Raw genomic sequence first — 454,672 nt, 5'->3', positions numbered from 1 at the left:
ATGACCCGCTCGACGGGCACGTCGCATATCACCGAGACGATCTTCGAAAATCGCTTCATGCATGTGCAGGAGCTCGCGCGCCTCGGCGCGAAGATCTCGCTCTCCGGCCAGACCGCCAAGATCGAAGGCGTCGAGCGACTGAAGGGTGCGCCGGTCATGGCGACGGACCTGCGCGCATCCGTCTCCCTGGTCATCGCCGGCCTTGCCGCCGAGGGTGAAACGCTGGTCTCGCGCATCTATCATCTCGATCGCGGCTTCGAGCGGCTGGAAGACAAGCTGACGCGCTGCGGCGCTGTCGTCGAGCGCATCAGCGACTAATTCCGGTCGTTCATGAGAAGAGACGGGAGAAGCCCGCTTTCTCCGGTTGCGTCTTCAGCGCCCGCATCCTATTTCCATCACGGGGGAATGCCGGTATCGGCATTTCCGTGGCGATCGGGGATATCAGGCGAATGACCAATCTCAAGCTTATGGCACTTGATAACGAAGACCTGGGCGTGATCTCCGCGCATATGCAGGACAGCGTCTTCAAGGTTTCCGACATGTCCTATGCGCCGCGGCTCGGGCAGTTTTCCGTTGCCGCCAACCGTTTCGTCTGGGAACTGTCGGATCAGAAGGACAAGGCGTTCGAGCGCCATCGCTCGGCGCTGGTGTTCAAGCGGGTGCTGGCGGTGCGCTCCAGCGGCGTCGATCGGCGCCAGCGCGACGAGGTGCTGTCGCTGCTCGTCATCCGCTTCGATCCGAAGGGCGAGGGGCCGGATGGCACGATCGAGCTGACGCTCGCCGGCAACGCGACGATTGCGCTCGATGTCGAATGTATCGAAGTTCAGCTTGCAGATATTGGCGGCGCATGGGAAACGGCTAACAAGCCCAGTCATCCGGACGAAGCCTAGTAGCCGGACGAGAAACGAGTTTCGGTCGCTCATGGCGGCCTCGATGTAAGAGGATTATCAGCGTTGGCTATCTGGCTGGATCAGGCATCGGAAGGTTTCGAGCAGCAGTTTGCCGCTTTTCTGACGACCAAGCGGGAAGTGTCCGAGGACGTGAACGCCGTCGTACGCGCCATCATTGATGATGTGCGGGCGCGGGGCGACGCGGCTCTCGCCGATTATTCCAAGAAATTCGAAGGCATCGATTTCGCGACGACCCCGATGCGCGTCAGCGAAGCGGAGATCGATGCGGCGATCGCCGCCGTCCCCGCCGAAGTGCTGGGCGCGCTCAAAGTCGCCGCCACCCGCATCGAATCGCATCATCGCCGGCAATTGCCGAAGGACGATATCTATGAGGACGATCTCGGCGTCGGCCTCGGCTCGCGCTGGACGGCGATCGAAGCCGTCGGCCTTTATGTGCCCGGCGGCACGGCGAGCTATCCGAGCTCGGTGCTGATGAATGCCGTGCCGGCCAAGGTCGCCGGCGTCGATCGCATTGTCATTGCCGTGCCGACCATGAAGGGTGCGGTCAACCCGGCTGTGCTGGCCGCGGCCCGCATGGCTGGCGTGGAAGAGATTTACCGCGTCGGCGGGGCGCAGGCGATTGCAGCGCTTGCCTACGGCACCGAGACGATTGCCCCGGTCGCCAAGATCACCGGCCCCGGCAATGCTTACGTCGCCGCCGCCAAGCGGCAGGTTTTCGGCACCGTCGGCATCGACATGATCGCCGGCCCCTCGGAAGTGCTCGTCATTGCCGACAAGCACAATGATCCGGATTGGCTGGCCGCCGATCTCCTGGCGCAGGCGGAGCATGACGAGGGCGCGCAGTCGATCCTGATTACGGACGATGCGGCATTTGGCAAGGCCGTGGAAGGCGCCGTCGAGCGCCAGCTCAAGCAACTCAGCCGATCGCAGACGGCGGCCGCAAGCTGGCGGGATTTCGGCGCAATCATCTTGGTTTCGGACCTGAAGCAGGCCATCCCGCTCGCCAACCGCATCGCGGCCGAGCATGTCGAGCTTGCCATCGACGATCCGGATGCGCTGCTTGCCGGCATTCGCAATGCCGGTGCGATCTTCGTCGGCCGTCATACGCCGGAAGTGATCGGCGATTATGTCGGCGGCTCCAATCACGTTCTGCCGACCGCCCGTTCCGCGCGCTTCTCGTCCGGGCTCTCGGTGCTTGATTTCGTCAAGCGCACCTCGATCCTGAGGCTCGGTCCCGAGCAGTTGCGCACGCTTGGACCGGCGGCCATCGCGCTCGCCAATTCCGAAGGGCTCGATGCCCATGCGCGATCCGTTGCGATCCGCCTCAATCTCGAAGGGTAGGGCATGACTGACAGCGTCTTCCGGCTGAGCGATGTGGTCCTGGACGACACGATCGGCCGTTCGACGCCCGATGTCGAGCATGAGCGTGCCGTCGCGATTTTCGACCTGATCGAGGAAAACAGTTTCGAACCCGTCGGCCATGGCGGCGGGCCTTACCGGCTCAACCTGTCCCTGGTCGATCAGAAGCTGGTCTTCGATATCCGCACGGAAGCGGGGGGCGTCGTTGCCACCCATATCCTGTCGCTGACGCCGTTCCGCCGGATCGTGAAGGACTACTTCATGATCTGCGAAAGCTATTACGAGGCTATTCGCTCGGCCACCCCCAGCCGCATCGAGGCGATCGACATGGGCCGCCGCGGCATTCACAATGAGGGCTCGAGGACGCTGATGGAGCGGCTGAAGGGCAAGATCATCGTGGATTTCGATACGGCCCGCCGGCTCTTCACACTCGTCTGCGTGCTCTACTGGCGCGGGTGACGGCGATGGAACAGCCGAAAGCCATCGAACACCATGGAAAGCCGCCGGGCGCCATTCTCTTCATGTGCGGGCTCAACACCATCCGCTCGCCGATGGCCGAGGCGATCGCGCGCGGAATGCTGCCGCAGGGCACCTATGTTGCCTCGGCGGGCGTTCGCGCCGGTGAGCGCAATCCCTTCGTCGATGTCGTCCTCGGCGAAATCGGTCTGTCGCTCGGGCGGCGGCAGCCGCAGACGCTGGAGGAGCTGGAGGATGATTTCTTCGATGTCATCATCACGCTTTCTCCCGAAGCGCATCATGCCGCCCTGGAACTGACGCGCGCGAATGCCATCGACGTCATCTATTGGCCGACCATCGATCCCTCGGTCGCCGGCGGCACGCGCGAGCAGATCCTCAATGCCTATCGGGAGGTGAGAGACCATCTTCTCGGCCTGATCGAAAGCCGATTGGTCGAGCGTCGCGGCTCTCTTTAGAGTATCGCGTTAAACAAATGCAGAAAGCCTTATCAACGAGGTTCACAAAACCGTGGCGATTGTGTAGTTTCCGCGCAAATTTCCGGCGGCCTTACTTTTTGTCATGGACGCCGGCATCAACCCCACAGGAAAAGAAGCTTTAATGCCGAAAGAAGAAGTCCTTGAATTTCCCGGTGTCGTCACCGAATTGCTGCCGAATGCAACCTTCCGCGTGAAGCTGGAAAATGAGCATGAGATCATCGCTCACACCGCCGGCCGCATGCGCAAGAACCGTATCCGCGTTCTCGCCGGCGACAAGGTGCTCGTGGAAATGACCCCTTACGACCTGACCAAGGGCCGCATCACCTATCGTTTCAAGTAGTCCGCAGCTCGCATCCGAGCCTGCCCTCCGTTTGCCGCCTGTCACGGTCGAGGTTTTATGGCGCTGAAACACAAGCTGATACTGGCCTCCGGATCGCCGCGCCGCGTCGACCTCCTGCATCAGGCGGGGATCGAACCGGTGCGCCTGATGCCCATGGATATCGACGAGGCTCCGAAGAAGTCGGAACACCCGCGCTCGCTGGCGCGCCGGCTTTCGGCGGAAAAAAGCGAGGCGGCGTTCGCGGCGGTGAAGGGCGATGTCGCCTGGCAGGGAAGCTATATCCTTGCCGCCGATACGGTCGTCGCCGTCGGCCGGCGGATTCTGCCGAAAGCGGAATTCGTCGACGAGGCGTCTTCGGCGCTGCATCTGCTCTCCGGCCGCAGCCATGTCGTCTATACCGGCATCTGCCTTATCACGCCGGACCGCAAGCTGCGCCAGAAGGTGGTCGAGACCAAGGTCCGCTTCAAGCGGCTGTCCGGCAAGGATATCGACATGTACCTCGCCTCTGGCCAGTGGCGAGGCAAGGCCGGCGCTTACGGCATACAGGGGCTTGCGGGCTCCTTCGTGCAGAAGCTGATCGGCTCCTATACGAATGTCGTTGGATTGCCACTTTATGAAACCATGCTGCTTCTCGCGGGCGAAGGATTCGACGTCTACGCGGAATGGCAGGAAGGATAATCGTCATGGCGGACGATGACAGGATCAAGGTAGGGGCAAAGATCGAGCCGCTGCGCAAGACGCGGGCCTGCGCCGAATGCGGGCGACCCTCGGTGCGCGAGCATTATCCCTTCTGTTCGGATCGTTGCCGCTCGCTCGATCTGTCGCGGTGGCTGAACGGCGCCTATGCCATTCCCGTTGCCGAAGACGAGACCAAGGCCTCCGACGAGGAATAGGCGCTTCGCCATTTCGTCGAAGCCATTCATTTCATTTGCGAATTGTCAAAAATCCATTTCCTGTCAAAAAAGAGTCATTTGCGGCTGGACATGGGCGAACAAGATGCTATAACCCCGCTCGCTTCCGGGGCGAACCAACCGCCCAGGGTCTTCCAAGACCTTTCGATCAGCGTGAAGCAAGGATGCCCAGGTAGCTCAGTTGGTAGAGCAGCGGATTGAAAATCCGCGTGTCACTGGTTCGATTCCGGTCCTGGGCACCATTCTTACTTCCTCTTGAGATCATCGTAGTTTGCGGATGCCCTAGCGGCTATAACGCGCGCCGCTCATGGGCAGCGGCAATCCCTGACGCATTTCCGTCTGGCAAGTGGCCGGCGACGCGGCCGAGCTTGTACTTCAGTTTCCCATTCTGAATTTTCATTCCGTTTCAAGCGGAATATCGCGGCTTCGGGCCATCAGAAAGGGCGAGCCTGGCTCGCGCTTTTGCGGGGGCTGTCAATCGCGTCTAATGGTGGAGATTTCGGAAAACGCCGCAACTTTAGAGGTATTCATTATTAATTCCGGTGAAAGAACCTTTCAAGATATTGATGGCCAATGCAATGAAGCGTACGAATTATTGAAGGGTCACCTATTGATTCGAAGCGAGTATTACCGCACCTTAGATACTAGCGGGAAGTGATCCCGTTAAGTCCGGCGTTTATTGCAATAGCAAGCTATCGAGGCGCCATGTTAAACAACGATGTGCTATTCAACACGTTCGCCCGTTCTTTCGAAGCACGGCGCGAAGTCGAGATGTCATTCTCTGAATACCTGGATGCGTGCCGGGACGATCCGCTCATGTACGCCAATGCGTCTGAGCGCCTGCTGGCCGCAATGGGTGAACCACTGCTGATCGATACGGCCAAGGATACCCGCCTCGGGCGTATCTTTATGAACCGAACCATCCGGACCTATCCGGCTTTTTCGGGCTTCTTCGGTATGGAAGAGACAATCGAACGCATCGTCGCCTTCTTCCGCCATGCAGCGCAAGGGCTGGAAGAGCGCAAGCAGATCCTCTATCTGCTCGGCCCTGTCGGCGGAGGTAAATCCTCGCTTGCCGAGCGGCTGAAGTCGCTGATGGAAGTCCACCCCATCTATGTGCTGAAGGCCGGCAACGAGCTCAGTCCGGTGTTCGAAAGCCCGCTCAGCGTTTTTGATCCCGTGTCCATGGGACCGATGGTCGAAGAGCGCTACGGCATTCCGCGCCGGCGTCTGACCGGGCTGATGAGCCCGTGGTGTCTGAAGCGGCTGGAAGAGTTCGAGGGCGACATTTCCCGTTTCCGAGTGGTCAGGATACAGCCGTCCAGGCTGCGACAAATCGCCGTCGCCAAGACCGAGCCGGGTGATGAAAACAACCAGGATATTTCCTCGCTGGTCGGCAAGGTCGATATCCGCAAGCTCGAAAGTCTCGCGCAGAACGATCCCGACGCCTACAGCTATTCCGGTGCACTCAATCGTGCCAACCAGGGTATTCTCGAATTCGTCGAGATGTTCAAGGCGCCGATCAAGATGCTGCATCCGCTGCTGACGGCGACGCAGGAGAGCAATTATATCGGCACTGAGAATATCGGCGCCATTCCCTTCTCGGGCATCATTCTGGCCCACTCGAACGAGTCGGAATGGCAGACCTTCAAGGCTAACAAAAACAATGAGGCCTTCATCGACCGCATCTGCGTCGTGAAGGTGCCTTATTGCCTGCGGGTCACCGAAGAGCAGAAGATCTACGACAAGCTGATCGAGGAATCCGAGCTCAGCGACGCACCCTGCGCGCCGTCGACGCTGGAGACGCTTGCCCGCTTCACGGTTCTCACAAGGCTTGCCAAGCACGAGAACTCGACGGCCTTCTCCAAGCTTCGGGTCTATGACGGCGAGAGCCTGAAGGAGACCGATCCGAGGGCGCGCAGCGTGCAGGAGTATCGCGATGCGGCCGGTGTCGACGAAGGCATGGATGGGGCTTCGACCCGCTTCGCCTTCAAGGTGCTGGCGGCAACCTTCAACTACGATACGACTGAGATCGGCGCCGATCCGGTGCATCTGATGTATATGCTGGAGCAGGCGATCCGCCGCGAGCAACTGCCGCTCGAAACCGAGAAGCTCTACATCGAGTTCATCAAGAGCGAGCTTGGACCGCGCTACGCGGAATTTATTGGACATGAGATTCAAAAGGCCTATCTGGAATCCTATGCGGATTACGGCCAGAATCTCTTTGACCGTTATGTCGATTACGCCGATGCCTGGATCGAGGATGTCGATTTCAAGGACCCGGATACCGGCCAGCTTCTGGACCGAGAGCTTCTCAACCAGGAACTGACCAAGATCGAAAAGCCGGCGGGTATCGCCAATCCCAAGGACTTCCGCAACGAGATTGTGAAATTCTGCCTGCGGGCGCGGGCAAGCCACGGCGGTAAGAATCCGTCCTGGACCAGTTACGAGAAGATTCGCGAAGTCATCGAAAAGCGAATGTTCTCCCAGGTCGAGGACCTCCTGCCGGTGATCTCGTTCGGATCCAAGAAGGATGGCGAGACGGAAAAGAAACATGGCGAATTCGTCGAACGCATGATGGCGCGCGGCTATACCGAGCGTCAGGTTCGGCGGCTTGTGGAATGGTACATGCGTGTGAAACAGGCAGGATGAGCCACCAAGGAAGAAGGAATGCACATTGTTGACCGGCGCCTGAATCCAGGCGGCAAAAGTCTAGAAAATCGTCAACGGTTTTTGCGAAGAGCAAAAGCGCTGGTGCAGAGAGCGGTCTATGAATCCTCTCAAAATCGCGACATTCAGGACATTCTGAAGGGCGGCGAGATCAGCATTCCCCTCGATGGAACCGAGGAACCCCGGTTCCATCGCGGCCCAGAGGGCCTGCATGAGCACATACTTCCCGGCAATAAGGACTTCCTAGAAGGCGATATTCTGCCGCGGCCGGAGAGCGGCGGCGGCAGAGGGCGGGCCGGCGGCGAGGGCAGCGGCGAAGACGCCTTCCGCTTCATCCTGACCCGCGAAGAATTCCTCGATCTTTTCCTCGACGACCTTGAACTTCCCGATCTTGCCAAGAGGCGGCTGACGACGACCGATCAGCCCAATCCGGTACGGTCAGGCTATTCGGTGACGGGATCGCCGGCCAATCTTGCTATCAACCGTACCATGCGGCTCGCGATGATGCGGCGCGTGGCGCTGCACCGTCCGAAGCCCGAGACGGTCGCCGAGCTTATTGCGGAGGCGGCCGAATGCACGGATGAAGAACGCCGCGCCGCGCTCGAGGCCGAGATCAAGGTGCTGGAATCGAAGGTCCGGCGCATTCCCTATATCGATCCGATCGACATCCGCTACCGCCGCTTCGAGAATGAGCCAAAGCCGGTGGCGCAGGCCGTCATGTTCTGCCTGATGGATGTGTCCGGTTCGATGTCGGAGCATATGAAGGATCTCGCCAAGCGCTTCTACATGCTGCTCTACATCTTCCTGACGCGGCAGTATCGCCGTGTGGAGATCGTCTTCATCCGTCATACGGACGTGGCCGAAGAGGTGGATGAGGAAACGTTCTTCCGCAGCCCGGCGACCGGCGGCACGCAGGTGTCGAGCGCTCTCGAAGCCATGCGGCGGATCGTTCACGATCGTTTCCCGCCGTCGGACTGGAACATCTATGCGGCGCAGGCTTCTGATGGCGACAATGCCTATTCGGACAATGCGACGGCGGCGGCGCTGCTCACCAACGCCATCCTGCCGGTCAGCCAATATTTCGCCTATCTGGAGGTGGGGGAGGCGCGCAGCGTCGCGATCTCTTCCGGTTCGGCGCTCTGGTCGCTCTATGAGCGCATTCAAGTGGGGTGGCCCATGCTGTCGATGCGCCGCGTCAGCGATCGCAGCCAGATCTACCCCGTCTTCCATGATCTCTTTCAGCGCCGGGCGGCGGAAACCAGGAGCGGATAATGGCAAAGGCATCGATGGAGCGGCTTTTTGAGGGTGCGGACTGGGATTTCGCCACCATTCAGCGGATCCACAATGCCTGCGAGCGGATCGCCATCGACGAGCTCGGCCTCAATGTCTATCCCAACCAGATCGAGATCATCACCGCCGAACAGATGCTCGACGTCTATTCCTCAATCGGCATGCCGCTGTTCTACAAGCATTGGTCCTTCGGCAAGCATTTCGCTCATCACGAGGCTTTTTATCGCAAAGGTCTGCGCGGGCTTGCCTATGAGATCGTCATCAACAGTTCGCCCTGTATTTCCTATCTGATGGAGGAGAATACGGCGACGATGCAGGCGCTGGTCGTTGCCCACGCTGCCTTTGGGCACAATCATTTTTTCAAGAACAACTACCTGTTCAAGCTCTGGACGGACGCCGAGGGTATTCTCGATTACCTCAACTTCGCCAAGGGCTATATCGCCCGTTGCGAGGAGCGCTATGGCCATTCCGCGGTGGAGCGGACGCTGGATGCGGCGCATGCGCTGATGTCGCACGGCGTCCATCGCTATGCGGGCAAGAAGACGCTCGATCTGCGCGACGAGGAAAGGCGCGAGCGCGAGCGGCGCGAATATGATGAGCGGATTTTCAACGATCTCTGGCGGACGGTTCCTGTCGTAAAGGGCAAGAAGGCGCCCGATCTCGATTTGGAACACCGGCGCTCGCTCACCGGCCTGCCGCAGGAAAATATCCTCTATTTCCTGGAGAAGATGGCGCCGCGGATGAAGCCTTGGCAGCGGGAGATCCTGCGCATCGTCCGGCATGTGGCGCAATATTTTTACCCGCAAAGCCAGACCAAGGTCATGAACGAAGGCACCGCGACCTATGTGCATTACCGCATCATGACGCGGCTGCACGAGCTTGGCGGCATTGGCGACGGCGATTTCCTCGAATTCCTGAAGTCGCACACCAATGTCGTCTTCCAGCCTTCCTTCAACGATCCGCGCTTTTCCGGCTTCAACCCTTACGCGCTCGGTTTCGCCATGATGCAGGATATCGAGCGGATCGTCACGAAGCCGAAGGAAGAGGACCGGCAATGGTTTCCGGATATCGCCGGGACTGGCGATGCCATGGCGGTGCTGCGCGACCTCTGGGCTAATTACCGTGACGAGAGCTTCGTGTCGCAATTCCTCAGCCCGCATCTGATGCGCAAGATGCGCATGTTCCACCTCACGGACGATCCGGAAGAGGAGGAGGGATTGCTGGTGGCCGCAATCCACGACGAGCGCGGCTACAAACGCATACGACGCGAGCTGGCACGGCAATATGATGTCGGCTGGATCGATCCGCATATCGAGATCGTCGATGTCGATCTTGCCGGCGACCGGCGGCTTATGCTGAAGCATACGGTGCTGAATGGCGGCCTGCTGGAGGATATGGATGCCAAACGCGTGCTGCAGCACCTTGCCGACCTCTGGAGCTACGACGTGCTGCTGCAGGAGGTCGACCGCTCCGGCGCCGTACTTCGCGACCACCTCGTCCATCCGCGCCCATCGGCCATTGCCGCCTGACGGCGCGAGATTTCAGGCTGCTTCCTTCGGCTGGCGATAATGGCCGCTGACCTGTCGGCCGTCTTCCGGCCGCAGCATGAGGAAGCCGGGCAGGCCCAGGAGCGGGATCACGGCCATTAGCAGGAATGCCAGGTGGAATTTTTCCGGGGTCAGCGCCGATCCATCCAATGTGACCAGGCCGAGCAGCATGGCGGCGATGGAGACGCCGAAGCTGACGCTCAACTGTTGCAGCACGCCGCCGAGGCTGGTGGCGCGGCTGAGCTGGGCGGCGGGCGTTTCGGAATAGGAGAGAGTGTTCGACGTCATGAATTGCGCCGCGCGCGCAAGGCCGAAGACGAAGACATAGGTGATGATGAACCAATGCGGCGTCTCCGGTCCGATCAGGGCGAAGCCGGCAACGATGGCGGCGCCGAAGATGGCGCTCCAGATCAGCACGCGGTCGAAGCCGTAACGACGTAGCAGCACCGATGACACCGGGCGGACGGCGAGAGCGCTTAATGCGCTGACGAAGGTCAGCGTGCCCGAGACGATTGGGCTCAAGCCGAAGCCGACCTGCAGCATCAGCGGCAACAGGAAGGGCGTGCCGTTGAGGCCGACGCGACAGATGCCGCCGGCCAATGTGCCGACGCGGAACGTGCGCAGTTTGAACAGCGTCAAGTCGACGGCCGGCGATTCCGCCGTCTTCGCATAGCGGATGAAGCCGAAGAGAAGCAGGCCGGCAGCGGCAAGAACGACGACGATGGCCCAGACGGGAATGGTCGGCCGACCGACATTCTCGATGCCATATTGCAGCAACACGCAGCCGACGCCGACCATGATGAAGCCCGGTAAATCGAATTTGATCGTGGTGTCGCGCGCCGTGTCCTGGACATAGCGCAGCGCCATCACCATGCCGATGATGCCGAAAGGCAGGTTGACCCAGAAGATCCATCGCCAGGAGAGATAGGTCGTGAGGAAGCCGCCGAGCACGGGGCCGATCACCGGGCCGATGACGGCGGGTAACGTCATGTAGGTCATCGCCGTGACCAACTGACTGCGGGGAAAGCTGCGGATGAGGATGAGGCGGCCGACCGGCGTCATCATCGCGCCGCCGAAGCCCTGCAGGGCACGGGTCGCGATCAGCATCGGCAGGCTCGTCGTCAGGCCGCACAGGATGGAGCCAAGGGTGAAGATGAAGAGCGACAGCGCAAAGATGCGTCGAGCGCCAAAGCGGTCGGCGAACCAGCCGCTGACCGGGATGAACATGGCGAGCGTCAGAATATAGGTCGTGACCGCGAGGTTCATCCGCACCGGTGTGGTGATGAGGCTTCTGGCGATATCGGGAACGGCGGTGACGAGGATGGTCGCATCAAGCTGTTCCATCAGGAATGCGACGGCGACCACGGCGGGAATGATGTAGCGCAGGCGAGGGTCACGGTCGATCGCGAAGGTCTGGCCTTCCAGGGCGGTATCTGTCGAATCCATCGGAATGCAATTGCTTTCCACGGCCGGATGGGAGGACCGGCGCGTCAATGCTGGCGCATGATCTTATCCAAGAACCGCTTCGCACTTTGGGGATCATGCAGTTTGGGAGCGGCCAGCGATTCACCGGCCATCGAGATCGGCTTTATTTCACCACTATCGATAGCGCGGTGCAACAAAAAGCAAATGAATCAGGTCCCTTCGCCGCAAAGGCGACGTAAAATTTTCGCGAGCGGTTTGCTATTTGGCAAGTGGCGGCGAGGGGAGCGTCCATCGTGCCTTGTCGAAGACGATGGCGGTGCGGATCTGTTCCGGCGATTTTCTTTCCAGCCCGAGCTGAAGATTGAAGCTTCGGTCGTTGCGGAATTCCCGGAAGAAGCTGAGCTTTGCGCCGAAAGCTTGCAGCGTCACGTCCTGCAGTTTCCCGATCGCATCGAGCGCCGCCTGAAAGTCGAGCCAGCGGGTTTCGGTCAGCAGCAGGACGACGGCGTCGACGAATGTCTCGCCAATGGCGCGGCCGTCGGCATTGTCGGGCATGATCACCTTGATGCGGATATTATCGAGCTCCCCGGTTGGCGTACCGCGAACGATGATGAAGAAGGAGGCGGCACTGGGATCACCGTTGCCGCCTTTCTGGATCTCGTAGCTGCATTCGAAGGTGCCGGCGCCAAGCGCGCTCTGGCTCCATTGGCCAACGGCCAAGCCCGATTTCGAAAGATCGTCACAGAGCGCCTGACCCGTTATCCGCCAGCTTCGCACGAATGCGCCGCGCAGGGGATCGACGGGCAGATCGAATATGTGGGAGCGCCGGGTCGACTGCGGTTTCGCCGCTGCCGGACTTTTGGCAGGTGTTGCCTGCTTTCGCGGTGGTGCGGCTGCTGTCATTCCCGGATTGGCCGGTGCACTCTTCGCGCCGGCGATTTCGGCTGGCTTCGAATTGGCAGTTTGGCTGAGGGCGGCTTTTGTCACTGCGGGGGGCGAGGGCTGCCGCGCCGATCCGCTGAGCAGACCGAGATGATAGCGAGCATCGAGCGCTCTGAGATTGCGCATATCGTTGGCAAGCAATGCCGTGGCCAAAATGATCGAGCCGATGATGATCGTCGCAATCCAGAAGACAGCCCTGCTTTTCTTGCGAGGTGGCGCGACCGACATGGTTCAGATCTACAGCTACTCCAGAGGAAACCTGCTTAACTGCAATGGGTTGGCATTCCGCAGCCGATCCATAGCTACAGAATATGCGTTTATGAACGATTGATCACTCTACCAATTCTTGTCAAATCGCTGTGCTTTGTCAGGCGAAATGCGCCTTGAGCGTCCTGATGGTCGCAGCATCGGTGCGGCGCACCGTCGGTGTCGAAAATCCGAAGGCGAGCAGGCGTTCATCCATCTCTCGGTCGGCGACGGAGCAGGACGCATGAATTTCGTTGATCGCCAGTCGCGGCCAGAGCTTGCCGACCGTCCCGATGTTGACGCCAGAGCCCGGCATAATGGCGATGCGGCCGGCGGCAACGGCGATCGCCTGTTCCAATGCGGCGACGCCTTCCGCGGCCGTCTTCTCGCGGCCCGAGGTCAGGATGCGCTCGAAGCCGAGCGAGATGGCGAGTTCCACTGCCTCCTCGATATCGGAAACGAGATCGAAGGCGCGATGCAATGTCTTGCCGAGGCTTCCCGCATGGGCGACGAGCGCGCGGAGCGTATCGCTGTCCAGACGGCCGTCCGGCAGGGAAGCGCCGAGCACGACGCCCGGCAGGCCGGCGTGGTGGGCAGCATCGATGTCGTTCTTCATGACGTCCAGTTCATCGGCTGAGTAGACGAAGCTGCCGGCGCGGGGGCGGATCATGGCATAGGCAGGGATGGGGGCGCGCGCCGCTGCCTGCATCAGGCCGGCGCTCGGCGTCAGGCCGCCAACGGCAAGGGCGCTGCAAAGCTCGATGCGATCTGCGCCGCCCGCGATGGCGGCATTGAGGCCCGCAATATCCTCGACGCAGACCTCAAGCAGCATGGATTCGCTCTTCGACAAATTTCAGTCCCAGCAAGGCCGCACCGATCAAGCCGGGCTCAACCTTGCATTCGCTCGGCACGACGAGCGGGCGGTCGAACTTGCGCAGGATGCGGGAGCGCACTGCAGCATCCAGCCGCGCCAGCAGAGGCTCGACATTGGAAAGGCCGCCACCGACCGGGACGATGGTCGCGCCGGTGATGTTGATGGTCAGCGCCAGAGGCGAGGCGACGAGATCGACCAGGACATCGATCGTACGCTCCGCCTTCGCGTCGCCTTCAAGCCATTGCCCGATGATCTCCTCGCTGGAAAATTCCAACCCATGCAGCGTCTTGTGCAGGCGCTCGACGCCGCGGGCACCGCCGACTGTATCGACGCAACCCTTCTGGCCGCAGCCGCAGGGATAGGCGGGGACGACAGCCGGCGGATGGCCGGCGAAGGAGGCGATGATCGGGCCGTGGCCCCACTCGCCGGCAAAGCCGCCGGCGGCGTTGACCAAGCGGCCATCCGCCACCAGGCCGCCGCCGACGCCGGTGCCGAGAATTGCGCCGAAGACAATGCGGTGGCCGCGGCCCGCGCCGGACATGGCCTCCGCCATGGCGAAGCAATCGGCATCATTGGCGATCAGGACGGGAAAGCCGAGTTCCGCTTCCAGTTCGGCGGCAAGGCGTCGGCCGTGGATGCAAGGAATGTTGGCGCAGATGAGCGCTTGCGTATCGGGGTCCACGACGCCGGCAATGGAAAAGGAAATGCAATCCGGCTTCTCGCCGGTCTCGGCGATGACAGCGCGCAAGGCCGCGACAAATGCGCCGAAATCATGTTTCGGCGTCGGGCGGCGGGCGAGCGGCGTGATATCCGTCATGGAATGGGCGATGCCACCCTTGATGGCGGAGCCCCCGATGTCGAAAGAAACGATCATGAATATTAGCCTGCAGGAAACGTCTCGCGTTGCTCGCACCCTTTGCCGGTCTTTGCAAGGTCAATCCGCGTTGCTTCCGGTCGCCTTGCTCAAGCTTCGGGCGGGGTGATCCTGGCCTCAAATCCGTCCACCTGACCGGTTGCGGGGGACAGGAGATCGAGGCGGCCGCCGATCTGCGCGACGATGCGTTCGGCGATCGCAAGGCCGAGGCCCGAGCCGGAGGCTTTCGTGTTGCCGCGCCAGAAGCGCTTTTTCAAATCGGCCAGTTCCTCCTGCGACAGCACATGGCCGCCATTCAGGATATGGATCGTTCCTGTTCGGTCGATCCTGACGGTCACTTCGTCATCGGTCGGACCGTGAATCAAGGCGTTCTCGAGCAGGTTGCGCATAACGATGGCGAAGGCGTCGATATCGACGTTGCGGATCAGCTTTCCGTCTGCCTCGTTCTCCAGGAGAATGCGGCCCGCCGTACCCGTATCCCGGTCGTAATCGCCGATGACGGTTTCGATGACGGTGATCAGATCGGCGGGCTTGTCGCCGGCGCCGATGCCTGCCTGGGCGCGGGAGAGCTGCAGCAGCTTTTCCGCGAGACGGCCGAGATTGGACAGTGAAGTCTCGATCCGTCCGGCGCGTTCGGTGAGCGGCCCTTTCGGCAGTTCGGCGATCAGGCGCTGCGTCTGCGCGAGCGCTCCGGCGATCGGCGTGCGCAGTTCATGGGCGCTGTTGGCGGTGAATTCGCGCTCGGCCTCGAGAGCGGAGCGCAGGCGACCGAGCAGCAGATTGACGGAACGGCCTATCGGCTGGAGTTCGCGCGGCAGCGTGTCGCTGTCCAACGGGGCCATATTGCCGCCGTCCTTGGTGGCGATTTCCGATCGCAGCCGGTCGATCGGCCGAAGAGAGCGGCCGACGATGAACCAGATGGCGACGATACTGCCCGGGATGAGGGCAAGCAGCGGCCAGAGCAGGGCGACGCCGCTCTCGCGCGACGCTTCCCGGCGGTTCTTGAAGGCGTCGGCGACATGCAGGAAGAGCGAGCCGTTAGAAGAGGATTCGGTGTAGATTCGGTATTTCGGCGTGTTGTGAAAACCGATCTTCAGAGGCACGTCGTAGGGCGTCTTCGGGGCATCATGGGAGTGCAGGATGAGCTTGCCTGTCGCGTCGAGCACCTGGTAGGTCAGGTATTCCTTGTTCAGTCCCCTTTCCATGTTCTCGAGGGTCTGTGGATCGGCAGAGGGATCGCGATCGGCAAGATCGTCGACCACCAGCGGCATCAGCCGCTGGGCGGTTTCCTGCAATGCGCCATCGAAGGTCTCGGAGAGCTCCTTGTTGACCACATAGACGCCGATGCCGACAGCGATCAGCCAGAACAGGACGACCGTTCCGGTCAGCGCCGCGATCAGTCGGCGGGTGATGCTGGTGCGATTGAGGCCTTTGCGCGTCATCGTTCACCCAGGCAATAGCCGACCCCGCGGGCCGTGCGGATGCGCTCCTTGCCGATTTTCTTGCGCAGGCGACTGACATAGACCTCCACGGTGTTGCTTTCGATTTCCGAACCGAAAGCATAAAGCGCTTCTTCGATCTGGTCCTTCGAGACGATGGCGCCCGGCCGTGCGACGAGCAAATCGAGGACGGCCCATTCCCGCCCGGTCAACACGATATCCTTGCCGGAAAGCGTAATGCGCCGTTGCGGCAGGTCGATTTCGAGATCGGCAAAACGAACTGTTGGCTGCGGGCTGCCGCTGTAACGGCGGGCCACCGCCATGATGCGGGCCGTAAGCTCGCCGAGATTGAAAGGCTTGACCAGATAATCGTCGGCGCCGCTGTTCAGGCCCTCGATACGGTCGGAGATCTGGTCGCGGGCGGTCAGAATGATGACGGGCGTCTCGTCCGGCTTGCGGCGCAACTTCTTGAGGAAATCGATGCCGATGCCGTCGGGAAGCTGAAGGTCAAGCAGGATGAGGCCGTAGTGCACGGCACTGGTCACCTCTGCGGCATCGGCGAGGTTTTTCACCCAGTCGATGGCATGCGGAGTCGCAGCGATATGGTCGCGAACCGCGCCGCCGATCATATCGTCGTCCTCGACCAGAAGAATCCTCACCTGTCCCTCGCAACATCGCCGGTGCATCAGTTAATGCCGACGAACCTATCTGGTCAATAAAGGCCGAAATAAGCCACAAAGAGAAGCACAGTTCTTATCCTTGGGTTCTCCGGCTGACAACGTTCACAACGGCTATGGACAGAGATCGGAGCCGCGATTACTTCTTTGCTCCCAATAAGGAGCGCGGCTGTCGGAATCGCCGCTGATGGAAGAGCTGGAGGAGAGTCGTTTATGCTGAAGGGAATTTCGCCGCTATTGAATGCGGACGTGCTGCATGCGTTGAAATCGATGGGGCATGGCGACATGCTGGCGATCGTCGACACGAATTTTCCGGCCGATGCGATTGCACGCCAAACTAGGTTGGGCCACCTCCTGCGGATCGACAATGTATCGGCGGCCGAGGCTGTCGCGGCGGTGCTGTCGCTGATGCCGCTCGATACGTTCATCACCGATGCGGCGGGGCGGATGGAAGTGGTCGGCGCGGCCGATGAGGTGCCGCAGGTTCAGAAGGAAGTGCAGGCGGCGATCGATCGCGCCGAAGGCAAGCACTGGCCTCTGACGCCGGTCGAGCGTTTCGCTTTCTATGAACGGGCAAAAGCCGCCTATTGCGTGATCCAGACCGGCGAGCGCCGCTTCTACGGTTGTTTCACCTTGACCAAAGGCGTCATCCCGCCGGAAACTGAGTAGCGAGCCACGCTGGTGCCGCATCCGGTTAGAGGGTGTTGCTTTCGCAGAGGAATGTGATGGTCAGGAAGTTGGATTCCCAGGGGCGGCTTGACGATGCGGCGCGAGCCGGCTGGCTGTATTACGTTGCAGGGCGGACGCAGGACGAAATCGCCGCAGCTATGGGAATCTCCCGGCAATCGGCACAGCGGCTGGTATCGCTCGCGGTTGCCGAGAGGCTGATCAAGGTGCGGCTGGACCATCCGATCGCCGCCTGCCTCGAATATGCGGCGGCGCTGCGGGAAAAATTCAAGCTGAGGCATGTGGAAGTGGTGCCGAGCGATCCGGACGGGACATCGTCCACGGTCGGTATCGCCGAAGCGGGAGCCGCCGAGATCGAGCGCTGGCTGAAGCGCAGCGATCCGATCGTGCTGGCGATCGGCACGGGCCGCACGCTGAAGGCGGCGGTCGATCAACTGCCGGTCATCGAATGTCCGCAGCACCGGGTCGTGTCGCTGACCGGCAATATTGGGCCGGACGGCTCTGCCGCCTATTACAACGTCATCTTCAGCATGGCCGACGCGATCAAGGCGCGGCACTATCCCATGCCGCTGCCGGTGCTCGTCTCCTCGGCCGAGGAGCGGGAACTTCTGCATGCGCAGGCACTGGTACGCTCGACGCTCGATATCAGCGCGCAGGCCAACGTGACGTTCGTCGGCGTCGGCGAGATGGGCATCGAGGCGCCGCTCTGTCTCGATGGCTTTCTCGAGAAGGACGAGATGCTGGCGCTGATGAAGCGGGGAGCGGCCGGCGAAATCTGCGGCTGGGTTTTCGACGGCGACGGCAAGCTGATGTCGGACGCTATCAACGACCGAGTCGCGAGCGCGCCGCTGCCGCCACGCGAAGCCTCTTCCGTCATCGGAATAGCCAAGGGCAAACGCAAATTCGAGGCGATCAAAGCGGCCGTTACCGGCCATCAAATCAATGGTTTGATCACCGACGAAGCGGCTGCTGAATTTCTGCTCAAAGACTGAGCAAAAAATAACTTCATAAAAACAAAGAGATGAGCTGCGTGTTCGGCGCTGCAGCAATGAATTCGCATTGACATTTTGTCGCAAGAGGTGAGTAATTGCTCACGAGCAAAGCGAATGCTCATAGCTAGCTGATCTTCTGGGAGGAAGATATGAAATTGAAAACTTTCCTGCTGGGCGCGTGCTCCGCACTGATGTTTGCTGGAATGGCGTCCGCCGAAACCCTCACGATTGCCACCGTGAACAACGGCGACATGGTTCGTATGCAGAAGCTTACGGACGATTTCAAAGCCAAAAACCCCGACATTGACCTTCAGTGGGTCACGCTCGAGGAAAACGTATTGCGCCAGAAGGTTACGACAGACATCGCTACCAAGGGCGGCCAATACGACGTGCTGACGATCGGCACCTACGAAGTGCCGATCTGGAGTAAGCTCGGCTGGCTCGCGCCGCTCGACAAGCTTGCTGCCGACAAGAGCTACGATGTGGATGACCTTCTCCCGGCTATCCGCAGCGGTCTGACGGTGGACGGCAAGCTCTATGCCGCTCCGTTCTACGGCGAAAGCTCGATGGTGATGTACCGCAAGGACCTGTTCGAGAAGGCCGGCTTGAAGATGCCGGATGCGCCGACCTGGGACTTCATCGCCGATGCTGCCCGCAAGATCACCGACAAGGACCATGAGATCTACGGCATCTGCCTTCGCGGCAAGGCCGGCTGGGGCGAAAACATGGCATTCCTGACGGCGATGTCGAACTCGTTCGGCGCGCGCTGGTTCGACGAAAAGTGGAAGGCACAGTTCGATCAGCCGGAATGGAAGGACACGCTCGACTTCTACGTCAAGCTGATGAAGGACGCCGGCCCTCCGGGCGCTTCGTCCAACGGCTTCAACGAAAACCTGGCTCTGTTCCAGTCCGGCAAGTGCGGGATGTGGATCGATGCAACGGTCGCAGCCTCCTTCGTTTCCAACCCGAAGGAATCGAAGGTTGCCGATAAGGTTGGCTTCGCTTTGGCGCCGGACAAGGGCCTCGGCAAGCGCGGCAACTGGCTCTGGGCTTGGAGCCTGGCGATCCCGGCATCTTCGAAGAAGACCGAAGCTGCTGAGAAGTTCATCTCCTGGGCAACCGGAAAGGACTACATCAACCTTGTTGCTCAGAAGGAGGGCTGGCTGAATGCACCTCCCGGCACCCGCGCTTCGCTCTATGCGAATGCGGACTACCAGAAGGCAGCACCTTTCGCGAAGATGACGCTCGACTCGATCAACTCGGCCGATCCGACCCACCCGACCGTCAAGCCGGTCCCGTATGTCGGCGTGCAGTTTGTCGCTATCCCTGAGTTCCAGGGTATCGGCACCGCTGTCGGCCAGCAGTTCTCTGCTGCCCTTGCCGGCCAGGTCCCCGTCGATACCGCCCTCAAGTCGGCACAGCAACTGACCAGCCGTGAAATGACCAAGGCTGGCTATCCGAAATAAGAAACCTCCCAAGGTATGAAGGGGCGCGTCTCGCAGCGCTCCCCTTCCTTAAGGTCGCCGAGTGTCCGAACTCTCTTCGGCGGCCTCTTTTATTTCAGCCGGTCCGCGGCCACTCTCCCTGCTAAAAGATAGGTCGGTACTTGCCATGGCAACGCTACACACCCGTTCTACCGCACGCGTCATGATGGCGCCCTCGGTTTTGCTTCTGTTCGCGTGGATGATCGTCCCGCTGGTCATGACGATCTATTTTTCGACGCTGAACTACAATCTCATGTCCCCCGGTGCGCATGACTTCATCGGGTTCTTGAACTACGAATATTTCGTCACCGACCCGGCCTTCTGGAATTCGCTCGTCGTCACTATTCTGCTCGTGGTCGGCGCGCTCATCATCACGGTGGTTGGCGGTATTGCTCTCGCGCTCCTTCTCGATCAGCCGATCTTCGGCCAAGGCATCGTGCGCATGCTGGTGCTTGCGCCCTTCTTCGTCATGCCGACGGTCGCCGCCCTCATTTGGAAACACATGTTCATGAACCCGGTGAACGGGCTTCTGGCATATCTTTTCAAGCTTTTCGGGCTCGATCCGCTGACCTGGCTGGAGACGATTCCGCTATTTTCGATCATCATCATCGTCGCCTGGCAGTGGCTGCCCTTCGCAACGCTCATCCTGCTGACCGCTTTGCAGTCGCTCGACGAAGAGCAGAAGGAAGCCGCCGAAATGGACGGCGCCGGCGCGGTATCGAAGTTCATTTATATCATCCTGCCGCATCTGGCGCGCGCGATCACGGTCGTCATTCTCATCGAGACGATCTTCCTGCTCTCGGCGTTCGCCGAAATCCTGGTCACCACCAATGGCGGTCCGGGCACGGCAACGACCAACCTCACTTACCTGGTCTATTCGCAGCTCGTTCTGCAGCAGGACGTCGGCGGCGCATCGGCGGGCGGCATCATCGCCGTCATCCTCGCCAATATCGTCGCGATCTTCCTGATGCGTGCAGTCGGCAAGAATCTGGAGGCTTAAGATGGCTCGTACTGTCTCAACCAAACACAAGGTGGTCGTATCCGTCGCTGCCTGGGTGGTCGCGATCCTGATCTTCTTCCCGATCCTCTGGACGTTCCTGACGAGCTTCAAGACGGAAGGCGACGCCATCGCCTCGCCTCCGCAATTCCTCTTCTTCCATTGGACGCTGGAGAATTATTTCGAGGTGCAATCGCGCTCGAACTATTTCCTCCACTTCGGCAACTCGGTGCTCATCGCCTTCGGCTCGACGATCCTCGGTTTGATCGTCGCCGTTCCGGCCGCCTGGGCCATGGCCTTTTCGCCGACAAAGCGCACCAAGGACGTGCTGATGTGGATGCTGTCCACCAAGATGATGCCGCCGGTCGGCGCCTTCATCCCGATCTACCTGCTGTTCCAGGCTTTCGGCCTGCTCAACAATCAGTTTGCCAGCCGCCTTGGCATGGTCGTCGTGCTGATGCTGATCAACCTGCCGATCATCGTGTGGATGCTTTATACCTACTTCAAGGAAATCCCCGGCGAGATCCTCGAAGCGGCCCGCATGGACGGTGCGTCGCTGGCCAAGGAGATCATCTATGTGCTGACGCCGATGGCGATCCCGGGCCTAGCCTCTACGATGCTTCTCAACATCATCCTCGCATGGAACGAGGCCTTCTGGACGCTGAACCTCTCCGCCGTCGACGCGGCGCCGCTCAGCACCTTCATCGCCTCCTATTCCAGCCCGGAAGGCTTGTTCTACGCCAAGCTTTCGGCGGCATCGACCATGGCGATCGCCCCGATCTTGATCCTCGGCTGGTTTTCGCAAAAACAACTCGTTCGCGGCCTCACCTTCGGCGCGGTTAAGTAAGGAAGAGAAACATGGGTAGCATTGTCCTTAAGAAGGTTTCTAAGGTCTTCGGCGAAGCCAAGGTCATCCCTTCCATCGACCTCGAAATCAATAACGGTGAGTTCGTCGTGTTCGTCGGCCCTTCCGGTTGCGGCAAGTCCACGCTGCTGCGCCTGATCGCCGGCCTTGAAGATGTCTCCAGCGGCCAGATCATGATCGACGGCAAGGACGGCACCAATCTGGCGCCGGCACAGCGCGGCCTCGCCATGGTGTTCCAGTCCTACGCGCTCTATCCACATATGAGTGTTCGCAAGAACATCGCCTTCCCGCTCAAGATGGCGAACATGCCGCAGGCGGAGATCGACAAGAAGGTGGCGGATGCGGCCCGTGTTCTGAACCTGACGGATTACCTGGAACGCAAACCGCGCCAGCTTTCCGGCGGGCAGCGCCAGCGCGTCGCCATCGGCCGGGCCATCGTGCGCCAGCCCGCGGCCTTCCTGTTCGACGAGCCCTTGTCGAACCTCGATGCCGCGCTGCGTGTCAACATGCGTCTCGAAATCAGCGAACTGCACCAGCAGCTCAAGACGACGATGATCTACGTGACGCACGATCAGGTCGAAGCCATGACCATGGCGGATAAGATCGTGGTCCTGAACCGCGGCAATATCGAGCAGGTCGGTTCGCCGCTTGAGCTTTATCGCAGCCCGCAGAACCTCTTCGTTGCCGGCTTCATCGGCTCGCCGAAGATGAACTTCGTTACGGGCGCCTATGCTCAGAACCTCGGCGCCCACACGATCGGCGTCCGTCCGGAACATGTGCTGCTGTCGACCACCGAGGGTGACTGGCAGGGTAGGGTGAATGTTGCCGAACATCTCGGCTCCGACACGTTCCTGCATATCGATGCCGATGGTATCGGCACGATCACCGCCCGCGGAACCGGCGACTTCCCGGCGCGCGCCGGCGATACCGTCTATCTGACACCCGACAAATCCCGCATCCACCGGTTCAACGACAGGGGGCTGTCGATCTAAATCGAACGCCCTCACCATGCCCGGCCTCACGCGGCATGGCGGATACCATTTAGACCTGGGCCACATCAGGTAGGCCCAGGCCATCCTAACCGGATAAGACATTCCCAATCCATCCGGAGCAGAAGACCTTTCAGAAGGACTTGAGACATGACGTGCAAATTATCGCTCGCAACCCTTCAGGAGGCGGCTGCAACGGCTGCCATCCCGACCTATGATCCAAAGTCGCTGTCGGCGGGCATCGTTCATTTCGGCGTCGGCAATTTCCATCGCGCTCACCAGGCAATCTATCTCGATGACCTCTTCAATGCCGGCGAGGATCATAATTGGGCGATCATCGGCGCGGGCGTGCTCCCTTCGGACGCTGCCATGCGGGAGAAACTCGCGGCTCAGAATTTCCTGACGACGGTGGTCGAGCAGGATAACAACCGCACCGCCGCTCGCGTCACGGCGCCGATGATCGATATTCTGCCGGTCGGTGACGCCAAAGCCATCATCGCCAAGCTTGCCGACCCTTCGATCCGCATCGTTTCGATGACGATCACTGAAGGCGGTTATTTCATTGATGCCTCCGGCAAGTTCAATCCCAACCATCCGGCCATCGTTGCCGACGGTCAGAACGCGGATACGCCGAAGACGGTGTTCGGCCTGATCGTCGCTGGCCTCAAGGCCCGAAGCGCCGCCGGCCTTCAGCCCTTCACCGTCATGTCCTGCGATAACATTCCCCATAATGGCGGCGTCACCAAAGCTGCCGTCGTCGGCACAGCGAAGCTTTCGGATCCGGCCTTTGCCGACTGGATAGCCGCCAACGTCGCCTTCCCGAACGGCATGGTCGACCGCATTACGCCGGCGACGGGCGCACGCGAGATCGATCTGCTGAAGGAAGCCTTCGACATCGAGGATAACTGGCCGGTCTATTGCGAAGAGTTCAAGCAGTGGGTGCTGGAGGACAATTTCCCGGCCGGCCGTCCGGCGCTGGAAAAGGTCGGCGTCACCTTTGTTCCCGATGTTACGCCTTACGAGCACATGAAGATCCGCATCCTCAATGGCGGCCATGCGGCAATCGCCTATCCGGCGGCGTTGATGGACGTGCATTTCGTGCACGAGGCCATGGAAGAGCCTTTGATCCGCGCCTATCTCGCCAAGCTTGAGAACGAAGAGATCATCCCCGTGATCCCGCCGGTGCCGAACACGGTGCTTGCCGACTATTTCAAGCTGATCGAGCGCCGCTTTTCCAATCCGAAGATTGCCGACACCATTCCGCGCCTGGCGCAGGACGGCTCGAATCGGCAGCCGAAGTTCATTCTGCCGTCGACGGCCGACCGGCTCCGCCGCAAGGAGGATGTCGTGGGCCTGGCGCTGGTGTCGGCGCTGTGGTGCCGCTACTTCGCCGGCACCACCGACAGCGGCAAGGATATCGTCTTCAACGATGCCAGTGCCGACCGGCTGCACGCCGCGGCGCTGAAGGCCAAGGACGATCCGAATGCCTTTCTCGTCTTCGACGACATCTTCGGCGACGTCGCCAAATCGGATCTTTTCCGCAAGCGCTTTGCCCATGCATTAAAAACGCTGTGGGAAAAGGGCACTCGCGTCACCCTGCAGCTATACCTCGATAATAAACTTACGGAATAACTGTCCATCGGCCGGGTGCCCAAGTCCCGGCCGAATTTTTATGGCCATGCCTGCGTTGCAAGAGACGCGGCTCAAAACAGGGTTCGGGTTGGATCTGCGATGAGTGATGCGGAGAAGGGACTCGTAATCTTCGACTGCGACGGCGTGCTCGTCGACAGCGAACCGCTGTCCGTCAGCGTGCTCATCCAGGCCATGCACGACGTCGGCGTGGATATGAGCGAGGAGGACATCTACAGTCGCTTCCTGGGCAAAAGCCTTGCGACGCTTGTCGATACGCTGGAGACGGAGTTCGACGTCTTCATCGATCAGGATTTTCTCGATCGCATCCGCAATGACCTTTATGACCGCTTCCGGCATGAATTGAAGCCGATCGATGGTGTTGCCGAAACGCTGGACGCGCTGACCATTCGGCGTTGCGTCGCTTCCTCCAGCCAGATGGAGCGCATCCGTTTGTCGTTGGGCGTTACCGGCCTCTTGCCGCGGCTGGAGCCGAATATTTTCAGCGCCAGTATGGTCAAGCGCGGCAAACCGGCACCCGATCTTTTCCTTTATGCCGCCAAGCAGATGCAGGTCGCTCCAGAGGACTGTATCGTCGTCGAAGACAGCCCGGCCGGGATCACGGCGGCGAGGGCGGCCGGCATGACGGTTTTCGCTTTCACTGGTGGATCGCATGCCCATTCGCCGAGTTATCGGGCGGAATTGGAGCGGCTTTGCCCCGAAGTCGTGTTTGACGCAATGTCGGATTTGATACACCTTGTCCGCAACAAGACGTAAGTGGATGGGGCCTCTGCTGTATGCGTGATCATGTGGTTGCGGTCGATATCGGCACTGGCAGCGCGCGGGCTGGCGTGTTCACATCACGCGGCGCCCTGCTGGGCAAGGGCGAACACCCGATCATCATGAACCGCCCGCGTGAGAACCACGCCGAGCACGATTCCGAAAACATCTGGGCCGCGGTCTGTACGGCCGTGCGCGCCGCCGTCACCGCCTCCAGCGTCGACGTATCCGTCATAGGCGCCATCGGCTTCGACGCCACCTGTTCACTGGTGGTACGCGACACGGAGGGCAAGCCGCTCACGGTTTCGACCGGTGGCGAAGACCGGTTCGACACCATCGTCTGGCTCGATCACCGGGCACTTGCCGAAGCGGATTTCTGCACGGCGACCAAGCATCAGGTCCTCGAACACTCCGGTCACTTCATGTCGCCGGAAATGGAGATGCCGAAGCTGATGTGGCTGAAGAAAAATCTGCCGCAGAGCTGGGCAAAGGCCGGTTATTTCTTCGATCTTGCCGATTTCATGACCTGGAAGGCCACGGGTTCGCTTGCACGCTCGCGCTGCACGCTGACGGCGAAATGGAATTATCTTGCCCATCGCCAGCCCGGCTGGCAGACGGATTTCCTCAATGTGATCGGTCTTGGCGATCTGCGCGAGCGCGGTAACCTGCCGGAAGAGACGACGCCGGTCGGGGAAAGCGTCGGCACGCTGACGGCGCAGGCAGCGGAAGCCTTGGGGCTCGACCGCGAGTGCCATGTTGGCGCCGGTATGATCGACGCCTATGCGGGCGCGCTCGGCACGCTCGGCGGACATGCCGGTGATCTCAACGCGCTGGAGCATCAATTGGCGCTGATTGCCGGAACGTCGAGCTGCATCGTCTCCTTCTCGCGCGAACGCAAGCGCAGCACCGGCATGTGGGGACCCTATTATGAAGCCGTATTTCCGGACACCTGGCTGGTCGAAGCCGGGCAATCGGCGACGGGTGCGCTGCTCGACTATATGGTGGGCATGCATGCGGCCGGCGGTGAGCCGACGGCGGCATTGCACGACCGCATCGTAAAGCGCATCGCCGAACTTCGCGCCGTCGAAGGCGATGCCTTTGCCGAGCGCATCCATGTTCTTCCGGATTTTCATGGCAACCGATCGCCGCTTGCCGATCCCCATGCGGTCGGCGTCGTCAGCGGCCTGACGCTGGATGCATCCTTCGACGGTCTCTGCCGTCTTTATTGGCGCACCAGCGTCGGCGTCGCGCTCGGTATCCGCCATATTCTCGAGAGGATGCATGACTACGGCTACGTGCCGGATACGCTGCATGTCGCCGGCGGTCATGTGAAGAATGCCGTGCTGATGGAGCTCTATTCCGACATTACCGGCTGCAAGGTGGTCGTGCCGAAGATGAACGAGGCGGTGCTCTTGGGAACGGCGATTGCGGCTTCCGTCTCCTGCGGCCTTTACGACAGTCTCGCTGCGGCAGGCTCCGCCATGTATCCCGGGGGGCATGAGCGCCTGCCGGATATAAGCAAGAAGACGCTTTATGACCGCGATTACCGGCGTTTTCTCGCGATGTACCGCCATCGCGCCGAGCTGGAATCCATGGAATAAAAAACGCCGGAAGGGCTTTCCGGCGTCCAAACCATCATTTGTTGAGCACTATCGAAGCGGCATGTGGGCGAACATGCCTTCCAGTTCTTCGATCCTGTGGATGCGGCTTTCCGCCTCCTCGCCGGCCGTGTGAATGACAGCAACGGCCAGGAATTCCAGCAGCGCCATCATTGCAGACAGGTTTTCCTGGTTGCCGGCGCGAAGCGGCGGCAGCGACAGCGTCATATTGGCGAATTCATGCGCCCATTCCGTATATTGGCTGGTGATCAGCAGCACCTTGTAGCCGGAGCGGCGGGCGGAACGCGCCAGCAGCCGCGAGGCGACGAAGCGAGGCGAATCAACGATCACCACCAATGCATCGTTCGACTGATGGCCGAGGAGCTCAATATAGCTGCCATTGGCGCCGTCGAGGAATTGCACGTGGTCGCGGGCGAATGCGAGGCGGTTGCAGAGATGGCGCCCGAGGCTCGCGAGACTGAGATGTGACGTGACGAAAACTTCGCTGGACGACAGTATCGCCGCGACCGCATCCAACCATTGCGGCTGGCTGGTGAGATTGTAGATATGCTGCAGCATCTCGACCTGCTCGGCGATCTGGCCGGCAATCGGACGTCCCTCGTTGGCATCCTTCTGCAACTGCTCCAGAACGTTCGGCAGTTGCAGCGTCACCGGCGTCACATTTTCCCGCAGGTGCACTTTGATGCCGTCCAAGCCCTGATAGCCGAGCGATCGCAGAAAACGCCCGACGGTCATCGGGCTCAATTCCAGCCTGTCGGCGACGGAAGAGGCAGTTTCAAAGGGCAGCTCGTTCAAGTGTTCGGAGAAATACTTGGCGATTCGACGCTCGGCGGGAGTGCCTGTTTTGATATATTGTCTAAGTTTCTGGCCCAGGTCTTCCAAATGTATCGCCTCGCTGACGGTCTATCCGAAGTGTGATCGCGCCGAATGCCGAAACAATCGGAGTGCTTGCAGATTTTTGATGACCGTTGATCATGTTTAGGTTGTTGTTTTTCATATGTAACACACCATATATTAGTGTGGACTTGATTACAACAATTCAAATGGGTGAGGGTTATTACGCGGCCGGCGCGAATATATTGATATATCTGCAATTGTTACTTACATATCCAGCCACGATTAACGGGATATCGGACGAATGATCACCCATGCCGCGCGTCTTTCCATCGCCAACCTCTTTGCAGCCGAGACGCGTAAGGTTTTTTGGAAAGTCCTCGGGCTGACATTGCTGGCGCTTGTCGCCCTCTGGTTTGTGTTACGCGGCACCTTCATCGCTTTCGTATTGCCGTGGTTACAAAGCTTCATGCCGCCCGCACCGGATTGGACGAGCTGGCTTACCTTTCTTCTCGCGGTTCTGGCAGGCCTCGGCTTGGCGCTGGCCCTGGCGCTGCTGATCTCACCGGTAACGGCGTTGATCGCAGGGCTCTTTCTCGATGATGTCGCTGATGTCGTGGAGAAGAGGGACTATCCGGCCGATGCGCCGGGAAAAGCCATGCCGTTCGTGCCGGCTATGAAAAGTTCGCTGAAATTCCTCGGCGTTGTCCTCGCAGGCAACATCATCGCCCTGCTTCTGCTTTTCATTCCGGGGGTCAATCTCGTCGCCTTCTTCCTGGTCAACGGCTACCTGCTCGGCCGGGAATTCTTCGAATTCGCCGCCATGCGTTTTCGTCCGCCGGAAGAAGCACGGCGGTTTCGCAGCAAACATGCCTTCACCGTCTTCCTTGCCGGCCTGGTGATCGCCGCCTTCCTCGCCATTCCCTTGGTCAACCTTTTGACGCCGCTGTTTGCGGCGGGGATGATGGTCCACCTGCACAAGCTGATTTCCCAGAAGGAAGCAGCACGTCGCGGCTGAGGGTTGCCGGTGGGCAGCTCTATCCCGTTGTTTTTACGCATTCCGGACGGAAAACCGCTTCGCACTTTTCCTGGAAGTGCTTCAATCGGCGGCGCCGATCGGTTGAGGCGGCAGCTCGACCAATGGGGATGGGATATCCCAGGTCTTTTCCGGCGAGCGACAGAGGTCGGCGATGACACAGCGCTCGCATTCCGGCTTGCGCGCCTTGCAGACATAACGTCCGTGCAGGATGAACCAGTGATGCGCGTGGTAGAGATATTGGTCCGGGATCACCTTCATCAGCCGCTGTTCGACTTCGTCCGGTGTCTTGCCAGGGGCGAGCAGCAGGCGATTGGCGATGCGGAAAATATGGGTGTCGACGGCGAGCGTTGCCTGGCCGAAGGCCATGGAGAGCACGACATTGGCGGTCTTGCGGCCAACGCCCGGCAGCGTCATCAGCTCCTCGCGCGTCTGCGGCACCTCGCCGTCGAAATCCCGGATCAATTTCTCAGAGAGTGCGACGACGTTCTTCGCCTTGTTGCGGTAAAGGCCGATCGTCTTGATGTAGTCGCGGATACGCTCTTCGCCGAGATCGAGCATCTTCTGCGGCGTATCGGCAACGGCAAAGAGAGCGCGGGTCGCCTTGTTGACGCCGACGTCGGTTGCCTGCGCCGATAGGGCCACGGCGACGACAAGCGTGAAGGGATTGACATGCTCCAGCTCTCCCTTCGGCTCAGGCCGCTGAATGGAGAAACGGCGAAAGATCTCTTCCAGATCCGCCTTGGAATAGGGGCTCTTGAAAGCCGGTTTGCGGCCTGCCGTCGCATTTGACTTTTTCGCGTTTTGCGCGCTGGATTTGATCTTGGGGTTTGCCATGAACGACCTATACTCAAGTCCTATGACCGAACGCAACGCCGATACTGACATCGATGGCAACAGGCCGGTCTTTGCCGCCGAATTGTTCCCTCATCGCTCATTGGGGCGAAGGGGATTCAAGGTGATGCTGATGCTGACCGGGGCGTTCTGCCTGATCTACGGCATCGTATTCGTCATTCGCGGCGCATGGCCGATCGGTGTCTTCTTCGGCGCGGATTTCACGCTGCTCTACGGCGCCTTCTGGATGAATTATCGCTCGGGCCGGGTGCGCGAGGAGGTGACGGTCACGCGCACCAATGTCTCGATCCGCAAATTCTCGCCCTCGGGCCGCATGATCGAGCATCGTTTCAACCCTTTCTGGACGCGATTTCTCGTCCGCCGGCACAGTGAAATCGGGGTCGTTTCGATGCATGTCCGCGACAGGAGCCATGACACGGATGTCGGTTCCTTTCTCAATCCGGAGGATCGGGAGAGCTTTGCCAAAGCCTTCAAGCGGGCTTTGGCAACGGTGACGCAACGGATATAGATCGCTTGATGGGCGTGATCTTGTCCCAAACCGCTTCACACTTTTCACTGACGCGGTCCTTCGGTTCGGGATCACGCCATTATGCAAGAAACGGGTGGTTTTACCCGTCCCTTCGTGGTGTTCTCCTTTCTAAGGAGAAAGATTATGAATGCTATCGCACAGTTGAAGACAGACATCACACCGGAAGGACCGGACTACGATACCGTCCGCCGGGTGATCGAACTCATCACCGAGGACTATCGCGATCAGCCGTCATTGGAGACGATCGCCGAGCGGCTCGGACAATCGCCGACTCAATTGCAGAAGACCTTTACCCGTTGGGCGGGATTGTCGCCCAAGGGTTTCCTGCAAGCCGTAACGCTCGACCATGCGAAGCGGCTGCTGCGCGAGGAAGATCTGCCCTTGCTGGAAACCTCGTTCGAAGTGGGCCTTTCCGGTCCAAGCCGGCTGCACGATCTTTTCGTGACGCATGAGGCGATGTCGCCCGGCGAATGGAAGGCGAAGGGCGGCGGGCTGGTCATCCGCTACGGGTTCCACATCTCGCCTTTCGGACTGGCGCTGATCATGGTCACCGATCGTGGCCTTGCTGGTCTTGCCTTCAGCGATTCCGGCGACGAGAAGGCCTGCCTCGAAGACATGACCTGCCGTTGGCCGAATGCGCAATATGTCGAGGATCTGCAGGCGACCATGCCTTATGCGGCGCGGATTTTCGAGCCGTCGAAATGGTCGAGCGATCAGCCGCTGCGCGTGGTGCTGATCGGCACGGATTTCCAGGTGCGGGTCTGGGAAAGCCTGTTGAAGATCCCGATGGGCCGGGCCGTGACCTATTCCGATATTGCCAAAGACATCGGCCAGCCGACGGCGATGCGCGCGGTTGGTGCCGCGGTCGGCCGCAACCCCATCTCCTTCGTCGTCCCCTGTCACCGCGCGCTCGGCAAGAATGGCGACCTCACCGGCTATCACTGGGGCCTGACGCGCAAGCGGGCGATGCTGGGCTGGGAAGCGGGGAAAGCTTGAGGGGTTCTACCTTCTCCCCGCGGGGGGGGAAGGTAAATATTCTCAAGCCGCCTTCGCCATAGCCATCTGCAGCAGCGCCTTTGCCGCGCTTTCGTCTGTTATCAGCGTATTGCAGCCGATGCGCTTGATGGTGGCGCGGATTGCAAGGGCGCGGTGGGCGCCGCCGGAAGACAGCACGATGTGCTTGGCCTTCTTCAACGTGTCGAGATCGACCGACATGACGCGCTTGTTGATCGGATGATCGACGGAATTGCCCTCGGCGTCGAGGAAATTGAACATGGTGTCACAGACGCAGCCCGCCTCGATCAACTGATCCAGCTCCTGCTTCGATATAAAGCCTTCCGACAGCGAGGTGGAGCGGGGTCCGATATCGCCACAGCTCACAATGGCGAGATCGAGGCTTTCGGCCAGGCGATAGATCGCCTCCAGACCGCATTTTTCGATCAGATTGCGCTTGGTCTCGATGGAATCGACCAGGAGCGGCGCCAGGAACATGTAGCATTCCGCGCCGAGTTGGCTCGCCAGACGCCACGTATAGTCGATGGGGTTGGTCTGCTGGACGGCGACGATGCCACCAAGCAGCGAGACGACTTTGCAATTGTCGCGGCGTGGCGGGCGGAAGCTTCCGAGCGAGGCCGTCATCGTCCGGCCCCAGCCGACGCCGATCGTATAATTGTCGGGAATCGCTTCGGTCAGGAATTGGCCGAGCGCCAGGCCGACGCTTTTCGCCTGAGCGTCGACGTCTCCGCCTGCGGGCGACGGAACGACGATCGCCTCGTCCAGCCCATAGGCGCGCTCCAGCTTGATCGCCAGTTCGACGCAATCGTCGATGCCTTCATTGATCCAGATCTGCACTTCGCTGCGACGCATCGCCTCGTCCAGCAGGCGGATGACCGTGGTCCGGCTGATGCCGAGCTGTTCGGCGACATCCTTCTGCGTCAGGCCCTGATTGTAATAGAGCCACGCAGCGCGCAGCCTCAGAGACGCCGTCTCCGAATAGGCGGTGTGTGTCCCACGTCTGAGTTTGGCCACAGGTCCTCCGGCAAGATTTTTGCACGCCCTTTTGTTTTAATGATCGCAAACGACAAAGGTTGCGGCGATCGCACAGGACAGGGGCGGCAAGATCAGCTCTTCTATCCACCGATATTCTATGGCCTGAAACTTATGTCAATTGAAATGCACAAATGTCCTTGACTTTTCGCTGCGAGATTGATGATAGTCGCCGTGAGGAAGTCGGTCTTTGTCCAGTCGAGGAGGACAATGTGCGGGTGCGCAGCCGTGGACGTATTTCACCGGACAGGGAGCGATATAGTGCGCTCGCTTTCGGTGAAAAGCCTTGTCCGGTAAGGTTGTTTCTTCGCAGCTTTGACCACTCGCCGGAAATGGAACTTTCGCGCTTTTTCTCCCGTTACATAGGGAAGGGAGAAAAGGTGCAATCCGCCTGCAGTTTCGTGTCGTCTATCGAACCGGACGGGATTTCGCGCCGGTCCATCATCCCCACAATGGGCCAATTCAACAAGGATACGTATCATGACATCCAAGCTTGACCAACTTCGCGCTATGACGACGGTCGTGGCCGACACCGGCGATATCGAGGCGGTTGCTCGCCTGAAGCCGGTCGATTGCACGACCAATCCGACCATCGTCCTGAAGGCGCTCGGCACCCCGATGTTCGCCGATGCGATCAAGGAAGCCGTCGCTTGGGGCAAGAAGCAGGGTGGTACGCCGGATGCTGTTGCCGCTGCTGTCGCCGATCGTCTGGCAATCTCCGTCGGCGCCGCTCTCTCCGGCCTCGTTCCCGGTCGTGTTTCGACCGAAGTCGATGCCGATCTGTCCTTCAACACCGAAGGTTCGATCGCCAAGGCCCGCTCCATTATTGCCGCCTACAAGGAACGCGGCATCGGTCATGACCGCATCCTGATCAAGCTCGCTTCCACCTGGGAAGGCATCCGCGCCGCCGAAGTGCTGCAAAAGGAAGGCATCGACTGCAACCTGACGCTGCTCTTCAGCAAGGCCCAGGCCGTTGCCTGCGCCGACGCCAAGGTTTTCCTGATCTCGCCCTTCGTCGGCCGCATTCTCGACTGGTACAAGAAGTCGACCGGCAAGGAGTACACTCCGGAAGAAGATCCGGGCGTTATTTCCGTTCGCGAAATCTACAACTACTACAAGGCCAATGACATCAAGACGATCGTCATGGGCGCTTCCTTCCGCAGCGCCGGCGAAATCGAAGCGCTGGCCGGCTGCGATCGCCTGACGATCAGCCCGAACCTGCTTGACGAACTTGCCAAGGATGAAGGCAAGCTGGAGCGCAAGCTCTCGCCGGAAAGCAAGACTTCCGTCGCCAAGATCGCCGTCGACGAAAAGACCTTCCGCTGGATGATGAACGAAGATGCGATGGCGACCGAAAAGCTCGCCGAAGGCATTCGCGCATTCGCCAAGGACCTGATCGCCCTGCGCACCATGGTCGGCAAGGAACTGCAGCTCGCTGCCGCCTAAGCTGATGGTGAGAGCCTTCTGTCCAACGGGGTGAAGGCCGCGCACAAACTAGATCGAAGGGCGTCACATCGCGAGTGGCGCCCTTTTTTGTTGAGGCCCATCCACGCCCGACATCCACGTCCCGTCGCCGGCTGGTTGCGCGTACCAGTGGCGTAAATTTCGATCATGTTACTGTAACGTACTTACCTGCGGATACTTCCCTTCGCTATCTGGTTCGGGTTCGCCACAGCCGCGACCGGATAGTAGTTGTTGCCGAAAGCTGGAGGGGGCATGAAGAACAGTCTTATTTCCGCGTCAGTGGCCTTTGCCGCTGCCCTTGCGTCTGTCGGAACCGTCAGTGCCGATGCGGCCGATCTGGTCATCGCGATGCCGAATTGGCCTTCCGGCCAGGCGGCGGCGAATATTCTGAAGGTCGCGATTGCTAAGGAGTATCGGCTCGATGCAGAGGTCCGGGAGCTTGGAACTCTTACCGCCTTCAACGGTCTCGAAAGCGGCGAGGTCGATATCAATCCCGAAGTCTGGCGGCCGAACCTCGACAGTCTGATCGAGAAATACGTCAACGAAAAGCACGTCGTCGAGGTGGCGGCGCGCGGTGTCGATGCCTGGGAAGGCCTTTGCGCCACGCCAGATGCGGTCGCTGCCGGTATAAAGGACATCGCGGATTTGAGCGATCCCGCCAAGACGGCACTTCTGGATACTGACGGCGACGGACGCGGAGAACTGTGGATCGGGGCGGCCACATGGTTGTCGACGGGCATCGAGAGAGTACGCGCCAACAGCTATGGCTATGCGAAAAATCTGACCCTGGTCGAAGCGGAGGAAGAGGTCGGTATGGCTGCGGTCGATGCCGCCGTCGCGACCGGACGGCCGATGGTGTTTGCCTGCTACGCGCCACATCACGTCTTCGAGTTGCACAAGATCGTGCGGCTGACAGAGCCACCCTATGATGTCTCCAAATGGAAGATCATGCCCGCGAGCGATCCGACCTGGATCAGCGATTCGAGCGCACCGGTCGCCTGGCCGGCCACGAGTTTTCACATTGCCTATGCCGCCGCCTTCGCAAAGAAGCACACCGATGTTGCGAGCTTTCTCGAGAAGGTCGATTTCACCCCAGAGGAAATTACGCATATGACCTACGCCTTGCAGGTGGAGCGTCAGCTGCCTCTGGAATTTGCGAAGCAGTGGGTAGACAGCCATGCCTCTCGCGTCGACGGATGGGCAAAGCCATGAGAACCGACCCGACAAAGAACGCCGAGACCATGACAAAGGTGGAGGCAAGATCGGAGCGAGGCTGGAGGCGCACGACAGCCGTCATACTCCTGGCAGCAGTCACAGGTCTTGGCCCCCTCGTTGCGCTTGCGGCGCAGACGCAGATCTTCGATCCGCGGACCCGAACCTGGGTCGACTACGACGCGAAGAAGGCGCGTCAATATTACGCCCGCAACAAACAGGTGCCGGATGCTTTTCGCAGGCAGGTCGTTCCCTTCCGCACGGCAGAAGAGCCGGGAACGATCATCATCGACGGCAACCAGCATTTTCTCTATCTGGTTCAGCCCGGCGGCCAGGCGATCCGCTATGGCATAGGCGTTGGGCGGGAAGGTTTCGGCTGGGCCGGCATCGTGCGCGTCGGGTGCACGGCGGAGTGGCCGACCTGGACACCGCCCGCCGAAATGGTCGCCCGTGATCCGAATGCGGTGAAATGGGCGAACGGCATGCCGGGCGGACCCGACAACCCACTCGGGGCGAGAGCGCTCTACCTGTATGAAGGCAACAATGACACTATCTACCGCATTCACGGCACGCCGGAGTCATGGAGTATCGGCCTCGATGTCTCCTCCGGATGCATACGCATGAACAATGACGATATCATCGACCTGCACTCTCGCGTGAAGATCGGTGCAAAGGTGATCGTGCTCATGCAGGGCGCAGCCCTTTACAAGGGCGTATGACCGCAAAATAGGGGATGGAACATGACGAAATGGAATGGCTGGTCCGCGGCACGATTGCTTTTCCCGCTTGTGCTCCTTGCGCCAGTGACGGCATGCGTATCCTCGCCGCCGCCCGACCAGATGGCTCGAACGAAACTACAGACGGCACCCGCCGATCTACAACTCCTATGCGCTGACGCCGCAGCAAAATCCGCCGGCCTTACGCAGAACAAGGTGCTTCCGACGAATTCGCAGCAATTGGATGCGACCACCTACCGAGTCGAGTTGAATGCGACGGGTCGCAGATTCAATTGCATCATCGACAACACCGGCAAGGTCGCTTCGGTGCAACCGGTGGCGTGACGCTTCTTCAGCCCAGCGTGCGGGGGTGTCAGGCGAAGAATTCCGCCCTGAGCTTCTCGGAATCGCTGCCGATCGTCGGGGCGGCGAGGTCGTTCTTGTGTCTGACACCGTCGACACGGATTGGGCTTGCCGTCGTGTGAACGGAAACGCCGTCGCCGCGGGTTACCGTCTGCAGCATATCGAGCTGGCGGAAGGCGGCGGTTTTCAGCAGCTTCGGCCAGTCCAGCACTTCGGCGGCCCAAATATCGGCGGGCTCCAAAATGGCCAGCCATTCCTTCACCGTCTTCTGATGCAGGCGGCTGGCGATCAGGCTCTTGATCTGGTCGCGGCGGGTGAAGGCCTCGTCCGGTGTAAACTCGGCAAGCGCCGGAAGCTCGAAGAGAGGCGCCAGCTTTGGCAGCGGCATCATGGCAAGCGCCAGCCAGCCATCGGCGCAATGATAGACGCCGTAGGGAGCCGAAAGATAGGCGTGGGCATTGCGCACGGAGGATTTCTTCGGCAGGCGGCCGCCATCGTTCAGATGGGTCGTCAGTACCTCGAATTGGAAATCAATCATCGCTTCCAGCAGGCTGGTTTCCACATGGACGCCCTGGCCGGTAACGCCGCGCCGCACGAGGCCGGCGAGGATGCCCTGGACGATGAGGTTGCCGGCGAGCATGTCGGCAACCGCAAGGCCGAAGGGCACGGGGCCATCATCGGCTTCGCCGTTCAGCCACATGGCGCCGGAGCGGGCCTGGGCGAGCAGGTCCTGACCAGGAAAATGCCGCCACTCGTTATCCGGCCCGTAGCCGGTGATGCTGCCATAGACGATGCGGGGATTGATCTTGGCGACCGAGGCGTAGTCGAGACCCAGGCGATCGATGACCCCAGGACGGAAATTCTGGATGATGACGTCAGCCTTTGCGATCAGGACGCGAAGGTCCCGCAGGTCGCCTTCGTCCTTCATGTTGATGGCGAAGCTTTCCTTGCCGCGGTTGATTGCATGGAACAGCGTCGAGTCGCTGCCGATTTCGGTGTCGCTGAGATAGAGCCGGCGGCAGAGATCGCCGCCATCGGGACGCTCGACCTTGATCACCCGCGCGCCGAGATCGCCAAGCCGGAGGGCGGCCATCGGTCCGGCGAGGAACTGGCTCATATCGAGCACCGTGATGCCGGCGAGCAGGCCGTCATTGCTTCCTTTGGTCATTTCAGCTCTTCAATTCCGGAGCGTCTGCTGGCCGGCCGTTCTTGTAGCGTACCGTCTGGATATGCTCGCAATAGAGTACCAGCTCGCCTTCGCCCTTGAAGACCTCGTAGGAAGAGCGGATCAGGCCGAGATCCTTGTATTTCGGCTGTTTATCGAGGTTGGTGCGGATGGTGTAGATCGTATCGCCAATGAATGTGGGCTTGATGAAGCGCAGCTTGTCGTAGCCATACGAGAACGCATTGATGCAGTTGGTGGCGACGAGGCCGAGGCCCGCGGAAAAGACGAAGGCGCCGGCGACGAGGCGCTTGCCGAACAGACCCTCCGTCTCCGCAAAGATCTGGTCGCTGACATAGGGATGCATATCGAGCACGAGGGCGTTGAACTGCTGGGATTCACCTTCGGAGATCGTCCGCCGCAGCGAGCGGATCTTGTGGCCGATTTCGAAATCTTCGTAGAACCAGTTTTCCGAGTTCCAGACGGGAATATCGGCATGATCCGCCGGCATGGTCTTGGGATGAGTGCTGGAAATGCCGACGGTGGCGGTCATTGTATTGGCTTTCGAGAAAATCGTGGAGCGCTCAAAGTGACCAGAGGCGCTTGGCGTTGAGCCGATAGAGGCTGTTGCGTTCGTCGGCGCTTGCTCCTTTGGTCAGTGCATGCGTGGCGCCGACCCAAGTGGAGAGACCGCCGCCCAGCGTGCAGACCGGCCAATCGCTGCCCCAGATGACGCGATCCCAGCCGAAGCTTGCTATCGAATGCTCGACGAAAGGGCGCAGCGTATCGACGGTCCAGCTATCGGGGTCGGCATAGGCGACGACGCCGGAAATCTTGACGACGACGTTCGGCCGCCTGGCCATCTCGGTGATTCCGGCGGTCCAGACCGCGCTGAAACTATCCTTGACCGCGGGCACGCCGCAATGATCGAGAATGAACTGAACATTGGGGTTGAGGTCGACCAGCGCGATCGCCTTGACGATCTGATGCGGCAGCACGCAGAAATCGAAGGTGAGGCGGGTGCCGCCGAGCCGCTTCAGATTTTCGCGGAAAAGTGCGCCCTCGGAAACATCGTCCGGTACGACATGCAGCACACGACGGAAACCCTTGACGAAGGGATCGGCGAGCACGCGTTCGAGATAGGCGGGGAAGCCGGCATCTTCCGGACGGCAGGCAGCGATGGCACCGCGGATCAGGTTGCCGGGCTGCCGGCTCAAATCCTTGACGTATTCCGTTTCCCGCTCGATATCGCTCTCGGCGACATCCACCTCCATATGCAGTGTGTCGGTAATCCCCAGGCGATGGGCTTCGCGTGCATAGTCCGCATAGAGGCTGTCGCGGTTCAGCGCGCCGGCCCCTTCCAGCCAGGGATATCCAAGTTTCGCGCGATCGACGATGTGCAGGTGGCTGTCGAAAAGCATGGCGATCCTCCCATCATGCTGATCAATATATACTCACAGAAGAATAGTTTATTCAAATAAAAATTATATCTCGGCGTTGTCCAATGTCCCGGCGACGGTCTCCGATACGTCCTTGGCTGCTTCGCGGACATATTGGATGACCTGCTCATAGCTCGGCGCATTCGGGTTGACCGGCTGGATATAGGGGCAGGTGAGCGCGGCCAGCGCATAACCATCCAGTGCCAGCACAGGTGCCGAGATGTTGCGCACCCCATTGGTCTGCAGACTGTCCATCGTCTCGAAACCCTGCTCCTTGATCACCTGGAGGCGTTTATCGAGATCTGATGGCATCGGCACATCATCGTCTTGTTGCCGCTGCTGCTCGTTGATCATCATCTTGCGATGTTTCTCGTCGCGGAAGGCCAGCAGGACGTGGCCAGAGCCGGTGTTGAACAGGTTGATCTGGGCGCCGACGCGGATCGAGATGCCCCAATAGGTCGGCGAATCCTGCTGAGCAATGACGATGACCGAGCCGCGGTCGAAAATCGCCAGATGGCAGGCTTGCTCGGCGCGATTGGAGAATTCGCGCATCAGCGGCGTGGCGAAGGAAACGAGGCGGCGCACCGGTGCGTGGTAATGCGCCAGGCCGAAAAGCTTCAGGGTCAGATAGAAGCGGTCGCCATCCTGCCGCTGCACATAACCACGCCGGACCAGGCGATCGAGCATGCGGTAGAACTCGTTGGGGCTCTTGCCGAGCGCCTTGGCGATTTCCGCCTGGGTCAGCCCTCCGTCGATGCGCGCCAGCAGTTCGAGGATATCGAGGCCTTTGTCCAGCGCCGGTGCGCGGTATCGATCGCTGTCGTCTTCTACACTCATAGAGGCCTCACTAGGGAAATATGATTCATCATTCATATATGAATGAAAGCGATTTGCAAGCGCCCGCGATGCCGGCTTGACGGTCAGTGAATAAGGTGTTTACATATAAATCATTGATCCATATTTGGATCGTGAGGGCGATCGGGCGGAGTGTTCGGTCCTTTAGGGAGGAAATTCAATGAGGAATTTGAAGGCCGGTCTCGCCGCCGGCGTATTGGCATTGTTCGCGAGCTCCGCGATCTCTGCTGCCGACCTGCCCGGCAAGTTCCCGGGCGTGACGATCGACGCCAAGCTGATCGGCGGCCAGCAATACGAGCCGCTTTATGCGCGCATTTCCGAGTGGGAGAAGGAGACTGGCGCTAAGGTCAACATCCTCTCCAAGAAGAACCACTTCGAGCTCGACAAGGAAATCAAGTCGGACATGGCGTCGGGCGATATTTCCTGGTGCGTCGGCTCGAACCACTCGTCCTTCGCCCCCCAGTATCCCGACCTCTACACCGATCTTGGCAAGCTGCTGCCGAAGGAAGAAATCGCCAAGTTCGTCGATTCGACGATCGAGGCATCGACCATCGACGGCCGGCTGATCATGCTGCCGCGTGCCCAGTTCGACGTTTCGGCTCTCTACTACCAGAAGAGCCTCTACAATGATGAGGCCAAGAAGACGGCATTCAAGACCAAGTACGGCTACGATCTGGCACCGCCGAAGACCTGGAAGGAAGTGTCCGATCAGGCGACGTTCTTCGCCAATCCGCCGAACTTCTTCGGCACGCAGTTCCCCGGCAAGGAAGAGGCGATCAACGGCCGCTTCTATGAAATGCTGGTCGCCGAGGGCGGCGAATATCTCGGCAAGGACGGCAAGCCGGCCTTCAATTCCGAAGCCGGCGTGCGCGCGCTCGACTGGTTCGTGAACATGTACAAGGCAAAGGCCGTTCCGGCTGGCACGACCAACTATCTCTGGGACGATCTCGGCGCTGGCTTCGCATCGGGCACCGTCGCGCTCGATCTCGATTGGCCGGGCTGGGCGACCTATTTCAACGATCCGAAGTCTTCGAAGATTGCCGGCAATGTCGGCGTCGTCGTGCAGCCCGTCGGTTCGGCCGGCAAGCACACCGGCTGGTCCGGCCATCATGGCTTCTCGGTGACGGAAGCGTGCAAGAACAAGGATGCTGCTGCCTCGCTCGTCTGGTTCCTGACCAACGACGATTCGCAGAAGCTTGAAGCTGCCAACGGCACGCTACCGACCCGCAAGGCCGTCTGGGACTGGGACATCCAGCAGGCTGCATCCGATCCCTATAAGAAGGAAGTGCTGAGCACTTTCCAGGAATCGATGAAGTACGCCTTCCCGGTTCCGCGCACGCCGCAATGGATCGAGATTTCCAACGTGGTCTATCCGGAACTTCAGGCTGCCATCCTCGGCGACAAGACGTCCAAGGAAGCGCTCGACACGGCTGCACAGAAGGCAACCGACGTTCTGAAGGACGCCGGCGCTCTCTGATCGCTGCAATAAAAGTCCCGCACCCTCTGCCGGATGCGGGACTTCTTTGAATAATACTTATGACCTGCGCCTTTAGGGGCCGGTCTGTCCGGCCGGTGTGATGCCGGCCCCTCGGCCCCATGCAATCGTATTCCGCGCAGTCCGAGCCACGCTGCTGAGGAATGCCGACAGGTGCAAACCATGTATAAGAAAATATCTCCACCGGTCCTGCTGCTTCTTCCGGCAATCATCGTGCTTGCGGCGGTGGTGCTGTTTCCGTTGCTTCTGTCTTTCTATTCCAGCTTCACGCCGTTCCGCCTGACGCGGCCGGCGACGCTCTTCACCTTTATCGGCCTTCGGAACTACACCCGCATTCTCACCGATCCGGTCTTCCTGGCGGCCTTCGTGCGCACCGTCGTGCTGCTGACCATCGCGCTCAATCTGGAAATGCTGCTCGGTCTCGGCCTGGCGTTGCTGGTCAACAAGGCGACTTACGGCAAACGCATCCTGCGCACGCTGATGATGTTCCCAATGATGTTTTCGCCGGTGCTCGTCGGCTTCCAGTTCAAATTCATGTTCAACGACAATGTCGGCATCATCAACAATGCCCTGCAATCCCTGGGCATCACCAACAATGCCATCCCGTGGCTGATCGACGGCAATCTGGCGCTGCTGTCCATCGTCATCGCCGAAGTCTGGTCGTCGACATCGGTCTTCGCCATTCTCATCCTCGCCGGCCTGCTTGCCATGCCGCAGGAGCCGGTGGAGGCCGCGAAAGTGGATGGCTGCACGAGCTGGCAGACCTTTCGTTATGTCACCTGGCCATTCCTGATGCCGTTCGCCTTCATCGCCATGACCATCCGTTCGCTCGACGTTGCCCGCGCCTATGACATCGTCAAGATCATGACGGATGGCGGCCCAGCGCGGCGCACGGAGCTGATTTGGACGCTCGTCGGGCGAACCGCCTATGCCGATGCGCAGATGGGGCTCGCCAACGCCATGGCCTATGTCTCGATCATCCTGTCGATCGCCTTCACAGTCTATTTCTTCCGTAAGCTGGCGCTTGCCCGCACCCAGATCGGAGCGGAGTGGTAATCATGGATCGCAACGCCAAACAACACATGCGTCGGCGCATCGGAAAAGTCGCCTATCTCATCGGCCTTTTCATTGCGATGCTCATCATCTGCCTACCGGGCTTCTGGATCATCCTTAGCTCGCTGCGCCCGACGGTCGAGATCATGGCGAAGCCGCCGGTCTGGATCCCGCAGGAGCTTTCGCTCGAAGCCTATCGCGCCATGTTCGGTGGCGCGGGGCAGGGCGGCATTCCCGTCTGGGATTATTTCCGCAATTCCCTCATCATCTCCGTCACCTCTACCGTCATTGCGCTCGTCATCGGCATGTCCGGCGGCTATGCCTTCGCCCGCTTTCGCTTCGCCGGCAAATCGGCGGTGTTCCTCGGCCTAATGCTGACGCGATCCGTGCCGGGCGTGGCGCTGTCGCTGCCGCTGTTCATGGTCTATGCCCGGCTCGGCATCATCGACACGCATTTCGGCCTGATCATCACCTATGTCGCGCTGAACGTGCCCTTCACCATCTGGCTGATCGACGGCTTCTTCCGGCAGGTGCCGAAGGATCTCGCCGAGGCGGCGCAGATCGACGGCTGCACGCGCTGGCAGGCCTTTTGGCAGGTGGAATTTCCGCTCGCCGGTCCCGGCATCGCCTCTGCCGGCATCTTCGCCTTCCTCACCTGCTGGAACGAATATGCATTGGCCTCGCAGCTCACGCGCTCGGTCGATTCCAAGACGCTGCCGGTCGGCCTTCTCGACTATACGGCCGAATTCACCATCGATTGGCGCGGCATGTGCGCTCTCGCGGTGGTGATGATCGTTCCGGCGCTCGCTCTCACCTTCATCATTCAGAAGCACCTGGTGTCCGGTTTGACATTCGGTGCGGTCAAAGGTTGAACCCCATGGCTCAGGTTTCTCTCAAAAAACTCGTCAAGCGCTACGGCGCCCTGGAAATCGTCCACGGGATCGATCTCGATATCAGGGACAAGGAATTCATCGCCTTGGTCGGGCCTTCCGGCTGCGGTAAGTCGACGACGCTGCGCATGATCGCCGGCCTCGAGGACATCTCCGACGGCGCCATCATGATCGGCGATATCATCGTCAACAACCTGCCGCCGCGCGATCGCAACATCTCCATGGTGTTCCAGTCCTATGCGCTCTATCCGCATATGACCGTGCGCGAAAACATGGGCTTCTCGCTGAAGATCGCCAAGCAGCCGCCAGCGGAAATCGACCAGCGTGTCAACGAAGCCGCCGCGATCCTCAGCCTGGAAGCGCTGATGGATCGCCGACCGGCGCAGCTTTCCGGCGGCCAGCGCCAGCGCGTCGCCATGGGGCGTGCCATCGTTCGCCAGCCGGAAGTCTTCCTCTTCGACGAGCCATTATCGAACCTTGACGCGAAACTCCGCACGCAGATGCGCACCGAGATCAAGAAGCTGCATGCCAAGGTGCAGTCGACGGTGATCTACGTCACCCACGACCAGGTGGAAGCGATGACGCTTGCCGACCGCATCGTCATCATGCGCGACGGCTATATCGAGCAGGTCGGCACGCCGGATGAAGTGTTCAAGCGGCCTGCCACACGCTTCGTCGCCGGCTTCATCGGCTCGCCGCCGATGAATATCGAGGAAGCGACGGTTTCGGCCGGTGCGCTGGTGTTCAGGAACGGCGACAAGCTGCCGTTGCCGGGGCAATTTGCAGACCGGGTCCAGGAGGGCGAAAAGGTTGCCTTCGGCCTGCGCCCGGACGATATTTTCCCGAGCGGGCACGGCTTGCATTCGGGCGCCGAAGCAGCGGTGCATGAGGTGACGTTGCCCGTTGCCATTACCGAGCCTCTTGGCAACGAAACTCTGGTCTTCGTCGAATTTGCCGGCCGCGAATGGGTGTCGCGCATGCTCAATCCGCGCGGATTGAAGAGCGGCGAACAACTGAAAATGAGCTTCGATCTCAGTCAGGCACATCTCTTTTCGGCCGAGACGGGCAAGAGCCTGGCGGTCTGAGCGAGGGAGACGGCACATGGCCCGCATCGAGAAAATTGAACTGCGCATGGTCGACCTGCCGCCGAAGGTGAAGCGGACGGATGCGATCCAGAGCTTCGTCAGCCAGGAGACGCCGATCGTTACCATCACCGATTCTGACGGTGCCGTCGGTACCGGCTACAGCTATACGATCGGCACCGGCGGTTCCTCGGTCATGCGGCTGCTATCGGACCATCTCGTGCCGCTGCTGATCGGCGAGGATGCCGATTGCATCGAGGCGATCTGGCACAGACTAGAATTCGCGACGCACGCGACGACCATCGGCGCCATCACCGCCCTGGCGCTTGCCGCCGTCGATACGGCGCTCTGGGATCTGCGCGCCAAGAAACAGAAGCTGCCGCTCTGGAAGCTCGCCGGCGGCGCCAAGGATCGCTGCCCGCTCTACACGACCGAAGGCGGCTGGCTGCACATCGAGAAGGAAGCGCTGGTCGAGGATGCCTTGCAGGCAAAGGCCAAGGGCTTCTCCGGCTCGAAAGTGAAGATCGGCAAGCCGCACGGATCGGAGGATTACGATCGGCTTTCGGCGATGCGCCTGGCGCTTGGCTCCGGCTTCGAGATCATGACGGACTGCAATCAGGGCTTCACGGTCGATGAGGTCATCCGTCGTGCTGCAAGGTTGAAGGAGCTGGATCTCGCCTGGATCGAGGAGCCGTTGCCGGCGGACGATCTTGACGGCCATATCCGCCTGACGCGCTCGACGCCGACGCCGATCGCGGTCGGCGAATCCATCTATTCCATCCGGCATTTCCGCGAATATATGCAGAAGGGTGCCTGCTCAATCGTCCAGGTCGATGTCGCCCGCATTGGCGGCATCACGCCCTGGCTGAAGGTGGCGCATGCGGCTGAGGCCTTCGATATTCCGGTCTGCCCGCACTTCCTGATGGAGCTGCATGTCAGCCTGGTCTGCGCCGTGCCGAATGGCAGGTATGTCGAATATATCCCGCAGCTCGACGATCTCACCACCAAGGGCATGGAGATCGTTGACGGCAAGGCTATCGCGCCCTCCGAACCCGGCATCGGCATCGCCTGGGATTGGGAAGCGGTGAAGGCGCGCTCGATCGGTGAATTCACGAAAGAGATTCACGGCTGAAGGAGGATAGGGCCATGCAGCGGATGGGGATGGTGATCGGTCTGGAGCCGTCGAAGATCGAGGAATACAAGCGCCTGCATGCGGCCGTTTGGCCCGAGATCCTGGCACTGATTTCCGAGTGCAACATCACCAATTATTCCATCTTCCTGAAGGAGCCGGAAAATCTGCTCTTCGGCTATTGGGAATATGTCGGCACCGATTTCGAGGCTGATATGGCCAAGATGGCCGCAAGCCCGAAAAACCAGGAATGGTGGTCCGTCTGCATACCCTGCCAGAAGCCGCTCGATACCCGTAGGGAAGGCGAGTGGTGGGCTATGATGGAAGAGGTGTTTCATCATGGCTAGGGATTCGAATGGAAAGCGCCGCGAAGCGGCCACCTCCCCCTTGAGGGGGGAGGTCGCGCGGAACGCGCGGGCGGGGGTGACGCTCGAGATGCGCATGTCCATCTTGCTTGCACGAGGAGGGATCACCCCACCCCGGACCTTCGGTCCGACCCTCCCCCTCAAGGGGAGGGTATAATGACCTTCGATCCCAAATCCCTCCGCCAATGGTGGCCTAAACCCACCAAGCCGCGCCCGATCGTCATCTTCGGCGCCGGCAGTATCGTCGGTGACGCGCACCTGCCGGCCTACAACAAGGCAGGTTTCCCGGTTGCCGGCCTCTATGATCCGAACGGCGAAAAGGCAAAGGCTTTGGCGGACCAATGGGGCATTCGCGCCTTCGCGTCTGAGGCGGAGGCGTTTGCCGTCGAAGGTGCGATCTTCGATCTGGCGACCCCGCCCGCTGCGCATGCCTCTATTCTTTCAAAGCTGCCACGCGGCTCTTTCGCGCTGATTCAGAAGCCTATGGGCGGTGATCTGGCCGCGGCGACGGAAATTCTCCGGGTGTGCCGCGAGCGCGACATCAAGGCGGCGGTCAATTTCCAGCTTCGGTTCGCGCCGATGATGCTGGCGCTCTATGATGCAGTGGACAAAGGCTACCTTGGCGAGGTCGTCGATTTCGATGCTTGGCTGGCGCTCTCGACGCCCTGGGGCCTCTGGCCGTTTCTCAAGGGCCTGCCGCGCATCGAGATTGCCATGCACTCGATCCACTATCTCGACTTCATTCGCGGGCTGCTCGGCAATCCCCAGGGCGTGCATGCCAAGACCATCGGCCATCCAAGCCATCAGGTGGCGCAGACGCGTACGGCCGCGATCCTCGACTATGGCGACAAGGTGCGCTGTGTGCTCTCCGTCAACCACGACCATGATTTCGGTCGCAAATTCCAGGCTTGCGAATTCCGCATCTCCGGGACGAAGGGTGCGGCCTATATCAAGCTCGGCGTCAATCTCGACTATCCGCACGGCGAGCCGGACGACCTGTGGATTCGCCCCGCTGGCGGCAGCGATTGGGTCGAGGTGAAGCTCGAAGGCGCCTGGTTCCCGGATGCCTTCGTCAACCGCATGGCCAATCTGCAGCGTTTTGCCTCGGGTGAAGATCAGGAGCTGATCGGTTCGGTTGAGGATGCCTGGCAGACCATGGCGCTGGTCGAGGCCGCCTATCAATCGAGCGCTGCGCCGGCAACGCCGATTGCCGCACTTCCAAAGGTGTAAGCGATGGCTGAACAGATGATCTACTTCGAAGACTATGAGCTTGGCCACGTTCGCACGACGACAGGACGGACGATCACCGAGACCGATTTCGTCGTCCATGCCGGGCACACCGGCGATTTCTTTCCGCATCATATGGATGCGGAATTCGCCAAGACCTTGCCGGGCGGTCAGCGCATTGCCCATGGCACGATGATCTTTTCGATCGGCGTCGGGCTGACGGCATCACTCATCAATCCCGTCGCCTTTTCCTATGGCTACGACCGGCTGCGGTTCATCCGCCCAGTCCATATCGGCGATACGATCCGCACGCGGGTGACGATATCGGCGAAAGAGGACGATCCGAAACGTCCGGCGTCCGGCCGGGTCGTCGAACGCTGCGAAGTGCTGAACCAGCGCGGCGAGGTGGTGCTTGCCGCAGACCATATCCTGATCGTCGAGCGCAAAGCGGCAAACTGAGAGAGAATGATGGCGCAACTCAAGGGAATGACCTGGTCGCATCCGCGCGGCTACGATCCGATGGTGGCTTGCTCGGCCATCTGGAAGGAAAAGACCGGCGTCGAGGTCGTCTGGGAGAAGCGCTCGCTGCAGGATTTCGAAACTTTTCCGGTCGAAGAGCTGGCTGCTGCCTACGACCTCATCGTCATCGATCATCCGCATGTCGGCCAGATCACCCGCGAGGACTGCCTGCTGCCGCTTGAAGATGCTGCGCATGCCGAAGAGCTTGCTGCAATCGCCGCAGGCACGGTCGGGCGCTCCTATCCGAGCTACAACTGGCAGGGCCGGCAGTGGGCATTCCCGCTCGATGCGGCAACGCAGGTTCAGGCTTACCGGCCTGATCGGTTGAGCGGCCCGGTCACCGATCTTGCCGAAATCGTCTCGCTGGCGGCCAAGGCCAAGGCGATCCTGCCGATGCGGTCGCCGCATGTGCTGATGACCTTCTTCACGCTTGCGGCGCATCTCGGCACGCCGTGCAGCGTCGAAGGGCCGGAGTGCATCGCCAAGGCGGATGGGGAAGCCGTGCTCGATTGGATGGCACGGATCGTCGGCGGCATGGATGCGAAATGTTACGATATGGACCCGATCGCTGTCTTCGATCTCATGAGCCAGCCGGATTGCCCCTATGACGTCGTTCCCTTCGTCTACGGCTACGTCAGCTATTCCTTCGCCGGATTCCGACCGGCGCGCTTGGCCTTTGCCGACATGCCGGTGATCGACGGTCGTGCGCCCAACGGCTCGGCGCTCGGCGGCACCGGTATTGCCGTTTCGGCCCGGACGCAGATGCCGGAGGAAGCCAAGGCCTTTGCACGTTGGATCGCCAGCGGGCCGGTGCAGGCAGGCGCCTATGCCAGCGGCAATGGCCAACCGGGCCACGCCGATGCCTGGGTGAGCGATGCCGTCAACGCGCCGACGCTCGATTTCTACCGCAATACGCGCGCTACGCTGGAGGGCGCCTATGTCCGGCCACGTCATGACGGCTACATGGCTTTCCAGAGCGAAGCTTCTGATATTATTAACAATGGACTGCGTACCGCCGCGCGGCATACAGTCCTCATCGACAAGCTCAACCAGCTCTTCGCGCAATCGTTCGAAAGCTAGGGCAAGGCGGCTTTAGCTGTTTGTTTTCGCATGATCTTATCCGCAAGCAACCACGCGTTTTCGTTTCGTGGCCTTTCGGTCCCGGGATCATGCCCTGGAGGAAAGGATTAGGATTATGAGTCACGGATTGGAAGGCAAGAAGGTCGTCATCACGGCGGCGGGACAGGGCATTGGCCGCGCCACGGCGGAGCGCTTCATTTCGCTCGGTGCGCATGTCTACGCCACCGACATCAACGAGCAGACGCTTTCGACGCTGGAAGGCGCCAGCAAGCATGTGCTGAACGTCCTCGACAGTGCTGCGGTCAAGGCTTACGCCGACGAACTCGGCCCGATCGACGTGCTCTTCAATTGCGCCGGCTTCGTGCATGCCGGCACCATTCTCGACTGCGAAGAGAAGGATTGGGATTTCTCCTTCAATCTCAATGCCAAGGCGATGTACACGACCTGCCGCACCTTCCTGTCGGGTATGCTCGAGAAGGGCAAAGGCTCGATCGTCAACATGTCCTCGGTCGCCTCCAGCGTGAAGGGCGTGCCGAATCGCTTCGCCTATTGCGCCTCCAAGGCAGCCGTGATCGGTCTCACCAAGTCGATCGCCGCCGATTTCGTCGCCAAGGGTATCCGCGCCAATGCCATTTGCCCCGGCACGGTCGATAGCCCGTCGCTGCATGAGCGCCTGCGCGCCACCGGCGATTATGAGAAGGCCATGACCGACTTCATCGCCCGCCAGCCGATGGGCCGCATCGCCGACGCCAACGAGATCGCAGCGCTGGTGACCTATCTGGCCGGCGACGAAGCGGGCTTCACCACCGGTCAGATCCATGTCATCGACGGTGGCTGGACAGCTTGAATCAGCATCTTTTCCGGAAGCGGAGGCCTCGCATTGCGGGGCCTCTTTTTGTTTGCCACCTTCGTCAGTGAATCTATATCTGATACATATTCAGCGAATGGGAGATCGGCATGCGCATGGACGAACCGCACCATCGTTTCGGGGCCGCCATGCTGTTGCACAAGCATCAGGTAATTCTGGTCAGCGTCGCAGCCGGCATCGTGTTCTTCCTGCTTCTGACCTCGCGTGCATTCAATGCGGGCAACATTCTCATCGGCTGGAATGCCACCGCCATCGTCTACATCGCGTACAGCCTGTACCGGATGCTGACATCCGATGTGCATCGCATTCGCAAGCGTTCGGCCGATCTCGATTTTTCGGACGCAGTTCTGCTGTTCCTATCGATCGCTGCCGCAATTGCCAGTATCGGCGGCATCGCTCTGGAACTCCTCGGCGTCAAGGAAGCGCCGCCGGAGGTGGCGTTTTTCCGCGCGGCAATGGCGATCGTGACGATCCTGATTTCCTGGGTGTTCCTGCACATGCTGTTCACTGTCCACTATGCGCACCGATTCTATCGCGGTCCGGGCAAGGGGCAGGGGTTGAAATTCGCCGAGCCGGTGGAGGAGCCCATCTATTGGGATTTCCTCTATTTCTCCTTCACCATCGGCGTTGCCGCCCAAACCGCCGATATCGGCGTATCCACCGTCAGCATGCGCAAGCTGGTGCTGCTGCATGCCATTCTGTCGTTCCTGTTCAACACGACGATCCTGGCCCTTGCTATCAATGTCGGGGCGAGCCTGGTGTAGCTCGCCGCCCTCCAAAGCATAGGTGAGTCATCGTCTGTTTAGAGCACGGCGTTGCCGGCCATCACCGCCATGATCAGGAAGACCAGGAAGACGATCAGGAAGAGCGCGAAAAGCACGCGGGCGATCGTCGCCGTTGCGGCCGAGACACCGGAAAAGCCGAAAAAGCCGGCGATCAGGGAAATCACGAAGAATATGAGGGCCCATTTCAGCATTAGGAAATCTCCTCTGCGTTGCGCCTAATGAAGACGCAGAAAAGGGGAAATTGTTCCGATGCCGTTTCGATCGTCGGGGGTTGGAATGACCCTTGGCCCTGCCGCATGCTCTGGGCGTTCGGCGCAGCAATCGACCCATTGGGCCGATTGCTTCGGTTACACCGAACCGCGCCTCACCCTCATCCGTGATTGATCATGACGTGGCGGACGGCGGTGTAGTCTTCGATCGCGTAGACCGACATGTCCTTGCCATAGCCGGATTGCTTCAGGCCACCATGCGGCATTTCGTTGACCAGCATGAAGTGGGTGTTGATCCAAGTGCAGCCGTATTGCAGGCGGGCGGCGGTTTGCATGCCGCGGCTGACGTCCTTGGTCCAGACGGAGGAGGCAAGGCCGTAGTCGCTGTCGTTGGCCCAGGCAACGGCATCGTCGGCGCTGGTGAAGCGGGTGACCGAGACGACGGGACCAAAGACTTCGCGGCGGACGATCTCGTCATCCTGCGTAGCGCCGGCAACCACGGTCGGGGCATAGAAGAAGCCACGATCACCAGAGGTCTTGCCGCCGGTGGTGATTTCCATGTGCTTGTGTTCGGCGGCGCGGGTGACGAAGCTTTCGACGCGGTCGCGCTGGCGCTTGGAGATCAGTGGACCGATTTCGTTTTCCGTGTCGTCGCCCAGATTGAACTTGATGCTGGAGACAGCGGAAGTGAGGTCGGCGACGAAATTGTCATAGACTTTGGCATCGGCATAGATGCGGCAGGCGGCGGTGCAGTCCTGGCCGGCATTGTAATAGCCGAAGGTTCTGATACCAGCGACGACGGCATCGATATCGGCATCGTCGAAGACGATGACCGGAGCCTTGCCGCCGAGTTCGAGATGCGTGCGCTTCACCGTTTTGGCCGCGGCCTGCAACACTTTCTTGCCGGTGGCGACATCGCCGGTGATGGAGACCATGCTGATCTTGGGGTGGTTGATCAACGCATTGCCGACGCTTTCGCCGCGACCGAGAATGACGTTGACGACACCTTCCGGCAGGATATCCGCCAAGAGTTTCGCCATCTTCAGTGCCGTCAGTGGCGTTTGTTCGGAGGGCTTGAAGACGACGGTGTTGCCGCCGGCAATGGCCGGTGCCAGTTTCCATGCCATCATCATCAACGGGTAGTTCCACGGCGCGATCGAGCCGACGATGCCGATCGGATCGCGGCGGATCATCGAGGTGTGGCCGGGCAGATATTCGCCGGCAACGGGGCCATGCAGGTTGCGCACCGCCCCGGCGAAGAAGCGGTAGCAATCGACGATGGCGGGGATTTCGTCATTCAGGACGGCATTGATCGGCTTGCCGCAGTTCAGCGCTTCCAGCGTTGCAAAGCCCTCGGCATCTTTCTCGATGGCATCGGCAATCTTCAGGAGATAGGTGGAGCGCTGCGCGGGTGTCGTCTGCGACCAGCTCGTGAAGGCCTTTTCGGCGGCGTCGACGGCAATGTCGATCTGGCTGAGCGAGGCCTCCGGCAGGTTGAGCACCGTCTCCCCGGTCTTCGGGTTGAGGATATGCTCTTCCGTTTCCGTGCCGGCCTCAAAGCGGGAGCCGATCAGCATTTGGGTATCCATTATTATCTCCCTTTCATTTGCCGCCGCCGGCGATCTGGTCGCCGTCGCGGGTAAGATAGTAGGCTGCCAGGATCGGCAGGAAGGTGACGAGCACCACGACCATGGCGACGACATTGGTGACGGGGCGCTGGCGTGGACGGATCAACTCTTCCAGCATCCAGATCGGCAAGGTCATCTGCTGGCCACCGGTGAAGGTGGTGACGATGACTTCGTCGAAGGACAGCGCGAAGGCGAGCATGCCGCCGGCGAGTAGCGCCGTGCCTATATTCGGCAGGATGATATGGCGGAAGGTCTGGAAACCGTCGGCGCCGAGGTCCATCGAGGCTTCGATCAGCGAGCCGGAGGTGCGGCGGAAACGGGCGACGGCGTTGTTATAGACCACGACGACGCAGAAGGTGGCGTGGCCGAGAACGATCGTCCAGACGGAGAAGGGAATATCGAACAGGCTGAAGGCCGAGCGCAGCGCTATGCCGGTGATGATGCCGGGAAGCGCGATCGGCAGGATCACCAGCAGCGAGATTGCCTCGCGGCCGAAGAATTTTGTCTGGCTGACGGCGGCAGCACAGAGCGTCCCGAGCACCAGAGCGATCGCGGTTGCGACGGTCGCTACCTGCACCGACAGCGCCAAGGACGACCAGACATCCGGCCGGTTCCAGGCAATGCCGAACCATTGCAGGGTGAGGCCCGGCGGCGGCCATTGGTAGCTCTTTTCCTCGGTCGTGAAGGCATAGACGAAGATCAGCAGGATCGGCAGATGCAGGAAGAGCAGCCCGCAGGTGGCGCCGATCTTCAAGGGCAGGGAAGCCTGTTGGCCGCGATCAGAGCGCATCGAAAGCCCCCTGTTTCTTGGCGATCCAGAGATAGATGGCCATGATGACGATCGGCACGACCGAAAAGGCGGCGGCGAGCGGCACGTTGCCGGCCGTGCCCTGCTGCGCATAGACGGCCTGGCCGATGAAGAGGCGCGAAGAGCCGATGATCTGCGGGATGATATAATCGCCAAGCGTCAGCGAGAAGGTGAAGATCGAGCCGGCGACGACGCCGGGCAGCGCCAGTGGCAGCAGCACCGTGCGGAAGGTCTGGTTCGGCGTGGCGCCGAGATCGGCCGAGGCTTCGAGGAGATTGGTGGGCACGCGCTCAAGGGCTGCCTGCGTCGGCAGGATCATATAGGGCAGCCAGATATAGACGAAGACGAGGAAGGTACCGATATAACTCACCGACAGCGAATTGCCGCCGACGATGGGCAGGTTGAGCACGCCGTCGAGCAGCCAGCCGAGACAGAGCTTGTCGAAAAGCCAGGTCAAAATGCCTTCCTTGGCGAGGATCAGCTTCCAGGCATAGACCTTGACCAGATAGCTCGACCAGAGCGGCAGCATGACACCGAGATAGAACAGCGCCTTCCATTTTCCCTTGGCGTACCGCGCCGCATAATAGGCGATGGGGAAGGCGACGAAGGAGGAGGCGATAGTTACCAGCGCCGCCATGATGACCGTGCGGATGATGATGTCGAAATTGGCGGAATTCAAAAGCTGCGCATAGGTCGCCAGCGTGAATTCGTAGTTCACCATCCCGGAGAAGTCGTCGATCGAGAAGAAGCTCTGCAGCAGCAGCGCGATCAGAGAGCCGATATAGATGATGCCGAGCCAGAGCAGCGGCGGCGTCAACATCAGGAAGAGCAGCAGCTTCGGGTGGCGCCAGAAGAGATCGGAGAGGCGGCCGAAGAAACCGCCCCGGCGTGGCAGGATCGAGGTGGCCGCGGGTGCGGCGATGGCGGCGGCTGTCATGCGGCGTCGTCCATGTAATGAATATCGGCAGGCAGCCAGGCGATGCGCACCGAGGCGCCGGTGTCGGGAATGGGTTGGCCGGCGGGCAGGGTGACATGCATGCGCGTGCCCTGCGCTTCCACCGAAAGCCGGGTGGCGGCGCCGAGGAAGCTCGTCGCCTGCACCGTCGCCGGAACGCCGGCATCCTGCGTCAGTCGTATCGCTTCCGGCCGCAGGCTTGCCCAGCGTCGTTCGCCGCCGAGCGATGACATCGTCTCAGGGGCGATTACATTGGAAGAACCGACGAAATCGGCGACGAACCGGGTCTTCGGCCGCTGATAGATATCGTGCGGCGTGCCCTCCTGCACGATCCTGCCATTGTTGAAGACGGCGACGCGGTCGGCCATGGAGAGAGCTTCGCCCTGATCGTGGGTGACGAAGACGAAGGTGATGCCGAGCGCCCGCTGAAGGCTCTTCAGCTCCTCCTGCATCTGCTCGCGCAGTTTCAGGTCCAGTGCGCCGAGCGGTTCGTCGAGCAGCAGCACCTTCGGCTTGTTGACGAGTGCGCGGGCGAGCGCCACGCGTTGGCGCTGGCCGCCGGAGAGCTGGCCGGGGCGGCGGTTGCCATAACCCGGCAGCTTCACCAATTCGAGCGCCTGTTCGGCGGCTCTCAGCCTTTCGGTCTTGCCGATGCCCTTGACCATCAGCCCATAGGCGACGTTGTCGAGGATATTGAGATGCGGAAAGAGGGCGTAGTCCTGAAAGACGGTGTTGACGTTGCGACGATAGGGCGGCACGCCCTCGGCGGTTTCGCCGAAGATCTCGATATGGCCGCCGGTCGGTTGCTCGAAACCGGCAATCAGCCTGAGGCAAGTGGTTTTGCCGGAGCCCGAGGGACCGAGCATGGCAAAGAATTCGCCGGACGCGATCTCCAGATCGACGCGGTCAACGGCGCGGACCTGGCCGAAATGGCGCGATACCTGCTGGAAACGAACGGCGGTCATGGGATGCTCCCGGGTATGCGGAGGTGAAGGGCATATTGTTCCGTCGCGCCTCTCCGTTTGGAAGAGGCTCGACGAGGCGATGAGGGGCGTCAGATTCGGGCCCCTCATCGTCCCGATGCGATCGCGCTCTTAGGCTGGAGAGGCGGTCGCCATTATCGGCGTGAACTATCTGCCCCCAATCACGCCGATATAGTCTGAAACCCAGCGATGGTAGGGTACGCATTCGCTCTCCGTCGTGCACTTGGCAACCGGGGTTTTCCAGAACTTGATCTTGTCGAAATGGTCGTAGCCGTTGGTGGCGCAGCCGCTGTCGGTCAGGAGCTCGTCGCCCTTGCAGGCGGCGGGAACCGAGGGCACCGCACCGAACCAGGCGGCTGCATCGCCCTGTACCTTGGCCTGCAGCGAATGTTCCATCCACATATAGGCGCAGTTCGGATGCTCGCTGTCGGCATGCAGCATGGTGGTATCGGCCCATCCGGTCGTGCCTTCATCCGGGAAGGTCGAGCCGATCTTCTGCTTGTCCGCCTGCAGCAGGTTCACCTGGAAGGGCCAGGAGCCGGAAGCGACGACGCCTTCGTTCTTGAAGTCGTCCGTCTGGATCATCGCATCGTGCCAATAACGGCTGACGAGCTTGCGCTGGCCGCGCAGAAGGTCGAGGGCGGCCTTGTACTGGTCTTCGTTGAGTTCGTAGGGGTCCTTGATGCCGAGTTCCGGCTTGTGGGCCATCAGATAAAGCGCAGCATCGGCGATATAGATCGGGCCGTCATAGGCCTGAACGCGGCCCTTGTTGGACTTGCCGTCCGGCAGGGTCATTTCCTCGAAGACGACTTTCCAGCTCTTGGGTGCTTGATCCTTGAAGGTGTCGGTATTGTACATCAGCACGTTCGGCCCCCAGAGATAGGGCACGCCGTAGTGCACACCGTTGACGGTATGCCATGGCGCATTTTTCAAACGTTCATCCAGATTTTTCCAGCTCGGAATCAGATCGGTGTTGATCGGCTGGACACGCTTGCCGGCAACGAGGCGCAGCGACGCGTCGCCTGAGGCGGTCACAAGATCGAAGCCGCCTTCGTTCATCAGCGCGACCATTTCATCGGAGGTGGCGGCGGTCTTAACGCTCACCTTGCAGCCCGTGTCCTTTTCGAATTGGGTGACCCAATCGTAATTCTTGTCGCTCTCGCCGCGCTCGATATAGCCGGACCAAGCAACGATGCTGACGGCACCTTCGCCTTTGCCGAGCGTCTTCAGCGGCTCAGCGGCGATGACCTGCGTGGCGAAACTTAAACATGCGAGCGCAGCCGTGCATGGTTTCAGCAGATGCTTCATCAAACTCTCCCGGTTCTTGAGCCAGTTGGTATCGGAGCCAGTTTCTGGCGTTTTGTTCCCGGAGAAAAAGGTGACGCTATTTTGCCGTATTCGCAAATTCATTTATCAGAAAGTCGATATCGGAATTTCCGATAGCTGCTATCTTTGGCGGCCCGAACGCATGGCCTCGGCAATGCCGACGAAATCGCGGGCGGCCTGCGGCAGGCTGGAACCCTTGCGCCAGACCATGCCGACTTGCACGACCGGCAGCGCGCCGGAGACATCGCGGCTTTCGATCCGATCTCCTTCCAGCGACCAGGGGCGGTAGACGAGGTCCGGTAGCAGCGCTACGCCGGCGCCCGTGGCCACCAGGCTACGGACCGCCTCGACGGAGCGGGTACGGAAGGCGACATGCGGGCGGGCGCCGAGCGCCGTCAGCAGCTTGCCGGTATTCTCCTCGATCTCGTCGATGGTCAGCATGATCAGCGGTTCGCGGGTGATGTCGGCGACGCTGATGATATCGGCGGAAACCAGGGGGTGGCCTATGGGCAGCCAGAGGCGATAGGGGGATGTCTCAAGGATTTCCGCCTGCAGCGCCATGCGGTCGCGCAGGTTGGAAATGACCATGACGGCGACATCGAGTTCGCCGCCGACCAGCAGGTGTTCGAGATAACCGCCATTGTCTTCGATGGCGCTGACTTCGACGCCGGGGCAGGCACGACGGTAACGCGCCAGGAGATCGGACAGCACATAACCGGCAACGAGCGAGGTGACCCCGATGTTCAACGTGCCGCCGGCCTCATTCTGCTGGCTGGAAAAACTGGTGCGCGCATCGGAAACGGTCGCGAGGATTTTTGTGGCGTGGCGCAGGAACTGGTGGCCGTTGTGGGTGATAGAGAGACCACGCGGATGGCGGTCGAAAAGCTCGACGCCAAGATCGCTTTCCAGCTCTTTCAGGGCTTCGGTGACCGAGGATTGCGAGATCGACAGGTTCTGTGCCGCACGGGTAATGGAGCCCTGTTCCGCCACGGCGACGAAATACTGAAGCTGTCTCAAAGTGAAGGCCATATATAGGTTAGAGCATGGGTTTAACGTGTATGGCAAGAACCGGCATCGGTCTGAAAGGCTTGGACCTTTTTTGGTAACGGAAATGCGAGCGGCGCAAGATTCACCTCTTCTTTAAGTATTCCGAAACGCGATATCCCTAACGTGAGAGTTGATCATCTTGTCGCGTTGGAGTGCTCTATGGTGGAGCAGTTGGCGTGAGCGCCTTACTGCACATTTTCCGGCCATCCCGGAAGCTTGTTTTCATCATCGGCGGAGTGGCCTTGCTGATAGGCTGCTCCGGCGTCTTCGCGCTTTATATCGGCAAGGACAAGCTTCTGGGTCTTGCCTCGGCCTCCCCGAATGGCTTGAAATGCAGCGACGTCAACCTCGTTACCATCCGCAAGGAAAACCGGGTCTGGGTGCGCAAATATATCCGCACTGATCCGACCGATGGTCTGACGCGCGTCAAAACGGCGCTTCGCGTTGCCAAAGCAGTCTATGACGAGCAAAAACCGGATCTTGTTCAGGTCGTCGTTCTCGATCAGAACGGCCCGACATTACGGTCCGATATTCGCGGTCGGGCGCTGGGGGCTGACGTCGTCTATGTGCCGCATCCCGACAAGATCGCCGATGGCGCCGCCGAAGAGCCGGTGACGGCGCGCTACTATAATGGCGGTGCGAGCGCCCAAGGTCTGTTCTATGGCGAACAGATCAACATGCTGCCCAAGGATATCGATGAGGCGCTGGCGGCGCTGCAGGATCACAGCGACTGCGACAATCCGCTGGCGGCCGAGAACGAGGGCGGCGGCAGCGCCAAGAAGGACAAACAGAAAGCCGCCGAGGCCGCCGAACAGAAAGCCGTCGCCCGCGAGGAAAAAGAGGATACGCCGGCGACGCCTCCTGAACAGAATCCTCCCGCGTCAAAAAGCAGTCTTCCGCCCGAGGGCAACAATACCGGCAGCTTCATTGGCGCCGACGCGACCCAACCGGATGCGGCGCCATCGCCAGGTCTGGATCCGACCATGACAGGCGCCAGCAGCCGGCGGTCACCGGTCACGAATTGAAGGTAGGCATTCTTGGCCTTACGGGGACCAAGGTATTCCCTCAATCCGCCAGATGTTTCTCGCCGATCGCCTGATAAAGCGCGAACAGTGCTTCGTGGACGTCACCGGCGAGACGGTAGAATTCCGGAATGGCGAGGATGGCGGGGTGTTGCAAGAGATGGTCGTCGGTCATGTCGAGCATGAGCGAGGTCGTATGCATCGCCTCATGGCAACCGAACGTGCCCGGCGCGAATTGCGCCAGATCGACATCGCCGATTTCGGCGAGATCGGCGAGGCGCTGCCGTTCATGATCGGCGTCCGCGGTCTGGTTTTCGTTCTCAGTCATGTTTCGTGCCTCTTGTTTCCGGATGGCGAGGATTCGCCGCGCGTTGGGGGACTTATACGCAATCCGCAAGCAATGGCCCAACGAAAAAAGGCCGCCATGGCTTAGCCGGGCGGCCTGTCGTCTGTACGAAATCGTCTTAATCGGCTTTGCTGCGCCGCGCCGGGAAGAGGATGATGTCGCGGATCGACGGCGAATTGGTCAGCAGCATGATGAGGCGGTCGACGCCGATGCCGAGGCCGCCGGCAGGGGGCATGCCCTGGTCGATGGCGTCGAGGAATTCCTCGTCCAGTGCCTTCTGCTTCTCGCCGCGTGCATGGGCCTGTTCGAGCTGCTCGACCATGCGGGCGCGCTGCTCTTCCGGATCATTGAGTTCCGAGAAGGCGTTGCCGAGTTCCCAGGTGTTGCAATAGGTCTCGAAGCGTTCGACGAGGCGCGGTTCGCCCGGCACTTCCTTGGCGAAGGGCGAGATGTCCTTCGGGAAATGCGTGACGTGTGCCGGCTGGATCAGCGTACCCTCGACCTTCTCTTCGAAGATGAAGGCAAGGCATTCGCCCCAGGTCGCGTCCTTCTCGACGGCGAAGCCGGCAGCCTTGGAAGCGGCGCGGGCTTCTTCGTCGGTCTTGATCGCCAGGAAGTCGATCCCGGTGGCTTCCTTGACGGCATCGGGCATCGGTACGCGGCGGAACGGACCCTTGAAGGAGATCTGCTTGTCGCCGAAGGCGAATTCGGTGCTGCCATGGATCGCCATGGCGAGCGTCGAAAACAGCCGCTCGACGAGGTCCATGATGTCCTCGTAGTCGGCATAGGCCCAGTAGCACTCCATCATCGTGAATTCGGGATTGTGCCGGGTGGAGACGCCTTCGTTGCGGAAGTTGCGGTTGATTTCGAAGACCTTGTCGGTGAGGCCGGAAACCAGCGTGCGCTTCAGGAACAGTTCCGGCGCGATGCGCAGGTACATGTCGAGCTTCAGCGTGTTGTGATGCGTCTTGAAGGGCTCGGCGGTGGCGCCGCCATAGACCGAATGCAGCATCGGCGTCTCGACTTCCATGAAGCCGTCATTCTCCATGAAGCGGCGGATGCCGGAGACGATGCGGCTGCGCTGCTGGAAGCGGAGCTTCGATTCTTCATTGGTCATGATGTCGAGATGGCGCTTGCGATAGCGCAGCTCGATGTCGGACAGGCCGTGCCACTTTTCCGGCATCGGCAATAGCGACTTCGTCAGCATGGTGATTTGCTGGGCATTGATCGTCAGCTCGCCGCGCTTCGTGCGGCGCACGACGCCTGTCACGCCGATGATGTCGCCAATATCGATCATCGGCAGCAGGGCACGGGCCTCTTCGCCGGTTACGTCCTTGTGGCTGAAGATCTGGATCTTGCCCGACGCATCGTGGATATCCATGAACATGCCGGAATTGCGCGAGGAATAGACGCGGCCGGCGACGGTGACGACATCCGTGGTCTCGGTGTCCGGCTCCAGGCCCTCGTATTTCTCCGCCAGTTCAGCGTTGGTCAGTGTCCGGTGAAAGTGGGCCGGATAGACGTCGCCGATCTGCTCGCGCAGCAGCTTCAGCTTCTGCGCGCGGACTTCCGTAGCATCGGACGAGAGGGAGGCGGTTTCGGTCTTGTCGTTCATGGTTCTAAGTCCGGTTCAGTTCTTCGGGCCGACGAGGGTCGCAACGGTCTGGGCGGCAAGTTTCAGCCGCTGGCGCACGACGGCGCGGCCGAGGATCGCCATGCTGTCGAACAGCGGCAGCGAGCGCGATGAGCCCGAGACGGCCACGAAGAGGGGAGCAACCACCACCTTCAGCTTCTTGCCCATGCGGTCGGCAATGGCGCGCAGCTCGGCTTCGATCGTCTCGACATTCCATTCGAGGATCTTTTCGAGGTCCGGCTGCACTGTGTTCAGGATTTCCAACAGCTCTTCCGGCGTCGACTTGATCTTGGCAAAAGCCGAGGGATCGAGATTGAGGTCGGACTTGAACAGGAAACCGGTCAGGTCGGGCAGTTCGCCGAGCTTGGAGATGCGCGACTGCGACAGCTTCAGGCCTTCCCGCAGCCGGCTGTTTTCCATCGCCCAGGTGAGCACACGATGCTGGAACTCTTCTTCCGAGAGCTTTTCGCGGATCCAGCGGCCGTTCAGCCAGTCGAGCTTCTGGATATCGAAGATCGCGCCGGCCTTGGAGAGGTTTTCCGGATCGAACTTTTCGGCAAGCTCGTCCATGGTCAAAAGTTCTTCACCTTCGGCGATCTGGATGAAGAACAGGCCGAGGAAGTTCATCAGCGCCTCGGGAATATAGCCGAGCGCGGTGTAATAGGAGATCGACGTCGGGTTCTTGCGCTTCGACAGCTTCGACTTGTCGGCATTGCGCATCAGCGACAGGTGCATGAACTGCGGCGGTTCGAGGCCGAGATACTGATAGATCAGAATGTGCTTCGGCACCGAAGCGAGCCATTCCTCGCCGCGCGCGACATGGGTGATCTTCATCAGATGGTCGTCGACGACGTTGGCCATGTGATAGGTCGGCATGCCGTCGGCCTTGAGCAGGACCTGCATGTCGACTGCATCCCACGGAATTTCGACATCGCCATAGACGCCGTCATGGAATTTGCAGGAGCCTTCGGTCGGGATCTTCATGCGCACGACATGCGGCTCGCCGGCGGCAACGCGCGTCGAGACTTCCTCGGCCGTCAGGTTCAAACAGTGTCCGTCATACTTCGGCGGCAGGCCGGCGGCGCGCTGGGCTTCGCGCATCTTTTCCAGGCGCTCGGGCGTGCAGAAGCAGCGGAAGCCATGGCCGGCGTCGACGATCTTCTCGACGAAGGGCTTGTAGATGTCCTTGCGGTCGCTCTGGCGATAGGGACCGTAGGGACCGCCGATATCGGGGCCTTCGGACCATTTCAGGCCGCACCATTTCAGCGCGTCGAGCACCTTGGTTTCGAATTCCGGCGTCGAGCGTGTCGCGTCCGTGTCTTCTATACGCAGGATGAACTCGCCGCCATGCTTCTTGGCGAAGAGATAATTGAACAGCGCGATGTAAGCGGTGCCGACATGCGGCTCGCCGGTGGGGGAGGGTGCGATGCGGACGCGAACGCCTGATGTTGTCATCTTGTTTGCCCGTCAGAAAAAGCCAGGCCGCTGCTTGGGATAAGCGCTGCCCGGCTGGAGATGTTTATCTGGATCAGGAAACCGGCCGGAAAAGGGCGTCTTGCCGCTTCAATCCCGCGTTTTCCGTTTGGCAGGCCTTAGGCCATATTCAACGGGTAACGTCAAGGGAAACTGCGCCGCCGGATTGCCCGGGCAGAGGTGCCGACCTTGCGTCGCATCGATTCGAGCCGATCTCTCAATTTCGCCAGGCATTTTTACCCTTCATAAAACCAGGGGGATAAAAGCGGCTCGCTTGTCGAATTTTATTTGCAATTTTCGCGGCAGTGACGACATAGGTCTTCAATCGTTCACCGCGAGGAAAACAATGAAGAAACTAGTTTTAAGCTTCATATTGGCGACCGCCATGTTCGACGCAGCAGCGGCCCAATCGACCATTACGCGTGACAGCTCGACACATCTGATCGAGTCCTATCGTGCCTATATAGGCAACGACGATCTTTATAATTCCAAGGGAGAGCGTCTGACGTTGCCTTGGCAGATTATCCGGCAGGATCGCGCCAACTATTATGCCTATCGCCGTCGTGATCGCGGCGACGAGGGCGACAGCTTCTTTTCGGAGGCATCCAATCGCCAGAAGCTGGAAGCCATGCTGGCAAGCGGCAATATCGCCGGTGATGCCGCCAACCTGATCGCTCGCGGCAATGTCTGGATCAAGGTCGATATTTACGGACGCGGTAATATCGGCGAGTCGGTCGACGTCCACGTCCAGGATTGATGGCCGCACCCGTTTTGGGTGCGGATATTTCCCGTCAATGGCCGCCGGATAGCTTTTTCCGCCGGTTTCGTGCCAGCATATTCAGCGCCTCGACCACGGCGGAGAAGGCCATTGCGGCGTAGACATAGCCCTTGGGAACATGGAAGCCCATGCCTTCGGCGATTAGTGTCGTGCCGATCATCAGCAGGAAGGCGAGCGCCAGCATGACGATGGTCGGGTTCTTCTCGATGAAGTTGGCGAGCGGCGTGGCGGCTACCAGCATGACGGTGACAGCGGCGATGACGGCGATGAACATGATCGGCAGATGCGGCGTCATGCCGACGGCCGTGATGATGCTGTCGATTGAAAAGACGAGATCGAGCAGCAAGATCTGGCCAATAGCCGAGGCAAAGCCGGTCGTGGTCGATTTGGCGATGAAATCCTCGCCCTGTTCGGCGGGGTCGACATTGTGATGGATTTCCTTGGTTGCCTTCCAGACCAGGAACAGGCCACCGCTGATCAGGATCATGTCCTTCCAGGAGAAGCCCTGGCCGAAGATTTCGAAGACCGGTTCGGTGAGCTGCACGATCCAGGCGACAGTGCCGAGCAGGGCAAGGCGCATGACCAAGGCGAGACCGATGCCGATCCGGCGGGCTTTTTCCCGGTGTTCGGGCGGCAGCTTGTTGGTCAGGATCGAGATGAAGATGAGGTTGTCGATACCGAGAACCACCTCCATGACGACGAGGGTGACAAGCGCAACCCATGCGCTCGGGTCCTGCACCAAACCAACAATATCCATCGATGAATTTTTCCTCTGGTCAGCGTCTGCCGACGCTGACCCCCAGCTCCGGCTCCTTGATAGCGATCGTTTATGTAAGGAGCGAAATCGCAGGTGCAAGCGCCGCCATTATTTTCGCGGACGGCGCGCATATTTCTATGCCTTCAGAGGAATCCAGATCTCCGTTACGCCCATGCCGGTGCGCGGGTCGAAACGGTCGTCGTAACGCTCCATCATGTCTGGCACGCCGCCGTGCTGGTGACCGGATTGCGGCAGCCAATCACCGAAGATCTGCTGCACGGTGGCGGAGATGCCGGAAATATGGCCGCGATGGGTAAAGACGGCATAGCGCTGCTGTGGCAGTTTCAGGGTCGTAAAGCCTTCCGGCAGATCGTCGTCCGAAGTGACCTCGGCGGCAGACATATAGCGGAAGCTTTCGCTGTCGCCTTCATTCTGGGTGCAGACGCCATAGGCGACATTGCCCACTTGGCCGGAAATATGGCCGAAATGCTGATTGAATTTCTGCCATAGCGAGGGAATCCCCTGTGTGGCTTCACAGGCATAGGTTTCCGCAAGGCCGGCAAGCAGCATTGCGGGGCGGGTCTCGAAACGTGGCGCATCGAGTTTGGGGAGGCGGGTGTCGTCCATTCTGATCGGCTCCAGCAAAACAAGGTTTCGGGCGTGCCCCTGCTTGCGCAAACTGTCCGGCGTCATGCCGAATTGCTCGCGGAAGGCACGGGTGAAAGCCTCATGCGAGCCATAGCCCGCATCGAGGGCAACCTCGAGAATGGTCGATGAGCTGTTGATCAGCGCAAGAGCTGCCCCGCTAAGGCGCCGGCCCCTGACGTAGCCGCTGATCGAATGGCCGGTGGTGAGCCCGAAGACGCGCGACAGATGATAGCGCGACAGGCCAGCCGTATCGGCAATCTCGTCCAGCGAGATATCAGACGAGAAGTGGCTTTCGATAAACCATATTGCTCTTCCGATCGCGCTCATGTTCGATTCCCTGGTTGCGCGCCCATTGTTAGGCGCCGACCGGCTACCGGGTTTGATCGCGATTGCGGGATTGCGGTGGCTATCCGCTGGCTATCGGAAGGCGGTCAGGCCTGATCTTTCCGATTGTTACCATAAGCCGCCATGAAGACGCGAACGGCGCCGCGCACGACATAGTCGATCTCATCTTTCGAGGGAGGGAAATCCATGTCGCCGAACAGTCTCAGCTTGAAATAGCTGCCGCTGGCCATGTCGAGGAAATGGCGGGCGGCCATATCGAAGTCCTCGATGCGGAGGCGATCGACCGCAACCTGGCGTTCGAGAAAGCCGCGCAAAACGGTGCGCAGATTTTCCGGGCCGGTGAAGAAGCGTTGACAGAGGGTTGGCATGCGTTCGCGAACACCAATGACGGTGCGCATGGCGCTGATGGTCTTGTCCGATGTGACATGGGTCACGAACACCATGCCGAATTCATAAAGACTGGTTGCCACATCGATGTCATCGGCAAGTGCGGTGCGTACGGTCTCGACGAAACGCGCCCGCTCACTGTCGATCATGGCGGAGAACAAGTCTTCCTTATTGGCGAAATAGACGTAGAGCGTGCCCTTGGAGACGCCTGCTTCGCGCGTGACGTCGTTCATGCTCGCGGCATCGAACCCCATTTTCATGAAGACACGCGTAGCACCATCCAGAATCTGCTGGCGTTTGACGGGGTCTTCTCCGGCGGCCCAACGCCCCCCTGAAGCAGGTGCGTTCAAGACGGCGACATTTTGCGGTTCGTGCTTCATCGTCTCCTTCGCTCGATCACTTTTCCTGAATCTTAATCAGATTCGTTAATTAAATCGAACCGGGTGGTTCGATAAGACTTGATATGGAATGAAAAACGATCTATGTCAACTGAACTGAACTGAACTGAACCGTTCGGTTCGATTATTTTACCCAGATGTCCGGTGGTAGAGCAATGTCATCAAGTCATAGTAACAATATAGCGCGCATCGTTGATGATGTCGAAGTGGAGGCTCCGGATACCGGCGCATCCGCCGAGGCTCCTGCCGCGGAAAAGCCCAACAGCCCACCCCCCGCCCAGGCTGCGCCTGCTGCTCCGGTTCAGGCGGCCCCACCGCCGGCCGAGAAGAAGCGGCGCAGCCTGGTGCTTCCGATCGTTGCCGTTGTGGCGCTCGTCGCCGGCGGCTGGTACGGCTATGACTGGTGGACGAACGGCCGTTTCCTGGTATCGACCGACGACGCCTATATCGAAGGTGACATCGCGACCATCCAGCCGAAGGTGACGGGCTATGTCGCCAAGGTGAACGTCGTTGCCAACCAGTTGGTCAAGGCGGGCGATGTGCTCGCCACGCTCGACGACGGCGACTATAAGCTCGCGCTCGAGCAGGCCCAGGCTTCGCTCGACACCGAGCAATTGTCGCTGCACACCATCGACGCGCAGATTGCCGCCGGCCAGGCTGCGCTTGCCCAGTCGCAGGCCCAGAAGGTCGCGTTGGAAGCGACGGTACGCGGTGCGCAGATCACCCAGACCCGCGCCGCCGAACTTCAGTCGAAGTCCGTCGGCACCACCGCGTCGCTGGACAGCGCCAATATCGCCCTCGATCAGGCCAAGGCCAATCTCGTCGGCGGCGATGCCGCCATTGCGTCGGCTCAGGCCAATATCAATCTGCTGCAGGCGCAGCGCCGTCAGGCCGAAAGCACGATCAAGGGCCTGGAGGCCGCTCGCGACAAGGCTGCTCGCGATCTCTCCTTCACCGTGCTGAAGGCTCCTTATGACGGCGTTGTCGGCAACCGTTCGGTTCAGGAAGGCGATCTCGTTTCGCCCGGCCAGAAGCTGATGGCGATCGTTCCGACCCGCCAGCTCTATATCGACGCCAATTTCAAGGAAACGCAGATCCAGCATCTGGTTGCCGGTTCCAAGGTCAACGTGCATGTCGATGCCTACAGCGATCATCCGATCGTCGGCACGGTAGAGTCGATTTCGCCGGCTTCCGGTTCGGTCTTCTCGCTGCTGCCGCCTGAAAATGCGACCGGCAACTTCACCAAGGTGGTCCAGCGCGTGCCGGTTCGTATCGCGTTGCCGCAGGATGCACTCGACAGCGGTCGTCTGCGTGCCGGTCTGAGTGTCGTCGTCGATGTCGATACCCGCACTGCGCCCGATCGAGTCGGGTTGGCGAGTAACTAAATTCGGAGAGCGCCGATGGCCTCGACAGCAGCGACCGTAGGTTCGACAGCCGGTCCCGTCGCGCCAGCGGCGGATCACATGGACCCCCGTAAGCTCATCGCTTTCTTTGCGATGGTGCTCGGCATGTTCATGTCGATCCTGGACATCCAGGTGGTTTCCGCCTCTCTCAGTGAAATCCAAGCTGGCCTCAGCGCCGGCTCGGATGAAATTCCTTGGGTGCAAACGGCCTATCTGATCGCTGAAGTCATCATGATCCCGCTTTCGGGAACATTGGCTCGCATCATCTCGACACGATATCTTTTCGCGATCTCCGCTGCCGGCTTCACCATCGCCAGCGGCCTTTGCGCCACGGCGACCAACATCGATCAGATGATCGTCTATCGTGCGCTGCAGGGCTTTATCGGCGGCGGCATGATTCCATCGGTTTTCGCGGCTGCCTTCACCATTTTTCCGCCATCGAAGCGCAACGTCGTGTCGCCGATCATCGGTTTGATCGCAACGCTTGCCCCGACCATCGGCCCGACGGTCGGCGGCTATCTCAGCCACGCATTTTCCTGGCACTGGCTGTTCCTCGTCAATATCGGCCCTGGCATCGTCGTCACCCTCGTCACCTGGAATTTCATCGACTTCGACAAGCCGGAGCTGTCGTTGATGAAGAAGTTCGACTGGTGGGGATTGTTTTCCATGGCGCTGTTTCTCGGCGCGCTGGAATATGTGCTTGAAGAGGGCAACACCAACGACTGGTTCAACGACAACTATATCGTGATTGCAGCGATCGCCTCCGCGATTGCCGCGCTCGTCTTCTTCTACCGGGCCTTTACCGTCGAGTTTCCCGTCGTCGATTTGAGGGCCTTCGGCAACAAGAACTTCGCGTTCGGTTCAATGTTCTCTTTCGTCATGGGCATCGGGCTTTATGGTCTGACCTATATTTATCCCGTCTATCTCGGCCGGATTCGCGGATATGATTCGCTGATGATCGGCGAGACGATGTTCGTCTCGGGCCTCGCAATGTTCTTCACCGCGCCTCTCGCCGGTATTCTTGCCGGCAAGATGGATCTGCGGATCATGATGATCATCGGCTTCTGCAGTTTCGCGGCCGGAACGTGGATCATGACCGGCCTGACGACGGACTGGGATTTCTGGGAGCTCTTCATTCCGCAGATTCTTCGTGGCTTCGGGCTGATGTTGTGCATGGTGCCGATCAACAACATTGCGCTCGGAACCACGCCTCCCGCCCGCATGCGCGGGGCTTCCGGCCTGTTCAACCTGACCCGCAACCTCGGCGGTGCCGTCGGGCTCGCCATCATCAATACCGTGCTTAGTACCCGCCAGGACACCCACTACATGCATCTGCGCGATCATGTGCATTGGGGGAGCCCCGCCGCCATCGACAAGATCCACAATATGACGGCCAATTTTGATGCCAACGGCCTGGACGGTGCGCAGGCGGCATTAAAGCAGTTGGTCAACATGGCGGAGCAACAGGCGGTCATCATGGCTTTCGGCGACGTCTTCCTGATGCTGACGGTATTGTTCCTGGCGATGATCGTTGGCGTGTTGATGCTCAGCAAACCGAATGCGCCCCCGAAAGGCGCGGGCGGCGGTGGCCACTAGGCTTAACCATTTTTCTACTATCCATCTGTAATTAAAAGGCTTCTCGGATCGAGAAGCCTTTTTCCTTTCGTGCTGATCGACAGGAAACTTCAGGCTTCGAAAATTTTTGATTTACGTACATCAGAATTCGCAGTAAGGATTTCATCAGGAGGAGCTGATGAGACCCACCGTTTACGATATCGCCGCTGCCGCGGGCGTTAGCCTTGCGACTGTGGATCGTGTACTGAACCGGCGCCCGGGCGTGCGTCTCGTGACGCGCGAGAAGGTGGAAGCTGCGATCCGTGACATCGGCTATGTCCGTGACGTGGCAGCTGCCAATCTTGCCAAGGGCCGTGTCTATCCGCTCGTCTTCATCCTGCCGACCGGCGACAATTCCTTTATGCACGGCCTCTATGGCGAAGTGCGCCAGGCGATGACGCGTTCGACCTTCGATCGCACTGAAATTCGCATCGTGGAAGTGCCGGCCTTCGACCCGCCGGCGCTGGTAGCCGAGCTTGACGCGCTGCAGGGGCAGGAGCTCGCCGGCGTGGCCCTGGTAGCAACCGACGCGCCGGAGGTGCGCGCCGCCGTCGATCGGCTGGTAGCGTCAGGCATCCCCGTCGTCACGCTCGTTTCCGATCTCACCGGTTCCACCCGGCACCACTATGCCGGCGTCGACAATATTGCCGCAGGCCGGACGGCTGCCCGGCTGCTCGGCCGTTTTCTCGGCGGGCGCAAGGGCGACATCACCGTTCTCGCCGGGTCCATGCTGGTGCGCGACCATCGTGAGCGCCTGGAAGGATTTTCCTCCGTCATGGCAGCGGAATTTCCGCAATTGCGCCTGCTGCCGGTGCTCGAAGGCCGTGACGATCCGGAAATCGCCAACACGCTCGTCTCCGAGGCGCTGTCCGGCAGCAACAGTATCATCGGCATCTATAGCCTCGGCGCCGGTAATCGCGGTCTGCTTAGGGCACTGAAGGAGACCGGGCAGGGGCGCGAGCTGACGGTCGTCGTGCACGAGCTGACCGAACACACCCGCATCGCGTTGCTGGACGGCACCATCGATGCCGTTCTCAACCAGGACGCCGGCCATGAGGTGCGCAGTGCCATACGCGTCATGAAGGCGACGGCGGACGGCCAGGATGTGATTGCCGGCCAGGAGCGCATCCGCCTCGACATTTTCTTGAAGGACAATCTGCCCTGACCATCGAAATCTGCGGCAGAGCATAGGGAGTTACATCTGATGTATTTGGGTCTTGATCTCGGAACGTCCGGCGTCAAAGCGATGCTGATCGACGGCAACCAGAAGATCATCGGATCGGCCAATGGCGGGCTCGACGTGTCGCGTCCGCATCCGGGCTGGTCGGAACAGGAGCCGGCGCACTGGATTCGCGCCACCGAGGAAGCGGTCGCCGGCCTGAAGGCGGCGCATCCGAAGGAATTGGCTGCGGTGCGGGGTATTGGCCTATCCGGCCAGATGCACGGCGCGACGCTGCTCGATGCCGACGACAAGGTGCTGCGTCCCTGCATTCTCTGGAACGACACGCGCAGCTATCAGGAAGCTGCCGCTCTCGACGCCGATCCGCGCTTCCGCGCCTTGACCGGCAACATCGTGTTCCCCGGCTTCACCGCACCGAAGCTTGCCTGGGTCGCCAAGCATGAGCCGGAGATTTTTTCCAAGGTGCGTTGGGTGCTGCTGCCGAAGGACTATCTGCGTCTTTGGCTGACGGGCGAACATATGTCGGAAATGTCCGATTCCGCCGGTACCTCCTGGCTGGATACGGGCAAGCGCAAATGGTCTTCCGAGCTGCTCGCCGCGACCAATCTCGATGAAAAGCAGATGCCGACGCTGGTGGAAGGCACGGAAGCCGCCGGCAAGCTGCGCGGCGAACTGGCCTCGAGCTGGGGTATTTCCGGCGACGTCGTCTTGGCCGGCGGGGCAGGGGATAACGCGGCTTCGGCCTGCGGCATGGGTACAGTCAGCCATGGCGCCGCCTTTGTGTCGCTCGGTACATCCGGCGTGCTCTTTGCCGCCAACGGCTCTTACCTGCCGAAGCCGGAAAGCGCCGTTCATGCCTTCTGCCACGCGCTGCCGAACACCTGGCACCAGATGGGCGTCATCCTGTCGGCGACGGATGCGTTGAACTGGCATTCGAGTGTCACCGGCAAATCGGCCGCCGAACTCACCGGTGAAGTCGGGGATACGCTGAAGGCACCGTCTGGCGTCACCTTCCTTCCCTACCTTTCCGGCGAACGCACTCCGCATAATGATGCGACCATCCGTGGCGCTTTCATCGGTCTCGGCCATGAGAGCAGCCGCGCCGTGCTCACGCAGGCGGTGCTCGAAGGCGTCAGCTTCGCCATTCGTGACAATCTGGAAGCGCTGCGCTCGGCAGGGACCGATATCGCCCGCGTCACCGCCATTGGCGGCGGCTCGCGCTCACGCTACTGGCTGGCCTCGATCGCGACCGCGCTCGGCGTTCCCGTCGATTTGCCGGCCGACGGCGATTTCGGGGCCGCTTTCGGTGCCGCCCGTCTCGGCCTGATCGCGGCAACCGGCGCCGACCCGGTCGAGGTCTGCACACCGCCGAAAACCGCCGGCACGATCGATCCGGTCGCTTCGCTGACGGATGCCTATGCCGACGCCTACAAGCGCTACCGGGCGCTTTATCCGGCGATCAAGGCGCTGAGCATAGTTTGAGGTGAGACCCCCTCACCCTAGCCCTCTCCCCGGAGGGAGAGGGAACGACGGAGCTTGCGGTAGCCGCCCATACCTTCTCCCCACGAGGGAGAAGGTGGCCCGAAGGGTCGGATGAGGGGGCGTTACCGACAAATGAAGAACACTAGCAAATATCCCAAACCCAAGGAGACAGGACATGAGCACCGGATTTTTTGGTGACATCAAGAAAGTGAAATACGAAGGCCCCGAGAGCACCAATCCGCTGGCCTTCCGTCACTACAACAAGGAAGAAGTGGTTCTCGGCAAGCGCATGGAAGACCACCTGCGTTTTGCCGTTGCTTATTGGCACACCTTCACCTGGCCGGGCGGCGACCCCTTCGGTGGCCAGACTTTCCTCCGCCCATGGTTCCAGGACACGATGGAAGCGGCCAAGCTGAAGGCCGATGTTGCCTTCGAATTCTTCAACCTGCTGGGTGCGCCTTACTACTGCTTCCACGACGCCGACGTGCGCCCGGAAGGCAAGAATTTCGCCGAGAATACTAAGAACCTCAACGAGATCGTTGACTACTTCGCACAGAAGCAGGCCGAAACGGGCGTCAAGCTGCTTTGGGGTACGGCGAACCTCTTCTCCAACCGCCGCTTCATGTCGGGTGCTGCGACCAATCCGGATCCGGATGTCTTCGCTTTCTCGGCCGCGACCGTGAAGACCTGCATGGACGCAACGCACAAGCTCGGTGGTGAAAACTACGTTCTATGGGGCGGCCGCGAAGGCTACGAAACCCTGCTCAACACAGACCTGAAGCGTGAGCTGGACCAGTTGGGCCGCTTCCTCAACCTCGTGGTCGAGTACAAGCACAAGATCGGTTTCAAGGGCACGATCCTGATCGAGCCGAAGCCGCAGGAACCGACCAAGCATCAGTATGATTACGACGTCGCGACCGTCTACGGCTTCTTGAAGAAGAACGGCCTGGAAAACGAAGTGAAGGTCAACATCGAGCAGGGTCACGCGATCCTTGCCGGCCATTCCTTCGAGCATGAACTGGCGCTTGCCAATGCCCTTGGCATCTTCGGCTCCATCGACATGAACCGCAACGACTATCAGTCCGGCTGGGATACCGACCAGTTCCCGAACAATGTTCCGGAAATGTCGCTCGCTTACTACCACGTTCTGGCAGGCGGTGGCTTCAAGACCGGCGGCACCAACTTCGACGCCAAGCTGCGCCGTCAGTCGCTCGATCCGGAAGACCTGTTGATCGGCCATATCGGCGGCATGGATTGCTGTGCTCGCGGCCTCAAGGCTGCTGCCAAGATGATCGAGGACAAGGCCCTGTCGCAGCCGCTTGCCGACCGCTATGCCGGCTGGGATTCCGCTGAAGGACAGAAGCTGCTCCGCGGCGAATACTCCCTCGACCAGATCGCACAGTGGGTCGAGAGCAAGGACATCAACCCGCAGCCGAAATCCGGCAAGCAGGAACTCCTGGAAAACATCGTCAATCGTTACGTTTGATCGTCAAAATGTGGGAGGCGGTGATCCACCGCCTCCCACACTACCGCCTGAATGCGCGGCTCGAAATGGATATGGAATTCCCGCAGGGGTCCTTGGCATTGGCGAACACGTAGCCGTCAGCCTGATGCACAGGCCCGAATTCGAGCCCATCGCTGGCGCATTTGGTGCGGAAAGCTTCGACATGCTCGACGTCGAAGACCAGTTTCACCAATGATTGACCCATCTTCTGCGTCTTTGCCGCGGGATGGATCATCAGATTGGCGCCGCCGTCCGGTGCCAGCAACTCGACAATTCGATCGCCGTCCTGTCGAAGCGGCCTGAACCCGAAGTGTTTTTCGTAAAAGCCGATCGTCGCTTCCATATCGCGGGCGTAGAGGACGAGTCTGCCGATCGGCATGGCGACGTGTCCCTATCGCCGGGCGCGCGATGGTGTCGAGACCGAGTTGCGCACCACCAGATCGGGCCGTAGCAGGATCTCCGTCTCGGCCGGCTGGCCGTCCGACAGGAGTTCGAGCAGGAGCGCCATCGCATGCTTGCCGATGGCTGTGCGCGGCTGCCGGATCGTCGTCAGCGAGGGCGACATGAAAACGGCTTGCGGCACATCGTCGAAGCCGGTCACCGAGAAATCCCCCGGAATGTCGTAGCCGCGCGCCTTCAGTCCGATCATCACGCCGATGGCCGTCTGATCGTTGACGCACATGAAGGCTGTCGGCAGCGTGTCACGCATGAAAAGCTGCTCGACGGCCAGCCTTCCGCTCTCGATAGTGCCGTCGCCCTCGAACACAATGCGGAGGTCGGTACCGATACCGGCGGCATCGAGCCCAGCGTCATAGCCCATCCGCCGCCGGCTATAGGCGAGGCGGGTGCGCGAATCGCCGATGAATGCAATTTTCCGATGACCCTCGGCAATCAGGAGGTCGATCGCCTTGCGCGCCCCGGCGATATCGTCCACGCCGACATAGGGGATGCCCCCATTGAAGACCGGCTCGAAGACGCCGACGCTCGGCGGAAGCCGGGCCGTCATCGTCTGATGTCCGAAGGGCAGGATACCGGTGAACAGGATCAAACCAGCGGCCTGGTTGGAGTTCAGGAATTTCAGATATTCCAGCCCGCGTTGAGCATCGTTCTGCGTGTGGCCGATCAGGATGCCATAGCCGTGCGAGCGTGCCTCATTTTCCAAACCGATGAGAATATTGGAGAAATTGGGGTCACCGATATCGGGTGCGACCACGAGGATCATGTTCGACCGACCAAGCCGCAGGCTGCGCGCCATGGCATTGGTGGTGTAACCCGTGACCGCGATTGCCTGGTTGACCTTCAGGCGCGTCGAGTTCGCGACCTTCTCAGGCATATGGATTGCCCGCGAGACCGTTGCGATCGAAACATTGGCAATGCGGGCGACGTCTTCGATAGTTGCGGGCGTGGAATTAGACACTGCGCTCTGCCTTGGGTCTCGTCTCGGACCGGACACTACACAGACTTCCGCGGAGATCAAAGGCGACCGCGTAAAATTGTGCAACATGCAATGATGTAAACCTTTACACAAACTATGTAAAGGTTTACACAACATGGAAGTGGTGTGGGGCCACAGGGAGGAAATAATGAGTTCGGAGACCGTCGACGGCGCGGTAGTGCTGTCCGCGAGGCGAATTTCCAAGTCCTTCAGCGGCGTGCAGGTGCTGTTCAGCGTCAATTTCGATCTTCGGGCCGGCGAGATCCACGCGCTCATGGGCGAGAATGGCGCCGGCAAGTCGACGCTCGTCAAAATTCTCTCCGGTTTCGAGCAGCCAAGCTCAGGCGAGATCCTGCTCGACGGCCAGGTGGTGAAGCTGCCGCCCAACGGCGGCGCGGAAGTGCTCGGCATTGTCATCATCCACCAGGAATTCAATCTCGCCGAACATCTGACCGTTACCGAGAGCCTGTTTCTCGGCCGTGAAGTCACGCGTTTCGGCGTGCTCGACCGCAAATATATGCGCGCCGAAACGCGGCGTGTCCTCGATCTCCTGGGATCGCATGTCGACGTGAACGCCCTGATCGGCACGCTTTCCATCGCCGACAAGCAGATGGTGGAGATCGCCAAGGCGATCAGCCGGGACGCCAGGATCGTCTTCATGGACGAGCCAACCGCCGTTCTGTCGCGGGAGGAAACCAACTTCCTGTTCAAACAGGTGCGCAAGCTGCGCGACCAGGGAACAAGCTTCGTGTTCGTGTCCCACAAGCTCGACGAGGTCATGGAGCTGACGGACCGGGTCACGGTGCTGCGCGACGGTCAATGGGTGAAGACATCGCAAACCTCGCTGCTCGACGGCGAATCGATTGCCCAGTTGATGGTTGGGCGGGAGCTCTCCAGCCTCTATCCCGCCAAGAACGAGCCCGATGTCGACGAAAAGGTCGTGCTCAGCGTCAGTTCTCTTTCGACGGGCTATGTCCGTGATGCGAGCTTCGAGCTGCGCAAGGGCGAAATATTGGGCTTTTCCGGCATGATCGGATCGGGCCGCACCGAACTGATGGAGGCGATCGTCGGCCTGCGCTCGCGTGCTGGCGGTGAGGTCGTCGCCAACGGCCACTCCGTGCCGCCGCATGATGTGCATGCCGCCATCGATGCCGGCCTTGCCTATATGACCAAGGACCGCAAGTCCAAGGGGCTGCTTCTGAGTTCGGGCATGGCTGTCAACCTGACCCTCCAGTCCCTGGATCGGCACGGCAAGTTCGGCTATCTCAGCGCCTCGAGCGAAGCGAGCGCATTGGCGCGGGCACGCCGCCGTTTCGACATCCGCGTTCGTGACGGCAATATCATCGCTGGCCGCATGTCCGGCGGCAATCAGCAGAAATTGCTTCTCGCGAAGGTCATGGAGACCGAACCGCAAATCATCATCATCGACGAGCCGACCCGCGGCATCGATGTCGGCACGAAACAGCAGATCTACCATTTCATTTCGGCGCTGGCCCGAGACGGCCATTCGATCATCGTGGTCTCGTCGGAGATGCCCGAGGTCATCGGACTGTGCACGCGGATCGCCGTGATGCGCGAAGGCCGGATCGTCGGCGTGCTTGAAGGGGATGAGATCTCCGAGCAGGAAATCATGCGTTATGCGGCGGGCCTGAAGAAAAAGACGGCGGCCTGAACCCGGCTGCAAGAGAGCAAGGCGAATTCCCAGCCATGATGGGAACGGGAGGTTGGTTTTGGATATGAGCGTGGGCGAAGACAGCAGCGGGAAGACAGGCCGGCGAGGCCGGTCCTGGCGGGATGTCGATCTCAGGGCCGTTGCGCCGTTTGCGGCCTTGGTTCTGCTTCTCATCGTGGGCGCATTGGTCAACCCCAACTTCATCGGCATGACCAATCTCACCAATGTCGCGACGAGATGCGCCTATATTGCGATCATCGCGGTTGGAGCCACCTTCGTTATCTCGGCGGGCGATCTCGATTTGTCGGTTGGCGCCATGGTCGCCTTCGTCGCAAGCCTGATGATCCTCCTGCTGAATTCAGGCGTCATAGCCGATCCGGCCCTGATGCTGGCTGCAGCCGTGTTGTTCTCGATCGTCGCCGGTCTCCTCTGCGGCCTCGCCAATGGCCTGATCACGACCATGGGCAAGATCGAGCCGTTCATCGCCACTTTGGGCACGATGGGCGTCTATCGCGGCTTGACGACCTGGCTATCGCAGGGCGGCGCGATCACCTTGCGCCCGGCGGATCTGCAGGCGCTTTACAAGCCTGCCTATTATGGCTCCGTGCTCGGCGTGCCGGTGCCGATCGCGGTCATCCTCGTGGTCACTGCAGTTGCGGCCTTCATCCTTTATCGCACCCGCTATGGCCGGCATGTCATCGCCGTCGGCTCCAATCGCGACGTTGCGCGTTATTCCGGCGTTGCGGTCAATCGCGTGCGTACCATCGCCTTCGTCATCCAGGGCCTGTGTGTGTCGATCGCCGTGCTTCTCTACGTGCCGCGGCTTGGTTCGACATCGGCAACGACGGGTAGCTTGTGGGAGTTGCAGGCGATCACGGCCGTCGTCGTTGGCGGTACGGCGCTGAAGGGCGGAGCGGGCAGGGTATGGGGGACCATTTGCGGCGCCTTCATCCTCGAGCTGGTCGGCAACATCATGCTGCTTTCCAATTTCATCAGCGAATATCTGCTCAGTGCCATCCAGGGCGCGATCATCATCGTCGCCATGCTGGTTCAGCGCTCGCTTGCTCGCAAATAGCGAATAACCGGGTCTAAGGGGCGCCCGGTCTTTATGACAATGCCCTGTTTCTATCTGGGAGGATGAAATATGCGTAAAAGACTCATTGGTCTGGCTGTCGTGCTGGCGGCTCTGGCCGGCACGGTCCATGCGGAGGACAAGAAGGTCACCATCGGTGTTTCCATTCCGGCGGCGGACCATGGCTGGACCTCCGGCGTCGTCTTCCACGCCGAACGCGTCGCCAAACTCTTGATGGCGGAACATCCCGGGCTGAATGTCATCGTCAAGACCTCGCCCGATGCCGCAAGTCAGGCAAATGCGGTGCAGGACCTTGAGACCCAGGGCATCGACGCTCTCGTGATCCTGCCGTCGGATCCTGATCCGCTGGTCAATGCGATCAAGGAAGTCAAGGACAAGGGCAAGTTCGTCGCTCTCGTCGACCGCGCGCCGAGCAACAACGACAATTCCGTCCGCGACCTCTATGTTGCCGGCAACAATCCTGCTCTCGGCCAGACGGCAGGCGAATATATCAAGGCTCATACCCCGAATGCTCAGGTCGTCGTTATCCGCGGTCTGCCGATCCCGATCGACCAGCAGCGTCAGGATGGTTTCGACAAGGGTATCGCCGGCTCCAACGTCAAGGTTCTCGACCGGCAATACGGCAACTGGAACCGCGACGATGCTTTCAAGGTCATGCAAGACTATCTGACGAAGTTCCCGAAGATCGACGTCGTATGGTGCCAGGATGACGATATGGCCGTTGGCGTGCTGCAGGCGATTGACCAGGCCAAGCGCACCGACATCCAATATGTCATCGCCGGCGCGGGCTCGAAGGACATGGTCAAAAAGGTCATGGACGGCGATAAGCTGATCCCGGTCGATGTGCTCTATCCGCCGGCGATGGTCGGCACGGCCATGGAGCTGACGGCTGCCAACTTCTACGACCAGGTTCCGGTTCGCGGCAATTATATCCTGGATGCGACCTTGGTCACCAAGGACAATGCCAAGGACTTCTACTTCGCCGATTCTCCGTTCTGATCTGTTGATCCAGACGGATGCGCCCGCCGGTTCCGGTGGGCGTTTTTCATGCGGCTGACGTTTCGTTTCGCGCTCCCGGGCAATTTTTGCGGCACGTACCTCTTGCCGTCGGCGGCGGGCCGTGATTAGGTCATGAGGCATTCGACTTTCAGCCCGACGACCCTATAATTTTTTGAGGTTACGGCATCCCGGCCGCCTTAGATATGGGTTGGAAGGGCATCGGAAACGTTTACAGAACGCGATTAGGGAGGAATTACTGATGAAGACGATCAAGGGTCCAGGCCTGTTTCTTGGCCAGTTCGCCGGTGACGCGGCACCATTCAACTCGTGGGATTCGATCACGAAATGGGCTGCCGATGCCGGCTATGTCGGTGTGCAGGTTCCGACCTGGGCAAGCCAGCTCATCGACCTGAAGAAGGCTGCCTCCTCCAAGGATTATTGCGACGAATTCGCCGGGGTTGCCCGTGCCAACGGCGTCGAAGTCACGGAGCTTTCCACCCACCTTCAGGGGCAGCTCGTCGCCGTGCATCCTGCCTATGACGAAGCCTTTGACGGCTTTGCGGCGCCGGAAGTGCGCGGCAATCCGAAGGCGCGTCAGGAATGGGCCGTCGAGCAGGTGAAGATGGCCCTGACAGCTTCGAAGCATCTGGGCATCAAGGCGCATGCGACTTTCTCGGGCGCGCTTGCCTGGCCCTTCATCTATCCCTGGCCGCAGCGCCCGGCCGGTCTCGTCGAAACCGCCTTCGAGGAACTGGCTCGCCGCTGGACGCCGATCCTCAATCATGCCGACGAAAACGGCGTCGACGTCTGCTACGAAATCCATCCGGGCGAAGACCTGCATGACGGCATCACCTTCGAGATGTTCCTGGAGCGCGTGAAGAACCATCCGCGCGCCAACATGCTCTACGATCCCTCGCACTATGTCCTGCAGTGCCTCGACTATCTCGAGAACATCGACATCTACAAGGACCGCATCAAGATGTTCCACGTCAAGGATGCGGAGTTCAATCCGACCGGGCGTCAGGGCGTCTATGGCGGCTATCAGGGCTGGGTCGAACGCGCCGGCCGCTTCCGCTCGCTCGGCGATGGCCAGGTCGATTTCGGTGCCGTCTTCTCGAAGATGACCGCCAATAATTTCGACGGCTGGGCCGTGGTCGAATGGGAGTGCGCGCTGAAGCATCCCGAAGACGGTGCGCGCGAAGGCTCTGAATTCGTCAAGGCGCACATCATCCGCGTGACGGAAAAGGCCTTCGACGACTTCGCCGGCAGCGGCACGGACCAGGCGGCCAACCGGCGCATGCTGGGGCTTTGATCAAGCCCCTTCGCCCGGCAAGTGCGGGGAGAAGGTGGGCTGGAGCGATTGAGCGTAGCGAAATTGCGACAGGTCGGATGAGGGGCCTTCTCGATATTTTCCGCTAATTCAGAACTTGCTGAGGGTTCGGCCCCTCACCCTAGCCCTCTCCCCGCAAGCGGGGAGAGGGAACGATCGCGCCAAGCGGTCGCATCCACACAATTCAATTTTCAGGAGGACCATATGGCAATCGAAGGATCATCGGAACAGACGCGGGAGCCGCGCATTCGGCTTGGCATGGTGGGCGGCGGCGCTGGCGCCTTTATCGGTGCGGTGCACCGTATCGCCGCGCGTATTGACGACCAGTTCGATCTCGTCGCCGGCGCGCTGTCGGCCTCGCCGGACAAGGCGATGGCTTCGGGGCGCGATCTTGGCCTCGATCCCTCGCGCACCTACTCCAGCTATCGCGACATGGCGATCCGGGAAGCCAAGCTGAAAAACGGCATCGAAGCCGTCGCGATCGTGACGCCGAACCATGTTCACTATGATGCCGCCAAGGAATTCCTGAAGCGCGGCATCCACGTCATCTGCGACAAGCCGCTGACCTCCAATCTTGCCGACGCCAAGAAGCTGAAGAAGGTGGCTGACGAAAGCGGCGCGCTGTTTATCCTGACGCACAACTATACCGGCTATCCGATGGTCCGCCAGGCGCGCGAGATGATCGCCAACGGCGAGCTCGGCGATATCCGCATCGTGCAGGCGGAATATCCGCAGGATTGGCTGACGGAAAATATCGAGCAGTCGGGTCAGAAGCAGGCCGCATGGCGCACCGATCCGTCGCAGTCCGGCGCCGGTGGTTCCACCGGCGATATCGGCACTCATGCCTATAACCTCGCCTCCTTCGTCTCTGGCCTGGAACTCGACAGCCTTGCCGCCGATCTCGACAGCTTCGTTGAAGGCCGCCGTCTTGACGACAATGGTCATCTGCTGCTGCGCTTCAAGGCAAAGGGCAAGGAAAAGCCGGCTAAGGGCATGCTGTGGTGCAGCCAGGTGGCGCCGGGTCATGAGAACGGTCTCAAGGTCCGCGTCTACGGCACCAAGGGCGGCATCGAGTGGACGCAGGCCGATCCGAACTATCTCTGGTACACGCCGTTCGGCGAACCGAAGCGCCTGCTCACTCGCAACGGTGCAGGCACTGGTGCTGCTGCCGCCCGCGTCTCGCGCATCCCGTCGGGTCATCCGGAAGGCTATCTTGAAGCCTTCGCCACGATCTACACCGAGGCTGCGCGGGCCATCAATGCCCGCAAGAAGGGCGTGGCAGTCGATCCGGCCGTGGTCTATCCGACCGTCGATGACGGCGTGAAGGGTGTTGCTTTCGTCGAGGCCTGCGTTGCCTCCTCGAAGCGCAATGGTGCCTGGATCAAGCTTTGATTTCTGCGCATGGGGCGGCGGGTTGTCTGTCGCTCCATGCTTTTCGACTTCTGACTGCAACGTTGCAGTTTTGTCATTTCAGGGCTGTACAAGGACGTTTTCGCTGGTTTAAACCGCGCGCGGGCCCAATATCGTGAGCGCGGTCGATCGCATCTTGCCGTCCCGCCGTTTGAAAGAAACGAGATTAGTCATGATTGATCCAAAGAAGTTCGCCGCCCGTTTCCCGGGCGATTTCACGTTTGGCGTCGCCACTGCCGCTTTTCAGATCGAAGGCGCCACCAAGGCGGATGGCCGCAAGCCGTCGATCTGGGATGCCTTCGCCAACATGCCGGGCCGCGTTTATCAACGCCACAACGGCGATGTCGCCTGCGATCACTATAACCGGCTGGAGCAGGATCTCGATCTGATCAAGGAGATGGGCGTTGAGGCCTATCGCTTCTCGATCGCCTGGCCGCGCATCATTCCCGATGGCACCGGTCCAGTGAACGAGGCCGGCCTCGATTTCTACGATCGTCTGGTCGATGGCTGCAAGGCGCGCGGCATCAAGACCTTCGCAACGCTCTATCACTGGGATCTGCCGCTGACGCTTGCGGGCGACGGCGGCTGGACGGCGCGTTCGACGGCCTATGCCTATCAGCGTTATGCGAAGACGGTGATGGCGCGCCTCGGCGATCGGCTGGATTCGGTCGCAACCTTCAACGAGCCCTGGTGCATTGTCTGGCTTAGCCACCTCTATGGCGTCCATGCGCCCGGCGAACGCAACATGCAGGCCGCGCTTTATGCCATGCACACCATGAATCTCGCGCATGGCCTCGGCGTCGAGGCAATACGGTCGGTGGCGCCGAAGGTGCCGGTGGGTATCGTGCTCAACGCTGCATCGATCCTTCCCGGTTCCGATAGCGCCGAAGATCAGGCCGCTGTCGAGCGCGCGCATCAGTTCCACAACGGCGCCTTCTTCGATCCGATCTTCAAGGGTGAGTACCCGAAGGAATTTGTCGACGCGCTCGGCGACCGCATGCCTGTTGTCGAGGATGGCGATCAAAAGATCATCAATCAGAAGCTCGACTGGTGGGGGCTGAACTACTATATGCCGATGCGCGTCTTCGACGATGCGTCCAAGAGTGGCGATTTCCCCTGGACGAAGGAAGCGCCTCCGGTCAGCACCGCCAAGACCGATATCGGCTGGGAAATCTATGCGCCGGGCCTGAAGCACGTCGTGCAAGACCTCTACAAGCGCTACGAACTGCCGGAATGCTACATCACCGAAAACGGCGCCTGCTACAACATGGGTGTCGTCAAGGGTGAAGTCGACGACCAGCCGCGCCTCGATTACTACATCGATCATCTCGGCGTCGTCGCCGACCTGATCAAGGACGGCTATCCGATGCGCGGCTATTTCGCCTGGAGCCTGATGGACAATTTCGAATGGGCGGAAGGCTACCGCATGCGCTTCGGGCTCGTGCATGTCGATTACGAGACGCAGGTGCGCACGGTGAAGAAGAGCGGCAAATGGTACCGCGAACTCGCCGGGCAGTTCCCGAAGGGGAATCACAAGACGGCTTGATTTGTGCCGTCTTTCCGATCTTTCCAAAAGGAGAGGGTGAAGGTCGCTCGAATCGGCGGCACCTGATAAGTCTTGCGCATGACCCAGCGCCCGCTCTCCCTCTACGCGCTCTGCGGCAGCCAAAGGCAGGCTTCGACCAGTCTTCGGCTGCTGGAAGCCCTGCGGCTGGTATCGCCCGAGGGAATCTCCATCGAAATCTGCGATTTGATCGGCAATCTGCCGATCTTCAATCCGGATCATGAAGGTGACAGGACGCCGCCTACCGTCAAAACCTTGGCGGCGAAGATCCGCGATGCGGACGGACTGATCGTCTCCTGCCCGGAATATGCCCACGGCATTCCCGGCGGGTTCAAGAACGCATTGGATTGGCTGGTGTCGCGCGACGAAGTGCCGTTCAAGCCGCTGATGTTTGCGCATGCCTCCCATCGCGGCGATCTTGTTCTGGAACAACTGACCGAAGTATTGAGGACAATGTCACTCCGCATCGTGCCGGAAGCTTTTCTGCGCGTGCCGCTTGCCGGCAAGAGCGATGAAGCGCAGGCGATGGTCCTGGCGGAAGCGCAACGGACCGGCGCGTTGCAAGCCGGCCTCGATCGTTTTGTGCAGGCGATCCGCGCATCCGTATGAATGCTTGCCGCCTCCACAAATATACAACCCTCTACTGCAATAATCATAGGTTCGCTTTAACCGTTTTTTGAAGACCTGACGGCAGACTTCCCAAGCCAAGGAGAAGCGCGTTGGGAGCAGTTTTCGGGTCATTCCGGCGGAATACGCAATTCGGTCGTCATTCTATCGTGACGGCCGTTTTGTTTTCGTTCGCTTTGGTGGTCACCGTGGTTACCCTGATGGTGCTGACGGCGATTGGTCGGGTCGCAGACTATTCCAACAAATTGGACGACGAGCGCTCCTGGGAAACTACTGCCGGTGCGCTGAAGACCTTCGAAGGCCTGCTCGATGCCACGCTGCATGACTATGCCGCGCGCAATACCGCCGTCAAAAATGTCTATGATGAAAACGACCAGGACTGGATCGCCGGCAACTACGGCGAGATGTCCTCCGATGGCGCCCTGTTCGACATGGCGCTGGTGGTCGACGATGACAACAAGCCGATCATTGCCTATCAGGACGGCAAACCGATGGCCGATAGGATCGAGGATGTTTTCGGTCCCTCGCTCTGGGCCTTGGTGGATCAGGTGCGCAAGACGCGCGTGACCAGCGTGCCGGAGGCGAGCGGCTATGTGATGACCAATAAGGGCATCGCCGCTGTCGGCGTGGGGACAATCCGCGAAAAATCCGGCCGTATCCCGGTGCCGGAAGGCAAGCGCCGCTATCTGATCTTCGTTCGGCATCTCGATGCGGCCAAGATCAAGATGCTTTCCAATACCTACGTCATCAGCGGCCTCAGGCTGGTGCCGCCAGACACGGTCGCGCGCTATGCCGTTTCGATCGTCGATCCGCTCGGCAAGCCGCTCGGGCGGCTGGTCTGGACGTCGCGCGGTCCTGGTGACGTCAGCTATCAGCAGGCCCGTCCGCTGGTGGTCGGCGCTCTCGGCCTAGTCGGCATGTTCTTTCTGGTGCTGCTGATGCTGGGGTCGCTGGCAGGACGGCGGCTCAGGGCGGAAGAGGTGCTGGCGCGGCAGGGCTCGCTCAGGGACCGGCTCAGCGGCCTTCTCAATCGCGAGGGCCTTCGTCTCGATGTAGACCGGCTGGTCGAGAGCGCCCGCGCCGATGGCAGCAATGTCCTCTTGCTCTATCTCGATCTCGACGGCTTCAAGGAAATCAATGATTCCTATGGCCACGGCACCGGCGACCAGTTGATCCGCGCCGTCGCAGCCGGGCTGAATGTGCTTATTCCGCCGAAGGCAATCCTTGCGCGGCTGGGCGGCGATGAATTCGCTGTCGCCTTTCCGACCAAGGAACTGAACGATGCACCGGCGCTCAGACTTGCCGAACAGGTGCTGGATTTCTTTACCGAGCCGCTGGAGATCGGTCGCCGCGTGGTGGTCGTCGGTGCCAGTATCGGCATTGCTAGCTCGCCGGAGGGCCGCATCGGTCGCGAAGAGTTGGTGCGCCGCGCCGATCTCGCCATGTATAAGGCCAAGGAAGCCGGGCGCGCTCGTATGGCCTGCTACGAGACGGCGATGGATGCCGATCGCGAGGAGCGCAACGCTCTGGAACTTGATCTGCGCAATGCCATCGAAAAGGAAGAGCTGACACTCGCCTATCAGCCGCTGGTCGATGCCAGGAGCCATGAGATCACCGGCGTCGAGGCGTTGGTGCGCTGGAACAGGCCCGGTCACGGGCCGATTTCGCCTGAAGCCTTCATTCCCGTTGCCGAAACCAGTGGTTTGATCGAGGCGCTCGGTCTGTTCGTCTTGCGCAAGGCCTGCGAGACGGCGCGGCAATGGCCGGACCTGCGGATTGCCGTCAACGTCTCGCCGGGGCAATTCCGCAACCCCGCCTTTGCCGACTATGTCCGGCATGTCCTGAAACATACCGAGATCGAAGCCGAACGCGTCACGCTGGAAATCACCGAAGGCTACATTATCCAGAATCCCGAGCGCACCCGCCAGTCGATCGAGCGGCTGAAACAACTCGGCGTCAAGGTGGCGCTGGACGACTTCGGCTCGGGCTTCTCCTCGATCGGCTATCTCCGCCAATTCGGCTTCGATCGCATCAAGATCGACCGGTCGCTGACCATGGATGTTCTGGAGGATAGCCGCGCCCGCGAGATGCTGCAGGCGACGGTGGCTTTGGCGCGTTCACTCGACATTCCGGTGACGGCGGAAGGCATCGAGACGGAAGAGCAGGGCAACGCCCTGGAGCGCTTCGGTTGCGACGTGCTGCAGGGCTATTTCTTCGGTAAACCGCTGCCGGAGGCCGAGATCAGCAAACGGCTAAAGGCGCAGATGGCCCGCGTACTCGACGTTGAGCGGGAAGCTGCCGCCTAAATTCAGCCGCCAATATGCTCCTGGCCACGCTTGCGGGCGAGCATCACCTGGCGCTGGCGCTCGCGGAAGCGCTTGCGGTCTTCTTCAGTGCGGTCGTGATAGCAATGGCTACAGGAGACGCCGGCTTCATAGAAGGGCGAGGTGACCTCTTCCGCGGTGATCGGGTTGCGGCATGCATGGCAGAGCTTGTGATTGCCTTCCTTCAGGCCATGCTCGACGGAGACGCGTTCGTCGAAGACGAAGCAGGCGCCTTCCCACAGGCTTTCCTCGGCGGGCACTTCCTCAAGATATTTCAGGATGCCGCCCTTGAGGTGGTAAACCTCGTCGAAACCCTGCTCTTTCATGAAGGCGGTCGCCTTCTCGCAGCGGATGCCACCGGTGCAATACATGGCAATCTTCGGCTTGTTGTGCAGGCCCTCGTTCTGGCGCACCCATTCCGGAAATTCACGAAACGTCTTGGTCTTCGGATCGACCGCGCCCTGAAAGATACCGATCGCCGTCTCGTAATCGTTGCGCGTGTCGATGACGATGGTGTCGGGGTCGGAGATCAGCGCATTCCAGTCCTTCGGCGCAACATAGGTGCCGACGATCCTGTTGGGGTCGATATTCTCGACGCCCATGGTGACGATCTCTTTCTTCAGTTTCACCTTCATGCGGACGAAGGGCATTTTCGACGCGCGGCTTTCCTTGTGTTCCAGCCCCGAAAATTCCGGCTGGGCGCGCAGGAAGGAGAGGACCACGCCGATGCCTGCATCCGTGCCGGCGATGGTGCCGTTGATGCCCTCATGGGCGAGGAGCAGCGTGCCCTTGATCCCGTTTGCCTCACAGAGCGCAAGCAGCGGCTCCCGCAGGGCTTCGAAGCGCGGGACTGAAACGAAATGATAGAGGGCGGCAACGAGGAATGCGCCGCCTACCTCATGGCGTGGAGTGGCAAGAATGTCGGTCATGCCGCGGAAATACAATTTTGCGCGCCGGCAAGCAATCGGGATTCGTATTTTGAGGCTGCGCCATCGGGTCACTCCCGCGAGCCGGGAGTTCCCTATTCTGCGCTACCCTATAAGAATACGCGCAAAAGCGATCGGTACGCGGCGATGAGGTTGAGGTGTCTGACAACATGCTGACGGTAAGACCATATCTCCCGGCGGACGCCGATTTGACCATCGACATATTCCTGAGAGCAATCCGGGAGGTGGCGTCGAAGGACTACACTCAAGCTCAAGTCGATGCCTGGGCCAAGGTGGAAGACAGGGAAGCCTGGGCGAAACGACGGTCAAGCAGGCCGGCCTGGATCGCTCAGTATGGGAATGTGTCAATCGGGTTCGCGGATCTCGTGCCCGACGGGCTCCTGGATATGATGTTTGTCCATCCCGATTATCAGGGTATGGGCGCAGCCAGTTTGCTCCTCGCGACGGTCGAGATGGAGGCAAAAAGGCAAGGGCTCGGGCGTATTTTCACAGAGGCAAGCCTTACCGCCAGACCTTTCTTCGAAAGACGAGGCTTTAGCATTTTGAGATCGCAGACGGTGGAAAAGCGCGGGCAGACGCTCGAAAATTTCCGGATGGAGAAATTTCTTCGATAGAGGGGACATCGATATCAATGTCCCCTCTATCCCGCATCGTCTACGGCTGCAGCGCCACCTCCAGCTTTCCGATACTTCCGTTAAAGGGGAACGGCACCTGATAGTCGTTGTCCTCTACGCCTGTCCGCGTATCGACGCCGACATCGAAGGTTTCATCCCACGGCATTAGCGCCGGAATTGTGTGCGGAATTTTCTCGTTGGCGACCTCGTTACCATCCACTTTGAGGATGCCGGTTCCGCCCTTGCCGAAACCGGGGCCATCAGATTTGAAATCGAACACGAGGGTGTGCTTGCCGGCCGGCAAGGCATCGTGACCCTCCCAGCGAAAACGCTCCATATCGACAAAATTGTAGAGAAACACCGGCTTGCCTTTGAGCAGATAGAAACCGTATCCGCCGAAGCGTCCACCTGTGGTGACCAGCATACCCTCGCCGCCATCCTGCGGTATCTCCACCTCCGCGGTGATCGTGTAGGATCTGTTCACGATGTTCGGAGCGTTGCTGGGCGGAATACCGGATATCACACCTGAATAGGTGAAGTCATTTCGCCCTGCCGTGGCACTCGGCCGCGGGGTGAGGAGGCGCTCCAGGATAGAGTTATCAAGCGGAAAGACATTGTATTTCGCCGCTTCCATGAGAAACAATTCCTGCATTTGGTGCAGCTTGTCCGGCATCTTGGCGGCGAGATCGTTATTCTCCGAAAAATCCTCCGTGAGATTGTACAATTCCCATTTATAGCCGTCGATGACGTCGGGCATTTTGGTCGTGCCCATCAGCCAAGGCGCTGCGGGCGGCGTTGTGGCGGCGATCCAGCCATCATTATAGATCGCGCGGTTGCCGAACATTTCGAAATACTGTGTTGTGCGTGCCGACGGAGCTTGGGCATTGTCCCAGCTATAGGCCATGCTGACGCCTTCAATCGGTTTTTGCGCCACGCCGTTGACCATGACAGGAGCGCTAATTCCGGTCGCCTCGAGAATGGTGGGAACGATATCGATCATATGATGGAACTGAGTGCGGATACCGCCGGCGTCCTTGATCCGTGCCGGCCAGGCCATTGCCATGCCCTGCCGCGTGCCGCCGAAATGCGAGGCGACCTGCTTCGTCCATTTGAATGGTGTGTCAAAAGCCCATGACCACGCCACGGACATATGCGGGTATGTTTTGTCGGAGCCCCAGACGTCATAGAACTTCATCTGATCCGCGACCGGGATCTGCATGCCCTCGATGGTGATCAATTCGTTGGGCGTGCCACGAGTGCTGCCTTCGGCACTCGTGCCGTTGTCGCCCTCGATATAAATGACGAGCGTGTTGTCGAGCTTGCCCAGGTCGTCGACTGCCTGGATCACTCTTCCGATCTCGTGATCGGTATAGGCGACATAGGCGGCGAACACCTCTGCCTGGCGCGCGAACAGCTTCTTGCTGTCGGCATCCAAGCTATCCCACGTCGGCAGGTCATCCGGCCAGGGTGTCAATTGCGTGTTTGCCGGAATGACCCCGATTCGCTTCTGATTGGCGAAAATCTGTTCGCGCAGCTCGTTCCAACCCATGTCGAACTTGCCCTTGAACTTATCGATCCATTCCTGGGTCGGATGGTGAGGAGCGTGGGTCCCGCCCGGCACGTAGTAAACGAAAAACGGCTTTTGCGGTGCTGCCGCATTCAATTGCCTGATGTGGTCGATAGCATTGTCGGCCATATCCGTGGTGAGGTTATAGGCAGGCTTGCCGATCCAGGGGAAAACCTGCGTTGTGTTCTGGAATAGATAAGGAGTCCATTGGTTGGTGTCTCCGCCCATAAAACCGTAGAAATACTCGAAGCCCATTCCGACAGGCCATTGGTCGAACGGCCCGGCGCTGCTGTATTGGAACGCGGGCGTGTTGTGGTCCTTGCCGAACCAAGACGTTGCGAAGCCGTTCTGCTTCAGAATCTCGCCGATCGTGGCATTGTTTACGCCAATGATGGAATCGTAGCCGGGGTAACCGGTTGCCTGTTCGGAAATGACTCCGAAGCCCGACGAATGATGGTTTCGCCCGGTGATCAGTGCCGCCCTCGTCGGAGAACAGAGCGCTGTCGAATGAAACTGCGTGTAGCGCAGGCCGGCTTTCGCAACGCGATCCAGCGCAGGCGTCGGGATGACGCCACCGAATGTGCCGGCAACACCGTAGCCGGCGTCATCTGTCATGATGAGCAGGATATTCGGTGCGCCCTTGGGAGGCACGATCTGCGGTGGCCAATAAGGCTTGGAGCTTTTGGCGTCGAGGCCAATTTGTCCGCGGAATGCTTCGGGCGGATTTGGAAGATATCTTCCGTCGATCGTCGTCGTTGCGCTGGGCGAGCCGGGTTCGCCCGTGATCTGCTGGGCGCCTGCTCGGTCGAAAGAAATGGCGGTTAAACTCAATGTGGCGAGAAATAGTGTTCCAATTCTCAACATCGTCGTGCCCTCCCAACCCGATGAGGTCAAAAGCTTGGCACGATGCTGAAAAGGAACAAGTACGTTACTGTTAACGGGACGTTATCGCTGTTGCGTCGGACGGCTTTCGACTGGGAGCTACCAGCGATAATCGCTATCGAGCGCGAGACATTGCTTGTCTGTTCTTGGCGCACGGGGTTGGTTTCCTCAATCCCCTGCTTCCAGCCAAAGCCGTTTGATCGTGCGGGCTTCCTGCTTCGGCTCGTCCACAAAAACCCAGCGGGCCTTGGTCAGCGCATCCTGGCGGGCCGCCTGTTGGCGAGAGATGATTGCTTCCAGCAGGCGGGCGCGGTCGTCGCTGCCGTTGAAGAGATGCGGCTCGCGATCGGTCACCTCGGATAGCATCGATAGGTCGAGATAGCGGCCGAGTATGTCGACCAGCTCCTTGGCTTCGAGCTGTTTTGCGTGCATGGCGGCCGGCCAGATGTCGCGCAGCAGCGCATGATGCATCCAGCAATCCTGGCTGCGTTTGCGCAGCTCGTGAAAGTGATCGCTATGGCCCTCGGCATGGCATTCGCAGAGTGCCACCGTCGCCTTGCGCCCTGTTTTGCGCCAGCTCTTTTGAAAGATGCGTGCGGTCGCGCGCCGGCCGCTGCCGAAGGAGGTGGCTTTCAGCGCGTCCAGTGCTTCGCGGCAGGTGGCGATTGCCTTTTCCGCCTTCTCTTCGAGATCGGTTTCTTCCGCCGATAGCCGGTCGCGCCGGGTCGTGAGCACGTCGATGACCCGGGCAAGCGCCTGGGCCTCGTCCTCGGATGTCGCCGTTTCGTGCAGATAGCGGGCGGCCTCGACTAGGGCGGTGGCGTCGCGAACGCCGGAGAGGGTTTGCGCCATCTCCCGCAGCCTGTCGTTTTGCTGTTGCTGGAATTCCGGCGCCCGCCGGGCGATCAGCCGATAAAGTGCGCGTATGCGCTTGATATGCTTGCGTGCCGTATGCACTGCCTCGTGCAATCCCTCCGGCCGATCGGTCAGTGCCGCAACCACTTTGCCGAGCTGTTGTGCGGCGGCGGCCTGCACCTCGTCATCAAAGGCCCTGTCAGGCCGAATGCGATAACTCATCGTATTCCTGTTCGAATTGCGTCGCGAGCGCCTGGTTGGAGTAGCGGTATTCGCCAGTCACCTCGCGGCCGACCCAGTCCGGCAATTCCGGATCGTCGCTTTCGTCCTCCATCTCGACCTCGGCGATCACCAGGCCGCGATGCGCGCCGCGAAAAACGTCGACTTCCCAGACGAAGCCCTTGAACGGGACCTTGTAGCGAATCTTTTCTATAACCAGGCCGATGGCGTTGCCGAGCAACTCTTCGGCATCTGCGACGGGGATTTCATATTCGAATTCATCCCGCGTCATCGCCCTGCCGATCTTCATCGTCAGGGTCGCGACCGTGTCGTTCGTCAAGCGAACGCGAACGGAACGATCGTCCATGGAGGCGACATAGGCCTGCCGTAAGGTGAGTTTCTCGGAAACGAGGTCGCGCCAATGATCCCCCCGGACCAGAAACTTGCGCTCGATCTCTTTTGCCATATGCTCGACATGCTCCGCCAGCATCATATGTAGATAGACTAACGGAAGTTTTTTGCATTTCCTACCCGTCATGTTCAAACTCAGCTTTTGTCTCGACAACGGCTCTCGGGAAGGCTATTCGGAAACCGGATTTCAATCGTTTTAAGGGAGCACGCCGACCATGGGCGAGAAAACCGAAAAGCTTCTTTCCATCCTGAAATTGCAACCCGTCGTCCCCGTCCTCATCGTCGAAGACGCGAAGTCGGCCGTGCCGCTCGCCCGTGCGCTTGTCGCCGGTGGCTTGAAGGCCATCGAGATCACGCTGCGGACCGCCGGCGCGCTCGATGCGGTCCGGGCTGTGGCCGAGGAAGTCGAAGGCGCTGAAGTCGGCGCCGGCACGATCCTGAATGTTGCGCAATGGGAAGCGGCCGTCGAAGCCGGCTCCAAGTTCATCGTCAGCCCTGGCACGACGCAGGAGCTGCTGGATGTCGCCCGCACCTCCGACGTGCCGCTGCTGCCAGGTGCGGCTACGGCGAGCGAAGTCATGGCGCTGCGCGAGGAAGGCTACAAGGTGCTGAAGTTCTTCCCGGCCGAACAGGCTGGCGGCGCTGCCTATCTGAAGGCACTGTCCTCGCCGCTGGCAGGCACGCTGTTCTGCCCGACCGGCGGCATTTCGCTGAAGAATGCCCATGATTACCTGTCGCTGCCGAACGTCATCTGCGTCGGCGGCTCCTGGGTTGCACCGAAGGAACTGGTCGCGGCTGGCGATTGGGCTGGCATCACCAAGCTTGCCGCCGAAGCCGCCGCGCTGAAGGGCTGAGCCTTCCGAAAACTCGATCAAAGGGCGCGCATGGCCTCATGCGCGCCCTTTTGCGTTTCAGCGGATTTGTATTTGCGGTCCCACCTTCCTATCTCCCTCTCGCATTTTGTTTGCGCATGAGTTCGTCCAAAAACCGCTGCGTAGTTTTTGGGATCATGCTTTCACCAAGGAGGGAGGACCATCCACATGATCGACGCCCGCAAGCTTCTGGACCAATTCCTCGGATCGCAAGTTCCGGGAATGCAGGGAAGCGTGAGAGACAAGGCGAGCGAGGCCATCAATCTCGCCAGGGACAATCCGTTGGCGACCAGCGCCATTGCCGGCGTTCTGCTGGGCACGAAGACAGGCCGCGAGATTACCGGCAATGTCCTGACGCTCGGTGGTCTCGCCGCCATCGCCGGGCTCGGCTATCAGGCCTACAAGAACTATCAGGCTGGCAATGCACCGCAGCCGGCGCAGCAACCCGCTCAGCAGGCGGAGCCGCAATTTCTGCCGCCGCCTTCCAATTCCGGCTTCAGCACGGCACCGGCGATTACCAGCAATGATTTTGCACTTTCGCTCGTGCGCGCCATGATCGCCGCGGCCCGCGCCGATGGGCATATCGATGATGCGGAGCGGCAGCATATTCTCGGCAAGGTGCAGGAAGCGGGTGTCGGCGCGGAAGCGGAAAGCTTTTTCGAGCGCGAGCTTGCCAATCCCGTCGATCTCGACGCCATCGTCGCATCGGCGAAAACGGAAGAACAACGCGTGCAGGTCTACACCGCCTCGCGCCTGGCGATCGAACCGGACTCACGCGCAGAACGCGGCTATCTCGATCTTCTTGCCGGCCGGCTCGGTCTCGCCGATGCGCTGGTCGACCACATCGAGGCAACGGTCGCGAGCGCCAAGGTCTGATCATCGTCGAGGAAAGGGCCGGTTGCCTTTCGCGGGCGGCTGGCCTAAGCCTTCGCCGGACAAAGAGTAGCGGTGCGCGAAGGATTGGCAATTTTGACGGATAAAAACAGCGAAACCCGCTCCTCGGCGATCGCCGCCGCCATCATCCTGCTGGCCGCCATGGTGCTATTGTACTTGATGCCTGATGTGATCGTCCGGCTCGGCGATGTTTCGCCGTGGCTCGGCACCGGCTTCGGCGTGCTCGTGATCCTGGCCTTTTTCCTGGTCTTCTGGCTGAGAGCCCGCTACCAGAGGCGCAAGAGCCGATAATCCACCGGTCAGGTCTGCAGCGACGCGCCGAGCAGCACGATGCCAGTGCAGATGACCAACAGCGCGCCCAGAATTTCTATGCCATTGCCGACCCACATCGAGAGCCGCGATCCGCGGCCGGTGAAATGCACGGCGGTGCCCTTGGCGAAAACGGCGATGATGGCGAGCAGCGACACGGTCAGCGCCGTCCCGACCGACATGGCGATGACGGACAATAAGCCGCCGAGATAGAGCCCGTTCAGCATCGAGAACGTCATGACCAGCAGTGCGCCGGAGCAGGGGCGCAGGCCGACGGTAATGATCGCCGACCAGGCTTCGCGGACGCTGAACTTCTCGTTCGACAGCATTTTGGGGTCGGGCAGGTGGGAATGGCCGCAGGTCTCGCAGACCATGCCATTGGCCGCATCATGGGTCGGATCGTCGCAATTATATCGGTTGCCCGCCTGCGGCGTGGCGCGAAAGTGCGAGAGTCTTTGTGCGGGAGCCGTGCCGTTCGAGGCGTCTTCGAGCAGCGACATGCTGATCGGACCGGCCGATGTCGCGAGCTGCACTTCCTGGCGTTGTGGCCGGCTCTGGATCATCGAGCGCAATTTTCGAAACAGTAGCCAGCTTCCGAAGATGATCACCATGACGAAGCTGGTGATCTCCATCGCGTTGGTGGCCATCGTCATGGTGATGCCCGAGCCGCGCAGGACGAAATAAGCGGCACCGACGACGAGGACGGCAACGAGGCCCTGGATGAAGGCCGAGATGAACGAAATCACAATGCCGCGCTTCAGCTCAATCTCGTTGGCCACCATGTAGGACGAGATGACGGCCTTGCCGTGGCCCGGGCCGGCGGCATGGAAGATGCCGTAAGCGAAGGAGAGGCCGATCAGCGTCCAGAGCTGCCAGGGGTCCTGGCGCATGGCCTCGATCGATTTGGTAAGCGCCCGATAGAAGGCCTGCTGTTCGTAATTCACATAGAGGAAGATCGGCGCCAGAGGCCCGCCCGTGGGCTGGAAGCTCGGTTCCGCAGTGCCGATGCCGAGGGGCGATCCGGTGGCGTGTGCAAGGCTTGCCACTGCCAGAAAGGCGAGAGCCACTGTTGGAAGCAGCTGCGCTATCCGGCGCGTCAGCATTGGACGTCCATCCGCGTTGCGAAGAGCTTCGACATCGTCGTTCCCGTTAGATCGTTGAAGAAGGCATCCGTCAATGTTGACTTGTTTTCGGCGATGACCTCGTCAGGATTGGGGCGCACGACCTTCTGCGTGCAGCTTTTGAAGGCATCGCCTTCCGTCACCAGCTCATTGTCGCTGGGGAAATCGATCGAGGTGTAAAGTGTTGGATCGTAGATGCCGAAGCTGAGCTTGTTGCCCTTCAGCGGCATCGGCTCGGACGGCTTGACGGCGAAGAACATCAGGAGCTGGCCGTCCTTGTAGTCGACATTGATGACGTCGGGCTTGTTCACCTTGATGGCTTTGCCGTTGAACGTCAGATTTGTGTAGTAGTCGTAGTCGGCCAGCGAATCGCGCACTGTTTTGCCGACTTCCTTGAGCTCGTCCGGATCGAGCTTCAGATTGGTGTTCTTGTCGAAATCCATCAGCACCGAGGAAGAGAAGACCTCGTCGAAGCGCCAGACATTGCGCAGCTCCTGCACGGCCCCATCGGAGCCGGCAAGCACCTCCAGGCGTGCTTCGACGAAGATGTGCGGATGCGCCGATGCTGCGACCGGCAAAAGCAGCAGGCCGCCGGTCAGGGCAAGAGCATAGGCGGTCGTGGATTTTCTCATGCGTCCGATATGTTTCGTGAGCACTGATTCACTTCGTTTACTGGTCAGGAAATGAGACGGAATTGGGACCGGTCGGCCAGGCTGAGGCGCTTCAGCCGTGCTTGCGGAACCAGTTATGCAGATAGTCGACAAAGATGCGCACCTTGGCCGGCAGGTAGCGGCGGTGCGGATAGACAGCGTAGATGCCGCGGTCGGTCGGAAGATAATCGTTGAACAGCGTCAGCAGTTGCCCGCTTTCGATCGCCTTGCGGCCGATGAAATCCGGAACGACGGCGATGCCGAGGCCGGCAAGCGCTGCTCGCAGCGTCGCATGCGGGCTATTAACTTCGAGCGTGCCGTTGATGGCGACGTTGAAGGCGGTGCTGTCGGCATCGACGAAACGAATATTGCCTTGCGAGCGAGTATTGGTGTCGATGATGAAAGGCACGCGGCTGAGATCGGCTGGACGTTCCAAGGCGGGGTGGCGGTCGAGGAAATCCTGCGTTGCGCAAAGATGGACGCGGAAGTCCGAGATCTTGCGGGCGATCATGCCGGAATCTTCGAGCTTGGTGATGCGCACGGCAACGTCAAAGCCTTCCTCGATCAGGTCGACGAAACGATCGTCGGCGGCGATTTCCAGCGCGAGCTCGGGGTTTTCCTTGGCGAAGTCGATTAGCGATTGTCCGACATCTGCATCGACGAAGGTGCGCGGCACGGAGACTCGCAGGCGGCCTTTGAGCTGCTGATTGCTCTCCCGCACGAGATCGGCGAGATTGTCAATCTCCTTAAGGATGTCGGAAGCGGTGCGATAATAGGTATGGCCGGCTTCCGTCATGGAGAATTGGCGCGTCGTGCGATTAAGCAGGAGAGCGCCAAGCTCGTCCTCGAGCTCTCGGACATATTTGGAAAGCAGTGCCTTGGAGCGTCCGGTTTTCCTGGCGGCCGCGGAAAAACCTTCGGCTTCGACCACGTCGATGAAGGCGCGAATCCGGGTCAAAGTGTCCATGGCGAAGCCCTCGTTAACTGTCGCAAGTTATTGAACAAAATGCGCCGATTTGTTCAATTATTTTTTTCGGGCATAGGCGAAAAAAATTCTTGATTATGTCGGCGAATATTCCTATTTCGGTTTCAGCCCAAAGTCGCACGTGCCCGTGGGTGTCCGCCGATCCTCGATGTGGTGAGAAAATCGGTAAGGTACCTGGAATTAACCCCTCCAGTCGCTATTCCGGCCAACCGGAAAATGCGAGGACATCTGAAGCAACGACGGTGCGGGCCTTTTTGTTCTCTCCCGGCTTTCCATCAGCCGGGGTTACTGAAGAGGCACACCTTCATTGCCGGAAGTGCGGTTGGGATTATCCCTCCAATCCATGGCAGACAAAGCGAATTAGCGCCGCTTGCGGCACTGGTTCATTATCCGCGCTTCGCGCATTTGCATGGTTCCGGGGTCTCCACCGGCTGGTACCTGAGCGAATGAGCGTCGCCCTTTGTCCTCTGGGTCTTTCTCCCGGAGCTTTTGGAATTGAAAGGGATTTGACATGACCACGCAACGTATTCGCGACTTTCTCGCTACCCGACGTCCGGACGGTCCCTGCCTAATCGTCGATCTCGATGTCGTTCGCGACAATTTTCACGCTTTCCGTCATGCCATGCCCGACAGCGCCATCTACTATGCTGTCAAGGCCAACCCGGCTCCGGAAGTGCTGCGCCTGCTCGCAAGCCTTGGCTCCAACTTCGATTGCGCGTCCGTCGCTGAAATCGAAATGGCGCTCGACGCTGGTGCGACGGCTGCCCGCATCTCCTTCGGCAACACGATCAAGAAGGAGCGCGATATCGCCCGTGCGCATGCACTCGGTATCAACCTCTTCGCCGTCGACAGCCATGAGGAAGTCGAGAAGATTTCCCGTGCCGCTCCCGGCGCCCGTGTGTTCTGCCGCGTCCTGACCGACGGTGAAGGCGCCGAATGGCCGCTTTCCCGCAAGTTCGGCTGCGTCCCGCAGATGGCTGTCGACGTTCTCGTCTACGCCCATCAGCTCGGTCTGCAATCCTACGGCGTGTCGTTCCATGTCGGCTCGCAGATGACCAAGGTCGATGCCTGGGATGCGGCTCTTGCCGATGCCAAGCGCGTCTTCGTCTCGCTCGCCAAGCAGGGTATCCACCTGCAGATGGTCAACATGGGCGGCGGTTTCCCGACCAAGTATCTGCGCGACGTTCCGTCGGCTGAAGCCTATGGCAAGGCGATCTTTGCTTCTCTGCGCGCTCATTTCGGCAACCAGATCCCGCACACGATCATCGAGCCGGGCCGCGGCATGATCGGCAATGCCGGCGTGATCAAGGCTGAAGTCGTCCTGATTTCGAAGAAGTCGGACAACGATGCCGCTCGCTGGGTCTTTCTCGACATCGGCAAGTTCGGCGGCCTCGCCGAAACCATGGACGAGGCGATCCGCTACCCGATCCGCACGGAGCGCGACGCCGACGAAATGGAAGCCTGCGTCATTGCCGGCCCGACCTGTGATTCGGCCGACGTGCTCTATGAAAAGAACCTCTATCCGCTGCCGGTGACGCTCACCATTGGCGACGAGGTCCTGATCGAAGGCACCGGTGCCTACACCACGACCTACTCGGCTGTGGCGTTCAACGGCTTCGATCCGCTGAAGGCCTATATCATCTAAGGCATGCATCCCGAAAAGTGCGAAGCGGTTTTCGGATAAGATCATGCCAAAGAGAAACCTCAGCTTAGCTGAGGTCTGATATCGCCGGCCCCGTAATCAGCCGGGGCGGCAAACTCACAATTCCCTTTAGCACCGCTGATAACGGTATTGGGCACGGGAGGCCGAGATGGCCGCTGTTCTTGATTCTGTACGCGCATTCTTTGCGCCTTCCACTTTCACCCTCGACCTGGAAAACGCAGGCGATGTCGTTGCGCGCGAAAATCTGCTGGATCGCGCCATGGGCGCGGAGCGCCGCAAGAAGTCGTCCGAAAAGTTGCGCCAGGGCCGCGTTCCGGCCGAAGGCCTGGCACTGGTCGCCCGCGATCGCGCCGGTCATGTCGTCGGCACGGTTCGCCTGTGGAACGTCGAGGCCGGTGTCGATCGCGAGACCCGTCCGGTCGATGCGCTGCTGCTCGGGCCGCTAGCGGTCGATCCCGCCTATGAAGGCAAGGGTATGGGTTCGGCGCTGATGCGCGCAGCCATCCTGGAAGCCAAGAAGCGCGGCCATGGTGCGATCCTGCTCGTCGGCGATGCGCCCTACTATGAGCGCTTCGGCTTCTTTGCCGCAAAGACCCGCCATCTTATCATGCCCGGCCCGTTCCAGCGCGAGCGTTTCCTTGCTCTTGAGCTCAAGGAAGGCTGGCTCGACAGCGCTGCCGGCATAATCGTCGCCAGCGGCCGCAAGCTTGCTCAGCCGCCGATCGCCAAGGCTGCGTAAGACAAACAAATAAAGCGGTTTGGCGATCCCGTGAGACGCTGAACTGCTCAAAAATCTCGATTCGCCTTCGCCCATCCTGAGCGGAGGCGTTTTTATTTGGCCGCCTTCACGCCGTCCTTCGCCGGATCGTAGCCGTCCGTCAGCGTTTTCAGAAATGCGACGACATCGGCGATTTCCGTATCGTTCAGAGCCGGGGCATTGCCGAGTTTGCGGTTCATGGGCGCGTCGATGACGTCGATATTGGCCTGATATTGTGCCGGCAGGTCGTTGTATTGCAGGATCTTGCCACTCGCATCCTTTGGATAGATCTCGGCCGGATTGGTATCGCGCTTGACGTAGAAGCGGGTGACATCCTCCAACGAGTGGTAGACGCCATTGTGGAAGAAGACGTGGCGGGCGGCGACATTGCGCAGCGTCGGGGTCTTGAAGAGCCCGCAATTCTGCGGCTGGGCCGAGTAGGTGTCGTTGCGCAGCGGGCCGCAGATGCCGGTATCGTAATAATGCGCGTCGGCATTGGCCGGAATGTCTGGATTGCGCGGTGTGCCAAGCGCCTCGAATTCGAAATCGGTGAAGTTCGGCATCTGGCCGTCGCCCGTCATCTTGTCGAGATGGCAGGAGGCGCAATTGCCCTTCTTGGGATCGTCGAACAGCTTCAGTCCGCGCATTTCAGCGTCCGAGAGCACCGCCTTGCCGCGCAGATAATAGTCGTATTTGCTCGAAAACGGATGGAAGGAGGGCTCTTCGATCTGATAGCGCGCCAGCGCAAAACCGACTTCGGCGATCGTCATATCCTGGTCGTTGAGGATATTGTTGCCGAAGAGGGCGCCAATGTCCTTGCCGTAGCTCTGTTTCAGCTTGGCATAGACGGTGGCAGCATCGGCATTGGCCATCTCGAAGGGCGAGATCATCGGCTGCAGCGCTTGTTCTTGCAGCGAATCGACCCGGCCGTCCCAGAACATGCCGCCCTGCGGCACCATATCCGGCGCATTCGAATCGGCCTTGACGACGGCCTGCGCAGTCAGCGGCCCCGCGACGGTGGCGGGGGTATTGGCGAGCGCCACGCCGGAGGCCTCAGTCATTGGTGCTGCTTCGGCTGCTTCGTCGGCAGCACTTTCCGCGCCGACGGAGAAGGAAGGCGTCAACATTTTGTAGGCGAGGCTCGGTACGGTGCGGATGCCCGGCTGGTCGAGATGCGGGCCGCCGAGCTGCACGGCGTGGTCATTAGCCGGCGCATAGTGGTTGTTGGGATCGTGGCAGGTCGCGCACGACATCTGGCCGCTCCTCGAGAGCGATGGATCGAAGAACAGCTTCTTGCCGAGCTGAGCAACGGCGCTCAGCGAAGCCGGATCGTCATAGGTATTTGCGGCGACGGCATTGGCGGCGGGTTCGCTCGCCAAGCCGATGGTCGCCCCCGCGAGCGAGACGCTCGCGAGTGCGATCAGGGGAAGGAAATGGTGCTTCTTCAAGGACATCGTCCATCCCCTCGTTCTTGGCTTAGGAAGCGCTGTTGCCGGTCTTCGTGTCGAGGATCAACTTCTGCGCATCGCCCTTCGACCAATCGAACATGTTGTTCAGCGAGCCGGAAATCGCATCGAACGAGCCGCCACCGAGGCGTTCGCCGGCCATCCAGTTGTCTTCAATGAAGCGCATGACGGAGGTCTGGTCGGTCAAGGTGTGGTCGACGAAGTTGACCTTGGAGTAGGGCGAGATCACCAGCAGCGGCTGGCGCGTGCCGTAGCCGCAGCGGCCCTGGGCCGGCTGTCCGTTGACGCCCGGCAGCGGCGTACCGGTGGAGCAACCGTCGCCGTTCAGCACGTCATAACCCTTGACGCCAATCTTCGACGGATTGACGACAGCGTGGGCGTGGTCATACCAGCCGTCGGAATCGTCGTAGAGCACGATGATGGCAGTGTCCTTCCAATCCGGCGAATTCTGAACGGTATTGACCACCTGGGTCACGAATTCCTGCTCGTCGAGCGGATCGGAATAGCCGGCATGACCGTCCTGATAGGCAGGTGCCTTCAGGAAGCTGACGGTCGGCATGTTGCCGTTCTTCAGCGCCGCATAGAAGTCCGTCATGTCGTACTGGTGGTTGGCCGCATCAGTGCTGCCGATCGCAGCAACCGAGGACGGACGCGCATGCGTCGGGTTTGCGGTCGAGGCGTAGTACTGGAACGGCTGGTGATGCGGGATATAGTCAACGCTGTTGACCTGGGTGACTGTCGAGGTCGTTGCGCGTTTGCAGCCCGTCGTGCCGTCGGCATTGGTCACCGTCAGATCGAAGCCGCCTTCGAAGAAGCCCCAGGTGATGTTGTGTTCGTTCAGCATGTCGCCGATGTTCTTGCCGTACATCAGCCCCGTCTGGCCGACCGAGCAGACGTCGCCAGTCGGATCGAAGTCGCTGATGACAGTCCAGCCGCCATTGCCGTCAGGCACGATACGGCCCTTGGAATAGGTGCCGTCCTTCTCCAGCGTATAGCCGGGCGGCAGGATGGCGCCGTTGGTCTGGCCGGAGATGAGGTTCAGCGCGCCGGGGGTCGACGGGCCGAAATTGGTGGAGAAGGAATTGTCGTTCAGGGCATAGTGCTGAGCGTAGTTCCAGAGCGCCGTGACGGTGTTGCCGTCATAATAGCCCATGACCTGGCCCTTGGTGCCGAAAGCGCCGGCAGCACCCTTGGTGCCCCTGCCGGTATTGGCCGGGAACAGGTCCATCGCGAAGTTGTTGTAAGCGGCTTGCTCGGCGGTATAGCCGTGGTTCTGCGACTGGGTTGCTGCCTGCGTGCGATCGAGGCGGAAAGGAGCGGCAGCATCGGCGCCGTTCGCCGCATTCGTCTTGTTTGGATTGTTGTCGAGAAGACCGGCATTGGCGAGCGTGTTGATATCGGTCGGCGTGTTATCCGCGGCCTTGAATGCCGGCTCACCATCGACGTTTGCGGCCTTGGGGTAGGTCGCGAAATAATGGTCGAAGGAAACGTTTTCCTGGAAGACGACGACCAGATGCTTGATCGGCATCGCGGTATTGGTTGGCGGGGCCTTATCGGCAGCGCCGGCGGTGGAACAGAGCGAAATCAGGGTAAGCGCGCTGCCGGCGGCAAGGGCGGCGCGACGCGAAAGACGGATCATTGTCATATCCTCTCGAGTGGGGGTCCGTGCCTCGACGCTTAAAATGCGCCGCGCCGAGGCGGAAAGAACCATTTCGAGCTATCAACGGAGCATGACAGTTCCATGAAGGATAGGGCGAGGGGATTCCGCTTTTGTCGAACATGGCGGCGGGCGACAAAAGGCTGATTCTGCAGCGAGGGCCAATGACCAACGGAGAGCGCCCGTCGGGAAACGCGGCGATGCTACCTTATGTCACGGGCTAAAGGTGAGCTCCTTCATCCGCCCTCGTGGTTCGAGACGGCCCTATGGGCCTCCTCACCATGAGGGCTCCTCCTCCCGCTCCGCCGCTCAAGCAGCTCAGTGCTTGAGACAGAGAAAGCCATTTGATTTTCAAATACTGGCGCTCATTCCGTCCTCATGGTGAGGTGCACTGACGCCGGAGCGTAGCGATGGCGGCAGGGCCTCGAACCACGAGGGTCGGCCACGAGGCCGCGGCGCGTTCAACTAGATGTTCTGATCCATCGTCTCGGCCGGAATTTCGTCGGCGCGGTGGATGCGGACGACCGTGGCTGGTACGCCGGCGACGGTGCAATGGGCCGGAACCGGCTTCACCACGACGCTACCAGCCGCAACCTTGCTGAAGGCGCCGACTTCAATGTTGCCGAGGATTTTTGCGCCGGCGCCGATCATGACGCCGTGGCGGATCTTCGGATGCCGGTCGCCGGTTTCCTTGCCGGTGCCTCCGAGCGTGACATTCTGCAGAATGGAGACTTCATCTTCGATGACGGCAGTCTCGCCGATGACGATGCCGGAACCGTGATCGAGCATGATGGACGAGCCGATCCTTGCCGCCGGATGAATATCCGGGCCGAAGACCAGCGAGGCCAGGTTGGAAAGCCAACTGGCGATTTCCGGCCGGCCTTCCGTCCAGAGCGCATGGGCGATGCGATGGGTCTGCAGGGCGTGGAACCCCTTGAGGTTCAACAGCGCATGCAAATAGGTCGTGCAGGCGGGATCGCGGGTACGGACGGCGACGAGGTCGGCCTCCGTTGCCTGCAGGATCGCGATATGCCGCGTCAGCACCTCATGAAACAAGGCGAAGAGATCGTCGGTTTCGATCTTGGCGACGGAAAGCCGGGCGACCAACACATTGGCGAGGCTTTCGGCATCCGACTGCGTTGCGATGATCTGCGCCGCGAGCAGCGGGCGCAGGGTCGGTTCGCGGCCGGCGAGATCGGCGGCCTCGTGGCGGATCACGTCCCATACGCTGCCGGCTAGGGCAGCGGGATGTTCGGCGATTGCCGTTCCTGTCTGGGACATGGCCATGTCTTTCTCGTCAAGCGGAAACGTCAACCACGCCGCAATCGCCGGCCTCGGAGGCAAAGGCGAGCAGCTTGCCGGATTTGCTCCAGCTCATGGAGGTGATCGCACCTTTGCCTGGGCGGCGCAAGAGCGCTTCCTTGGAGTCGCCGATGCGCACCGCAAGGATCATGCCGTCAATGAAGCCGATCGCCAGGATGTCTTCCACCGGATGAAACTTGACCGACGTCGCCATGATGTTGCCACGGGTGCCGAGTTCCAGCGGTGCCTTGCCCATCGGGCCATCTTTGCCCTGAAACGGCCAGACGATTGCCGCCGGTGCGCCGGAGGAGGCGAGCCACTTGCCCTTGTTGGACCAGGAGAGCGATTTCACCTTGGCGGGATAGCCGGTCATGCGCATGTGCCGGGCTTCGGCGCCGGGCTTCGCGTCCATCTTCCAGCCGTGAAGGGCGTTTTCCTGCATGCTGGTGACGACGAATTGACCGTCGGGAGAGAAGGTGACGCCGGTATGGGCGCCCTTCCACTCCAGATTGACCGGCTGCGCGGCCATGCCGACCCAATGCAGCGACACGCCGTTATAGCGCGCGACAGCGATACGCAGGCCCTTCGGCGCGAAGGCGATGCCTTCGACGGTGCGCTCCTCGGTAAATTCCTTGATGGAGCCATCTGCCAGCCGCACGAAGCTGCTTTTCCCGTAGGCGTAGGCAACAGCGCCCTGCGGACCGGCGGCGACCTGGGTGATCCATTTGCGCGGAGCTTCGGCAAGCACGGTAACGCCACCATCCGCGGCAATCCGGAGAACCTTGCCGTCCTCACCGCCGGAAATCAGGCTGTCGCTGTGGGGATCGCGAATGCAGGTGAGCATGCCCTGATGGGCTTCGGTCACCTTCTCGCCGCCTTCCAGGCGATGAATCGCGCCGGCGGCGCTGGCGAAGAAGGGGGTATCACCTAAAAATTCGACGGCCAGAACGTGGCCGTCGATATCAAGCGGAGCAACAGTCGGCATCAGGCGGCCGCCTCGCAGGCCTTGAAGCTGTTTTCCAGCTTTTCCCGGTCGAGTTCGCGGCCGATGAAGACCAGGCGGCTCTCATGCTTTTCGCCATCCTTCCAAGGGCGCTGGTGATCACCTTCGATGATCATGTGCACGCCCTGGACAACATAGCGCTCCGCATCTCCCTTGAAGGCGATAATGCCCTTGAGGCGCAGAATGTTCGGGCCGTCCGTTTGCGTGACCTTCTGGATCCAGGGGAAGAAGCGCTCCGGGTTCATCTCACCGCCGCGCAACGAGACCGACTGTACGGTCACGTCGTGTATTGGCGACGGGGCGTGGTGATGGTGGTCGTGATCATGATCATGGTGGTGATGATCGTGATCGTGATCGTGGTCATGATGATGGTGATCATGGTCGTGATGATCGCAATCCGGGCCGCAGACATGATCGTCATGGCCGTGCTCGAGGAAATGTGGATCGTTTTCCAGTGCGCGCTCGAGGTTGAAGGCGCCCTGGTTCAGAACGCGGGCGAGATCGACGCCGGAGCGAGTGGTCTTGTAGACGCGGGCGGCCGGGTTGATGGCGCGGACGATGTCTTCGATCTGAGCCAGCTCTTCCGCAGAGACGAGATCGGACTTGTTGATGACGACCACATCGGCAAAGGCGATCTGGTCTTCCGCCTCGCGGCTGTCCTTCAGGCGCAACGGCAGATGCTTGGCATCGACAAGGGCAACGACGGCATCGAGTTCGGTCTTGGCGCGCACATCGTCATCCATGAAGAAGGTCTGAGCGACGGGAACCGGATCAGCAAGGCCGGTGGTTTCAACGATGATGCCGTCGAAACGGCCGGGACGGCGCATCAAGCCCTCAACGACGCGGATCAGGTCTCCACGCACCGTGCAACAGACGCAGCCATTGTTCATCTCGTAGATTTCTTCGTCGGATTCCACGATCAGATCATTGTCGATGCCGATCTCGCCGAACTCATTGACGATGACGGCATATTTCTTGCCGTGGTTTTCGGAGAGGATACGGTTCAGCAGCGTCGTCTTGCCGGCGCCGAGATAGCCGGTCAGGACGGTGACAGGAATGGGCTTCTGCGTGGCTGTTTCGGTCATGGGAGCCTCGAAATACGGGAATTTGCCCCGGAGAGCGGAAAGTGATCGGGTTCCATATAAGGAGTTGGCGGCGCCAGTTCAAAGGCTTTTGTATGTTATAAGATCACATTAGGTTTGGGGCGGCTGGTTCGATGTCGGTCTGAGAGAAATCATTTCCGACGAAGAGAAGAGGGCAGTCATATTCCTTGGCGGTGGCGTAGGCGAAGCAATCGCCGTAGTTAAGGCCAGCGGGATGGATGCCTTTGCCCCAACGTGAATATGCATCTGCGGCCCGCTCCGCACGTTCCGACGTAACCTCGATGATCTCTAAGGCGGGAGATGTCAAAAGCTCCCGCATTTGCTTCTCGAAGCCGCGCCGCGTCGCTACAATGAGCGCTTCGAGCATTGTTCCAGCGGAGATGAGAATACGATTCTCATTTTGAAATACCACCTCGCAAGCGGCGGCATGCAATTCATTTGCAAGCATTGCGACAAGGGCTGACGTGTCAACAACGATCACTTGGGCAAGCCGTATTCATCGTAGAGGAAATCTTGGCTTCTGGCGGCATCGGGGCCTGGAGGGAGGTCTTTTTTCCTGACTTCCTCTTGTAATCTCTTGATAAGATTTTCTTTTTCTTCAGAAGTCATGGGCTTTTTCATCGGCTGTATGCGCGCAGCCGGCAGGCCGTCCTGCGTCAGCACGATTTCTTCGCCTTGCTTGGCAAGGCGGACCAATTCTTTGAGTTGGCCCTCAGCATCATCGAGGGAAATACGCATGTCCGCCTCCCGGTGGAGAAAGGGAATTCATCAATAAGATGATGGATTGTACCACTTGATACAAGTGATCGGCTATCTCCACGGCTCCACATCGAACCGATCGACATCCCTCAACAACTCCACTAGGCCCTTCACGGCATGGGCGATCAGCCGTTCGCCTTTCTCGGCCGTCGCAACACTCGCATTGCCGGCCACGCCTTGCACATTCAGATCCGACATCCTCCAGCCGAAGGCATGGGGGCCATAGGCGCGCAGATGTTTGAAGCGCTTGATGAAATCGGATTGCCGGGAAGGAAAATCCGCAGCTTTGGTCACGTCGACTTTCTCCGGGTGGAGCGCGAGCATGACCGAGGTCTCGATATCGCCGCCGTGGATATCGATGGCCTTGTCCTCTGGCGCAATCAACCCTTCCGGCACGCCGAAGCGCGTCCAACTGGTCGCGACGGCCAGCATTCCGAAGCGCAGGCGCGCTTCCGTCGCCACGATGGTCATCAGGGGTGAGTTGCCGCCATGGGCGTTCAACATGACGAATTTGCGGATGCCGAGGTGGTGCATGTTTTCGGCAATACCAAGCCATCGGTTGACAGCTTCGTCGAAGGCGAGTGTCTTGGTGCCGGTAATATCCATGTGCTCGATGGAGTAACCGATTGGCTCCACGGGCAAAAAAGTGACGGGCAAATCGGCTGGCAGCGCCGTCTTCAGGCGGGCGACGATGCCTGCCGCAATCAAGGTGTCGGTCTCGAAAGGCAGGTGGGGGCCGTGTTGTTCATGGGCGCCAAGCGGCAGGACGGCGATCCAGTTTGCCCGGTCCACTGGCGTCAGCGTCCTATCATTGTCATCGAAACGCGCCATAGGCTGTGCCATCTGCAGATGTGCCTCTTGTTTATGTCAATAAGCTGCGCAATGTCATATCGTGATGCTGCAGCGGCGGAAAGATCAACGGAATCACGATGGGTAAGAAGAACAAAGACGGGAAAAAAAGTAAGTCGGGTAAGAAGAAGGACCACGGCGACTACACGCTTGCCGATTTGTCGCCCGCGTTGACGCAGGCGGCACGGTCCATGCGCACGGTTCTGACGCGCAACCTGACGGCAAGCGGCCTTTACGCGGGCCAGGATGGCGTCATCCTCGCGCTGGCGGAGAGCGATGGCCTGCCGGCAGGGACGCTCGCGCAGAAGCTCGGCGTCAAGGCGCCGACCATGACCCGCACGATCGGGCGCATGGAAGCGCAGGGCTTCGTCGAGCGGCGGCCCGATGCCGCGGACGCCCGGTTGACAAAGGTCTATCTCACAGAGGCCGGGCGCAACAGCGTGACAGAGATCACCAGTTCGGCGGCGGTTTGCGATGAACTCGCCACACGCGGTTTTTCGGAGAAGGATGTCCGTTCGCTCGTGCGCCTGTTGAAGGCGATCGATGGCAATCTTCAGGCCGGCGACCATGAGGAAGATGATGGGGAATTCTAAGAATCCTAAAGGATTCGAGTTGCGCGGCGCGATTTAAGCTTTTAATTAAAGTTTTTAAATTCCGGAATCGTGAGACGCCGGGATCATATATTTGGCTGCGTTTCACGGGGAGGGGAGCGCATGGCGCAAAAGATAAAGCTTTCGACCATTGCAGAAACGCTGGGTATTTCAACGGCGACGGTATCTCTTGCCTTACGCGACAGCCCGCTGGTGGCGGTGAATACGCGTGAGAAGATCAAGGATCAGGCGCGCACGCTCGGCTATATCTATAACCGCCGCGCGGCGAGCCTCAGGACATCGCGATCCGGGATCATCGGCGTCGTCGTCCACGACATCATGAACCCGTTCTACGGGGAGATTCTGAAGGCGATCGAGAGCGAACTCGACCGCAGCCGCCATACGTTCATTCTCTCCAATCACTATGATTCGGTCGAGAAGCAGCGGACCTTCGTCGAAACCCTGCTGCAGCTCGGAGGCGATGGCATCATCATGTCGCCGGCAATCGGCACGCCGCCGGAAGATTTCGATCTGGCGGAGGAAAACGGCATGCCGGCCATCCTTGTCGCCCGTTCGATGGAGGGGCTGGATCTGCCGACCTTTCGCGGGGACGACAGCTACGGCATTTCGCTCGCAACGAATCACCTGATCAGCCTCGGTCACCGCACCATCGCGATGATCGGCGGCACGGACCAGACCTCCACCGGCCGTGATCGCTATCAGGGCTATGTGAACGCTCTGCGCAAGGCAGGCATCGAGGTCGATCCCAATCTGCGTATTCCCGGCGCTCGCTCCAAGCAGGGCGGTTTCGAGGCGGCGGTCCATCTCCTGTCATTGCCGCAGAAGCCGACGGCAGCCGTCTGCTGGAACGATCTCGTGGCCATTGGTTTGATGAACGGCATCTCCCGCGCTGGCCTCGTGCCGGGCAAGGATATTTCGGTTACCGGCTATGACGATCTGGAAGAGGCGGCGATCGCGACGCCGGCGCTGACGACGGTGTGGAACGGCCAGGCGGAGGTCGGAAGGCTTGCGGCGCGCGCGCTTTTGGATAGGTTGGCGGGCAGCCATGAGCCGGATGGTATTCATCTCATCAAGCCCGAAATGCGCATCCGTCAATCGACATCTCCCTACCAGGCGCGCCAATAGCGCCGAACCGCATCTTCAAGAGGAAAGATCATGTCCGATAATCGCGTCGCCGTCCTCGTTCCGGGGAAGATACACCCGCGTGTTCTCGAAACGCTCAACGGCCGCTTCGATATCGTCGCGCTCGATCGCAGCGAGAGCCCGAGGGTCGATGCGGAAACGGCGGCGCGTGTGCGTGGCGTAGCGGTGTCGGGTGGCTTCGATGCCGTCTGGATGGATGCCTTCCCCAATATCGAAGTCATCGCCAATTTCGGCGTCGGCTATGACGGCATCGATGTCCGCCATGCGGCTTCGAAGGGCATCGTGGTTACCAACACGCCCGATGTGCTCAACGATGAGGTGGCCGATACGGCGATTGCCTTGCTGCTGAACACGCTGCGGCAGTTTCCGCAAGCGGAAACCTGGCTGCGTGAGGGTCGCTGGGTGAAGGAAGGGCCTTTTCCGCTCTCGCCTTTCTCCCTGAAGGGGCGTCGCGTCGGCATCTACGGTCTCGGCCGGATCGGCCTGGAGATCGCCAGACGGCTGGAGCCGTTCAAGGTGAAGATCGGCTATCACACGCGCTCGCCGCGCGACTCCTTGCCTTACGACTACTATCCGACCCTGAAGGAGATGGCACAATCGGTGGATACGCTGATCTCCATCGTGCCGAAGACGCCGGAAACGCACAAGGTCATCAATGCCGAGATCCTGTCGGCGCTCGGACCGCAGGGCGTGTTCATCAATGTCGGGCGCGGCTGGTCGGTGGATGACGATGCGCTGATCGCAGCCCTGCGGAACGGCACGCTTGGCGCTGCCGGCCTTGATGTTTTCTACGATGAGCCATACGTCCCTGCTGCCTATCTCTCGCTGCCGAATATCTCGCTGCTACCGCATGTGGCATCCGCCTCGGTGCCGACGCGCAACGCGATGGCAGATCTCGTGGCGGACAATATCATCGCATGGTTCGGCAAGGGCGCCGCGCTGACCCCGGTACCGGAGACCCCGGTGAAATCGAAGGCTTGATCAAATGGCTTGCTGGTGGCGAGGGGCGGCCAAAGGCTGCTCCTTGCTCGCCGCATAATCGCGCACGGCATCGCCGAAGGCGACAAACAGCTTGCGTGAAGGCGAATCGGTTTCCGCCCAATATTCCGGATGCCACTGCACGCCGACGGCGAAGGCCTTGGCGTCGATGACCGAGACGGCTTCGATCGTGCCGTCTTCGGCGACGGCTTCCACCTGCAGCCGCGGCGCCGTTTCGGCGATCGCCTGACGGTGCAGCGAGTTTACGCGCACTTCGCCGGGGCCGACGACGCGGGCGATGCAGGAACCTTCCTTGACGAACACGCTTTGGCGGATCGAATACATCGTGTCGCGATCGACATTCGGCGGTTTGCGGTGATCCCAGATGCCCGGCTGCTCCTGGATTTCGCTGGCGAGCGTGCCGCCCAGCGCGACGTTCAGCTCCTGGATGCCGCGGCAGATGGCGAGCATCGGGATGGCACGATCGATGGCACGGCGAATGAGTGGCAGCGACGTGGCGTCGCGGGCCGGATCAAAAGGACCGTCGCTCTCGCGCGCTTCCATGCTGTAGAGCGAGGGGTGCACGTTGCTGGCGGAGCCGGAGACGAGCAGGCCGTCGACTCGGTCGAGAATGGCGTCGATATCGTTGCCGTCTTCCATCGCCGGGACGATCAGTGCCATCAGGCCCGCAGCTTTGACGGCTGCCCGGATGTATTGCTGCTGCACCGCATGCCAAGTCACGCCATCGAATTCGCGGATATCGGCAGGAATGGCGACGATCGGTCTGGGCATGCAAGGCTCCGGAGAAGTGCAAAACTATCGGGGTTAGTTGAGACCCCGGCATGAATATGGTGTCAATGCCGGGGCGGGTCAAATCTAAGCGAAGAGCGACGCTTCAGCAACGCGGACTGGTTGCGAAGAGGCTTTGTTTCCGTTCGTCATGACGATGTACAGGAATCGCCATAATGCAGTGCAAAAGCAACCTTGAAAGACAAACCACGGCGTGATTAGCTCCATCACTTGCGCCATATCGGGAGAGCATGTTTCCCGCAATGCCATCTGTACGGGAGGTTTCGATGGATCGCCGTTCGTTCATCAGGCGGGCCGGAGCGGTTGGCGCGGGCGCGGCCGCCTCGGCGCTCGCCAGTCCCGCTGTGGCTCAGGAATATCCGAAGATCACCTGGAAGATGACCTCTTCCTTTCCGAAGAGCCTGGATACGATCTATGGCGGCGCGGAGGACATCGCCACGCATGTTTCGGAAGCGACGGGCGGCAATTTCGTCATCCAGACCTATGAAGCGGGCGAGATCGTGCCCGGCGCGCAGGCGGCCGACGCGGTGAGCGCCGGGACGGTCGATGCCGCCCACACCTGTTCCTATTATTTCTGGACCAAGGACCCGACCTATGCCATCGGCACGGCTCTGCCGTTCGGCCTTAATGCCCGGCTCTCCAATGCTTGGTTCTACCAGGGCAACGGCAACAAGCTGATGAACGAGTTTTACGCCACGCAGGGCATTTTCGGCCTGCCGGCCGGCAATACCGGCGTGCAGATGGGCGGTTGGTTCCGCAAGGAAATCAATACGCTGGACGATCTCAAGGGCCAGAAGATGCGCATTGCTGGCCTGGCCGGAAAGGTCATCGAAAAGATCGGCGTCGTGCCGCAACAGGATATCCCGATCAATGACGTATTTGCCGCGCTCGACAAAGGTACGATCGATGCGGTGGAGTGGGTCGGCCCTTATGACGATCTGAAACTCGGTTTCCAGAAGATCGCCAAATATTATTACTATCCCGGATGGTGGGAAGGGGGTGCCGTCGTGCACGCCTTCTTCAATCTGGAAAAATGGAACGCGCTGCCGAAGAATTATCAGGCGATCCTCGCGGATGCTTGCTCCTTTGCCAACACCAACATGCTGGCGAAATACGATGTGAAAAATCCGCAGGCGTTGAAGGAGATCGTCAAGCAGGGCGTGACGTTGCGCCCGTTCAGCCAGGAAATTCTCGAGGCGTGTTTCCAGGCGGCTATGGGAATCTATGCTGATCTCTCGAAATCGAACAATTATTTCAAGCGGATCTATGATGATCAGGTTGCTTACAAGAAGGATGCCTATCTCTGGATGCAACTTTCCGAATACACTTTCGATACCTTCATGATGATCCAGCAGAGGGCGGGCAAACTTTGACCGGTCGCGCCCCTATTTTCAGTGATTTGTGTTTTAGCAATTGATGATTGAAGAAATATAGTCTGAGTAGAATCAGTTTTAACCGATTGCACGAATACGATGCAAAATATCACTCAAAATTAGTGTAAGTAACCGAGATGATTAGAAAATCCGTCCAGATACCCACTATTTGGGCAATCAAATTTTAAAAAGTTTCAACTAGAGTGCCTGCCGCATCAGGGGAACTCTGAATGAAGCCTCAAAGCCCGGACACGGTACCGACAGATGTTTATCTGTCGTTCGTAAGTTCGCTTTTCGGAAACCGTAAAACGTTGTTTACGGGTGTGTTCGTTCACGTCCTCACGTATGTCATCGTGTTCTTGAGCACGGATGCGAGCATCTATCTCGGTCTCTGTCTCGCCTTTATCGCCGTTTTCGCTTTCCGCATGTATTCCTTCTGGCAGTTTGACGCCGCCAATAAGCATGCCTTTTCGCGCGCCGATATCGCGCGTTGGGAAACGCGCTATGTGCTCGGCGCCGCAGGGACGGCAGGTATTCTCGGCATCGGTAGCGGCTACGCGATCCTGATCGTCCAGGATCCGTTGGCGGAGTTCATCTGTATCGCTGTGACCATGGCATCGATGGTGTCGATCGTCGGCCGCAATTATGGTTCGCAGAAGGCGATCGACCTGCAGACCATGGCCTGCTGCCTGCCGATCATCATCGCTTGCCTGATGTCGGAGCAGCTTTACAAGTCCATCGTCTCCATCATGCTCGTGCCCTTCGGGTTGACGACGCGTTCGATGGCCAATGGCGTGCGCGAATTTCTCTATAAGAATGTCATCGCTTCGCGTGAGATATCGTTGATTGCCGACCGGTTCGACACGGCGCTCAACAATATGACGCACGGCTTGTTCATGCTGGATGCCGACAATCGCATCCTGGTGGTGAACCGCAAAGCCTGCGAGCTTTTGAATCTGGCGCATCAGGAGCAGCTCCGGGACTGCGAATTCGACGTCGTGCTGCGCTATGGCGCCCGCCATGCCTTCATCGACGGCTCGCTGCCCGGCCTGATCCAGCGGCAGATGGCGCAGCTCGTCAGCGGCTCGATATCGCGCACCCTCATTCAGTTCAATGAGGATCTGTTTCTGGAGTTTTCGGCAAGCCGCCGCGCCGACGGCATTGTCATTCTGATTTTCGAGGACGTGACGCCGCGCATTCGCGCCGAGCGCAAGATCCTGCATATGGTGCGCTTCGACCCACTGACCGGCCTGCCGAACCGCGAATATTTCGTTGACCTCGTAAAGGAAAAGCTGGCCGCTCGCACCCGCGAGAGCCAGATTGGTCTTCTGGTTCTCGATGTGGACGACTTTAAGCACGTCAATGATACCAAGGGGCATTTTATCGGTGATCGGCTGCTGGTCGCCATAGCCGCGCGGCTGAAGGAAAGGGCGGGAGATATGGCGCTTTCCGCTCGCCTCGTCGGGGATCAATTTGTCTTGTTTTTCCCGAATGAGGATGGCGAGCCGGATCTGGATAGCCGCATTCGTGCGCTGCACGCCGCCATGGCCGGTCTCTACGATGTCGACCGCAATAGTTTCCGCGTTTCCTTCAGCGGTGGCTATGTGACCATGTCGAGCCGCGATTTCCGTCCGGAGGAGTGGCGGATCAAGGCCGATCTGGCGCTGTTCGAAACCAAGTCGCGAATGAAGGGTGGATGCTCTGCCTTCGAGGAGGAAATGGATGCGCGCTACGTTGAGCGGCAGAAGCTGAAAGAGGATCTGCGCGAGGCCATCGAGGGCGGCAAGCTGCATGCCGTCTATCAGCCGATGTTCGCGCCGGATGGCAGCCGCATCGATTGCTGCGAAGCTCTGTCGCGGTGGGTACATCCGGAAAAAGGCTCGATTCCACCGAACGTCTTCGTGCAGATCGCCGAGGAAATGGGCATCGTGACTGGCATCACCCGCTTCATGCTCAATCAGGCCTGCCGAGACTGCGCCACCTGGCCGGAGTCGATCTCGGTCTCGGTCAATCTCTCGGCACAGGACCTACGCAGCAACGACATCGTCACCATGGTCATGGAAGCGCTCGATGCATCGGGGCTGGACCCGTCGCGGCTGCATCTGGAAGTCACCGAAAGCTGCTTGATGGATGAAATTGCGATCGTGCGGTCCATTCTCGTCGACCTGCGTACCAGGGGCATCACCATCGCCATCGATGATTTCGGCACCGGCTTCTCCAGTCTCAGCTATCTCGATACGTTGCCGGTGGATATCGTCAAGATCGACCGCTCTTTCGTCCGCGACATCACCACGGACAGCCGCCGTTTCAAGCTCCTGTGCGGCATCGCCGATCTTTCACGGGCTCTCAGCCTGGAAATCGTTATCGAGGGCGTGGAGACGCCGGAGCAGCTATCGCTCATTGAACAGTATGATCTGGCCGACATCGTCCAGGGCTACGTGTTTTCAGTTCCTGTGCCGCGGGATAGCATCGTCGAAATGGTGGACAATATCGGCCGCCACCAGCCGGCCATCCGGCAGGATAATGTGGCTTAGGCCTCGCCAAGCCGGCCAATCGCGAACGTTCTTCGTATTTGCCGCGGCCGTCGCGCCGAACTCATTCTTTCCAGCATAACCCCACCCGCCTCAGTGGTACGCAGGCATTTCCGCGACCGATACTTCCTTGCCTACCGTAACGATAGGCTCTTCCCAGCAAAATGGGAGGAGTGGCCAGCGAATCTACAATAATTAATAAATAAGAATTTGTGAATATTCGAATCTATACCGGTATCTGTAGTCAAAAAATTAACCTTAACGAACAAATAATTAATAAAAATTGAATCTAATATTGATCAATTTTTTGATTAATACCAATAATGGTCCGTTAAAATTACGGATAGCGAACATGTCTTATATGAGTACTTTGCAAAATAGCTTCGCCGGCAAGCTAATGGAGGTGCTTGATCACGTTGAATACCGCCGGATAGAGAGCAGCGAGGACATGGAGGATGTCGCCCGCCTGCGTTACAAGGCCTACAAAGCGCGTGAGGTTTTGCCGGTTGCGGCCAAGACCATGATCGACGAGATCGATTTCGACGAGCAGGCCTACGTTTTCGGCGTTTACTACTACGAAGAGCTGGTGAGCACGGTGCGAATACACCATGTCACGCCGGATCATCGCGTTTGCCAGTCGACCGGCATTTTTCCCGATGAAATTCATGCCTTTCTCGATGCCGGCATGACGCTGATCGATCCGGCGCGTTTCGCCATCGATCCCGAGTTCGAGCTTGAAATGCCGGCTCTGCCTTATCTGACGCTCAGACCGGCAATCGTCGGCGCCATCTATTTTGACACCGACCGCGTCATGCAGCATATCCGCCCAGCGCATGCCGCCTTCTACAAACGTGTCTTCTATGCCGATACTATCGTGCCGCCACGCATGACGGAGACCTATGGTTTCGAACTGACGCTGCTTGCTTCGCGGTCGAAGGAGATTCGCGGCAAGTTGATGGAACGATACCCATTCTTCGATTCGGAACCTTATGAGCGGCGGATGATGTTCTCCCGCGATGCTGAAGGTGGCACGCATCCCCTCACTGTTCTGCCGACGGCGCGAATGGCTGCAGGCGGCCGTGCCGCCGCTCGGCAGCAATTCGGCTAAGCCTTCTTGAGCCTCTGCGGCGTTCTCGTGCATTGCATTTTTCGCCGCTTTGTGTAACGCCTCGATTGAGGAAATTTGGCTGCGGTGTTTCGTAGAGATTCACCGCAGCTTTCGAGGCTGAACTCCAGTCGACCGGCGATTGCAAAAGCAGGTCGGGGGAGCGGATTGAGGGGAGATTTTTGAATGGCCGAACATCATACCGGACCGGTCGAGACGGGTGCTCCGATGGATTACAGGGAGCACGACAAGACCTACCATGGGTTTCTTTTCGTCGCCAGGGTCGGATCGGCGATCATCGCCGCGCTTTTGATAGCGATGGCGGCCGGTTTCTTCGGTCATGCCGGCTTCCTCGGCGGTCTGCTTATTTTCGGCGTTCTATCATTCATTGGCTCCATACTCGTGCGCTGATATTCCAGCGCGCTGATCGATGCAGGGCCGTCCGGCCCGCGCCTTCCCCGGAATGCTAGCCTGGTTCTGCAGGCTATTGCGCTGCTGTATTCAGCGGCGCTGTCGTTTGACGCGAGGTGGTATCGTTGGGCAATCTGGTTTTTGTCGCCAAAGAGACCGTGGCGGATGAGACGCGTGTTGCCGCGTCCATCGAAACGGTGAAGAAAATGAGAGGCCTTGGCTTTGACATTGTGGTCGAAGCGGGTGCCGGCGCTTTGTCGCGCATTCCGGACGGTGAATACGAAGCCATCGGCGCGCGGATCGGCTCCGTTCACGATGCAGCCCAGGCTGATGTCATTCTCAAGGTGCGCCGGCCGACCGGCGGGGAGATTGCCGGTTACAAGAGCGGCGCGATCGTTATCGCCATCATGGATCCCTATGGCAACGAAGCGGCGCTCGCCGACATGGCGCGAGCCGGGCTGACGAGCTTCGCCATGGAGTTGATGCCGCGCATCACCCGTGCGCAGTCGATGGACGTGCTGTCATCGCAGGCCAATCTTGCCGGTTATCAGGCCGTGATCGAGGCCGCCGCGGTTTATGATCGGGCTTTGCCGATGATGATGACGGCGGCCGGAACAGTGCCGGCGGCGAAGGTCTTCGTCATGGGTGCGGGCGTCGCCGGCCTGCAGGCGATCGCCACCGCGAGGCGATTGGGTGCACAGGTATCGGCCACCGACGTCCGTCCTGCGGCCAAGGAGCAGGTCGCCTCGCTCGGCGCGAAATTCGTTGCCGTCGAGGATGAAGAGTTCAAGGCGGCGGAAACGGCCGGCGGCTATGCCAAGGAGATGTCGAAAGACTATCAGGCCAAGCAGGCGGCCCTCGTTGCCGAACATATCTCCAAGCAGGATATCGTCATCACTACGGCCTTGATTCCCGGCCGCCCGGCGCCACGGCTCGTCAGCCGCGAGATGCTGAAGGCGATGCGCCCCGGCGCAGTCGCCGTCGATCTCGCCGTCGAACGTGGCGGCAATATCGAGGGTGTCGGATTCGGAACCGTGTCCGATGTCGAGGGCGTCAAGGTGATCGGATATCCCAATCTGGCGGGCCGCATTCCGGCGAGCGCGTCTGCACTCTATGCCAAGAACCTCGTCACCTTCCTGGAAACGATGGTCGACAAGAATAGCAAGAGCCTCGGGCTTAACCGGGCCGACGAGCTGATCAAGGCGACGATGCTGACGGATGCGGGCGAAGTTGTGCATCCGAACTTCGTCGACCCGGATCAGCCGACGGTCAACAAGGGAGATCTCTAGATGGCCAGCCAAGCAATGGATCAGGCGCTCCAGCAATTGAATGACGCCATCAGCGCCGTGAGGACCGCGGCTGCGCAGGCGCCGGAATCCGTCAGCGCCATCTCCGGCGGCGCGATCGATCCCTTCGTATTCGAATTGGCGATCTTCGCATTGGCGATCTTCGTCGGCTATTACGTGGTGTGGTCGGTCACTCCCGCCCTGCATACGCCGCTGATGGCTGTGACGAATGCCATTTCTTCGGTCATCGTCGTCGGTGCGCTTCTGGCGGTCGGCATTTCCGCCAGTGGGCTTGCCACCGGTTTCGGCTTCGTGGCGCTGGTGCTCGTCTCGGTCAATATTGTCGGCGGCTTCCTTGTTACCCAGCGCATGCTGGCGATGTACAAGAAGAAAGACAAGTGAGGACGGCATGCTGAGCAATATCGCTGCCTTCCTCTATCTCGTTTCCGGCGTGCTCTTCATCCTGGCGCTGCGCGGCCTGTCGCATCCGGCCACAAGCCGCCGCGGCAATCTCTACGGCATGGCCGGCATGGGTATCGCCATTGCCACGACGCTGGTTCTCGCCACACCCTCCTTCGGCGGCTTCGTGCTCATCATCCTCGGCCTCGCCATTGGTGGTGGGGCAGGGGCCTATATCGCCCGCGTCATTCCGATGACTTCGATGCCGCAGCTCGTCGCCGGTTTCCATTCGCTGGTCGGTCTGGCCGCCGTTCTGGTCGCCGCTGCGGCACTCTATACGCCGTCATCCTTCGGCATAGGCGCGATCGGCTCGATCCATCACGAGGCTCGCGTCGAAATGGCGATTGGCGTCGCGATCGGCGCGCTAACCTTCACCGGCTCTATCATCGCCTTCCTGAAGCTCGACGGCCGCATGTCCGGCAAGCCGATCCTGTTGCCCAACCGGCATATCATCAACGCCGTGTTGCTGGCGCTAATTGTGTTCTTCATCGTCGGCCTTGGTGTCAGCGAAAGCCACTTCGATTTCTGGGCGATCGTCGCCCTGGCTCTCGCGCTCGGCGTATTGCTGATCGTGCCGATCGGCGGCGCCGATATGCCCGTCGTCGTATCGATGCTGAATTCCTATTCCGGCTGGGCGGCGGCCGGGATCGGCTTCACACTCGGCAATCTGGCACTGATCATCACCGGTGCTTTGGTTGGCTCGTCGGGCGCGATCCTCAGCTATATCATGTGCAAGGGCATGAACCGCTCCTTCGTCTCCGTCATTCTCGGCGGCTTTGGCGGGGAGACGGCTTCCAGTGGCGCCGATAACAGCGACAAGACGGTGAAGCTCGGCTCGGCTGAGGACGCTGCTTACTTGATGGCCAATGCATCGAAAGTCATCATCGTGCCAGGGTATGGCATGGCGGTGGCGCAGGCCCAACATGCGCTGCGCGAAATGGCCGACAAGCTGAAGGCGAACGGCGTCGACGTGAAATACGCCATTCATCCCGTCGCCGGCCGTATGCCGGGCCATATGAATGTGCTGCTGGCCGAGGCCAATGTTCCTTATGACGAAGTCTTCGAGCTGGAAGATATCAATTCGGAATTTGCCCAGGCCGATGTCGCCTATGTCATCGGTGCCAACGACGTCACCAATCCGGCCGCACGCGACGACAAGACGTCACCGATCTACGGCATGCCGATCCTTGATGTCGACAAAGCCAAGACCTGCCTCTTCGTCAAACGTTCTCTCGGCTCCGGTTATGCCGGCATCGACAACACGCTGTTCTATAAGGACGGCACGATGATGCTGCTCGGTGACGCCAAAAAGGTCACCGAGGAGATCGTCAAGGCGATGAATGGGTGACTCCCGTCTCCCTAACAAGGGAGATGCAGGGCACGGGAGGCTACGAAGGCGCTGCATGTGGGCGATCTGCAAGAATCGCCCTTACTTTACCTTCTCAAATCGACGCAGGTGCCAGGGTCATCTTCTCAACGCCAACGGCGACGTTGACGCCTTCCTGGGCCTGGACGTTGAGGGGCTGCAGCATGAAGGCTCTGTTGGTGCCGCCGGCGATAACCTTGGCGCCGCCACCGGCGGCAAAGCTGGCATCGGCGCCAACGCCGTAATATTCGCCGGCCAGCGCGATATCGGTGAATGGTGTGCCGGTCTTGGCGAGCACAGCCCATATCATGACGCTGCGGCCGGTAACGCCGAGATCGACACCGTATTTCTGGATCATGCCGGCATAACGCGCATTCGGTCCGCCGCCGCTCGGTTCAAACGTACACATCAGGTTTTTCTGGGACATGATGATCATGCCCGTCGATCCCTTCGACGTGCAGGTGAGCGTGCCGAGAGTGGAATAGTCTGCGGAGGCCGCAGGCGCAGCCCATACGGCAGCGGACAGCGCTGCGGACGCTAGAATAATGTGTTTCAGCATGGTCGTTCTCCTTTGGATTGACCAATGATGAAACTGGAACGGCTCCTGTGGTTGAAATGTTCCGGAAGGGGCTGTGGGCTATGCCCGCTCTCGTTCGCGCTCCATGGTGCTGCGCAGTGCGTTCAGCACCCAGATGAGGCCTGTCGAACGGAAGTCGATCTCGACGCTGCCGCTGAAGGCAGCGGCCGCATGCGCCTTGGTGACGGTCGTGCCGAAGCCCGTAATTGACGGCGTCTTGACGATCGGGCCGCCGCTTTCCGTCCAGGTGAGCCGGATCATTTGTCCGATCTCGCCGTCTGCGGTCGTCCATTCGATGGTGATTTTTCCTTCGGGAGCGGAGAGCGCGCCGTATTTCACCGAATTCGTCGCCAGCTCGTGCAGGATCAGGCCGAGATTCTGCACGGCTTCCGGCTTGAGCAGGAAATCCCTGCCCTTGATATCGAGTTGTTGCGGCCCCTGGAGGAAGGTGGCCAGATGAATGTCGATCACCCGCCGTAGCGACACGCCGGACCATTGTTCGCTGGTCAGGACTTCGATCGAGCGCGCCAGCCCTTCCAGCCGGTCGGCGACCGCGCGTTGAAAGGTGTCGACGCTGTCGGTTTGCCGGGCGAGCTGACGGGTCATCGCCTGGGCGAGTGCCAGCAGGTTCTTGGTGCGATGAACAAGTTCATGCATGACGAAATGCAGCCGGTCCTCGGTTTCGCTGCGATCGAAGGATGCGTTGGAAAGCGCGATGGCCATCTGATTGGCCTCGATGACACTGGTTTCGATCGGCGAAACGATCTCGCCCCGGCCCATGCGGTCTGCCATATCGGCGATATCCTGGATGGTGGTGCGCACTTGACGGGCCAGTGCATAGACCGCAATCAGCGCGATCAACAGAAGCGTGACGCCACCATAGATCAGGAAGCGCCAGGTGCTCATCAGCGAAGCCTGCGCCGGGGCAATCGGCCCCCAGACAACGGCCTTCCACGACCAGCCGGGAATTTGTGCATAGCCGAGCAGCGAGTGCGGCAGGACTTTCTCATCCTGATAGACGCCGCTTGAGGCAATTAGTTTCGCCAGGATATCCTTGTTGAATGGATCGCCAGGGGAATGATTGGCGGGGCCGCTGGCGGCAACGATATGGCCGGAACTGTCGATGACCGCAGCCGACCAGCCCGGCGCGAGGGCATCGGTCGTCACGAGTTTGGCGAGTTCATCGGCATCCTGTGTCATGGCCAGGGCCGCACCGGCCGGAGAATGATAGAGCGGCAGGGTGACGTTGTAGACCCAGCGATGGATGACCGATCCGATAAAGACGTCCGAAGCCTCGATGCGGCCTGAATCGAGGGCCGATTGCAAGGCGGCCATATTGCCAGTCTTGCCGAGCGGCTTGCTGAGCGGCCAGCGCGTGTTCAGCCGCATCTGACCGTCCTTGTCCAGAAGCAGGACGAAAAGCGAATCGGTGCGCAGCACCGTCTCTGTCCGGTCGAAGAAGGTGGCGATATCGTTGCGTTCCAGCTCCGGCGAGGAGGAGAGCAGTCGCAGGGTCGTCGCCATGTCCTGCAATTGCCGGTCGATGGTACGCGCCAGTGCCTGGGCGTCCTGAACCGTATCGCGCTTCAGCACATCGCGCTCGTTGCTTTCGAGCTGGACCAGCAGCAATGCCACGAAAGCCAGAATCGGCAAAGCAATCGCCAGTGCTATGGCGATCAGGTAAGCCCCAATCGAAGCCTTCGGGAAACGCGGCTTATTCATAGTGCGATCAACCGATCGGATCACCATAGGAATAAAAAGCGTCCACCCACGCGGGAATATTGGTCTTGATCACCATGTCGAGCGCCCCCATGCTTTTACCCGAGCAGCATGCTCTCGAAAGGGCCATGTTAGGGCTCGGTAAATTGCGTTGCAACATATGAAAAGTCACCGTCGTTAAATCGTAAATGATACCAGACACTTTGGAGGTGAGCGGCATCGGTTTGAGGTTAGGATGTACGAGTCATTAGCCTGTCGCCGCAAATCGGGACAGGCGGAATGGCGCAAGCTCAGGGTTGAGATTCCCGTCGACAATCTCCGCCGCCGCAAGCGAGCCGACAAGCGGCGCCAGCGTCACGCCGGAATGCAGGACGGCGAGATAAAGGCCCGGCGCGGCATCGACTCCGCCGATGATCGGGAAACCGTCTTTCGGGGTCGGCCGATAGCCGACCGTATAAAAATCGAGTTCGAGCTTGTCGCCGCCGCGCAGCATGGCTTTGACCTTGGCAAAAAGTTCGTCGGCGGCCTTTTGCGGTTCGTCGCCTGGATCGGTACCGCCGAAATCGCTGCCGGCAATGATCCGGCCTTCCATCGTCTGGCGCATATGCAACTCTGACGCTAGGACGAGGCCATTCAGCAATCGCGGAACGGGACGGGAATGAACGATCAGGCCCGGCGGCGTTTCGACTGGCACATCGATGCCGACGGATGCAGCGAGTGCTGCCGTGCCGCCGCCGGCAGCAAGAACGACATGATCGGCAAGCAGCGCTCCATTGGCCGTTTCAACGCCGATGATCCTGCCGTTCTCCCGTAAGAGCCGCCTAACCTCTGCGCCATAGGACAGCGTCGCACCGTGGCGGGCGGCATCCTCCAACAGCAAATTGGCGGCGGCAACCGGCTCGACGGCGCCTTCTTCGGCGACATGCAGCGCAAACGCAGGCGGATTGGCGAGATTGGGTTCGAGAGCGGCGCTTGTTTCGCGATCGACTCGCCGCAGACCATAGCCCCAACCGCCCTGCCGCGTGGCATAGGCCTCCAATTCGGCTTCCGGCAGATCCCAGCAGAGCCCGCCGCACCAGGAAAGCGGCAGGCCGGGAACGTCAGCCGCCAGCCGCGACCATTCCGCCATCGAGCGGCGACGGAAATGGAAATAGAATTCGGGATTGCCCCAACTGGCATTGATCCAGGCGAAAGAACGCGGCGTCGCCTCGCCGCCGGCATTTGCCGCGATCACCGTGACGGATGCGCCCTTGCGCGCCAAATGCCAGGCGATGGAAGCGCCGATGATGCCGGCGCCGACGACGATGATTTTCTGAGGAGGAGGCATGCGCGTCTCTCGTCCGATAAGGTCGGAGGGAGACTATGCGTTCAACAGCGCAAAGAAAAGCCGCCGGACGGATGATCGCGCGGCGGCCCACTGTTGTTCTCTGGCAGTTGTGGCAGAAAAAGCGCCATGCGCTTTTCCTGCAACTATTTTAGGCGCCCGCCCCGACGCGCGCCAGACCATCTTTGGCCGGCTGGTAGCTCGGATCGAGGTTGACGGCATGCTGATAGGAACGGCGGGCCTTGGCCTTGTCGCCACGACGCTCATAAACGAAGGCCTGGTTGGCCCAGGATTCGGCGACCTTGTTGTTGAGGTCGATCGCGTGGTTGAAATCGGCGAAGGCGTTGTCGTCGTCGTTCTGCGCGAGATAGGAGATACCGCGGCTGTTATAGGGCTCGGGCGAATTCGGCGAGAGCGAGATTGCCTTGGAGAAGTCGTCGATCGCCTTATCCTGCTGATTACGCTTCTGATAGATCACGCCGCGGCCGTTATAGGCGCGGCCATCCGTCGTGCCGAGGCTGATCGCCTTGGAGTAATCGTTGAACGCGTCGTTGTCGCGGCCGGACTGACGATAGAGATTGCCGCGGCCGATATAGGCGACGTCATAATTGGAATTGATCTGCAGCGCGGCATTATAATCAGCGACTGCTTCCGGTAGCTTGCCCATGTTGCGATAGATGAGCGCGCGGTTGGCATAGGCCTGATAGAACTTCGGATTGATCTGGATAGCCTGGTTGAAGTCTGCCAGGGCTCGACTGAATTCGCCGCCGCGGCCATAGGCCGTGCCGCGGACGTTATAGCCTTCCGGATCCTGCGGATTGGCATTGATGACCGAGGTCAGCGACGCAATGTTTTCCGAAGAGCCCTGCGCCTTGTCGATGCGGATCACCGTATCGGTGGAGGCGGTCTGGCAGCCGGAAAGGCCGATTGCAGCGAGAAGAGCCAAAGCGGGCACAGCAGCGGCGCGCTTCGAAACAAAAAAAGACAGTTTCGAAGAGCGGAACTGTTTGGACGTCGTGATTGCCATTATCGGGTTCGCTTTCCCCATGCGTTATATCAGGCTGTTTTGATTAATTCCGTTTGCCCGGACAATAAATCAAAAAGGCGGCGGCGAAACGACTCGCCCCCGCCAGACATGCATCTGAAAACGTCGAAAAAACGACGATTAGCGTGCGACCAGACCTTCGCGCTGTGCACGCTTGCGCGCCAGCTTGCGAACACGGCGAACAGCTTCTGCCTTCTCGCGAGCACGCTTCTGCGACGGCTTTTCGTAATAGTCGCGCATCTTCATTTCGCGGAAAATACCTTCGCGCTGCATCTTCTTCTTGAGAGCGCGGAGAGCCTGATCGACATTGTTATCGCGGACAAGTACCTGCACGAGAATCACGTTCCTTTGGTTTGGTTGATGCCAGCGGCAACTGCAGCGCCAAGAGGCAAAACAATAACGTTCGCGCGGCCGCAGCCTTGCGATTGGTAAGGCGAGATAGCAGATCGGTTTGTCAAAGTCTAGCCGGATCGTGAGTTTACGGAGGAAAAAGCCGTTGTCGAGCGTGAATTGAGCCGGCGGCGGCGTCTCCGACATGCTTATGTCCGGATCATAGTGGTTTGTTCCCTGGCACCACAAGCGGGCTGAGCGCCAACCCAAGAATCAAATGGAATGCGGCGACCTGTTTCACTATTCTTTTTAACCGTGTCGAAAGGCGGTCCTGATTGCGTCGCAAAAGAGCCGTTGCGTCGGTTTTTGATTTGCGATTTGTATGTCCCATTAAAAGGGCTTGATCCCTGAAGGAGTTGAGGGCGAATGCGTAAATACTCGGTCTTTGCCGTGGCACGGGAAGCAATGCGGGCTCACAAGGGGTGGGAGGCCCAGTGGAGTTCGCCGGAGCCGCGCAAGGAGTATGACGTCATCATCATCGGCGCCGGCGGTCATGGCCTGGGCGCGGCCTATTACCTTGCCAAGGAACATGGCATCACCAATATTGCAGTTCTTGAAAAGGGTTGGCTTGGCGGTGGCAACACCGGTCGTAACACGACCATCATCCGCTCGAACTATCTCTACGAAGAGAGCATGCACATTTACGAGCATTCGATGAAGCTCTGGGAGGGGCTTTCTCAGGATCTCAATTACAATGTCATGTATTCGCCGCGCGGCGTGATGATGCTGTCGCACAATATCCACGACCAGCAGTCCTTCAAGCGGCATATCAATGCCAACCGGCTCTATGGCATCGACAATGAATGGCTGACGCCGGAGCAGGCCAAGGCTTACTGTCCGCCGCTCGATATTTCGAAGACGGCGCGCTACCCGATCAATGGTGCTGCGCTGCAGCGCCGCGGCGGTACGGCCCGTCACGATGCGGTTGCCTGGGGATTTGCCCGCGCGGCCTCGGATCGCGGCGTGCACATCATCCAGAATTGCGAAGTGACTGGTATCCAGCGCGGGCCAGATGGCCGGGTGACCGGCGTCGACACGACGCGCGGCTTCATCGGCGCCAAGAAGATCGGCGTTTCGGCGGCTGGCCACACCACGGTTGTCATGCAGATGGCCGGTGTACGCGTGCCGCTGCAGTCGAGCCCGCTGCAGGCGCTCGTCTCCGAACCGCTGAAACCGATTTTCCCCTGCGTCGTCATGTCGAACACGGTGCATGCCTATATTTCGCAGTCCGACAAGGGCGAACTCGTCATCGGCGCGGGCACGGACCAGTACAATTCCTATAGCCAGACCGGCGGCCTGCAGATCATCACCCACACGCTGGATGCGATCTGCGAGCTGTTCCCGATGTTCCGCCGCGTCAAGATGATGCGCTCCTGGGGCGGCATCGTCGACAACACGCCGGACCGTTCGGCGATCCAATCGAAGACGCCGGTGCCGGGGCTCTATGTCAATTGCGGCTGGGGTACGGGTGGCTTCAAGGCGACGCCGGGCTCTGCCAATCTCTTCGCCCACCTGATTGCCCGCGATGAGCCGCACAAGTTCAATGCTGGGCTGAATCTGGAACGCTTCCGCACCGGTCGTTTGATCGACGAGGCGGCAGCCGCCGCCGTGGCGCACTGATGCCGACGGCGGTCGGGATTTTTCTTGCGGCAGGGCTTTCACTGCCGGCAGGAACGATTGTGACCGCAGTCAACGATCTCGTTCCAGGGGCCAAGGATTTTCGTATGCAGGTGATCCACAAGGCGAAGGATGAGGCCGATTGGCCCTTCATGGCTGAAAGTGGCGTGCTTGCCTGTGCCAAGGTGCTGAACAAGCCGGCCGTTTATTTCGTGCCGGAGCAGAAACCGGAGGCAACGCGGGCTTTCGCGCTTGATACGGATCTGCTGGGCATGAGCCTGGTCAATCTGGGAATGACCAACGTGCTGAAACCCTACGGATCGCTGGACGCGCTGCTGAAGCGCATAACACCTTTCGTCACCATGGGACGGCAGCTCTGCGCACAGCCTCCCGGCACAAGCCTTTCGGGCTCCGAGCTTTAACACAGGTAGAAAACGATGTTGCTGATTTACTGCCCCTATTGCGAGGAAGAGCGTTCGGAACTCGAATTCCGCAACGCCGGCGATGCGCATATTGTGCGGCCGGCCAATATTGCCGGGATCTCGGATGAGGAGTTCGAGGAATATTTCTTCCTGCGCGACAATCCGAAGGGTCTGATCTTCGAGCGCTGGCGGCATATCCATGGCTGCGGCCGCTTCTTCAACGCTGCGCGCGACACGGTGAGCGACCGCTTTTACCGGAGTTACAAGGCGGGCGAGCCGAAGCCCGATATTTCGACGCTGCTGCCCGCAGCCCCTGAGCCGGTGGCGCAAGACCAAAATGTACAAGAACAAACACCACAAGAAGAGGGATTCGCGAAATGAGCGGCGCCAACCGTATTGCGGGCAAGGGCCGTCTGACGCCGGCCAGAACCGCTCGCTTCACCTTTGACGGCAAAAGCTACACGGCGCTCGAGGGCGATACCGTCGCCTCGGCGCTGCTTGCCAACGGCATTCATCTCGTTGGCCGCTCGTTCAAGTATCACCGTCCGCGCGGCATCCTGTCGGCCGGCGCGGAAGAGCCCAACGCGTTGCTCGACATCTCCCGCGATTCGGCCCGCCGCCAGCCCAACGTGCGCGCCAGCGTCCAGGAAGTCTTCGACGGCATGAAGGTGCAGTCGCAGAATCGTTGGCCGTCTCTCGCCTTCGATATCGGCGGCGTCAACAATCTCATGTCGCCCTTCTTCGCCGCGGGCTTCTACTACAAGACCTTCATGTGGCCGAAGGCGGCCTGGAAGCATATTTACGAGCCCTTCATTCGCCGCGCGGCCGGTCTCGGCGTGGCGCCGACGGAGGAAGATCCGGATCATTATGCCAGCCGCTATGCCCATTGCGACGTGCTGGTGGTCGGCGCCGGCATTGCCGGTCTTTCGGCAGCACTTGCGGCAGCAGAGACAGGCGCCAAGGTCATCCTCTGCGACGAACAGGCGGAAGCGGGCGGCTCGCTGCGCTTTGACGCCAGCGTCAAGATCGATGGTGTCGAGGGCTATGTCTGGGCCCAGGATGTCGTCGCCAAGCTCCAGTCGATGGACAATGTGGAAGTGCTGACCCGCACGACGGCTTTCGGCTATTACAACCACAATTTCATCGGTCTTGCCGAGCGTGTCACCGATCATCTCGCAAAGCCTGGCCGCAAGTTGCCGCGCGAGCGTCTGTGGCAGGTCCGCGCCAAGCGCGTCATCATGGCGACGGGTGCGATCGAGCGACATATGGTGTTCCCGAACAATGACCGTCCGGGCATCATGCTGGCATCGGCGGCGCGCACCTATCTCAATCATTACGGTGTTACCGTCGGCGCCAAGATCGGCGTCTACACGGCGCATGACTCGGCCTACGAGGCTGCCTTCGACCTGAAGCGCGCCGGCGTCTCCGTCGCTGCGATCGTCGACAGCCGTGCGCGTCCGGGCGAGGCCGTGCTTGCGGAAGCAAAGCAGCTCGGCATCGAGGTGCTGACCGACTATGCCGTTATCGACACCTCCGGCAAGCTCCGCGTCGCTTCGATGACGGTGGCGCGCAGTGGCAGCAGGGGTTCGCGCAAGATCGCGATCGACGCGCTGCTCGTTTCTGCCGGTTGGACGCCCTCCGTGCATCTGTTCTCGCAGTCGCGCGGCAAGCTGAAATTCGATGCCGAGAAGCAGCGTTTCCTGCCCGGCACCTATGTTCAGGATTGTCTTTCCGTCGGTGCTTGCAATGGCACGGACGGACTGCAGGCGGCGATCGAGGAATCGCTTGCTGCCGGCGAATTGATGGCGCGGGCTGCGGGCGCGGGTGGCGAGGGGAACAAGATCCTGCTGCACGCCGAACAGGCTTTCGAATGGACCGGCGGCATGATCGGCGCGGCAGAAGGTGCCGGGCCTGACACCAATGCCAAGGCTTTCGTCGATTTCCAGCACGATGTCTGTGCAAAGGACATCCGCCTCGCCGTGCGCGAGGGCATGCACTCGATCGAGCACATCAAGCGCTTCACCACCAATGGCATGGCGTCCGATCAGGGCAAGCTCTCCAACATGCATGGCCTGGCGATTGCCGCGGAAATGCTCGGCAAGGATATCCCGCAGGTCGGTCTCACCACCTTCCGCGCGCCCTATACGCCGGTGACCTACGGCACGTTGATCAGCCATTCGCGCGGATCGCTGTTCGACCCCGCGCGCAAGACGCCGATGCATGCCTGGGAAGAGGCACATGGCGCCATTTTCGAGGATGTCGGCAACTGGAAGCGCGCCTGGTTCTACCCGCGCGCCGGTGAAACGATGCACCAGGCCGTCGATCGCGAATGCAAAACGGCGCGTGAAGTGGCCGGCGTGTTCGACGCCTCGACGCTCGGCAAGATCGAAGTGGTCGGGCCGGATGCGGCTCAGTTCCTGAACCTGCTCTACACCAATGCCTGGGACACGCTGAAGCCCGGTCGCTGCCGCTACGGCATCATGACCCGCGAGGACGGTTTTGTTTATGACGACGGCGTCGTCGGGCGTTTGGCGGAGGACCGGTTCCATGTGACCACCACGACCGGCGGTGCGCCGCGTGTGCTGCAACACATGGAAGACTATCTGCAGACGGAATTCCCGCATCTGAAGGTATGGCTGACGTCCACGACAGAGCAATGGGCCGTTATTGCCATACAGGGGCCGAAGGCGCGTGAAATCGTCGAGCCGCTGGTCGAAGGTCAGGATCTTTCCAACGAAGCCTTCCCGCATATGAGCGTGGCCGAGTGCAAGGTCTGCGGCGTGCCGGCACGGCTGTTCCGCGTCTCCTTCACCGGTGAAGTCGGCTACGAAATCAACGTGCCAGCGGATTACGGACAGTCGGTTCTGGAAGCCATCTGGGCGCGGGCAGAGCCGTTGGGCGCATGCGCTTACGGCACTGAGACCATGCACGTACTGCGCGCCGAAAAGGGCTACATCATCGTCGGCCAGGATACGGACGGCACGGTGACGCCCGATGACGCCGGCCTTTCCTGGGCCGTCTCGAAGAAGAAGGCGGACTTTGTCGGCATTCGCGGCCTGAAGCGGATCGACCTCATGAAGGAAGGCCGCAAACAGCTCGTCGGTCTCGTCACTCGTGATCCGAAGGTGGTGCTGGAGGAGGGTGCTCAGATCGTCGCCGATCCGAATGAGCCGAAGCCGATGACTATGTTCGGTCATGTCACTTCGGCCTATTGGTCGGAAAATCTTGGCCGCTCGATCGCCTTCGCATTGGTTGCCGGTGGTCGCGAGCGCATGGGCAAGACGCTTTACGTGCCGATGCCCGATAAGACGATTGCCGTCGAAGTGACGGATCTGGTGTTCTTTGACAAGGAAGGAGGCCGGATCAATGGCTGATATCGCAACCCGTAAACTGCCGCTCGCCGGCCGTCATGGCGGCTCCGCCACAGTTCGGTTGACGCCTGCTGCGCCCGCAAGCCGTATTTCGCTGCGTGCACCGGCAGAATCGCTCGATGGTCTGTCTTCAGCGCTCGGCCTCAGCCTGCCGCGCCGGCCGAAGACGTCGGCCCGCTCCGATGGTCGCTATGCTCTGTGGCTGGGACCGGACGAATGGCTGGTCATCGACGAGAGCGGCACCGAGCTTGTCGGCGTTGCCGCTTCCGCCGGTGTTCTGCATTCGGCGGCAGATGTCTCCCATCGCAATACGGCGGTCATCGTTTCCGGCCCCGGCGCCGAAGCAACACTTGCCGGTGGGTGCCCGCAGGATTTGTCGCTGCAGGCTTTCCCAGTCGGAGCCTGCTCGCGCACGCTGTTCGGCAAGGCGGAAGTCGTGCTGCTGCGCCTCGATGACGAGACGTTCCGCGTCGAAGTTTGGCGCTCCTTCTCCGACTACGCCTTCGGTCTGTTGGCCGAGGCGGCTGAGGATGCAGCCCTTTAGGTTTGACAGGACTTCGCGCGCGAAGCTGACATAAGATAGGCTCGGTGCGTGACGCCGATAGTTGGTGGCAATCGATCTTGTTTGCCATCAATCTTTGTCGCATACTGGTTGTATTGGCTGGTTCGCAACACTCGCCTTCAATCAGCATATCGCGCTGCGCGATAAAAGGTCATGTTCATGGGCTCTGACAAGGAAAGCCTTGAAGTCGATTCCAAGTCGTGGACCGGAATAGGGGCGCAGCCGGAAGGCTCACAACCTCAGATGCAAAGTGAGTACATCGGCATAGACAATATGTGTCGTCTCGGTTTGTGGTTTAGTTTGGGGCAGATAGTTTTTCGTATAATACAACAAATTATATCTGAGGAATTTTCTCTAAGCTTTCTGTATATAAATCCGGATTTAGGTTTCTACATATTTTATATTTCATGCGCGGTGGTCGCGTTTGTCATTCTGTTCTTCAGAAAAATGTCTCGCGATTCAAAAAATCCCTAAGCCTCTTCCGGCCGATCCTTCGGATCGAACTGCGAAATGGTCGTCCATGTCGCTGTGAGCGCTGGCTTGCGCTCATTTTCAGTTTCCACGGTCACGTCATAGGTCAGCATCAGCATGCTCGCACCACGCAGCCGCGTTTCGGCGAGCTTGAAGCGGCCGCGCACCCGTGCGCCGCATTTGACCGGCGACATGAAGCGGATCTGCTCGAAGCCGTAATTGATGCCCATGGTCTGCTCGCGGATCTTAGGCAAGCCGCTGTAGTTCATTGCTGAAAGCAGTGAGAGCGTCAGGAAACCGTGGGCGATGGTGCCGCCATAGGGCGTTTCGGCCTTGGCGCGCTCGGGATCGACATGGATGAACTGATGATCGAGCGTTGCGTCGGCAAAAGTGTCGATCATCGTCTGGTCGACCGTGAGCCAGTCGGAAACGCCGATCTCGGTTCCGACCAGCTTCATGATCTCAACAAGCGAAATATCGCCGGCCATTCCATCCTCGTCGGGCTTTGCTGCTTCTTGCGATCTTTCTGGCGAATAAAACCGGAAAGTCAACGGGCTCAGTTTTCGATGAGGAAGCAGACCGAACGCGCCGGCACGGTGATCTCGTCTTGGATCGTCACCGTTTCCTTCGGGTTCAGCAGCGACCAGCCAGCTTTGCCTGAGGCTGGCAGCTTGACGTGTTGTTCTTCGTTCGCGCGGTTCAGCAGCACGGCGAGACGGGTCTTCTTGCCGCTATCGCGATCTTGCGTCCCGATTGCCATTCCGAGCAGGCGGGCATCCGGCGTCTCCCAATCGGGCACCGTCATTGCCGTGCCTCCCGCGGAAAACCAGAGGACATCACCTTTGCCGTTGAAAAACTCCATCTCGCTGAAGGCGGTAAAGCGGCGGCGGAGGCTCGCAAGCCAGGCGGTATGGCCAATCAGCTCTTCGTCCAGTGTCGCCCAGTCCATCCAGGTAATGTCGTTGTCCTGGCAATAGGCATTGTTGTTGCCGCGCTGGGTGCGCCCGCCCTCGTCGCCAGCAGTCAGCATGACCGTGCCGCGTGTGGCAAACAGCGTCGACAGCAGCGCTTCGATGTCGGTGCGGCGTTTGCCGAGGATGGTGGGATCGTCCGTCTTGCCCTCGACGCCATTGTTCCAGGAGAAGTTTTCGTTGTGGCCGTCGCGATTGTTTTCGCCGTTCGCCTCATTGTGCTTGTGTCCGTAGGAGACGATATCCATCAGCGTAAAGCCGTCATGGGCGGCGAGGAAGTTGACGCTGCGGGTCTGGGTGCGGCCGTTGCGGCCGAAAAGGGAGGACGAGCCGGCGAGGATGGTGGCGATATCGCCGATCTTGTTGTGATCGCCGCGCCAGAAGCAGCGCAGATCGTCACGGGCGCGATCGTTCCATTCGAGAAAGGGAGCTGGAAAATTGCCGAGCTGATAGCCGCCGGGGCCGATATCCCAGGGTTCGGCAATCATGACGCGATCCTGAAGGACGTCATCGGCGAAGAGGGACCGCAGCGTCAGGCTTTCGGGATCGAAACCCTTGGCGGTGCGGCCGAGGACGGTGGCAAGGTCGAAACGGAAGCCGTCGATGCCGGCGTGGAGCACGAAATGACGCAGGCTGTCGATGATGAGCTGGCGTACCGCGGGCTGATCGCAAGCCACCGTATTGCCCGTGCCGGTGTCGTTGATCAGCACACCGGGCTGGTTCGGGTCATGGCGGAGATAGATCGGATTATCGAGGCCGCGCAATGACAGCGTCGAGCCTTGGCGGTCGCTTTCGCCGGTGTGGTTGAAGACGAGATCGAGGATGACGGCGATGCCCTCGGCGTGCAGCGCTGCCACCGTCTCGCGCAATTCTCTGACACCGCCGGGCGCCAAACGAGGGTCGAGCGCCATGAAAGCGACGGGATTGTAGCCCCAGCCATTGGTGAGGCCGAGCGGCGGCAGGTGCCGTTCGTCGATCCATGCGGTGATCGGCATCAGCTCGACGGCGTCGACATGCAGTCGCTTGAGATGGGCGATGACGGCAGGATGGGCGAGGGCGGCCAGTGTGCCGCGCTGTTCTGCCGGCACGTCCGGATGCAGCATGGTGAAAGGCTTGACGGCGATCTCGTAGATCAGGCCGCCCGGCTTGAACAATGGCTTGGCGGGCTTCACCGCTATATCGCGCGAGACGATCGCCTTCGGCATCAGATCCTGCGTGTCTTCGCCGAACGCGCCCAGGCGTGGATCGTAATGAAAGGGCCGGTCGATTTCCTTGGCATAGGGATCGACAAGCAGCTTCGATGGATCGAACCACAGGCCCTGATCCGGATCGTATGAACCGTGGGCGCGAAAGCCGTAGCGTGTGCCCTCTTTGGCGTCCTTCACAAATAGACGATGCGTATCGCCGTCGCGGGAGAGCGGCAGACGTGCGATTTCCTTTTGGCCCTCGCCGTCGAACAGGCAGAGTTCTATGCGCTCGGCATGTTTGGACGCGACAATAAATTCGACGCCCCAGTCGGTGAGAGTTGCACCAAGGCGGCGGGTTGTCGGCTCGGACATGTCTCGCGGGCTTTCTGGACAGCTAGAGCAATTCCAGGAAAAGTGCGCAGCGGTTTTCCGTCCGGAATTGCGTAGAAACAATAGGATAGAGCGCTGACCGCTCTAGCGTCCCCTCTCCCCGCTCCTGAGTTCATCGAAGGGCGGGGAGAGGGCTCGGGTGAGGGGCGGTGCGTTCGGCAAATTCACGGTGAATTTCGAGAAGGCCCCTCATCCGACCAGTCGCCGCTTCACTTCGTTCGGCAACTCCTGGCCACCTTCTCCCCGCATTTGCGGGGCGAAGGGGCTTAAACCTAAAACTCAGGTAATCACCGTCGGTGCATCACGGCCGGTACGGCCCTTGATATCGGCGATATCCTGGGCGGCGGCGATGAGGTCGGCAAGCGCTTCCTGGGTCTCGATGTTATGGCGGGTCGAATCCGGCTCGTAGCGCTCGATGTAGACGCGCAGGGTGGCGCCCGTCGTGCCGGTGCCGGACAGGCGGAAGACGACGCGGGAGCCGCCTTCGAACAGGATGCGGATGCCCTGATGCTGGCTGACCGATTTGTCGATCGGATCGTGATAGGCAAAGTCGTCGGCGGCGGAAACGGTGAGATCGCCGAACTTCGTGCCCGGCAGGGTCGGCAGCTTTTCGCGCAGGGCGTCGATCAGGCCGTTGGCGGCATCGGTATCGACGCCTTCGTAGTCATGGCGCGAATAATAGTTGCGGCCGTAGGTCGCCCAATGCTGGGTGACGATATCGACAACACTTTCGCCACGCACAGCGAGGATGTTGAGCCAGAGCAGCACGGCCCAGAGACCGTCCTTTTCGCGGACGTGGTTGGAACCCGTGCCGGAGCTTTCCTCGCCGCAGATCGTTGCCATGCCGGCATCGAGCAGATTGCCGAAGAATTTCCAACCGGTCGGCGTCTCGTAGATGCCGATGCCGCGCTTTTCCGCGACTCGGTCGGCAGCGCCGCTGGTCGGCATGGAGCGGGCGATGCCGGCGATGCCGTGCGAATAGCCCGGCGCCAGATTGGCGTTGGCGGCCAGGATCGCCAGGCTGTCCGACGGGGTGACGTAGATGCCCTTGCCGATAATTAGGTTGCGGTCGCCGTCGCCATCGGATGCAGCGCCGAAATCGGGCGCATCATCGCCCATCATCTCGTCATAGAGTTCTTTGCAATAGACGAGATTCGGATCGGGGTGATGGCCGCCGAAATCCGGCAGCGGCAGGAAATTGCGGACCGAACCGCCCGGCGCGCCGAGACGGATTTCGAAGATTTCCTTGGCATAGGGGCCGGTGACCGCGCTCATCGCGTCGAAGCAGAGGCGGAAGCCGAGGCTGATAAGGTTGCGGATGGCGCCGAAATCGAACAGCTCTTCCATCAGCGCGGCATAGTCTTCGACCGGGTCGATGACCGAAACGATCATGCCGCCGACGTCTTCGCGGCCGATGCGATCGAGATTGATGTCGGCGAAATCGGCGATTTTGTAGTTTTCGATGACCTTGGTGCGCTCATAGATCGCGTCGGTGATTTTTTCCGGCGCGGGGCCGCCATTGCCGATATTGTACTTGATGCCGAAATCTTCGGTCGGGCCGCCGGGATTGTGGCTGGCCGACAGCACGATGCCGCCGAATGCCTTGTATTTGCGGATGATGTTCGAGGCGGCAGGCGTGGAAAGAATACCGCCCTTGCCGACCATCACTTTGCCGAAGCCATTGGCGGCGGCCATCTTGATGGCCTTCTGAATGACTTCGCGATTGTAGAAACGGCCATCGCCGCCGATGACCAGGCACTTGCCGTGGTAGCCTTCAAGCGAATCGAAAATCGACTGGATGAAGTTCTCAGCGTAGTTCGGCTGTTGAAATACGGGAACTTTCTTCCGGAGGCCTGATGTGCCAGGCTTCTGATCCGCATAGGGTTTGGTGGGAATGGTTTTAATCATTTGATTAAGCGCCTCTCGAGACAAGGCTGGAGTAGAGGGCTGCATAGCGTTCTGCGCTCTTGCCCCAGGATACGTCGGATTTCATGCCCTGCTTTTGCATCTGCGTCCAGACCTTTCGATCCTGGAAAAGGTGCATGGCGCGGCGTACGGCTTGCAGCAGCCCATCGGCAGTGATGGGCGAAAACTGAATGCCGGTCGCGACTTTTGCCTGCAGTGCGGCGTGGTTGGCATCTATGATGGTGTCGTTGAGGCCACCCGTACGCGCAACGATCGGCAGGCAGCCATAACGTAAGCCATAAAGCTGCGTGAGGCCACAGGGTTCGAAGCGGGATGGGATGATGATGGCGTCGCAGCCAGCCTGCATCAGATGCGACATCGGTTCATTGTAGCCGGCGGAAACACCGACGCGGCCGCGATGACGACCGGCGGCGGAAAAAAGCGCGCCTTCAAGGGCGGCGTCACCCGCCCCGAGGATTGCGAGCTTGCCGCCCATTCGGACGATATCGCTGGAAATGCGGGCAAGCAGGTCCATGCCCTTCTGCCAGGTCAGGCGGCTGACGACGCAGAAAATCGGTCCGTCGTCGTTGTCGAGACCAAAATGCTCGATCACGAGCTTGCGGTTCGCGGCGCGGTCTTTCAGCGTCGTGGCTCCGTAGGTCTGCGCAATCATCGGATCGGTTTCGGGGTTCCAGATACCGTCGTCGATGCCGTTCACAATTCCGTGCAGGCTGTTGGCGCGGCTGGCAATGACGCCTTCAAGGCCCATGCCGAATTCTGGCGTCAGGATTTCCTCCGCATAGGAGGGACTGACCGTGGTGAGCGCATGGGCGGTCTGAAGCCCGCCCTTCAGGAAGCCGACATCGCCATAGTACTCGATACCTTCCATCGAAAAGGCGTGCGGAGGCAGGCGCAGACCGGGGAAGATATCCGAGCCGAACTGACCCTGGAAGGCGATATTGTGAACGGTGAGTACGCTCGGCAGTTCCGGGGTCGGATAGTAACGCATGTAGACCGGCACCATGGCCGATTGCCAGTCATGCACATGCACCAGATCCGGCCGCCAATTGGGCAGCAGGCCGGCGGCGATTTCCGCGCCGGCAAGCGACAAGGCAGCGAAGCGCTGCCAGTTGTCGGGATAGTCCTTGCCGGTGGCGTCGACATAGGGGCCGCCGCTGCGATTATAGTAGGCCGGGGCGTCGAGCACGAGAAGGGAAACCCCGTCGTGCTCGGCTTCGAAGACCGTGGCTTTCTCGCCGAGCAGGTCGGAAAATTCGAGGCAGGCCACCGGATTGCGAATGGCCTTCATGACCGCGGGATAGCCCGGGATCAGGGTCTTCGTTTCAACGCCATAGGGCTTGAGTGCGATAGGCAGGGCGCCGGCCACATCGGCCAAGCCCCCTGTCTTGATCAAAGGGAAGACTTCGGACGAAACCGAAAGAACTTTCATATGTCAGATATCCAGCTTGTCGATCATCGCCTGGGTGATCAGGCAGATACCGCTTTCCGTGCGACGGAAGCGTTTGCCGTCCAGTTCCGGATCCTCGCCGACCACCAGGCCTTCCGGAATGGTGACGCCATGGTCGATGACGACGTTCTTTAGCTGGGCGCGGCGGCCGATCTTGACGCTCGGCAGCACCACGGCCCCTTCCAGCTTGGAATAGGAGTTGGCGCGCACGCCGGTAAACAGCAGGCTGTTCGACAGGCTGGCGCCGGAAATGATGCAGTCGCCAGCAACGACGGAGGAGACGGCCGAACCGCGGCGGTCCTCGTCGTCATGGACGAATTTGGCTGGCGGCGTGATTTCGGCATAGGTCCAGATCGGCCAGGACTTGTCGTAGATGTCGAGTTCCGGCACCACGGCGGTCAGGTCGATATTGGCTTGCCAGTAGGCGTCGACCGTACCGACATCGCGCCAGTAGGCTTCGCGCTCGAAATCGGAACGCACGCAGGATTGCGTGAAGCGATGGGCCACGGCTTTGCCGTTCTTGACGATGTAAGGGATGATATCCTTACCGAAGTCGCGACTGGAATTCGGATCGGCGGCATCGCGGCGCAGGCACTCGATCAGGAATTTCGTGTGGAAGACGTAGATGCCCATCGACGCCAGCGCGAAATCGGGATTGCCGGGAATGCCCGGCGGGTCCGCCGGCTTCTCGACGAAATCGATGATCTGGTCCTTTTCGTCGACATGCATGACGCCGAAGCCGACAGCCTCCATGCGCGGCACTTCGAGGCAGCCGATGGTGACCTGCGCGCCGGAATCGACGTGCTGCTGCAGCATCCATTCATAGTCCATCTTGTAAATATGGTCGCCGGCGAGGATGACCATGTATTCCGGACCGTAGGGCTCGATGATGTCGATGTTCTGATAGACGGCGTCGGCCGTGCCTTCGTACCATTGCGTTTCGGAAACGCGCTGGCTGGCCGGCAGAATGTCGAAGCTTTCGTTACGCTCCGGGCGCAGGAAGTTCCAGCCGCGTTGCAGGTGGCGAATGAGGGAGTGCGCCTTGTATTGGGTGGCGACGCCGATGCGGCGGATACCGGAGTTCAGCGCGTTGGACAGCGCGAAATCAATGATACGAGCCTTGCCACCGAAATAGACGGCAGGTTTGGCGCGGCGGTCGGTCAGCTCTTTCAGGCGGCTGCCCCGGCCACCGGCAAGAACGTAAGCCATGGCGTCGCGTGCCAATGGCTGGATACGTTTTTCTACCATTTCATTCCTCCCTGTCTGTGATGATCTCAGAATTCCGGCTCAAGCATGATCGTCGCCAGTGGAGGTAGCGTTATCGTCGCTTGTATGCCCCCGCCCGCACTGACGGCCTGTACACGCCCGCCATTACCCTTGCCGCTGCCGCCGTAAATGTCGGCATCGGTATTCAATATCTCGCGCCACCGCCCCTCTGCTGGCAAGCGCAAGGTGTAATTCTCACGATAAACTGGCGTGAAGTTGGTGATGACCGCGACCGGCTTCTCGCCGGGCGCCTTGCGCAGCCAGGCGAAGACCGAATTCTCGAAGTCATCGACGATCAACCATTCGAAACCTTCGCCTTCGCAGTCCCGGGCATGCAATGCCGGTTTGCTGCGATAGGTGAAGTTGAGATCACGCACGAGGCGTCGCATGCCTTCATGCATGCGGTATTGCAGGAGATTCCAATCCAGTGCACGGGCTTCGCTCCACTCGCTCCATTGCGCGAATTCCTGGCCCATGAACAACAGCTTCTTGCCGGGATAGCCCCACATGAAGGCGTAGTAGGCGCGCAGGTTGGCAAATTTCTGCCAGTCGTCACCCGCCATCTTGGCGATCAGCGAACCCTTGCCGTGCACCACTTCGTCATGGGAGAGCGGCAGCACGAAATTTTCGGAGAAGGCGTAGATCAGGCCGAACGTCAGCTCGTTATGGTGATATCTGCGGTGCACGGGCTCGCGGGCGAGATAGCTCAGCGTGTCGTGCATGAAGCCCATATTCCACTTGAAGCCGAAGCCGAGGCCGCCTTCGTGGACCGGCTGCGATACTTTCGGCCAGGAGGTCGATTCCTCCGCGATGGTCATCACGCCCGGGTGCGAACCATAGAGCCTGGTGTTCATCGATTGCAGGAAGCGAACCGCCTCCAGGTTCTCGTTGCCGCCATATTCGTTCGGAATCCATTCGCCGTGCTTGCGGGAATAGTCGAGATAGAGCATCGAGGCGACGGCATCGACGCGCACGCCGTCGAGATGAAATTTCTCGGCCCAATAGAGCGCGTTGTTCTGCAGGAAGGCGAGAACTTCGGTGCGGCCGAAATTGTAGATCGCCGTGTTCCAGTCTGGATGAAAGCCCTTGCGCGGATCTTCGTGCTCGTAAAGCGCGGTGCCGTCGAACCAGCCCAGGCCGTGTTCGTCGGTCGGAAAATGCGCCGGAACCCAATCGAGGATGACGCCGATGCCGACCTTGTGACAGCCGTTGACGAAACGAGCCAAGCCTTCCGGTTCGCCGAAGCGGGCCGTCGGCGCGTAGAGGCCGGTGGTCTGATAGCCCCAGGACGGATCGTAGGGGTGTTCGGTGATCGGCAGGAATTCGATATGGGTGAAGCCCATGTCGACGCAATAGGGAATGAGGCGCGAGGCAAGCTCGTCCCAGGAGAGCATCGTGCCATCATCGCGGCGCTGCCAGGAGCCGGCATGCACCTCGTAGATCGAGATCGGCTGGCGGCGCTTGTCGACACTGGCCCAATGTTCGTGGTGTGCCGCGTCTTCCCAGACCTGGGTCATTTCGTTGGCGGTGACCGAGGCGGTCTTCGGCCGGAGTTCGCTGCGGCGGGCGAAGGGATCGGCCTTCAGTGGCAAGAGCACGCCGTCATGGCCGCGGATTTCGAACTTGTAGGCGACGCCGGCCGGAACGTCCGGCGCGAAGATTTCCCAGATGCCGGAGTCGGAGCGGAAGCGCATGACATGCCGGCGGCCGTCCCAACCGTTGAAGTCGCCGACCACCGAAACGCGCTGCGCATTCGGCGCCCAGACGGCAAAGTGAAAGCCCTGCACGCCCTCGTGCTTCAAGGGGTGGGCGCCCAACTTGTCGAACAGGCGTAGATGCGTGCCCTCGCGGACGAAGTAATCGTCCATCGGACCGAGGACCGGGCCGAAGCTATAGGGATCAGTCACCGCCCATTCGGCATCGCCGCGCCGGGCGCGATAGCGTACCGGCTGTTGTTTGGTGACCGTGATATTGCCGGAAAAGAACCCGGCTGGATCGACACAATCCAGCTCGCCGATGACGGAGCCGTCCAGCGCGGTGGCTGTGACGGCTTCTGCGCCGAGAATGAAGCAACGGGCGATGAACCCGTCATCCGTCCGATGCACGCCGAGGACGGCGAATGGATCGGAATGTGTGCCTGCGAGAATTGCAGCAATCTCGTCTGCCGAAATGTCCCTCAAGGCGGTGCCGTCAGCGGGTCTTTTCGGCTTTTTCATCCGGCTCTCCAGATTTCCTTGGCGTATTGACGAATCGTCCGATCGGAAGAGAACCAGCCCATCCGAGCGGTGTTGTTGATTGTTTTCGCATACCACTCGGAGGGCTTGGCCCAGAGGGCATCGACCTCGCGCTGGGCCGCGGCGTAGGCATCGAAATCGGCTGCGACCATGAACCAGTCATGGGCGTAGATGCCGTCGATCAGGCCGGCATAACGGCCGCGATCGTCCGGAGAGAAGACGCCCGACGCGATGGCCGAAAGCGCCTGCGCCAATTCGCGCGAACGTTCGATGACGGCGCGGGGATTGTGGCCGTCGCTGCGCAGATTGGCGACCTCGTCGGCCTTCAGACCGAAGATGACAATGTTGTCTTCGCCGACATTGTCGCGCATTTCGACGTTGGCGCCGTCCAGCGTGCCGATGGTGAGGGCGCCATTGAGGCCGAACTTCATGTTGCCGGTGCCGGATGCTTCCATGCCGGCGGTCGAAATCTGCTCGGAGAGGTCGGCGGCCGGAACCATGACCTCGGCAAGCGAAACGTTGTAGTTCGGCACGAAGACGACCTTCAGCAGGCCGCGCACCGAAGGGTCGTGATTGATGACGCGGGCGACATCGTTGATCAGCTTGATGATCAGCTTGGCGTTGTGATAGCTCGGCGCCGCCTTCCCGGCGAAGAGCTTTACGCGCGGCTGCCAGTCCAGTTCCGGGTGCGAGCGAATCTGGTCATAGAGCGCGATGGCTTCGATGATATTCAAAAGCTGGCGCTTGTATTCGTGGATGCGCTTGATCTGGATGTCGAACATTGCATCGGGATCGAGCTTGATGCCCATGCGGCTGGCGACGAGATTGGAAAGCTGCACCTTGTTGGCGCGTTTAACGGCGGCGAACTTCTCCTGGAAGGCGCTGTCGCGGGCAAACTGGTCGAGCGGCTTCAGCTTCTCCGCATCGTCGAGGAACGCGTCGCCGATGGTTTCGCGAATGAGACCGGTCAGGCCGGGATTGCATTGCATCAGCCAGCGACGCGGCGTGATGCCGTTGGTCTTGTTGTTGATGCGATCAGGATAGAGTTTGTGAAGGTCGGAGAAGACAGTGACCTTCATCAGATCGGTATGGAGCGCCGAGACGCCGTTGATCGAGTGCGAGCCGACGAAGGCGAGATTGCCCATGCGCAGGCGGCGGTCGCCGTTTTCATCGATCAGCGAGATCGAGCGGATTTCCGCGTCGCTGAAATTGCGAGCCTTGCGGGCTTCGACCAGGATCTTGGCATTGATCGCATAGACGATCTGCATGTGGCGGGGCAGCAGCCGTTCGAACAGCGGCACCGGCCAGCTTTCCAGCGCTTCGGGGAGAAGCGTGTGGTTGGTGTAGCCGAAGGTGTTGCGGGTGATATCCCAGGCGGCGTCGAACTCGAGGCCGTGAACATCGACCAGAAGGCGCATCATTTCGGCGACGGAGACGGCCGGATGGGTATCGTTCAGTTGGATTGCGACCTTGTCGGCGAGATTGGTCAGATCGTCATATTGCTGCAGATGGCGGCGCAGGATGTCTTGCAGCGAGGCGGACGAGAAGAAGAATTCCTGGCGCAGACGCAGTTCCTGGCCGGCGGGCGTCGCATCGGCCGGATAAAGAACGCGGGTCAGGCTTTCCGCCTTGTTGCTTTCGCGGAGTGCGCCGATATGGTCGCCGGCGTTGAAGGCGTCGAGCAGGATCGGGTCGATCGGCTGTGCCGACCAAAGGCGCAGCGTGTTGACCCGCTTGGCGCGCCAGCCGACGACGGGCGTATCGAAAGCGGCGGCGATGACGCGCTCGGCCGGCTTCCAGACATAGCGCGGCTGGTCGTCATGGCCGCTGACGAATTCGACGGCGCCGCCGAAGCCGATTTCGTAGGCGCTTTCCTGACGCTCGAATTCCCAAGGGTTACCGTGGGCAAGCCAGGTTTCTGGCAGTTCAACTTGCCAGCCGTCGGCCATCTGCTGGCGGAAAAGGCCGTGGACATAACGAATGCCGTAGCCATAGGCCGGCACATCCACCGTCGCCATGGATTCCATGAAGCAGGCGGCGAGGCGGCCAAGGCCGCCATTGCCGAGCGCTGCGTCAGGCTCAAGGCCGGCGATGACGCGGATGTCGACGCCGAGTGAGGAGAGCGCATTGGTGATCTCCTCCATCAGGCCGAGGTTCGAAACGGCATCGCGCATCAGGCGGCCGATGAGGAATTCGAGAGATAGATAGTAGACGCGCTTGGCACCGGTCTCATACACCTTGCGGGTCGAATCCATCCACTTGTCGATGACGCGGTCGCGAATGACGAGGATCGTCGCCGTCAGCCAATCGTGCGGCTTGGCGACTTTTGCATCCTTGCCGATGCGATAGGTCAAGCGCTCGATGATTTCTTCCGCAAGGATTTCCGGCTGAGAACTGCGGGGCGCCGGAACGGGGAGATTGGCCTTGGTCAAGTTATTCATACTATCAAGTCTCGCCATTTGTGATTTATATTCAGGGCGTTACGCCTCATAAATCAAATTGCCATCGCCTTTACCTAGCAGTTTATGCACCGATGTAAAGGCGTTGCAACAAGTGAATTAGGCAGATGCGAAAATACCGGGCAAACGCCCTCAAAGCGCTAAAAAGACTTGATTCCGATTGTTTTTCCGGCTCTTATCCGCGGATTAGTTAACAAGCGAAAGCCGCCCCGAATTATTCTGGGCGGCTTTCGTTTTTTACGATCTATTTGTGGCTTCCGGTGCTTCGCGCACCGGTTGTTATTTGGTCAGAAGCGTCATTTTCTTTGACGCCTGTGTAGCAATTGACGAGAAGGCGTTGAACAGGTCTGCGGCATTCTGCGGTGTGAAGTAATCGGCGGCTGATGTTGCGCAATACTTCAGCAGAGCTTGGCCGTTTGCTGGCGCCATGAAGGCGATCGTATAGACGTGGATGCCGGCGTTGCGTGCGATATCGCATTGAGCCTTGGTGTTCGTGTCGGCGCTTGCCACGTTGTTATCGCCGTCCGTCATGAAGACGATGTATGTGGACGGGTTTGTCTGGCCGTTCTTGTTTTTATGCTGCAACTGCTCGTTCGTGAGCCCAGGCGTCGTCGATGCCATTGTGAGGGCGGTCACCGCAGCCGTGAATGCGGGCGCCGAGTTCGTCGTGCCGCTTGCCGTCAGGTTGTTGACATATTGGGTGACGCCGCTGGTGCCCCAGGCAAGCGCCGTCGGCGTCTGGGCGTTGGAGTTATAGGAGTCGGCACCGGTGCGAACATACATGCTGTTCGGATCGGCGGTGTTCAATTGCGTCGCCAGGTTCGCGGTCGCGATCTTCAGCGATTGGATCTTCGTGTAGTAATTGGGCTGCGTACCTGTGCAGGTGCTGGTGACAGTCTTGCCCTTCGAGTTGGTCGTCGTGCAGGCATATGTGTAGGTCGTCGTCGGCTGTTGCGCATTGACGGTGTCGGTTGGTTCGTCCATCGAGCCGGAACGGTCGAGAACGAAATACATGGACAGCGGGCTCTTTTGAGTTTGCGCTGGATCGTTGCCGCTGGCGGACCTGCTCGACGCGCCGACGTTCATCGTGGTGAAGCCGAGCATGCGTGTCATGCCGTTCACCTGCATGGCATAAGACGCGTTCACGACGACGGAATAGCTGGCATTGCCCGAAGAATCGGTCGTCTTCGTCACTGTTGCGGTGGTGCCGGCCTTCAGCGCGCTGGCGGCACTCGTATCGCCGGCAAGATAGTTCGACATCTGTCCGGTCACGAAGTTAGCGGCCAGTTGCTGAGCGTTGGATGTTGTCGCACTACCATTGGCAAGCGCCGTTGCCGTAGCAAGCGCCGCAGCATCGGTCGCCTCCTGTAGCTGGCTGTTGGTAACCGCCATGTTGGAAACATCGACCGCGACGCCTGCAGCGGCGGCGAGGACGGGAATAGCGAGTGCGGTCAATATGCCGAAATTGCCAGCACGATCACGCAAAAGATGTTGAATGCCACGAAATTTGCCCGAACAAGTGATCATCACGTCCGCCCAAAAAGAATAAGCCCCAGGACTGCGACTGTGGGCGAAAACTCTAAGGGCGGCGTTGAGATGATCATTCGACTTTTAGCGAATGACGCGAATATTTCCGATTTAGGGTTGTATTCGAAATTACTGCTTTAATGGAATGACGTCGACGGCTTGCACCGTCTTTTGAGTTCCATAGCTCTTCAATACGCCGATAACAGGGGCGACGTCGGAATAGTCGCGGCCGTAGGCGACGACGATATGGTCTGTTCCGGCAGGGATATTGTTGGTCGGATCGAGCTCGATCCAGCCCGCCGTTTCACCGCACCAGATGCGCACCCAGGCATGCATGGCGTCGGCCCCTTCCAGGCGTTCCTTGCCCGGCGGCGGAATGGTGCGCAGGAAGCCGCTGACATAGCCGGCCGGGATGCCGAGGCTGCGCAATGCGATGATCATCACATGCGTGAAATCCTGACAGACGCCGCGCTTCAGGCGGAACGCCTCTTTCGGCGTGGTGTCGACCGTCGTCGCCTTGGGGTCGTAGACGAAATCCTTATGGATCTGGGCGCAGACGGCGTGGGCGATCTGCATTACCGTCAGACCGGTCGTCGCCCATTGCCGGGCATAGTCGGTGATCTCGGTCGTCTCCGGCAGACGCGGGCTTGTGCCGATGAAATGATGTGGTGAGGATGGCTCGATCGACCAGCAATCGCTTAACTCTTCCGGCAGTTTGGCGAGTACGGGCGAGAAGTCGGCGGAAACCGGCTGGCTCTCCACCTGCACCCGCGCCTGCATGCGGATATCGAGCTTTTCATGCGGATTGCGCACCAGGATCGAGGTCGCGGGATGCTGGAAAAAATCCGTGAAGTTCGACTGCTCGTCCGGATGCGGGGTGACCTTCAGCGAGCCGGCAATCAAGCGCTGGCGGTTGGTCAGAGACAGCGGCAGCACCCGCACGATATGACGAGCGCCGCTGGCCGGTACGTCGTAGATATAGCCCATGTGCAGCGACAGGTCGTAGAGCATCACATCATCCGAGATAGGTCTGGGCGAGGAGGTCGGAGAGAGATTCTAGCTCCCGTTCCAGCCGCTTGTAGACCTCGTCGTTCATCGTCTCCGGCGTCATGACGGCAAGGCCCGAATGCAGCCGCATGGCTTCGCGGTAGAAGGGCGACATCTGGCCGTTGACGAAGGCGTTCGGCAATTGCTCTACCTCGCGATGGATCTCGTTCATCTGGAAAAGAATCGAGCGCGGGTTGAGCGGATCGAGCGCCAGCAGATCGGTCACTGTCAGGCGGGCGGTATTGACGTTGTAGCGGCGGCGATGGGTCATGACGCTGTCGCCGATTTCGAGCAGCATGTCGAGCGCGCCGTCGGGCGCCTCAGGGCCGGACATATAACCGAGCAGGCGCGTCATATGCAGTCCACGCTCGATATAGCGGCCGAGCGACAGGAAGCGCCAGCCGGTGAAACGGTACATGTTTTCGTGCACGAGACCGGCAAAGCCCGCGAGCTTGCGCAGGAGAATCGTCATCGCGTGGCTGGCGTCGTCGCCGGCTTTGATCTTTTCCTTGAAGCGCCGGGCAGTCTTGGCGAGATCGTTCAGTGCCAGCCAGCCGTCCGGCGAGAAGCGGTCGCGGATGTTGCTGGCGGAATAGACGGCGCTGTCGATATTGCGCAGCAGGCTTTCCGGTACGGGTTCCCTGGTGTCGATATCGACGGCTGCCAGATAGGTGCTGACATTGGCGAGCAGCGGCTGGGTGGGATCGGCCGCTTCGGCAAAGCGCCCATGCCAGGCTCGCAGGATGCGCAAGGCCCCTTCGGCGCGCTCGATATAGCGGCCGAGCCAGAAGAGATTGTCGGCGGCGCGGCTCGGCAGGCTGCCGGGCATGTTGCGCGTGAAGGTCTCTTCGGTCGGTAGCAGCGTGTGGCGCTCGACAGGCTTGTCGGAGACGATCCAGACATCGGCCGCGGAACCGCCGGACTGCATGGCAATGGCGGCCACATCGTCGCCGCTGCCGATGCGGGCAAAGCCGCCCGGCATGATCTGCCAGCCGTTTTCGGTGCGGGCGGCGAAGACACGCAAACTCATCGGCCGCGGCAGCAGCTTGCCGTTTACCCAGGCAGGAGTAGTCGAGAGCGTCACGACCTCCTGGCCGACCAGCTTGTGGCCGTCCGTCGTTAGCCAGTCTGCAATCGACTCCTTGGCAGTGGTGCGCAGCGTCGAGCCCAGCACCGACTGGCCGTTGTCGTCGAAGAAGGGCATGCAGGAATAGGCCGGGCCGATCACCATTTTTTCGATATGGGCGGCGACATGCTCCCGCTCGGCCTTCTGTCCGCACCACCAGGTGGCGATCGACGGCAGCTTCAGGTCCTCGCCACGCAGATGCCGACAGATGGTCGGCAAAAAGGCGAGAAGCGCGCGAGTTTCCAGAATGCCCGAACCGAGCCCGTTGACGATGGTGACGGTCTGCGCCCTCAGCGCCTCTACCATGCCTGGCGTGCCGATATGGGATTGCTGGTTGAGCTCCAGCGGGTCGGCATAGGATGCGTCAAGGCGGCGCCAGAGCACGCTGATGGGCTTCAGGCCTGCGACGGTGCGCACCATCAGTTGATCGTTGACGACGGTGATGTCCTCGCCTTCCAGCAACATGAAGCCGAGGTAGCGGGCAATATAGGCGTGTTCGTAATAGGTCTCGTTGGCCGGCCCCGGCGTCAAGACGGCGATGCGGTCGGATGCGCCGCGCTTCACGCCCTGCAAGGCATCGCGGAAGGCGCCGAAGAAGGATGCGAGACGGTGCACTTTCGTCTCTGCGTAGATATCAGAGAAAGCGCGCGTGGTAGCAACGCGGGTCTCCAGCGCGAAACCGGCGCCCGACGGCGCCTGGGCGCGGTCGGCCAGCACCCACCAATTGCCGTCCGGACCGCGGCCGATCTCGAAGGCGAGGAAGTGGAGATAGTGACCGTTCGCGGGCTTGATACCGGCGAGTGGCCGCAGGAACTCCGGATTGGCGGCAATCAGCGCCGGCGGCAGCAAGCCTTCGTTGATCAGCCTGTTGTCGCCGTAGATATCGGCAATGACCTCTTCGAGCAGGTCGGCGCGCTGGCGCAGGCCGGCCGAGAGCGTCTGCCATTCGCGCTCGTCGATCAGAACGGGAATATGGGAGATTGGCCAGTTGCGTTCGCTGACGCCGGTCGATCCATAGGCGCGGTAGAAAACGCCGGCGTCGCGCAGATAGCGGTCGGCGCGGGCGAAGCGCTCCAGAAGGTCCTTTTCCGGCATGCGGCTGAGCGCGGCGAGCAGATTTTGCCAGACCGGCCGGACCGCCCCGGTATTGTCGACCATTTCGTCGGCGACGCCGGGCAAAGCGGAATAGGCAAAGGCCGGATCGTTGCCGATGCCAGCCCTTACCTCGTCACGCCGTTCCGTCGCTGGTTTCTTCCCCATGCGTATGCCCGTTTCAAACTCCGATCGGCCGCCTCAGATCGAGCGTCAGCGGAAATTCCGCCGACACTGATTCTGTGCGCAGATTATAGCCGCCCGCGGTATGCCCCCAAGGTTCAAATCGCGCAAGACGTCGCGCTTCCGCCTCATTGCCGTTGACAGGGAAGGTGTCATAGTTGCGGCCGCCCGGATGAGCAACATGGTAGATACAGCCGCCGATCGAACGCTTCGACCACGTATCATAAATGTCGAAGGTCAGCGGCGTGTCGATCGGCAGAACCGGATGCAGGCCCGAAGCCGGATGCCAGGCTTTGTAACGGACGCCGGCAACGGAGACGCCCGACATGCCCGTCGGCGTCAGCGGCACGGCGCGGCCGTTGCAGGTGACAGTGTAGCGCGAGGGATTGTTGGTTTCGAACCGTACCTGCAGCCGTTCCACCGATGAATCGACATAGCGGACGGTACCGCCGATCGCGCCTTCTTCGCCCATGACATGCCAGGGCTCCAGCGCCTGGCGCAGTTCCAGCTTGCTGCCCTCGTATTCGACCTCCCCGCAGAAGGGGAAGCGGAATTCGAGCTGCGCCTGGAACCATTCGGGACGAAGGTCGAAGCCGTTTTCCCGCAGATCCGCGAGCACATCGAGGAAATCCTGCCAGATATGATGCGGCAGCATGAAACGGTCGTGCAGCGTCGTGCCCCAACGCACGAACCGGCCGTCGATCGGATTGCGCCAGAAGCGGGCGATGAGGGCGCGCACCAGCAATTGCTGGGCGAGGCTCATGCGCGCGTTCGGCGGCATTTCGAAGCCGCGGAATTCGACGAGGCCGAGGCGTCCCGTCGGTCCATCCGGCGAGAACAGTTTGTCGATGCAGATTTCCGAGCGGTGGGTGTTGCCGGTGACATCTGTCAGGAGATTGCGGAAGAGGCGATCCACCAGCCATGGGAGTGGTTGCAGCCCGCGGCCGGGTGCCGGTACCTGGGCCAGCGCAATTTCCAGCTCGTAGAGGCTATCGTGACGGGCTTCGTCAATGCGCGGCGCCTGGCTGGTTGGCCCGATGAACATACCGGAGAAAAGATAGGATAGCGAGGGATGGCGCTGCCAGTGCAGTACTAGGCTCTTCAACAGATCGGGACGGCGCAGGAAAGGGCTGTCCATGGTGTTGCGGCCGCCGACGACAACGTGGTTGCCGCCGCCGGTGCCGGTGTGGCGGCCGTCGATCATGAACTTGTCGGTGCCGAGCCGGCTGGCCCGCGCCTCCTCATAGATCGCCGTGGTGATATCGACGGTTTCCTTCCAGCTCGATGCCGGATGGATGTTCACCTCAATGACGCCGGGGTCGGGAGCGACGCGGATGACATTGATGCGCTCGTCCTGCGGCGGCGCATAGCCTTCGATATGAACAGGCAGGTTCAGGGCTGCGGCGGCGCGCTCGGCGGAGGCGACGAGGTCGAGGTATTCCTCGACGCTGACCGTCGGCGGCATGAAGATGCAGAGGCGCCCGTCGCGCGGCTCGACGCTGATGGCAGTGCGCACATAGCCGCCTATCTCATCGATGGATTGCGGCATGATCGGCTGCTGGCCAGCGAAGGGCTGGAAGTGAGCGGTCTGCAATGGCCGACCCTTGTCCGCACCGTAATCCGGCAGCGCCTCGCGCGGGATCGTTGGGTCCATCGGGTTAATGTACGGGTATTGCGATGCCGGTATCCAGCCGAGCGAGTTCAGTGGCAGGCGATAGCCGACCGGGCTGTCGCCGGGCATGAGGAAAATGCGGCCGCGGCGCGTGTGCCACTTCTCGCTGACCCAGCGGCGGCCGCTGGCGCGCGCATTCCAGGCCTGGATGGGGAGAATATAGCCCGTCGGCCGCGTCAGTCCGCGCTCGAAGACGCGGGCCATGCGCGAGCGTTCCTCCGGGTCCTTCAGTTTCGAGTTGGACGGATCGACATTGTCAGGCAGGTTCGCTTCCTTGACCAACCATTCGGCCGGATCTTCGAAGGCGGGCGCCACATAGTCCGGTTCGATGTCGAGTTCGCCGGCAATAGCCGTCAGCAGGCGGCCGGCATCATCCTCGTTGACGCTGTAGTTGCGACCTTCATTGGCAATCAGGTCTGGGTTCGACCAGATCGGCAGGCCGTCGCGCCGCCAATAGAGGGAGAAGGTCCAGCGCGGCAGGCTTTCGCCGGGATACCATTTGCCCTGGCCATAATGCAGGAAGCCGTTCGGCGCGAAGCGCTCGCGCAGGCGGCGGATCAGCGTATCGGCCTTTTCGCGCTTAGTCGGGCCGACTGCGGCGGTATTCCATTCGTCGGACTCGAAGTCGTCGATCGAAACGAACGTCGGCTCTCCGCCCATGGTCAGGCGCACGTCGTCTTGCTTGAGGATGGTATCCACCTTTTCCCCAAGCGAGTTCAGCGCATCCCAGCTTTCGTCGGAGAAGGGCTTGGTGATGCGCGGATGCTCGGCGACGCGGGTGACCTTCATGTCGAAATCGAATTCGGTCTCGGCCTCGCCGAAATAGCCGCCGGAGATCGGCGCAGCATTACGGTAATGTGGTGTGGCGGCGAGCGGAATATGGCTCTCGCCGGTCAATAGACCCGATGTAGGATCAAGGCCAACCCAGCCTGCACCGGGAAGATAAACCTCGGCCCAGGCATGCAGGTCGGTAAAGTCGTAGTCCGTGCCCGAGGGGCCGTCCAGCGCCTTCAGGTCCGGTGTGAGCTGGATAAGGTAGCCGGAGACGAAGCGGGCGGCGAGGCCGAGATGGCGGAGAACCTGGACGAGCAGCCAGCTCGTGTCGCGACAGGACCCCTTTGCCTTTTCCAGCGTCTCTTCCGGCGTTTGAACACCGGTTTCCAGGCGAATGACATAGCCGATCTCGTGCTGCAGTCGTGCATTGAGGCCGACGACCATGTCGACGGTGCGCTGCTCCGAGCGGTCGAGGGTTGAAAGGAAAGCCGCAAGTCGTGGCCCTGGCTCCTCCGGCTCCATATAGATCGACAGATCGTCGCGAATGGTCTCGGGATAATCGAAGGGCCACTTGGTGGCCTCCTCTTCGACGAAGAAGTCGAAGGGATTGTAGACGGTCATGTCGGCAACGAGATCGACCTCGATCTTCAACTCGGTCACCGGGTCGGGAAAGACGAAGCGGGCGAGATAGTTGCCGTAGGGATCCTGTTGTAGATTCACGAAATGATTGGATGGCGTCACCTTCAGCGAATGGCTGAGGACGCGTGTCTTGGAATGTGAAGCAGGTTTCAGGCGAATGATTTGAGGGCCGAGGCGGACCGGATTGTCGTATTTATAATGGGTGAGATGATAAATGCTTGCCTTGATCGCCATATTTTCTCTTTGCCTAGCTCGCATCGTTGTGCGGCATTTGCTGTTCCCGCCGGCAGTGTGTGCAATGCAGCGGAAGAATGCAAGGCGTCTCGGCGCTCAATCAGGCCCATTCATAGGGTGCAAAATAAAAGCGGCGGGCTTTCACCCACCGCTTTGAAATCGATACTGTCGAAGATCTCAGCTTCTGCCGAATTCATCGACCAGGCGAATGATGTCGTCTTCGCCGAGATAGGAGCCCGTCTGCACTTCGATCAGCTCCAGCAGGATCTTGCCGGGGTTGGAAAGACGGTGCACTTCGCCGAGGGGGATATAGACCGACTCGTTTTCACGCAGCATCTGTACGTGTTCGCCTACCGTCACCTCTGCCGTGCCCTTGACGACGATCCAATGTTCCGAACGGTGATGGTGCTTCTGCAGCGACAGCTTCTTGCCGGGCAGAACGAAGATGCGCTTCACCTGGAAACGCTCGCCGTTCAGAACCGAGGTGTAGCCGCCCCAAGGGCGATAGGACGTCGGATGGGTCTCGGTGAGCTTGGCCGTCGTCTTCTGGCTGGCGAGCAGCTTGACCAGCTTGCCGACTTCCTGGCTGTCCTTGAGATGGCCGACATAGACGGCGTCTTCGCTGGCGATGACGGCGACATCCTCAAGCCCTTGGACGGCAACATGGAGGCCGTGGGTCATCACAAGCGAATTCTTGGTGTTGACCAGAGTCGTGGCGCCGGCCGAGACGTTGCCGCTTTCATCGCGCTTGCCGACTTTCCAAACTGCATCCCAGCTACCGAGGTCGGACCAGGTAAAGGGGGAGGGAACGACGGCCGCATTGGCGGTCTTTTCCATCAGGGCGTAGTCGATGGAGATGTCGGGGCTCTTGGAGAAGGTGTCACTATCCAGGCGCGTAAAGTCGAGGTCGCGGGTTGCCTTAGAAACGGCCTTGCCGGCCGCCTTTTCGACGTCGGGCGCATATTCCTTCATTTCGTCCAGAAGCTGGGCGGCGGAGAACATGAACATGCCCGAGTTCCAGTAGAAGCTGCCGCTTGCAACCATCTCCTGGGCCTTCTCCAAGACAGGCTTCTCAACGAAGCGCTTGACGGCATGGGCGCCGGTCGAAAGCGCCTTGCCGCTTTCGATATAGCCGTAGCCAGTCGCTGGTTCGGTCGGCGTGATGCCGAAGGTGACAAGCTTGCCCTGTAGGGTGGTATCGCGCGCCACGCGCACGCAATCATAATAGGTCTTGTTGGCGTCGATCTCATAGTCGGAGCCGAGGACGTGCATGATTGCGTCCTTGCCGAAAAGCTCCGTGACGAGCGCAGCGGCGGCGGCAACGGCGGCGGCGGTATTGCGGGCGACCGGCTCGAGCAGCACGGCTGCAAGCTTCAAATCCAGCTCGCGGGCCTGTTCGGCGACGAGAAAGCGGAATTCTTCATTGGTGAGGACGATCGGCGCTTCGTAAAGCTCAGGATCAGCCACGCGCTCCAGCGTGTTCTGAAAGAGCGTCTTGTCGCCGATGAATTGGATGAACTGCTTCGGTGCAGAAGCGCGCGACAGCGGCCACAACCGTGTTCCCTTGCCTCCGGCCATGATCACTGGGACGATTTTGGCTGCCATATCTGCCTCTCTCCTAGATACTCACTCGGGACCGCTCGCGGGCATCTGCAACATATGCGATCGCCACGTTCGTCCCCTAAACAACTGAACTTCGCCATTGCGATATTTTTCAGGAAAACACCAGTGCGAATTGCCGTCGATTGCGAACATTCGCTGATCTTAGTTGGGAAATTCTAATAGACACAGTCATGCTTCGGTTGAGGGACCAAATCCGTGTTGTGGGAATTTTCCACCGAAAGACGTAGCGGCAACGACCTAAAGCGCATGTCGATCTCTGGGATTCGCTCCTTACGCTTTAGATCCTTGGTTTTCGCTGTCGTTGTCGCAGATCGCTGCACAGCTTTGCGCGACCTGCTTTGGATCATTGATCAGGCTTCGGCTCTATCGCGGGGCTCCTCATCGGCCGGGCCATGCTCGGCACCGTTGCGCTTGTTGTAACGGATCGAAGACCAGAGCGAGATACCGATCAAAGCCGCGCCGCCGAGACCGGTGATAACTTCCGGAATATGTATGAGCGTTTGGACATACATGATCCCCGAAAGAATCAGGATGGCGTAGAAGGCGCCGTGTTCCAGGTAGCGATAGTGGGCGAGGGTGCCTTTTTCCACCAGCATGATCGTCATCGAGCGCACATACATGGCGCCGATGCCGAGCCCGATGGCGATGATGAAGAGGTTCTGGGTGAGTGCGAAAGCGCCGATGACACCGTCGAAGGAGAAGCTCGCATCGAGGATTTCCAGATAGAGAAAGGCTCCGAGGCCGCCTCTCGCGGCAGCGCTCATCGATTTTTGCGAGGCATCCAGAAAGCCGCTGAGGACCTCCACCAGAAGGAAGGTGAGCAGACCATAGACGGAGGCATAAAGGAATGTGGTCGCATCGTCGCCATCGAGCAGGGAGGTGAAGATCAGAACGAGGATCAGCACGAAGGCGATCTCGATGCCCTTGACGGTGGCGAAATGCGCCATCGCCTTTTCGATAAAGGCGATCCAGTGCACATCCTTCTCGTGATTGAAGAAATAGGTGAGGCCGACCATCATCAGGAAGGTCCCGCCGAAAGCGGCAATGGGCAGATGTGCGTCATGCATGATCGCGGCATACTGCTCCGGTTCGGCCGCTGCGAGCTTCAGCGCTTCCCAGGGATTGATGTGGGCGGCAATCGCGACGATCGCCAGCGGAAAGACGATGCGCATGCCGAAGACGGCGATGACGATGCCCCAGGTCAAAAAGCGATGCTGCCAGACTGGCGTCATCTCTTTCAGCTTGTTGGCATTGACGATGGCGTTGTCGAACGAAAGCGATATTTCCAGCACGGCCAGCACCAGGCAGATGAAAAAGGCCGTTGCCAAGCCGCCGAAAGTGCCGGTCATGTTCCAGCCGAGCACTCCGCCCAGGATGAGACCTGCGATGGTGACGATGAAGGCCCAGCCGAAATAGCCGAGCATGGATTTGGAGGAAGAGGACGTCATGGGCGCACCTCCTCAAAAGCGGAAAAAATGTATCCGGACGCGAGGCATAGTCGCATGCCAGAGACGGCATGCGTGCGAGGCATGGTCAGGGTATTCATGAAAAGAAATCCGCCGGCTCATCTGCAGGCGGTACCGACATCGCGAGAGCGCCGTTAAAACTCTCGCCAGAGGGGCCCGGCACCAAAGTTCAATCCGCAGCCGATGTCAGAAGGCGCGGAGATGCCACCATTAGTTAGTGAAATTGTGGCGCCCGTCAAGAGCCGCGACGGTTCGATGCTGCCCTCATCACCAGGATAGAAATTTCCGGAACCAAACGGGAAAGAGGCGCGTTTGGCCTTCAGGCGGGCAGGGCGATGTCCGTTGCAAGGCAGATCCCAGAGCGGGTTTGATTGTCGGATAGAGAGCAGCGGACAAGGAGGACCTCTCATGAGCCCCCATCCCATCCATCATAGACCGAAAGAACAGAAGCCGGACATGGCTCGGCAGAAGCGGGCACGCCCGAATGTCGTGCGTCAGGTGCAGGTATTGCCGCCGCACAATGTCGACCTGACGCTGCAGCCTGCGACCCATGAAGATGTTCATGTGCCGGCCCATGTCAGCGGCGCGGACCTGTCGCGAGAGGCACCAGGCGATGCCAATCACGGCGGGAAAAATAAAGGCCGCTCAAAATAAAAGTTGGAAGCCGAAGGTTTTCCGAGGTTCCGGGTCAGAGGCCCGGAGCGGGCGAAGCTTTGCCTATTTGCCGCGTGGCGGTTTGCCATTCGACAGGAAGCTGGCGGTAAAGCTTAGCTCCGTCGATTTCGCCGAGCATTCGATCGCGACAGGTTTGCCGGCATAAGGATTGGCGAAGGTGCAGGTGCCCTTGGCGCCGACCTGGCCGGTCATCTTGTTGCCTGCACCGGTGGATATGACCTCGATCGGCAATTGCGCGGTGCCCTTTTTCTCGCCGGGCTTGATTCCACGGCCATCGCCCTGGAAGCCAAGCATCTTGCCGCCCGATGAAAAGATGAAGGTTACCGAGCCGTCCGGTCCCGTCACGCTGGCGATCTCACCCTTGCAGCCTTTCGAGGCATCGAGCTTGCCGACGACGAGCTTGGAACATGTTCCGCTAACCACTACCGCGCCGGGCGCCGGAAAATTCTGTGCGGCGGCAGCCGTCGTAGCGGTCATCACTGTCAATCCAATAGCAAGGCCTGCGAATCGCATGAATGGAGTCCTTTTAAAGCCTCCACAGGTTTGCCGATGGAAATGTGGCAGTCAATCCCCGACTGCTGACGCGCCGGTGTGGGCGGCGCCCGTCACTCCGGTACGAGGGTGCCGATCAGTTGCAGCAGAGCGTTCTGCCGATTGCCGCCGCCGGCCAGGAATTCGTAGAGCGTCATCTTCTTTTCGCTGCCGCCATCGACGAGATAATCGGATTGGCGAATGACGAAGACCTCGCCGCTGTCGGTGTCTCGGGCGAGGTGAAACATATATTCGTCGCCGTTGGGCTTATGGTTTTTGTAGAACTGCTTCTTCACGACGGCCATTCTCGTCCTCCCGTACGATCAATGCTTTAGCATGACAGTAGTGTGACAGAGCGATCGGAAGTCAAGCGACTTGTGGCGAAGTTTTGCTCATCTCGCCCGCCGGCGATGCATTCGAGCGCTGAACATCAGCATGTGATTGGATATCGAAGAAAAGACCATTATTCTCAACCCGTGCGATCGAGAATTCGATACGCCATGAGCGAGAGGTCAAAACAAATGAGAATGATGTTAGCGTTAGGGGCCATCTTAAGCTTCGCTTGCGTCTCCGCAGGCGAAGCGCCCTCGAACTACCAGTCATACCAAGGTATCCGCGCCGATAGCGATCCGGTGCTTCTAGCGAGATACGATAGGGCTCTGCAGTATTGCGAACCGGAAGCCTATTCCTGGTCTCGGGGATCACCCGATCCGAACAGCAGCATGTACATCCTGGCATTGAGAGCATGTTTGTATCGGCACAGCTTCGTAGACCGCGGCGTCCACGCTTATCCGACGACGGCGGTATTCCAGCACTTCCTGGATCGCTGAACGCCCACATGCATCTTTGCATAGGAAGCGCCTTTTCCCAGCCGGGAAGGGCGCTTTTCTCGTTTGGAATGTCTTCAACCGTCTCATAGTCAAGCTGAGTGGGTTCGGCGAGCAAGTTGAGGTGAATTTAAGCCTTTGAGATGTTCCGTCATAAACGGCAGAGTCGCAGATCACCGCCGATCTTCAAAACGGTGAATGACACGAGAAATTCCCGAAAAGAGCGATAAGGAAGTAGGGATCATCGCCAAACAGGCCGTATTGGCCAAGCCGAAGGGCGTATATCATTCAAGACACTATCATGTTCTAATTCAAACAGGTCGGACGTCCTCCGACGATTGAAACCGAGCACTTCATGGTAACTGTCCCCTATCCCTAACCGGATAGGGGCTTTTTCGTTCGCTCGACAAACAGGCGCCTGTGATCTCATGCACAAGGCGCTGAACAAAAGGCTAGATTTCTTAGTCATTTTCTTAATTCCCAGACGGAACGCTGGAAGCCGCACGGGTCACGAAAACTTGGTTTGTAGGTCGGATAGGGGGAAGGTTTTCTGAGCCTAGGGGAATTATGAGAAAAGGCCTCTCGATTTCTCGAAAGGCCTTTTTCAAAACTGGATGGTGGGCGTGACAAGGATCGAACTTGTGACCCCTACGATGTCAACGTAGTGCTCTCCCGCTGAGCTACACGCCCATCCGATGGCGGCGCATAGATCACAAAACCTTGGTGGCCGTCAATAGGCTTTTTTTCGGTTTTGTGACGTTGCCGCCAGAAGCCTTAGGCGGCAAGGAGTTTGTTCACTTCGTCGACCAGCTCGCGCAGGTGGAAAGGCTTGGAAAGCACCTTGGCATCCTTCGGTGCCTTCGAATCAGGGTTCAGCGCCACGGCGGCGAAGCCGGTGATGAACATCACCTTCAGGTCGGGATCGAGCTCGGTGGCGCGGCGCGCCAATTCGATGCCGTCCATCTCAGGCATGACGATGTCGGTCAGCAGCAGCGAAAAGGGCTCCTCGCGCAGCCGGTCATAGGCGCTTGCTCCATTGTCAAAGGACAAGACCTTGTAGCCGGCCTTTTCCAGCGCCTTCACAAGGAAGCGACGCATGTCGTTGTCATCTTCGGCAAGGAGTATCTTCTGGGTCATCATCTGTTCGCTAATCAACTTTTGTCGTGTTGGACTTGTCCAGCGTCCAACTTAGTCGTTGGCCGTAAACAAGCGGTGAATGATCGGTCAGGACAAAGCCGTTCTGTTCGTCCGTTGCAGCACAAACGCACCCGAGGCCGCTTCGCATGTCTCGGGATCGTGCTTTCGGACATTTCGGTCGCGGCCCTTTGTATAAGGCCATTTTGCTTAAGTTAGTATGGACTTGCGGGCGAGCAACTGGCAACATGGATGCTGCGACAAGTTGTTGACATGGTAAAGACGTTGATGTCCGCAGAAATGCGTAATTTCGAGATTTTCGAGGTATCGGAGCCCGTCTCTCAGACAATTCCCTTTGTCTACAGCTCGCCTCACAGCGGTCGCATCTATCCACCGGATTTCATCGCTCAGTCCCGCCTGCAGGGCATCGCCATTCGTCGCTCGGAAGATCATTACGTCGATGAACTGTTTTCAGCGGCAAGCGTTCTCGGTGCACCGCTGCTGCTCGCCAATTTTCCGCGCGCCTATATCGACGTTAACCGTGAGCCCTATGAGCTCGATCCGCGCATGTTCGACGGCGTGCTGCCGCCCTATGCCAATATCAATTCGCTGCGAGTCGCCGGCGGCTTAGGCACCATTCCGCGCATCGTCGCCGAAAACATGGAAATCTATGCCCGCCGCGTGCCGGTCGAGGATGCGCTCAATCGTATCGAAACGATCTACAAGCCCTATCATGCGACCCTGCGCCGGCTGATTGCCCGCACCCATGTCAAATTCGGCTTCGGCGTCCTCGTCGACTGCCATTCCATGCCGGGCAATATCCGAATCGCCGGCAGCAACATGCGACCCGATTTCATCCTTGGCGACCGCTACGGGACCAGCGCTTCGGCGGACCTGTCGCGCGCCGCCATGCAGATCCTCGACGAACTCGGCTTCAACGCCGTGCGCAATAAACCCTATGCGGGCGGCTTCATCACCGAGCACTACGGCCGCCCCTCCCGCGGGCTTCATGCCCTGCAGATTGAGGTCAACCGCTCGCTCTATGTTGATGAAACGACGCTGGAGAAGCGGTCGGATTTCGGTGCTGTCGCCGCCGCCATCACCCTGTTCATGAAGCGTATGGCCGAGCATGTGGAATCCTATGCCGGCGATCCCGCTTTGGCGGCGGAATAGGGCAAAGCCCCTTCGCCCCCGTCCTGAGCTTGCCGAAGGGGCGGGGAGAAGGTGGGGCGGGGACATTGAGCAAGGCGAAATGTCGACGCCTCGGATGAGGGGCTATCTCGGACCTTTCAGGCGAATAAGCCCTGTGGAAACGTTTGGCTATGGTTATGGTCAGGCATGTTTTCTGCTGCCGCGCCCTGGTGCCTAGCCCCTCACCCTAACCCTGACAAAAAAAGAACCGCGCTTGTGGCGCGGCTAAGTCTAGGGAGGAAACACCCAAGGAGGGTATTTACAGTCAGAAGACTGTAGGGAGATGTTGCTATTGCATTGCACAAATGTCAAGCAGATTATTGCGGTGCAAAATATTTAGGCAATTATCGGATTTCTGCCTCATCTCCGGGCAATCCGCCTCTCGCATCGGCATTTGGTTTGCTTCGCCGAGTTTATGCGCTATGACTTCGCCCGCCCCGTCATTTATCCGGATTCACCATGCTTCCTGATCGCGCCTTTTTCTATCGTCTGGCCGAGGCGGCCAAGGCTGAGACCCTGCCGCGCTTTCGCGCCGGCGTTGATGTGGTCAACAAGGAGGCGCAGGGCTTCGACCCTGTTACGGAAGGCGATCGCGCCGCAGAGGAGGCGATTCGCGCCTTGATCGAGACGGAATTTCCCGACCATGGCATCCTGGGCGAAGAGCACGGCAATGTCGGCCTCGACCGAGAGCATGTCTGGGTGATCGATCCGATCGATGGCACCCGCGCCTTCATTTCCGGCGTTCCCGTCTGGGGGACGCTCATCGGCCTGCAGAAAAACGGCCGCGCTATCATGGGCATGATCGATCAGCCGTTTACCGGCGAGCGCTATTTCGCCGATGGCAACGGCTCGACCTATTCAGGCCCGGACGGCGAAAAGCGGCTGCAGGTTCGCGACTGCGGCAGCCTGTCGAATGCTGTTCTCTTCACCACCTCGCCGCATATCTTCGTCGACGAGGAGCTGGTGAAGTACCGCGAGATCGAGAGCCAGGTGCGGTTGTTCCGCTATGGCACGGATTGCTATGCCTATGCGCTGCTCGCGGCCGGTCACGTCGATCTCGTCATCGAAAGTTCGCTGAAGCCGTACGATGTCGGCGGCATCATCCCGGTCATCGAACAGGCGGGCGGTATCATCACCACCTGGGACGGCGGTCGGCCGGAAATGGGCGGCACGATCATCGCTGCCGGCAGCCGCGCGGTCTATGATCAGGCAAGGGCGATCCTGTCGCGATAGCCACCCGATCGAGCGTCCGAAAAGCGTCAGATATTCTCGTTGCGCGTGATTCGAGATCGCGCGCTAAATCCCGACACCCGCCATATCCGTATTCGCCTCGGCGTCGCTGCCGGGGATAAAGGCGTTGATGGCGGCGAGTGCGGCGTTGCGGTAGACGTCGCGCTCCTGCAGGATTTCATGTTTCGCGCCGTGGACGGGCACGAACTGCGCTGCGCGGAAATAGCGAGACAATCGTTCCTGGTCGGCATAGGGCACGACGCCGTCGCGGGTCGGCGCGATCAGCACCGTCGGGATGGCGATGGAAAAGAGATGCTCGGGCGTATTGACGCGATCGATGGTGCGGAATGCTTCCAGTAGCCAGCGGGCCGTCGGCGGCCCGAGGGTGAGCTGGGGATAGGCCGTTGCGATGGCGAGATTGCGCCGATAACGGCGTTCGTCCGTGGTTAGCGGGTTTTCCGGGAAGGGCTTTTCCCTGATTCTTTTGCTGAATTGCATCCGGCCGAGACCAAGCGCGCAGACCGTGCCGGAGATAAAGCGGACGAGGCCGGGCGAGACACCTTGGCCGGTGAGACCGACAAAGGGCGCCGACAGCACCATGCGCTCGATCCGGCTCGCAAGCCGCGGCGCCGCTGATAGCGCGATCAGCGCGCCGGTCGAGTGCGCCAGCACGAAGAACGGCAGGCGCGTATCCGGTAGCACGATCTTGTCGAGGAAGGCGGTCAGGTCGCGCTCATAATCGGAAAAGCGACGGACATGTCCGCGCAGCGGATCCTTCAGCAGCCGTTCGGAGCCGCCCTGGCCGCGTAGATCGAAAGTCGCGACCCACAATCCCTTGGCGGTCAGGTCGCGGATCGTCTCGAAATATTTCTCGATGAACTCATTGCGGCCCTGCAGCAGTACCACGGTGCCTTTGGCGACTGGCTGTTCGCAGCGGAAGACGACATAGCGCAGCCTGCGCCCGTCAAATGTCTCAAAGAACCCTTCGGTGCGGTTTTCCGGCACCGGATTGTCTGGTGTGGAATAGAGGATCGAATCCATGACGATGTCGCGCCTCGTTGAAGGGAATGCCTTTCTCAAGGGGATAGCGTAGGTGCAGGGAATTGCAACTGGTTTGTTGGCAGTGCCGCTTGTGTCAAGCCTTCGGCGTCGTGCCGCGTCGTTCGAGTGCGGTTTTGCGGATGATGTCGGCGATCTCCGGGCTGCTGCTGGACAGCATCTGGAAATCCGCCGAATAAAGCGAGAGGAGTGAGACTTCAGTAGCAGCGCTGACGGTCGCGGAGCGTGGTTCGCCGCTGATCAGCGCCATCTCGCCGAAGAAGCTGCCGGAGCCTAGCTCTACCGGGTGTGGTGTCGCAACGGTGACGCGGCCTTCAACGATGAAGTACATCTGGTCGCCGGTGTCGCCCTTGCGGCAGATGACGGCGCCGGCCGGTACGATGCGCGGCCGCAGCGCCCGCACGATCTCGATGAGCGCGGCAGAACCAAGCTTCTGGAACAGCGGTACGGCAGCAACCAACTGCCAATTGCGCACGAAGTCCTGGCGGCGGACTTCCTCGTAGAAGCCGGTGGCTAGGATGCCGGCCCAGAGGGCAAAGATGCCGATACCGCTCATCATGACCAGCCCGGCGAGAACGCGGCCGGCGAAGCTTTGCGGGATCTCGTCGCCGTAGCCTGTAGTCGACAGCGTGACCACCGCCCACCACATCGCCAGAGGAATGCTGCCGAACTTGTCAGGCTGGACGTCGCGCTCGATGATATAGGCGGCAAGCGCAGCACCGAACAGAACGATGCCGAAGATCGAGGTGACGCCGAGGAGATTGCGCGCTTCTTTACTCAGGACCCTGCCCAGCAGCCGAAAGAAGGTCGAACCGCGCAGCGGCTTCAGCAGCCAGATCGCACAATAGAGGCTTTGGTCGCGCCCGCCGACGAACAGGAACGCAGCCAAGGGGACCAGAACGGCGAGCAGATCGACGGCAATTTCCGGTACTCTGTCGCGAACGGCCCTTGTCCGGTGCACGATCAGCGTCTCGATCAGCTGCAGGACGTAGACAGCCCAGATGCCGGCAAGCAGGATTTCCAGAATGAGCCTGGTCTGTCCGCTCACGCCCGGCGTCGTGAGTGCAGCTACGGTCACGAGGCCGACGGCGACGAGCAGCGCGTTAACGGGCTCAGAAATCTTCGAGAAAGGGAGCGTCGACATTCAATACCCCGGGGTGGGCAGGCACCCTTCTAGAATAGGATAGCCTCGCTCTAAACGTAAAGGGCTTGCGGGACATGCGCCGCAACCAAGCCTTGACCGGTAATCTTGCGTCACCCAGCGTCCATGTCTTGGACCGTTATCGCTGCCCGACATCCAGCGGAAAACCCTTGAAAGGCTTGATTTCCTTCAGCACGAAGGTTGTCTGCATCTCCTTGATGCGTGGCAGGTGGCGCACCACCGCCATGGCGAAATCCGCATAGCTGTCGAGGTCTTCGGCAACGACCTGCAGTAGGAAATCCGCGTCTCCAGCGATGCTGTAGCACGCCACGACTTCGCTCAGCTTCAATACGTCGCATGAGAATTCCTCGGCCTCGGCCTCGCTGTGGCTGTCGATCTTCACCCTGATGAAGGCGAGGACGCCAAGCCCGATCTGGCGCCTGTCCAGGGTGGCCGTATAGCCTTGAATCACGCCTGTTTCCTCCAGTTGGCGCACGCGCCGCCAACATGGCGATGTCGAGAGCCCGACTTCGGAGGAAAGCGCCTGATTCGTCAGCCTCCCGTCCTTCTGGAGCGCTCCGAGGATTCGCAAATCGATGGGCTCAAGTGTGTAAGGCATATTCGACCTTGTATTCGGAGAAATCTGGTAGAGTTTACCATAATATCGGCATAAGCAGCAATGAAAGGCAAGATTACCCCGGATATCGGAGATATTCTCTGAGCGCACAGTCTCAACAGCCGTAGGTCTCCATGCTTTTCGATATTCGTCTTGCCATTGTCGTCAATCCCGCACTCCCGCTCGGGCTGGTCGCCAACACCGTCGGTGCGATCTCGATCGGATTGGGTGCGAAGTTTCCCGCGCTTGCGGCGCGGCAATTGACTGACCGAGAGGCACGCATCATCGACATCAGCTCGAACATGCCGGTTCCGGTGCTGCAGGCGGATGCGGAGACAATCACATCCTTATTGCTGAAGGCCTTGTCGCAGCAGGACGACCGCGCGGTCGTTCCTTTTTCCGCTTTCGCCCGCTCATTGCACAACTACAGGGAGTATGAGGCGACGTTCCCCGATCGCGATCTTGCCGGCGAGGCGATCGACGGCCTGGGGTTGGCGGGACCTTCGAAATGGGTGAAATCGCTCACCGGTTCGCTGAAATTGCTGCGCTAGCGGCCAGAAAAAAAGACCGGCTTGCGGAGATAGAGAGATCCGCGTCGCCGGCCTAGCAAGGACTGAAGAAGAAGGGACGATACACTTCAGTCATCGGACAGTGAATGCATCCGATGACCTCATTGGTAGTCCCACCAGCCTGAACGGGTCCCGAACCGGCCGTTCATCTGCGGTTCACGCGGATTTTCTTGAAAATCGAGAGATGTTGGCAAGGGTCTTGAACTGCTGAAAAGCGATCACCATCTCCATTCTGCGGGTGCCAAACGGGCTCGCGTAACCGTCCCTAGGCCGCCCAGAGCGGGGTCGCGGGGGCAAAACCAAATCGCAATCGTCGCTCACAGGAGGACAACATGCGTCACGTAGACTTCTCTCCCCTTTACCGTTCCACCGTCGGTTTCGACCGTCTTTTCACTATGCTCGACAGCCTTGCGCAGCCGGATCAGGCTCAGACCTATCCGCCCTACAACATCGAGCGCACCGGTGAGAACACCTATCGCATCACCATGGCCGTCGCCGGTTTCGATGAAAAGGAACTGAGCATCGAGGCTCATGCCCACGTTCTCCAGGTCAAGGGTGAAAAGAGCGAAGAGCCGGCCGAGGCTAGCGAATATCTCTATCGCGGTATCGCCAAGCGCGCCTTCGAGCGTCGCTTCCAGCTTGCCGATCATGTCGAGGTCCAGGCGGCTTCGCTGAAGAATGGTCTGCTGCACATCGATCTGTTGCGCAACATTCCCGAGGCCATGAAGCCCCGTCGTATCTCCATCGCTGCCGAGCCGGTTGAGGCCCCGAAGGCAATCGAAGCCCGTATCAACTAACGGGCTTCAACACATAGCCTGAAGACCGATCCTCCCAAGGTCATAAAAGCAAGGCGGCGCTCCGTTGGGGCGCCGCCTTTTGTGTTGGGTAATGACTGGAATGGCCGTTATGCTGCGTTCGGGGCTCCGTTCGCCTTCGGCGACCCCGCTGTCTCGGCTTCGGCCTTGGCTGCTTCCCGCCGCTTCGCGGCATCCGCATATTTCTGGGCGATGACGGCGCAGGCCATGAGCTGGATCTGATGGAACAGCATCAGCGGCAGGACGATGGCGCCGATGCCCTGGCCGGCGAAGATGACGTTGGCCATCGGCACGCCACTTGCTAACGACTTTTTCGAGCCGCAGAAGGTGATGGTGATCTCGTCGGCGTGGGAGAAGCCGAGGGCGCGGCTGCCGAACATGGTGATGCAGAGCACCAGTACCAGAAGCACAATATTGGCGACGATGACGGTGGCAATATCGACCAGCGAGAAGGTGTGCCACAATCCCTCGACAACGGCCTCGCTGAAGGCGGAATAGACGACCATCAGGATCGAGCCGCGGTCGACCGGCATCAGGATCTTCTTCTTCGAACGTATCCAATTGCCGATCCACGGCTGCAGGATCTGGCCGGCGATGAAGGGCGCAAGCAGTTGCAGCATGATCTGCTCCAGCACGTCCCAAGAAAATCCACCGCCATGGCCGCCGACCGAGAAGAGTATGCCGACGAGCAGGGGCGTCAGGAACATGCCGAAGATGTTGGAAGCCGATGCCGCGCAGATCGCGGCCGGCACGTTACCGCCGGCAATCGAGGTGAAGGCGATCGAGGACTGCACCGTCGAGGGCAGCACGCTGAGAAACAGAATGCCGGTGTAAAGGGCCTGCGGCAGGATGGTCGGCACCAGCACGCCCATGGCAAGCGCCAGCAGCGGGAAAATGCCGAAGGTGGTCAGCAGGATGACCAAATGCAGGCGCCAATGCAGCAGGCCGGCGATGACGACATCACGCGACAGGCGCGCGCCATGCAGGAAGAACAGCAGGCCGATGGCAAAATTGGTGGCGGTGCCAAAGTAGTGGGCGCTCGTTCCCTGCACAGGGAAGAAGGATGCCGTCAGCACAGTGAGCACCAGCAGGATGGTGAAGGTGTCTGGAAGAAAACGGCGCATCGTGCCAACCCCAATTGCGATTCCGTAAGACTTGTCCTTGCACATAGACCTATCGTGATCCACGATGCAAGGAATAACAGTTATCGCGAATCAGGATGGGTGCCATGCTTGATCTCACACAGTTGCGCAGCTTCGTCGCCGTTGAGCAGATGGGCAGCTTCACGCTCGCGGCCGAGCGGCTCGGCCTCGGCCAGTCCACGGTTAGCCAGCATATTCAGCGGCTGGAGACCACGCTCGGACGCAAGCTTCTGGCGCGCGACACGCATCGGGTGGTGCTAACCGGCGACGGCGAGGCGCTACTTGGTCATGCCCGGCAAATGCTGTCGATCGAGGGGGAGGTGCAGCAGCTCTTCGCCGGCAACAGCCTGCGCGGCAATCTGCGGCTCGGCGTCTCGGAGGATTTCGTCACCAGCCAGTTGCCGGATGTGCTGGAGGAATTCGTTCGCTCGCATCCCTCGGTCGATCTCGAATTGACGGTCGCCCTCAGTGGCACGCTCTATGAGATGCAGGATAACGGCGACCTCGACCTCGTTCTTGCCAAGCGCCGTCTAGGCGATGCCAGGGGAAGGCTCGTCTATCGCGAACCGCTGATCTGGCTGGCGCGTGATCCGGAGCGCATTCGGAAGCTTGCGGCGCCATTGCCGTTGATCGCCTTTCCCGCCCCAAGCGTTACCCGAGCCGTGGCACTGGAAGCCTTGCGCCGTCAGCAGGTGCCCTGGCGCATCGTCTGCACCTGCGGCAGCCTCAGCGGCTTGACGGCGGCGGCACGGGCCGGCATGGGCGTCCTCGTTCAGCCCCGCAGCATGGCGCCGACGGGTCTGTCGGAAATTGCCCCTGGCTGGCTGCCGGCATTGGAGGATGTCGAATTTGTGTTGGTGCCGCGCAAGGGCGCGGATCAGTTGCTGGTCAGCGCCTTGTCGGAGGACATTCTGATGAAGGTGCGGGGGCTGAGATCCGCCTGATCTATCGGATTCGCTATTTCTAAAATCTAGAAATTTGTTTCCTATCAAATAGATAGAAGTAAAAGGCCTACTGGAATTCCTTCGCCGGCTGTTGTTTCGCTTTCCGCGTGTCCCGCCGTTTTGATTCACTCATTCAGGTTCGGGTCAGCTTTTGTTGGTACGATTTTCTAGGATAAACGAGCTGAGTCGAGGAAAATCAGCCCGATGAAATATGGTGCGATATTTATTTGCGGGCTGGTCGCCTGCGTCATGGCAATGACGGTCATAACCCGCCACATGCCGGGCCAATCGGGCCAAGACGTTTCAAATTCCGCACTATTCGTGCATTCAAATCAGAATTGACCTCCAAATGAGGTGTTGAGCGCCGCGTGCGCCCCGGTGGGACAGCTACGGCGCTCCTTTTTTACCCGAAAATCAGGTGAGGCAAGCTAGGAAGCCGGTGACATCGTCTTCGGTCGTGGCGAAGCTTGTGACGAGGCGGATCAGGGTCTCGTTCCCGTTCACCAGTTCGGGCTGCGATTCCGGGATCGGCCATTCGTAGAATTTTGCGCCCTTGTCCTCGGCGGTCTTAGCAGCCGATTTCGAGATGATCGCAAAGACTTCGTTCGAAGCCGTAGGCCAGGCGAGGCGTGCGGTGGCGGCTTGTTCGATGCCGGCGCGCAAACGATCGGCCATGCGGTTGGAATGGCGGGCAAGGTCGAGCCAGAGGCCATCTTCGAAATAGCCGTCGAATTGCGCGGCGATGAAACGCGATTTGGAGAAGAGCTGGGCAGCGCGTTTGCGGATGAAATGCATCTCCTTCGCCTGCTCCGGATTGAAAAAGACGATTGCCTCGGCGCACCAGCAGCCGTTCTTGGTGCCACCGAAGGAAAGAATGTCGACCCCACGCTTCCAGGTCATCTCCGCCGGGCTGACCTCAAGCGCGACCAGCGCATTGGCGAAACGAGCACCGTCCATGTGCAGCGGCAGACTGTTTGCCTTGCAGACGGACGCGATGGCATCGATTTCAGCGAGCGAATAGACCGTGCCGACCTCCGTTGCCTGGGTGATCGTCACCGCCGCTGCGCGGCCGTGATGGAGGTCATCCTGCGGAAAGCGGGCGACCTTGGTGGCGAGCGCCTTCACGTCAATTTTACCGGCCGCACCCTCGACCGTCGCCAGCCGCGCACCGCTGAAGAAATCCGGCGCCCCGCATTCGTCCTCGGCCACATGCGCTTCTGGATGGCAGAAGCTGATGCCGCCCGGCTTCTGGACGCTGGCGAGCGACAGAGAATTGGCGGCCGTGCCTGTCGCGACGAAGAAGACGGCGACCTTACGCTCGAAAATCTCGGCGAATTTGGCTTCAATTTTCTGATCGAGATCGCTGGTACCGTAGGCTGCGGCAAAACCGCCGGATTCGGCGAGAAGACGCTGGGCGATCTTAGGATGGGCGCCGGCCCAATTATCGGAAGCAAAGAACATGGATATGCACCAACTGAATTAACGGGATTGCGGGAGGGTTACCGGAGGTCTGCCGGACATTAATCCAATGTCGCAGGGGATCAAGAGCGTGATGCTGAAGGACGCATCACAGAAATTGATCTGCGCAATCAACAAACAAAATGATGCGGTGCAGCGAAACTTTCTTGCTCGAATTTTGAAGCATTGGCAATCTTCCGTCGCAACTTAGCGATAATTTGCCGTTTTGCTCTTGCGGAGCCCGTCGCTTTCTGGCATAGAGCTGATGAATTAGGACAGGGTTGCTGTCCTATTTTGGCCGCCAAGGCCGAAGATGCGCTAGAGGGTCCTGACGATATCGGGATTTCGAGCTATAGTTATCGCGAGCATGTCCCGTGGAGCCGTCAGGCGACCAAGTGGAGCGGCGGTGGAATAAGCAAGGCGCGGAACGCTGACGACGGGCTCCACCAAGGGGTCATGGTCTGCGGCCCGATCTTCACAATGCAACAGCGCTGTCGCGCGTCGGACCTGATAACGGGGCGGCGCGGGACGAAGGATCGCCCGTGATGCGGGCCTTACCGGAGGGAAAACGATGACGAACAGGACGCCGTCCAAGACTTTTGACCACATCGCAGCAGCAAAGGCTGCCGCTACGGTCAATACGTCGAAACGTGCCGCCTTCGGTATCCCGCCGAAACAGGGCCTTTACGATCCGCGCAACGAACATGACGCCTGTGGCGTTGGCTTTGTCGCGCATATGAAGGGCCAGAAGTCGCACCAGATCGTGCGCGACGGCCTGTTCATTCTGGAAAACCTGACGCATCGCGGCGCTGTCGGCGCCGATCCGCTGATGGGCGACGGTGCCGGCATTCTCGTGCAGATTCCGGACCGTTTCTTCCGCGAGGAGATGGCGGCGCAGGGCGTCATCCTGCCGAAGGCCGGGGAATATGGCGTCGGCCATTTCTTCCTGCCGCGCGACGCGGCGCTGATCGAGCATTTCAAGACGGCCATCAAGCAGGTCGTCGCCGAGGAGGGCCAGGTTCTGCTCGGCTTCCGCGACGTGCCGGTCGACAACTCCTCGCTCTCCAAGGCGCCGGAAATCGCTGCCACCGAGCCGCATCATGTGCAGGTCTTCATCGGCGCCGGCCGAGACGCCGGCACGCATGAGGAATTCGAGCGCCGCCTCTTCACCCTGCGCAAGGTGATTTCCAACCGCATCTATGCGGAATATGAGGGCGAAGAGAGCAACTTCTACCCGGTCTCGCTGTCGAACTCGACCGTGGTCTACAAGGGCATGTTCCTCGCCTATCAGGTCGGCGCCTATTACAAGGACCTCTCCGATCCGCGTTTCGAATCGGCGGTCGCCCTCGTGCATCAGCGTTTCTCCACCAACACCTTCCCGTCGTGGAAGCTGGCGCATCCCTATCGCATGGTTGCCCATAATGGCGAAATCAACACGTTGCGCGGCAACGTCAACTGGATGGCGGCGCGCCAGGCATCGGTGTCTTCGCCGTTGTTCGGCGACGATATCTCCAAGCTCTGGCCGATTTCCTACGAAGGGCAGTCGGACACGGCATGCTTCGACAACGCGCTCGAATTCCTCGTGCGTGGCGGCTATTCCATGGCGCATGCCGTGATGATGCTCATCCCGGAAGCCTGGGCTGGCAACCAGTTGATGGCGCCGGAACGCAAGGCATTCTACGAATATCATGCCGCCCTGATGGAGCCGTGGGATGGTCCGGCTGCTGTCGCCTTCACGGATGGCAAGCAGATCGGCGCGACGCTCGACCGCAACGGCCTGCGTCCGGCCCGCTATCTCGTCACCAACGATGATCGCGTCATCATGGCGTCCGAGGCCGGTGTTCTGCCGGTCGAGGAAGAAAAGATCATTCAGAAGTGGCGCCTGCAGCCAGGCAAGATGCTGCTTATCGATATGGAAAAGGGCCGGATCATCTCGGACGACGAGGTGAAGTCAGAACTTGCGACCAAGCATCCCTATCGTAACTGGCTCAACCGCACGCAGTTGATCCTCGAAGACCTGAAGCCGGTGGAGCCGCGGGCGCTACGCCGCGACGTGTCGCTGCTCGATCGCCAGCAGGCCTTCGGCTATACGCTGGAAGACACCAAGATCCTGATGTCGCCGATGGCGACGACGGGGCAGGAAGCGATCGGCTCCATGGGTACGGATACGCCGATCTCGGCCATGTCCGACAAGCCGAAGCTGCTCTATACCTACTTCAAGCAGAACTTCGCGCAGGTAACCAACCCGCCGATCGACCCGATCCGCGAAGAGCTGGTGATGAGCCTCGTCTCCTTCATCGGCCCGCGTCCGAACTTACTCGACCATACCGGCATGGCAAACGCCAAGCGGCTGGAAGTACGCCAGCCGATCCTGACCAATGGCGATTTGGAAAAGATTCGTTCGATCGGCCATACGGAGGATCGTTTCGACACCAAGACGCTCGACTTCACCTATGATGTCGAACGCGGTGCCGAAGGCATGCCGGAAATGCTCGATCGTCTCTGCGAGCGTGCCGAGGCGGCCGTTCGCGGCGGCTACAACATCATCGTGCTCTCCGACCGCCAGATCGGCCCGGACCGCATCGCGATCCCGGCGCTGCTGGCGACTGCGGCCGTCCACCATCACCTGATCCGCAAGGGGTTGCGCACATCGGTCGGTATCGTCGTTGAAACCGGCGAGCCGCGCGAAGTGCATCATTTCTGCCTGCTCGCCGGCTATGGCGCGGAGGCGATCAACCCCTACCTCGCCTTCGACACGTTGCTCGACATGCATCAGCGCGGCGATTTCCCGAAGGAAGTCGATGCGAGCGAAGTCGTCTACCGCTATATCAAGGCGGTCGGCAAAGGCATCCTCAAGGTCATGTCGAAGATGGGCATCTCGACCTATCAGTCCTATTGCGGCGCGCAGATCTTCGATGCGATCGGCCTGCGGCAGGAACTGGTGGATCAATATTTCTTCGGCACGGCGACGATGATCGAAGGCATCGGCCTCGAAACCATCGCCGAGGAAACCGTTGCCCGTCATCGGTCGGCCTTCGGCCGTGACCCGATTCTGGCAAGCACGCTCGATATCGGCGGTGAATATGCCTACCGCATGCGCGGCGAAAGCCACGCCTGGACCCCGGATGCCGTGGCCGCCCTTCAGCATGCCGTGCGCGGCAATGCCGAAGACCGCTATCGCGAGTTCTCGGAGATGGTCAACCAGTCGGCGCTTCGGATGAACACCATCCGCGGTCTTTTTAAGGTCAAGGGTGCGGAAGCACTCGGCCGCAAGCCGATCTCGGTCGACGAGGTCGAGCCGGCAGCCGATATCGTCAAGCGCTTCTCGACGGGCGCCATGTCCTTCGGCTCGATCAGCCGCGAGGCGCACACGACACTGGCAATCGCCATGAACCGCATCGGCGGCAAGTCGAATACGGGTGAAGGCGGCGAGGAATCCGACCGTTACATGCCGCTCTTCGACGGCTCGCCGAACCCGGAACGCTCGGCGATCAAGCAGATCGCCTCGGGCCGCTTCGGTGTGACAACGGAATATCTGGTCAATGCCGACGTGCTGCAGATCAAGGTTGCGCAGGGTGCGAAGCCCGGCGAGGGCGGTCAATTGCCCGGCCACAAGGTCGACGCCACCGTCGCCAAGACCCGGCATTCGACGCCGGGTGTCGGCCTGATCTCGCCGCCGCCGCATCATGACATCTATTCGATCGAAGATCTGGCGCAGCTCATCTTCGACCTGAAGAACGTCAACCCGACGTCGGATGTCTCGGTCAAGCTCGTCTCGGAAGTCGGTGTCGGCACGGTCGCCGCCGGTGTCGCCAAGGCGCGCGCCGATCACATCACCGTCGCCGGCTTCGATGGCGGCACGGGCGCATCGCCGCTCACGTCGCTGAAGCATGCCGGCTCGCCTTGGGAAATCGGCCTTGCTGAGACACAGCAGACGCTCGTGCTGAACGGGTTGCGCTCACGCGTTGCCCTGCAGGTGGATGGCGGCTTGAAGACGGGCCGCGACGTCATCGTCGGCGCGCTGCTCGGCGCAGACGAATTCGGCTTTGCCACCGCGCCGTTGATTGCGGCCGGCTGCATCATGATGCGCAAGTGCCACCTCAACACCTGTCCGGTTGGCGTCGCGACGCAGGACCCGGTCCTGCGCAAGCGCTTCAAGGGCGCGCCGGAGCATGTCATCAACTACTTCTTCTTCGTTGCAGAGGAAGTGCGCGAAATCCTCGCCTCGCTTGGCGCCGCCAAGCTGGACGACATCATCGGCGCTTCGGAACTGCTGGAGAAGGACGATATGCTCGCCCATTGGAAGGCCAAGGGGCTCGACTTCAGCCGCATCTTCCACAAGGTCGAGGCGCCGAAGGAAGAGACCTATTGGACGACCGTGCAGAAGCACCCGATCGTCGACATTCTCGACCGCAAGCTGATCGAGAAGGCGGAGCCGGCGCTTGCCAGCAAGACGCCTGTCGCCTTCGAAGTCGACATCAAGAACGTCGATCGTTCGGCTGGCGCGATGCTGTCGGGCGCCGTCGCCAAGCGCTATGGTCACCGTGGCCTGAAGGATGACACGATCAACGTCACGCTGAGAGGCACCGCCGGGCAGTCCTTCGGCGCGTTCCTGGCACGCGGCGTCACGTTCAACCTCATCGGCGACGGTAACGACTATGTCGGCAAGGGTCTTTCGGGCGGCCGCATCATCATCCGTCCGCCGGAAAACTCGCGGATCTCAGCCGAACATTCGATCATCGTCGGCAACACCGTGCTCTACGGTGCGACCGAAGGCGAGTGCTACTTCCGTGGCGTCGCCGGCGAGCGTTTCGCGGTGCGCAACTCCGGCGCCATCTCCGTCGTCGAAGGCGTGGGTGACCACGGCTGCGAATACATGACCGGCGGTGTCGTCGTCGTGCTTGGCGAAACCGGCCGCAACTTCGCAGCCGGCATGTCGGGCGGCGTCGCTTACGTGCTTGACGAGAAGGGCGATTTCGCCCGCCGCTGCAACATGGCGATGGTCGAGCTGGAACCGGTTCCGGAAGAGGATGAATTGCTGGAGAAGCTGCATCATCACGGCGGCGACCTCATGCACAAGGGACGCGTCGACGTCTCCGGTGACATGACGCGCCACGACGAAGAGCGCCTCTACCAGTTGATTTCGAACCATTTCCACTACACCGGGTCGACGCGGGCAAAGGAGATCCTCGATCACTGGGCCGACTACCGCCCGAAATTCCGCAAGGTCATGCCGGTCGAATACCGTCGTGCGCTGGAAGAGATGGAGCGTAGCCGGATGGGCGTGGCGGCGGAGTGATCCGCTGCGGCTCGTCTTCCCTTCGAGGATTTCGCGTCCGATTGCGATCGCCGAACTGGCGATCGCAACTGTCGAAAAGCGGAATCGGTTTTGAATTACAGTGCCGGACGGGGCAGCGGGATTTGCCTTCAGGCACGGGAGCCATCGGCTCCTCTATTTTGAGTGAGGAAACGAAAGCATGGGCAAGGTAACAGGCTTCTTGGAAATCGACCGGCAGGTTGGCAAGTATCAGCCGGCATCGGATCGCATCCGGCATTTCCGCGAATTCACGATCCCCATGTCGGACCAGGAAGTACAGAAACAGGCCGCGCGTTGCATGGACTGTGGCATTCCCTATTGCCACGGCCCGACCGGCTGCCCGGTTCACAACCAGATTCCGGACTGGAACGACCTCGTCTACAACAACAATTGGGAAGAGGCGATCCGCAACCTGCATTCGACCAACAACTTCCCGGAATTCACCGGCCGCGTCTGCCCCGCGCCTTGCGAGGAAGCCTGCACGCTGAATCTCGAGGATGCTCCGGTCGCGATCAAGACGGTCGAGCAGGCCATTGCCGACAAGGCCTACGAGCTCGGCTTCATCCGTCCGGAACCGGCAACCGTCCATACGGGCAAGAAGGTCGCCGTCATCGGCTCCGGCCCTGCCGGCATGGCAGCGGCTCAGCAGCTTGGCCGGGCTGGTCACGATGTCCATGTCTACGAGCGCGAGACGAAGCCCGGCGGGCTGCTGCGCTACGGCATTCCGGACTTCAAGATGGAGAAGAACTTCATCGATCGCCGTGTCGAGCAGATGAAGGGCGAAGGCGTGACCTTCCATTGCGGCGTCAATGTCGGCGTGGACGTCAAGGCCGAGCAGCTTCTGGCTGATTATGATGCGGTTCTTTACTGCGGCGGCTCGGAAACCCCGCGCGAAGCGGGCATTCCCGGCACGACGCTAGCCGGCGTCCATGACGCCATGCCCTATCTCGTGCAGCAGAACCGCCGCATCGGCCGTGAAAACATCGACAGTATCGGTTGGCCGTCCGATCCGATCCTCGCTGGCGGCAAGCATATTGTCGTCGTCGGTGGCGGCGACACGGCATCCGACTGCGTCGGCACCGCTTTCCGTCAGGGTGCTGTCAAGGTGACCCAGCTCGATATCCGCCCGCAGCCGCCGGAAAAGGAAGACAAGCTCGCTGTTTGGCCCTTCTGGGCGACGAAGATGCGCACCTCCTCCTCGCAGGCCGAGGGTGCCGTGCGCGAATTCCAGGTGGCAACGCTGGAATTCATGGGCGAAGACGGCGTGCTGACCGGCGTGAAGTGCTGCGAAGTCGATGAGCGCCGCAAGCCGATCGCCGGGACGGAATTCGTCATCCGCGCCGATCTCGCCTTCATCGCCATCGGCTTCCGCGGCCCCTTCACCGACAGCGTGCTGAAGGAACTCGACGGCAAGCTGACGCTCAACACCGACAAGCGCGGCTCAACCAACGTCGTCGCCAACGACAAGGACTACAAGACCTCGGTCGATAAGCTCTGGACCGCCGGCGACGTCCGCCGCGGCCAGTCCCTGGTCGTCTGGGCCATCCGCGAAGGCCGCCAGGCCGCCCGCGCGATCGACGAGGCCCTGATGGGCTCGACAGTGCTGCCGCGGTAAGCGAAGCGCATCTGCTGATATTTAGAGGGCCGCGAAGTGCGGCCCTTTTATTTTGCGGAGTTGTCTACCGGCGTATCCGGCGTCGGCAGCCGATAGTCGTCGACGCGTCCGGTCGGTGCCGGGGCCATTTGGCCTTTCTCGACCAGGAGGTCACGAGGAGATTCGCTGACCGAGGTTTGGGCGGGGGTGCCGCCGAGGAGCTGCGCGCCGCCGTCGAGATTGGGATCGGAGAGGCTGACCGGCTGTGTGCGGGTGATCTTTTCCATCTCCGTTGCCGGCAGATTGACCTGTTCGGCTGGCAGTTGATTGCCGGTGTCGAGGCGGGTGATATCCGGGCTCGCCTGATCGCCGAGTAACCGGCGCGTCGGTTTTTCGACGTAGAAGGCGACCTTGCGTTTTCCCGCTGCCGTGAGATTGATGCCATCGGCGGTTCTGAGCCGCACCTGCTGGCCGTTGATGTCTGAGCCGGTGACGATGAACGCGCCGTTCTCGTCGGTGAAGCCATCCCAGATATCGATGAACTCGCCGCCGATACTTGCGACTTGGCTTTGGTAGATTTGATTGAGCTTTACGGCGTCGGCCGTCATTTGGCTTGAACCGAAGGGTGGAAGGCCGACCCAGAGCAGGGGGATATGGCGGCTCGTCACCAGCTTGCCGAACTGCTCCACGCGTTCCTCATAGGCGAGGTACCATGGATCGGTGCCGAATTTTTCATTGAGCCCGTCACCCGTCATCTGCTGGCGGTCGTTGGCGCCGATCATGACGACGACCAGGGCCGGTTTCAATTGATCCATCATGGCGGGCAGTTGCTGCGGCCAGTTATAATAATCCTGGCGCACAAGGCCGGAGGCGACCGTGCTGCGCGTCTGCACGACGACGCCGGGAGAGGTGGAAAAGGCATCGCCCAATCCGTCGCCAAGGCCGCCCGCCAGAAAATCGCCGACGACGAGGATCGTCTTGGCGTCGGGCAGTTTCGGGATCTCCGGCGGCGTCTCCGGCTGAGCCACCACCACCTGGCGTGGCGGCGGAGCGACTCGTTTATGCGGCCGTATGGTGCGTCTCGGCGCAGGCTGCTGCTCGGGAATATCGGGTTCCGAACTGCCGAACAGCATGTCGAGCAATGTCCTGCGCGGCCGCTCCTGCGCTTCGGCCGTCGTGAGCAGGCAGGCAAACGCGAAGCATACTGCAAGAAGCGCCGTGAGGATCGCTTTCGCAGCAGCCATGGCCGCGCGGACAGGTCGGTTTTTCATCGGGCTCTTTTCCGCTCGCTGCGCCATGGTCGCATGAAAGCGGCGCTGCCGTCCAGAGAATCCAAGACTCATTGCGACCGCGGCGACCTATTTGCGCAGGGCGTTCAACAGGTTCATCGACGGCTCGCCGTCGGCGCTCATGCCGAATCGCTGCTGAACGGCGGTAATGGCGGCCTTGGAGCCGGAGCCGAAATTGCCGTCGACGACACCGTCGTAATAGCCGAGTTCCTTCAGGCGGGTCTGCAGCTCGAATTTCTGCTTCACATCCAGCGTACCGCTCGGGCGCGGCCAGGATTGCTGCATGCCGCCAGAGCCGGCGATCTGATCGGCAAGCAGGCCGACGGCAAGCGCGTAGCTATCGGCGGCATTGTAGCGCTTGATGGTGAAGAAGTTGCCGGCCATCAGGAAGCCGGGGCCGTTAGGTCCGCCCGGCATCTTCAGTTGCGCGCGGTCGGAGGTGAGGCGGAAGCTCTTGCCGTTCGGGCGTACGAAACCCATGGCAGCCCATTGCGCGATCGTGTGGGTCTTGCCGAGTTGCGCCGCGCCGCCGGGCGGTACGGTCACTTCGTAGCCCCAGGTGCGGCCAGTGCTCCAGCCGTTCTTTGCCAGCAGATTGGCGGTCGTTGCCAGCGCGTCGGGAATGGAGTTCCAGATATCGGCATGGCCATTGCCATCGGCGTCGACCGCATAGAGCAGGTAGCTGGTCGGGATGAATTGCGTGTGGCCCATGGCGCCGGCCCAGGAGCCGTTGAGCTCTTCGCGCGGCACGTCGCCGCTCTGCAGGATCTTCAACGCGGCGATCAACTGCTTTTTGGCGTAGCCAGCACGCTTCGGATCGGCATAGGCGAGAGTTGCCAAAGCACGCGGCACGTAATGCAGCTTCTCGTCCTTGGCGAGCACGGCGCCGTAATTCGATTCCATCGACCAGATAGCCAGGATGATATTGCGGTCCACGCCGAAATGCTGTTCAAGGGAACGAAGTGTGGAACCGTATTTGGCCGCCATCTTCCGGCCAACATCAACGGTATAGGGATTGACGCGGGAATCTAGATAATCCCAGATCTCGGATTTGAATTCCGGTTGGTACTGAGCTTTTTCTAGGACCGTGGGGTCTGGGTCCGTTACGCCGGCAAATGCTTTGCGATAGGTTGACTGCGTGATGCCGCTTTTGGCTGCGGTATCGTAGAAGCCCGCGATCCATTTCTGGAACCCAGCGTCCGCATTGGCGTTAATGGGGGTTAGTCCCGCAACGGCACCGAGCGCGAGCGCCAGGGCGAGACCACGAAGGGAGTGTTTGCGGTTTGGGGTCATCAACAGCCGTGTCCATCAATACTTGGATTTCGGGTGCGGCGATGCCCGTGGCATTCGCCCAAGCGTGACACTACAGGAACGAAGTCAACAAATTCTTTACCATGGAAGCCGGGGTCAGTCATCATTTGCAAAACAGTAGCAAATTTATACTACTGACCCTTCGAGTAGCTTTGGCGCAAAAGCGACGCAATTCCCAGGAGGTATGAGTGGGACAGCATAAAAAGGTGCGTAAGGCAGTATTTCCGGTCGCCGGACTAGGGACGCGGTTCTTGCCGGCGACCAAGGCGGTGCCGAAAGAGATGCTGACCGTCGTCGACAAGCCGGTAATCCAGTACGTCGTCGATGAGGCGATGGAAGCCGGCATCGAGCATTTCGTGTTCGTGACCGGCCGCAGCAAGCATGTCATCGAGGACTATTTCGATATTCAGTTCGAACTCGAGCAGACGCTTCGCCAGCGCAACAAGAATGCCGAGCTGTCGCTGCTGAACGGCCTGCTGCCGAAGGCCGGCACGGCGAGCTTCACACGCCAGCAGGAGCCGCTCGGTCTCGGCCACGCCGTCTGGTGCGCCCGCGAGATCGTCGGCGACGAACCCTTCGCGCTGCTGCTGCCCGACATGGTCATGCGTGCCGAAAAGGGCTGCATGAAGGGCATGATCGAGCTTTACGAGCATAGCGGCGGCAACGTCATCGCCGTCGAGGAATGCGCTCCGGACCAGACCCATAAATACGGCATCGTCGGCGTCGGCGAGACGATCGGCAGCGGCTTCCGCATCACCGAAATGGTGGAAAAGCCGGCCAAGGGCACGGCTCCGTCGAACTTCTTCATCAACGGCCGCTACATCCTGCAGCCGGAGATCTTCCACATCCTGGAAAGTCAGGAGCGTGGTGCGGGCAACGAAATCCAGTTGACGGACGGCATGCTGAAGCTTGCCCAGCAGCAGGATTTCGCCGGCTATCACTTCCGCGGCCAGACTTTCGACTGTGGCGCCAAGGATGGCTTCATCCTCGCCAACGTCGCCTTCGCGCTCGCCCGCGCCGACATCCGTCCTACCATCGAGGACGGGTTCAAGGCACTGGTCGAAGCGCTGAAGTAACAAGCTCATCTCGCCCCTGGCGGGCGAGAAAGCAATTTCTTAGGATTAGGCGAGGGCTTGTCCCTCGCCTAATTTTTAGAAATTGCAAGAGAGGGGGTAGGCAGGGACGAACCGAGTCCTGATGTTCGGACAAGAAACGACCCTCGCTCCTATCGAATCTGTCTAGGCAGTTTCTACCTCTTCACCGTCAATCCCACGCCCGCCTGGAGCTGCCGCGTATCATCGCCCGTCGTTCGTGACGTCAGTTGGTAGCCGACATTGCTCGTCAGATCGAGATAGCGGTTGATGCCCCAGGTGAGGCCAAGCGCGGCATCATATTCGGTTTCGTCGGAGGTGGTGCTGCCGGAGGGATAGACGCGCCAGATGGTGCCGCCCGTTACTTTGGCGGTGAGATCGTCGCGCAGTTCCTGGCTCAACGTGCCCGTCAACTGATAGGCGGTGTAGCCGCTTTCGCCCGCCGTCGTGGAGGGTTGGACCGTTGTCGAAAGGCCGATGCTGACATCGGTGCCGCGCTGCGGCGACCAGGCGAGATTGCCGTCGACGGTCGGCGAATCGATCGAAGCGAGGCGCGAATCGTCGAATTCCGTATGCTGATAGCCGAAGCCTAGTTCGCCCTTCATCTTGTCGCCGAGGTCGAGCTCGACGCCCGCCTTGCCCCCGTAGCTCTGGTTCGAGCGGGCGTAGCCATTGCTGTCGTGCGACTGGTCGTAGAAGGTGCGGCCGAGATCGGCCTCCAGGAAGGGGATGAGCACAGGCGAAAGCTCGTAACCGATGCGCCCGCGCCAGGTGCCGGCGGTCTGGTTGCGGTCGCTGAGCGTCACCTGTGTTCCGTCCGACAGGGTGGCGTCGGAATAGATGGTGCGGGTCAGGCCGACGGCTGTCGTGCCGCGCAGCAGGCCGAAATCGCGCTCCAGCGATGCGCCGGTATTGAATTGATTGACAGCCGACTGCTTCGAAGCGCCGGCAATGGCGTTCGGGTCGCTGGTGTCTTCGCGGTAGAACTGATAGCCGGCGATGATATGCGCTGTCGTATCGGCGGGAAGGTCAAGGCGCAGATCGGCGTTGATATTGACGGTCGGCTGTTCGGCGCCGGTGCCGCTCAGGTTTTTCTGCCAGACGCCCTCGCCGGTGACGGTCAGGGCATGGCGGTCCCAATCCGACGTCAAGGTGCTGCGCAGATCGGTTTGCAGAAAGCTACGGTCGTCATTGGTCGAGCCGGTGCGGTTGCTCTCGACGTTGATGGATTGGTTGACGGAAGGGCGCAAGGTGAAGGTGCCAAGCGGTATGCCCTGCACATCCTCACGGTCCGGATGCTGCCGCGCTTTCAGATCGTCGACACTGGTCTCGCGCTGATTGACGCGGCGCAGATCGTTATCCAGCGTGGAGCCCGTCGTCGTGGGATCGATGCCGCCGAGCCGGAGAGACGCGCTGGACGGACTATCCGCATCCGTTGCCGCCTGATTCGCGGCGTTGGTCGTCATGGATCTGGAGGATGTCGCGCCCGTCGTGTCCGAACCGGGCAGATCCAAACTGTCCGTGTCGGTCGATGCTGTCGCCGGATTAGAACTCTGGCTGGTGTTGAGCGATTGCGCCTGAACCGGCATCGGCATGGCGAGCGCAACCCAACCCAGCAGAGCGGATGCAGCGCATGCCGTCAGCCGGAGGGAAACACCACCCGCCTTGTTCTTGCCGATGTTCATTTGATCTATGTCTGACCTTACTTGAAATGCTTTAAATTCTTACCCAAGCGTAAAGGCCCATGGTTAACGCTTCCTTGCCAGAGGACTACAAGGAGTCATGTGACGGAACTTGCTTTGATGGTGCGACGACCCATCTCCGCTGCACAAAATCGATCTCGGGTGGACAGAAATAGAGAAAAGCGTTAGGCCTCGCTCATGAACAAGAGAGCTGTAAGACTGATCGAGAACGGTGCGATCGAATCCGCAATACGGACGATCGAGACCGAGAGACTGGGCATGGAGGCGCTGGAACGCGCCCTGACCAATGGTCTGGCCGCGCCCTTCAGCCGCGCGGTGGAGATCATCGGCGACATCAGCGGCCGCGTCGTCATCACCGGTGTCGGCAAGAGCGGCCATATCGGCAACAAGCTCGCCGCAAGCCTGGCGTCCACGGGAACACCGGCTTTCTTCGTGCATCCGGTCGAAGCCAATCACGGCGATCTCGGCATGATCACGCAGGATGACGTCATCATCGCCATATCCTGGAGCGGCGAAAGCGCCGAGCTGCGCGGCATCATCAGCTATTCCCGTCGCTTCTCGATTCCGATGATCGCCATCACCGCCGGTGAAACCTCTACGCTTGCGCGCGAGTCGGATGTAGTTCTGCTGCTGCCCAAGGAGCAGGAAGCTTGCCCGCATGGGCTCGCACCGACGACCTCGACGCTGCTGCAGCTTGCCATCGGCGATGCGCTGACCGTAGCACTGCTGGAAGCGCGCGGCTTCACGGCCGAGGATTTCCGCACCTTCCATCCCGGTGGCAAGCTGGGCGCCAGCCTCTCGCATGTCGCCGATATCATGCACAAGGGTGACCGCGTGCCTCTGGTTAGCCTTGGCACCGGCATGCCGGAAGCGGCGATGACGCTATCGAAAATGCGTTTCGGCTGCGTCGGCGTGATCGATGACGACGGTTGCCTGTGCGGCATCGTCACCGATGGCGATATTGCCCGCAATCTCGGCGGCAGCCTTGCAGAGATGCGGGTGGACGATGTGATGACGCGCAATCCGAAGACGGTAAAGGAAACGACGCTGGCGACCGGCGCAATGGCAGTGCTGAACCGTCACAATATCTCGGCGCTGATCGTCGTCGACGACGCCCGGCGGCCTGTCGGCATCGTCCATTTCCACGATCTGCTGCGGATCGGCGTCGCCTGATCACGCCATTTCGACGGTCAGATCGCGTCCATTGCTGGCGACGACCTTGACGCGGGTTCCGGCCGGCAGGTCCGGCCCCATCACAGTCCAATAGGTATCGTCCAGGCGGATCCGGCCGCGGCCTTCGGCGATCGGCTCGTTGAGCGTTGCCGTGCGGCCGACCAGGCTCGCGCCGCGCTGGTTGAGGAAGGGCTCATCCGTTATCTGGTTGTTGTTGTAGACATAGCGGCGGCCGAGCAGGGTGACGATGATGGCGCAGGCCGCAAAGACCAGCAGTTGCACCTGCCAGATCCAGAAGGCGCTGTCCCAAAATGCCAAAGAGAGAGCGCCGACGATGACGGCGGCAAGACCGATCCAGACCAGGAAGAAACCGGGTGCGATGAGTTCGGCAGCCAGGAGTACGAAACCGGCCACCCACCAACTCCATGGCCCAAGTTCGCCAATGAGATTGTCGAGCATGCTCAACTCTCCCGCGGCAGCGGATTGACGGAGGGGGTCGATCGCGTTGCGCCCGCACGCGGACGTGACGGCTGCGAAGGCGTATCGCCATTATTGCTGTCGCCGAAGACCTCGCGGGCGATAGCGCCGATACCGCCGAGCGAACCGATGAGCGAAGCGGCTTCCATTGGCATCAGCACGATCTTGGAATTGCCGGCCGTGCCGATGGATGTCAGTGCCTCCGTATATTTCTGCGCGACGAAATAGTTGATGGCGTGAATGTCGCCTGCGGCGATCGCTTCCGAAACCATACGTGTCGCCTTGGCTTCCGCTTCGGCCAGGCGTTCGCGGGCCTCCGCATTGCGGAAAGCTGCCTCACGCTGACCTTCCGCCTGCAACACCGCAGCCTGTTTGGAGCCCTCGGCCCGTAGGATTTGCGCGTTGCGCAGGCCTTCCGCCTCAAGCACCTGGGCGCGCTTTTCGCGCTCGGCCTTCATCTGCCGCGCCATTGCGTCGACCAGATCCTTTGGCGGCTGTATGTCCTTGATCTCGACACGAGTGACCTTGATGCCCCAGGGGTGTACCGCATCGTCGACGACGCGCAGCAATCGGTCATTGATGGCGTCACGATTGGAAAGCAGCTCATCGAGATCCATCGAGCCCATGACGGAGCGGATATTGGTCATGGTCAGATTCTGAATGGCATTTTCGAGATTGGTCACCTGGTAAGCGGCCTGCGCAGCGTTTAGCACCTGATAGAAGGCGATGGCGTCCGCGGCTATGCTCGCATTGTCCTTGGTGATGACCTCCTGGGTCGGGACGACCAGCACCTGCTCCATGACATTCATGCGTGCGCCAACAGAATCGATGAAGGGCACGATCAGATTGAGGCCCGGCTCGAGTGTGCGCGTGTAGCGTCCGAAGCGTTGGAGCGTATAGCGATATCCCTGTGGCACGGTCTTGATCCCGGCAAACAGCACCAGGATGACTAGAATTACAAAAGCGACCACGACGATGCTGAAACCACCGACGACCATAAAATCCTCCATGGACGCCCTGCACGATGCAGGATTTGCGTCACTTCAAAACACTGCCGCGATCTCTACGCATTCGGGCGAACAGGCGGCGCAGCAGATCAATCTGATGTGGTGGGTTAGCATGTTCTCGGCAAGGGCGGAATGGGCCGTGAAAGCCAACCGTGTGCCTCGCTTGACGGCGTGAAAAGGGCGGGCGGAAATCTTGCGCTTTCGGTCCGAACGGACGGTTTCGGCGCCCTCTCAATTTCACTCAGGCCTTGCACCTGACCACACATGTTCATACCTTAAGGGGAGGAAATGTATCCGGTTTCTGCCGCCGCGCGGCTCTCCGAGCCATGGCGTGGCGCATCACCAGGGTGAGACGATGAATATCGACAGGACTTTGCGGTCAATCGTGGCCGTGCACGCTTCAATTCCGGAAGATGCCTTTACGGCTGGCGCGTTGGGAACCCGGCGGGAAGGCAGCGGCGTAGTCATCAGGGATAACGGACTGGTACTCACGATCGGCTATCTGATCACCGAAGCCGAGGAGGTCTGGCTGACGACCCATGACGGCCGGGTGGTTCCCGCTCATGCGCTTGCCTATGATCAGGAAACCGGCTTCGGTCTGGTCCAGGCGCTTGGCTCGCTTGGGGTTCCGGCACTGGAATTCGGCAATGTGGCCAAGGCTGGGATCGGCGATCCCGTGGTGATTGCCGACGGTGTCGGTCAATTCGTCCGGGCAAATATCGTGGCTAAGCAGGAATTCGCCGGATATTGGGAATATCTGCTGGAGGAGGCGATCTTCGTCGCGCCCGCTCATCCTTCATGGGGCGGCGCTGCGCTCGTCGATGCGCACGGCAAGCTTCTGGGCATCGGCTCGCTTCACCTGCAGATGGCCTCCCAGAACGAAGAGACGGCCGATATCAATATGGTCGTGCCGATCGATTTGCTGCCGCCTATTCTCGATGACCTGCTCAACCGAGGCCAGGTCAACAAGCCGCCGAGACCTTGGCTCGGTGCTTTCTCCGCTGAAAGCAACGGCGAGGTCGTGGTCATGAGCGTGGCGGAAGGAGGCCCGGCCGCTCAAGCGGGCTTGCAGCGAGGCGATGTCATCTCCGAAATCCGGGACGGCGAGGTCGACAGCCTGGCCGATTTTTACCGCAAGGTATGGGAAAGCGGCCCCGCCGGCGCGGAAATCCCCATGAGGATATTGCGCAACGGCCGGGAAGCATGGCTACGCGTCAAATCGGCTGATCGCAGCAGCTTTCTCAGGAAGCCGCAATTGCAGTGAAGCACTGCCGTCGCGGCGGTGGAATAGCATCCGGCGCCGCAGGCGTATGGCGGACTTCAAACCCAGCCCAGCAATTCCCGTCTCACCACCTTCTCCAGCACCCGCATGCCATCTTCGCTATCGTTCAGGCAGGGGATGTGCGTGAACTTCTCGCCGCCATTGTGATGGAAGGATTCGGCTGCCTGTTCGGCAATTTCTTCAAGCGTTTCCAGGCAATCCGAGACGAAGCCGGGGTTGAGGACGGCGATGCGTTTCGTGCCTTCCTTGGCAAGGCTCTCCACCGTCTTGTCCGTGTAAGGTTGCAGCCATTCCTCCGGTCCGAAGCGGGACTGGAAGGTGAGCATGAACCGGTCTTCGGACAAGCCAAGCTTTTCACGCAGCAACCGACTGGTCTCGACACATTGTCGATAATAGGGGTCGCCCTTCTCGGAGTAGGAAAGTGGAATGCCGTGGAAGGAGGCCAGGATCTTCTCCGGTTGCCAGTTGAGTGTCGCGAGGTGCCGGGTGATGGAGTTCGCGAGTGCCTCGATATAGGTCGGGTCGGTATGATAGTCCGGCACGGTGCGCAACGCCGGCTGCCAGCGCATGGCCATCAGCTTTTCGAAAGCCTTGTCGTTGACGGTGGCGGTGGTCGCGGCCGCATATTGCGGGTAGAGCGGAAACAGCAGGATACGGTCGCACCCCTGATCCTTCAGCACCTGGATGCGCTCACCGATCGAAGGCTTGCCGTAGCGCATGCCCCAATCAACGACGACGTTCGGCAGATCCATCAGCCGAGCGGCCATCAAATCCGATTGGTTGCGCGTATAGGTGCGTAGGAAACTCTCGTTCTTTTCTTTGTTCCAGATCGTCTCATAGGCCTTGCCGACCTTGCCGGGGCGGGTGTTGAGGACGATGCCGAACAGGATCGGATACCATTTCCACGGCGACCACTCGATGACACGCTTGTCGGTCAGGAATTCGCGCAGATAGCGCCGCATCGACGTGTAGTCGGTGCCATCGGGCGTGCCGAGATTGACGAGAAGGACGCCGATCTTGCCGGATTTTTGCTGCGGTTGGCCGGCCGAGGCTTCTGCGATCATCAATTGTGTTCCTCTCAACGAAACGGAGCACCTCACATAGGAACAAAAGCCGGCCCGGGAAAGCCCGGACCGGCTGACTTTTACGGGACAAATCGTCCTTACTTGGCCGGAATCTTCAATTCGCGACCGATGGTGAGGTGGCGCGGCTTGAGATTGCGATTGGCGGCCACGAGTTTGTGCCATGCGCCGGCATCGCCGTAATAGGTCTTGGCGATATCCCAGAGCGTGTCGCCGGCGGCGATGACGTGGGTAGCCGGTGTTTTCGGCGGCTCGCTAGCCTGGGGCACTGGTGCGGCGGTCTCCGGAGTTATTGTGGTAGCAGGAGCCGTTGTCGTCGGCGTGGTGGTCGTTGTGGCGGGCGCAGTCGTTGCCGGTGCTTTGGTCTCGGGCGTCGAAGCGGCGGGCGCTGTCGTCGTTGTGGCCGGAGCAGCAGCAGCCGGAGCCGTTGTAGCGGGGGCGGTGGTGGTCGTCGGCGGGGTCGCTGCGGGCGCCGTTGTCTGAGACGTCGACGTGTCTGGGGTCGTGGTGGTGCTCGGCGTTGAAGCGGCTGGCGCCGTTGTCGTGGCGGGAGCGGCAGTCGCGGGGGCTGTTGTTGCCGGCGCGGCAGTCGTCGGAGCAGTCGCGGCGGGTGCCGTCGTCTGAGATGTTGACGTATCGGGTGTCGTGGTGGCGGGTGTCGAGGCAGCAGGAGCTGTTGTGGAGGAAGCTGCACCGGTATCGGCCGGAGCCGGGACGGGTTTCTGATCCGATGCCGCTGCCTCTTGCGTTGCAGCCGGCTTGCCTGCCTCTGGCTGGGCGGTGGCCGCGGTGCCGCCGACCTGCGTCACGCGGCCATCGGTGTAGGGCTTATAGGGATTGTGCGATGCCAGATAATTGGCAACGACGCCTTCCAGATCGGGGCCGAAGTCATAGGCATTCTTGCCATTCTTTGCGAAGACCACGTAACCGTCCCCGCCAGCGCGCATGTAATTGTTGCTGACGACGCCATAGGTCTTGTTAGGGTCTAGCGGCACGAACTCCGTGCCTTCCTGCACCGTGATGGAGACGATGCGGTCGCCGGGCGGCTTTGATTTGTCAAAGGTATATTTGAGACCAGCGACCTGCGGGAAACGGCCGGCGCCGTCGTCGATCTGGCTGAGGCCGTTCTCCAGTGCTGCCTTCACATCGGCACCCGTCAACTGGAAGGTGGCGACCGTATTCTGGAACGGCAGCACGGTCAGCACGTCGCCCATCGTGACGTCGCCGGCGCCGATCGAGGCGCGCAGGCCGCCGCCGTTCTGGATGGCGATGGAGATGCCCTGGTTTTTCGTACGGTCGAGCATGGCATCGGCGACGAGATTGCCCATGGAGCATTCCTGAACGCGGCAAATCTCGCGTGCGCCCTCGATCGGGGCCTGCGAAGCGCCAATGACCTTCTGGCGCAGTTCCTCGATCGGCTTGGCCATTTCCTGGACGCGGGCGGCAATGGTCGGGTCCGGTTTGATCGAAGAATCGAGCAGGATCGGATCGCCCTTGGCTTCCTTGACGACTCCGTTGTCATCGAAGGTAATGACGACGTCGCCGAGATACTTGCTGTAGGAAGCGGCCTGGACGACCGGGACCTTATAGCCCGCCGGGTTGTCGACCATGGTCGGATAGGGGCCGGCCGCTTTCGGATCGGTATTCGACAGCAGCGTGTGCGAATGACCGCCGACGACGACATCGACGCCGGCGATCCTGGCGATCTGGGCAACATCGCGCGGATAGCCGACATGGGTGAGCGCGATGATCTTGTTGACGCCCTGCGCCTTCAGTGCATCCACTTCGGCACTGATGGCAGCCGCATCGTCGGTGATCTTGATATGCGGGCCAGGCGAGGAGAGTTCGGGCGTCTCGGTCGTGACCGCGCCGACGATACCGATTTTCTGGCCGCCGATATCGAGCACGATCGATTTCTTGATGCGGTCGCCGATTTTCGACTGCTCGTCCACGACAAGATTGGCGGTGACGACCGGGAATTGCGCCTTGTCGAGGAAAGCGGCAAGCGGGCCTTCGCCATCATCGAATTCGTGGTTGCCCACGGTCATGGCGTCGAGCTTCATAGCGTTGAGAAATTCGACCTCGGCAGCCCCCTTGTAGGTCGTGTAAAACAGTGAGCCCTGGAAATTGTCGCCGGCATCGAGCAACAGGACATTTTGGCCGGCGAGTGCGGCGCGACGCTGGTCGATTGCGGTCTTCAGCCGTGCTGCCCCGCCGAAGCATTCATTCTTGCTTTCTTCCGCAGTGGAGCAGGTCGCGTCGAACTTGTTGATCGATTCCACGCGCGAATGGAAATCGTTGAAGTGCAGAATGTTGAGCTGGTAATCCGCGAAGGCGGTGCTGGCGCTGAGCGCCAAGGCCGCGGCGGCCAAAAGACCCATACCGAAGGGCTTCGTCATCTCTTTCTCCTGTTGCTCACCATATCCGGCCCGCCCATGTCCCGCGGCGGTACCCCCGTGTCGAATCTTTCCATCGCGGCGGAAAGAGCGCAAGCAAAAGCTGTTGGGTTTATTAGGATTTTGCAAATTTGCCTGAAAGAAGTCGCTGCGTCAGGCGCAGGCCTCAATGGAGGCAGTACCATGGGACTCTCGCACGGCGGCGACGAGATTCCAGCCGATGGTAAGAGTGACGAGCAGGCAGCAAAGTGCTGCGACGCGATGAAGGCGCCGGCGCCGATCGCGGTAAAGCAGGATCGTGCCGATGGCATAGATCAGCAAGGCAGGCAGGGCGATGATGAAGACGCTCATCGGTCCGTCGCAATCGAGCGCCGCGATTCCTTGTGCTTTATAGCTGTTGGCAGGCAAAGCCGCCGCCAGGATGGCGAGCGGCAAGGAGGCGATGAGAACGAGATAGAGCGCCATTCTACGCATGGCTTTCATCCGTCCGCAGAGCCTGTTTCAGCCCCTATCGACGATTGAGCGAAAACTGCTTCCCGGCATCGGAGGTGCAGTTGAGCTGAGAAGGGTTGATCAGGGCGCAGTTGATCTTGGACTGCGTCTTGCGCACCAGCGACGTCATGTTGATTTCGATCAGGCTGGGGGAAACGGTACTATAGGTGCCCGAAGCCAGAACCGTGTTGCTGTCGGTGGTGTGCGTGGTGAAGGTGCCGGCCTGGAAGGTCGAAATGAGGCCGTTCGCATCGCTCCAGTTGCCTTCTACCCCTGTCTGCGGCTGGACGCTGGCGTGCATGGCCGGCGGAGACCTCGATCCGCCGAAATCGACGCAGGCGGACAACGCTGCGGCGGCGGCAAGAAGGGCAATGCTGGTTCTGATCTTCATAAATATCTCCCGCGATTGAAGGCGGACTAATGTCATATTGGTTGCGGGAACCATGGCGTGGCCATCTGGCGAAAGCAAGGCTCCAGAACCCGTCACTTCGATTTATCCAACAAACGTAACAAAAATGCCCGCACGACCTGTGCGGGCATTCGAATTTCTGACTGTTCGGATGATCTGTCGATCAGCGAACCAGGATGTTCCTGAACTGCCAAGGATCCTTGGTGTCGATGTCTTCCGGGAACAGGCCCGGGCGGCCGTCAAGCGGCGTCCAGTCGGTGTAGTGGCCTTCAACCGGGCCGAGATATGGCAACTGCACTTCGAGGCAGCGCTTGTAGTCGATCTCGTCCGCTTCGACGATGCCGGCGGTCGGATTTTCGAGCGCCCAGACCATGCCGGCGAGCACTGCGGAGGTTACCTGCAGGCCGGTTGCGTTCTGGTATGGAGCGATGCGGCGGGTCTCTTCGAGAGACAGACGCGAACCGTACCAATAGGCGTTCTTGTCGTGGCCATAGAGCAGTACGCCGAGTTCGTCGATGCCGTCTTCCAGTTCGTCTTCATCGAGGACGTGGTGAACCGGCTGCGGCGTGCCGCCATTGCCGAACATCTCGTGCAGCGAAAGCACGGCATCGTTGGCCGGATGGTAGGCGTAGTGGCAGGTCGGGCGGAAGGTGACGTCGCCGTCCTTGTCGCGCACGGTAAAATAGTCGGCGATCGAGATCGACTCATTGTGGGTGACCAGGAAGCCGTATTGCGGACCCGGGGTTGGGCACCAGGTACGGACGCGGGTGTTAGCGCCCGGCTGTTCCAGGTAGATGGCGGCTTGGCAGCCCTTCTTGTGCTTCTTGGCGTTCTTCGGCATCCACTCTTCGTGCGTGCCCCAGCCGAGTTCGGCCGGCTGCATGCCTTCAGAGATGAAACCTTCGACCGACCAGGTGTTCCAGAAGACGTTCAGCGGCTTCGGATGCTTGGTGCGCTGCGTGTCGCGCTCGGCAATGTGGACGCCCTTGACGCCGACCTTTTTCATCAGCTTGGCCCAGCCTTCGCGGTCATGCTGATCCGGCTCTTCGAACTTGACGCCGATGTCATTGGCGAGATTGACGAGTGCCTGCTTGACGAACCAGGACACCATGCCCGGGTTTGCACCGCAGGTGGAGACCGCCGTCGCACCGCCGGGATTCTTTGCCTTCTCCTTGCGCATGGTTTCGCGCAGAGCGTAGTTGGTGCGGTCGGCATTCTTCATGTTCTTGTCGAAATAGAAGCCAAGCCAAGGTTCGACGACGGTGTCGATGTAGAGCACGTCGAGCTTGCGGCAAAGCTTGACCAGGTCGAGCGAGCCGGTATCGACCGAGAGGTTGACGCAGAAGCCCTGGCCACCGCCTTCCGTCAGGAGCGGCTTCAGGAGGTCTTTGTAGTTGTCCTTGGTGACATATTCCTGGATATGACGGACGCCGTGCTTCTCGAGGATCGCCAGGTGCTCGGCGTCCATCTGCGGGTCGATGACGACCATCCGGCTCTTGTCGAATTTGAAATGGCGCTCGATCAGGGGCAGGGTGCCGCGGCCGATGGAGCCAAAGCCGATCATCACGATCGGACCGGTAATTTCGGCATATACCGGATAGTTCTGTTCCGTCATTCTTTTCTCCTTCGAAAGGCAGGACGCCGTTCGGTCGCTGAAATTCAATCAGTGTTTGCGCGAAAATGCGAGGTGAACGGCTCTAACCATAAATTCATGTCACAATAAAGAGCCGTCCTGGCTTATCGGGTAAATGTCAATCCGGTGACGCAACTTCCGCAAGCGCTCGCAATTGCCTCACCAACTCTGCTTTCTGATGGGTGAGGCCCTTATAGGCCGTCTGCTGTTCATCCAAAGCATCCAATTGTGCGGCAAAGCTCGATGCCAGTTCCGGGGCCTTGGGATGGCCGGCGATCGCCGCGATCGGGTCGACATAGACGCGGATGGTGAAGAGGATATCGCCGGATACCGGCAGCTTGCGTAGCGTTTGGCGCTCGACGCGGGCAAAGCTGGTTTCGAGCGTGGGAGCCGTGCTGGCCGGCGGTCGCCTGTGCTTCGAAGTCGGGAGGGACAATTCGTTTGTCGTGCTCACCGACCAGTTCATCCGCTCGACGGGCTGCGTCACCTGCAGATTGTCGAAGATGCGGTTGATGAGAACGGCATTGCGGGTGCCCTCGCTGAAACCGGGCACGTCGGCATGAATCGCCTGCATCGGCCGGCCGAATTTTTCCTGGAGCGACCAGGAGGAGGGGAAGGCGACATGGCCGGCGACGAGATGCCAGCCATTCTCCTTGCGCCGCATGATGACGAGATCGTCGGCGACGAGCGAACCGGCTTTCAGAAGCGGCGGTAGGTAGGGATCGGCGAGATCGATCGCGTGACCGGCGGCGGAGACGATATCGCCTTGACGACGATAGATCGCGGGATGCTGTTCGCAGAGATAAGCGCTCAGAAGATCAAGGCATTCCTGCTGCGCATTCTCCGATCCGTCTTCGGAAACGAAAATATCGTCGCGATGATCGCGAAGAAGCTCTCGCTTTTCATCGAGGTAGCGCCTGAGGTCGGCGTCCGGCTCGATCCATCTTGCCGGATCGAGCGGCAAGAGACCAATGGTGAAGGGCTTTGCGGAGCCGTCATAGGGTGTGTAGGTCAACAAGGTCATGGATGGAGCCTACTGAGTCAACGTTCCCTGATGGAAGAGCATCCGCCAGCGCTCGACCGCTTCCAGCCGCCAGATCGAACTGCGGAGCGTCCTGACGTCACGTCCATCCGGATAGTGGAGGGTTGCACGATAGGTCACGAGCGCGAGCGTATCGGAGAGCATTTTTAATTCAAAACCGGTCAGTACCCGTGAAATGCCGTCGGGCTCGCCCTCGGTGAGCCGATCGACGATGTCGCCAAACGTATAGAGCATGCCTGAACTGCCGATCTCGCGAAACTCGGCGGACAACAGTTCCTCCAGCGCCGGTCTCGATGCACGCACCGCCGGATCGAAAAGCCGTTCTTCCAATTGTTTCAGATGTTGACTGAGATCATCCATCGCGGCGACGCCCTCCCGGTTTTCAATCAGGCTTTCAGCGCCTCCAAACCTTCCACGACGGTCGTCAGAGCGATTTCCGTCACTTCATAGGCGGCGACGCCGTGGATGGTGAAGGGATCGGCTGCGACATAGGCTTCCAGTTCATCACGGTCGCCCAGGGCAAAGATGATGCCGCCAGTGCGCGGCACCTTGCGGCCGGACGCGAGGAACCAGCCCTTCGCATAACCTTCCTTCACCCAGGCCATATGCGGCTCCATGTGCTCGTCGGCTTCGTCATTGCCCTTGAGATAGGTCAGGGAGAGGATGAACATTGCGTCAATTCCGTATGAGTTGTGCGCAGATCAGTCCGCGCAGGGAGTTTCCGACATAAAGCTCACCTTTTTCCAGATCGTCCAGCCTTATCCGGCCGACGCGGGCTTTGCGTTGGCAAATGAGTTCGGTGCGCAACACACCGGCAAGCAGGCCGGAAGAGATGGGCGGCGTTCGCAATGGACCGGAACCCTCGTCGAGGAATACAGAGGTAATAGTGCCCTCGCAGACCTCATCCCTTTCATTGAGCAACAGCACTTCGTCGGCCTCCGCCGGCGAATATTCGGCGCGGGCAGCCTCATAGACGGACCGGCGAGTGGTTTTGACGCGCAGCAGCGTGTCGGCGGAATCAAGACGGGTTCCGGCGATGCGGACGCGCCAGGTGGCGTCGGGTGCAAGGGGCGTGAAGGCGGCGGTCGTGACTTCCGTCCGTCCGGCGCGATCGAATGTCAGACGGACCCGCAATGGAGCGTTCGCGCCGGCGACGGCCGCATCCAGTTTCGTTAGCGCATCCTTCGGTGCGGGAAAACCCAATCGGCGGGCGGAACGCTGGAGGCGGGCAAGATGCAGGCGCAGGCGCAGGAAGCCCGTCTGCGGCTCATAACGCAGCGTCTCGATCAGCGAAAAGTCCTCTAGCGCCGGATCCATCGGTCCCCCACGGCGAAGCGTGCCTTCAGCAGGCATTCTTCATATTCCGCCTCCGCCGTCGAATCGAAAACGATGCCGCCGCCGACATTGAAGACGGCGCGGCCGTCGTCGAACAGCGTGATGGTGCGGATCGCCACGGAAAAACGCATAGCGCCGCTCGGCGCAATCATACCGATCGCCCCGCAATAGGCGTCACGCGGGCCGACTTCGAGGTCGTGCAGAATTTCCATCGCCCGAATTTTCGGCGCGCCGGTGATCGAGCCGCAGGGGAAGAGTGCCGCGAAGATATCGCGAATGGTCATATTGGGGCGCAGCTTCGCCTGCACATGGCTGACCATCTGGTGCACGGTAGGATAGGTCTCGATCTCGAAGAGTTTCGGCACGTCGAGCGTGCCGACCTCGGTGATGCGCGAGATATCGTTGCGTAGGAGGTCGACGATCATGCGGTTCTCGGCCTGCGTCTTCTCGTCGGCAAGCATGGCGCTGATGATCTCGGCATCCTCGGCGTCGTTGGCGCCGCGCTTGGCCGTGCCCTTCATCGGATGCGTCTCGATCCAGCCGTCGTCGTCGGTGCGGAAGAAGAGTTCGGGCGAGCGCGACAGGATGACCGGGCCGCCGAGATCGACCAGCGCTCCATACTTCACCGGCTGGAGCTCGATCAGCGACCAGAAGGCGGCGCGGGCGTCGCCGTTCCAACGGGCCGTGATGGGCATGGTGAGGTTTGCCTGATAGCAGTCGCCCTGGCGCAAATGCCAATGCAGCCGGTCGAATCTCTCTTTATATATGGAGGGGTTCCACGCGGCCGTGGCGTCGGTCAGAAACGCCTCGTTTTCAAGGCGTTGCAATGGCTGGGCGAGGGGGTGGCCGTCCGCCGCCGGAGCGTCGAAGACGCCGAATGAGAGCAGCGGCGTCTCGCGGTTCTCCTCAGCGAAAGGGGCAAGCTTTTCCTCGAAGAGGTGACCGGCCTCATAGGCCATATAGCCCGCCAGCCATTTTCCGTCCTCCTTCGCCTTTTGCATCCGGTCAAGGGCATCGAAGAATTCCGCACGTGTTTGAGCCGTGATGATCTCCGCCGGCTCGGCAAAGAGCATCACCTGTCCTGTGCTGTCGTCCCGGAAGAGGACGTAGGGTTGGGTATCGGCCATGTTTCGGCCTGTATAGCTTTCTTGTTGTGTCGATTGTCAGGCGCCTTCGTATTTGGCGCACCTATGTGCCTGGCCCTCACCCTAACCCTCTCCCGCGAGCGGGGTGAGGGGACCAGTTCTCTATCCGCCGTACCGCTCGTGTCCAGACGATCAGCGAGCGATTTGCGCAGGATAGCTCCCTCTCCCCGCATGAGCGGGGAGAGGGCTGGGGTGAGGGGCCAGGCACGAAGGCGCCATAACGACGAACATGCCTGACTTGCTCATCTTCCGAACAAACAGGAAGACTTAGTTTCTATCTAGCGCCTCCAGCTCATCGATAAGCCCTTCGATCATCGACAGTCCCTTACTCCAGAACGACGGATCGGTGGCGTCGAGGCCGAAGGGCTTCAGGAGTTCGGAGTGATGCTTGGTGCCGCCGGCCTTCAGCAGCTCGAAATATTTCTCCTGAAAGCCCTGCTCGGCATTCTGATAGACGGCATAGAGCGAATTCACCAGGCAGTCGCCGAAGGCATAGGCGTAGACATAGAAGGGCGAGTGGATGAAGTGGGGGATATAGGCCCAATAGGTCTCATAGCCCTCGGAAATCTTGATCGCCGGTCCGAGGCTTTCCGATTGGACTGAGAGCCACAGCTCGCCGATATCGTCCGCTGTCAGCTCGCCGTTCTTGCGGGCGGTGTGCACCTTGCGTTCGAATTCGTAGAAGGCGATCTGGCGGACGACCGTGTTGATCATGTCCTCGACCTTCTGGGCGAGCATCGCCTTGCGCTCGCGCTTGTCTGTGATCTTGTCGAGCAAGGCGCGGAAGGTCAGCATTTCGCCGAAGACGGAGGCCGTTTCAGCCAGCGTCAGCGGCGTCTGGCACATCAGCGCGCCCTGGCCGCCGGCAAGCACCTGATGCACACCATGGCCGAGCTCGTGTGCTAGGGTCATGACATCGCGCGGCTTGCCCATATAGTTGACGAGCACATAGGGATGCGCCGACGGAACGGTCGGATGCGCGAAGGCGCCTGGCGCCTTGCCGGGGCGCACAGGTGCGTCGATCCATTCCTCGTCGAAGAATCGCTTGGCGATCGCGGCCATTTCCGGAGCGAAATTGTCATAGGCGGAAAGAACGGTCTGCTTCGCTTCGGTCCAGGGGATCAGCGCATTCGAGGTCTCGGGGAGTGGCGCATTGCGGTCCCAGAAATTCATCTGCTCCATGCCGAGCCACTTGGCCTTCATCGTGTAATAGCGATGTGACAGGCGAGGATAGGCGTCGCGCACGGCGGCAGCCAATGCATCGACCACCTCGCGTTCGACGCGGTTGGCCAGATGCCGGCTGTCGGCGATGTCCTCGAAGCCGCGCCAGCGGTCGGCGATGTCCTTATCCTTGGCAAGCGTATTGGTGATCAGCGTGAAGATGCGCAAATTGGCCTTGAAGGTCTCGGCGAGAGCCATTGCCGCCTTGCGGCGCACCTCGGGGTCTTTCTCCTGCAGCATGTTCAAGGCGACTTCCAGCGGCAGCTTCTCGCCGTCTACCTCGAAGCGCAGCTCCGCCATCGTCTCGTCGAACAGGCGATTGAAAGCGGCGGCGCTGGTCATGGATTTTTCCAGGAATAGCTGCTCCAGCTTGTCGTCGAGCTGGTAGGGCTTGTCCTTGCGCAGGTCGACGATCCAGGGGCGGTAGTGGCCGGCGGCCGGGTCGTTCACCATGCAGGCATCCATCGCGGCATCGTCGATGCGATTAAGCTCCAGCGGAAAGAACAGCAGATGGGCGGAATAGTCGGTCAGCCGCGCCTGCACGTCGCCATAGAGCTTGCCGTTGGCCGGATCGCTGGTGTTGGAGAAATAGGTGAGGCCGCCGAAGGAGCCGAGGCGGCCCATGATATCATCCAGCGCCTCATATTCCTTGAGCGCGGCACCGATGCCTGCCTCGCCGGTCTTGGTGGCAGCGTCGGCAAGCTTGCCTTTCCACTTTTCCTCGAAGGCGATCGCCGCCTTTCCGGCCTTCTCCATGTCACTGACGAAGGCCGTGGAGGTGGCGGAAGGATAGAGGTCGCTGAGCTTCCAGGCGGGCAGGTCGCCGAGCGCGGGATTGGTCGCGGCGGCCGTCGGGCCGGCGGAAAAATTAAGGGATGAATGGAGCGAGGTCGGGCTCATGGGCGGTATTTCCTCTGCTTTTCTTTGCGGAACAGTCCGGTCTCTCCGTGTCTATTCGGCTGAAAAGGCGACGGCAAGGGCGGATTTCCCTGGAGCGCTGTCTATTCATTTGAACGCACAGAGATGGCGCTAGTCTTTTGAATCTAGGGCATCTTATCCGCTTGCAGGTGATCGCGCCTGAAAGCCGGATACTCTGGGATCGACAACGGAATTCATAGACGACGTTACATTCGTCATAATGATTAAAATACGATGCTTTGGCAAAACTTCGTGTTCAAGCCTTTCTGCGAAGGTCCTCATCAGGTTTCGCATGAAGTGAGGCACCAATGACCGTATTTAATAGCGCCAAGGGGGGCGCGCAGATTCTCGTTGTTGAGGATGATCCGATTCAACGGCGTCTGCTGAAAAACGCTATCGAGCGGCACGGACACGTTGCTCATCTGGCGGAGAATGGCCGTTTCGGCCTTGAGATGCTGAAGCGCAACAGCGAGCAGATCAATGTGATCGTGCTCGACCTCATGATGCCGGAGATGAACGGCATCGAGTTTCTGAGTGCGCTGAGCGATATGGGCACCGATCTGCCGGTCATCGTGCAGACGGGGCAGGGCGGTATCGAGACCGTGGTGCAGGCCATGCGGGCCGGCGCTTTCGATTTCGTCGTCAAGCCGGTATCGCCGGAACGGATAGCGGCTTCAATCGCCAATGCGCTGAAGCTCGATCAACGTGAGGCGCGGGCTCGCGCCGGACGCAGATCGCGGACGAGCACGATCAGCTTCGACGACATCGTCTCGGCGAGCCCGGCGATGATGCGGGTGATCGATCTTGCCCAGCGCGCCGCGCAATCGAACATCCCCGTGGTGCTCGAAGGCGAATCCGGCGTCGGCAAGGAGCTGGTGGCGCGTGCTATCCAGGCCGGCAGCGACCGCGCTGGCAAGCCGTTCGTGACGGTCAATTGCGGTGCCATTCCGCACAATCTTGTCGAGAGTATTCTCTTCGGCCACGAGAAGGGCGCCTTCACCGGCGCTGCCGAGCGGCATGTCGGCAAGTTCATGGAGGCCGATGGCGGCACGCTGTTCCTCGATGAAGTCGGCGATCTGCCGCTGGAGGTGCAGGTCAAGCTCCTGCGCGCCGTGCAGCAGGGTGAGATCGAGACGGTCGGCGCACGCGTTGCCCAGAAGGTCAATGTCCGGCTGATTTCGGCGACCAACAAGGATCTGATCGAGGAGGTAAAGGCCGGCCGGTTCCGTGAAGACCTCTACTATCGCCTCAACGTCTTCCCGATCACCATGCCGGCGCTGCGTCGCCGTAAGGAAGACATTCCATACCTCGCACGCGCCTTCGCCGATCGATTTGCGCTCGAACAGAAGCTCGGTCATTCGCTTTCGATCAGTCCTGGTGCCCTGGCATTGCTGACGGCCTATGACTGGCCGGGCAATATCCGCCAGCTCGAAAACGCGGTCTTCCGCGCTGTCGTGCTGTCGGAGGGTTCGGAGCTGGTGGAAGCCGACTTCCCGCAGATTGCGGCACAGTTGCCTGGCTATTTCACCGCCGAGCATCCGACCTTAGTTGTGGATAATTCCGAGGCTTTCAGCAGCGGTATGGACCCCGACGAAAGATTTGAACGCGGCATGCGTGTCATTTCCTCCGATGCGGCTACAACTCCGCCGCTTTCGATCGTCGACACATCATCTGCTCCTCAATCGGATAATGTCATCGCCAGCACGGACCCGTTCGGCGACGTCAGAAAGCTCGCAGATGTTGAGGAAGAGCTTATTCGATTCGCTCTCAAATTCTATCGAGGACAAATGAGTCAAGTGGCAAGGAAGCTCGGAATCGGGCGGTCGACTCTCTATCGCAAGTTGAAAGACTATGGGATAGACCCGGATGACCCGCAGAAACATGCGGCCTGAGCGTATATTAACGTTTAGGCAAGCATATTTTGTTACCTGTCGTAAAGCACTTGTTAGTGCATCGTTCACCATGTATGAAGAGGGCGACCATGTGTGGCATTTTTGCCATCGTGTCACCGCAATTGACAGCCATTTGGAACACGATGCGACATTGTCTGTCGGACGGGGATCGAATTGCCGAATCTGAGTGGAAATACCAAGCCTAATAGCTTGAGCAGGCTTTTTGCGTGCTCGGAGATATTGCGTAAGGTGGCCAAGGTCGTAGCCGTTGGTCTGCTTGCGATGGCCGTTTCCACTCCGGTTTTCGTTGGCTCCCCCTCCCAGGCAGGCGGCGAAACCCGCAGCCTCAAGATCTACTACGTCCATACAGGCGAAAAGGCAGTCATCACCTACAAGCGCAATGGAAAGTTCGATCCGGACGGTCTGGAGAAACTGAACCGCATCCTGCGCGACTGGCGTAAAAACCAGCCGACCAAGATGAACCCGCGCTTGTTTGACCTGATCTGGGAAGTCTACCGCGAAAGCGGTTCGCATGAATTCATCTATGTCGTCTGCGGCTTCCGCTCGCCGGGAACCAACGAGATGCTGCGCACGCGTTCGGCCCATACGGGTGTCGCGAAGAAGAGCCAGCATATGCTCGGCAACGCGATGGATTTCTATATTCCCGATGTCAAGCTCACCAAGCTGCGCGAGATCGGCATGAAGCTGCAGGTTGGCGGCGTCGGCTATTATCCGACGTCCGGTTCGCCCTTCGTGCATATGGACGTCGGCGGCGTGCGCGCCTGGCCGCGCATGGATCGCCAGGATCTCGTCCGTCTCTTCCCCGATGGCAAGACGATGCATATTCCGGCTGATGGTCGGCCGTTGCCGGGCTATCAGGAGGCGGTTGCCGACTACAAGCGCCGCATGTCTTCCGACGATATCCAGATCGCCAGCGCTTCGCATGCGCGTCGCGGCTTCTTCGCCAGACTGTTTGGCGGCGGCGGCGCGGATGAGGAAGAGGACAATGCGGATGAAGGTGCGCCGACGACGGCAGCGCCGGCCACCCTTGTTGCCAGCAAGAAGACCGACCAGGCTCCCGCAACCGCGGATGACGGCGACGACAGCCAACCGGCTACGCAGGTTGCCAGCATAAACGCGCCTGTTCCACAGGTTCGTCCAGCCTTCGGCAACCAGCCGGCGGGCAGCGAAGTGGCTTCGGCTCTGCTGTCGCAGCCGCATAACGCCGCTCAGGATGCGCTTACCGCGGCCATGCCGGATGCAAACGGCCAGCAGGACCAGCAATATGCGGATCTTCGTGACTATCGCGTTCCCGTGCCGGCACTACTTGACCGTCGCTCGCCCGGTGATGCCGAGCTAGCCTCCGCCGAGTCGGACGCGAAGGATCAGACCGCCGACGTGCCGGTTCCGGCCGAGCGTCCGGAAGTGGCTGAAAGCCTGCTCGCCTCCGCCGATGCCGATCCGGATGCGATCGATGATGCGGCCGACGAAGGCACGCTGTCGCCGTCGATCGTGGCGGCTCTCGAACAGCATCGCGTCGATCAAGCGGATGCGAATGCCGGCGTTCCGGTCAATGTGGCTGCTAACAATGCCGCATCCAAGGACGAGATACCGCCGAAGAGTGTTGCGGATGCCACGCCGCCGGACGAGAACAATACCGCTGCCGATAATGACGCCGTCCGGGCTATTGCAGCGGTCTCGCCGCAGAAGCGGCCGGGACAGCCGATGCCGATGCAGGTTGCCGCACTTGCGCCGACTTCCAACAAAATCAAGGTCAACAGCGGCCGCTTCAACGACAGCTTCGAACCGGCGCGGTCGCAGGAGAGTCCGATTGCTGCCGGGATGGCGACCAAGGGTGGCCGGCCGAACAAGCAGGATGCCGCAGTGGCCGATGCAGGTCGCGCGACGGTGACCACCGAGCCGAAGCTGACCGAGAAGATGATCTCGCAGTGGGCGATCACCAATGCCCGCGTCGAGATCGTCAACCGCCCGGTCAAGGCTCCGCGCTTCGTCAGCCCGACGCTGCGCGCTCAGCCGACCGCCGTCTATACCGACGGCTTCAAGGTGCAGACCGCGTCGATCGACCCGGAACGCTTCAGCGGTACGGCCGTGAACTTCCTGCAAGTGAAGAAGTTCAATTCGGTCGAATAGCTGACTGCCGCCATTCCCAAAAGAAAACCGTCGACGCGGTCAGTTCCGCTTCGACGGTTTCAACTATTCATCTCATCTAGGTTCGAACGGAGCTGAACGCTGTTCCGAGTTCAGCCGAAAACGCTTTTTGGCATGCTCCCATGCAGCCAAGTGGCGGGCTTTGTCGAGCCGAAGACTCTCATCAGAGCACCAGGCTTTTATTGTACGATGGTGTCGCCGATGCCCTTGGATAGGGTTCGGGCGGAGAGCGCCCATATTTACGCCAGCCGAAAATCCGACGAAAACTGTCCGCCACGAACCACATCCTGCGGAGCCTTAGAATGGATCGTATCGACGCAATGAGGGTTTTCGTCACGGCGGTCGACGAGGGCAGCCTTGCCGGGGCGGCGCGCAAGCTGAAGCGATCGCCGACTGCGATCAGCAGGGCGCTCAGCTCGCTGGAGGCCCATGTCGGGGTCGAGCTGCTGCATCGGACGACCCGCACGCTCAAGCTGAGCGAGGCCGGTCAACGCTATGTGGCTGCATGCCGGCGGGTGCTCATCGAGCTGGAAGAGGCCGATATGGTAGCCGGAGGCGAGCGGTCGTCGCCGCAAGGCACCCTGACCATTTCGGCGCCGCCAATCCTGGGCGAAGAGGTTCTACGTCCCATTCTGGATGATTTCCTCGAGCTCCATCCGAGCGTCTCCGTTCGATTTCTGATGCTGGATCGGTTCGTCAACCTCGTCGACGAGGGCGTCGATCTTGCGCTTCGCATCGGCAACTTGACGGATTCCTCTCATATCTCGACCCGGATCGGCGGCGACGTCAGGCGCGTCGTGGTCGCATCCCCCCGCTATCTTTCTGGCAATCCCGATATCGTCGAGCCGTCCGATCTCGCCAAACATCAGATCGTGGCGTTCAGCAATTTCGGCCTCGAGTCCTGGAGCTTCACGCCGGCGAAAGGATCGCCAATACCGAGAACAGTGCATTTCACGCCTCGGTACATCGTGAACAGCGTGCGCGCCGCTGCAGCATCGGCCGCAGCGGGTATCGGTTTGACGCGGCTTTATTCTTATCACGTCGCGGAATATGTCCGGGACGGGCGGCTGAAGATCGTGCTTGCCGATGCCGAGCATCCCGCGCTTCCAGTTCACTTGCTCGCGCCACAGGGCCGCATGTCCGTGCCAAAGGTGCGTGCCTTCGTCGATTATGCCGTCCCTCGTCTGCGCGTCGAGCTCAGTCGTATAGCGACGGAGGCAGGCTCCTTGGCCTGATTATGCCGATATGCGGATGATTGTCTGCCAAAGGCCGACAATTCTCCCGAATGATGGATGCATCTAAATCAATAGCACCAACGCCGACGGCGTCGGGCGGCCCCGAAACCTCCGGCCGCTGCACTTGAAAGGATGCACATCATGAGCAGTCAACAAAAAGTTGCCATCATCACCGGAGCATCGCAGGGGATCGGCGAAGCGCTAGTTCGAGCCTATCGTGATCGCAACTATCGTGTCGTTGCGACCTCGCGGTCGATCAAGGCCAGCTCCGACGCAGGCGTACATGCTGTGGCCGGCGATATCGCCGATCCGGAAACCGCGGAACGCGTGGTGCGCGAGGCATTGGAGCACTTCGGCCGCATCGATACGCTGGTCAACAATGCCGGCGTCTTCCTTGCCAAGCCGTTCATCGAGTTCACGCAGCAGGACTTCGACCACAATATGAGCGTGAACGTCGCCGGTTTCTTCCACATCACCCAGCGGGTTGCTGCTGAAATGCTGAAGCAAGGCTCCGGCCACGTCGTCAATATTACGACGAGCCTGGTCAATCAGCCGATTGCCGGCGTACCGGCAGCGCTCGCCTCTTTGACCAAGGGCGGCCTCAACTCGGTCACCCAGGGACTGGCGATAGAATTCGCGAAAACCGGCGTTCGGGTGAATGCCGTATCGCCGGGGATCATCAAGACGCCGATGAATTCGCCGGAAACGCATGAGGCGCTTTCAGGTCTGCATCCCGTCGGCCGGATGGGTGAGATCCGCGACATCGTCGATGCCGTGCTTTATCTCGAGACGGCAAATTTCGTAACGGGTGAAATCCTCCACGTCGACGGCGGCCAGAACGCCGGACGCTGGTAGACCGCAACGCTGAAGCGGAGAGGCGCGATCACCTCTGGTGCCGCCGCCTGGTAGTTCCCGAATCCAAGTCTTGAAAGGAGACTGTCATGCCGATCGTTACCGTACAGGTTACCCGTGAAGGAACGACTCCCGACCGCAACTCGGTCACGGCAGAAGAGAAGGCTGCCATCATCGCCGGCGTCAGCCAGGTGTTGCTCGATGTACTGAACAAGCCTCTGGAATCCACCTACGTCGTGATCGAGGAGGTGGATCTGGACAATTGGGGCTGGGGTGGCCTTCCGACGGTGCAATATCGAAAGCAGCGCGCCGCAGCGGCAAAAACCTGAGCGGCAGGCCTCCGTCGCTGACGGCAACCACTGTTGAGATGGCGGGCGATGCTCTCTGCGTCGTCGCTCACAGAACACTTGCCAGGGTTTGGTCATCATCGTAGCTTTGGGCGCCAAATCTGTTCGCAGCCGCATAATTACGCATTGTCCCAAGCATCTATCGCTGTCGACGTATGGAACCGACGCGCTTATTGCATGCTTTCGCACGCCGACAGACAGATATCCGGTAAATCTAAATCAGGAGTACTGCTGATGAGCAAGATATTGATTGTGCTGACCTCCCATGACCAGCTTGGCAATACAGGAAGAAAGACCGGCTTTTGGCTGGAAGAGTTCGCGGCCCCTTATTACGTCTTCAAAGACGCCGGGGCGCAGATCACGGTCGCATCCCCCAAGGGTGGGCAGCCACCGATCGATCCGAAGAGCGATGAGCCCGAAAATCAAACGCCGGCTATGACACGTTTCAAGTCCGACAAGGCCGCCCAAGCTGTGTTGGCGGACACCGTCAAGCTCGCGACCGTCAACGCTGCCGACTTCGACACGGTCTTTTATCCCGGCGGCCACGGCCCCATGTGGGATCTGGCGGAAGACAGGAAATCCATTTCCCTGATCGAGGATTTTTATAATTCGGGTAAGCCGGTTGCCGCCGTGTGCCACGCACCTGGAGTTCTCCGTCATGTGCAATATCAGGGGCAACCCTTGGTCAAAGGCAAGCGCGTCACAGGGTTTACGAATAGCGAGGAGGAGGCAGTCCATTTGACCTCCGTTGTTCCTTTCCTCGTGGAAGATGAGCTGAAACGCCTTGGCGGCACATACGAGAAGGTTGCTGACTGGCAAAGCTTTGCCATCACGGACGGCCGATTGGTAACTGGCCAAAACCCGGCATCCTCCACGGCTGCCGCCCAGGCGCTGTTGAAGCTGCTTTGACGACGGACTGAACCAACGATGTGACCCGGAAGGGTTCGGCTTTTCACGGAAACGTGCCGAACCCTTTTGTCGTTCAATTGCTGAACTTGGATCGCAAAATCAGTCGCTGGGATCGGGATGCCTGGCGAGTCTCAGATCGACAAGGCCGCGATTTCCGTCTTTGTTGCCGGTTGCGGCGACAGCGTTGAATATCCGCTCGGCATCATCGTACATTTTGAGATTGAGATAGCAGTAGCCACGCAGAACCATCAGATCGATGCGTTCCTGCTGCAGTTGCGCCCGTTGATCGAGATAGATCAGGGTTTCCTGATAGCGTTTGGCCGAGAATGAGGTCAGCGCGCGATCGGCCAGGATGGCGACCTGCAACTCGGCGGCACGCTGGCGGCTGAGAGGAGCCTTGGCCGCAGCAACAGCCGCATTGTTCGCAAGCCCCGCGCGCAGGTAGGCGAGGCTTTGCCCGTAGGCTGCGTCTTCGCGCGCCTTGCCGGGAGGGCCGTTCAAAGCGACTTCGAAGGCTTCGATCGCTTCCATAGGACGGTTGAGGTCCATGAGGCACCAACCGCGGGAGACAGCTTCCGCGGGATTGAGGCGCTGGGCGCTGATCGTCGTGGAGCAACCCCGCGCTTCGCGCGGGCCTCGCCGAACCGTCGCAACTTGTGTCTGAGGCTCGCTATATCCCAAACGTGCAGTGGTGCGCTGCCGCGTGCCGACATTGGCCTCGGCTGGCGCCGGTGAGGTCGTGAGTGGTGGCAAGCTGGTCGGAGCCACCACCGTTTGCGGTATCGCCTGATTTGGCGAAGGCAGCGGTGCAGCGCCGATCTGGGCTTGAGGCGTGACCTCGCCGAGCCTGGCGATACGCTCCGAACGACCCGCCCATAGCCGTTGAATTTCAGCGACGCCCTGCCGGTCATTCAACTGATTGCGGGTGATGACCAGGCCGTAGGCGGAGGGTTCATCGTCAGGTTTCCAGCGCAACGCCGTTTCGAACCAGCGGGCTGCAGTTTGCGGCTGGTTTAGCGAGCGGGCATACCAGCCGAATTCCTGAGCGGTCGGCACGTATTTTTGCTCGATGACTTCGGCTGCCATACGGCCGAGCACGTCTTCGCTGAGACTGACTGGCGGCTGCAGCGCCATCACATTGGCTGTGGCAGCAAGATAGGTTGCCGTCGCATCCTTGGACTCGTTACGCCACCTGTACATGACATCCTCAGCTTCCTGAGCCTTGTGATCGGCGATCAGGATCAGGGCCAACCCCTGCGAGGCGGAAGCGGAATCGTCCTTGCTACGGGCTGCGCGGAACCACTTTTCCGCTTGGTCGTGGTTCTCACGGCGCAGATTATACCAGCCAAGGAGCAAGGCATCAGACGCGAGACCCTGGGTCTCCGCCGCGTGTTCGACTTGAGACAGATACTCCGGTGCGACCGACAGTTTCGGATCATCATTGCCCTCGGCGACGAAGCGCCGTGCAAGGTCTGTGCGGATGCTGTCGAATTCCCGGCCGCCATTGCCGTCGGCTTTCTCCAGGGCAAGAAGATCTTGCATGGGTTGGTAGGACAGCAGCGCCGACGCCTTTTGTACGGTTGCGAGCCTCTCCTGGGGATTGACGCAATTCTTCAGGATGTAGACGTAAGCATCCTCGCCGCGGGCCGTGCGATTGGTCCTGATGAAGGCCTCCGCGACCCGCCACAGAATGTCGATATCACTGCAGGTGAGCAGACTCGGCGTGTTGGCGCCGATGTCGACCACGGTTGCATATTGTTTGAGATCGGATGCGTTGACCAGACGCGCGCGCGCTTCGGCAACATCGAGACGTTCCAGCAGGTCGGCAGGCGGTTGCCATGCGGTTTCCGCCGCCTGGCGATCCGCGATGGCCTTGCGCAGTTCGGCGTAGCGGCCTTCGGAATAGAGCTGCCACATGGCTTCGAGCTGCTTGTCGCTGTTTTGCGGGACGGCCAGCGGATCGGCGGGGGGGACCCAATCCGGATAAAGTGCTTGAAGGCGGGAAATTTCGGCCTGAAGTCTGGCCTTATCGCCACGGCTTGCGAAATAGCGAAGTGCGCTCTCGTCGACTTTCGGCGGCGGTGCGGGCTGCGGCGTGGTCGATTGAGGCGCTGCCTGGGCGACGGCGTCCGATGTGTCCGGCGCCGCCTGGGCAGTGGCTGGAGTGTCTGACGTCGCTTGGACGGCGGCCGGTGTGGTGTCTGATAGAACTGCGGAAGGTGCCGCCGCTTGGATGCGGTCGGCGACGGTTTTCATGTCAACCGGTGGCGAGTTGAAGGCTACATCGACTGGCTTGATGCTTCCTGTCTGGGTGATCTGGTTTTGCGCGGCCAGTCCCAATCCCTCTTCGAGGTTGTCACGGTTTTTCATCGCGATGATAAGCCCTGCCACCGCGACTGCCACCGAAACCGTAAGTAGGGAGGATTTTATAAACACTCCGGATGTTTCTCCTCAACGAAAGCCAGGCCCAACAATTGAAGGGTCGACGGATAGTAGAGTGACGGCGCGAATTGCCGAACCGAAGCGGGCAGCTTCGCCCCGCTTGTTACACACGCCACAACATCGTTAACAATTCTATAACCTGGGTCCGTAAGTGGCTGTTTTGGCTTGCCGGTTTCCAGATCGATCGTGGCCGGCTCATCGCCTTCGACCGTCATACCCGCCTGCAGCCGCGTCAACAGCGCCTTGTCGGAAATTCCCGCCCGCGCGAGGTAAAGCGGGATGCGAATCGCATTGTAACCGAATTCGGCGTCGAAACCTTCAGCCGGTCTAGGCTTGCTACGCAGGCTCACCCAGTCCGCCGGCAATTTTCGTGGTCCCAACTGCGTCGACCGCAGCAGGGCCAGGCCGTCATCCGTCAGCTTTTGCCATTCATCGGAAGGCGCCAGCAGCGCCATGACGGGAATGGCTTCATAGACCCAGTAGGAGGGATTGACGACGGGGCCGTCTTCCCGTTCAGCGGCTCCATAGCCTTTGATACCAGGGAGCAGCAGCGTCTGTCCGCCGGCGTGAATGATGGCATGCGAAAGCAGCGCGTGCGCTATCGTCACCGCCGCCTCCAAATAGTCTTTCTTGTTCCATGCCGATCCCGCCAGCGCCAGGGCGTAAGCGATCAGCATGTCGCCATCGGAAGCATTGTTCGTATCCGTCACATGCGGAGTGACAGCCGGGTCCCATTTCCAGGCGGCGAGACCATCGTCGCGCAGCAGCAGCTCGGTTCGCGTGAAATACCATATCTGTTCGAAATCGGCGGGGCTGTTCGAAAGATAAGCGAGCAACAGACCATAGCCCTGTCCTTCGCTGTGGCTGATATTGTCATTTCCATTGTCGACGATGCGGCCGCTGGTATCGAGGAATTTCGCCTTGTAGGCAGCCCAGGCCTCAGGCGCGATTGCAGCGTGTTGCGCAGCAACTGGCTGGCACATCGTCGTAAGCGCGACGCCACCGGCAATGAGCATGGTGCGCCAGCGCCTCATGCGCGCCTGCCGATCTTCGCGAGAATTCCCGACGTCGCAACGCCGATCAGCAGGAAGAGGATGACGAGCAGGAATGCATAGGACAGAATGTTGGTCGAAAGCCAGTTTGCCGCAATCAGACGGTAGTTGGTGATCGACCAGGGTTGCGTCATGACGAAGTCGAAGCGGCTGACGGGGACCGTGTCGACCTTTCCGGTCTTGCTGGAATAGACGGTGATATGACCGGCAATCTTCGGCCAATCGACCTGGGATGTCATGGCTTCGGTCCCGGCTCGAAGGTCCTTTGCCGAGGGCGCGGTGACGATCGTCCAGGAGGAATCGCCTGTGGCGCTCGCTCCCTGAGCGATCATGAAGCTGTTGACATTCGAGGGCGTGAAGACGTGCTCCGCACCGGGCATGAACTGCAGCGAACTCAGCGAGATATCGAAATTACGGCGCATCCAATCCTGGAATCGCGATATCTGCTGCTGCAGCATGCCGCCGCCAATTCTCGAGCGCCACTCGTCGAATGTGACTGCGGTTTCCGGTTGGCCACCTTGCCCTGATGTGACGGGGCGCCAGGATGCCTGGCTGGTGGTCGCGATGTTCATCTGCGACAGGGTGGTCGTCGGCATCTCCGAAATCGAGCCTATGAAGATCGCGTCGCGGTTTCCGACGCCGCTCGGGGAGGCGATAAGATCCACATCGATGGGATGCCCGCCGACGACTGCCATCTGTCCCAGCAATGTTGCCGTTGCAGATAAGGTGTCGGTATCGGTACGGTCGATGAAGAGGGCCGCCGGCACGAGGCCACGGTTATATGGGTAGCTCGTGCCTGCCAGTGCTGCGAGGTTCGGACGTTGGGCGACCCTGGCGAAGTCCGGCATATGAAATTGGCTCGTATCGAACAGTGCGAAACGAGGCGTTGTGATGGAGGTCGTGCCGGGCATGCACGCCTGGTCTTCGTTGGTCTGCAACATCGCTTCCAGCGTCACGGTGTTGAGACCGGGTTTGAAGTGACGCATCGTCACGCGGATGGGCAGGTGCCTGAAAATGCCGCCACCGGTCGCGGTAATCGGCTTCGTCGTGGCAATGCTGCCATTGACATAGACGTCGATATGGCTCCCCGGCAGAACGTTTCTCGCATAGGCGGCATCAAGAAGGATGGTCGCCTCGCCATAGGCGTTGGCATAGAAGTCCGAGGGGATTGCCACATTGAAGCTGGTATGGAAGCGCCGCCCCGAAAATTCCGTCGTGTTGATACCCAATTGCGAGAATGAAAGGCTCGTATCCGAAAACAGGAATGGCGCGTCGGGCGCCGTCCAGCGCTGGGTTACCAGGATATCGCGACGGACGGTCGGGTCTCTGTCGGTCGGCGAGACGATGGTATCGATTGCACCGGAAACCGCCTGCCAGGATGGCCCGCTGACGAGAAGGATCGTGGAGCCCGTGCGCGGATCCTTGACGAAGGTTGCCAATGCGGCGGTTTGTGCTGCCGCGGGTGCCGAAAACAATGGTTGCAGCTCGGCCGGTGTCCCGACGAGTACCGTCATCTTTCCGGGACCGGGTGGGGGTAACGAGTCCGTACTGAAAGAGAAGGTTTCGTTCGGCATTCCGCTCAATAGCGAAAGGCCTTGAGCCAGCCGCAGCAGCGGTTTTGTGGTGCCCGGTTGCGCCAGAGCCGGCACGACGAGGTTGAATTCGGTCTTGCCGGCACCATCGACACCGATTGCTCGGATCGCATCCGTGCTCGACAGTCTTTGTGCAGCCTGCTCGCCGAAGCTGAGATAGGTCTTTGCCGGATCGATGTCGGACCAAAGTTCGTAGGTCGACTGGATGTTGCAATCGGTGCGATGGCGCTGTGTCGCTTCGAACGTCACCAGATTGGCACCCGGCTGCAGCAGGCCGCGCGGGATGTCGAAGCTTATCGAAGAGGCATTGTCCGGCGAGCCGATCTGCTGCTGGCCAATTGGGCGGTTGTTGAGAAAGATGGTCAGTTGCGAAGCCTCGGGGGCAACGACGACCGCATTCTGATAGGCGAAATTGAACTTGGCAGGGGCGGCGGCCTGTTCGGGCGTGAGGTAGATCGACCAGGATTTCCGATCATATTCACCTTCCAGCCGAAAGTTTGCGAAGGGCACCACATATCGCCGGAAGTCAGCGGCCGCGGGCGTTGCGGCCGCCTGTTTTACGGCTGGAATGGTTTGCGCCGGTACGACGGGCGTGGCCGCTTGCGGCACGACTGCCTGCGGCGTGCTTGTTTGGGGGGCGGCCGGTTGCGGGGTCACTGCTTGCGGAGCGGCCACCTTGGGAGTCGTCACCTGCGGCGTGGTCGTTTGCGGCGCAGTTGCCCGCGGAATCACTGTTTCCGGCACGATCGGCTTTGCACCTTTCGGCCGTTCGCCGGACATGTCGAAGGGCGCCGTCTGGGCGTGGACGATCGTGGCGCCAAGCAGGAAAATCAGCGCTGAAAGGACGCTTTTCATCAATTGCCAGCCTTTGCGCCTTGCTGCTCCGCCTCGCCTTCGGATCGCATGCTTCGGAAAAGATAAAGCAGACCGCGGCTTGTCTGATAAAGCGACAGGCCCAGAAACCAGATCGTCCCGCGAATGATGCCGGGATTGCGACGGCGCGCCACCTGGAACTGCGTCCATTGATCGGAGTTTGCAAACACCAGATCGGCAATCAGGCGATGATCCAGGGCACCTTTCGGAACATATTGGCAGCCGATTGTCGTTATCTCACCGGTTCGCTGAACGTTGCGGACGATGACTGGCAGCGTTTCCATTTCTGCGCCGCTATAGGGCTGAAAACGGAGCACTCCCTCCGTGCCCGCGATGACCGGATCAAGCTCCTTGTTGAAGACGTTCAGCCGTGCGCCGTGAACGGAAACGTCTTCGATCGAGGCGGAATACCATTTGCCGTTGACGCCGAATTCGCTGCGACGATTGACCCTGACGCGGCGCGAGGAGGATCGCTCGCCACGCTCCGAGACAACGCCAAGGGCACAGCCGGACAAGATCAGGTTGATCATATTCCAGCCGCCGACGACCAGCGTCACGTCTGCCTTATAGGGTTCGGCATAGATGCGGTATATTGTTACCGCAACCGCGATGATCTGCACGGCGAAAATCACGAAGAAAGGACGACTGATTTCCGAGAGGCGGCTGGTCGAGATCGATTCATCCTTGGCCGTGACCTTGAAAGTCGGCTTTCGGGGATTGAGCATGACCGAGACGACGGCGGGCAGCAAATGCACCGTCTGAACATATTCATAGAGTTCCGAAATCCACGGCCAGCGGAAGGAACCGTAGAGATAGTTCTGCATCATGAGGTTCACGAGCATATAGGCAAGCGTATAGGCCAGGAATTCGCCACCCGACGCCGTGAAGATTTCGAGATCGAAGAAAAGATAGAAGAGGGGCGCGAACAGGAAAATCGTGCGCGGAAAGGGAAAGAGCCAGAAGAGCGTGGAGGACATGTAGCAAAGACGTTGCGGCAGCGAGAGGCCGCGCTTCAGCAGCGGGAAGCGGAAGCGAAGGATTTGCATCATACCCTGCGCCCAGCGGCTGCGCTGGCCGATGAAGCTCGCAAAGGTCGCGGGCTGCAAACCGGCAATAAGCGGCTTGTCGACATAGATGCTGTTCCAGCCGCTGCCATGAAGGGCCAATGCCGTTTCGCAGTCTTCGGTGATGCTGATCCCGCTGAAGCCGTTTTGGGATTCCAGCGCAGCGCGGCTCAATACAGCCGCCGAACCGCAAAAGAAGGCCGCATTCCACTTGTCCAGGCCACGCTGAATGATGCCGTAGAACATCTCGTTCTCGCTCGGCATGTTGTCGAAAGTCCGCAGATTGCGCTCCAGCGGATCGGGATTGATGAAGAAATGTGGTGTCTGGACGAGAAAGAGCTTCGGATCGTCCTCGAAATAACCGACGGTTTCGAGCAGGAAATCGCGGGCCGGCGCATGGTCGGCATCGAAAACGGCGATCAGGTCGCCTTTCGAATGCTTCAAACCATTGTTGAGATTGCCGGCCTTGGCATGCTCGTTGCGATCACGGGTCAGATATTCGACATCGAGATCTTCGCAAAGCTGTTTGAGTTCGTCGTGGCGCGCCATTGCTGTCTGCGCTTCCAAAAGCTTGGTGGAATTGCGCTTCTGCAAAGTGCCGCCGTCGTCGAGCAGCCAAACCTTGAGCTTGTCGGCCGGATAGTCCATCGCCTTGGCGGACGCGAGTGTGTTGGCGAGAAGCTTCGTGTCTTCGTTATAGGACGGAACGAAAACGTCGACGGATGGATATTGCTGCACCTTCGATGCGCAGCCGACGCGCGGGGGCAAGGGCGTCGCAACAATGAAAAGGCTGAGCATCAGCATGGCGACGTTGTAGGTTTCTGCAAGATAGAGCAGCAGGCCAGGAATGAAGTTTTCCGGCTGATTGATGGGCGGGAGCGTGTTGGTCGTGCGCCAGTAGACGTAGCGCAAGACGATCGATGTACCGAAAGCGAGCGCGATCAGCCGCCATGTTCCTTGCGCCTTAAGGACCTTGATGACAGCCATGAAGGTAACGACCGCGGTGCTCGCGATGAGCTGCGTCTGTAGATTGACCGGCAAGGTGATCAGGACGATTCCGCACAGCGAAACCACCATCCACATCAAAATGCTTCGCGCTGTTTGCATCGACGTCCCTTTAATGGCGCTGAGCCGAGCGCCTGTCGGCGCTTCCAGGTTATTTCATTATCTCCGGCAGGCAGCGGTCGTGGCCGCGTCGCCGATACAGTCTGGCGACGGTACGATCGTACCGCTGGGGGCCGTCATCCTTGGCTGAACCTGCCCCGGTATCGGTGCCGGCACGGTTGTGACACCTGTCTGGGGCACACTGCCTTGCGGATCGGGCAATGGCACGCGAGGACCGACTACCTGAGGTACAGCCACGGTGGCAGCGGCTGGCGGCTGGACCGTGGTCTGGCGCCTGACAATTGCGGGGCGAACGACAACGGGGCGCGGTTCGTAGCCGATGGGCGTCCCTCCATTGCGGTAGCCGCCTGGGTCCGGATAAATCGGATCGCCAGGGTGACCGAGCAAAGTTTCGGCTCCTCGCGGGGCACCGTAGGGGTTCAAGGCCTCACCTTCGAAACCGCCGGCGATCGTGTAGCCGTAGACGGTGCTCAGAAGTTGCCGCTCGTTTGCTTGCGCATCGCAGAGCCGGAGCCTGACCTGGACCATGCTGAAATTGCGCTGTTCCACCGGCACGGAACGACCTGCGCGGATTTGCTGCCAGGCATAAATGCAGGTGTCGCCCGCCCGGCTCTGACCCGAGGCATAACCGAAGGGGCCGTAGATGTTTTGCACGAAGGTTGCGGAGCGAGCGAGCCGAACGCCTGGTATCGTCGCCGCCATCTCACTGGCGATCGCACCGTCACTGATCATTTTATAAGGTGTGCTGCCCAGTCCCGGGTTCGAGCCAGTCACGCCGAGAAACTGTACCTTGAGGAAGTTCTGACCGGCAACGGACGATGAGGTGGAGAGCGAAATCGTCTGCTCCACATCGTCCTTGTGCTGGCGTTCGACCACGCTGACGATGGCAGGGCCGCCGGGCGGCGGGAATGCCAGTGCTTTCTCATTGGGGAGTGTTTCTGCACCAGCCGATTGCCGTACCCCGCCCGTTGTCGTGCAACTGGTCGCCAAACCGGCCAATGTTACGAGCGCTGCTATTTTGACTAAGTGCATCTTTGGGATCGCGGCAATCGTTTATCGTTATATTCATGGGCAAATTACGCGACGCATTTTGAAATCAAGCCCCGGGCATCGATATTTAGCATAAACGCAATTATGGTTAACTAACAATTAACAGCGATAGAAATAGGCAAATCCGGAAACCGGAAACGACGGTTTCCCCCCTTGTTTCCGGCGTTCATCGAACTATTGCCCAAGCTGATCGACTCTAGGTGGTTTTTCGTCCTGCAATCTCACAATTTATCGATTACTCGACATGTCGTTCCGATGACCGGCGCCGTTGGAGTGAGGCGGTCCGGTCGGAGCCAATCGATTATCAAATGGGAAAGTTTGCTCCTCGAGCGGCCGGCGCATTTCCGCCGAGGCGTGCGGTGAGCACGGTAGCGAGAGAACGTGGCTGCGAGGAAAATAGAGGATTCGAAGTTTCGCGGGGAGGTACGAAGCCTGGGCGTTATCGAACTGGCAAGAAGGTGTCAGGCGGCCTTTTGGAGTGACGGCCGCCCGAAGGGGTGACTATTCCATTCCGAGTGCGGCCATGTAGGTCTGAAGGATGGATTCTTCCTCGAGACGCTCATTGGCGTCCTTCTTGCGCAGCCGGATGATCGTCTTCATAGCCTTGGTGTCGTAGCCACGGCCTTTCGCTTCCCCGAACACATCCTTGATATCGTCTGCGATCGTCTGCTTTTCTTCTTCCAGCCGCTCGATGCGCTCGATGAACTGGCGGAGTTCCGCCGCCGCTACGTTGACGTCGCCAGTCGTGGCCACTTCTTCCATGTGTCATATCCTCTCTTGCGGCCTTGAGGCCTGAATTCGATGGGCCGTTGACCTGCCGTGAATGAAGCGCGAGGTCAAGTCGTCTCGATGGAAGTGGCCCTATTCCTTCGGCCTGTTCCGCTCAAAAGCGGCTTTTTGCACAGCGGAAGCCTCCGTTTGGTGCAGATTTTTCCAGTCCTCGTAGGGCATGCCGTAGACCATTTCGCGCGATTCGTCCTTGGTCACCGGCAGGCCCGCTTCTTCGGCCGCCTCGCGATACCAATTGGACAGACAGTTGCGGCAGAAACCGGCGAGGTTCATCAGGTCGATGTTCTGAACGTCGCTGCGTTCGCGCAGATGCGCGACAAGGCGACGGAAGGCGGCTGCCTCCAGCTCGGTCTGCTGTTCCTTGGTGAGCTCGGTCATCTCTATCTCCTCAAGCCTCGTCATACGGGCCGGTGCGCGACGGATAGCGCTTGTATTCGTGCAGCGCCGGGTCGTCGTTCATCGCTGAAAAGATCGGTGCCAGCCGCTCGGCCCATTCGCTGATGCCGGCCTCGTCGCCGATCAGATCCTGACGGACTTCCAGCAGCGCATGCGGAATGCCCTTGACCATGCAATGGCGGTACATGGTGTCGTTTCTCAGCGCCCCGTCATAGGGTTCGTTGTCGCCTACAACGAGATTGGTGTCGGCGCCGAGCTTTGCAAGAAGCGGCAGCACGGCGCGCTCGTCGCTGTCCCAAAGCACGCTTGCATGCCATGGGCGGGGGACGCCCTTCCAGGCCGGGGTGAAGGAGTGCAGCGACAGCACCAGCGGCGCCTTGCCCGTCGCCTCCGCGACCGATGCGATCGTTTCAGCCACAGCGCGGTGATAGGGCCGATGGAAAGCTTCGATGCGGTAATTCCACTCTTCCTCGGTGATCGGATGATTGCCTGGGATGATCGCCCCATCGGAAATCTTCATGATCAGGGTCGGGTCGTCTTCGCCGCGGTTCGGATCGATCAGCAGGCGGGAAAAGCCGCCCAGCACGGAGGGAACGCCGAGCCGCGCCGAAAGCTGGCGGCAAAGACCCTCTATGCCGATGTCATAGGCGATATGCCGCGAAAAGGCAGTTTCCGGCAGGCCGAGCCGCCCATAGCGTTCGGGGAGGTGCCGCATTGCATGATCCCCGAGGATGACCATGCCTTTGTCACGATTGCCGGATACGATCTCAAAAGATGTGAAGTCATTCATGTGGATTGTCGATTACCGCATTTTCTGCCCGTTGTTTGATTGCATGGGCGGGCGGAAGGTGCAAGGCTTGGCCTCTTCATCGGCGAGGTGCGGGCCTTAAGGGCGCCGCTACCATCCCGTGAAGAAAATATAATCGATTAGAGTTGCGTTGACATTCGTTGGATGGCAGCGCAAGAAGACGCAACAACGAATAACCGGGAGCCCATTGGAAGCCGTGTCCAGCCAAGTCGCGCCAAGTTTCGTTACGCGGTCAGGGCCGCTTGCCCGATTCGCATTTTTCATCCTTGCCGCCGCCGCGCCGTTTTTCTTCATGCCAAATGCAGCTCATGCCGATTTTCGCGTCTGCAACGGTACGCAGAATCTGGTGGGTGTGGCGATCGGCTATCGTGCGAAGGAAGGCTGGGTGACCGAGGGATGGTGGCAGGTTCCGGCCACCACTTGCGCCACTTTGATCGAAGGGCCGCTTCAGTCCCGCTATTATTACCTCTACGCAGAAGACGCAGCTCGCGGCGGCCGCTGGACGGGCGATATCGAAATGTGCGTGGCGGAAAATGAATTCAAAATCCCAGGCGTGAAAGATTGCTACGCGCGCGGTTACCAGAAAATGGGATTCAAGGAATACGACACGGGACGTCAGGCGAGTTGGATGGTTCAGCTCTCCGATACCCCGGGCAGCCAAGAAAGCCAGAATTGATGAAACGCAACCGAAAAGTCAAAATCCTAGCGACGCTCGGCCCGGCTTCCTCCGAAGAGGAGATGATCCAGAAGCTGCATGAGGCTGGTGCCGACCTGTTCCGCATCAACATGAGCCATGCCAGCCATGACCTGATGCGGACGCTCATCCAGCGCATCCGCGCAGTCGAGGCCCGCTGTGGTCGTCCGATCGGCATTCTCGCCGACTTGCAGGGTCCCAAGCTGCGTGTCGGTAAGTTTGCCCAGGGCAAGGTCGATCTCAAGCCCGGCCAGACCTTCACGCTCGACAACAGCGATACGCCCGGCGACAATACCCGTGTGTTCCTGCCGCATCCGGAAATCCTGGAGTCGGTCCAACCCGGCCATCGGCTGTTGATCGACGACGGCAAGCTCGCGCTTCGCGCTGAAAAGTGCGACGGCAAGAGCATTGTCACGACCGTCATTTCCGGCACGAAGATTTCCGACCGCAAGGGCGTCAGCCTGCCGGATACGCTGCTTGGCGTCGGCGCGCTGACCGACAAGGATCGTACCGACCTCGACGCCGTGCTCGCCACCAATGAAGTCGACTGGGTGGCGCTCTCCTTCATCCAGCGTCCGGAAGACCTGTCTGAAGTCCGCAAGATTTCGCGTGGCCGCGTCGGTCTGATGTCGAAGATCGAGAAGCCGCAGGCCGTCGAGCGCATCGAGGAAATCATCGAGCTTTCCGACGCGCTGATGGTCGCCCGCGGCGATCTTGGCGTCGAGATGCCGCTCGAAGCCGTTCCCGGCATCCAGAAGCAGTTGATTCGTGCCTGCCGCCGTTCCGGTAAGCCGGTCGTTGTCGCTACGCAGATGCTGGAATCGATGATCTCGGCGCCGGTTCCGACCCGTGCTGAAGTCTCCGACGTCGCGACCGCCGTTTTCGAGGGCGCTGACGCCGTCATGCTGTCGGCTGAGTCCGCTTCGGGCGACTATCCGGTCGAGGCTGTGTCGACAATGGCTTCGATCGCCAGCACAATCGAGCGCGAGCCGCACTATCCGGGCATCATCTACGCCCAGCGCGCGCAGCCGGAATCAACCGGCGCCGACGCCATCTCGCTCGCTGCCCGTCAGATTGCCGAGACGCTGAAGCTCGCCGCTATCGTCTGCTACACCTCGTCTGGCACGACCGGCCTGCGCGCCTCGCGTGAGCGCCCGCAGGTTCCGATCCTGGCGCTGTCGCCGATCATCCAGACGGCACGCCGCCTGTCGGTGGTCTGGGGCATGCACTGTGTCGTCACCCATGACGCCACGGACCTTGACGATATGGTCAACAATGCCTGCCGCATCGTCGCAGAAGAAGGCTTCGGCAAGCCCGGTGACCGCATCATCATCTCGGCCGGCGTGCCGCTCGGCACTCCCGGAGCGACCAACATGCTCCGTATCGCCTATATCGGCTCGGATGGCCAATCCGGCGTGTAATCGCCGGGTTTTAACTGATATCGAAGCCCGCTGCCTGAGAAAGGCGGCGGGCTTTTTGCGTTATCAGGGAGCAACCACGGCCGTTCCAACCCTCGTGTTGAAAAAGATAGCCCGACTACCGCCGTGAAATTGGCGGCGAATAACGCTGCCCAAAACCGCCTTTATCTGAGATAATTACCTGGGTAGGGTTGCGTCCGCGGCTTGTTCAGTCGCGGGAACGGTCTCGAATTGATATCCCATTGAAGCATTTGATCCTGCCCCGTCGGCAGCGATGAGCCTGCTGTCGGCAAGCATTTCGCGAACATTGTCATTGTTCAGCAAACGCGAGCCAGGAGCACTTCACATGGTTACGTGGAAACCCGATCCAAGCTTTTATCCGTCACCGCGCATGGCCATGAAGGCCGCCCCGGAGACGCTTGCCTATGTCGTCGCCTTCGATCCGACACGCGCAGTTCCCGACGAGCTCGCGGTCGTCGATGTCGATCCCAAATCCGCCTCTTACGGTCAGATCGTCACCTCCGTCGCGATGCCCAATGTCGGTGACGAGCTGCATCATTTCGGCTGGAACGCCTGTTCATCTTGCCTTTGCCCGAATGCGCCGCATCCGCATGCGGAGCGCCGCTATCTGGTCGTGCCGGGATTGAGGTCCTCGCGCATCCATATCATCGACACCAAGCCCGATGGTCGGAAGCCATCGATCGTCAAGGTCATCGAACCCGGGGAAGTCGCCGAGCGGGCCGGATATTCCAGGCCTCATACCATTCATTGCGGACCGGAAGGGATCTACGTCGCGGCCCTTGGTAATGCCGAGGGGAAGGGGCCGGGCGGCGTGTTCCTCATGGATCACGAGACGTTCGATGTGCGCGGTCAATGGGAAATGGATCGTGGACCGCAACAGCTTTCCTATGACGTCTGGTGGCACCTTGGTCACGACACGCTCGTGACCAGCGAGTGGGGCACGCCGGATACCTTCGAAAATGGCCTGATCCCGGAAGTCCTGCTCGGCGCGAAATATGGCCGCCGTCTGCATTTCTGGGACCTGCACAAGCGCAAGCATCTGCAGACGATCGATTTCGGCGATAAGTATCAACTCGTGTTCGAACTCAGACCGGCGCATGACCCGACCAAGGCCTATGGTTTTGTCAATTGCGTGCTCAGCCTCGAGGATCTCTCCTCATCGATATGGGTCTGGCACCGTGACGGTGAAAAGTGGGCGGTGACAAAGGTGATCGACATTCCGGCGGAGCCTGCCGATCCGGAGCAGTTGCCGCCGATGCTCAAGGGTTTCAAAGCCGTGCCGCCGCTCGTCACCGACATCGATCTTTCGATGGATGACAGATTTCTCTACGTCGCCTGCTGGGGAACCGGCGACCTGCATCAGTACGATGTGTCCGATCCGTTCAAGCCCAAGCTGACGGGTAAGGTCCGGATCGGTGGCATTATTTCACGCGCTTCGCACCCGGGAGCGAAGAATGGCGCGCTGAATGGCGGTCCGCAAATGGTCGAGATCAGCCGCGACGGTCGCCGCGTCTATTTTACCAACTCGCTTTATGGCGCGATCGATGAGCAGTTCTATCCCGACGGACTTTCCGGCTGGATGGTGAAGCTTGATGCGGGAGAGGAGGGCGGCATTGCCTTCGACGAGAAATTCTTCGTCGAATGGCCGAAGTCGCATCGTCCGCATCAGGTCCGCTTAGAGGGTGGAGACTGTTCGTCGGATTCCTATTGTTATCCGTGAGCGAAGATTAGCCGGGCGAGGTGCCCCATGAACGAACTCTGGCCCTGGGTGCTGCTGGCGGGATTGGGAGCCTTTCATGGTCTCAATCCCGCGATGGGATGGTTGTTTGCCGTGGCGCTCGGCGTTCACCGGCAGAGTTCCGCCGCCGTGGTCAAGGCGGTCCCTGCTATCGCCCTTGGCCACGTCGCGTCCATCGCATTGGTCGCCGGCGCCGTCGTTGCCGTCGGTCTTTTCGTGGATCAGGGCGTTGTGCGCTTGGTCACCGGGGTCGGCCTCGTCGCTTGGGCTTTCTGGCATCATTTCTTCGGACACCGGCACCGCGTTCGCATCGGCATGCGCACCGGGCTTGCAGGCCTTGTGCTCTGGTCATTCCTGATGGCGACGGCTCACGGTGCGGGGCTCATGCTCCTGCCGGCCTTGATGCCGCTCTGTCTAACGGGATCGCCATTGCATGGCATCGGCGGGGACGCGTCCGCGACGATCACGATCACGATCGCGGCGGTCGGCGTCCATACATTTGCGATGTTGGCGGTCACAAGTCTCGTTGCCCTGGCGGTCTATCGCTGGGTCGGGCTCGAAATATTGCGCAGCGCCTGGATCAATGTGGATCTCGTTTGGACGCTGGTTCTGCTTGGCACCGGTACTGTGCTGCTGATCGTGTAGAAAAGGCGATGAAGATCTCGATCGGTCTCTGTGGTGATGAGGTCGAGGAGAGTGCGGCATACTCAATATTTATGACGAGCACAGGGATACCAAAAGCACATGCTTGCCAAGCATAGCGGTGCATGCAAGTTTCCGACAACCATGGGGAGGAAATCATGCACATTGCCACGCTGCTTGCTTTTGCCACCGTCTCCTTCATCGGCATCGCGACGCCGGGGCCGACTGTTCTGTTGGCTCTGACCAACGGTTCGCGTTACGGCGTGCGCCGTGCGCTCGCCGGCATGATTGGTGCCGTGCTGTCGGACTTCGTGCTGATCGGCGCGGTTGCCATCGGGCTTGGCGCGTTGCTGGCGGCCTCGGAATTCTGGTTTTCCTTGCTGAAATGGGCGGGCGCTGCCTATCTCGCTTTTCTCGGGATCATGATGCTGCGTTCCAAGGGAACGATCGACGGCATGCTCAAGGCCAATGCCGGGCAGGGGAAGGGCACGCTGTTGTCCATCGGGATGAAGAGCTTCATGGTCGCGGTGACCAATCCCAAGGGCTATCTGTTCTTCTCGGCCTTTTTGCCGCAGTTCATCGATCCGGCCGCGCCGCAGATGCCGCAGTACGCCGTCCTCGCGCTGCTCTTCGCCTCGCTCGATTTCGCGATCATGTTCGGCTATGCCGCGTTCGGCTCGCAGGCGGTGCGTTTCCTCAAGACGGAAGGCACGAAATGGCTGGAACGCGCCTGCGGCGGCGCACTCCTGGCTTTGGCCGGTTCGCTGGCACTTTATCGTCGCGCGGCGAGTTAAACGTTAGTGATGGCGCAGCGCCGTCTCGAAAACGTCCATATCGACATTACCGCCTGAGGTGACCGCGATGACCGTGTCGCCGTCGATCTCCTTGCCATGGAAGAGGGCCGCCGCCAGCGCTACGGCGCCGCCGGGCTCGACGACGATCTTGAGGCGGGTGAAGGCGAGCGCCATGGCGTCCAGCGCTTCCTCATCGGTTACGACGAGGCCGGGGCTGCAGAGGCGCTTCAGGATTGGAAAGGTGATGTTGCCGGGTTGTGGCGTGATGATGGCGTCGCAGATCGAGCCCTGCAGGGCAGCGTTGCGTTCAATCTTGCCGGAGGCGAGAGAGCGTGTCGTGTCGTCAAAGTTCTTGGGTTCGCAGGGGCGGACCTTGAAGCCGGGGGCGCGGGATTCCAGTGCGAGCGCGATTCCCGAAGTGAGCCCGCCGCCGCCGCAGGGGACGAGCACGGTTGTGGCATTGATGCCCTCTTCTGCTGCCTGTTCAGCGATTTCCAGCCCGGTCGTTCCCTGGCCGGCGATGACAAGCGGCTCGTCGAAAGGCTTGATCAGCGTCAGGCCGCGTTCCCTGGAGAGCCGCGCACCGATCTCGTCACGATCCTCCTTGATGCGGTCATAAAGCACGACTTCGGCACCGAAGGCGCGGGTATTGGCGATCTTCAGCTTCGGCGCATCCGTCGGCATGACGATGACGGCGGGCACGCCGTGCAGTTGCGCGGCGAGTGCCACGCCCTGGGCGTGATTGCCGGAGGAAAAGGCGATGACACCTCTCGCGCGCACGGAGGGCTCCAGCCCCGAAACCGCCGACCAGCCGCCACGAAACTTGAAGGAGCCGGTATGCTGCAGGCATTCCGCTTTCACGAACAGCCGCCGCCCGGCGATCTCATCGAGGAAAGGAGAGGAGAGAAGTGGCGTTCGCCGGGCGCGGCCGTCGAGGCGGTCGCGAGCGGCTTCAATCATTGCAATATCGACCATGGAGGGAACACTCTTCTGCTGCGGAAAGGCTGTTCAATCCATAAAACGCTGCGGTCCTCTTTAAAACAACGACTTTGTCCCGGTGACACTTCAACCAACGTCCGACAAAGAAAGGTGGCCGACATCGTAGATCTGGACACCGGGCCTCAAAACGTCTTTTGGCAGATCGGCAAGCAGACGGAAACGCACCCGCGTCCAACTGGTCGGTTCGAAGGCGGCGACGGAAGCAAGCGCTTCGCCGCGCGCGACTTCGCCAGTCGCGTCATCGCTTTCGCGCTGACGAATCTCGGCAAGCGGCGCATAGGGCCCCGTTTGAAAGATCTCGCGGATGGCGAACCGGGCATTTTGAATATCCGGCGAGATATCGGCGCGCCAGACGATCCAGGTCTTCACCTGCGGCCGGCCAAAACTCTCCGTTACCCCGGCAAAGCCGGGACCGCAGATGAAGTTGCTCAACCCCTCATCCTTGTCCCAAACATAGAAGGGCGAATAGAGATTCTCGCGGCTTCCCGTCCTGGCATCGCCTTTCCGGGCGGAGAGATAGGCCTTGAACTTCAGACCGGGAAAATTGTCGAGCATGGGCCCCTTGTCGCGGATGCGACGGTCGAGGATCGCCATGTCGTAGTCGGCAGGCAGGGTGAAGCTGTATTGCATGGCAATCATGGTCAATCCTCCAGCCAGGTCACGGCGGCGCCGTTCTGTTGAGCCTGGATGCTGATATAGGCGAAAGTGCTGTCCGGCGTTGCGCCATGTCGGTGACGCTCGCCGGGTGCGAAGATTATGCAGTCGCCGGCGCGCAGTTCCTCGGCCGGTTCGTTGTCACGCTGCGCAAGGCCTACACCCGATAGAACATAGAGGATTTGCCCGTGTGGATGGGTGTGCCAGCGTGTCATCGTGCCGGGTTCGAGCGTACAGCGCATGGCTGTGAGCCCGCCGTCCTCGTTGTCCTGAACCAGCATCTCCACCCAGAAGGGCCTGTTAGCGATGCCTTCCGGCGAACGCTGGATGGCGGTGCCGGCGCGATGGATTGGCAACGGCTGTCGAATGCTTGTCCGGTTCATCGTTGTCAGGCCTGTTCGATCATTTGCGCGATCCCGTCCGAGAAGGACCAGTCCTCGCGCGTCGTCGTGACGATATTGATCATGACATCTTCGGGCCGCAGGCCCGGCGCATCCGCAAGCAGGGCGACGAGGCGGCGATAGAAGGCCTTCTTGACTTCCGTCGAGCGCGGCTTGCCGATCGTGATTTGGAAGAAGACGTAGTTGTCCGAGCGTGGGCCGCCGAGATAGGTGCGGTCGAAGATCAGCTCGTTCGGCTCCAACTGATGAATCTCCTGGAAGCGATCGGTGGGCGGCACGTCGAAGGTCTCGACCATGGCGCGGTGGAAATTATCCGAAAGCGCCTGCAAATATTCCGGCGACTTGCCGCGGAGAAGGGAAATACGAGTGAATGGCATGGGGTGCTCCTGTCATCGGGTCTACTTGACGAGCACACCATGCCACGGGATAATAGTTCGGAAAATCAGATAATATTTGACTTATAATCCCGAAAATATGGATAGTTGATCATGCGGAAAGTTATCTTCGACCTCGACGTCCTGCGCAGCTTCGTGACAGGCATGGAGCTTGGCAGCTTCGCCAAGGCGGCAGAACGGCTCGGGCGTTCGACGTCCGCGATCAGCGCGCAGCTCAAGAAACTGGAGGAACAGGCGGGTACGCCGATCTTCCGCAAGGCCGGGCGCGGGCTGGCGCTTACGGAGGCCGGCGAGACCATGCTCGGCTATGCGCGGCGGCTGCTGGATCTCAACGACGAGGCGGCGACTGCGATCCATGGTGCCGATCTGGAAGGCTGGGTTCGGCTCGGCTTGCAGGAGGATTTCGGCGAGACGCTGTTGCCGGAGGTACTAGGCCGCTTTGCCCGCGCGCATCCGAAGGTGCGGATCGAGGCGCGTGTGGTGCGAAATGCAGAGCTCATCGAGCGCGTGACGTCCGGCAAGCTCGACCTGGCGCTTGCCTGGAGCGACGGCTTTCGCACGACCCATACCGATCGGATCGCCGAAGTGCCGATGTGCTGGGTCGGGCCGGCGCATGGTGCCACCCAATGGCATGCCGATGGCGGCGAGCCGCTGCCGCTTGCATCATTGGAGGCGCCCTGCCTGCTGCGGTCGATCGCGACCAAGGTGCTGGACCATGCCGGCATCGGCTGGCGCATTTCCTTCGTCAGCCCCAGTCTTGGTGGGCTCTGGGCTGCGACGGCGGCGGGGTTGGGCGTGACGGTGCGCACGCCGCTGGGTCTGCCGGTTAAGGTGCGGCCCATGGCACCAGGGGAAGCCGGCCTCCCGCCGCTGCCGAAGCTCGACCTCTTGCTGCATCGCGCCGAAGCGGAAGCGAACGCGGCGACGGAACGGCTGGCTTCGATCATGCTGCAAGCCGTGCGGCAAACGGTGGATGCCACGCCGCAGGGGCGGGTGTTTGCCGATGCGCCGAACTACGAACTGGTGACTGCCTGAGTGGCGGTGGCTTCGGCCGGCAATGTAGTCTTCGGGCGGGCGAGGCGGGCTTCCGCTTCCTGAGCGAATGCCTGGAGATCGCGTGACTGGCCGGCGAGATGCTCCATTGCCGCGATGGCCACGTCGGTCGCGACATAGTCCGGCTTGTGGCCGAGATGACGGATGGTAACAAGTTCGGCGCCGGCGATGTCGCGCGCCAAGCCGCGCGAATGCAGCTCTTCCATGACGATATCGTCGCTGTCGCCGGTGATGATGACGGTCGGCGGCGTGATCTCGCGGTAGCGCGGTGCTTCGGCGACGACATAGGCTAAGAGATTGGCAACGTCGGCTGCATTATTGATAAAAGCTCTTGGCCGTAACACCAGCTCCGGTGCGGTTTTCACCACGTAATCGGCAGGGCGCTGATTGGGGTGGAAGACGCTGAGCGTGCTGCTTTCGACACGCTGCAGACCGACCGGCATCACCACCAGATGGGCGAAGAGCCAGCCGAAGACCGGCATGGCGGCAAGCGTATAGTACCAGTCGATTCCGCCCGGCCACGGATGAGTCGCCGGCGCAAGGAAGAGCAGGCCGGTTGTCTTGTCGGGATGACGCATGCCGAAGGCTGCGGCGATGGCGCCGCCGAAGGAATGGCCGACGATGATGGCGCTCTCGATACCGCGTTTCTCCATCAATCTTGCGATCGCGTCGGCCTGACCGGAGGGCAGGGCATTTTCCGGGCCGCCACGTTCGGAATAACCGTGGCCGGGCCGATCGATGAACAGCATTTCCGCCCGGCCGGCGAGCGGGTCGGCAAAGGCTTCGAACTGGTCGCGCAGATTGCCGCTGGCGCCGTGAATGAAGATCAGCGGCGGCAGGTCGGCGGTGACCGGGCACGCCAGATGCAGGGCGTTCATGCGGAATTCGCCGATATCGGTCAGTTCGCCGATATTGGGATAAGTCTGTTCGATCGCGCGCGTCTTATAGGCCGAAAAGCAGGCCGCGGCGGCAGGAATTAGAACAAGGGCACAAAGCAGAATATCGATCATTGCGGTATAAAGTAGATAATGGGAACTATCGGTCTATGCGACTTTCACGATCGCTCATGTGTTGTAGATATGCCCTTTGTTGAGAAATCCTAGACCATTCCGTTTCAGGCGGAGCGACCGTCAGCGAATAGATGCTCTAAAGCTCGTCGCGATCTTTCAGATTCGCTCCCACACTTTAGCTCCTTGTTTGTGCATGTCGTTTTCGCAAAACCGCCGCACACTTTTGCGCGACATGCATTAGGTTCGGCTACCGGCGATCTTTTCGGAGAGGGTATTAAACTGCTCCTGGGCGGCGCGATTCGCCGGATAGATTTCAAGGAAGCGTGCCCAAGCCTTCAGCGTTAGCTCGTCATTGCCGGTTTCGCTCAAGATCGCGGCCATGCCGGCGAGCGCGCCGAAGTGGCGCGGCTCTATCCGCAGCACCTGATTGATGTCTTCCATCGACTTGCGATAGTCACCGATGGCGTAATTCAGCGTCGCGCGGCGGTTCCAGCCCTCGGCGTAGTCCGGCTTCAGCGAGATCACCTGGTCGAGGAAATCCATGGCGGCGGCATTGCGCTTTTCCTGGATGGCCTTATCCGCCCATTGCATCAGGAGATTGATGGTGGCGCTGCCGGAATCGCTCCATTCCATGCGAATCTGATCGGCGATGAGGCTCGCCTGATCGGGATTGCGCTGGCGCTTCAAAGCGATGAAGAGATTATCGATCTGCTGCTTCGAGGAGAGCGTGCCGGAGGCGGCGTTCGGATCTTTTTTCTCGACGATATCAGAATCGTCCGCCATGGCGATATGCGGTGTGGCGGCGGTCAGGGCGAGGAGAATCGGCAGTGCCAGATATGACGAAGCAAAAATGCGCATGGCGGGCATAGTAGCCCGCCAATGTCGAAGATCAAAATAATTTTGATGTGATCATCTCAAGCGACCGCGAACGGTCCGCCCGGCCCGTGGCCAGGCGCCACGCAAAATCAGCCCTGACGAGCCTTGTAGCGCGGGTTCAGCTTGTTGATGATGTAAATGCGGCCCTTACGGCGGACCAGACGGTTGTCACGGTGACGCGCCTTGAGCGACTTGAGCGAATTCTTGATCTTCATTTTTCTGATCCGCGATGTTTGAGGGGGAATGTCACATTCGCCCGGTATCTTTAACAATCAAAAGCGCGCTCACGGCGCGCTCTTTAGGGTGGGCAGCAAATACCCCGTCGCCTTAGCCCTGTCAACCACGTCAGGGGTTTTTTCCCTGCGCTGTTAGCGACGAAGCTGTGTAATATGCCCCATTTTGCGGCCGGGACGCGACTTTGTCTTGCCGTAGAGATGCACCAGCACGTCGTCCTGGCTCAGCCAATCAGGAACCGAAAGGATATCGTCGCCGATCAGATTCTGCATCACGCAGTCGGAATGGCGTGCTGGATTGCCGAGCGGTAGGCCGGCGACGGCGCGGATATGCTGCTCGAATTGCGAGACGACGCAGGCGGCTTCCGTCCAGTGCCCGGAATTGTGAACGCGCGGCGCCATTTCATTGGCAATCAGGCTGCCGTCGGCGAGGACGAAGAACTCGATGCCGATGACGCCGACATAGCCGAGCGCGGCCAATACCTTTTCCGCCGCCACGCGTGCCGCTGCCGCCGTCTCGGCGGAGATGCTGGCGGGGAGGGTGGAGGTGTGGAGAATACCGTTGCGATGGATATTTTCCGCCGGATCGTAGCAGGCGATGGTGCCGTCCAAGCCGCGGGCGGCAATGATGGAGATCTCCCGCTCGAACGCCACGAAGCTTTCGAGAATCAGCGGAACGCCGCCGAGCGCGGCAAAGCCGCCTTCAGCGCTGTCGGCCGACGAGCGATAGACGCGCTGGCCCTTTCCGTCATAGCCGAGGCGCCGGGTCTTGAGTACGCCCTGGCCGCCGAAGTCGGCAAGCGCCGTTTCGAGATCGGTCTGGCTGTCGACGGCGTGAAAACGAGCGGTCGGAATGCCGCAATCGTTGATGAAGCGCTTTTCGGTCAGCCTGTCCTGTGCCATCTCCAGCGCCATTGGCGGCGGGTAGACGGCAATATCCTTGGCGAGCCTTTCGGCGGCGACGACCGGCACGTTTTCAAATTCGTAGGTGACGACGTCGCAGCGCTTCGCTAGTTCGGCGAGAGGGGCCCGATCGTCATAGGCGGCTACGATCTGCTCGTTCGCTACCTGCGCGGCGGGACAATCAGCTTCCGGCTCCAGGATGATCGTGCGGAAGTTCAGGCGAGCCGCCGCCATGGCCAGCATGCGGCCGAGCTGGCCGCCGCCGATAATGCCAATCGTTTTCGCGGTCATAGGTCGTCCATCGGATATTCAGCAACGGCAGCGCTCTGCCGGGCGCGCCATTCGTCCAGCCGTTCAGCGATATCCTCATCACTGAGCGCCAGTACGGCGGCAGCAAGAAGGGCGGCATTGATCGCGCCGGCCTTGCCGATCGCCAATGTGCCGACGGGAATGCCTGCCGGCATCTGCACGATGGAAAGAAGACTGTCCTGGCCGGACAAGGCGCGTGACTGCACCGGTACGCCGAAGACCGGCAGCGGCGTCATCGAGGCGGCCATGCCCGGAAGGTGGGCGGCGCCACCAGCACCGGCGATGATGACCTTAAAGCCTTCGTCGCGTGCGCCCTTGGCGAAGTTCACCAGCCGATCCGGCGTACGATGTGCGGAGATAATGCGCGCGTCGTAAGTGATTTCCAGCGCTTCCAGCGTGTCTGCGGCGTTCTTCATGGTTTCCCAGTCGGACTGGCTGCCCATGATGATGGCGACGGGTGGTCTTTCTGTCATCATCGTCGCGTCTTGCTCCTCAGGCGATAATGTCGGGAATGATCTGGTCTTCCAGCTTGGTGAGCTTGTCCTTGATGACGAGCTTCTTCTTTTTCATGCGCTGGATGCGAAGCGCATCGCAGCCCGTCTGGATCATGGCGTCGATCGCGGCGTCATAGTCTTCATGTTCCTGGCGCAACCGCGCCACGATCAGCCTGATTTCCGCCTGTTCCTGATCGGCCATGCTCATGTCCCCAATGCCCTGCGGACCCGTGTTCGTTCCGCCTCGTGAATCCCGCAAGCTCCTATCACCAAATGATGGTAACGGGAAGTTATCCCTCATCACGAATTTGCCGCTCATAGGCCACGTTTTCGCCTTCGACAAGGGTTCGATATTATGGCACACTGGTAGGGTTGACACCTAGAGCCTTGGCGATGGATGGCCAGGGATCGTAAGAGGAAGGAAGGGTCATATGACTGTTCAAGCTCATCTTGAATCGCTCGAAAAGAAACATGTCGCTCTCGAGGAGGAGCTGCATTCTGCACTGACATCTCCCTCTATCAATGATACTGAAATAGCCGATATCAAGCGCAGGAAGCTGCGCCTCAAAGACGAAATCCAACGTCTGCGATCGTCAGTTCACTGACGCAACGTCTTCCAGAGACGGAAGCCACCGGTCGTGGCAAGGAAGACAGGCGGGCCGAAAGGCCCTGAAACAATTCCCTTGTAAGAGACGGTGACTGCTCCCAGTCGATACGGATGCGCCAACTTCAAAACGTGAGGAGTGGGAGTTGGCGCAACTTTCCTGAGAAAGATCGGGAAATTGCTACAGAGCGCGCCAGAGAGCCGATCTCAGGCCCAGAACTGATCCAGCCACAAATTGAGCTTGTCGAAACCGCGGCTGTTGACCGCGTAGATGCGTTTCGTCCCTTCGGTGGTGACGGAAACGAGATTGCTGTCGAGCAGTGCCTTGAGATGCTGCGACACCGCCGGCCTGCTGATCGGCAAGCCCTGCGCCAGTTCGTTGACCGTTTTGGGTGCGCGGCGCAACTCTTCCAGCAGGTAACGCCGGTTCGGATCCGCGATGGCTGCGAAGGGGTCCATGGTCGACATGGGCCGAAAGCTACGTCAAACGCCCAAGAGCGGCAAGCTAATTGTGCGCCGCAATGATGATTGTGCCGGCGGCTCTAACATTATTGCGGTGAGGAACGGCTCCCGGGCCTCTGCAACGTGAAATAGCGCTCGTGGATGTCGGGTGCTTTCAACGCGCTGCCCCTTGTCAGACCGCCCCAACGGATTTACTCACAAATATAGAACCGGGTGCGCTATTCCCAGCGATCGAACCCATAAATATGGAAACCCGCATGACCGTGCCCGAAGACCGCTGCCGCCTCGTTCTCATCGTTCCCGATATCGCCGATATCGAAGAGCAGGCGAAGGCGGTGGCCGATGCGCTGAGGGGCGGGGATGTGGCGTCGGTCATCATCCCGCAATATGGGCTCGACGACAGCACCTTTCAGAAGCATGCGGAAAAGCTGGTGCCGGTGGTACAGGCGGCAGGCGCAGCCGCATTGATTGCCGGAGACAGCCGTGTCGCAGGCCGCGCCAAGGCCGACGGGTTGCACATTACCGGTAATCTTGCCGAGCTCACCGAGGCGGTCGAGAAATTCGTACCGAAGCTCATCGTCGGCGGCGGCAATGCCACGGACAGGCACAATGCGCTGGAAATCGGCGAGCTGCGTCCCGACTACATCTTCTTCGGCAAGCTCGATGGCGACATCAAGCCGGAGGCGCACCCGAAAAACCTGGCGCTCGGCGAATGGTGGGCATCGATGATCGAGATTCCCTGCATCATCATGGGCGGCACCGATCCGAAATCGGCGCTTGAGGTGGCTTTGACGGGCGCCGAATTCGTGGCGCTGCGCGGGGCCGTTTTTGCAGACCCCTCGGCGGCCCCGTCCATCGTTGCGGAAGTGAATGCGCTTCTGGACGAAAAAGCGCCACGGTTTGAAGATTGATAGCAATCCATGTCGCTCACGCCCCGATTCAGTCACCGGTTTTTCCTTGCTGCGCTCGCCGTTGGGCTGACGGCGTTGCCGCCGATTGTGGTGGCGCAATCGAACAATAGCGACACGTCGCTGCCGGGCATCACAACACAGCCGGACAAGGGCGCTCGGCCGACCGACAGCGGACAATCCGACGATGCCGCGCCGTCGGATGAGGCTGCTGCGCCCGACGATAGCGCGCCGCCGCCGCCCGGCGACAGCGTGATGACGCGGCCATTGGACGCCGCCGCCGGCACTTTCAAGACCGAGAAGATCGGTCCCGGCGCTGAGCCGAAGACGGACGATGCCATCAAGCCCTCCCAAGGTGTTGGCGTCTTTGACCGTATGGGCGCGAAGCTGCCCGACCTGCCGCCGGAAAAGGCCTTCACCGGCAAGGTCGACGAAGCCTATGGCGCCTTCCAGCGGGGGTATTACCTGACCGCGTTTCAGAAAGCCCTGCCGCGTGCGCAGCTCGGCGATCCCGCAGCGCAGACCCTGATTGCCGAATTGATGTCGCAGGGTCTCGGCGTCAAGCGCGACACCAAGGATGCTGCCTTCTGGTACGGCAAGGCAGCCGAGGGCGGCGATTCGACTTCGATGTTCAAATACGCGTTGCTCCTGATGGAAGGACGCGATCTGCCGCGCGACGAGAAGAAGGCGGACGAGTGGATGAAGAAGGCGGCCGATGCCGGCCAGCCGTCCGCCGAATTCAACTGGGCGCAGAGCCTGACGGCAGACAATCCCGGCATCAAAGGGCTGCAGATGGCTCTTCCATATTATGAGAAGGCGGCGCAGCAGGGCATTGCCGATGCGCAATATGCTGTCTCTCAGCTCTATCAAAATCTGCCCGACCTGCCCGAGGAAAAGAAGTCGCAGGCGCGTGAATGGCTGTCGCGCGCGGCCAATGCAGGCTTCGACACCGCACAGCTCGACATGGGCATTTGGCTGATCAACGGTATCGGCGGCAAGCAGGATCTGGAGAACGGTTTCAACTGGATGCGGGTTGCCGCCTATCGCGGCAATGTCGTAGCGCAGAACAAGCTGGCGCATCTCTATATCAACGCGCTCGGCACGAAGCAGGATCCGGTTGCCGCTGCGACCTGGTATGTCATCTCGCGCCGCGCCGGCCTCAAAGATCCGGAGCTCGAGGATTTTTACCAGGGCATCGAGGACTATCAGCAGAAGGCCGCGATCGACGCCGCGAACAAGTTTCGCAGGGTGCAGTAACGCTTAGAGCGCCAGCGTTCATTTGAACGCATGGCGCTCTACGGAATTCCAATTCTGTTAGAACAGAGCGTCGGCGAAAAGATCTTCGTCGTCAGCCTTGGCCGGCGCTGCGGCAGCCTGTGCGGTGCTGGCGTCCATGGCGATGATATCGCGATGGACGTCGCGCTCCTGCGCCATCGTGTAGGTCTTGAAGATGCGGGCGCTGAGCGGCGCGATGATTTCCTCCAAATCGCTGACATCGGCCATATCTCTGCCGGCCATGTCTTCGAGCGTATCGGCGCAATTTGCCAGGATCTCGCCGAGGTCGCGCTGGAAGTCGAGCTTGCCGATCGACAGCATGATCTTGTTGGCCACTTCGCGGCCATGCGCCGAGAGCGTTTCCAGTTCGCCATCCATGATATTGGCGGCGCCACGGATGGCGTCGACGGCCGAAATCAGCCTCTCGTCGAGACTATAGTCAGAGGCTTCCTGGCCGGAGGCGACGTGGCCGGCTGCCGTTTCGAGTGACGCGAGCCCGGAGACGATCGCGTCGGCGGATTCATCGAGTTTTGCCGCGAAGATGCGCAGTTCGGCGGTGACGACGTTGATCGAACGGCCTTCCTCGCCCATGCGGCTGCAGCGCAGATTGGTGTTGAGCGCCATGTAGTGAATATCGGTCTTGACGGCGCGGATGGTCTCGATGCGGTGCAACAGGTTCGAGGCCGTGCCGAGTGTCGACTGGCTGATGCCATCGGCCTGAACGCGGGCGGTTTCGACCTGTTTGACGATCGTGTGGGCGGCGGAGACGCTCTGTTCCAGTGCACGCAGCACATTGGCATCGCTGTTTCCGTCCTCGGGCTTCATGGCGTCGCGCAGTTTCAGGATTTCCTGCGTGTCGTGGCTGAAGCTGGCAATCGTCTTGACGACACTGCCCGACTCCCTCTGGAAATCCGTGACCATGTCGCGCATCTGCGCCGCCGTCAGGTGATGGATGACATTTTCAAGCCGCTGGTAGGCATCGGCATCGAGCTTGTGGCCCTCGTCGCTTGCGAGAAATTCTCCGAGAAAGGCGAAGGCGCTTTGTACATGCTCGATACGCTGGCGGGTGACGTCGCCGATCTGCAGAGCCGAAAGGGTGGTTGCGACCTTGCTTTGCACGCCGCGGGCGATGGCGCCAACCTCGGCGGCGATCACCGCGAGTTCCTTGCGGTGCGCAGCGATGGTGCGGGCATCCTTTTCGAGTGCTGCGACCACTTGCGGAACGTTGCGGTCATAGGCTTTCGCGGTGGTGGTGCCAAAGGTCATGGCGACCTTCAGGTCGCGTTCGAGGGCGCCGAGCTGCTGGGCGAAGGTGTTGACTTCAGTGGTGCCGGAGTGAATGCGCTCCAGAATCTCCTCGGCAAAACCGGCAAATTCGGCAATGCCCGCACCGGTGATCTTCACCGTGACGGCGAAGGTACGCAGGTAACGCATAGTCTCCTGCATATCGGTGACATGCGAGTGCAGCTTGGCGCCGGCCTCGGCGAGAACGGTGAAATTCTCCTGGCGCCTGGCTTCGAGGCCGGGCAGGTCCGACAGACCGCTCATCGTCTGCACTAGATCGGCGGTGGTGTCGCTGGCGCCATCGCTGTCGAGCGCCTTGGTCAACCGGTCGAGAGATGACAGGAGCTGGTTCAGGACCTCCATGACCGACAGGAGAACAGCGCCACCGTCGAGAAAACGTTTCTCTACCTCGGTACGCGCCGCCTCCAGGGTGCGGCTGACATCCATGGCCCGCGGGACTCCCCGGGGGCGATCGATGCGGCGTGCCAGAGCTGTTCCATTTTTCATGTTTGTCCCTTTACTTGGAGAAAGGCTCGTTTGACTCAACTCTTAAATGTGGGATGGAAAATTCCGGTAAATTCTCCGGACTCGTAGACGTTGCACCCCGGGCTTTCCCCAGCAGGGTTAAGATTCACTCACCGGAAAGTCGGTGTTTTGATCTTTTCGATTTAACTGCCTGAATCCCAATCATATTTCTCATCGTAAAGATTGAGCGGTCATTTATATCAGGTGAAAATTCACAGCCCCTGAAATCTCGAATTATACAACCTGTGTTTACTCCCTCTTAAGGCTGACATGAGATTCAATAGTTATCGCTTAAGTATTCGTTTGGTAGCGGGGCCAGATTTGAAATGGATGACAAATATTCTGAATCTATTTCCCTGCCTGATATCTTGAGCATCAGGAACATTTCCGAAATCTATCAAAGTATGACTGTGAAGTTTCGGGACAGCAAAACGCTTGTCCTCGAAGTTGCCGAGGATGCGGAAGCTGATTTGAGCTTCGTGCAATTGGTCGACTCGGCTCGGGCCGAGGCGAAGGCTTCCGGCAAAACACTTCGTCTTTCTTCTCCGGCTACCGGTTCTGTTTTGAAAGTCTTGCAGAGGGGCGGATTCGTCGAAGCCTTTACGGCGGAGGACGCGCAATTCTGGCTCCATAAAGAGGTACATTCATGAGTGCGAAGATTCTGACTGTCGACGATTCCGCCAGCATCCGTCTGACGACCAAGGTGACGCTGACGAATGCCGGTTACGAGGTCACCGAGGCGGAGAACGGTGCCGAGGGCCTGGACAAGGCCAAGGCCGGGCAATTCGATCTCATCGTGACCGACCTCAACATGCCCGTCATGGACGGACTGACCATGATCGAGGAGCTGCGCAAGCTGCCGGCTCACATGGGCGTTCCGATCATCTTCCTGACGACGGAATCCGATGCCGATCTCAAGGCGCGCGCCAAGGCCGCCGGCGCCACCGGCTGGCTGACCAAGCCTTTCGATCCGGAAAATCTCGTCAAGATCACCAAGAAAGTGCTGGGCAGATGAACTCGCTCGATCCAATTGCTGTCTTCCGTACCGAGGCTGCAGAATGCCTGGAGCAAATCGAGGCAGGCCTTTTGGATCTCACGCATCAGCTTGACGACAAGGCTTTGATCGACGCCGTGTTCCGCGGCCTTCATACGCTGAAGGGCTCGGGCTCCATGTTCGGCTTCGATGCGCTCGCAGCCTTCACCCATCATTGCGAAACCGCCTTCGATCGCGTCCGCAAGGGCCAGGCGCCGGCAACGGCCGAGCTCGTCGCTGCCGTTCTCGACGCGCAGGACCATATGCGCGCCCTCGTCGACGATCCCAATCGCAATCACGACGCCACCAGCCAACGTCTTCTGGCGCAGTTGCATGCAGCCGTCGGCGGCGCCGCCGACGCTGCAAAGCCGGTTCAGCCGGTCGCCGCGATTGCGCCTGTCGTTGCCGTCTCGAAGCGAAAGACCTGGCGTATTCGCTTCAGTCTGCCGCAGAACGCGATGATCAACGGCACCAATCCGCTGGGGTTGCTGGACGAGCTGCGCGATCTCGGCGAATGCCGCATCCTCGCCAATACATCGGCCATTCCGCCGCTGAGCGCGCTGGTGCCGACGGAATTGTATCTCTCCTGGGATGTCACTGTTACGACCGAGCAGCCGCGGTCCGCCATCGACGATGTCTTCATCTTCGTGATGGACGACATGCAGCTCGATGTCGAGGAAATCGATGGCAGTGCAGTTGCTGCAACGCCGGATGAGCCCGCCGTTTCGGCTGACTCGCAGGCGGTTGTTGCTCCCGCCGCGCCGGCCGTTGCCGAGATTGTCCCGATCAAACGAGAAGCCGCGGCAACGGCACCACCCGCTTCCGACCAACGGCAAGCGAAGGCTGCCGAAAGCGTTCGTGTTCCGGCCGAGCGCCTCGATGAACTCATGGATCGTGTCGGCGAACTGGTCATCGCGCAATCGCGCCTCAGCCAATTGGCGAGTGCCAGTGCCGATATCGGGCTGAGGTCGGTGTCGGAAGAGATCGAACGCCTGTCCGGCGAACTGCGCGACACGATGATGGTGCTGCGCATGGTGCCGGTCGCGAGCCTCTTCAACCGTTTCCGCCGCCTGGTGCATGATCTGGCGCGCGAGACCGGCAAGGTCATCGAACTCGTCACCGAAGGTGAGACGACGGAGGTCGACAAGACCGTCATCGAGCGGCTTGCCGATCCGCTGGTGCATCTGGTGCGCAATTCCATCGACCATGGTCTTGAACCACCGGAAGAGCGTCTTGCTGCCGGCAAGGCGAAAGCTGGAACCATTACATTGTCGGCCCGGCAATCGGGTGGCGAAGTCATCATCTCGATCAAGGATGACGGCCGCGGCATCAATCGCGAACGTGTCCGGGCCAAGGCGGAATCGTCCGGGCTGATCCAGCCAGGTCAGCAGCTCAGCGATGCCGAGCTTCTGCAGCTCATCTTCGCGCCCGGTTTTTCGACGGCGGCGCAGATCACCAATCTTTCCGGCCGCGGCGTCGGCATGGATGTGGTGAAGCAGACAGTAGAAGCGCTGCGGGGCACCATCGATATCGTCAGCCAGCCGGGACAGGGGTCCGATGTCTCGCTGCGCATTCCGCTGACGCTCGCCATCATCGACGGCCTGCTGGTGCGCGTCGGCGCCGGGCGCTATGTCATTCCGCTGTCGGCGGTCGAGGAATGCCTGGAATTGTCGCTGGAAGAGGATTTGCGTTCGCGCGGCCGTAGCTTCATTTCGCTGCGCGACAGCCTGGTGCCTTTCCTGCGGTTGCGGGACGTATTCCGCACCGGCACCAAGCCGGACGTGCATCAGAAGGTCGTTGTCATCTCGACCGGCACCGAGCGGGTCGGCCTCGTTGTCGACCAGATCATCGGCGACCACCAGACGGTGATCAAATCCATGTCGAAGCTGCACAATGACGTCGCCCACTTCTCCGGGGCGACGATCCTCGGCGACGGCAGCGTCGCCCTCATTCTCGATGTCGTGCATCTGGTCGCAGCAGGCCAGCAACAGGAGGCGCATCTGCGTGCAGCGGGATGAGCGGAAAAGCCATGAAATCCGACAATCTCTGGAATGGCACTCATTGGAATGAAAACGGCGAGGTCGAAGTTCTGACCTTCGATCTTGCCGGTGAAACCTTCGCCCTCGAGGCGGTCATGGTTCAGGAAATCCTGGACATTCTGCCGGAAACCGCCGTTCCCGGCAGCCAGCCCTTCGTGGGCAGCGTCATCAATTTTCGCGGCAAGGTGATCCCCCTTGCCGATCTCCGCCTCGCTTTCGGCATGGAAGCGGCGGAAGCGACTATCGATAGCCGTATCATCGTTATCGAACTTGACCTGCAGGATGAACCCACGCTCGTGGGTCTGCGGACCGACAGGGTGAATGAAGTCACCACACTTGCAAAAGCTTCCAGCGAAGCACCGCCTAGCGTGGGGATGCGTTGGCGTCCCGACTACATCAACTGCCTGGTCAAGCGCGGAGGGGAATTCATCATTCTCCCCAATCTGCAGGCGATTTTTTCTGCCCGGCAAAACAAGGCGCTTTCCGCCTGACCATTGCTGTGGCCGAATTTTCGAGGGAATCAAGACGATGCGTCTAACGATCAAAGCCAAGCTGGTGGGGGCGTTTGCCTTCATCATCCTCATGTTGATAGGCACGGCCGGCTACGGCATCATGAGCCTCAGCGCTTTCAACGACACCATCAGCAATGTGCTCGAAGGCCCCGTGGAGCGACTGGAGTTGACGCAGCAGGTCAACATCTCCCAGCTCCAAGTCATTCGTCAGCAGAAGAACCTTCTTGCGGCCCACAATGACGACGAAGCCAAGGCGGCGCTCGCTGCCGGCGACGTCGCACGCAAGCAGCTTGCTGACACCTTGGCCGCCGTGGACAAGGTCGCGACCGAAGAAAGCCGTGCTCATTGGGATTCCGTCGAAGCCACCGCGGCGAAGTTCATCCAGGCCGACGATCAGATTCGCCAACTGCTGAAGGCAGGCGACAAGGAAGGCGCAAGCACCGTCTCCGTTACCGATGCCCGCAGGGCCGCCAACGAGATCGACAAGGCACTCGACGCTCTGCTCGTCATCGAAAAGCAGAAAATGAAGGAAGCGGATGACGGCGCCGACGTGCAATATGCCGGCACCCGTCTGACGATGCTCGTTGCCGCCGGTGTGGCGCTGCTGATCGCCGCTGTGACCGCTTATTGGATCGCGAACACGATCAGCAAGGGTCTCGCCCGCGCCAACACCGTCGTTCGCGAGGTTTCCGAGGGTGATCTGACGAAGACGGTAGAGATCACCAATCAGGACGAAATCGGCGAATTGCTGGGCAACGTCAATGTCATGATCGAACGTCTGCGTGGCGTCGTTGCCGATGCGCTGGGTGCGGCTGACAATGTCTCCTCGGGCAGCCAGCAGCTTTCGGCAAGCTCGGAGCAGGTGTCGCAGGGCGCGACCGAGCAGGCGGCTTCGGCTGAAGAAGCTTCGGCTTCGATGGAGCAGATGGCGGCCAACATCAAGCAGAATGCCGATAATGCCGCGCAGACGGAGAAGATCGCGCGTCAGTCGGCCAAGGATGCGGAAGCAAGCGGCGATGCCGTGACCCGCGCCGTCAGCGCCATGCGTACCATCGCTGAGAAGATCGGCATTGTGCAGGAGATCGCCCGCCAGACTGATTTGCTTGCTCTGAACGCGGCTGTGGAAGCGGCCCGTGCCGGCGAACACGGCAAGGGCTTTGCGGTCGTCGCCTCGGAAGTGCGCAAGCTTGCCGAGCGCAGCCAATCGGCGGCTGCCGAGATCAGCTCGATGTCGAGCGATACCGTCAAGGCGGCCGCCGAGGCCGGCGATATGCTTGGCCGTCTGGTGCCGGACATCCGCAAGACGGCCGAACTCGTCTCCGAGATCAGTGCTGCCTGCCGTGAGCAGGATATTGGTGCGGCCCAGATCAACGAGGCGATCCAGCAGCTCGACAAGGTGACGCAGCAGAATGCCGGCGCTTCGGAAGAAATGTCGGCCACTTCGGAAGAGTTGGCCGCCCAAGCTGAAGAGCTGCAGGCCTCTATCGCCTTCTTCAAGGTCGATACCGCAGGCAGCAAAGTCTCGGCCAGGAAGTTACCCGCCAAGGCGGCGGCAAACAAGGCTGTTGCGCCGCTCGCCAACCGCCGCGTCACGTCGGCTGTTCCGGCGCAGACCGTCGCCGCCCAGCAGGCTCGCGCCAAGGGCTTTGCTCTCGATCTTTCCATGGGCGGCCCGGATGCCGGTGACGAGGATTTTCGCGAAAGCGCCTGAGCGCTTCTTCGATGACTTCTGCCGGGACCTTCGTGGTCCCGGCGTTCTGATATCCCCAACGTGTGTATGCGTTGGCGTCGTGGTTCCTGAGATGTCCGGTGACGGGGAAGTGAATGGATCGCTTTCCCTGGTTCGAAGGCTCTCTTTATCGGTACGACGCTGTCAAACGGTGACGCCGTTCCGCAATACCCATTTTGCCTCTTTGTTTTCGGGGATAGGACAATGCGTTTCTCCATCAAACTGAAATTAGGTCTCGCCTTCGGCACAATGACGCTGCTTTTGATCGGCATCGCGGTCTATGGCAGCATCAGTCTTGGTCACCTCAATGATGCCAGCAACGGAATGACGGCGGGTCCTGTCAAACAGTTGCAAACAGCGCTCGACGCCAACATCGCCGCCGTGGAAGCCATTCGGGCGCAGAAAGATGCGCTGATTGCCAATGGCGATGCGGAAACTGCCTTCTACAAGGAATCCAGCACCTATCTCGATACCATGTCCTCTCAAGCTCAGGATGGGCTTGCTATCGCGACAGTGGAAGGCAAACCCCTCTGGGAGAAGCTGATATCGCTTGGCCAGACCTTCCGCCAGCGTTCCACCGAGCTGCAGGCGCTTGAAGCCAAGGGCGATCACGCCGGCGCCGAGGCGCTTTCGGACGGCGAACTGACCGACCTCAGCAAACAGATGACCGGCGCGATCAACAGTCTCGTCGACATTCAGAAAAAGGTGCTGGCGGCCACGGACGCGGCCGGCGATCAGCTTTATGAAGACACGCTGATGATCCTGGCTGCCGTTTCCGCCGTGGCGTTGATCATCGCATTGAGCGCCGCCTTCTGGATTACGCTCGGGATCAATCGCGGCCTGGGCAAGGTGTCTGACATCGCCAAGGCCGTGGCGACCGGCGACCTCAATCAGAAGGTCGAGGTCAAGACGAATGACGAGATCAAGGATCTGATCGATACCGTCAATGTCATGACCTCGAACCTGCGCGCCACCGCCGCTGTGGCGGATCGCATCGCGATGGGCGATCTCTCCGTTGCCGTGAAGCCGCTCTCCGACAAGGATGTTCTCGGCCTGGCGATGCAGAGCATGGTCGCCAACCTGCGCGTCACATCCGATATCGCCACGAAGATTTCCGACGGCGATCTGACGGTCACGCCGAAGCCACTTTCCGACAAGGATGTTCTTGGCTTGGCGCTGGAGCAGATGGTCGAACGTCTGCGTGGCGTCGTTGCCGATGCGCTGGGTGCGGCTGACAATGTCTCCTCGGGCAGCCAGCAGCTTTCGGCAAGCTCGGAGCAGGTGTCGCAGGGCGCGACCGAGCAGGCGGCTTCGGCTGAAGAAGCTTCGGCTTCGATGGAGCAGATGGCGGCCAACATCAAGCAGAATGCCGATAATGCCGCGCAGACGGAGAAGATCGCGCGTCAGTCGGCCAAGGATGCGGAAGCAAGCGGCGATGCCGTGACCCGCGCCGTCAGCGCCATGCGTACCATCGCTGAGAAGATCGGCATTGTGCAGGAGATCGCCCGCCAGACTGATTTGCTTGCTCTGAACGCGGCTGTGGAAGCGGCCCGTGCCGGCGAACACGGCAAGGGCTTTGCGGTCGTCGCCTCGGAAGTGCGCAAGCTTGCCGAGCGCAGCCAATCGGCGGCTGCCGAGATCAGCTCGATGTCGAGCGATACCGTCAAGGCGGCCGCCGAGGCCGGCGATATGCTTGGCCGTCTGGTGCCGGACATCCGCAAGACGGCCGAACTCGTCTCCGAGATCAGTGCTGCCTGCCGTGAGCAGGATATTGGTGCGGCCCAGATCAACGAGGCGATCCAGCAGCTCGACAAGGTGACGCAGCAGAATGCCGGCGCTTCGGAAGAAATGTCGGCCACTTCGGAAGAGTTGGCCGCCCAAGCTGAAGAGCTGCAGGCCTCCATCGCCTTCTTCAAGGTCGATACATCGTCCAATCGCACAAGCCGGACGGTCGCGGCCAAGGCGACCGGCAGGGTGCCGGCAGCGAACGTTCGTCAGCCGAGAGCGGCGAAGCCCACCACGGTTCAGGCGCAACAGGCACGTCTCAAGGGGTTTGCTCTCGATCTCTCCATGGGCGGCCCGGACGATGACGACCTCGAATTCAAGGAAAGTGCATGACCATGGCTACACCCGCTTTGGAAGCGCAATTCGTCACCTTCAGCCTCGGCGAGGAAGTCTTCGCCGTGCCTGTCGAAGTCGTCCGCGAAATCCTGGATTATGCCGAGGCTTTCAAGATTCCGAACGGGCCGGATTACCTGCTCGGCCTGCGCGATGTGCGCGGGCAGGGCGTTCCGACCATAGATCTCCGTCTGAAGCTTGGCCTCTCCAAGACCGTGCCGACCCCGCATACCCGCGTGCTGGTGCTGGATATTCCGATCGAAGCCAAGGTGCTGACGCTCGGCCTCGTCGCCGACCGCGTCTTCGAAGTCACCCCCTTCCGGCGGGACCAGATCGAAGCGGCGCCGGATATCGGCGTGCGCTGGCGTTCCGACTACATCGCCGGCGTCGTGCGCCGGGAGAATGGCTTCGTCGTCATCGTCGATCTCGCCCGCTTGCTGTCGCGGGAAGACACCGTCGCGCTCGATCCGCATCGCGCCGGTCATGCTGCATAGGAATTCGTCAGGGAGTGGATGGATGGGAATGGCCGCAGTTCAGGAGAGCCAAATCATCGGTGACCGCATCAGCACGCGGAATTTCGAGAAGCTGGCGCGTTTCATCTATGACTATAGCGGCATCAAGATGCCGTCGACGAAACTGACGATGCTGGAGGGGCGGTTGCGGCGGCGCCTGCGCGCGACCAGCATTGCATCATTCGACGAGTATTGCGATTTCCTGTTCAATCATGGCGGCCTTGAACAGGAAACGGTCTATCTCATCGATGCGGTAACGACCAATAAGACTGATTTCTTCCGTGAAGCCAAGCATTTCGAATTCATGCAGACTATGGCTTTGCCGATGCTGATGCGCGCCGGCCATCGCCGCCTGCGCGCATGGAGTGCCGCCTGCTCGACTGGGGCTGAGCCCTATTCGATGGCGATGGTGATGGAGGAATTTTCCGCGAGCGAAGGCGGCATCGATTATGCGATCCTGGCGACGGATCTCAGCACCGACGTGCTGCAATCGGCCAGGAGCGGCATCTACACTGATGATATGGTGTTGCCCGTTCCGGCCGAGTTGAAGCGCAAATACGTCATGGCCGCGAAAGTCCCGGACAGGCGGGAGGTGCGCATCACGCCGCGGCTGCGCTCGAAAATCGGCTTTGGCCGGATGAACCTGATGGACGAGAAATATCAGGTGGGCGATGCCATACACATCATCTTCTGCCGCAACGTCCTCATCTATTTCGACAAGCAGACGCAAGCCGGCGTTCTTTCGCGCCTCTGCGATTGTCTGGTGCCTGGCGGCTACATGTTCATCGGCCACTCGGAATCGATTACCGGCTTTGACTTACCGCTGAAACAGGTTTCCAACACGGTCTTTCAGCGAATCTAGGGCAGGTCAGCATGCCGAAGAAAATCCGCGTTCTGATCGTCGACGACTCCGCCAGCGTACGCCAGACGCTTGCGGCACTTTTATCTGACGATCCCGAGCTCGAGGTCATGGGGGTAGCGACCGATCCCTTCATGGCCGCCCGGAAGATCCAGGAGGAGGTACCCGATGTCATCACGCTGGATGTCGAGATGCCGCGCATGGATGGCATCACGTTCCTGCGCAAGCTGATGTCGCAGCGGCCGATCCCCGTCGTCATGTGCTCGTCGCTGACGGAGGCGGGTTCGGAGACGTTGCTGCAGGCCTTGGAAGCCGGTGCGGTGGATATCATCCAGAAGCCGCGGATCGGCGCGGCCGATTATCTGGCCGAGGAGGCGATGCGCATCCGTGAGGTGGTCAGGAGTGCATCCCATGCCAGGATGCCGAATGTCCGGCGCTTCGAAGCACGCTCAGCTTCCGCTTCGGGACCGGCCAGGAAGCTGACGGCCGACGCCATGCTGCCGCCGCCGACCGGCCGCGCCATGGCGAAGACGACGGAAATGGTCGTCTGCGTCGGCGCTTCGACAGGCGGCACCGAAGCATTGCGCGAGATGCTGGAGGCGCTGCCCGCCAATGCGCCGGGCATGGTCATCGTCCAGCACATGCCGGAAAAGTTTACCGCCGCCTTCGCCAAGCGGCTGAACAGCCTCTGTGAAGTGGAAGTCAAGGAAGCGGTCGATGGCGATCCGGTTCTGCGCGGCCATGTGCTGATCGCCCCCGGCGACAATCATATGCTGCTGGAACGGCAGGGTGCGCGTTACCATGTCGCTGTCAAAAAGGGGCCGCTGGTTTCGCGCCACCGGCCCTCCGTCGATGTCCTCTTCCGCTCGGCGGCGCGGGCGGCCGGATCGAATGCCATGGGTATCATCATGACCGGCATGGGCGACGACGGCGCGCGCGGCATGTTCGAGATGAAGCAGGCCGGCGCCTATACCGTTGCCCAGGACGAGGCGACCTCCGTCGTTTTCGGCATGCAGAAGGAAGCGATCGCCCGTGGCGGCGTCGATCGCGTCGTACCGCTGGAGCAGATCGCCCGTGAGATCCTGATGGCGCAGCAGAAGTTTTAGAGCCTCTTATCCGCTTATACGTGTTGGCATGGTGTGATGGTTTTTGGCCGAGGCGGCCATGTCACGACGCCGGCCTGATGAGAAAACCAGGCCTTCCGCCTCGCTGTACTTGAAATTCCCCCGATTTTGTGGTCTTGAGGCCGCCAATCTTTATCGCGCTGCCGATCCCGCTCCGCCGGGGCCTGTTTTCGGGTCCGGTCAGTGCCTTCTATATTACCCAAGGAAGCCCGATGGCCCGTTCAGCTCTTCTCAATGTCATGGTTCAGGCTGCCCTCAAGGCAGGCAAGTCGCTCAGCCGCGATTTCGGTGAAGTGCAGAACCTGCAGGTTTCGGTGAAGGGGCCGGGCGATTTCGTCAGCCAGGCCGATCTCAAAGCGCAGAAGATCATTCACGACGAGCTGCTGAAAGCGCGGCCGACCTATGGCTTCCTCGGCGAAGAGAGCGAAGAGATCAAGGGCACCGACGGCGCGCATCGCTGGATCGTCGATCCCCTCGACGGCACAACCAACTTCCTGCACGGCATTCCGATGTTCTCCATCTCGATCGCGCTGGAGCGCAATGGCGAGATCGTCGGAGGCGTCGTCTTCAATCCGGCGACGGACGAGCTCTACACTGCCGAGCGCGGCGGTGGCGCCTTCCTCAACGACCGCCGCCTGCGCGTCGCCTCGCGCCGCGTGCTTTCGGATTGCGTCATTGGCTGCGGCGTTCCGCATCTCGGCCGCGGCAACCACGGCAAGTTCCTGGTCGAGCTGCGCCATGTGATGGGTGAAGTCGCCGGCATCCGCCGCCTCGGTTCGGCAGCGCTCGATCTCGCCTATGTCGCCGCCGGCCGCTTCGACGGCTTCTGGGAAATGGGCCTGTCGCCGTGGGATATGGCAGCCGGTATCCTGCTGGTGCGTGAAGCTGGCGGTTTCGTCCTGGATTTCGACGGCGGCACCGATATGCTCGGCACCGGCTCGATCATCTGCGGTAACGAGCATATTCAAAAGGCGCTGGCCGAGGTCGTCAAGCGGCCTATCCCGACGAAATAAGGATCGCTTCCCGGCAATTGCCTGCGGCAAAACAGGCTGTTGCCAACGGATTGTTTTGTGTTTTCCGTCTCTTCAATTCGGCGCAATGTTGCTCTAGTCTCCGGGGCGGAGAATGCGGAGGCGAAGCGTGCGATGGAAAATGTGAATCTGGGGGATCTGGGGTCGACCGACAATGTGTCGGGCAATTACACCTACAAGCTCTCCAGCCCGATGGCCTTCTTTTGGACGATGATCCTTTTCCTGGTCATTGTCGGTTTTATCGTGGCGATCCTGTTTCGCCAGGCTCAAGTCGCCTTCCTGCATAATCCAGGCCTCAACGGATTGATCCTCGGCGTGCTGGCCGTCGGTATTCTGCTGGTCTTCAATCACGTCCTGATGCTCAGGCCGGAAGTTCGCTGGTTCAACCATTTCCGCGCCGTCGGCAATGCTGCCGACAAGGTCGGTCGCAATCCCAGGCTTCTGGCGCCCATGCGGGCGCTGATCGGCAACCGGCGCGGCATGCAATTGTCGACGGCGACACTGCGCTCGATCCTCGATTCCATCGCCACCCGCCTTGACGAGTCGCGCGACACGTCGCGCTATCTTATCGGCCTGCTCGTCTTCCTCGGCCTGCTCGGCACCTTCTGGGGCCTGATCGGTACGATCGGCTCGATCAACGATGTTATCCAGAGCCTTGATGTCGGCTCCGGCGACACCGGTGACATTCTCGGCGCGCTGAAGACCGGCCTTTCCGGCCCGCTGGTCGGCATGGGCACGGCATTTTCTTCCTCGCTGCTCGGCCTTTCCGGCTCGCTGATTCTCGGGTTTCTCGACCTTCAGGCCGGCCGCGCGCAGAACCGCTTCTACACCGAACTGGAAAACTGGCTTTCTTCCGTCACCGATGTCGGCTCGGATATCTCTCCGGTGATCGAAGGTGCCAACGGTGCATCCTCCGAGGATGTGCGTGCGCTTTCGGAATATCTGCGCAAGATCGCGGAAGAAGGTGGCGGCGGCCAGCGTTCGGTGACGGCCATGGCGAACCTCGCCGAGGGCATCCAGGGCCTGGTCAAAAACATGCGCAACGAGCAGCAGATGCTGCGCGACTGGATCGAAGCGCAGCAGGAAGAGGCGAAATCGATGCGCCGCACGCTTGATCGCCTCGCCGATCGCATCAGCCACACCGAGAAGACCGGGAGCAAGTAAGTCATGGCGCTCGCGCGAAACAGTCGCCACAAGAGAACGGTCGATTATTGGCCAGGCTTCGTCGATGCGCTCTCCACGCTGCTGATGGCGATCATGTTCCTGCTGACGGTATTCGTCGTCGGTCAGTTCATCCTGAGCCGTGAGATTTCCGGCCGCGACGAGGTGCTGAATCGCCTCAATAGCCAGATCAACGAATTGACGCAGGCATTGGCGCTCGAAAAGAGCGGCAAGCAGGATCTGGAGGATTCCGTCGCCAATCTGCAAGCGTCGCTTTCGGCGGTAGAGGGCGACCGCTCGCGTCTGCAGGCGCTGCTCGACGCCGGCTCCGGCAACAGTCAGGCGGCGCAACAGCGGGTTGGCACGCTGACGCAGCAGCTTGACGAGCAGAAGCAGGCGAGTGCCCGCGCGCTGAGCCAGGTCGATCTTCTCAACCAGCAGATCGCTGCACTGCGCAGCCAGATCGCCGCCGTCGAGGCCGCGTTGCAGGCATCGGAGCAGAAGGATCAGACGTCGCAGGTGAAGATCGCCGATCTTGGACGGCGGCTGAATGTGGCGCTGGCGCAGCGCGTGCAGGAGCTGAACCGTTATCGTTCCGACTTCTTCGGGCGCTTGCGCGAAATTCTCTCCGACCGCGACAATATCCGTATCGTCGGCGACCGCTTCGTCTTCCAGTCGGAAGTGCTGTTCCCTTCGGGTGCGGCGGATCTCAATCCGGACGGTCAGGCGGAGATGGCCAAGCTTGCTGCCGCATTGATCGACCTTTCCAAGGAAATTCCGCCCGAGATCAACTGGGTGCTGCGTGTCGACGGCCATACCGACAATGTGCCGCTCTCGGGCAGCGGCCGCTATCCTGACAACTGGGCTCTGTCGTCGGCGCGCGCCATCGCCGTCGTCAAGTTCCTGATTGCCCACGGCGTTCCCGCGGATCGGCTTGTGGCCGCCGGCTTCGGAGAGTTCCAGCCGATCGCTCCGGGTGATACGCCGGAAGCCCGCGCCACCAACCGCCGTATCGAGTTGAAGCTGACGGAGAAATAATCGTCAGTTTCGGTCGGCCTGAATGGTATCGAGGCGCGCCTGCAAGAATTCGCGGACGGCGGAACTGTTGCTAAGCCCGATCGCAGTGCGATAGGCCGTAACGGCGCTTTCCGTTTCTCCGGTTTCCGCAAGCAGATGGGCGCGGACGGCCCAATAGGGTTGGTAGCTGAGGATATCGCGCTCAGCCAACTGGTTCAGCTTGTGCAATCCGGCCGCAGCCCCCTGTGCCCGTCCGATAACAGCGGCCTGGCTGACGCGAGCGCCGACGGTGGGTTTCATCAGCACGAGTGCGTCATAGAGCTTTGCGAGCGCCGTCCAGTCAGTGACACCGGAGCGTCGGCGTTCAGAATGAACGGATTGGATGGCCGCCTGGCATTGGAATGGGCCGAAGCGATCGAAGGCCCCTGCCTGCCACAGCAGGCTATCGGCTTCGGCCATCATGATGGCGTTCCACCGCGCAGTGTCCTGATCTGCGAGTGGCACATAGCGGCCATCCGCATCCCGGCGAGCGGTACGGCGGGCTTCGCAGTAAAGCATCAGGGACAACAAGCCTGTCACCTCTGGCTCTTGTGGCATGGTGGCGAGCAGGGCGCGGCCAAGCCAGATGGCTTCGTCTGCCAGGGAGTTGCGCTTGTCATCTTCGCCATCGAGCCCATCCCAGCCGAGGCCATAGGCGGCATAGATCGCCGAAAGGACGCTCGTCAGCCGTTCCGGCAGCGCGGAGCGGTCGGGGACGCTCAAGGGAATATGGGCCTCGCGGATTTTGGTCTTTGCCCGAACCAGCCTCTGGCTCATCGTTTCCGGTGAGACGATGAAGGCTTGCGCCATGGTCCTGGCGTCTATGCCGAGAACCGTTTGCAGCATCAACGGCGTATGGACGGACCGGTCGATCGCCGGATGGGTGCAGGTAAACAGCAGCTTCAGCCGCTCGTCGGGGAAGGTGGGGCCATCCGCATTCATGCGCTCCTCCGCTTCCTCGAAAGCCAGGGCGATCGTATCGCGGGCGGCGGCCTTGACGTTTGCATGCCTGGCGGCGCCAAAAAGATTGCGTCGTGCCGCGACCAACAGCCAGGCCTCAGGATTGTCGGGAATGCCGCGTGCCGGCCAAGTGCGAAGTGCGGCTGCAAGTGCTTCGGACAGCGCATCCTCCGCCGCCGGCACATCGCCAGAGCGCGCTGCGAGGAAAGCGATCAACTTGCCGTAGGATTGGCGCGCCACCCGTTCGGTGGCGCGTCCAACGTCATGGTTCATGGCCATCTCACATTTTCAGGCGCGGCCGTACTTCGACGGATCCCTGCTGAGAGATCGGCACGCGCCCGGCCCATTCCAAAGCGGCGTCGAGATTCGGAACATCGATCAGATAGAAGCCGCCGAGCTGCTCCTTACCTTCCGGGAAGGGACCGTCCTGCACATCGTGGTCTTCGCCGCGGCGGCGCACGACCGTTGCGGTTTCCGGCTGGGTCAATCCGGCACCGCCGGTCATGATGCCGGCCTGGATAAGCGCCTGGGTATAGGCGATCCAGCCATTCTTGTAGGCGGGATCCTCGCGCCGCTTAAAATCCTCGGCCGATTCACGGATGATCAACGCATATTCCATGGGGAAACTCCTGCTGGCTGTGTTGGCGGTAAGCCGGACTGGACGCTGCATCTAAGGAGCAAATGCTAAAATGTGCAACGCCGCCGGCGAAACGGCTTCATGCCCGTTTCAATACCATGAGCCGCGAGCGAGGCCGATTTCGACAGACCGGAGCAGATTTTCCGAAATTTTTTTGATGGGCAAACGAAAACGGCCGGTGCGCCCGAAGGCGACCGGCCGTGGAAGGCTATAGTGCTCGACGCGAAGTCTTAGGCAGTGGTCTGGTCGTCGATAGCGGCAGCGCCGACATGGGACTTGATCGATTCAATGGCGTGGAGGGCCGAAGCCTTCGCCTTGTAGCCTTCGGAGGCAAACATGGTTTCGCCGTTCGAGGCCTTGAACCGGAAGCGGAATTCGCCAGCCTTGTCCTTGTAGACTTCAAATTTATACATGGTTCCCGTCTCCTAGAATCGCGTCAGCGCGAGATAACGCCAAAAATCTAGCGCAACTTTAAAGCTATTTCCACCTGTTGTATTCAGCTTGCTTGATCCCTCGTCATTTGACGGCAAGCATGCGGTCCTCGATGCCGGCGTCGAATTGCAGCCGCGCCAGTTTGGCGTAGATGCCGCCATGATGGATCAGGCTTTGATGCGTGCCTTCTTCGACGATGCGGCCCTGATCGAGCACCAGGATGCGGTCGGCCTTCAGAACCGTTGCCAGGCGATGGGCGATGACGAGGGTGGTGCGCGTTTCCATCAGGCCATCGAGTGCCTTCTGCACCAGCGTTTCGCTCTCTGCGTCGAGTGCCGATGTCGCTTCGTCGAGCAGCAGGATCGGCGCATTCTTCAGGATGGCGCGGGCAATGGCGATGCGCTGGCGCTGGCCGCCGGAAAGGGTAATGCCGCGCTCGCCGACGTTCGTGTCGTAACCTTTGTCCAGCCGCGAGATGAACTCATCCGCCTGAGCGGCGATCGCTGCGGCGCGGACCTCGTCGCGGGAGGCTTCGGGGCGGCCGAAGGCAATGTTGTCATGGATAGAGGCGGCGAAAATGGTCGTGTCCTGCGGCACGATGGCGATGCGGTCACGCAGGGCATCGGGCAAGACGCGACGGGCGTCGATGCCGTCGATGGCGACGCTACCCTGTTGCGGATCATAGAAGCGCAGCAGCAGCGAGAAGACCGTGCTCTTGCCGGCACCGGAAGGGCCGACGATCGCCACGGTCTCGCCCGGCTTGACGGAAAGCGAGAGGCCATGCAGCGCCGATTTGCCCGGCCGCGACGGATAGGAGAAATGTACGTCGGAGAATTCCACGCGGCCCTGCGGCGGCTGGGGCAGGAGCAGCGGATCGGCGGGGACGGCGATCGGCGAGACTTCAGCCAGAAGTTCGCCCAAGCGATCAGCCGCGCCCGCGGCTTGTGACAGCTCGCCCCAGACTTCCGACAGCGAGCCGAGCGACGTGCCGGCGATCACGGAGTAGAGGAGGAACTGGCCAAGCGTTCCCGCCGACATCGTTCCGGCCAGAACATTCTGCGCGCCGACCCAAAGCACGGCAACGATGCTGCCGAAGACCATGGTGATGGCAAAGCCGGTCAGCAGCGAGCGGGATTTGATCGCAGCACGCGCCGCCTGATAGGCATCCTCGACCGCGGCGCCATAGCGCTGCGCTGCCGCCGCCTCGCCGTTAAAGGCCTGGATGGTGCGGCTGGCGGCGATGGTTTCGTTCGCATAGGCGGATGCATTGGCGAGCGTATCCTGTGCGGCGCGCGAGCGCTTGCGCACGGAGCGACCGAAGCTGACGAGTGGCAGCACGATGACCGGAATGGCAATCAGCACGATGCTCGATAGCTTCGGGCTGGTGACGATCATCATGCCCACGGCGCCAAGACAGAGAATGAGATTGCGCAGCGCCACCGAAGCCGTTGCGCCGACAGCAGACTTGATCTGCGTCGTGTCGGCCGTCAGCCGCGAGACGATCTCGCCGGATTGATTGACATCGAAGAAGGAGGGCGACAGCCGCGTCACATGATCGAAGACTTCGCGGCGCATATCAGAGACGATGCGCTCACCAATGGTAATGACAAAATAATAGCGCAGCGCGCTTGCGATCGCGAGGATGACGGCCATAGCCATCATCGCGGCGAAATAGCTGTCGATGAGACCGCGATCGGACTGATCGAAGCCATGGTCGATCATGCGCCGCACGGCAAGCGGCAAAGCGAGGGAGGTGACGGCAGCAACGGTCAGGGCGATCAGCGCGCCCAGCACCATGCCGCGATAGCGCCTGAGATAGGGTGCCAGGCGGCTAAGCGGCCGAATGGATCTGCGTTTTTTCTCGTCTGCCTGGGCCGTCTCTGACAAGTCGTCTCCAATCCCCATATCAGCAAGGGACTTCGCTCTTTCGCCCCTTGTTATCCTTGCTGCCTTCATGTATAGGCACGCCATCTTAATTGGAAGCCGTGGCCTCAATCGGACTGCGGCTTCATTTATTCAATCGGTTCGGTTGCCGCAATGGCTTGCGACAAATGGACCCTGGCATGACAGGAAGATTGTTATGAAGGCCAACATCCATCCCGACTACCACACGATCAAGGTGGTCATGACCGACGGCACCGAATACGAAACCCGCTCGACCTGGGGTTCGGAAGGCGCTGTCATGAACCTCGAAATCGACAGCAAGTCTCACCCGGCCTGGACCGGCGGCAACCAGCAGCTCATGGACCGCGGCGGCCGCGTTTCCAAGTTCAACAAGCGTTTCGGCGGCCTCGGCATCTAATCGCTTCGAGATTTGGTATTTTGAAAGAGCCCGGTTTTGCCGGGCTTTTTTGTTGTCTTGTCAGGCCCATCGCTGCCATTCGTCTTCCGACCAAACAAAATAAAACCGGCTGTGCAGAACACGACCGGTTTATTCGTCAGCCATAGGCTACTGAATTCAGGTATTTCCAAATGCCGTCTGCAGCAGGCTGAGCTGCGCTTTGACGCTGTTCTGGTTGTCCGGAACGATCGGAGCTTCCGTCGGGCGATAGATCTCGCGGTCGAGCAGGGCGACGCGATTCTGAAGGCGCAAGGAGCGCTCGACGAGGTCACGGAAGGCTTCCGGAAGGTCGTTCCAGCCGGGTGCGTTGCGGTCGACGTTGAAGCCGTCGAGACGGACCTTGTTCTTTTCAGCCAGCACCTGATCCCGCGACATTTCACCGTTGTTGACGGCGCGCTGCAGCAGCAGCCACGAGGCCATCTGCATGAGGCGGGTGGTCAGGCGCATGGATTCAGCCGCATAAAGCACGGAGGCCATGCGCGGAAGAACCTTGGAAGCGGCACGGCCCTGACCGTCGAGGTAAGCCGCGGTTTCTTCAACCAGCGCCATGCCTTCGGAATAAAGCATCCTGAACTGCGCCGACGAAGCTGCATGGCCAGCAAAGCTGATGGTATTCAAACCAAGTTCCGACATCGAAATAATCCCTGCTTCACGCAACACTTTTGTTCAGGAAAATCCGCTCAAGTTCAGAAGAACTCTCGGGTCCGCTCTTATGACTTCAAGATGGTGGTTTTAACTGAAATTCGCAAGGCGATTCTTAAGAAAGGGTTAATCTCCACAGTTTCGTCGGGCGCGCTGCGTCGAGGCGAAAAAGAAGAGCCGCAAAAGCGGCTCTCAAGGTAAAACAGGGAGAAAAATCAGACCAATTCGCCAAGTGGAGGAACTGTCTGAGTCCAGAGCAAATCTGGATGGTCATAGTAATATGTCGTAAAGCTTAATATTCCGTTGAACATGTCTCAATCTGTACTTCGATCGCACAAATCTGCGCTGATGCAGGCTTACGAGCGGAACAGGTTTTCGGCGGCCTGACGGCCGGACGCCTTGGTGGCGATCTCGGCTTCCAGCCGGGCGATCTCCGCCTGCATCAGTGCGACGCGCGCCCTGAGCTCGTCGACGGAGAGCAGCGACAAATCGCTGCCGATTTCGTGCGCGGACGGCTTCTTCGGGCGGTCATCATCGAAAATGCTCATCTGTCTCCTCCTTCTTGCCGTCGCCTTGTCACCCCGGCGGCTCATGTGCCGTAGTTTACCGTCATATCTTCCTTTTTCGAAGCCTCGCTGCGCGCCAGCGACATGCTTTCCGGCGTGATCATCTGCGCATTCGCCGAAGGCATCGTGGTGTAGGCGTCGCGATCGCTGGCGGGCTTGGCGGCGCGCATGCGGCTGCGGAAGATCGCGTAGGTCGTGATCAGCACATGGGCGACAGCGGTGACGAAGAACAGCGAGTAAGGGCCGATGGCGGACATGACGGGACCGCCGAGCGTCGGGCCGATGATCGTGCCGATACCGTAGAGCAGCAACAGGCCGCCGGAGACCTTCACGAAATCCTCAGGTGCGGCGAAGTCGTTGGCATGGGCGACGGTGATCGGATAGAGCGTGTTGGCGACGGCGCCATAGATGACCACCATGCCGATCAGGAAAAGAGGACCGGTCGGCTGCAACAGGAAAAGCAGCAGCCCGTCGATGGCTGCAATCGCGGCCATACCAGCCAGCACGTAGCGGCGGTCGATGCGATCGGAAAGACGGCCTGCCGGAAACTGCATCACGGCGCCGGCAAAGATGGTCGAGCTCATCATCAGTGCGATATTACCATCCGAGAGACCGGCATTGGCGCCGAAGACGGCGCCGAGCGTACCGTAGGCACCATTGGCGATGCCGACCAGCAGGATGCCGATGGAGGCGACAGGCGAATTGCGATAGAGCGCCTTCAGATCCAGGCTGACGGCTTTCAGCGGCTGCGGCGAAGCGGCTGTCGAGAGCGTCGTCGGCAGCATGGCGACGCAATAGCAGATGCCGCAGAACATGAAGAGGATCGGCGTGTGAATATCCTCGAAGGGGATCATCATCTGGCCGGCGACGGCGCCGATCAACGTGATGCCGATATAAAGCGAGAAGATGGCGCCGCGGCTTTCATTGGTGGCGCGTTCGTTGAGCCAGCTTTCGATGATCATCGAGGTGCCGGCTGTGCAGAAGCCGGTAACGGCGCGCAGCAACACCCACCAGGTGGCGTCGACGATGATGCCGGTCAGCAGCGCGATGATGGCAATGACGGCGATGAAACCGGAAAAGGCGCGGACATGGCCGATGCGCCGGACCAGTTTCGGCGCCGTCAGGCAGCCGAGCACGAAGCCGGTCGCCCAGGTCGTGCCGAGCAGGCCGAGTGTCGTCGTGGCGTAACCCTCGGCTGTGCCGCGCACCGGCAGAAGCAGGCTGTGCAGGCCATTGCCGGTGAATAGGAAGAGCGTACCGAAAAGCAGGGCAAGAACGGGTAAAATATTTCTCTTCATGTTCCCACTTTCATGCGGTTCCGCTTAAAGAACCGATAAGGCAGGACAAAGCCCTGCCAGTTTTCGCTATTGATTGTGCCCCGGATTGCCGTTATCGGCGTGTAGAAACAGTCTGTTGGCGCGGAAAAATGTCCGTCCTATGACGAATAGAGCATGATCGTGAAAACTGCGCAGTGGTTTTCGAAAAAGCCATGCTCACTCTTGCGCAAACGGGGAAAAATACCGTGACAAAAGTGATCGCGGTGCTGCTGTTGCTGGCCATGGCGGTGCAAATCATCAAGCCGCTGGGCCTTCCCGGCCTCAAACGGCGTGCCGATTTCTGGAAGATCGCCGTGATTGCCTTCGCAATCTGGACGATCGCTTTGGTCATCAACGAGACATTTTAACGCATGAGCTTGAAGGCGGGGCGTCGACGGCTAGTGCATGTCGCGCAAAAGTGTGCGGCGGTTTTGCGAAAACGACATGCACAAACAAGGAGCTAAAGCGTGGGAGCGAATCTGAAAGATCGCGACGAGCTTTAGAATGTGACTTCGCCGCGCATGACGCTGACACAGTCGCCAGAGATGAAGACGTCGGCGACGGAGCCGGCGGATTTCCTGACATCGAGGTTAATCAGGCTGCGCCGGCCCATTTCCACGCCCTGTTCGATGGTGATCTGCACTTCCGCGTCGGCTTTAGGCAGCAACGAGGTGAGATAGGCGCCGAGTGCGGCGGAGGCGCTGCCGGTTGCCGGATCTTCGAGAACACCATCCAGCGGCGCGAACATGCGGGCGCGGATATGCTGGGGTTTTTCGGCCGAGCGCGTATAGAGGAACAGCGAAAAATCGGTCTTCTCGTCCTCATGGCGGGCGGCCGCTTCCGCGAAAACGGCGGCGTTCGGGCGGGCCTTGCCGAGGGTTTCGAGACCATCCACTTCGGCGAAGGCGAAGAGCAGCCCGACGGAGGCGAATGTCGGGCCATGCGTCGTGTGACGGATGGATGCGGGATCGAGCTGAACGCAGCGAGCAACGAGATCGCCGGCGATGGCGCTGCCGACTTGCAACGCGCCGGGCGCCCGTATCTTCGCGCCGCTTACCTCATTGCCATTGCGCAGCAGTTCCACATCCACCAGCCCGGCTTTCTCTTCGAAGAGAAGCCTGTCACCCGGCGTCTTTCCGAATATCTCCGTTTGCCGCCCGAGCACGAAAGCCGTCCCGACATTCGGATGGCCAGCAAAGGGGATTTCCTTGGTTGGCGTGAAGATGCGGACACGCGCCGTATTGTCGGGATTCTCTGGCGGAAGAACGAAGGTCACTTCGGAATAATTGACCTCCGTCGCGATCTTCTGCAACGCCTCGTCGCTCAAACCGCGCGCATCCGGGATAACGGCGAGCGGGTTGCCGGCGAAGCGTTCGGAGGTGAAGACATCGGTGGTGACATAGGCGACGGCGTTCATAGGCTGCTCCCGAGCTACGGCAGAACTGCAGGGATTTAGCCGCTGTTTGACTGAGCACGAAAGCGGGAACTTGTGCCGGTGACAACTTCGCGACCGGCTTTCTTTCCGGGGTTGCCCCTCACCCTAGCTCTCTCCCCGTTTTGACGGGGAGAGGGGACGACCTCGGATTTATGTCTGTACCATTGCCGGGATGGAAGGCTGTGGGCGCGTCTATCCCCTTCTCCCCGCGGGCGGGGAGAAGGTGGCCGATAGGCCGGATGAGGGGCTTTTCGGGCATATGGACAACATTGGTAAAGACAAAAAGCCCCATCGCATCGCGATAGGGGCTTCTCGTCAACGCGTTACGTCAGATCAGGCAGCCTTTTCGCTGTCCTTGGTCCAGCTACCCTTAGCGGCGAGATAGTTCATCTCGGCGCGGTGGGTGAAGGCGCGCTGGCCGGCGGCGACGTTTTCCGGCTTGCCGCCCCAGGCCTTCAGCGAGGCGTCCTGCAGGGCGCGGCCGTAGGAGAAGGTGACGTGCCAAGGCAGGTCGTAGCCGTTGATGGCGGAGAGATGCGCGGTTGCTTCTTCCGGCGACTGGCCGCCGGAGAGGAAGGCGATGCCGGGGACGGCGGAGGGAACGGTTTCCTTCAGAACCCTGACGGTGGCCTCGGCGACCTGTTCGACCGATGCCTTGCGTGCCTTCTTGCCGTCGATGACCATGCTCGGCTTCAGGATCATGCCTTCGAGTTTGATGCGGGCTTCGGCGAGTTCCTGGAAGACGATCTGCAGCGTCCAGCGGGTGATTTCCTCGCTACGGGCGAGATCGTGCGTGCCGGGTTCGCCGTCCATCAGGACTTCCGGCTCGACGATCGGCACGATCTTCGCCTGCTGGCAGAGAGCGGCGTAGCGGGCCAGCGCATGGGCATTGGCCCTGACCGAGCCGTAGGTCGGCAGGGCGTCGGAAACGGCGATCACGCCACGCCATTTGGCGAAGCGGGCACCGGCATCGTAGTATTTCGCCAGGCGGTCACCGAGACCGTCGAGGCCTTCGGTGATGGTTTCGCCCGGGAAGCCGGCCATCGGCTTGGCGCCGGTGTCGACCTTGATGCCGGGAATGCTGTCGGCAGCGCGGATGATGTCGACGAAAGGCGTGCCGTCGGCAGCCTTCTGGAAGAGGGTTTCCTCATAGAGGATGACACCGGAGATATACTTCTTCATCGCCTCGTCAGAGCGGAAGAGCATTTCGCGGTAGTCGCGCCGGCTCTCTTCGGTGGAAGCGAGAGCGATCGTGTCGAGACGTTTCTTGATCGTGGCGGTGGATTCGTCAGCCGCCAGCAGGCCTTTGCCACCGGCCACCATCTTTACGGCAATGTCTTCAAGTCGTTCGCTCATTTTCGTTCTCCAAGGCGTTTTCAGTCAGCGACGGGTCATATAAGTCGGCGATAACAGAAGTGAATATAGAGGGAAATGGGCAGCTAAATTATTGAAACGATTGAAATGATTTCAACCGTTTGAAAGTTTGGACTATCACTTTAGCATCCTGTGGAAAGCTGCGAAAGTCCGGCTCGCAGCTCTCCTTTTTCGTATGAAATACGGCTGTTTATTTTTCGGTATGGAGAACAGCGACGCCCGGCAGGACCTTGCCTTCCATCCATTCGAGGAAGGCGCCGCCCGCCGTCGAGACATAGGTGAAATCGTCGGCAACGCCGGCATGGTTCAGAGCGGAGACGGTATCGCCGCCGCCGGCAACCGAGGTCAGCTTGCCGGCCTTGGTGCATTCGGCGGCATATTTGGCGGCCGCGACCGTAGCAGCGTCGAAGGGCGTGATTTCGAAGGCGCCGAGCGGGCCGTTCCAGACCAGCGTCGTTGCGCGCGCGATCCAGGCGTTGACGGCTTCGACCGATTTCGGGCCGACATCGAGGACCATGGCATCGGCCGGAATGGCGTCGATCGAAACGACTTCATTGTCCGCGCCTGCCTTGAATTCGCGGGCGATGACGCCGTCTTCCGGCAGCACGATGGCGCAGCCCGACGTGGCGGCTTCGATCATGATCTGCTTGGCAGTCTCGGCCAGATCATGCTCGCACAGCGACTTGCCGACATTGGTGCCGCGGGCGGCGAGGAAGGTGTTGGCCATGCCGCCGCCGATCACCAGCGCGTCGACCTTCTTCACCAGGTTCATCAGCAGGTCGATCTTGGTCGAGACCTTGGCGCCGCCGACAATGGCGACGACCGGCCGGGCCGGGTTGCCGAGGCCTTTTTCCAGCGCTTCCAGCTCAGCCTGCATGGTGCGGCCAGCATAGGCGGGGAGGTGATTTGCAAGGCCCTCGGTCGAGGAATGGGCGCGATGAGCGGCGGAAAAGGCGTCGTTGACGTAGATATCGCCGTTGGCAGCCAGCTTTTCCGTAAAAGCAGCGTCGTTTTTCTCTTCTTCCTTATGGAAGCGGGTGTTTTCGAGCAGTAGAATATCGCCAGCGTTCATCTTGGCGATGGCGTCGGCCGCCGGAGCGCCGATGCAATCGGATGCGAAGAGAACGGCGTGATCGAGCACTTTTTCGACTGCGGGGATGATCAGGGAAAGCGACAGATCCGGCGACGGGCCATCCTTCGGGCGGCCGAAATGGGCAAGCAGGATGACCTTGGCGCCCTTTTTGGACAATTCCAGAATGGTCGGTGCCACGCGCTCGATACGGGTTGCATCGGTGACTTTGCCGTCCTTGACCGGCACATTGAGGTCGACGCGCACGAGCACGCGCTTGCCGGTGATGTCGGTGAGATTGTCGAGGGTTTTGAAGGCTGCCATGAGGAGGATCCAATGCTGTTGGTACCGCGAAGTGCGCCGACCATACTACGGATGATGCGAGACGCAAGGCGTTCAGGCGTCGTTTTTGCCGGTATTGGAATCGGTTGAAACCACCTCTTCGGCGTGTTCGCGGCGCCGGCGCAGGAAGCCGCGAATACCATTCAAAATATCGTGGAGATTGATGAAAATCGGCAGGATCGTCGGCGGTTCCAGCGCTTCCAGCGACATGCCGACCGACTGGATATGGTCATTCTCATCGAGATCGCGGACGATGAGGATAATCTCGCCCAGACGGACACGATCGGCGTAATCGGCCTTGCCGCCGAGGCGCTGACGCATAAGCTCGGCGATGGTCAGCCCCTTTTCCGCTTCGCTCAGAAGCCCTGGTCCATAGGCCGCGTCGAGATCGGCGGCAGGGCGCAGCGGCGAGATCGAGAAGGCGCCGAAGAAATCGGCATCATCCGGATCGACCGGCGCGCGGCTGGCGAACAGGCGGTCGAGAAGGCGCGAATAGCTGGGTGAGATGAAGAGATAGACGAGATCGTTCTCGCGCAGGCGCCCGGCATATTGATAGCGCATCGACTTGCCGTCCCGCACGACGAGCGACGGCATGGCCCAGCGCGGAATGCGTTCGCCGCGCAGAACCGGACTATCCTTGACGACGCGATAGGAAAGCAGCTCATGATTGACCGTGCCCGGGAGGTCGACCTCGACTTTGTCGACTGCGCCCATGCGCGGCGGCACGATGAGGCCGAGCCGACGCGCCATCGGTTTGATCGTCCAGCCTTGAACCAGCAGCGACACCAGCACGACGATGAAGGCGACATTGAAATAGGTGTGGCCGCCCTCGAGATTGCCGAGGATCGGCATGATGGCGAGCAGGATGGAGACGGCGCCGCGCAGGCCCACCCAGGCGACGAACCCCGTCTCCCGTTGCGTGTAGTCGAAAGGCAGCAGACAGAGCCAGACGGCGACCGGCCGGGCGATGAAGATCAGGAACAGCGCCAGCGCCACCGCGGGGAGGGCGATTGCCGGAAATTGCGATGGCGTGGCGAGCAGCCCGAGGACGAGGAACATGATGATTTGCGCCAGCCAGGTCAGGCCATCCTGAAAGCGCTTGATGCTGGCCGAAGCCGGCATCTTGCGGTTTCCGGCGTAAATGCCGGCCACGTAGACGGCGAGAAAGCCGCTGCCGCCGACGGCGCCGGTAAAGGAGAAGACGAGAAGGGCGAGCGCCAGCACGAAGATTGGCGTCAGGCCGCGGTCGGTCTCCAGATGGCTGACGATCAGCACGATCATCATGCCGCCGAGCAAGCCGAGGATGACGCCAAGACCCATCTGCTGGAGGAAGGTGGCGAGCATGACGAGATTGAGGCCGTGATAGCCTTCGCCGCTTGCCAGCAGTTCGACCAGCGCCAGCGTCAGGAAGATCGCCATCGGATCATTGGTGCCGGATTCGACTTCCAGCGTCGATCGCACCTTGTCGCGGATGTTGATGCCGCCGATGCGCAGCAGGAAGAAAACGGCGGCCGCATCCGTCGAAGCCACGATCGAGCCGAGAAGCAGGCCCTGCAGCCAGGTAAAGCCAAGGAGCCAGGTGGCAGCGAGGCCGAAGAGTGCCGCCGTGACAAGAACGCCGGTAGACGCCAGAGCCATGGCCGGCGCGGCTGCCAGTTTGAAGGCCTGGATGGGCGTGCCGTATCCGGAATCAAAGAGGATGATGGCCAGCGCAAGCGAGCCGAGAATATACGCAAGATAGTTGTTGCTGAATTCGATGCCGAGTCCGTCCGTGCCGGCCATCAAGCCGATCATCAGAAAAAGCAGCAGCAACGGTGCGCCGAAACGGAAGGCAAGCAGGCTCGAGAAGGCCGCCAACAGAATTAGGACCGTGCTCACCAGCACGACGACGTAAAATGCCTCCACTCCTTTTTCCCCTTTCCCGCGCGCCCTTGGCCGGGTCGAAGCCCGAAACGTTCGCAATTCTCCCCACTCACTATGCCGCCGCACGCTTAAAATTAGTACATGCAAATATTATTCGGAGAAGGCGCTGGATCGATGCCCGCTCCGACGATTGCGACTTCATGATGTGATGCGTTTCACCAGAACAGTGAAACGGTCCGGAACGTCTTGGGAGAATTCCTGTGAAAAATTTATTTGTAAATCTGGACCATAGCAGGGCAGGGAGAGGGAAGATTCAAGATGTTTTTAGATGATGGAATAATTTACATCGATATCGACTGATGGTATGAATTCCATCATGGAAGCAAAGCTAATCCAGAAGACAAGGCGCCAACTCCGTGAGGGAGCATTCTTCGAAATTGTGATCTGGCAAGTGCCAATTCCTCTGCGCGGTAGCCTCCACACGATAAAATACCGTTTAGCGCTGGTCGTCGAAGGTACGTGTGTGTTGCGCTATGATAACGAGGCCGGCAAGGGCGACCACAAGCATGTGGGTGATACTGAGGTGTCATATCACTTCGAGAATGTCGACAAACTGCTCGCCGATTTCATGCAGGACGTGAAAGGATGGTTCGATGACAACGCTTAAAGTCAGAATAGAGACGTTGGAAGAAACATTGAGCCGTGCGGCAGAGGCGTGGAAATCTGTGGAGTCCGGACAGGAGACGGCGGCGGATGAGAGCCTTGCCTTTGCTTCATGGGATCTGATGCACCGCGTCCTCGCGCCCAAACGCCTTGAAATCCTGCGCGTCATGAGTGGGCAAGGGGCGATTAGCATGCGCGAGGTAGCGCGTCGTGTGGACAGAGATTTCAAAGGCGTCCATGCCGATGTTGAGCTTTTGCTGCGCAACGGTGTGATTGACAGAACAGACGATGGCATCGTCTTTCCCTATGATCGGATACATGTCGAGTTCGATATTGAGGCCGCAGCTTGATCGGCCGCATCAAACATCCACACGCTTGAAATAGCTCGGATAGTCGATCACCAGGCCATCCGCATCGACCGGCAGGTCGACGGTGAAAGCTCTGTCTTCGGCGGCGTAGCGATAGAGTTTTTCCGGCGTGATGCAGGTGTAGCGCTGGCCATCGCGCACCGGCACGAAGCTGTCGGACGGGATATAGAGCATGGCTAGCTTTGCCGTTCCAGCTTCGGGCGTCAGCTCAAGCCGGCGGATCGGCAGGCTGTTGGTGAAGGGGGAGCCATAGAGATCGATATCGATGCAGCTGTCGAATTGCGGCAGGGCAACGCCCTCTTCGGTGTGCCAATGTCCTTTGCCGTCGGAAAGCAGGGCGAGGCGCCGGCCATCGGTGGTTTCGATCGAGAAGGAGAGAACGGTCCAGTCGGCTGCGCAATCGATGCGGTAGAAGACGCCATAGGGCGAACCTCCGCGGCCGCCGATGATGGTGCCACAGGCGCGAATGGCTGCGCCGGTGGCCGCGTCGATGGGAGCGATCGTCAGATGCTCCAGCCCGTCTCCTTCCATGGGACGCCAGCGGACTGTCGTCGGAAGGAGAGGGCGGAAGGCCATGATCAGATCAGCTTGGCAAAAGCGACGGCCGTGTCGGACATGCGGCTGGAGAAGCCCCATTCGTTGTCGTACCAGGACAGGACGCGCACGAAGTTGCCTTCCATGACCTTGGTCTGGTCGGTCGCGAAGATCGACGAGTGGCTGTCATGGTTGAAGTCGCGGGAAACCAGCGGCTCGTCGGTGTAGCCGAGGATGCCCTTCAGCTTGCCGTTTGATGCAGCCTTGATGGCTTCGTTGATTTCGCCGACCGTCGTTGCCTTCTTGGACACGAACTTGAAGTCGACAACCGAGACGTTCGGGGTCGGAACGCGGATCGACGTGCCGTCGAGCTTGCCCTTCAGGTGCGGCAGAACGAGACCAACCGCCTTTGCGGCGCCCGTCGAGGTCGGGATCATGGACAGGGCCGCGGCGCGGGCGCGGTACAGGTCCTTGTGCATGGTGTCGAGCGTCGGCTGGTCGCCGGTGTAGGAGTGGATGGTCGTCATGAAGCCGTGGTCGATGCCGACGGCGTCGTCGAGAACCTTGACCACCGGCACCAGGCAGTTCGTGGTGCAGGACGCATTGGAGATGACCAGGTGCTCCTTGGTGAGCTGGTCGTGGTTGACGCCGAAAACGACGGTTAGGTCGGCGCCGTCAGCAGGAGCCGAAACGATGACGCGCTTGGCACCGGCCGTCAGATGAGCGGCGGCCTTGTCGCGGGCCGTGAAGATGCCCGTGCATTCCATGGCGATGTCGACGCCGAGGTCCTTATGCGGCAGGGTTGCCGGATCCTTGATCGCGGTGACCTTGATCGGCTTGCCGCCGCCAACGATGATGGTGTCGCCTTCGACCTTCACTTCGGCAGGGAACTTGCCGTGGATGGAATCGTAACGCAGCAGATGGGCATTGGTCTCGACCGGGCCGAGGTCGTTGATGGCAACGACTTCGATGTCAGTGCGGCCGGATTCGACGATCGCGCGCAGAACGTTACGGCCGATGCGGCCGAAACCGTTGATGGCAACTTTTACAGTCATAGTGTGTTCACTCCCGTTCACTCAGGGTATTTCTATTGAAATGGAGAGCGCCTTTCGACGCCCTCAGGAAAGCTTTGCCTCGGCGGCGGCGACAACCGCTTCCGTGGTGATGCCGAAATGCTTGTAAACGTCCTTGTAGGGCGCGGAAGCGCCAAAGCTCTTCATGCCGATAAAGGTACCTTCCGGACCGATGAATGCGTCCCAGCCTTCGCGAACGGCAGCTTCGACGGCGATCTTGACCGGCGAGTTGCCGAGCACTTCCTGGCGATAGGCGTCCGGCTGCTCGAAGAAGAGTTCCGTGCAGGGAACGGAAACGACGCGGGTGGAAATACCCTTGCCTTCCAGCGCTGTGCGGGCGGCGACGGCGATTTCGACTTCGGAACCCGAAGCGAAGATCGTCACCTTGGCATCGGCCTTGCCGACGAGCGTGTAGGCGCCCTGTTCGCAGAGGTTCTTCTCGCTGTATTCGGTGCGCGCAGCGAGCAGGTTCTGGCGGGTCAGCGCGAGGCCGGACGGACGATTCTGCGTCTTGATCGCGAGCTGCCAGCATTCCGCCGTCTCAGTGGCATCAGCCGGACGGAACAGCAGGAAGTTCGGAATGGCGCGCAGGCCGGCGATCTGTTCGACGGGCTGGTGGGTCGGGCCGTCTTCGCCGACGCCGATCGAGTCATGCGTCAGAACGTGGATGGCACGAATGCCCATCAGCGCGGCGAGACGCAGCGGCGGACGGCAATAGTCCGAGAAGATGAGGAAGCCGCCGGAGTAAGGGATCAGGCCGCCATGCAGCGCGATGCCGTTCATGGCGGAGGCCATGCCGTGCTCGCGAATGCCCCAGTGGACGTAACGGCCGGAGAAATCGGTCGGGGTGATCGACTTCATCTGGCTGGTCTTGGTGTTGTTCGACGGCGTCAGGTCGGCGGAACCGCCGAGTGTTTCCGGCAGGAAGCCGTTGATGACTTCGAGCGCGTCTTCCGATGCCTTGCGGGTTGCGAGCGTCGGCTTGGTTTCGGCGAGCTTCTTCTTGTAGTCGCTGATGGCGGCATCGAAGCCAGCGGGCAGCTCGCCGGTAAAGCGGCGGTTGAATTCGGCCTTCTTGCCGGCCTCCGCGTTCGCGACGCGGCCTTCCCAGGCGATCCGGGTCTCGACAGACCGCTCGCCGGTAGCGCGCCATTCGGTGAGGAGGTCGTCGGGAATGACGAAAGCGTCATAGGGCCAGTTCAGCGCAACGCGGGTGGCTGCGATTTCCTCGGCGCCGAGCGGCGAGCCGTGAACCTTGTGGGTGCCCTGCTTGTTCGGAGCGCCGAAGCCGATGATCGTCTTGCAGGCGATCAGCGTCGGGCGGTCGGACTGGTGAGCGGCCTCGATAGCTGCGCCGATGGCGGCCTGATCATGGCCGTCGACTTCGATCGTGTTCCAGTGAACGGCCTTGAAGCGGGCGACCTGATCGGTCGAATCCGAAAGCGAAACAGCGCCGTCGATGGTGATGGAGTTGTTGTCCCAGAAGAGGATGAGCTTGTTCAGCTTCAGGTGGCCGGCGAGCGCAATCGCTTCATGGCTGATACCTTCCATCAGGCAGCCGTCGCCGCACATGACATAGGTATGGTGATCCATGAGATCGGCGCCGAATTCTTCACGCAGCTTGCGCTCGGCGATCGCCATGCCGACCGAGTTGGCAATGCCCTGGCCAAGCGGACCGGTGGTGGTTTCGATACCGGTGGCATGACCATATTCCGGATGGCCGGCGGTCTTGGAACCTAGCTGACGGAATTGCTTGAGGTCTTCGACCGACATGTCCGGATAGCCGGTCAAGTACAGCAGCGAATAGAGCAGCATGGAGCCATGGCCGGCCGAAAGCACGAAGCGGTCACGGTTCGGCCAGTGCGGATGCTTCGGGTCGAAGCGCAGATATTTGCTAAAGAGAACAGTGGCGACATCCGCCATCCCCATCGGTAGACCGGGGTGACCGGAATTGGCCTTCTCGACAGCATCCATGGCAAGGAAACGGATCGCATTCGCCATCCGGTCGTGTTGTTCGCGAGAGATCATGGTTTTTCCGCAGGGTTCCGGGTTCGGGGGATGGCCACACGCTTGGGAGGCTGGGCCACCGGTTGAAAGGCGGCCGAAACGGAGAAGTCTTTACAAACTCCGTTTTCACTACTGCCTCAGGCGGCTGAGACATAGCAGTTAGGGCGAGCAAGTCAATAAATCCACGGGCCGATCAGGGGGTGGTGCGGCAATTTTTCGACATTTGCCCGTCGGCTTATACAAAAGACGACATGGGCAAGACAAAGCCCGCCTAAGTCATAAAGGAGACCTTCATCCACAGATTAGGCCCCCTGCCGCATGGCGGCCTTTATTGACGTTCAGTTGCTGAGTTGAATATTGTTGCGAAATCAGTCGAGTGGCCGGATATTTTGATTCGGGCCTTGCACGGGGAATCGAGAGGCATGACACCCTCAGGCAAAACGGTGGATGTGGCGCTCGCTCAGTTGCGCCAGGCGCTTTCGACTTTGGAAGGCGCCGTCGACGGGCGGTTTGAACGTGAACGCGCGCAAAGCGATGTCGAAGGCGAAGTTCGCCGGGTGCATGCGGATCGCTCGCGGCTCGCGCAGGAACTCGACCAGGCCGAGTTCCGGGCGAACCGGCTCGAAGAAGTCAATCGCGAAGTCTCGCGCCGGCTTGTGACGGCGATGGAAACCATAAGAGCCGTGCTCGACCGCTGATCCCTTGGGACGCAGCCGTCGCGATCCGCGGCAATGATCGGAAAGTCTGATGGCGCAGGTAACGGTAACGATCGACGGCAAGGCCTATCGCATGGCCTGCGAAGAAGGGCAGGAAGAGCATCTGACGGATCTCGCCACCCGCTTCGACCGCTATGTCATGCATCTGAAGAGCCAGTTCGGCGAGATCGGCGATCTGCGTGTCACCGTCATGGCCGGCATCATGATCATGGACGAGGTGGCGGAATTGACGCGCCGTGTCTCGGCGCTGGAAGCCGAACTCGAAAACCTGCGCAGCAACCGTGACACCGTGCTTGCGGCCAATGCCCGCAGCGAGGAGACGCTCGCGACCGTCATCGACGAAGTGACGATGCGCATTCGCGGCATCACCGAGAAACTGGCGGTTCGTCCGAGTGCCGAGCCGAACTGAGGCTTTCCTTTATTTACAGGGATTGCGTCGTGGCACCCTCTGGTACAAGGCGAGAATTGTCTTTATATAGGATTTGCGGTCTGCGCTTCCCGACAGGAACCACAATCCCTGGGGCCATACTCGATCCAAAGGGAGCTGTCCCTGACCAGGCCCGTGGGCCTGGACACACGGTGCCCACCTACGTTTGTAGGCGCCCAGGATCGTAAACATCCATCGGTCGTCGTGGATCGCTCTTTCTTTCTCGACCTTAAAGAACAGGCAGCGCCGCAGGGTTCTTGTTGCCCCGCTGACGCCGCTCCTCCCCTTAACGTTTCGCTCCGAGATAGGCGCCGCGCTCGAATTCAGAGCGGTTGGCCGCGCTGCGCAGGCGCAGCAGGTCCTTACGGGCGATGAGGCCGACAAGGACGCCGGTCCGCTCATCGACGACGGGAACGCGGCCGGTATCGGCATGGATCATGATATCGGCGACGCGGCCAACCGTGTCTTCGGGATGAGCGACCGGAATGGATGTATCCGAGATCAGATCATAGAGTGTCTGGCCGGCGAGATCGGGTTGGCCCTGCCATCTCAAGGCATCGGCGCGAGAGATCATGCCGACTAGACGCCCGTCGGTCTCGACGACGGGATAAAAGCGATGGGCATCCGGCTGCTCCGTCAACTGCTTTAGTGCCTCTGCCGCCTGCATCGCGGCGGGAAGCGTATCCACCTTCGCAATCATGATGTCGGCAGCGCGGGTCAGTTCGAACGGATCTATGCCGTATTCGCGCGTGATGTGCTGGCCGCGGCGCGCGATCTTTTCCGTCAGGATCGAGCGCTTCAACAGCAACACGGTGACCGCGTAAGCTGCGACCGTGGCGGCAAGCAGCGGCACGAGCGCATGCATGTCGCCGGTCAATTCGATGGCGAAGAAGGTGCCGGTCAGCGGCGCGCGCATCGTGCCGCCCATCATCGCGGCCATGCCGAGCAGCGCCCAAAAGCCGGGATCTCCGGGCAGGACGAGGCCGATAAGCCAACCGAGCGTGCCGCCGAGGATGAGAAGCGGCGCAAGCACGCCGCCCGACGTTCCCGACGACAAGGCGACCAGCCAGATACCGGCCTTGACCAAGAGAATGGCAACTACGGCAATCGCGACGACATGGTCGTTCAGCAGATCGGAGATGATGTCATAGCCGACGCCGAGCGCGCGCGGCTCGATCAGCCCGCCGAGACCGACGACGAGGCCGCCGAGTGCGGGCCACCACATCCAATGGATAGGCAGTTTCTCGAAGGCGTCTTCGATGCGGTAGAGCAGCGTCGTCAAAAGGCCGGATTGCAGGCCGGAGACAATGCCGAGGCCGGCGGCCAGCAGGATGCCCCACCAGCTTAGCTGCATGTCGAAATGGGCCGGAAAGAGCGGGCCGCTGCCAATGAGCAGGGGCCGCCAGGCGATGGAGACACAGGATGCGATTACCACCGGGATGAAGCTGCGCGGCTTCCATTCGAACAGCAGCAGTTCGACAGCCAGCATGACGGCGGCGATGGGCGAGCCGAAGATTGCGGTCATGCCGGCGGCGGCGCCCGCGACCAGCAGCGTCTTGCGCTCGGCAGCGCTCAGATGAAAGAACTGGGCGAACAGCGAGCCGATGGCGCCGCCGGTCATGATGATCGGCCCTTCCGCGCCGAACGGGCCGCCCGTGCCGATCGAGATGGCGGAAGAGAGTGGCTTCAGCACGGCCACTTTCGGCGACATGCGGCTGCCGCCGATCAGGATCGCCTCGATCGCTTCCGGAATGCCGTGGCCGCGGATCTTTTCCGAGCCGTAGCGCGCCATCAGGCCGATGACGAGGCCACCGATGATGGGCGCGGCCACCATCCAGGGGGAGCGGGCGACGGTGCCGAGCGACAGCGGTTCGACGCTGATCTTGAACAGCCAGACGGCGTTGGTGACAAGCGCGATGAGGTTGATCAGCACCCAGGCCGAGAGAGCGCCGCCGGTGCCCACGACCAGCGCCATGGCCGCAAGCACCAGGACGCGCTTGTCCGTCGTGAAATCCCCATTGTCTTTCCGCGAAGCGCCACCCGAGAAATCATGGGCGGGCCGATGATGTACGTTGATATCCTGCATGGAATGCTTTCTGTGCTAAAGCGCGGCGGCAAATTGGCCGAAACTGCAATGGCAATTATATCGTAATGCGATATAAATCAACGGCTGAAAACAGAATGTATTTGTGAGGAAGATGGAAGTGGCGCGGGATTTGGATGAAACGCTATCGCAGGCGGATTACGAGGCTCTGGCGACACTGCGCTACACGCTCCGCAAATTCATGGATTTCAGCACCTCCGCTGCCCATCAGGAGGGACTGCCGCCGCAGCAGCATCAGGCGCTTCTGGCGATTAAGGGCAACCCAGAGAACGAGACGATGACCATCGGCATGTTGGCGGAACGGCTGCTGATCGCACCCCATACGGCGACCGAATTGGTCGGCCGGCTGATCGATGCCGGCTATGTCACCCGCCATCCCGATCCCGCCGACAAGCGCCGGCAAACGCTGCGGCTGACGGAAAAATCCGAAGAGATCCTGCGTCGGCTGACGGCCATCCATCTGCGGGAAATCCGGGACATGGCGCCGGAACTCATCGATATCCTGACGCATCTGCAGGCGGATGTCGGCGGCAAATGAAGAAGCCATTGCCGTGGATGATCGGCAACGGCGCGCTCGCGGTTATTGACCGAGACGGATGCCGCCGTCGCAGATCAGCGTGTGGCCGCTGGTGAAGCCGTTGCTGATCAGGAAGGCGATGGCTTCGGCGATCTCCCGCGGGCGCCCGACACGTCCAACCGGCGTACGTGCGGCGAAGCCGGCAAAGGCTGGCGCCTTCTGTTCTTCGCCGAGGAAATCCCACCACGGCGTGTCAACGACGCCGGGCGAGACGCAGTTCACCCGGATCGGCTTGAGTTCGACGGCAAGAACTGGCGCAAGGGCGGCGATTGCGGCGTTGACGGCTGCAAGCCCTGCTGTTCCCGGTAAGGCCGCCTGGGCTGAGACGGCGGAGACGAAGGTGATGCTGCCTTCCTTTGAGAGATAGGGAAGACAAGCCTGAGCGCAGGCAAAATGCGCCATCGTCTTCTGCTCGAAACCCTTCTTGAGATCGGCAAGGTCGACGGTTGCGAAGGGGCCACCGCCATTGCCGCCGCCGAGTGCCAGGACGAGATGATCGAAAGGCCCGATCGTCTGGAAAATTCCGGCAAGACCAGTGACGTCGGCGGCGTCCATGACGATCGTCGCGACATCGCCCGAGAGGTTTTGCGCTGCCCGAAGCTTTGCCTCGTCGCGACCTGTAATGGTCACCCGATATCCTTTTTCGAGAAGATGGGCGGCGGTCGCAAGGCCGATGCCGGATGAGCCGCCAATGATGACGGCGTGTTGGGATGACATGGTTCGTCTCCTTGTTGGATGATTGATGGCGGAGATGTCGGGGTCGCTCAGGCGAGACCGGTGAGGTCGTAGCTGAGGGCGCGCGGCCGTTTGCGTGCTGTCGCGTCATAGGCCTGGGCGTTGGCGCGGGAGGGGCGCTGCCCGTCGTAATAGAGGCCGGTGCGTCCTTCGAGGTTGGAGGCTGCTGCCAAGTTGAGAATGGCGTTGGCGCCTTGGTCGACTGTGCTCAAGGGTGTCACGCCTGCCTGGCGCACCATGGTCGTGTCCATGTAAGTCGCGGGGTGCAGGCAATTAACGGTGACGCCGGTGCCTGCCAGTTCCTCGGCGAGATCGAACGTGAACATGATCTGCGCCAGCTTGCTCTGGCAATAGGCGCGCACGCCGCTATAGCCACGCGTCAGCATGACATCGGAGAAGTCGATCGGCTGCTGGCCAGCCGAGGAAACGTTGACGATGCGGGCCGAGCTGCTCGCCTTCAACAGCGGCAGCAGGCTGCGCGTCAGCAGGAAGCCGGCAAGATAGTTCACCGCAAAGCGCAACTCGTGCCCGTCACGGCTGACCTGGCGCCCGGCATTGCCGCTGCTGGTGCCGACACCGGCATTGTTGATCAGAATGTCGAGGCGATCATGGTCGCGCTTGATCGCGTCTGCGAGGACACGGACCTCGTCGAGCGATGAAAGATCGGCGGGATAAAAGGCGGCTTTTCCGCCCGCATTATGAATATTGGAAAGCAGGCTCTCGCCGCGCGCCTTATCGCGTCCATGCACCAGCACCATAGCGCCCGATACAGCAAGCCTTTCGGCAACCCGGCGGCCGACGCCGTCTGTCGAGCCGGTGATCAGGATCGTCTTGCCGCTCATGTCCATCGCAATCACCTCCATTTCATCCATGCAGTGATATTTGGCAGTTTGCGAAAGCGGCAAACAGTTCCGGTTTTATCCTAGTATTCATCCTGCTATGATGAGCCATGACCATCAATCAAAACCAGACCGTTCTCGAAGCTAAACGCCGTGAGTTCGGCGCTTTTCTTCGATCTCGCCGGGAGAAGCTGACGCCGGCAAGCGTGGGTCTGCCGGATGGATTTCGCCGGCGGACGCCGGGGTTGCGACGCGAGGAAGTGGCGCTTCTCGCAGGCGTCGGAGCCACCTGGTACACCTGGCTGGAGCAGGGGCGGGATGTGCGTGCTTCGGCGGAAGTGCTGTCGGCGCTTGCCGATGCATTGCGGCTGGACCCTGCGGAACGACGGCATCTCTTCACCTTAAGCGATCGGCCGTCGGCGGAAATTCCTTCGCGCGGGCCGGAAGAGGTGCCGGAATCCCTGCGGCGGATGCTTGCGAGCCTCACCGGCCAACCCGCCTATGTCCTCGGCCGGCGCTGGGATGTGCTTGCCTGGAATTCGGCGGCGGTGGCTCTTTTCGGCGATTACGGCGCGTTGCAAGGCGATGCGCGCAATAGCGTCCATCGGGTATTTACCGATCCTGCGCACCGCGAGCTGTTGGTCGATTGGGAGATCGTGGCGGCAAATTCGCTCGCCATGTTCCGCGCTGACAGCGCGCGCTACGCAGGCGATCCCGACTTCGAACGGCTGATCGCTACGTTGACGCAGACAAGCCCGGAATTTCGCGCCTGGTGGCCGAAACAGGAAGTGCTGCGGCCGCTCGCAGGCTACAAGCGCTTGCGCCATCCGCAGGGCGGGCTGATGACGTTCGAATATACGGCACTTGCCGTCATCGACCGGCCGGATATGAAGCTGGTCGTCTATACGCCGCTGGATGAGGACGGAACCGGCGAGAAGCTGAAGACACTCCTGGGTCGGAACGCAAAAAGCTGATCGCGCGGCGCGCCAGCGCATAAGGCCCCTGTAACCTCAGCCTTCAAGATCGCTTTTCAGCCGGTCAAGGATCGATAATGCGTGGCCGGCATAGGCGCTGATCCACCGGTCGTGAATCTGCTTGATCGGCAGGCTGTTGAGATGATTCCAGCGCTCACGACCCTCCTTCTTGGCAATTACCAAATCAGCCTCTTCCAGCACCTTCAGATGCTGCATCACCGTGCAGCGGTCCATATCCGCAAAAGTCTCGCAGAGCATGCCGGTCGTCCTCGGTGCCTCCTTGAGCATGTCGAGGATTTCGCGCCTACGGCGGTGCGCCAGGGCTTTGAAAATGAGGTCGCTGTCCGATTCGCTTGACATGTTATGTTTTTATAACATAATGACCTTGATCGCAATGGAGATGAGCACAGCGGAGGAAAACCATGACGTTGAATGTTCGTATTTCGGGACGCATCGGCCGCAAGGTGGATGAGGTCTTCGATGCAGTTGTCAATCCGAAGAAGCTTTCGAGCTATTTCACCACCGTCGGCGGCGCCAGCGCGCCGCTCGTGGCAGGAACGACCGTGATCTGGTGGAAAAACGCGCCGGTCGAGGTCAGCGAGGTGAAGCCCGACCGACGGATCGTCTTTCACTGGGAAGGCGGCACCGGCGAAGACGGAGCGCGCTACAGGACCAAGGTGGAGATGACGTTCGAACCGCTGGAGGATGGCGGTACCCTGGTGACGATCGAGGAATCCGGCTGGCGCGAGGACGCAGCCGGGCGGCGCGGCACCTATTTGAATTGCGAGGGCTGGACGCAGATGCTTTGCTGCATGAAGGCTTTCGTCGAGTACGACATCAATCTGCGCGAGGGATTCTTCCTGAGCGAAATGCGCGGCGAGCCTGCGGAGGCGCCGGATCGATGAGGCAACAGGCAGCGCTCATACGCTGCTCACCGTTCACCGTCTCAACCGCGCAAGCTTCCCGGCGGCGCGTTGCCGCCGAGAAGACCAGTGCAAGCGCTTACCCCCGGTGCCAAGCGTGCAAACTCTGCGTCAGCCTGCGCGCCATGGATAGTTGTCGAGGCGACCGCGTCGGTCGCGCTTCCAGCCGAATAAAGCACATAACCGGCCACCAAACCGATGAATATCGCCAAAGATTGGAGCGGGTCGACAAGCTCGAGCTGCGCTCGGGAACGCAACGTGTGCCGGATTTGGAAGATACGATCGTCAAAAAGATGCATCGGCAGGTGTGACTAGCTGGAATTTCCTGATAGAGAGCTGCGTTGATTGCAGGTCACACTGTTCACTTTTCTGTGTGGATAAGCTCAAAATCCGGGTGAATGACAAATTCCTTTAAATAATAACAGATTCATTGCTGGCGGAACGGGTCCTGCGCCAAAATTGCCCAAATTCAGAATGATGGGAGCGCTCGAGAAAAAGAGCCCGTCGTAAGAAGTGCAGGCGGTAACACGAAGATGCAGACTACCGTTACTGCATATCCGAGCAAACGGGACCGGCGAAAGCCAATTCAAACAGGTAGAGCATGTCGACCCCAATCGATCTGGAAAAAGCCGATGAGGAACTGGAAGCGCGCGGTGGCATAAGCGGATTCTTGAACCGCAATCGCACGCTGATCGTCGCTATCCTCACCGTTGCCGTCTTCGGTATCGCCGCCTATGCGATCTTCGATCTGACGAACGAAGTGCGCTATGACGATGTGGTGCATGCGCTGGCGACGACGAAAGTCTCGTCCATCCTGCTTGCCCTGTTCTTTACGGGTCTCAGCTTCTTTTCGCTGATCTTCTATGATCAGAACGCGCTGGAATATATCGGCAAACGGCTGTCGTTCCCGCATGTGGCACTGACCTCCTTCAGCGCCTATGCCGTCGGCAACACCGCCGGCTTCGGTGCGCTCAGCGCCGGCGCCATCCGCTATCGCGCCTATACCCGGCTCGGTCTGGCCCCGGACGACATTACCCGTGTCATCGCTTTCGTGACGCTTGCCTTCGGCCTTGGGCTTGCCGCCGTCGGTGCCATCGCGCTGATGATCATCGCCGATGAGATCGGCCCGCTGATCAACGTCGACGGCCTGTGGCTGCGTCTGATCGCCGGTGCTATTCTCGCAGCGCTGGCCATAGTGATCATCGTGGGCCGCAATGGCCGCGAGGTTCGGATCGGGCCGATCGCCATCCGACTGCCGGATTCGCTGACCTGGTCGCGCCAATTCCTGGTGACCGCGGTCGACATCGCCGCGTCGGCCTCCGTGCTCTACGTCTTGCTGCCGGATTCGGCCATCGGCTGGCCCGGCTTCTTCGCGATCTACGCCATCGCTGTCGGCCTCGGCGTGCTCAGCCACGTTCCGGCCGGTTTCGGCGTTTTCGAGACGATCATCATCGCGTGGCTCGGCAGCTCCGTGAACGCTGACGCCGTTCTCGGTTCTCTGGTTCTCTACCGCGTCATCTACAACGTCATCCCGCTGGCGATCGCGATCCTTGCGGTTTCGGCGGCGGAGCTGCGTCGTTTCGTCGACCACCCGGCCGCTTCCAGCATGCGGCGTATCGGCGGTCGGCTGATGCCGCAGTTGCTGTCGACCTTCGCGCTTCTGCTGGGCATGATGCTGGTGTTTTCGAGCGTGACGCCGACGCCGGACAGGAACCTCGAATTTCTTTCCAGCTTTCTGCCGCTGTCGCTCGTCGAAAGCGCGCACTTTATCTCCAGCCTTCTCGGCCTGGCGATGATCGTTGCTGCCCGCGGCCTCGGCCAGCGTCTCGATGGCGCCTGGTGGGTTTCGATCATCTCGGCGGTCTTTGCGCTGCTGTTCTCGCTGCTGAAGGCCATCGCGGTGGTCGAGGCTGCGCTTCTCGCCTTCCTCGTTTTCGGCCTCGTCGTCAGCCGCCGGTTGTTCACACGCCCGGCTTCGCTGCTCAACCAAGCTTTGACGGGCGGATGGTTGACGGCAATCGCCGTGATCTGCATCGGCGCCGTTGTCATCCTGTTTTTCGTCTATCGCGACGTGGATTACAGCAACCAGCTCTGGTGGCAGTTCGAATTTACCGAAGAGGCGCCGCGCGGGCTTCGTGCCGTGCTCGGCATCTCCATCGTGTCATCTGCGATCGCGATCTTTAGCCTGTTGCGGCCGGCTACCGCGCGCCTGGAGCCGGTTTCCGACCATGCCGTCGAACGAGCCGTTGAAATCGTGCGCAAGCAAGGCGTCGCCGACGCCAATCTCGTGCGCATGAGCGATAAAAGCATCATGTTCTCCGAAAAGGGCGATGCTTTCATCATGTATGGCAAGCAGGGCCGTTCGTGGATCGCGCTGTTCGATCCGATCGGGCCTCGGCACGCGCTGCCGGAGCTTGTCTGGCGCTTCGTCGAAGCTGCCCGTTCGGCCGGCTGTCGTTCGGTGTTCTATCAGATATCGCCGACACTTTTGTCCTATTGCGCCGATGCCGGTTTGCGTGCTTTCAAGCTCGGCGAGCTGGCGGTGGTCAATCTCGCGAATTTCGAGCTGAAGGGCGGCAAATGGGCCAATCTTCGCCAGACGGCGAGCCGTGCCGTGCGTGATGGACTAGAATTTGCCGTTATCGAGCCGCAGCATGTGCCCGATGTCATCGATCAGCTTGCCGAAGTTTCGGAATCATGGCTTGCCGATCACAACGCCAAGGAAAAGGGTTTTTCGCTTGGCGCTTTCGATCCCGACTATGTCGTGTCGCAGCCGGTAGGCGTGTTGAAGAAGGATGGTAAGATCGTTGCTTTCGCAAACATCCTGATGACGGAGACCAAAGAAGAGGGCTCCGTCGATCTGATGCGCTTTTCGCCCGATGCGCCGAAGGGGTCGATGGATTTTTTGTTCGTGCAGATTCTCGAGTATCTGAAGGAGCAGGGCTTCCAGCGCTTTAACCTCGGCATGGCGCCGCTATCGGGCATGTCGAGGCGGGAATCGGCGCCGGTTTGGGACAGGGTCGGCGGAACTGTCTTCGAACACGGCGAACGCTACTACAATTTCAAAGGGCTTCGTGCCTTCAAATCCAAATTTCATCCCGAATGGCAGCCACGTTACCTAGCCGTTTCGGGAGGTGTCAGTCCAATGATCGCGTTGATGGATGCCACATTCCTCATCGGGGGCGGACTTAAGGGGGTCGTGAGGAAATGATCTTGAAATACGCAATGTCATTCGCTTTCGCATTCATGTTGACAACGGGCCTACTGGCATCAGGCGCGGCGAAAGCGGACGAGGACGGCACCAAATACGATCTCGGCATGATCTCCCCGCCGCATATCATGCGTCCGCAGGGTAAGGTGACGAGCGAGGTCGTTCTGATCTCCGACGCCAGCGGCTGGGGCGACAAGGAAAAGGGCGTTGCCGACAAGCTCGTCGCCAATGGTACCCTGGTCATCGGTATCGACTATCCGTCCTTCCTGGCGTCGCTCAACAAGTATGACGTCAGCCAGAATGACGGCTGTATCTACATGGTCTCCGATCTGGAGTCGCTGAGCCAGCAGGTGCAGCGCTCCCTTGCCGACAGCACCTATGAATTGCCTGTCATCGCCGGTGTCGGCGCCGGCGGCGCCATGGCGATGACCATCGCCGCCCAGACCCCCGACGCCACCGTGGCCGGCACGCTTGCTGTCGATCCGACCTTCGGCATCGCGCTGAAGCAGGAGCTTTGCACGCCGGCCGAAAAGAAGACCGATGGCGACATGGTGTCCTTCGGCCTGCAAGACGGCGCGCTGCCAAACCCGATTCTTGCCACCTTCACCTCGAAGGCTCCCAAGGATGGACGCGATCATGTCGAGGAGATCCAGAAGGAGCATCCAGACGTCAAGGTCACTGATTCCGACCAGGATGACGCCTATGCGGCGCTGAGCGACGGGCTGGTGGATCTGATGAAGACGATCGACAGTGAAAAGTCGCCGCTCGGCCTGCCGGTCGATGTCATGAACACCAAGCCGACGGAAGACACGCTGGCGATCGTCTATTCCGGGGATGGCGGCTGGCGCGATATCGATAAAGAGGTCGGCAGCTATCTGCAGGACCAGGGCATCCCCGTCGTTGGTGTCGATTCACTGCACTACTTCTGGTCGGAGCGCGATCCGCAGCAGACGGCCGACGATCTCGCCCGCATGATCCAGTACTACACCAAGCGCTTCAAGGTGAAGCATGTGGTGCTGATCGGCTATTCCTTCGGCGCCGACGTGCTGCCGGCGAGCTACAACCGCCTGAAGCAGGCGGATAAGGACAAGATCGTGCAGATGTCGCTGCTGTCGCTGTCGCGCAAAGTCGACTATGTGATCTCGGTCATGGGCTGGCTCGGCGCCGAGAGCGAAGGCAAAGGCGGCGATCCCCTCGCCGATCTCAAGTCTATCAATCCGAAGACGGTTCAATGCATCTACGGCAAGGATGACGACGAGGACGTCGCCTGCCCTTCGCTAAAGGGCACGGGCGCCGAAGTCATCGCCATGGATGGTGGCCACCATTTCGATGACGACTACGAGGCGCTGGCCAATCATATCATCGACGGTCTGAAGAGCCGGCTCGGCGAATAATATAGCGCTATGCGCGGCGGTCTGCTCCGTCGCGCATCCTGCCGCGATGATGGATATGCCAGAGCTCGGTGAGCCGGCGTTTTCCCACCTGCCATCCAGCATTCATTTGCTTCTTGCCGCCGCTGTCGGTAGTCGGAGCAGAGATATCGTGAGTGAGCCCTGGCTCGCCGACTGATCCCGCCAAACCGAAAGGGACTAACCTTGTCCGCCGCACCGTCTTTCGCCTTTGACAAAAGCTATTCCGGATTCCTGTTCGACATGGATGGCACGATCATCAATTCGATCGCTGCCGCCGAGCGTGTCTGGGGGGATTGGGCGCGCGGCAAGGGGCTGGATGTTGAGGCGTTCATGCCGACCATGCACGGTGCGCGCGGCGTCGATACGATCGGCCGGCTCAACCTGCCGGGCGTCGATCCGGTAGCGGAGTCGATGTTGATCATGGAAGCGGAAATCGCCGACGTGGAAGGCGTGGTGCCTCTGCCGGGTGCCATCGAATTCCTAGCCTCGCTGCCGCCGGAGCGCTGGGCGATCGTCACTTCCTCGCCACATCGGCTTGCCCTGGCGCGCCTTGCCGCCGCCGGCATCCCGGTTCCACGCTTCATCGTCACCGCCGAAGACGTCAAGATCGGCAAGCCCGATCCGCAATGCTACATTCTCGGCGCTGAGCGCCTCGGTCTGCGACCGTCCGATTGCCTGGTTTTCGAAGACGTGATGGCCGGCATCAGGGCGGGCGAATCCGCTGGCGCCGACGTCATGGTGATTACGGCGACGCATTCCCATCCGGTCGATACCAATCATCCGACGCTGCTGAACTATGAGAATGTTCGAGCGCATGTCGATGGAGATGGCGGGATTTCGGTGATGCGCCGGGACGGTTGACGTCCGACTGGCGAGCATGCAATCACCGCATGTCGCGTTCACGCATTGCAATGGGCCGCCAGCTCATTATGTTTTCGTGATATTGTCGAAATCCACGAAAGCCCGATGACCCCCAAAGAGCTGAAAACCCTATATCGCACCGAGCGCCTGGCAGCGCGTGATGCCATTTCTCCCGATGAGCGTATCGAAAAGGGGCTGGCGATGCTCGCGCATGCCGGCGATGCGATCGAGTTTCAACCCGGAGAGATCATATCCGGCTTCCTGCCGATCCGATCCGAAGTGGATATACGGCCGCTGATGGCGCGGCTGCGCGAGCGGGGTGCAAGGCTCTGCGTGCCGGTCATCCTCGACAAACGCACCATCGTTTTTCGCGAACTCGTTGCGGGTGCGCCGCTCGTTTCCAGCGGCTTTGGCACAGCAGGGCCGGGGCCAGAGGCTGCGGTGTTGGACCCGCATATTATGCTGGTGCCGCTTTCGGCTTTCGACAATACCGGCCATCGTATTGGCTACGGCGCGGGCTATTACGACCGCGCCATCGATCGATTGCAGCAAAAAGGGCTGAATCCACGGTTGATCGGCATTGCATTCGATTGCCAAGAAGTGCCATCAGTACCGGCTGAGCCGCATGATGTCCGCCTGGACGCGATTTTGACCGAGAGCGGACTCAATTTCGTCTCCGTAGAGATTGGATAGGAAATGCGGCTGCTATTTTTAGGTGACATGGTCGGCAAGACCGGACGGGTTGCGGTTTGGGATCGCCTGCCGGGCCTCATCTCCGATCTGAAGCTCGACTTCGTCATCGTCAATGGCGAGAACGCCGCCGGCGGCTTCGGCATCACTGAGGACATTTTTCTGGAAACGATCAATGCCGGCGCCGATGTGGTGACGACGGGCAATCACGTCTGGGATCAGAAGGAAGCGGTGGTGTTCTGCGAGCGCCATGATCAGTTCCTGCGCCCCGCCAATTATCCTGCCGGCACACCCGGTCGTGGTTCCGGCATCTATTATGCCCGCAATGGCGCCCGCGTACTCGTTGCCAATATCATGGGCCGCGTCTTCATGCATCCGGAACTGGACGATCCGTTCAAGTCGGCGGAAGCGATCCTCGATGCCTGCCCGCTGAAGGAGCAGGCGGACGCCATCGTGTTCGATTTCCATGCCGAAGCGACCAGCGAAAAGCAGTGTTTCGGCCATTTCGTCGATGGCCGCGCCAGCTTCGTCGTCGGCACGCACACGCATGTGCCGACTGCCGACGCGCAGATCCTGAACGGCGGCACCGCCTACATGTCGGATGCCGGCATGTGCGGCGATTACGATTCGTCGCTTGGCATGGAAAAGGAAGAGCCGCTCAACCGTTTCATTTCGAAGATGCCGAAGGGTCGTTTCGAGGCCGCTTCCGGCCCGGCCACCATCTGCGGCGTCGGTGTCGAGATATCGGATGCGACGGGGCTTGCCGAAAAGATCGCGCCTCTCAGGATTGGACCGCGCCTGGCCGAGACCATTCCGGAATTCTGGCGTTAGCCCAGCCGCTGACCGCCCGGCGGCGATGACGCGATTGTGAGCAATCCGATCGGGATTGCCGCTGGACGTACCTCAGGCCATGCCGCATCCTTCGCCCTCTGTGGAGCTGAAAGGGTGGCATGATGCTGCGATTTCCCGTCTTCGCTGTGATCTTCCTGCTCACTGTGGCAGGTTGCAGTGTCGCAGACGCCCAGGAGAGACCTTCCCGCCCACATGTCAGCCAATGTCAGGCCGTCGCGCAGTCGCTGCCGCAGGCGACATTTGCCAGCTTTACCGGTTCAGCCCCGACGCCGGCCAACGATTCCGTCGGCGGCGATGTAAAAATCACTTTCCTCGGTCATGCCACTCTCTTCATCGAGACTCCCGGCGGCGTGTCGATCGCGACTGATTTCAGCGGCGTCTTCCCACCGCCCCATACGCCTGATGTCGTTACGATGAACAAGGCGCATCCGAGCCATTACACGCTGACGCCGGACCCGGCGATCAAATATGTGCTGCACGGCTGGAGCGATACGCCCGGCGAGCCGGCGAAGATCAATTTGACCGTCGGCGATACGCTGATCCGCAATGTGGTGACCGATATCCGCTCCCTGTCGGGAGGCGTCGAGGCGAACGGCAATTCGATCTTCATCTTCGAAGTGGCGGGCCTTTGCATTGGCCATCTTGGCCACCTGCATTTCGAGCTCAACGACAAGCAATATGCCGAGATCGGCCGGCTCGATGTCGTCATGGTGCCGGTCGATGGCGGCCTTACCATGGGCGCGGATAGCATGAGCCGGGTGGTGAAGCGGCTGCGTTCGTCGCTCATTCTGCCCATGCATCGCTGGGGACCGCCGATACAGCAATTCCTGACGATGTTCGGTCCGGATTTCGACGTAGCCTATGCGCCGACCGCAAGCACCACGATTTCGCTGAAAACGCTGCCGCGAAAGCCGCTGATTTACGTGCTGAAGGGGCTTTGAGCCGATCAGCACGATGCCCGGGCGGCCCTCTCCCTCCGCCCGGGCACACCTTCGAAGGATATCGCTGCCGGGCGCCCTGTCGGGGGCGTCATCGCGGGCTTTTTGCTTGAATGAAAGCCACTTCGCTCTTATAAGGCGGCCCATTCCCAACAAAAGACGTGAACAGGGGTGCCATGGCTGGCCATTCACAGTTTAAAAACATCATGCATCGCAAGGGCCGTCAGGACTCCGTGCGTTCGAAAATGTTCTCCAAGCTGGCGCGTGAAATCACTGTCGCCGCCAAAACGGGTCTGCCTGATCCGAGCATGAACGCAAGTTTGCGCCTGGCGATCCAGAACGCCAAGGCGCAGTCGATGCCGAAGGACAATATCGATCGCGCCATCAAGAAAGCCTCCGGCGCGGACACCGAGAATTACGATGCGGTCCGTTATGAGGGCTACGGCCCGGGCGGCACGGCGATCATCGTCGAGGCTCTGACCGACAATCGCAACCGCACCGCGTCGAACGTCCGTTCGATCTTCACCAAGGCTGGCGGCGCGCTCGGCGAAACTGGTTCCGTCTCCTTCTCCTTCGACCATGTCGGCGAAATCACCTACAAGCCCGAGGTCGGCGATGCCGATAAGGTGATGGAAGCCGCCATCGAAGCCGGCGCCGACGATGTCGAGAGCGACGAAGAAGGCCACACCATCATCTGCGGTTTCGAAGCGATGAACGAAGTCGCCAAGGCGCTCGAAGCGACGCTTGGCGAAGCCGAAACCGTCAAGGCGATCTGGCGTGCCCAGAACAATGTGCCGGTCGACGAAGAAAAGGCACAGTCGCTGATGAAGCTCATCGACAGCCTGGAAGATGATGACGACGTGCAGAACGTCTACTCGAACTTCGAAGTCTCCGACGAGATTCTGGCCAAGCTTTCGGCCTAATTTCTTCTGCCAAAAAAATAGACCCCATTCTCACAAGGCTTTGCCTAACGGAGAATGGGGTCTTTTGTTTTTCAGGCCGCCTTTTTGAACGACGGCAATTGCGCGAATAGTTCCACCGATCTCAGCCGCGCCTCGATGTCGTGGATCGGCATCGAGATGATCACTTCGTCCGCTTCCGTATCCTTGATGAACTGAGAAAGCTTGGCTTCCGCCGTCGCGGGTGAGCCGACGACGGCATAGCGCAGCGTGTGCTCGACGTTCAGCTTTTCCATCGGCGTCCAGAAATCATCCATGTCCTTGCGGGGACGGGGGAAGGGGCCACGGACATTGCGGCGCAGGTTGACGAATTGCTGCTGTGCCGAGGTGAAGTGATATTGCGCTTCTTCATCCGTATCCGCGGCCGAACCCATCACGCCGACCATCACATAGGGCTTGTCGAGCGTTGCCGATGGCGTGAAACGGTCGCGATAGATGGCGACTGCGTCGAGCAGCGCTTCCGGCGCAAAATGCGAGGCGAAGGCATAGGGCAGACCGAGCATGGCGGCGAGATGGGCGCTGTAGAGGCTTGAACCGAGCAGCCAGATGGGCACCTTGGCACCGTTGCCGGGCACGGCAAGGATCGATTGGTTCTCGTCGGCCGGGCTGAATAGGTGCTGCAGCTCGACAATATCGTTGGGAAAGCTCTGAGCGCCGGCATCGAGATTGCGGCGCAGTGCCTGCGCGGTGCGCATATCCGTGCCCGGCGCGCGGCCGAGGCCGAGATCGACGCGGCCCGGGAACAGGGCTTCCAGCGTGCCGAATTGCTCCGCGATTACCAGCGGAGAATGGTTCGGCAGCATGACGCCGCCCGAGCCGATGCGGATACGCGAAGTCGCTGCTCCGACATGGCCGATCACGACCGCGGTCGCGGCGCTGGCGATGCCTGGCATGCCGTGATGCTCGGCCAGCCAGAACCTGGTGTAGCCAAGCGCTTCCGCCTTCTGCGCCATGCGCTTCGAGCTCTCGAAGGATTGGCTGACGGTGCTGCCCTCGGCAACGGGCGAAAGATCGAGAATGGAAAAGGGGACCATGGCAAGAAACCTGCGTGGTGAAAGGGGAGGAGCAATTCTCTCCATGTAGGAGCGCGGACACTCCATTCCAAACCCCGCCCTGCAATTTCGTCATCGTGATTTCAGAACTACAGAAAGGCGATAGCGTCGGGAGTTTGTTTTTGTTTTGTTCACATTTTGCTGGCACATCTGCTGCTCCAAAGATAGGTTAACGCATGCAGAACATGATTCGAATCATCGGCATCGATCCCGGCCTGCGCCGTACCGGCTGGGGCATTATCGACACATTGGGCAATTCCCTGCGTTTCGTTGCCTCGGGAACAGTGACATCGGATGGCGAGATGGATCTCGCGTCGCGCCTATGCCAGCTTCATGACGGGCTTGCCGATATCGTCCACAGCTACAAGCCGGATGAAGCCGCCGTCGAACAGACCTTCGTCAATAAGGACGCGGTGGCGACGCTCAAGCTCGGTCAGGCGCGCGGGATCGCCATGTTGGTGCCGGCGCGCGCCGGACTGCAGGTTGCGGAATATGCGCCGAACGCCGTCAAGAAGGCGGTGATTGGCGTGGGGCATGGCGAGAAGCAGCAGATCCATATGATGCTGAAGATCTTGATGCCGAAAGTAGAGTTCAAGGGAAACGACGCCGCCGACGCGCTGGCCATCGCCATCTGCCATGCCCACAATCGCGGTGCCAGCCGGATGCGTCAGGCGGCACTGGCGGGGTAGTTTGTTTTCGTTACCGCTCCTACTTTCCTTCACTTGACCTCATCTCCCCGAAACCCATCCCTGACGGACATCATTCATGATCGGCAAGTTGAAAGGCACAATCGAAGAGATCGGCGAGGACTATGCGCTCGTGGATGTACATGGTGTCTGCTACGTCGCCTATTGCTCGGCGCGCACGCTGTCGAAGCTTGGCTCCGTGGGGGAAGCCTGCGTTCTCTTCATCGAAACCTATGTCCGCGAGGACCAGATTCGCCTTTTCGGGTTTACGTCGGTGTTGGAGCGGGAGTGGTTCAATCTTCTGCAGACCGTGCAGGGCATTGGCGCGAAGGTGGCGCTGGCGCTGTTGTCGACGCTGACGCCGGCGGAGCTTGCCAACGCGATCGCGCTGCAGGATCGCAGCGCCGTGTCCCGTGCGCCGGGTGTCGGGCCGAAGGTGGCAATGCGCATCGTCACTGAGTTGAAGAACAAGGCGCCGGCTTTTGCGGGCGAGGCGATCAATATCGGCCTCAAGCAGGAATTGGGTGAGGGCGTCGCTTCCGCTCCGGTCGCCGATGCCGTTTCCGCGCTTACCAATCTCGGTTACTCCCGCGATCAGGCCGCGAACGCAGTCGCGGCCGCGATGAAGTCGGCGGGCGAGGGGGCAGATAGTGCCAAGCTGATCAGGCTGGGATTGAAGGAACTGTCCCGGTAATTCCTTTCTTTCCTGAATATTCCTTGCTAAGATAAAAATGTAAGGAGACGAGCCATGACCATTTACGATGCTACGGTAACCTCCAAAGGGCAAACCACGATCCCGGTCGAGATTCGCGAGAAGCTGAAACTCAAACCCGGCGATAAAATCCGCTTCATCATGCATGGCGACAAGATCTACCTACGCGCCAAGAACAAGAAGGCTGCGGATTTGGCTGGCCTTCTGCACGATCCCAACCGGCCGCCCTTGTCACTTGAGGATATCGACGAGGCAATCGGCGAATATCTTGAGGAAAAGGATCAGAGAATAAAAGATGATTGGCATCGACACCAACGTTCTACTTAGATTTATCTTGGCAGACGATCCCGCTCAGCTCGAGGTTGCGAGGCGCTTCATCAATCAGCGTTCAATGGCCGATCCGGCGTTCATTTCCTTGCTCGTTTTCGCGGAGGTTTGCTGGGTGCTCCGGCGAAGATATAAATACGGCAATGAGGTGATTGCCGCGGCCTTTCGTCAATTGCTGGCGGCGGAAGAACTGATCTTCGAAGATGAATACTACATTGATGAACTTATAGCGGACGATGCACCGTTGAATTTCGATCTGTCGGATCATGTTGTGGCCCATATTGCAGCTCGTAATGGCTGCGCCAAAACCGTAACCTTCGATGAAAAAGCCGCGAAACGCATACCCGGAATGGAATTTCTGACATGAGCGAAGCCGCACGCCTGATATCGCCGGAAAAGCGGGGCGAAGACCTGGATGTGACGCTGAGGCCGCAGTCGCTGGACGAGTTCACCGGCCAGGCGGAGGCGCGTGCCAATCTCAAGGTGTTCATCGAGGCGGCGAAGGGGCGAGGAGAGGCGCTGGATCACGTCTTGTTCGTCGGTCCACCCGGTCTCGGCAAGACGACACTGGCGCAGATCATGGCGAAGGAGCTTGGCGTCAATTTCCGCTCGACGTCCGGTCCGGTTATCGCCAAGGCCGGCGATCTTGCGGCACTTCTGACCAATCTCGAAGAGCGCGATGTGCTCTTCATCGATGAAATCCATCGCCTCAACCCGGCCGTGGAAGAAATCCTCTATCCGGCCATGGAGGATTTCCAGCTTGACTTGATTATCGGCGAAGGCCCGGCGGCGCGGTCGGTGAAGATCGACCTCGCCAAATTCACGCTGGTTGCCGCTACCACCCGTCTCGGCCTGTTGACGACGCCGCTGCGTGACCGTTTCGGCATTCCGGTTCGCCTGAGCTTCTATACCGTCGAGGAGTTGGAGCTGATCGTGCGGCGCGGGGCGCGGCTAATGGGGCTCGGCATGACTGAAGAAGGCGCGCGCGAGATTGCCCGGCGCGCCCGCGGCACGCCGCGCATCGCCGGCCGCCTGCTGCGCCGAGTGCGTGATTTTGCCGAAGTGGCGAAGGCCGAGGCTGTGACCCGTGAGATCGCCGATGAGGCATTGACCCGGCTGCTGGTCGACAATGTCGGTTTCGATCAGCTCGACAAGCGCTATCTCAACATGATCGCGGTGAATTTCGGCGGCGGCCCGGTCGGTATCGAAACCATCGCCGCAGGCCTCTCCGAACCGCGTGATGCGATTGAGGATATCATCGAGCCCTATATGATTCAGCAGGGCTTCATTCAACGCACGCCGCGCGGCCGCGTGCTGACGGCGATCGCTTGGCGGCATCTCGGGATGCAGCCGCCGAAGGACCTGGAGGCAGCGCAGTTCAGGCTGTTCCAGGAGGAAGGCGAGTGATTGGCCGACGCGGGTTTCTGAAGCTTTTCGGCAGTAGTATCGTCGGGTTGCTGACACTCGGTGGCTATGCTTTCGGATACGAGCCCGTGGTGCGTTTGAGCACAACCCGTTACCAGTTGACTCCCCCAGCCTGGACGCCGGGGCTGAAGCTAAGGATCGTGGCGCTTGCCGATTTTCATGCGTGCAGGCCGTGGATGACGGCCGATCGCATCGCATCCATCTGCGCCCGCGCCAACGATCTCGGTGGCGATATCATCGTTCTCCTGGGCGATTACACATCGGGAACAGATTTCGTAACTGGCCATGTCGATCATGGCGTATGGGCGGCGGAGCTTGCAGCCCTGAAGGCGCCGCTCGGCGTTCACGCGATCGTCGGCAATCATGACTGGTGGCACGATGCTACTGCGCAGAAGAACGGCCATGGCCCGACATTCAGTCACAAGGCGTTGGTCGATGTCGGAATTCCGGTTTATTCCAATCGATCGGTTCGCTTGGAAAAGGATGGACATGGCTTTTGGCTTGCGGGTGTCGAAGATCAGCTTGCCCTGCGCCGGAGCGTCCGCTGGAAGCGTCAGTTCACGGAAGGGCTCGATGATCTCGACGGCACGCTGGCGCAGGTGAATGACGATGCGCCGGTCATCCTCCTTGCGCACGAGCCCGATATCTTCCCAACCGTACCGTCGCGCGTGTCGCTGACATTGTCCGGCCATACGCATGGCGGGCAGGTCAGGGTTTTCGGCTGGTCGCCCTATCTGCCGTCGCGCTATGGCGACCGATATGTATATGGCCATATCGTCGAGGAGGACCGGCATATCATCGTCTCCGGTGGCCTCGGCTGTTCGGTCGCACCGGTTCGTGTCGGCGTGCCGCCGGAAATCGTTGTGATCGATCTGGGATAGGACGATGTCGAAACGCAAGATCATCAGGTTGAACGCCGGTCACGCGCGATATCAGATGCGTGTTGCCGGCCTCGGTTTTCGTGAGGGGCATGTGCTCGTCCATCGCGCCGTGCATGAACCGTTCTGGACCTTTCCGGGCGGCCGCGCGGAAATCGGCGAGACGTCGGAGGAGACGTTGCGGCGGGAGATGATCGAAGAGCTGGGCGTCGAGGTGGTGGTCGGCCGGCTGCTCTGGATGGTGGAGAATTTCTTTCGCTACGAACGGCGTAACTGGCACGAGCTGGGACTCTATTATCTGATGGATATCCCCCGGAGTTTCCCGTTCCATCCCGAGGAGATCGTTCATCGCCTCAAAGACGGCGACGATCATCTCGAATTCAAATGGGTGCCGGCCACGCGCGAGGCGCTGGTTGCACTGGATATTCCGCCCTATTTCATCGCCGACGAGATCGAAAGCCTGCCACAGACTGCGCGCCATCTGGTTTGGCGGGACGGTGATCTCGACAAAGCGTAGAGAAGGGAGTGCAAAGTATGTCCGGTTTCGATCCGATCCGCGTATTCCGCAAGCTCGCTTACAATAACGCCCTGGCGAATACCCGATTGTATCGGGCCTGTGCGGCCCTTCAGCCCGGTGAGTTCGAGGCCAGGCGGGTGAGTTTCTTTCCGTCGATCAAGTCGACGCTTAACCATATTCTCACGGTCGACTGGTTTTATGTCGATGCGCTGGAAGGCGGCACGCTCGGTCTTAAGGCGTTCGACATCGAGGAGCCGTTCGACACGCTGGATGCATTGTCGGTGGAGCAAGACAAAGTCGACCGGCGGCTCGTAGCTCTGTGTGAACATCTGAATCCCGAGGCGCTGGTGCGGGTGATCGACCTGCATCGCGGCAATCGCATCCAAAGAGAGCGTGCGGAGGATGTGCTGAGTCATCTTTTCCAGCACCAGACCCATCATCGGGGGCAGGTGCATGCCATGCTCGCCGGCAGCAGCGTCGCTCCACCGCAACTGGATGAATTCATCGTTGCCGACGACGCGAGGTTCCGGGGTGAGGAATTGGCGGCGCTTAGCTGGGACGAGACAATGCTGATGCGCTGAACGTCGCAGGGCGTAGCGGCATCGCCAATCTCGCAATCGCCTCTTCCAGCAAAGCCGGCCCACCGCCGCGCCAGCCAAGCGCACGGATTTTCGACATATCCATTACGCTGACGACGCCCTGTGGCGCGGGTGCGGGCAGGGGGTGCGGACAGCCGGTTGCCCGCTGCAACTGCGACAGGATCTCATGCGTGTCGGTGAGAATATCCGAAAGGTTGAAGGCCTCGCCGTTGATGCGGCTGGTCTCGGTCTCCAGCAGAAGGCGGGCGGCGCGGCCGACGTCCCGGCCGTGGACCTCGGTTCCCGCGCGGGAGGAAACCGGCTTTCCCGCAAGATAATCCGCAAAAAGATCATCCCATTTGTTCGGGCGGAGATCGCCATAGACGCCTGTCGCTCTTAGGCTTGCGGTGGCAAAACCGGGAGCGGATAGGGAGAAGAGAGCGTGCTCGGCATCGCGCTTTACTTCGCCATAGAGCGTGTTCGGCGTCGGGATCATGTCCTCCATCAGCGTCTCGCCGGCCAGCCGGTCGCCATAGACGGCGCGCGACGAGAGAAAAATGCAGCGGCGGATGCCGGCACGTTTCGCAGTCTCGAACAGCTTTATGGTGCCATCCCGGTTGAGCCGGCGAAAGCTCTCTGGGTCATCGCCTTCGCCGCCGCGATACTTACCGGGGACATGCGCGAAGGCCGTGTGCACGAAGAAATAGGCATCGTCGAAGACGTTGCTCTGGTCGCCTGAAGGGTCGAGGCGAAGCGGCACGAAGGCGACGGGCTGCGAGAAAAAGCCGGGTTCCGGCGCATTGCGGCCGCCGACGGCAACTCGATATCCGGCGGCCAGCAGTTCCTCGACGATATAGCGACCGACGAGACCTGTTCCGCCCGAGACCAGAACTTTCATGCTGCTGCTTTCGGATTGGCGAATGCGGCTATGTCAGGCACGTCGCGCCCGGCATGGAAATGGTGCCACAAATCGATCAGAGGCTTCAGTTGATCAGCCTTCGGATGGTTCTTCTCCCAAGGCTTCTCATACTGGTAGTGCAGGATCGAAATGCTGTTCCAGTCCCAAAGCGCGGGCATGGTGAACCATACATATTGCAGCATGTTCATGAAGACCGGCAGGCCGTGCCAATCCGAGAAGAATGTCTCAAGAAAGGTCTGGTCGGTGCGTCGCCAGAAAACGTCGGGACGGTCAAGCAGCTTCAGCATGTCCTTGAAGGTCGCAAGCGAAGGCTTGGCGACGAAGACGCCGGAATTCATTCGATGAAAATCCGCAAGGCTTTCATAAACATTGGGTGCGGCGGAAAATTCCGGATAGTCGAAGAGCTTGTCGACATTCTTCAGCACCAGCGCATCCGCATCGATGAAGACGCAGGTGTCGTAATCGATGAGCTGCCAGAGCCTGAGCTTGCAGAAATTATCGAGCGGCGAGTGAAAGGACGGCTTGCGGCCTTTGGTGAAGGGGGCGTTGGCGTGGAGATTGCCGCGCGCGTGGCGCTCGTTGAATTCGTCGGAGAGCGGCAGATGTTCCACGTCCACCAACCGGCAGCCGAGTTCCTCCAGCGGCACAAGATCGCTTTCGTCGACGCCTGCCGTGTGCAGCACGACCATATCCGCTTTGGTGTTGGTGCACGAAATCGAGTGCATCAACGCCTTTGCGCCCATGGCGTAATCGGCATTGGTGACGAGCGTGACAAAGGCTTGCCGCGCCCGAGGGCTGGAGCGTGGCCGCACTCCCTGCAGCATTTCGCTTCCGAACATCATGAGACCGATTTCAATCGCTTACCTTCGGGATCGTGGTTGATGGTCGCCGCGAGATCCTTCGTCCAGGCGGAAACGGCCGGGACGCGGGAGCGATCGACGCGATAGGCATATTTCCTGGCGACATCGACGATTTCGCTCAAAAGACCCGCTTGCAGGGTGATTGGCGCGAGACCGAGATCGAGGAACTTGTCGTTCTTGACGATCAGGTCGTTCTCCGGCGCTTCCTTGCGAGGATTGGGCAGACGAATGATTTCCGCACCGCTCAACTTGGCGATCATCTCCGCGAGATCGCGGACCCGATGCGTCTCCGTCATCTGGTTGAAGATCTCGACGCGGGCGTTGCGCGGCGGCGGGTTCTTCAGCGCCAGCTCAATGCAGCGCACGGAATCCTGGATGTGGATGAAGGCGCGGGTCTGCCCGCCGGTGCCGTGGACGGTCAGCGGATAGCCGATCGCCGCCTGGATGAGGAAGCGGTTCAGCACCGTGCCGTAATCGCCGTCATAGTCGAAACGGTTGATGATCTGCTCATGGCGGCGGGTCTGCTCCGTGTGCGTGCCCCAGACGATGCCCTGATGCAGGTCGGTGATTCTGAGGCCGTCGTTCTTGGCATAGAACTGGAAGAGGAGCTGATCCAGGCACTTGGTCATATGATAGATCGAGCCTGGATTGGCCGGATAGAGAATATCCTGATTAACCGTTCGACCATCGGCGGTCTCGATGCCGACGGGCAGGTAGCCTTCCGGAATGGCGGCGCCGACCGTCGAATAGCCGTAGACGCCCATGGTGCCGAGGTGGACGAGATGGGCGTCGAGGTTGAGCTCCACCAGCGCGTTCAGGAGATTATGCGTGGCGCTGACATTGTTGTTGACCGTGTAGTTCTTGTGGCGGTCGCTCTTCATCGAATAGGGCGCGGCCCGCTGTTCGGCGAAGTGCACGATTGCATCCGGGCGATGCTCGGCCAGCCACTTTTTCAAAAGCTCATAATCCTTGGCGAGATCGATGAGGTTGAAATGGATGCGGCGGCCGGTCTCGGCGTGCCAGATGCGGGTGCGCTCCTGGATCGAATCCATCGGCGTCAGCGACTGGACGCCGAGTTCCGTATCGATCCATCGGCGGGAGAGATTGTCGAGAATATGGATCTCATGACCTGCGTCGGAGAGATGCAGCGAGGTTGGCCAACCAATAAAACCGTCGCCGCCCATAACCGCTATTTTCATGAGATCGTTTCCTTCTGCGTCGACCGCTATCCGGCCTATCCCGGATAGTCAGTATTTATGACAATCGTTCAAAGCTTGCTTGATGGCAGAAGTTCGGCCAAAGAGGGTCCCCAGATTTTTTGGAGATGCGGCGACGATGAACAGCCCCTTTCTGATTGCCGGGGAACTGGAAGCCGGTGGCCACCGGCTGGTGCAGCGAGTCTATTACGAAGATACGGATTTTTCCGGCCTCGTCTATCACGCGCGCTACCTCCACTTCCTCGAACGAGGCCGCACGGACTACCTGCGCTGCCTCGGCGTGGAACAGCGCGAGCTTCTGAATGCCGATGAGGAAGGGCTGGTTTTCGTCGTTCACCGCATGGAGATCGACTTCAAGGGACCGGCGCGAATGGACGATCTGCTGGTGATTCGCACGACGACCGAGAAGGCCGGCGGCGCCAAGATGGTGCTGTCCCAGGAAATCCGCCGCGGCGAGACGCTGCTGATCTCGGCCAAGGTCATTATCGCCGTGATCAACGCCAAGGGAAAACCGCGGCGGTTACCGGAAAAGTTGGCTGCGCAGATGCTGGTGGCGTCCGAGGCTGCGGTTTAACGTCGCGACGCGGGCTGCTAGCGCGGCTGGCAGGCAGCCGCGCACGGCAATATCGCGGTCCGAAAAGTCTCCTTGCTAAAACTTGACTTTTGTGTGAAGGAATTTCCGCGCGCAAGATTTGTTTTGTGCCCGCCGCCGGTTTCGCCCGGTCCGTTCTTTCCAGGAGACAGAATAACCTTCGTCACCGTCCAATCTTTCATGCTCCGACGCTAACATTCTTTTAACCATAATAGTGTCTTACTGCCCTTGTCGGAGTTTGTGCGGCGCACGCCTTCCTTTGACCAAATTTGACGGCAAGAAGGCAGTTGTAAGCTTGGAAAGCTTTGACCAGGGCGTTCAGCGGCGGCTGCCAAACATTTCTTGTGAGATCACTTTTAGCCGCCCGGTCTAGCGCCGGGCGTTTGGATTCGGGGATTTTGGATCAATGGAACAAGTAGCATTGGCAGCGGCCACCACACCGGACATCACTCTCTGGTCGCTTTTCATGCAGGCGGGCTTGGTGGTCAAGCTCGTGATGCTCGGACTGCTCGCGGCATCCGTATGGACCTGGGCGATCGTCATCGACAAGTATCTGAGCTACGCTCGGGCACGCCGGCAGTTCGATCATTTCGAACAGGTCTTCTGGTCGGGCCAGTCGCTCGAGGAACTCTATCGCACCCTTTCGGAGCGTACCAATACAGGACTCAGCGCCATCTTCGTCGCCGCCATGCGCGAATGGAAGAAGTCGTTCGAGCGCGGCGCACGTTCGCCGATCGGCCTGCAGATGCGTATCGATCGCGCCATGGACGTCACGCTGGCGCGTGAATCGGAACATCTGGTCGCTCGCCTCGGCTCGCTTGCGACCATCGGTTCGGCCGGTCCGTTCATCGGTCTGTTCGGCACCGTCGTCGGTATCATGACCTCGTTCCAGGCGATCGCCGGCTCGAAGTCGACGAACCTCGCGGTCGTCGCTCCCGGTATCGCCGAAGCCTTGCTCGCGACCGCGATCGGCCTCGTCGCTGCTATCCCGGCGGTTATTGCCTACAACAAGTTCTCGGCCGATGCCGGCAAGCTGTCGGGGCGCATGGAAGGTTTTGCGGACGAATTCTCCGCCATCCTGTCGCGCCAAATCGATGAGAAGCTGCAGCCGCGTCAGGCAGCGCAGTAAATCGCAGACGGAACCGGAGTAAATCACATGGCAATGTCTGTTGGAGGCAAAGGTGGCGGCGGTGGCCGCCGGGGCGGGCGTCGCGGCGGTGGCCGGGGCGGTCCGATCGCCGATATCAACGTGACGCCGCTGGTCGACGTCATGCTCGTGCTGCTGATCATCTTCATGGTGGCCGCACCGATGATGACGTCTGGCGTGCCGATCGACCTGCCGCAAACGCAGGCTGGCGCCTTGAACGCCCAGACCCAGCCGATCACCATTTCCATCAAGCAGGACGGCCAGGTCTTCCTGCAGGAAACGCAGATCGACGCGGCCGACATCGCCGCCAAGCTGAAGGCGATCGCCACCACTGGCTACAACGAACGCATTTTCGTGCGCGGCGACGGGAAAGCGCCCTATGGCGTCATCGCCGACGTGATGTCGCGCATTCAGGAGGCTGGTTACAAGAATATCGGCCTGGTTACGCAGCAGATAACGGACCACTGACGGATCGACATGAAGCGTAGCATCGCCACATCTGCGGTCATTCACATCTTGGTGCTGATTGGCGCCATGTTGACGCTGAGTGCGCCTGCGCCTCTGGAGACGCCGGAAAGCACGGCGATGGATGTCGATATCGTCACCGCTGATCAAATGCAGCAGGGCGAGAAGAAGGCGCCGGTTACGGATCACGTCTCGCGGAAGCAGACGACTAAGCAGGATCAGGTCGCCAACGCTCAGAATGTTGGCGAAAACAACGTCGATATCAAGAATCCCGTCGTGCCAACTCAACGGCCGGAGAGCGACACAGCGGCATTAGCACCGAAGAAGGTGGATACGCCTGTTCCGCAGAACGATCCGCGGCCGAATGACGTCAAGACGATCGAGCAGCAGGATACGGAAGCCGCGCCGAAGGAAGTGGCAGCCATTCCGCAGCAGAAGCCGGACGTGACGCCCACTCCAACGCCGACGCCGCAGAAAACGGAGCCGACCCCGCAGAAGAGCGAGGTCACGCCTGCACCGACCCCAACACCCACGCCGACTCCGACCCCTACACCGCAAAAGGCTGATCCGAAGCCGGTGACCGAAAACCCGACCGAGCAGGCTGCTCAGCCGCCGGCGGACAAGGTCCCCGTGCCCGACGTAAAGCCGCAGCCAGTGCAGCCGCCGAAGACCGTGGAGACAAAGCCCGATCCGAAGCCGGAGCAGAAACCCGTTGCGAAGCCTCAACAGGTGGCGGACGCCAAGCCGGCGACCAAGCCAACGGACAAGACGACCACTCAGAGCACGAGCAAGAATACCTCGACCGATGACGGCCAGAAGGACAGCGACAAGAAGCGCTCGACTCCCAAGGGCGCCGATAAAGGTCTGGACGATGGTCTCGCTGACCAGATCAACAGCTTACTGAACAATACATCGTCGAAGGGTGGCGGGGCGCGTTCGTCCAAACAGGCTTCCGCCGGCGCCGATACCCAGGTCGCCTCGCGCGGCGGCATGAAATCGCTCGGTGGAGGCAAGCTTAGCCAGAGCCAGCAGGATGGGCTGCGTGATTTGATCGCCAAATACTGGAACTTGATGCCTGGCCTCGAAGGTACCGGGGATGTACGGATCAAGGTGCATTTCAGGCTCGATAAGTCTGGGCAGATTGTCGGTGAACCGGAGGCGACGGCGAGTGGCGGACCGGCTTCGACGCAGTCCGCCATGCAGCTCGCTGCGGTGCGTGCCGTGCAGCGGGCGCAGGTGGATTACCTGAAAATTTTGCCGCCGGACAAGTATGACGACTGGCAGGAAGTCGTCGTCAATTTCAGTGCAGCGGATATGGGGATGTGATGACGAACCACTGTCCTCGTTTCGCCCTGAGCTTGCTTATGGCTCTTGGGATCATGCTAGCAGGTTCCGTGTTAGCCGAGCCTGCGAAAGCCGCTGGCGTGCATCAGCTTGGGCGTGCGGCTGAGGACAGTATTTGCGAGAAAGTCGCGGAGAACTGGAACCTCGTACCGGGGCTGCCCGGCATAAAAAATGTCCACGTTCGGGTTCGCCTCAGGCTCGATCGCACTGGGCAGATCGTGGGCGAGCCGTACCTCACGACAAGAGGCGGCCCCAAACAGACACAGATTGCTGCTGCGGCAAGCGCTCTGCGCGCTGTCCTCAGGGCGGCACCTTTCAAGAACTTGCCGCAGACTCAATTCGACAATGAAACTAGCTCGGTGGAAGTCATCCTGAACTTCACACCAAGCGACATGGCGCTTTAATGCTGAAAGGCTTGGCACATATGATCAGAAAATCCCTCGTTCGTCTCCTGCTGGTGCTGGCAGGCCTGACGGCAGCCCTCGCCACTCCAGCCTATGCTGTGGTCGAACTCAATATCAACAAGGGCAACGTCCAGCCCATGCCGATCGCCATCACCGACCTTTTGTCGAATGATGGTTTGGGCGCTCAGATCTCGGGCGTGATCGCTGCCGACCTGCAGCGGTCCGGCCTGTTCGCGCCGGTCAACAAGCAGGCCTTCATCGAGAAAATCAGCAATCCCGACTCGACGCCGCGCTTCCAGGACTGGACGGCGATCAATGCTCAGGCGCTGGTGACCGGCCGGGTGACGCAGGAGGGCGGCCGCCTTCGCGCCGAGTTCCGCCTGTGGGATACTTTTGGCAGCCAGCAGATGATCGGCCAGCAGTTCTATGCGCAGCCGGACAATTGGCGCCGCGTCGCCCACATCATCGCCGACGCGATCTATGAGAAGATCACGGGCGAGAAGGGCTATTTCGACACCCGTGTCGTGTTCGTCGCCGAAAGCGGCCCGAAGACTGCCCGCAAGACGCAGCTCGGCATCATGGACCAGGACGGCGCCAATGCCCGCATGCTGACGGACGGCAGCGACCTCGTGCTGACGCCGCGCTTCTCGCCGAACCGGCAGGAAGTGACCTACATGTCCTTCGCCAATCAGCAACCGCGCGTTTATCTGCTGCAACTGCAGACGGGCCAGCGTGAGCTGGTCGGCAACTTTCCTGGCATGACCTTTTCGCCGCGCTTCTCGCCGGATGGCCAGCGGGTGATCATGAGCCTGCAGCAGGAAGGTAACGCCAACATCTACACGATGGACCTGCGCTCGCGCACGACGACCCGCCTGACGTCGACGGCTGCCATCGACACGTCGCCATCCTATTCGCCTGACGGCACGCAGATCGCTTTCGAAAGCGACCGCGGCGGCAAGCAGCAGATCTATGTGATGAATGCTGATGGTTCCAACCAGCGCCGTATTTCCTTCGGCGACGGCGCCTATTCGACGCCGGTCTGGTCGCCGCGTGGCGATCTCATTGCCTTCACCAAGCAGTCCGGCCAGACATTCTCCATCGGTGTCATGAAGACGGATGGTTCGGGCGAGCGTCTGCTGACCACAGGCTTCCATAATGAAGGTCCGACCTGGGCCCCGAATGGCCGCGTCATCATGTTCTTCCGCGAAGCGCAGGGCTCCAGCGGGCCGCAGCTCTTTTCGATCGATCTGACGGGTTATAACGAACAGAAGATCCCGACCCCGGGCTTCGCCTCGGACCCGGCCTGGTCGCCGCTCCTCGAGTAGGGCGGGCCAGGCATGATCGTGAACTGACGGTTGGTGCAGCGCAAAGCGCTAAGCCGTTCCGGATAAGATCATGCAAAGAAAACAGTTTGAGCGGGTGGCGGCCTTAAGAATCGCTGATCCGCTCAAGCGTCACTTTGTCGCCGCAAAGTCCTGTGAGTGGACCACTTCGGGACAACTTTAGGACATCATTAACCATATTTGTTGGAATCGGATTAACCGAACCCGGTTACAGTCTGGCAACCTTAATAGAGAGATGTAAGGAGAGACCGGCCATGAGCCGCATCGCAAACCCGGCCGTTGGCCACATGCAAAACCTCGCCCGCAACCCGATCATGATCGCACTTTTCGTCGGCCTTTCGCTTGCCGGCTGCGCATCCAAAAAGGGCTTGCCGAACGATGCCAACGGCCTTGGCCTCAATGGCGCCGGCAATGCCGCTCCGGGCTCGCCGCAGGATTTCACTGTCAATGTTGGCGATCGCATCTTCTTTGATACCGACAGCTCGTCGATCCGCGCCGACGCTTCCCAGACGCTCGATCGTCAGGCTCAGTGGCTCGCCCGCTATCCGAAGTATGCAATCACCGTCGAAGGCCATGCCGACGAACGCGGCACGCGCGAATATAACCTGGCTCTCGGTGCTCGCCGTGCTGCGGCTACCAAGGACTATCTCGCTTCGCGCGGCGTTCCGGCTCAGCGCATGAAGACGATCTCCTACGGCAAGGAACGTCCGGTCGCCACCTGCGACGATATTTCCTGCTGGTCGCAGAACCGCCGCGCCGTCACCGTGCTCAATGGCGCCGGTTCCTGATAGGCGGAAATTCCGTTCGAAATTCACAAAGGCGGTCCTTGCGACCGCCTTTACTTTTTTGACCACACTTTAGCCGAACTCCGTTGCTTTTTGAGATTAATTGTAAAAATCTCCTGTTCGCGCCCTGGGGTGCGAAGAATCAATGGGCAGGATGATCCGTATGAGAAAACTTGTCGTGGCGAGCTTACTTTGTCTCGCCGCCGTCGCCGGTAGTGAGCGTGACGCCTCTGCCTTATCGCTGTTCGGGCTTCATTTAGGCGGTCGCAATGCCACGGAACAGGCTGTTCCGAACAATGCGGCTCCCCAGAGGCAGATCGGGCAGGCACCTGTCATCAACGTCCAAAACAGCGATGCCGAAGTCCGCTTGCAGCAGCTTGAAGACCAGATGCGCCAGTTAAACGGCCGCGTCGAGGAAATGAGCTATCAGTTGCTGCAGATGCAGGAACAGATCCGCAAGACGCAGGAAGACAATGAATTCCGTTTCCAGCAGCTTGAAAAGCGTGGCGGCGGGGGCGCTGGCGGTGCGACCGGCTCTGGAACTGGCACCGGCACTGGCGGCTCGATGAAGAAGAGCGAAGCCGATGTCCCGGCCCAGGGCGCGGGCGGCGGTCAGCAACAGGACGATATCGCCGGCGTCATCAGCGATTCGCAAGGCGGCGATGCGCCGAATACCGCGCAGCAGGGTGGCGGTTCCGGCAAGCCGCCGAGCCAACTCGGTTCGATCCAGTTCGATCAGAGTGGCAAGCAGGTTGGCTCGACGGCGACGCGCGCCAATAACGGTTCGGGCGCTGCGCCGGCTGCGGGCTCTGGAACGCAGACGGCCTCGCTCGGCGGCAGCGAAGGCGATCAGTATAAATCGGCCTATGGCCATGTTCTGTCCGGCGACTACAGCGTCGCCGAACAGGAATTCCGCCAGTATATCGACAGCTACCCGAACAGCGCTCGCGCGGCCGATGCCAACTTCTGGCTTGGTGAAGCACTTTATTCGCAGGGTAAATACAATGATGCGGCCAAGACCTTCCTGAACGCGCATCAGAAATACAGCACCTCGGAAAAGGCGCCGGAAATGCTCCTGAAGCTCGGAATGTCGCTTGCTGCCCTCGACAACAAGGATACGGCCTGCGCTACGCTTCGCGAAGTGACCAAGCGCTATCCGAAGGCTTCGAAGGCCGTTACCACAAAGGTAGCCAGCGAACAAAAGCGTCTTGCCTGCTGATCGAGATGTCCGGTGACGCTGTGACTGGTGCTGCCACAGCCCAAATGCCAGACGCTGCAGCGGCCGATTTTATTCATTCCCTTTTCAAGCCTGCCCATATTCTGGTCGCCATTTCCGGCGGCAGCGATTCCATCGGCCTTCTGGTTGCTCTTGCCGAGCAGTTGAAATCCTTTCCGAGTTCAAACATCGCCCTTTCCGCCGCCACGATCGATCATGATTTGCGGTCGGGATCCGCTGATGAAGCGCGCGATGTAGCCGCTCTCTGCGCATCCCTGGGCGTGCCCCATGTCGTTCGTCGCTGGGAGGGCGAGAAGCCGAAGAGTGGTATCATGGCGGCCGCGCGCGAAGCTCGTTATGGGCTGCTTGCCGATATCGCCGCGGAACTCTCTGCCAATGTTGTCGTTACCGCCCACACGCTTGATGACCAACGCGAAACATTGGCCATGCGCGCAGCACGTTTGAACGAAGGGGAGGGCACTGCCGGCACCGGCATTGCCGACGCCATACTCTTCGATCGGCGCCTCTGGATCGTCAGGCCATTTCTCGCCTGTCGGCGGGCGGATATTCGGGCTTTTCTTACGCAGCGGGGCATCTCCTGGCTGGACGATCCGAGCAATGAGGATGTCCGTTACGAGCGCGTGCGCACGCGCAAACGCCTGGCGCAAGATGCCGCGCCGTCTTTGGCGCAGGACAGCGGTGCGGCACGCGCGGCACTTTCGACGGATGCGGCTGCGTGGCTGGAGAGATACGCAACAGTCCATGCGGGCGTGCTTTGCGTCATCAGCCGCGATGCGCTGGCTGCCGACGAGGTCGTGCTCTCTTATGCGCTCTCCTATCTGGCCGCCGTATTCGGCGGTGGGCCCTACGGGCCGGGACGCGAACGGATGCGCCGCATCCTGGATTTCATCGGCGAGGGGGAGCCGGGACGGCGGACGGCGGGCGGGGTTGTTTTCGACCTGCGCCGGGACGGGCTTTATCTCATGCGCGAAAGCCGCGGTATCCAACCGCTTGTGCTGGCTTCGGGCGCGGATGGCATTTGGGACGGCCGCTTCTGGATCGCCAATCACGGTCCGGCCAGTGTCCGTATCGAAGCAGCAGGGGTAAAAGGTACAGCGGAATTTCCGGAGGGTTTGCCGAAAGGTGCCGTGCAGCGTGCGCGGGCGGTGCTGCCACAAATGGTCGCCGATGATGGCGAGAACGCCGCGTCTGCCGTGATTGTGCCGTATCTTGCGCCTTTCGACCGCTTTTTGACACGATTCGATCTCACATTTGCGGATCGGTTGTCGACCTGCTTTGGTCGAGAACCCTATGTGCGGCCGCCTCTTTGAGAGTTATTGACGGAAAAAGCATGTGGTGACGCGGTTTGCCTTGGCAAGGGCTTGGCGCAACCCTATGTTAGGGAACAAGTAATGCCGCCGCTCAACGGCGGAAGTTTCAGTGCTGGGGAGTTCGATGAACCCTAATTTTCGTAATTTCGCTCTGTGGGCAATCATAGCTTTGTTGCTGATTGCTCTGTTCAGCATGTTTCAGAACGCGCCGGCACAAACAGGCTCCAGGGAAATTCCATATTCGCAATTCCTTCGGGAAGTTGATTCAGGCCGCGTCCGCGACGTCACCGTCACCGGCAATCGCGTGGTCGGCAGCTATGTCGAAAACGGAACGCCCTTCCAGACCTATGCTCCGGTCGTGGATGACAGCCTGCTTGAACGCCTGCAAAGCAAGAACGTCAACATTGTCGGCCGTCCGGAATCGGATGGTTCCTCGAGCTTCCTGAGCTATCTCGGCACGTTGTTGCCGATGCTCCTGATTCTCGGCGTCTGGCTGTTCTTCATGCGGCAGATGCAGGGTGGCTCGCGTGGTGCCATGGGCTTTGGCAAGTCCAAGGCCAAGCTGTTGACCGAGGCGCATGGCCGCGTCACCTTCGATGATGTCGCCGGTGTCGACGAAGCCAAGCAGGACCTCGAAGAAATCGTGGAATTCCTGCGTGATCCGCAGAAGTTCCAGCGTCTTGGCGGTCGTATCCCGCGCGGCGTTCTGCTCGTCGGCCCTCCGGGCACGGGTAAGACGCTTCTGGCGCGCGCCATTGCCGGCGAGGCCAATGTGCCGTTCTTCACCATTTCTGGTTCCGACTTCGTTGAAATGTTCGTCGGTGTCGGCGCAAGCCGCGTCCGCGACATGTTCGAACAGGCGAAGAAGAATGCGCCCTGCATCATCTTCATCGACGAAATCGACGCCGTCGGCCGCCATCGTGGCGCCGGTCTCGGCGGGGGTAACGATGAACGTGAGCAGACGCTGAACCAGTTGCTGGTCGAGATGGACGGCTTCGAGGCCAATGAGGGCATCATCCTCATTGCCGCCACCAACCGTCCCGACGTTCTTGACCCGGCGCTGCTGCGTCCCGGCCGCTTCGACCGTCAGGTTGTCGTGCCGAACCCGGACATCGTCGGCCGCGAGCGTATCCTGAAGGTGCACGCCCGCAACGTGCCCCTCGCTCCGAACGTCGATTTGAAGACGCTTGCCCGCGGTACGCCCGGCTTCTCCGGTGCCGACCTGATGAACCTGGTCAACGAAGCCGCCCTGATGGCCGCGCGCCGCAACAAGCGTCTGGTCACCATGCAGGAATTCGAGGACGCCAAGGACAAGATCATGATGGGCGCCGAGCGCCGCTCTTCGGCAATGACCGAGGCGGAAAAGAAGCTCACGGCCTATCACGAAGCTGGTCATGCGATCACGGCGCTCAATGTCGCCATCGCCGATCCGCTGCACAAGGCGACCATCATTCCGCGCGGTCGTGCGCTCGGCATGGTCATGCAGCTTCCCGAGGGCGACCGCTACTCGATGAGCTACAAGTGGATGGTGTCGCGCCTCTGCATCATGATGGGCGGCCGCGTTGCCGAAGAACTGACCTTCGGCAAGGAGAACATCACCTCCGGTGCGTCCTCGGATATCGAGCAGGCGACCAAGCTTGCCCGCGCCATGGTCACGCAGTGGGGCTTCTCCGATGAACTCGGCCAGGTTGCTTATGGTGAAAACCAGCAGGAGGTCTTCCTCGGTCACTCCGTCTCGCAGTCGAAGAATGTCTCCGAGGCGACCGCGCAGAAGATCGACAACGAAGTGCGCCGCCTGATCGACCAGGCTTACAAACAGGCCATGGACATCATCACCACCAAGCACGACGAATTCGTGGCGTTGGCCGAAGGCCTGCTCGAATACGAAACGCTGACCGGCGAAGAGATCAAGGCGCTGATTCGCGGCGAAAAGCCCGCTCGCGATCTCGGTGACGACACACCCCCGAGCCGTGGCTCGGCTGTGCCGAAGACCGGCGCTAAAAAGGATGGCCCGCTTGGCACCAAGGGTGACGAGCCCGAGGGCGGTTTCGAACCGCAGCCACGCTGACGCACAGGATCGATTGAACATGCAGACGAAGAGGCCAGCTCCCATTTAGCAAGGGACTGGCCTTTTTCTTGGTAGCTACGGGTAACGAACGGAGGCGGAGGCCGGTATCGATGAAGGCCCGAGAATCGAAAATGAGTGGAGGGTGGATCCGTTGTCTGTGGTCCGCGATGTTCTTGTCGGTCAAAGCATCGGCCTCGTCTGCATTCATGTCGTGGAGGGCTGCAGTCCGAAAATCAACATCAGCCGGTCCCGTCGCCGCTGTTGCCCTGCTGACGATCGGGCATCTCTATGCATGAAGCATCCGTGATCCTCAGCTCAACGATTACCTGTCCGATCTGCCGCTTCAAGGCGACCGAAACGATGCCAACCGACGCTTGCCAGCATTTCTATGAATGCAAGGGCTGCGGTGTCATCCTTCGGCCAAAGGTCGGTGATTGCTGTGTGTTCTGCTCATATGGAACCGTTGCTTGCCCATCGATCCAGGCTCAGGGCGGGCGACACCGTTGAGGATGTATGAGAAATGCTCGGAGTTCCACCGCAGCCGTACCAACGGCCATCGCCATTTACGCCGATAGACTAGGGGGCGGTTCCGTTTCAGTGGAGAACTGGCCTTTTTTAGTGCTTATTAACGGTAACGCGTTGTAATACGCTTTCTCGGTAATTTAAGTGCTGAGTTTTGCAATGTATGGCATGAGCCTCAAGCATCGATGTTCGCGCCGCCCATGGAATTCCGGGGAGGAGAACGGGATGCCGCAGTCCCTCAGAGGGACGCTGCAATCACGGGAGTGCATATGAAACGTCGCTATTTCGGAACGGACGGAATCCGCGGTCAATCCAATATCTATCCGATGACGCCGGATCTTGCCATGCGCGTGGGTATCGCCGCCGGCACGATCTTCCATCGGGGTAGTCATCGCCATCGAGTGGTCATCGGTAAAGATACGCGTCTCTCCGGCTACATGCTGGAAAACGCCATGGTGGCCGGCTTCACCGCAGCCGGTGTCGATGCGTTCGTTCTTGGCCCTATCCCGACGCCCGCGGTCGCCATGCTGACACGGTCGCTTCGCGCCGATATTGGCGTCATGATTTCCGCTTCGCACAACCCTTACGAAGACAACGGCATCAAGCTTTTCGGCCCTGATGGCTACAAGCTTTCCGACGACCTCGAAACGAAGATCGAGGATCTGCTGGAAAAGGACATGACGGTGCATCTCGCCAAGTCCGAGAATATCGGCCGCGCCAAGCGCGTCGACGGCGTGCATGACCGCTATATCGAACATGCCAAGCGCACGCTGCCGCGCGACGTTACGCTGCAGGGCCTGCGCATCGCCATCGATTGCGCCAATGGCGCCGCCTACAAGGTCGCGCCCGCCGTGCTGTGGGAACTCGGCGCCGACGTCGTGACCATCGGCAACGAGCCGAACGGCACGAACATCAATCTCAATTGTGGTTCCACCAGCCCGGTCGCACTGCAGAAGAAGGTGGACGAAGTGCGCGCCGATATTGGCATTGCGCTCGATGGCGACGCCGATCGCGTCATCATCGTCGACGAAACCGGAACGATCATCGACGGTGACCAACTGATGGCCGTCATTGCTGAGAGCTGGGCCGAGAACCAGTTGCTGCGCGGCAATGGCATTGTTGCGACCGTCATGTCCAATCTCGGTCTGGAACGCTTCCTGGAAGATAAGGGCATGGCACTGGCCCGCACGGCAGTCGGCGACCGTTACGTCGTCGAGCATATGCGCCAACACAACTACAATGTCGGCGGCGAGCAATCCGGTCATATCGTGCTCTCCGACTACGGCACGACCGGCGATGGCCTCGTGGCGGCGCTGCAGATCCTGGCTGCGGTCAAGCGCACCGGCAAACCGGTCAGCGAAGTCTGCCGACGCTTCGAACCGGTGCCGCAGCTCCTGCGTAATGTCCGCATTTCCGGCGGCAAGCCGTTGGAAGACATCCAGGTGCGCCAGGCGATCGCCGATGCCGAAAGTGAGCTGGCCCGCAATGGCCGCCTGGTTATCCGCCCCTCCGGCACCGAGCCGTTGATCCGCGTCATGGCGGAAGGCGATGACCGCGGTCAGATCGAGCGCATCGTTGGCGGCCTGATCGATGTGATCTCAAACGTTCGCAACGCTGCCTGATTAAGCTATCGGCTATTTGCATATTTGCATGAGTTTATGGCCGCCTCACAGAGGCGGCCGTCGGTCTCGCTTAGCGGTGGTTGCGAGTGTCGCCGGTATCGCCCCCGTCAAGAGGATCACCGGAACATTTCGCCGGGATAAGCACCCCAGAGCATGCTCTGCCTGATATAGCCGCTTGCGGAATGCTTCTGCACGGAGACACTGCACCAAGTGCCGGTGCAGGAGCGCAGCTGCAGCAGGACGCCGGGCTGCAGTTCGGCGATGAGTGTGGCCGTTGTGTCCGGGCTTCGGCGCAGCATTGCGTTTGTTTTCAGCCATGGCCCGACGACCGCCGTGCGCAGTCCGGAAAGAAGCGCGCTATGCATCCATCCGGTGGTGCCGGCGTCATCGCGCACCTGCCGCCAATGGCCGTATTCGTCGATAATCTCCAGCGGCAGGCCGGGTTTCATATAGATCCATTTTGTCGGATAGATCGTTGAGGGTCCTACGCGCATGCGGGCTTTATAAGCCTTCAGCGACACGTAGCGAGGAATCGGCAGCCCCGTTTCCAGCCCCTTGTTCCAACTCGTAGCCGCGACGGGCTGTATCCGCATTGGTCCAGCGTAGGAGGCCGTCGCCAGAAAGATAAGTGCGAGGCATAGACCAGCGTACAGATTGTGAAAGTAAGTCAAAGACTTCCTCCATGTTTTACGCCCCGGCTTTGCTCATGGTAACGGCCCGATTATTGCCAATTGGTTTAGAAGCCGGAAACAGCTTGGCCTTATGAGCCTGACCGCCCCTGCTGTAAAAGCCTATCGGCCAAGACAATCCGCTCTCTCAAATTTAATTTTATGAATTACTAATGTATTGCGCAAAGTATATCGAGCAAGTAAACAGGGTAAATATTCGTAGTTAATTAGGTTTTAACCCTTATCATTCATTATCCTTATCATGTCTTTTGATTGGCGGGCGTTTGTCGTGCCAATGCCAATAAATTTGGAGCCAAAGCCATGATGAGAACTTTGATGGGAGCCGCTGCCGCTCTGTTTTTCGGCACATCCGCTTTTTCAGCCGATCTCTATACGCCGGAGCCGGCTCAGCCGGCGCCGGAAGTGGCCGTCAGCCAGTCGAGCGGCTGGTATCTGCGCGGCGATATCGGTTACACCTTCACCAATCTGCGCGGCGCCAACTACTTCCAGGGCTCCAACTCCAGCCTTGTCGATTTCGATAGCGCCTCGCTCGATGACAATGTGACGCTCGGCGGCGGTGTCGGTTACCAGATCAACAACTACCTGCGCACGGACGTGACCCTGGATTATCTCTTCAAGTCCGATTTCAAGGGTTCGACGAGCGGCGATTGCGGCGCCTGCGGCCCCGGTTTCACTGCCGTGCCTGCGACCTCCCGAGACATAGCGTCGCTGACGGCCTATAGCTTGCTTGCCAACGCCTATGTCGATATCGGCACCTACGGCATCTTCACCCCCTATGTGGGCGGTGGTCTCGGCGGCACTTACGTTAAATGGAGCAACCTGAAGAATACGTCTTGCTCCGACGCCGATTCGAGCTCCTGCGACGACACCGTTACGCATAAAGGCCGCGGTAGCTGGCGCTTCACCTACGCGCTGATGGCTGGTACTTCGATCGATCTCTCGTGCAATCTCAAGGCCGATGTCGGCTATCGCTACCGCCACGTCGAAGGCGGCGATATGTTCGGCTATGCGGAAAACGGCGGTCCCGGCTACGACAAGGGCCTCAACCTGCATGAAGCCCGCATCGGCGCCCGCTATACTTTCGGCGGCTGCCAGACGGCCAGCTACATGCCGCCGGCTGATATCCCGGTCCAGCAGCCGGTCTATAAGTAAGCCTCCCAAGTCCAAGCCCTTGAAAAGCCGTCCGGTTCGTCCGGGCGGCTTTTTTTCTGTCGCCGTTAAGCAATTCAGCCGCGTTTTAAACCTTCATTAACCATAAATTCCCTATGGTTAATGAAATGAGAATGGCTGCGGCTCCGTCCGGTCTCTCCTTTGGGAGAGCCAGAATGGCGGGGACGACAGGGGCAGGTCGGCTTGAAAGCCAAGCGCCGGCCCGAGGTTGGAAGGCGAGGGGTGATGATCCGTTTCGACGCTTTGGCGCTGGCCGCGATAATGGCGGGCGCGGTTGCGGGCACTGCCTTTGCGAGTGATCTGCCGCCGGAAATCAAGATGCCCGAAGTCAGCGTCAAGGATGCCCGGGGCTGGTACGTGCGCGGCGATCTCGGCTATGCCGTCAATGCCAGCCACGACGACACGACCTTCCGCACGTATGATTCCACCAGCGGCGATTACAGCTCCAGCCGCTTTAATTCCGATCGCTTCAGCGGCGATTTTTCGGGCGGTCTCGGCGTCGGCTATCAGTTCAATGATCTGTTGCGTGCCGATGTCACCGGCGACTATTTCAGCGGCGATTTCGATGGCCGGATTTCAAGCGCTTCGCCCTGCGCCGGTGGCGTGACCGGTACGGGCTGCTCCAGCAAAGCGCGCTCCTCTTTCAAAGCCGGCAGCCTGATCGTGAACGGCTATGTCGATCTCGGCACGCTCGCCGGCTTCACGCCCTATGTCGGCGCCGGCCTGGGGGCTACAAGGGTCTCCTGGAGCAACGTCAATGCCATCGGCTCCTGCGTCGACGGCGTCTCTGGCTGCGGTGGTGCTGCTTCGGTCAGTACGCGCTATCCCGGCGAAAGCGACTGGCGCATGACCTATGCCTTGATGGCCGGCGTCGCCTATGAGGTGGCGCCGAATGTGAAGCTGGATCTCGGCTATCGCTTCTCACATATCGCCGGGGGTGACATGTTCGGCTATTCGGCCGCGGATTCGGCGGCCGGCGCCAGCGGCACGATGGGTCGTGACGGAGCTTTGTCGCGACACGAGATCCGTATCGGTTTGCGAATCACCACCTGGTAGGATCGCTCCCTACGGCGTCGTCAGCACGTAGGCGATGCGGCGGAAGAAATCCAAGGTGCGGAAGAGGTGCGCTGGAATGCGGCGCCATGCCGTGGATTTCGCGGCACGATAGTCGCGGCGCCAGCCGATCATCGTGGTCCGCTGCAGCGGACTGAAACCGACAATGTTGGCACGCGTGGTGAAGATGGATGTGTGCATATCCCAACCGCGTTCGACGGCGACATCCCAGGGCAGGGACATGACCGCGAGCGCCTTGACAATCTTTTCCGCGCCGCTGCGTGTTACGAGGTAGCAAGCGGTCGAGCCTTGTGGGCCGAAAAGGCAGCGGCCGATCACATCTCCCGTACGGGTGCGGGTCGCGGCCAGGAAACCGCCCCAGCGATGGTTGACGAGCTTGATGACGTCGGCGCTGGGAGCTGCTTCCTTCGCAGCCATGGCGCGGGCGAGAAAATCACCGTCCAGCGCAATGTCGTCTTCGATGATGACGGCCGATTCGCCGCCATCGGCAAGAAATTGGCGCAACGCCATCAGATGGCTGCGATAGCAACCATATTCGCCGGGCAGGATGACCCTGCCATGCCGGCGCTGGAAGCGATCGTGATCGACGTCGATCCATTGATTCCGCGGCAAAAGAGCGCCGTCGACACCCTCGACGCGCTCGATCTTGATGCCGAATTGATTGCTCTGCCGGTTAATTTCCGCCAATCTGTCCGTCGCCCGATCAATATTGATGAGGTAAACGGGCAGCGGCTGCACGGGCGTGCGGGGACTCTCGGACAATATGGCTTGATACATTAAAGACATTTGTTCTTCATCTGTCGGCGCAGATCCATTCAACGCCATTACATATGGTGGGTGTCTGCAAAGATGCCAGCTTTTGTGTGGCTAACTTAACGTGATTATGCTGCGCGAAGCTTATCCACCGGCGCTATTGCTGCACGAATTCGTGAAGCCTTGTCGACCCGCTTATTTTATCTATTGCGCTGGCGGGCTGCTTCCAATATATCCGGCGGCGGGACACTCCTCCCCAACGAGGAGCTTTCTATCTGAGAGGATAGCATCATGACTAAGCTCGCCAAGCCGGACATCCGTCCGAACAATACCCATTTCTCTTCTGGCCCCTGCTCGAAGCGCCCCGGTTGGACGCTCGATGCGCTTTCCGACGCGCCTTTTGGCCGTTCGCATCGTGCGAAAGTCGGCAAGGCCAAGCTGAAGCAGGCCATCGATCTTACTCGCGAAATTCTGGAAGTGCCGGCGGATTACCGCATCGGCATCGTTCCGGCTTCCGATACCGGCGCCGTCGAAATGGCGCTGTGGTCGCTGCTCGGAGAGCGCGGCGTCGACATGCTCGCCTGGGAAAGCTTCGGGGCCGGCTGGGTCACCGACGTCGTCAAGCAGCTCAAGCTCAAGGACGTCCGCAAGCTTGAAGCCGCCTATGGCGAGCTGCCCGACCTTTCCGCCGTCGATTTCGACCGCGACGTGGTCTTCACCTGGAACGGCACGACCTCCGGTGTCCGCGTTCCGAATGCCGATTTCATCCCGGCCGACCGCAAGGGCCTGACGATCTGCGACGCCACCTCGGCCGCTTTCGCTCAGAACCTTGATTTTGCCAAGCTCGATGTCGTCACCTTCTCCTGGCAGAAGGTTTTGGGCGGCGAGGGCGCACACGGCGTCATCATCCTGTCGCCGCGCGCCGTCGAGCGCCTGACGACCTATCAGCCGGCCTGGCCGCTGCCGAAGATCTTCCGCATGACCAGCGGCGGCAAGCTGATTGAAGGCATCTTCACCGGCGAGACCATCAATACGCCGTCGATGCTCTGCGTCGAGGACTATATCGATGCTCTTCTTTGGGCCAAGGACCTCGGCGGTCTCAAGGCGCTGATCGGCCGTGCCGATGCCAACGCCAAGGTCATCCATGACTTCGTTGCTGCCAACGACTGGATTGCCAATCTCGCAGTCAAGGCTGAGACGGAATCCAACACTTCCGTCTGCCTGAAGATCGTCGACAAGGACATTGCCGCTCTCGATGAGGACGGTCAGGCGAATTTCGCCAAGGGTCTGGTCGCGCTGCTTGAAAAGGAAGGCGTCGCCTATGACGTCGGCCACTACCGCGACGCGCCGTCGGGTCTGCGCATCTGGGCCGGTGCGACGATCGAAGCTGCCGACATGCAGAAGCTGATGCCCTGGCTCTCCTGGGCTTTCGAAACGCAGAAGGCGACGCTCTCCCAGGCTGCTGCCTGAGATCATAGCGTCCACGGGCTCCGCCGAGAGGGCGGAGCCAGCATTCGCAATTCTCGTTATTTTCACGCAGTTCCCAACGGAAAACCGCTTCGCATTTTCCTGGAATTGCTTGTCATCGTTGACCCATTTCCCAGGAGGCCTCCATGGCACCTCGCGTTCTCGTATCCGACGAACTGTCGGAAACCGCCGTCCAGATCTTTCGCGATCGCGGCGTTGAAGTCGATTTCCAGCCGCAGCTCGGCAAGGACAAGGAAAAGCTGCTCGAAATCATCGGCAATTATGATGGTCTCGCCATCCGTTCCGCCACCAAGGTGACCGAGAAGATCATCGAAGCGGCGAAGAACCTCAAGGTCGTCGGCCGCGCCGGTATCGGCGTCGACAATGTCGATATCCCGGCTGCTTCGCGCCGCGGTATCATCGTCATGAACACGCCCTTCGGCAATTCGATCACGACTGCGGAACATGCTATCGCGCTGATGTTTGCCGTTGCTCGCCAGCTTCCGTCTGCCGATGCCTCGACCCAGGCCGGCAAGTGGGAAAAGTCGAAGTTCATGGGTGTCGAAATCACCGGCAAGACGCTCGGCGTCATCGGTGCCGGCAATATCGGCTCCATCGTCATTGCCCGCGCCATCGGTCTGAAGATGCACGTCGTTGCCTATGACCCGTTCCTTTCCAAGGAACGCGCCGAGGAAATGGGCGTCGTCAAGGTCGAGCTCGACGAACTCTTTGCTCGCGCCGATTTCATCACGCTGCATGTGCCGCTGACGGACAAGACGCGCAACATCATTGACGCCGACGCGCTCGCCAAGACGAAGCCAGGCGTGCGCATCATTAACTGCGCGCGCGGCGGTCTGGTGGATGAGGCGGCCCTTGCCGCCGCCATCAAGTCCGGCCATGTCGCCGGCGCCGCCTTCGACGTGTTCGAAGTCGAGCCCGCCAAGGAAAGCCCGCTCTTCGGCCTGCCGAATGTCGTCTGCACACCGCATCTCGGCGCATCGACCACGGAAGCGCAGGAGAATGTCGCTCTGCAGGTCGCCGAGCAGATGTCGGATTACCTCGTCAAGGGCGCGGTTTCCAACGCCATCAACATGCCCTCGATCACCGCTGAGGAAGCGCCGATCCTGAAGCCGTTCATCAAGCTCGCCGATGTTCTCGGCGCCTTCGTCGGCCAGGTCACTGAAGATCCGATCAAGGAAATCGAAATCCTCTACGATGGCGTGACCGCCGGCATGAACACGAAGGCTTTGACGAGTGCGCTGCTGGCCGGCCTGATCCGCAATCAGGTTGCTGACGTCAACATGGTTTCGGCGCCGATCATGATCAAGGAAAAGGGTATCGTGCTCGCCGAAGTCAAGCGCGACAAGACCGGGGTCTATGATGGCTACATCAAGCTGACGGTCACCACCGACAGCATGACGCGCTCCGTCGCCGGCACCGTCTTCTCCGACGGCAAGCCGCGCTTCATCCAGATCAAGGGCATCAACCTTGACGCCGATGTCGGCAACCACATGGTTTATATCGCCAATACCGACGTTCCCGGCATGATCGGCTTCATCGGCACGACGCTCGGCGCGGCCAATGTCAACATCGCCAACTTCCAGCTCGGCCGTGACAAGCAGGGCGGCGATGCCATTGCGCTGCTTTACGTCGATGGCGCGATCAACGATGAGGTTTTGGGCAAGCTGACCGCTCACCAGGCGATCCGCCAGGCAAAGCCGCTGGTGTTCAACGTCGACTAAGTTAAGCTCCTCCCAAGAGCGACAAGAAGGCCCGGCGCAACGCGAGTTGCACCGGGTTTTTCGTGATTGCAAACGGGTTGTGGATAAGTTCACGCAGGAGGCTATCGGCTCCCGCGGAACGCGCCTATCTCTTTGTCATGGGGGCGTCACAACGGAATAGTTTCGACAGCATCAAGGGCAGGGCGGCGACGGCTTGGCTCGCGAAACCGGCTGCGGTCGCGATCGTGCTGTTTGCGCGCGCCATTACCGCCGTGAGAGCGATCTGGTCGGAAAGCGGCGTGCCCGCCGGCCGTTGCGTTTATTTCGCCAATCACTCCAGCCATGGTGATTTCATCCTCATCTGGGCGGTGCTGCCGCCGCGGCTTCGCCGGCGAACCCGCCCGGTCGCCGGCGCCGACTATTGGCTGAAATCGAAGCTGAACAGCTTCATCGGCCGTGACGTCTTCAACGCCGTGCTCATCGAACGGGACCGCGAAGCGCGGACGGAAGACCCGATCGAGCAGATGGCGGCCGCCATCGATGCCGGCTCCTCGCTGATCCTATTTCCCGAGGGCACGCGGAACCTGACCGACGTACCCCTGCAGCCTTTCAAGAGCGGGTTGTTTCATCTGGCGAAGATTCGCCCCGATATCGATCTCGTTCCCGTCTGGATCAACAATCTCAACCGTGTCATGCCCAAGGGCGAGTTCGTGCCCATTCCGCTGATCTGTACAGTGACCTTCGGTGACGCGCTGCGCATTGGCGCAGACGAAGAGAAGGCGGATTTTCTGGCACGGGCGCAATCGGCGCTGCTGGCCCTCTCTCCCAATCAAGCGGGGCCAAAACAAGCGGGGAATGGCGAATGAGTGCGGCGAGCGCCGATCTGATCCATCTCGTCCTCGGTATCTTCGGCGTACTGATCGTCGCATCCGTCATCGGCTATGTGCTGCAGCACCGCCTGTCGCCGGATGGCTCCAACGCGGCGATCGAAAACCTGAATGCCCGCATCAAGGCCTGGTGGGCGATGGTGATCCTGATCGGCATCGCCTTTCTGATCGGTCGTGTCGGCGTTCTCCTGCTTTTCGGCTTTTGCTCCTTTGCAGCGCTGCGCGAATTCATCACGCTGACCAACACCCGGCGCGCCGACCATTGGGCACTGGCAACCGCCTTTTTTGTTGTCCTGCCAGTGCAATATTATCTGCTCTGGGCCAGGCAATACGGCATCTTTTCCATCTTCATCCCGGTCTATGCCTTTCTGTTCATGCCGATCATCGCGGTCTTGCGCGGCGATACGGAACGCTTCCTGATGCGCATCGCCGAGGTGCAATGGGCGCTGATGATCTGTGTCTTCTGCGCCTCGCATGTGCCGGCATTGTTGACCCTGCAGATACCCGGCTATGAGGGTCGCAACGTCCTCTTGATCGCCTTCCTCGTCATCGTCGTGCAGCTCAGCGATGTCCTGCAATATGTCTGGGGCAAGCTGTTCGGCCGCCACAAGATCGCGCCGAGACTATCGCCATCCAAAACGGTCGAAGGCTTTCTCGGCGGCGTCGCCAGCGCGACGCTGATCGGGGCGGCGCTTTGGTGGATCACGCCGTTTACGCCGTTTGAGGCCGGCCTGCTTGCCTTCGTGATCACCCTCATGGGCTTTTTCGGCGGGCTGGTGATGTCGGCGATCAAGAGGGATCGTGGCGTCAAGGACTGGGGACATCTGATCGAAGGTCATGGCGGGCTGATCGACCGGCTGGATTCAGTCGTCTTCTCCGCGCCGATCTTCTTTCATCTCGTCCGCTTTTGGTGGTCGCTGTCATGACGGCGCGGGTGAAGGCGCTTGCCGGCAGCAGCATCGTGCATGTGCTTTTCGCCTTTCTCGCCATGGGCGGATGGGCCGTCTTTGCCAACCGCCTGCATCCGATGCCGCAGCCGGTGATCGCAGGTCTCGTCCAGGGCATTCTTTCCGGCTGCCTGACGCTGTTTCTGAAGTCGGTGGTGGAAGCCCTGTCGAGACGGTTCAGCGGCTTCACGGTTCTCTGGGCGCCGCCATTGATCGCCTGTCTCGGCTCTACCGGCATATTGGTGACGATCCATGCGCTCAGCGGCACGCCGGAAATATTGAAGACGATCGCGGTGCCGCTGCTGGTTTCGACCAGCTATGCGGCGATCTACAATTATTCGATTTCCAGCGGGAGGCGTTAGGTTCATGGGCGAGGGAACGGGCGACAGGCGGCCCTTGGCGAGCCGCAACACACGCTGGGCGCAGGCGCTGGCGCGGCGTATGACGAGGCTCTCGGTGACGCCGAACCAGATATCGCAGGCGAGCATGGTCATGGCGGCGCTGGCTGGCGGGGCCTTCTGGCTGTCGGGGCAGGGCGGCGGCGGGTCGCGCGCCATATGGCTGATCCTTGCGGCCCTCTTCTGCCAACTTCGCCTGCTCTGCAATCTGCTGGACGGCATGGTCGCGGTCGAGGGCGGCAAGGGCGAGGCGGATGGGCCGTTCTGGAATGAATTCCCCGATCGCGTCGCCGATATCCTGATCTTTGCCGGCGTCGGCTATGGTATCGCCGCACCGGGCCTCGGCTGGGCCGCCGCTGCCTTTGCCGTTCTCACCGCCTATGTCCGCGAGCTCGGCCGCGCCACTGGCAATCCCAGCGATTTCGGAGGCCCGATGGCCAAACAGCATCGTATGGCGACGATCACCGCGGCTGCCCTGCTGTCTGTTATGGAAGTGCTGTGGAGCGGCAGCTCCTGGGTGCTGACCATCGCGCTCTGGGTCGTCGCCGTCGGGGCCGCGGTGACGGCGCTTCGGCGCGGTTTCAATCTTATCCGGCAGCTAAAAGCCAGAGGTTGATTGGCGATCTCATCCGATGGCGAGCGGCTGTCGCAATGTCGGTGATTCGCCGCCCCTTGCGCCGGGCAGCAATCCTTTCTATATCCCTGATCCATCAAGGCTAGGCGGCCAAATTGCCGTATGCCCGCAGACGATAAAAATCCGCCGCTTTTGCATGGCAACCGGTGGACAGAAGACAGCACCGAAGATCGACTGAGATTGGCGGCAAGACCGTGAACACACTGGATTTTGACAAGAGGCCGGAAGATACGCGCGTCGTCGTCGCCATGTCTGGCGGCGTCGATAGTTCTGTTGTCGCCGGCATTCTGAAGCGCCAGGGCTATGATGTGCTCGGCATCACGCTGCAGCTCTACGATCACGGCGCTGCCGTGCACCGCGCCGGCTCCTGCTGCGCCGGCCAGGATATCGATGATGCCCGCCGCGTCTGCGAGACGCTTGGCATTCCGCATTACGTGCTCGATTACGAAAAGCGTTTCCGCGAGACAGTGATCAATCCCTTCGCTGAAAGCTATGTTGCCGGCGAGACGCCGATCCCCTGCGTTGCCTGCAACCAGACCGTCAAGTTCGCCGATCTCCTGGCAACCGCCAAGGAACTCGGCGCCGATGCGCTGGCGACCGGCCATTATATCCGCTCGCGCCCGAACTCGTCCGCCGACCATCCGGGCCGCCGTGCGCTCTATCGCCCGGCCGATGCCGATCGCGACCAGAGCTATTTCCTCTTTGCCACCACGCAGGAGCAGATCGACTATCTGCGCTTTCCGCTCGGCGGCATGCCGAAGGCGGAAACGCGTGCGCTTGCCGAGGAAATGGGCCTCGTCGTCGCCAAGAAGGCCGACAGCCAGGACATTTGTTTCGTGCCGCAGGGCAAATATTCCGACGTGATCGCCAAGCTGAAGCCGAATGCGGCACTTGCCGGCGAGATCGTCCATCTCGATGGCCGCGTGCTCGGCCAACACGAGGGTATCCTGCATTATACGATCGGTCAGCGCCGCGGCATCGGCATCGCGACCGGCGAGCCTCTTTATGTCGTCTATCTCGACGCCCGCTCGCGCCGCGTCATCGTCGGCCCGAAAGAAGCGCTGGAGACGCACCGTGTCTATCTCCGTGACGTCAACTGGCTCGGCGACGAGCCGCTGAGTCAGGCGGCTTCCGGCGAAGGGTTTGCCTGCTACGCCAAGGTCCGCTCGACCCGCGCCCCGGCACCCGCCGTGCTGCATGCCGATGCGACCGGCATTTATGTCGACCTGACGATCGGCGAAGCCGGCGTTGCCCCGGGCCAGGCCTGCGCGCTCTATTCCGCCCCCGGTGACGACGCCCGCGTCTATGGCGGTGGCTTCATCGAACGCTCCGAGCGCGAACCGACGGCGGAAGCCTCGTTGAAAGCATTGCTGGCCAGCCCCGTCGCCGCCTGAAGGCGGCAGCGCGCCGGGGTAGGGGAAAGCATTGATTTTTCCAAATCATCCGCTTGACACAAAGCCGAACCGCACCTTATAAGCCGCTCAACCGACGAGCCAACGCTCCTCGAGCGGCGGTTTCGTTTGGCCCTTGCACTTAGTCTAACCGACTATGTGCTGTAGTGGCGGAGTAGCTCAGTAGGTCAGAGCAGAGGAATCATAATCCTTGTGTCGGGGGTTCAAATCCCTCCTCCGCTACCATCAGTCCCCCCAAGCAAATCAGCAGGCTTGCCGATCAGTGTTGAAAGATAGCTGATAGGTTCGGCTTCCATGCCAATTCAGTTCGCGGACACCGCCTTCAAACGCCCAAAATCGCATCGATCTGGGCAATCAGGGCGGCATAGGTTTCGATATGTCGGTGGTATTCCGCCTTGATCTCCTCGGTTATCTCGGCAAGAGGGCCATTGCCCTCCTGGCGAAAATGACGGATGTCCTTTTCTTCCATCGACTGAAGTTGTTCCTGATGCTCGGCAATTTTCTGCTCGTAGCTCTTCCGACGTTCATGCAAATCCATCGCACCCTCCATTCGGCAAGCAATCATTTGCTAAGATAGCTCTTTCGGCCGTCATCGGTAAGGCAGTAATGGCCGCCGCGTGGCCCGACGCAATACGATCCACCTCGGCAGGAGCAATCTGTTGAAGTCGTTGGTTCCATGTCCGCGGGCGCTGATCCGAGAAGGGATGCGCCGCCCATGTAAGACTCGCACGATTTCTTGCTCGCGCTGACAGATCCGTCATTGCAGATGAAAGTTGATCCCTGGCAGTGATCGATGCCGCCTTTGCGGCCGCTGCAGGGTGTATTGGCCGCCTCGCAATAAGCCGGCACCAAGATCAAAGTCGCTCCGCAGATTGCAATCCATGCTCGCATCAAGTCCCCTCTGTGCGAGAACTATTCGATCGCTGCAATGAGACGCGAAGGTCGAATGAGCCGCGCGCAAGAGGCCGCTTCGCCTGAAATTATGACGATTTTATCCGGAATTGCGTGAAAATCGAGTGCGAGTATTCGCCGATAAGTCGCGACGTCGGCGGCGCCAACGTCTCAGAAGTCAATGAAGAAGCTGCAGCACCATAAGCGCTACCGTGGTTATACCAGCGCATACCGTCATGGCAGTCAGAATCGAAGTCGACATCATCTCGCTCCTCAAACCGAATTTTCGGAACTGATTACAGAAGCGGGAGCGGGATGTCGCGTGACAGATAGCGTGACGTAGCGTGAGTTCACCTCGGCGACCGGAAGCCGGACGACTTCGCAGCCTTTATTTATTCAGCCTCCGCTCGAAACTAAGCTGGAATGACATCTCAAAAAAGCCCCCGCCTACTTGAGTTTCAGCGGGGGGAGGAAATATGACAGAACTCTTATATTAGAATATGCGAATTCTATATCAAAGGCGAAAGCGGATTCAAAAACCTCTGTTCGGCCAGTTTGGGTAACTTTTTGTTTCTGCGGTGGCCCAAAAGACTTGTTGCGATCGCAACAGCGTAAGCGAGCCACACTTACTGAGATATTTGATAGCGAAGAAATCAGGCCGACTCAGCTTTCACCATTATCAATGCGTCGTCTCAAATCCTCGGCGAAATATTTGTAGTTCTCCAGCATGTCCTCATAGTGAGTGAGGACTATGGCCGTGATGTCCTCCCAAGGGCCGTCACCGAATTTGGCTTGATGCTGAATTTCCCCGGCCTGAATGCGAGAGATGCGCTGCGAGAACTCCTCGATTTGCCCGACGCAGTCTGCCAAACGTTCGACAAGCGATGTACCCATCTTCTCCTCCGTCCTGCGCGTAATGACTGTGCAGAAGTCAACAATGATAGGCGCGGAAAGACAAGCTATCCGAGAGGGCATACGCCTGTCAGCTCGCTTTTGGGCAAGGACGATGCGGCGTGCGCGGCGCTATTGGCGCTGGCGGCAGGCAATGGGCTTCATGTTTGCCGGTTAATTTCATGCTGCAATGCCGCAATAGTGCCGTCCGCGAACGCAATGTCGCCTTGATGCTGTGAGAGGCCCTGCCGCGACGGTTGCCGATGCTCGGCCGCTTTTACCAGGAATTACGAGACCAGCGATGCATTGGGATCTAATAACAATCGCAGCAATTTTTGCTCTGTTTGCCGCCGTGCGAGAGGGCCGGCTTATCCTTGCCAAGGCAAGAGATTCGAATTGGAATAGCTTCAGGCTCCGCTAGCCGCAAAACACTTCACGATAACGCCGTGAGTCCAGGCGACAGAAAAAGTGCGCAACGAGTTCATTCTTGCGTCCTTTTTGTGAAGATTATGACTCCTTGCCGCGTTGGTGCGGCAAGGGGGATGCATCATGGATTACTACGTGACACTCGCAGTATGCGTTACCGCCGGGTCGTTCGTCTTTGCGGTTATGAATATTCGCTAGGATCGGCACGGCTGGTGTAAGGGAACGCCGTACAGGCGCGAGTCCAATGAACGCGCACCTGTATCGGTCGAGTGGTGTCCGAGCCTACAGCCTCGGGCAGGTCAAAGGCGTGAAGAGCTCAATGCATCATAGGCATTGATCAAACGGTCGACATCCAGCCCATGCTCTTGCGGCCCGAAGCTGAGGTGGCTGACGGTAAAGTCCGCGTAGATCGCGGTGGGCCGATCGAGGAAGGTCGGCAGGTCGACCGTCAGGGCGTATTCGTCATCGCCTTTCGGAAGAGCCATATGCAGCAGGTCTTTGCCGAGCCAGGATATGAAGTTGATCGATTGGCGCTCCGTCCATTCGATGACCTTATTCGGTAAAGGCAGGTACTTGTCGTCCTTTTCCAGGAAGTAGTCGTGAAGCTGGGTTGCGCGCTCGGCGCTCTGCCACAGGCTCCCGCCGAACCCGCCAGGGGGGCGCTCGAAATGGCCGAGGTCATCGGGCAATGCGCCGCCTTGTTGTTGCCAATAGGCGCACACGCCGTTGTTCACGACATTTGCGGAGACGACGAAGTAATTCGGATTGGCTCTTCTGAACTCGATGAATTCATTGAGTTTTTCGATGTCCAGATAGACGATGTCGTCGTCGCACTTCAGGAATACCGCGCTGGAAAACCGCTCCAGCCGTTTCGCGTAGTAGTCATAAGCCTGCCAATAGGGCAGTTTTTCATTGGGATTGCCGACATAACGCCGCACGGGGGCGTTTACATCGCAAAGTTCCAAATCGGCGCCCCATCCCCCGCGGACCATGACCGATGCGCCGGAACCCAAGTTCAGCTCGGGCCATTTGCCGATCGTCACGCCGTTCACCTGAAGTACGGGAGCGCCGGCCGAGTCGATGCTGAGGACGACCTGGTTCGGCAGGCTTGGTGAGAGAACGCCGGGAGTCGATTTGCTCCAAATCGTCGTGGCTTCAGCCCTGCTTGCGAAATTATTGAGGTCGCTGCGGTTGATGCTGCGAAGAACCGAGTGGGTATTGACCCAGCCACCGACGACAATTTCGTAACAGGTTTCGTCCTCACCATTCGGAAGAATGGCGATATGAAGATCGTGGTCTATTTTCGCATTGGTGCGGAAAGAGGAACGCGACGTGACCGCTCCCTTTACCTGATAGGGCGCTTCGGACCCCATGTATCGCGCCGGGCCGAATTCGCGCGTAACCCAGTCGCTATCTTCAGAGGAACGCGTGAAATCCCATATGTGCCATTCATCAATGATGCCGTCATTGATTGCCTTGCGGATGTACTTGGTCAAAATCTCCATTCGCTTTTGCCGCCCGGCGAATGTCACAAGTATTACAGGATTCATAGTGTCCTCTTCGCTCGCAGCCGTTGCCGCAATCCAACTTTAAAGTGATGCCGGCTCAGTCAACAAACGGCTGTCGCTCGCAAGCGGTGCGTAATCGTTCCATTGGGCCAGTTTCTGGAGATAGCGGCGCCGGTAGTCTTGATCGTCCTCGAATTCGATATTCTCCAGAACGATCTCGGCGCCAACCTCGTAGTACACATCAAGATTGCGCAGGTCGGGCGCGGGCGTTTCTCCGCGCTCGATCTCGCCCTGCATCTGCCAGAACAGATGCTCGAGACGCCGCGCAAGGCCTGGAATATCGCGCAACGCGCTGGTCTCGCGCTGGCGCTGCAAGGAATCCCGGATCGCCGTGAGGCTCTCGCGGTCATGCGCGAACGCGATAGCGCGGCTGACATAATCATCCGGTCCGCTGCAGATCAGCTCGGGAACGCCGGCAGCCGCAACGATGCTGCTGCAGAAGCGCGAGGCGAAGCTTTTTCCGGGCATGGTCAAGACCGGCAGCCCGACGGTGATGGCGTCAGCCGCGGTGGAATGCGCCCCATAGGGGAAGGTGTCCAGGAAGAGATCGGCCAGCGCCATTCGCGCGAGATGGTTTGGATTGGCGGCCTTGGACGCGAAAATAAGACGCTCGGGCGCCACGCCGTTTTGCTCGGCCATCTGGCGCAGGCGCTGGTTGACGTCCGGTGCCTCAGCCAGCAGCCACAGCACGCTGTCGGGTGTCGCGGAAAGGATCTGCATCCAGCGGGCAAAGCAGTTGGCGGTGATCTTCTGCATGCCGTTGAGGCAGGCGTAGACGAAGGCGTCCTCCGGCAGGCCGGCTTCCGCGCGGGTCGGCCGCGCGGCGATCAGCCGTTTGCGGTCGATGGGCTGGTTGCAGGCAATCCGCAGCACCTTTTCCGTATAGTAGATTTCGTTCTCCGGCGGGATGATGTGCTCGTCCGCGATGATGTATTGATGGAACGGGCTGGCAGTCGTGCCGGGATAGCCGCAGAAATTGACGATGACCGGCGCCGGGCGGTAGGCGAAGATCTTCGCGCGTGCATGTTTGGTGTATCCGTTGACGTCGACGAGAATGTCGATCTCGTCAGCGCGGATTTGCTTTGCCGCGTCGATATCGCTGAGCGTAGAGATTTCCCGCCAGCAATCCACCGCGTTCTTGATCCGCGTTTGTGTTGCGTCGTTGGATCGGGGCTCGCCGCAATAATAGGCGAAGACCTCGACGCTGCTCTTGTCATGCAGCTCCAGAACTTCCCTAAGCGCAAAGCCGACCGCGTGATCGCGCAGATCTGATGAGACATAGCCGACGCGCAAGCGCTCTCCAGTCCCCGATTTCTGCTTTGGGGCCTGGCGTGGGAAATCACGGAGATCGGGCCGCCCGATCAGAGATTTGTGATAGCGATAGGCCTTGGCGAGCTGAAATAGGGGATCGTCGGTGTAGCAGCCGAGAATCAAGGGCGACATCGCGTCCAACAGGTTCCGGGCCGAAACGTGTTCGGACGTGACCAAAGTCGGCCACTTACATTGGTGCTGCCGCAACGACGTCCAATGCTGTCCTGCCTCGGTCTTGGTGGGCTGCAGCTCGATCGCCTGCCATAAAGCCGCTTCCGCCTCTTCGAGCGAACCGACGCTTTCGAGAACGCGGCCGATGTGCTGGAGGGCCATCAGGCGATAGCCAATCTTTTCAGCCGTGATCTCGGCGGTCGCTTTTGCGAAATCTCGCCATTGCTCGACAGCCCGGCCGTGCAGGCCGCTGTCTTCCAGCAGACGGCCAAGGTTGATGTGCGCCGGCCCGAATTGCGGAGACAGCTTCAGACAGGCTCGCAGCGCGTGGATCGCACCCGCAGTATCACCACTTTGGTTGGCGGCAACCGCATAGTTGAAATAAGCAAGATGCAGCAGGGGATTGGTGTCGTTGAAGGCGATCCACGTCTTGTAAAGCTCAACTGCCTGCGCGTGCTTTCCGATGCCGTTCAAAACTTCGGCGAGTTGGAACAGTTCGCCAAGCGGCAATTGCTGGTTCCGCGCCCTCTCCGACGCGCTGACGAGCGGCGAGACCTGGGGCGAGACAGAGGCAATATTGACGGTCATGGACATCCTGCGACAAGACGGCCTTGCGGCCGAGGGTGTGAACTGACGAGCGAAAGCGTCATCCCTTCTAGCGCAGCTAGCTTGCGTCGGACTGGTTGTTTTCAGTGGGAGCTGTGGCAGGGAGCGGGACGTCCTCCGCCCATGACACACGGCGAAGTGGGCCCTCCGTAGCCTGCCGAGAGGCATGACGAGCAAATCGCAACGATTCCGATTCACATCTCACGAAGAAAGCGCCGCGCAATCTCTCGCGCGACGCTGAGGTCTATTGCGGCGCGTATGAAACCGCGCCGCAATCCGTTGGATCTTAGTTGTAGGCCGCGTAGGCCGAGATGACCGCTGAGACCTGTCCTTGATCCAGTGCCTGCACCTGTGTGGTGGTGAAAGCGTAAAGCTGGGCGCTGGAGAGCGACGCGATGTCATCCGTGGACAGTCCAGCCAGACCCGCCGTGCTGATCGCCGCGATCTCGTCAGTCGAGAAGGTTGCGATGTCAGCGGTGGAGAGGGCGCCGACTTCGGAGGCCGTCATCGCGCCGATCTGCGTGCTCGTGAGAGCGGCGACCTGATCGGTGGAGAGGGCGGCAACCTGTGCGGAGCTCAGGGCCGAGACTTGGCCGGTCTTCAGCACACCGATCTGATCGGTGGAGAGGGCGGCAACGTCGTCGGTGGAGAGCGCGCCGATCTGCGAGCTTGTCAGCGCGCCGACCTGGTCGGTGGTCAGGACCTTGGCCTGGTCGGTGGAGAGAGCGCCGATCTGGGTGGTGCTCAGCTTAGCGATCTGGCTGGTCTTCAGAGCAGCAACCTGATCGGTGGAGAGAGCAGCAACCTTATCGGAGGTCAGTCCGGACAGAGCCGAAGTGCTGATCGCCGCGATCTCGTCGGTCGAGAAGGTTGCGATATCAGCGGTGGACAGAGCACCAACTTCCGTTGCCGTCAGAGCGCCGATCTGCGTCGAAGTCAGAGCGGCAGCCTGGTCGGTGGAGAGGGCTGCAACCTGTGCGGAGCTCAGGGCTGAGACTTGACCGGTCTTCAGTACACCGATCTGAGCGGTAGTGAGGGCGGCAACATCGTCAGTCGAGAGTGCACCGATCTGCGAGCTTGTCAAAGCACTGACCTGGTCGGTGGTCAGAACCTTGGCCTGGTCGGTCGAGAGAGCGCCGATCTGAGTGGTGCTGAGCTTCGCGACCTGACTGGTGGTCAGAGCGGCCACCTGATCGGTCGAGAGGGCAGCAACCTTGTCGGAGGTCAGGCCCGACAGAGCCGCGGTGCTGATCGCTGCGATCTCGTCAGTCGAGAAGGTCGCGATGTCAGCGGTGGACAGAGCACCAACTTCGGTTGCCGTCAGGGCACCGATCTGGGTCGAGGACAGAGCAGCAGCCTGGTCGGTGGAGAGGGCTGCGATCTGGGCCGACTTCAGGGCGGCGACCTGAGCTGTCTTCAGAACACCGATCTGAGCGGTGGTCAGAGCGGCAACGTCGTCTGTAGAAAGAGCTGCGATCTGGGTCGATGTCAGAGCGGCCACTTGATCGGTGGTCAGAACCTTGGCCTGATCGGTCGAGAGTGCGCCGATCTGGGCAGTGCTCAACTTAGCGATCTGGCTGGTCTTCAGAGCCGCAACCTGATCAGTAGAGAGCGCTGCGACCTTATCAGAGGTCAGGCCGGACAAAGCCGCGGTGCTGATCGCTGCGATTTCGTCGGTCGAGAAGGTTGCGATGTCGGCCGTGGAGAGAGCGCCAACTTCTGTTGCCGTCAGGGCGCCAATCTGCGTCGAGGACAGTGCAGCGGCCTGGTCGGTGGAGAGAGCTGCGATCTGGGCCGACTTCATGGCTGCGACCTGCGCGGTCTTCAGAACACCGATCTGGTCGGTGGAGAGGGCGGCAACATCGTCAGTGGAGAGGACTGCAACCTGCTTCGAGGTCAGAGCGGCCACCTGGCTGGTGGAGAGAGCCTTGGCCTGATCGGTGGAGAGGCCGGCAACGTCGGCTGTGGTGAGCGCGGCGACCTGTTCGGTCGAGAGGCCCCCGAGCTGGGTCGTGGAGAGAACAGCCAGTTGGTCCAGGTTCAAACCAAGAATGGCGCTCGTCGATACGGCGCCAATCTGCGTGGAGGTGAAGGTGGAGATGTCCTGCGTTTCAAAAGCGGAGAGTTGCGTTGAGCTCAGCGCCTTGATCTGCGTGGTGCTCAGTGCTGCCACGTCGTCGGTGGTGAGCTGCTTAATCGTTGTGGTGGAAAGAGCTTTGATCTGAGTGATGCTCAGAGAAGAAATAACTGAAGTCATGGACGCGCCCCTAGTGTTAGCTGAATGCGAATATCACCCCTCTGCCGTCGGCCGCGCGAGAAGACCAGCAAAGTCCCTTTACGGCGTCGTTGGACGCGCGTTTGCTGGCAGCGTTACCCGCTTAATCGGACACCAATACCGGCGTCGACAATTCGGGCGTCCTGTCGGAAGAGAATGAAGTTACACGGAACATGGCTCGGACGAGCCGGCGCGTTGGAAGGGCATCATGCTTCCAGAGCCATGCACGGCCCTGATCCCTACGCCATTGGACGCTGACGTCTTGCCTGCTACCCCCGTTCGCCCAGATGCGTCTTTTACTCATGGGCGAATCGCGTTTTTCAGCAGACTTCTCGCGACCCAAGACCGCTTTTATTCGTTTGCTTTTAATTTTGAATTAACGACCGTCAAACTCCAGTTTTTCTTAGCAAAAGATCCGGCCTAATACTCCGCGCCATGAAAATGTGTTTGCCCGGCGTCATGCGCTTATCAGGGCATGCGCCTCGCGGCAGGCGGCGACGAAAGCCATGCGGGTTTCGTTCGCGGTGGTATATCCTTCAAAGCAATCGATGCAGGCGCGCAACGCGGCCTCATAGGCGTTTCCGTGGCGTATCGGCCAATCCACGGTCAGGCAGTCCGTAGCCTCGGCCGCTGTCCGGATGATGCGGATATTTTTCGGCAGGCGTACGACGACAGGCTTTCTCCAGGCGGTTTGAAACATCGCGCTCCTCGTTTTGGCATTTCAAAACGGGATAGCGGCGGTTTCGTTCCAAGCATTGTTGCGGACAGAGGCACAAAGCCACGGCGCGAGAGGAGAATCAGGTGATGCGGCGGTTTATTCGGCCATTGTGGTTTCGATCGGTACGCCTGCTTCCTTGGCGGCGGCGACGAAACTGTTGCGCGCTTCCAGCGGTTGCCTGATCCCGCTTTCAACATCCGTGCATATCTGCAAGGCCATCATGAACGCCTTGCCTTCGGCAACGGGCCATGCATTCAAGAGCATGTCCAATGCCTCTTTCGTGGTGCCAACGGTATAGATTTTCCCTGTTCGCGTGCAGATGACCATCACCGGGAAATTCCAATGTCTATTACTCATCATTCCAGCTCCGACCCACGCGCTCACGTTAACGCCAGGGTGGGCGAAGGTACAAGTAAAATTGCAGCGGATGTCCAGCGCGCGTTACCTTGCGCGGAGGCACGAGATCGTAAAAGACTTGAGTCTTCGTCAGAGAGGAGGGGCAGGTGGGCAGCTTCGCGGAAATTCTGGAACGGGCGGAAAAGCGCAAAGGCGGGGCGGAAGCGCTGAAAGCGCTGATGCCGAAAGCGCCCGATCATGATGCCTTGCGCGCCATGCCAGACGACAGGTTGCTGTCGGAAATGACGCGCTATGTCTTCTATGCCGGCTTCGTGCGCAATGTCATCGATTCCAAATGGCCGGGTTTCGAAGCGGCTTTCTCCGGTTTCGATCCGGTGTTCCTTAATTTCGCGCCCGACGATTACTGGCATGATCTGACCTCGGACACGCGCGTCGTGCGCAACGGCGCCAAGATCATGTCCGTGCGGGCCAATGCGCATTTCATTCGCCAACTTGCCGAGGAACATGGCAGCGCCGGGCGCTTCTTCGCCGATTGGCCGGTGGAGGATCATATCGGCCTGCTCGCCGTTCTCGACAAGCGCGCCAACCGCCTCGGCGGCATGAGCGGCCAATATTTCCTGCGCGCCATCGGACGCGACAGTTTCGTCATGAGCCATGACGTGCTCGTTTGCCTGCGCCTTTCTGGCCTGCTGATCTCGGAGACGAAGCCGACCAAGAAAGATTTCAAGCTGATCCAGGATCGGTTCAATGCCTGGGCCGCGGAAACGGGCCTGCCGCAAACCTATCTCTCGCGCATCTGCGCCTTCTCTGTGGGCATGCCGGGAGGGGAAGACGAGCCCTGATTGATTTGGCTGGTCGAATGATATTGGATCGTCTCTGAGAATAGGGAGAGACTTTCATGTCGACTGATAACAGGCCTTTGGCCATCAGCGCGCCCGAGCCGCGCTCGCTTGAACTCATCTTCAGCAAGGATGCGCTGTCGCTCCTCCATTCGAAATACCGGATCGTCGAGGCGGATCCGGAGAATATTGCCGGGCTTGGCGACGATGTGCTCGGCGAGGCGCGCTATATCATCGGCCAGCCGCCGCTTTCAAAGGACACGCTCGACCGCATGCCGCGCCTGCGCTGCATCCTGAATGTCGAAAGCAATCTCATCAACAACATGCCCTATGATGTCCTGTTCCAGCGCGGCATTCATGTCGTGACGACCGGACAGGTCTTTGCCGAGCCGGTGGCTGAAATCGGGCTCGGGTTTGCGCTCAGCCTGGCACGCGGCATCGTCGATGCGGATCTCGATTTTCGCGAGGGCAGGGAGCTTTGGGGCGGTGATGGCAATGCCAAGGCCCGGCTGATCTCCGGCAGCGATATCGGTATCGTCGGCTTCGGTGATCTCGGCAAGGCGCTGAGCAGGGTGCTGTCGGGCTTTCGCGCGACGGTCAGGGTGTTCGACCCTTGGATGCCGCCTTCGATCCTCAGGGAACATGGCGTCCAGCCGGCCGGCCTCGACGAGGTGCTGTCGGGCAGCGATTTCCTGTTCGTGGTGGCCTCCGTCACCAGCGAGAACAAGGGTTTTCTCGGCGCCGAGGCTTTTGCGCGCATGCGCAAGGGGGCGGCCTTCATCCTGCTCAGCCGTGCCGATGTGGTGGATTTCGACGCATTGATGGCCGAGGTCGCCTCCGGCCATATCGTTGCGGCGAGCGATGTCTATCCGGAGGAACCGCTTGGCAAGGACCATCCGGTGCGCGGCCTCAAAGGCTTCATCCGCTCGGCGCATCGCGCCGGTGCCCTTGACAGCGCCTTCAAGAAAATGGGCGACATGGTGTTGGAAGATATGGACCTGATGGATCGCGGCCTGCCGCCAATGCGCTGCAAGCGGGCGGAGCGCGAAACGGTGTCGCGGATGCGCTCGAAGCCGGTGACTAGAAACTGAAGCTGTAACTTCGCCATGCAGACCCGCAATGGGTGCATTTCCGCGCCGACTCATCTATGTCTCCGCCATCGAAGAGATGATGAGGAAATCGATGGCGAACCGGGAAATCGACGTGGCGTCTGTGGCAACCAGGAGCCGAATGACAGCATTTTTGGGCATTGTCGCCGTTATCGCCGTTGCAATGATCATCTTCAGCTCATGGTACACGATCGACCAGGGCGAGCGCGGTGTGATCCTTCGCACCGGGGCCATGGTCGGCACCGCGGAACCGGGCCTGCATTTCAAACTGCCGTGGATTGAAACCGTCGTCAAAATTCCCGTCACCCAGCAGGTAACCTATTGGACCTGCCAGAGCGGCACGAGCTGCCAGACCGGCGAGCATCAACAGATGCAGGCCTATTCACAGGACCAGCAGCCCGCCGATATGCGCGTGACTATTTCCTGGCATGTGCCGGCGGATGCGGTCGAGAAAGTCTATTCCGAATTCGGTTCGCTCGGTAACCTGGAATCGCGGTTGATTTCGCGCCGCGCGCCGCAGGATGTGAAGACTGTGTTCGGCAAATTCACCGCCGCCTCCGTCATTCAGAACCGGGCGCAGTTCAATACCGATGTTCAGGCGGCGATCGAGGCTGGCATTCAGGGGCCGGTGCAGATCGACAGCGTCCAGGTCGAAAATATCGATTTCTCCGATGCCTATGAGAACAGCATAGAGCAGCGCATGCTGGCCGAAGTCGAGGTGCAGAAGCTGCGGCAGAACGCCGAGCGGGAAAAGGTGCAGGCGCAAATCACTGTGACACAGGCCCAAGCGGCTGCCGATGCACGCCGCGCCGATGCGCAGGCTCAGGCCGACGCCGTGCGGCTGCAGGCGGAAGCCGATGCACAGGCGATCCAGCTCCGTGGAGATGCGGAGGCAAAAGCGATCAAGGCGCGCGGCGACGCGTTGCGTGACAATCCCAACCTGATCTTCCTCACTCAGGCGGAAAAATGGAACGGGCAATTGCCGACCACCATGCTGCCGAATGCCTCGGTGCCTATGCTCAATCTCGACGCGCGGCAGAATTCCGTCGTGCCGGTGGCTGGACAGCAGTAGGGTCAGCTTTGACGATCGGCTCAGCGATGAGCTGACCAAGGTACGAAGCGGCGTTCAATCAGCCGGACGCCGATTTCGAACAGGAAGGCAATCAGCGCGATGACGATGATGCCGCTGATGACGATGTCGGTCACCAGAAACTGCGCCGCCGACTGGATCATGAAGCCGAGGCCCTGTGTGGCTGCGACCAGTTCGGCCGCGACGAGCGTGGACCAGCCGGCGCCGAGCGCGATGCGGATGCCGGTGAGGATCGACGGGATGGCGCCCGGCAGGACGACATGGCGCAACACCTGCGCTCTGCCGGCGCCGAAGGAGCGGGCCGCATTGATATAGTCGACAGGCGCGGCTTTCACGCCGGCGGCAGTCGATAGAATGATGGGCGGCAGCATGGCGAGCGCGATGACGGTGATCTTCGAGGCTTCGCCGATACCGACCCAGATGATGATCAGCGGCAGATAGGCGAGCGGCGGAAGCGGTCGCAAGAATTCGACGATCGGGTCAAGGATGCCTTTGCCGATGCGGCTGGTGGCAATCGCCAGCCCGGCGGGAATGCCGATCACCAGCGAAACGGCGAGGCCGCCAAAAATCCTGAACAGGCTGGCGAATGCGTGTTCGGCCAGCGTCGAATCGACAAAGCCGGCAGTGTTCAGCGTGTAAATCGCCTTCGCGACGGTCCAGGGCGAGGGGAGAAAGACCGGCGAGACGATGCCATAGGCCGCTGCGACCGCCCAGATCACCAATAGCGCCAGGACAGTTGCAAGCGAAATCCACAGCGTCGAGCTGGACGAGCTGGTTTTGCCAGTAGTCCCTGCGTCGGATTGGGTGTCAATGGCTGCGATTTTTTCGATATCGGCGGTCACGCGGCCTCCTCCTCAGTCTCGTCGTGGATCAGGCCGGTCAACTCATCGTGCAGCCTTTTGAATTCAGCCGAAGCTTTGATCTCGGCAAGCGGCTCGCCGGCAAGGTAACGCTTGCCGAAGGAAAGCGGGATATCGGCGGTGATGCGTCCGGGATTCGGCGCCAGGGTGATGACGCGGGTGGCAAGGATCAGGGCTTCGTCGATGCTGTGTGTGATCAACAGCGCGCCTGTGCCGCTCTCCGACCAGACCTTCAGCAGGAATTGCTGCATGCGCGTGCGGGTCAGGGCATCCAGTGCGCCGAGCGGTTCGTCCATCAGCAGAAAACGCGGATCGGAGGCTAGCGCGCGGGCGATGCCGACACGCTGGCGCATGCCGCCAGATAGTTCCCAAATGTTGCGGTCACCGGCGCCGTCGAGACCGACTTTGGCGAGCAAAGCATCGGCGCGGCGGCGGCGCTCCTCTTTCGGCACGCCGTGCAGGCGTAAAGGAAAGGCGATGTTGTCGCGAGCATTCAGCCAGGGATAAAGCGCATCATCCTGAAAGACGACAGCCCGGTCGGCGGCCGGCCCTTCGATCTCCTTGCCGTCGACGAGGATGCGCCCTTCGGAAGGCGTCAGAAAGCCAGCGGCTAGATTGAGCAAGCTGGTCTTGCCTGAACCGGAACGGCCGATGACTGTGACGAATTCGTCGGAGGCAATATGCAGTGTCAGATTATCGAGCACGCGATGGCTATTCTGCCCCCGACGGCCGCCCGGAAAGTTCAGCGAAATGGATTGCAGGGACAGGATGCTCATGCGCGGGTACTCCAGTGAATGGGCGCAGGCCGGAAAACTCCGGTCTGCGCCGAACGCGTGAATCAGAGGCCGGCCTTCGCCGCATCGGTGACGAATTTGGCGTTGACGTAGGGTGCATAGTCTTTCAGCACGGCGGGGACCTTGCCTTGTTCCAGCAGGAAGGCAGATGTCTGGGCGATCGCGGTCGTCGTGCCGCCGCCGAGAAATTCGGCGCTCGCCTGCTCCTTGAGCGTCGGGAAATAATAGCCTTTCAGCAGTTCCGGCACCTCTTCCGGCTTTGCACCGGTGAGCTTGGCGATCGCGGCGGCTTGCGGCGACGACGCGCTCCAGCTCGCCGGATCGGCGCGGTAGGAAGCATAGGCCTTGCCGGTGACCTGAACGAAACCGGTCACGGCGTCGGGATGAGCGTCTGCGAATTTTTTGCTCACGATCCAGGCGTCGAAGGTCGGGCCACCCCATTTTGCCACATCTCCTGATGTCGCGAGGACCTTGCCGTTCTTCTTGATTTGCGACAGCACCGGATCCCAGACATAGGCGCCATCAAGATCGCCGCGCTCCCAGGCGGCGGCGATTTCAGGCGGGCGCAGGTTGAGGATTTGCATCGATTTCGGATCGATGTTCCAATGCTTCAGCGCGGTCAGCAGGCTGTAATGCGAGGTGGAGACGAAAGGTGTCGCGATCTTCTTGCCTTTCAAATCCTCCGGCTTGTCTATGCCCTTGACTGCGAGCGCTTCCGCGTCGCTGATGTTGCCGACGACGAAGATGGTCTCGATCGGCAGTTCGCGGCTGGCGGCGGCGGCAAGTGGCGAGGAGCCGACATAGCCGATATCGATCGAGCCCGAGGCGATGGCGGCAACGACATCGGCGCCGCTGTCGAATTTATGCCAACTGATCTTGGCGCCGGTTGCCTTGTCATATTCACCGTCGGCCTGCGGTACGCGCGACGGCTCGACGATCGGCTGATAGCCAATATTGAGCGTTACATCTGCGGCACTTGCATAAGAACCGAAAGTCGCGGCAAAAACAGCGACGGCTGTGGTGGTCAAGAAATTGCGTCTGTTGATGGTCATGTTTCCCCCGGCGTGGTGTTGCGAAATGATCTTTAACCGCTGACGATGCAGCCGGTCCGTATTAATCATTGTAAAATTGATAGAAAATATAGAGATATAAAATTCCGGATTTGCGGCATCCCCCGCAACGCACTTCCAAATATTGTGAAACTCCGGGTCTTTTGCGATCAGTCAAGGAACAGGCAGGACGATGACGTCGAGAGTTGAGGACAAGGCCATGAAGCCGATGCGGATCTATGCCTTCGATATGAACTGCGTCGGGCACATCAATCACGGCCTCTGGACGCATCCGCGCGATACTGCGTTGAACTATACCGACCTCGACTACTGGGTGGATTTCGCGCGCACGGCCGAACGCGGCAAGCTCGACGGCGTTTTCCTGGCAGATGTCGTCGGTGTCTACGATCTCTATAAGGGCAGCCCCGAGACCTCGATCCGGACGGCGGCGCAGATACCGGTCAACGACCCGATCATCCCATTGTCGGCCATGGCCTATGTGACCAAACATCTTGGCTTCGGCGTTACCGTCAACACGACATACGAGCCGCCTTTTCTCTTTGCACGGCGCATGTCGACGCTGGATCATCTGACCAAGGGCCGCATCGGCTGGAATATCGTGACCGGCTATCTTGATAGTGCTGCCCGCAGCATGGGCATGGAGCGCCAGCCGGATCACGATGCTCGGTATGATGCCGCCGAAGAGTACCTGGAGGTCGTCTATAAGCTCTGGGAGGGAAGCTGGGACGATGATGCCGTCAAGCGCGACAAGGTGGGTAGGCTCTTCGCCGATCCGTCCAAGGTGCGGGCCGTCCGGCACGAGGGTAGCCATTATCGGATGGATGGCATTCACCTGAGCGAACCGTCGCCGCAGCGCACGCCGTTGCTGTTTCAGGCTGGCGCTTCGGCGCGCGGGCAGGATTTTGCCGCGCGCCATGCCGAATGCGTCTTCATCGCGAGCCCGACGCTGCAGGGCGCAAGGCCACTGACGGAGGCGCTTCGGCAACGGGCCGTTCACTTCGGCCGACAAGCCGATGATCTCAGCATCCTCAATCTCATCACCGTCGTCGTCGGGCGGACGGAGAAGGAAGCCGAGGACAAGTTGGAGGACTATCGCCGGCATGCCAGCGTCGAGGCGTCGCTCGCGCATTATTCCAGCTCGATCGGCATCGATCTTTCCAAGTTCGGCCTGGACGAGCCGATCGAGCAGAAGACCACCAATGCCAATCAATCGGCGCTTGCCGTTGTCAGCGGCAAGCCGGCGATGACGCCACGGCAGATCATCGACCAGATGGTGCTCGGCAGCCGTCAGAAGCCGATGGTCGGCTCGCCTGAGCAGATTGCCGATTGCTTGCAGGTCTGGGTGGAAGAGGGCGGCGTTGACGGCTTCAATCTGGCACGGACGGTCGCGCCGGAAAGCCTGCGCGATTTCGTCGATCTCGTCATTCCCGTGTTGCAGGAACGCGGGCTGTTCAAGACGGATTATGCCGAGGGGACGTTACGCCAGAAATTGTTTGGCCGCGGCGATGGGCGGCTGCCGTCAAGTCATCCGGCAGCCGCATTCCGTCATCACGAATAAGCGCTCGTCCTAACGATGATCGAGCTTGGCGACGAGGCGGTCGCCGAGCCATTGCATGCCGCAGACCAAGACGATCAGCACGATGACGACCGCGATCATCACGCCGGTCTCAAAGCGCTGGTAGCCATAACGGATCGCCAGATCGCCGAGGCCGCCACCGCCGATGGTGCCGGCCATGGCCGAGGCGCCGATCAGGGTCACCAGCGTCACGGTGAAGCCCGCGACGATGCCGGGCAGGGCTTCCGGTACGAGCACTTCGCGGATGATGGTCCAGCGGTTGCCGCCCATGGCGCGCACGGCGTCGATCAGGCCACGATCGACCTCGCGCAACGAGACTTCGGCGATGCGGGCGTAATAGGGAATTGCTGCGATGGTGAGCGGCACGATCGCCGCAGTCGTGCCGAGTGCGGTGCCGACGATCAGCCGTGTCAGCGGGATCAAGGCGATCAACAGGATGATGAAAGGCACGGCGCGGAAGCCGTTGACCAGCGCTGCGAGGATGCTGTTGACGGTGAGTTGTTCGGCAATGCCGTCGCGGCTGGTGACGACCAGGGCGAGGCCGAGCGGCAGGCCGATGACGAGCGAGATCAGGCCGGATGCTCCGGTCATCCAGACAGTTTCCCAGAATGAGCGCCAGAGCAGGCCGAGGATGATGTCAGTTGTCATAACCTAAAACCTCCGCCCGGGCGGACCGGGCCGTCAGAAAATCAGTCACCCGTGCCGGCAGTGCTGCATCGCGTGTCGGCACGGCGATGAAGAAGCGGGCGACGGGCTCGTTCTGAATATGATCAATGCCGCCATGCACGAGCCGGAAGGAATGCGGCAGCGCCGCCGAAAGCTCGGCGAAAAGCGCGCCTTGCGCGGCCGGGCCGGCGAGATCGACGCTCAGTATCGCCTCGACACCCGACGTCTGCGACAGGCGCTCCGCAATATGCTCAGGAAGTTGCGGGCGGATGATGCTGAGCAGGCTTGCGGTGATCTCGGTCTGCGGATTGGCGAAGATTTGCCAGACCGGGCCTTCTTCGACGATCTTACCGGCATCGACAACGGCGACGCGATCGGCGATCGAGCGCACCACTTCCATCTCATGGGTGATCAGCAGGATGGTCAGGCCGAGCTTGCGGTTGATATCCTTCAGCAGCGTCAGGATCGATCGTGTCGTCTCGGGATCGAGCGCGGAGGTGGCTTCGTCTGAGAGGAGAAGAGCGGGGCGGGCGGCCAGCGCTCGGGCGATGCCGACACGCTGCTTCTGTCCGCCCGAGAGAGCCGAAGGATAGGCCTTCGCCTTGTCGGCAAGACCGACGAGTTCGAGCAGCTCGCGGGCCCGCGCCAGCCGCTCCGCCTTGGCAACACCTTCGATCTTCAGCGGCAGGGCGACATTGCCTTCGACCGTTTTTGCCGAAAGCAGATTGAAATGCTGGAAGATCATGCCGATGCGGCGGCGCAGCGGCTGCAACTCGTTTTCCGACAGGCCGGCTATATCACGCCCTTCGATATGGATTTCGCCGCTATCGGCGCGCTCCAGCCCGTTCAAGCAACGGATCAACGTTGACTTGCCGGCGCCGCTGCGACCGATAATGCCGACGATCTCGCCGCGGCGGGCCGCAAGCGAGATGCCGTCGAGCGCGGGGTTCGTACCGAAACGGCGCCGGACATTGACGAGGCGGACGATCTCATCGCTCTCTGATCTACCGGGCGGAGTATGTCCTTTAATGGCTATGGCTGGGATGAAGGGATTCATGGTGGTTCTCTTTGCAAAAAGCGGCCCTTGAATGTGCCGCACTTCTGGCATCCCCCTCTGTCACTTCGTGACATCTTCCCCACAAGGGGGGAGATCGTTTGGAGAATGTCGCATCCTGTCGGAAAACACCGAAGGCGACCCGAGCAGGAATGCCCCGGCCGCCCAGGCGCTCAGCGCTGCCCCCGCCGCTGAATTGGTGTTAGTAGGCGCTGAGACCCGTGCCCTTGTAGACCTTGTCGAACTCGGCCTTGACCGTATCGTTCTGGTAGGAGGCGACCAGGGTCTTCACCCAGGACTCATTCTCGCTGCCCTGCTTGACGGCGATGAAGTTGCGGTAGGGATTGCCGTCGATCGGCTCCTGGGCAATGCGGTCCTTCGGCGAAAGCCCGCTTTTCAGCGCCCAGTCGGTGTTGACGACGGCGGCGTCGAGATCGTCGATCGAGCGGCCGACGATTCCGGCATCGAGTTCCTTGATCTCGACGTTCTTCGGGTTTTCGACGATGTCGGCGGTGGTGGCGAGAATGCCGGTGCCGTCCTTGAGCTTGATGACGCCTTGGTTCTGCAGCACCCGTAGCGCGCGGCCCTCGTTGGACGGGTCGTTCGGCACACCGATGACCGCGCCCTTCGGCAGATCCGCAACGGTCTTGTATTTCTTGGTGTAGAGGCCGATCGGCCAGACGCCGGTATAGCCGACGCGGACGATATGATAGCCGTGCTGCTTGATCTGGTTGTCGAGATAAGGTTGATGCTGGAAGGCGTTGGCGTCGACTTCGCCGCGCTCCAACGCTTCATTCGGCTGGGTGTAGTCGTTGAAGGCCACGGTCTCGATCTTCAGGCCCTTCTTGGCGGCTTCCGCGGTGACGACGCGCCAGACGTCTTCATCTTCGCCGCTCATGATGCCGACCTTGATCGTCTTGTCGGCGGCAAAGGAAGGGGCGGCTGCCGTCAAGCCGAAGACGGCGACAGCGGAGGCGATGAGAGCTGCAAGGCCAGTCCGGCGCGAGAAGCGCTGCGCAGTTAGACCTTCAGAAGACTTTTTCGTCATGGGAAATCCTGTTCCATGTGATTGAGACGCCATTGTCTCGTTGACCACATGGATCATCTCAGACGGTTGTGGGTCACGCGAAGCAGGATCATTTGTTGTGCGCAGCACTTCTGAAAAACTCTTTTTAGCGTACGGCGGATCGTGAACTAATTTTCTATAGAGATAGTAGATTTTTGTGCAATGCGGATTTCGAATGCATCGAAATTGCGCAAATCAGCGATGGATCGGGTCTTTCCAGAGCACTTCTTCCGGCTTTTCCACCGGTTCGATATCGAGATTGACGACGACAGGCTCCTGCCCGGAGCGGACGAGGACGCATTCCAGCGTCTCGTCGCGGCTGGCGTTGATCTCCTGATGCGGCACGAAGGGTGGCACAAAGATGAAATCGCCGGGGCCGGCTTCGGCGACGAATTCTAGGTTCTCGCCCCAGCGCATCCGCGCCTTGCCCTTGACGACATAGATGATGCTTTCAAGATCGCCGTGATGATGTGCGCCGGTCTTGGCGTTGGCGTGGATCGTCACCGTTCCGGCCCAGATCTTCTCGGCGCCCGCGCGGGCATGATTGATGGCGGTGGCCCGGTTCATGCCCGGCGTCTGCGCTGTGTTCGGATCGAGCGCATTGCCGGGGATGATTTTGACGCCATGCTCGCGCCAATCGATCGGCTCGTGGTGCTCGCCATGATCGTGTTCATGATCGTTGCTCATGGCTGTCCTTTCGTTGCCGAGGAAGGGATTCGCGTCTCTTCCAGGGATTGGTGTCTAGTCAGACTACGGCGAAACCATTCAAAAATATAGGGAATCGCAGAAAGTTTCGAAAGAGGCTTTTCAAGCCGGGATTAATCTATAGACTCGATCAAGTTAAGTGACCGGTGGGAACATTTCGTGTTATCCCGCGTTGCGCCGGTCAGAAATGGTTTGCCGCGCCGCTTGTCCGATCAAATGCGTTCGGGGTGCGCCAAATTCAGAAGCAGCGCGTAGGCCTCTCTGCGAGAGACCGGATAGTTTTTCAAATTATGCGCCGGACTTCCACTTGAAAGGAGACAGACATGAGCAATGCCTTGCCGCCCCTTCATGAGGGTCATGCCCCCATTACTTTGCAGCAGCTCTTCAGGGAAGCGCTCTATGCTTTCGAGGAATGGGACACAGAAGTCACTGAACCGATCGTGATGTTCGAAGGGAAGATTATTCCCGTTAGCGTCGTTTTCGAAGCCATGCGTGAATGCACCGACATCGTGCCCAACAACATCGTCTCGGCCGTTACGGAACGGTTGACCAAGCCCTGGGAAGGCGAAGGTCCTCTCGACACGATGACCTTTTCGACCGCCGCCCGGGTCATGGGCGTTCTCGTCCGCAAGCGTCTCTTGGTCGTCAACAACGGTGTCGATGTCGCCGCCGTCGTTGCGGAGAGCCAGACCGCGGAACAGTCAGACCGATAAGAAACAGCGCATGATTTATCAGGGAACCCGCCGGACTATACCGGCGGGTTTTTTGTGAGATCAGCGACGGCTGACGTCGAATTCCGGATCGACGGGGATCTGCATCGCCGTCACCAAATGGTTCGTCTGTCCGGCAAGGCCGATGACGGCCAGCAATTCGCCATGCTGTGCATCCGTCATGCCTTTTGCCCTGGCGGCGGCGGTGTGGGAGTGGACGCAGTAGGTGCAGCCGTTGGCGGTGGACACGGCGATATAGATCATCTCGCGCACCAGCGGATCGAGCGTGCCGTCAGCCATCATCACCGCCTTCAGCCCTTCCCAGGTGCGCTTCAAAAGTGCCGGATCATTGGCGAGGCCGCGCCAGAAATTATTGACGAAATCGGATTTTCTGACGGCGCGAATGTCATCGAAAACGGCCTTCACCGCCGGGATCGCCTCGATCTCCGCATCATCGAGCAATTTGACTGTCGTCATCTCAAGTCTCCTTCCAACAATCCGAATTGGTGCGAAAGCTATAGCGCATTTTCGCGCGGTCTTCGCTGAAGGATCGCGTGACCAGGGCGCCTCTTTTCATTTGCAAAAATCATCCATATGTGAAAATACTATTCACATAAGAAAAGTGAGGCGCGGGACGCAGGGGATTCGGCGGGCGAAAATCTGCCGAAGCGGGGATGCGCCGCCTGCCGGATCGATGCTAGGAAGCGGAAATAGTCATGGTGGTGGAGAAGGAATTGCCGTTGGCCGGCCTGGTGGTCGTGGATATGAGCCAGTTCCTGTCCGGACCCTATTGCACCCTCAGACTGATGGATCTCGGCGCCCGGGTCATCAAGATCGAGCGGCCGGAAAGCGGCGATCTCTCGCGAGGGCTTTATCTCAGCGATACCGAGAGCGGCGATTCGACCATTTTCCACGCAATCAATCGTTCGAAGGAAAGCCTAGCGATCGATTTGAAGAGTGAGCGCGACATGCAGGCGCTGCGCAAGCTGATCTCCAAGGCTGATGTCCTGGTGCAGAATTTCCGGCCGGGGGTGATCGAGCGGCTTGGGTTGGATTATCCGGCGGCGCAGGAGATCAATCCGCGCCTCGTCTATTGCTCGATCAGCGGCTACGGTGATGAAGGTCCCTGGGTGTCGCGTCCGGGGCAGGATTTGTTGGCGCAATCGCGCTCCGGCGTCATGTGGCTAAACGGCGACGAGGGGCAGGGGCCTCTGCCGTTCGGCCTGGCGATCGGCGACATGCTGGCGGGTGCGGCGGCGGCTCAAGGCATTCTGGCAGCGCTGGTGCGCCGCGGCGTCACCGGCAAAGGCGGGCTGGTGGAAACGAGCCTGCTGGAGGCGCTGGTCGATCTGCAGGTAGAGGTGCTGACTGTTCACATGAATAGCGGCAACAAGCTGCCCCAACGCTCTGGATTCCGCAGCGCCCATGCCTATCTCTCCGCGCCCTATGGCGTTTATCCCGCTGCCGACGGCTATCTCGCCATTGCCATGACACCGATTTCGAAGCTCGCCGATCTGCTTGGCATGGATGAACTCGCGCCCTACCGCGACGATCCGAAAAGCTGGTTCACGGCGCGCGATGACATCAAGGCGCTGATCTCGGCGCGGATTGCCACTGGTACCGTGGATGACTGGCTGGCAATCCTGGAGCCGGCTGATATCTGGTGTGCCAAGGTGCTGAACTGGCCGGAGCTGTTGCAGAGTGAGGGATTTGGCGTGCTTGATATGCTGCAGACCGTCGGTCGCGAGGACGGCATTTCCGTGCGCACCACGCGCTCGCCGGTTCGTATCGACGGGCAGCGGCCAAAATTCGAACGTGCAGCCCCGCATGTCGGCGAGCATAATGCGGCGATCTGGGAAGAGTTCGACCTCGGGTGAGTGTCCGAGAGATCGCCCGACAGAATTAAAAGGAGTTTTCCCATGACGCGCATTACCAACCTCCGTGTATTCGACCTGCGCTTTCCGACCTCGCAGAGCCTTGACGGCTCGGACGCGATGAACCCAGATCCGGATTATTCCGCTGCCTACGTCATTCTGGATACCGACAAGCCGGGCCTCGAAGGCCATGGCCTGACCTTTACCATCGGTCGCGGCAACGACATCTGCTGCATGGCGATCGAGGCGATGCGGCATCTGGTCGTGGGCACCGAGCTTGCCACCGTGCTGGAAAATCCCGGCAAATATTGGCGGCATCTGACGAGCGACAGCCAGCTTCGCTGGATCGGCCCGGAGAAGGGCGCGATGCATCTCGCCACCGGCGCCGTCGTCAACGCTGTCTGGGACCTGCTCGCCAAGGAAGCCGGCAAACCGGTCTGGCGGCTGGTGGCCGAGATGGATGCGGAGCGCATCGCCGATATCGTCGACTATCGCTACCTGACCGACGTTTTGACCCGCGACGAAGCCGTCGCCATCTTGAAGAAGGCGGAAGTCGGCAAGGCGGAACGTATCGCCACCCTCGAGCGCGAAGGCTATGCCTGCTACACGACGTCTGCGGGCTGGCTCGGCTATGACGATGTCAAGCTGCGCCGTCTATGCCAGGAGGCAATCGATGCCGGTTTCAACCATGTGAAAATGAAGGTCGGCCGCGATCTGGAAGACGATATCCGCCGTCTTACCATCGCCCGCGAGGTGATTGGTCCCGATCGCTATCTGATGATCGATGCCAACCAGGTCTGGGAAGTCGGCCAGGCGATCGATTGGGTCCAAAAGCTTGCCTTTGCGAAACCCTTCTTCATCGAGGAGCCGACTAGCCCAGACGACGTCGCCGGCCATCGCAAGATCCGCCAGGCGATCGGCCCCGTAAAGGTGGCGACCGGGGAGATGTGCCAGAATCGTATCATGTTCAAGCAGTTCATCGCCGAAGGCGCGATCGACATCGTGCAGATCGATTCCTGCCGCATGGGCGGGCTGAACGAAGTCTTGTCCGTGCTGCTCGTGGCCGCGAAATATGGTCTGCCCGTCTGGCCACATGCCGGCGGTGTCGGGCTCTGCGAATATGTGCAGCATCTATCGATGATCGACTATATCGCCGTTTCCGGCACCAAGGACGGCCGCGTGATCGAATATGTCGACCACCTGCACGAACATTTCGTCGACCCCTGCGTAATCCGCGACGCCGCCTATATGCCGCCAAACCTGCCAGGCTTCTCGATCGAGATGAAGCCGGAGTCGATTGCGCAATATACGTTCAAGGGCTGATCCTTCGTCTCTTAAGAAGGAGATACAAAGGTCCGCGCGTATGATGATCGCGAAAGGCCTGTTGTAACAACACCTTCTCCCCGCTGGGGACCGTTGCATAATTCGACGCTTGGACGAATGGTTCGCACTTCGATTCCATATTGTTCTGCAAAAGAATCGGAGACGTTCCAGGAACATTTGCGAACTGAAGAATTTTGCAACGGTCCCCGCTGGGGAGAAGGTGTTTTATCTCAACCACGCCTGAATGACTGGCACGTCGGCATCGTCAAGCTCGTGACCAGCGGGAACAGTCTCAAGCTCGACCTTTGCGCCGTCGTTCCGCAGGCGCGCAGCAAGGGGCTGGGCGTATGGGCCGTACATGTCTTTCTCACCTGCGATAACAAGCACATCGGCGTCCGACATGTCCGCCGGCGGCGGATCGGTGAGCGCGGCCATGGAGCGCAGAAGCACGGCGCGGCGAATGAGATGTGGGTGGAGCGACAGCATGGCGTTCAGCAGATTGGCGCCGTTCGAATAGCCGATATAGACGATGCGGTTCGGATCGAGCCCGTAGGCATGAATCGCGCCGTCAATAAAGGCGGCGAAGGCTTCGGCTTCGCTTGCGATATCGGCCTGATCGAAGATCATGGGGCCATTGCGGCGAAACCAGCGCGGCGCACCTTCCTCGAGCGCACGGCCGCGCACCGTCAGTAATGTGGCATCTGCATCGATCTTGTGGGCGATCGGCAGCATCGTCGTTTCGTTGGCGCCGGAGCCGTGCAGCAAAATGAAAATATTGCCATTCGGCTGCTCGGGCGTGAAGAAGCGATGGATGAAGGGCAGATCGCGATAGATGACGCGGGGGTCGCCGGGCATGGAGAATTGCGGCAGCACGACGTTCAGCTCGGCCAAAAGCGCCGGACTGTCACCAGGGGCGAAGAGGCGCGTGCCGAGCGTTGCCTCGTCCTCGTCGATCAACATGCCAGGCGCATCCGTTGCGAGTTCGAACAGGATGCGGCCGGGCTCGCGGACGTAGAGCGAGCGGAAATATTTGCGATCATGCATCGCCGTCGGCAAGGAGTTGATAGCCTGTAGCGCGGTGCGAACAGACTGCAATTCGGCATCATCAGTGGCGCGAAAGGCGACGTGATCGACCGTGCCCGTGCCCGGGGCGCTGGCCCAGAAGCCGCGTGCATCGCGGATGTCGAGGATATCGCCAGGCTCCGAGACGAGCCGGCTGATCGCTCCGCTGATTGCCAACGGCCGGTAGTCGAAGTGATCGACCAGGATTGCTTGCGTCTCCTCCGGCGTCTCGCTGAAAAGCGTAGCGCCCCGAATGCGGCGGATGGCGTGCTCCTGCGGGATGGAATCGCTCGTCCAGGGAGCCGTCGCCTGCAGGGCAGTGGTTCCGACCAATTTGACGATGACGCCATCCGGATCCTTCAACCGCAGAACCGGTTCGCCGAATTCCTCGGAAGGGCCTTCCGGTTTCAACCCTGCGCTCAGGGCGCGTGTCAGCCAGAAGCCGATGCTTGTGGGATCGATCGCGAGCGAGATTTCGCCGACTTGACCGACGCCCGCACGACCGGGAGAGCCGTCTTCCCAAACAAGAAAGGTTACGAGCGAACCGGGCGTGCCCTTGGCGTCGCCATAGAGGAGGTGCAACTGCGTTGCGTCTTCGAAGCCGCCGGTGCGTTTGACCAGCCGCAGGCCGAGAAAACCGGCGTAGAAATCGACATTCGCCTGCACCTTGCGAGTGATGAGCGTGATGTGGTGAATGCCGGCGACCATGTTGATGCTCCAGGATGGGTTGCGCACTTGGTCGCTATGTAGGGCGGAAGCCTCCGCTAGTTCAATGCGCTGCCCGTGGAGGCAGTGTTCACAGAAAGCGCAACGTCAGCCGCTGAAACAAGCCATCGATGGAACAAACTTTGCCTATTCTTGTGCCTTCGTCGTCTTTCGTTTGGCCTTTGCCTTCGGTTCCGGTGGCGGCTGCAGCGCCTCCTTCTCGAGACGCAGTTCGCGCAGGCGTGCCGTTTTGCGTTCGCGGTTCATCTGTTCGCTGGCGAGAATTTCCTTGACGGTAGAGTCGAGCTGGTTGGACTTGACTAGCGATGCCTCTTTCTTGGATCCGAACAGATTGTCTTTGTTGGGCGCCATCTTGGCCTCCATGGTTTGTGTCGGCGTTGGCGTTTCCTATGGATTTGAGCGGGTAGTCATCCGCTTCCACTGGAGGGAAGTACCATCCTGCATCGGGTGGTATCCATATTGCTAGCGTTAATTCTGGCGCTCACAGGAAATACGGCGGAACTGCATCACCGGAACCGGGATAAAAAGAGAAGCGCCGGTTATTTCTATATGGGATGGCGCAAAAAACTCGGAAACAGCTCCAAAAGGGCTATCCGAATTCGATCCTCACCGAACGATAATTTTATGTCACACGAGCCGATTTATGCGAAATATCTAGCCATTTTCGATATTTCTCATGTTTCTCCTTGTGGCACATCTAGCCATCCACTATAAGCTGTGCATCGATATTGGTGAATGAACTTTGCATCGCCGCACTCTGCGCGACATTGACGAACTTCCCTCCTCAAAATCGGTCTACTGCACCGGGCGGTTGTCTGGATGCGATCTCTATATGAGTGATTGAAAGGTCATTGTTATGAGCACAGGTACTGTAAAGTGGTTCAATGCTACCAAGGGTTTTGGTTTCATTCAGCCTGATGATGGCGCAACGGATGTCTTCGTGCATATTTCCGCGGTTGAACGCGCTGGAATGAGCACGCTGCGTGACGGCCAGAAGATCTCCTACGAGCTCGTCAAGGACAAGCGTTCGGGCAAGATGTCGGCTGACCAGCTTGAATCCCTGTAAGGATTTGCTTCCGGTCTTTGACCACGGATGTACTGGCATCGATCGTTGAGGCGATGGAGGAAGAGGTCGGGTTAGCCCGGCCTTTTTTGCATCTTGCTCGAGGAGCTCAGTGCTCCCCGAGTGCATCCTCTGCCGACTTCTTGCGGTGGCCGCTGATCTCCGTGCCGGCGGTACGCGAAAAGCTGGCGTTCCAGATCACCGCGAGCAGCGCAATGGCCGTGACGACGATGAAGGCGACGGAGAAGTCGATCATCTCGGCCTTCGCATGGTCGCGGAACTGCATCGAGCCGTGCAGGGCAAGAGCGGCGACGCAGATGCCGAGCGAGAGCATCAACTGCTGGAAGGTCGAATAAAAGCTGGTCGCGATGCTCATCCGGTCACGTTCGATCTCGTCATAAGCGATCGTGTTGTAGGCCGTGAACTGGAACGACATGAAGAAGCCGCAGAAGAACAGGATCACGAAGATGACCGGCAACGGCCAATTCGGCTGGAAGATGGCGCACATTCCGTAGCCGAGCGTGCCGATCAGACCGAAGACGATGAGGGCTGTGCGGAAGCCGAGCGTCCGAAGGATGCGCACCTGCAGGGGCTTCATGGCCATGGAGCCGAGCGCGGTCGCAATGGCGATCTGGCCGGCCGTAGCGGCCGACAGGCCGAAGCCGAGCTGCAGCATCAGCGGGATGAGGAAGGGATGGGCGCCCTGGCTGATGCGTGTCAGCGAGCCGGCGATGACCGAGGTGCGGAAAGTCGGCACCTTCATCAGCGAGAAATCCATGATCGGCGAGGGATGCTTGCGGGCATGGCGCAGATAGGCGATGCCGAACAGCAGGCCGGTGGAAATCAGGAAGACGGCCAGATAGCCTTCACCCTCGCGGCTCGACATTTCGAAACCGAAGAGCAGCGAGCCGAGCGAGATGCCTGACAGGATGAAGCCCGAAAGGTCGAAGCGGCCATTGCGCGGCCCTTTCACCTCTTCGATGAACATCGACACCAGGATAAAGCCGATAATGCCGATCGGCACGTTGATGTAGAAGATCCAGCGCCAGTCGAGATAGGTCACGAACATGCCGCCGACCGGCGGGCCGAGAATGGGGCCGACAAGCGCCGGGATCAGCAGCCAGGACATGGCGTTGACCATGTCTTTGCGGGCGACGCTGCGCATCAGCACCAAGCGGCCAACCGGCAGCATCATCGCGCCGCCGAGACCCTGCAGCAGCCGCGCGATCACGAGGAAGAACAGGTTCGGCGACTGCGCGCACAGAAGCGAGCCGACGACGAAAACCGCGATGGCGTATCGGAAGACGGTGCGCGATCCGAAGCGGTCTGCGATGGCGCCGCTGGCGGGAATGAAGATCGCGAGGCTGAGCAGATAGGATGTCAGCGAGATACTCATCGCCGGCGCGCTGACGCCGAAATCTCTCGCCATGGTCGGTAGCGCGGTGGCGAGCACGGTCGCGTCTAGCTGCTCCATGAACATGGCGCTTGCTACGATAAGCGCGATTACACGAAAATTAGGTGCGGCCCGCCGGGTTGGGGCGGCCTGGAAAATCTGGTCCGACATTGTCGGGGATCGCTCTCGATGGTGCGGTGGGGTCCAAAGACAGAACCGCAAGTCTGGTGACGGCGCAAAGGCCGATTGGAACGAGGGCTGGTATACGCCCGCTCAGGCGGGATGACTATATCCGAATTTGCAAATCTTATTGATCGAAATGGAAAAAACGACGCAGGCGGGCAGGAATGTCACAGCCGATGAATGCCAGATGAACGTACGCCAAGTGCAGCGGTGGTAGCGTCGATCACGGTCGATTTTCCCGCGTAAGATGCTGTGTTTCAATTGTTGATTTCACGTCATGAATAAGCTGACATAACGGCACTTAAGTCACGCCGCATGCTGTTGCATAAAGGTTTCCGAAGCCAAACCGGAGACCGCCATAGCGTCTGGCGATTCCATGGCACTCGCCGCGCGAACGCCAGCGATTTTCGACGCCGGCCACTCCGGACTGTCTGGCTTCCGACACCTAACCAAATCCTCATGGAGAAGATCATGTTTGCAATCACTGCCGTCACCGGCAAGGTCGGTGGCACGACCGCACGCGCGCTCATGAACGCCGGGCATAAGGTCCGGGCCGTCGTTCGCGACCGGGCGAAAGGTGCGGAATGGGAAAGGCTCGGCGCGCAAGTTGCCCTCGCCACGTTCGATGATGCCGATGCGCTCGCGCGGGCTTTTGACGGCACCGAAGGCGTCTTCGTCATGGCCTCGCCGAATTTCGCACCCGATCCGGGTTTTCCGAGCGCCCGCAGGGATGCCGCAGCGCAGGCGGCCGCCATAAAGCGCGCGCAGCCGGGTAAGGTGGTGATGCTGTCGTCGATCGGCGGCCAGCGTACCTCCGGCCTCGGGCTCATCACCCAGGTGCACATGCTGGAAGAGGCGCTGGCGCCGTTGGCCATGTCGGTCGCCATGCTGCGGCCGGCGTGGTTCATGGAGAATTCGTCGTGGGATATGGCACCGGCGCGCGAGACCGGCGACATGCCGAGCTATCTGGCGCCGCTCGACAAGCCCTATGCGATGATCGCCACCTCCGATATCGGCGCCATTGCGGCCCGGACGATGGCCGAGCGCTGGACCGGCCGCCGGGTGATCGAGATCGAAGGGCCGAAACGCTATACCCAGATCGAAATCGCGACGCTGATCGGCCAGGCAATCGGTCGTCCAGTCATCGCCAAGCCTATCCCACGCACTGAATGGGAGGAGCGTTTCAAGGCTCAGGGGGCTGCCTGGCCGGAGCCGCGCATCGAGATGATCGAAAGCTTCAACTCCGGCTGGATCGACTTCGAACCGGCTGGCGTCAATGAACACGTCATTGCCGCCACGCCTTATGAGACTGTGCTGGCCGAACTTGCCAAGATCGGTTGACGCTCAATAGCCTTCGGCAAGACCGGAGCCGGCGCGGCTGTCCATCGCGCCGTTGTAGCGGGCACCGCCTCCCTCGGCGATTTGGCCGAGGCTCTTGCCGCCGACGAGAATGCCGGCGGCCTGACCCCAGACCGGCCAACTGCCGCCGATTTGGACATTGTAGCCCATGCCAGTCAGCAGTTTGATCGTATCGGGAGACAGCGTGTAGGGCTCGGTGTAGATCTTATCCGGCAGCCATTGATGATGGACACGCGGCGCATCGATCGCCTGCTGAATATCCATGCCGAAATCGATGACGTTCACGATCGCTTCGAGCGTGATGGTGATGATGCGCGCGCCGCCGGGGCTGCCGATCACCATGAAGGGTTTGCCGTCCTTGGCGACGATCGTCGGGCTCATCGAGGAAAGCGGCGTCTTCTTCGGCTGGATGGCGTTGGCCTCGCCCTGCACCAGACCGTAGAGATTGGGTACCCCCGGCTTGGAGGTGAAGTCGTCCATCTCGTTGTTGAGCAGGATGCCGGTGCCGGGCGCGACCACGCCGGCGCCGAAGGAGCCATTCAGCGTGTAGGTAACGGCAACCGCATTGCCGTCATTGTCGATGATCGAGTAATGCGTGGTCTCCGTGCTCTCGCCGAGGCCCTTCGGCATCAGATCCTTGGAGACGCCGGCGCGATAGGGATCGATGCTGTCGCGGATCTTCTTCGCGTAGTTCTTGTCCAGCAGTTTGCTGACGGGATTGTCGACGAAATCGGGATCGCCGAGCGCGGAATTGCGGTCGACATAGGCGTGGCGCATGGCCTCGACCATGAGATGCACGGTGTCGGCCGAGCCGTAACCGGTATAGGAAAGCGGGTAGCCTTCCAGCACATTGAGAATCTCGCAGATGATCACGCCGCCGGAAGAGGGTGGCGGCGAGGAGATGATCTCATAGCCGCGGTAATTGCATTTCACCGGGTCGAGTTCGCGGACCTTATATTGCTCGAAATCCTCCTTCGCCAGAATGCCGCCCTTGTCGTGGCTGGCCTTGACGATCGCGTCGGCGGTCGGCCCCTTGTAGAAGCCGTCCGGGCCTTGTTCCGAAATGCTGGCGAGGGCCGCGGCAAGGTCGGGCTGGATCAGCCGATCGCCGCTGGAGAAGGGGGCGCCGTTCGGCTTCGTGAAGATCGCCGCTGTCGCCGGATCGCGTGACAGCCATTTCTTGCCTTCGTTCAGCTCGGCGGCGTCCGCCTGGTTCAGCGTGAAGCCTTCCTTGGCGTAGCGGATCGCCGGCGCCATCAGTTCCTGGCGGGTTTTGGTGCCGTATTTCTCGCGGGCAGTCTCGAAGCCCATGACGGAGCCCGGCACACCGACGGCGAGATAGCCATCCGTGCTTGCGCCTTTGACGACATTGCCTTTGTCGTCGAGATACATGGTCTTGGTCGAGGCAAGCGGTGCGCGCTCGCGAAAATCGAGGAAGGCGGTCTTGCCGTCCTTCGTTCGGATGGTCATGAAGCCGCCGCCGCCGATATTGCCGGCGGTCGGATAGACCACAGCCAGGGCGTAACCGACCGCAACCGCGGCATCCACGGCATTGCCGCCGCTCTTTAGCACGTCGACGCCGACATCCGTCGCCAGATGCTGGGCAGTCACCACCATTCCATGCTCGGCTTCAACCGGCTGCGGCGCTGCGGCTTGAACGATGGTGATGGAAAAGAGCCCGAAGGCAAAGATAGTCGCTAACGATATCGCCCGCTGGCGGAATTCGCGCATGATGGTCCCTCCCTAAGTCAAGTTTCAGGTAAGGCAGCCCAGCGTTGTGTCTAGGGCTGAAGAATAATTTCTGCGGCCAAATTTCGTCGGCGACCGCGCCAGCCATATGCCCGGAATCTGGATCGGATAGAAGACGACCCGGCCTCTCCAAGATTGACGAGATACTCATCCCGTCGATTGGGGATTAATTCCAGGGTATTAGCGGAAATCGCGCAATCGATCTTTCGTATTAGCATCCGTTAAAATGTCGGGGATAAATGCCTGCCCGCACTCGCAATATTTCTTTCATCAGAGCAGTCTACTTTAGGTAATGGACTTGTTGAGGCGGGAGTATCGCATGGGGGTATTGATGGCCGTCACGAAGCTTGAGCAGTGGAAGAACGAGCGCAACAGCAAACCCAAGGCGTTCGTCATTGCTCAAAAGACGCATGTCGTCGAAATCGAGTGCATGCATTGCCATCACCACTTCTTTCGGTGGTCGTCGACAGCGCCGGCCTATTGGCGCTGCGAGGATTGTTCCGTCAATCAGTGAGGCGTTCCGGTCCTGACGATCAAACGATCAGGATCGCCCTGAAATCATTGACATTGGTGCCAGTCGGGCCGGGGACGAAGAGGTCGCCGATTGCGTTGAATGCCGACCAGGCGTCGTTGTTTCTCAGCATCTCAGCGGGCATAAGCCCGGCCTTGCGCAGCCGCGCCACGGTGCTTGCGTCGGCAAAGGCACCGGCATTGTCTTCGCTGCCGTCGATGCCGTCGGTGTCGGCGGCCATGGCGTGAATGCCGGCGTGACCGTCGATATCGATCGCCAGCGACAGCAGGAATTCGGAGTTTCGGCCGCCCTTGCCCTTGCCCGTCAGCGTCACCGTCGTCTCCCCACCCGACAGCAACACGATCGGCTTGGCGAAGGGCCGATTGCGATGGAGGATCTCGCGGGCGAGGGCGGCATGCATGTGCGCTGCCTCGCGGGCTTCACCTTCGATCGCATCGGACAGGATCGCCGCCTCGATGCCGGCTTCGCGCGCCATTTCGGCCGCGGCCTCCAGTGAAACGCCGGCCGACGCGATGACATGCACCTCATTGCCGGCAAGGCGTGGATCCCCCGGCCGCGGCGCATCGGCTTCCGGCCTTTCGATATGCGCGAGGACGGCGGCGGGAAGCTCGATACGGTAGAGACGGATGAGGTCGAGCGCTTCGGCGCGGGTGCCAGCGCCGGGCACGGTCGGTCCAGAGGCGACAAGAGCCGGATCGTCGCCCGGAATGTCGGAAACGACCAGCGAGACGACCTTTGCCGGATAGGCCGCTGCGGCGAGGCGACCGCCCTTGATGGTCGACAGATGTTTGCGAATGACGTTCATCGCCGAAATCGGCGCGCCGGAGGCGAGCAGCGCCTTATTGACGGCGATCTCGTCGGCAAGGGTGAGGGCACCGGCGGGGGAGGGCAGCAGCGCCGATCCACCGCCGGAGATCAGCGCGATCACCAGGTCATCCTCGGTCAATCCTTCGACCAGCTTCAATAGCCGCCCGGAGGCGACGAGGCCTGCCTCATCCGGGACGGGATGAGCGGCTTCAATGATTTCGATGTACTGGCAGGGGGCGGCGAAGCCGTAGCGCGTTACCACCAGCCCTTCCAGTGGACCGTCCCAGCATTGCTCGAGGGCGGCCGCCATCTGTGCCGATCCCTTGCCGGCGCCGATGACGACCGTCCGTCCTTTCGGCTTTGCCGGCAGATGGGCGCGGATGCCGGTCATGGGATCGGCGGCGCGGACGGCCGCATCGAAGAGGGAGGTGAGGAAGGCGCGGGGATCGGAAACGGTCATTTGGAAATCTACCTGTCTGCGATGAGCTTATAAGCATTTGGTGGCGCAACTGGCGCGAACACGCAAGGGCAGGTCACGCCCGATTGTGTCGGGTAAGCGCAATCCCTATGTTTTAGGGAGCAGTTTCAACGATTTTATCCGAGGGATTTTCGAGATGGCCGAATTGAAGGTGAAGACGAGACAGACGGGCGCGACAGCGACGGTCGGCCGCACTGGCCTGCCGCATGTGACGTCGGTGACCGGTGGCGAGATCGATATCGTCACCTCGCCGTCACTGCCTGGCTTCAATCCGCTCGATCTGCTTTATTCCTCGCTGTCCGCCTGTCTCGTGCTCAGCGCCCGCATGGCCGCGAGCAGTCTCGGCGTGCTCGACAAGCTGACGGAAGTGACTGCCGTCGTGACCGGCGAGAAGGCGACGGAAGGGCTGTCACGCGTCGAAAAATTCAACATCGCCTTCACCATCAAGGGCGATTTCGGCGACGAAATCCGCAGCGCCATCGCGCATGCTGCCGAGGAGGAAATTTGCACGGTCAGCAACACGATCCGGGGGAATCCGAAGTTCGAGATGGTGATTTCGGGGTGAGATCGGATTAAGCAGCGAAAGCTCCTCATCCGCCCTGTCGGGCACCTTCTCCCAGTTCTGACGGGGAGAAGGGGATTGCAGCGCCATCACCGTCCCTCTCTCCGCATGGCGTTGGGCGAGGGTTTTGGCGACGTCGCTCCCTCTCCCCGTCAAAACGGGGAGAGGGTTGGGGTGAGGGGCTTTCTCCGCTACTCTGGCGGCAGCTCGAATCCTTCCAGATAAGGCCCAAGCTCGGGATCGATATCCACCTTGACCACATTGTTGTAGACCGCCGTCGCAATCATGATGCCGGCGAAAGCGACGAGATTGGCGAGCGTCGGTTCGTCGTAGCGTGCCTTCAACCGGTCCCACAATTCTTCCGGCACGGTGTTGGAATCCCTGACGATCGCCTTGCCGAAATCGATCAACAATGCCTCGTCTTCCGCGGGTACGAGCGTTTCCGGCGTCAGGCCGGCATTGATCAGCGCCCGGCGGAAGAAGCCGACCGGGATGATCGAGCGGCTTTGCAGCGAAATGGCATGACAGAAAAGCCAGACCGCGCGGTCGTCGAGCGCCGGGCGCAGTTCTTCGCGCAACGTGAACCATTCGGCGTAGATGCGGTGCGCCACCGGCGAGTGCAGCAGCGTCCGCTTCATATTGGTCATGCGGCCGCGCAGTTGCACTTCGCGGTCGTGTTCGGCGCGGACGGCTTCGGAAGCGGTGTCGTAATCGATCGGCGTGATATGGCTCATCGGCTGTTGTCTCTCATTGCGCCGCTTCGGACGTCGGGGTGAAGAAGCGGTTTGCCGGACGCGGCAGGCCGAGATGGTCGCGCAGTGTCGTGCCCTCGTATTCGCGGCGGAAGATGCCGCGGCGCTGCAGTTCCGGAACGACGCGCGTGGTCACGTCCAGCAAGCCCTGCGGCAGGAAGGGGAAGACGACGTTGAAGCCGTCGGAGCCTTCCTCGCGCAGCCATTGTTCCATCTCATCGGCGATCGTCTGCGGCGTGCCGACGAAGGCGAGACCGGCATAGCCGCCAAGCCGTTGGGCAAGCTGGCGGACGGTCAGCTTCTCCTCCACCGCCAATGCGATGACGCGCTCCCTGCCGCTCTTGCTGGCATTGGTTTCCGGGATCTCCGGCAGCGGACTGTCAGGGTCGAAGCCTGAGGCGTCATGGCCCAAGGCGATCGACAGGGAGGCAATGGCGCTTTCGTAATGGACGAGGCTATCGAGCTTGGCGCGTTTGGCCTTTGCCTCCTCGACGGTATCGCCGACGACGATGAAGGCGGCGGGAAGTATCTTCAGGTGATCCGGGTTGCGGCCGATGTGCTTCATCCGGCCCTTGATGTCGGCGAAAATCGCCTTGCCGTCGGCGAGATTGCGTGGGGCGGCGAAAACCGCCTCGGCGGTTTCGGCGGCAAGCTGGCGTCCGGCATCCGATTGTCCGGCCTGGACGATCACCGGCCAGCCCTGCGGCGGGCGGGCAATGTTGAGCGGCCCGCGAACGCTCAGTTCCTCGCCCTTGTGGGCAAGCACATGCATCTTTTCCGGATCGAAGAAGAGGCCGCTTTCGGCATTGCGGAGGAAAGCGTCGTCGGCGAAGCTGTCCCAGAGGCCGGTCACGACATCGTAGAATTCACGGGCGCGGTGATAGCGCTCACCGTGCTCCATATGCTCTTCAAGGCCGAAATTCAGCGCTGCGTCCGGATTGGATGTCGTGACGATATTCCAGCCGGCGCGACCGCCGCTGATATGGTCGAGGGAGGCGAAACGGCGGGCGATGTGATAGGGCTGATCGAAGGTGGTGGAGGCCGTGGCGACGAGACCGATCTTTTCGGTGACGGCGGCAAGCGCCGAGAGCAGTGTGAAGGGCTCGAAGGACGTGACGGTATGGCTGCGCTTCAGCGCCTCGACGGGCATGTTCAGCACGGCAAGATGATCGGCCATGAAGAAGGCATCGAATTTTGCCTGTTCCAGCGCTTGCGCAAAACTCTTGATATGTTTGAAATTGAAATTCGCGTCCGGATAGGCGCCGGGATAGCGCCATGCGCCGGTATGAAGGCTGACGGGGCGCATGAAGGCCCCAAGCTTCAGTTGCTTCTGTTCAGTCATGGGTCCATCCCTCTCGAACATCACGGGTTCATGGCGGCATGTGCGGGCAAGCCAGCGAGAATGTCTCCCTCGACGTAGGAGCCTAATCGGCGCATTCAAAGAGCCGATTTCATTTATTTGATCGGTTCGATGGAATATTTATCCAGCGCCGCTTTCCACCTCGGTCTGCCGGGCAAAAACCTTGACGAGCCAGTCGATGAAGACGCGCACCCGTGGTGAGAGTTGGCGGTTGCGGGGATAGAGCATGGAGACGGGTGTCTTCGTCAGTGGAAAGTCCTTGAGGACGTGAACCAGCTCGCCGGATTTCAGGGCATATTCGGCGTGATAGCGCGGCACCTGGATCAGGCCGAGGCCGAGCTTGGCCGCTGAAAAATAACTCTCTGCAGCATTGACGGAGACCGTCGCGGGCAAGGCGATATTGCGCACTGCGCCGTCGACGATGAATTCTAGCGGCAGCAATACGCCGGTCGCCGAGGAGCGGAAGCCGACCATGCGGTGACCGTCGAGGGCGTCCGGATGCAGCGGCATGCCGAAGCGTTCGATATAGGCAGGTGCCGCCAGCGTGATCTCCTCCAGCATGGCGACGCGGCGAGCGATCATGTCGCTGTCCTGTGGTGTGCCGACACGCAGCACACAATCGATGCCTTCGCGAATGAGGTCAACAAGGCGGTCGCCCTCTGTCATGTAAAGCTCGATTTCCGGATAGGTCTCCAGGAAAGACGACAGGTTCGGGAGTACGAAATGCCGGGCCAATGTTCCATGGACGTCGACGCGCAGGAGACCCTTCGGCTTGGCGCCGGCAAAGGCACCCTCGGCGTCCTCTATGTCTGATAGAATGCGCAGGCAACGCTGATAGTAGGCCTCGCCATCCAACGTCGGGCTGACATGCCGCGTCGTTCGCTGCAGCAGGCGAACGCCGAGGCGCGCCTCCAATTGTTTGACGGCATCCGTCACCGTGGAGCGCGGCAGACCGGTATCTTCAGCAGCCAGCGTGAAGCTGCGCCGTTCCACGACGCGGGAAAATACCCGCATGGCATCGAATCTGTCCATTTTTCTTTGTTCGGAAATTTCGGCTAGTGATGCCGATTAATGGCTGATTATCCGCCGTTTGAAAAGAGGCATCTTCCTCTCATCGAAACGCGCTACAGCGCAATTACAGCGAAGGATGAAGACAATGGCCAATAACTCCAACAGGGTAGCTATCGTTACCGGTGCATCTCGCGGTATCGGCGCGGCGGTTGCGGAGCGTCTTGCAAAGGACGGTTTCACGGTCGTCATCAATTACTCCGGCAGCGAAGCCGCCGCCGAGGAGCTTGCCCGCAAGATCGAAGGAAAGGGTGGCAAGGCGCTGACCGCCAAGGCTGATGTTTCCGATGCCGAAGCCGTGCGTCGCATGTTCGATGCTGCCGAAGCCGCTTTTGGGGGCGTCGACGTGCTGGTCAACAATGCCGGCATCATGCAGCTCGCCAAGATCGCCGATGCCGACGACGCCCATTTCGATCGGCACATCGCCATCAATCTGAAGGGGACGTTCAATGCGCTGCGCGAAGCCGGCAAGCGCCTGCGCGACGGCGGCCGGATCATCAACTTCTCGACCAGCGTCGTCGGGCTCAAGCTCGAGACTTATGGCGTTTACGCTGCAACCAAGGCCGCCGTCGAAACGCTGACCGGCATCATGGCCAAGGAAATGCGCGGCCGTTCGATCACGGTCAATGCCGTGGCGCCCGGCCCGACGGCGACCGACCTCTTCCTCAACGGCAAGAGCGACGAGCTGATCGATCGCATGGCCAAGATGAACCCGCTGGAGCGGCTGGGTACGCCGGAAGACATCGCCGCTGCCGTCTCATTCCTCGCCGGCCCGGACGGCGGCTGGATCAACGGTCAGACGCTGCGCGCCAATGGCGGCATGATCTGAACCCTCCCAGGTGGCGGCGGGATGAGTCCCGTCGCTACCAGCGCGTCAAATCGCCGCTTCCGTCCCGCAGGAGCGGCGATCATTTGTTTTGGGTGGACTATTTTGCGTTGTGCAACACTTCAAGCCTGCCTATTTGGTATTAAAGCGAATCCTTTCTGGGGCGGGAGATATCCATGAACGATAAGGACATTGGCGAAATCGCCTCCTGGCTCATGCAGAGCGGCCTCAAAGGCATGGGAGAAGCCGACATCCTGGCAGGCTTCTGCGAGGCATGCCGAGAGCGCGGGCTGAACGTCGACCGCGCCATGGCGCTGATGGATACGCTGCATCCGGTCTATGAGGGGCGAGCCTTCCGCTGGGACGGCAACCAGGTGATTGAACGCGAGTTCGAATATGGGCCGTCGCATCAAGGGATCGCCGCCGAGAACTGGCTGCGTTCCTCCTTCTATCATTTGCTGGAAACAGGCGGAGACGAGGTGCGTCGCCGCATCGGCTTCGGCGACCCGATCGATTTCTTCGGGCTCGACACGTTGAAGACTGATGGCCACACCGATTACCTCGCCATGGTGCACCGGTTCGAGGAAGGCGGCACCATCGGCGAGATGGATTGTTTCTATTCTCATTTTGCCACCACCGCCGGAGTGGGTTTCCCTGACGAGGACCTGCGCGTGCTGCGTAAGCTGACACCGGCCCTGGCATTGGCGATCAAATGCACTGCTATGGGACGCATCGCGCGCACCATTGCCGAGGTCTATCTGGGCGAGGATGCCGCCCGGCATGTTCTCGAAGGCAAGATCACACGCGGTAAGGCCGAGCGGATCTCGGCGGCACTGTGGTTCTCCGATCTCGCCAACTATACCCGCATTTCGGACACAGCCGAGCCCGATGAAATCATTCCGATGCTGAATGCTTATGCGGACGCTGTGATTTCCTCGATCCACGAGGCAGGGGGCAACGTGTTGAAGCTGATCGGCGACGGCACGCTGGCGATCTTCAAGGCGCGCGATGCGGGGGATGCTTGCGCTGCGGCGCTGATGGCGGAATCGTTGCTGCGCCAGCGGCTGCGCGATCTCAATTCCCAGCGGCAGATCGAGGGCAGGCCGGTGACGGACGTCTATCTCGGCCTGCATATCGGCGATGTCTTTTACGGCAATATCGGCAGCATGGACCGGCTGGATTTCACCGTCATCGGCCCGGCCGTCAACGAGGTTAGCCGCATTGCGTCCATGTGCCGTTCGGCCGATCGCAACATCCTGATGTCGTCGAATTTCGTCTCCGCTCTGGCGTCCAGCCAGAGCAACGATCTCGTCTCCGTCGGCCGCTACGCGCTGCGCGGCGTCAACCGGCCGCAGGAGCTGTTCACGCTGCTGTCTTCGGCGGCTTGATCACCTCAACGGCGACCTCCGGCGAACATCGGGCCGCCTTTGTGCGGCGGGAAACCGTAGCCGTTGATCATCACCAGATCGATATCGCTGGCGCGGGCGGCGATGCCCTCGGCCAAGAGCGCCTCGCCCTCATCGGCCATCGCCTTCAGCAGCCGGGTGACGATCTCGTCTGCGGTAAAGCTCTTCGGCGCAATGCCTTTTTCGGCGCGGGCGGCTTCGATCAGCGCTGTGACTTCGGGATCTACCGTGCGCTGGCCATCCGGATAGCTGTACCAGCCCCGCCCGGCCTTCTGACCGAAGCGGCCGGCTTCGCAGAGGCGATCGGCGATGACGACATAGCGGGCGGCAGGATCGCGTGTTGGCGCCTGGCGTTTGCGCCGCGCCCAGGCGATTTCGAGGCCGGCCATGTCGTAGACGGCGAAGAGACCCATCGGGAAGCCATAGGCTTCCAGCGCCGCATCGATTTCATGCGGCAGCGCGCCGTCCTCGACCATGAATTCGGCTTCGCGGCGATAGGCAGAAAAGATGCGATTGCCGATGAAGCCCTCGGTGACGCCACAGACGACCGGTAGTTTTCCGAGGCGCTTGGCGAAGGCGAGGGCGCTTGCCAGCACATCAGGCGCGGTCTTGTGGCAATTCACGACTTCCAGCAGCCGCATGATGTTGGCGGGCGAAAAGAAATGCAGGCCGACGACCCGCTCAGGATGCGCGGTTGCGGCGGCGATGATATTTGGATCGAGGTAGCTGGTGTTGGTCGCAAGGATGGTGTCGGCGCGTACGATGCCATCAAGGCGCTGGAACAGCTCGGTCTTGACGGTCAGATCATCGAAGACGGCTTCGATGATGAGATCGGCTTGCGCGAACTCCTGCGCATCGGCGGCGACCGCCAACCGGCTCAGGCGATCGTCGCGGCCTGCTGTATCGAGGCGGCCGGATTGTACAGCTTTGTCGAGGATGCCGGTAATCCGCTCTCGGCCTTTGTCGGCGGCTTCCCGGGTTTGCTCGATGCCGACGACGCGGTAGCCGGCGTTCAAGGCCGCCACTGCAATGCCGGAGCCCATGAGGCCGGTGCCGACGAGGCCGACGGTTTCGATCTTGCGCGGCGCAACTTTTTCCAGGCCTTCGACCTTGCCGGCGGCGCGTTCCGCGAAAAAGACGTGGCGCAGGGCTGCAGCCTCTTCGCTATCCCGAAGGGCGACGAAGGTGCGGCGTTCTTCGGCGAGTCCCTCGTCCAGCAATGTCGTCGCGGCAAGGCGAACAAGGCGGACGGCTTCGGCGGGCGCGTGCTGACCACGCGCCTTGCGAAGAGCTTCCGCGACCGCTTTGTCGATGGCCTCCTCAGAGTCTGACGGGACAGGCAATTTGCCGGTGCGTCGCAAGGGAAGATCGGCTGCGCTCTTGGCGGCGGCAATGGCCGCAGCGATCAGCGAGTTTTCGACCAGGCTATCGATGATACTGAGTTTGTTTGCTTCGCTGGCCGAGACAACGCGTCCATTGGAGATCAGTTCGATGGCAGCGGCGGTGCCGATCAGGCGGGGGAGGCGTTGCGTACCGCCGGCACCGGGAACGATGCCGAGCTTGACTTCTGGCAGGCCGATTTTCGCGGAGGGCACGGCATCGCGCTTGTGGCAGGCGAGTGCCACTTCCAGGCCGCCGCCGAGCGTGGCGCCGTTCATAGCGGCAACAACGGGTTTGGAGAAATCTTCGATGCGGGCAATGACTTGCGGCAGCAGCGGCTCAACGGGCGGTTTGCCGAATTCCTTAATATCGGCGCCGCCGATGAAAGTGTTGCCTGCCCCCGTCAATATGACAGCAACGACCGCGTTGTCCTTCTCGGCGCGATCGAGCGCCGTCATGAGGCCGGCGCGGACATCGGCGGAGAGTGCATTGACGGGCGGATTGTCGATGGTGACGACGAGAACGTCATCGGTCAGCGTCGCCGAAACAGTATCCGAAAAGCGCGATGCCGACATGGCGAGCCCATCCTATTCCGGAATAACGGCGGTCGCCTGGATCTCGATCTTGGCGCGGTCCTCCACGAGGGCGACGACCTGCACGGCGGCCATGGCTGGAAAATGCCGGCCGATGATCTCGCGATAGACCTGGCCGATGCCCTTGAGATTGGCGAGATATTCGCTCTTATCGGTGAAATACCAGGTCATCGAGGTGATGTGCTGCGGCTTGGCGCCGCCCTCGGCGAGAATGGCGACGACATTCTTCAGCGTCTGGCGCACCTGCTCGACGAAATCGTCACTTTCGAATTCGCACGCGGCGTTCCAGCCGACTTGGCCGCCGACGAACACCATGCGACCGGTTGCCGCCATGCCATTGGCATAGCCGATCGGCTTGGCCCAGCCTTCAGGTTGCAGGATGGTGTGCATCGGTCATCTCCAGATGAGAGGTCAGCGCAGCGCGGATATCGTCCGGCCACGCAAGCGATTGATGGGTGTCGAGGGAGGTGGAAACGACACGATGGCGGGCGGTCCATAGGACTTGACCATTCGCCGAAACCTGATGTTCCAGATCGAGCGAGGAACGACCGATGCCGCGCACCGCCACCACGAAATCAAGCTCATCGCCCTGAAAGCCAGGGCGCACGAAGGTCAAGTCGAGCCGTACGGTCGGCACGCCGATGCGGCGGTCGTTGACCAGCGCCTTCCAGGGAAAACCCAACGAGCCGAAAAAATCCTCCAGCACCCCGACGAGGATGTTCAGATACGACGGGAAATAGGCGATCCCCGAGGGATCGCAGTCTCCGAAGCGCAGGGGTCTGGTGGTTTTGAATGCCAAGGCCGGCCTCAGTTCGAAAAAGCGGCGATGCCGGTGATGGCACGGCCGAGGATGAGGGCGTGGATGTCGTGCGTGCCTTCGTAGGTGTTGACGACTTCGAGGTTGACGAGATGGCGGGCGATGCCGAACTCGTCGGAAATGCCGTTGCCACCGAGCATGTCGCGGGCGGCGCGGGCGATCTCGAGTGCCTTGCCGCAGCTATTGCGCTTGAGGATCGAGGTTAGCTCCACCGGCGGATGGCCGTCTTCCTTCAAGCGGCCGAGCCTCAGGCAACCCTGCAGGCCGAGGGTGATCTCGGTCACCATGTCGGCAAGCTTCTTCTGGATGAGCTGGTTGGCAGCGAGCGGCCGGCCGAACTGTTTGCGGTCGAGCACATATTGCCGCGCCTTGGCGTAGCAATCCTCGGCCGCGCCGAGAGCGCCCCAGGCAATGCCGAAGCGGGCCGAGTTCAGGCAGGTGAAGGGGCCTTTGAGGCCGGAAACGTTCGGCAGCAGGTTTTCTTCCGGCACGAAGACATTGTCCATGACGACTTCGCCGGTGATGGAGGCGCGCAGGCCTACCTTGCCGTGGATGGCGGGGGCTGACAGGCCTTTCCAGCCCTTTTCCAGGATGAAACCTCTGATAACGCCGTCTTCGGTCTTGGCCCAGACGACGAAGACGTCGGCGATCGGTGCATTGGAAATCCAGGTCTTGGCACCGGTCAGGCTATAGCCGCCATCGACCTTCTTGGCGCGGGTTACCATCGAGCCGGGATCGGAGCCGTGGTTAGGTTCCGTGAGGCCGAAGCAGCCGATCCATTCGCCGGTGGCAAGCTTCGGCAGATATTTCTGCTTCTGCTCTTCTGAACCGAAGGCATTGATCGGCACCATGACGAGCGAGGATTGCACGCTCATCATCGAGCGGTAGCCGCTGTCGACGCGCTCGACCTCACGGGCGATCAGGCCATAGGCGACATAGCCAAGGCCGGCGCCGCCGTACTCCGGCGCGATCGTCGGACCGAGCAGGCCGAGTTCGCCCATTTCACGGAAGATCGACGGGTCGGTCTTCTCATGGCGGAAGGCTTCGAGGACGCGGGGCGCCAGTTTCTCCTGCGCGTAGGAATGTGCGGTATCAAGCACCATGCGTTCATCGTCGCTCAACTGCTCCGTCAGCCGGAACGGGTCGGCCCAGTCGAAAATCTCGCGGCTCATGCTCTCAATCTCCATCAATTTGTCTTCAGAAGTTCGCGCGCAACGATCAGTTTCTGAACCTCCGTCGCACCTTCGTAAATACGAAGTGCGCGTATCTCCCGATAGAGTTTTTCCGTTATTTCTCCCGCTTTGACGCCTCGTCCGCCGAAAAGCTGGACGGCGCGGTCGATGACGGCCTGCGCGGTTTCCGTGGCCGTCATCTTGGCCATGGCCGCCTCGCGCGTCGTCGGCAGATGCTGCACGTCGCGACGCCAGGCCGCTCGATAGGTGAGGAGGGCTGCCGCGTCGATGCCGGTCGCCATATCGCCGAGGGCTGCCTGCGTCAACTGAAGGTCGCCGAGCGTCGCGCCGAACATCGGCCGCGTGCGGACATGCGCCAGCGACTCATCCAGCGCCCGCCGCGCAAAGCCAAGGCTGGCGGCGGCGACCGAGGCGCGGAAGATATCGAGTGTGCGCATGGCGATCTTGAAGCCTTCGCCCGGTGCGCCGAGCCGGCGCGACGCGGGGATGCGGCAGTTTTCGAAACGGATCGTCGCCAGCGGATGCGGCGTGATCACTTCGATCCGTTCGGCGATCGAGAAGCCGGGATCATCAGCGAAGACGACGAAGGCGGAAATGCCGCGCGTGCCCGGCGCCTCGCCTGTGCGGGCGAAAACGGTGTAGATATCGGCGATGCCGCCATTGGAAATCCAGGTCTTTTCGCCATCGAGAACATAGTGATCGCCATCGGCGCGGGCCGCGCAACTCATCGCGGCGACATCCGAGCCGGCATCCTTTTCCGACAGCGCAAAGGCCGCGAGCCAGTCGCCGGCGCGAACTTTCGGCAGCACGGCGTCGCGCAGTTCGGGCGAGCCGGATAATCCGATCGCGCCGGTGCCGAGGCCCTGCATGGCGAAAGCGAAATCGGCAAGGCCATCGTGCCAGGCGAGCGTTTCGCGCGCGAGACAAACGAGGCGGGAATCGATCAACGGGTCGCTGTCCGAGGTGCCTGTGGCGGCAGCGAGGAGGTCGGCGTCGCCGAGCGCCTTGACCAGCTTGCGGCAGGTGCCGTCGACATCGCCATGGTCGATATCGGCCATGGCGGAGGATTTGGCGAAAGCGTCGACTTCAGCCACGAATTCCCGGTGGCGTTCATCGAAGAACGGCCAATCCAGATGATCTCGGCTCGGCCCGGAGAGGCTTGATGCAGCGGACATAGCCTCAATTCCCCTGGAATTCAGGCTTGCGCTTGGCGGCGAAGGCTTCGAAGGCACGGCGGAAATCCTGGGTGGCCATGCAGACCGCTTGGGCCTGCGCCTCGGATTCGATCATCTCGTCGATGCCCATCGCCCATTCCTGGTTCAGCATGGTCTTGGTCATGCCATGCGCGAACCATGGCCCATTCGCTAGCGAACTGGCGAGCCTGATGGCTTCCGGCTCCAGATCAGCGCTGACATGCAAGCTGTTGTAGAAACCCCAGGCATGGCCTTCGGCCGATGTCATCGAGCGACCCGTGAACAGCAGTTCAGCGGCACGGCCCTGGCCGATGATGCGGGGAAGGATGCCGCATGCGCCCATGTCGGCGCCGGCAAGGCCGACGCGCGTGAAGAGAAAGGCGGTCTTGGCTTCGAACGTCGCCAGGCGCAGGTCGGAGGCCATGGCGAGGATGGCGCCGGCACCGGCGCAGATACCGTCGACGGCGGAAATGATCGGCTGCGGGCACTTGCGCATGGCTTTGACCAGATCGCCGGTCATGCGCGTGAAGGCGAGAAGCTCGGGCATTGCCATGCGGGTCAGCGGTTCGATGATCTCGAAGACATCGCCGCCGGACGAGAAATTACCGCCAGCTCCGGTCAGCACTATAGCGCGGACGTCAGAGGCGTAGGCGAGGTCGCGGAAGAGATTGCGCAGTTCGGCATAGCTGTCGAACGTCAGCGGGTTCTTGCGCTCCGGGCGGTTCAGCCGGATCGTGGCGACGCGGCCGTCATCGCTGACCTCCCAGAGGAAATGCTGCGGCTTGTAATCTTTGAAGGGCTTCAGATGGCCCCGCATCGTCATATCCCGATCGCTCATCCCGCTAAAACCTCCCCACCGGCAACCGCAATTGCCTGACCATTGATCGATGCCGCCGCCGGCGATGCCAACCAAAGAACGGTGTCGGCAACCTCCTCGGGCTTGACGAGCCGTCCCTGCGGATTGGATTTCGTGAACTCCGCAAGCGCCTGTTCCGCCGTGCGCCCTGTTTTGGCGACGATGGTGGCGATCGAGCGTTCGATGATCGGCGTATCGGTGAAACCGGGGCACACGGCGTTGACCGTGATACCAGTCTTTGCCAGCTCCAGCGCCAACGAGCGCGTCAGGCCGACGACGCCATGCTTGGCGGCAACATAGGCGGACACGTAGCCGTAGCCGGTCAGGCCCGCCGTCGAGGCGATGTTGATGATGCGCGCGCCGGCTCCGTGCGCTTTAAGGTCGGGTAGGGCAGCTTGCGTCACCAGGAAAACGCTGGTGAGATCGACCGTCAGGACGCGATTCCACATGTCCAGGCTGGTCTTCTCGAAAGGCGCAGTTGGTGCCTCGCCGGCATTGTTGACGAGAATATCGACAGGGCCGAATTTTTCGCGGGCAGCGTTCACGCCGCCGGCAATCGCTTCGACGCTGGTGACGTCGAAACCGTCAACGACGAGAGCATTCGCGCCAATGTCGGCAGCGACGGCCTCGAGCGGTTCTCTTTTTCGCCCGGCAAGCGTCACGCGTGCACCCTCGGCAGCGAGCGCCCGCGCGATCGCGGCGCCGATGCCGCTACCGGCGCCGGTGACGAGGGCGTGGCGGCCCACAAATTTGCCTGATGTCGTCATCGGTTGCTCACTTCGCCGGCGTGGCCGCTGCCGCGCGGGCAAGATTGTTTTCATATTGCATCTTGCCGGAGAGATATTGCTTCGGCCAGGGGATCGAGGTCAGGCCGATCTTGGCGGCTTCGTGCAGCGACCAGGCGGGATCGGCCAGATGCGGACGGGCGACAGCGCAGAGATCGGCACGACCAGCGGCGATGATCGAATTGGCATGATCGGCCTCCGAGATCGCGCCGACGGCGATCGTTGGAATGCCGATCTCATTGCGGATCTTGTCCGAGAATGGTGTCTGGAACAGGCGGCCATAGACCGGCTTTTCCTCCTTCGACACCTGACCGGACGAACAATCGATCAGATCGGCGCCGGCTTTCTTGAACAGGGCCGCGAAAATCGCCGCATCCTCCGGCGTGTTGCCGCCATCGGTCCAGTCATGGCAGGAAAGACGCACGGACATGGGCTTGTCCTCCGGCCAGATTGTGCGCATGGCCCGGAAGATTTCCAGCGGGTAGCGGGCGCGGTTTTCATGGCTGCCACCGTACTCGTCGTCGCGCACATTGGTGAGCGGCGACAGGAAGCTCGACAGGAGATAGCCGTGGGCGCAGTGCAGTTCCAGCCAATCGGCGCCCGTGGTGATCGCCAGTTCCGTCGCACGGACGAAATCGGCCTTGACGCGGTCCATATCGGCGCGGTCCATGGCCTTGGGTATCTGACTATTCCTGAGATAGGGAACGGCGGATGCCGAGATCAGCGGCCATTCGCCTTCGGCTACTGGCTGATCGATGCCCTCCCAGGCAACTTTGGTTGCCCCTTTGCGGCCGGCATGGCCGAGCTGGATGCCGACCTTGGCGGCGCTGTTTGAATGGACGAATTCGACAAGCCGCCGCCACTGTGCCGCCTGTTCTTCGTTCCAGAGGCCGAGGCAGCCGGGGGTAATGCGGGCATCGGGCGTGACGCAGGTCATTTCCGCAAAGACGAGACCAGCACCACCGAGCGCGCGTGAGCCGAGATGGATGATGTGAAAATCGTTCATCACGCCGTTTTCTGCCGAATACATCGCCATGGGCGAGACTACGATGCGGTTGATGAGCGTCACGTCGCGTAGCTGATAGGGCGTGAACATCGGCGGCAGGCAGCGCTCGTTGCCGACCGCAAGGCCGGATTTCTTGGCGAACCAGCGTTCATAACCTTCCAGCCAGTCCTTATCGCGCAGCCGCAGGTTCTCGTGGCTGATGCGCTGCGAGCGGGTGAGCATCGAATACATGAACTGCTCGGGTTCTAGCGTGTCGGCATAGCGCCTCCCGACCACTTCGAACCATTCCATGGCATTGCGCGCCGCGTTCTGGATGCGGGCGACGTCGACGCGGCGGATCTCTTCATAGGTTTCGAGAATCGCCGGAATCTTTTCCTTGCTGTGCCCGTGGATCTGGAATTGCCGGGTCAGCTCGATCGCGTCGTCAATGGCGAGTTTCGTGCCGGAGCCGATGGCGAAATGCGCGGTGTGGGCGGCGTCGCCCATCAGCACGACATGCGAATTGCCGTTGAAATGACTCCACTTGCCGCAGATCAGCCGGTTGAAGTTCAGCCAGGCCGAGCCGCGGATATGGCGGGCATTGGTCATCAGCGAGGCGCCGTCGAGCACTTCCGAGAACAAGTTTTCGCAGAAGGCGATCGAGCCGTCCTGATCCATTTTGTTGAGACCGTGGGCAAGATAGGCTTCCTCGGTGGTTTCGACGATGAAGGTCGAGGTCTTGTCGTCGAACTTGTAGATATGCGCCTGGAACCAGCCGTACTCGCTCTTGCGGAAATCGAAGGTAAATGCGTCGTAGAGCTTGTTGGTGCCGAGCCAGATGTAGCGATTCGGCCGGGTGATCATGTCCGGCTGGAAGACGTCGGGATAGTGGTTACGAATCTTCGAGTTAAGACCATCCGAACCGATAATCAGATCGGCGTCCGGAAAGTCGAGATCGGACGTTACGTCGGTCTCGAAGATCAGCTCGACGCCAAGCGCTTCGCAGCGCTTCTGCAGGATATTCAGCAGCTTCTTGCGGCCGATGCCGACAAAGCCGTGGCCGGAGGTGCGCTGGCGCGTGCCCTTGAACCAGACCTCGATATCATCCCAATGATTGAAGGCATCTTCGATCTCGGCGGCGCTTTCCGGATCCCATTCGCGCATCGATACCATGGTGGCATCGGAGAAGACGACACCCCAGCCGAAGGTGTCATAGGGGCGGTTGCGCTCAACGACCTTGATGGAAAGCTCGGGATGCAACTTCTTCATCAGAAGCCCGAAATAGAGGCCCGCGGGTCCGCCGCCGATACAGACGATTTGCATCGCTTATCCCTCCTGTGACGCCGAAGCCCGGGTCACGAAAATTATTTAAGTTTAAAATATCTTGTCGCCACCATTCGTCAAGAGTTGTGTTGCGGGATTTTGAGCCCGAAATGCGATTCCGATGGCGCAATCAGATCAAAATATCCTGTGAAATCAATGGGTATTAAATTATTTTAGGCTTAAAATTTCTTGCTTGAACATTTGCGCCTTCGGTGCAATCATTTTCCGCGATGCTGCACACGCTACCGGGAGATCGGCGTTGGGTGTCGAATTGGGTCGAGAGGAATGCGGGAGCGAACCATGCTTGGACCGACGGGTCATGCCGATACATTCACGCGGGACAACCTGCCGCTAGCAGGGGAATGGCCGGAGCTGCTGCTGGACGGTTTCGACTATCCCGAATGGCTGAATGCCGGTGTCGAACTCAGCGACCGCATGGTCGAGCGCGGTTTCGGCGATCATGTCGCGCTGATCGGCAACGGCCGCCGGCGTACCTACAAGGAGCTGGCGGACTGGACCAATCGCATCGCCCATGCGCTTGTCGAGAATTTCGGTATCAAGCCCGGCAATCGCGTTCTCATCCGCTCGGGCAACAATCCGGCGATGATTGCCTGCTGGTTGGCTGTGACCAAGGTCGGCGCCGTCGCGGTCAACACCATGCCGATGCTGCGATCAGGCGAGTTGTCGAAGATCATCGACAAGGCGGAAATCACTTTTGCGCTCTGCGACACGAGGCTGCTGGAAGATCTCGTTGCGGCGGCGAAGGAAAGCCGGTTTCTGAAGCAGGTCGTCGGCTTCGACGGCACCGCCAATCACGACGCAGAGCTTGATCGCATCGCGCTCAACAAGCCGGTGCGTTTCGAGGCGGCAAAGACGGGGCGGGATGATGTGGCGCTGCTCGGCTTCACCTCGGGGTCGACGGGCGTTCCCAAGGCCACCATGCATTTCCATCGGGATATCCTCATCATCGCCGATGCCTATGCCAAGGAAGTCCTGCAGGTAACGCCCGAGGATGTTTTCATCGGCTCACCGCCGATCGCCTTTACCTTCGGGCTTGGTGGTCTCGTCGTATTCCCGCTGCGGTTCGGAGCGTCGACGGCGCTACTCGAAAACGCCTCGCCGAAGAATATGATCGAGATCATTCAGGAATATGGCGCGACGATCAGTTTCACCGCGCCGACTGCCTATCGCGCCATGCTGGCGGCGATGGAGGAAGGGGCGGATCTTTCTTCCCTCCGCATTGCGGTTTCGGCCGGCGAGACGCTGCCGGGGCCCATCTTCGAAGAGTGGACGCGAAAGACTGGCAAGCCGATCCTCGACGGTATCGGCTCGACCGAGTTGCTGCATATCTTCATTTCCAACCGGCTTGACGATGCCAAGCCCAATTGCACCGGCAAGCCGCTTGCCGGCTACGAGGCGCGCGTCGTCGACGACGACATGAACGAAGTCCCGCGCGGCACGATCGGCAAGCTGGTGGTTCGCGGCCCGATCGGTTGCCGCTACCTCGCCGACCACCGTCAGGGCGATTATGTCAGGGATGGCTGGAACGTGACGGGGGACAGCTTCATCCAGGATGAAGACGGCTATCTCCACTTCGCCGCACGCTCCGACGATATTATTCTTTCGGCCGGCTACAATATTGCCGGGCCGGAAGTGGAGGCGGCACTTCTATCGCATGGTGACGTGTTGGAATGCGCTGTCGTCGGCAAGCCCGATGAAGATCGCGGCCATATTGTTCAGGCGCATGTGGTGTTGATGCCCGGCATCGCCGGCTCGGATTTGCTGGTGAAGACGCTGCAGGATCACGTCAAGGCAATGATCGCGCCCTATAAATATCCCCGCTCGATCGTCTTCGTGGACGCTTTGCCGAAGACGGAATCGGGCAAGATCCAGCGTTTTCGGCTCAAATAGCTGGCTTAAGCCGCATCCTCCTGCTCGGTTTCGCGACCGAGCCAGGTCGGGTCGATCTCCGGCAGCGGGATGGCGTCCAGCAGCATGCGGGTATAGCCGGAGGCCGGTGCTGCAAAGACACGTTCGCAATCGCCTTCCTCTACGACGCGGCCGCGGCGCATCACATAGACGCGGTCGCAAACGGCGCGAATGACGGAGAGATCGTGGCTGATGAAAGCCATGGACAGGCCGAGATCGCGGGAAAGCTCCTTCAGCAAATTCAGCACTTGCGCCTGCGTCGAGACATCGAGGCCGGAGACGATTTCGTCGGCAAGCACGAAATCCGGCTCCAGCAGGGCGGCGCGGGCGATGCCGATGCGCTGGCGCTGGCCGCCGGAAAGCTCATGCGGATTGCGGTCGAGACAGGCATGCGGCAGCGTCACGCGGTCGAGGATGGCAGCGACCCGGCGTTCGGCGGCCTGCCGGTCAGTCACCAGCCCGTGCAGCAACAGCGGCTCGACCAGAATGCGGCGGATCGTATGGCGCGGATTGAGCGAGGCCATGGGGTCCTGGAAGATCATCTGCATGCGCCGGCGCAGCGGCCGCATCTCGGTGTCCGGCATGTGAGTAATGTCCTTGCCGTCGAAATGGATCGTGCCGGCGGAGAGGTCGACCAGCCGCAGCAGCGCCCGTCCAAGCGTCGTCTTGCCGGAGCCGCTTTCGCCAACGATGCCAACAGTCTCGCCGCGGCGGATGTCGACATCGACGCTGTGCAGCACCCTGTTGCCGCCGTCGGCGGGGCCAAAAAGATGACGCTTGGCGCCGTAGGTGACGTCGAGGCCTTTGGCGGAGAGGAGTATGTCGGACGCACTCATCTTCCGCCCTCCCGAATGCCGATTTCATGGCGCAATTGTTCGAAAACCGCTTGCGGCACCGGCGTCAGCCCGGCATCGGGCCGGTCATAGCGCGGACCGGCGGCGATGAGGGATTTCGTATAGATGTGTTGGGGATTGCCGAGCACGTCAGCAGTGCGGCCTTCCTCGATAACCTTGCCGGCATAAAGCAGGGTGACGGTGTCGCAGATCTGCGCGACGACGCCAAGATCGTGGGTGACGAAGATGACGGCGGTGCCGTGCGCTTCCTGCAGGCCGCGGATTAGCCGCAGGATCTGCTTCTGTACCGTGACATCGAGCGCTGTCGTCGGCTCGTCGGCAACGACCAGTTTTGGCTCCAGCGCGAAGGCGGCGGCGATCAATATGCGCTGGCGCATGCCGCCGGAGAGTTCGTGCGGATAGGCGCGCAATACCCGTTCAGGATCGCGGATATGTACTTCCGTCAGCAATTTCAGGGCCCGCAGCCTGGCATCGCGCGAAGACAGGCCGCGCTTCAGCCGCAAACCGTCGGTCAATTGCGCCTCGATGCGACGGCCGGGATTGAGGGCGGTCTGCGGGTCCTGCGGGATCAGCGAGATCTCGTTGCCCATGATGTCGCGAAGCTGCTTCGCGGGCAGTTTCAGCAAGTCGTGGCTTTCGAATAGAATTGAGCCGCTGGTAACGCGTACGGTACGTGGCAAAATACCGAGCAAGGCCTTGGCGATAGTGGATTTGCCGGCGCCGCTTTCGCCGACGAGGCCGCGGACTTCGCCGCGTTGCAATATCAGGGAGACATCGCGCAGGATAGGCGCGCCGTCATCGCGGTCGGAGACGGCGTTCAAGCCGGTGATGGAGAGAAGCGGTTCGGTCATCGGCGCATCACCGGGTCGAGGGCGCGGCGCAGGCCGTCGCCGAGTTGGTTGAAGGCAAGCACCGTGGCGAAGAGTGCGATGAGCGGCACGAGGAGCACCCACCAGCCGTCATAGATGATCTGCCTACCTTGGGCGATCATGCCGCCCCAGGTCGGCGTGTCCGAGGAGACCGACAGGCCGACAAAGGAAAGGATGGCCTCGACGATGACGGCGATACCCATCTCCAGGCTGACGAGGGCGATCAGCACAGGCGCGACATTTGGCAGGATTTCGCTGAACAGGATTTTTGCACGCGAGAAGCCGATCGTGCGGGCGGCGGTGACATAATCCATTTGTGCCTGCGCCTGGGTTTCGGAGCGTACGACGCGGCAGAAGCGCGTCCAGTCGATGATGACGATGGCGGCGATGACCGAATGCACGCCGGAGCCGAAAACGGCCACCAGCAGGATCGATAGCAGCACCGGCGGAAAGGCCATCCAGATATCGACGAGTCTGGAGATCACCTTGTCGATCCAGCCGCCATACCAGCCGGCGAAAAGGCCGAGCAGCGTGCCGATCAAGGCCGCCAAGCCTGCCGCGACGAAGGCGACGATGAGGGCGACGCGCGAGCCGAAGATGGCGCGAGACAGTACGTCGCGGCCGAGATCGTCCGTGCCAAGGAGAAAGCCCGGATCGGAACCGTTAAGCCAGACGGGCGGCAAAGTACCCGACATCAGGTCCTGCTCCAGCGGGTCTTTCGGTGCGATATAGGGTGCGAAGATCGCAAGGATGATCAGGATGAGGATGAAGCCGCCGCCGAAGATCACCTTGGGTTCCGATAGCAGCGCGCGCAGGCGCTTAGCGTTGCGTGGTGGTTTGAGGGAGGCGGTCGCAGCGATATCAGCCATGGGCGAGCCTCGGATTGAAGGCGGCCACCAGCAGATCGACGGCCAGATTGATGAGAATAAAGAGGGCGCCGAAAACCAGCACAAGACCCTGGATCAGGGGCAGGTCGCGATTGATGACGGCGTCGATCGCCATATTGCCGATGCCGGGATAGGCGAAGATGCGCTCGACGATGACGGTGCCGCCGATCAGGAAGGTGAACTGCACGCCGGTGAGCGCGATCGTCGGGCCGACAGCATTGCGGAGCGCTTCCTGCAGCACCAGGCGCAGGTTCGACATGCCTTTGAGTTTGGCGAGCAGAATATAGTCCTGCACCATGGCTTCCGAGAGCGTCGTCTTCAGCACACGGGCGATGATGGCGGCGAGCGGCAGGCCAAGCGCCAGCACCGGCATGACCATGTGGGAGACGATATCCGCGAAGATCGAGAAACGGAAGGTGACCAGGCTTTCTATGAGATAGAAGGGCGTCGTGAATTGCGCGTCGATGCTCGGATCGATGCGGCCGGAAAGCGGGAAGAGCGGAAAAAGAACGCCGAGGACCAGCACGAGAGCAAGCGCCCAGACGAAATCCGGCACGGCGAGAAAGAGGCCGTTGAGGCTATCGATAATGGGCTCCAGCGGCGTGCGCCGGACAAGCGTGCCGACAATGGCGACCGTGCCGCCGAGAAGAACTGCCAGCGCCAGGGCTGCAAAGGCTAGCTCCAGCGTCGCCGGCAGGCGTTCGCCGAGCAAGGAGAGAACGTCACGCTTCAACGAGATCGAGGTTCCGAAATCACCCGTCAAAACCGATTTCAGCCAGATGCCGAACTGCATCGGCAGGCTGGAGTCGAGGCCGTAATGGGCACGCAGCGCGGCGATATCGGTCGGAGTAGCGCCCGGCGATATCATCATCGCAATCGGATCGCCCGGCACGACGCGCAGCAGCACGAAGACGATCAACGCCACGCCGAACAGCGTGATGGCGGCCATGATCAGGCGATTGAGAATGGAAACTGCTAGCATTCGTTATGAGTTCCGATCGCATTCGCTGGTGGCGATGGAGAGCCCCGAGCCCCTCATCCGCCCTGTCGGGCACCTTCTCCCCATTTTGACGGGGAGAAGGGGAAAGACGCATCCACAGCCTTCCATCCGACTGCCTTCCCGGGCGAGGGTACAAAGGTCGTTCCCTCGCCCCGCTTGCGGGGAGAGGGCTAGGGTGAGGGGCAAAGCCGCAAGAGCGAAACTCTGCCCATCAAGCCTTCGACACCAGTGTCGGCTGCAGGGCGCCAGAAACATTCGGCGTCACCTTCAGGCTCGACTTATAGACGATCGGCTGGACATATTGCAGCAGGGGGATCACGTAGCCCTGCTCGGCGATATACTTGATCGCAGCCTTCCAGCCGGCAATTCGCTTCGCCTCGTCCTTTTCGACCCAGAGCGGCCCCAGCATGTCGTCAACATCCTTGGTCTTCCAGGCTGAGTGCGGCGAGGGGCCGAACATGGCGAAGCCGGTTGAGGTCGTCGGGTCGCCGATGGCGTTGCCCCAGTTGTAGAAGGCGGCCGGGCCGAGCTTGTGGGCGGCGCGCAGCTCGTAATGCTTGGCGATTTCGTAGACCTCGATATCAGCTTCGATGCCGACCTTGCGCCACATGCCGACGATCGCCTGGATCATCTCGTAATCCTTTGGCTTGAAGCCGCGGGTAGTCTTGATGCCGAACTTCACCGGCTTTTCCGGCGAATAGCCGCTGGCCGCCAAGAGCTTCTTGGCCTGCTCCGGATCGTAGGGGATCTTGATCGAGGCGTCGTAGGCCTCGTATTCCGGCGCTTCCAGCGTTGACAGAGGCTTGCCGTAACCGCGTAGAAGGCGCTTGATGATCGCTTCCTTGTCGATCGCCATATTAGCGGCGAGGCGGACATTCTTGTCCAGCATCGGATCGACATTGCTGATGAAGATCATGCCGATATCGGAGATCGGTGTGGCGACGCCGGCAAGTCCCGATTTCTTCTTCAGGCGGTCGAAATCCTCGTAGGGGATTTCGAGCGTCACGTCGGAGGAGCCGGATTCGATCTCGGCGACGCGGCTGGTCGTATCCGGTACGAATTTGAAGATGACGGTATCGAAGGCCGGCTTGCCGCCGAAATAGTTGGGGTTCGCCTTCAGCCGCAGATAGGAATTGCCCTCATAGGCGTCGACCATGTAGGGGCCGGTGCCGACGGGCTTCTTTTCGAAGCCTTCCGCGCCGACCTTGCTGTAGTAATCCTTGGGCAGGACATAGCCGGTCAGGAAAGCCATCCATTTGAAATAGGTCGGCTCGAAGCGAACGACATCGCCGGTGATGCGGTTGCCTTCCACCTTATAATTGTTGGCCGTCGACCAGATGAACTGGATCGGATTGCCGGTCTCTTGTTTGGCGGCGCGCTCCAGCGACCAGACGACGTCGTCCGGAGTGAACTTGGAGCCGTCATGCCAGGTGACGCCCTCGCGGACATCCATCCAGACCTTGGTCTTGTCGTCGTTCCAGCCCCAGGCGGTGAGCAAGCCCGGCTGGAATTTCAGATCCGGGCCTTGGCCGATATATTGGTCGAAGACGGAGCGATAGATCGCCTGGATCGTCGGATTGACCGCCGAGGGGCCGGTGGTAGGGTCAAAAGAGGGCAAATTGACATTGAAGGCAATCGTCAGCGTGCCGGCCTCGGCGGCTTCCACGCTCGTCCTGCCTGCGAGAATTCCCGTAATGAAAGCGGCCGCGCCGAGGCTCAATGCCTCGCGCCGAGTAAGTGTCGTCATGATCACTCCGTTCCCCTGTTAAGCGGCAGAGAAGCGTGACGCCCACCTGCCACTGGCGATTTATTTTCGGAATGTTTTAATCTTAAAATAAGCCTCCAAAACCGGCAAGCGCTTTCTCTGGGCATTTCGCAGATTCCGGCGTGCTTTTTTGATCGCGATTTCGGCGATGAAGCTCATAATTTATGCAATTGCATATATGTACGTTCGTCATTTATGACTCAGAATAGTATTTTTTGAACCCTCAACTCTATGTCTGCCTCGCGCGATTCGCCGGATTGCGAGGTTTCCCATTTGTTCGTTGACAGCCGGATGGGGTTCAAAATATGATTTTGCAAATGATTTAAAACAAGCCCGATAAGGCAAAGGGGTAGCTTCGATGGCCGAACGGTCGTTTGCGCGCGAAGTCGAGGATCTGAAGCTTGGAGAAGGCGATATCTTCCGTGGCGAAGGTATTCTCGCGATCACCAAGGCGCTGCTGCAATCCGGTGTTTCCTATGTCGGCGGCTACCAGGGATCGCCGATTTCCCATCTCATGGACGTGTTGGCCGATGCCAAGGATGTGATGGAGGACCTGGGCGTTCATTTCGAGACTTCGGCTTCGGAAGCTGCCGCTGCCGCCATGCTTTCGGCCTCGGTCATGTATCCGGTGCGCGGCGCCGTCACATGGAAGTCGACGGCGGGCACCAATGTTGCCTCCGACGCGCTCTCCAACCTCTCATCCGGTGGCGTCACCGGCGGCGCGCTGATCATCATCGGCGAAGACTATGGCGAAGGCTCCTCGATCATGCAGGAGCGCAGCCACGCCTATGCGATGAAGTCGCAGATGTGGCTGCTCAATCCGCGCCCGAACCTGCCCTCGATCGTGCAGGCGGTCGAAGAGGGCTTTGAACTGTCGGAAGCCTCAAATACGCCGGTCATGCTGCAGGTGGGCATTCGTAGCTGCCATGTTCACGGCCAGTTCGATGCCAAGGACAACAAGCGGCCGAAATATACGCTTAGGCAGGCGCTGGAAAATCCGGTGCGCGACGTCAACCGCATCGTGCTGCCGCCGGCCTCCTTCCTGCATGAGAAGGAGAAGCTGGAGAAGCGCTGGCCGGCCGCTGTCGACTTCATCAAGAAGCGTCAGCTCAACGAATATTTCGGTCCGTCCGAAGGCGACGTCGGCATCATCCTGCTGGGCGGCATGTATAACGGCGTCATGCGCGCGCTGCAGCAGCTCGGCCTTGCCGATGTCTACGGTAACTCGGCTATTCCGCTTTATGTCCTCAACGTCGCCTATCCGCTGATCGACGATCAGATGGCCGAATTCTGCGCGAGCAAAAAGGCCGTGCTGATGGTCGAGGAGGGGGCGCCGGAATATATCGAACAGTCGCTCAACACCATCCTGCGCCGCCGTGACATCCAGACCAAGGTTTCCGGCAAGGATGTCCTGCCGATGGGTGGCGAATATACCCCGCCGGTGCTGGTGAAGGGCATCAAGAACTTCGTCGAAACGCATCAGCGCGTGTTGCTCGGCAACCAGCCGCCTTTGCCGGACCCGACGCCTGTTCTCAACGACCCGAAGGTTAAGGCGCTGGCCGAAGTCGTGCCGCCACGCCCGCCGGGGTTCTGTGTCGGCTGTCCCGAAAGGCCGATTTTCGCGGCGATGAAGCTGGTTGAGAATGAACTCGGCCAGCATCACATCTCCGGCGATATCGGCTGTCACCTGTTTTCGATCCTGCCGCCGTTCAACATTGGTAGCACGACGATGGGCTATGGCCTCGGTCCGGCGGCCGCCTCCGCCTTCAATGTCGCCGCCGACAAGCGGGCTATTTCCGTGATGGGCGATGGCGGGTTCTGGCATAACGGCCTGGCGACCTCGGTCGGCAATGCCGTCTTCAACAAGCAGGACGGCGTCATTCTCGTCGTCGACAACTATTATTCGGCGGCAACCGGCGGCCAGGACATCCCGTCTTCGCGGGCGCTGAACCCGCGCCGCAAGACCAACAATTCCATCGTCAACGCCGTCAAGGGCATCGGCGCCACCTGGGTTCGCCAGATCGACCGGACCTATGATGTCGGCAAGATGCGCGACACGCTGCGCGAGGCGCTGACTTCGAAGGAGCCCGGCCCGAAGATCATCGTCGCCTCGTCGGAATGCATGCTGAACAAGCAGCGGCGCGTGAAGCCGCAATTCGCGCAGGCGGTGAAGGCCGGCGCGCGCATGGTCAAGGAACGCTTTGGTGTCGATGAGGATGTCTGTACGGGCGATCATGCCTGCATCCGTCTTTCCGGCTGCCCGTCGCTGTCGGTCAAGCATACCGACGATCCGCTGAAGGATGATCCGGTGGCGGCGGTCGACAATAATTGCGTCGGCTGCGGCAATTGCGGCGAAGTGGCGGAGGCTGCCGTCCTCTGTCCTTCCTTCTATCGCGCCGATATCATCCACAATCCCTCTGGCTGGGATCGCTTCCTCGCCCGCATGCGCGCGGCCGTCATCGGCTGGCTGCAGGCCCGCCGCCGGGCCGGCCGCATCGTCTTTGCGGACTGAGGGATCGATATGAACGAGCATGTCAGCATGACCAATAATATTGGCGCCCAACGTCTGTCGACCGACAAACCGCTATCGCTGGCAGTCCTCGCCATGGGCGGGCAGGGTGGCGGTGTCTTGGCCGACTGGATCGTCGGGCTTGCCGAAGCGGAAGGCTGGATGGCGCAGACCACCTCTGTCCCCGGCGTGGCGCAGCGCACGGGCGCCACGATCTACTATATCGAGATGCTGCCGGTCCGTGACGGCCATGCGCCGATCTTTTCGCTGATGCCGACGCCGGGCGATGTCGATGTCGTCCTGGCTGCCGAGCTGATGGAAGCCGGCCGCTCCGTGCTGCGCGGCCTGGTCACGCCCGACAAGACCGTGCTGATCGCCTCGACGCATCGCTCCTTCGCTGTCGGCGAAAAGGAGAAGCCGGGCGATGGAATCGGCAATCCGGAAGTGGTGGTCGATGCCACGGATTTTGCCGCCAAACGCACCATCGCCTTCGATATGGAAACACTGGCGGTCAAGAACGGCAGCGTGATTTCCGCTTCGATGTTCGGTGCGCTCGCGGCCTCGGGGGCGCTGCCCTTCGCCAAGCAGGCCTTTGAAGCCATGATCCGTGCCGGCGGCAGGGGCATCGAACCCAGCCTGAAGGCTTTCAATGCAGCCTTCGATCGCGCCAAGGACAAGCCGCGCGATCCCGTTTCCGCGACGCCATCGAAACATTTCGATGCCCTGCCGGAAACGGCTGGTCATCCGGCGCTCGATGGTCTCGTATATCGCATCCGCACCGAGTTTCCGGAAGAGGCGTTGCCGCTGCTGTTTGCCGGCGTCAAGAAACTCACCGACTATCAGGACCCGGCCTATGCCGATGAATATCTGACCCGCGTTGCAGCGCTCTATGCCCTGGATCAGAAGGCCGGCGGCGCGGCCAAGGATTTCGCCTTCACCGTGCAGGCAGCGAAATATACCGCGGTCGCCATGGCCTATGACGATGTCATCCGCGTCGCCGATCTGAAGGTGCGCGCGTCGCGCTTCGATCGCGTACGCAAGGAAGTTGGCGCCAAGGACGACCAGATCGTCTATGTGACCGAATATATGCATCCACGCATGGAAGAGGTTTGCGGCACCTTGCCGAAAGGCCTCGGCCTCTGGATCGAGGGCCGGCCCAAGCTCTTCAATCGCCTGGATCGTCTCGTCAACAAAGGCCGCCGTGTGCAGACCGGAACGCTCTTCTGGTTCCTCGGGCTTTACATCGTCTCAGCGCTGCGCCGAACCCGCCGCGGTACGCTGCGCCATATGCGCGAAACCGAGCATCGCGAAACCTGGCTTGCAGCCGCGACCGACTTGTTTGAGGTAAACTACGATCTCGCCGTCGAAGTCCTCAACAACCGCCGTCTGGTCAAAGGCTATTCCGACACCCATGCGCGCGGCCTTTCCAAGTTCGATCGCGTGATGTCGGCGCTATCGATGCTGCGTGATCGCGACGACGGGGCAGCGTGGATGAAGAGGTTGAGGCAGGCGGCGTTGCTGGATGAGAAGGGGATTGCGCTCGATGGGGCGCTGAAGACGGTGGCGACGCTGTGATGATTGACGACCATGCCCAGAATGAGAAGATTCGGGCAAAGATACGACAAGCGCTTGAGGACGGCCGTCCAGATGTCTCGGCTGAGGATGTCTTCGAGGAGTTACGCACCTATCACGCAGAAAAACTCAAGCTGGGTGATGATGTCCAATCTCCGTCGTAGTGAGAAGTTCGCTTTTTCTACTTCAAGAGTGCGCTCTGGCCGAGGAGCTGCGGCGAGCGCGGAGTCTTATCTCGCCCTTGGCGGGCGAGAAAGCAATTTCACTGGTTTAGGAATTGCGGCACAGGAGGCGCGCCATGTGCGGAAGTTTGGCGCAATTTCTAAGCCATTGAAATTGCCAGAGCAGGGGTCCGTGCCTTGCTCAACTTAGTTCAGGGGTTCTGTGCGTCCCTGCCTACCCCCGCCCTTGCAAATTCTAATACTTAGCCTTGCGGCTAAATATAAGAATTTGCTTTCCCGCCTGCCAAGGGCGGGATAAGCGTCCTCAAATCTCATGCTTGCGGATATTGTGCAGCACCTTGTGTAGCGTCGAGATGAACGCCCGGTACTCCGTTTCTTCCACGCCATCGAACATCTGCAGAAACAGATCGTACATGGTTGGCCAGACCTTTTCGAAGGCGGCGCGGCCTTCTTCGGTGATGGAGACGTCGCGGATGCGCATGTCCTCGGTGCGGGGCTGGCGGCGGATGAAGCCTTGCTGCTCCAACGAATCCAGCGTGCGGCTCATCGTCGATTGTTCGGTGACGGCAAAGACGGAGAGTTCGTTGATGGTGACCGAGGAGGACACGCTGAGGACGGCGAGAGCCCGCATCTTCGCAGTCGTCATGTCGTATTCGCGCAGCTCTTCCGACATGTTGATGTTCCAGCGGGCCATCAGCCGGTTCATCAGGTAGGGGGCAAAGTGGTTGAGCCCTATCTCGCCCATGGTCGGACGTTTTTCCGTGCCCTCCTTGCGACGCCGCAAAACGGTACCTGAAAACCGTTCCTCCATAAGATGATATCTCCCCGTGGATTCCTGTTATTTTAATGATGATGCAAGCAGGAAACCCGAACCTCCTCCGAGACCCGGCCCAGGATGTGCCGAAGCCCCAATGTGGTACAGGCCTGCTACATGGGTGCGGTGGTTAACAGAGGACTTGAAGGGGCGCCAGAGGAAAAACTGGTCTATGCCGCAGTAGCCGCCATAGGGGTCGCCGCCGACGAGATTCATGTTCATGGCTTCGAGATCGGCGGGCGAATAGGCGCGTCGGGCGAGCTTTATGCCGGAGAAGTTCTCGATATGGCTTTCGAGCACCGCCTCGATGCGGTCGGCATAGCGTTCGCGCACCTCGTCCGTCCAGCGGCCGTCAGCCGGTATCGCAATATCGCCCGCCGCATCGCCCTTGATATGCCGCGGCGCCTCGGGAAGCTGCAGCCAGAGGATCGATTTGCCCGCTGGCGCTCGGCTGGGGTCGAAGGAGGTGGGCTGGCCGACGCAGATGGTCGGTTCGGCCGGCAGCAGCCCCCGTTCGCATTCATTGGCGGCGCGCGAAACGCCGTCGAGGCCTGGCGTCAAATGAAGAAGCGCGACCTTGGCAAGTTCTGCATCCGCCTTCCAGCGTGGCGGCTCGGACAGCGCGTAGTGGATCTGCATATTGCCCTTGCCATAACGATAACGGGCAACGCTCGTCTTGACGTCCGGGGGTGGCGGCGTCGGCCAGTCTTTCAGCAGCCGGTCGTAGAGTTGGTTCGGCGTTACAGAGCAGATGATGCCGGCATTGGCGTTCAGGGTTTCGCCACCCGCAAGCTTGACGCTGCCGGCGCGCCCGCCGGGGCCGGGACCGATGCTTTCGACATCGGTGCCGGTGCGGATCTCGCCGCCATTGTCCGTGATCAGCCGTTCGAAGGCGGTGAGCAGCGCACCGGTGCCGCCTTTGACGACGGGAGTGCCGGCAAGCTCCAGGGCAAAGCCGATGACCTTTAGCATCTCGGCCGAGTAGGCGCTCTCTGGCCCGAGGCCGCAATGCAGCACCCACGGCGCCCAAAGCGCATGAATATCTTCAGAACGATAGGTGGTTTCGAGATAGCCGCGAGCCGGCGTCAAGGCGTTGCCGAACCAGGCGGCGAGCTTGCGTAGGCCGCGGCCCCAACCTTGCTTGGCGACGGCCTTCAAGGTCGAGCCCGACCACAGTGCGCCGCCGAGCAGCGAAAACAGGAAGGGGGCGTCGGCGGCCAGCGCATCCATCTCGCGCAGGAATGTCTGACCGTCGCCGAGCGACAGTTCGTCGAAGGTGGCGATGTTGCGACGCCGATCTTTCGAGAAGATGACGTGCGAACCATCCGGTCTTAACACGCCGGTGGGCAGGTCGGCATGGGCGAATTCGAGGCCGCGGGCCTCCAAATCCTTGCCGATGGCACCATAGGCCGGCGACGTCAGGAACAGCACCATCGTCGTTGCCATGACATCATGGATGAAGCCTGGTTCGGTGATCTCCTCGCTGCGCAGGCAGCCGCCTATGCGGTCGTTGCGCTCGAGGACGAGCACCTTGCGGCCCTTCTTGCCAAGCATGGCAGCCGCGACCAGCGCGTTGATGCCACTGCCGACGATAATGTAATCGGGGGAGGTCATCGGATATCCCCCACCTTCTTCCCAGCGGGGAGAAGGTCGCGCGCAACGCGGGTTGAGGGGGCGTTGCCGGAAGAATTGCCTTTCGCTCGTCGCTCAAGGCGCGGGGAACTATCGCTTCTCGTCCCCCTCATCCGCCCTATCGGGCACCTTCTCCCCTGCGGGGAAAAGGTAGTGAGCCGCCATATCATGCCACCAGCGCCAGCGCGCGCACTGGAGAGCCCGTGCCCTTGACGAACTTCAGTGGCGCGGCGATCAGCACGGCGCCCTTGGCTGGAAGCTGATCGAGGTTGGAGAGGCTGGCGAGGCCGTAGCGGTTGTTCTTGTGCATCAGATTGTGGGCCGGGAAGGGCGGGTTCATGCCGCCGGCGGAACCGGCGTCGGTGCCGATTGTCTCCGAACCCCAACCGATAATGCCCTTCGTCAGCAGATATTCGATCGCCTCGGCGGTCGGACCCGGCGAATGCGGGCCGTTTTCGTCGGCATTGAGGAAGGCTTCGGTCGAGCCGTTGCGCTTGTACCAGTCGGTGCGCAGAAGCACCCAGGTGCCGGGTTCGATCACGCCGTGTTCGGCTTCCCATTCCTTGATGCTGTCGATCGTCAGCAGATAGTCCGGATTGGCGGCAGCTTCCTTCGAGCGGTCGATGACATTCACCGGAGCGACGAAATTCTGCGGCGGAATGGTATCGGTCGTATTGTTTGGGTTGTCCTTGCCGGTGATCCAGTGACAGGGCGCGTCGAAATGCGTGCCGGTGTGCTCGCCGAGTTCGAGCCAGTTCCAGGCCCAGAACGGACCGTCCTCATTATATTGTGAAATCGTGTGCACCTTGACCGAGGGCGTGTTCTTGCCGAACTGGGGCGGCAGATAGAGCACCGGCGTTTCGGGCCCAAGCGGCGCGGTCAGATCGACGACCTTGATGGAGCCCGAAACGAGGGCCGTGGCTAAGCTGGCAAGAGTGTTGGTGGTCATAGTGCGTTCCCCTTTGTGTGGCCTGGCCTTGTTTGAAAACCCCAGAGGGGTCCTCGTTAAGGGCCAAGCCCGAAAGCCATTATCGCCGGGTGTGCGGACGCGATTCCTGAAATCGCAAAGCCGTCCAGCGGCGACCGGATGAGGCGAGCCTATGTTACAATATATGATATTGCAAGCATTCTGCCGGTGCCAAAAGGACCAAAAATGGCGTCGGTTGCGTGTGTTTTGCAACCCAGGCAGCTACCTGAAAATAAAGGCCATTTATACGTTATTTTCCCACGCGGACGACATTCGGTTGTGGTCGTCGGTGCGCGATTTTCCATGATAGGTACTTGAAGCTTAAAGCTCAAAATGTATGCATATGATGATAATAATCACGATATGAGAGGGTGATCGATGAGCTATGATGCGATCATTGTGGGTGCGGGTCATAATGGCCTGGCGGCGGCGGTGCATCTGGCGGCGAAGGGCTGGAAGGTGGCCGTCATCGAGGGCAATGCCGAGCCGGGCGGAGCGGTGAAAACCCGCGAAGTAACGCTGCCGGGTTTTCGGCACGACCTCTGCGCCATGAACCTCTCGATGTTCGCCGGCTCCGCCTTTTTTGCGCAGTACAAGAATGAGTTGACCGCCGCGGGTCTCGGCTTCGTGCCGGCAGCCGATTGTTTTGCCAGCGTCTTCCGCGATGGCACCTATCTCGGCGTCAGCACCGATCTCGAAAAGACCACGGGCGCGATCGCCGATATTTCGCCAGAGGATGCGGCTGCCTGGCGGGCCATGCTGTCGGAATTCGGTTCAGATGCGCCGCATATTTTCGGCCTGCTCGGTGCGCCGATGCCGTCAGCGGCGGCGGCACGGGTCCTTTGGAAGGCATGGCGAGAAAAAGGGGCCGGCTGGCTTTATGAGACCGCACGAATGTTGTTTGCCTCGCCGCGCGATTTTCTCGATGCGCGGTTCCAGAATGCCAAACTCAAGACGATGATGGCTGCCTGGGGATTACATCTCGATTTCGCACCGGATATCGCCGGCGGCGCACTGTTTCCTTATCTTGAATCTATGGCCAACCAGGCCTTTGGCATGGTGATCGGCAAGGGAGGTGCCGATACGATCATCAAGGCGATGGTCGGCACGCTCAAAGCCAAAGGCGGCGAGCTGATGCTTGGCACACGCGTCGACAAGATCGTCACCACCGGCGGCAAGGCGACCGGTGTTGTGCTCGCAGACGGGCGCCGCTACGAGGCCAAGCGCGCTGTCATCGCCAATATTCATCCGCAGATATTGTTCGGAAAGCTTCTCGATCAGGATGCCTCACGTCGAGAGTTCGACCGCAGGCTTACCCGTTTTCGCGCCGGCCCTGGCACGATGATGATCCATCTGGCGCTCTCCGGCCTGCCGGATTGGACTGGTGGCCAGGAGCTCAAGACATTCGCCTATGTCCACATTGCACCGGATATGGAGATGATGTCGCGTGTCTATGCCGAGGCGATGGGTGGGCTTTTGCCGGCCGAGCCGGCATTGGTGGTGGGTCAGCCAACGGCGTTCGATCCGTCACGGGCACCAGATGGACAGCATGTGCTCTGGATACAGGTGCGTGTCCTGCCGGCCGAGTTCAGTCGCGACGCAGCAGGCGAGATCAATGGGCAGAATTGGGATGAGGTGAAGGATGCCTATGCCGAGCGCGTGCTTGACGTCATCGAGCGTTATGCGCCCGGCCTGCGCGGCAAGATTTTGGGCCGGTCGGTGTTTTCACCCGTCGATCTCGAGCGTGAAAATCCCAATCTGATCGGCGGCGACAATCTTTCCGGTAGCCACCATCTCGATCAGAATTTTCTGTTTCGCCCGCTCGCCGGTTATTCGCGCTACAAGACGCCGATCGGCTCGCTCTATATGTGCGGCGCGTCGACCTGGCCGGGTGCGGGCACGGGGGCTGGCTCAGGCTTCATGCTAGGGAAAATGCTGGCGAAGTAACGGTCTTCGAGCTTGGTGCGTAAACCTTTGACATTTGAAATATTGCTCCGTAGACCGTTCATATATGAAATTGCAACGCGATGATTTGAGCTGACATCATGGCAGAGTCCGAAAGTGGAACCGTCGATCTGGAAATCATCGTCCAGGGCACGCAGGAAGGCAAGAAACAGGAACTGCGGCTTTGGCTGCGCATGCTGTCGACCACAAAGCTGATATCGCAGGAAATCCGCCGCCGGCTTCGCAACGAATTCGGCGCGACACTGCCGCAATTCGACCTGATGGCGCAGCTTTATCGCGAGCGAGACGGTCTGCGGCTGGGCGAACTTTCCAAACGCACGATGGTCACCAACGGCAACGTGACGGGATTGGTCGAACGGCTGGAAACGGACGGCCTGGTGCTGCGCGAGACGCCTGACGGCGACCGGCGCGTAACTGTCGCCAAGCTGACGAAGAAGGGCGAGGAGCTGTTCACGGTCATGGCCGCCGCTCATGAGGGGTGGCTGCGAGACATGATGGCCGACGTCGATCCCGCCATCATCGTTGAACTCTGGAAGGATATTGGCGGGGTGAAATCGTCCGTGAACAATCACCTGTCGGGCGCCGCCTTCGACTGATGGCTGCGTTTGGAGCGGTACAGCTTTTCACGGAATCTCAGCACCGCTCTATCTGTTTGTTCTCTGGGACTTCCGGACGGAAAACTGCTGCGGGCTTTCCTGGACTTGCTTAGTGCGCCTTCTCGCTCTTGAACCTCTTTTCGAGCACGCTCACGAGCCGCACCATCGGCCAGAGCAGGATGATATAGATCAGCGCGGCCATGATCAGCGGCGAAGGGTTGGCATAAAAGCCCTGCGCGTTCTGTCCTTCTTTCAGAAGCTCCGGCAGAGCCACGGTCGAGGCGAGCGACGTATCCTTGAACATCGAGACGCAGTTGCTGGTGGTCGGCGGAATGACGATGCGGATCGCCTGCGGCAGCACGACCTTATAGAGCGTCACCAAGAATGGAATGCCGAGGGCAGCAGCCGCCTCGAACTGGCCGCGAGGCACGCTTTCGATGCCCGAGCGGAAGACTTCCGCCGAATAGGCAGCTAGAACGATTGAGAAGCCCAGGATCGCGGACCACCAGGCCGAGAAGCTGATACCGATAAAGGGTAGGGCGTAATAGATCAGGATCAGCACGACCAGCATCGGCATGGCGCGCATGATGTCGATATAGGCGACCATTAGCAGCCGGAACGGCTTCGGCGCATAGAGCCGGATCAGGCTGACGACGAGGCCGCCCAAAACGCCGATGACGATGCTGACCACGCCAAGCGCCAGCGTCATCCAGAGACCGCGCAGCAATTGGGGGAAGGCCGAAATCATGACGTCGGAATTGAAGAAAGTATCGACGAGCGACATTGGCACTCCCATGAGGCGGAACAGAATGAAGGTTAGCACAATTACGCCGGCCGAAGGGGCCGGCGTAGAGATCGAGAGAATTGATCTTTTGATCACGCCTTGGGGATAGGCATTTCGGTGACAGTGGAGGAGCCTGCGGGTGCTTTGCTGCCGAACCACTTTTCGTGGATCTTTTCCAACGTGCCGTCTTTCTTCATTGCCGTGATGGCGTCGTTGATCTTGGCGACGAGCGGCGAGTCCTTGGTCATCATCAGGCCATACTGTTCGCCGGTCTTGATGCGGTCCTTGATCGCAAAGCCCTTGGTCTTGACGAAGAGATATTGCATGCCGGGAATGTCGCTGACGACTGCATCGATGCGGCCGGCGCCGAGATCGAGGAACATATCCTGCTGCGAGTTGTAGCCTTTGACGTCGGCGAAGCCGTTAGCAGCCTTGTTGTCGTTGACCCACTTCTCGCCGGTCGAGCCGGAAAGGACGCCGATGGTCTTGCCCTTGAGATCGGCGAGACCCTTGATTGCGCTGCCGCCCTTGGTGGCGATGCCCATATCGGAGTCGTAGTAGGGCTGCGTGAAGGACTGCGATTTCAGACGTTCCGGCGTGATGGTGATCGAGGAGATCGCCACATCGATGCGCTTGGAGCTGGTGGCGGCAAACAGGGCCTGGAAGCCGTAGTCGGCGATATTGGTCGTCATGCCGGCGCGCTTGGCGGCTTCGTTGACGATATCGACCTCGAAGCCTTCGAAGGTACCGCTGTCGGTCTTGTATTCGAAGGGCGGGTTGTTCGGGTAGGAGCCGACATTCAGCACATCGGCGGCATAGGCAAAGTGGCTTCCGCCGGCCATGCCGACGACGGTCGCCAGGACCAGTAGATTACGACGGGTAAAATTCATTTGGTTGTCTCCCTCTGGTTATGACCGCCGGCGCCATCTGCCCGCGGGTATTGCCGGTCCGCCAATGTGGGGGACCGTCATTTCATCGCGTCGACCATACGATCGAGTGCAATTCGCATCTGCCCGGTATCGCGGAATGTGCACATCCGCAGGAATGCGCGTGACGATTCCCCGAAATGATAGCCGGGTGCCAGGCCAACGCGTGCTGTTTCCAGAATACGCTCGCAGACTGCGGTCGCATCGGCTTCGCCCTCTAGCGCGAAGAAAGCATACATGCCGCCGCGCGGTTTTTCCGGCAGGATGATCCCAGGTATCTGCGGCAGCTTCTCATAGGCGAGATCGAGGCCGGCTTTGATTCTGGCCCGGATTTCGGCAACCAGCGGCTCACCTTCGCGTATCGCCGCGGCAGCACCCGCCTGGGTCATCGCCGATGTGCCGCTGTTTACGTATTGCGTCATGGCGCCGAGTTGGTCGGCAATATCAGAAGGGTGCGTCAGCCAGCCGACGCGCCAGCCGGTCATCGCCCAGGCCTTGGAGAAACTGTTGACGGCAATCACCCGATCGCCATCTTCGGCTACCTGGAGGATCGAGGGTGCAATTTCTCCGTCGAAATAGAGGCGGGCATAGACTTCGTCTGAAATGATCCAGATGCCGGTGCGGCGGCTGAAATCGAGCAGCGCCTGCATCTCCTCGCGTGTAGCGGTCCACCCGGTCGGATTGGCAGGGGTCGACAGGAAGATGGCGCGGGTGCGGGCATCGCAGCGAGCGAAGAGCTTGTCGAGATCGAGCCGCCAATCGGTATCGAAATCGAGCGACACGGGGCGCGGCTCGCCGCCGATCAGATGGATGGCGTTGTGGATGTTGGGCCATTGCGGCGCGACATAGACGACATTGGTGCCGACATCGACCAGCAATTCCAGCGCCATGTAGAGCGCCTGCATGCCTCCGGGGGCGACGGTGGTGCGCTCGATGGGGATCGGGCGACCGTGCCATTGGGTCTGATAGTCGGAAAGAGCTTCGTTCAGCGTCGGTAGGCCGCGCATGTTCGGCACATAGAAGGTCTGGCCATCGTCGAGCGCCTTCTTGGCGGCGTCGCGAATGAAGGCCGGTGTTACCAGGTCGCCTTCGCCGAACCATAGCGGAATGACGCCGCCAAGCTCGCGAGCACGCTTGGCAAGCACAGCGATATTGTCGGTGCGCAGGTCACGGATCTGGGCGCGAATGCCCTCGAAGGCGTTTCGGCTGCGTGTCGTCTCTGACAAGCTCTGTGATGGAAGAGACAAGGAACTTTTCCTGAAATCCTGATGTCAAAGGGTCGTTCCGCCGCGAATGACAGTGCTCGGATTGCCCTTCATTATGGGATGGTTATCCAAAATGAGACGTATTTCAAGGAAAAAGTTTTAAGCTTAAAAAATCGACGAAAATGTCGAAAACAGCGCGTGATAGGCTGTTTTCGACAGGAATTTCACGCGGGTGGATATGTCTGAGGCATTCACAGAATGCCTCTCTCGACCGCGCGGCGCAGCGGTTTGCCGGACTTGTCGCTCAAGGCCATGATGCGGCGTTCGAGGAAGCGATCCACGGACAGTGCCCCAGCACCTGCTGTCACCAGAACGAACATGCCGCCGGCGATCGCCAAGTCCTTTTCGAAATGCAGGATTTCGTTGTGGTTGGCGAAATCGTTGTGGAACATCAACGCCGTCGACAGGCAGAAGAGCCCGAGCGACAAGGCGCCGAGGCGGGTCAACAGACCGAGGGCTATCGAAAGACCCGCCGCAAGCTGCAACGCAATCACAGCAACCACCAGCAACTCGGAAACACCAAGCTTCGCCATGGCGATGACAGCGGCGTCGAAATTGAGCGCCAGCGCCACGCCCTCATGCAGGAATATCCAGGCGAGCAAGAGCCGACCGGCCAGAAGTGTTATGTCCATTGGATGCACGACATTTGCATTTTCCAAATAGTCCATCTCATCACCTCCAAATGTGCCTGCGAGGCATCGTTCCGCTTCGCAGGCACTGCTTTCTCGGATTAGTTGACAGTCTTGGTGTCGATCGCCTTTTGCAGGTCCTCCAATTCCTCGCAGCCGCTGGGGCAAAGTTGCTTTAGCGTCGCCAGTTGTTCCTTTGCTTTGTCCATGTTGCCGGTCTCGACATAGAGTTCGCCGAGATATTCGCGTGCGCCCTTATGATCGGGCTGCAGTTCCAGGGCCTTGGTGTAGTAGGTCAGCGAGGTCTGGAAATCGCCGGTCTTTCGGAGCGTGAAGCCCAGAAGATTATAGACATCGGCCTGCTGATGATCCTCCGCCAGGCCGCGGAGTTCGGCCAATGCTCCGGTGTAGTCCTTCGCGTTGATCTTGGCGCGAACGGAGGTCAGGTCTGGCGCATCCGTGGTTTCCATGTTGTCGACGGCAAAAGCCGGGAGCGCGACGGCTGCGGGAAGGATGATGGCGGCGCAAAGGCTGGCGGCGCCAAAGATTGCGTATTTGATCATGATAGGTCTCCTTGAGCTTTCAGGCCTGTGTTGTCGGGGTGAAACCATAGGCATTGCCGTCCTTCACGAAGGTGCCGGAGCCCGGGAAGGGGAAGTGCGAGCCGCAGATTTTGATGTTGTCGGCGATGATGCGATCGACCAGCTTGCGGCGCGTGACCACGGCCGCCGGCCCGTCCTGATCGTAGCTCCCCTCCCAATCCGGATGAGGAGCGAGCAGCGCCGGCACGTACATGATGTCGGCGGAGACGAGTAGCTGTTCCTTGCCCGAAGCGACAAGGAAGGTGGAATGGCCGGGCGTATGGCCGGGTGCGGCGACGAGGTGAACGCCGGGAGCTACTTCCGCGCCATCGCCGACCAGTTTCCAGTTATTCCATTTTGGAAAGACGGCGCCGATGCGTTTTCCAGCGTCCTTGCGGCCCGCGGCGAGCTTGTCGACCCGGTCGGGCGCCGTCCACCAATTGAATTCGTCGGCGTTTGTGATGAGCTCGGCATGGGCAAAAACCGGTTCATTCGTGCCTTTTTCCATCAGGCCCCAGACATGATCGGGATGGAAATGCGAGATGATCACCGTGTCGATGTTCTTGTAGTCGATGCCGGCGGCGGCCATGTTGGCGGGCAGATGGGTGGCATTGGCCTGCCATTGGCCGACGCCTGAGCCCGCATCCATCATGATCAGCCGGTCGCCGATCTTCAGGACGACGACGGTGAGCGGAATGGGCATGAATTCGGTGGTTTGGCCGGCGGCGGCCAGCGCCTGCTTGGTATCCTCGACGGAGGCGTTCTTGATGAAGGCGGGATCATGCGGCTTGCGCCAGATGCCGTCATAAATGGCGGTGACTTCGACATCCCCGACCTTATAGCGATAGAAACCGACTTCCGGTTCAAGCGGTGTTGCGGCCTTGGCCAGCGACGGGAGGAATTCCAGCTTCGCCGACAGGCCGAAAGCGGCTGCTGCCGCGGCCGAGCTGAGAACAGTGCGGCGCGTCATGTTGAACATTGTCTTGTCTCCTCTTTGAGTGGCATCGCCACGCGAAGCGGAGGACAGGGATCAATCAATGCCTCCGCTGTCGAAGGAGATCGCCGCTGTCGGCGGATTATTCTCGGTTCGTCGCATCTTTCTGATAAGTTTTTGATATACCTAGCCTAATTCTGCTGGCGCGGTTGTGTGAGCGGGTGCACAGTAGGGCATGTGAGGGACGTGCTGCTGTGCGGCATTGCCGCCAACGAAAAATATTTGCGGGCGGTGAGAATAAAATGCCGTCTGAAACGATCTGGAGAATGAAGAGCAATATTTGCATCTGGGCCTAAGCTGACCGAAACCGACGCTGGAGCAATGCAGGGATCATGACGACGGATATCCATTTCGCCTTCTTCGCATTCGACGACCGGCCTCCGCCGGTTTTCGTTTCTGCGTTGAGCCGCCCCATGACCCGGATGCGGGCTGCTATCGCTTCTATCTGCCAATCCTTAGTGTCATTCGCAAAGCCACGCTCGGCTGTCGCGATCGATGCCGTTGGTCCGATGCTGCAATCGATGCATCACGAAAATGTCGGAAGTCTTTCGCCGGCATCGCGCGATCTGATGTTGCGGTTTCAGAATACGGTCGTCCCGCACCTGGATGCCGCCTATAATTTCGCGCGGTTTCTGAGCCGTGATGCCGATGCGGCGCAGGATATCGTGCAGGAAGCGTTCCTGCGTGCCTATCGCAATTTCGAGGGCTATCGGGGCGGTGAACCCCGCGCTTGGATGTTTGCCATCGTCCGGAACTGCTACTACGTCTGGCTGAGCGAGGGCCGGCGAAAGGCTCGTTTCGAGACGCCAATGACGGCGGACGATGCGAAGGACGAAGACTGGCCATACGGCGGCGCGCATGACGTTGCCTCCGAAGAGGACTCGCCCGAGGCAGCCTTGATCCGCAAGTCGGAGTCGCAGCGGGTCCGGCAGGTCATCAACTCTCTTGTGGACCTGTCGCGGGAAGTGCTGGTGCTTCGGGAGCTGGAAAATCTGTCCTACCGCCAGATCGCCGATATCACCGATGTGCCGATCGGAACCGTGATGTCGCGGCTTGCCAGGGCGAGGCGTGAATTCTGTGAGGCATGGCAATCGGGCGAGAAAGGCGGGGCCGCATGATGAGCGAGAAAACCCCGGAAAGCTGCCCGGAATGGGAAACGATCCTTCATTGTTACGTGGATGACGAACTCGATGCGGTTCACACGATACAATTCGAACAGCATCTTGCGACATGCCCGCAATGCACCGCCGCCTTGGAAGGGCTCAAAGACATGAAGCGGGTCGTCGGCCGGGACGGTGTCAAATGGAAAGCGCCCGATGAGGTTCGTGCACGTATCATGACGGCCATTTCTCTTGAGGAAGCCCGGCGCCAAGCGCAGGCTCCGGGGACACGGCGCCGCGAAAATGCATGGTGGCGCGGCCTGCAATTGTTTGGACAATGGAGCTTCATGCCGTCGATGGCTGCCCTAGCCGCCACCCTCATGCTTGTGCTTGGCAATCCGCAGGTGAACGCGCCTATCCAGAACGAACTGCTCGCGAGTCATGTGCGCTCGATGCTCGCCAACCATTTGGTCGATGTGCAGACATCCGATCAGCATACGGTCAAGCCATGGTTCAACGGCAAGATCGATTTCTCGCCGCCGGTGGTCGATCTTGCAGCCGACGGTTTTCCGCTGATCGGCGGCCGGGTGGACTACATCAACGGCCGGGTCGTTGCCGCGCTCGTCTATCGCCGCCATGGCCACGTCATCAATCTCTTCGTCTGGCCGGGGGCAAAGGTCGAGCGGAGCGAGACGATGCATGATGGCTATAATCTCGTCGAATGGTCCGGCGGTGGGCTGGTCTTCTGGGCGGTTTCGGATGTCAGCCCGCCCGACCTTGCCGCTTTCCGCGATAATTTTTCACGCGCGGCAGGTCTTTAGGCGCGGTGGTCCTATTGTTTCGGTGTGCCTTGCCGACGCGCTTGGGCAACTCCGGCGGCGAGGCCTGCGCCTAAAAACATGGTGTCGCTCGCCAGCAAGAAGAAACTGATGCCGGCTGTCGACCAGGCGCCGATATCGTCCGGCGATGGCCGGAAGATGCCGACTATGCGGCCGGCAGCGAGCGCGGTTGTCGCAATGGTTTCGATGGCTGCGTCGAGCTTGGCTTTGCCGGCTGGCCCCATGGCGTCGATCGAGACGGAGAGGTCGCCGGGGCCGATGAAGATGACGTCGACGCCGTCGACCGCGGCGATCTCCGCGATATTGGCAAGCCCTTCCGCCGTCTCGACCTGGATGGCAAGCACGAGTTCGGCATTGGCTTTGGCCAGATAATCCGGAATGCGATAGCCGTAGGCTGCTGCCCGTCCAGGGCCGACGCCCCGCTCGCCGATCGGCGGATACCGCGTCGCCAGCACGGCAGCTCTTGCCTGCGCCGCCGTAGACACGCGCGGCACTAGTACGCCGGCCGCGCCCGCATCCAGCGCCGAGGCGATGGACTCCGGTGCATGGCCCGGAACGCGGACCATGGCGGGAACACGGTGGACGTCGGCGGCGCGGATCAGATTCTCGATGCGTTCGCGGCCGATCTGCGAATGTTCCCAATCGATGCAGAGGAAATCGACGCCGGATGACGCCGTAACCTCGATGGCGACGGGATGCGGAATAGCGGCGAAGGTGCCGATGAGCAGGCTTTTCTCGAGGCAGCTCTTGCGGAAATGGCCCATGGGTTTCTTCGCTCTCTCAACGATCTCTGCGAAGAGGGATAACCTCAAACCAGATATCTGCGAAGCGCCTATTTATGCCGCGCGATGACCTCGGTCAGCACTTTTTCGAAGCGGGCGATTTCTTCGACCTTGTTGTAGTGCACCAGAGATACGCGGATCGCGCCGGTTTCCATGGAGAGGCCGAGGCGCTTCATCAAGCGCGGGGCGAACATGTGGCCGTCGCGCAGCCCGATGCCGGCTTCACCCATCTCAGCGGCGAATTGCTGCGGCGTGATGCCCGGAATGTTGAAGCAGATAGTCGGCACGCGCTGTTCGAGGCGGGCGTCGTCGGAAATGCCGTAGATGACGGCGCCGTGGCGCTTCAAAACGGCGATCATCTCGCGCGACAGCATCAGCTCATATTCACGGATTGCGCCCATGGCGGCGGCAAGCGCCTCGCGGCGGCTGTGTTGACCGGCCGGCAGAAAGCGAAGGCCGAGGGCTTCGAGATATTTGACGGCGGCATTCATGCCGGCGACGTTTTCATAGGTGAAGGTGCCGACCTCGATCTTGTAGGGAGGCACGTCCGGGATGAAGTCTTCCTTGAAAGTCGGCAGCTTGACCAGTGCGTCGAAGCGGCCCCAGAGGAAGCCCATGTGCGGCGAGAAATTCTTATAGCCAGAGCAGACGAGATAGTCGCAATTCCAGGCTTGCACATCCATCAGGCCGTGCGGGCCGTAGTGGACGCAATCGAGGAAGACTTCGGCGCCGGCCGCATGCGCCAGCTTCCCAACGGTCGCGACATCGACGATCGTGCCGATGGAGTGGGCGGTCACGGTGCAGGCGACGAGGCGGGTCTTGTCGTTCAGCAGCGGCTTCAGGTCCTCGGTATGCAGCGTGCCGTCTTCGCGCATGCGCCACCAGACGATCTTGGCGCCGTCTGCCTGCAGCGCCAGCCAGGTGGCGATGTTGGCGTCGTGGTCCATATCGGTAATGACGATCTCGTTGCGCTCGCCGAGCAGTTTAGCGATGCCGAGGCTTACCAGACGGATGAAGGATGTGGCGTTTTGGCCGAAGGAGATTTCTTCGGGACGATAAGCGTTGACCAGCATGGCGACGCTCTCGCGCGCTTCGGCCAGATTGCGGTCGACGCCCTGGCTGTGCTGATATTTCGCCATGCGCTGGACGTTGTAGTCGATCAGATGATTGGCGACCGCGTCGACCACCGCCTGCGGCACCTGCGAACCGCCGGCATTGTCGAGAAACACGAAATCGCCGGCCTTCTGAATAGCCGGAAACATGGCGCGGACTTCATCGACCGGAAAGCTGTTATGGCCTGAAAATTTCGACGGGGAAGGAGAAGCGCTCATGAGGATCTCGCTGCAGGGAAAGGGTTTCAAAATCATGTTATGATCATTTGATCACAAAATATTTGAGGGTTCAACTAAATTCCTGACCCGGTGTCGAACCGGCTTCATCTCCGCAGGGCTGAGGCGGGACCTTTGGCGCGGGGTTCGTCTTCCGTTGCGGGGCAATAGTCGCGCAGGATCTCATGCGTGCGGCGGATGTCGGCGACGACGCCATCGCGGGCGCGGGCGAAATCGCCGGCCTTCAGCGCTTCTATGATCGGGAAATGCGAGCCGGCAGGATCGATCTCGCCGCTGCGCATCAGCGGTTCGACGGAGGCCGACAACATGCGCATATAGGGACCGAAACGCAGCCACAGCGTTTCGATCAGTTGCAACAGCACTTCCGAGCCGGAGGCGCGATAGATGGTGAAATGGAACTGCTGGTTCCTCGCCATGAGTTCATAGACATTGCTGCTGCGGCCAATGGCGTGCTGTTCGGCGGCGATGCGTTCCAACGTTGCGATGTCGGTGGCGGTCAGCCTGGGAATGCCAAGCTCGGCGGCCAATCCTTCGACAGCAATGCGGGCGCGGCAGAGATCGTCGAGGCGGGCAAGCGTCACGATCGGTATACGTGCAGAGCCGTTCGCCGCCACCTCCAGCGCATTTTCCGCCGCAAGCCTGCGCAAGGCTTCGCGCACGGGCATGTTGCTGGTGCCGAATGTTTCGGCGAGCGAGGCGATGGTCAATGTCTGGCCCGGATCGAAATTGCCGGCCATCAGCGCGTTGCGCAACTGCTGATAAACGCCCTCCTGGATGGTCGTTCTCGAAGACACCGGTTCCAAGGCTATGCGCACGCTCGTTTCCTTCTTGCTCGGGCGACTCCAGTCGCCTCTGTCATGGTAGAACGAAGGTGGGCTGCATGGAAAGTGTTTCGACGCGACGACCGGACCGTCAGACTTCCTCCGTCTCCCAAGCCGCCTGGTCTGCGCCCGCCTGACGGGTACGAGCCCGACGCAGATGCGGTGACATCTTCACCGATCGATCACCAACACATCGAGCTTGCGCAATTGCTCGGGATCGGCCATCGCGTCGATGCCGACAATCCGGCCATCGTCGGCGACGGTAAAACGGAGGGCGATGCGCAATTGTCCACCGAAGACGACGATGGCGCCGACGGTGCCGTTGATGACTGCTGGCAGAGCGCCCTGAGCACGGCCGCGGAAGGTTTCGGCCACCGCCGTCCGGCCCCGGATTTCCGGCAGCGAGCCCATGCGCGTTGCCACGGCATCGGCACGGAAGACGACGTCTGGATCGAGAGCGGCAAGAAGTGCATTCATATCACCGCCGCGCGACGCCGTCAGAAATGCATCGACCACATGCCGTTGACGGGTCAGATCGACTTCCGCTGCGACCGGCGCTCCCTGCACCCGGCGGCGGGCGCGGCTGGCGAGCTGACGCGTGGCAATCGTCGTGCGTCCAACGATCGGAGCGATGTCATCGAAGGGCATGTCGAACATGTCATGCAGCACAAAGGCCAGCCGCTCGGCCGGGGTCAGCTTTTCCAGCACCACCAACAGCGCCAGGCCGACCGAATCGGCGAGCAGCGCGTCCTGTTCCGGGTCGGTACCTGTGCCGGCTTCATGGCTGACGACCGGTTCGGGGACATGGATGGTCAGCGGCTCCTCGCGCCGGGATTTACGGGAGCGCAACCAATCGAGACAGATGCGGGCGGTGACCGTCGTCAGCCAACCGCTCAGGTTTTCGACCTCAGAGATGTCAGCACGGCTGAGCCGCAGCCAAGCCTCCTGTACCGCATCCTCGGCCTCCGCGCGTGAGCCGAGCATGCGGTAGGCGACCGCGCGCAAATGCGGCCGATTGGCCTCGAATTTTTCTGCCTGCCACTTCTTTTCGTCCATCGGTCACATTCCTTATGCGTGCTCCGTCATGCCTATGACGAACGAAACCCAGCCGATGTGACAAAGGATCGGCATCGGGCCGTGTCGTCAAGATCGGCCCCCTGTTGGGCTCACCTGAAAACAGCTCAAGGAGAGAATGATGCAAGCCCGCATGAAGAACCCCGCCGTCATCCTGCCGGAAACCCTGCAAGCCCTCTTGGCAGTCAGCGCCTCGATTAGGGATCGTGGCGTGTCCGAAAACACCATGGATCTCGCACATCTGCGCGTCAGCCAGATCAATGGCTGTAGCGTCTGCACCGATATGGGCTTCCGCAAGCTGCAGAAGGAGGGCGAAAAGATCGAGCGGATCGTCGGCGTCTCGGCCTGGCGCGAAATGCCCTATTTCACCGATGCCGAACGCGCAGCGCTTGCGCTCGGCGAAGCAATGACCCGCCTTGCCGACCGGCCGGACGCGGTCAGCGATGAAATCTGGAATGAGGCGGTCAAATACTATGACGAAAAGGCGCTGTCCGCTTTGATCATCTCGGTTGCCGTGGACAATGTCTGGAATCGGCTGAACGCGACGGTCCGGCATCCGGCGGGAGCCTCCTGGAGCTGATGGTGTGGGATCACGGCAGCATCACCTTCTCCCCGCCGGGGAGAAGGGAACTAAGCGGCTCCGAGCCGCGATGTCGCCAGCAATTTTGCCAGCCAGTCGACGAAAACGCGCACCTTGTTGCTGAGATGCCGGTTCGGCGGATAGACGATGTGCAGTGGCAGGGGCGGGCGGGTCCAGCCGGGGAGGACGGAGACGAGATCGCCCTTGGCAAGCGCATCACGGACCATGAACATCGGCGTCTGGGCGACGCCAAGGCCGGTCAAGGCAGCGTTGACGTAGCTGCGGCTGTCGTTGACCGAGAGGATATAGCGCGGGTTGATTTCCAGCGATTCATTGCCGCGGTGGAATTCGAACGGGATCGTCCGCCCGGTCTGGGCGCGAAAATAGCTGATGGCATAGTGGCTACTTTCCAGCTCTTCCGGCCGTTCGGGCATGCCGAATTTTTCGATATAGCGAGGAGCGGCGCAGGTAACGAGATGCACTTCTCCCACGCGCCGGGCAATCAGGGACTGATCGCTCGGCATGCCGGCGCGCAGGGCGCAATCGACATTCTCCGCCAGATAATCCACCAGCCGGTCGCCGACTCCGAGGTCGACACGGATGTCCGGATAACGTTGGTGAAAATCGCAAATTGCCGGCATGACGATGGTGTCGGCAAAGGCGCCGGCCATCTCGACGCGCAGGCGCCCGCTTGGCAGGCTTTGCGAGTTGCTGATGCTGCCGTCCAGTTCCTCGATTTCGGAGAGGATCTGAATGGCACGCTCATAGTAGAGCGCGCCGTCTGTCGTTACCATGACACGACGGGTCGTGCGGTTCAGAAGCTTGGTGTGCAAGTGCGCCTCAAGCGACTGAATGAGCGTCGTCACCGTCGCCTTTGGCATGGAGAGGGTGGTGGCGGCGCGGGTGAAATTGCCCGTCTCCACCACGCGTGCGAATGCCCGCATTGCTGATAGCTGGTCCATTTTGAGACGCCTTTCGACCACAGCGGAGAAAACGGTCGATTGTTTGTTCTGGTGAATAGTCTGATCGAATATAGGCTACTTATTCTCAGAACGGAATAACAATATGTTGTAGATGTGAATGTTGCAACGCGGCATGGGGCGCTTGGGGCCGCGCAATCCGGAACATGATTCTGAAGCGTGTGAAACGGCTTTTGGAAGAGATCATGTTCAATCGAATAGATAAGGATGTGGGCCCATGAGTGCGCCGTGGAAAGATGTGATGCTGGAAAACGTGCCCACGGGGCCGGTTGCAGCACGGGTCTACAACGGTGAAGGTCTGAAGAAGGCGGCACCCATCGTGCTTTATCTGCATGGTGGCGCCTTTATCGATACCGAGCATGCTATTGACCGGCCGGTGGCCGCAAGTCTTGCGGAAGCCGGTGCGATCGTGGTTGCTGCCGATTACACCAGCGGCAATCAGAATGCCTTTCCGCAGGTTCTGGAAAGCGCCTACGGGATTCTCGCCTATCTCGGCAACAAGCGGAATATGCTTGCGTTGGGCGGGGCGAAAAAATCGCTGCTCTTTGTCGCCGGTGAGGAATCGGGTGGCAACGTTGCAGCGGGCGTGGCTCTAAAAGCGCGCGATCAGATGCCAGGTTCGCTGGACGGACAGGTGCTGATTTCGCCTCTGCTTGATCCTTTCATGGGATCGAAATCTTTCCTCCAGGCGGAGGAAAGCGGCATGCGCGAGCGTTGGACGGAGGGTTGGAACCGTTACCTGGGTTTCCTGGGCGGTGTCTGTCACCCCTATGCAGCGCCTCGATACTGTTCGCGGCTTTCGGGCCTCGCGCCGGCATTGGTGCTCACGGCCGAGGACGACCCGCTCCGCGACGAGGGCATGGAATACGGCAGCCGCCTGAAAGGGGCCGGCGTCCGTGTTCGCCAGCAAGTCCTTCCCGCCGGGACAGGCTGGCCCACCATCTACGGCGGGCAGTCTAAGGATAAGCCGTCATGGCAGCAGGATGTCTGCTGTTGTTTCCGGAACTTTGTCGAGGATGTGCAGGCTTGATCGACCAAGTCTGATGATGTCGAGACGCTAGGAATTTTCGATCCCGTGCCCCAAGCCGGGATCAACAGGAGAGACTAACATGAAGTCCAACGGTAAGCGCTGGGCCCTATGGGGCGCCGGCATGAGTGTTGCTGCGGCCGTTGCAGGCGCAGCCTTCTATCTGGATATGCCCCGCGGCGCTCAAGCGACCGAGACGGCGGCCCCGGCTGCGAAGCCGGCGATCCCCGTCACCGTCGCTGCCGTCGAGGCGCATGACATCACGACCTGGCAGGAGTTTTCCGGCCGGCTCGAAGCTATCGACCGTGTGGAAGTCCGTCCGCGTGTGGCCGGCGCCATCGAGTCGGTGCACTTCCGCGAAGGCGCATTGGTCAAGCAGGGCGACCTGCTCGTGACGATCGATCAGGCACCTTATGAGGCGGCCGTCGCCCAGGCGCAGGCGGAAGTTGCAGCGGCCAAGGCCAAGCTGGATCTCGCCAAGGTCGAGGTCGACCGCGGCCAGAAGCTCTCCGACAACAAGACGATCTCGCAGAGCGACATGGACACGCGCGCCAGCAATTACGCCGGGGCCGAAGCCAATCTGAAGGCGGCACAAGCCGCCCTGCAGACGGCACAGTTGAACCTCGACTATACGCAGGTTCGAGCTCCGATCGCCGGTCGCGTCGGCAAGATCGAGGTGACTGTCGGCAACCTCGTGGCCGCCGGTTCCGCTTCGCCGGCCCTGACGACGCTGGTTTCGGTCGATCCGATCTACGCCAGCTTCAACGCCAGCGAACAGACGGTAACTCAGGCGCTTTCACAGCTCCCGGTCACTGACGGAGCGGCTCCGCCGGTCGAGCAGATCCCCGTGCAGATTGGCACCTCTAACGACAATGGCACGCCGATCACCGGCAAGCTGCAGCTCATCGACAACGAGGTGGATGCAGCCAGCGGCACGATCGCGGTGCGCGCGGTCTTCGACAATCCCGGCGGCCGTCTGATCCCGGGTCAGTTCGTGCGTGTTCGCATGGGTCAGCCGAAAGCTGAAAACAGGATCGTCATCAACGACCGCGCAGTCGGCACCGATCAGGACAAGAAGTTCGTCTTCGTCGTTGATGGTGACAACAAGGTCAATTACCGGCAGGTCCAACTCGGGTCGCTGGTCGACGGGCAGCGAGTGATCGAGAACGGCCTGAAAGTCGGCGAAAAGATCGTTGTCAACGGGCTGCAGCGCATCCGTCCCGGTGCAGTCGTGGCACCGCAGATGGCTGAGAAGGTCGCGACCGCTCAATAAGACTTCGCCTTCTGCCCGTGGGCAGAAGGCCGATATCCGAAATCGCATGATCCGCCGGCGGCTTCCAAATCGCCGGACAGGGTTTTTGCACCCGTTTTCACCCCGGAGGGGGCTTTGATATGAACATCTCCAGATTCTTTGTTGACCGCCCGGTCTTTGCCGGTGTTCTTTCGGTCCTCATCGTGGTCGCCGGCCTGATCGGCCTCAGAGCGCTGCCGATCTCCGAATATCCAGAGGTCGTGCCGCCGTCAATTGTCGTGCGCGCCACCTATCCCGGCGCCAACCCGACCGTCATCGCCGAAACGGTGGCGACGCCGCTCGAAGAGCAGATCAACGGCGTCGAGGGCATGCTCTATATGTCCAGCCAGGCAACGTCCGACGGCGTTCTCAACGTGACGGTCACCTTCAAGCTCGGCACAGATCCGGATAAGGCGCAGCAGCTCGTGCAAAACCGCGTTTCGCAGGCCGAGCCGCGCCTGCCCACGGAGGTCCGTGCCCTCGGCATCACGACCGTCAAGAGCTCGCCCGACTTCATCATGGTCGTCAACCTCGTCTCGGACGGGGCCGACCACGACATCACCTATCTGCGAAACTATGCGACCCTGAACGTCAAGGATCGGCTCGCCCGCATCGAAGGTGTCGGGCAGGTGCAGGTCTTCGGCGCCGGCGACTATTCCATGCGCGTGTGGATCGATCCGCAGAAGGCGGCCGAGCATAATCTTGCCGCCAGCGACATCAGCAATGCGATCGGCTCCCAGAACGTCCAGGCTGCGGCCGGCATCATCGGTGCCTCACCCAGCCGGCCGGGCGTGGATCTGCAGCTCAACGTCAATGCGCAGGGCCGCCTGCGCACACCCGAGGAGTTCGGCAACATCATCGTCAAGACGGGCGCCAACGGCGAGATCACCCGCCTTCGCGACGTCGCCCGCGTCGAGCTCGGTGCGGAAGATTATACGCTGCGTTCGCTGCTCGACGGCAAGCCGGCCGTCGCCGTCGCGGTTCTCCAGGCACCCGGTTCGAACGCGATCGAGATCGCTAACAACGTGCGCTCGACCATGAACGAGCTGCAGCAGGCCATGCCGGCGGGTGTCAAGTACGAGATCGTCTACGACACGACGAAATTCGTCCGCGCCTCGATCGAGAAGGTGATCGACACGCTGCTCGAAGCCATCGCGCTCGTCGTCCTCGTCGTCATCCTGTTCCTGCAGACATGGCGCGCCTCGATCATCCCGCTGATCGCCGTTCCCGTGTCGATCATCGGTACCTTTGCGGTGATGTATGTCTTCGGCTTCTCGATCAACGCGCTCAGTCTGTTCGGCCTGGTGCTGGCGATCGGTATCGTCGTGGACGACGCGATCGTGGTGGTCGAGAACGTCGAACGCAATATCGAGAGTGGGCTCAGTCCGCGAGACGCCACCTACAAGGCCATGAAGGAAGTCTCCGGTCCGATCGTTGCGATCGCGCTGGTCCTCGTCGCGGTCTTCGTGCCGCTCGCCTTCATCTCCGGCCTGTCCGGCCAGTTCTACCGCCAGTTCGCACTGACGATCGCCATCTCGACCGTCATCTCTGCCTTCAACTCGCTCACCCTGTCTCCGGCACTGGCATCCCTGCTTCTGAAGGGCCATCACGCGCCGAAGGATTGGTTGACGCGGTTCATGGACGCGATCTTCGGCTGGTTCTTCCGTGGCTTCAACCGGGCGTTCGGGGCCGGTTCGAAGTACTACGGCAAGGGCGTCGGCGGCCTGGTGTCGCGCAAGAGCATCGTCATGGTGCTCTATCTCGCGCTGGTGGGGGCGACCTACAGCCTGTTCACCACAGTTCCCGGCGGTTTCGTGCCGTCGCAGGACAAGCAGTATCTGATCGGCTTTGCACAGCTACCGGATGCTGCGAGCCTTGACCGCACGGAGGACGTGATCAAGCGCATGACCGATATTGCGCTCGCCCAGCCGGGCGTGGCCAATGCGATCGCCTTCCCGGGCCTGTCGATCAACGGCTTCACTAATTCCTCGAATGCCGGCATTGTTTTCGTGACGCTGAAGGACTTCGACGAGCGCAAGACGCCGGACCTTTCGGGCGGGGCGATCGCCATGGCGCTGAACCAGAAGTTCGGCGCCATCCAGGATGCCTTCATCGCCATGTTCCCGCCGCCGCCGGTCAACGGCCTCGGCACGACAGGTGGCTTCAAGCTGCAGATCGAGGATCGCGCCGGCCTCGGTAACCAGGCGCTCGACCAGGCGGCCAAGGCAGTGATCGCCAAGGCCTACCAGACGCCGGAACTCACCGGCATCTTCTCGAGCTTCCAGATCAACGTGCCGCAGCTCTTTGCCGATCTCGACCGTGCCAAGGCCGAACAACTCGGGGTCTCCGTCACGGACGTCTTCCAGACGCTGCAGATCTACCTCGGTTCGCTCTACGTGAACGACTTCAACGCCTTCGGCCGCACCTACAGCGTCCGCGTGCAGGCCGATGCCAAGTTCCGCGCTCAACCGGAAGATATTGGCCAGTTGAAGGTTCGTGCGGCATCGGGCCAGATGATCCCGCTTTCAGCCCTGCTGAAGGTGGACGCCACCACCGGTCCGGAACGCACGAACCGCTATAACGGCTTCCTTGCGGCCGATATCAATGGCGGTCCGGCGCCTGGCTACTCGTCGGGCCAGGCACAGGCGGCGATCGAGAAGATTCTGCATGAGACGTTGCCGCCCGGCATAGACTTCGAATGGACGGACTTGACCTACCAGCAGATTCTGGCCGGCAATTCCAGCGTCGTTGTTTTCCCGCTGGCGCTGCTGCTGGTCTTCCTCGTGCTGGCCGCCCAATACGAGAGCCTGACCTTGCCGCTCGCCATCATCATGATCGTACCGATGGGCGTATTGGCGGCGCTGACCGGCGTCTGGCTCACGGGTGGAGACAACAACATCTTCACTCAGATCGGCCTGGTGGTGCTCGTCGGCCTGTCGGCGAAGAACGCGATCCTGATCGTGGAATTCGCCCGCGAGCTGGAATTCGAAGGCCGTACACCGGTTCAGGCCGCCGTCGAAGCCAGCCGTCTGCGTTTGCGCCCGATCCTGATGACATCCATGGCCTTCATCATGGGTGTCGTGCCCTTGGTCACTTCGACCGGCGCCGGTGCCGAGATGCGCGCCGCCATGGGTGTCGCTGTGTTCTCGGGCATGATCGGCGTAACGTTCTTCGGCATCTTCATGACGCCGGTGTTCTACGTGCTGATCCGCAGGCTGACGGGCAACCGTCCGCTGAAGCAGCATCATCACAACGACAACAACACCCATTCGGCAGAGGTTCTCCCGATCGCCGCCGAATAAAAACGCCGTGTCGGGTGTTACCCCCAGTGCCCGATACTTCAGGGGCGGGACCGCAAGGTCTCGCCCTTCTTTTTATCTCACCTTGGCCTTGATATTTTCCATTTCGGCCAATCTGTTTTTCGAAGATTTTACCTCGTGCCTGCCAATTTCGTTTGCATGCTGACGCCATGGGTCTATCTAACGGTTAGGCAAATGATTGACGTACATCGGGCCGGAGGAACGCCCGTTAGTCGTCATTCGTGAAGGAGGATTCCATGCACATCGCCATCATCGGAGCAGCCGGCATGATCGGCCGAAAACTGACGGAACGGTTGATCGCCGATGGCGGTCTCGGCGGCCGGGAGATCAGCAGGCTGACATTGGTCGATGTCATCGAGCCTCCTCTGCCTCAGGGTTTTACAGGCAAGGTGAAGGCTCGCGCCCGGGATCTGTCTGCGCCGGGAGCGGCGGAGAAGATCGTGGCTCGCCGGCCAGATGTGATTTTCCATCTCGCGGCGATCGTCTCCGGCGAGGCCGAACTCGACTTCGACAAGGGGTATCGCATCAATCTCGATGGCACGCGGCAACTCTTCGAGGCGATCCGTGCCGCCCATGCCGAGGATGGCTATCGTCCACGTATCGTCTTTACCTCTTCCTGCGCAGTTTTCGGCTCGCCCTTTCCGACGCCTATCCCCGACGATTTCCATCTGACGCCTCTCACCAGCTACGGCACGCAGAAGGCGATGAGCGAACTGCTGCTGGCCGATTATACGCGGCGCGGTATTTTCGACGGCATCGGCATTCGCCTGCCGACCATCTGCATTCGTCCCGGCAAGCCGAATCGAGCGGCTTCCGGGTTCTTCTCCAGCATATTGCGGGAGCCGCTGATCGGCATGGAAGCCGTGCTACCGGTGCCGGAGGACCTGCGGCATTGGCATGCTTCGCCTCGTTCGGCGGTCGGATTTCTCGTTCATGGCGCGACGATCGATCTTGCGCCAGTTGGTGCGGATCGAAATCTCTCCATGCCGGGCGTCAGCGCCACGGTTGGCGAGCAGATCGAGGCTCTCCGTCGCATTGCCGGCGAGAAGACGGTAAAGTTGATCCGCCGCGAACCGGACGAACTGGTGATGCGTATCGTTTCCGGCTGGGCCCAGGGCTTTACGGCGACGCGGGCGAGGGAATTGGGTTTTGTGGCCGAGAGCTCTTTCGACGAGATCATTCAGGTCCATATTGAAGACGAATTGGAAGGACGCATTGTATGACCGATCGGAAGATTGCTTTTCTCGGAACCGGACTGATGGGAGCCCCCATGGCGAGGCGGTTGCTTGGGGCCGGCTTTGCCGTCACCGTCTGGAACCGCGATCGGAGCAAAGCTGACGCATTGGTGGCGGATGGAGCGACCGTCGCCGCGACGGCGGCAGAGGCGGCCAAGGGTGCCACCATATTGTTCACCATGCTGACCAATGCCGGTGCGGTTAGTGAGGTTCTGTTCGGAAGCGGTGTCGCTGAAGCGTTGGAGCCCGGCGCCGTCGTGGTCGACAATAGCTCCATTTCGCCGCCATTCGCTCGTGAGAATGCGGCAAAGCTTGCCGAGCGCGGCGTTCATCATATCGATGCCCCCGTCTCCGGCGGCGTGGTCGGCGCAGCAGCCGGGACGCTGGCGATCATGGCGGGCGGCGATGCGGAAGTCATCGATAGCGTCCGCGACATCATGGCCCCGCTCGGCCGCGTCACGCATGTGGGACCGAGCGGCGCCGGCCAGCTTGCCAAGCTCGGCAACCAGCAGATCGTTGCGGTCACCATCGGCGCGATTGCGGAAGCCATGCTGCTTGTCGAAGCCGGCGGCGGTTCGCGCGAGGCGTTTCGCGCCGCCATTCGTGGCGGCTTTGCCGAAAGCCGGATTCTGGAGCTGCACGGCCAGCGCATGATCGAGCGCAATTTCGTACCTGGCGGGACGTCGCGCAACCAATTGAAAGATCTCGACGCGGTTCTTGCCGCTGCCAAAAGCCTGTCGCTTCATCTGCCGCTGACCGAAGCGGTCCGGGCAGAGTTTGCCGAATTCGTGGAGCAGGGTGGCGGCGAAAGCGACCACAGCGGCTTGCTGGCGCATCTGGAAGAAAAGAATGCCCGAGGAAAGACCTGAGGAAGACATGACCGACAACGGCATACCCAAGCGTCGTCTGCGTTCGCAGGACTGGTTCGACAATCCCGATCATATCGACATGACCGCGCTCTATCTTGAGCGCTTCATGAATTACGGTATCACGCCGGAAGAGCTGCGCTCCGGCAAGCCGATCATCGGCATCGCCCAGAGCGGCAGCGACTTGACGCCTTGCAACCGCCATCACCTCGATCTCGCCAAGCGCGTCCGCGACGGCATTCGCGATGCCGGCGGCATTCCGATCGAATTCCCGACCCATCCGATCTTTGAGAATTGCAAACGCCCGACGGCGGCACTCGACCGCAATCTCGCTTATCTCGGCCTTGTCGAGGTTCTCTACGGCTATCCTCTCGACGGCGTCGTGTTGACGACGGGCTGTGACAAGACCACGCCGTCGGCGCTGATGGCGGCCTCCACGGTCAATATCCCGGCGATCGTCCTTTCCGGTGGTCCCATGCTCGATGGCTGGCACGATGGCGAGCTGGCCGGTTCCGGTACGGTGATCTGGCGCTCGCGCCGCAAGCTGGCGGCTGGCGAAATCGACGAAGAGGGCTTTATGGAGGCGTCGCTCGCCTCGGCGCCTTCGATCGGCCATTGCAACACCATGGGCACGGCCTCGACCATGAACGCCATGGCGGAGGCGCTCGGCATGTCGCTCACCGGCTGTGCCGCCATTCCCGGCGCCTATCGCGAACGCGGGCAGATGGCCTATCGCACCGGGCGGCGCGCCGTCGAACTGGTGCTGGAAGATATCAAGCCATCGGATGTCCTGACCCGTGCAGCATTCTTGAATGCCATCAAGGTCAATTCGGCGATCGGCGGCTCCACCAATGCGCAACCACATCTGGCGGCCATGGCCAAGCATGCCGGGGTCGAGCTGCATCCGGATGATTGGCAGGTTCATGGTTTCGACATTCCGCTGCTCGCCAATGTACAGCCGGCGGGAGCCTATCTCGGCGAGCGCTTCCATCGCGCCGGCGGCGTGCCGGCCGTCATGTGGGAGCTGTTGCAGGCCAGCAAGCTCGATGGCGACTGTCCGACGGTTACCGGCAAGACGATGGCGGAGAACCTGAAGGACAGGGAGGCGACAGACCGCGAGGTTATCCGTCCTTTCGCCGAGCCGCTGAAGGAGCGGGCCGGCTTCCTGGTGTTGAAGGGCAATCTCTTTGATTTCGCCATCATGAAGATGAGTGTCGTTTCGGAGGATTTCCGCCGCCGCTATCTGCAGGAGCCGGGCCGCGAGGGCGTGTTCGAAGGCCGGGCGGTGGTGTTCGACGGATCGGAGGACTATCACAGGCGCATCAACGATGCCGATCTCGGTATCGATGAGAACACGATCCTCGTCATTCGCGGGGCAGGGCCGATCGGTTGGCCGGGCTCTGCCGAAGTCGTCAACATGCAGCCGCCGGATGCCTTACTGAAGCGTGGCATCAGCAGCCTGCCCACGATCGGTGACGGCCGCCAATCGGGTACCGCCGACAGCCCGTCGATCCTGAACGCCTCGCCGGAAAGCGCGGCTGGCGGTGGCCTTGCATGGCTGCGGACCGGCGACACCATCCGCATCGATTTCAATCAAGGCCGCTGCGACATGCTGGTGGACGAGACGGAAATCGAGCGACGCAAGGGTGACGGCATTCCGGCAGTTCCGCCGGAAGCGACGCCTTGGCAGCGCATCTACCGCCGCTCGGTCACGCAGCTTTCCGATGGCGCAGTACTCGAAGGCGCTGCCGATTTCCGCAACCTCGCGGCCAATCCGCCGCGCCATAATCATTAACCACAAATTGATCGCACCGGGAGTTGCGGGCGAAAGCCCGCACCTATTGAGGGGTTATTAAATATCGTTAAAGGGAGTGATGCGAAGATATCGTTGAAATTATGCAAACTTTCCATGTGTCCGAAGGGGGTTCGAACTCGGTGGAAGAGACGGTATCAGGGCGATCCGAACAGGAGTTCCAAGATCTCTTGAGGAGGCTGGAATTGGCGCTGGAGACGTCCCAAATCGGCGTCTGGGAGCACAATCTGAATGAAGAGGAATTGCTCTGGGATACGCAGATGCACAAGCTCTACCAGACCGGCCGTACCGACCGCAAAGTGTCGTCTGCGATCTGGCTGAGCGCTCTTCATCCTGACGATGTCGAGCGGGCAATCGCCGAGTTCGAGACAGCGATTACGGAAAAGGGTTTCTATAACTCGCAATTTCGCATCATCCTGCCCGAAGGGAAGATACGCTATCTGCGCTCGCGGGCCCATTTTTACGAGGGACCTGATGGCGCGCCGTCCTTCATCGGTGCGGAGTGGGACGTCACGGCTGATGTCCTGATGAACCGCGAGCTGAGCAACCAGAAAGCAGTCGCGGAAGCTCGCGCAATCGCGCTGGAGCAGAGCCGTGCTGACATCGAACATGCCGCCGACCACGACTATCTGACCGGCCTGCCCAACCGCCGCTACTTCGATCGCCGATTGGCGGAACTGTGCGCCGATGCTACCGTCAAGACGCTGGCCGTCCTCCATATCGATCTCGACTGTTTCAAGCAGATCAACGACAAATGGGGGCATGCGGCTGGCGATCTGACGCTGCAGAATGCGGCGGTGCGGATTTCCGGGGCGATAGCGGCTGATGATATGGTCGCCCGCATTGGCGGCGACGAGTTCGTCGTGATGCTGGTCAATCTCGATAGTGCCGATGAACTCAGAACCATTGCCGATGATATTCTCTGGCGGCTGCAGCGTGATGTTCGCTTTCATCATGAAATGCTGCAGGTGGGAGCTTCGATCGGTGCAGCGTGGAGCGCTGTCGGCAGCGCCGGCAATCTGCTGGCGGAATCCGATATCGCTCTCTATCAAGCCAAGAAATTCGGCCGCAACCGCGTCGAGTTCTTCACGCCGAAACTGCAATCCGATCTGCAGGCAGAACGGCAATTGGCAGAGGAATTGCGGCTGGCGCTGACGCGGCATGAAATCGTGCCTTTCTACCAAATCCAGGTGGATGCGCGTAGCCGACGGATCGTGGGACTGGAAGCTCTGGCCCGATGGTGGCATCCGGAGAAGGGGCTGCTGGCGCCGGCAGCATTCCTCAAGGTGGCTGAGGAATACGGGCTGACGGCAGAGATCGATGCGGCCATCTTGAACCGCGCACTGTTCGACCGTGCCGCCTGGGCTCTGCAGGGCCTGACGCCGCCGCGTATCGCCGTCAACATCTCGGGAAGACGTCTGGCCGATCCGCACCTGATCGAACGGCTGCAGGCTCAGAATATCCCAAGCCATGCCATTGCCTTCGAATTAGTCGAGACGATCTTCCTCGACGATCCCGACGACAAAATGCTCGCCAATATCGACACAATCAAAAAGATGGGTATCGAGATCGAGATCGACGATTTCGGCTCTGGCCATGCCTCACTGATCGGCCTTGTGAAGCTGAAGCCGAAGCGGCTGAAGATCGACCGGCAGTTGGTGACGGCAATTACCGTCTCGGACGAGCAGCGCCGCATGGTGGGTGCGATCGTGGAAATAGCAAGAGCGCTCAACGTCGAGGTCATCGCCGAGGGCGTCGAAACCGAGGACCATGCGCGGCTCCTCGCGCGTGCCGGTTGTGACGGACTTCAGGGCTATGCGTTCGGTTATCCCTCGCCGGGGAATGAGATCGCCGTACTGCTGGCATCGGCTCAGAAGCCAGATCCGAAGCGGGCTTCCGACAATTCCCACGGCAATGCCGGACCTACTGGATTTGCAGAGCGGCAATCAGCCCATAGCTGATGACGCCAAGCGTCAGCAGCGATAGCGTAGCTGCGGTGATTACCCGGCCGCCGGCATGCGCAACGGAGCGAATGTTCACCGACAGGCCGAGTGCTGCCATCGCAATCACCGTCAGGATGTTGGAGATCACAGCCATCGGCGTGACCAGCGCGTCCGGGATCAGGCCGAAAGAGCGCAGGGCCATCAGCCCCAGAAAGCCGCAGATGAACCAGGGAACCAGCGAGTGGCGATGGCCCGTGCGGCTATCCATCCCTGCCGTTTCGGTCTTGGTGAGGATACCGAGCAGGAAGATGACAGGCCCAAGCATCAGCACGCGGACCAGCTTGACCAGAGTGCCGGTCTGTACCGCAAGGAGGCTGATCGGCGCAGTGGCGGCAAGTACCTGTGGCACGGCATAGACGGTCAGGCCGGCCAGCACGCCATATTGCGGCACGCTCATGCCGGCGTGGAAATAGAGCAGCGGCAGCAGGAAGACGGCGGCGATGCCGAGCACGGCGGTGAAGGCAAGAGCGGCGGCAATTTCTTCCGAACCGGCCTCAATGACCGGGGCAACGGCGACAATAGCCGAGTTGCCGCAGATGGAGTTGCCGCAGGCGATCAGTGTCGCCAGTTTCGGCGGCAGGCCGAGCAGCCGGCCGATCGTGTAGGTGGCCGCGATCGACAGCACGACAACGATGGCGATGCCGGCGATCAACCAGACACCGGCGCCACCGATGGCCGAGAGGCTGATCGAGGCGCCGAGCAGGACAATGGCGATTTCCAACAGGATCTTGGCACTGAAATCGATGCCGGGGCGCAGGGCGGGCTTCAGCGGCTTTACGGTGCAGACGACGATACCGAGCGCAATGGCGAGCACCAGGCTCTCGATCCACCGACCGCCGAGAATACCGATCTCAATGTGCTCGCCCGCATAGGCGAGAAGGGCTACGACGCCCGTCAGGGCAAGGCCGGGGAGGATAATATTGGCGCGGTGGAAAAGGGACATGCGGAACCGCCGTTCGGCTATTTAGAATTTGCTATGAAGAGAAAGTCTCACCTCCTGTTGTCGACATCCATCGAATATTATCCTATGTTTCGTTCGATTAATTAGAATGATTTCCCATGACCTTCGAGCAACTCGCCATTTTTGTCGCCGTCGCCGAGCGGGAACATCTGACCCACGCTGCACAGGCCATCCATTTGACGCCCTCGGCCGTCAGCGCGGCCATCAAGAACCTCGAAGGGTATTACGGCGTCGAGTTGTTTCACCGTGTCGGCCGGCGGATCGAGCTGACGGAAACCGGCCGGACCTTTCTCGGCGAGGCGAAGGCGACGCTGGCTCGGGTGCGATCGGCGGAGCTCATGCTTTCCGAACTCGGTGGCCTGCAGCGTGGCCGGCTCAGCCTGCGTGCCAGCCAGACCATCGCCAGCTACTGGCTGCCACCCGTGCTGATGCGCTTTCACCGTGACTATCCCGGCATCGAGCTCGATTTGACGATCGGCAATACACGCACGGTCACCGAGGCAGTCATCGAAGGCACGGCCGAATTGGGCTTCGTCGAAGGGGAGGTGGATACGCCGGCCCTGTCGATGAAAGTCGTTGCACCGGACGCGCTTGTCATCGTCGTGCCGCCAGATCATCCCTGGGCCGACGGCCGGAGCCTGTCGGTTGACGATCTTGCCACCGGTACATCGTGGGTGATGCGCGAAGAAGGTTCGGGTACGCGGTCCGAATTCGAAAATGCCATCATCAAGCTCGGCACCTCACCGCATGATCTCAGCGTGGCACTGGTGCTGCCGTCGAATGAGGCCGTGCTGTCGGCGGTCTGTTATGGGCAGAGCGCCACGGCGATTTCCAGTGCGGCGGCCATGGCTTATCTGCAACGGGGATTGCTGGTGCGGGCCGCCTTCGACCTGCCGGTCCGCAGCTTCCGTCTGCTGCGCCACAAAGAGCGCCATGCCAGCAAGGCGGCGCTGACCCTGGAAGCCATGTGCAGGAGTTAAGTAACAATAGGAATAGGGGAGCGCGCTGTTCCGGAATGGCGAAAGCTGAACCGCTCTGGTTAGAGCTGTTCCATCCGGCGCTGATTGGCGACGACGAGATCGATCTCGTTGCGGTCGAGCATGGCGCGGATATCTGGGGGCGGCAGGTCGTCGGTGACCATCATATCGTACATGGCGGGATCATCGATGACGATCGGGGCGCTGCGGCCGAATTTGGCGCTATCAGCGACGATGATGCGGTTTTCGGAGCGGCGTGCGGCTTCGCGGGAATATTCCGCCTCCTCCAGATCGTGCAGCATGAAGCCGGACACGGCGTTAACGGCGCCGACGGACAATATGGCATGGCGAACGTTGAAGCGGCGGAGGAAGTTGGTCGCTTCCGTGCCGAAGGCGCCGCCGTCATGGCTGCGCAGCTCGCCGCCGGCGAAGAAAACGCGATTGCCGTTGCGGGTCGCGAGCGCATGGGCGACCGAGACGGCGTTCGTGACAATGAACAGGTTCTGATGTTTCTGGAGCGCCACAGCGATGAAGGCCGTCGTGGAGCCTATGTCGAGGAAGAGCGTATCGCCGTTCTGGATCATTGCCGCGACGCGGGCCGCGATCATGCGTTTGGCCTCGGCATTCTCGTTCATCCGGAAATGCAGCGGCTGCTCGATGATCGAGTCCTTGATATGAACGCCGCCGTGCACCTTGGTGACGAGGCCATTGGCCTCCAGGCTGCGGATATTGCGGCGGATGGTCTCCTCCGAAACCGCCAGCCGCTCGGCGAGAAACTGAATACGGCTTGCGCCGCCCGCGAGCCGAAGCTCCTCCAGGATCTCGCGTTCCCGATGGTTCGAATGCAGCGGCACCTGCGAGATGTCCGACATGGTATCGATCCTAGCTAAGGCATGATCCCAAAACGTGCGAAGCGGCTTGCGGATAAGACCATGCCTGATCAAACATCTGGAGCGGGATAACGACTCAAACGCAAGTCATCTCGTTCCAATCACCTCGAGATTGAATTTTTAAGTCAAATCTCACTTACGGTGAAGCTTTCTGTTGAAAATATCCATAGCCTAATAGGGATTAGACCTTATTCCCCGCAAAATCCAACAAAAAACCAAATGAGCGTTTCATTTTGTGGCTAGTTCTTGACAGTTCTCCTTTTGTGAGGAACCTTTTACATCCAAAAGACGCGCGATTTTAGCGCTGGAGGAGGGATGATCGTAACGCCCGAAGACAAGATACAGGCTCTTGGCATTTGGCGCGGATCGATCGATATCGCTCCGCTCGTGGGCGGCATCACCAATCGCAACTACCTGGTCACCGATAGCGGCCGGCGTTTCGTGGTCAGGCTCGGGACGGATATCCCGGTTCACCACATCAGACGTGCCAACGAACTGGCCGCGAGCAAGGCTGCGCATGCGGCGGGATTGTCGCCCGCTGTCGTTCATTCCGAGCCAGGCGTTCTCGTGCTGGACTATATCGACGGAAAGCCGCTGGTCGCGGAGGATATTCGCGACCCTTTGATGCTAGCGCGCATCGTACCGCTTGTCCGTTCCTGTCACCAGAATGTTGCGAAACACTTTCGCGGCGCAGGGGCCATCTTCTGGGTTTTTCATGTGGTATGCGACTATGCCGCCCTTCTCGAAGAGGGCGGTAGCCGTCATGGAGCATTGCTGCCTTCCTTCCTCGATATCGCCGAGCGACTGGAACAGGCCGCGCGACCCTTCGACATCGTTTTCGGCCATAACGATCTTCTGCCCGGCAATTTCCTCGACGATGGAACAAGGCTTTGGCTGATCGATTGGGATTATGCCGGCTTCAACACGCCGCTCTTCGATCTCGGTGGTCTTGCTTCCAACAACGAATTCTCCGAAAGCCAGGAAACGGCGATGCTGGAAGCCTATTTCGAGGCGCCGGTGAGCGACGAGCTACGTCGGCGCTATCAGGCAATGAAATGCGCTTCGCTGTTGCGCGAGACGATGTGGAGCATGGTTTCCGAAATCCATTCCCGTATCGACTTCGATTATTCAGCCTATACGAGCGAAAATCTGGCGCGATTTGAACGTGCCTATCAATCATTCCGGAATTCTTGAGGTGATGCGATGAAAGAACTGCCCCAAACAGCGAAGGCGGTCGTCATCGGCGGGGGTATCGTCGGCTGTTCGACAGCCTATCACCTTGCCAAGCTCGGGCTATCAGACACGGTCCTGCTGGAGCGAAAGAAGCTGACCTCGGGCACGACGTTCCATGCCGCAGGCCTTGTCGGGCAATTGCGTACCAGCGCCAATATCACCCAGATGCTCGGCTATTCCGTCGATCTCTATAAGAGGTTGGAGGCGGAGACGGGGCTTGCCACCGGCTGGAAGATGAACGGCGGCCTGCGCCTTGCCTGCAATGAGGAACGCTGGACGGAAGTCAAGCGACAGGCGACGACGGCGCAATCCTTCGGGCTGCAAATGCATCTGCTGACGCCGAAGGAGGCCTTCGATCTCTGGCCTCTAATGGATATAGACGATCTGATCGGTGCCGCCTATCTGCCGACCGATGGGCAGGCCAATCCCTCCGATATCACCCAGGCGCTGGCGAAGGGCGCGCGCATGGCCGGTGTTTCGATTTTCGAGGACACCGAAGTTCTCGATCTGGAGATCGATAAGGGCAGGATTCGCGCTGTCATCACCGACAAGGGCCGCATCGAATGCGAGCGTGTTGTGGTCTGTGCCGGGCAGTGGACGCGCAGCTTTGCCGCGCGCTTCGGCGTCAACGTGCCGCTCGTCTCCGTCGAGCATCAGTATCTCATCACCGAATCCTTCGGCGTCCCCTCCAACCTGCCGACGCTGCGCGATCCCGACAGGTTGACCTATTACAAGGAAGAGGTCGGCGGATTGGTGATGGGCGGCTATGAGCCGAATCCGATCCCCTGGGCGATCGACGGCATTCCCAAGGAGTTTCATTACACGCTGCTCGATAGCAATTTCGGTCATTTCGAGCAGATCATGGAGCAGGCTCTGATGCGCGTGCCGGCGCTGCAGACGGCGGGCATCAAGCAGCTTCTGAACGGGCCAGAGAGCTTTACGCCCGATGGCAATTTCATCCTCGGCGAAGCGCCGGAGCTTCGAAACTTCTTCGTCGGTGCTGGCTTCAACGCCTTCGGCATAGCGTCAGCGGGCGGGGCGGGCATGGCGCTTGCCGAATGGGTTGCAAAGGGCGAACCGCCCTATGATTTGTGGCCCGTCGACATCAGGCGTTTCGGCCGCCCGCATTTCGATACGGACTGGGTGCGCACCCGCACGCTGGAAGCCTATGGCAAGCATTACACCATGGCCTGGCCGTTCGAGGAGCATTCGAGCGGCCGCCCCTGCCGCAAGTCGCCGCTCTATGATCGGCTGAAGGCGCAGGGCGCTTGTTTCGGCGAAAAGCTCGGCTGGGAGCGTCCGAACTGGTTCGCCGACCTTTTTGCCGGCGAGGAGCCGAAGGATATCTACAGCTACGGCCGCCAGAACTGGTTTGCTGCGGTCGGTCGTGAGCATAGGGCGGTGCGCGAGGCGGCGGTGATCTTCGATCAGACGTCTTTTGCGAAATTCGTGCTGAAGGGGCGAGATGCCGAAGCGGCGATCTCCTGGATCGCGTCCAACGACGTCGCCAAGCCGGTTGGCGCGCTGACCTACACGCAGATGCTGAACGACAAAGGCGGCATCGAATGCGATGTCACCGTGGCGCGCGTCGCCGAGAACGAATTTTACATCACGACAGGCACGGGCTTTGCCACGCATGATTTCGACTGGATCGCCAGGAATATCCCGGCCGAGATGCATGCCGAACTGGTGGATATCACTTCTGCCTATTCAGTGCTGTCGTTGATGGGGCCGAATTCGCGCAGAGTGCTGGAATCCGTCACCTCGAACGATGTTTCGAACGCCGCATTTCCGTTCCTGCGAGTGAAGACCATCGGCATTGCCGGCTGCCCGGTTCGAGCGCTGCGCATGACCTATGTCGGCGAACTCGGCTACGAGCTGCATGTGCCGGTGGAATATGCGGCCACGGTCTACGATGCGCTGATGGCGGCCGGGCGTCATCACGGATTGATCAATGCCGGCTATCGCGCGATCGAAAGCTGCCGGCTGGAAAAGGGCTTTCGTGCCTGGGGTTCCGACATCGGTCCCGACCATACGCCGGTCGAGGCAGGGCTCGCCTGGGCGGTGAAGATGAAGAAGAACATCGCCTTCCGCGGCCGGGAGGCCATCGAGCGGCAGTTGGCTTCGGGGGTGAAGAAGTTGTTCGCCTGCTTCGTGCCCGACGATCCCGAAACCGTGTTGCTCGGTCGCGAGACCATCTATCGCGACGGCCAACGCGTCGGCTGGCTGTCGAGCGGCGGCTATGGCTACACGATCGGCAAGCCGATCGGTTACGGCTATGTCCGCAATGCGGATGGGGTCAGCGAGGATTTCGTGCTTGGCGGCCGATACGAACTCGACGTTGCCCAACGCCGCGTGCCCTGCCAGGTGTCGTTGAAGCCGCTCTATGACCCGCAAATGGCGCGGGTTAAGGGGTGATTACGGAAAGATTGAGTGCCATCTCTTGATGTCGATGGCTGGTGGCTTTATGACCGTTACAGAAGTCGCGACAAGGGCCGAAGTGCGGTGAAAAGCTTTTTCGATGCGGTCAGGCTACTGCTCGCCGATTTGGCCTCCAGCCTATTTTTCGTCGTTCTGCTTTCCCTCACGCATAATGCGACCCTTTCGGCTTGCTCGGCGATAGCGTTTGGCCTTGTCCAAATCGGAATACAATACCTTCGACGGAAGCCAATCGATACCATGGAGTGGCTGAGCCTCTTTCTGGTCATTGCTGCAGGCGCGGCAACGCTGCTGACGGACGATCCGCGTTTCGTACTATTCAAGCCGAGCGTTATCTATTCGATTGTCGGCGTGGTGATGCTTAAGCCGGGCTGGATGAATCGGTATCTGCCGGCTATTGCCCGCGCAGTCGCGCCCGATGTCGCTACTTATGTGGGCTTTGTCTGGGCTGGCCTGATGTTCCTGTCCGCTGCGCTCAATGTATTCGTTGCCACAGCCTTTGATCTATCCATATGGGCGGTCGTCATGCCGGCCTTCGGTATTGGCAGCAAAGTGGTGCTGATGCTGGCCGGATTTGCCGCGATCCGCTTCACGGTGAGGCGACGCGTACGTGCCATGCCGGAGGCCGAACGCGAAGCGTTGCTGATCTCGACGGGGGAGAGAGTGCAATCGCCGTCTCTGGCGACGTCCGCCGCCGGAAAGCTGTGATCTGCCTGCCGCAATGGAAGTCCTTTTCTTGACACGCTGGCGCTTTCATCCTCAATCGACATGCTGACGAAAGATGGAGGCGAGGGACGATGGCGGAAGCGGGCATCAAGCTGGAGGAAAGCTGGAAAGAGGCGCTGTCACAGGAATTCGTCAGCCCCTATATGCAGCAGCTCAAATCCTTTCTTGTCGAAGAGAAACAGCGCGGCAAGGTGATTTTTCCGCGCGGCAGCGAATATTTCCGGGCCTTGGACCTGACGCCGCTCGATGAAGTGCAGGTCGTGATCCTTGGACAGGACCCCTATCACGGCGTCGGGCAGGCGCATGGGCTCTGCTTCAGCGTTCGCCCCGGCGTGCGTATCCCGCCGTCGCTCGTCAATATCTACAAGGAACTGGAAACCGATCTCGGCGTCCCGCCGGCGCGTCACGGCTTTCTCGAAAGCTGGGCGAAGCAGGGCGTGCTTCTGCTCAACAGTGTGCTGACGGTAGAGGAGTCACAGGCCGCCTCGCATCAGGGCAAGGGCTGGGAACGCTTCACCGATGCCGTCATCCGCCGTGTCAACGACGAATGCGACGGCGTGGTTTTCATGCTCTGGGGCTCCTACGCACAGAAGAAGGCCGCCTTCGTCGATACCGAGCGGCACCTCGTGCTGAAAGCCGCACACCCATCGCCACTGTCGGCGCATAACGGCTTCCTCGGCTGCCGGCATTTTTCCAAGGCGAACGCTTATCTGGCAGAACATGGCAAGGATCCGATCGACTGGGCTTTGCCGAGCGATCCGGGTAATGGCTGATGTATTGAACGACCGCCATTTGTCGTTCAATAATCGGAGACAATCCGTTTGGCTATTGGGGGCTATCGAAAAACGGGCTGTGGGACCATCTTCTGCTCATGAGAAACGCCTGCCGTTGCGGGCGAGACAAGGGGTTAAAGATGCTCAATCAGATCAAGGGTCTTCACCACGTTACCTCGATGGCGGAAGATGCCCGCACCAACAATAAGTTCTTCACGGACACGCTTGGCCTGCGCCGCGTGAAGAAGACGGTCAATTTCGACGCGCCGGATGTTTATCACCTCTATTACGGTGACGAGATCGGCACGCCCGGCACGATCATGACCTATTTCCCGTTCCCGAAGATGGCTCGCGGTCGTCCGGGCACAGGCGAAGTCGGCAATACCGTTTTCTCCATTCCGGAGGGCGCGATCGGCTATTGGAGCGAGCGGCTTGGCAAGCAGGGCGTCGAGGCTCTGAAGGCTGATGAATCCTTCGGCCAGAAGCGCCTCCATTTCGCTGGTCCCGATGGGGACGGTTTCGCGCTGGTCGAGGTCAAGAATGACGATCGTCAGCCCTGGACGCATGGCGGCGTCGATGCCGAGCATGCTATCCGAGGCTTCCATTCCGTCGCCATGCGGCTAAGGGACGAGGGCGCCACGGCCGAGCTGTTGAAATATATGGGTTATGAAGTCGTCGATACGCATGAAGGCGTCAAGCGGCTGGCTATCCCCGGCGGCAATGGTGCCGATTTCGTCGATCTCGAAACCATGCCGAACATCGGCCGTGCACTTCCCGGTGCGGGTTCCGTCCACCATGTTGCCTTTGCCGTCGAGAACCGCGCAAAACAGCTCGAAGTGCGCAAGGCGCTGATGGATACGGGATATCAGGTTACGCCGGTTATCGACCGTGACTATTTCTGGGCGATCTATTTCCGTACGCCGGGCGGCGTGCTGTTCGAAGTCGCTACGAACGAGCCCGGTTTCAACCGAGACGAAGATACGGCCCATCTCGGCGAGGCGCTGAAGCTGCCGGAACAGCACGCTCATCTGCGGGCACTGCTCGAGCAGCATCTCGAACCGCTGGACGCTTAAACAGGGGGTGATCATGACGAATACGACCTATGTGCACCGGGTGAAGCCCGGTGCACCCGGCAAACCTATTCTGTTTGCCCTCCACGGCACGGGCGGCGACGAGAACCAATTCTTCGATTTCGGCAGCCGCCTGCTGCCGGAGGCGACCATCGTCTCGCCGCGTGGCGACGTTTCGGAACATGGCGCAGCGCGCTTCTTCCGGCGCACGGGCGAGGGCGTCTACGACATGGCGGACCTTGCCCGGGCCACCGAGAAGATGGCCGCCTATGTGAAGAGCCTGGCCGTCGACCACGGCGCCTCGCAGGTGCTTGGTCTCGGCTTTTCCAACGGCGCGAATATTCTCGCCAATGTGCTGATCGAACACGGCGATCTCTTCGATGCCGCCGTGCTGATGCATCCGCTGATCCCGTTCCAGCCGCGTGACAACGCCAAGCTCGACGGCAGCCGGGTTTTGATCACCGCTGGGGAACGCGATCCGATCTCGCCGGCGCCGGTGACCAAGGCGCTCGCGGATTATTTCACGCGGCAGAAAGCCGAGGTGACGCTGGAGTGGCATTCGGGCGGCCACGATATCCGCCCGAATGAGATCGAGGCGATCCGCGGCTTCTTCGCGCCATATGCTCAAGTGTGAATGAAATCGGGCGCATGGCGGTACCGACTGCTATGCGCCCGGTCGCATCCCGAGGAGTTCCAGCATCGTCTTCGCCTGGACTTCGGCTGCGCGCCGTCCCGCTTGATCGATATAAGCGGACCCGCAGAAATGGTTGAGATTCTCGGTGTCGGTATTGTCCAGCTCCGCGTGTCTCGAATTCACGATGACCATGCGCCAGGCGCAGCCGCGGATACTGTCGGGCTGGATGGCATTGTCGCAGCCTGTGCTTAGGCAGAGTGCGACCTTTCGCTGGTTCTGATATTTTCCCTCGGTCGCAGCGTCGTATTCGCTCTTCCACATATCGCGCGTGTGCCGGCAATTGCCGGGATCGCCGCTTTGGCTACATTCCGTTGCCGTATTGACGTAGCTTTCGGCAGCCGGCCATAGCGGGGCGTCGACCAGGCTCACGCAGCCGCACGCAAAAAGCCCTGCCAGCAATAGCTGCATTGATTCCCCCTCTGCCGAATATTCGGTACCCTAAAGACATACGGAATATCCGCAAGACGCAAGCGCTGGTTTGGGCCGAGATGGGCGTGGCGGTTCTGCAGCCGCGACACCTCCTCTCTCATCAACGACATTTTGCGCCGCAGGCATCGCTTGTGGGCTCTCCTGGTGCTCGCTAATAGTCTAAGCCTAAAGGGTTCGGAGGGATTCGTGGTGACGCTGGCGGAGCAGCAGCAATATCGGCTGGGCGTGATCTACGTGGCGGCTTCAGCCCTGGCGTGGTCGACTTCCGGCCTGTTCGTCCGCCTGATCCACGCGGATCTGATGACCATCCTCTTCTGCCGGGGTATCGTCTCCGGGCTCGGCGTCTTCACGCTGTTTCTCTATATCGAGCGCGGCAGGGCCTGGCGAATTCTTCGCTCCATGCGCTGGCCGTCGCTGGCCGCAACGGTGTTTTCCACCACGTCCATGATCAGCGGCATCGGCTCGATCTATTATACCTCCGTCGCCGATGCGATGGTGATCTATGCGACGGTGCCCTTCGTCACCGCGGGCGTCGCCTATGTCTTCATCAAGGAGCGCCCAAGCATGGCGACGCTGGTCGCCAGCGTCGTGGCGCTCATCGGCGTGCTGGTCATGCTCTCCGGTGAGGTAAGCGGCAACGGGGGCGGTGGTTGGCTCGGCAAGGGCCTGGCCTGCGTCATGACGTTGTCGGTCGCCGGTCTCGCTGTTGTCATGCGCCAGCACCGGGATGTGCCTATGCTGCCAGCGATGGCCTTGTCCGCCTGGCTCTGCTCGTTCATCACCTTCTGGTTCGCTTCGCCGGCGATGGTGTCCGGGCATGATCTCGGCCTGATCATCGCCTTCGGCATCATCCAGAACGCCATGGGTCTCAGCCTTTATACCTTCGGCTCGCGGCTGATCCCGGCCGCCGATGCCAGCCTGCTGACCTCGCTCGAGGTGCCGCTGACGCCTCTGTGGGTCTGGATATTCCTCGCTGAACGGCCATCGCAGGCGACGCTAATCGGCGGCCCGATCGTGCTTATCGCGCTCTTTGGCCATATCCTGCTGGAAGTGCGGCGAAACCGGGCGGTGGAGCCGGCGCAAGCGCTCTGAACGGCTTGCCCGGCTGCCGGTGAAATGCTGAAATCGGCGCGACCAATGGGAAACGATGCCGATGAAGAAAACTTTCAATCCGCCCTCCGTTCGCCGCCCCTTCGGCAACTATAATCACGGCCTGCTGGTGCCATCAGGCGCGAGTCTGCTGGTCACATCAGGCCAGCTCGGCATTGCCCTCGACGATAGCATTCCACCAGATGTCGCTAGCCAAGCGGAACTCTGCTTCGAGGCGATCAAGGTGATCCTCGATGAAGCCGGCATGGACTTCTCCGACGTGATCCGCATTTCCGGTTTCGTCACGAAACGCGAGGATTTTCCTGCCTATATGGCCGTGCGCGACCGCTATATACTCGATCCGAAGCCGGCCTCCACGCTGATCATCGTCGGCGGATTTACGCGGCCGGAGTTTCTGGTCGAGGTCGAGGTGACAGCGGCGAAGGTGATGTAAAACACCTGCAGCAAGCAGTTGGTTAGGCTTAGGACTCGATGCGGATGGGGATCGGCGGCGAGGTGATTTCACCGATGGGTGGCAGCTAAAAGCGCTCCATCTCCCGCTTCACTCTCTCCAAAAAGCGCTTTCTCGTCTCGTCCGTGGAGCGGTTCATGTCGTAATGGGCGAGGAAGACGACGGGGGCGAAGGGTTTGATCATGGCGCGGAGCATGCGCTTGATGATCTTCTTCGGCGGATTGCCGACGATGAAGGCGCGGAAGGGATCGGCGCCATAGGTCATCACGGCCCCGAGCTTGCGGATATGCCGCAGCTTCGAGGTCACCTTGCCATTCACCAGTTCGAAGGTGACGCCCGGCAGCCAGACGCGGTCGAAATAGCCTTTCAGGATCGCTGGAAAGCCGAAATTCCAGACCGGGGTGACGATAACAAGTGCTTCCGCCCATTGCAGGCGCTCGACATAGGGTTTCACCGCCTCGGTATTTTCCGGATAGTCGTGATAGATCATCCGGTCGTGGCGGGAGAGTACGGGGTCGAAGCCCTCGGCATAGAGGTTGCAGTCGTCGACCTCATGGCCGGCCGCTTTCAGGCTCTCAATCGTCTGCCGGTGCAGCGCCGCGCCGAAACTTTCTTCGACGGGATGCGAATGGAGGACGAGAACCCTCATGAGGCCTCCATCAGCGCCGCAAGACCAGGAAAGAGATAGTTCTCGCCGGCCGTGAAGTCGAAGTCGGGATTGTCCCAGGCGATCATCTTGCCGGGGTTCAGCAGGCCCTTCGGATCGGTTTCCTTCTTGAAAGCGAGCTGGACGGTATCCGTCTGCTTCATGCCGCCTTCCTCCAGCGTATAGCGATGCGGATTGAAGATCGGGCAGCCGTGATCCTGATGGATGCGAATGATCTCTTCCAGCCGCGCCTCCGACGTATAGCGCACCAGCGGCAGGCCGGCGCACTGGATCTCGCCGTCGAACCTGATGAACTCGAGATGGCCGGGCACTTCGTCGCCGAAGATCTCGACCATTTTCTGGACCTTGGCGACGTGATCCGGACTCGGATACTGCACTTGCAGATAGGTGATGCTCGGGTCGACTTTGATGGCGCGCAGCGTCGTGTGGTTCCAGGCGAGTTCATAGGCATGCGGAATGCCCTTCATGCTCTCGACCTTGTCGGAGCGGAAGGTGATTTCGCCCTTTTGCTGGCTGGTGAAGGCCAGGAACGGGTCCACGGCATGCGGCGCGATCATCAGCGCCACGATCGATTGGCCCTGACGGATATAGGGCTTGTGGCGAGAGAAATAGTCATGGGGGATGGGCGCTGCGATCGGCGCGATTTCCTTGACCAGGATGCCGTTGCATTTGGCGAGCGCATCCGAGAAGCGCACGGCGTCCATGAAATCGTCGTAGCCGACCAGCACGTCCACCCAGTCATAGGCCGGGGCGAGCGGCATTTCGATCTCAGTGATGATGCCGTTGGTGCCGTAGGCATGGCTGACCTTGGTCAGGTCCCAGCCGGTGAGGTCAAGCACACGCGGCTCGGCCTCCATGGTGACGACGCGCAGGCGCAGGATATTGCCGATATCGCGCAATCCGCCCCAGGTGATCGAGCCGACGCCGCCGGAGCCGCCGGCGATGAAGCCGCCGATCGTCGCCGTCTGCGCGGTCGAGGGATGGAAGCGCAGTTCCTGGCCGGAATGCGCCTTGGTCTGGCGGTCGAGCTCGGCGATGACGATGCCGGGTTCGCAGATGACGCGGCCGGGATGGATTTCCTTGATCTTGTTCATGCCCGCGAGGTTTAGCACGATGCCGCCGGAAAGCGGCATGGCCTGGCCGTAATTGCCGGTGCCGGCGCCGCGCGGGGTGACCGGCACATCATGGGCATAGGCGACCTTCAGCGTGCGGATCACCTCTTCCTCGGTCTTCGGCGTCACGACGAGATCGGCGGTGACATTGTCGAGCTGCGCCTTCAGGATCGGCGAATACCAGTAGAAATCCCGGCTCTTCTGGCGCACCAGCGCCGGATTGTCTTCGACGGCGATGCCTTCGAGTTCTTTTTTGATGAGCTGATAATCCGGCATGTCAGGCTCCAATAACGGTATCGAGTTCGCGGTAATCCGGCAGGCTGCGGTCGATCACCTTGCCCTTGCGAAGGACGACGCGGTCGGACTGCGGACGAGAGAGGAATTCGCTCCAGCGTCTGGCGCTGAAGAGGACGAGATCGGCGGGGCCGCCCACGGCGATACGGCCGATATCGGGACGGCCGAGAATATCGGCCGGCGACGTGGTGATCACCCGGGCGGCCGTATCCAGCGGATGATCGAGGTGCAGGATGCGGACGGCCTCGCGGAAGACCTCGACGGAGTCGAGATCGCCATAGGCGTAGAAGGGGTCGCGTGTATTGTCTGAGGCAACCGCCGTCCGCACGCCGGCGGCCGCCAGCTCATGCAGCAGGGTGACACCGCGCCAACGGGGTGTACGGCGCGCATGGCGATCCTGCAGATACATGTTGCACATCGGCAAGGAGACGACGGAGATCTGGGCTTTGGCGACGAGATCGATCGTGGCGGCGGCAACATCCTCGTCCTGGCGGGCGAGCGAGCAGCAATGGCCGGCGGTGACCTTGCCGGTGAAGCCATTGCGCAGCACCGCTTCGGCGATCGCCTTTAGCGTCAGCACCTGTTTGTCTTCTGTTTCGTCGACATGCAGGTCGATATCGAGGCCGTTGTCCATGGCGGCGCAGATCAGTTTGTCGAGCTGGCGATCGATATCGGGGTTCATCTGCGTGACGCCGCCGATCAGGCCTCCGGCATCGCGGATGACCATGAGGAGATCGGCGAAGAAGGCGTCGTCGGCCATCTCATCGAGCGGGAAGAGCGCGACGGCTTGCAGCGCGATCTTGTCTTTCCAGGCTTCGCGCACCTCAGAGAATACCTCGAAGGAAATGCGGTGCTGAGGCGCGAGTGAGTCGAGGTGTGTGCGGATCAGGCTGGTGCCGTGGGCATAGGCCGAGCGCAGCGAGAATTCCATGCGCTTCCTGACATCCTCAGCCGACCAGTTGGCCTCGCGATCAGCGCGTACCGCGTCGAGAGCGCCTACGAAACTGCCGTCCGGATTGGCGCGGCGCTCCCAGATGTGGCCCTTGTCGATATGGGTATGCATGTCGGCGAAGGTCGGCCAGACCATGCCGTCTCTCATATCGGCCTTGGCGAATTCAGCCGGCGCGCTGCCTACCGGCAGAATATCCTTGATGAGGCCATCCGCAACGACGATATCGGCTTTTATCAAGCCTTCGCTTGATGGGCCGGTGAAGCCGGCTGCCGTCACGGCGGGGACGGTGGCGTTGCTCAGCACGAAGCGCGCCGCGTTCGGCGGGGACATGAAGGAATAGGACATCAGTTTTCCCGCTTGAGGCTGCTTTCGTGCCAGCGATGCAGGCTCAGCCATGAGATGAAGGAGGTGAGGGCGAAGATGGCGACGCCAAGCGCCGAGAGCAGCAGCAGGGCGGCGAACAGGCGCGGCATGTTCTGGCGATACTGCGCTTCGAGCAGCCGGAAGGCGAGACCGGAATTGGGGCCGCCGGAGCCGGCGGCGAATTCCGCGACCACGGAGGCGATCAGCGACAGGCCGCCGCCGATCCTGAGGCCGGTCATGAAATAGGGCTGGGCGGCCGGCAGCTTCAGATGCAACAGCGTCTGCCAGCGCGAGGCGCCATAGAGATCGAAGAGATTGAGGAGATTATGGTCGACGCTCTTCAGTCCCTGCACCATGTTGGAGAGGATCGGGAAGAAGGCGACGAGGAAACCGCAGATCAACAGTGCGGCTTCGCGGGTTGGCGCGTAGATCAGGATCAACGGCGCGATCGCGACAATCGGCGTTACCTGCAGGATGACGGCGAGCGGATAGAAGGCGAGTTCGATCCAGCGCGATTGCACGAGGAAAATCGCAAAGCCGACACCGCCGATCAGCGCCAGCGCCAGCGAGATGAAGGTGATCTCCGTCGTCACCCAAAGCGCTGGCGAGAGGATGCCCCAGTCGGACACCAGTGCTTTCGCGACGGCGAGCGGGCTTGGCAGAATATATTGCGGAATGCCGGCGCCGACGACGAGAAGCTGCCAGAGGAGGATTAGGACGACGACGGTCAGCAGCGGGACGAGAATGCTGAGGGAGCGTTCGGCATTTCCGGCCCGCAGGGCGGGTTCAGATGGTGCATCGGTCGTCTCTGCAGAGAGGGGTAGGCTGGTGCTGTTGCTCATCAATGGGCCTCCAGTCAACCAATGGCTTCGATCAGGGAACGGGACACTTTTTCACAAACCTGACGATATTCCTCGGAAGACCGGTAGAGCAGGTCGCGTTCGCCGCTGGTGTCTAGGGGAAAGTCGGTGTGGACACGGCCAGGGCGCGCCTTCATCACGACGATGCGGTTTGAGAGATAGGCTGACTCATAGACGGAATGGGTGACGAAGATCACCGTAATGCCGGTCGACTGCCACAGCCGCAGCACATCGTCGTTGAGCCTCTGGCGGGTGATCTCGTCGAGCGCTGCAAAGGGTTCGTCCATCAGCAGCAGCTTCGGCTTGGTGACCAGCGCGCGAGCGATGGAGACGCGCATCTTCATGCCACCGGACAATTCACGCGGATAGGCATCGGCGAAATCCTGCAGGCCGACGGTCGCCAGTGTTTCCATAATCTGGTCATAGGCTGCCACTTTGGAGATGCCGCGCAGTTTCAGCGGCAGGTGGACATTGCCGAAGACGGTCTTCCAAGGCAGCAGTGTCGGCTCCTGGAAGACGAAACTGATATCGCCCTCCGGCAGGCCCTTGGAGTTGATGCGCGAACTCGGCCAGTCGATCGTACCGCTGGAGGCTCCGCCGAGGCCCGCGATAATCCGCAGCGCCGTCGACTTGCCGCAGCCCGAGGGGCCGAGCAGGCTGATAAACTCGCCGCTCTCCACCGTCAGCGACATGTCGGACAGCGCCAGGGTGCCGTTGGAGAATATCTTCGATACCTTGTCCATGACGACGAGTGGCCGCTTGCGTGCTTCTGTCGAGGGGGCAGCGGTTGCATTGGGTATGATCATCGTTCGGCTCTCTGTCGATGTCAGCAATCGGCTTCAGAGCAAGAATTGCCCCTCACCCTAACCCTCTCCCCACTGGCGGGGAGAGGGGACTATCTCGTCATGCCTGCCGATCTCAATCACCATGGCCTGTGGCGGCAGTTGCAGCTCTTGTCGTTCGGCGGTCGCGCCTTTGGCTCTGTCGTTCCCTCTCCCCGCGAGTGGGGAGAGGGCTAGGGTGAGGGGCTCTATTTGACCGTCACTTCTTCAGGCTCATCCCGACGCCTTTGCAGGCGAACTGCGGATCGAATGCTTTCTTGTAATCCGTATCAGCGGTGAACATCTTGATCTGCACCATCTCGTCGAAGAATTTCTTGTAGTGCGCGTCGGTGATGCAGCCGATGCCCTTGTCGAGCGCGTCGCCGGATTCGACAATGCCGTATTCCTTCATCTTGGCGATAGAATAGGCGATCTGGCCATCCGTCATATCGGGATTGTCTTTCTTGATCAGATCGTTGGCCGCTTTGTTGTCGCCATAGAGGTAGTTGTACCAGCCTTCGATCGAGGCGCTGACGAAACGCTGCACGAGATCAGGGTTCTTTTGAACGAGCGACGTCTGCGTGGTGATCATCGTCGAATAAGGCGAATAGCCGCTGTCGGCGAGCAGGAAGACCTTCGGTTCCCAACCGGTCTGCTTCTGGATTTCATAGGGTTCCGAGGTCAGGTAACCCTGCTGCGCCGATTGCTTGTCGGCGAGGAACGGCGCCGGGCTGAAATTGTAAGGCTTGTATTGCTCGTCCTTGAAGCCGGGGAAGTTGGCCTTCATCCATTCGAAGAAAGTAACGTAGCCGTCCTTGCCGAGGAAAATCGTCGGCAGCTTGGCAATATCTTCGAACTTATCGACGCCGGCGTCCGGATGGGCGATCAGCACCTGCGGGTCCTTCTGAAAGATCGCGGCAACGTCGACGATCGGAATGCCCTGTTTGACCGCATCAATTTCCTGCTGCGGGCTGCCCATGTAGAAGTCGATTTTGTCGGAAATCAGCAGCGCCTGATTGGCGGCGTTCGGGCCACCCTGGACGATTTCAACATCCAGGCCGTATTTTTTGTAGGTGCCGTCGGCGATCGCCTGGTAGAAGCCGCCGTGTTCGGCCTCCGCCAGCCAGTTGGTTCCGTACGTCACTTTGTCGAGGGCGCTCGCCGGCTGTGCGGCGGCGACAGCGGCCACCAAGCCCATGACGGCGAGAAATGCTTTGGTCTTCAATGCATTGGACATGGCCGGTTGTTCCCCTTATCTGCCATGGGACGCCGCGATTGACGCCCATTTTCCGCATTTGAGCGATTGCGTTGCGCTTTGAAAAGCATCAAAATTCGTGCGCATTGATGCCTTTTAGGCATCTCAGCTCGCGCTCGTGCCTAAATTGTGCGGCCTGGGCAAAATTTATGCAATGGGGATGAGCATGCTGCACTCGAGGCGACTTCTTTATATCAACGAGATTGCCCGCTGCGGCTCGATCCGCAAGGCGGCGGCGAGGCTCAATGTGGCGTCGTCGGCGGTCAACAGGCAGATCCTGGCGTTGGAAGAAGAGATGGGAGCGCCGCTATTCGAACGACTGCCGCGCGGGCTCAGATTGACGGCGGCGGGTGAGCTCTGCATCGAGCATATCCGCGAGGTGCTGAAGAACTACGAGCGGCTGGAAGGGCGCATCCGCAGTCTCAAGATGCAGCAGGCCGGCAAAGTCAGGATCGTCACGACGGTCGGGCTTGCTTCCGGACCCTTGCCGGAGATCATCGCGCGTTTCCTGTCCGAACATCCGCGCGTCTTCATTCAATTGCGCAACGATGCCGGCTCCACGACCATGGCGCCCGTCTTGTCCGGCGAAGTCGATGTCGGCCTCGGCTTCAACATTCCGGCGACACCGGGCATCCGTTCGCTCGGCAATTTCGATATTCCGATCGGCGTCGTGCTGCCGCCGGGGCATCCTCTGATCGGGCCTGGGCCGATCAATCTCGCCGATGTCGTGGAGGAGCGGCTGGTGCTGGCGCAGCCGGGCTCCAGCCTGCGCGAGATCATCAATCTGACGCTGGCGCGGCTATCGGTGCAGGTCGAGCCGGTGCTGGAAAGCAACGCGTCGGAAATGCTGAAGCAACTGGTCAAATGCGGGGCGGGGCTGACGCTGTTGAACCCGCTCGACGTCATCGCCGAATGCCGGCGCGGCGAGCTGGTGTTCCGGCCGATCGCCGAGCCGCATTCGCGGCATCAGCCGATGAAACTCTTTGCCCGCACGCGAGCGCCGCTCGATGCGGCGACTAGCTTGTTCGTGGAATATCTGCTTGCCGAACTCGCCGGCCTGGTGGAAGAACTGCAGGCGAAGGGACACATCCTGATGGTGCCGGAACGCCGCCGGCCGGACGCCTATTTCGAATAGAGGTTCGACAGGGGATAGTCCCTGAGATCGCGCAGCAGTTCAATGAAGCCCTGCACCTGATGGCGGCAGATGAGCGCGCCCTTTTCCGCCGTGCCGTTGGCGGCATTGCCGACGACGCCGTTGGAATTGAGATCGTGGGCGATCCAGGCGAGCGAATGCGGCGGCAGCGGCTGCAGATAATTCGACTGCTCCTTCATCCATTCCGCCTTGGAGACGAAATTTTCGGCCTTGTCCATTCGCACCAGCTCGGGGCGGAAATGCAGCATCAGCGAGGTTTCTACGTCGCCGCCATGGATGCCGTAACGCTGCTCATGGTCGCTGATCATGCCGTCCGGCGTGCCGAAGCGCGTCCATTGCGTGGCGACGACCGCCATTTGATGGCGCACGCGCAATTCGCGCGCGACGATGCCCATGATGTCGAGATTGCCGCCATGCGAATTGACGATGACCATCTTGCGGATGCCGGCCTCGGCAACCTTGGCGCCGATCGCGGTCCAGACCGGGATCAGCAGCTCGGCGCTGAGGGAGAGCGTGCCGGGGCCGTAGATATGTTCGTTGGCCTTGCCGATTTCCTGGGTCGGCAACACCAGGAAGTCGAGATCGTCAGGGCGTTGCGCCTTCAGTTCGGCCAGCATGCCGTTGGCAATGGCCACGTCGGTGGCGATCGGCAGATGCGGGCCGTGCTGTTCGGTCGAGGCGATCGGCAGGACGGCAATGGTGGTGTCGGGCGAAAGGCCAGCGAAATCATAGGTCGTCAGTTCGTTCCAATAGAAGGGCTTCGCCATCGCCATTTCCTCTCATGTGCTTTCTCTTATAACGGATACGGCAAGGGTGATGGCTAGGGAAAGCATCAATTTGTGGCCGTGCCGCTGCCTTTTTGTGTGCACCCCGGATGATGGCCGCTGCGAATCCCGGAGTTAGCGTCTCGTTTGCGCATGAGGGGAGGAGATGCGCGAAACGTCGACAGGAATTGTTTTTTCTTTTTGTATATAGATTTTATAGAAAACTTATTGCTCTTCAGGTGTGGGTTCTGAGAAACATCGTTGCTTGAGACAAGCGTCTCGACCCTCTAATTTTGCCAGGGTCCGGCACAAACGGTGGGGATGATGGGAATGAACATGAAAACATCCGTGGCGATCGAGAAGGCGGTGCCTGTTGCCGATCCAGATGTGGTCAAATCCGAGTTCCGCAATGCCATGGCGCGGATGGCAGCGGCCGTCAGTATCGTGACGACCAATGGACCTGCGGGGCTTGCCGGTTTTGCCGCAACAGCCGTCTGCAGTGTCTCCGACAGCCCGCCGACGCTGCTCGTCTGTCTCAACCGCACCGCTTCGGTTCACCCTGCCGTTACGGAAAACGGCGTGCTTTGCGTTAACGTGCTTTCCGAGGGGCATCAGGACCTGTCGCGCCTCTTTGGCGGCAAGACGCCGGTGGCGGAGCGCTTCGCTGCGGCTGCATGGTCGGAACTATCCACCGGTTCGCCGGCGTTGGAGGATGCGCTCGTCTCGTTCGATTGCCGCATCGTGCATCGCGCCAATGGCGGCACGCACGATATTCTGATGTGCGAAGTCGATGCCATCCGCCAGCGCGGCGGCGGGCAGGGGCTTATCTATTTCGATCGGGCCTATCATCCGGCGGGGCTGGCCGAATAGGCCAGGAAGTCTTCGATCACCTTGATGACCTCTGCTGGACGTTCGCGATGTGGCGAATGTCCGGTGTCTGGAAGAATATGGAATGATCCGCGCCCTGCCGCGATCCGACGTGGATGGGCAAGCGAACCATATTCATCCCGGTCGCCGTGAATGGCGATTACCGGACAAGGCAGTCTCTCAAGTGCTGCATCGAGGTTCCATTCGGCGAAATCCGGAGCAAGCCAGGTTTCGGTCCAAGCGCGCAGCACCCAATCAGCTTTGTCGCCATGATATTTGGCAAGCCGGGCAATGGTGTCGACCGACGCAAATTCCTGCTGTGCGGTCCTGATGCCTTGCAGCGTCCTATCTTCCACGAAAGCCTGGGCGGCGATGGTGATCACAGCATTGCACCCGGCGAGCCTGGCTCCCGTTTCCACCGCCATGCCGCCGCCCACGCTGTGCCCGCAGGCGATAAATTCCCGAAGCGCCAATTGCTCGCAGAGGAGCGGTACGACGCGCTCGGCTTCCAAGGCAATGAAGTCTCGCTCCAAAATGTCCATGCGAGCATCGGAGCGGCCAAAGCCCAATCTGTCGTAGGCGATCACACGTCGCCCGAGAGAATGGGCGAGCAAACGCGGGAAATCTCTCCAGAGCGCGACGCATCCGAGAGAGTCGTGAAACAGGATGATCGGCGCCTTGGAATTCAGATCGCGTGGTGCCCATGACTTGGCATAGAGGCGCCCGGCGGGGCTCTCAATCCAGTGCTCTGCTTCCACGATCTCTGTCATGTTTCCAGCCTGCCTGAAGAGCGGGGATTCACGCCAACATGTGGCGAAGGATACCAGCCGAAGCGATCGAGATCAGCACCGTCGGAAGCACGGGCAGTCGGGTCGCCGCCAACATGGTGAGCGCAAGGGTGATGAGATCGGCGGGGCGTCCGGTGACGAAGCCCGGCGCGATGACCGTGATCAATACGCAACCCGGGGCGTTCTCCATGACCGTGCGCAAACGGGGGCTTAGCGTGCGGTTGCGCAGGAAGACGTATCCTCCGATACGCGTCAGATAGGTGACCGTTGCCATGCAGATGATGGCGATAACAAATGAAGGATCAAACATCGGTTCGCGCCAGCAGGAATGCAGAGAGTACACCGGAGAGCGCCCCGCCAGGAACATACCAAGCTCCAGGAAACACTGCGTATGTGGTTGCAGCGACGAGCAAGCTGACCAGCCAGGGAAGCGCCGCCTTTGCGCCTTTCCACATCCCGGCGAGCATCACGAAAAATACAGCCGGGAATGCCATGTCAAAGCCATAGCGCGTGACATCGCCAAGAACGGGGCCCACGAATGCTCCTATCGTCGTGAAGATGACCCAACTGAAATAGAGGCCGAGGGCGACGCCGAAGAAATAACCGAGGCTCAAGGTCGTGTTCGACTTCTTTGCGTCGGCGAGCCCTATTGCCCAGCTTTCATCGCACATGAAGAACAGTGCTACGAACGCCTTTTTCTTCGACAGATGCCGAATAAAGGGAGCGAGCGCCGCACCCATCAGCAGGTGGCGGCTGTTGACCAGAAAAGTGATGGCGACAATGAGGAGGACATGCGGGGGCGACGTCCAAAGTTCGACAGCCGCGAACTCCGATCCGCCCCCGAAGTTCAATCCCGTCATCAGGGGCACTTCGCCAAGACTGAAGCCTTTATCGGCTGCGCGTGCGCCGAGTACCAGGGCAAAAGGCACGAAGCCCAACATCACCGGTGTCGAATCCCTGAGGCCTCGCCACCCCTCTGAGCGTCCTTGCGATCGGACGCTGACATCACCTGAAACATAGTCCGTCACCGGCCCAACCCCTTCCCATTTCTAATTGCCGACACCTTGGGCGACATAGGAGGGGGACAATAGCGCAGTCGTTCGCGATCTTGGTTGCGTTTTACGGCCGAAATCCTCAAAAATTGGCATGCTGTGCCAATGATCCTGTGCTTTTCGGGTGGAAAACTCCAATGAAACTTGATTCCTTAGATCGCGCGATCCTCCGCGTCCTGCAACAGGATGGGAAAATCCAGAACACTGAGCTCGCTGCAAAGGTCGGACTGTCTCCGTCTCCATGCCTGAGGCGGGTCAAGTTGTTGGAAGAGGCCGGTATCATCAAGCAATACGTCGCCATCCTCGACCCCGCAAAGCTCGACATGGGCTTCACCGTTTTTGTCCGGATATGGCTTTTCAGCCAGGACGAAGAGACGACGACCGCTTTCTATGAGGCGGCCGAAAAGCTTCCACAGGTGGTCGAGTGCCACCTTATGGCAGGCGACTGCGATTTCCTCCTCAGGGTCGTCGCCCCGGATCTGGAGGGATATAGGCGGTTTCAGATGGAACACCTTGGCCGCATCAAAGGGGTCAGAAACATCAAGACCGAAATTCCGATGCAGAAGATCAAGCAGTCGTGGCAAGTGCCAATCTGATGCTGCTGTCTCCGCTTCCGGCTAGAGCAGTTCAGCGCTTCAGGAAATCGCTGAACTGCTCTATCTCTTTGTTTTCACGCAATTCCGGGCGGAAAGGGGCTCACGCACTTTTCTTGAAATTGCTCTAGGGGCCGCCTATGGCGGCATCGGCTCAATAGTTTTCCTGATACCATTCGACGAAACGGCGCACGCCTTCTTCGACTTCGATCTGCGGTTTGAAGCCGGTCAGCGCTACCAGCAGGTCCGGAACGGCATAGGTATTGTGCACGTCGCCGGGCTGCATTGGCAGCATGTGGTGGATCGCCTTCTTGCCGAGCATCGCCTCGATGGTTTCGACGAAGCTCATCAGCCCGACCGGCTGACCGCCGCCGATATTGACGACGCGGAACGGCGCGTGTTTCGACAAGGTGTCGCCGATGGTCTCCGAAACGATGCGATTTTCTTCCGAAGGCACGACACCGATCAGTCGGACGATGCCCTCAATGAGATCGTCGATATAGGTGAAATCGCGGCTCATCTTGCCTTCGCCGTAGATTTCGATCGGCCGGTCGTTCCTGATGGCGTCGACGAATTTGAACAATGCCATGTCGGGACGGCCCCAGGGACCGTAGACGGTGAAGAAGCGGAAGGCGGTGGTCGGAATACGAAAGAGATGGGCATAGCTATGCGCCATCAGCTCCATGCTCTTCTTCGTCGCCGCATAGATCGTCATCTGCTCGTCGGCCTTGTCACTCTCCGCGAAGGGGATCTTCTCGTTGGCGCCATAGACGGAGGAGGTGGAGGCCAGCAGCAGGTGCTTCGGCTGGAGGCTTCTCGCCAGTTCCAGCACATTGAATGAGCCGGTGACGTTGGAATCCACGTAGGATCGCGGGTTTTCCAGGCTGTAACGCACGCCGGCCTGTGCGGCGAGATGGACGATGACGTTAGGTTCCGCCAGTTCAGCAGCGTGATCCAGGGCTGCCTTATCCTCCAGCATACCCGTCACGGCCTTGAAGCCATTGGAGCGGGCGAGGATCGCGGTGCGCTTTTCCTTGAGCCTGACGTCGTAATAGGGCGTCATGCCGTCGAAGCCGACCACGAAATGCCCGTCATCGAGCAGGCGCTTGGCGAGATGGAACCCGATGAACCCGGCGGTTCCGGTAATAAGATAACGCATTCGTCGGCCTTTGCTTACAGTTCGGCGCCATTCATGGGTCTGCCGATGCTGGTATAGGCAAACCCGTGCTTTGTGACCTCGTCATGGCGATAGATGTTTCTGAGGTCCACGAGGACGGGGGCTTTCATGACGGATTTCAGCCGGCCGAAGTCGAGCGCGCGGAACTGGTTCCATTCCGTAATGATGACGAGCGCATCGGCGTCGCGCGCTGCGCTGTAGGCATCGTCGGCATAGGCGATGTTGTCGATGAGCTGGCGGGCATTGTCCATGCCTTCCGGATCGTAGCCGGTCACAGCGGCGCCGGCATCCTGCAGCGCCTGGATGATCGAGATCGCCGGGCTGTCGCGCATATCATCGGTATTCGGCTTGAAGGTCAGGCCGAGCACAGCAATGGCCTTGCCCCTGATATCGCCGCCCATGGCCGCGATCACCTTGCGGCCCATGGCGCGCTTGCGGCTGTCGTTGATCGAGATCGTCGTCTCGATCAGGCGCACGGGGCTATCATAGTCCTGCGCGGTCTTGGCTAATGCCAGCGTATCCTTGGGGAAGCAGGAGCCGCCATAGCCTGGGCCGGCATGCAGGAATTTTGAACCGATGCGGCCATCAAGGCCGATGCCGCGCGAGACTTCCTGCACATTGGCGCCGACTTTTTCGCACAGATCGGCCATCTCGTTGATGAAGGTGATCTTCATGGCAAGGAAGGCATTCGCTGCGTATTTGATCAGCTCCGAGGTGCGACGAGCGGTGAAGAGCAGCGGCGCCTGGTTGAGATAAAGCGGCCGGTAGACCTCGGTCATGACGCCACGGGCGCGATCGTCATTGAGGCCGATGACGATGCGGTCGGGGCGCTTGAAGTCCTCAATCGCCGCGCCTTCGCGCAGGAATTCCGGATTGGAGACGACGGCGACATCGGCATCCGGATTGGTTTCGCGGATGATGCGTTCGACCTCGTCGCCGGTGCCGACCGGCACGGTCGATTTGGTGACGATGACGGTAAAGCCCTTGATGTGCTGGGCGATCTCGCGGGCGGCGGCATAGACATAGGAGAGGTCGGCGTGGCCATCACCACGGCGCGACGGCGTGCCGACGGCGATGAAGACGACGTCGCTCGCGGCAACGCTGGTTTCGACATCGGTCGAGAAGGAAAGGCGGCCGGCGCGGACGTTGTCGGCGACCAATTGTTCAAGGCCGGGCTCGAAGATCGGGATTTCACCCCTTCGCAGCGCCTCGATCTTGCCGGCGTCCTTATCGACGCAAATCACGTTGTGGCCGAAATCGGCAAAGCAGACGCCGGACACAAGACCCACATAACCCGAACCGATCATCGTGACGTGCATGAAACTTCAATCCTTTTGCTAGCGATGGGTGCGCACGCTACAGCGCAATCCCTTCATTGGCAGTTGTTGTCGCTTATACACATGATCGCCGATGACGCCTATACGCGATGGCGCGCGTCACGGAGATGTCACGTTGAGCGCAGAGATTTCGCTCTGGTCGGTTGCAATGGTTGAAAATAACGCCTCGGCAAGATCGGTGGCGCCGGTCGTGTCGTCAACTTCCTTGCCGCGCGTGTAGACACTTGTTTGCCAGCAATCACGTCCTTGAACCGCCACGGTAATCTCGATGGCGGTTGAGAGCCCGTCAAAGCCGGAGGCATGAATACGCAGGGCGGAAATCCCACCCACGGTTACAGGCTTCCAATCGTCGATGACTTTGAAGTGTTGCTGCACAACCGGCTGCAATATGGCAGCATAGGAAGCGTTGTCGATATTGTTGCCGGACCAGCGTTCATATCCAAACTGAACCATAGATAATAGTGATCGACTGCTGCGGAATTCGTAATATCTATTCGGAGGCGCGGCCGGTATGCTCTTGACCTGCCAGATCCTGCTGATGGCAGTGATTTTCGACGTTACTGGGTTTTGCCAGGCATAGGTTTGCAGATGCCACGGCGCATTTCCGCGCTCGCTTACGGTGAGCATCGTCGCGCCGATTGCAGTTGCTATGATAGCGATGGCACCCAGGACTTCGCGAACCGGCGTCAATCGCATACCGGTGATGCTGGCCCGACCTTCGTCATAGCTGGCGGGCAATCCGAGAGCGACGCGCTGTCTTTGCACGACCATCGTGAGTGCGGAAATCAATGGAAAGCCACATCCGAAGCCGGCGGCAAAAACGGCCAGCTCTCTGCGCAAATGGAAACGGAATGTGCCGTTGCCGTTCAATGGCCGGACTTTGATACCAAAGATCGCCTTTCCAGGCGTTGCTCCGAATACGGCCATTACCAGCGCCAGAACGACGGACGTAATAAGAAGCGCAACCATAACAAGAGGAAGGAGATACCACAGCATGCCGGGAGCAAGGTATATTGCGACAATGCGCGCGTCCGGCAGTGCCATTTGAAGATAAGCTGATGGGAAAAGGCGTGAAAAGAGCAGTTCCGCGAGATAATTCGATGGCAGATAAAGGAGCGAAAAATCGATCATTCGCGCACCCCACCGCTGCCAAGGGGGAACAGAATTGACAGTGGTCGCCGTGTGGGCTGATTCGACCATGATTTCCACATATGCTTGTATTTACTGATTCTCGAGAGAAAGTTGCGGAAAGAGCGAATCGAGTCAACTCACTGTCTGCACCTCGATTCTTGTGACATCGTGTGCCGGCGCTGTACGAACCGTTCATTTCATCGCCGTTTCGCACTACATATCCGTCTTGTCGCGCTTCAATCCAAAGGCAATTCCCGATGTCATTCGATCTCATCGTCCGTAATGCCAGCCTTCCCGATGGCCGTGAGGGTCAGGATATCGCTATTGCTGGCGGCAAGATCGTGGCTGTGCAGCCGGGCTTGGAGGGAGAGGTGGAGCGTGTGATCGATGCCGGCGGGCAACTGGTTTCGCCGCCGTTCATCGATTGCCATTTCCATATGGATGCGACGCTGTCGCTTGGCCTACCGCGGCTGAATATGTCGGGCACGCTGCTGGAGGGTATCGCGCTCTGGGGTGAGTTGAAGCCGCTGTTGACGCATGAGGCGGTGGCAGAGCGGGCATTGCGCTATTGCGATCTTGCGGTGTCGCAGGGGCTGCTCGCCGTGCGGACCCATGTCGATATCTGCGACGACCGGTTGCTTGCCGTCGAAGCGCTGCTGGACGTGAAAAGAAAAGTCGCGCCCTATCTCGATCTGCAGCTCGTCGCCTTCCCGCAGGACGGCTATTACCGCTCGCCGACGGCGGCAGCGAATCTGGAGCGCGCCCTCGATCTTGGCGTTGATATCGTCGGCGGCATTCCGCATTTCGAGCGGACGATGGAGGACGGCGCGCGTTCCGTGCGTGCGCTCTGCGAGATCGCTGAAAAGCGCGGTCTGAGGGTTGATATGCATTGCGATGAGACCGACGATCCGCTGTCGCGTCACATCGAGACGCTGGCCGCCGAAACGATACGGCTCGGGCTTCAAGGCAGGGTGGCCGGCTCGCACCTGACCTCGATGCATTCGATGGACAATTATTATGTCTCCAAACTCCTGCCTCTGATTGCGGAGGCAGGCGTGCATGCGATCCCCAATCCGCTGATCAACATCGTGCTACAGGGGCGGCATGACACCTATCCAAAGCGGCGCGGACTGACCCGGGTCAAGGAGATGCGCGAATTCGGCATCAATATCGCCTTCGGCCAGGATTGCTGCATGGACCCTTGGTATTCGCTCGGCGGCGCCGACATGCTGGATGTCGCCCATATGGGGCTGCACGTCGGTCAGTTGACGTCGCGCGAAGCGATGCGGTTCTGTTTCGACGCGGTCACCGTCAATCCGGCCAAAGTGATGGGTCTCGACGGTTATGGGCTCGAAGTCGGCTGCACCGGCGATCTCGTCGTGCTGCAGGCTCGGGATCCGATCGAAGCCGTTCGCATGCGCGCCACGAGGCTCTTTGTCGTCCGGCGCGGCAAGGTGATCAGCGAGACGCCGGCGCGGATCGCAAGCCTATCGCTCGAGGGTCGGCCGCTATCGGTCGATCCGGCTGCCTACGCGCCAATGCCACCAAGAATTTAACCAGTTAGGCATATCATCGCATATTGCTTGTGATTGTTATCGCGTTGCAGCATGATGAATTGGGCATAATCGTTCAGGCGGGGACGATGCCCAGGGGGCGATTCAGGGCTGGTTTATGAAGTCAACTTTTGCCGTGCGTACAATGCGGGCTGGGGAATTGGAGCTCGCTCTCGAATGGGCGCGGCAAGAGGGATGGAATCCCGGTGTCGATGATGCCCTTGCCTTTTGGGAGGCGGATCCTGCCGGCTTCTTTATGGGTACGATCGGTGAAGTGCCGGTCGGCTGCATTTCCGTCGTGCGTTATGGCGAAAGCTTCGCCTTTCTCGGCCTCTACATGGTCCATCCCGAATTTCGCGGCAAGGGTTACGGCAAGGCGCTATGGAAGAAGGGCATGGCGTTCGCGGGCCATCGTACCATCGGTCTCGACGGCGTCGTCGCACAGCAAGAAAATTACCGTCGCCACGGCTTTGAGACGGCCTATCGCACCCTGCGCTATGGCGGCATCCCGAAAATGCCTGATAAAGGCGGAGCGAGTGCGGATGTCGGTCCGGTCACGCAGGACAAGCTCGAAGGCTTGCTCAGGTATGATGCCGCCATTTTCCCGGGGCTGCGTTATTCCTTCATCACGGCCTGGTGCGGCGCGCCGGAAAAACGAAAATCCGTCATGGTCGGCAGCGGCAGCAAAATCCGGGGCTACGGCACGATTAGGCGCTGTTTCGAGGGATACAAGGTCGGCCCGCTGTTTGCGAACAGTTCCGATGTGGCGCTGGATTTGCTGGCCAAGCTGGTGCCCGAGGCGAAGGGGCGGCCTGTCTATCTGGATGTGCCTGCAGACAATGCCGAAGCGATAGAGCTTGCCGAAGCCTTCGGGCTGTCGCCGGTGTTCGAGACGGCACGAATGTATCGTGGTGCAGCACCCAAAACCACACTTGACCGGGTCTTTGCCGTGACCACGCTGGAACTCGGCTAAACGTCGCTCTTTGGCGGCCAGACGATTGATTCTGCTGCCTGGCCGAGCACCAATATTTTGCAGGTGAACGCGCACCGATGGGAAAAATCCTGTTGGGCGCGCTGATTCGTCACGTAAAAAGCCGAATCTCCTGAGACAACAGGGTCGCTTTCCCAAAAACAAAGTTTTATAGATGCGCGGGTTTGAGCAAGGCGCGCCTCTGCGCGCAGGAAGCGGGAATGGAGAAATGACGAACGTAGTTGTGATCGGTTCGCAATGGGGTGACGAAGGCAAGGGCAAGATTGTCGACTGGCTTTCGGAACGTGCCGATGTGATTGTGCGCTTTCAGGGCGGGCACAATGCCGGTCATACGCTGGTTGTCGACGGTATCAGCTATAAGCTCGCGCTGCTGCCCTCGGGCCTCGTTCGCGGCAAGCTGAGCGTCATCGGCAATGGCGTCGTCGTCGATCCCCATCATTTCGTCGCCGAAGTCGAAAAGCTGCGCGCTCAGGGCATTGCGGTGACGCCTGACGTACTGCGCATCGCCGAAAACGCTCCGCTGATTCTGTCGCTGCATCGTGACCTCGATGCCCTGCGCGAAGATGCGGCCTCCAACAGCGGCACGAAGATCGGCACGACGCGCCGCGGCATCGGCCCGGCCTATGAAGACAAGGTCGGCCGCCGTGCCATCCGCGTTATCGATCTTGCTGAACCGGAAACGCTGCCGGCCAAGATCGATCGGCTGCTGACGCATCACAACGCGCTGCGCCGCGGCATGGGCCTGGACGAAATTTCCTTCGATGCCCTGCACGAGGAACTCACCTCCGTCGCCGAAGACATTCTTCCTTATATCGACCAGGTCTGGCGGCTGCTCGACGAGCAGCGCAAGGCAGGCGCGCGTATCCTCTTCGAAGGAGCCCAAGGCGCTCTGCTCGACAATGACCACGGCACCTATCCCTTCGTGACCTCGTCGAATACCGTGGCTGGGCAGGCAGCCGCCGGTTCCGGCCTCGGGCCGACGGCGCTCGGCTATGTGCTGGGCATCACCAAGGCCTATACGACGCGCGTCGGCGAAGGACCTTTTCCGTGCGAACTGCATGACGAGATCGGCCGGCATCTGTCGACGGTCGGCCGCGAGGTCGGTGTCAACACCGGTCGCCCGCGCCGTTGCGGCTGGTTCGATGCCGTGCTGGTTCGCCAGACCGTGAAGACCTCCGGCATTACCGGCATTGCGCTGACCAAGCTCGACGTGCTCGACGGTCTTGACGAGCTGAAGATCTGCGTCGGCTACAAGCTCGACGGTAATGAGATCGACTACCTGCCGGCGAGCCAGGCGGCGCAAGCCCGCGTCGAGCCGATCTACATCACGCTCGAAGGCTGGAAGGAATCGACTGTCGGCGCGCGCAAATGGGCTGATCTGCCGGCACAGGCGATCAAGTATGTCCGGCAGGTCGAAGAGCTGATCGGCGCACCTGTCGCGCTGCTTTCGACCAGCCCGGAGCGCGAAGACACCATACTTGTGACCGATCCCTTTGAGGGCTAATGTCGCGGATCAATGACGAATCCCGGTTCAGCCACGTGCCGGGCATCATGAGAAAGTACTGATGGCGGATTTTGTAGCAGTCATTCGCCGGGCCGTTGACGGCCTGGCCGAAAACACTCCCGAGATGCGGGTCAAGGTTTACGAGCGGGCTCGTGGTGCCGTTCAGCGGCAGCTTGAGAGCATGAAGCCGCGCCCGCCGGAGGAGATGCTGCGCCGTCAGCTCGACAAGCTGGAAGCCGCGATCGTCGAGGTAGAAGCTGAGCATGCGGAGGCGTTGCCGCTGGCTGAAGAGCCGGTAGCGGAAGCGCCTTCGGTGCAGGAGGAGCCGCAACATGAGCCCGCTGAAGAGCATCATCTTGCGCAGGAACACCATGCCGAGGAACCGGAGCCGGCCCATCAGGAGGCTCACGCGCATGAGGAGCCTGCCGCTTCCGAGCCCTTGCACGAAGAGCCGGTATATGAAGAGCCGGTACACGAGGAACCCGCCTACCAAGAGCCAGTCCATCAAGAGCCTGCTTACGAGGAGCCCGTCTATGAGGAGCCCGTGCATGCTCAGCATCAGGCCGCGGAGGAGCATCAGCCGGTAGAGGAATGGGTCGACGCGCCGCAGGAGCAGGCACCCGCGGCTGTTCATCACGACGAGGCCTATGCGGAGCCTGTCGAAGAGCATGTGCATCAGGAAGAGCCGGAGCATTATGCGGAGGAGGTGCCGGCGGTTGCCGCCGAGCCCGAATATGTCGCTCCGCAGACGCATGCTGTTCATCAGGCGCCAGCCGATAATGTTATGAGCCAGGTCGAGGAGATTTGGGCCGAGGTCGATGCGCGGGCAAAGCGGGCTGAATCCGAGCCGGTGACGGCAGCCGTCATGCCCGCTGCCGCCTTTGCCCCGGCCGTCTTCGGCCATCCGGTAGAGCCGGCCCCCACGGCGAAAGCACCGGCGAGCGACAAGGCCTTTGCCTGGGATGCAGATGTTTTCGAGGAGCTGCAATCGGTGCCGGCGCCAGCCGTCAAGCCGGCGCAGCCTGGCCGGCAGATGCCGGACAACGCTTTTGACGATGTCGATCTCTTCGCCGATGTGCATTCCTCGCCCAAGGCAACGCCGAAGAATGATGCGGCCGAAGATGGATGGCGCGAGCTCAAGGAGCTCGCCGGCTTCAACAAATTCGCCGAGGGAGACCGTGGCGGCGGTCCTGCCGTTCCGCCGGATCTCAGCCGGGCCATGGCATCGAAGCTGCAGGGCAAGAGCTTCCGCATGGAGCCGAAGCGCCGCCGCTTCGGTGTGACCGGTATTATCCTGACACTGGTCGGTCTCGCGATCGTCGCCGGCGGCGGCTATGCCGCCTGGCGGAACCGCGAAGCGCTCAACAAGATGGTCGCCGACCTCATCAGTTCGGCGCCGAAGACTGCGACCACTCCCGCCACCGAGACGGCTAAGAACAACAATACGACCGCTCCGGCCACGAATGCGCCTGCCGCTTCCGCGCCGGGCGCGACTGCTCCGGCGCAAAACAACGCCGCCACGCAGCAGCCGGCGGCCGGCAACACCAATGTCGCCTCGCTCGACAACGACGCCAACACGGTCAACTCCAAGTTCACGCAGCGCCTGATGGCGAACGGCGCGGAAGAGGATGAAGGCCCGGCAGCGGGCGGACAGCCGGGTGTCGCTGAAGGCAAGTCCGTGGCCGAACAGAATGTGGCCGCTGCTGCTCCGACAAGAGGGGCAACCGCACCCGCCAACAATGCGAATGCCGCGCAGGCTCCTGCCGCGACCGCGCCGACCACGACACCGCCGTCGACCGACCGGCAGGCATCGGCTCCTGCCCAGCAGCCGCCTGCCACCCAACAGCAGCAGCCAGCGACCCAACAGCAGACGGCGCCGGTAACGGATGGGCAGAAGGTGTTCCTCTATGAGGAGCGTCTCGGCCAGACGTCGCCCACGGCTTTCGAAGGCACGGTCACCTGGTCTCTGCAGGAAGGCAAGGGTGAGGATGGCCGGCCGGAACCGTCCGTCCAGGGCCTCATCAATGTGCCCGAGCGCGGCCTGACGGCGACAATTACAGTGTCGCGCAATACCGATGCCTCTTTGCCGGCAAGCCATCTGGTTGAGCTCGCTTTCCAGGTTCCGCCGAATTTCGAAGGCGGCGCCATCGACAGCGTGCAACGCATTGCGCTCAAGTCGACGGAGCAGGATCGTGGCGACGCCCTAGTCGCTGTGCCGGCCAAGGTGACCGACGACGTCTATATGGTCGCGCTCAACGATTTTCCGGATGCGCGCAAGACCAATCTCGACCTCCTGAAAACCCGCAACTGGATGGATATTCCCGTGGTCTATCGCAATGGCCGTCGCGCATTGCTGACCATGGAGAAGGGGCCGAGCGGTACAGACGCCTTCAACAAGGCGATCGCCGAGTGGCAGGCGCTTGGCGGCGTCGCTTCGAGCGGCCAGTAAGCGGTCTCAAACTGCCGGAATCAAAAAAAGGCGGGCCTTGCGGTCCGCCTTTTTGTTGAATTCATTCGGTAATAACCGGAAGCACTATGCGGTGGCTTCGACCACACGCAATGCCTTTGCGCGTTCCAGCGCGTCCTTCTGCACGGCTTCCTGCACCTTTTCGAAGGCGCGGACTTCGATCTGGCGGACGCGCTCGCGGCTGATATCGAACTCGGCCGAGAGGTCTTCCAGCGTCACAGGGTCTTCTGCGAGACGGCGAGCCTCGAAGATGCGGCGTTCGCGGTCGTTCAAGACGCTCATGGCGCGTGCCAGCATGCGGCGGCGCGTATCAAGCTCGTCCTGCTCGATCAGCACGTCTTCCTGACTGTCGTGATCATCGACAAGCCAATCCTGCCACTGGCCGGAATCGCCCTCGGCGGCCTTGATCGGCGCGTTCAGCGATGCGTCGCCCGAGAGGCGGCGGTTCATCGAAACGACCTCCTCCTCGGAGACCTTCAGCTTCGTGGCGATCTCCGTAACATGTTCCGGCTTCAAATCGCCGTCATCGATGGCCTGGATGCGGCCCTTCAGGCGGCGCAGGTTGAAGAACAGACGCTTCTGATTGGCGGTCGTGCCCATCTTCACCAGCGACCACGAACGCAGGATATATTCCTGGATCGAGGCCTTGATCCACCACATGGCATAGGTTGCCAGGCGGAAGCCACGTTCCGGGTCAAACTTCTTCACGGCCTGCATCAGGCCGACATTGCCTTCCGACACGACCTCGCCGATCGGCAGGCCGTAGCCGCGATATCCCATGGCAATCTTCGCCACGAGGCGCAGATGGCTTGTGACGAGCTTATGCGCAGCCTGACGGTCTGCATGTTCCGCGTAGCGCTTGGCGAGCATGTACTCTTCCTGCGGCTCCAACATCGGGAACTTGCGAATCTCGTCGAGATAGCGGTTGAGGCCGGCTTCACCGGCGGTAATGGACGGCAAGGTATTACGGGTCATGAATGCACCCTCCTATTCGAGATCTGGCCCCTTCTGGAGACGTATTGCGCGCCCTTTGCGAAGCAGACCAAGGCGTGCAGGTCGTGAAGACCCCGCACTAAACCAACGTGTAGATAAGTACGGCAAAACAGTGATTCAAGAACGTAGTCACGCAAGAGTTACCCCGGCGCGACAGCTATGCCCGCCGTAACGTTTATCTCTGAGACTATCTTCCCGAACGCTCCGGTCCTGTGAGATTTTGCCGCTTCAGTCCCCAAAATGCGTTGCCTTTGGGTAGCTGAGGGCACGTACCGGAGTTCGGTTTCACAAAATTATTATAGGCGGCGAAAGGGCGGGCGTCCAGTCACGCATTTTGCGGTATTCGGCAACAATTGCAACCAATGGTGATCGACCTCTCCCCTTCGATCCATCAAGGCGAAGTGTGCGTTCATAAAAAACCTCGACGATAAGAGTATATGCTCCTATATCGATATAAGTAAGAGCATATGCTCTTATTTAACGATGGAGAAGCGATTATGAGCGAGGCTGAGATACTTGTAAGCGGTGCAACGGGACGGACCGGAGGCGCCGCTATCGACGAACTCCTGAAGATGGGTAAAAGTGTGCGTGCCTATGTGCGCTCGGACGATGAGCGGGCGGCGGCGCTGAGGCAGCGCGGTGTCGATATCGCCGTCGGCGATTTCACAGACATCGATCACATTAGGGCGGCCATGGAAGGCATCCGGTCGGCCTATTTTCTTCACCCGATCGCACCAGGCATCCTTGGCGCTTCGGCCTATTTTGCACAGGCTGCAAAGGAGGCCGGTGTTACCGCGATCGTCAACATGTCGCAGATTTCGGCGCGCCGGGAGTCGGCAAGCCATGCAGCTCAGGACCACTGGATATCCGAGCGGGTCTTCGACTGGTCAGGTGTTCCGACGACGCATCTTCGCCCGACCTTCTTTGCCGACTGGCTCGTCTATCCCCATTTCGCAAAGGAAATCTGGGCCACAAAGAAGATCGAGTTCCCCTTTGAGAGCGGGCGGCACGCGCCCATCTCCTCCGATGATCAGGGTCGTGTGATCGCTCATGTGCTGGCGAATCCGAAGGGGCATGAAGGCAGGATCTATCGGCTCCATGGTCCGGTCGAGATGAACCACACGGAGATCGCCGCCGTCATGAGCGAGGCGCTTGGTGCGAAGATCGAATATGCGCCGTCCTCGATAGAGGCGTTCAAGGGCAAGATGGAAAATCTCTACAAGTTCCCGCCGTTCCTTGTGCAGCACCTCGTCGAAGTCGCCCAGAACTATCGCGACGGCATCTTCTCGGGAACCAATGATGTGGTCGAGACGATTACCGGAACTCCGGCGCTCTCGGTCCAGCAATTTGTCTCCAACAATCGCGCCGCCTTCGCGTGAATTCCACGAAGACAAATCGGAGATTCTACAATGTCACATGCTCAAGATGAACGTCATCCCTTTCTGGACGACCTGACCGCCGACGCGGAGCTGACCAGCTCCGTGTTGCGAGGTTCCGTCATCGGACGCGACGAGATCAGGCTCGCCGTGAATGCCGTCGGAACCTTCTATCCTTCGCAGACGCCGACGTTCCTTCAGGTCGTCGGCTCCCGGCTCTTCCTCGAATATGAGGCCGTTCTGACGAACGGGGAGAGGCTGACCGCCGTCGTGGTCGTCGATCACGCCTCCGACGGCTCGGTGCCCCGGGTCAGCGTGCGGATGAGCCCGCTTGGCTCGGTTCTATCACTCGCCGCCCATTTGCGCGGGGCGCTCTCCGGGCAGTTGCCCGAAGACATTTTTCTTTGAACCCAACCGATCGCCAGGCCAGCGACAAACATCTCTACGCTGACCTGTGGCCCCAGAAAGGAAAATTGCTATGGACATCGCCAACAACACAGTCTTCATCACCGGTGCCAATCGTGGCCTGGGCCTAGCCTTCGCACGCGAGGCACTCCGCCGCGGAGCATCGAAGGTCTATGCGGGCATGCGCAACACGAGCGGCTTCAATGAGCCGGGCATGGTCCCGGTCAAAATCGATGTCACGGATAAAGCATCGATCGCCGCAGCCGCGGAACTGGCAACGGATACGACGCTATTGATCAACAATGCAGGGATCGCCGCCCTAATCAACGGGCCTTTGGCAGATGATGTCGAAGCGCAGTCGCAGCGCCTCTTTGATACCAATTATTATGGCGTGGTGCGCGTCTCGCAGGCCTTCGAGCAAATCCTGTCGGCCAAACCACATGCCGCCATCATCAATGTGCTGTCCGACATCGTCTGGCTTCCGCGGCCCTTTCTGACACCTTATGCGGCATCAAAGGCGGCGGCGTGGAGCTATACGAACCAGCTTCGCTTCCACCTTCGCGATCGCGGCATCGAGGTCCTTGGCTTGCATGTCGGATTCGTGGATACCGATCTGACCAGCGGCATCGACGTGCCGAAGGCCAGCCCGGAGGATGTTGTGCGCCAGACCTATGACGCACTCGCCGCTGGCAAGAGCGAGATCATGGCCGATCAAGGGACGGTGCTGCTGAAGAGCACACTTGCGGACGAAGTGCCCGGCTACATCGCCCCACCGGAGGGGCTATTCTAAATCCGGCGATGCCGGGAATTGCTATGGGACGCGGGGCTTCCTTGGGCTTCGCGCCCATGGCTCGGGTAAAGAATGAAATCGAAAGGAAATTAAAATGTTGTCGGCCAACCAACCGCTTGGAATCGATCAGTGCAACTGCTCCGCCATGAGAAAGGCGAGCCGACAGATCACGCGGTTTTACGATGACCATCTTGAGCCAGTCGGGCTGCGCATCACGCAGTTTCTGATTTTGGCGGCTCTCGAGGAGGCTGACGGTGCCACGGTCAACGTTCTTGCCGAGCGGCTCGATATCGAGCGGACGGCGATGGGAAAGATGGTCGGCTTCCTGGAACGCGACGGGTTCGTTAGCATCAAGCCGTCTCCTGCAGATCGCAGGGTTCGTATCGTTGAACTCACCAAGGACGGCCGTCTCCTGCACAAGAGAGCGGAACCTCTCTGGGAGAAGGCCCAGCAAGAATTCGAGCAGTTAAACGGGGGCGCAAACATCGCAACTCTGCGCCAGGGACTGAGACAAATCACGATCGGCGATGTCGCGAAGGCCTCACCCGAAAACTAAAGCCTCGGACTGATTCCTGCGAATTGCAAGCCATACCGGTGGCGCTATGGGGTCTGGGGCCGCCTTCTCAATCCCGTAACGCTGCCGCCAGTTCCTCCATATCATCCGGCAGTGGCGCTTCGAAGTGCATGACTTCGCCGGTGCGAGGGTGTTCGAATTGCAGGAGGTAAGCGTGGAGTGCCTGGCGGGGGAAGCGGTTGACCACCTGCTTGGCAGCATCCGGCAGCAAATTGGCCTTGGTCTTGAAGCCACCGCCATAGACGGCGTCGCCGAGTAGGGGATGGCCGATATGGGCCATATGGACGCGGATCTGATGGGTACGGCCGGTTTCGAGATGGCAGTCGACCAGGGAGGCGAGCGCGGTGGCGTCCGGTGCCTCGTGAAAACGTTCAATAACTTCGTAGTGCGTGATCGCTTCGTCGGCGTCCTGATTGCCCGGACGCTTGACGGCGCGTCGGGTACGGTCGCCGGTGGAGCGGCCAAGCGGCGCGTCGATAGTCCCGATCAGTTGGCGGGGACGGCCCCAGACGATTGCCTGATAGGCGCGCTCCAGCGACCTCGTGCGGCCGTGGTCGGCGAATTGCAGGGAGAGGTGACGGTGGGCGACGTCGTTCTTGGCGACAACCATGACACCGGTGGTGTCCTTGTCCAGCCGGTGAACGATGCCGGGCCGGCGCACGCCGCCAATGCCGGAAAGGCTATCGCCGCAATGATGGATCAGGGCGTTGACCAGCGTGCCCGTCCAATTGCCGGCAGCGGGGTGAACGACGAGGCCAGCGGGCTTTGCAATGACGATGACGTCATCATCCTCGTAGAGTACGTCGAGCGGAATATCTTCGCCGAGCGGCGTCGGGTCTTCGGGTTCGGGCAGGGTGATCTGGTAGGTATCGCCAGGGCGCACCTTGCGTTTGGCGTCGGTTACCGGGGCTCCGTTGAGCAGAACGGCGCTATCCTTGATCAGGGCCTGGATACGGCTGCGGGAAAATTCCTCGCCGACCTGCGCCGTCAGCCATGCATCGAGCCGGCCTTCGGCTGTTTCATCGGCGGTTAGGACTTTTCTAATGCCCGCGGCTTCTTTAAAGGGGTCGCTCAAACGCATTTCTCCGGCGCACTGGGCGCTCTCTAGGGAATAGGACGCATCGATGACGAATCTCGAGCTAGACGATCAAGAGGAAAAGCCCCTCGATCCGGCCCTGGAAAATGTCCGACGCAAGATGATACGCCTGCAGATCGTCTCGGCTGCCATCATGGTGGTGAGCCTTATGGCGGTGTTCGGCGCTGTTGTCTACAAGACGATGCGCCCCGCGCCGAAAGCGGCGGGCTCTGCTGCCTCGAATATTCCTTCGGAAGCACCGGTGGCAGTGACCGCAGCGCTGCCGCAGGGTTTTACCGTGCAGTCCACGGCGCTTTCCGGAAACCAGGTGCTGTTCTATGGCACGCTTGCTAGCGGCCAGCGCCAGGCTATCGTCTTCGACTATGCTGTCGGACGTATCGTCGCGACCATATCGCTTTCTAACTGACGGCTTTGGGATGACAGGCGACCGGCTGATCGAGATCACGCATCCCGACGATCCGCGCATCGCCGAATTTCGCGATATCCGCGAGCGTGATCTCGTGGGCCGCGACAACCGCTTCATTGCCGAGGGCACGGTAGTGCTGCGGCTTCTGGTCGAAGCGCACGCGGCCGGCGGAGAATTCGTCGCCGAAAAAGTGCTGCTGCTGCGCAACCGCGCCGCGGGGCTGGAAGAAATCATCGCTGCCTTTCCGCCTGACGTGCCGGTCTATGTTGCCGATGCCTCGGTGTTGGACGGCATTGTCGGTTTTCATCTGCACCGCGGCGTGCTGGCGCTCGGCCGGCGCAAGGCGGAAGCGGATATCGACGCCTTTCTCGATCGTTTGCCGGAGCGGGCGCTTGTTCTTGCGGGCTGCGGCATTTCCAATCACGACAATGTCGGTTCGATGTTCCGCAATGCCAGCGCCTTCGGGGCCGATGGGGTGCTGCTCGACGAGACCTGCTGCGATCCGTTGTACCGTAAGGCACTGCGCGTCTCTGTCGGTTCGGTGCTGACCGTGCCCTATAGCCGTCAATTGAGCGATGTCGATCTGCTGACTGCGCTCGCGGAGCGCGGTTTTGCCATCTGGAGCCTTTCTCCGCGCGGCGACACCGATATCCGTGCCGTTCCGCCAGCCGATAGGATGGCGCTGGTGGTCGGCACCGAAGGGGCGGGGTTGCCGCAGAAGATCCTGTCGGCCTTTGGCAGCTTGCGGATACCGCAGGCGCCGGGCCTCGACAGCCTAAACGTGGCAACGGCAAGCGGCATCGCGCTTTTCACGATGGCGTCGTTGATCAAACGCGTCTGAAATTTCCGTCCTTGTATCGAGCGCTCATGGCTGCTTGGGCAGCAGGGCGGCGGCACGGTCGGCAAGGCTGATGCGTGCGCCTTGCTCGGCGGCGGTCGTCTCCTTTGGCAGGAGATCGAGGATCGGAGATTTGTCGCCTTCCTTGAGGGCGGTCAGCGCCACCATGTTGGCGGCGATGTTGGCGATCTCTTCCCGCATGGCCTGATCATGCGAAGGCGAGCGTGATTTTAGCAGGCGGTCGGAAATGGCTGCAGCGCGGTTGCGCACTTCCTCCGTCATTTGAGCGATGTCGTCTTCCACGTTGTGTTCCGGTTCTGCTGCGTTGGCGTCATGATCATCAATGTCCACGATCCTCGGTCCGACCGGGGGCTTGGAGCCGTTGGTCTGTTTCCCTGGCGGAACAAGACCGGCGGCCCGCAGTGCGCGGCCGGCTTCCTCCGCCTCGGCACTGGCCGTTTCCAGTTTTTCCTTTAGGCGTGCCACGTCATGAACGTGGCGTTCGATCGCGGTTTCCTTATCGGCATTGTCCGCAATCTCGCGGTCCAGCCGCTCCTCGAGCCGTTGGGCCTTGTCGCTTCCCTGGCCCAGTCGCAATTCTGCATCCTTGGCGCGGAGGCTTGCAAGGTTCAGGTCGTGGCGCAGCGTGTCGCGCTCGTCCCGCATCGTTTTGAGACGAAGCTTCAGGCTCTCGATTTCGGTCTCGCGGGTGGCAAGATCAATCTTCAGATTGTCGGCGTCGGCGCCCATCTTGGTCATCCGCTTGCGCAGGCCATCGATGTCGGCATCCTTCACTGCTCCGACCTGTTCGGCGGTATGAATGCCGGATTTGAGCTGGCTGATATAGCTTTCCTCACGGCGCAGGCGCGAGCGCAGTTCACCGGCTTCGACCTCGAGATCGTCGATCCTAGTCCGCAATTCGGTGTTTTCGGCGGCGAAGCGACCGGCCTCCTGCTGGAGCTTGCCGTTGCGGATCTGCAGGGCGACGCTCTTGTCGCGCTCCTGCGTCAGCGCCTGCTCGGTCTTGGCGTTTTCGGCGGCGAAAAGGGCGCGCGCCATGTCCTTTTGCGCGCGTACTTCTTGCGGGCTCAGCGGCATGGTCGCTTTCAGCCGTTTTTCCGTGAACCAAACGATGCGGCGATGCACTGCGGGCGCGATCAGGAAGACCAGAAAGGCGGCGGTCAGAAAGCCCAATCCAAACAGTAGAGCGAATTCAATCACGGCGCAGCCAGTATCTAGGAGTTGTTTTCAATCTCAATACAGTGATTAAGCAAATGATTAAGCATGGGGCGGCCATGCGGGCAAGCATTTAAATCGGATATGGTTTACCGGCACCCCGGGCGTTCGCGACAAGAAAAGGCCCGCAATCTGTGCGGGCCAGGGGATGAATCGACGTGATATCGCCGGGGGATCAGAAGGGATTCCAGGTCGGGTTCGGCGTAACCTTGAGGTAGCCCAGGTTGACGCCGAGACGAGCGCCGAGGCCGGTGCGGATCGGCACCAGCACGATGTCGTTGTTCTTCAGCACGGTCATTCCGACGCCGGCGACGACGAAGGCCTGGCCGCTGACGCCGCCAAAGCGGGTGTAGACGCTGTCGATGTTCGGCAGGTCATAGACGAGCATCATGACGCGGGTGCCCTGGCCGCCGTAGTCGAGGCCGAGCGACGGGCCCTGCCAATAGAGCGGGTGCTCGCCGGCGTTCTTGGTGTTGAGCTGGCCTTCGCCATAGGTCAACCCAGCGATGAAGGCGCCGGAGCCTTCCTGGCCGAGGATGTAGCCGTTCGGCAGGCCGTATTGCTGAAAGGCCCGTTCGACCACCTTTGCGAGGCCGCCGCTGGTCGAGCCGAAGAAGGAATGACCGGCATCGACGATTTCCTGCATCGAATATTGGTTGTTGGCCGCGGCGGCGGCCGGACGCACCGGCAGCGCGAAGCTTACGAACGCAACGATGGCTAAGATCAGGCCAAGGCCGACCGTTCTCGTGCCGGGGCGGGGCATTCTCTTCAGGAGTTGATAGCGCATGACATTCATCCGTTCATCATGGTCGGTGCAATCGGGAGCGGATGCCCTGCGCATTCGCACGAACGCGCCGAGTGTACCTCGCTCCTCAGTCCAGACCGTTCCGCCCATGTTCCGCACCGCGAATCGCGTGCGCAAGGATCTGGTGGTGATGAATGCATTTTGCGGCGATCATCTTAACAATCGGTTTACCAAATATGGTGTCTTTATGGCGTGCGGTACGCCGCCTGCGGCAACCCTCGGGCAATCTTGCCGTGGCAACGTAGAATCATACTGCGTTCCGCCTAGTCAGCATTCAGGAGACAATGAATGTCGAAGAATCCGAACCTCACCTTGACCGGACCTGATCTGGCCGCGCTGCTATGCAGCCGCGTTTGCCATGACGTGATCTCCCCGGTCGGTGCGATCAACAATGGCCTGGAGCTGCTCGACGAGGGCGGTGCCGATGCCGATGCGATGGAGCTGATCCGCACAAGCGCGCTCAATGCCTCTGTCCGCCTCAAATTCGCACGCCTTGCCTTCGGTGCGTCCGGCTCGGTCGGCGCCTCGATCGACACGGGCGAAGCAGAACGCGCCGCCAAGGATTTTGCCGCCGCCGAAAAGAAGACCGAGGTCAGTTGGGTTGGTCCGCGCGCCATCGTTGCCAAGAACCGCGTGAAGCTGCTGCTCAATCTCTTTTTGGTCGCTTACGGCTCGATTCCGCGCGGTGGCAATATCGAGGTCACGCTGGAAAATCCCGAATTCGAGGCCAAGTTCACGATCATCGCCAAGGGGCGGATGATGCGCGTGCCGCCGAAATTCGCGGAAATCTGCTCGGGTGCGTTGGAAGAGGCGGTTGATGCCCATTCCATCCAGCCCTATTACACGGTGCTTTTGGCAGACGAGAGTGGCATGGAACTCTCCTATAACGCTACACCGGAAGAGCTGACGTTCACCGCGTCCATGCGCAGCGAATAAGCGCCATTACGCATGATTTATCTGATGATCCCGCCGCCGAATGTCCGGTGGCGGGATTATCTTTAGGTGTATCGCCGCCCTCGCACATTCTTTCGGTTGTTCGCGCAATTATGAATACAACGGTAACGATTCCTTAGCCTCGTGCGCCTATCGTCCCAATTTGAGGATGGCGCCAGATAGGTGGGCGGCCGTGCGTAAAGGAGTTGATGATGCAGCGATTCATGATTACGGACGCGTCGGATGTCGTGCGTAAGGTCGGCAAGCGGATTCTCTCCGAGCTCGATTTTCTTGTCAGCGAAGCCGCCGATGCCCGTGAAGCGCTGTCGCGGTGCCAGGCTGAAATCCCTGACTATCTGATCGTCGACGCCGGCATGGAAGGCGCCCTCGATCTCATTGCCAGCATCCGCGCCATGCCGGATGGCAAAGACGTCAAGATCTACTACTGTGTCGTCGAGGCGGATTTGCGCAAGCTGATGGCGGGCAAACGCGCTGGTGCCACCGATTTTCTGCTGAAGCCTTTCGACCGCAAGATCCTGACGGCGGTTTTCGGCAATCGGGCCATCGCGGCCTAATATCTGACGCCAGATATTGACGGAATGGACGACGGCCGCTTTTTGAGCGGCCTTATTTTTTGCATCTATGAGATAGGCAACAAAAAATCCCGCCGGAAGGGCGGGATTTTTGATGGTTCGGCGGTGATCGGGGAGGGCGGCTTAGGCGCTTTCGGCGAACTCGCTGCTGTCGGGCTCGCGCAGCACATAACCACGGCCCCATACGGTTTCGATATAGTTGGCGCCGCCGGCGGCGTTAGCGAGCTTCTTGCGCAGCTTGCAGATGAAGACGTCGATGATCTTCAGTTCCGGCTCGTCCATGCCGCCATAGAGGTGGTTGAGGAACATTTCCTTGGTGAGGGTGGTGCCCTTGCGGAGCGAAAGCAGCTCCAGCATCTGGTATTCCTTGCCGGTCAGATGCACGCGCTGGCCACCGACTTCGACGGTCTTGGCGTCGAGATTGACGATCAGTTCGCCGGTCATGATCACCGACTGGGCATGGCCCTTGGAGCGGCGAACGATGGCGTGAATGCGGGCGACCAGCTCGTCCTTGTGGAAAGGCTTGGTCATGTAGTCGTCGGCACCGAAGCCGAGACCGCGAACCTTGTCTTCAATACCGGCCATGCCGGAGAGGATCAGGATCGGTGTCTTGACCTTCGACAGACGCAGCGTACGAAGCACTTCGTAGCCGGACATGTCGGGAAGGTTAAGATCAAGTAGAATGATATCGTAGTCGTAGAGCTTTCCGAGATCGACGCCTTCTTCACCGAGATCGGTGGTGTAGACGTTGAAACTTTCGGATTTGAGCATCAGCTCGATGCTCTGCGCTGTCGCGCTATCGTCTTCAATGAGTAGAACCCGCATAATTATCCCCTTTACCGCCGCCGAAAGGTCGTCAGCCCCCTTACGCGATACCGATCAAATCACTGCCTGATTTGGAAGCTGCCACGGAATGGTTAACAAATTCTGATTCACTCTGGCAAGACGTATCGAATTTATTAAATAATTTTTCCATTCCACTGTTTTCCAATAATAATCAGCAAATATCTTTCCTAAGGTGTTGCATTAAGAAGACACGCTAAGTGATTCATTCGACTCACCAATGCCAACATCTCGAATTCCGATCGCGGCATTTACTGACCCTTAAATGATCGTCCCTATCATTAACGATGCCCGTAAACGAAAGGTTACCAGCGGTAGGTTTTTATTAAGATCGCTGGAAATTTTTTTAACCAAGCCGTTTCAAAGCGGTGCGGTGGGTCAACATATCGAGAGCCGGGGTCTCGCATCACGGGAGTAATGCGTATGAAGTCACGTGAGAGCCTAACGCGCCTGAAGGAGTTTCAGGTGAACGAAAAACGCCGTCAACTGCAGCAACTGCAGATGATGATGGCGGAATTCGACCGTATGACAAAGGATCTGGAGAGCCAGATCGTGCTGGAAGAGAAAAAGTCCGGCATTTCCGATCCGAACCACTTTGCCTATCCGACCTTTGCCAAGGCCGCACGTCAGCGCGCGGACAATCTGCAAGTGTCGATCCGGGAATTGCAGGTGCAGGAAGAGGCGCTGGAAACATCGCTGGAAGAAATGCAGGCCGAATATGCCAAGGCCGCAGCGCTCGAAGAGCGCGATGGCTCGGGCCCGATGAGGGCACGCGCCTGAATTAACCATTCTGTCGCCATGTCTTGATCCTCACATAGTTCCGTTCCGAAATCGGAACGATTTTTGGGATTATGCGAGAAGCGACGGAAGGCGGCTCGAAAGCCGTGCATGACTGGCCATGGTGGATGGCCGGCCATGCACGGCTTTTGGTGTTTTCAAAAGGAGATTCTCGATCTCCAGTGCGCGGCTACATATTCACCACATCGCGCCATTCTTCGTGGCGCTGGGCCTGCGCCTTGAAAAAAGGGCAGAGTGGAATGATCTTCCAGCCGCCATTGCGGGCCTCTTCGACGGCGTGAAGGGCGAGCGCCTGACCGACGCCCTTGCCGCGAAGCGCATCGGGAACACCGGTATGGTCGATGATGATCAGCTTGGGGGAGGCGCGCGAGAAGGTCATCTCGGCTTCGTGGCCCTCGACTGTCGCGACATAGCGTCCGCCCGATGCGTTGTCTTCGTTGCGGATGTCCATGATTGTCCTCTGACCTGCAATGTTTCGGTTCGACGTCGGTTAACGTCCTGTCTTAGGTCGATGCTAACAAACCTGTCGCCGCTGGCAAGCAGCGGTCGCTGAGGGTTGCCGCCGTTCGAAAAACGATTTTGATTTTCGGGCTTCTGCGCTATGCGGGCTGTGATAAGGGCGATGCAACCACTTGAGAGGTTTCAGGCACCAATGCGCAATCTGCAAGCTGTGCTTCTGGTCACTGTCCCGTTTCTGCTAGCTTTCGGCCTTGTGTTGCCGCTGGTCCGTCTCGAAAAGCTTTATTTCTTCAGCGATACGCCATCCTTGCTCGGCATCATCGCTTCCCTCTGGCAGACGGAAAACTATCTTCTTGCCGCCATTGTCGCGCTGGTCTCCGTGGCGCTGCCGATCTTGAAGACCGTGAGCCTTGCCGTTGAAGCGATGGGAACGCGGAGAAAAAGTGAGGGCGGGTTCTTTTTCGACCATATCGTGCCGCAGTTGGCGCGCTGGTCGATGGCGGACGTGCTGCTGGTGGCGATCGTCATTGCCGCCGCCAAGACCAGTGGGTTCGCCACTGCGTTTACGCAGCCGGGCCTATGGTTCTATGCGGGTTCCACCATGATTTCGGGCCTTCTTCATATCCTGTTGAGGAAGGAAAAAGGCCCGAAATAAAGATCAAACTGATGTCGCGTCGGTGTTGCAGCCGTCAGTGACGATACTGCTGTATGCGGGTCGTCCGCAGGCCGGCAAGACCATGGGTATTGATGGACGACTGCCAGGAGAGGAATTCTTCGACAGTGAGCGTATAACGCTCGCAAGCTTCTTCCAAGCTCAGCAGACCACCGCGCACCGCGGCGACAACCTCGGCCTTACGACGGATAACCCAGCGGCGCGTGTTCGGCGGCGGCAGGTCGGCGATCGTAAGCGGGCTGCCATCGGGGCCGATGACATACTTCACTCGGGGACGTATCATTTCGGTCATTGGACTCTCTACACATACTCAAGACCACGGGAGCCACTCTAACTTGCCACATTTAAAAATTGCCTAAGCGCTTGGTAACACTTTGATAATAATTTTAAGGAAAGCCGGCGCGAGCTGATTTGCGTGGTGATGGCGACGCAGAAAATCCGGCAATTCGCTGTTATCGCAACGGAAAAGCCGGTTGTTCTATGAGTTTTCGTCAGTGAAAACTTACGCTTCTGGAGTGGTGTTTAGGCGTCGACCAGGCTTTTCCCGCCGCCCCAGCAGATGAAATTGGGGTTGGCAAAATCGCTATCTTCGCTCTGATCGATCTTGCCGTAAGCAAGCGGGCGGCCATCGAGCGTGACGGTCGAGCCGCCTGCAGCGCGCAAAACTGCGTCACCGGCGGCCGTGTCCCATTCCATCGTGCGCGTGAAGCGCGGATAGACGTCGGCCTTGCCTTCGGCCAGCAGGCAGAATTTCAGGGAAGAGCCGATCGACGTGCAGGCGGTGACGGCATTTTCCGCCAGGAAACTATCCGTCTTCGGGCTGCTGTTGCAGCGGCTGGCGAGCGCCAGCAAATGCTCGGGCCGGGCGCGTACCGCGATTGCGGAACGGTCGGCAATGGTGAAATGGTCGGTGACGGCGAGCTTACGTGCCTTGCCGGCCTCGCCGGTGAAGGCAATGCCGAGCGCCGGCGCAAAGACGATCCCGGCGACCGGGACGCCATTCTGGATATAGGCGATATTGACGGTGAACTCGTCGCGATGTTCGATGAATTCGCGCGTACCGTCGAGCGGATCCACCAGGAAGAAAGGGCGGCCGCGAACGTCGGGAATCTTACCGGCAGACACCGATTCCTCGGCAACCGCGGGAATGGCCGGAAAGTCGCGCGTCAGATGTTCGAGAATAATGTGCTCGGCGCGTTCATCGGCAATGGTGACGGGACTCATATCCTGCTTCAAGGCGACGGCATAACCGGCACGGTAGACCTCCAATATGGCCTTACCTGCCTCAAGGGCCGCTTTTTCAAAGGTCGCGAGCATTCGCCTTGTCGTCTTTCCGCAGCTCGTCCGTGTTTCGAGCTTAAAGATATAATATTTAAGAGGTCTTCACTTCAAAATTTAGACCTCGTGCCGATCACGTTTCAACCGCCTAACGCTTGGATCGGGCTTCTGCAACGGGGGTTCGCATCCATGCGCCGTTGTCGACAACATCTCTGGGTGCCGCGTGTTCTTTAAGATACAGTGCCTCGCCTTGCTGCGCATTCGGGAAAGAACATGTTCTGTTTGCGAAGGTTTTCCGTCCTTTCCGGACTTGTCGTTTCTGCTGCATATGCAAATGTGTAGCCGCGTAGAGACCGGGATTGATACATGCGTTATTCGGCATATCAGCTTCTGAAGCAGGCGCTTTCAGGAAACCGTCATTGGCAGCCTGTCTGGCGAACTCCGGAGCCGAAATCGCATTATGACGTCATCATCGTCGGTGGTGGCGGGCATGGACTGGCAACGGCCTATTATCTCGCCAAGGAGTTCGGCATTACCAACGTCGCGGTCTTGGAAAAGAGCTATCTCGGCTCCGGCAATGTGGGCCGCAATACCACGATCATCCGCTCCAACTATCTCTTGCCCGGCAACGAGCCGTTCTATGAATTTTCGATGCAGCTTTGGGAAGGGTTGGAGCGGGATTTCAATTACAATGCCATGATCTCCCAGCGCGGTATCATCAATCTTTTCCACTCCGATGGGCAACGCGACGCCTATGCCCGGCGCGGCAATGCCATGCGGATGCACGGGGTCGATGCGGAACTGCTGAACCGCGATCAGGTCCGCAAGATGATGCCCTATCTCAATTTCGATCACGCGCGCTTTCCGATCCTGGGCGGGTTGCTGCAGGCGCGGGGCGGCACAGCGCGGCACGATGCCGTCGCCTGGGGCTATGCGCGCGGCGCCGACAGCCGCGGCGTCGATCTCATCCAGCAATGCGAGGTGATTGGCATTCGCCGCGAAGGTGGCGTGGTGACCGGTGTCGAGACCACGCGCGGCTTCATCGGCTGCAACAAGCTGGCGCTGGCGGCGGCTGGCCATACTTCTATTCTTGGGCGCATGGCGGATCTGGAACTGCCGATCGAAACCCATGTGCTGCAGGCGTTCGTCACGGAAGGGCTGAAGCCGGTACTCGATCACGTCATCACCTACGGCGCCGGCCACTTCTATATATCGCAGTCGGATAAGGGCGGTTTGGTCTTCGGCGCCGATATCGACTATTACAGCTCCTATGCTCAGCGCGGCAATCTCGCCACCGTCGAACATACGATGGAGGAGGGGGTGTCGCTGATCCCCGGCCTGTCGCGCGTCCGCGTGCTGCGTAGCTGGGGCGGGGTGATGGATATGAGCATGGACGGCTCGCCGATCATCGACCGCACGCCGATCGACAATCTCTATTTGAACTGCGGCTGGAATTATGGCGGCTTCAAAGCGACGCCCGCCTCCGGCTTCTGCTTCGCGCACCTGATCGCAAAGGGTGAAAGCCATGAGGTCAGCCGCCTCCTGCGCCTCGATCGTTTCGAACGCGGTTTTGTGATCGATGAAAGCGGCAAGGGTCCGCAGCCGAATCTGCATTGAGGGCACGAAACAAATGGCAAGCCTGATCACCTGCCCGCATTGCGGCACGCGCCCGAAAGAAGAGTTCACCATTCGCGGTTCTGCTTCCGCCGATCGTCCGGCGCCATCCGCACCGGATGAAGACTGGCATCGTTATGTCTATATCCGAGACAACGAGCGCGGGCGCATTCTCGAATATTGGCACCATGCGGCCGGTTGCCGCCGCTGGCTGATCGTCGACCGCAGCAATGTCACCCATGAGGTCTTCTCCGTCACCGATGCCGCGGACAAGGCGAAGGAGGCGGCGCAATGACGGCCTATCGCCTTTCTTCCGGCGGCCTCGTCAACCGCAGCCGGCCGCTTTCGTTCAAGTTCGACGGTAGGGAAATGAAGGGGATGGAGGGCGATACGCTCGCCGCAGCCCTTCTTGCCAACGACCAATTGCTCGTTGGCCGCAGCTTCAAATATCATCGTCCGCGCGGAATTCTGACGGCGGGCTCGGCCGAGCCGAACGCGCTGGTGACGATCGGTAAGGATGGGCGCGGGGAGCCGAATACACGCGCCACAGTCGCCGAACTCTATCAAGGCATGACCGCCGTCAGCCAGAACCGCTGGCCGTCACTGAAGTATGACATTGCCTCGTTCAATGGTCTCCTCTCGCCCTTCCTCGGCGCCGGCTTCTACTACAAGACCTTCATGTGGCCCTCGGCTTTCTGGGAAAAGGTTTATGAGCCGCTGATCCGCCGTGCCGCCGGTCTCGGCAAGACGGCGATGCGGGCCGATCCCGATCGCTATGAGAAGGCCTGGGCGTATTGTGATCTGCTGGTGATCGGTTCCGGCCCGGCCGGGCTGATGGCGGCGCTGACGGCTGCGCGCACGGGGCTCCGCATCATTCTTGCAGACGAAGGATTTCGTCTGGGCGGATCGCTGCTGTCGGAGAGATTGTCGATCGGCGGCGTCGCCGCGGATGTTTTCGTTCATGCGGCGCTCGACGAACTCCAGAGCTTCGAGAACGTCACTTTGATGCCACGCACGACGGTCTTCGGCTGGTACGACGACAATGTCTTCGGTGCGGTCGAAAAAGTGCAGAAGCATGTGGCGATGCCGTCGCCCGATCTGCCGGTCGAGCGTCTCTGGCGCATCGCCGCCAAACGCGCCATCCTGGCGACCGGCGCGGAAGAGCGGCCCCTGGTGTTTGGCGGCAATGACAGACCGGGCGTGATGATGGCTGGTGCGATGCGCAGCTATCTCAATCGCTATGGCGTTGTGGCGGGCCAGAAGGTGGCGGTGTTCACCAATGGCGGGTCCGGCTATCGCACGGCACTGGATCTGGCGGCGGAAGGCGTCGAAATATCGGCCATTATTGATACGCGCAGCGCCTCTTCAGATGTTGCGCCGCAGGGTGTTCGCATCATTCATGGCGGCACCGTACAGGCCACGAAGGGCCGGCATCGCATCAGCGGCGTGATTGCCGATCGTGGCGGCTTGGACGAATTTATCGCCTGCGATGCGCTTGCCATGTCCGGCGGCTGGTCGCCGATCATTCATCTTGCCTGTCAGCGTGGCGCAAAGCCGGTGTGGTCGGACGAGCAACAGGCCTTCATGGCGCCGACGGTCGGCGGCGAGATGGAGATTGCCGGATCGGCTGCGGGTATCGACAGTGTTTCCGGCTGTCTCGCCGATGGCGCTGCAAAGGCACGGTTGATCGTCCAAAGTCTCGGGCGCAGGGCGCAGGAGGCTGAGATGCCGGAGGTCGAAGGCGATTACGATCCGTCCTTTGCGGCCATCTGGCATGTGCCGGGCGCCAAGGACAAGGCTTTCGTCGACTTCCAGAACGATGTGCATGCGAAAGACTTGGGCTTGGCCCTGCGCGAAGGCTTTGGTCATGTGGAGCACGCCAAGCGTTATACGACGAGCGGAATGGCGACCGACCAGGGTAAACTCGGCAATGTCAACGCCGCCGGCCTCATCGCCGGCATGCGCGGCGTCAGCCCGGCGGCTGTCGGCACGACGACGTTCCGGCCTTTCTATACGCCCGTCTCCTTCGGTGCCCTGGCGGGTACGGCGCGCGATAAGCATGCGCAGCCGGTGCGGGAATCACCTCTGCATGGCTGGGCGAAGAAAAATGGTGCGACCTTCGTCGAAGCGGGCCTTTGGTATCGCTCCGCCTGGTTTGCGCGCCCGGGTGAGAAAGACTGGCGCGACAGCGTCGACCGCGAGGTGCTGAATGTCCGCAACAATGTCGGCCTCTGCGATGTCTCGACGCTCGGCAAGATCGAAGTGTTCGGCAAGGATGCGGCGGAGTTTCTCAACCGGCTCTATTCCAATACCTTTTTGAAACTGCCGATCGGCAAGGCGCGCTATGGGCTGATGCTGCGCGAGGACGGCATGGTGTTCGACGACGGGACGACGAGCCGGCTGTCGCCAAACCATTTCTTCCTCACCACCACGACCGCGATGGCTGGAGAGGTGATGGCGCATATGGAATTCTGCGCCCAGACCCTTTGGCCGCAGCTCGACGTGCGTTTCGTCTCCTCGTCGGATCAATGGGCACAGATGGCGATTGCTGGGCCGAAGGCGCGGCTGGTTCTGGAACAGATTGTCGAGGACGATATTTCCGACGCGTTCTTCCCGTTCCTTGCCGCCGCAGAAGTGATGCTGAAGGGCGGTTTGAAGGCGAGACTGTTCCGCATCTCTTTCTCCGGTGAACTGGCCTATGAGCTCGCCGTTCCCGCTGGCTATGGCGAGGCTGTGGCGGATGCCATTATGGAAGCGGGTAAGGCGCACAGTATTTGCGCTTACGGGGTTGAGGCGCTGAATGTGCTCCGCGTCGAGAAGGGGCATATCACCCACAATGAGCTGGATGGCCGCACCACGCCCGATGATGTAGGCCTCGGCCGGATGATGGCGACGCAGAAGCCGGATTTCATCGGCAAGCGGCTTTCGACCCGCTTTGGCCTGACCGCCGCCGATCGTGTCCAGCTCGTCGGGCTGAAGCCAGTCGATGCCACCAAGGAAATCCGGGCGGGTGCGCACCTCCTGAAAGAAGGCGCAAAGCCGTCGACGGCGAATGATCAGGGCCATGTTTCTTCCGCCTGCTTCTCACCGGTTCTTGGCCATTTCATCGCATTGGCCTTCCTGAAATCCGGCCGCGAGCGGATCGGTGAACATGTGATCGTCTGGGATGGGTTGCGCGGCGAGGAGGTGATTGCCGAGGTGTGCAATCCGGTCTTCGTCGATCCTGCCAACAAGAAGCTTTTGGGATGAGGGATCGATGAGCGTCGCATATCAGAACCGGCATGTGCTGGAAGACCACATCTCCGGCTTCGAGGCGGAACCCAATCCGAACCATCTCGCCGTCGTCCGCCGTCCCGTTATATTTTCCGTGCTCGCCCATGCGGGCCAGGAAGCCTGGACGTTGGCGGCGCTGAACGCCATGGCGGATATTTCGGTGCGCCAGGCGGGGCCGGGCGAGTGGCTGGTGGTGTCGGACGTGTTGGGAGCCGAGAGCCTGGCGCGTGATCTTGCGCTATTGGATGCCGGCCGCGTTTCCTTCTTCGAACAAAGCGACGGCCGTGTGCTGCTGCGCCTTTCGGGTCCGAGTGTCCGGCGTATTCTGGCGAAATGCGTGGCTGTGGACTTGCACCCGCAGGTCTTCGCCGAGGGGCGGTCGGCCAACATGCTGTGCTGCCACGTCAGCGCCAATCTGGCCCACACCGGCCCCTACCTTTTCGAGATCATCGTCCCTCGCTCCTATGCCGGAAGCGTCTTCGAGGAGCTGATGGAGATGGGGCGCGAGTTCGCCCTGACGGCAGGGTTTGCTGATTGAGCGGCTAAGGGCTTATGCGCCAGGAAATAAATGGCGCGATCCGAACAATTGTGATGGCGCAAACAGACATATCGGTTTCGCAGTTCGGGCTATTTGGCCTCACGGATAGTCTCTAGGCTGCCCTGCAAATACGGTCGGTTGGGCGGGGAAACTCTCGCCGACTTCGCGCCGAACACAGGGGATTTCGGGATGAAAAGCCATGCCAAGGTCGTCGTCATCGGCGGTGGGGTCGTCGGATGTTCGGTGCTTTATCATCTGACGAAATTCGGCTGGACGGATGTCGTGCTGCTGGAGCGCTCCGAGCTGACATCGGGTTCGACCTGGCACGCGGCCGGCGGCATGCACACGATCAATGGCGATCCCAACGTCGCCAAGCTGCAGAAATATACGGTCGAGCTCTACAAGGAAATCCAGGACTATTCCGGCCAGGATATCGGCCTGCACATGACGTCCGGCCTGATGCTGGCGGCGACGCCGCAGCGTTTCGACTGGCTGAAATCGATCCTCGCCAAAGGGCGTTACAACGGCCTGGAGGCGACATTGCTGACGCCGAAGGAAGCGCATGCGATGATGCCGCTTCTTGATCCCGACCAGTTCGTCGGCGCGCTCTATGATCCCGTCGAAGGTCATCTCGATCCCTATGGCACCACGCATGCCTATGCGCGCTCGGCAAAGAAGAACGGTGCAGAGATTTACCTGCACACCAAGGTCGAGGAGCTGGTGCAGCGCGAGGACGGTTCCTGGCGGGTGATGACCAATCAGGGCGAGATCGTCGCTGAGCATGTCGTCAATGCCGCCGGCCTCTGGGCGCGCGAGGTAGGCCGCATGGTCGGGCTGGAACTGCCGGTGCTTGCTATGGAGCACATGTATCTGATCACCGAGGACATGCCGGAGGTTGCCGACTTCAACAGGACGACCGGTAAGGAGCTGATGCACTGCGTCGATTTCGACGGCGAGATCTATCTGCGCCAAGAGCGGCAGGGCATGCTGATGGGCACATACGAAAAGGCTTGTCGCCCCTGGTCGCCGGTGACGACGCCCTGGGATTTTGGCCATGAGCTGCTGGCCGAGGATATCGAGCGCATCACGCCAGAACTCGAAGTCGGTTTCCGCCATTTCCCCGCCTTCAACAATGCCGGCATCAAGAAGATTATCAACGGCCCCTTTACCTTCTCGCCGGATGGCAATCCGCTGGTCGGGCCGGTGCGGGGGCTGACGAACTACTGGTCTGCCTGCGCGGTCATGGCCGGCTTCAGCCAGGGCGGCGGCGTGGGGCTGGCGCTTGCCAACTGGATGATCCATGGCGATCCCGGCTTCGACGTCTTCGCCATGGATGTCTCCCGTTACGGTGACTATGCGACGCTGGCATATACCAACGCCAAGGTGCGCGAGAACTATGCGCGGCGTTTCTCCATCCGCTATCCCAACGAGGAACTGCCGGCGGCACGGCCGCTGCTGACGACGCCGATCTACGACAAGCTCAAATCTGCTGGTGGCGTCTTCGGCGCATCTTATGGACTGGAACAGGCACTGTGGTTCGCGCCGGCGGGTGAAGCGGATGAGTTCTCCTGGCGGCGTTCCAATGATTTCGACGTGGTCGGCGCGGAGGCGAAGGCGGTGCGCGACAGCGTCGGCCTGATGGAGACCTCCGGCTTTGCCAAATATTCGGTCAAGGGACCGGGCGCGGAAGCCTTTCTTGATCGGCTGCTGGCCTGCCGTATTCCGGCCGTCGGCCGTATGACGCTGGCGCCGATGCTGAAGCATGACGGCAAGCTGATAGGCGACTTCACGCTCGCCAAACTGGGCGAGGGGGATTTCCTCGTCATAGGCTCCGGCATAGCCGAGGCCTATCATATGCGCTGGTTCGAGAGCCAATTGCCCAAGGACGGATCGGTAGAGCTGAAGGCGCTCGGTCTGTCGCTGCTTGGACTTTCGATCGCGGGGCCGAATGCGCGCAAGCTCTTGGAAAAGCTGACGCATCAGGATCTCTCCGCAGCCGCTTTTCCTTTCATGTCCATCCGCCGCATGGATCTCGGCATGGCGCCCGCCATCGTCGGCCGCGTCTCCTACACCGGCGATCTCGGTTATGAGATCTGGATGAAGCCGGAATATCAGCGCTACCTCTTCGATCTGTTGATGGAGGCGGGTGCCGAATTCGGTATCAAGCTCTTCGGTCTTAGG

The 454,672-nt window shown here is 60.3% G+C and carries 422 protein-coding genes, 3 tRNA genes, 1 other RNA gene and 3 pseudogenes (2 of these 429 running past the window's edge); 222 read left to right on the top strand and 207 right to left on the bottom strand.

What is annotated here, in order from left to right; all coding sequences use genetic code 11:
* From murA to C9E91_RS16415, 12 genes are all read left to right on the top strand, one after another.
* Positions 1 to 318: the final stretch of a UDP-N-acetylglucosamine 1-carboxyvinyltransferase gene (gene murA, locus C9E91_RS16470; RefSeq protein ID WP_107109333.1), read on the top strand. Its footprint begins 975 nt before the window's first position; only the last 318 of its 1,293 coding nucleotides appear in the window; the start codon falls outside the window, past its left edge; the stop codon is at positions 316 to 318.
* Between the two features lie 131 nt (positions 319 to 449).
* Positions 450 to 890, top strand: coding sequence for a DUF2948 family protein (locus C9E91_RS16465; protein ID WP_107109332.1), 441 nt, complete (start codon positions 450 to 452; stop codon positions 888 to 890).
* 63 nt (positions 891 to 953) lie between these two features.
* Positions 954 to 2,252, top strand: coding sequence for a histidinol dehydrogenase (gene hisD, locus C9E91_RS16460; RefSeq protein ID WP_107109331.1), 1,299 nt, complete (start codon positions 954 to 956; stop codon positions 2,250 to 2,252).
* 3 nt (positions 2,253 to 2,255) lie between these two features.
* Complete coding sequence (locus tag C9E91_RS16455; protein WP_107109330.1) at positions 2,256 to 2,729, top strand: UPF0262 family protein; 474 nt, start codon at positions 2,256 to 2,258, stop codon at positions 2,727 to 2,729.
* Positions 2,730 to 2,734: 5 nt separating this feature from the next.
* Complete coding sequence (locus C9E91_RS16450) at positions 2,735 to 3,202, top strand: arsenate-mycothiol transferase ArsC (protein ID WP_107109329.1); 468 nt, start codon at positions 2,735 to 2,737, stop codon at positions 3,200 to 3,202.
* 142 nt (positions 3,203 to 3,344) lie between these two features.
* A complete protein-coding gene (gene infA / locus C9E91_RS16445; protein WP_004117876.1) occupies positions 3,345 to 3,563 on the top strand; it encodes a translation initiation factor IF-1 in 219 nt (72 codons plus the stop codon).
* A 57-nt stretch (positions 3,564 to 3,620) separates the two neighbouring features.
* On the top strand, positions 3,621 to 4,241 hold the full coding sequence (locus C9E91_RS16440) for a Maf-like protein (protein WP_107109328.1): 621 nt from the start codon (positions 3,621 to 3,623) through the stop codon (positions 4,239 to 4,241).
* Positions 4,242 to 4,246: 5 nt separating this feature from the next.
* Complete coding sequence (gene yacG / locus C9E91_RS16435; RefSeq protein WP_107109327.1) at positions 4,247 to 4,456, top strand: DNA gyrase inhibitor YacG; 210 nt, start codon at positions 4,247 to 4,249, stop codon at positions 4,454 to 4,456.
* A 184-nt stretch (positions 4,457 to 4,640) separates the two neighbouring features.
* A tRNA-Phe gene (locus C9E91_RS16430) sits at positions 4,641 to 4,716 on the top strand.
* 463 nt (positions 4,717 to 5,179) lie between these two features.
* On the top strand, positions 5,180 to 7,126 hold the full coding sequence (locus tag C9E91_RS16425) for a PrkA family serine protein kinase (RefSeq protein ID WP_107109326.1): 1,947 nt from the start codon (positions 5,180 to 5,182) through the stop codon (positions 7,124 to 7,126).
* 18 nt (positions 7,127 to 7,144) lie between these two features.
* Positions 7,145 to 8,416, top strand: a complete 1,272-nt coding sequence (locus C9E91_RS16420; RefSeq protein ID WP_107109325.1) for a YeaH/YhbH family protein — start codon at positions 7,145 to 7,147, stop codon at positions 8,414 to 8,416.
* Positions 8,416 to 9,963, top strand: coding sequence for a SpoVR family protein (locus C9E91_RS16415; protein WP_107109324.1), 1,548 nt, complete (start codon positions 8,416 to 8,418; stop codon positions 9,961 to 9,963). The genes C9E91_RS16420 and C9E91_RS16415 overlap by 1 nt, the downstream gene beginning before the upstream one ends.
* A gap of 12 nt (positions 9,964 to 9,975) precedes the next feature.
* Here C9E91_RS16415 and C9E91_RS16410 read toward each other — a convergent pair whose 3' ends face one another.
* From C9E91_RS16410 to C9E91_RS16385, 6 genes are all read right to left on the bottom strand, one after another.
* Positions 9,976 to 11,427: a DHA2 family efflux MFS transporter permease subunit gene (locus C9E91_RS16410; protein ID WP_107109480.1), complete on the bottom strand. Its 1,452-nt coding sequence runs from the start codon at positions 11,425 to 11,427 to the stop codon at positions 9,976 to 9,978.
* A gap of 237 nt (positions 11,428 to 11,664) precedes the next feature.
* Positions 11,665 to 12,576 carry a DUF6030 family protein gene (locus tag C9E91_RS16405; RefSeq protein WP_107109323.1) on the bottom strand — a complete coding sequence of 304 codons (912 nt, stop codon included), beginning with the start codon at positions 12,574 to 12,576 and terminating at the stop codon, positions 11,665 to 11,667.
* A gap of 139 nt (positions 12,577 to 12,715) precedes the next feature.
* The gene (locus C9E91_RS16400) at positions 12,716 to 13,426 is read right to left on the bottom strand and encodes a copper homeostasis protein CutC (RefSeq protein WP_107109322.1); all 711 of its coding nucleotides are present in this window, start codon (positions 13,424 to 13,426) and stop codon (positions 12,716 to 12,718) included.
* The gene (locus C9E91_RS16395) at positions 13,416 to 14,342 is read right to left on the bottom strand and encodes an ROK family protein (RefSeq protein ID WP_107109321.1); all 927 of its coding nucleotides are present in this window, start codon (positions 14,340 to 14,342) and stop codon (positions 13,416 to 13,418) included. The genes C9E91_RS16400 and C9E91_RS16395 overlap by 11 nt, the downstream gene beginning before the upstream one ends.
* 89 nt (positions 14,343 to 14,431) lie before the next feature.
* Positions 14,432 to 15,784 (bottom strand): ATP-binding protein, encoded by a 1,353-nt coding sequence (locus tag C9E91_RS16390; protein ID WP_107109320.1) that lies wholly within the window; start codon positions 15,782 to 15,784, stop codon positions 14,432 to 14,434.
* Positions 15,781 to 16,440, bottom strand: a complete 660-nt coding sequence (locus C9E91_RS16385) for a response regulator (RefSeq protein ID WP_107109319.1) — start codon at positions 16,438 to 16,440, stop codon at positions 15,781 to 15,783. Before C9E91_RS16385 ends, C9E91_RS16390 begins: the two co-directional genes overlap by 4 nt.
* A 231-nt stretch (positions 16,441 to 16,671) precedes the next feature.
* On the opposite strand from C9E91_RS16385, the gene C9E91_RS16380 reads away from it, so the two are divergent.
* The 9 genes from C9E91_RS16380 to C9E91_RS16340 all read left to right on the top strand — a co-directional run bounded on the left by C9E91_RS16380 (position 16,672) and on the right by C9E91_RS16340 (position 26,482).
* Positions 16,672 to 17,127 carry an RbsD/FucU family protein gene (locus tag C9E91_RS16380; protein ID WP_107109318.1) on the top strand — a complete coding sequence of 152 codons (456 nt, stop codon included), beginning with the start codon at positions 16,672 to 16,674 and terminating at the stop codon, positions 17,125 to 17,127.
* A gap of 56 nt (positions 17,128 to 17,183) precedes the next feature.
* Positions 17,184 to 18,137, top strand: coding sequence for a sugar-binding transcriptional regulator (locus C9E91_RS16375; RefSeq protein ID WP_107109317.1), 954 nt, complete (start codon positions 17,184 to 17,186; stop codon positions 18,135 to 18,137).
* Positions 18,138 to 18,286: 149 nt separating this feature from the next.
* Positions 18,287 to 19,603, top strand: coding sequence for an ABC transporter substrate-binding protein (locus C9E91_RS16370; RefSeq protein WP_107109316.1), 1,317 nt, complete (start codon positions 18,287 to 18,289; stop codon positions 19,601 to 19,603).
* A 145-nt stretch (positions 19,604 to 19,748) separates the two neighbouring features.
* Positions 19,749 to 20,621 (top strand): carbohydrate ABC transporter permease, encoded by an 873-nt coding sequence (locus C9E91_RS16365; RefSeq protein WP_107109315.1) that lies wholly within the window; start codon positions 19,749 to 19,751, stop codon positions 20,619 to 20,621.
* 1 nt (position 20,622) lies between these two features.
* Positions 20,623 to 21,465, top strand: a complete 843-nt coding sequence (locus C9E91_RS16360; protein ID WP_104824373.1) for a carbohydrate ABC transporter permease — start codon at positions 20,623 to 20,625, stop codon at positions 21,463 to 21,465.
* A gap of 11 nt (positions 21,466 to 21,476) precedes the next feature.
* Positions 21,477 to 22,475, top strand: a complete 999-nt coding sequence (locus C9E91_RS16355; RefSeq protein WP_107109314.1) for an ABC transporter ATP-binding protein — start codon at positions 21,477 to 21,479, stop codon at positions 22,473 to 22,475.
* Positions 22,476 to 22,622: 147 nt separating this feature from the next.
* Positions 22,623 to 24,104: a mannitol dehydrogenase family protein gene (locus C9E91_RS16350; RefSeq protein ID WP_107109313.1), complete on the top strand. Its 1,482-nt coding sequence runs from the start codon at positions 22,623 to 22,625 to the stop codon at positions 24,102 to 24,104.
* 99 nt (positions 24,105 to 24,203) lie between these two features.
* Positions 24,204 to 24,878, top strand: coding sequence for an HAD family hydrolase (locus C9E91_RS16345; protein ID WP_107109312.1), 675 nt, complete (start codon positions 24,204 to 24,206; stop codon positions 24,876 to 24,878).
* A 20-nt stretch (positions 24,879 to 24,898) separates the two neighbouring features.
* Positions 24,899 to 26,482 carry an FGGY-family carbohydrate kinase gene (locus tag C9E91_RS16340; protein WP_107109311.1) on the top strand — a complete coding sequence of 528 codons (1,584 nt, stop codon included), beginning with the start codon at positions 24,899 to 24,901 and terminating at the stop codon, positions 26,480 to 26,482.
* Between the two features lie 48 nt (positions 26,483 to 26,530).
* Here C9E91_RS16340 and C9E91_RS16335 read toward each other — a convergent pair whose 3' ends face one another.
* Complete coding sequence (locus C9E91_RS16335) at positions 26,531 to 27,382, bottom strand: MurR/RpiR family transcriptional regulator (protein ID WP_107109310.1); 852 nt, start codon at positions 27,380 to 27,382, stop codon at positions 26,531 to 26,533.
* A 256-nt stretch (positions 27,383 to 27,638) separates the two neighbouring features.
* Between C9E91_RS16335 and C9E91_RS16330 the strand changes: the two genes are divergently transcribed.
* Complete coding sequence (locus C9E91_RS16330) at positions 27,639 to 28,352, top strand: sulfate transporter family protein (RefSeq protein WP_107109309.1); 714 nt, start codon at positions 27,639 to 27,641, stop codon at positions 28,350 to 28,352.
* 81 nt (positions 28,353 to 28,433) lie between these two features.
* Here C9E91_RS16330 and nth read toward each other — a convergent pair whose 3' ends face one another.
* Complete coding sequence (nth, locus tag C9E91_RS16325; RefSeq protein ID WP_181316096.1) at positions 28,434 to 29,207, bottom strand: endonuclease III; 774 nt, start codon at positions 29,205 to 29,207, stop codon at positions 28,434 to 28,436.
* A gap of 22 nt (positions 29,208 to 29,229) precedes the next feature.
* Between nth and C9E91_RS16320 the strand changes: the two genes are divergently transcribed.
* Positions 29,230 to 29,733, top strand: a complete 504-nt coding sequence (locus C9E91_RS16320) for a DUF2244 domain-containing protein (protein WP_107109308.1) — start codon at positions 29,230 to 29,232, stop codon at positions 29,731 to 29,733.
* Positions 29,734 to 29,877: 144 nt separating this feature from the next.
* Complete coding sequence (locus C9E91_RS16315; protein WP_107109307.1) at positions 29,878 to 30,750, top strand: methylated-DNA--[protein]-cysteine S-methyltransferase; 873 nt, start codon at positions 29,878 to 29,880, stop codon at positions 30,748 to 30,750.
* A 42-nt stretch (positions 30,751 to 30,792) separates the two neighbouring features.
* Here C9E91_RS16315 and C9E91_RS16310 read toward each other — a convergent pair whose 3' ends face one another.
* Positions 30,793 to 31,782: a sugar-binding transcriptional regulator gene (locus C9E91_RS16310; protein ID WP_107109306.1), complete on the bottom strand. Its 990-nt coding sequence runs from the start codon at positions 31,780 to 31,782 to the stop codon at positions 30,793 to 30,795.
* A gap of 498 nt (positions 31,783 to 32,280) precedes the next feature.
* On the opposite strand from C9E91_RS16310, the gene tal reads away from it, so the two are divergent.
* From tal to C9E91_RS16285, 4 genes are all read left to right on the top strand, one after another.
* Positions 32,281 to 33,246 (top strand): transaldolase, encoded by a 966-nt coding sequence (gene tal / locus C9E91_RS16300; RefSeq protein WP_107109304.1) that lies wholly within the window; start codon positions 32,281 to 32,283, stop codon positions 33,244 to 33,246.
* A 270-nt stretch (positions 33,247 to 33,516) separates the two neighbouring features.
* Positions 33,517 to 34,476, top strand: coding sequence for an ABC transporter substrate-binding protein (locus C9E91_RS16295; RefSeq protein WP_107109303.1), 960 nt, complete (start codon positions 33,517 to 33,519; stop codon positions 34,474 to 34,476).
* Between the two features lie 29 nt (positions 34,477 to 34,505).
* Positions 34,506 to 35,195 (top strand): L,D-transpeptidase, encoded by a 690-nt coding sequence (locus C9E91_RS16290; protein ID WP_107109478.1) that lies wholly within the window; start codon positions 34,506 to 34,508, stop codon positions 35,193 to 35,195.
* A 21-nt stretch (positions 35,196 to 35,216) separates the two neighbouring features.
* On the top strand, positions 35,217 to 35,537 hold the full coding sequence (locus C9E91_RS16285; protein ID WP_107109302.1) for a hypothetical protein: 321 nt from the start codon (positions 35,217 to 35,219) through the stop codon (positions 35,535 to 35,537).
* Positions 35,538 to 35,565: 28 nt separating this feature from the next.
* On the opposite strand, the gene C9E91_RS16280 is transcribed toward C9E91_RS16285, so the two are convergent.
* The 4 genes from C9E91_RS16280 to C9E91_RS16265 form a co-directional block, all read right to left on the bottom strand.
* Positions 35,566 to 36,723: a CaiB/BaiF CoA transferase family protein gene (locus C9E91_RS16280; protein ID WP_107109301.1), complete on the bottom strand. Its 1,158-nt coding sequence runs from the start codon at positions 36,721 to 36,723 to the stop codon at positions 35,566 to 35,568.
* A 1-nt stretch (position 36,724) separates the two neighbouring features.
* Positions 36,725 to 37,270: a MaoC family dehydratase gene (locus tag C9E91_RS16275; protein WP_028752752.1), complete on the bottom strand. Its 546-nt coding sequence runs from the start codon at positions 37,268 to 37,270 to the stop codon at positions 36,725 to 36,727.
* Positions 37,271 to 37,301: 31 nt separating this feature from the next.
* Positions 37,302 to 38,138 carry an amidohydrolase family protein gene (locus C9E91_RS16270; RefSeq protein WP_107109300.1) on the bottom strand — a complete coding sequence of 279 codons (837 nt, stop codon included), beginning with the start codon at positions 38,136 to 38,138 and terminating at the stop codon, positions 37,302 to 37,304.
* 63 nt (positions 38,139 to 38,201) lie between these two features.
* Positions 38,202 to 38,993, bottom strand: coding sequence for an IclR family transcriptional regulator (locus C9E91_RS16265; RefSeq protein ID WP_107109299.1), 792 nt, complete (start codon positions 38,991 to 38,993; stop codon positions 38,202 to 38,204).
* A gap of 178 nt (positions 38,994 to 39,171) precedes the next feature.
* Here C9E91_RS16265 and C9E91_RS16260 point away from each other — a divergent pair, with 178 nt between their 5' ends.
* The 11 genes from C9E91_RS16260 to C9E91_RS16205 all read left to right on the top strand — a co-directional run bounded on the left by C9E91_RS16260 (position 39,172) and on the right by C9E91_RS16205 (position 49,483).
* Positions 39,172 to 40,488, top strand: a complete 1,317-nt coding sequence (locus C9E91_RS16260) for an ABC transporter substrate-binding protein (RefSeq protein ID WP_107109298.1) — start codon at positions 39,172 to 39,174, stop codon at positions 40,486 to 40,488.
* 180 nt (positions 40,489 to 40,668) lie between these two features.
* Positions 40,669 to 41,562 carry a carbohydrate ABC transporter permease gene (locus tag C9E91_RS16255; RefSeq protein WP_107109297.1) on the top strand — a complete coding sequence of 298 codons (894 nt, stop codon included), beginning with the start codon at positions 40,669 to 40,671 and terminating at the stop codon, positions 41,560 to 41,562.
* Positions 41,563 to 41,564: 2 nt separating this feature from the next.
* Positions 41,565 to 42,431 carry a carbohydrate ABC transporter permease gene (locus tag C9E91_RS16250; protein WP_107109296.1) on the top strand — a complete coding sequence of 289 codons (867 nt, stop codon included), beginning with the start codon at positions 41,565 to 41,567 and terminating at the stop codon, positions 42,429 to 42,431.
* 5 nt (positions 42,432 to 42,436) lie between these two features.
* The gene (locus C9E91_RS16245) at positions 42,437 to 43,534 is read left to right on the top strand and encodes an ABC transporter ATP-binding protein (protein WP_107109295.1); all 1,098 of its coding nucleotides are present in this window, start codon (positions 42,437 to 42,439) and stop codon (positions 43,532 to 43,534) included.
* A 16-nt stretch (positions 43,535 to 43,550) separates the two neighbouring features.
* The gene (locus C9E91_RS16240) at positions 43,551 to 44,663 is read left to right on the top strand and encodes a mandelate racemase/muconate lactonizing enzyme family protein (RefSeq protein WP_107109294.1); all 1,113 of its coding nucleotides are present in this window, start codon (positions 43,551 to 43,553) and stop codon (positions 44,661 to 44,663) included.
* Positions 44,664 to 44,677: 14 nt separating this feature from the next.
* A complete protein-coding gene (locus C9E91_RS16235; RefSeq protein ID WP_107109293.1) occupies positions 44,678 to 45,007 on the top strand; it encodes an L-rhamnose mutarotase in 330 nt (109 codons plus the stop codon).
* Between the two features lie 174 nt (positions 45,008 to 45,181).
* Complete coding sequence (locus C9E91_RS16225) at positions 45,182 to 46,255, top strand: Gfo/Idh/MocA family protein (RefSeq protein WP_107109291.1); 1,074 nt, start codon at positions 45,182 to 45,184, stop codon at positions 46,253 to 46,255.
* Positions 46,256 to 46,258: 3 nt separating this feature from the next.
* The gene (locus tag C9E91_RS16220) at positions 46,259 to 46,711 is read left to right on the top strand and encodes a MaoC family dehydratase (RefSeq protein WP_107109290.1); all 453 of its coding nucleotides are present in this window, start codon (positions 46,259 to 46,261) and stop codon (positions 46,709 to 46,711) included.
* A gap of 6 nt (positions 46,712 to 46,717) precedes the next feature.
* On the top strand, positions 46,718 to 47,851 hold the full coding sequence (locus C9E91_RS16215) for an extracellular solute-binding protein (RefSeq protein WP_107109289.1): 1,134 nt from the start codon (positions 46,718 to 46,720) through the stop codon (positions 47,849 to 47,851).
* Positions 47,852 to 47,966: 115 nt separating this feature from the next.
* The gene (locus C9E91_RS16210) at positions 47,967 to 48,698 is read left to right on the top strand and encodes an SDR family oxidoreductase (protein ID WP_107109288.1); all 732 of its coding nucleotides are present in this window, start codon (positions 47,967 to 47,969) and stop codon (positions 48,696 to 48,698) included.
* A 116-nt stretch (positions 48,699 to 48,814) separates the two neighbouring features.
* On the top strand, positions 48,815 to 49,483 hold the full coding sequence (locus C9E91_RS16205; RefSeq protein ID WP_107109477.1) for a DUF1345 domain-containing protein: 669 nt from the start codon (positions 48,815 to 48,817) through the stop codon (positions 49,481 to 49,483).
* 38 nt (positions 49,484 to 49,521) lie between these two features.
* Here C9E91_RS16205 and C9E91_RS16200 read toward each other — a convergent pair whose 3' ends face one another.
* From C9E91_RS16200 to C9E91_RS16170, 7 genes are all read right to left on the bottom strand, one after another.
* Positions 49,522 to 49,695: a DUF1328 domain-containing protein gene (locus C9E91_RS16200; protein WP_104824347.1), complete on the bottom strand. Its 174-nt coding sequence runs from the start codon at positions 49,693 to 49,695 to the stop codon at positions 49,522 to 49,524.
* A 179-nt stretch (positions 49,696 to 49,874) separates the two neighbouring features.
* Complete coding sequence (locus C9E91_RS16195; RefSeq protein ID WP_107109287.1) at positions 49,875 to 51,302, bottom strand: gamma-aminobutyraldehyde dehydrogenase; 1,428 nt, start codon at positions 51,300 to 51,302, stop codon at positions 49,875 to 49,877.
* A 13-nt stretch (positions 51,303 to 51,315) separates the two neighbouring features.
* Entirely contained in the window at positions 51,316 to 52,131 is an 816-nt protein-coding gene (locus C9E91_RS16190) for an ABC transporter permease (protein WP_107109286.1), read from the bottom strand.
* Entirely contained in the window at positions 52,121 to 53,086 is a 966-nt protein-coding gene (locus C9E91_RS16185) for an ABC transporter permease (RefSeq protein ID WP_107109285.1), read from the bottom strand. Before C9E91_RS16185 ends, C9E91_RS16190 begins: the two co-directional genes overlap by 11 nt.
* Positions 53,083 to 54,069, bottom strand: coding sequence for an ABC transporter ATP-binding protein (locus tag C9E91_RS16180; RefSeq protein WP_107109284.1), 987 nt, complete (start codon positions 54,067 to 54,069; stop codon positions 53,083 to 53,085). Before C9E91_RS16180 ends, C9E91_RS16185 begins: the two co-directional genes overlap by 4 nt.
* Positions 54,070 to 54,234: 165 nt before the next feature.
* Entirely contained in the window at positions 54,235 to 55,395 is a 1,161-nt protein-coding gene (locus C9E91_RS16175; protein WP_107109283.1) for an ABC transporter substrate-binding protein, read from the bottom strand.
* A 138-nt stretch (positions 55,396 to 55,533) separates the two neighbouring features.
* On the bottom strand, positions 55,534 to 56,442 hold the full coding sequence (locus tag C9E91_RS16170) for a LysR family transcriptional regulator (protein ID WP_107109282.1): 909 nt from the start codon (positions 56,440 to 56,442) through the stop codon (positions 55,534 to 55,536).
* A gap of 194 nt (positions 56,443 to 56,636) precedes the next feature.
* On the opposite strand from C9E91_RS16170, the gene C9E91_RS16165 reads away from it, so the two are divergent.
* Complete coding sequence (locus C9E91_RS16165) at positions 56,637 to 57,485, top strand: hypothetical protein (RefSeq protein WP_107109281.1); 849 nt, start codon at positions 56,637 to 56,639, stop codon at positions 57,483 to 57,485.
* A 40-nt stretch (positions 57,486 to 57,525) separates the two neighbouring features.
* Here the strand turns inward: C9E91_RS16165 and C9E91_RS16160 are convergent, their stop codons facing one another.
* From C9E91_RS16160 to gltX, 3 genes are all read right to left on the bottom strand, one after another.
* Positions 57,526 to 57,810 carry a hypothetical protein gene (locus C9E91_RS16160; protein WP_107109280.1) on the bottom strand — a complete coding sequence of 95 codons (285 nt, stop codon included), beginning with the start codon at positions 57,808 to 57,810 and terminating at the stop codon, positions 57,526 to 57,528.
* A 136-nt stretch (positions 57,811 to 57,946) separates the two neighbouring features.
* Positions 57,947 to 59,443: a lysine--tRNA ligase gene (lysS, locus tag C9E91_RS16155; RefSeq protein ID WP_107109279.1), complete on the bottom strand. Its 1,497-nt coding sequence runs from the start codon at positions 59,441 to 59,443 to the stop codon at positions 57,947 to 57,949.
* A gap of 15 nt (positions 59,444 to 59,458) precedes the next feature.
* The gene (gene gltX / locus C9E91_RS16150; RefSeq protein WP_107109278.1) at positions 59,459 to 60,916 is read right to left on the bottom strand and encodes a glutamate--tRNA ligase; all 1,458 of its coding nucleotides are present in this window, start codon (positions 60,914 to 60,916) and stop codon (positions 59,459 to 59,461) included.
* A gap of 364 nt (positions 60,917 to 61,280) precedes the next feature.
* On the opposite strand from gltX, the gene C9E91_RS16145 reads away from it, so the two are divergent.
* Positions 61,281 to 61,691, top strand: a complete 411-nt coding sequence (locus tag C9E91_RS16145) for a hypothetical protein (RefSeq protein ID WP_107109277.1) — start codon at positions 61,281 to 61,283, stop codon at positions 61,689 to 61,691.
* A 34-nt stretch (positions 61,692 to 61,725) separates the two neighbouring features.
* Here the strand turns inward: C9E91_RS16145 and C9E91_RS16140 are convergent, their stop codons facing one another.
* The 3 genes from C9E91_RS16140 to C9E91_RS16130 all read right to left on the bottom strand — a co-directional run bounded on the left by C9E91_RS16140 (position 61,726) and on the right by C9E91_RS16130 (position 64,229).
* On the bottom strand, positions 61,726 to 62,469 hold the full coding sequence (locus tag C9E91_RS16140) for a TerC family protein (protein WP_107109276.1): 744 nt from the start codon (positions 62,467 to 62,469) through the stop codon (positions 61,726 to 61,728).
* A 135-nt stretch (positions 62,470 to 62,604) separates the two neighbouring features.
* Positions 62,605 to 63,444, bottom strand: a complete 840-nt coding sequence (locus tag C9E91_RS16135; protein ID WP_107109275.1) for a GyrI-like domain-containing protein — start codon at positions 63,442 to 63,444, stop codon at positions 62,605 to 62,607.
* A gap of 104 nt (positions 63,445 to 63,548) precedes the next feature.
* Positions 63,549 to 64,229 (bottom strand): TetR/AcrR family transcriptional regulator, encoded by a 681-nt coding sequence (locus C9E91_RS16130; RefSeq protein ID WP_107109274.1) that lies wholly within the window; start codon positions 64,227 to 64,229, stop codon positions 63,549 to 63,551.
* Positions 64,230 to 64,402: 173 nt separating this feature from the next.
* Between C9E91_RS16130 and C9E91_RS16125 the strand changes: the two genes are divergently transcribed.
* The 4 genes from C9E91_RS16125 to xylB all read left to right on the top strand — a co-directional run bounded on the left by C9E91_RS16125 (position 64,403) and on the right by xylB (position 69,926).
* Positions 64,403 to 65,632: an HlyD family secretion protein gene (locus C9E91_RS16125; protein WP_107109273.1), complete on the top strand. Its 1,230-nt coding sequence runs from the start codon at positions 64,403 to 64,405 to the stop codon at positions 65,630 to 65,632.
* 15 nt (positions 65,633 to 65,647) lie between these two features.
* Positions 65,648 to 67,246, top strand: coding sequence for a DHA2 family efflux MFS transporter permease subunit (locus C9E91_RS16120; protein ID WP_107109272.1), 1,599 nt, complete (start codon positions 65,648 to 65,650; stop codon positions 67,244 to 67,246).
* A 157-nt stretch (positions 67,247 to 67,403) separates the two neighbouring features.
* On the top strand, positions 67,404 to 68,429 hold the full coding sequence (locus C9E91_RS16115; RefSeq protein WP_107109271.1) for a LacI family DNA-binding transcriptional regulator: 1,026 nt from the start codon (positions 67,404 to 67,406) through the stop codon (positions 68,427 to 68,429).
* A 39-nt stretch (positions 68,430 to 68,468) separates the two neighbouring features.
* Entirely contained in the window at positions 68,469 to 69,926 is a 1,458-nt protein-coding gene (xylB, locus tag C9E91_RS16110) for a xylulokinase (protein ID WP_107109270.1), read from the top strand.
* Positions 69,927 to 69,942: 16 nt separating this feature from the next.
* Here the strand turns inward: xylB and C9E91_RS20170 are convergent.
* Positions 69,943 to 70,047, bottom strand: a pseudogene (locus tag C9E91_RS20170) (endonuclease domain-containing protein); the annotation flags it as partial.
* A gap of 54 nt (positions 70,048 to 70,101) precedes the next feature.
* Here C9E91_RS20170 and xylA point away from each other — a divergent pair.
* On the top strand, positions 70,102 to 71,412 hold the full coding sequence (xylA, locus tag C9E91_RS16105; RefSeq protein WP_107109269.1) for a xylose isomerase: 1,311 nt from the start codon (positions 70,102 to 70,104) through the stop codon (positions 71,410 to 71,412).
* A gap of 40 nt (positions 71,413 to 71,452) precedes the next feature.
* Here the strand turns inward: xylA and C9E91_RS16100 are convergent, their stop codons facing one another.
* Together C9E91_RS16100 and C9E91_RS16095 are read right to left on the bottom strand one after the other, a co-directional pair.
* A complete protein-coding gene (locus C9E91_RS16100; RefSeq protein WP_107109268.1) occupies positions 71,453 to 71,809 on the bottom strand; it encodes a VOC family protein in 357 nt (118 codons plus the stop codon).
* A gap of 12 nt (positions 71,810 to 71,821) precedes the next feature.
* Positions 71,822 to 72,847, bottom strand: a complete 1,026-nt coding sequence (locus C9E91_RS16095) for a LacI family DNA-binding transcriptional regulator (protein ID WP_107109267.1) — start codon at positions 72,845 to 72,847, stop codon at positions 71,822 to 71,824.
* Positions 72,848 to 73,013: 166 nt separating this feature from the next.
* Here C9E91_RS16095 and C9E91_RS16090 point away from each other — a divergent pair, with 166 nt between their 5' ends.
* The 8 genes from C9E91_RS16090 to C9E91_RS16055 all read left to right on the top strand — a co-directional run bounded on the left by C9E91_RS16090 (position 73,014) and on the right by C9E91_RS16055 (position 83,866).
* Positions 73,014 to 74,537: a sugar ABC transporter ATP-binding protein gene (locus C9E91_RS16090; protein WP_107109266.1), complete on the top strand. Its 1,524-nt coding sequence runs from the start codon at positions 73,014 to 73,016 to the stop codon at positions 74,535 to 74,537.
* 64 nt (positions 74,538 to 74,601) lie between these two features.
* On the top strand, positions 74,602 to 75,612 hold the full coding sequence (locus C9E91_RS16085) for an ABC transporter permease (protein WP_107109265.1): 1,011 nt from the start codon (positions 74,602 to 74,604) through the stop codon (positions 75,610 to 75,612).
* Between the two features lie 69 nt (positions 75,613 to 75,681).
* Positions 75,682 to 76,629, top strand: coding sequence for a substrate-binding domain-containing protein (locus tag C9E91_RS16080; RefSeq protein ID WP_107109264.1), 948 nt, complete (start codon positions 75,682 to 75,684; stop codon positions 76,627 to 76,629).
* A gap of 259 nt (positions 76,630 to 76,888) precedes the next feature.
* Positions 76,889 to 77,941: a sugar phosphate isomerase/epimerase family protein gene (locus tag C9E91_RS16075; protein WP_047628952.1), complete on the top strand. Its 1,053-nt coding sequence runs from the start codon at positions 76,889 to 76,891 to the stop codon at positions 77,939 to 77,941.
* A gap of 222 nt (positions 77,942 to 78,163) precedes the next feature.
* Positions 78,164 to 79,351 carry a Gfo/Idh/MocA family protein gene (locus C9E91_RS16070; RefSeq protein ID WP_107109263.1) on the top strand — a complete coding sequence of 396 codons (1,188 nt, stop codon included), beginning with the start codon at positions 78,164 to 78,166 and terminating at the stop codon, positions 79,349 to 79,351.
* A 190-nt stretch (positions 79,352 to 79,541) separates the two neighbouring features.
* Complete coding sequence (locus C9E91_RS16065; RefSeq protein ID WP_107109262.1) at positions 79,542 to 80,915, top strand: GH1 family beta-glucosidase; 1,374 nt, start codon at positions 79,542 to 79,544, stop codon at positions 80,913 to 80,915.
* Between the two features lie 78 nt (positions 80,916 to 80,993).
* Positions 80,994 to 81,542 carry an NADPH-dependent FMN reductase gene (locus tag C9E91_RS16060; protein ID WP_107109261.1) on the top strand — a complete coding sequence of 183 codons (549 nt, stop codon included), beginning with the start codon at positions 80,994 to 80,996 and terminating at the stop codon, positions 81,540 to 81,542.
* 110 nt (positions 81,543 to 81,652) lie between these two features.
* Positions 81,653 to 83,866 carry a bifunctional diguanylate cyclase/phosphodiesterase gene (locus C9E91_RS16055; protein WP_107109260.1) on the top strand — a complete coding sequence of 738 codons (2,214 nt, stop codon included), beginning with the start codon at positions 81,653 to 81,655 and terminating at the stop codon, positions 83,864 to 83,866.
* A gap of 2 nt (positions 83,867 to 83,868) precedes the next feature.
* On the opposite strand, the gene trhO is transcribed toward C9E91_RS16055, so the two are convergent.
* Positions 83,869 to 84,813 (bottom strand): oxygen-dependent tRNA uridine(34) hydroxylase TrhO, encoded by a 945-nt coding sequence (trhO, locus tag C9E91_RS16050; RefSeq protein ID WP_107109476.1) that lies wholly within the window; start codon positions 84,811 to 84,813, stop codon positions 83,869 to 83,871.
* A 167-nt stretch (positions 84,814 to 84,980) separates the two neighbouring features.
* Here trhO and C9E91_RS16045 point away from each other — a divergent pair, with 167 nt between their 5' ends.
* Positions 84,981 to 85,445 (top strand): GNAT family N-acetyltransferase, encoded by a 465-nt coding sequence (locus tag C9E91_RS16045; protein WP_107109259.1) that lies wholly within the window; start codon positions 84,981 to 84,983, stop codon positions 85,443 to 85,445.
* A gap of 40 nt (positions 85,446 to 85,485) precedes the next feature.
* On the opposite strand, the gene C9E91_RS16040 is transcribed toward C9E91_RS16045, so the two are convergent.
* From C9E91_RS16040 to C9E91_RS16030, 3 genes are all read right to left on the bottom strand, one after another.
* Positions 85,486 to 87,876: an arylsulfatase gene (locus C9E91_RS16040; RefSeq protein ID WP_107109258.1), complete on the bottom strand. Its 2,391-nt coding sequence runs from the start codon at positions 87,874 to 87,876 to the stop codon at positions 85,486 to 85,488.
* Between the two features lie 186 nt (positions 87,877 to 88,062).
* Positions 88,063 to 88,971: a CHAD domain-containing protein gene (locus tag C9E91_RS16035; RefSeq protein WP_107109257.1), complete on the bottom strand. Its 909-nt coding sequence runs from the start codon at positions 88,969 to 88,971 to the stop codon at positions 88,063 to 88,065.
* Positions 88,949 to 89,434, bottom strand: a complete 486-nt coding sequence (locus C9E91_RS16030; protein ID WP_107109475.1) for a CYTH domain-containing protein — start codon at positions 89,432 to 89,434, stop codon at positions 88,949 to 88,951. Before C9E91_RS16030 ends, C9E91_RS16035 begins: the two co-directional genes overlap by 23 nt.
* Before the next feature lie 160 nt (positions 89,435 to 89,594).
* Here C9E91_RS16030 and C9E91_RS16025 point away from each other — a divergent pair, with 160 nt between their 5' ends.
* The 3 genes from C9E91_RS16025 to C9E91_RS16015 all read left to right on the top strand — a co-directional run bounded on the left by C9E91_RS16025 (position 89,595) and on the right by C9E91_RS16015 (position 91,436).
* Positions 89,595 to 90,233 (top strand): 2-dehydro-3-deoxy-phosphogluconate aldolase, encoded by a 639-nt coding sequence (locus C9E91_RS16025; RefSeq protein ID WP_107109256.1) that lies wholly within the window; start codon positions 89,595 to 89,597, stop codon positions 90,231 to 90,233.
* 186 nt (positions 90,234 to 90,419) lie between these two features.
* Positions 90,420 to 91,127 (top strand): tellurite resistance TerB family protein, encoded by a 708-nt coding sequence (locus C9E91_RS16020; protein WP_107109255.1) that lies wholly within the window; start codon positions 90,420 to 90,422, stop codon positions 91,125 to 91,127.
* Positions 91,128 to 91,220: 93 nt separating this feature from the next.
* Positions 91,221 to 91,436, top strand: coding sequence for a hypothetical protein (locus tag C9E91_RS16015; RefSeq protein ID WP_181316095.1), 216 nt, complete (start codon positions 91,221 to 91,223; stop codon positions 91,434 to 91,436).
* An 8-nt stretch (positions 91,437 to 91,444) separates the two neighbouring features.
* Here the strand turns inward: C9E91_RS16015 and C9E91_RS16010 are convergent, their stop codons facing one another.
* The 3 genes from C9E91_RS16010 to C9E91_RS16000 all read right to left on the bottom strand — a co-directional run bounded on the left by C9E91_RS16010 (position 91,445) and on the right by C9E91_RS16000 (position 94,192).
* Entirely contained in the window at positions 91,445 to 92,557 is a 1,113-nt protein-coding gene (locus C9E91_RS16010) for a nickel/cobalt transporter (protein ID WP_107109253.1), read from the bottom strand.
* Entirely contained in the window at positions 92,551 to 93,207 is a 657-nt protein-coding gene (locus C9E91_RS16005; protein WP_181316094.1) for a DUF1007 family protein, read from the bottom strand. Before C9E91_RS16005 ends, C9E91_RS16010 begins: the two co-directional genes overlap by 7 nt.
* A gap of 91 nt (positions 93,208 to 93,298) precedes the next feature.
* Positions 93,299 to 94,192 carry a LysR family transcriptional regulator gene (locus C9E91_RS16000; protein WP_107109251.1) on the bottom strand — a complete coding sequence of 298 codons (894 nt, stop codon included), beginning with the start codon at positions 94,190 to 94,192 and terminating at the stop codon, positions 93,299 to 93,301.
* 529 nt (positions 94,193 to 94,721) lie between these two features.
* Between C9E91_RS16000 and odc2 the strand changes: the two genes are divergently transcribed.
* Positions 94,722 to 95,855: an ornithine/lysine decarboxylase gene (gene odc2, locus C9E91_RS15995; protein ID WP_107109250.1), complete on the top strand. Its 1,134-nt coding sequence runs from the start codon at positions 94,722 to 94,724 to the stop codon at positions 95,853 to 95,855.
* A 166-nt stretch (positions 95,856 to 96,021) separates the two neighbouring features.
* The gene (locus tag C9E91_RS15990; protein ID WP_107109249.1) at positions 96,022 to 96,612 is read left to right on the top strand and encodes a GNAT family N-acetyltransferase; all 591 of its coding nucleotides are present in this window, start codon (positions 96,022 to 96,024) and stop codon (positions 96,610 to 96,612) included.
* 92 nt (positions 96,613 to 96,704) lie between these two features.
* Here C9E91_RS15990 and C9E91_RS15985 read toward each other — a convergent pair whose 3' ends face one another.
* The 8 genes from C9E91_RS15985 to C9E91_RS15950 all read right to left on the bottom strand — a co-directional run bounded on the left by C9E91_RS15985 (position 96,705) and on the right by C9E91_RS15950 (position 104,763).
* On the bottom strand, positions 96,705 to 98,084 hold the full coding sequence (locus C9E91_RS15985) for a cytochrome-c peroxidase (RefSeq protein ID WP_107109248.1): 1,380 nt from the start codon (positions 98,082 to 98,084) through the stop codon (positions 96,705 to 96,707).
* A gap of 22 nt (positions 98,085 to 98,106) precedes the next feature.
* Entirely contained in the window at positions 98,107 to 99,735 is a 1,629-nt protein-coding gene (locus C9E91_RS15980) for a phospholipase C (protein WP_107109247.1), read from the bottom strand.
* A 483-nt stretch (positions 99,736 to 100,218) separates the two neighbouring features.
* Complete coding sequence (gene cysE, locus C9E91_RS15975; RefSeq protein WP_107109474.1) at positions 100,219 to 101,034, bottom strand: serine O-acetyltransferase; 816 nt, start codon at positions 101,032 to 101,034, stop codon at positions 100,219 to 100,221.
* 16 nt (positions 101,035 to 101,050) lie between these two features.
* A complete protein-coding gene (locus C9E91_RS15970; protein ID WP_107109246.1) occupies positions 101,051 to 102,040 on the bottom strand; it encodes a WD40 repeat domain-containing protein in 990 nt (329 codons plus the stop codon).
* Positions 102,040 to 103,143: a CobW family GTP-binding protein gene (locus C9E91_RS15965; protein ID WP_107109245.1), complete on the bottom strand. Its 1,104-nt coding sequence runs from the start codon at positions 103,141 to 103,143 to the stop codon at positions 102,040 to 102,042. The genes C9E91_RS15970 and C9E91_RS15965 overlap by 1 nt, the downstream gene beginning before the upstream one ends.
* A 103-nt stretch (positions 103,144 to 103,246) precedes the next feature.
* The gene (locus tag C9E91_RS15960; RefSeq protein WP_107109244.1) at positions 103,247 to 103,642 is read right to left on the bottom strand and encodes a type II toxin-antitoxin system VapC family toxin; all 396 of its coding nucleotides are present in this window, start codon (positions 103,640 to 103,642) and stop codon (positions 103,247 to 103,249) included.
* Positions 103,639 to 103,899 (bottom strand): type II toxin-antitoxin system Phd/YefM family antitoxin, encoded by a 261-nt coding sequence (locus C9E91_RS15955; RefSeq protein WP_107109243.1) that lies wholly within the window; start codon positions 103,897 to 103,899, stop codon positions 103,639 to 103,641. The genes C9E91_RS15960 and C9E91_RS15955 overlap by 4 nt, the downstream gene beginning before the upstream one ends.
* A 72-nt stretch (positions 103,900 to 103,971) precedes the next feature.
* On the bottom strand, positions 103,972 to 104,763 hold the full coding sequence (locus C9E91_RS15950) for a creatininase family protein (protein ID WP_107109242.1): 792 nt from the start codon (positions 104,761 to 104,763) through the stop codon (positions 103,972 to 103,974).
* Between the two features lie 86 nt (positions 104,764 to 104,849).
* On the opposite strand from C9E91_RS15950, the gene C9E91_RS15945 reads away from it, so the two are divergent.
* From C9E91_RS15945 to C9E91_RS15935, 3 genes are all read left to right on the top strand, one after another.
* Positions 104,850 to 105,362: a MarR family winged helix-turn-helix transcriptional regulator gene (locus C9E91_RS15945; RefSeq protein ID WP_107109241.1), complete on the top strand. Its 513-nt coding sequence runs from the start codon at positions 104,850 to 104,852 to the stop codon at positions 105,360 to 105,362.
* Between the two features lie 120 nt (positions 105,363 to 105,482).
* A complete protein-coding gene (locus C9E91_RS15940; RefSeq protein ID WP_107109240.1) occupies positions 105,483 to 106,505 on the top strand; it encodes a LacI family DNA-binding transcriptional regulator in 1,023 nt (340 codons plus the stop codon).
* Positions 106,506 to 106,535: 30 nt separating this feature from the next.
* Entirely contained in the window at positions 106,536 to 107,504 is a 969-nt protein-coding gene (locus C9E91_RS15935) for a 2-hydroxyacid dehydrogenase (protein ID WP_107109239.1), read from the top strand.
* Here the strand turns inward: C9E91_RS15935 and C9E91_RS15930 are convergent, their stop codons facing one another.
* Entirely contained in the window at positions 107,505 to 108,293 is a 789-nt protein-coding gene (locus C9E91_RS15930) for a gamma-glutamyl-gamma-aminobutyrate hydrolase family protein (RefSeq protein WP_107109238.1), read from the bottom strand. It lies immediately after the preceding gene.
* A gap of 284 nt (positions 108,294 to 108,577) precedes the next feature.
* Between C9E91_RS15930 and C9E91_RS15925 the strand changes: the two genes are divergently transcribed.
* The 7 genes from C9E91_RS15925 to C9E91_RS15895 all read left to right on the top strand — a co-directional run bounded on the left by C9E91_RS15925 (position 108,578) and on the right by C9E91_RS15895 (position 116,824).
* A complete protein-coding gene (locus C9E91_RS15925) occupies positions 108,578 to 109,684 on the top strand; it encodes a TRAP transporter substrate-binding protein (protein WP_107109237.1) in 1,107 nt (368 codons plus the stop codon).
* A 230-nt stretch (positions 109,685 to 109,914) separates the two neighbouring features.
* The gene (locus tag C9E91_RS15920; protein ID WP_107109236.1) at positions 109,915 to 112,218 is read left to right on the top strand and encodes a putative bifunctional diguanylate cyclase/phosphodiesterase; all 2,304 of its coding nucleotides are present in this window, start codon (positions 109,915 to 109,917) and stop codon (positions 112,216 to 112,218) included.
* A gap of 349 nt (positions 112,219 to 112,567) precedes the next feature.
* Positions 112,568 to 113,323, top strand: coding sequence for an N-acyl amino acid synthase FeeM domain-containing protein (locus C9E91_RS15915; RefSeq protein ID WP_107109235.1), 756 nt, complete (start codon positions 112,568 to 112,570; stop codon positions 113,321 to 113,323).
* Between the two features lie 183 nt (positions 113,324 to 113,506).
* Positions 113,507 to 113,731, top strand: coding sequence for an aa3-type cytochrome c oxidase subunit IV (locus C9E91_RS15910; protein ID WP_107109234.1), 225 nt, complete (start codon positions 113,507 to 113,509; stop codon positions 113,729 to 113,731).
* Positions 113,732 to 113,856: 125 nt separating this feature from the next.
* Positions 113,857 to 115,020 carry a Re/Si-specific NAD(P)(+) transhydrogenase subunit alpha gene (locus C9E91_RS15905; protein ID WP_107109233.1) on the top strand — a complete coding sequence of 388 codons (1,164 nt, stop codon included), beginning with the start codon at positions 113,857 to 113,859 and terminating at the stop codon, positions 115,018 to 115,020.
* Positions 115,021 to 115,419: an NAD(P) transhydrogenase subunit alpha part 2 gene (locus C9E91_RS15900; RefSeq protein ID WP_107109232.1), complete on the top strand. Its 399-nt coding sequence runs from the start codon at positions 115,021 to 115,023 to the stop codon at positions 115,417 to 115,419.
* A gap of 10 nt (positions 115,420 to 115,429) precedes the next feature.
* Positions 115,430 to 116,824: an NAD(P)(+) transhydrogenase (Re/Si-specific) subunit beta gene (locus C9E91_RS15895; RefSeq protein ID WP_107109473.1), complete on the top strand. Its 1,395-nt coding sequence runs from the start codon at positions 115,430 to 115,432 to the stop codon at positions 116,822 to 116,824.
* A gap of 94 nt (positions 116,825 to 116,918) precedes the next feature.
* On the opposite strand, the gene C9E91_RS15890 is transcribed toward C9E91_RS15895, so the two are convergent.
* The 5 genes from C9E91_RS15890 to rpsU all read right to left on the bottom strand — a co-directional run bounded on the left by C9E91_RS15890 (position 116,919) and on the right by rpsU (position 121,840).
* Positions 116,919 to 117,401, bottom strand: a complete 483-nt coding sequence (locus C9E91_RS15890; RefSeq protein ID WP_107109231.1) for a DUF992 domain-containing protein — start codon at positions 117,399 to 117,401, stop codon at positions 116,919 to 116,921.
* A gap of 78 nt (positions 117,402 to 117,479) precedes the next feature.
* Positions 117,480 to 119,141, bottom strand: coding sequence for a sensor histidine kinase (locus tag C9E91_RS15885; RefSeq protein WP_107109230.1), 1,662 nt, complete (start codon positions 119,139 to 119,141; stop codon positions 117,480 to 117,482).
* Between the two features lie 244 nt (positions 119,142 to 119,385).
* Complete coding sequence (locus C9E91_RS15880) at positions 119,386 to 120,465, bottom strand: NAD(P)/FAD-dependent oxidoreductase (RefSeq protein ID WP_107109229.1); 1,080 nt, start codon at positions 120,463 to 120,465, stop codon at positions 119,386 to 119,388.
* Between the two features lie 148 nt (positions 120,466 to 120,613).
* On the bottom strand, positions 120,614 to 121,489 hold the full coding sequence (locus C9E91_RS15875; protein ID WP_107109228.1) for a tetratricopeptide repeat protein: 876 nt from the start codon (positions 121,487 to 121,489) through the stop codon (positions 120,614 to 120,616).
* Positions 121,490 to 121,627: 138 nt separating this feature from the next.
* A complete protein-coding gene (gene rpsU / locus C9E91_RS15870; RefSeq protein WP_003585885.1) occupies positions 121,628 to 121,840 on the bottom strand; it encodes a 30S ribosomal protein S21 in 213 nt (70 codons plus the stop codon).
* 423 nt (positions 121,841 to 122,263) lie between these two features.
* On the opposite strand from rpsU, the gene C9E91_RS15865 reads away from it, so the two are divergent.
* From C9E91_RS15865 to C9E91_RS15845, 5 genes are read left to right on the top strand one after another with little or no spacing between them, the layout of a single operon-like run.
* Positions 122,264 to 123,517: a sarcosine oxidase subunit beta family protein gene (locus C9E91_RS15865; RefSeq protein ID WP_107109227.1), complete on the top strand. Its 1,254-nt coding sequence runs from the start codon at positions 122,264 to 122,266 to the stop codon at positions 123,515 to 123,517.
* A complete protein-coding gene (locus C9E91_RS15860) occupies positions 123,517 to 123,936 on the top strand; it encodes a hypothetical protein (RefSeq protein ID WP_107109226.1) in 420 nt (139 codons plus the stop codon). The genes C9E91_RS15865 and C9E91_RS15860 overlap by 1 nt, the downstream gene beginning before the upstream one ends.
* Positions 123,937 to 123,951: 15 nt before the next feature.
* Positions 123,952 to 124,317: a sarcosine oxidase subunit delta gene (locus C9E91_RS15855; protein WP_107109225.1), complete on the top strand. Its 366-nt coding sequence runs from the start codon at positions 123,952 to 123,954 to the stop codon at positions 124,315 to 124,317.
* Complete coding sequence (locus C9E91_RS15850; RefSeq protein ID WP_107109224.1) at positions 124,314 to 127,310, top strand: sarcosine oxidase subunit alpha; 2,997 nt, start codon at positions 124,314 to 124,316, stop codon at positions 127,308 to 127,310. The genes C9E91_RS15855 and C9E91_RS15850 overlap by 4 nt, the downstream gene beginning before the upstream one ends.
* Positions 127,303 to 127,851, top strand: a complete 549-nt coding sequence (locus C9E91_RS15845; protein ID WP_107109223.1) for a sarcosine oxidase subunit gamma — start codon at positions 127,303 to 127,305, stop codon at positions 127,849 to 127,851. Before C9E91_RS15850 ends, C9E91_RS15845 begins: the two co-directional genes overlap by 8 nt.
* A gap of 488 nt (positions 127,852 to 128,339) precedes the next feature.
* On the opposite strand, the gene C9E91_RS15835 is transcribed toward C9E91_RS15845, so the two are convergent.
* From C9E91_RS15835 to C9E91_RS15775, 13 genes are all read right to left on the bottom strand, one after another.
* Positions 128,340 to 128,828, bottom strand: a complete 489-nt coding sequence (locus C9E91_RS15835; protein WP_107109221.1) for a MaoC family dehydratase — start codon at positions 128,826 to 128,828, stop codon at positions 128,340 to 128,342.
* A 68-nt stretch (positions 128,829 to 128,896) separates the two neighbouring features.
* Positions 128,897 to 130,870, bottom strand: a complete 1,974-nt coding sequence (gene glgX, locus C9E91_RS15830) for a glycogen debranching protein GlgX (protein WP_107109220.1) — start codon at positions 130,868 to 130,870, stop codon at positions 128,897 to 128,899.
* 297 nt (positions 130,871 to 131,167) lie between these two features.
* Positions 131,168 to 132,796, bottom strand: a complete 1,629-nt coding sequence (locus tag C9E91_RS15825; protein ID WP_107109219.1) for an alpha-D-glucose phosphate-specific phosphoglucomutase — start codon at positions 132,794 to 132,796, stop codon at positions 131,168 to 131,170.
* 4 nt (positions 132,797 to 132,800) lie between these two features.
* Complete coding sequence (gene glgA, locus C9E91_RS15820; protein WP_107109218.1) at positions 132,801 to 134,243, bottom strand: glycogen synthase GlgA; 1,443 nt, start codon at positions 134,241 to 134,243, stop codon at positions 132,801 to 132,803.
* A gap of 3 nt (positions 134,244 to 134,246) precedes the next feature.
* A complete protein-coding gene (glgC, locus tag C9E91_RS15815) occupies positions 134,247 to 135,509 on the bottom strand; it encodes a glucose-1-phosphate adenylyltransferase (RefSeq protein ID WP_107109217.1) in 1,263 nt (420 codons plus the stop codon).
* A 26-nt stretch (positions 135,510 to 135,535) separates the two neighbouring features.
* Entirely contained in the window at positions 135,536 to 137,743 is a 2,208-nt protein-coding gene (gene glgB, locus C9E91_RS15810; protein ID WP_107109216.1) for a 1,4-alpha-glucan branching protein GlgB, read from the bottom strand.
* Complete coding sequence (locus tag C9E91_RS15805; RefSeq protein ID WP_107109215.1) at positions 137,740 to 140,202, bottom strand: glycogen/starch/alpha-glucan phosphorylase; 2,463 nt, start codon at positions 140,200 to 140,202, stop codon at positions 137,740 to 137,742. The genes glgB and C9E91_RS15805 overlap by 4 nt, the downstream gene beginning before the upstream one ends.
* 297 nt (positions 140,203 to 140,499) lie before the next feature.
* Complete coding sequence (locus C9E91_RS15800; protein WP_107109214.1) at positions 140,500 to 141,747, bottom strand: vWA domain-containing protein; 1,248 nt, start codon at positions 141,745 to 141,747, stop codon at positions 140,500 to 140,502.
* Between the two features lie 129 nt (positions 141,748 to 141,876).
* Complete coding sequence (locus C9E91_RS15795; protein WP_107109213.1) at positions 141,877 to 142,758, bottom strand: transglutaminase family protein; 882 nt, start codon at positions 142,756 to 142,758, stop codon at positions 141,877 to 141,879.
* A gap of 4 nt (positions 142,759 to 142,762) precedes the next feature.
* Positions 142,763 to 145,180, bottom strand: coding sequence for a circularly permuted type 2 ATP-grasp protein (locus tag C9E91_RS15790; protein ID WP_107109212.1), 2,418 nt, complete (start codon positions 145,178 to 145,180; stop codon positions 142,763 to 142,765).
* Positions 145,181 to 145,193: 13 nt separating this feature from the next.
* Positions 145,194 to 148,514, bottom strand: a complete 3,321-nt coding sequence (locus C9E91_RS15785; RefSeq protein WP_107109211.1) for a transglutaminase family protein — start codon at positions 148,512 to 148,514, stop codon at positions 145,194 to 145,196.
* 177 nt (positions 148,515 to 148,691) lie between these two features.
* Entirely contained in the window at positions 148,692 to 150,119 is a 1,428-nt protein-coding gene (locus C9E91_RS15780; protein ID WP_107109210.1) for a mannose-1-phosphate guanylyltransferase/mannose-6-phosphate isomerase, read from the bottom strand.
* A 368-nt stretch (positions 150,120 to 150,487) separates the two neighbouring features.
* Complete coding sequence (locus tag C9E91_RS15775) at positions 150,488 to 151,585, bottom strand: DUF475 domain-containing protein (RefSeq protein WP_107109209.1); 1,098 nt, start codon at positions 151,583 to 151,585, stop codon at positions 150,488 to 150,490.
* Positions 151,586 to 152,011: 426 nt separating this feature from the next.
* Here C9E91_RS15775 and C9E91_RS15770 point away from each other — a divergent pair, with 426 nt between their 5' ends.
* Entirely contained in the window at positions 152,012 to 152,257 is a 246-nt protein-coding gene (locus C9E91_RS15770; RefSeq protein WP_107109208.1) for a hypothetical protein, read from the top strand.
* A gap of 63 nt (positions 152,258 to 152,320) precedes the next feature.
* Here C9E91_RS15770 and C9E91_RS15765 read toward each other — a convergent pair whose 3' ends face one another.
* A complete protein-coding gene (locus C9E91_RS15765; RefSeq protein WP_107109207.1) occupies positions 152,321 to 152,791 on the bottom strand; it encodes a hypothetical protein in 471 nt (156 codons plus the stop codon).
* 92 nt (positions 152,792 to 152,883) lie between these two features.
* Positions 152,884 to 153,114, bottom strand: a complete 231-nt coding sequence (locus tag C9E91_RS15760; protein WP_107109206.1) for a hypothetical protein — start codon at positions 153,112 to 153,114, stop codon at positions 152,884 to 152,886.
* Between the two features lie 216 nt (positions 153,115 to 153,330).
* On the opposite strand from C9E91_RS15760, the gene C9E91_RS20010 reads away from it, so the two are divergent.
* Positions 153,331 to 153,639: a hypothetical protein gene (locus C9E91_RS20010; RefSeq protein WP_107109472.1), complete on the top strand. Its 309-nt coding sequence runs from the start codon at positions 153,331 to 153,333 to the stop codon at positions 153,637 to 153,639.
* 612 nt (positions 153,640 to 154,251) lie between these two features.
* On the opposite strand, the gene C9E91_RS15750 is transcribed toward C9E91_RS20010, so the two are convergent.
* Positions 154,252 to 154,326: transfer RNA gene (locus C9E91_RS15750), tRNA-Val, on the bottom strand.
* 84 nt (positions 154,327 to 154,410) lie between these two features.
* A complete protein-coding gene (gene cpdR1, locus C9E91_RS15745; protein ID WP_004117561.1) occupies positions 154,411 to 154,773 on the bottom strand; it encodes a response regulator CpdR1 in 363 nt (120 codons plus the stop codon).
* 285 nt (positions 154,774 to 155,058) lie between these two features.
* Here cpdR1 and C9E91_RS15740 point away from each other — a divergent pair, with 285 nt between their 5' ends.
* Positions 155,059 to 155,943: an N-formylglutamate amidohydrolase gene (locus C9E91_RS15740; protein ID WP_107109471.1), complete on the top strand. Its 885-nt coding sequence runs from the start codon at positions 155,059 to 155,061 to the stop codon at positions 155,941 to 155,943.
* Between the two features lie 477 nt (positions 155,944 to 156,420).
* Entirely contained in the window at positions 156,421 to 157,194 is a 774-nt protein-coding gene (gene hisN / locus C9E91_RS15735) for a histidinol-phosphatase (protein WP_107109205.1), read from the top strand.
* Between the two features lie 63 nt (positions 157,195 to 157,257).
* Here hisN and C9E91_RS15730 read toward each other — a convergent pair whose 3' ends face one another.
* From C9E91_RS15730 to C9E91_RS15720, 3 genes are all read right to left on the bottom strand, one after another.
* Positions 157,258 to 158,232 carry an alpha/beta fold hydrolase gene (locus C9E91_RS15730; RefSeq protein ID WP_107109204.1) on the bottom strand — a complete coding sequence of 325 codons (975 nt, stop codon included), beginning with the start codon at positions 158,230 to 158,232 and terminating at the stop codon, positions 157,258 to 157,260.
* 94 nt (positions 158,233 to 158,326) lie between these two features.
* Positions 158,327 to 159,394 carry a cyclic nucleotide-gated ion channel gene (locus C9E91_RS15725; protein ID WP_107109203.1) on the bottom strand — a complete coding sequence of 356 codons (1,068 nt, stop codon included), beginning with the start codon at positions 159,392 to 159,394 and terminating at the stop codon, positions 158,327 to 158,329.
* A 136-nt stretch (positions 159,395 to 159,530) separates the two neighbouring features.
* The gene (locus C9E91_RS15720; protein ID WP_107109202.1) at positions 159,531 to 160,010 is read right to left on the bottom strand and encodes an Lrp/AsnC family transcriptional regulator; all 480 of its coding nucleotides are present in this window, start codon (positions 160,008 to 160,010) and stop codon (positions 159,531 to 159,533) included.
* Positions 160,011 to 160,141: 131 nt separating this feature from the next.
* On the opposite strand from C9E91_RS15720, the gene C9E91_RS15715 reads away from it, so the two are divergent.
* Together C9E91_RS15715 and C9E91_RS15710 are read left to right on the top strand one after the other, a co-directional pair.
* On the top strand, positions 160,142 to 160,558 hold the full coding sequence (locus tag C9E91_RS15715) for a DUF2000 domain-containing protein (protein WP_107109201.1): 417 nt from the start codon (positions 160,142 to 160,144) through the stop codon (positions 160,556 to 160,558).
* 350 nt (positions 160,559 to 160,908) lie between these two features.
* Positions 160,909 to 161,373, top strand: coding sequence for an Hsp20 family protein (locus tag C9E91_RS15710; protein WP_107109200.1), 465 nt, complete (start codon positions 160,909 to 160,911; stop codon positions 161,371 to 161,373).
* Positions 161,374 to 161,480: 107 nt separating this feature from the next.
* On the opposite strand, the gene C9E91_RS15705 is transcribed toward C9E91_RS15710, so the two are convergent.
* Positions 161,481 to 162,515 (bottom strand): bile acid:sodium symporter family protein, encoded by a 1,035-nt coding sequence (locus tag C9E91_RS15705; protein ID WP_107109470.1) that lies wholly within the window; start codon positions 162,513 to 162,515, stop codon positions 161,481 to 161,483.
* A 104-nt stretch (positions 162,516 to 162,619) separates the two neighbouring features.
* Here C9E91_RS15705 and C9E91_RS15700 point away from each other — a divergent pair, with 104 nt between their 5' ends.
* Positions 162,620 to 163,477, top strand: coding sequence for a LysR substrate-binding domain-containing protein (locus tag C9E91_RS15700; RefSeq protein ID WP_107109469.1), 858 nt, complete (start codon positions 162,620 to 162,622; stop codon positions 163,475 to 163,477).
* Positions 163,478 to 163,891: 414 nt separating this feature from the next.
* On the opposite strand, the gene C9E91_RS15695 is transcribed toward C9E91_RS15700, so the two are convergent.
* Positions 163,892 to 164,938: a threonine aldolase family protein gene (locus C9E91_RS15695; protein WP_107109199.1), complete on the bottom strand. Its 1,047-nt coding sequence runs from the start codon at positions 164,936 to 164,938 to the stop codon at positions 163,892 to 163,894.
* Between the two features lie 568 nt (positions 164,939 to 165,506).
* Between C9E91_RS15695 and gltB the strand changes: the two genes are divergently transcribed.
* Both gltB and C9E91_RS15680 read left to right on the top strand, forming a co-directional pair.
* On the top strand, positions 165,507 to 170,234 hold the full coding sequence (gene gltB, locus C9E91_RS15685) for a glutamate synthase large subunit (RefSeq protein ID WP_107109197.1): 4,728 nt from the start codon (positions 165,507 to 165,509) through the stop codon (positions 170,232 to 170,234).
* Positions 170,235 to 170,412: 178 nt separating this feature from the next.
* Positions 170,413 to 171,867 carry a glutamate synthase subunit beta gene (locus C9E91_RS15680; protein ID WP_107109196.1) on the top strand — a complete coding sequence of 485 codons (1,455 nt, stop codon included), beginning with the start codon at positions 170,413 to 170,415 and terminating at the stop codon, positions 171,865 to 171,867.
* A 47-nt stretch (positions 171,868 to 171,914) separates the two neighbouring features.
* Here C9E91_RS15680 and C9E91_RS15675 read toward each other — a convergent pair whose 3' ends face one another.
* Complete coding sequence (locus C9E91_RS15675; RefSeq protein ID WP_107109195.1) at positions 171,915 to 173,117, bottom strand: SGNH/GDSL hydrolase family protein; 1,203 nt, start codon at positions 173,115 to 173,117, stop codon at positions 171,915 to 171,917.
* Between the two features lie 87 nt (positions 173,118 to 173,204).
* Complete coding sequence (locus C9E91_RS15670; protein WP_107109194.1) at positions 173,205 to 174,428, bottom strand: lytic murein transglycosylase; 1,224 nt, start codon at positions 174,426 to 174,428, stop codon at positions 173,205 to 173,207.
* Positions 174,429 to 174,634: 206 nt separating this feature from the next.
* Between C9E91_RS15670 and galU the strand changes: the two genes are divergently transcribed.
* A complete protein-coding gene (gene galU, locus C9E91_RS15665) occupies positions 174,635 to 175,522 on the top strand; it encodes a UTP--glucose-1-phosphate uridylyltransferase GalU (protein ID WP_107109193.1) in 888 nt (295 codons plus the stop codon).
* Positions 175,523 to 175,695: 173 nt separating this feature from the next.
* Here the strand turns inward: galU and C9E91_RS15660 are convergent, their stop codons facing one another.
* Complete coding sequence (locus tag C9E91_RS15660) at positions 175,696 to 177,222, bottom strand: outer membrane beta-barrel protein (RefSeq protein ID WP_107109192.1); 1,527 nt, start codon at positions 177,220 to 177,222, stop codon at positions 175,696 to 175,698.
* A gap of 195 nt (positions 177,223 to 177,417) precedes the next feature.
* Between C9E91_RS15660 and C9E91_RS15655 the strand changes: the two genes are divergently transcribed.
* Complete coding sequence (locus C9E91_RS15655) at positions 177,418 to 178,413, top strand: KpsF/GutQ family sugar-phosphate isomerase (RefSeq protein ID WP_107109191.1); 996 nt, start codon at positions 177,418 to 177,420, stop codon at positions 178,411 to 178,413.
* Here C9E91_RS15655 and C9E91_RS15650 read toward each other — a convergent pair whose 3' ends face one another.
* Complete coding sequence (locus C9E91_RS15650) at positions 178,414 to 178,872, bottom strand: NfeD family protein (RefSeq protein WP_107109190.1); 459 nt, start codon at positions 178,870 to 178,872, stop codon at positions 178,414 to 178,416.
* 2 nt (positions 178,873 to 178,874) lie between these two features.
* Positions 178,875 to 179,888 carry an SPFH domain-containing protein gene (locus tag C9E91_RS15645; protein ID WP_107109189.1) on the bottom strand — a complete coding sequence of 338 codons (1,014 nt, stop codon included), beginning with the start codon at positions 179,886 to 179,888 and terminating at the stop codon, positions 178,875 to 178,877.
* Between the two features lie 364 nt (positions 179,889 to 180,252).
* Here C9E91_RS15645 and C9E91_RS15640 point away from each other — a divergent pair, with 364 nt between their 5' ends.
* Entirely contained in the window at positions 180,253 to 181,161 is a 909-nt protein-coding gene (locus C9E91_RS15640) for a S1C family serine protease (protein WP_107109188.1), read from the top strand.
* A gap of 56 nt (positions 181,162 to 181,217) precedes the next feature.
* Here the strand turns inward: C9E91_RS15640 and hemH are convergent, their stop codons facing one another.
* The 11 genes from hemH to C9E91_RS15585 all read right to left on the bottom strand — a co-directional run bounded on the left by hemH (position 181,218) and on the right by C9E91_RS15585 (position 192,834).
* On the bottom strand, positions 181,218 to 182,243 hold the full coding sequence (gene hemH / locus C9E91_RS15635) for a ferrochelatase (protein WP_107109187.1): 1,026 nt from the start codon (positions 182,241 to 182,243) through the stop codon (positions 181,218 to 181,220).
* Between the two features lie 98 nt (positions 182,244 to 182,341).
* Positions 182,342 to 184,660, bottom strand: coding sequence for a 5'-nucleotidase C-terminal domain-containing protein (locus C9E91_RS15630; RefSeq protein WP_107109186.1), 2,319 nt, complete (start codon positions 184,658 to 184,660; stop codon positions 182,342 to 182,344).
* Positions 184,661 to 184,810: 150 nt separating this feature from the next.
* Positions 184,811 to 185,131 carry a hypothetical protein gene (locus C9E91_RS15625; protein WP_107109468.1) on the bottom strand — a complete coding sequence of 107 codons (321 nt, stop codon included), beginning with the start codon at positions 185,129 to 185,131 and terminating at the stop codon, positions 184,811 to 184,813.
* Between the two features lie 34 nt (positions 185,132 to 185,165).
* The gene (gene omp10 / locus C9E91_RS15620; RefSeq protein ID WP_107109185.1) at positions 185,166 to 185,540 is read right to left on the bottom strand and encodes an outer membrane lipoprotein Omp10; all 375 of its coding nucleotides are present in this window, start codon (positions 185,538 to 185,540) and stop codon (positions 185,166 to 185,168) included.
* A gap of 181 nt (positions 185,541 to 185,721) precedes the next feature.
* Positions 185,722 to 187,173, bottom strand: coding sequence for a homospermidine synthase (locus tag C9E91_RS15615; RefSeq protein WP_107109184.1), 1,452 nt, complete (start codon positions 187,171 to 187,173; stop codon positions 185,722 to 185,724).
* Positions 187,174 to 187,309: 136 nt separating this feature from the next.
* Positions 187,310 to 188,215, bottom strand: a complete 906-nt coding sequence (locus C9E91_RS15610; protein WP_107109183.1) for a heme-dependent oxidative N-demethylase family protein — start codon at positions 188,213 to 188,215, stop codon at positions 187,310 to 187,312.
* Between the two features lie 9 nt (positions 188,216 to 188,224).
* Entirely contained in the window at positions 188,225 to 188,593 is a 369-nt protein-coding gene (locus C9E91_RS15605) for a nuclear transport factor 2 family protein (protein ID WP_107109182.1), read from the bottom strand.
* 26 nt (positions 188,594 to 188,619) lie between these two features.
* Positions 188,620 to 188,904 carry a YciI family protein gene (locus C9E91_RS15600; protein WP_107109181.1) on the bottom strand — a complete coding sequence of 95 codons (285 nt, stop codon included), beginning with the start codon at positions 188,902 to 188,904 and terminating at the stop codon, positions 188,620 to 188,622.
* 4 nt (positions 188,905 to 188,908) lie between these two features.
* The gene (locus C9E91_RS15595) at positions 188,909 to 189,550 is read right to left on the bottom strand and encodes an aminotransferase class IV family protein (RefSeq protein ID WP_107109180.1); all 642 of its coding nucleotides are present in this window, start codon (positions 189,548 to 189,550) and stop codon (positions 188,909 to 188,911) included.
* Entirely contained in the window at positions 189,535 to 190,695 is a 1,161-nt protein-coding gene (locus C9E91_RS15590) for an aminodeoxychorismate synthase component I (protein WP_107109179.1), read from the bottom strand. Before C9E91_RS15590 ends, C9E91_RS15595 begins: the two co-directional genes overlap by 16 nt.
* 285 nt (positions 190,696 to 190,980) lie before the next feature.
* A complete protein-coding gene (locus tag C9E91_RS15585) occupies positions 190,981 to 192,834 on the bottom strand; it encodes a M3 family oligoendopeptidase (RefSeq protein ID WP_107109178.1) in 1,854 nt (617 codons plus the stop codon).
* Positions 192,835 to 193,160: 326 nt separating this feature from the next.
* Between C9E91_RS15585 and C9E91_RS15580 the strand changes: the two are divergent.
* From C9E91_RS15580 to C9E91_RS15555, 7 genes and pseudogenes are all read left to right on the top strand, one after another.
* Positions 193,161 to 194,411: pseudogene (locus tag C9E91_RS15580) on the top strand (sigma-54-dependent transcriptional regulator); the annotation flags it as partial.
* A gap of 123 nt (positions 194,412 to 194,534) precedes the next feature.
* A pseudogene (locus C9E91_RS20165) lies at positions 194,535 to 194,744 on the top strand (helix-turn-helix domain-containing protein); the annotation flags it as partial.
* 174 nt (positions 194,745 to 194,918) lie between these two features.
* Entirely contained in the window at positions 194,919 to 196,895 is a 1,977-nt protein-coding gene (locus C9E91_RS15575) for a peptidoglycan L,D-endopeptidase MepK (RefSeq protein ID WP_107109176.1), read from the top strand.
* 320 nt (positions 196,896 to 197,215) lie between these two features.
* Positions 197,216 to 198,148, top strand: a complete 933-nt coding sequence (locus C9E91_RS15570) for a LysR family transcriptional regulator (RefSeq protein ID WP_107109175.1) — start codon at positions 197,216 to 197,218, stop codon at positions 198,146 to 198,148.
* A 141-nt stretch (positions 198,149 to 198,289) separates the two neighbouring features.
* Positions 198,290 to 199,003 (top strand): SDR family NAD(P)-dependent oxidoreductase, encoded by a 714-nt coding sequence (locus tag C9E91_RS15565; protein ID WP_107109467.1) that lies wholly within the window; start codon positions 198,290 to 198,292, stop codon positions 199,001 to 199,003.
* Between the two features lie 86 nt (positions 199,004 to 199,089).
* Entirely contained in the window at positions 199,090 to 199,329 is a 240-nt protein-coding gene (locus tag C9E91_RS15560) for a tautomerase family protein (RefSeq protein WP_107109174.1), read from the top strand.
* A gap of 252 nt (positions 199,330 to 199,581) precedes the next feature.
* On the top strand, positions 199,582 to 200,256 hold the full coding sequence (locus C9E91_RS15555; RefSeq protein ID WP_107109173.1) for a type 1 glutamine amidotransferase domain-containing protein: 675 nt from the start codon (positions 199,582 to 199,584) through the stop codon (positions 200,254 to 200,256).
* Positions 200,257 to 200,355: 99 nt separating this feature from the next.
* Here the strand turns inward: C9E91_RS15555 and C9E91_RS15550 are convergent, their stop codons facing one another.
* The 8 genes from C9E91_RS15550 to C9E91_RS15515 all read right to left on the bottom strand — a co-directional run bounded on the left by C9E91_RS15550 (position 200,356) and on the right by C9E91_RS15515 (position 211,429).
* A complete protein-coding gene (locus C9E91_RS15550) occupies positions 200,356 to 202,626 on the bottom strand; it encodes a cellulose synthase (protein ID WP_210318786.1) in 2,271 nt (756 codons plus the stop codon).
* A gap of 56 nt (positions 202,627 to 202,682) precedes the next feature.
* Positions 202,683 to 203,732, bottom strand: coding sequence for a family 8 glycosyl hydrolase (locus C9E91_RS15545; RefSeq protein ID WP_107109172.1), 1,050 nt, complete (start codon positions 203,730 to 203,732; stop codon positions 202,683 to 202,685).
* Complete coding sequence (locus tag C9E91_RS15540) at positions 203,729 to 206,197, bottom strand: cellulose biosynthesis cyclic di-GMP-binding regulatory protein BcsB (RefSeq protein WP_181316093.1); 2,469 nt, start codon at positions 206,195 to 206,197, stop codon at positions 203,729 to 203,731. Before C9E91_RS15540 ends, C9E91_RS15545 begins: the two co-directional genes overlap by 4 nt.
* Positions 206,197 to 208,386: a UDP-forming cellulose synthase catalytic subunit gene (gene bcsA / locus C9E91_RS15535; protein ID WP_107109171.1), complete on the bottom strand. Its 2,190-nt coding sequence runs from the start codon at positions 208,384 to 208,386 to the stop codon at positions 206,197 to 206,199. The genes C9E91_RS15540 and bcsA overlap by 1 nt, the downstream gene beginning before the upstream one ends.
* Before the next feature lie 57 nt (positions 208,387 to 208,443).
* Positions 208,444 to 209,436, bottom strand: a complete 993-nt coding sequence (gene bcsN / locus C9E91_RS15530; RefSeq protein ID WP_107109170.1) for a cellulose biosynthesis protein BcsN — start codon at positions 209,434 to 209,436, stop codon at positions 208,444 to 208,446.
* 519 nt (positions 209,437 to 209,955) lie between these two features.
* Positions 209,956 to 210,216, bottom strand: a complete 261-nt coding sequence (locus C9E91_RS15525; protein ID WP_064683289.1) for a DUF2312 domain-containing protein — start codon at positions 210,214 to 210,216, stop codon at positions 209,956 to 209,958.
* Positions 210,217 to 210,315: 99 nt separating this feature from the next.
* Positions 210,316 to 210,621 carry a DUF1244 domain-containing protein gene (locus tag C9E91_RS15520; protein ID WP_107109169.1) on the bottom strand — a complete coding sequence of 102 codons (306 nt, stop codon included), beginning with the start codon at positions 210,619 to 210,621 and terminating at the stop codon, positions 210,316 to 210,318.
* A gap of 10 nt (positions 210,622 to 210,631) precedes the next feature.
* Positions 210,632 to 211,429 (bottom strand): N-formylglutamate amidohydrolase, encoded by a 798-nt coding sequence (locus C9E91_RS15515; protein WP_107109168.1) that lies wholly within the window; start codon positions 211,427 to 211,429, stop codon positions 210,632 to 210,634.
* A gap of 205 nt (positions 211,430 to 211,634) precedes the next feature.
* Between C9E91_RS15515 and C9E91_RS15510 the strand changes: the two genes are divergently transcribed.
* The 5 genes from C9E91_RS15510 (at position 211,635) to C9E91_RS15490 (ending at position 216,754) form a co-directional block, all read left to right on the top strand.
* A complete protein-coding gene (locus C9E91_RS15510; protein ID WP_028752900.1) occupies positions 211,635 to 212,123 on the top strand; it encodes a DUF1036 domain-containing protein in 489 nt (162 codons plus the stop codon).
* Positions 212,123 to 213,562, top strand: coding sequence for a pyruvate kinase (gene pyk / locus C9E91_RS15505; RefSeq protein WP_107109167.1), 1,440 nt, complete (start codon positions 212,123 to 212,125; stop codon positions 213,560 to 213,562). The genes C9E91_RS15510 and pyk overlap by 1 nt, the downstream gene beginning before the upstream one ends.
* Before the next feature lie 343 nt (positions 213,563 to 213,905).
* Positions 213,906 to 215,300 carry a selenium-binding family protein gene (locus C9E91_RS15500; protein ID WP_107109166.1) on the top strand — a complete coding sequence of 465 codons (1,395 nt, stop codon included), beginning with the start codon at positions 213,906 to 213,908 and terminating at the stop codon, positions 215,298 to 215,300.
* Positions 215,301 to 215,327: 27 nt separating this feature from the next.
* Positions 215,328 to 215,963, top strand: coding sequence for a hypothetical protein (locus C9E91_RS15495; RefSeq protein WP_107109165.1), 636 nt, complete (start codon positions 215,328 to 215,330; stop codon positions 215,961 to 215,963).
* 155 nt (positions 215,964 to 216,118) lie between these two features.
* Positions 216,119 to 216,754, top strand: coding sequence for a LysE family translocator (locus C9E91_RS15490; protein WP_107109464.1), 636 nt, complete (start codon positions 216,119 to 216,121; stop codon positions 216,752 to 216,754).
* A gap of 3 nt (positions 216,755 to 216,757) precedes the next feature.
* Here C9E91_RS15490 and C9E91_RS15485 read toward each other — a convergent pair whose 3' ends face one another.
* The 4 genes from C9E91_RS15485 to C9E91_RS15470 all read right to left on the bottom strand — a co-directional run bounded on the left by C9E91_RS15485 (position 216,758) and on the right by C9E91_RS15470 (position 219,185).
* A complete protein-coding gene (locus tag C9E91_RS15485; RefSeq protein WP_107109164.1) occupies positions 216,758 to 217,729 on the bottom strand; it encodes a threonine ammonia-lyase in 972 nt (323 codons plus the stop codon).
* 90 nt (positions 217,730 to 217,819) lie between these two features.
* A complete protein-coding gene (locus C9E91_RS15480) occupies positions 217,820 to 218,392 on the bottom strand; it encodes a DUF4865 family protein (protein ID WP_107109163.1) in 573 nt (190 codons plus the stop codon).
* A 2-nt stretch (positions 218,393 to 218,394) separates the two neighbouring features.
* Positions 218,395 to 218,790, bottom strand: a complete 396-nt coding sequence (locus C9E91_RS15475; protein WP_107109162.1) for a cupin domain-containing protein — start codon at positions 218,788 to 218,790, stop codon at positions 218,395 to 218,397.
* A gap of 5 nt (positions 218,791 to 218,795) precedes the next feature.
* Positions 218,796 to 219,185 carry a tautomerase family protein gene (locus C9E91_RS15470; protein ID WP_107109161.1) on the bottom strand — a complete coding sequence of 130 codons (390 nt, stop codon included), beginning with the start codon at positions 219,183 to 219,185 and terminating at the stop codon, positions 218,796 to 218,798.
* Between the two features lie 111 nt (positions 219,186 to 219,296).
* Here C9E91_RS15470 and C9E91_RS15465 point away from each other — a divergent pair, with 111 nt between their 5' ends.
* Positions 219,297 to 220,238, top strand: coding sequence for a LysR substrate-binding domain-containing protein (locus C9E91_RS15465; protein ID WP_107109160.1), 942 nt, complete (start codon positions 219,297 to 219,299; stop codon positions 220,236 to 220,238).
* On the opposite strand, the gene C9E91_RS15460 is transcribed toward C9E91_RS15465, so the two are convergent.
* From C9E91_RS15460 to C9E91_RS15430, 6 genes are all read right to left on the bottom strand, one after another.
* Positions 220,217 to 221,266 (bottom strand): alpha/beta fold hydrolase, encoded by a 1,050-nt coding sequence (locus C9E91_RS15460; RefSeq protein WP_107109159.1) that lies wholly within the window; start codon positions 221,264 to 221,266, stop codon positions 220,217 to 220,219. The genes C9E91_RS15465 and C9E91_RS15460 overlap by 22 nt on opposite strands.
* 237 nt (positions 221,267 to 221,503) lie before the next feature.
* Entirely contained in the window at positions 221,504 to 222,133 is a 630-nt protein-coding gene (locus C9E91_RS15450) for a tetratricopeptide repeat protein (protein WP_107109157.1), read from the bottom strand.
* A gap of 98 nt (positions 222,134 to 222,231) precedes the next feature.
* Complete coding sequence (ykgO, locus tag C9E91_RS15445; protein ID WP_003582204.1) at positions 222,232 to 222,357, bottom strand: type B 50S ribosomal protein L36; 126 nt, start codon at positions 222,355 to 222,357, stop codon at positions 222,232 to 222,234.
* Between the two features lie 153 nt (positions 222,358 to 222,510).
* A complete protein-coding gene (locus C9E91_RS15440) occupies positions 222,511 to 223,569 on the bottom strand; it encodes a 5-(carboxyamino)imidazole ribonucleotide synthase (protein ID WP_107109156.1) in 1,059 nt (352 codons plus the stop codon).
* A complete protein-coding gene (purE, locus tag C9E91_RS15435; RefSeq protein WP_181316104.1) occupies positions 223,566 to 224,060 on the bottom strand; it encodes a 5-(carboxyamino)imidazole ribonucleotide mutase in 495 nt (164 codons plus the stop codon). The genes C9E91_RS15440 and purE overlap by 4 nt, the downstream gene beginning before the upstream one ends.
* 19 nt (positions 224,061 to 224,079) lie before the next feature.
* Positions 224,080 to 224,283, bottom strand: coding sequence for a YdcH family protein (locus C9E91_RS15430; protein WP_028752913.1), 204 nt, complete (start codon positions 224,281 to 224,283; stop codon positions 224,080 to 224,082).
* A 229-nt stretch (positions 224,284 to 224,512) separates the two neighbouring features.
* On the opposite strand from C9E91_RS15430, the gene C9E91_RS15425 reads away from it, so the two are divergent.
* On the top strand, positions 224,513 to 224,686 hold the full coding sequence (locus C9E91_RS15425) for a YdcH family protein (protein WP_081670329.1): 174 nt from the start codon (positions 224,513 to 224,515) through the stop codon (positions 224,684 to 224,686).
* Positions 224,687 to 224,892: 206 nt separating this feature from the next.
* On the opposite strand, the gene C9E91_RS15420 is transcribed toward C9E91_RS15425, so the two are convergent.
* The gene (locus C9E91_RS15420) at positions 224,893 to 225,153 is read right to left on the bottom strand and encodes an ArsR/SmtB family transcription factor (RefSeq protein ID WP_107109154.1); all 261 of its coding nucleotides are present in this window, start codon (positions 225,151 to 225,153) and stop codon (positions 224,893 to 224,895) included.
* A gap of 251 nt (positions 225,154 to 225,404) precedes the next feature.
* Between C9E91_RS15420 and C9E91_RS15415 the strand changes: the two genes are divergently transcribed.
* A complete protein-coding gene (locus C9E91_RS15415; RefSeq protein WP_107109153.1) occupies positions 225,405 to 226,058 on the top strand; it encodes a thiamine phosphate synthase in 654 nt (217 codons plus the stop codon).
* Between the two features lie 9 nt (positions 226,059 to 226,067).
* The gene (locus C9E91_RS15410; protein WP_107109152.1) at positions 226,068 to 227,312 is read left to right on the top strand and encodes a tetratricopeptide repeat protein; all 1,245 of its coding nucleotides are present in this window, start codon (positions 226,068 to 226,070) and stop codon (positions 227,310 to 227,312) included.
* A gap of 57 nt (positions 227,313 to 227,369) precedes the next feature.
* On the opposite strand, the gene C9E91_RS15405 is transcribed toward C9E91_RS15410, so the two are convergent.
* Entirely contained in the window at positions 227,370 to 229,061 is a 1,692-nt protein-coding gene (locus C9E91_RS15405) for a methyl-accepting chemotaxis protein (RefSeq protein ID WP_107109151.1), read from the bottom strand.
* 404 nt (positions 229,062 to 229,465) lie between these two features.
* Here C9E91_RS15405 and C9E91_RS15400 point away from each other — a divergent pair, with 404 nt between their 5' ends.
* The 12 genes from C9E91_RS15400 to C9E91_RS15345 all read left to right on the top strand — a co-directional run bounded on the left by C9E91_RS15400 (position 229,466) and on the right by C9E91_RS15345 (position 242,295).
* Positions 229,466 to 229,789 (top strand): STAS domain-containing protein, encoded by a 324-nt coding sequence (locus C9E91_RS15400; protein ID WP_107109150.1) that lies wholly within the window; start codon positions 229,466 to 229,468, stop codon positions 229,787 to 229,789.
* Positions 229,786 to 230,154, top strand: coding sequence for a response regulator (locus C9E91_RS15395; RefSeq protein ID WP_107109149.1), 369 nt, complete (start codon positions 229,786 to 229,788; stop codon positions 230,152 to 230,154). The genes C9E91_RS15400 and C9E91_RS15395 overlap by 4 nt, the downstream gene beginning before the upstream one ends.
* On the top strand, positions 230,151 to 232,190 hold the full coding sequence (locus C9E91_RS15390; protein WP_107109148.1) for a chemotaxis protein CheA: 2,040 nt from the start codon (positions 230,151 to 230,153) through the stop codon (positions 232,188 to 232,190). Before C9E91_RS15395 ends, C9E91_RS15390 begins: the two co-directional genes overlap by 4 nt.
* 11 nt (positions 232,191 to 232,201) lie before the next feature.
* Entirely contained in the window at positions 232,202 to 232,702 is a 501-nt protein-coding gene (locus C9E91_RS15385) for a chemotaxis protein CheW (RefSeq protein ID WP_107109147.1), read from the top strand.
* A 37-nt stretch (positions 232,703 to 232,739) separates the two neighbouring features.
* Positions 232,740 to 234,434 (top strand): methyl-accepting chemotaxis protein, encoded by a 1,695-nt coding sequence (locus C9E91_RS15380; protein ID WP_107109146.1) that lies wholly within the window; start codon positions 232,740 to 232,742, stop codon positions 234,432 to 234,434.
* A gap of 222 nt (positions 234,435 to 234,656) precedes the next feature.
* On the top strand, positions 234,657 to 236,570 hold the full coding sequence (locus C9E91_RS15375; protein ID WP_107109145.1) for a methyl-accepting chemotaxis protein: 1,914 nt from the start codon (positions 234,657 to 234,659) through the stop codon (positions 236,568 to 236,570).
* Entirely contained in the window at positions 236,567 to 237,064 is a 498-nt protein-coding gene (locus C9E91_RS15370) for a chemotaxis protein CheW (RefSeq protein ID WP_181316092.1), read from the top strand. The genes C9E91_RS15375 and C9E91_RS15370 overlap by 4 nt, the downstream gene beginning before the upstream one ends.
* 22 nt (positions 237,065 to 237,086) lie before the next feature.
* A complete protein-coding gene (locus tag C9E91_RS15365; RefSeq protein WP_107109144.1) occupies positions 237,087 to 237,944 on the top strand; it encodes a CheR family methyltransferase in 858 nt (285 codons plus the stop codon).
* 11 nt (positions 237,945 to 237,955) lie between these two features.
* On the top strand, positions 237,956 to 239,047 hold the full coding sequence (locus C9E91_RS15360) for a protein-glutamate methylesterase/protein-glutamine glutaminase (protein ID WP_107109143.1): 1,092 nt from the start codon (positions 237,956 to 237,958) through the stop codon (positions 239,045 to 239,047).
* A gap of 230 nt (positions 239,048 to 239,277) precedes the next feature.
* Complete coding sequence (locus tag C9E91_RS15355; RefSeq protein ID WP_107109142.1) at positions 239,278 to 240,078, top strand: inositol monophosphatase family protein; 801 nt, start codon at positions 239,278 to 239,280, stop codon at positions 240,076 to 240,078.
* A 132-nt stretch (positions 240,079 to 240,210) separates the two neighbouring features.
* Positions 240,211 to 241,260 (top strand): flagellar motor protein MotA, encoded by a 1,050-nt coding sequence (locus tag C9E91_RS15350; RefSeq protein ID WP_107109141.1) that lies wholly within the window; start codon positions 240,211 to 240,213, stop codon positions 241,258 to 241,260.
* 3 nt (positions 241,261 to 241,263) lie between these two features.
* On the top strand, positions 241,264 to 242,295 hold the full coding sequence (locus tag C9E91_RS15345) for a peptidoglycan -binding protein (RefSeq protein ID WP_107109140.1): 1,032 nt from the start codon (positions 241,264 to 241,266) through the stop codon (positions 242,293 to 242,295).
* Between the two features lie 3 nt (positions 242,296 to 242,298).
* Here the strand turns inward: C9E91_RS15345 and C9E91_RS15340 are convergent, their stop codons facing one another.
* The 4 genes from C9E91_RS15340 to C9E91_RS15325 form a co-directional block, all read right to left on the bottom strand.
* Positions 242,299 to 243,546 (bottom strand): RNA polymerase sigma factor, encoded by a 1,248-nt coding sequence (locus tag C9E91_RS15340; protein ID WP_107109462.1) that lies wholly within the window; start codon positions 243,544 to 243,546, stop codon positions 242,299 to 242,301.
* Between the two features lie 7 nt (positions 243,547 to 243,553).
* Positions 243,554 to 243,892: a YciI family protein gene (locus C9E91_RS15335; RefSeq protein WP_107109139.1), complete on the bottom strand. Its 339-nt coding sequence runs from the start codon at positions 243,890 to 243,892 to the stop codon at positions 243,554 to 243,556.
* 248 nt (positions 243,893 to 244,140) lie between these two features.
* Entirely contained in the window at positions 244,141 to 244,323 is a 183-nt protein-coding gene (locus C9E91_RS15330) for a YegP family protein (RefSeq protein WP_107109138.1), read from the bottom strand.
* A 103-nt stretch (positions 244,324 to 244,426) separates the two neighbouring features.
* On the bottom strand, positions 244,427 to 246,229 hold the full coding sequence (locus C9E91_RS15325) for an ABC transporter transmembrane domain-containing protein (protein WP_107109137.1): 1,803 nt from the start codon (positions 246,227 to 246,229) through the stop codon (positions 244,427 to 244,429).
* 193 nt (positions 246,230 to 246,422) lie between these two features.
* Here C9E91_RS15325 and rpmE point away from each other — a divergent pair, with 193 nt between their 5' ends.
* A complete protein-coding gene (gene rpmE, locus C9E91_RS15320) occupies positions 246,423 to 246,644 on the top strand; it encodes a 50S ribosomal protein L31 (protein ID WP_104824196.1) in 222 nt (73 codons plus the stop codon).
* Between the two features lie 156 nt (positions 246,645 to 246,800).
* On the opposite strand, the gene rcdA is transcribed toward rpmE, so the two are convergent.
* The 3 genes from rcdA to C9E91_RS15305 all read right to left on the bottom strand — a co-directional run bounded on the left by rcdA (position 246,801) and on the right by C9E91_RS15305 (position 249,189).
* Complete coding sequence (gene rcdA, locus C9E91_RS15315; RefSeq protein WP_107109136.1) at positions 246,801 to 247,316, bottom strand: protease adaptor protein RcdA; 516 nt, start codon at positions 247,314 to 247,316, stop codon at positions 246,801 to 246,803.
* A 365-nt stretch (positions 247,317 to 247,681) separates the two neighbouring features.
* A complete protein-coding gene (locus C9E91_RS15310) occupies positions 247,682 to 247,873 on the bottom strand; it encodes a DUF1192 domain-containing protein (protein WP_107109135.1) in 192 nt (63 codons plus the stop codon).
* A gap of 41 nt (positions 247,874 to 247,914) precedes the next feature.
* Positions 247,915 to 249,189 (bottom strand): MFS transporter, encoded by a 1,275-nt coding sequence (locus C9E91_RS15305; protein ID WP_107109134.1) that lies wholly within the window; start codon positions 249,187 to 249,189, stop codon positions 247,915 to 247,917.
* 173 nt (positions 249,190 to 249,362) lie between these two features.
* Between C9E91_RS15305 and C9E91_RS15300 the strand changes: the two genes are divergently transcribed.
* Positions 249,363 to 249,575 (top strand): hypothetical protein, encoded by a 213-nt coding sequence (locus C9E91_RS15300; RefSeq protein WP_107109133.1) that lies wholly within the window; start codon positions 249,363 to 249,365, stop codon positions 249,573 to 249,575.
* A gap of 131 nt (positions 249,576 to 249,706) precedes the next feature.
* Here the strand turns inward: C9E91_RS15300 and C9E91_RS15290 are convergent, their stop codons facing one another.
* The 4 genes from C9E91_RS15290 to C9E91_RS15270 form a co-directional block, all read right to left on the bottom strand.
* Positions 249,707 to 250,624 carry a PhzF family protein gene (locus C9E91_RS15290; protein ID WP_107109132.1) on the bottom strand — a complete coding sequence of 306 codons (918 nt, stop codon included), beginning with the start codon at positions 250,622 to 250,624 and terminating at the stop codon, positions 249,707 to 249,709.
* 351 nt (positions 250,625 to 250,975) lie between these two features.
* Positions 250,976 to 251,998, bottom strand: a complete 1,023-nt coding sequence (locus tag C9E91_RS15280; protein ID WP_107109130.1) for a class I fructose-bisphosphate aldolase — start codon at positions 251,996 to 251,998, stop codon at positions 250,976 to 250,978.
* Positions 251,999 to 252,206: 208 nt separating this feature from the next.
* Positions 252,207 to 253,409, bottom strand: a complete 1,203-nt coding sequence (locus tag C9E91_RS15275; protein ID WP_107109129.1) for a phosphoglycerate kinase — start codon at positions 253,407 to 253,409, stop codon at positions 252,207 to 252,209.
* A 72-nt stretch (positions 253,410 to 253,481) separates the two neighbouring features.
* A complete protein-coding gene (locus C9E91_RS15270) occupies positions 253,482 to 255,332 on the bottom strand; it encodes a potassium/proton antiporter (RefSeq protein WP_107109128.1) in 1,851 nt (616 codons plus the stop codon).
* A 334-nt stretch (positions 255,333 to 255,666) separates the two neighbouring features.
* Between C9E91_RS15270 and C9E91_RS15265 the strand changes: the two genes are divergently transcribed.
* Complete coding sequence (locus C9E91_RS15265) at positions 255,667 to 255,957, top strand: toxin-antitoxin system TumE family protein (RefSeq protein WP_107109461.1); 291 nt, start codon at positions 255,667 to 255,669, stop codon at positions 255,955 to 255,957.
* On the top strand, positions 255,944 to 256,303 hold the full coding sequence (locus C9E91_RS15260) for an HVO_A0114 family putative DNA-binding protein (protein WP_107109127.1): 360 nt from the start codon (positions 255,944 to 255,946) through the stop codon (positions 256,301 to 256,303). The genes C9E91_RS15265 and C9E91_RS15260 overlap by 14 nt, the downstream gene beginning before the upstream one ends.
* Before the next feature lie 9 nt (positions 256,304 to 256,312).
* On the opposite strand, the gene C9E91_RS15255 is transcribed toward C9E91_RS15260, so the two are convergent.
* The 3 genes from C9E91_RS15255 to tkt all read right to left on the bottom strand — a co-directional run bounded on the left by C9E91_RS15255 (position 256,313) and on the right by tkt (position 259,956).
* On the bottom strand, positions 256,313 to 256,897 hold the full coding sequence (locus tag C9E91_RS15255; protein ID WP_107109126.1) for a putative glycolipid-binding domain-containing protein: 585 nt from the start codon (positions 256,895 to 256,897) through the stop codon (positions 256,313 to 256,315).
* 2 nt (positions 256,898 to 256,899) lie between these two features.
* Positions 256,900 to 257,910, bottom strand: a complete 1,011-nt coding sequence (gap, locus tag C9E91_RS15250) for a type I glyceraldehyde-3-phosphate dehydrogenase (protein WP_107109125.1) — start codon at positions 257,908 to 257,910, stop codon at positions 256,900 to 256,902.
* 63 nt (positions 257,911 to 257,973) lie between these two features.
* Positions 257,974 to 259,956: a transketolase gene (tkt, locus tag C9E91_RS15245; RefSeq protein ID WP_107109124.1), complete on the bottom strand. Its 1,983-nt coding sequence runs from the start codon at positions 259,954 to 259,956 to the stop codon at positions 257,974 to 257,976.
* 401 nt (positions 259,957 to 260,357) lie between these two features.
* Here tkt and C9E91_RS15240 point away from each other — a divergent pair, with 401 nt between their 5' ends.
* The 3 genes from C9E91_RS15240 to ssrS all read left to right on the top strand — a co-directional run bounded on the left by C9E91_RS15240 (position 260,358) and on the right by ssrS (position 261,293).
* A complete protein-coding gene (locus tag C9E91_RS15240) occupies positions 260,358 to 260,633 on the top strand; it encodes a DUF4164 domain-containing protein (RefSeq protein WP_107109123.1) in 276 nt (91 codons plus the stop codon).
* 49 nt (positions 260,634 to 260,682) lie between these two features.
* Positions 260,683 to 261,060, top strand: coding sequence for a cell division protein ZapA (locus C9E91_RS15235; protein WP_107109122.1), 378 nt, complete (start codon positions 260,683 to 260,685; stop codon positions 261,058 to 261,060).
* A gap of 74 nt (positions 261,061 to 261,134) precedes the next feature.
* Positions 261,135 to 261,293: non-coding RNA, 6S RNA (gene ssrS / locus C9E91_RS15230), on the top strand.
* Positions 261,294 to 261,364: 71 nt separating this feature from the next.
* On the opposite strand, the gene C9E91_RS15225 is transcribed toward ssrS, so the two are convergent.
* On the bottom strand, positions 261,365 to 263,164 hold the full coding sequence (locus tag C9E91_RS15225) for a chloride channel protein (RefSeq protein ID WP_107109121.1): 1,800 nt from the start codon (positions 263,162 to 263,164) through the stop codon (positions 261,365 to 261,367).
* A gap of 118 nt (positions 263,165 to 263,282) precedes the next feature.
* Here C9E91_RS15225 and C9E91_RS15220 point away from each other — a divergent pair, with 118 nt between their 5' ends.
* On the top strand, positions 263,283 to 263,720 hold the full coding sequence (locus C9E91_RS15220; RefSeq protein ID WP_245407506.1) for a MarR family winged helix-turn-helix transcriptional regulator: 438 nt from the start codon (positions 263,283 to 263,285) through the stop codon (positions 263,718 to 263,720).
* A gap of 42 nt (positions 263,721 to 263,762) precedes the next feature.
* Here the strand turns inward: C9E91_RS15220 and C9E91_RS15215 are convergent, their stop codons facing one another.
* Both C9E91_RS15215 and C9E91_RS15210 read right to left on the bottom strand, forming a co-directional pair.
* The gene (locus C9E91_RS15215) at positions 263,763 to 264,476 is read right to left on the bottom strand and encodes an SDR family oxidoreductase (protein WP_107109119.1); all 714 of its coding nucleotides are present in this window, start codon (positions 264,474 to 264,476) and stop codon (positions 263,763 to 263,765) included.
* Positions 264,477 to 264,523: 47 nt separating this feature from the next.
* Positions 264,524 to 265,342: an SDR family NAD(P)-dependent oxidoreductase gene (locus C9E91_RS15210; RefSeq protein ID WP_107109460.1), complete on the bottom strand. Its 819-nt coding sequence runs from the start codon at positions 265,340 to 265,342 to the stop codon at positions 264,524 to 264,526.
* A 101-nt stretch (positions 265,343 to 265,443) separates the two neighbouring features.
* Between C9E91_RS15210 and C9E91_RS15205 the strand changes: the two genes are divergently transcribed.
* Complete coding sequence (locus C9E91_RS15205; protein ID WP_107109118.1) at positions 265,444 to 266,307, top strand: helix-turn-helix transcriptional regulator; 864 nt, start codon at positions 265,444 to 265,446, stop codon at positions 266,305 to 266,307.
* Between the two features lie 36 nt (positions 266,308 to 266,343).
* Here the strand turns inward: C9E91_RS15205 and C9E91_RS15200 are convergent, their stop codons facing one another.
* A complete protein-coding gene (locus C9E91_RS15200; RefSeq protein WP_107109117.1) occupies positions 266,344 to 266,667 on the bottom strand; it encodes an ArsR/SmtB family transcription factor in 324 nt (107 codons plus the stop codon).
* A 62-nt stretch (positions 266,668 to 266,729) separates the two neighbouring features.
* On the opposite strand from C9E91_RS15200, the gene C9E91_RS15195 reads away from it, so the two are divergent.
* From C9E91_RS15195 to C9E91_RS15155, 8 genes are all read left to right on the top strand, one after another.
* Positions 266,730 to 267,212 (top strand): SRPBCC domain-containing protein, encoded by a 483-nt coding sequence (locus C9E91_RS15195; RefSeq protein ID WP_107109116.1) that lies wholly within the window; start codon positions 266,730 to 266,732, stop codon positions 267,210 to 267,212.
* A 619-nt stretch (positions 267,213 to 267,831) separates the two neighbouring features.
* On the top strand, positions 267,832 to 270,441 hold the full coding sequence (gene mprF, locus C9E91_RS15185) for a bifunctional lysylphosphatidylglycerol flippase/synthetase MprF (RefSeq protein ID WP_107109114.1): 2,610 nt from the start codon (positions 267,832 to 267,834) through the stop codon (positions 270,439 to 270,441).
* Positions 270,438 to 271,835 (top strand): virulence factor, encoded by a 1,398-nt coding sequence (locus C9E91_RS15180; RefSeq protein WP_107109113.1) that lies wholly within the window; start codon positions 270,438 to 270,440, stop codon positions 271,833 to 271,835. Before mprF ends, C9E91_RS15180 begins: the two co-directional genes overlap by 4 nt.
* Positions 271,836 to 272,036: 201 nt before the next feature.
* Positions 272,037 to 272,714: an HAD-IA family hydrolase gene (locus C9E91_RS15175; RefSeq protein ID WP_245407505.1), complete on the top strand. Its 678-nt coding sequence runs from the start codon at positions 272,037 to 272,039 to the stop codon at positions 272,712 to 272,714.
* A 105-nt stretch (positions 272,715 to 272,819) separates the two neighbouring features.
* A complete protein-coding gene (locus tag C9E91_RS15170) occupies positions 272,820 to 273,407 on the top strand; it encodes a 5-formyltetrahydrofolate cyclo-ligase (protein ID WP_107109112.1) in 588 nt (195 codons plus the stop codon).
* Between the two features lie 3 nt (positions 273,408 to 273,410).
* Positions 273,411 to 274,235 carry a TIGR00282 family metallophosphoesterase gene (locus C9E91_RS15165; protein ID WP_107109111.1) on the top strand — a complete coding sequence of 275 codons (825 nt, stop codon included), beginning with the start codon at positions 273,411 to 273,413 and terminating at the stop codon, positions 274,233 to 274,235.
* Positions 274,236 to 274,354: 119 nt separating this feature from the next.
* On the top strand, positions 274,355 to 275,197 hold the full coding sequence (locus tag C9E91_RS15160) for an MBL fold metallo-hydrolase (protein WP_107109110.1): 843 nt from the start codon (positions 274,355 to 274,357) through the stop codon (positions 275,195 to 275,197).
* 173 nt (positions 275,198 to 275,370) lie between these two features.
* Positions 275,371 to 276,117 (top strand): YebC/PmpR family DNA-binding transcriptional regulator, encoded by a 747-nt coding sequence (locus C9E91_RS15155; RefSeq protein WP_107109109.1) that lies wholly within the window; start codon positions 275,371 to 275,373, stop codon positions 276,115 to 276,117.
* A gap of 71 nt (positions 276,118 to 276,188) precedes the next feature.
* Here C9E91_RS15155 and C9E91_RS15150 read toward each other — a convergent pair whose 3' ends face one another.
* Positions 276,189 to 277,187 (bottom strand): LLM class flavin-dependent oxidoreductase, encoded by a 999-nt coding sequence (locus tag C9E91_RS15150; protein ID WP_107109108.1) that lies wholly within the window; start codon positions 277,185 to 277,187, stop codon positions 276,189 to 276,191.
* 194 nt (positions 277,188 to 277,381) lie between these two features.
* Here C9E91_RS15150 and ruvC point away from each other — a divergent pair, with 194 nt between their 5' ends.
* From ruvC to C9E91_RS15110, 8 genes are all read left to right on the top strand, one after another.
* Positions 277,382 to 277,894, top strand: a complete 513-nt coding sequence (ruvC, locus tag C9E91_RS15145; protein WP_107109107.1) for a crossover junction endodeoxyribonuclease RuvC — start codon at positions 277,382 to 277,384, stop codon at positions 277,892 to 277,894.
* A 76-nt stretch (positions 277,895 to 277,970) separates the two neighbouring features.
* Positions 277,971 to 278,585: a Holliday junction branch migration protein RuvA gene (gene ruvA, locus C9E91_RS15140; RefSeq protein ID WP_107109106.1), complete on the top strand. Its 615-nt coding sequence runs from the start codon at positions 277,971 to 277,973 to the stop codon at positions 278,583 to 278,585.
* A 54-nt stretch (positions 278,586 to 278,639) separates the two neighbouring features.
* A complete protein-coding gene (locus C9E91_RS15135; protein WP_107109105.1) occupies positions 278,640 to 278,930 on the top strand; it encodes an AbrB/MazE/SpoVT family DNA-binding domain-containing protein in 291 nt (96 codons plus the stop codon).
* Positions 278,899 to 279,297: a type II toxin-antitoxin system VapC family toxin gene (locus C9E91_RS15130; RefSeq protein WP_107109104.1), complete on the top strand. Its 399-nt coding sequence runs from the start codon at positions 278,899 to 278,901 to the stop codon at positions 279,295 to 279,297. Before C9E91_RS15135 ends, C9E91_RS15130 begins: the two co-directional genes overlap by 32 nt.
* Positions 279,294 to 280,337, top strand: a complete 1,044-nt coding sequence (ruvB, locus tag C9E91_RS15125; RefSeq protein ID WP_107109103.1) for a Holliday junction branch migration DNA helicase RuvB — start codon at positions 279,294 to 279,296, stop codon at positions 280,335 to 280,337. Before C9E91_RS15130 ends, ruvB begins: the two co-directional genes overlap by 4 nt.
* A complete protein-coding gene (locus C9E91_RS15120) occupies positions 280,334 to 281,236 on the top strand; it encodes a metallophosphoesterase (protein WP_107109102.1) in 903 nt (300 codons plus the stop codon). The genes ruvB and C9E91_RS15120 overlap by 4 nt, the downstream gene beginning before the upstream one ends.
* 4 nt (positions 281,237 to 281,240) lie before the next feature.
* A complete protein-coding gene (locus tag C9E91_RS15115; protein ID WP_107109101.1) occupies positions 281,241 to 281,750 on the top strand; it encodes an NUDIX hydrolase in 510 nt (169 codons plus the stop codon).
* Positions 281,751 to 281,767: 17 nt separating this feature from the next.
* A complete protein-coding gene (locus C9E91_RS15110; protein ID WP_107109100.1) occupies positions 281,768 to 282,331 on the top strand; it encodes a DinB family protein in 564 nt (187 codons plus the stop codon).
* Here C9E91_RS15110 and C9E91_RS15105 read toward each other — a convergent pair.
* Genes C9E91_RS15105 through C9E91_RS15095 form a run of 3 tightly spaced genes read right to left on the bottom strand, consistent with a single transcriptional unit; the run spans position 282,300 to position 285,306 of the window.
* A complete protein-coding gene (locus C9E91_RS15105) occupies positions 282,300 to 283,226 on the bottom strand; it encodes an NAD-dependent epimerase/dehydratase family protein (RefSeq protein ID WP_107109099.1) in 927 nt (308 codons plus the stop codon). The genes C9E91_RS15110 and C9E91_RS15105 overlap by 32 nt on opposite strands.
* Positions 283,223 to 284,071: a glycosyltransferase gene (locus C9E91_RS15100; protein ID WP_107109458.1), complete on the bottom strand. Its 849-nt coding sequence runs from the start codon at positions 284,069 to 284,071 to the stop codon at positions 283,223 to 283,225. The genes C9E91_RS15105 and C9E91_RS15100 overlap by 4 nt, the downstream gene beginning before the upstream one ends.
* Positions 284,072 to 284,085: 14 nt before the next feature.
* Positions 284,086 to 285,306 (bottom strand): NAD-dependent epimerase/dehydratase family protein, encoded by a 1,221-nt coding sequence (locus C9E91_RS15095; RefSeq protein ID WP_107109098.1) that lies wholly within the window; start codon positions 285,304 to 285,306, stop codon positions 284,086 to 284,088.
* 136 nt (positions 285,307 to 285,442) lie between these two features.
* Between C9E91_RS15095 and ybgC the strand changes: the two genes are divergently transcribed.
* From ybgC to glmM, 12 genes are all read left to right on the top strand, one after another.
* Positions 285,443 to 285,898, top strand: a complete 456-nt coding sequence (gene ybgC, locus C9E91_RS15090) for a tol-pal system-associated acyl-CoA thioesterase (protein ID WP_107109097.1) — start codon at positions 285,443 to 285,445, stop codon at positions 285,896 to 285,898.
* A gap of 424 nt (positions 285,899 to 286,322) precedes the next feature.
* Entirely contained in the window at positions 286,323 to 287,045 is a 723-nt protein-coding gene (tolQ, locus tag C9E91_RS15085; RefSeq protein WP_107109096.1) for a protein TolQ, read from the top strand.
* A 27-nt stretch (positions 287,046 to 287,072) separates the two neighbouring features.
* Positions 287,073 to 287,531: a protein TolR gene (tolR, locus tag C9E91_RS15080; RefSeq protein ID WP_107109095.1), complete on the top strand. Its 459-nt coding sequence runs from the start codon at positions 287,073 to 287,075 to the stop codon at positions 287,529 to 287,531.
* Between the two features lie 9 nt (positions 287,532 to 287,540).
* Positions 287,541 to 288,854: a cell envelope integrity protein TolA gene (gene tolA / locus C9E91_RS15075; protein WP_107109094.1), complete on the top strand. Its 1,314-nt coding sequence runs from the start codon at positions 287,541 to 287,543 to the stop codon at positions 288,852 to 288,854.
* Positions 288,854 to 289,276 carry a cell envelope integrity protein TolA gene (gene tolA / locus C9E91_RS15070; protein WP_107109093.1) on the top strand — a complete coding sequence of 141 codons (423 nt, stop codon included), beginning with the start codon at positions 288,854 to 288,856 and terminating at the stop codon, positions 289,274 to 289,276. The genes tolA (C9E91_RS15075) and tolA (C9E91_RS15070) overlap by 1 nt, the downstream gene beginning before the upstream one ends.
* Positions 289,277 to 289,296: 20 nt before the next feature.
* Positions 289,297 to 290,601, top strand: coding sequence for a Tol-Pal system beta propeller repeat protein TolB (tolB, locus tag C9E91_RS15065; RefSeq protein WP_107109457.1), 1,305 nt, complete (start codon positions 289,297 to 289,299; stop codon positions 290,599 to 290,601).
* Positions 290,602 to 290,873: 272 nt separating this feature from the next.
* A complete protein-coding gene (gene pal / locus C9E91_RS15060; protein ID WP_107109092.1) occupies positions 290,874 to 291,407 on the top strand; it encodes a peptidoglycan-associated lipoprotein Pal in 534 nt (177 codons plus the stop codon).
* 160 nt (positions 291,408 to 291,567) lie between these two features.
* Positions 291,568 to 292,623, top strand: a complete 1,056-nt coding sequence (ybgF, locus tag C9E91_RS15055; protein ID WP_107109091.1) for a tol-pal system protein YbgF — start codon at positions 291,568 to 291,570, stop codon at positions 292,621 to 292,623.
* A 44-nt stretch (positions 292,624 to 292,667) separates the two neighbouring features.
* Positions 292,668 to 293,951: a tRNA lysidine(34) synthetase TilS gene (gene tilS, locus C9E91_RS15050; RefSeq protein ID WP_245407504.1), complete on the top strand. Its 1,284-nt coding sequence runs from the start codon at positions 292,668 to 292,670 to the stop codon at positions 293,949 to 293,951.
* 124 nt (positions 293,952 to 294,075) lie between these two features.
* Positions 294,076 to 296,019, top strand: a complete 1,944-nt coding sequence (gene ftsH, locus C9E91_RS15045; protein WP_107109089.1) for an ATP-dependent zinc metalloprotease FtsH — start codon at positions 294,076 to 294,078, stop codon at positions 296,017 to 296,019.
* Between the two features lie 303 nt (positions 296,020 to 296,322).
* Positions 296,323 to 296,526, top strand: coding sequence for a GDCCVxC domain-containing (seleno)protein (locus C9E91_RS20005; RefSeq protein ID WP_331371117.1), 204 nt, complete (start codon positions 296,323 to 296,325; stop codon positions 296,524 to 296,526).
* A 284-nt stretch (positions 296,527 to 296,810) separates the two neighbouring features.
* A complete protein-coding gene (gene glmM, locus C9E91_RS15035; RefSeq protein WP_107109087.1) occupies positions 296,811 to 298,163 on the top strand; it encodes a phosphoglucosamine mutase in 1,353 nt (450 codons plus the stop codon).
* 116 nt (positions 298,164 to 298,279) lie between these two features.
* Here glmM and C9E91_RS15030 read toward each other — a convergent pair whose 3' ends face one another.
* Positions 298,280 to 298,834 carry an SH3 domain-containing protein gene (locus tag C9E91_RS15030; protein WP_107109086.1) on the bottom strand — a complete coding sequence of 185 codons (555 nt, stop codon included), beginning with the start codon at positions 298,832 to 298,834 and terminating at the stop codon, positions 298,280 to 298,282.
* A 318-nt stretch (positions 298,835 to 299,152) separates the two neighbouring features.
* Between C9E91_RS15030 and C9E91_RS15025 the strand changes: the two genes are divergently transcribed.
* Together C9E91_RS15025 and C9E91_RS15020 are read left to right on the top strand one after the other, a co-directional pair.
* A complete protein-coding gene (locus tag C9E91_RS15025) occupies positions 299,153 to 300,004 on the top strand; it encodes an outer membrane protein (protein ID WP_107109085.1) in 852 nt (283 codons plus the stop codon).
* 243 nt (positions 300,005 to 300,247) lie between these two features.
* Positions 300,248 to 301,078: an outer membrane protein gene (locus tag C9E91_RS15020; RefSeq protein ID WP_107109084.1), complete on the top strand. Its 831-nt coding sequence runs from the start codon at positions 300,248 to 300,250 to the stop codon at positions 301,076 to 301,078.
* A 9-nt stretch (positions 301,079 to 301,087) separates the two neighbouring features.
* On the opposite strand, the gene C9E91_RS15015 is transcribed toward C9E91_RS15020, so the two are convergent.
* Complete coding sequence (locus C9E91_RS15015; RefSeq protein WP_245407503.1) at positions 301,088 to 301,858, bottom strand: glycosyltransferase family 25 protein; 771 nt, start codon at positions 301,856 to 301,858, stop codon at positions 301,088 to 301,090.
* A gap of 282 nt (positions 301,859 to 302,140) precedes the next feature.
* Between C9E91_RS15015 and C9E91_RS15010 the strand changes: the two genes are divergently transcribed.
* From C9E91_RS15010 to C9E91_RS14975, 8 genes are all read left to right on the top strand, one after another.
* Positions 302,141 to 303,319 carry a phosphoserine transaminase gene (locus tag C9E91_RS15010; RefSeq protein WP_107109082.1) on the top strand — a complete coding sequence of 393 codons (1,179 nt, stop codon included), beginning with the start codon at positions 302,141 to 302,143 and terminating at the stop codon, positions 303,317 to 303,319.
* A 143-nt stretch (positions 303,320 to 303,462) separates the two neighbouring features.
* Positions 303,463 to 305,058, top strand: coding sequence for a phosphoglycerate dehydrogenase (serA, locus tag C9E91_RS15005; RefSeq protein ID WP_107109081.1), 1,596 nt, complete (start codon positions 303,463 to 303,465; stop codon positions 305,056 to 305,058).
* 137 nt (positions 305,059 to 305,195) lie between these two features.
* Complete coding sequence (locus C9E91_RS15000) at positions 305,196 to 305,903, top strand: lysophospholipid acyltransferase family protein (protein ID WP_107109080.1); 708 nt, start codon at positions 305,196 to 305,198, stop codon at positions 305,901 to 305,903.
* Positions 305,900 to 306,850, top strand: coding sequence for a phosphatidate cytidylyltransferase (locus C9E91_RS14995; protein ID WP_107109079.1), 951 nt, complete (start codon positions 305,900 to 305,902; stop codon positions 306,848 to 306,850). The genes C9E91_RS15000 and C9E91_RS14995 overlap by 4 nt, the downstream gene beginning before the upstream one ends.
* Positions 306,847 to 307,233, top strand: a complete 387-nt coding sequence (locus C9E91_RS14990; protein ID WP_107109456.1) for a hypothetical protein — start codon at positions 306,847 to 306,849, stop codon at positions 307,231 to 307,233. Before C9E91_RS14995 ends, C9E91_RS14990 begins: the two co-directional genes overlap by 4 nt.
* 4 nt (positions 307,234 to 307,237) lie before the next feature.
* Positions 307,238 to 307,885 (top strand): CDP-alcohol phosphatidyltransferase family protein, encoded by a 648-nt coding sequence (locus C9E91_RS14985; protein ID WP_107109078.1) that lies wholly within the window; start codon positions 307,238 to 307,240, stop codon positions 307,883 to 307,885.
* A gap of 212 nt (positions 307,886 to 308,097) precedes the next feature.
* Positions 308,098 to 309,297: a tRNA 2-thiouridine(34) synthase MnmA gene (mnmA, locus tag C9E91_RS14980; protein ID WP_107109077.1), complete on the top strand. Its 1,200-nt coding sequence runs from the start codon at positions 308,098 to 308,100 to the stop codon at positions 309,295 to 309,297.
* 166 nt (positions 309,298 to 309,463) lie between these two features.
* Positions 309,464 to 309,540: transfer RNA gene (locus tag C9E91_RS14975), tRNA-Met, on the top strand.
* Between the two features lie 97 nt (positions 309,541 to 309,637).
* On the opposite strand, the gene C9E91_RS14970 is transcribed toward C9E91_RS14975, so the two are convergent.
* From C9E91_RS14970 to C9E91_RS14930, 8 genes are all read right to left on the bottom strand, one after another.
* Positions 309,638 to 309,853, bottom strand: a complete 216-nt coding sequence (locus C9E91_RS14970) for a hypothetical protein (RefSeq protein ID WP_107109076.1) — start codon at positions 309,851 to 309,853, stop codon at positions 309,638 to 309,640.
* A 23-nt stretch (positions 309,854 to 309,876) separates the two neighbouring features.
* The gene (locus C9E91_RS20160; RefSeq protein WP_107109075.1) at positions 309,877 to 310,206 is read right to left on the bottom strand and encodes a YdcA family protein; all 330 of its coding nucleotides are present in this window, start codon (positions 310,204 to 310,206) and stop codon (positions 309,877 to 309,879) included.
* Positions 310,207 to 310,869: 663 nt separating this feature from the next.
* The gene (locus C9E91_RS14960; RefSeq protein ID WP_107109074.1) at positions 310,870 to 311,100 is read right to left on the bottom strand and encodes a hypothetical protein; all 231 of its coding nucleotides are present in this window, start codon (positions 311,098 to 311,100) and stop codon (positions 310,870 to 310,872) included.
* A 722-nt stretch (positions 311,101 to 311,822) separates the two neighbouring features.
* Positions 311,823 to 313,028, bottom strand: a complete 1,206-nt coding sequence (locus C9E91_RS14955) for a DUF6250 domain-containing protein (protein WP_414125461.1) — start codon at positions 313,026 to 313,028, stop codon at positions 311,823 to 311,825.
* A gap of 84 nt (positions 313,029 to 313,112) precedes the next feature.
* Positions 313,113 to 315,161, bottom strand: coding sequence for an O-linked N-acetylglucosamine transferase, SPINDLY family protein (locus C9E91_RS14950; RefSeq protein WP_107109072.1), 2,049 nt, complete (start codon positions 315,159 to 315,161; stop codon positions 313,113 to 313,115).
* Positions 315,162 to 315,465: 304 nt separating this feature from the next.
* A complete protein-coding gene (locus tag C9E91_RS14945; RefSeq protein WP_107109071.1) occupies positions 315,466 to 317,436 on the bottom strand; it encodes a hypothetical protein in 1,971 nt (656 codons plus the stop codon).
* Between the two features lie 475 nt (positions 317,437 to 317,911).
* On the bottom strand, positions 317,912 to 318,154 hold the full coding sequence (locus C9E91_RS14935) for a DUF982 domain-containing protein (protein ID WP_107109069.1): 243 nt from the start codon (positions 318,152 to 318,154) through the stop codon (positions 317,912 to 317,914).
* A gap of 114 nt (positions 318,155 to 318,268) precedes the next feature.
* Positions 318,269 to 318,529 carry a DUF982 domain-containing protein gene (locus tag C9E91_RS14930; RefSeq protein ID WP_107109455.1) on the bottom strand — a complete coding sequence of 87 codons (261 nt, stop codon included), beginning with the start codon at positions 318,527 to 318,529 and terminating at the stop codon, positions 318,269 to 318,271.
* 146 nt (positions 318,530 to 318,675) lie between these two features.
* Between C9E91_RS14930 and C9E91_RS14925 the strand changes: the two genes are divergently transcribed.
* From C9E91_RS14925 to C9E91_RS14915, 3 genes are all read left to right on the top strand, one after another.
* Positions 318,676 to 319,371, top strand: a complete 696-nt coding sequence (locus C9E91_RS14925; RefSeq protein ID WP_107109068.1) for a DNA-3-methyladenine glycosylase I — start codon at positions 318,676 to 318,678, stop codon at positions 319,369 to 319,371.
* 56 nt (positions 319,372 to 319,427) lie between these two features.
* Positions 319,428 to 320,459: a hydroxyacid dehydrogenase gene (locus C9E91_RS14920; protein WP_107109067.1), complete on the top strand. Its 1,032-nt coding sequence runs from the start codon at positions 319,428 to 319,430 to the stop codon at positions 320,457 to 320,459.
* Between the two features lie 91 nt (positions 320,460 to 320,550).
* Positions 320,551 to 321,549, top strand: coding sequence for a prohibitin family protein (locus C9E91_RS14915; protein ID WP_107109454.1), 999 nt, complete (start codon positions 320,551 to 320,553; stop codon positions 321,547 to 321,549).
* A gap of 20 nt (positions 321,550 to 321,569) precedes the next feature.
* Here the strand turns inward: C9E91_RS14915 and C9E91_RS14910 are convergent, their stop codons facing one another.
* From C9E91_RS14910 to tauA, 3 genes are all read right to left on the bottom strand, one after another.
* Positions 321,570 to 322,409, bottom strand: coding sequence for an ABC transporter permease subunit (locus C9E91_RS14910; protein WP_107109066.1), 840 nt, complete (start codon positions 322,407 to 322,409; stop codon positions 321,570 to 321,572).
* Complete coding sequence (locus tag C9E91_RS14905; RefSeq protein WP_107109065.1) at positions 322,406 to 323,203, bottom strand: taurine ABC transporter ATP-binding protein; 798 nt, start codon at positions 323,201 to 323,203, stop codon at positions 322,406 to 322,408. The genes C9E91_RS14910 and C9E91_RS14905 overlap by 4 nt, the downstream gene beginning before the upstream one ends.
* Before the next feature lie 62 nt (positions 323,204 to 323,265).
* The gene (tauA, locus tag C9E91_RS14900; protein ID WP_107109064.1) at positions 323,266 to 324,273 is read right to left on the bottom strand and encodes a taurine ABC transporter substrate-binding protein; all 1,008 of its coding nucleotides are present in this window, start codon (positions 324,271 to 324,273) and stop codon (positions 323,266 to 323,268) included.
* 217 nt (positions 324,274 to 324,490) lie between these two features.
* Here tauA and C9E91_RS14895 point away from each other — a divergent pair, with 217 nt between their 5' ends.
* On the top strand, positions 324,491 to 325,849 hold the full coding sequence (locus C9E91_RS14895; RefSeq protein ID WP_107109453.1) for an LLM class flavin-dependent oxidoreductase: 1,359 nt from the start codon (positions 324,491 to 324,493) through the stop codon (positions 325,847 to 325,849).
* 9 nt (positions 325,850 to 325,858) lie between these two features.
* On the opposite strand, the gene C9E91_RS14890 is transcribed toward C9E91_RS14895, so the two are convergent.
* The 4 genes from C9E91_RS14890 to C9E91_RS14875 all read right to left on the bottom strand — a co-directional run bounded on the left by C9E91_RS14890 (position 325,859) and on the right by C9E91_RS14875 (position 329,340).
* Positions 325,859 to 326,515 carry a methionine ABC transporter permease gene (locus tag C9E91_RS14890; RefSeq protein WP_107109063.1) on the bottom strand — a complete coding sequence of 219 codons (657 nt, stop codon included), beginning with the start codon at positions 326,513 to 326,515 and terminating at the stop codon, positions 325,859 to 325,861.
* Positions 326,505 to 327,590, bottom strand: coding sequence for a methionine ABC transporter ATP-binding protein (locus C9E91_RS14885; protein ID WP_107109062.1), 1,086 nt, complete (start codon positions 327,588 to 327,590; stop codon positions 326,505 to 326,507). The genes C9E91_RS14890 and C9E91_RS14885 overlap by 11 nt, the downstream gene beginning before the upstream one ends.
* Before the next feature lie 199 nt (positions 327,591 to 327,789).
* Positions 327,790 to 328,635: a MetQ/NlpA family lipoprotein gene (locus tag C9E91_RS14880; protein ID WP_107109061.1), complete on the bottom strand. Its 846-nt coding sequence runs from the start codon at positions 328,633 to 328,635 to the stop codon at positions 327,790 to 327,792.
* A gap of 213 nt (positions 328,636 to 328,848) precedes the next feature.
* Positions 328,849 to 329,340: a cupin domain-containing protein gene (locus C9E91_RS14875; protein ID WP_107109060.1), complete on the bottom strand. Its 492-nt coding sequence runs from the start codon at positions 329,338 to 329,340 to the stop codon at positions 328,849 to 328,851.
* A gap of 341 nt (positions 329,341 to 329,681) precedes the next feature.
* Here C9E91_RS14875 and C9E91_RS14870 point away from each other — a divergent pair, with 341 nt between their 5' ends.
* Positions 329,682 to 330,071, top strand: coding sequence for a BRA0787 family protein (locus tag C9E91_RS14870; RefSeq protein ID WP_107109059.1), 390 nt, complete (start codon positions 329,682 to 329,684; stop codon positions 330,069 to 330,071).
* Positions 330,072 to 330,131: 60 nt separating this feature from the next.
* Here C9E91_RS14870 and C9E91_RS14865 read toward each other — a convergent pair whose 3' ends face one another.
* Complete coding sequence (locus tag C9E91_RS14865; protein ID WP_107109058.1) at positions 330,132 to 330,545, bottom strand: carboxymuconolactone decarboxylase family protein; 414 nt, start codon at positions 330,543 to 330,545, stop codon at positions 330,132 to 330,134.
* Positions 330,546 to 330,784: 239 nt separating this feature from the next.
* Here C9E91_RS14865 and C9E91_RS14860 point away from each other — a divergent pair, with 239 nt between their 5' ends.
* Entirely contained in the window at positions 330,785 to 331,945 is a 1,161-nt protein-coding gene (locus tag C9E91_RS14860) for a CaiB/BaiF CoA transferase family protein (RefSeq protein ID WP_107109057.1), read from the top strand.
* A gap of 42 nt (positions 331,946 to 331,987) precedes the next feature.
* Positions 331,988 to 333,265 carry an L-fuconate dehydratase gene (locus tag C9E91_RS14855; protein WP_107109056.1) on the top strand — a complete coding sequence of 426 codons (1,278 nt, stop codon included), beginning with the start codon at positions 331,988 to 331,990 and terminating at the stop codon, positions 333,263 to 333,265.
* A gap of 225 nt (positions 333,266 to 333,490) precedes the next feature.
* Here C9E91_RS14855 and C9E91_RS14850 read toward each other — a convergent pair whose 3' ends face one another.
* Both C9E91_RS14850 and C9E91_RS14845 read right to left on the bottom strand, forming a co-directional pair.
* Complete coding sequence (locus C9E91_RS14850; RefSeq protein ID WP_107109055.1) at positions 333,491 to 335,035, bottom strand: VOC family protein; 1,545 nt, start codon at positions 335,033 to 335,035, stop codon at positions 333,491 to 333,493.
* 144 nt (positions 335,036 to 335,179) lie between these two features.
* Complete coding sequence (locus C9E91_RS14845; RefSeq protein ID WP_107109452.1) at positions 335,180 to 335,404, bottom strand: hypothetical protein; 225 nt, start codon at positions 335,402 to 335,404, stop codon at positions 335,180 to 335,182.
* Between the two features lie 505 nt (positions 335,405 to 335,909).
* On the opposite strand from C9E91_RS14845, the gene C9E91_RS14840 reads away from it, so the two are divergent.
* Positions 335,910 to 336,119 (top strand): cold-shock protein, encoded by a 210-nt coding sequence (locus C9E91_RS14840; RefSeq protein ID WP_104824108.1) that lies wholly within the window; start codon positions 335,910 to 335,912, stop codon positions 336,117 to 336,119.
* A gap of 106 nt (positions 336,120 to 336,225) precedes the next feature.
* Here the strand turns inward: C9E91_RS14840 and C9E91_RS14835 are convergent, their stop codons facing one another.
* On the bottom strand, positions 336,226 to 337,680 hold the full coding sequence (locus C9E91_RS14835) for an MFS transporter (RefSeq protein ID WP_107109054.1): 1,455 nt from the start codon (positions 337,678 to 337,680) through the stop codon (positions 336,226 to 336,228).
* A 483-nt stretch (positions 337,681 to 338,163) separates the two neighbouring features.
* On the opposite strand from C9E91_RS14835, the gene C9E91_RS14830 reads away from it, so the two are divergent.
* Positions 338,164 to 339,033 (top strand): NmrA family NAD(P)-binding protein, encoded by an 870-nt coding sequence (locus C9E91_RS14830; protein ID WP_107109451.1) that lies wholly within the window; start codon positions 338,164 to 338,166, stop codon positions 339,031 to 339,033.
* Positions 339,034 to 339,036: 3 nt separating this feature from the next.
* Here the strand turns inward: C9E91_RS14830 and ggt are convergent, their stop codons facing one another.
* Entirely contained in the window at positions 339,037 to 340,782 is a 1,746-nt protein-coding gene (gene ggt / locus C9E91_RS14825; protein WP_107109053.1) for a gamma-glutamyltransferase, read from the bottom strand.
* 337 nt (positions 340,783 to 341,119) lie between these two features.
* Here ggt and C9E91_RS14820 point away from each other — a divergent pair, with 337 nt between their 5' ends.
* Positions 341,120 to 341,314 carry a hypothetical protein gene (locus C9E91_RS14820; protein WP_245407501.1) on the top strand — a complete coding sequence of 65 codons (195 nt, stop codon included), beginning with the start codon at positions 341,120 to 341,122 and terminating at the stop codon, positions 341,312 to 341,314.
* A gap of 19 nt (positions 341,315 to 341,333) precedes the next feature.
* Here C9E91_RS14820 and C9E91_RS14815 read toward each other — a convergent pair whose 3' ends face one another.
* Positions 341,334 to 342,599 (bottom strand): glycerate kinase type-2 family protein, encoded by a 1,266-nt coding sequence (locus C9E91_RS14815; RefSeq protein ID WP_107109051.1) that lies wholly within the window; start codon positions 342,597 to 342,599, stop codon positions 341,334 to 341,336.
* Between the two features lie 154 nt (positions 342,600 to 342,753).
* On the opposite strand from C9E91_RS14815, the gene C9E91_RS14810 reads away from it, so the two are divergent.
* Entirely contained in the window at positions 342,754 to 343,182 is a 429-nt protein-coding gene (locus C9E91_RS14810) for an OsmC family protein (protein ID WP_107109050.1), read from the top strand.
* 188 nt (positions 343,183 to 343,370) lie between these two features.
* On the opposite strand, the gene C9E91_RS14805 is transcribed toward C9E91_RS14810, so the two are convergent.
* The 3 genes from C9E91_RS14805 to C9E91_RS14795 all read right to left on the bottom strand — a co-directional run bounded on the left by C9E91_RS14805 (position 343,371) and on the right by C9E91_RS14795 (position 346,323).
* On the bottom strand, positions 343,371 to 343,913 hold the full coding sequence (locus C9E91_RS14805; RefSeq protein ID WP_107109049.1) for a carboxymuconolactone decarboxylase family protein: 543 nt from the start codon (positions 343,911 to 343,913) through the stop codon (positions 343,371 to 343,373).
* A 13-nt stretch (positions 343,914 to 343,926) separates the two neighbouring features.
* On the bottom strand, positions 343,927 to 345,273 hold the full coding sequence (locus C9E91_RS14800; protein ID WP_107109048.1) for an LLM class flavin-dependent oxidoreductase: 1,347 nt from the start codon (positions 345,271 to 345,273) through the stop codon (positions 343,927 to 343,929).
* A gap of 138 nt (positions 345,274 to 345,411) precedes the next feature.
* A complete protein-coding gene (locus C9E91_RS14795; protein ID WP_107109047.1) occupies positions 345,412 to 346,323 on the bottom strand; it encodes a LysR family transcriptional regulator in 912 nt (303 codons plus the stop codon).
* A gap of 124 nt (positions 346,324 to 346,447) precedes the next feature.
* Here C9E91_RS14795 and C9E91_RS14790 point away from each other — a divergent pair, with 124 nt between their 5' ends.
* Together C9E91_RS14790 and C9E91_RS14785 are read left to right on the top strand one after the other, a co-directional pair.
* Entirely contained in the window at positions 346,448 to 347,188 is a 741-nt protein-coding gene (locus C9E91_RS14790) for an SDR family oxidoreductase (RefSeq protein ID WP_107109046.1), read from the top strand.
* 173 nt (positions 347,189 to 347,361) lie between these two features.
* A complete protein-coding gene (locus tag C9E91_RS14785; RefSeq protein WP_107109045.1) occupies positions 347,362 to 348,573 on the top strand; it encodes an adenylate/guanylate cyclase domain-containing protein in 1,212 nt (403 codons plus the stop codon).
* A gap of 5 nt (positions 348,574 to 348,578) precedes the next feature.
* On the opposite strand, the gene C9E91_RS14780 is transcribed toward C9E91_RS14785, so the two are convergent.
* From C9E91_RS14780 to C9E91_RS14745, 8 genes are read right to left on the bottom strand one after another with little or no spacing between them, the layout of a single operon-like run.
* Positions 348,579 to 350,546 carry a 3-hydroxyacyl-CoA dehydrogenase NAD-binding domain-containing protein gene (locus C9E91_RS14780; protein WP_107109044.1) on the bottom strand — a complete coding sequence of 656 codons (1,968 nt, stop codon included), beginning with the start codon at positions 350,544 to 350,546 and terminating at the stop codon, positions 348,579 to 348,581.
* A gap of 12 nt (positions 350,547 to 350,558) precedes the next feature.
* A complete protein-coding gene (locus C9E91_RS14775) occupies positions 350,559 to 350,954 on the bottom strand; it encodes a RidA family protein (protein ID WP_104824096.1) in 396 nt (131 codons plus the stop codon).
* On the bottom strand, positions 350,932 to 351,363 hold the full coding sequence (locus C9E91_RS14770; protein ID WP_107109043.1) for an acyl-CoA thioesterase: 432 nt from the start codon (positions 351,361 to 351,363) through the stop codon (positions 350,932 to 350,934). Before C9E91_RS14770 ends, C9E91_RS14775 begins: the two co-directional genes overlap by 23 nt.
* An 8-nt stretch (positions 351,364 to 351,371) precedes the next feature.
* Positions 351,372 to 352,553 (bottom strand): acyl-CoA dehydrogenase, encoded by a 1,182-nt coding sequence (locus tag C9E91_RS14765; RefSeq protein WP_107109450.1) that lies wholly within the window; start codon positions 352,551 to 352,553, stop codon positions 351,372 to 351,374.
* A 14-nt stretch (positions 352,554 to 352,567) separates the two neighbouring features.
* Positions 352,568 to 353,749, bottom strand: coding sequence for an acyl-CoA dehydrogenase family protein (locus tag C9E91_RS14760; RefSeq protein ID WP_107109042.1), 1,182 nt, complete (start codon positions 353,747 to 353,749; stop codon positions 352,568 to 352,570).
* A gap of 4 nt (positions 353,750 to 353,753) precedes the next feature.
* Positions 353,754 to 354,605 carry an enoyl-CoA hydratase family protein gene (locus tag C9E91_RS14755; protein ID WP_107109041.1) on the bottom strand — a complete coding sequence of 284 codons (852 nt, stop codon included), beginning with the start codon at positions 354,603 to 354,605 and terminating at the stop codon, positions 353,754 to 353,756.
* On the bottom strand, positions 354,602 to 355,390 hold the full coding sequence (locus C9E91_RS14750) for an SDR family NAD(P)-dependent oxidoreductase (RefSeq protein ID WP_107109040.1): 789 nt from the start codon (positions 355,388 to 355,390) through the stop codon (positions 354,602 to 354,604). Before C9E91_RS14750 ends, C9E91_RS14755 begins: the two co-directional genes overlap by 4 nt.
* Positions 355,391 to 355,397: 7 nt before the next feature.
* Positions 355,398 to 357,716: a bifunctional salicylyl-CoA 5-hydroxylase/oxidoreductase gene (locus tag C9E91_RS14745; protein ID WP_107109039.1), complete on the bottom strand. Its 2,319-nt coding sequence runs from the start codon at positions 357,714 to 357,716 to the stop codon at positions 355,398 to 355,400.
* A 300-nt stretch (positions 357,717 to 358,016) separates the two neighbouring features.
* Between C9E91_RS14745 and C9E91_RS14740 the strand changes: the two genes are divergently transcribed.
* The gene (locus C9E91_RS14740; RefSeq protein ID WP_107109038.1) at positions 358,017 to 359,627 is read left to right on the top strand and encodes an AMP-binding protein; all 1,611 of its coding nucleotides are present in this window, start codon (positions 358,017 to 358,019) and stop codon (positions 359,625 to 359,627) included.
* A 5-nt stretch (positions 359,628 to 359,632) separates the two neighbouring features.
* Here C9E91_RS14740 and C9E91_RS14735 read toward each other — a convergent pair whose 3' ends face one another.
* The 5 genes from C9E91_RS14735 to C9E91_RS14715 form a co-directional block, all read right to left on the bottom strand.
* Positions 359,633 to 360,481, bottom strand: a complete 849-nt coding sequence (locus C9E91_RS14735; protein WP_107109037.1) for an ATP-binding cassette domain-containing protein — start codon at positions 360,479 to 360,481, stop codon at positions 359,633 to 359,635.
* Entirely contained in the window at positions 360,478 to 361,350 is an 873-nt protein-coding gene (locus C9E91_RS14730; protein WP_107109036.1) for an ABC transporter ATP-binding protein, read from the bottom strand. The genes C9E91_RS14735 and C9E91_RS14730 overlap by 4 nt, the downstream gene beginning before the upstream one ends.
* The gene (locus C9E91_RS14725) at positions 361,347 to 362,237 is read right to left on the bottom strand and encodes an ABC transporter permease (RefSeq protein ID WP_107109035.1); all 891 of its coding nucleotides are present in this window, start codon (positions 362,235 to 362,237) and stop codon (positions 361,347 to 361,349) included. The genes C9E91_RS14730 and C9E91_RS14725 overlap by 4 nt, the downstream gene beginning before the upstream one ends.
* On the bottom strand, positions 362,230 to 363,237 hold the full coding sequence (locus C9E91_RS14720) for an ABC transporter permease (RefSeq protein ID WP_107109034.1): 1,008 nt from the start codon (positions 363,235 to 363,237) through the stop codon (positions 362,230 to 362,232). The genes C9E91_RS14725 and C9E91_RS14720 overlap by 8 nt, the downstream gene beginning before the upstream one ends.
* 229 nt (positions 363,238 to 363,466) lie before the next feature.
* Entirely contained in the window at positions 363,467 to 365,002 is a 1,536-nt protein-coding gene (locus C9E91_RS14715) for an ABC transporter substrate-binding protein (protein ID WP_107109033.1), read from the bottom strand.
* A 376-nt stretch (positions 365,003 to 365,378) separates the two neighbouring features.
* Between C9E91_RS14715 and C9E91_RS14710 the strand changes: the two genes are divergently transcribed.
* Genes C9E91_RS14710 through C9E91_RS19840 form a run of 3 tightly spaced genes read left to right on the top strand, consistent with a single transcriptional unit; the run spans position 365,379 to position 369,265 of the window.
* Positions 365,379 to 367,532, top strand: coding sequence for a thiamine pyrophosphate-dependent enzyme (locus C9E91_RS14710; RefSeq protein WP_107109032.1), 2,154 nt, complete (start codon positions 365,379 to 365,381; stop codon positions 367,530 to 367,532).
* Between the two features lie 9 nt (positions 367,533 to 367,541).
* Positions 367,542 to 369,104 (top strand): indolepyruvate oxidoreductase subunit beta family protein, encoded by a 1,563-nt coding sequence (locus C9E91_RS14705; protein ID WP_107109031.1) that lies wholly within the window; start codon positions 367,542 to 367,544, stop codon positions 369,102 to 369,104.
* A complete protein-coding gene (locus C9E91_RS19840; RefSeq protein ID WP_181316091.1) occupies positions 369,104 to 369,265 on the top strand; it encodes a hypothetical protein in 162 nt (53 codons plus the stop codon). The genes C9E91_RS14705 and C9E91_RS19840 overlap by 1 nt, the downstream gene beginning before the upstream one ends.
* Positions 369,266 to 369,587: 322 nt before the next feature.
* Here the strand turns inward: C9E91_RS19840 and C9E91_RS14700 are convergent, their stop codons facing one another.
* The 3 genes from C9E91_RS14700 to C9E91_RS14690 form a co-directional block, all read right to left on the bottom strand.
* Positions 369,588 to 370,094 carry a MarR family winged helix-turn-helix transcriptional regulator gene (locus C9E91_RS14700; protein WP_028754698.1) on the bottom strand — a complete coding sequence of 169 codons (507 nt, stop codon included), beginning with the start codon at positions 370,092 to 370,094 and terminating at the stop codon, positions 369,588 to 369,590.
* A 27-nt stretch (positions 370,095 to 370,121) separates the two neighbouring features.
* Positions 370,122 to 371,711 carry a phytoene desaturase family protein gene (locus C9E91_RS14695; RefSeq protein WP_107109030.1) on the bottom strand — a complete coding sequence of 530 codons (1,590 nt, stop codon included), beginning with the start codon at positions 371,709 to 371,711 and terminating at the stop codon, positions 370,122 to 370,124.
* A 184-nt stretch (positions 371,712 to 371,895) separates the two neighbouring features.
* Positions 371,896 to 372,678: a cyclase family protein gene (locus tag C9E91_RS14690; RefSeq protein WP_107109029.1), complete on the bottom strand. Its 783-nt coding sequence runs from the start codon at positions 372,676 to 372,678 to the stop codon at positions 371,896 to 371,898.
* Between the two features lie 396 nt (positions 372,679 to 373,074).
* Here C9E91_RS14690 and C9E91_RS14685 point away from each other — a divergent pair, with 396 nt between their 5' ends.
* The gene (locus tag C9E91_RS14685) at positions 373,075 to 374,643 is read left to right on the top strand and encodes a phytoene desaturase family protein (RefSeq protein WP_107109028.1); all 1,569 of its coding nucleotides are present in this window, start codon (positions 373,075 to 373,077) and stop codon (positions 374,641 to 374,643) included.
* Between the two features lie 98 nt (positions 374,644 to 374,741).
* Positions 374,742 to 375,257: a MarR family winged helix-turn-helix transcriptional regulator gene (locus C9E91_RS14680; RefSeq protein ID WP_107109027.1), complete on the top strand. Its 516-nt coding sequence runs from the start codon at positions 374,742 to 374,744 to the stop codon at positions 375,255 to 375,257.
* A 109-nt stretch (positions 375,258 to 375,366) separates the two neighbouring features.
* On the opposite strand, the gene C9E91_RS14675 is transcribed toward C9E91_RS14680, so the two are convergent.
* From C9E91_RS14675 to C9E91_RS14650, 6 genes are all read right to left on the bottom strand, one after another.
* Positions 375,367 to 376,041: an amino acid ABC transporter permease gene (locus C9E91_RS14675; protein ID WP_107109026.1), complete on the bottom strand. Its 675-nt coding sequence runs from the start codon at positions 376,039 to 376,041 to the stop codon at positions 375,367 to 375,369.
* Between the two features lie 92 nt (positions 376,042 to 376,133).
* Positions 376,134 to 376,931 (bottom strand): ABC transporter substrate-binding protein, encoded by a 798-nt coding sequence (locus C9E91_RS14670; protein ID WP_107109025.1) that lies wholly within the window; start codon positions 376,929 to 376,931, stop codon positions 376,134 to 376,136.
* A 77-nt stretch (positions 376,932 to 377,008) separates the two neighbouring features.
* Positions 377,009 to 378,214 carry a pyridoxal phosphate-dependent aminotransferase gene (locus C9E91_RS14665; RefSeq protein ID WP_107109024.1) on the bottom strand — a complete coding sequence of 402 codons (1,206 nt, stop codon included), beginning with the start codon at positions 378,212 to 378,214 and terminating at the stop codon, positions 377,009 to 377,011.
* A 209-nt stretch (positions 378,215 to 378,423) separates the two neighbouring features.
* The gene (locus C9E91_RS14660; protein WP_107109023.1) at positions 378,424 to 378,900 is read right to left on the bottom strand and encodes a DoxX family protein; all 477 of its coding nucleotides are present in this window, start codon (positions 378,898 to 378,900) and stop codon (positions 378,424 to 378,426) included.
* A 62-nt stretch (positions 378,901 to 378,962) separates the two neighbouring features.
* Positions 378,963 to 379,424 (bottom strand): tetratricopeptide repeat protein, encoded by a 462-nt coding sequence (locus C9E91_RS14655; protein WP_107109022.1) that lies wholly within the window; start codon positions 379,422 to 379,424, stop codon positions 378,963 to 378,965.
* Between the two features lie 19 nt (positions 379,425 to 379,443).
* Positions 379,444 to 380,421, bottom strand: a complete 978-nt coding sequence (locus C9E91_RS14650) for an MBL fold metallo-hydrolase (RefSeq protein ID WP_107109021.1) — start codon at positions 380,419 to 380,421, stop codon at positions 379,444 to 379,446.
* A 437-nt stretch (positions 380,422 to 380,858) separates the two neighbouring features.
* Here C9E91_RS14650 and C9E91_RS14645 point away from each other — a divergent pair, with 437 nt between their 5' ends.
* The gene (locus tag C9E91_RS14645) at positions 380,859 to 381,554 is read left to right on the top strand and encodes a sigma-70 family RNA polymerase sigma factor (RefSeq protein ID WP_425503977.1); all 696 of its coding nucleotides are present in this window, start codon (positions 380,859 to 380,861) and stop codon (positions 381,552 to 381,554) included.
* Entirely contained in the window at positions 381,554 to 382,357 is an 804-nt protein-coding gene (locus C9E91_RS14640; RefSeq protein WP_107109448.1) for an anti-sigma factor family protein, read from the top strand. The genes C9E91_RS14645 and C9E91_RS14640 overlap by 1 nt, the downstream gene beginning before the upstream one ends.
* Before the next feature lie 11 nt (positions 382,358 to 382,368).
* On the opposite strand, the gene C9E91_RS14635 is transcribed toward C9E91_RS14640, so the two are convergent.
* From C9E91_RS14635 to C9E91_RS14620, 4 genes are all read right to left on the bottom strand, one after another.
* Entirely contained in the window at positions 382,369 to 383,139 is a 771-nt protein-coding gene (locus C9E91_RS14635) for an HpcH/HpaI aldolase family protein (protein ID WP_107109020.1), read from the bottom strand.
* 68 nt (positions 383,140 to 383,207) lie between these two features.
* On the bottom strand, positions 383,208 to 384,488 hold the full coding sequence (locus C9E91_RS14630) for a cysteine desulfurase-like protein (RefSeq protein ID WP_107109447.1): 1,281 nt from the start codon (positions 384,486 to 384,488) through the stop codon (positions 383,208 to 383,210).
* 104 nt (positions 384,489 to 384,592) lie between these two features.
* The gene (locus C9E91_RS14625; protein ID WP_107109019.1) at positions 384,593 to 385,321 is read right to left on the bottom strand and encodes a GntR family transcriptional regulator; all 729 of its coding nucleotides are present in this window, start codon (positions 385,319 to 385,321) and stop codon (positions 384,593 to 384,595) included.
* A 177-nt stretch (positions 385,322 to 385,498) separates the two neighbouring features.
* Positions 385,499 to 386,383 (bottom strand): sigma-70 family RNA polymerase sigma factor, encoded by an 885-nt coding sequence (locus C9E91_RS14620; RefSeq protein WP_107109018.1) that lies wholly within the window; start codon positions 386,381 to 386,383, stop codon positions 385,499 to 385,501.
* Between the two features lie 139 nt (positions 386,384 to 386,522).
* On the opposite strand from C9E91_RS14620, the gene C9E91_RS14615 reads away from it, so the two are divergent.
* On the top strand, positions 386,523 to 386,981 hold the full coding sequence (locus C9E91_RS14615; RefSeq protein ID WP_107109017.1) for a carboxymuconolactone decarboxylase family protein: 459 nt from the start codon (positions 386,523 to 386,525) through the stop codon (positions 386,979 to 386,981).
* 50 nt (positions 386,982 to 387,031) lie between these two features.
* On the opposite strand, the gene C9E91_RS14610 is transcribed toward C9E91_RS14615, so the two are convergent.
* Complete coding sequence (locus tag C9E91_RS14610) at positions 387,032 to 387,943, bottom strand: LysR family transcriptional regulator (RefSeq protein ID WP_107109016.1); 912 nt, start codon at positions 387,941 to 387,943, stop codon at positions 387,032 to 387,034.
* Between the two features lie 235 nt (positions 387,944 to 388,178).
* Here C9E91_RS14610 and C9E91_RS14605 point away from each other — a divergent pair, with 235 nt between their 5' ends.
* From C9E91_RS14605 to C9E91_RS14575, 7 genes are all read left to right on the top strand, one after another.
* On the top strand, positions 388,179 to 388,991 hold the full coding sequence (locus C9E91_RS14605) for an alpha/beta hydrolase fold domain-containing protein (RefSeq protein WP_107109015.1): 813 nt from the start codon (positions 388,179 to 388,181) through the stop codon (positions 388,989 to 388,991).
* A gap of 79 nt (positions 388,992 to 389,070) precedes the next feature.
* The gene (locus tag C9E91_RS14600; protein WP_107109014.1) at positions 389,071 to 390,261 is read left to right on the top strand and encodes an efflux RND transporter periplasmic adaptor subunit; all 1,191 of its coding nucleotides are present in this window, start codon (positions 389,071 to 389,073) and stop codon (positions 390,259 to 390,261) included.
* A gap of 119 nt (positions 390,262 to 390,380) precedes the next feature.
* Positions 390,381 to 393,581 (top strand): efflux RND transporter permease subunit, encoded by a 3,201-nt coding sequence (locus tag C9E91_RS14595; RefSeq protein ID WP_107109013.1) that lies wholly within the window; start codon positions 390,381 to 390,383, stop codon positions 393,579 to 393,581.
* 254 nt (positions 393,582 to 393,835) lie between these two features.
* Complete coding sequence (denD, locus tag C9E91_RS14590) at positions 393,836 to 394,822, top strand: D-erythronate dehydrogenase (protein ID WP_107109012.1); 987 nt, start codon at positions 393,836 to 393,838, stop codon at positions 394,820 to 394,822.
* The gene (locus C9E91_RS14585; protein WP_107109011.1) at positions 394,819 to 395,703 is read left to right on the top strand and encodes an NAD(P)-dependent oxidoreductase; all 885 of its coding nucleotides are present in this window, start codon (positions 394,819 to 394,821) and stop codon (positions 395,701 to 395,703) included. The genes denD and C9E91_RS14585 overlap by 4 nt, the downstream gene beginning before the upstream one ends.
* A 7-nt stretch (positions 395,704 to 395,710) precedes the next feature.
* Positions 395,711 to 397,495, top strand: a complete 1,785-nt coding sequence (locus C9E91_RS14580; RefSeq protein ID WP_107109446.1) for an IlvD/Edd family dehydratase — start codon at positions 395,711 to 395,713, stop codon at positions 397,493 to 397,495.
* A gap of 101 nt (positions 397,496 to 397,596) precedes the next feature.
* Positions 397,597 to 399,474, top strand: coding sequence for a sensor domain-containing protein (locus C9E91_RS14575; protein WP_181316090.1), 1,878 nt, complete (start codon positions 397,597 to 397,599; stop codon positions 399,472 to 399,474).
* Here the strand turns inward: C9E91_RS14575 and C9E91_RS14570 are convergent.
* Positions 399,437 to 400,459: a YeiH family protein gene (locus tag C9E91_RS14570; protein WP_107109010.1), complete on the bottom strand. Its 1,023-nt coding sequence runs from the start codon at positions 400,457 to 400,459 to the stop codon at positions 399,437 to 399,439. The genes C9E91_RS14575 and C9E91_RS14570 overlap by 38 nt on opposite strands.
* Positions 400,460 to 400,575: 116 nt before the next feature.
* On the opposite strand from C9E91_RS14570, the gene C9E91_RS14565 reads away from it, so the two are divergent.
* Positions 400,576 to 401,457, top strand: coding sequence for a LysR substrate-binding domain-containing protein (locus C9E91_RS14565; RefSeq protein WP_107109009.1), 882 nt, complete (start codon positions 400,576 to 400,578; stop codon positions 401,455 to 401,457).
* 59 nt (positions 401,458 to 401,516) lie between these two features.
* On the opposite strand, the gene C9E91_RS14560 is transcribed toward C9E91_RS14565, so the two are convergent.
* On the bottom strand, positions 401,517 to 402,326 hold the full coding sequence (locus C9E91_RS14560; RefSeq protein WP_107109008.1) for a DeoR/GlpR family DNA-binding transcription regulator: 810 nt from the start codon (positions 402,324 to 402,326) through the stop codon (positions 401,517 to 401,519).
* A gap of 333 nt (positions 402,327 to 402,659) precedes the next feature.
* Here C9E91_RS14560 and C9E91_RS14555 point away from each other — a divergent pair, with 333 nt between their 5' ends.
* The 6 genes from C9E91_RS14555 (at position 402,660) to C9E91_RS14530 (ending at position 409,219) form a co-directional block, all read left to right on the top strand.
* A complete protein-coding gene (locus C9E91_RS14555) occupies positions 402,660 to 403,538 on the top strand; it encodes a choline kinase family protein (RefSeq protein WP_107109007.1) in 879 nt (292 codons plus the stop codon).
* Positions 403,539 to 403,547: 9 nt separating this feature from the next.
* Complete coding sequence (locus C9E91_RS14550; RefSeq protein WP_107109006.1) at positions 403,548 to 405,995, top strand: GcvT family protein; 2,448 nt, start codon at positions 403,548 to 403,550, stop codon at positions 405,993 to 405,995.
* 15 nt (positions 405,996 to 406,010) lie between these two features.
* The gene (locus C9E91_RS14545) at positions 406,011 to 406,724 is read left to right on the top strand and encodes an inner membrane-spanning protein YciB (RefSeq protein ID WP_245407499.1); all 714 of its coding nucleotides are present in this window, start codon (positions 406,011 to 406,013) and stop codon (positions 406,722 to 406,724) included.
* Positions 406,725 to 406,813: 89 nt separating this feature from the next.
* Positions 406,814 to 407,515 carry a uracil-DNA glycosylase gene (gene ung / locus C9E91_RS14540; protein WP_107109005.1) on the top strand — a complete coding sequence of 234 codons (702 nt, stop codon included), beginning with the start codon at positions 406,814 to 406,816 and terminating at the stop codon, positions 407,513 to 407,515.
* 140 nt (positions 407,516 to 407,655) lie between these two features.
* Entirely contained in the window at positions 407,656 to 408,588 is a 933-nt protein-coding gene (locus C9E91_RS14535) for a VOC family protein (RefSeq protein ID WP_107109004.1), read from the top strand.
* 13 nt (positions 408,589 to 408,601) lie between these two features.
* Positions 408,602 to 409,219: an alpha/beta hydrolase gene (locus C9E91_RS14530; protein WP_107109443.1), complete on the top strand. Its 618-nt coding sequence runs from the start codon at positions 408,602 to 408,604 to the stop codon at positions 409,217 to 409,219.
* A gap of 30 nt (positions 409,220 to 409,249) precedes the next feature.
* Here the strand turns inward: C9E91_RS14530 and C9E91_RS14525 are convergent, their stop codons facing one another.
* The gene (locus C9E91_RS14525) at positions 409,250 to 409,687 is read right to left on the bottom strand and encodes a hypothetical protein (RefSeq protein ID WP_107109003.1); all 438 of its coding nucleotides are present in this window, start codon (positions 409,685 to 409,687) and stop codon (positions 409,250 to 409,252) included.
* 207 nt (positions 409,688 to 409,894) lie between these two features.
* Between C9E91_RS14525 and C9E91_RS14520 the strand changes: the two genes are divergently transcribed.
* Complete coding sequence (locus tag C9E91_RS14520) at positions 409,895 to 410,800, top strand: DMT family transporter (protein ID WP_245407498.1); 906 nt, start codon at positions 409,895 to 409,897, stop codon at positions 410,798 to 410,800.
* Between the two features lie 61 nt (positions 410,801 to 410,861).
* Entirely contained in the window at positions 410,862 to 411,251 is a 390-nt protein-coding gene (locus tag C9E91_RS14515; protein WP_107109441.1) for a RidA family protein, read from the top strand.
* Between the two features lie 85 nt (positions 411,252 to 411,336).
* Here the strand turns inward: C9E91_RS14515 and C9E91_RS14510 are convergent, their stop codons facing one another.
* From C9E91_RS14510 to C9E91_RS14485, 6 genes are all read right to left on the bottom strand, one after another.
* Complete coding sequence (locus C9E91_RS14510) at positions 411,337 to 411,918, bottom strand: NAD(P)H-dependent oxidoreductase (protein WP_107109002.1); 582 nt, start codon at positions 411,916 to 411,918, stop codon at positions 411,337 to 411,339.
* Entirely contained in the window at positions 411,915 to 413,324 is a 1,410-nt protein-coding gene (locus C9E91_RS14505; protein WP_107109001.1) for an FAD-binding oxidoreductase, read from the bottom strand. The genes C9E91_RS14510 and C9E91_RS14505 overlap by 4 nt, the downstream gene beginning before the upstream one ends.
* 1 nt (position 413,325) lies before the next feature.
* Positions 413,326 to 414,639 carry a cytosine deaminase gene (locus tag C9E91_RS14500; RefSeq protein WP_107109000.1) on the bottom strand — a complete coding sequence of 438 codons (1,314 nt, stop codon included), beginning with the start codon at positions 414,637 to 414,639 and terminating at the stop codon, positions 413,326 to 413,328.
* A complete protein-coding gene (locus C9E91_RS14495) occupies positions 414,639 to 415,499 on the bottom strand; it encodes an ABC transporter permease (RefSeq protein ID WP_245407497.1) in 861 nt (286 codons plus the stop codon). The genes C9E91_RS14500 and C9E91_RS14495 overlap by 1 nt, the downstream gene beginning before the upstream one ends.
* Before the next feature lie 14 nt (positions 415,500 to 415,513).
* Complete coding sequence (locus C9E91_RS14490; protein WP_107108999.1) at positions 415,514 to 416,323, bottom strand: ABC transporter ATP-binding protein; 810 nt, start codon at positions 416,321 to 416,323, stop codon at positions 415,514 to 415,516.
* A gap of 235 nt (positions 416,324 to 416,558) precedes the next feature.
* Positions 416,559 to 417,575 (bottom strand): ABC transporter substrate-binding protein, encoded by a 1,017-nt coding sequence (locus C9E91_RS14485; protein WP_107108998.1) that lies wholly within the window; start codon positions 417,573 to 417,575, stop codon positions 416,559 to 416,561.
* A gap of 184 nt (positions 417,576 to 417,759) precedes the next feature.
* On the opposite strand from C9E91_RS14485, the gene C9E91_RS14480 reads away from it, so the two are divergent.
* Positions 417,760 to 418,728, top strand: coding sequence for a LysR family transcriptional regulator (locus C9E91_RS14480; RefSeq protein ID WP_107109439.1), 969 nt, complete (start codon positions 417,760 to 417,762; stop codon positions 418,726 to 418,728).
* Here C9E91_RS14480 and C9E91_RS14475 read toward each other — a convergent pair.
* Positions 418,716 to 419,513, bottom strand: a complete 798-nt coding sequence (locus C9E91_RS14475) for a creatininase family protein (RefSeq protein WP_107108997.1) — start codon at positions 419,511 to 419,513, stop codon at positions 418,716 to 418,718. The genes C9E91_RS14480 and C9E91_RS14475 overlap by 13 nt on opposite strands.
* 327 nt (positions 419,514 to 419,840) lie before the next feature.
* Between C9E91_RS14475 and C9E91_RS14470 the strand changes: the two genes are divergently transcribed.
* Entirely contained in the window at positions 419,841 to 420,380 is a 540-nt protein-coding gene (locus C9E91_RS14470; protein ID WP_107108996.1) for a flavin reductase, read from the top strand.
* On the opposite strand, the gene C9E91_RS14465 is transcribed toward C9E91_RS14470, so the two are convergent.
* The 3 genes from C9E91_RS14465 to C9E91_RS14455 are packed head-to-tail and all read right to left on the bottom strand — an operon-like array spanning position 420,356 to position 422,106.
* Positions 420,356 to 421,147: an alpha/beta fold hydrolase gene (locus C9E91_RS14465; protein ID WP_107108995.1), complete on the bottom strand. Its 792-nt coding sequence runs from the start codon at positions 421,145 to 421,147 to the stop codon at positions 420,356 to 420,358. The two genes, C9E91_RS14470 and C9E91_RS14465, sit on opposite strands and share 25 nt — an antisense overlap.
* Before the next feature lie 28 nt (positions 421,148 to 421,175).
* Entirely contained in the window at positions 421,176 to 421,475 is a 300-nt protein-coding gene (locus C9E91_RS14460; protein ID WP_107108994.1) for a branched-chain amino acid transport AzlD family protein, read from the bottom strand.
* Positions 421,468 to 422,106, bottom strand: a complete 639-nt coding sequence (locus C9E91_RS14455; RefSeq protein WP_107108993.1) for an AzlC family ABC transporter permease — start codon at positions 422,104 to 422,106, stop codon at positions 421,468 to 421,470. Before C9E91_RS14455 ends, C9E91_RS14460 begins: the two co-directional genes overlap by 8 nt.
* A gap of 248 nt (positions 422,107 to 422,354) precedes the next feature.
* Here C9E91_RS14455 and C9E91_RS14450 point away from each other — a divergent pair, with 248 nt between their 5' ends.
* Positions 422,355 to 422,813, top strand: coding sequence for an Lrp/AsnC family transcriptional regulator (locus C9E91_RS14450; protein ID WP_107108992.1), 459 nt, complete (start codon positions 422,355 to 422,357; stop codon positions 422,811 to 422,813).
* Positions 422,814 to 422,964: 151 nt separating this feature from the next.
* Here the strand turns inward: C9E91_RS14450 and C9E91_RS14445 are convergent, their stop codons facing one another.
* The 3 genes from C9E91_RS14445 to C9E91_RS14435 all read right to left on the bottom strand — a co-directional run bounded on the left by C9E91_RS14445 (position 422,965) and on the right by C9E91_RS14435 (position 426,524).
* Positions 422,965 to 423,969, bottom strand: coding sequence for an NAD-dependent epimerase (locus C9E91_RS14445; protein WP_107108991.1), 1,005 nt, complete (start codon positions 423,967 to 423,969; stop codon positions 422,965 to 422,967).
* A gap of 14 nt (positions 423,970 to 423,983) precedes the next feature.
* Entirely contained in the window at positions 423,984 to 425,306 is a 1,323-nt protein-coding gene (locus tag C9E91_RS14440; RefSeq protein ID WP_107108990.1) for a UDP-glucose dehydrogenase family protein, read from the bottom strand.
* 117 nt (positions 425,307 to 425,423) lie between these two features.
* Positions 425,424 to 426,524 (bottom strand): RDD family protein, encoded by a 1,101-nt coding sequence (locus C9E91_RS14435; RefSeq protein WP_107108989.1) that lies wholly within the window; start codon positions 426,522 to 426,524, stop codon positions 425,424 to 425,426.
* A gap of 188 nt (positions 426,525 to 426,712) precedes the next feature.
* Here C9E91_RS14435 and C9E91_RS14430 point away from each other — a divergent pair, with 188 nt between their 5' ends.
* From C9E91_RS14430 to C9E91_RS14415, 4 genes are all read left to right on the top strand, one after another.
* Entirely contained in the window at positions 426,713 to 428,011 is a 1,299-nt protein-coding gene (locus tag C9E91_RS14430; RefSeq protein WP_107108988.1) for an amidohydrolase family protein, read from the top strand.
* Between the two features lie 115 nt (positions 428,012 to 428,126).
* The gene (locus C9E91_RS14425) at positions 428,127 to 428,981 is read left to right on the top strand and encodes a GNAT family N-acetyltransferase (RefSeq protein ID WP_107108987.1); all 855 of its coding nucleotides are present in this window, start codon (positions 428,127 to 428,129) and stop codon (positions 428,979 to 428,981) included.
* A gap of 226 nt (positions 428,982 to 429,207) precedes the next feature.
* Positions 429,208 to 430,503, top strand: a complete 1,296-nt coding sequence (locus C9E91_RS14420) for an adenylosuccinate synthase (protein WP_107108986.1) — start codon at positions 429,208 to 429,210, stop codon at positions 430,501 to 430,503.
* Positions 430,504 to 430,564: 61 nt separating this feature from the next.
* On the top strand, positions 430,565 to 432,952 hold the full coding sequence (locus C9E91_RS14415; RefSeq protein WP_107108985.1) for a hypothetical protein: 2,388 nt from the start codon (positions 430,565 to 430,567) through the stop codon (positions 432,950 to 432,952).
* 84 nt (positions 432,953 to 433,036) lie between these two features.
* On the opposite strand, the gene rpoH is transcribed toward C9E91_RS14415, so the two are convergent.
* Positions 433,037 to 433,945 (bottom strand): RNA polymerase sigma factor RpoH, encoded by a 909-nt coding sequence (gene rpoH, locus C9E91_RS14410; RefSeq protein ID WP_107108984.1) that lies wholly within the window; start codon positions 433,943 to 433,945, stop codon positions 433,037 to 433,039.
* Between the two features lie 515 nt (positions 433,946 to 434,460).
* On the opposite strand from rpoH, the gene C9E91_RS14405 reads away from it, so the two are divergent.
* The 4 genes from C9E91_RS14405 (at position 434,461) to C9E91_RS14390 (ending at position 437,090) form a co-directional block, all read left to right on the top strand.
* The gene (locus C9E91_RS14405) at positions 434,461 to 435,342 is read left to right on the top strand and encodes an NmrA family NAD(P)-binding protein (RefSeq protein WP_107108983.1); all 882 of its coding nucleotides are present in this window, start codon (positions 434,461 to 434,463) and stop codon (positions 435,340 to 435,342) included.
* 30 nt (positions 435,343 to 435,372) lie between these two features.
* Positions 435,373 to 435,747 (top strand): hypothetical protein, encoded by a 375-nt coding sequence (locus C9E91_RS14400; protein ID WP_107108982.1) that lies wholly within the window; start codon positions 435,373 to 435,375, stop codon positions 435,745 to 435,747.
* A 70-nt stretch (positions 435,748 to 435,817) separates the two neighbouring features.
* Positions 435,818 to 436,534 (top strand): SDR family oxidoreductase, encoded by a 717-nt coding sequence (locus C9E91_RS14395; RefSeq protein WP_107108981.1) that lies wholly within the window; start codon positions 435,818 to 435,820, stop codon positions 436,532 to 436,534.
* Positions 436,535 to 436,628: 94 nt separating this feature from the next.
* Positions 436,629 to 437,090, top strand: coding sequence for a MarR family winged helix-turn-helix transcriptional regulator (locus C9E91_RS14390; protein ID WP_107108980.1), 462 nt, complete (start codon positions 436,629 to 436,631; stop codon positions 437,088 to 437,090).
* A 67-nt stretch (positions 437,091 to 437,157) separates the two neighbouring features.
* Here C9E91_RS14390 and C9E91_RS14385 read toward each other — a convergent pair whose 3' ends face one another.
* Positions 437,158 to 438,183, bottom strand: a complete 1,026-nt coding sequence (locus C9E91_RS14385; RefSeq protein WP_107109438.1) for an RluA family pseudouridine synthase — start codon at positions 438,181 to 438,183, stop codon at positions 437,158 to 437,160.
* Between the two features lie 49 nt (positions 438,184 to 438,232).
* Between C9E91_RS14385 and C9E91_RS14380 the strand changes: the two genes are divergently transcribed.
* On the top strand, positions 438,233 to 438,610 hold the full coding sequence (locus C9E91_RS14380; RefSeq protein WP_107108979.1) for a hypothetical protein: 378 nt from the start codon (positions 438,233 to 438,235) through the stop codon (positions 438,608 to 438,610).
* 10 nt (positions 438,611 to 438,620) lie between these two features.
* Positions 438,621 to 439,451: a TrmH family RNA methyltransferase gene (locus C9E91_RS14375; RefSeq protein WP_107108978.1), complete on the top strand. Its 831-nt coding sequence runs from the start codon at positions 438,621 to 438,623 to the stop codon at positions 439,449 to 439,451.
* A gap of 24 nt (positions 439,452 to 439,475) precedes the next feature.
* Here C9E91_RS14375 and C9E91_RS14370 read toward each other — a convergent pair whose 3' ends face one another.
* The gene (locus C9E91_RS14370; protein ID WP_107108977.1) at positions 439,476 to 440,669 is read right to left on the bottom strand and encodes a hypothetical protein; all 1,194 of its coding nucleotides are present in this window, start codon (positions 440,667 to 440,669) and stop codon (positions 439,476 to 439,478) included.
* Between the two features lie 190 nt (positions 440,670 to 440,859).
* A complete protein-coding gene (locus C9E91_RS14365) occupies positions 440,860 to 441,471 on the bottom strand; it encodes a DUF1134 domain-containing protein (protein WP_245407496.1) in 612 nt (203 codons plus the stop codon).
* Positions 441,472 to 441,777: 306 nt separating this feature from the next.
* Between C9E91_RS14365 and chpT the strand changes: the two genes are divergently transcribed.
* The gene (gene chpT, locus C9E91_RS14360) at positions 441,778 to 442,425 is read left to right on the top strand and encodes a histidine phosphotransferase ChpT (RefSeq protein WP_107108975.1); all 648 of its coding nucleotides are present in this window, start codon (positions 441,778 to 441,780) and stop codon (positions 442,423 to 442,425) included.
* 209 nt (positions 442,426 to 442,634) lie between these two features.
* Positions 442,635 to 442,997, top strand: a complete 363-nt coding sequence (locus tag C9E91_RS14355) for a response regulator (RefSeq protein WP_107108974.1) — start codon at positions 442,635 to 442,637, stop codon at positions 442,995 to 442,997.
* Positions 442,998 to 443,138: 141 nt separating this feature from the next.
* On the opposite strand, the gene ctrA is transcribed toward C9E91_RS14355, so the two are convergent.
* Positions 443,139 to 443,840: a response regulator transcription factor CtrA gene (gene ctrA, locus C9E91_RS14350; RefSeq protein WP_028751925.1), complete on the bottom strand. Its 702-nt coding sequence runs from the start codon at positions 443,838 to 443,840 to the stop codon at positions 443,139 to 443,141.
* A 441-nt stretch (positions 443,841 to 444,281) separates the two neighbouring features.
* On the opposite strand from ctrA, the gene C9E91_RS14345 reads away from it, so the two are divergent.
* Positions 444,282 to 444,638, top strand: coding sequence for a flagellar export protein FliJ (locus tag C9E91_RS14345; RefSeq protein WP_028751924.1), 357 nt, complete (start codon positions 444,282 to 444,284; stop codon positions 444,636 to 444,638).
* Between the two features lie 187 nt (positions 444,639 to 444,825).
* Here the strand turns inward: C9E91_RS14345 and C9E91_RS14340 are convergent, their stop codons facing one another.
* The gene (locus C9E91_RS14340) at positions 444,826 to 445,107 is read right to left on the bottom strand and encodes a GNAT family N-acetyltransferase (RefSeq protein ID WP_107108973.1); all 282 of its coding nucleotides are present in this window, start codon (positions 445,105 to 445,107) and stop codon (positions 444,826 to 444,828) included.
* A 171-nt stretch (positions 445,108 to 445,278) separates the two neighbouring features.
* Here C9E91_RS14340 and C9E91_RS14335 point away from each other — a divergent pair, with 171 nt between their 5' ends.
* Positions 445,279 to 445,770: a paraquat-inducible protein A gene (locus C9E91_RS14335; RefSeq protein WP_107108972.1), complete on the top strand. Its 492-nt coding sequence runs from the start codon at positions 445,279 to 445,281 to the stop codon at positions 445,768 to 445,770.
* 34 nt (positions 445,771 to 445,804) lie between these two features.
* On the opposite strand, the gene sciP is transcribed toward C9E91_RS14335, so the two are convergent.
* Positions 445,805 to 446,080: a CtrA inhibitor SciP gene (gene sciP, locus C9E91_RS14330; RefSeq protein ID WP_004107124.1), complete on the bottom strand. Its 276-nt coding sequence runs from the start codon at positions 446,078 to 446,080 to the stop codon at positions 445,805 to 445,807.
* Between the two features lie 230 nt (positions 446,081 to 446,310).
* Positions 446,311 to 447,105 carry a 3'(2'),5'-bisphosphate nucleotidase CysQ gene (cysQ, locus tag C9E91_RS14325; protein WP_107108971.1) on the bottom strand — a complete coding sequence of 265 codons (795 nt, stop codon included), beginning with the start codon at positions 447,103 to 447,105 and terminating at the stop codon, positions 446,311 to 446,313.
* Between the two features lie 327 nt (positions 447,106 to 447,432).
* Here cysQ and C9E91_RS14320 point away from each other — a divergent pair, with 327 nt between their 5' ends.
* The 5 genes from C9E91_RS14320 to C9E91_RS14300 all read left to right on the top strand — a co-directional run.
* Complete coding sequence (locus C9E91_RS14320) at positions 447,433 to 448,683, top strand: sarcosine oxidase subunit beta family protein (RefSeq protein ID WP_107108970.1); 1,251 nt, start codon at positions 447,433 to 447,435, stop codon at positions 448,681 to 448,683.
* A gap of 13 nt (positions 448,684 to 448,696) precedes the next feature.
* Complete coding sequence (locus C9E91_RS14315) at positions 448,697 to 448,975, top strand: sarcosine oxidase subunit delta (protein WP_107108969.1); 279 nt, start codon at positions 448,697 to 448,699, stop codon at positions 448,973 to 448,975.
* On the top strand, positions 448,972 to 451,929 hold the full coding sequence (locus tag C9E91_RS14310; protein ID WP_107108968.1) for a sarcosine oxidase subunit alpha family protein: 2,958 nt from the start codon (positions 448,972 to 448,974) through the stop codon (positions 451,927 to 451,929). Before C9E91_RS14315 ends, C9E91_RS14310 begins: the two co-directional genes overlap by 4 nt.
* A 7-nt stretch (positions 451,930 to 451,936) precedes the next feature.
* A complete protein-coding gene (locus C9E91_RS14305; protein ID WP_107108967.1) occupies positions 451,937 to 452,491 on the top strand; it encodes a sarcosine oxidase subunit gamma in 555 nt (184 codons plus the stop codon).
* A 189-nt stretch (positions 452,492 to 452,680) separates the two neighbouring features.
* Positions 452,681 to 454,672, top strand: the 5' portion of a protein-coding gene (locus C9E91_RS14300) for a GcvT family protein (RefSeq protein ID WP_107108966.1). Its footprint extends 435 nt past the window's final position; only the first 1,992 of its 2,427 coding nucleotides appear in the window; its start codon is at positions 452,681 to 452,683; its stop codon lies beyond the right edge, outside the window.

This window comes from Rhizobium sp. SEMIA4064, from assembly GCF_003025035.1.
GTDB lineage: Bacteria > Pseudomonadota > Alphaproteobacteria > Rhizobiales > Rhizobiaceae > Rhizobium > Rhizobium paranaense.
The sequence above is the reverse complement of the archived record's forward strand: the minus strand, read 5'-3'. Positions and strand labels throughout refer to the sequence as shown.

Bases quoted from the DNA above. Each gene is read 5' to 3' on its own strand.
- C9E91_RS15350 (WP_107109141.1), top strand. From the start codon at position 240,211: ATGGAAAATGTGAATCTGGGGGATCTGGGGTCGACCGACAATGTGTCG.
- C9E91_RS16010 (WP_107109253.1), bottom strand. From the start codon at position 92,557: ATGCTGACGCGCCGGATAGCGCAGCTGCTTCCAACAGTGGCTCTCGCC.
- C9E91_RS15425 (WP_081670329.1), top strand. From the start codon at position 224,513: ATGACTGTTCAAGCTCATCTTGAATCGCTCGAAAAGAAACATGTCGCT.
- C9E91_RS14830 (WP_107109451.1), top strand. From the start codon at position 338,164: ATGTTTGCAATCACTGCCGTCACCGGCAAGGTCGGTGGCACGACCGCA.
- nth (WP_181316096.1), bottom strand. From the start codon at position 29,207: ATGGCAAACCCCAAGATCAAATCCAGCGCGCAAAACGCGAAAAAGTCA.
- C9E91_RS15100 (WP_107109458.1), bottom strand. From the start codon at position 284,071: ATGCTGCAGGGAGTGCGGCCACGCTCCAGCCCTCGGGCGCGGCAAGCC.
- C9E91_RS16140 (WP_107109276.1), bottom strand. From the start codon at position 62,469: ATGGATATTGTTGGTTTGGTGCAGGACCCGAGCGCATGGGTTGCGCTT.
- C9E91_RS15985 (WP_107109248.1), bottom strand. From the start codon at position 98,084: ATGTCCTTGAAGAAGCACCATTTCCTTCCCCTGATCGCACTCGCGAGC.
- C9E91_RS15890 (WP_107109231.1), bottom strand. From the start codon at position 117,401: ATGCTGAAACACATTATTCTAGCGTCCGCAGCGCTGTCCGCTGCCGTA.
- C9E91_RS15675 (WP_107109195.1), bottom strand. From the start codon at position 173,117: ATGAAAAACCGACCTGTCCGCGCGGCCATGGCTGCTGCGAAAGCGATC.
- C9E91_RS16315 (WP_107109307.1), top strand. From the start codon at position 29,878: ATGAATGCTATCGCACAGTTGAAGACAGACATCACACCGGAAGGACCG.
- C9E91_RS15410 (WP_107109152.1), top strand. From the start codon at position 226,068: ATGTCGCTCACGCCCCGATTCAGTCACCGGTTTTTCCTTGCTGCGCTC.
- C9E91_RS15680 (WP_107109196.1), top strand. From the start codon at position 170,413: ATGGGCAAGGTAACAGGCTTCTTGGAAATCGACCGGCAGGTTGGCAAG.
- glmM (WP_107109087.1), top strand. From the start codon at position 296,811: ATGAAACGTCGCTATTTCGGAACGGACGGAATCCGCGGTCAATCCAAT.
- C9E91_RS14570 (WP_107109010.1), bottom strand. From the start codon at position 400,459: ATGTCCCTTTTCCACCGCGCCAATATTATCCTCCCCGGCCTTGCCCTG.
- C9E91_RS14860 (WP_107109057.1), top strand. From the start codon at position 330,785: ATGGTGGTGGAGAAGGAATTGCCGTTGGCCGGCCTGGTGGTCGTGGAT.
- C9E91_RS14775 (WP_104824096.1), bottom strand. From the start codon at position 350,954: ATGCACACCATCCTGCAACCTGAAGGCTGGGCCAAGCCGATCGGCTAT.
- C9E91_RS15875 (WP_107109228.1), bottom strand. From the start codon at position 121,489: ATGGCAATCACGACGTCCAAACAGTTCCGCTCTTCGAAACTGTCTTTT.
- C9E91_RS14655 (WP_107109022.1), bottom strand. From the start codon at position 379,424: ATGATCAAATACGCAATCTTTGGCGCCGCCAGCCTTTGCGCCGCCATC.
- mprF (WP_107109114.1), top strand. From the start codon at position 267,832: ATGTCGACCCCAATCGATCTGGAAAAAGCCGATGAGGAACTGGAAGCG.
- C9E91_RS15210 (WP_107109460.1), bottom strand. From the start codon at position 265,342: ATGGACATGAGCGGCAAGACGATCCTGATCACCGGCTCGACAGACGGC.
- ruvC (WP_107109107.1), top strand. From the start codon at position 277,382: ATGCAGAACATGATTCGAATCATCGGCATCGATCCCGGCCTGCGCCGT.
- C9E91_RS15945 (WP_107109241.1), top strand. From the start codon at position 104,850: ATGGGTAAGAAGAACAAAGACGGGAAAAAAAGTAAGTCGGGTAAGAAG.
- C9E91_RS14785 (WP_107109045.1), top strand. From the start codon at position 347,362: ATGAACGATAAGGACATTGGCGAAATCGCCTCCTGGCTCATGCAGAGC.
- C9E91_RS15955 (WP_107109243.1), bottom strand. From the start codon at position 103,899: ATGCGTATTTCCCTCGATGATGCTGAGGGCCAACTCAAAGAATTGGTC.
- C9E91_RS14405 (WP_107108983.1), top strand. From the start codon at position 434,461: ATGAGCGAGGCTGAGATACTTGTAAGCGGTGCAACGGGACGGACCGGA.
- C9E91_RS15900 (WP_107109232.1), top strand. From the start codon at position 115,021: ATGGCCAGCCAAGCAATGGATCAGGCGCTCCAGCAATTGAATGACGCC.
- chpT (WP_107108975.1), top strand. From the start codon at position 441,778: ATGTCGAAGAATCCGAACCTCACCTTGACCGGACCTGATCTGGCCGCG.
- C9E91_RS14680 (WP_107109027.1), top strand. From the start codon at position 374,742: ATGGCAGAGTCCGAAAGTGGAACCGTCGATCTGGAAATCATCGTCCAG.
- C9E91_RS14485 (WP_107108998.1), bottom strand. From the start codon at position 417,575: ATGTCCAATGCATTGAAGACCAAAGCATTTCTCGCCGTCATGGGCTTG.
- tolR (WP_107109095.1), top strand. From the start codon at position 287,073: ATGGCAATGTCTGTTGGAGGCAAAGGTGGCGGCGGTGGCCGCCGGGGC.
- C9E91_RS15260 (WP_107109127.1), top strand. From the start codon at position 255,944: ATGACAACGCTTAAAGTCAGAATAGAGACGTTGGAAGAAACATTGAGC.
- C9E91_RS14435 (WP_107108989.1), bottom strand. From the start codon at position 426,524: ATGGTCGAATCAGCCCACACGGCGACCACTGTCAATTCTGTTCCCCCT.
- C9E91_RS16210 (WP_107109288.1), top strand. From the start codon at position 47,967: ATGAGTCACGGATTGGAAGGCAAGAAGGTCGTCATCACGGCGGCGGGA.
- C9E91_RS14840 (WP_104824108.1), top strand. From the start codon at position 335,910: ATGAGCACAGGTACTGTAAAGTGGTTCAATGCTACCAAGGGTTTTGGT.
- C9E91_RS15155 (WP_107109109.1), top strand. From the start codon at position 275,371: ATGGCTGGCCATTCACAGTTTAAAAACATCATGCATCGCAAGGGCCGT.
- C9E91_RS14725 (WP_107109035.1), bottom strand. From the start codon at position 362,237: ATGGCTGATATCGCTGCGACCGCCTCCCTCAAACCACCACGCAACGCT.
- C9E91_RS14390 (WP_107108980.1), top strand. From the start codon at position 436,629: ATGTTGTCGGCCAACCAACCGCTTGGAATCGATCAGTGCAACTGCTCC.
- C9E91_RS14885 (WP_107109062.1), bottom strand. From the start codon at position 327,590: ATGAATCCCTTCATCCCAGCCATAGCCATTAAAGGACATACTCCGCCC.
- C9E91_RS15910 (WP_107109234.1), top strand. From the start codon at position 113,507: ATGGCCGAACATCATACCGGACCGGTCGAGACGGGTGCTCCGATGGAT.
- C9E91_RS15150 (WP_107109108.1), bottom strand. From the start codon at position 277,187: ATGGTCCCCTTTTCCATTCTCGATCTTTCGCCCGTTGCCGAGGGCAGC.
- C9E91_RS16170 (WP_107109282.1), bottom strand. From the start codon at position 56,442: ATGGCCTTCACTTTGAGACAGCTTCAGTATTTCGTCGCCGTGGCGGAA.
- C9E91_RS15000 (WP_107109080.1), top strand. From the start codon at position 305,196: ATGGGGGCGTCACAACGGAATAGTTTCGACAGCATCAAGGGCAGGGCG.
- C9E91_RS14745 (WP_107109039.1), bottom strand. From the start codon at position 357,716: ATGCAAATCGTCTGTATCGGCGGCGGACCCGCGGGCCTCTATTTCGGG.
- C9E91_RS14645 (WP_425503977.1), top strand. From the start codon at position 380,859: ATGCGGGCTGCTATCGCTTCTATCTGCCAATCCTTAGTGTCATTCGCA.
- C9E91_RS15550 (WP_210318786.1), bottom strand. From the start codon at position 202,626: ATGAAAAACCGTGACAACCTCGAAGAGGGATTGGGACTGGCCGCGCAA.
- C9E91_RS14950 (WP_107109072.1), bottom strand. From the start codon at position 315,161: ATGACCGTCAATATTGCCTCTGTCTCGCCCCAGGTCTCGCCGCTCGTC.
- C9E91_RS15655 (WP_107109191.1), top strand. From the start codon at position 177,418: ATGAACAAGAGAGCTGTAAGACTGATCGAGAACGGTGCGATCGAATCC.
- tauA (WP_107109064.1), bottom strand. From the start codon at position 324,273: ATGACCATCAACAGACGCAATTTCTTGACCACCACAGCCGTCGCTGTT.
- C9E91_RS16145 (WP_107109277.1), top strand. From the start codon at position 61,281: ATGAAGAAACTAGTTTTAAGCTTCATATTGGCGACCGCCATGTTCGAC.
- hisN (WP_107109205.1), top strand. From the start codon at position 156,421: ATGCTTCCTGATCGCGCCTTTTTCTATCGTCTGGCCGAGGCGGCCAAG.
- C9E91_RS16455 (WP_107109330.1), top strand. From the start codon at position 2,256: ATGACTGACAGCGTCTTCCGGCTGAGCGATGTGGTCCTGGACGACACG.
- C9E91_RS14705 (WP_107109031.1), top strand. From the start codon at position 367,542: ATGAACGAGCATGTCAGCATGACCAATAATATTGGCGCCCAACGTCTG.
- C9E91_RS16250 (WP_107109296.1), top strand. From the start codon at position 41,565: ATGGATCGCAACGCCAAACAACACATGCGTCGGCGCATCGGAAAAGTC.
- yacG (WP_107109327.1), top strand. From the start codon at position 4,247: ATGGCGGACGATGACAGGATCAAGGTAGGGGCAAAGATCGAGCCGCTG.
- C9E91_RS16130 (WP_107109274.1), bottom strand. From the start codon at position 64,229: ATGAAGCACGAACCGCAAAATGTCGCCGTCTTGAACGCACCTGCTTCA.
- C9E91_RS14535 (WP_107109004.1), top strand. From the start codon at position 407,656: ATGCTCAATCAGATCAAGGGTCTTCACCACGTTACCTCGATGGCGGAA.
- C9E91_RS15585 (WP_107109178.1), bottom strand. From the start codon at position 192,834: ATGAGCCCGACCTCGCTCCATTCATCCCTTAATTTTTCCGCCGGCCCG.
- C9E91_RS15980 (WP_107109247.1), bottom strand. From the start codon at position 99,735: ATGATCCGTCTTTCGCGTCGCGCCGCCCTTGCCGCCGGCAGCGCGCTT.
- C9E91_RS14320 (WP_107108970.1), top strand. From the start codon at position 447,433: ATGCGTTATTCGGCATATCAGCTTCTGAAGCAGGCGCTTTCAGGAAAC.
- gap (WP_107109125.1), bottom strand. From the start codon at position 257,910: ATGACTGTAAAAGTTGCCATCAACGGTTTCGGCCGCATCGGCCGTAAC.
- C9E91_RS16040 (WP_107109258.1), bottom strand. From the start codon at position 87,876: ATGTTGAGAATTGGAACACTATTTCTCGCCACATTGAGTTTAACCGCC.
- C9E91_RS14510 (WP_107109002.1), bottom strand. From the start codon at position 411,918: ATGAGGGTTCTCGTCCTCCATTCGCATCCCGTCGAAGAAAGTTTCGGC.
- C9E91_RS15110 (WP_107109100.1), top strand. From the start codon at position 281,768: ATGTCCGGTTTCGATCCGATCCGCGTATTCCGCAAGCTCGCTTACAAT.
- C9E91_RS14310 (WP_107108968.1), top strand. From the start codon at position 448,972: ATGACGGCCTATCGCCTTTCTTCCGGCGGCCTCGTCAACCGCAGCCGG.
- C9E91_RS14670 (WP_107109025.1), bottom strand. From the start codon at position 376,931: ATGAATTTTACCCGTCGTAATCTACTGGTCCTGGCGACCGTCGTCGGC.
- C9E91_RS15965 (WP_107109245.1), bottom strand. From the start codon at position 103,143: ATGACCGAAACAGCCACGCAGAAGCCCATTCCTGTCACCGTCCTGACC.
- C9E91_RS15600 (WP_107109181.1), bottom strand. From the start codon at position 188,904: ATGTTCATCCTCTCCCTGACCTATCTCAAGGGCAATGACGAAGCCGAC.
- C9E91_RS15160 (WP_107109110.1), top strand. From the start codon at position 274,355: ATGATGCTGCGATTTCCCGTCTTCGCTGTGATCTTCCTGCTCACTGTG.
- glgX (WP_107109220.1), bottom strand. From the start codon at position 130,870: ATGTCCGAGCCGACAACCCGCCGCCTTGGTGCAACTCTCACCGACTGG.
- C9E91_RS14560 (WP_107109008.1), bottom strand. From the start codon at position 402,326: ATGTCGGACATCTCGCAGGTGCCGCTGCATTCGAACCATCGGGAACGC.
- C9E91_RS16425 (WP_107109326.1), top strand. From the start codon at position 5,180: ATGTTAAACAACGATGTGCTATTCAACACGTTCGCCCGTTCTTTCGAA.
- C9E91_RS16370 (WP_107109316.1), top strand. From the start codon at position 18,287: ATGAAATTGAAAACTTTCCTGCTGGGCGCGTGCTCCGCACTGATGTTT.
- C9E91_RS16125 (WP_107109273.1), top strand. From the start codon at position 64,403: ATGTCATCAAGTCATAGTAACAATATAGCGCGCATCGTTGATGATGTC.
- infA (WP_004117876.1), top strand. From the start codon at position 3,345: ATGCCGAAAGAAGAAGTCCTTGAATTTCCCGGTGTCGTCACCGAATTG.
- C9E91_RS15925 (WP_107109237.1), top strand. From the start codon at position 108,578: ATGGATCGCCGTTCGTTCATCAGGCGGGCCGGAGCGGTTGGCGCGGGC.
- C9E91_RS14815 (WP_107109051.1), bottom strand. From the start codon at position 342,599: ATGACCGTTTCCGATCCCCGCGCCTTCCTCACCTCCCTCTTCGATGCG.
- hemH (WP_107109187.1), bottom strand. From the start codon at position 182,243: ATGATCGCAGAAGCCTCGGCCGGCCAACCGCAGCAAAAATCCGGCAAG.
- C9E91_RS14555 (WP_107109007.1), top strand. From the start codon at position 402,660: ATGATCGTAACGCCCGAAGACAAGATACAGGCTCTTGGCATTTGGCGC.
- C9E91_RS14345 (WP_028751924.1), top strand. From the start codon at position 444,282: ATGAAGTCACGTGAGAGCCTAACGCGCCTGAAGGAGTTTCAGGTGAAC.
- C9E91_RS15520 (WP_107109169.1), bottom strand. From the start codon at position 210,621: ATGACCGAGCTCACCAAGGAACAGCAGACCGAGCTGGAGGCAGCCGCC.
- C9E91_RS15195 (WP_107109116.1), top strand. From the start codon at position 266,730: ATGACGTTGAATGTTCGTATTTCGGGACGCATCGGCCGCAAGGTGGAT.
- ung (WP_107109005.1), top strand. From the start codon at position 406,814: ATGGCGGAAGCGGGCATCAAGCTGGAGGAAAGCTGGAAAGAGGCGCTG.
- C9E91_RS16060 (WP_107109261.1), top strand. From the start codon at position 80,994: ATGACCCAGCGCCCGCTCTCCCTCTACGCGCTCTGCGGCAGCCAAAGG.
- C9E91_RS15760 (WP_107109206.1), bottom strand. From the start codon at position 153,114: ATGGCCGTCGTGAAGAAGCAGTTCTACAAAAACCATAAGCCCAACGGC.
- omp10 (WP_107109185.1), bottom strand. From the start codon at position 185,540: ATGAAGATCAGAACCAGCATTGCCCTTCTTGCCGCCGCCGCAGCGTTG.
- C9E91_RS14730 (WP_107109036.1), bottom strand. From the start codon at position 361,350: ATGACCGAACCGCTTCTCTCCATCACCGGCTTGAACGCCGTCTCCGAC.
- glgC (WP_107109217.1), bottom strand. From the start codon at position 135,509: ATGGTAGAAAAACGTATCCAGCCATTGGCACGCGACGCCATGGCTTAC.
- purE (WP_181316104.1), bottom strand. From the start codon at position 224,060: ATGACAGAAAGACCACCCGTCGCCATCATCATGGGCAGCCAGTCCGAC.
- C9E91_RS15355 (WP_107109142.1), top strand. From the start codon at position 239,278: ATGGCCCGTTCAGCTCTTCTCAATGTCATGGTTCAGGCTGCCCTCAAG.
- C9E91_RS15335 (WP_107109139.1), bottom strand. From the start codon at position 243,892: ATGGAATATGCGTTGATCATCCGTGAATCGGCCGAGGATTTTAAGCGG.
- C9E91_RS14945 (WP_107109071.1), bottom strand. From the start codon at position 317,436: ATGACTTCAGTTATTTCTTCTCTGAGCATCACTCAGATCAAAGCTCTT.
- C9E91_RS16360 (WP_104824373.1), top strand. From the start codon at position 20,623: ATGGCTCGTACTGTCTCAACCAAACACAAGGTGGTCGTATCCGTCGCT.
- C9E91_RS15380 (WP_107109146.1), top strand. From the start codon at position 232,740: ATGCGTCTAACGATCAAAGCCAAGCTGGTGGGGGCGTTTGCCTTCATC.
- C9E91_RS15375 (WP_107109145.1), top strand. From the start codon at position 234,657: ATGCGTTTCTCCATCAAACTGAAATTAGGTCTCGCCTTCGGCACAATG.
- C9E91_RS14880 (WP_107109061.1), bottom strand. From the start codon at position 328,635: ATGACGAAAAAGTCTTCTGAAGGTCTAACTGCGCAGCGCTTCTCGCGC.
- C9E91_RS15695 (WP_107109199.1), bottom strand. From the start codon at position 164,938: ATGTTCTTTGCTTCCGATAATTGGGCCGGCGCCCATCCTAAGATCGCC.
- C9E91_RS14630 (WP_107109447.1), bottom strand. From the start codon at position 384,488: ATGAGCGCTTCTCCTTCCCCGTCGAAATTTTCAGGCCATAACAGCTTT.
- C9E91_RS16375 (WP_107109317.1), top strand. From the start codon at position 17,184: ATGGTCAGGAAGTTGGATTCCCAGGGGCGGCTTGACGATGCGGCGCGA.
- C9E91_RS16295 (WP_107109303.1), top strand. From the start codon at position 33,517: ATGAAGAACAGTCTTATTTCCGCGTCAGTGGCCTTTGCCGCTGCCCTT.
- C9E91_RS15625 (WP_107109468.1), bottom strand. From the start codon at position 185,131: ATGCGTAGAATGGCGCTCTATCTCGTTCTCATCGCCTCCTTGCCGCTC.
- C9E91_RS15720 (WP_107109202.1), bottom strand. From the start codon at position 160,010: ATGCCTTACACACTTGAGCCCATCGATTTGCGAATCCTCGGAGCGCTC.
- C9E91_RS14445 (WP_107108991.1), bottom strand. From the start codon at position 423,969: ATGCGTTATCTTATTACCGGAACCGCCGGGTTCATCGGGTTCCATCTC.
- C9E91_RS16395 (WP_107109321.1), bottom strand. From the start codon at position 14,342: ATGATCGTTTCTTTCGACATCGGGGGCTCCGCCATCAAGGGTGGCATC.
- tolB (WP_107109457.1), top strand. From the start codon at position 289,297: ATGATCAGAAAATCCCTCGTTCGTCTCCTGCTGGTGCTGGCAGGCCTG.
- C9E91_RS15470 (WP_107109161.1), bottom strand. From the start codon at position 219,185: ATGCCATTCACTCGTATTTCCCTTCTCCGCGGCAAGTCGCCGGAATAT.
- C9E91_RS15790 (WP_107109212.1), bottom strand. From the start codon at position 145,180: ATGGGGAAGAAACCAGCGACGGAACGGCGTGACGAGGTAAGGGCTGGC.
- C9E91_RS15430 (WP_028752913.1), bottom strand. From the start codon at position 224,283: ATGGCCGATCAGGAACAGGCGGAAATCAGGCTGATCGTGGCGCGGTTG.
- C9E91_RS15485 (WP_107109164.1), bottom strand. From the start codon at position 217,729: ATGGTCGATATTGCAATGATTGAAGCCGCTCGCGACCGCCTCGACGGC.
- C9E91_RS20010 (WP_107109472.1), top strand. From the start codon at position 153,331: ATGAGAATGATGTTAGCGTTAGGGGCCATCTTAAGCTTCGCTTGCGTC.
- C9E91_RS15205 (WP_107109118.1), top strand. From the start codon at position 265,444: ATGACCATCAATCAAAACCAGACCGTTCTCGAAGCTAAACGCCGTGAG.
- ybgF (WP_107109091.1), top strand. From the start codon at position 291,568: ATGAGAAAACTTGTCGTGGCGAGCTTACTTTGTCTCGCCGCCGTCGCC.
- C9E91_RS14835 (WP_107109054.1), bottom strand. From the start codon at position 337,680: ATGTCGGACCAGATTTTCCAGGCCGCCCCAACCCGGCGGGCCGCACCT.
- C9E91_RS14810 (WP_107109050.1), top strand. From the start codon at position 342,754: ATGGCCGAATTGAAGGTGAAGACGAGACAGACGGGCGCGACAGCGACG.
- C9E91_RS14970 (WP_107109076.1), bottom strand. From the start codon at position 309,853: ATGGATTTGCATGAACGTCGGAAGAGCTACGAGCAGAAAATTGCCGAG.
- C9E91_RS15775 (WP_107109209.1), bottom strand. From the start codon at position 151,585: ATGACGTCCTCTTCCTCCAAATCCATGCTCGGCTATTTCGGCTGGGCC.
- C9E91_RS15605 (WP_107109182.1), bottom strand. From the start codon at position 188,593: ATGGATGATCTCAGTCAACATCTGAAACAATTGGAAGAACGGCTTTTC.
- rpmE (WP_104824196.1), top strand. From the start codon at position 246,423: ATGAAGGCCAACATCCATCCCGACTACCACACGATCAAGGTGGTCATG.
- C9E91_RS16220 (WP_107109290.1), top strand. From the start codon at position 46,259: ATGGCTGAACAGATGATCTACTTCGAAGACTATGAGCTTGGCCACGTT.
- C9E91_RS14660 (WP_107109023.1), bottom strand. From the start codon at position 378,900: ATGGACTATTTGGAAAATGCAAATGTCGTGCATCCAATGGACATAACA.
- C9E91_RS15825 (WP_107109219.1), bottom strand. From the start codon at position 132,796: ATGATTAAAACCATTCCCACCAAACCCTATGCGGATCAGAAGCCTGGC.
- ykgO (WP_003582204.1), bottom strand. From the start codon at position 222,357: ATGAAGATCAAGAATTCGCTCAAGTCGCTCAAGGCGCGTCACCGTGAC.
- C9E91_RS14420 (WP_107108986.1), top strand. From the start codon at position 429,208: ATGACGAACGTAGTTGTGATCGGTTCGCAATGGGGTGACGAAGGCAAG.
- C9E91_RS15480 (WP_107109163.1), bottom strand. From the start codon at position 218,392: ATGATTGCCATGCAATACAGCTTCACCCTGCCTGCCGACTACGACATG.
- C9E91_RS14765 (WP_107109450.1), bottom strand. From the start codon at position 352,553: ATGAGCCGCGAGATTTTCGACTGGGCCGACCCGTTCCGGCTGACGGAG.
- C9E91_RS14425 (WP_107108987.1), top strand. From the start codon at position 428,127: ATGAAGTCAACTTTTGCCGTGCGTACAATGCGGGCTGGGGAATTGGAG.
- C9E91_RS15560 (WP_107109174.1), top strand. From the start codon at position 199,090: ATGCCGATCGTTACCGTACAGGTTACCCGTGAAGGAACGACTCCCGAC.
- C9E91_RS15265 (WP_107109461.1), top strand. From the start codon at position 255,667: ATGGAAGCAAAGCTAATCCAGAAGACAAGGCGCCAACTCCGTGAGGGA.
- ruvA (WP_107109106.1), top strand. From the start codon at position 277,971: ATGATCGGCAAGTTGAAAGGCACAATCGAAGAGATCGGCGAGGACTAT.
- C9E91_RS15740 (WP_107109471.1), top strand. From the start codon at position 155,059: ATGTCCGCAGAAATGCGTAATTTCGAGATTTTCGAGGTATCGGAGCCC.
- C9E91_RS16400 (WP_107109322.1), bottom strand. From the start codon at position 13,426: ATGCTGCTTGAGGTCTGCGTCGAGGATATTGCGGGCCTCAATGCCGCC.
- C9E91_RS14675 (WP_107109026.1), bottom strand. From the start codon at position 376,041: ATGTCGCTCGTCGATACTTTCTTCAATTCCGACGTCATGATTTCGGCC.
- C9E91_RS14870 (WP_107109059.1), top strand. From the start codon at position 329,682: ATGAGCAATGCCTTGCCGCCCCTTCATGAGGGTCATGCCCCCATTACT.
- C9E91_RS15880 (WP_107109229.1), bottom strand. From the start codon at position 120,465: ATGCCTCCTCCTCAGAAAATCATCGTCGTCGGCGCCGGCATCATCGGC.
- C9E91_RS15345 (WP_107109140.1), top strand. From the start codon at position 241,264: ATGGCGCTCGCGCGAAACAGTCGCCACAAGAGAACGGTCGATTATTGG.
- C9E91_RS14480 (WP_107109439.1), top strand. From the start codon at position 417,760: ATGCTGCACTCGAGGCGACTTCTTTATATCAACGAGATTGCCCGCTGC.
- C9E91_RS15240 (WP_107109123.1), top strand. From the start codon at position 260,358: ATGACACCCTCAGGCAAAACGGTGGATGTGGCGCTCGCTCAGTTGCGC.
- C9E91_RS15450 (WP_107109157.1), bottom strand. From the start codon at position 222,133: ATGCCCGCCATGCGCATTTTTGCTTCGTCATATCTGGCACTGCCGATT.
- C9E91_RS14515 (WP_107109441.1), top strand. From the start codon at position 410,862: ATGAAGAAAACTTTCAATCCGCCCTCCGTTCGCCGCCCCTTCGGCAAC.
- C9E91_RS14790 (WP_107109046.1), top strand. From the start codon at position 346,448: ATGGCCAATAACTCCAACAGGGTAGCTATCGTTACCGGTGCATCTCGC.
- C9E91_RS15180 (WP_107109113.1), top strand. From the start codon at position 270,438: ATGATCTTGAAATACGCAATGTCATTCGCTTTCGCATTCATGTTGACA.
- C9E91_RS15010 (WP_107109082.1), top strand. From the start codon at position 302,141: ATGACTAAGCTCGCCAAGCCGGACATCCGTCCGAACAATACCCATTTC.
- C9E91_RS16190 (WP_107109286.1), bottom strand. From the start codon at position 52,131: ATGCGCTCTGATCGCGGCCAACAGGCTTCCCTGCCCTTGAAGATCGGC.
- C9E91_RS16075 (WP_047628952.1), top strand. From the start codon at position 76,889: ATGAAGACGATCAAGGGTCCAGGCCTGTTTCTTGGCCAGTTCGCCGGT.
- C9E91_RS14525 (WP_107109003.1), bottom strand. From the start codon at position 409,687: ATGCAGCTATTGCTGGCAGGGCTTTTTGCGTGCGGCTGCGTGAGCCTG.
- C9E91_RS16085 (WP_107109265.1), top strand. From the start codon at position 74,602: ATGAGCGTGGGCGAAGACAGCAGCGGGAAGACAGGCCGGCGAGGCCGG.
- rpoH (WP_107108984.1), bottom strand. From the start codon at position 433,945: ATGACCCGTAATACCTTGCCGTCCATTACCGCCGGTGAAGCCGGCCTC.
- C9E91_RS14905 (WP_107109065.1), bottom strand. From the start codon at position 323,203: ATGAGCATCCTGTCCCTGCAATCCATTTCGCTGAACTTTCCGGGCGGC.
- sciP (WP_004107124.1), bottom strand. From the start codon at position 446,080: ATGACCGAAATGATACGTCCCCGAGTGAAGTATGTCATCGGCCCCGAT.
- C9E91_RS15475 (WP_107109162.1), bottom strand. From the start codon at position 218,790: ATGAACCGGACAAGCATTCGACAGCCGTTGCCAATCCATCGCGCCGGC.
- C9E91_RS14400 (WP_107108982.1), top strand. From the start codon at position 435,373: ATGTCACATGCTCAAGATGAACGTCATCCCTTTCTGGACGACCTGACC.
- C9E91_RS16320 (WP_107109308.1), top strand. From the start codon at position 29,230: ATGACCGAACGCAACGCCGATACTGACATCGATGGCAACAGGCCGGTC.
- C9E91_RS14565 (WP_107109009.1), top strand. From the start codon at position 400,576: ATGACCTTCGAGCAACTCGCCATTTTTGTCGCCGTCGCCGAGCGGGAA.
- C9E91_RS14695 (WP_107109030.1), bottom strand. From the start codon at position 371,711: ATGACCTCCCCCGATTACATTATCGTCGGCAGTGGCATCAACGCGCTG.
- C9E91_RS16345 (WP_107109312.1), top strand. From the start codon at position 24,204: ATGAGTGATGCGGAGAAGGGACTCGTAATCTTCGACTGCGACGGCGTG.
- C9E91_RS14755 (WP_107109041.1), bottom strand. From the start codon at position 354,605: ATGAGCGATCGGGATATGACGATGCGGGGCCATCTGAAGCCCTTCAAA.
- cysQ (WP_107108971.1), bottom strand. From the start codon at position 447,105: ATGCTCGCGACCTTTGAAAAAGCGGCCCTTGAGGCAGGTAAGGCCATA.
- C9E91_RS15920 (WP_107109236.1), top strand. From the start codon at position 109,915: ATGAAGCCTCAAAGCCCGGACACGGTACCGACAGATGTTTATCTGTCG.
- C9E91_RS16080 (WP_107109264.1), top strand. From the start codon at position 75,682: ATGCGTAAAAGACTCATTGGTCTGGCTGTCGTGCTGGCGGCTCTGGCC.
- C9E91_RS16215 (WP_107109289.1), top strand. From the start codon at position 46,718: ATGATGGCGCAACTCAAGGGAATGACCTGGTCGCATCCGCGCGGCTAC.
- C9E91_RS15610 (WP_107109183.1), bottom strand. From the start codon at position 188,215: ATGACCTTGTTGACCTACACACCCTATGACGGCTCCGCAAAGCCCTTC.
- cysE (WP_107109474.1), bottom strand. From the start codon at position 101,034: ATGTCCCAGACAGGAACGGCAATCGCCGAACATCCCGCTGCCCTAGCC.
- C9E91_RS15915 (WP_107109235.1), top strand. From the start codon at position 112,568: ATGTCTTATATGAGTACTTTGCAAAATAGCTTCGCCGGCAAGCTAATG.
- C9E91_RS15565 (WP_107109467.1), top strand. From the start codon at position 198,290: ATGAGCAGTCAACAAAAAGTTGCCATCATCACCGGAGCATCGCAGGGG.
- C9E91_RS14450 (WP_107108992.1), top strand. From the start codon at position 422,355: ATGAAACTTGATTCCTTAGATCGCGCGATCCTCCGCGTCCTGCAACAG.
- C9E91_RS16260 (WP_107109298.1), top strand. From the start codon at position 39,172: ATGAGGAATTTGAAGGCCGGTCTCGCCGCCGGCGTATTGGCATTGTTC.
- cpdR1 (WP_004117561.1), bottom strand. From the start codon at position 154,773: ATGACCCAGAAGATACTCCTTGCCGAAGATGACAACGACATGCGTCGC.
- C9E91_RS14440 (WP_107108990.1), bottom strand. From the start codon at position 425,306: ATGCACGTCACGATGATCGGTTCGGGTTATGTGGGTCTTGTGTCCGGC.
- C9E91_RS14600 (WP_107109014.1), top strand. From the start codon at position 389,071: ATGAAGTCCAACGGTAAGCGCTGGGCCCTATGGGGCGCCGGCATGAGT.
- C9E91_RS15460 (WP_107109159.1), bottom strand. From the start codon at position 221,266: ATGATCGATATTCTGCTTTGTGCCCTTGTTCTAATTCCTGCCGCCGCG.
- C9E91_RS15795 (WP_107109213.1), bottom strand. From the start codon at position 142,758: ATGCTCTACGACCTGTCGCTGCACATGGGCTATATCTACGACGTACCG.
- C9E91_RS15930 (WP_107109238.1), bottom strand. From the start codon at position 108,293: ATGCCCAGACCGATCGTCGCCATTCCTGCCGATATCCGCGAATTCGAT.
- C9E91_RS16045 (WP_107109259.1), top strand. From the start codon at position 84,981: ATGCTGACGGTAAGACCATATCTCCCGGCGGACGCCGATTTGACCATC.
- C9E91_RS15705 (WP_107109470.1), bottom strand. From the start codon at position 162,515: ATGCGCCGTTTTCTTCCAGACACCTTCACCATCCTGCTGGTGCTCACT.
- C9E91_RS14365 (WP_245407496.1), bottom strand. From the start codon at position 441,471: ATGCGCTATCAACTCCTGAAGAGAATGCCCCGCCCCGGCACGAGAACG.
- C9E91_RS15700 (WP_107109469.1), top strand. From the start codon at position 162,620: ATGCTTGATCTCACACAGTTGCGCAGCTTCGTCGCCGTTGAGCAGATG.
- C9E91_RS16065 (WP_107109262.1), top strand. From the start codon at position 79,542: ATGATTGATCCAAAGAAGTTCGCCGCCCGTTTCCCGGGCGATTTCACG.
- tilS (WP_245407504.1), top strand. From the start codon at position 292,668: ATGCCAGACGCTGCAGCGGCCGATTTTATTCATTCCCTTTTCAAGCCT.
- C9E91_RS14500 (WP_107109000.1), bottom strand. From the start codon at position 414,639: ATGTCCTATTCCTTCATGTCCCCGCCGAACGCGGCGCGCTTCGTGCTG.
- odc2 (WP_107109250.1), top strand. From the start codon at position 94,722: ATGACCACGCAACGTATTCGCGACTTTCTCGCTACCCGACGTCCGGAC.
- C9E91_RS16205 (WP_107109477.1), top strand. From the start codon at position 48,815: ATGGACGAACCGCACCATCGTTTCGGGGCCGCCATGCTGTTGCACAAG.
- pal (WP_107109092.1), top strand. From the start codon at position 290,874: ATGAGCCGCATCGCAAACCCGGCCGTTGGCCACATGCAAAACCTCGCC.
- tolA (WP_107109094.1), top strand. From the start codon at position 287,541: ATGAAGCGTAGCATCGCCACATCTGCGGTCATTCACATCTTGGTGCTG.
- C9E91_RS15115 (WP_107109101.1), top strand. From the start codon at position 281,241: ATGTCGAAACGCAAGATCATCAGGTTGAACGCCGGTCACGCGCGATAT.
- C9E91_RS14505 (WP_107109001.1), bottom strand. From the start codon at position 413,324: ATGCCGGATTATCAGCTCATCAAAAAAGAACTCGAAGGCATCGCCGTC.
- C9E91_RS16245 (WP_107109295.1), top strand. From the start codon at position 42,437: ATGGCTCAGGTTTCTCTCAAAAAACTCGTCAAGCGCTACGGCGCCCTG.
- C9E91_RS14855 (WP_107109056.1), top strand. From the start codon at position 331,988: ATGACGCGCATTACCAACCTCCGTGTATTCGACCTGCGCTTTCCGACC.
- bcsA (WP_107109171.1), bottom strand. From the start codon at position 208,386: ATGCAAACAGCGCGAAGCATTTTGATGTGGATGGTGGTTTCGCTGTGC.
- trhO (WP_107109476.1), bottom strand. From the start codon at position 84,813: ATGACCGACATTCTTGCCACTCCACGCCATGAGGTAGGCGGCGCATTC.
- C9E91_RS15670 (WP_107109194.1), bottom strand. From the start codon at position 174,428: ATGACCCCAAACCGCAAACACTCCCTTCGTGGTCTCGCCCTGGCGCTC.
- xylA (WP_107109269.1), top strand. From the start codon at position 70,102: ATGAGCACCGGATTTTTTGGTGACATCAAGAAAGTGAAATACGAAGGC.
- C9E91_RS16265 (WP_107109299.1), bottom strand. From the start codon at position 38,993: ATGAGTGTAGAAGACGACAGCGATCGATACCGCGCACCGGCGCTGGAC.
- ftsH (WP_107109089.1), top strand. From the start codon at position 294,076: ATGAACCCTAATTTTCGTAATTTCGCTCTGTGGGCAATCATAGCTTTG.
- C9E91_RS15845 (WP_107109223.1), top strand. From the start codon at position 127,303: ATGGCTGATATCGCAACCCGTAAACTGCCGCTCGCCGGCCGTCATGGC.
- C9E91_RS14585 (WP_107109011.1), top strand. From the start codon at position 394,819: ATGACCGATCGGAAGATTGCTTTTCTCGGAACCGGACTGATGGGAGCC.
- C9E91_RS15215 (WP_107109119.1), bottom strand. From the start codon at position 264,476: ATGTCATCCCAACACGCCGTCATCATTGGCGGCTCATCCGGCATCGGC.
- C9E91_RS14820 (WP_245407501.1), top strand. From the start codon at position 341,120: ATGGGGGTATTGATGGCCGTCACGAAGCTTGAGCAGTGGAAGAACGAG.
- C9E91_RS14955 (WP_414125461.1), bottom strand. From the start codon at position 313,028: ATGGAGATTTTGACCAAGTACATCCGCAAGGCAATCAATGACGGCATC.
- C9E91_RS14735 (WP_107109037.1), bottom strand. From the start codon at position 360,481: ATGAGTGCGTCCGACATACTCCTCTCCGCCAAAGGCCTCGACGTCACC.
- C9E91_RS15525 (WP_064683289.1), bottom strand. From the start codon at position 210,216: ATGGAAGAAGTGGCCACGACTGGCGACGTCAACGTAGCGGCGGCGGAA.
- C9E91_RS15805 (WP_107109215.1), bottom strand. From the start codon at position 140,202: ATGAATAACTTGACCAAGGCCAATCTCCCCGTTCCGGCGCCCCGCAGT.
- C9E91_RS15940 (WP_107109240.1), top strand. From the start codon at position 105,483: ATGGCGCAAAAGATAAAGCTTTCGACCATTGCAGAAACGCTGGGTATT.
- C9E91_RS15400 (WP_107109150.1), top strand. From the start codon at position 229,466: ATGGATGACAAATATTCTGAATCTATTTCCCTGCCTGATATCTTGAGC.
- C9E91_RS15495 (WP_107109165.1), top strand. From the start codon at position 215,328: ATGAACGAACTCTGGCCCTGGGTGCTGCTGGCGGGATTGGGAGCCTTT.
- C9E91_RS15630 (WP_107109186.1), bottom strand. From the start codon at position 184,660: ATGACGAAGCCCTTCGGTATGGGTCTTTTGGCCGCCGCGGCCTTGGCG.
- C9E91_RS16465 (WP_107109332.1), top strand. From the start codon at position 450: ATGACCAATCTCAAGCTTATGGCACTTGATAACGAAGACCTGGGCGTG.
- C9E91_RS16340 (WP_107109311.1), top strand. From the start codon at position 24,899: ATGCGTGATCATGTGGTTGCGGTCGATATCGGCACTGGCAGCGCGCGG.
- C9E91_RS14710 (WP_107109032.1), top strand. From the start codon at position 365,379: ATGGCCGAACGGTCGTTTGCGCGCGAAGTCGAGGATCTGAAGCTTGGA.
- C9E91_RS16195 (WP_107109287.1), bottom strand. From the start codon at position 51,302: ATGGATACCCAAATGCTGATCGGCTCCCGCTTTGAGGCCGGCACGGAA.
- tolA (WP_107109093.1), top strand. From the start codon at position 288,854: ATGACGAACCACTGTCCTCGTTTCGCCCTGAGCTTGCTTATGGCTCTT.
- C9E91_RS15025 (WP_107109085.1), top strand. From the start codon at position 299,153: ATGATGAGAACTTTGATGGGAGCCGCTGCCGCTCTGTTTTTCGGCACA.
- C9E91_RS14650 (WP_107109021.1), bottom strand. From the start codon at position 380,421: ATGTTCAACATGACGCGCCGCACTGTTCTCAGCTCGGCCGCGGCAGCA.
- C9E91_RS14550 (WP_107109006.1), top strand. From the start codon at position 403,548: ATGAAAGAACTGCCCCAAACAGCGAAGGCGGTCGTCATCGGCGGGGGT.
- C9E91_RS15135 (WP_107109105.1), top strand. From the start codon at position 278,640: ATGACCATTTACGATGCTACGGTAACCTCCAAAGGGCAAACCACGATC.
- C9E91_RS14720 (WP_107109034.1), bottom strand. From the start codon at position 363,237: ATGCTAGCAGTTTCCATTCTCAATCGCCTGATCATGGCCGCCATCACG.
- C9E91_RS14685 (WP_107109028.1), top strand. From the start codon at position 373,075: ATGAGCTATGATGCGATCATTGTGGGTGCGGGTCATAATGGCCTGGCG.
- tkt (WP_107109124.1), bottom strand. From the start codon at position 259,956: ATGATCTCTCGCGAACAACACGACCGGATGGCGAATGCGATCCGTTTC.
- C9E91_RS16390 (WP_107109320.1), bottom strand. From the start codon at position 15,784: ATGACGCGCAAAGGCCTCAATCGCACCAGCATCACCCGCCGACTGATC.
- C9E91_RS15660 (WP_107109192.1), bottom strand. From the start codon at position 177,222: ATGAACATCGGCAAGAACAAGGCGGGTGGTGTTTCCCTCCGGCTGACG.
- C9E91_RS16200 (WP_104824347.1), bottom strand. From the start codon at position 49,695: ATGCTGAAATGGGCCCTCATATTCTTCGTGATTTCCCTGATCGCCGGC.
- C9E91_RS15235 (WP_107109122.1), top strand. From the start codon at position 260,683: ATGGCGCAGGTAACGGTAACGATCGACGGCAAGGCCTATCGCATGGCC.
- C9E91_RS16115 (WP_107109271.1), top strand. From the start codon at position 67,404: ATGAGACCCACCGTTTACGATATCGCCGCTGCCGCGGGCGTTAGCCTT.
- C9E91_RS16160 (WP_107109280.1), bottom strand. From the start codon at position 57,810: ATGACTGAGAACGAAAACCAGACCGCGGACGCCGATCATGAACGGCAG.
- C9E91_RS14620 (WP_107109018.1), bottom strand. From the start codon at position 386,383: ATGGACGAAAAGAAGTGGCAGGCAGAAAAATTCGAGGCCAATCGGCCG.
- C9E91_RS15855 (WP_107109225.1), top strand. From the start codon at position 123,952: ATGTTGCTGATTTACTGCCCCTATTGCGAGGAAGAGCGTTCGGAACTC.
- gltX (WP_107109278.1), bottom strand. From the start codon at position 60,916: ATGACAACATCAGGCGTTCGCGTCCGCATCGCACCCTCCCCCACCGGC.
- C9E91_RS15650 (WP_107109190.1), bottom strand. From the start codon at position 178,872: ATGCTCGACAATCTCATTGGCGAACTTGGGCCATGGAGTTGGTGGGTG.
- pyk (WP_107109167.1), top strand. From the start codon at position 212,123: ATGAAACGCAACCGAAAAGTCAAAATCCTAGCGACGCTCGGCCCGGCT.
- C9E91_RS14800 (WP_107109048.1), bottom strand. From the start codon at position 345,273: ATGACTGAACAGAAGCAACTGAAGCTTGGGGCCTTCATGCGCCCCGTC.
- C9E91_RS16020 (WP_107109255.1), top strand. From the start codon at position 90,420: ATGATCGACGCCCGCAAGCTTCTGGACCAATTCCTCGGATCGCAAGTT.
- C9E91_RS14795 (WP_107109047.1), bottom strand. From the start codon at position 346,323: ATGGACAGATTCGATGCCATGCGGGTATTTTCCCGCGTCGTGGAACGG.
- C9E91_RS15570 (WP_107109175.1), top strand. From the start codon at position 197,216: ATGGATCGTATCGACGCAATGAGGGTTTTCGTCACGGCGGTCGACGAG.
- C9E91_RS14935 (WP_107109069.1), bottom strand. From the start codon at position 318,154: ATGTTTCAAACCGCCTGGAGAAAGCCTGTCGTCGTACGCCTGCCGAAA.
- C9E91_RS16270 (WP_107109300.1), bottom strand. From the start codon at position 38,138: ATGCTTTTCGACAGCCACCTGCACATCGTCGATCGCGCGAAACTTGGA.
- C9E91_RS14845 (WP_107109452.1), bottom strand. From the start codon at position 335,404: ATGGCGCCCAACAAAGACAATCTGTTCGGATCCAAGAAAGAGGCATCG.
- C9E91_RS15545 (WP_107109172.1), bottom strand. From the start codon at position 203,732: ATGAGGCGCTGGCGCACCATGCTCATTGCCGGTGGCGTCGCGCTTACG.
- C9E91_RS15340 (WP_107109462.1), bottom strand. From the start codon at position 243,546: ATGAACCATGACGTTGGACGCGCCACCGAACGGGTGGCGCGCCAATCC.
- C9E91_RS14960 (WP_107109074.1), bottom strand. From the start codon at position 311,100: ATGGGTACATCGCTTGTCGAACGTTTGGCAGACTGCGTCGGGCAAATC.
- C9E91_RS16420 (WP_107109325.1), top strand. From the start codon at position 7,145: ATGCACATTGTTGACCGGCGCCTGAATCCAGGCGGCAAAAGTCTAGAA.
- C9E91_RS15710 (WP_107109200.1), top strand. From the start codon at position 160,909: ATGCGTCACGTAGACTTCTCTCCCCTTTACCGTTCCACCGTCGGTTTC.
- C9E91_RS15165 (WP_107109111.1), top strand. From the start codon at position 273,411: ATGCGGCTGCTATTTTTAGGTGACATGGTCGGCAAGACCGGACGGGTT.
- C9E91_RS16005 (WP_181316094.1), bottom strand. From the start codon at position 93,207: ATGAGAAAATCCACGACCGCCTATGCTCTTGCCCTGACCGGCGGCCTG.
- tolQ (WP_107109096.1), top strand. From the start codon at position 286,323: ATGGAACAAGTAGCATTGGCAGCGGCCACCACACCGGACATCACTCTC.
- C9E91_RS14850 (WP_107109055.1), bottom strand. From the start codon at position 335,035: ATGGTCGCCGGCATTCACCACATCACGCTCATCACTCGCAAGGTGCAG.
- C9E91_RS16255 (WP_107109297.1), top strand. From the start codon at position 40,669: ATGTATAAGAAAATATCTCCACCGGTCCTGCTGCTTCTTCCGGCAATC.
- C9E91_RS15835 (WP_107109221.1), bottom strand. From the start codon at position 128,828: ATGGCCGGCGATATTTCGCTTGTTGAGATCATGAAGCTGGTCGGAACC.
- C9E91_RS15395 (WP_107109149.1), top strand. From the start codon at position 229,786: ATGAGTGCGAAGATTCTGACTGTCGACGATTCCGCCAGCATCCGTCTG.
- C9E91_RS15860 (WP_107109226.1), top strand. From the start codon at position 123,517: ATGCCGACGGCGGTCGGGATTTTTCTTGCGGCAGGGCTTTCACTGCCG.
- C9E91_RS16410 (WP_107109480.1), bottom strand. From the start codon at position 11,427: ATGGATTCGACAGATACCGCCCTGGAAGGCCAGACCTTCGCGATCGAC.
- C9E91_RS15990 (WP_107109249.1), top strand. From the start codon at position 96,022: ATGGCCGCTGTTCTTGATTCTGTACGCGCATTCTTTGCGCCTTCCACT.
- C9E91_RS15500 (WP_107109166.1), top strand. From the start codon at position 213,906: ATGGTTACGTGGAAACCCGATCCAAGCTTTTATCCGTCACCGCGCATG.
- C9E91_RS14375 (WP_107108978.1), top strand. From the start codon at position 438,621: ATGACAGGCGACCGGCTGATCGAGATCACGCATCCCGACGATCCGCGC.
- C9E91_RS14495 (WP_245407497.1), bottom strand. From the start codon at position 415,499: ATGAGCAACAGCACCAGCCTACCCCTCTCTGCAGAGACGACCGATGCA.
- C9E91_RS16440 (WP_107109328.1), top strand. From the start codon at position 3,621: ATGGCGCTGAAACACAAGCTGATACTGGCCTCCGGATCGCCGCGCCGC.
- C9E91_RS15970 (WP_107109246.1), bottom strand. From the start codon at position 102,040: ATGCCGACTGTTGCTCCGCTTGATATCGACGGCCACGTTCTGGCCGTC.
- ruvB (WP_107109103.1), top strand. From the start codon at position 279,294: ATGAGCGAAGCCGCACGCCTGATATCGCCGGAAAAGCGGGGCGAAGAC.
- C9E91_RS16180 (WP_107109284.1), bottom strand. From the start codon at position 54,069: ATGACCGCCGTTCGTTTCCAGCAGGTATCGCGCCATTTCGGCCAGGTC.
- C9E91_RS14340 (WP_107108973.1), bottom strand. From the start codon at position 445,107: ATGGACATCCGCAACGAAGACAACGCATCGGGCGGACGCTATGTCGCG.
- lysS (WP_107109279.1), bottom strand. From the start codon at position 59,443: ATGAACGACAAGACCGAAACCGCCTCCCTCTCGTCCGATGCTACGGAA.
- C9E91_RS19840 (WP_181316091.1), top strand. From the start codon at position 369,104: ATGATTGACGACCATGCCCAGAATGAGAAGATTCGGGCAAAGATACGA.
- C9E91_RS15785 (WP_107109211.1), bottom strand. From the start codon at position 148,514: ATGGCGATCAAGGCAAGCATTTATCATCTCACCCATTATAAATACGAC.
- rcdA (WP_107109136.1), bottom strand. From the start codon at position 247,316: ATGTCGGAACTTGGTTTGAATACCATCAGCTTTGCTGGCCATGCAGCT.
- C9E91_RS15365 (WP_107109144.1), top strand. From the start codon at position 237,087: ATGGGAATGGCCGCAGTTCAGGAGAGCCAAATCATCGGTGACCGCATC.
- C9E91_RS15885 (WP_107109230.1), bottom strand. From the start codon at position 119,141: ATGAATAAGCCGCGTTTCCCGAAGGCTTCGATTGGGGCTTACCTGATC.
- C9E91_RS15415 (WP_107109153.1), top strand. From the start codon at position 225,405: ATGACCGTGCCCGAAGACCGCTGCCGCCTCGTTCTCATCGTTCCCGAT.
- C9E91_RS15275 (WP_107109129.1), bottom strand. From the start codon at position 253,409: ATGGCAGCCTTCAAAACCCTCGACAATCTCACCGACATCACCGGCAAG.
- xylB (WP_107109270.1), top strand. From the start codon at position 68,469: ATGTATTTGGGTCTTGATCTCGGAACGTCCGGCGTCAAAGCGATGCTG.
- C9E91_RS14580 (WP_107109446.1), top strand. From the start codon at position 395,711: ATGACCGACAACGGCATACCCAAGCGTCGTCTGCGTTCGCAGGACTGG.
- C9E91_RS16280 (WP_107109301.1), bottom strand. From the start codon at position 36,723: ATGACCAAAGGAAGCAATGACGGCCTGCTCGCCGGCATCACGGTGCTC.
- C9E91_RS14915 (WP_107109454.1), top strand. From the start codon at position 320,551: ATGGCGAACCGGGAAATCGACGTGGCGTCTGTGGCAACCAGGAGCCGA.
- C9E91_RS14995 (WP_107109079.1), top strand. From the start codon at position 305,900: ATGAGTGCGGCGAGCGCCGATCTGATCCATCTCGTCCTCGGTATCTTC.
- gltB (WP_107109197.1), top strand. From the start codon at position 165,507: ATGACGAACAGGACGCCGTCCAAGACTTTTGACCACATCGCAGCAGCA.
- C9E91_RS16365 (WP_107109315.1), top strand. From the start codon at position 19,749: ATGGCAACGCTACACACCCGTTCTACCGCACGCGTCATGATGGCGCCC.
- C9E91_RS16000 (WP_107109251.1), bottom strand. From the start codon at position 94,192: ATGGACACTTTGACCCGGATTCGCGCCTTCATCGACGTGGTCGAAGCC.
- C9E91_RS16135 (WP_107109275.1), bottom strand. From the start codon at position 63,444: ATGAGCGCGATCGGAAGAGCAATATGGTTTATCGAAAGCCACTTCTCG.
- C9E91_RS16285 (WP_107109302.1), top strand. From the start codon at position 35,217: ATGACGAAATGGAATGGCTGGTCCGCGGCACGATTGCTTTTCCCGCTT.
- C9E91_RS15555 (WP_107109173.1), top strand. From the start codon at position 199,582: ATGAGCAAGATATTGATTGTGCTGACCTCCCATGACCAGCTTGGCAAT.
- C9E91_RS16355 (WP_107109314.1), top strand. From the start codon at position 21,477: ATGGGTAGCATTGTCCTTAAGAAGGTTTCTAAGGTCTTCGGCGAAGCC.
- C9E91_RS14690 (WP_107109029.1), bottom strand. From the start codon at position 372,678: ATGACCACCAACACTCTTGCCAGCTTAGCCACGGCCCTCGTTTCGGGC.
- C9E91_RS16225 (WP_107109291.1), top strand. From the start codon at position 45,182: ATGACCTTCGATCCCAAATCCCTCCGCCAATGGTGGCCTAAACCCACC.
- C9E91_RS15420 (WP_107109154.1), bottom strand. From the start codon at position 225,153: ATGTCGACCATGGACCCCTTCGCAGCCATCGCGGATCCGAACCGGCGT.
- C9E91_RS15370 (WP_181316092.1), top strand. From the start codon at position 236,567: ATGACCATGGCTACACCCGCTTTGGAAGCGCAATTCGTCACCTTCAGC.
- C9E91_RS15640 (WP_107109188.1), top strand. From the start codon at position 180,253: ATGAATATCGACAGGACTTTGCGGTCAATCGTGGCCGTGCACGCTTCA.
- C9E91_RS14750 (WP_107109040.1), bottom strand. From the start codon at position 355,390: ATGACGACATCAGGCAAATTTGTGGGCCGCCACGCCCTCGTCACCGGC.
- C9E91_RS14530 (WP_107109443.1), top strand. From the start codon at position 408,602: ATGACGAATACGACCTATGTGCACCGGGTGAAGCCCGGTGCACCCGGC.
- C9E91_RS15255 (WP_107109126.1), bottom strand. From the start codon at position 256,897: ATGGCCTTCCGCCCTCTCCTTCCGACGACAGTCCGCTGGCGTCCCATG.
- C9E91_RS15850 (WP_107109224.1), top strand. From the start codon at position 124,314: ATGAGCGGCGCCAACCGTATTGCGGGCAAGGGCCGTCTGACGCCGGCC.
- C9E91_RS14805 (WP_107109049.1), bottom strand. From the start codon at position 343,913: ATGAGCCATATCACGCCGATCGATTACGACACCGCTTCCGAAGCCGTC.
- C9E91_RS15360 (WP_107109143.1), top strand. From the start codon at position 237,956: ATGCCGAAGAAAATCCGCGTTCTGATCGTCGACGACTCCGCCAGCGTA.
- C9E91_RS15865 (WP_107109227.1), top strand. From the start codon at position 122,264: ATGCGTAAATACTCGGTCTTTGCCGTGGCACGGGAAGCAATGCGGGCT.
- C9E91_RS15390 (WP_107109148.1), top strand. From the start codon at position 230,151: ATGAACTCGCTCGATCCAATTGCTGTCTTCCGTACCGAGGCTGCAGAA.
- C9E91_RS14395 (WP_107108981.1), top strand. From the start codon at position 435,818: ATGGACATCGCCAACAACACAGTCTTCATCACCGGTGCCAATCGTGGC.
- C9E91_RS16450 (WP_107109329.1), top strand. From the start codon at position 2,735: ATGGAACAGCCGAAAGCCATCGAACACCATGGAAAGCCGCCGGGCGCC.
- glgA (WP_107109218.1), bottom strand. From the start codon at position 134,243: ATGAAAGTTCTTTCGGTTTCGTCCGAAGTCTTCCCTTTGATCAAGACA.
- C9E91_RS14430 (WP_107108988.1), top strand. From the start codon at position 426,713: ATGTCATTCGATCTCATCGTCCGTAATGCCAGCCTTCCCGATGGCCGT.
- C9E91_RS14985 (WP_107109078.1), top strand. From the start codon at position 307,238: ATGGGCGAGGGAACGGGCGACAGGCGGCCCTTGGCGAGCCGCAACACA.
- C9E91_RS15765 (WP_107109207.1), bottom strand. From the start codon at position 152,791: ATGCGATTCGCAGGCCTTGCTATTGGATTGACAGTGATGACCGCTACG.
- C9E91_RS16025 (WP_107109256.1), top strand. From the start codon at position 89,595: ATGGGCGAGAAAACCGAAAAGCTTCTTTCCATCCTGAAATTGCAACCC.
- C9E91_RS14490 (WP_107108999.1), bottom strand. From the start codon at position 416,323: ATGATCATACCCAATGCAACCGCTGCCCCCTCGACAGAAGCACGCAAG.
- ybgC (WP_107109097.1), top strand. From the start codon at position 285,443: ATGAACAGCCCCTTTCTGATTGCCGGGGAACTGGAAGCCGGTGGCCAC.
- C9E91_RS15490 (WP_107109464.1), top strand. From the start codon at position 216,119: ATGCACATTGCCACGCTGCTTGCTTTTGCCACCGTCTCCTTCATCGGC.
- C9E91_RS14700 (WP_028754698.1), bottom strand. From the start codon at position 370,094: ATGGAGGAACGGTTTTCAGGTACCGTTTTGCGGCGTCGCAAGGAGGGC.
- C9E91_RS14470 (WP_107108996.1), top strand. From the start codon at position 419,841: ATGAACATGAAAACATCCGTGGCGATCGAGAAGGCGGTGCCTGTTGCC.
- C9E91_RS15935 (WP_107109239.1), top strand. From the start codon at position 106,536: ATGTCCGATAATCGCGTCGCCGTCCTCGTTCCGGGGAAGATACACCCG.
- C9E91_RS16100 (WP_107109268.1), bottom strand. From the start codon at position 71,809: ATGCCGATCGGCAGACTCGTCCTCTACGCCCGCGATATGGAAGCGACG.
- C9E91_RS15305 (WP_107109134.1), bottom strand. From the start codon at position 249,189: ATGAAGAGAAATATTTTACCCGTTCTTGCCCTGCTTTTCGGTACGCTC.
- C9E91_RS15200 (WP_107109117.1), bottom strand. From the start codon at position 266,667: ATGTCAAGCGAATCGGACAGCGACCTCATTTTCAAAGCCCTGGCGCAC.
- C9E91_RS14930 (WP_107109455.1), bottom strand. From the start codon at position 318,529: ATGAGTAATAGACATTGGAATTTCCCGGTGATGGTCATCTGCACGCGA.
- C9E91_RS15540 (WP_181316093.1), bottom strand. From the start codon at position 206,197: ATGAAAAGCGTCCTTTCAGCGCTGATTTTCCTGCTTGGCGCCACGATC.
- C9E91_RS16380 (WP_107109318.1), top strand. From the start codon at position 16,672: ATGCTGAAGGGAATTTCGCCGCTATTGAATGCGGACGTGCTGCATGCG.
- C9E91_RS15280 (WP_107109130.1), bottom strand. From the start codon at position 251,998: ATGAGCGAACGACTTGAAGACATTGCCGTAAAGATGGTGGCCGGTGGC.
- C9E91_RS14920 (WP_107109067.1), top strand. From the start codon at position 319,428: ATGTCGACTGATAACAGGCCTTTGGCCATCAGCGCGCCCGAGCCGCGC.
- C9E91_RS15290 (WP_107109132.1), bottom strand. From the start codon at position 250,624: ATGAACGCCGTCGCCTATGTCACCACCGATGTCTTCACCTCCGAACGC.
- bcsN (WP_107109170.1), bottom strand. From the start codon at position 209,436: ATGCACTTAGTCAAAATAGCAGCGCTCGTAACATTGGCCGGTTTGGCG.
- C9E91_RS15465 (WP_107109160.1), top strand. From the start codon at position 219,297: ATGCGGAAAGTTATCTTCGACCTCGACGTCCTGCGCAGCTTCGTGACA.
- C9E91_RS15440 (WP_107109156.1), bottom strand. From the start codon at position 223,569: ATGACCGCGAAAACGATTGGCATTATCGGCGGCGGCCAGCTCGGCCGC.
- C9E91_RS16240 (WP_107109294.1), top strand. From the start codon at position 43,551: ATGGCCCGCATCGAGAAAATTGAACTGCGCATGGTCGACCTGCCGCCG.
- C9E91_RS16030 (WP_107109475.1), bottom strand. From the start codon at position 89,434: ATGGCAAAAGAGATCGAGCGCAAGTTTCTGGTCCGGGGGGATCATTGG.
- ggt (WP_107109053.1), bottom strand. From the start codon at position 340,782: ATGCGCGAATTCCGCCAGCGGGCGATATCGTTAGCGACTATCTTTGCC.
- C9E91_RS14640 (WP_107109448.1), top strand. From the start codon at position 381,554: ATGAGCGAGAAAACCCCGGAAAGCTGCCCGGAATGGGAAACGATCCTT.
- C9E91_RS14305 (WP_107108967.1), top strand. From the start codon at position 451,937: ATGAGCGTCGCATATCAGAACCGGCATGTGCTGGAAGACCACATCTCC.
- C9E91_RS15950 (WP_107109242.1), bottom strand. From the start codon at position 104,763: ATGGCACAGCCTATGGCGCGTTTCGATGACAATGATAGGACGCTGACG.
- C9E91_RS14615 (WP_107109017.1), top strand. From the start codon at position 386,523: ATGCAAGCCCGCATGAAGAACCCCGCCGTCATCCTGCCGGAAACCCTG.
- C9E91_RS15330 (WP_107109138.1), bottom strand. From the start codon at position 244,323: ATGTATAAATTTGAAGTCTACAAGGACAAGGCTGGCGAATTCCGCTTC.
- C9E91_RS14740 (WP_107109038.1), top strand. From the start codon at position 358,017: ATGCTTGGACCGACGGGTCATGCCGATACATTCACGCGGGACAACCTG.
- C9E91_RS16175 (WP_107109283.1), bottom strand. From the start codon at position 55,395: ATGAAGCATCTGCTGAAACCATGCACGGCTGCGCTCGCATGTTTAAGT.
- C9E91_RS16275 (WP_028752752.1), bottom strand. From the start codon at position 37,270: ATGACCGCCACCGTCGGCATTTCCAGCACTCATCCCAAGACCATGCCG.
- C9E91_RS16235 (WP_107109293.1), top strand. From the start codon at position 44,678: ATGCAGCGGATGGGGATGGTGATCGGTCTGGAGCCGTCGAAGATCGAG.
- C9E91_RS14575 (WP_181316090.1), top strand. From the start codon at position 397,597: ATGCAAACTTTCCATGTGTCCGAAGGGGGTTCGAACTCGGTGGAAGAG.
- C9E91_RS14715 (WP_107109033.1), bottom strand. From the start codon at position 365,002: ATGACGACACTTACTCGGCGCGAGGCATTGAGCCTCGGCGCGGCCGCT.
- C9E91_RS15095 (WP_107109098.1), bottom strand. From the start codon at position 285,306: ATGAAAATAGCGGTTATGGGCGGCGACGGTTTTATTGGTTGGCCAACC.
- C9E91_RS15020 (WP_107109084.1), top strand. From the start codon at position 300,248: ATGATCCGTTTCGACGCTTTGGCGCTGGCCGCGATAATGGCGGGCGCG.
- C9E91_RS14460 (WP_107108994.1), bottom strand. From the start codon at position 421,475: ATGTTTGATCCTTCATTTGTTATCGCCATCATCTGCATGGCAACGGTC.
- C9E91_RS14865 (WP_107109058.1), bottom strand. From the start codon at position 330,545: ATGACGACAGTCAAATTGCTCGATGATGCGGAGATCGAGGCGATCCCG.
- C9E91_RS15595 (WP_107109180.1), bottom strand. From the start codon at position 189,550: ATGGATCCGGCGCTAGAGGACTTTTCGCTGATCGAGACGCTGCGTTAT.
- ctrA (WP_028751925.1), bottom strand. From the start codon at position 443,840: ATGCGGGTTCTACTCATTGAAGACGATAGCGCGACAGCGCAGAGCATC.
- tal (WP_107109304.1), top strand. From the start codon at position 32,281: ATGACATCCAAGCTTGACCAACTTCGCGCTATGACGACGGTCGTGGCC.
- C9E91_RS15590 (WP_107109179.1), bottom strand. From the start codon at position 190,695: ATGGCCGATACCCAACCCTACGTCCTCTTCCGGGACGACAGCACAGGA.
- C9E91_RS16350 (WP_107109313.1), top strand. From the start codon at position 22,623: ATGACGTGCAAATTATCGCTCGCAACCCTTCAGGAGGCGGCTGCAACG.
- C9E91_RS14455 (WP_107108993.1), bottom strand. From the start codon at position 422,106: ATGTTGGGCTTCGTGCCTTTTGCCCTGGTACTCGGCGCACGCGCAGCC.
- C9E91_RS15645 (WP_107109189.1), bottom strand. From the start codon at position 179,888: ATGGTCGTCGGTGGTTTCAGCATCGTCGTGGTCGCTTTTGTAATTCTA.
- C9E91_RS14605 (WP_107109015.1), top strand. From the start codon at position 388,179: ATGAGTGCGCCGTGGAAAGATGTGATGCTGGAAAACGTGCCCACGGGG.
- C9E91_RS16035 (WP_107109257.1), bottom strand. From the start codon at position 88,971: ATGAGTTATCGCATTCGGCCTGACAGGGCCTTTGATGACGAGGTGCAG.
- C9E91_RS15385 (WP_107109147.1), top strand. From the start codon at position 232,202: ATGAAATCCGACAATCTCTGGAATGGCACTCATTGGAATGAAAACGGC.
- C9E91_RS14475 (WP_107108997.1), bottom strand. From the start codon at position 419,513: ATGGCGAAGCCCTTCTATTGGAACGAACTGACGACCTATGATTTCGCT.
- C9E91_RS15405 (WP_107109151.1), bottom strand. From the start codon at position 229,061: ATGGATGTCAGCCGCACCCTGGAGGCGGCGCGTACCGAGGTAGAGAAA.
- C9E91_RS20160 (WP_107109075.1), bottom strand. From the start codon at position 310,206: ATGCGAGCATGGATTGCAATCTGCGGAGCGACTTTGATCTTGGTGCCG.
- C9E91_RS15715 (WP_107109201.1), top strand. From the start codon at position 160,142: ATGCTTTTCGATATTCGTCTTGCCATTGTCGTCAATCCCGCACTCCCG.
- C9E91_RS16415 (WP_107109324.1), top strand. From the start codon at position 8,416: ATGGCAAAGGCATCGATGGAGCGGCTTTTTGAGGGTGCGGACTGGGAT.
- C9E91_RS14875 (WP_107109060.1), bottom strand. From the start codon at position 329,340: ATGAGCAACGATCATGAACACGATCATGGCGAGCACCACGAGCCGATC.
- denD (WP_107109012.1), top strand. From the start codon at position 393,836: ATGCACATCGCCATCATCGGAGCAGCCGGCATGATCGGCCGAAAACTG.
- C9E91_RS15800 (WP_107109214.1), bottom strand. From the start codon at position 141,747: ATGATCACTTGTTCGGGCAAATTTCGTGGCATTCAACATCTTTTGCGT.
- serA (WP_107109081.1), top strand. From the start codon at position 303,463: ATGGCACCTCGCGTTCTCGTATCCGACGAACTGTCGGAAACCGCCGTC.
- C9E91_RS16330 (WP_107109309.1), top strand. From the start codon at position 27,639: ATGATCACCCATGCCGCGCGTCTTTCCATCGCCAACCTCTTTGCAGCC.
- C9E91_RS14415 (WP_107108985.1), top strand. From the start codon at position 430,565: ATGGCGGATTTTGTAGCAGTCATTCGCCGGGCCGTTGACGGCCTGGCC.
- C9E91_RS15615 (WP_107109184.1), bottom strand. From the start codon at position 187,173: ATGACGGAACAGAACTATCCGGTATATGCCGAAATTACCGGTCCGATC.
- C9E91_RS15770 (WP_107109208.1), top strand. From the start codon at position 152,012: ATGAGCCCCCATCCCATCCATCATAGACCGAAAGAACAGAAGCCGGAC.
- glgB (WP_107109216.1), bottom strand. From the start codon at position 137,743: ATGAAAAAGCCGAAAAGACCCGCTGACGGCACCGCCTTGAGGGACATT.
- C9E91_RS16185 (WP_107109285.1), bottom strand. From the start codon at position 53,086: ATGACAGCCGCCGCCATCGCCGCACCCGCGGCCACCTCGATCCTGCCA.
- C9E91_RS16405 (WP_107109323.1), bottom strand. From the start codon at position 12,576: ATGTCGGTCGCGCCACCTCGCAAGAAAAGCAGGGCTGTCTTCTGGATT.
- C9E91_RS14380 (WP_107108979.1), top strand. From the start codon at position 438,233: ATGACGAATCTCGAGCTAGACGATCAAGAGGAAAAGCCCCTCGATCCG.
- C9E91_RS14335 (WP_107108972.1), top strand. From the start codon at position 445,279: ATGCAACCACTTGAGAGGTTTCAGGCACCAATGCGCAATCTGCAAGCT.
- C9E91_RS14635 (WP_107109020.1), bottom strand. From the start codon at position 383,139: ATGGGCCATTTCCGCAAGAGCTGCCTCGAGAAAAGCCTGCTCATCGGC.
- C9E91_RS15105 (WP_107109099.1), bottom strand. From the start codon at position 283,226: ATGAAAGTTCTGGTCTCGGGCGGAACAGGTCTCGTCGGTCGCTATATC.
- C9E91_RS15730 (WP_107109204.1), bottom strand. From the start codon at position 158,232: ATGGATTCGATCCTCTATTCCACACCAGACAATCCGGTGCCGGAAAAC.
- C9E91_RS14895 (WP_107109453.1), top strand. From the start codon at position 324,491: ATGAAGCCGATGCGGATCTATGCCTTCGATATGAACTGCGTCGGGCAC.
- C9E91_RS14355 (WP_107108974.1), top strand. From the start codon at position 442,635: ATGCAGCGATTCATGATTACGGACGCGTCGGATGTCGTGCGTAAGGTC.
- C9E91_RS15515 (WP_107109168.1), bottom strand. From the start codon at position 211,429: ATGAATGACTTCACATCTTTTGAGATCGTATCCGGCAATCGTGACAAA.
- C9E91_RS14315 (WP_107108969.1), top strand. From the start codon at position 448,697: ATGGCAAGCCTGATCACCTGCCCGCATTGCGGCACGCGCCCGAAAGAA.
- C9E91_RS16090 (WP_107109266.1), top strand. From the start codon at position 73,014: ATGAGTTCGGAGACCGTCGACGGCGCGGTAGTGCTGTCCGCGAGGCGA.
- C9E91_RS14595 (WP_107109013.1), top strand. From the start codon at position 390,381: ATGAACATCTCCAGATTCTTTGTTGACCGCCCGGTCTTTGCCGGTGTT.
- C9E91_RS16290 (WP_107109478.1), top strand. From the start codon at position 34,506: ATGACAAAGGTGGAGGCAAGATCGGAGCGAGGCTGGAGGCGCACGACA.
- C9E91_RS14780 (WP_107109044.1), bottom strand. From the start codon at position 350,546: ATGTCGGCATCGCGCTTTTCGGATACTGTTTCGGCGACGCTGACCGAT.
- C9E91_RS14890 (WP_107109063.1), bottom strand. From the start codon at position 326,515: ATGACAACTGACATCATCCTCGGCCTGCTCTGGCGCTCATTCTGGGAA.
- C9E91_RS15725 (WP_107109203.1), bottom strand. From the start codon at position 159,394: ATGTCGACGCTCCCTTTCTCGAAGATTTCTGAGCCCGTTAACGCGCTG.
- C9E91_RS16120 (WP_107109272.1), top strand. From the start codon at position 65,648: ATGGCCTCGACAGCAGCGACCGTAGGTTCGACAGCCGGTCCCGTCGCG.
- C9E91_RS15780 (WP_107109210.1), bottom strand. From the start codon at position 150,119: ATGGCAGCCAAAATCGTCCCAGTGATCATGGCCGGAGGCAAGGGAACA.
- C9E91_RS15170 (WP_107109112.1), top strand. From the start codon at position 272,820: ATGACCCCCAAAGAGCTGAAAACCCTATATCGCACCGAGCGCCTGGCA.
- C9E91_RS14465 (WP_107108995.1), bottom strand. From the start codon at position 421,147: ATGACAGAGATCGTGGAAGCAGAGCACTGGATTGAGAGCCCCGCCGGG.
- C9E91_RS15310 (WP_107109135.1), bottom strand. From the start codon at position 247,873: ATGAGCATTTTCGATGATGACCGCCCGAAGAAGCCGTCCGCGCACGAA.
- C9E91_RS15225 (WP_107109121.1), bottom strand. From the start codon at position 263,164: ATGCAGGATATCAACGTACATCATCGGCCCGCCCATGATTTCTCGGGT.
- C9E91_RS14990 (WP_107109456.1), top strand. From the start codon at position 306,847: ATGACGGCGCGGGTGAAGGCGCTTGCCGGCAGCAGCATCGTGCATGTG.
- C9E91_RS14760 (WP_107109042.1), bottom strand. From the start codon at position 353,749: ATGTCCGCTGCATCAAGCCTCTCCGGGCCGAGCCGAGATCATCTGGAT.
- C9E91_RS14610 (WP_107109016.1), bottom strand. From the start codon at position 387,943: ATGGACCAGCTATCAGCAATGCGGGCATTCGCACGCGTGGTGGAGACG.
- C9E91_RS16070 (WP_107109263.1), top strand. From the start codon at position 78,164: ATGGCAATCGAAGGATCATCGGAACAGACGCGGGAGCCGCGCATTCGG.
- C9E91_RS15130 (WP_107109104.1), top strand. From the start codon at position 278,899: ATGATTGGCATCGACACCAACGTTCTACTTAGATTTATCTTGGCAGAC.